Origin of the sequence: Lacinutrix venerupis, assembly GCF_003663945.1 — a bacterium.
Taxonomy (GTDB): domain Bacteria; phylum Bacteroidota; class Bacteroidia; order Flavobacteriales; family Flavobacteriaceae; genus Lacinutrix; species Lacinutrix venerupis.
Map to the genome: position 1 here is coordinate 57,672 of NZ_RCCH01000003.1, position 336,870 is coordinate 394,541.

Sequence of the window (336,870 nt, forward strand, 5' to 3'; positions counted from 1 at the left end):
GAAAATAGTGGTGTATATTTTGATACCGCAAAATATAATGTAAACGCAGCATCTCAAGCTACTTTAGATAAGTTAGTTAACGTACTTAGAGAATATCAAGATACTAATATATTAGTTGTTGGGCATACAGATAGTGTTGGAAGCGAGGAGAACAACATGACGTTATCTAAAAACAGAGCTTATGCAGTAACAAATTATATTACTGGTCAAGGTATAAGCAATGGTAGACTTACTACAAATTGGTTTGGAGAAGCACAACCAACAAACGATAATAGTACTGCAGAAGGTAGAGCAAAAAATAGACGTGTAAATATTGCTATTTTACCAAACGAAAAAATGAAAAATGATGCTAAAAAAGAAGCAGGTGAAAACTAAAAAATCTTTTATTTTTTCTTCGGAAAATTAAGCAGAGTTAAATATATTACAAGACCTTATTTTTAAAATTTAAGGTCTTTTTTTATGCTTTTAAAATATATTATATCTCACACTAAGTTAAATGAATCGTCTGTAAAAAACACGATTAAATTGTTAAACGAGGACTGTACAGTTCCTTTCATTTCGCGTTATCGAAAAGAGGCAACAGGTAATTTAGATGAGGTTCAAATAGGAGATATTGTTAAATATAAAGAACAATTTGAAATTTTAGAAAAAAGAAAAATAGCCATTTTAAAAGCATTAGAAGAACAAAATGTTTTAACACAAGAATTAAAGCAAAAAATAGAAAGTTGTATAGACTTAATTACGCTTGAAGACCTGTATTTACCTTACAAGAAAAAACGTAAAACTAAAGCAGAAACAGCTAGAAAAAATGGCTTAGAACCATTGGCTAAAATAATAATGTCTCAAAAAGCTAATGACATAGAATCTATAGCATATAAATATATAAATAAAGAAATAAAAAACGTCGATGATGCTTTAGAAGGAGCAAGACATATTATTTCTGAATGGATTAATGAAAGAACAGATATTAGAAATGTACTTAGAAATCAATTAGAAAGACATGCTCAAATATCAACAAAAGTTGTAAAAGCAAAAGCTAAAGATGAAAAAGCACAAAAATTTCGTGATTATTTCGATTGGTCCGAAAGTTTGCAACGCATACCATCTCATAGATTACTTGCAATATTAAGAGCCGAAAAAGAAGGGTTTATAAGAGTTAAAATTAATATTGATGATGTTCGAGCTTTAGAACGCATAGATAATAGAATTATACGCAGTAATAATACGTGTGCAGATCAAATAGAGCTTGCCATTTCCGATGCATACAAACGTTTACTGTTTCCTTCGTTAAGTAATGAAGCTTTAAGTAAGGCTAAAGAAAAAGCAGATGAAGCTGCAATTACCGTATTTGCTAAAAACTTAAAACAATTATTATTAGGTTCTCCCATTGGAGAAAAAAGAGTATTAGCCATTGATCCTGGTTTTAAAACAGGATGTAAGTTAGTTTGTTTAAATGCTCAAGGAGGTTTAGAACACAACGAAACTATTTATCCACATCCACCAAAGAATGATAGTTTTGGTGCAATAAAAAAAATAGCGTCTTTAGCCGAAGCTTATAAAATTGAAGCAATAGCTATTGGAAACGGAACAGCTTCACGTGAAACAGAGGCTTTAGTAAAAAAAATTCAGTTTAAAAATAATATTCAAGTATTTGTAGTTAGCGAAGCAGGAGCAAGTATATATTCGGCATCAAAAATTGCAAGAGACGAGTTCCCAAATTATGATGTTACAGTTCGTGGCTCGGTTTCTATTGGTCGTCGTTTGCAAGATCCTTTAGCAGAACTTGTTAAAATTGATGCAAAGTCCATTGGTGTTGGTCAATATCAACACGATGTAGACCAGAATAAGCTTCAAAAAGAGTTAGATGTTGTAGTCGAAAATTGTGTAAATGCTGTTGGCGTAAACATAAATACAGCAAGTATTCCATTATTAAGTTCTGTGTCTGGTATCGGACCAAAATTAGCCGAAAACATATTTAATTATAGAAACAAATATGGTGTTTTTAAATCTAGAAAAGATATAAAAAAAGTTCCACGTTTAGGCGATAAAGCTTTTGAGCAAGGAGCAGCTTTTTTAAGAATTAAAGATGCTAAAAACCCACTAGACGACTCTTCTGTACATCCAGAAAGTTATAAAGTTGTTGAAAAAATGGCTAAAGATGAAGATGTTACATTAGGAGAATTAATAGGTAATGAGAAGATTTTACAAAAAATTAATTTAAAAAAATACGAAACACAAACCATTGGGCTATTAACATTACAAGATATTATTAAAGAATTAAAGAAACCTGGTTTAGATATTAGAGAAAGTGCTAAAGTATTTAGTTTTAATCAAAATATTAAGTCTATAACAGATTTACATACCGGTCAATTATTACCAGGAATTGTAAATAATATAACAGCTTTTGGGTGTTTTGTAGATATAGGAATTAAAGAAAGTGGTTTAATACACGTGTCCAATTTATCTAATGAGTTTGTAAAAGATGTAAATGAACATGTGCATTTACACGAACAAATTATAGTAAAAGTGTTAGAAGTAGATGTTTCTAGAAAGCGTATTCAATTAAAATTACATAAAAAATAATTGTAGAACCATATCTTGATTAAAATTAAGTAATTGTATTTATAACAGTTATGCCTATCTTTATGCAGTAGAATAAAATGTGTTAGCTTTTAAAATGTTTTATTTATATTTAAAATTATTAATTTAAACATACTATGATAGCTCATAAACAAGGTAATTTAACATTTTACACACCAGAAGTTGTAGATGGTTTAGCAGGACATTTTTTCGATACAGGAATTTCAGCTGGATTTCCTTCTCCTACAGAAGATTTTAATGAACAACATTTATCATTAGACGAGGAGCTAGTAAATAACAAAGAAACTACGTTTTATGCCAGAGTTAGTGGTCAATCTATGATTGGTGCAGGATTGGATGATAATGATTTGTTGGTAATTGATCGTAGTTTAGAACCAGAAAATAATAAAATAGCAGTTTGCTTTTTAGATGGAGAATTTACTGTAAAACGTTTAAGAGTGACTAAAGACGAGGTTTGGTTACAACCAGAAAACCCTAATTATCCTATTATAAATATTACTGAAGAGAATAATTTTCTTATTTGGGGAATCGTAACAAACGTTATTAAAAAGGTATAATATTTAAAATTTAAGCATAAAAAAACGCGAAACTTTAGTTTCGCGTTTTTTTTGTATATTATTAATAAATTAATCTGCTAAAATGATTGCTTTATTATCTTTCATTTCTAATGTTCCAGAATTAATTTTTACAGTTAAAACTTTATTATCATCTGGATGTGGCGTAACACTTCCATGTAAATCATCAAAAACAAGATGAGTTTGCGTGTGTGTGTTTATTTTTATAACACCTTCTTTTAAAACAGAAACAATAGCTGCGTGATTATTAAGCATCTGAAACTCACCATCTATCCCTGGTACAGTAACAGCATCTACTTCACTACTAAATAAAGTTGCTTCTGGTGATACAATTTCTAAATACATATTCTTTTAGTTTGCAGTTTGCAGTTTGCAGTTTGCAGTCACATTAGTGACTGAAATACTGAACACTGCTAACTAATTTACGCTTCTGCTAACATTTTCTCTCCAGACTCAATAGCTTCTTCAATAGAACCTTTAAGGTTAAATGCAGCTTCTGGTAAGTGGTCTAACTCACCATCCATAATCATATTAAAACCTTTAATAGTTTCTTTAATGTCTACTAATACACCAGGAATACCTGTAAATTGCTCTGCTACGTGGAATGGTTGAGATAAGAAACGTTGTACACGTCTTGCTCTACCTACAGCCATTTTATCTTCTTCAGATAATTCTTCCATACCTAATATGGCAATAATATCTTGTAATTCTTTATAACGTTGTAATAACTCTTTTACACGTTGTGCACAGTTATAGTGCTCATCACCTAAAATATCTGCAGTAAGAATTCTTGACGTAGAATCTAATGGATCTACGGCAGGATAAATACCTAACTCTGCAATTTTACGAGATAATACGGTTGTTGCATCTAAGTGTGCAAAGGTTGTTGCTGGTGCAGGATCCGTTAAATCATCTGCAGGTACGTATACTGCTTGTACAGATGTAATAGAACCTTTTTTAGTAGATGTAATACGCTCTTGCATCGCACCCATTTCTGTTGCTAATGTTGGTTGGTAACCTACGGCAGAAGGCATACGACCTAATAAGGCAGATACCTCAGATCCAGCTTGTGTAAAACGGAAGATGTTATCTACGAAGAAAAGTACATCTTTTCCTTGTCCGTCTCCAGCTCCATCACGGAAATATTCTGCTATAGTTAATCCTGAAAGTGCTACACGAGCACGAGCTCCAGGTGGCTCATTCATTTGTCCGAATACGAAAGTTGCTTTAGAATCTTTCATAGCAGATTTATCTACTTTTTGTAAATCCCATCCACCTTCTTCCATAGAATGCATAAAGTCATCTCCATACTTAATAATACCAGACTCTAACATTTCACGAAGTAAATCGTTTCCTTCACGTGTTCTTTCACCTACTCCTGCGAATACAGAAAGTCCACCATGTCCTTTTGCGATATTGTTAATTAATTCTTGAATTAATACTGTTTTACCTACTCCGGCACCACCAAATAATCCAATTTTACCTCCTTTTGCATAAGGCTCAATTAAATCAATTACTTTAATACCTGTAAATAAAACTTCTGTAGATGTTGATAAATCTTCAAATTTTGGTGCACTTCTGTGAATTGGTAATCCAGCATCACCAGCTTTAGGTAAGTCTCCTAAACCATCAATTGCATCTCCAATTACATTAAATAGGCGTCCGTAAACATCACCACCAATTGGCATTTGTATTGGAGCTCCAGTAGCGTTAACCTCTGTTCCTCTACTTAAACCATCAGATGAATCCATGGCAATAGTACGTACAGTATCTTCACCAATGTGAGATTGTACTTCTAGTACTAATTTTGAACCATCAGGCTTGTTAATTTCTAATGAATCGTAAATTTTTGGAAGTTCAGCACCAGCTCCGAATTCTACATCGATTACTGGACCTACTATTTGTGCAACTTTACCTGTAACTTTTGACATTACTTATCTATTTAATATTATGCGATTTAATTGTTTGAAAACACCTTCGGTTTTCGCGTGCAAAGATAGGTGTTTTTATTTTAAAAAAAAGTTGTTTTTAAAGCTTTTTTAAGTATAAAAAACGCCTCCATATTGAAGGCGTTTTTAAATATTCTTTTTTTTACTAATTATGGTAACAATGCAGAGTAGTTTACTCCAAAATCATCTGCTTTTGCAACATTTCCTGAAGCTCTAAAGTTAGAACCATATGTAGTGTCAATAGCGTCTAAGAATGAATTAGCCATTAATGCGTAGCCTCTTGCAGTTAAATGTACACCATCTAAACTTACTAATCCGCCAAATACTAATGATGTATTCATATTGTAATCATCAAATTGAATACCAGCTGAAGCCGCTTGATTTAATATAGTATTTAAATCTACTAAAGCTAATCCGTTACTAGATACTATAGAAGAAATACTTGAATTATAAGCTGCAGTAGCAGTGGCAATTTCTTGTTGTTCTTGTGGTGTTAATGTCCATTTGTCTGCTAATGGTAAAGTTACACCTTCTACTGAAAATTGTCCAGCTAATGCTTGTGGTAAACCTTGTCCCATAAGTATAGCTACATTTGCATTATTTACAGTTCCTATTATTGAAGAACTTGGTAAAACAAATAAATCATTTTCTGTTGCTTGTCTTGTTTGTCCATAAGTACTACCCAAAAGAGCAGCTACTGTATCTGCAGCGGCTGGTGGTAATCCAAATTGTGCAATGAACGCAGGAAAAGTAGGGCTAGAACTTAATGCATTTGTTATTGTAGCTGATATATCTGCTAAATTTTCATCGAAGATAACTACTGGACTGTTTTCAGTCTCAGAAAAAACAATTGCTCTACTTGGGTCTACAGCATTAAATATTGGATTTAATGCTCCAAATATTGAATTTAATAATGGAATTTGAGGACCAAAATCTGGATTAGAAGGCTCTAATGGATTGTATGGCACTGTTGTAAAGTGAGCAAGGCTTGTAATATCTGGTACGTTACCAACAGCTCCTTTAGTGTTTGGGTTTGAAGTTAATCCTGCAATTAAAGCATTTAATGCGTTGTCAAAAGTTGCAACAGGTGTAATTGGATCGTAATTTTCTGCAGTAGGATCACTTTCTCCTCCTGATAGAGCGTATCCTAAAACATCGTTTCCTCCAACTTCACTTAAAGTAAAAAAGGTTGGGTTTTGTGCTACAGCGTCTCCTAAAACAGTAGCAGATGCACTAGATGCAATTCTTGCATAAAAAGGATTTGCAGCTGCATAACCAGGAGCTACTAAGTGCCAACTTTTGGCACCAGGAATACCAAAGTTATTCCAATCACTTCCTATATTTACTCCAGCTTCTGTTGTTATAGGTGGAACAGGAGCGCCTTGGCTTGCTAAAAAATCGTCTAATGCTACCGGTCCAGCTCCTCCAAATACAAATCTATATCCTCTGGCAACTGTACCGCCAACAAGAATACCTCCAGTATTATCATCCATTAAAGGTTGTGTAAAGGTTCCGCCACCAGCTTTTGCAAATTGTTTTGATAATGTGTTAGGAAAAGAATCTTCTTGTCCTGCAATAAACAAACCACCATCAGTAAATCCTGCAGTAAATGATGCGCCAATTGCTACGTAGTTTGAAAAATCTGCATCACCAGAAGTTAAAGCTGGTAAAGCAGCTTCTTCAACAGGTGGTTGGTCTAAAAATTCTTCAAAATCTTCTTCTTTATTACACGCTGTAATACTTATAGCTAAAGCAACAAGTCCTAAATATTTTAAGTTTTTAAATGTTTTCATTATTATAAGTTATTAATTGTTAATGATGCATAGTACATAGATCCTATAAATCCTGTTCCAAATGCAGTAAAGTATTCGTTACCAGTAAGGTTTGTAGCTCCTACTTTAATTACAGATTTTAAGCTTGGTACTTTATAGTTTAATTGAGCATCTATTGTATGAAATTCTGGTACTATACCATTTCCAAATGTTGCTTCCCAAAAATAATCATCACTAAATCTATATGCTACATTGAATCCGAAGTTTTTAAATACCTCTGTGTGTCCAAAAGAAGCTTTAAATTTATGTTCTGGAGTATTAAAATTTGTTTGGAAATCTGGATATGTTTCACTGTCAAAATCTTGTTTTGTAAATGTGTAACTTCCACTTAAATCAAAACCATTAAATACTTTAGTAGATAAACCTAAAGAGGCACCATAAGAGTTTACATCTGCTTCAGAGTTTGTGTAAGCGCTATAAGTTTGGAAATCTCCATTGGCAATAGCAGCTAAAGATAAACCATTGTCACCAGCAACACCATAATAAGGAGCAACAACAACTTCTTGCGAAATAAAATCTTTGTATTTGTTATAGTAAGTACTAAAGTCTACAATTAATTTATTGAACTTTCCTCTATAACCTATTTCCATAGAAGTTACTTGTTCTGGCTTAATAATATCTGGATTTGCAACTTCTAATAACGCAGGATTTCCACTATTTGCAAAATCTGTAACCGAATTAGCAGAGTATGAGTTATTATATGCATTAGCACCTGTTTGTGTTACTGTTGATGCTTGTCCAAATTGATCTTGACCTACCTGACTTACTCCAAAAGTTCTAACATATCTATCTAAGTTTTCTGGAGCAGAACCAACTAATATAGCTCTACCTGCATCTAAACCAATAAATAAATCTTGAGTTGTTGGGTTTCTAAATCCAGTTTGAATAGAGGCTCTAATATTGTGGTCTCTATTTATAGTTAAACCAGCAGATAATCTTGGAGAGAAAAACCCATCAAATAATTCGGATTTATCAAAACGACCAGAAGCTGTAAGTTTTAAACTCATGTCTTCATTAAATTCAAAATCTTTTTGAATTTGAGTATAGATTCCAAATTCTGAATATTCTATTGGTCCATCATTATCTGTATAGATTGTTCCTCCAGAATTTAAGTTGTATTTTCTATAAGATGCTCCAACTTGAATTTCTGCAATGTCAATTAAGTGACTAAAATTATAATTTGCATCACTATGAAAGTATTTAGAGGCATCTTGAAATTTTGAACCTGTACTTAAGTCTGGATCATTAATACTTCTATTGAAAGCAGCTTTATACTCTGGCGTTCCAGGTAAAAAACGTCCAGTATCTGCAGCAGCTCTGGCTGCATCATGTTTTTGTTGAGTTGATAAACTTAATGGGTTTCCTGATAATTCAATTTCTGCATATCTAGCAATATAATCGCCAAACCAGTCTTCGTCACTTTTCCAAGCTCTGTTAATATTAATTCCAGTAAACACCATATCGTAAGAATCTCCAGCTTTATCAGAAACTTCGTATCCTCTTATAAAAAAGTTATCATTCTTAACTTCTAATTTGTGTTGTTGCTGAAAAAAACCATCAATATTATATCTATTTGTTCCTTGATAAATTGTAGTACCTGTACCAACTTTTCCAACATAAGAAATCTCTAAACTATTGTCTTCTATTGGTCTATAATAAAGTCCCCAATCGGCTTTAATACTTTGTGCATTATACTCTGTTAAATCACGTTCGTTATATCCAGTTCTACTTACTACTACATCTGGAATAAAACCAAGTCCTGAAGCAGCTCTAATATTTGTAGATACCTCATCACCATAAACATTAATACCGTCGTAGTTAGTATTAGCACGTGTTCTTGTAGGATCTATTTTATCTACTTCGCTAGTTGCAGCCCAATCTGTTCCTTTTAAGTAACCGAAGTTTACCTTTGCTGCAAATTTATCTGAAAATTTATGAGCTATTCTTACTCCAACATCTGTGTAAGGATTATCTCCGGCAGCTTCTTGAGACGTTATACCTCTTTTAAAAGATGCACTTATTCCTTGGTGATCGAAAGGGCTTTTACTTCTCATAAATAAAATACCGTTAAAGGCATTTGCACCATATAAGGCAGAAGATGCTCCTGGTAGAAGTTCTACACTTTGTACATCTGTTTCAATCATACCAACTAAATTTCCAATTGGGAAATTAAGTGCAGGAGTAGAGTTGTCCATGCCATCTACTAATTGCATAAATCGAGTGTTTGCAAATGTTGCAAATCCACGAGTGTTTACAGATTTAAAGGTTAAACTGTTTGTATTAACATCTACACCTTTAAGGTTTTCTAATCCATCATAGAAATCTGCAGATGCAGTATTTTTAATTTCTTTAAGTCCAAAACGTTCTACTGTAACTGGAGATTCGAAAATACGCTCAGGAGTTCTAGAAGCAGAAAGAACAACTTCATCAAGAATACTTCCTTCTTGTAAAACAAAATTTAATTTTTGGTTGTTTGCAGTAACCTCCATGACTTCTGTAGAAAAACCAACACTACTAGCTTGTACTGAAAATGGTGGATTACTATCTGTTGAAAGTGTAAATCCTCCATCAAAATCTGTAACGTTTCCAGAAGATGTTCCTGTTACTATTATATTTGCGCCCGGAATAGGTAAGCCGTTATTGTCCATAACGGTACCAGTTATTGTTGTTTGCGCAAAAGTTAGCGCACAAAAAAACAACAATACAATAGATAAGATTGTTCTCATTTTTTAGATTTAGTTAATTTATTTAAGAGCCAATATACGTTTTTTAAGTATATCTTAAAAAAAAGTTAATAGAAATTATGCGTGCATAATAAAAAAAACAAAAAAATCACCACTATAATTTACGAATTACATAAATTATAATGATGATTATTAGGTATTTGATATTTTGAATAGAAATGCTATTCTACCGTAACAGACTTAGCTAAATTTCTAGGTTGATCTACGTTTTTATCTAACATTACAGCTATATGGTAAGACAATAACTGTAAAGGTATTGTGGTAAGTAGTGGAGTTAGAGACTCAATTGTTTCAGGAACCTCAATTACGTGGTCTGCAAGATTTTTTACATCCACATCTCCTTCTGTAACAATACCAATTATTTTTCCTGATCTAGATTTAATTTCTTCAATATTACTTACTACTTTCTCATAATGTCCTTTTTTTGTTGCAATAACAAAAACTGGCATTTGTTCATCGATTAAAGCAATAGGACCATGTTTCATCTCTGCGGCAGGATAACCTTCTGCATGGATGTATGATATTTCTTTTAGTTTTAAAGCTCCTTCTAAGGCTACTGGAAAATTATATCCGCGACCTAAGTATAAACAGTTTTTTGCGTCTTTATAAGTTTCAGCTACTTTTTTAATGTGCTCATCTTGTAATAATGCTTTTTCAACTTTGTCTGGAATAAGCTCTAGTTCTTGTAAATGATGCTGAAATTCTGATTTAGAAATTGTTCCTTTTTCTTTTGCTAATTTTAAAGCAATTAATGTTAAAACAGTAATTTGGGTAGTAAATGCTTTTGTAGATGCTACGCCTATTTCTGGTCCAGCATGAGTATATGCACCGGCGTGAGTTTCTCTTGCAATAGATGATCCAACAACGTTACATACACCAAAAACAAAGGCTCCTTTAGATTTTGCTAATTTAATTGCTGCTAGGGTGTCTGCAGTTTCTCCAGATTGCGATATAGCAATTACAACGTCTTTTTCTGTAATAACTGGATTTCTATATCTAAATTCTGAAGCGTATTCTACTTCGACAGGAATTCTAGCTAAATCTTCAAAAATGTATTCTGAAACTAAACCAGCATGCCAAGAGGTACCACATGCAATTACAATAATTCTATTTGCGTTTAATATACGCTCAAGATTATCATCGATTCCGGCCATTCTAATAATGCCTTCCTTTACTAATAATCTACCACGGTAAGTATCTTTAATTGCTACCGGTTGTTCATGGATTTCTTTTAGCATAAAGTGATCATAACCACCTTTTACTATTTGTTCTAAATTAAGTTGAAGCTCTTGAATGTATGGGTCAACTAAAGAATCGTCTTTAATTTTCCTAATTTTTATACCTTTTTTTAAACGTACAATTGCCATTTCTTCATCTTCTAGATAAATGGCTTTTTTAGTATATTCTAAAAAAGGAGTAGCATCACTTGCAATAAAAAATTCTCCGTCACCAACACCAATAGCTAATGGGCTACCAAGTTTTGCAACAACAATTTCGTTTGGTTTATTTTTATCGAAAACAGCAATTGCATATGCTCCAACAACTTGGTTTAGTGCTATTTGTACTGCTTTTCCTAGTTTAACTTTTTCATTCTTTTTTACATCTTCTATAAGGTTTATTAAAACCTCTGTATCTGTATCTGAAGTAAAAGTATAGCCTCTTTTTAAAAGTTCTTGTTTTATAGAAGCATAATTTTCTATAATTCCATTATGCACAATTACTAAATCTCCAGAATTAGAATAATGTGGATGAGAATTAACGTCGTTAGGAATACCATGAGTTGCCCAACGTGTATGACCAATTCCTACTGATCCATTTGTACTTTTTTCTTCCGCAAATTTATTTTCTAAGTCTAAAACTTTTCCTTTAGTTTTAGATAGTTTTAAATTTTCTCCATCGTATAATACAATACCTGCACTATCATACCCTCTATATTCTAATCTTTTTAATCCTTCTAGAATAACAGGATACGCTTCTTTTTTACCAATATAGCCAACTATACCACACATATTTTTTTAATTTTCAGGTTCTGTATAAAAAATTTCAAATTTTGCTCTAAATTCTGTATCTTCATTATTATCGTAACCGTGAAGTATTGTTGCTTTTGGGCTTAAAACACTTGTGCTTGGTACGACATCTAATGTACTATCGTCATCATCTCCATTTAAACCTTGAATTTTAGATTCGGAAATAACGTTTACATTATTTGCAATAAACAATCCTAATTTTACATTAGTAGAGTCTCTTTTAAGCATATTAATTACATGTGCTGTTAATCTTATTTTATAACGTTCACCTTTGTTGTCGCTGTCTCTTTGTAATACTTCAGAGAATTCTGTTCTAGATAGCTCTGGTTCTGTTGTATTAGTAGTGGCATCTATAAAATAATCGATTATAGGTAAGTTGTTTTTTAAATCGTATAGTGTTAAACGATTAGGTTCATCTTTTTCTTCTCGGCTACTGTTTAGTAGGTTTTTATTTACATAAAAAACTAAATTTGCTTCATTGATTATCCATTCGTCTTTTTTGCTATTAAAATAGTCTAAAGATGGAACCATTTCTCCTTCATCATTTTCAATATTACCAGAAAATAATTCGATTGTAGCCATTGAGCCATCTGTGCCTTTTAGGTAAAGGTTATCTTCATCACCATCGTGATTTTCTATATTTGTTTGCTCAAATGTATTTACTATGTTGTCGTTAAATTCTAAAGTATAAACTGTTGGTTCTCTATCTACAATGTCATCGTCATCTTCTTCCTCGTCCATTTCTTCTTGGTTTGTATAGTCGAATAGAAGATTTGCATCACTAAAATTTAAATAAGTTAGGCTTCCTTTTGGGTTTACATTGTCTATAGGTGTAACTTTTATAATTATTCCTCTAAAGAAATCTTTAAAATTACTTTCGGTACTTAAAACCTCGTTTCCTTGATTGGCAAAGAAAATATTTTCCCAAAATGTTCTGTTGCTATTATCTGCATCGTCTGGATTGTTTTTTAAAAGATTTACTCTAATTCCTGGAATAAAACGTTCTTCGATTTGAGTTACATTATCAACAATTACTACGCTTCCATCGTCATTTAATTCTGGCATCCTGTGTTCTTCGTCACTGATAAAGAATTCATCATCTTCGTAAATTAAATCTGCAGCAGTTAAATTAGATTCAAATAATCCACCTTGATTTGAGAAATAATACTGCTCATTTTGAAAGTCTGAGTTAGGATCTAGATCTCTTAATACATAGTTGCTTCTATATATTGATAGTTTAAATTTTTGATCTGTATCTCCAATTATAGAATCTAAAGTATAAGTATTATTACCATCTTCGTCTGTGCTTTCTAAAGTTGAAAAATAAGGTATGTTTAACCATACAGATTCTACAGTTCTATTTTCGTCTCCAAAATCTGGATTATATTCGGTTGGTGCTACTTGTGTAATAACGTTTGCTACAGTTGTTCCAAAAGTTGCGGTTGGGTTTGTGTATATACCAAAAAGGTTTCCGTTTAAATTATTAGTTTTAACACCAATTAAATCGCTTGCTGGATTTGCAGCATAAGGTGTGAAATTTTGTGTTTTAGCAGTAAATGGGAAAAGTTTACTTGTGGCATCAAAGTTTTTTACACCTTGAATGTCACTTTCAATATTTGTAAAGTCTTTATCGCAAGATATAGATATTACTAAAATTAAGCCAAGAACAGTTATAGACTTTAGGCTTTTAATTGTTTTTTTCATAAAATTTTTTCTTCGTGTGTTACAAAACACTTTCATTGTAAAAAGTTGTGTAAGCTTCAGCAAATTCGTCTTTTTCTTTAAAATCTAAAACAGGTTTGTCTGCTTTGCCTAAGTATTCTTTTAATTCTTCAGGAATTTCTTCAGAACCAATTATTAAGGCATCAGAATTATCAATAGCAACCTTCATTAAATTGTTGTAAGTAGGTTTTTCTAGAGTTTTTATTGTGCTCTTATCAATATTATCAAAAGCTATTTTGTTAATAAGGTCTTTATTTAACGTGTCTTCAAAACTTTGATTGTATACAGATGTTACAATTTTACTTTCGTTAAATAATGGTTCGTCTTTATAAAACTGTCTTAAATATAGTGGTAGTAAGGAAGCAAGCCATCCATGAACATGAATAATATCTGGTGACCAATTTAATTTTTTAACAGTTTCTATAACTCCTTTTGCAAAGAAAATGGCGCGTTCATCATTATCAGAAAATAATTTTCCATCTTCGTCTGTTAATGTTGCTTTTCTTTTAAAATACTCGTCGTTATCTATAAAATATACCTGAATACGTTCTTTTGGTATTGAGGCAACTTTAATAATAAGCGGCATATCTAAATCGTTAATAACTAAATTAATTCCAGAAAGTCTAATTACTTCGTGTAATTGGTGTCTTCTTTCATTAATATTCCCATATCTAGGCATGAATATTCTAATTTGTCCACCTTGTTGGTTTACCATTCTTGGAGTTTCAAATGACATAGATGAAATCTCAGTTTCAGGTAAATAGGGTACCACTTCAGACGACACATATAATATTCTCTTATCTTTCATACATTAGTTTTATTCGATTTATACTTTGTTTTTATCTCTTAATTTCCTCATATAAAACACTTAAAAAGTAATTAAACACAAAAAAGTAAAGTTAAAAAACACGCAAAAGTACAAAAATTTATGCAGATTGCGACTAATATATTATGTTTGCAAGCGTTAATTTTATATTAAAAATGACAATTTTCACCCAAAAATCTAAAATACAAGACTATATTTCTACAGAGAAATTAAAAGGAAAAACTTTTGGTTTTGTCCCAACTATGGGCGCTTTACACAAAGGTCATTTGTCCTTAGTTAAAAAAGCACTAAAAGAAAATGATGTTTGCGTGGTTAGTATTTTTGTTAACCCTACACAGTTTGATAATGCTGATGATTTAAAAAAATATCCAAGAACTTTAGATGATGATGTGTCTCTTTTAAAAACCGTATCTAAAAATATTTTAGTTTATGCGCCAAGTGTAGACGATATTTACGAAGGTAATACAAAAGCAGAACACTTTATTTTTGATGGTTTAGAGCATGAAATGGAAGGAAAATTTCGTGATGGTCATTTTGATGGTGTTGGCACAATTGTAAAAAAGTTTTTTGAAATTGTAACTCCAGACAAAGCTTATTTTGGAGAAAAAGACTTTCAGCAATTGGCGATTATAAAAAAATTAGTTGAGAAACATAATATACCAGTAATTGTAAAAGGCTGTGAAATTTATCGAGAAGTCAGTGGTTTAGCATATAGTTCTAGAAATGCAAGGTTAAAACCAGAATATAAAAAAGCAGCTCCTTTTATTTACAAAACATTAAGTACTGCCAAAGAAAAGTTTGGCACAAAAAGTGCTAAAGAAGTAACGGAATGGGCTGAAAAACAATTTGCTAAAAATAAGTTCTTAGAACTAGAATATTTTATAATTGCAGATGTTGACACCCTAAAGCCAGTAAAAAGAAAATCTAAAACAAAAACCTATCGTGCGTTTGTTGCTGCCTATGCAGATGACATAAGATTAATAGATAATTTAGCACTTAATTAATTACCTTTGCACTATGCAAATACAAGTAGTAAAATCTAAAATTCACAGAGTAAAAGTAACAGGAGCAGACCTTAATTACATTGGTAGTATTACTATTGATGAGGATTTAATGGATGCGGCTAATATTGTACAGGGAGAAAAAGTACAAATCGTTAATAATAATAACGGAGCACGTTTAGAAACTTATGCAATTCCTGGGCCACGAAACAGTGGAGAGATAACATTAAATGGAGCAGCGGCACGATTAGTGTCTCCAGGAGATGTATTAATTTTAATAACCTATGGCTTTATGGATATTGAAGAAGCTAAAGTATTTAAGCCTTCATTAGTTTTCCCGGATGAAGCAACTAATTTATTAAAATAAAAATTGAATAAATCCATAATAAAAACATTAAAAATTTTGCTCCCAATTCTGTTGGGAGTTTTTTTAATATGGTATTCTTTATCTAAAATTTCTATTGATGAATTGATAGAACATTTTAAAACAGCAAACTACTTTTATATTATCTTAGGTGTTGTATTAGGACTGTTAAGTCATTTGTCTAGAGCTTATAGGTGGTTATTTCAATTAGAACCATTAGGTTATAAAGTAAAATTTGGAAACAGCTTAATGGCTGTTTTTGCTACCTATTTAATAAACTACACTATTCCAAGAGCAGGAGAAGTTGCAAGAGCTACAATTTTAACAAATTATGAAGGTGTGCCTTTTGAAAAAGGTTTTGGAACCATAGTAGCAGAGCGTGTTGCCGATGTTATTGTAATGCTGCTTATTATCGTTATTACTTTGTTTTTAGAGTTTAATTTTATTTATAATTTTTTTATAGATAAGTTTAATCCAATTAAAGTAATTACCGCTTTTATAATCCTTTTAGGAATGGGATTATTTTTTCTTTTTTATATAAGAAAAAGCACATCTAAAATAGCATTAAAAATAAAATCATTTGTAAACGGACTTATTGAAGGTGCATTAAGTATTTTCAAGATGAAGAAAAAATGGGCTTTCATATTTCACACTTTGTTTATTTGGGGAATGTATGTGCTTATGTTTTATGTAACAAGTTTCGCTATTACAGGTTTGCAACCTATTCCATTTGGTGCTATTTTAATAGGTTTTATTGCGGCAAGTTTTAGTATTGCAGCAACAAATGGAGGTTTAGGTTCTTATCCTGTAGCTGTTTTTGGAGCATTTGCAATTTTTTCTATTCCAGAAGAACCAAGTATAGCATTTGGTTGGATAATGTGGAGTTCTCAAACCGCAATGATTATTATTTTGGGTGGTCTGTCTCTATTATTTTTACCTATATATAATAGAAAGAAATAATTTGTACATTGCATTTCTAATTTTATATTTCTTATCATGAAAAATATTTTATACCTATTTGCTATCTTTTTTTCAGTTCAATTTATTGATGCACAAGTCACTTATAAAAATTTTAATTCTGAATTATTAGGTGAAGCCAGAGAGGTGAAAATTCAACTACCAAGAAGCTATAATTCTAGTGACAAAAGTTACCCGATAGTTGTAGTTTTAGATGGAGATTATATGTTTGAAATAGTTGCAGGAAATGTAGAATATGCAGCATATTGGGAAGATATTCCAGAAGCTATAGTTGTAGGGATTAATCAGTTTAATAAACGTGATGATGATACGCTATATTCTGAGTTAAATTCTTTGCCAATGGAAACTGGTGCAGCTTTTTTCGATTTTATAGGCCAAGAGCTTATTCCGTATATCGAAAAAACCTACAGAACAGAAAAATTTAAAGTAGCAGTTGGGCATGGTATTACTGCAAATTTCATTAATTATTATTTGTTAAAAGAAATACCGTTATTTAATGCTTACGTAAGTTTAAGTCCAGATATGGCTCCAGATATGCAAGCTTTTTTAACCGAGAGACTTCCTAATATTACTACAAAAACATTTTATTATTTAGCTACTTCTAATAACGACGTTAAAGATATTCAAGCACAAACCGAGGCATTAAATACTGCTATAAAAGGTATAAATAACGAAAGTGTTTTAAGTACATTCGATAATTTTGAAGGACCTACACATTATTCTCTTCCAGCACACGCTATACCAAAGGCGTTAGAAGATATCTTTTTTGTTTTTAGACCAATATCTAAACAAGAATATAAAGACACTATTTTAAAATTAGAAGGTTCTCCAGTAGATTATTTAGTAGAAAAGTATGAAACAATTGAAGACCTTTTTGGTTTAAATAAGCAAATTCTTATTAACGATTTTAGAGCAATTGCTGCTGCAATTAAAAAAACCGAAAAGTATGAGTATTTTGAAGCTTTAGGGAAATTAGCAAGAAAAGAATATCCAAATACACTTTTAGGAAATTATTATTTAGGGCGTTTTTATGAAGAAACAGGGAACCCTAAAAAAGCAATGAAAACATATCAATCGGCTTATATTTTAGAAGAAGCTGGTGGTATTACAAAGGATCATGTTTTAGAGCTTTCAGAACAAATTAAAGCAGACTTTGGGTACTAATGGCAAAAGTTAAAACTACTTTTTTTTGTCAAAGTTGTGGTACGCAATATTCTAAATGGCAAGGACAATGTACAGCTTGTAAAGAGTGGAATACAATTGTAGAAGAGGTTGTGCAAAAACCAGAAAAAAACGATTGGAAAACATCAACAAATACTCAAAAACGTGTTTCGAAACCGTTAACAATAAAACAAATAGATTCATCTAAAGAAGCGAGATTAGATACTTTAGATGCAGAATTTAATCGCGTTTTAGGAGGCGGAATTGTACCAGGTTCCTTAACGCTTTTAGGTGGCGAACCAGGTATAGGTAAAAGTACATTACTGCTTCAAATATCTCTTAAATTACCATATAAAACACTTTATGTCTCTGGAGAAGAAAGCCAGAAACAAATAAAAATGCGTGCAGAACGTATTAATCCAGATAACGAAAGTTGTTACATTTTAACAGAAACAAAAACGCAGAATATATTTAAGCAAATTGAAGCTTTAGAACCAGATATTGTTATAATAGATTCCATTCAAACGCTGCATAGCGATTATATAGAATCGTCAAGCGGAAGTATTTCTCAAATAAAAGAATGCACTACGGAGCTTATTAAATTTGCTAAAGAAACTAATACACCTGTTGTTTTGATTGGTCATATTACAAAAGATGGCAACATTGCTGGACCAAAAATTTTAGAACACATGGTAGATACTGTGTTACAATTTGAAGGCGATCGTAATCACGTATTTAGAATTTTAAGAGCACAAAAAAACCGTTTTGGTTCCACGCATGAACTTGGTATTTACGAAATGCAAGGATCAGGTTTACGAGAAGTAAGTAACCCAAGCGAAATTTTAATTTCTAAAAAAGACGAAGAACTTTCTGGTAACGCAATTGCGGCAACTTTAGAAGGTATGCGACCTTTAATGATAGAAGTTCAAGCCTTGGTAAGTACAGCCGTTTATGGTACGCCACAACGAAGCGCAACTGGATTTAATGCAAAAAGACTAAACATGCTTTTAGCTGTTTTAGAGAAAAGAGCAGGTTTTCGTTTAGGTGCAAAGGATGTGTTTTTAAACATTACTGGTGGTATAAATGTAGACGATCCAGCAATAGACTTAGCGGTAGTAGCAGCAATATTATCTTCAAATGAAGACGAGGCATTACAAGCCAATTATTGTTTTGCGGCAGAGGTTGGTTTATCTGGAGAAATACGTCCGGTACAACGTGTAGAACAACGTATTCTTGAGGCCGAAAAACTAGGGTTTTCAGCCATATTTGTTTCAAAATATAATAAGATTTCTCTAAAAGATACTTCAATAAAAATTCAGCTAATTTCTAAGATTGAAGATTTGGTAAATTTTATAGTTTAAAATAAAAGCTTCAGTGTAATTTTATACTGAAGCTTTTTTTATACATAAAACCACTCTTTTAAACAGAATTTCTTAATTTCGCTTTTCATATTGAAATTATAAGAAATGAGCACAGGATTTCCTGAATATAAAGGACTTAACTTACCAAACGTAGCAAAAGAAATTTTAACGTATTGGCAAGAAAATAACATTTTCGAAAAAAGTATAACAACTAGAGAAAACGCAGAACCTTATGTGTTTTTCGAAGGTCCACCAAGTGCAAACGGTTTACCAGGAGTACACCACGTATTGGCGCGTGCTATAAAAGATATTTTTCCACGATATAAAACCATGAAAGGTTACCAAGTAAAGCGAAAAGCTGGTTGGGATACACATGGATTACCAATAGAACTTGGTGTAGAAAAAGAATTAGGTATTACAAAAGAAGATATTGGTAAAACCATTTCTGTAGAAGACTATAATGCAGCTTGCCGTAAAGCCGTAATGCGCTACACAGACGTTTGGAATAACTTAACTCAAAAAATGGGTTATTGGGTAGATATGGATGATCCATACATTACCTACGAACCAAAATATATGGAGTCTGTTTGGTGGTTGTTAAAAGAAATTTACTCTAAAAACTTGATGTATAAAGGTTATACAATACAGCCTTATTCACCAAAAGCAGGAACTGGTTTAAGCTCGCATGAGGTTAACCAACCTGGAGCTTACCAAGATGTTACAGACACTACAGTCGTTGCTCAATTTAAAGCCATAGAAAATACACTTCCAGATTTTTTACAAAACGAAGGCGATATTCATTTTATAGCTTGGACAACAACACCTTGGACATTGCCAAGTAATACAGCATTAACAGTAGGTCCAAAAATTGATTATGTTTTAGTAGAAACTTATAACCAATACACATTCAAACCTATGAATGTTATTTTGGCAAAACCTTTAGTTAATAAACAGTTTGATGGGAAATTTAAAAGAGTTGAAGAAAAAGCAACACTTTTAGAATATAAAGATGGCGATAAAAAAATTCCATATTTTGTAGTAAAAGAATTTAAAGGAAAAGACCTTGTTGGTATTAAATACGAACAGCTTTTACCATATGCCTTGCCAAATGACAATCCCGAAAATGCATTTAGAGTAATCTCTGGAGATTTTGTAACTACCGAAGACGGTACAGGTATTGTACACACAGCACCAACTTTTGGAGCAGATGATGCCTTAGTTGCAAAACAAGCAACACCAGAAGTGCCACCAATGTTGGTAAAAGATGAAAACGATAACTTAGTACCACTTGTAGATTTACAAGGTAAATTTAGACCAGAAATGGCAGAATTTGCTGGTAAGTACGTTAAAAACGAATATTATAAAGATGGAGAAGCGCCAGAACGTTCTATAGATGTTGAGCTAGCCATTAAATTAAAAGAAGAAAACAAAGCCTTTAAGGTAGAAAAATACAAGCACAACTACCCACATTGCTGGCGTACAGATAAACCAATATTGTACTATCCATTAGACTCTTGGTTTATTAAAATTACAGACGTAAAAGGTCGTATGCACGAACTTAATACAGGTATCAATTGGAAACCAAAATCAACAGGCGAAGGCCGTTTTGGTAACTGGATAGCAAACGCAAACGATTGGAATTTATCTCGATCTCGTTATTGGGGAATTCCATTACCAATATGGAGAACAGAAGATGGTAAAGAAGAAATTTGTATTGGTTCTGTTGAAGAATTAAAAGCCGAAATGAAACGTTCTGTTGAGGCTGGCATTATGAAGGCTGATATTTTTGAAGATTTTGAAGTTGGAAACAATTCTGAAGAAAACTACGCTAAGTTAGATCTTCATAAAAATATAGTTGATGATATTGTACTGGTTTCAAAAAGTGGGCAACCAATGAAACGTGAGGCAGATTTAATAGATGTTTGGTTCGACTCTGGTTCTATGCCTTATGCACAATGGCATTATCCTTTTGAAAACAAGGAAAAAATAGACGAAAACAAATCGTTTCCAGCAGATTTTATTGCCGAAGGTGTAGACCAAACACGTGGTTGGTTCTATACGCTTCATGCTATTGGAACTATGGTTTTCGATTCTGTAGCCTATAAAAATGTAGTGTCTAACGGATTGGTTTTAGATAAAAACGGACAGAAAATGTCTAAGCGTTTAGGTAATGCTACAGATCCTTTTGAAACTTTAGATACTTATGGAGCAGATGCCACACGTTGGTACATGATTGCAAACGCAAATCCGTGGGATAATTTAAAATTCGATTTAGATGGTATAGAAGAAGTAAAACGTAAGTTTTTTGGTACACTGTATAACACTTATTCTTTCTTTAGTTTATATACAAACTTAGATAAGTTTTCTTATGCAGAAGATGATATCGCTTTAAACGAAAGACCAGAATTAGACCGTTGGATTCTATCAGAATTACACACATTAATTCAAAAAGTAGATGAGTATTATGCAGAGTATGAACCTACAAAAGCAGCGCGTGCCATTTCAAACTTTACACAAGATTATTTAAGTAATTGGTATGTACGTTTAAGTAGAAGACGTTTCTGGAAAGGTGATTACCAGCAAGATAAAATTTCTGCTTACCAAACATTATACACTTGTATGTTAACCATAGCTAAACTTGGCGCACCAATTGCACCATTTTTTATGGATAAACTTTACTTAGATTTAACAAAAGCGACACATACAGAATCATTTGAAAGTATACATTTGGCAAAGTTTCCAGAGAGCGATAGTAGCTTTATAGATAAAGCCTTAGAACGTAAAATGGAAGCTGCGCAAACCATTTCATCTTTAGTGTTATCATTACGTGCTAAAGAGAAAATAAAAGTAAGACAACCATTACAAAAAATAATGATTCCTATAGATTCTAAAGAACAAAAGGAAGAGATTTTAGCAGTGGCAGATTTAATAAAAAGTGAAGTAAATATTAAAGAAGTTGAGCTTTTAGAAGATGCATCAGATATCTTGGTAAAACAAATTAAGCCTAATTTTAAAGCATTAGGACCACGTTTTGGTAAAGATATGAAGTTGATTGCCAGTGAGATAAGTAAAATGACATCAGAAGACATAAAAAAAATAGAACAAAATGGTAGTCTTGATGTCGATTGTAATGGAAAAATCATTAATTTGGAACTAAGTGATGTAGAGATTACATCGCAAGATATAGAAGGATGGCTTGTAGCAAATGAAGGAGCAATAACAGTAGCTCTAGACGTTACAATTACTGATGAATTACGCGAAGAAGGTATTGCACGTGAGCTCGTAAACCGTATTCAAAATTTACGTAAAGATTCCGGATTTGAAGTAACAGATAGAATTTCTGTACAATTGCAAGACGATAAACAAATTGCTCAAGCTGTAAAAACAAATTTAGAATATATCAAGGCAGAAACATTAACAGATAACCTTGATGTTGTAGAACAGATGGATAATGGTATAGATATTGCTTTCGATAATATAAATACAAAGTTATTTATCACAAAAAATTAATATTATGGCAACAGAAGAACATACAGTAAGATATTCTGATAAAGAATTAGAAAGGTTTAGAGCACTTATTCTTGAAAAAATAGATCATGCAAAACATGATTTAGAACTTATTAAAAGTGCTTATATGAATGATCATAACAATGGTACAGATGATACTTCTCCGCAATTTAAAGCGTTTGATGAGGGTAGTGCTGTAATGAGTAAGGAATCTAATTCTGCTTTAGCAATTAGGCAAGAGAAATTTATACGTGATCTTAAAAACGCTCTTATTAGAATAGAAAATAAAACTTATGGTGTTTGCCGTGTAACAGGTAAATTAATTAATCCTAAGCGTTTAGAATTAGTGCCTCATGCTACACTTAGTATTGAAGCTAAAAACATACAGAAATAATATTTAAAATATTTATTTATATAGAAAAACGCCAACTAATAAAGTTGGCGTTTTTTTATTTTGTTTAGAACCAAACGCTCCATGGAATTTTTGCTAGAACTAAAATTAAAGCTAAAGTATAAAATATAGCTAGTGGTTTTAATTTACCGGCTGAGGTTAATTTCTTTTTATGTTTAGAGTAACCTATTGTAATAAATGCAACTGCTAAAATCATTGCAACAGGATGCTCAACAACATTAGATCTTAAAACTGAATTGCCCATAATATCTTTCATTGACATTTCACTAAAATAGTCTTGTGTAAACCATAATATTATTCCAATTAATAATTGAATATGGGATACAATTAATGTAAATAAAGCGATTCTAAAATCTTTAGCCTCATATTCTTTTTTTCCAAAATACTTAATTAGTGCGTTTGCTGTAGCAATTATCATCATTATAAAAACCAGATATGCCCAGTACGAATGCAACATTTTAATCATAGTTAGTGTTTTTTAGTTGTTTAAACAAATGTAGTAATAATAAAGGCATAAAAAAACCGCTTCTTTAAAGGAAGCGGTTTTTAATTTTTATGTTATATTTTATTAACCTTCAGGATTAATGTCCCATTCTCCATTAAGTTTAATAAATGCCATTTGTTCTACACCGCTTGAACCGTCGTAGATAGCATAGCTTAATACGTATTTTTGTTCATCTTCAGCTCCAGGAGCTAATACGTTTTCTAATAAATCGATAAAAACAGTCTTCAACATCTCTTCACTCCAATAAGCAGGATCTGATGAACGTCTATCGAAATTAGAATATTGGTTTAAACTTGCAACTGGCTCTTCAAATCCAGGCGTAGTTCCATATTCACTAATAATATATGAAAACTCTGTACCAGTTAATGTAACTCTAATTGTATTATCTGGAACCCATGCTCCGTTATCGAATCCAAATTTTAAAGAAGTTTCGATTGTAGATTCATGAGCACTCCACATACCATCTGTAAACGTGTATAAATTCCCTCTTATTTGAGCTCCAGTAGAGCTAGAGTAGTAATCATAAATTACAAAAAGTTCTTCTTCTTCTTGACCGTAAGGGAAGTTTAACTCTAAGAACGTTGGTAAATAGTTGTCTGGTGACACAGAGCTACTAAAGTTATCATATTGACCTGGCTGTCCAGAACCTGTTCCCATTGAATCGAAATCTGCAGAGCTTAAATAATAAATATTATCAACAGCTTCCCAATTTCCACCAGAATAGATAAAGTATTCTCCTTTAGAGTTTGTTTCTCCTGTAGCACCAAGTGTTTTAATTGCTAAGTCTTGAATTCTCCAACGTGCTGCGTCTCCTTCATCTTCAGTAGGAGTAAGAGGGTCATCAGCTATAGAAGTGTATTTAAAAGCAATGTTAATTTGTTGTCCATCGTAAGCTGAAAAATCATAATCTTCAGATGAAGCCATATCCCCAGTTGCTGGATTAGCAAGTGTAATCTCATCCCAAGTTGCAGTTAAAACATCTCCAGAATAATCTGTAGATACTAAGATTTTAATTAAAGATGTATCTCCAGCGAAGTCTAATTCTTGAGTTATTTGAAACTTTAAGTTATCTTCTCCAGCTAAATCTACTGTAGGAGAAACTAACCACTCTACGTTAGAGTTTTGGTCTCCATCAAAATAACCGTTACCTTGAACATAACCACTTTCTGAAGTCCAAACAGCATCTGCTCCAGACTCTTCAACTGAAGTCCAACCTTCAAGACTTCCAACAAAATTATATTCTACTATACTTGCTAAACCTACTGTAGGTGTTTCTGTGTATTGGTCGTATTTTGCTAATACAATTTGTCCTTCCGTTGGAGCAGAAATTTGTGTTGCTAAAACATCTGGGATTTCAGATGTAGCATTTACATTTGGATAAAATCCAAAAGCATCACTACCTGTAGAAGCATAATCTGAATTAGTAAGCTCATAAATATCTGAATTTGTATAATCGCTTACACCTTCTGCATTACCAATATAAAGATTATAGTTTACTAAAACTGAAGAATTTTGTCCGTATAATGGATATAATTCTGATAATAAACTTGGAATAGAATCTTTTGCTTGCTCTTCAGAATCAAAATTTCCAAAACCTAAATTAAAATTTTCATAATCTTCATCTGTTAATGTGTATTCAAATTCACCAACATTTGCTGCTGCTGGTAAGGCATCAATTTCGTTATTGATGTCGTCTAGTGGATCACAACCTGTAAGGACTGCTCCAACTAATGCTAATAAATAAATTGCTTTTTTCATTTTTCTTTTTTTTTTAAAAATTAAGTTTCATCCCAACACTAAATGTTCTTCCAAAACCGTAATATACATTTGCTGCTCTTGCAGAAGAAGGTGCGATATAGTCTGCATCTCCAATAGATCCTTGTCCAGAACCATCTTGTGCATCTGCAATATATTCTGTATCAAATATATTGTTAATTCTTCCTGTTAAAGTAGCATCAAAACTTCCAAAACTAAAGTTGTGTCTTATAGCTGTATCAAAGATACCGTATGCTGGTACTTCCCAAGCGTCTGGTCCAACTTCTCCTCTATCACTAGGGTCGAATTGAGCATATAAGTTAGCGAAATAATTGTAATCTAATGTAAATGTTGTTTTTGGTGTTAACTTATAGTTTCCTCCAAGAGCTAAAGTTGTTTGTGCTGCATCACCTACGTGAAGGTCTTCAATAATAATATCAACAGTGTCTACTAATTCATTTGCTTCGTCACGAATTTCAACACCTTCAATATTGTTTTGCCATCTCCAATCTCCAATAGATGCCATACCTGTAAGTGTTAAGTTATCTGTTGCTTTATATCTTACATCTACTTCAATACCTTTGTGTAATGCATTTACTCCTAAGATGTTTGCAAAGGCGTTAGAACCGTCTTGTAATTGGAATCTAGCAACCTCTGTTCTGTCTTTCCAAGTTGTGTGGTAAAGGTTAATATTAGCTGATAATTTTTCTCCTCTAAAACCATATCCTAATTCAAAACTTGTAATTTTTTGGTTTTCTGCATTGTCATTAATATCAACATTGTTGTTACTAGCAAAAACTGCATTGAAATATGGTGCTTTTTCAAAATAACCAAGGTTTGCAAAAACATTGTGGTTTTCATCGATATTATAGTTAGCACCACCTTTAGCTCCATAACCAAAGAAGTTGTAAACATCTGTTTCTCTTAATGGGTCACTATCTAAGTATTGAAAACGGTCAATTCTTTTATATCCAGTATTAGAAGCTGATAATGATACGAATGCAGATAATTTATCTTTAGAGTATTCTGCTTGAGTAAAAGCACCTATCCAGTTTACTTTACCATCGTTATCATAAAATATTTTATCTCCAACTTGTGCTTGGTTATTTGGGTTGTTTACGTCACTATCATCTAATGCATATTGACCTCCAAGTAAATCTGTAACTTCTGTAAAGTGAATACCTTTATAGTTTCTGTAATCTAAACCACTTAAAAGAACGATATTATCTGATAAATCTGTTTTTAAAGTAGTTAATACTCCATACCATTTGTGATCGTTTCTAGACGCTCTTAAAAAAGATTCTGATCCATTAACACCAGCTGCTTGGTTTTCTGCTACAATTTTATCAAAATTGATAGTTCCTAAATTTCCAATTCTGTAATCGGCATTATCAAAAGAGAATTTACTACCATCTCCTCCGGTTCCACCTCCACCACCAGAACCAAACGATACGTATGCCGCTGTAGATAATGATGTTTTTTCAGAAATATCCCAATAGTGGTTTAAAGATATTTGAGGTTTGTGGTAAAAGTTATCTTCTGAGTGAGTTACTTGACCATTTTTGTATCCCCAATCTGAGTTGTATTTAATACCTCTTTCGCTAGCTCTATAAGTGTCTATAGAATGGCTACTTTGTCTTTGACCATGACGTTGTTTAGCACCAAAAGCAGTAAAAGATATTTTATGCTTATCGTTAATTTCTTTAGATAAGTTTATAAAGTAAGATACAGCATTAAACTCTGTACCATCTACGTAACCATCTCCATCTGTTTTTGCAGCAGAAATAGTTGCAGCAAAACCATTGTCCATAAGTCCTGTAGAATATGTTAATCCATATTTTTCAAAACCGTCATTACCTAAAGTTGTGTACACATTTCCTCCAGTTTCAACATCTGTAGTTTTAGAGATAATGTTAATAGTACCACCAACAGAAGGTACAGCTACTTTAGATGCTCCTAAACCTCTTTGTACTTGCATAGAGCTTGTAACATCTCCTAAACCAGCCCAGTTAGACCAGTATACTCTACCATTTTCCATGTCGTTTACTGGTACACCATTAATCATAACGGCTACGTTTTCAGAATCGAAACCACGTAAATTAATACGTCCATCTCCATAACCACCACCACTTTTAGTAGCGTAAACTCCTGGAGTAGACTTTAAAATTTCTGGAAATTCTTGTGTTCCTAATTTTAAAGAAATTTCACTAGCTCTTATAGTAGATACAGCAACAGGTGTTTTTCTGTCTACTGCTACAGAAGCTATAATGTTAACTTCTTGTAATCCAAATTCGCTAGGTGTTAATTTAATTTGCCCAAGGTCTTTATTACCTGTAATTGTAAACTCTTGAGATAGGTAACCTACATAAGATATAATTATTTTAGTATCTGTAGATTGAGTTACAATACTAAAATTACCATCGAAATCTGTAGAAATCCCATTAGAAGTTCCAGCTTCAAGGATATTTACACCTGGTAAAGGCATGTTATTTTCTGGTTCTAATACAGTACCTGTAACTGTACTTTGAGCCATAGTAAAAGCAGAGCTTAAAATAGCGACTGCAAAAAACAAAATTTTAATTGTGTTTTTCATTGTGTGGGATTAAAGTTATATTGTATAATTTTTTTGCAAAATTAGGCATAATTATAGCTTTTATATTAACTTAATGTTAACATATTTGGTTTGCAGCTAAAATATTATATAATTCACTGAAAATTAAATATTAAGAAGTTATTTTTTTAACAAATATTCAACAATATTTATCTAAAATTTTTAAAATATTCTAAAATATTTTGAGTAGAAGCGTCATGATTAACAGAAGTGTTAAACTTAATGTCTTTTAAAATGGTGCTAGCAAGTTGTTTGCCTAATTCTACACCAAATTGGTCATAGCTATATATATTCCAAATTATACCTTGTACAAATATTTTATGTTCGTACATTGCTATTAGTTTTCCTAAACTCTCCGGAGTTAATTTCTTTATAAAAATTGTATTTGTAGGTTTGTTTCCTTCAAATACTTTAAAAGGTAATAGCTCATTAATTTCAGCTTCTGATAAGTTTTTTTCTTTAAGTTCTTCTAACACCTCTTCTTTTGTTTTACCGTTTAAAAGAGCTTCGGTTTGAGCAATGTAGTTTGAAATTAACTTATCGTTATGGTCTTTGTTGCCATGAAGACTTTGAGCAAAACCAATAAAATCTGCAGGAATTAACTTTGTGCCTTGGTGTATAAGTTGAAAAAAGGCATGTTGTGAATTTGTACCTGGTTCTCCCCAAATTAATGTTCCTGTTTCGTAATTTACTCTATTTCCATTTCTGTCTATAGATTTTCCATTACTTTCCATAATGCCTTGCTGCAAATAAGTTGCAAACTGATTTAAGTATTGAGAATAAGCAATTACTGCTTCGCTCTCTGCTTTAAAAAAGTTATTATACCAAACGCTTATTAAAGCTAAAACAACTGGAATATTATTGCTGAATTCTTCGTTTTTAAAATGAATATCCATTGCGTTAGCTCCTTTTAATAATTTATTAAAATTATCGAAACCAACAGCTAAGCTTATTGTTAAACCTACGGCGCTCCATAAAGAAAAACGTCCACCAACCCAATTCCACATTGGAAATATATTGTTTTCGTCTATGCCAAAATCTTTTACTTTTTCAATATTTGTAGAAACCGCTACAAAATGTTTAGCAACATCATTTTGTGTTGCATGTTCAAGAAACCATTGTCGTATTGTTGTGGCATTAGATAATGTTTCTTGGGTTGTAAATGTTTTAGATACAATTACAAATAAAGTAGTTTCTGGATCAAGTTTTTTTAACACTTCGTTTACGTGATCTCCATCTACGTTACTTACAAAATGAGTGGTTAAATGATTTTTATAAAATTGAAGAGAATCTACAACCATTGCTGGTCCTAAGTCACTACCGCCAATACCAATATTTACAATATCTGTAAATGGCTTATTGGTGTATCCTTTTTTGTTTCCGTTTACAATTTCGTTAGTAAATGCTTCAATTTTAGTTTTTACTTTAAAAATTTCCGGCATTACATTTTTGCCATCTACCAAAACAGTATCTGTTTCTTTGCCTCTTAAAGCAGTATGTAAAACAGCTCTATTTTCTGTTTTGTTAATACTATCTCCAGAATAATATGATGCAATAGCTTCTTTTAATTTTACTTGGTCTACGAGGTCTAAAAGTAGTTTAAACGTCTCTTCTGTAATTCGATTTTTAGAAAAATCTACATAAAAGTCTTCCCAATTAATTGTGAACTTGTTTGCTCTATCTTTGTTTTTAGAGAATAGGTCTTTAATTTCTATTTCTTTTACTTTTTCAAAATGATTTTGAAGCGCTTTCCATGCGTCTGTAGTTGTTGGATTTATAGAAGGTAGTGCCATATTTGTTTTCTCTAAGTGATTAATTTTTGTTCTTGGAGGTTGTTTTTTAAACTATCAGATTTATTAGATTTTTGTGGGTAATCGAGTAATTCTAATTGTTTTTTTAAAGGTTTTATATATTCTAAAAACTTTACTTTTAAACTGTCTGAAATTGGTTTTGCTTCTGGTAGTTTTTCTTTAAAAGGATCGACTTGTTTTCCATTTTTCCAGAAACGATAACATACATGAGGACCAGAGGTATTACCAGTCATGCCTACATAACCTATAACTTCACCTTGTTTTACAAAATCTCCAACTTTAGCTTTACGTTTAGACATATGCAGGTATTGTGTAGTATAGGTAGCATTATGTTTAACTTTTACATAATTACCATTACCACCACGTCTTGCAGATTCTATAACTGTACCATTTGCTGTAGACATAATTGGAGTTCCTACTTTGGCAGCAAAATCTGTTCCTTTATGTGGTCTTACTCTGTTTCCGTATAAGGCTATTCGTCTTTTTAAATTATATCGAGATGATATACGACTAAAGCTAACAGGCGATTTTAAAAAGGCACGACGTAAATTTTTTGCTTCATCACTAAAATAATCTCTAATGCCTAAAACAGAATCTGTTTCAAATTCAAAAGCATAAAATGGTTCTTTGTTGTGTTCGAAATAGGCAGCTTTTACTTCGTGGATACCAGCGTAAATAGAATCGTCTATATATTTTTCGGTATAAATAACTTTAAACTTATCGTTTTTTTGAAGTCTAGAAAAGTCTATGGTCCAGGCATAAATATCACTCATTTTTAGGGCTAAAACAAATGGTTTACCTTCATCGTCCATAGATTGTGATATGTTTGATGTTATTATTCCTGAAGCTGTTTTTTCAACATATTTAATAGGTTTGTAACTTGTATATGCTTTAATAGAATCTTGAAAATCTACTACAACATAACGCTCTTTTGTAGGTTGATAGATAAAACATTTTGGTGTTTGTAATGAATCGTTATCACACAGTAAAGTATAAGGTTTACCTAAATGAAGTTTTGTAATATCAAAACTATCTTTAGTTTGCTCTGCTATTTGATATATTTTAGAGTAGCTTAAATTGTTTTTTTGAAGAATATCACCAAAAGTATCTCCTTTTCTTATGGTGTCTTTTTTTACAATATATTCGTTTAAGTTAAATCCAAATTCGTAAATTTCTTCGGGTTGTTCAACTAATACAGTATCTAAAGATTCGTTATTTTCAGCATCTTCTTTACAACTAAAAAAAGATATTAAACATATTAATATTATTAAATATTTTTTCCCCAATCTTCTAATTCCTTTTGGCTCCATAAATCTGGAAAGAATATTCTTCTTTGATATTTTGGATGCATATATTTTACCCATTCGCTTCCTCCTGTCGCTTCTGCTGTTTTACCACCAATATTAAGATAATGGTTAGCTGTGTTATAATGTGCCATTACCCATGTAATATTTACAGTATAGTCGTAATGACGCATTGCTTTAATTAAATCTTGATCTTCTCTAACCTCTTGTGGTAATCTTTTAAAGATGGTCCACAAATTATGTGTGTTATAGAACTCTGCAAATCTAATAAATTCGTCTTTGTATTTCTCTTCGAAAACTGTTAATGTATAGGATTTTTTTCCTGTTTTGTAGTCTTTTCCTGCTGCTTGCCAATATAAATGTTCGAATGCGTGCTCGAAAGATGTGTTACGGTCTATTGTTTCTCTAAAGCGATTGTCTATTAAATTTATTAGTTCGGTAGAGGCAAATTCGATTTTTCGATATTGTGCACTTTGAAAACCACTTGCAGGAGTTAACGTGTTTCTAAACTTATTGTATTGTTCTACATCCATACCGTCCTTCATCACGGTGAATGATGAAGTAAGTACATCGAAATAACGACTTATACGCATAATTTTAGTTTCGAAAAAAGCAGCTGTAATATCTTCTTTTTTAGCAACTTGGTCAATTTCCCAAAGAATCATTTTAAACAACAATTCGTTGACTTGATGGTACATTAAAAATACCATTTCATCTGGTAACGTTGTACGTTGTACTTGAAGGTTTAGTAGTGCATCGGTTTGAATGTAATCCCAATAATCTATTGGTTTGCTATGTAGTAAGCCTTCTAAATGTGTGTTTACATTTTGGTCTAATGCTCTGTATTTATCGTTTAGTTGGTCGGTTATTTTGTTGTCTAAATTCATTTTAATTATCAAAAATAATTTTAAATGGATGTTTTAATCCTTTAAAAGATTCAAGATCAGCTCTTAAAGAGCCAACTGCTAAATCTGCTTTGATTCGTAAAGGTACTTTATTTTTATCTTTTGAAACCCATAGTGTTAAACTTTCTTCTTCTTTAAATACTCGACCAGCCATAACGTAAGGCCTAAATTTTAGAGTTGCTACTTTACCAAATTCTGTTTTAATTATTTCTTCGCCTAAATATTTTAGCTTAAAGCCATAATTTTCTTCGTCGAAAAACATATCGGTTTTTATTTCGTCTCCTATTTTTAATGTAGAAGCATCAATATTATTCCTTAAATAATAGTACATGGAAACCATGTCTTGAACATTTGGTTTTGTAGTTATTGTTTTTTTAGTATTGTGTTTTTTATTGTGAACTAAGGCTGTATTTGCATTATGGTCGAAATTTATTTCAATATTTTTTTTGTGTCCTCCTTCATCAATATTTCTTATAAATCTATATGGAATTAATTTTTCTGTGTCAAAATAGCTTTCATAACGGTCTGTAACTTTAAAAAACCATTTAATCATTCCGGTAGTCCAGCCTTTTCCAACAACATGAAACACAGGTTTTCCTTCTAATTTTGTTTTATTAACAGATAGTGTTGCATTTCCTGCCTTAAGAAAGTTGCTATAGCTCATTTTAAATTTAAACCATTCACCGTCTTGAAAAGCACTTTCTTGAGCAGATGCTAGGTTTATAGAGGCTATTGCGATTAGTATAAGTAGTAATTTTTTCATAATGTTATATAATGTATTCAACAAAATTATAAAGCATATATTGCCTTATTAAGTTAGATTACAATTACTATTCCAAAAATATAAAACAAAAAAATGCCATCTAATAATTTGATGGCATTTTTAATGAATTATTAACAAGAAGCATTAATTATAGTGTGCCGCGTTTTTCTTGCTCACGTTCTATAGACTCGAACAAAGCTTTAAAGTTTCCTGCTCCAAAACCTTTTGCTCCCATACGTTGTATAATTTCGAAAAAGAGTGTTGGTCTATCTTCTACTGGTTTTGTGAAAATTTGAAGTAAGTAGCCTTCTTCGTCTGCATCTATCATAATACCTAATGCTTTTAGCTTTTCGATATCTTCTTTTAATTCGTGACTAAATTCTTCTAATCTTCCTGGTACAGATTTGTAATATTCGTCTGGTGGTGTTGATAAAAACTCTACACCATTTGCTCGTAATTGAGATACTGTTTTTAAAATATCGTCTGTTGCTACGGCAATATGTTGTACACCTGCACCTTCGTAAAAGTCTAAATACTCTTCTATTTGAGAACGTTTTTTACCTTCGGCTGGTTCGTTGATTGGAAATTTTATGCGTCCGTTACCATTAGACATTACTTTACTCATTAATGCTGAGTATTCTGTATGTATTTGCTTATCGTCGAAAGATAAAAAGTTTTCAAAGCCCATTACATCTTCATACCATTTTACCCAAACATCCATTTGGTTCCAGCCTACATTACCAACCATGTGATCAATGTATTTTAATCCTGCTGATGGCGGATTATAATCTGATTCCCATTTTATAAATCCTGGTAAAAATGCGCCGTTATAGTTTTTACGTTCTACAAACATATGTACTGTTTCTCCATATGTGTAAATTCCTGCTCTTACTACTTCGCCGTGTTCGTCTTTTTCAACTGTTGGTTCCATATAAGATTTTGCGCCTCTAGACGTTGTTTCTTCATAAGCTTTTCTAGCATCTTCTACCCAAAGTGCTACTATTTTTACTCCATCGCCATGTTTTACAATATGGTCGTTTATTGGTGACTTACTGTTTAATGGTGTTGTTAGCATTAACTTAATTTTGTCTTGTGTTAATACATAACTTACAGAATCTGTTGAGCCTGTTTCTAAACCTTTATATGCGTGCGATTGAAAACCGAATGCTGTTTTATAAAAGTGCGCTGCTTGCTTGGCATTACCTACGTAAAACTCTACGTAGTCTGTTCCTAAAAGTGGAAGGAAATCTTGTGCGCCTTCAAATATTTTTTCTAAACCGTAGTTTACTGATTTTATTTCTTTTTTACTCATGATGTTTTTTATATAGATTCCTGTCTTCGCAGGAATGATAATTATTTTAATGTTCTAACCAAGATTTATAATAATCTTCGTCTGCTATTTTCATAGCTTCTTCTGTTACCATTAGTGGTTTAAAGGTGTCCACCATAACCGCAAGTTCTTCGGTTTTGGTTTTGCCTATACTTTTTTCGGTTGTTCCTGGATGTGGACCATGTGGTATTCCTGCTGGATGCAGTGAAATGTGACCTTGGTCTATATCGTTACGGCTCATAAAATCGCCATCTACGTAATACAACACTTCGTCACTGTCTATGTTACTGTGGTTGTATGGTGCTGGAATACTTTGCGGATGATAATCGTACAAACGTGGTACGAAGCTACATATTACAAAGGCATCTGTTTCGAATGTTTGATGTACTGGTGGCGGTTGATGCACGCGACCTGTTATTGGTTCGAAATCGTGTATTGAAAATGCGTATGGATAATTGTAGCCATCGTAACCTACAACATCGAATGGGTGTGATGCGTAAACCATATCGAAAATTTCGTCTTGTTTTTTAACTTTCATTAAAAAATCTCCAGATTCGTTATTGGTTTCTAATTCGTATGGCCTGCGTAAATCGCGTTCGCAATATGGTGAATGTTCTAGCAGTTGCCCAAACCAATTTCTATAGCGTTTTGGCGTGTAAATTGGCCTGCGAGACTCCACTATAAATAACCTGTTATCTTCTGTGTCGAAGTCTATTTTATAAATTATACCTCGAGGTATAATTAAATAGTCTCCGTATTTAAAATCTAGATTACCAAGGTGTGTGCGTAGTTTTCCAGAGCCTTTATGGATAAAAATCATCTCGTCTGCATCAGAATTTTTATAAAAATAATCTGTTGTAGATTGTTTTGGTGCAGATAGAATTATTGTACAATCGCTATTGGTTAAAACGGCTTTACGACTTTTTAAATAATCGTTTTCTGGTTTTACTTGAAAACCTCTAAATCGATACGATTGTATGTGATTTTTTTTAGCAATTTTTGGCGCAACACTGTATTGTCCTTTTATTTCTTTTACTTGTGTTGGTCTTTGTTCGTGATACGAATTTGTACTCATACCATCGAAACCTATGGTTCCAAAAAGTTGCTCGTAATATAAAGACCCATCTTTTTTTCTAAATTGTGTGTGTCTTTTATGTGGGATGTTTCCTAATTTATGATAGAATGGCATTTTTTAGTTTTTTTGTTAAAGATTAAAGTTGTGTTTTCAACTTATACTAAATGCGAAATAAGGAAAGTGTAAAATCACTCTGGATTTCTTTTTATAAGAAATTTTAAAAAGGTTAATATGTCCTGCCAGAGATACTTCATTTATAACAAATATCGTGATTTTTTTGGAGTTTAAAAAATATAAGCTCTAAAACCAAAAACCTAAATTAAAAAACCAATAACTTTCTTTTGTTTCTGGAGAGAAAGTGTATTTAGCTTCTATTGGGCCTAAAAATGTTTCTAATCCATAACCTAAAGCATAACCAGAATAATCTGGAAGCGAAAACCAATTAATATCTTCAGAACTAAATAAATCGTCCTCTATATTTGCATAGTTTGCAGCTGCTGTTATATGGTTTTTGTCAAAAATTTCATAATCTAAATTTATAGTTCCTTTAATAAAGCTACCGCCAGGTAGTGATAAGTAATCGTAACCATAAAACGATCTAAAACCATTAATAAAATTATTTGCATAACCACCAAGAACATAATCAAAATAGCTTGTGTTTTTGCCGTTAATTTTAGCTCCTGCTTCACTAGAAATAGTGGCACTTAATTTGGGAGATAAGGAATAGGCGTAACCTATTTTAGCATTGATTAATGAAAAAGGGCTGAAGCTATTAGTGTAGTCTGACGAAAATAAAAAATATTTAAAATCTGCATTAAAATACAAGCCTTCATTTGGGAAGTATTTGTTGTCGTATGAGTCAAAACGTAAATTTCCAAAAGCATTAAAATAGTCACTATTGTCAAATACAGTTTCTCTTTGGTTTATATCTGATCTTAACGTTTCAGATTTAATTTTTAAATGTTTAAGCTCTGCGCCAAGTGTTAGTTTTAAATCGTTTTGATATTGTGTTTGAACAAATATTTTATTTGTTAAATCTGTAATTTTAACGTTTAGTTTATTGAGTCTATTGAATGTTATATCTTCTTCAGCTAATATTGCTCCTGCCGCAACACCTTTTTCAAATTCGTTATAATTAGAACTTATACCAAAGCTCCAATAAAAACCTTTATCTATATAATAATTAAAATTATATCTAACGTTATCGCCTACAATTAAATCTAACGATAATGCGTCGCTTTTAAATAATACTTGGTTTTTTGTTACGTTAGATAAAAATGCACTTTTATATAAACCATCGTAATGTAAACCAAACTTTAAAAACATGGTTTTATCTGTTTCATCGAGGTCTGCATGTAAATTATATCCAGAAATATTATTCTCTACAGATGGAACTAATTTATAAGTAAAGCTATCGAAATTATTGGTGCTAACAAGATTGTTTGAACCGCTAATAAATTTATTGTAACTAATTTTTTCTTTAGATTTTAATTTTAATTTACCAACCACATAAGATTTTGTGTAGTTTTCTAAGCCATTAATAACGATGTGATTTATATAGATGCTATCAGATTTTTTAGGTTTAAAAAAACTGTCTCTTTTTTTTAATTGTTTTTTTGCAAGTTCCTTTAATTCATTAGCTTTTAGTTTTGCTGCAATTTCTCCATTTTCAATAATTTGTGGACCATCATCAAAAGAAACCACAGTAAATTTTGTTATGTCTGGTTTAATGTAGATGTCTGTTTTTGGTGCTTTAATTTTCATATCATTTATGGTACGAAAATTATTTATTTGAAATAAAATGGCAGGAGCGGAAGATAAATCGGCTCTATTGGCAAGACCATCTTGTACGTCTACACCTATAATAATGTTGGCTCCTTTAGCTCTTAACTCATCTATTGGATAGTTATTTGTTACACCTCCATCTATTAATAGTTGTTCGCCTATTTTTACAGGTTGAAAAAGTGACGGAAATGCTCCGCTGGCTTTTACAGATTGTGCTAAATTTCCTTTTTCTAAAATTACAGGTTGTCCGGTTTCAATATCTGTAGCGATACAAAAGAAGGGAATTGGGAGTTTACTAAAATCTGAAACATTATTAACATGTAAAGTTAATTTAGATAATAGGTTAAATGTGTTTTGGCCGCGAGATAAAGCAGAAGGCAATTGTGCTTTAAAATTATCAAAAGGTAATATAACAGCATATTTTTCTTGATTTTCGCGTTCGTAGAAAGTTTTTGCTGCTCTTGGTACTTCGTCGTTTAATATTTTATCGAAATCTACACTTTTAAATATGGAATCTAATTGGTTTCCAGAATATCCAGAAGCATAAAGCGCACCTACAATTGCTCCCATACTTGTTCCTGCAATGTAATCTACTCTTAGACCAAGACTGTCTATTACTTTTAAGGCACCAATGTGTGCCAAACCTTTTGCACCACCACCACTTAAAACTAATCCTACTTTAGGTTCTTTTTCAGTTTTTTCTTGAGCAAATAGGTTAGTATTTGCAATTGTTAATAGTAAAATAGCGATGATAAATGTTTTCATTTATTCTTTTTCGGTTTTATGGTAGTAACTGTAAATTTTTTCTGCTCTTGAGACTCCAATGACATCCTCAAGTTCGTCTAGTTTAGCATTAGCAATTCGTTTTGCAGATTTAAACTTCTTTAATAAATCTACAATAGTTTTTTCTCCAATCCCAGGAATTGTTTCCATTTCAGTATTTAGCGCTTGTTTACTTCTTTTATTTCTATGGTGTTCTATGCCAAAACGGTGTGCTTCATTTCTAAGTTGTTGAATAATTTTTAATGTTTCACTTTTTTTATCTAAATATAAGGGAATTGGATCATTTGGATAAAATAATTCTTCTAAACGTTTGGCAATTCCTATAATGGCAATTGTACCACGTAAGTTTAAAGCATCTAAACTTTTTAATGCAGAAGATAGTTGTCCTTTTCCACCATCTATAATTATTAATTGCGGCAATGGTTCGTTTTCATCTAATAACCGTTTGTAGCGTCTGTAAACTACTTCTTCCATAGAAGCAAAATCATCTGGACCAACAACCGTTTTTATATTAAAATGCCTATAATCTTTTTTACTTGGTTTTCCATTTTTAAAAACAACACAAGCAGCTACAGGATTTGTACCTTGTATGTTTGAGTTATCAAAACATTCTATATGTCTAGGTTCTTCACTTAAACGTAAATCTTTTTGCATCTGTGCCATTATTCTTTTAACATGGCGATCTGGATCTGTTATTTTAACTTGTTTAAAACGTTCCATTCTATAATATTTGGCGTTACGAATGGAGAGGTCTAAAATTTTACGTTTATCGCCAAGTTGTGGTAAAGATACCTTAATGTTTTCTCCAACATTTACTTTAAAAGGAACATAAATTTCTTTTGAGTTCGAATTAAAACGAGCCCGAAGTTCTACTATCGAAAGTTCTAGTAATTCTTTATCAGACTCATCTAGTTTCTTTTTAATTTCTAATGTGTGAGATCTTATAATAGAACCATAGGAGATTTGAAGAAAATTTATATAACCATAACTCTCGTCGCTTACAATAGAGAACACATCTACATTACTAATTTTAGGATTTATTATGGTAGATTTTGCTTGATAGTTTTCTAAAACTTCGATTTTTTCTTTAATTTTTTGAGCTTCTTCAAAATGCATATTCTCTGCAAAAATTAGCATTTGCTCTTTAAATTGGTCTAAAGAATCTTTAAAATTTCCTTTTAAAATTTCTCGAATTGCAGTAATGTTTTCTTGGTAACTTGCTTCTGTTTCAAGAGCTTCGCATGGGCCTTTGCAATTTCCTAAGTGGTATTCTAGGCACACTTTAAATTTTCCAGATGCTATGTTGTCTTGAGATAGTTTATAGTTGCACGTTCTAAGTTTGTATAAACCTTTAATTAAATCCAGTAAAGTTTTTACTGTTTTCATACTTGTGTAAGGTCCAAAATACTCGCTACCGTCTTTTATAACGCGTCTAGTTGGAAAAATTCTTGGAAATCGTTCTTTTTTAATACAAATCCAAGGATAAGATTTGTCGTCTTTTAATAAAACGTTGTATCTTGGTTTGTGTTTTTTAATTAGATTGTTTTCTAGTAAAAGTGCATCATTTTCTGTCTCAACAACAATATGCTTAATGTTTGCAATTTTTCTAACTAACACTCTGGTTTTACCACTGTCATGTGTTTTGGTAAAATATGAAGAAACACGTTTTTTTAAATTTTTTGCTTTACCAACGTAGATAATAGTACCTTCAGCATCAAAATATTGATAAACTCCCGGAGCATTTGGAAGTGTTTTTAATTGAATATCTAACGAAGGATTTGCCATATCCCAAAGGTAATTATTTATAAGTTGTATTAAAAAACAACGCTTAATTTTATCATTTAAAATTTATATTTTTTTAAAGAACTAATTCAGTACATTGCGCCACTTTTTAAAGAAAAAAATGAATAAAAAAATTATAGGAAGAACAGATAAAATCGATTTTCCAAAACTTAATTTATTTGAAATTGATGCTAAAATAGATACAGGAGCTTATACTTCTGCAATCCATTGTTCTAAAATAGTAGAAGAAAACAACACTTTGCGTTGTACTTTTTACAGTAAAGGGCATCCAAATTTTAATGGAAAAGAAGTTGTTTTTGAAAATTATACCTTTACAGATGTAAAAAGCAGTAATGGTTTTGTAGAAAATAGGTATAAAGTTAAAACAGATGTTGTTTTTTTTGGTAAAACATATAAAATAAACCTAACGCTAAGCACAAGAGCAGAAATGAAGTTTCCTGTTTTAATTGGAAGACAATTTTTAAAAAATAAATTTATGGTAGATGTAGATGTATTTAATCTATCTTTTAACACTAAGTAAAATAAAAGAATGAACATAGTTATATTATCTAGAAATGCATATCTATATTCTACAGAAAGAATAGTAGAAGAAGGTGAAAAAAGAGGTCATAAAGTAGAGGTTATAGATCCTTTAAAATGTGATATTATTATTGAAAAAGAAAAACCTTCTATTTACTATAAAGATCGTTATTTAGATTACGTAGATGCTGTTATTCCAAGAATTGGAGCATCTGTTACATTTTATGGTTGTGCTGTAGTAAGACAATTTGAAATGATGAATGTGTTTACAACTGTAACTAGTGATGCTATTTTACGTTCTCGAGATAAATTAAAAAGTCTGCAACGTCTTAGTAAAGCAGGTATTGGAATGCCAAAAACAGTATTTACAAACTATTCTCGTGATGCTAGAGAAGTTATTGAGCATGTAGGTGGAGCACCTGTAATTATTAAATTATTAGAAGGAACTCAAGGTTTAGGAGTTGTTTTGGCTGAAACTAAAAGTGCAGCAGAATCTGTTCTTGAAGCATTTAATGGGTTACAAGCAAGAGTTATAGTGCAAGAATTTATAAAAGAAGCAAAAGGAGCAGACCTACGTGCGCTTATTGTAGATGGGCAAGTGGTTGGAGCAATGAAGCGCCAAGGAAAAGAAGGAGAGTTTAGGTCTAATTTACATAGAGGTGGTAGTGCTAACATTATAAAACTTAGTCACGACGAATTAAAAGTAGCAATAAATGCTGCTAAAGCATTAAAACTACCAGTTTGTGGTGTAGATATGTTGCAGTCTGCTCGTGGACCATTGTTGCTTGAGGTGAACTCAACTCCAGGATTAGAAGGTATAGAATCTGCAACAGGAAGAAATATTGCAAAAAATATTATTGCATTTATTGAAAAAAGTGTTTAAATAAATGATTAATAAAACAAACGACATTTTAGAAATATTAGGTGAAAAAATTGGATTAGGAGAAAGTAAAGAAGTTGCTTTTAATCTAGCAAAACTTCATACTAGAACTCCTGTAGATGTTCCTATTATAATTGAACGTTCTAAAAAACCTGGACCTGTTATTTTATTTACAGCAGGTATTCATGGTGATGAAATTAATGGCGTAGAAATAGTAAGGCAAATTATTGCAAAAGGTATAAATAAACCTAGAATAGGAACTACAATTTGTATTCCAGTTCTTAATATTTTTGGCTTTATTAATATGGAGCGCGAATTTCCAGATGGACGCGATTTAAATCGTGTCTTTCCAGGAAGTAAGTCTGGATCTTTAGCAAGTAGAGTAGCATATTCTTTAGTTTCTGAAATTGTACCGCACGCAGATTTTATTATGGATTTTCATACCGGTGGAGCAATGAGATTTAATGCACCTCAAATAAGAATAGCTGAGGGAAATAAAGATATTGATATAGCTGCAGAAATATTTGGAGCACCGTTTGTTTTATATTCTAAAAATTTAAATAAATCTTTTAGAAATACCTGTAAACGTTTAAAAAAGCCAATTTTGCTTTTTGAAGGAGGAAAGTCTTTTCATATAGATAATACAGTAACAAACACAGGAGTTAATGGTGCTAAACGTATTATGAGTCATTATGGAATGCTTCATAAAAAGTTTAAAGTTTCAACACCTAAAAAAGATTGTGTTTTTATTAAAGAAAGCCGTTGGATACGTGCTAGTTATTCGGGTATGTTTAAAGCTTCAATAGCTATTGGAGCTAAAGTAAAAAAAGGAGATGTTATTGGAAATATTACAGATCCTTATGGTAAGTTTAATCATTTTGTAAAAACCTCTAACGGAGGTTACATTATTAATGTAAACGAATCTCCAATTGTTTATCAAGGAGATGCTCTTTTTCATATTTCAACAAAATTAGTATAAAACTAAACATGGTTTCTAAACAAGAACTTAGAAAAAAATATAAAGCCATTAGAAGTAAGTTATCTCAAGAAACTATTGATGATTTAAGTATTGAGATTGCAAATAAACTTTTAACTTTAAATATTTGGGATCATGAATTCTATCATGTTTTTCTAACTATAGAAAGTTTAAAAGAAGTTAATACAGATTTTATTCTTAATATTCTATCTGGTAAAGATAAGAATATTGTTATCTCAAAAAGTGATTTTAAAACAAGAACCCTTAAAAACTTCTTGCTTACAGACGCTACTAAAATAAAAATAAACAATTATAACATACCAGAACCAGTTAACGGAATAGAGATTAATAATTCTAAAATTGACGTGGTGTTTTTACCTCTTTTGGCTTTTGATAAAAAAGGGAATCGTATTGGTTATGGTAAAGGTTTTTATGATAATTTTTTAGCAAGTTGTAAACCAGAAACTATTAAAATAGGTTTGTCTTTTTTTAATGTAGAAGAAGAAGGTTTTCCTGTTTTAGATTCGGATATTGCTATTGATTATTGTGTAACACCAGAAAAAATATATACATTTAAATTATAATATTTTTTTAGGAAACGCCTTGTTATTGAAAAATAATAAGATACCAAAACCAATTGCAATAGCAACATCTGCTATATTAAATACAGGCTCAAAAAATATAAAATTTTCTCCTCCCAAATATGGTATCCATTCAGGTAAATTACCTTGCCACATTGGGAAATATAGCATATCTACTACATTGCCAAATAGAGCTTTGTCGTAACCTCCATCTACTGGTAAAAAAGTAGCTACCTGTCCAAAACTATCATTAAAAATTACACCATAAAAAACAGAGTCTATAATATTTCCTAAAGCTCCAGAAAAAATAAATATTAGAGCAAAAATTAAGGTTTTAGAGTGCTTCTTTTTAATGGCGTTAACTAACCAATAACCAATGCCTAAAATGGCAAATATTCTAAAAGTAGTTAAACATAATTTTGCAGTTCTATCTCCAATAAACGGTAAAATGTCGCTTAATTTGGTTCCCCAAGCCATACCATCATTTTCAACAAAATATATTTTAAACCAGCTAAAAACTGTTTCAGATTCGTGTAACTGAAAATGTGTTTTTATGTACATTTTACTAATCTGGTCGATTAGTAAAATTATAATAATTAAAATGGAAGCTTTTTTCAAAGGTGTTTATATGATTTAAAGCTAAAATAAGACTATTTTTTAGTTTTATGGATATTAATATTTCCGTTAATAGTGTTAATTTGTACTTGGTTTTTTCCGGAAGTTATTTTGTTATAGTTAACACTTCCTGTTTTGCTTTTAGCTTTTACTGTTGCATTAGCAGTTTCTAAATTAATATCTCCATTAAAAGTGTTGATTATTGCATTTCCTAAAAAATTAAAAATATTCGCATTGCCTTGATGTAATTCTAAAAACAATGTTTTATAGCGCCCATATATTTTTGCAGAACCAATTTTGCTTTTAAAATATAGATTTAAATTCTCTGGAATTTCTAATAGAAGTTCAATTGAAGTTACTTTATGCACGCTTAATTTATCGTTATAATTTTTAACTAATGGTTTGTAAATACTTGATATTATTAAAGAGTCATTTTTTATTTCTTTTAAAATAATAGTATTTAATGCATCTTCTCCTTCTGTTCTAGAATTTATTTTTATAGTTTTATTTGTTGTTGTTTTAACATCAATTTTAAAAAAAGCATCACCTTCAATAGTAATATATTGTATCGCATTGTTTGTTATTGTTTTTTTTTCGGTTTTTTGTGCGTTTAACCAAAAAAATGTAAATATTAATATTATAGAGATGTAATTTTTCACGTTTAACTAATGTATAAAAAAACGCCAACATAAAGTTGGCGCTTGTATATAGGTTAATTGTAAATATTATTTTGTTTCCTTAATTAAATACATGTATACAGGAAAGTGGTCACTAAAGCCATCTGTAAATCCTCCATCAGCAAAACTTCTTAATGGGTAGCCTTTATAACGTCCTTTTTTATTACTTAAATAGTTTTTATTATAAATACCTGCTTTGTAATATCTAAAAGAAGAATAATCTGTTTCTATTAAAGGCTTTGTAACCATTATTTGATCAAATAAACTCCATGCATCTCTATAAGCAGTTGTTCCTAAACCTTGCTTTTTAAACATATTAATGTATGGGTTGTAGATACCTTTAATTTTTACATTTTTTTTCTTTGCTTGAGCTTTAAGTATTCCTTTTACACTTTCATTTGTAGGATCATCGTTTAAATCTCCCATTGTAATTATTTTAGCATAAGGATCTATTGCTTGTAAAGAGTCTATAATGTGTTTGTTTAATTTTGCAGCAGCAATACGCTTAGGGCGACTTCTTGCTTCACCTCCACTTCTAGATGGCCAGTGGTTTACTATAACATGTATAAGGTCTCCATCAAGTTTTCCAGAAACTAATAATTGGTCTCTAGTGTAAACACGTTTTTTTGTGTTATCATCGTATATTTTTAGAGTATGAGAGCTTTTAGATACTGGCTGGAATAATTCTTTTTGGTACATTAAACCCACATCAATTCCACGTCTATCTGGAGATTCAAAATGTACAATACCGTAGTCTTTGGCTAATAATAATGGATCATTAGCAACATCTTCTACTACATTAACGTTTTCAACCTCACAAATTCCAATAATGGCAGGAGCATTTCCTGTTGTTTCTGCTCCAATATCAGAAATAACGCGAGCCATGTTATGTACTTTCTTTTTGTAAATTTCTTCACGATTTGCTTTAATTTCCATCATAGGACTTGCTTCATCGTTTTTTTCAGGGTCATTTACGGTATCAAACAAGTTCTCAAGATTATAAAAAGCCACAGTGTGAATTTTATACTTCTTTTCTTCTTGAGCATTAACGCTTATAAAAGCTGTAATAAGCGCGATTGTAAGCCATAGATTTAAATTTTTCATTAGTTATAATGTTATGTTTATGTTATGCGTACGTTCAAATTTCCTGCCAAAGGTAAATGTTTCTAATAAATAATGTAACTTTGCACGCCTTAAATAACTATTATTTAATGTGTAAATTATTTTTAACTATCTATTTCTAACATGAAAAAAATTATTTTTATTTTTTTATTCGGAATGTTTTCTGTCCTAACAGCTTTCGCTCAAGACACTATTGTAAAAGGTAGCGTTAAGGACGCTGTTACAGATGAACCACTTCCAGATGTAACAATTACTGTTGAGGAAACAGGACAAGCTGAAAAGACAGATGGTCTTGGTCAGTTTCAATTTAGCCAGCCAATTCCTTTTGGAGAGCAAATGCTAAAAATTACTAAACCAGGGTTTCTGCCAAAAAGATATCCTATTATTGTAAATGAAGGTCAAACTGTTGATATTCAAGACATGACTCTTGAGGTAGACAAAGGCAGTCAAGTAGATTTGTTTACAATTACACTTTCTGATGATGAATTAAATGATGATACAAGTGGTTCTGATAATATTTCAGGATTATTATCATCTTCTTTAGACATTTTTCAACGTACAGCGGCTTTCGAATTTAGCTCATCTTTCTTTAGAGTAAGAGGATTAGATTCAGATAACGGTACTGTTTTAATTAACGGTATTAAAATGAATAAATTTGATACTGGAAGACCACAATGGAGTAATTGGGGAGGACTAAATGATGTTGTAAGAAACCAAGAGTTTTCTCAAGGTCTATCGCCTTCAGCATATACATTTGGTGGTGTTTTAGGAGCTACAAATATAAACACTAAAGCATCTTCTTATAGAGAAGGTGGACGTGTAACATACTCATCTTCTAACAGAAGTTATACAAACCGTTTAATGGCTAGCTACTCTTCTGGCTTAATGGAAGATGGATGGGCATATACAATTATGCTTGGACGCCGTTGGGGAGACGAAGGTTACCAAGACGCTTCACTTTACGACTCTAACTCGTTTTTTGCATCTGTAGAGAAAGTAATTAACGATAAGCATAGTATAAACTTTACTTCAATTTATGCACCTAATAGAAGAGGAAAATCTTCAGCAAATACACAAGAAGTTTACGATTTAAAAGGTATTAAGTATAACGAATATTGGGGATACTTAGACGGAGAGAAAAAGAACTCACGTATTAAAGAGGTAGAAGAGCCAATTATAATGTTAAATCATACTTGGGATATGTCATCTAAAACAGCATTAAATACAAACATTGGATACCAATTTGGAAAAGTTGGTAACAGTCGTTTAGATTATGCTGGTGGTGCAAATCCAAGTCCAGCTTATTACCAAGATTTACCAAGTGATTATTTAGAAGACGGAGATTTAGCTGGAGCTTATTTAGCAGAACAAGAGTTTTTAAATGATGGACAAATTGATTGGGAAAGAATTATTGATGCCAATTTAACAAACAATGTATCTGGAACAAATGCAGCATACACTTTGTATGAAGATAGAAATGACGATAAGCAATTAACAGTTAACACTATTTTTAATACAGAATTAAATGAAAACATCTTATTTCATGCTGGTGCAAACTATAGAAAATTAGATTCTGAAAATTTCGCAGAAATAATTGATTTATTAGGAAGTACAACAGGAGTTTCTAATGTAGATAACTTTAGCCAGAATAACTTTGATGAAAACAATCCAGGTTATGTGGCTTACGAAGGAGATAAGTTTAGATACAACTATAATATTTATGTAAACGAATTATCTGGTTTTGCACAAGCACAGTTTAAATACAATAAAGTAGATTTTTACTTAGCTGGAAGTTTAACAAAAACAGATTACCAAAGAGAAGGTTTATTTGAAAACGGAAATAACGTTGGTAACTCTTTTGGAAAAGGAGATAAATTAGAATTTACTGGAGTTGGAGCAAAAGCAGGATTTACATATAAAATTACTGGTAAGCATTTATTAGATTTTAATGGAGGTTATATTACAAAAGCACCATCTATTAGAAACACTTATACAAACTCAAGAGAAAGCCATGATTATGTTGGTGTAAGATTTGGTGAAAAAGAAGAAGGAATCGATATTACTGAAGAAAAAGTAACATCTTTTGATGCAAGTTATATTTTTAGATCTCCTATAATAAAAGCAAAATTAACAGGTTTTTATACTAAAATAGAAGATGCTAACGAAATCTCATTTTTCTTTACTCAAGGAAGTAACACAGGATTTATTCAAGAAGTATTAACTGGAGTAGAAAAAAAGCATATTGGAGGAGAATTAGGTATAGAAGCACAAATAACACCAACTATTAAGTTAAAAGGTGCTGCTTCTGTAGGACAATATACTTACGATAACAACCCTAATTTATATATTAACTCAACATCAGAAGATTTTGTAGATACACAAAATGGAGAAGATGTTAACCTTGTAACAGATGTTACTACATCAAACTTAAAAGATTATAAAGTAGCTGGTGGACCACAAACAGCATACTCTGTAGGTTTTGAATATAGAGACCCAGATTACTGGTGGTTTGGAGCAACAGCAAACTTTTTTGATAATGCATATGTAGACATTAGTCCATTAGCAAGATCTAATGCATTTTATACAGATGCAGATGGATTACCGTATAACGATTATGATCCAGAAGTAGCAAAAGAGCTATTAAAACAAGAAAAATTTGATAACTATATGGTTGTTAATCTTGTAGGAGGAAAATCATGGAAAATTGGAGATAAATATATCGGGTTCTTTGCAAGTGTAGGAAACCTATTAGATAAGGAATATAAAACAGGTGGTTACGAGCAAGGTAGACGTGCAGATTATAGAGCATTAAGAGACGATGTTAATTTAGAGAAAAGAGTCTTTGGAGCTAAATATTGGTACGGTAGAGGTGCTAATTACTTTGTAAATGTGTATCTTAGATTTTAAAAAAAAGAAAAATTAATAATTATTAACATTACGATTATGAAAACGAATAAATTAATAACATTAGCATTAAGTTTTATGGCTTTAATAGCTATAACTTCTTGTGTAGAAGACGATGATTACGCAGTACCAAATATTCTTGGAACTGAAGAAAATAAAGCCTTAGCTAATATGTTAGCAACTTCTACAGAGGTTGATTTTGAATATGCAAAAAACTTGTATAATTCAGATCCTAATAACGATGGAGATAATGATGATGCAATTCCTTTTGAAGTAGAAAATGATATTTATATAAAAGGATACATAAGTTCTTCTGATGCTACAGGAAACTTCTTTAAAGAATTTTACATTCAAAATAAAGCTGAAAATCCTACAAGCGCTTTTAAAGTAGCTATCGACCAAACAGATACTTACAACCAATTTAATAAAGGACGTGAAGTTTATATAAACTTAAAAGGACTTTATATTGGAGAAGAAAGAACAGGAAGTGGAGTTATTACTATTGGTGGTACTACAGAATTTGATAGTTTTGGTGGTACAGTAGATAGAGTAAATCAAAATCAAATTAAAACTAATATTTTACGTTCAGAAACAACAGTAGAGCTTACACCTTTAACAGTTGCTTTTGCTGATATTACAGATGCTATAGTAGGTGTTTTTGTACAGGTAGATAATGTAGAATTTGCAGACGATTTAAATGGTGAACGTTATTTTGATGCTGTTGAGGTTTTTGATACACAACGTACATTACAAGCTTGTGGAGGTTTTGACTACTCAGAAATTAGTTTAGAAACAAGTAGTTTTTCTACTTTTAAAGAAGAACTTTTACCAACAGGAAATGGTTCTTTAAGAGCAGTAGTAAGTAAAACTTTCGATGGTAGTACACATGTATTAGCATTAAACACTACTGACGATGTAATGTTAGATAATGCACGTTGTTCATTATTTAATATCGATGATTTTACAGTAACTTTTGAAGAAGATTTCGAGAATTTTGGAGGATTAACAAACGAAGGTTGGACAAATGTAAACATTAGTGGAACAAGTACAGATTGGTTTATTAGTGGTTTCGATAACAATGATTATGCTAGAATTTCTGCTTTCTCTTCAAACAATTCAGAGGCTAATGTGTGGTTAGTTACACCAGCAATTACTTTAGATGCAGGTTCAGACGCTATATTAACTTTCGACCTTGAAATTGCATATTCAAACGGTATTATATTATCTGCATACATCTCAGAAGATTTTACAGGAGATCCAGAAACAGCAACATGGGAACCATTAAATGCTGCAATTCCTTATGGAGTAACTAATACATTTGGTGGTTTAGAGCCAATTAGTGCTATTGATATTTCTGCTTACAGTGGAGACGTACATATTGGTTTCTTTTATGAAGGTTCAGACCCAAGTGCAACAACTAGATATCATATTGATAACGTAAGAGTATTAAGTAATTAAAATATATTTTAAATTAATAAAAAACCTGATAGAACATTCTATCAGGTTTTTTACTTTTATAGCATGACTATTTTCGATCAAATTTTTTACTTCGTATTTTCTAAGTATAAAAAACAATACAAACAAAAAGCAAATAATATAGCCTTATATTATACTTCTCTTTTACAAATAACAATAGCCTTTTTATTAGGCTGTTTTTTTGCAGCTTTTTTTAGTAACATGCATGTAAATGCAATGTCTAGTGATAAAGCTTGGATATTGTTTGTAATGTTATCCATAGGTATTCATTTTAAGAACTGGATAACTTATAATGGTAATACCAGAAAAGTAATGAATGCTAAATTCAATAAAAAAAAGTCGCCAAAATATAATATTTCTTTACTTATAGCACTTCCTTTTATATGTATTGCTATGGGCTTAATATTACTACAATCCTTATAAATTACCATCTTAGGTTTATTTATAACATATATATTTATACTTATAAAAAATTAGTATATACTTAACAAATAATCGCATACCTTTGTGCTTTAAATGTTGTGTTACAATGGCAAAGTTTAACTATATAGTTATAACGCTTTTATTAGCTATATCTTCTTTCTTTTTTACAGAAAGTGATACTGCTATTGTACAAAAAAATAGTACGCCAAAAAGTACAGTACAATCAAGTTCTTTATTTAATAATCAAGGTGTAATTGAAAACTCTCAAATAGATTTTTCAATTAATCTGTCTCAAGAAGAAAATATTACATTTTTTAAACTATTAGGTTTAATAAATGTAGTTTTTAAAGAGGAACAAGAAAATTATTTGTTTTATCAAAAAACAAGTAATCTTATTAACGTTGCTCTAACTACAAAAATAATTATTTTTCCATTTCATTGGTTTACATAAAAGCATTATTTACTTAAAAACTATTGCATCACTATACTTTTTAATGAGTTTAGTGTTGATTTACTATACATTAAATCTAAATAAACAATGAAATTATCACTTACAGTATTAGAGATACTAGTAGTATCTTGTGTTTTTGTACCTTTTTTTATATTTATCTATAAAGGACTCAATAGCACATCAAAAACAAAAAATAAAGCCGAAAAAATAACTAAAGCCAATGGCTTTAATTATAAATTAAAAGAAGTTTGGAATAATAAATATATTGGTTTAGCAGAAGAAAACAATATGTTAACTTATATTCAATTTAATAAAGAAGACGATAAGATATTTAATATAAATCTTTCTAAAGTTAAATCTTGCGAATTGATTTCAGACTATAAAAAAGGAAAAGATAAAGTAACAAGATTACAGTATTTAGAATTGAGAATAACATTTCTTCCTATGCAAGATGAAGATAAAGTCTTGTCATTTTTTAATAATCAAGAAGCCTTTATGGAAAATTACGAATTACAAAGAATTAAAAAGTGGCATAAGTTAATTAATAGTAATATTAATATGGATTTAAAAAAAGCATCTTAATATTTAAATAGTTACTAAAAAAAGCATCAATTTTATTTTAAGATTGATGCTTTTTTATTGTTAGTTACCACTTACAGTATGGTGTTTTACTTAACTGTGAGTTATAATATTTAGTCTCTCCTGTAACTTCTTTACCTAACCAATTTGGTTTTGTGAAGCTTTCTTTTTCTGTTGATAATTCTACCTCTGCAACAATTAGGCCTGCATTATCTTCAAAAAACTCATCGACTTCAAAAATATGGTTGTCAACTTTTATTTCATAACGAATTTTATCAATTATACCTTTTTTGCAAAGTTTTAAGAGCGGTTCAGCTTCGTCTTTAGTAATTTCTTTTTCCCATTCAAAACGCGACAATCCATTTTTAGAAGACGCTCCTTTTACTGTTAGAAACCCAGTATTACCTTTTAGTCTAACACGAACAGTACGCTTTTTATTTGTGCTTAAAAAACCTTGAACAATTCTAGTTTGCTTAAAAGCATAACTTTTAAAAGCGTTATTTTTTACTAAAAATTTGCGTTCTATTTCAATCATTTTAAAATTTATTATAGATTATTGCGTACTTAATAATTAGTAAATTTACAGCATGTTAAACAATTTACCAATAAGAAAAATTATTCATGTAGATATGGATGCATTTTATGCTTCTGTAGAGCAAATGGATAATCCAGAACTTATAGGTAAACCTTTAGCTGTTGGTGGAGGTGGAGATAGAGGTGTTGTAAGCGCAGCAAGTTACGAGGCACGTAAGTTTGGAGTGCGAAGTGCTATTAGTGGTGTAAAAGCAAGACGTTTGTGTCCCGATTTAATATTTGTTAGACCTCGTTTTGACCGTTACAAAGAAATTTCTCAAAAAATTAGAGCAATTTTTTTAGACTATACAGATTTGGTAGAGCCATTGTCTTTAGATGAAGCTTATTTAGATGTTACAGAAAATAAAAAAGGAAATCCTAGTGCATCGCTTATTGCTGAAGAGATAAGAACTCGCATTTTTAATGAGGTTGGTTTAACTGCATCTGCAGGAATTTCTGTAAATAAATTTGTTGCTAAAATTGCTAGCGATTATAACAAACCTAACGGACAAAAAACAGTAAATCCAGAAGAGGTTTTAGAGTTTTTAGAAGCGCTTGACATTAGAAAATTTTATGGTATTGGCAAGGTCACTGCAGAAAAAATGTACCAAAAAGGTATTTATACAGGACATGATTTAAAGTCTAAATCTTTAGAGTTTTTAGAGCAAAATTTCGGAAAATCTGGTAAATACTACTATTACATAGTTAGAGGGATACACAATAGCGAAGTAAAACCAAATAGAATAAGAAAGAGTCTAGCTGCAGAGCGTACTTTTAGTAAAAATTTATCGTCAGAAGTATTTATGCTCGAAAAACTAAAGCATATTGCCGAAGAGGTTTCTAAGCGATTAAACCGAAGTAAAGTGGCAGGAAAAACTGTAACTTTAAAAATTAAGTATAGCGATTTTACACTCCAAACACGAAGTAAAACATTGCCTTACTTTATAAGCGATAAAAGTGTGGTTTTAGAAACTGCAAAAGAACTGCTGTATCAAGAAAAATTAAACAACTCTGTTAGGCTTTTAGGTATTTCGTTATCGAATTTAAATACGGATAAAAAGACTAAAAAAGTAGAACAAAAAAGCATTAGCGCACAGTTAAAAATCAACTTTTAGAATATTCTAATATATCACTTGGTTGGCAGTCTAAAGCCTCGCAAATGGCTTCTAAGGTAGAAAAACGTACTGCTTTAGCTTTACCAGATTTTAATATAGATAAATTAGCGGTTGTTATGCCTATAATTTCTGCCAATTCTTTGCTTTTCATCTTGCGTTTGGCAAGCATAACATCTAAGTTTACTATTATTGGCATAGGTTATATTGTTAGTTCGTTTTCTTGTTGAAGTATATTGGCTGATTTTAGTAAGCTTGTTAAAACTAAAAGTGATAGACCGACTAAAAATAAAGTAAAATCGAATTCTAGCCTTGGATTCATAGTGAGATTTATTCCGTCATAAAATGATTTACCATCTATAAAAGTTTCTACACTAATGCTTCCATAATAAGAACCTAAAACATAGGTTACAATTAAATCTAAAACCTCACCAATTATTAAAATTAAACCTAACCACTTTACATTATGATATAAAAAACTAGTAAAACTATATTTTTGTTTAATTAAATAGAAAATTTTCTTCAGAAAATAAAAGACTAATACAAGCATTATTAGTCCTGAATATGCCTTGAACATTTGTAATATTTTAATAAGTAAATTATCACTTTTGCCTATAATATAACCATTGGTATTAAAACTTGAGTTGGTTGTGGTATAATATTCTGTATCTCCATAAAAGTTGAAGCTAATAACATTTTTAACCTCGTCATTTATATCATTTGGTAACTCATCGAAATAGACTGAATTTCTTGAAGACCATTTTTGCCCATAGATATTTACACCTTTCTTTAAATTTATTGTTTTAAAATTGTTAAAAACAGGATTTTTAACATCAATATTAAATTTAATAGGAATACTATAACCATTGGCATGGTGATTTTCAGATACAAAATTTTCAAAATGACCATCTTTTGTAAAAACTTCGAAACCAAAAATATATATTGTAAATAATAAAGTGAACCAAAAGAAAAAAGTGAATAACCTATGTAATATGCTAACTAAAATTTTATTTCTTTTCATAATTATATAGTTAAGTCGTTTTCTTGTTGAAGTATATTGCCGTTATCAATAAAGTCCACAATTATAAATAAACTAAAACCAATAAGGATTAATAGAATATCTGAACTTATTCCAGCTACAAAATAGAGTTCACCTTTAGAATAAAAAAGTAGAATTGTATCCCAAATTAAACATAACACACCATAAATCAAAAATAGGTTTCCAGCTATTTTGAGTTTTTCTGAGCTTTTTTGGTTAAAAAACCCTTTGCTAATGGTTAGTTTCAATCCGTTTTTTAAAAAGAATAAAGCAATAAATAAGATTAATGAAAATGCTAAACCAACAAATTGAGTATAATACCCTAAAATAAATTTGTTATAAAACTCTTTATTAAAATTCATAAAATCGGGAGTGTAAAAGGTTAAATATATGTTTGCTATAAAATTCAAACTGTAGCCTACAATTAATATAATAACAAACCAATGGAGTATTTTTATTTTTCTCATTTTTAAAACTATTTATTATTGTTTAACGATAACAAATATATAAAAATTATTGATAAACAATAATAAATTATTAAAAAACATAAAAATTCTTATTATAAAAGCTTTATTTATATTTGAACAATGAATACAACACTTAAATATGTAAAAAATGTACCTGTCTGGAAAACAGTACTTGGTATAATAATAGCTGTTTTATGTTTGTATTTAGTGATTTTTGGTTCTATTAAATACATTGTCCCAATAGCATTTAGTGTTTTACTTTTACAAACCAATGGCACAGAAATTAACCTAGAAAATAAAACATACAGAAAAATCTACTCTATCTTAGGTTTAAATTTTGGAAAGTGGCAACCTTTACCAGAAGTAGAATATGTTTCTATATTTGCTACAACCGAAAGTACTACAGTGTGGGCAAGCTCGGCAACAATGAATGTTAAAGATGCTGTTTACATAATTAATATTTTTTATAACACCAATAAGAAAATTGAGGTTTGTAATCTTTATTCTAAAGAGCGTGCGTTTAAAACCGGTGCTCATGTTGCTTTTGCTTTAAATGCACATTTGCTGGACGCTACAGAAAATAAAAATTTTAAATGGATGGATAGAGATCATTATATCTCTACTGGAGAAATAGTTTACGTAGATTAGCAAAAACAAATTACCATGAGCGATACTTTTAAAACTATAGCAAGATTCCAGTATTCTACCGAAGCTCAAATTATTAAAGGCCGTCTGGAAGCAGAAGGAGTTCAAGTATTTTTAAGCGACAATTTTACTATAGAAACAGATCCTTTGGTAAGTAATGCAATTGGAGGAATAAAAATGAAAGTACTTAGTAAAGATGCAATGAAGGCACAGCATATTTTAAATTCTATCCATAAATATTCTATAGATGATAATGGTAATGCAATACATTGTCCTAATTGTAATAGCGAAAAAATAGACTTATTTTCTACTATTAAAGACTTTAAATCCTTTTTCGGTTTTATTTTTGGAGTGCTATTTGGAACTTTACCAATAACTGCGAAGCACAAATATAAATGCGAAATTTGTAAAACAGAATTTGAAATACAATAGTTTTTTAAAAATCGTCAAAAGATTCTTCATTTTCACTATTTGTATTATCGTTTAAGTAAATAATTTCATTTTCGCCATCTACTTTAACGTAAAGCGAATTGTAAGTCCATTCATCATTTATTTTTTCGGCAGATACAAAAATAATAGCTTCATCTTTTGGGCCTTTAATAGGAATATTTAAAGTAGCGGTACTAGAACCGTTTTTAGATTTGTAGCTTGTGTTACCAAAACCATTACTTGTTATTGGTTCGCCTAAAAAATCTATAACTTTTTCATTTTCTGATGCTTTAGAAAGCGCATATATATAAGGTTCTGATCCAGAAATAGAATCGGAAACTTTATAAAATAAACCAACACCTACTAAAATAACTATAACAATTAAAGATAAACAACCACCGCCAAGTAGCCATCCCCAATTTCTGCTAAACCAACTTTTTTGTTTTACGTTTTCCATATTTACTATTCTAATTAATTATTATAAATATAATTATTAATATAAGTATCTAATTTAAATAATACATTACACTTAAACATATTAAGTAAAAGCTTTTTTTGAGTTAAAATATTATATTTACAGTAAATCAGTCAATTTTATGAAACCATTTCTTAAGTTATTTTGTTGTTCTCTTTTTTTAATTTCAGTAGGTAGTTGTGCACAACAAGATGCCGATATATTCAATAAATTTGAGTCTAAATTCTACGAAATAGATGGTTATAAAATTAATGTAGAAACAAAAGGTTCTGGCGATCCTATATTCTTTTTACCAGGTGGACCAGGAAATTCTCATGATTATATGCAAGGAAATTTTGGACAGTATTATAAAACCAATACTGTTGTATTTTTCGATTGGTTAGGACGAGGAAAAAGTGATGATGCTAAAGATCCAAAAGAATATAGTGTAGAGCATGATGTAGAATTAATTGAAAAACTACGCATTCTTTTAAAATTTAATAAAATTTCGCTGGTTGGTCATTCGTATGGAACTGTACCAGCACAAGCTTATGCTATAAAATATAAGGATAATGTAGATAAAATGGTGTTAATTAATGGTTTTCATAGCGGAGCCATGTGGCAAGCTAATTGCGATAGTTACAACCATTATGCTAAGACACATTTTCCAGAAAAATGGAAAAGAGTAGATTCTTTACGTGCATTAGGCTACGTATCTAGCGACAAAGAATTGGCAGATGTTTATGCTAGTTTTCCAACAAAATATATTTATTACCACAATACTAAATTAAAGCAAAATTCGCCTAAAGAAAAGCATAGAGGTTGGGCAAACGATGTCTATGTTTCTATAATAGGTAAAGATGGAGATTTTGATGTTTCTGGTAGCATGATAAATCAAGACTACAGAAAAGATTTAAAAAATATAAAAGCAAAGACACTTATTATCGCAGGACGTTATGATGGTGTTTCTACACCAGAATTTGCAGTACAATACAAAACATTTATGCCGCAAGCACAATTTGAAATGTTTGAGAATAGTGGGCATAACCCTTATCTTGAAGAGCCAGATAAATTTTATACTATTTTTAGTTCGTTTATAAAATAAAGAAAGAGAACATTTCTATAATTCATCAAAAGATTGTTTTAAAATTTTAATAACATTTTCTATTTCTTCATTATTTAAATGCCCAAAACCTAACCGTATGGCACATATATCTTTATTTTGGTAAAGTATTGTTTTAGGTAAAAGTAAATTGTTTTTTTTAGTTTTTTGAGCTAATTGAACAAGAGATATCATAGGTTTGAAATTTAACCAAATAGCTAAACCTCCAGTAGGCACATGCCAAGTAGCATGGTTTTTAAAGTAAACATTTAAACATTCGCATAAAAAATCGCGTCTTTGTTTATAAACAGTAATATTTTTTTTAATTAGTCTATGTATTTCTCCTTCCTCAATAAGCTCTGTAAGTATTTGCTTTTGTATTAAATCGCCTTGTTTATCTAGAATTTGCAAATAGTTTTTAGCTTCATTAATTATATTTTCTGGAGCAACAACAAATCCTATTTGAAAACTTGGAAAAAACGATTGACCCAAGCGGCCTAAATAAATAACAAAGCCTTCGCTATCTGCACTTGCCATTGGTAGCATAGCAGAACCATTAAATTGAAAATCGTAGTCAAAATCGTCTTCAATAATCGCAAATTTATACACTTTTGCTAATTGCAATAATTTTAATCTTCGCTCTGCTGTTAGCTTTACAGTTGTAGGATATTGGCGATGAGCGCAAACATAAACGCAACGAATACTTCTTTTAGTAAAATTCTTTTCAATAAAATCTACATCAATACCATGTGCATCTACAGGAATGGTTTTTATATTGGCTCCTGCTTGCTGAAATATCATATTAGATTTATAATGACTTAAATTACCAACTAATACAATATCATTTTTTTCTATTAAAAGTTGAGATACAATGTATAAACTCATTTCTGTACTTCGTGTACTTACAATATTTTGTGGTTTTATATGGAAACCTCTTGTAGCATTTAAATAATTACAAAGTTGTTTGCTAAATGTGGTGTAAGATTGGTCTTGAGTTTGATTCCATTTCGAAATTAACGAAGCACGTTTCATAGAAGCACTGTACCATCTCGAAAATTGATGTGTGGGATGCAGTCTTAAATCTGGTTGTCCGTCGTTAATTACATATTTAGTTATTAAAAATTCTTCGGTTGAAGCTAAATTAAAAGACGACTGAAAAGAAAAACCTGCTGCTTCTGGGTGCGCATTTAACTTTTCAAAACCTTGTAATTTTCCTTTAATAGCGGCTGTTTTTTTTTCGGGTTTTAAAACAAAAGTTCCTTTGTTAGCGACTATGTCTACCCAACCTTGTGAGGCTAGCTCATCGAAAACAGCAACTGCAGTATTTCTATTTATAGCAAATAGCTCGCTAAATTTTCTTGTTCCAGGTAACTTTACACCTTCGACTAAGTAGCCACGTTGTATTGCATTAATAATCTGTTGCGCAATTTGAATATAAATTGCAGTACTTGTTGATTTATCAAAATGAATTAAAGATTTTAATATATTATTATCCGGACTACTCATTGTTTTAAAACTGGACTACTTTAGTGATCCGGAAAGTTACGAATTTTGCGGCGTTAAAAAACACCTATAAATTTTATTATGAAACGTATAATATTTTCAATTTTACTTGTTGCAATTTCCATAACAATACAAGCTCAAGAATTTAAGCAGCAACAATTAGACACTATTTTAATCTCTTCTACAAGAATAGATTTACCATTTTCTGAAAACTCAAGAACCATATCTGTAATTTCTCAAGAAGATATTAAAAAAAGTGCAACAACTAATGTTGCAGATTTATTGCAACAAGTGGCAGGAGTAGATGTAAGGCGTCGTGGAACCTCTGGAATGCAAGCAGATTTATACATTCGTGGTGGTGGTTTTGACCAAACATTATTACTTATAGATGGAATAAAGGTTGAAGATGCTCAAACGGGACACCATACCATGAATATGGCTTTACCATTAGAAGTAATAGAGCGTGTAGAAATTATAAAAGGTCCTGCAGCGAGAGTATTTGGACAAAATGCATTTACAGGAGCAATTAATATTGTAACTAAAAAAAATGCAGAAAAAATAGGTTCTGTAGGTTATCAATTAGGTTCTTACAATCAGCAAAATGTAGCTGCAACATTAGGACAGAATTTTAAAAATACTTCTGTTATTGCACATGCATCTGTAAATTCATCAGATGGTTATAGATTTAATACAGATTATAATAACCAAAATTACTTTTTAAAAGCAGCATTTAATACCAATAAAACACCAATAAATCTTATAGCTTCCTTTCAAGAAAGAAAATTTGGAGCAAATGGATTTTATGCAAGTCCTACAGCAAAAAACCAATACGAAGAAACTCAGGCAAGCTTGGTAGGAATAACAACCAATATTAAAAAAGGAAAACTTACACTAAAACCAAAATTGTATTGGAAACGAAATCAAGATCTATATGTTTTTGTAAGAAAAAATCCAGAAGTTTATAGAAACTTCCATCAAACTAATAAGGTAGGAGCTTCAATAGACGCCTCTTATAGCTCAAAAATTGGTGTTACTGGTTTTGGAGTAGATGTAGCAAAAGTATTTTTATCTAGTAATAATTTAGGAGAAAGAGATAGGTACATGACTACAGCATTTTTAGAGCACAGATTTAAGTTATTAAATAATAAATTGGATATTACTCCAGGCGTAGCTGTTAATTATTTTACAGATTTTAAATACCATGCATTTCCAGGAATAGATCTTGGTTATAAAATAAATAATAATTTTAAAATTTACGGAAACGTTGGTTATACCTATAGAATACCTACTTATACAGATTTGTTTTATAACGATCCAACAACATTAGGAGATGAGAATTTAGAACCAGAAGAAGCTATTGCTCAAGAATTAGGTTTAAAATTTAAAAAAGGAAACTTTAACGCTTCTGTAGCAGCTTTTAATAGAGATTCTAAAAAATTAATTGACTTTGTAAAAGAAAATGAAACAGATTTGTGGCAAGCAACTAATATAAGAGATTTAAATACAAAAGGTATAGAGTTAAACGCATCTTATGGTTTAAATTTTGCAGGTTTTAATCAGTTTATTAAAACAGGTTATACTTTTTTAGAAGACGATTTAAAAGCTGTGCCAAGTAATTTCTCAAGGTACTCAATAAACTCTTTAAGGCACCAAATAACAGCTAATTTAGAGACACAATTTTTTAAAAATCTATCTCAAAATATTATTTATAAATATGCCGAAAGAACCTCTGGAGAGCATTATATAGTTTTAGATGCTAGTGTAAATTTAAAATTAAAAACAGTAGAGCTTTCTATGATTGCAAACAATATTTTTAATGCAGAATATAGTGAGACTAATTTTGTGCCAATGCCAAAAGGAAACTTATTATTTGGCTTAAAATATAATTTTAAATAGTCCAATATTTACAGAGTCATAACGTTTTATTAACTTTATGCCTTTAAATTAATATTATTGGAACTAAATCTAAAACAAATACCTCGAGTAAAAACAATTACAAAAGAGGATTTTATTAAGCATTATTTTAAACCACAAAAACCTGTGGTTATTGAGCAGTTTATAACAGATTGGCCAGCTTATAAAAAATGGAATCTTGATTATATTAAAGAGATTGCAGGAGATAAAACTGTACCTCTTTATGACGATAGACCAGTGGATTATAAAGATGGTTTTAACGAGCCACACGCAAAAATGAAGATGAGTGAGTATGTTAATTTGTTAAAGCGAGAGCCAACAAAGTTTAGAATTTTTCTTTGGAATATTTTAAAAGAAGTGCCACAACTTCAAAACGATTTTAAATATCCAGACTTTGGGCTACGTTTAATGAAGGGTTTGCCAATGCTGTTTTTTGGAGGAACAAACTCGCATACCTTTATGCATTATGATATTGACTTAGCTAATATATTTCATTTTCATTTTGAAGGTAAAAAACAAGTTATTTTATTCGACCAAAAGCAAAATAAGCATTTGTATAAAATACCACATTCTTTAATTGTTAGAGAAGATATCGATTTTTCCAATCCAGACTTTAAAAAATGGCCAGCTTTGCAAAAGGCAAAAGGTTGGGAGTGTGAGCTTAATCACGGAGAAGTATTATATATGCCAGAAGGTTATTGGCATTATATGCGTTATATTACGCCTGGTTTTTCAATGAGTTTGCGAGCAATAGCAAGACACCCAAAAAACTTAGGAAAAGCTATTTATAATATAATTGTAATGCGTAATTTTGACAACTTAATGCGACGTTTAAAAGGTCAAGATTGGATAGACTGGAAAAACGAACAAGCAATTAAAAACACTAAATAAATTAAATAATGAAAAAAGTATTTTTTGTATTAGCAATATTAAGTGTATCGCTAATAAATGCGCAAGCTTTTGAAGGAAAAGGTGATGAAAAATTTCAAATTGGAGGAAATTTTCAAGATTTAGCTTCAGGGCTAAATGTTAGTTACGATTATGGAATTGGAGAAAACATTTCTATAGGTGTTTCTTCAACCTATGCTCTAAATGTTAAAAACAACAACATCTTAAATGCAGATTTTGGAGATCGCTTCGATATTAAAGCACGTTTTAATGCTAATTTAGGAAACGTTATTAATATAGACGATAATTTTGATGTATATCCAGGTTTAAGTTTAAGTACAAAAAACTTTGGAGGCCATTTAGGAATGCGTTATTTCTTTACAAATGGATTTGGTTTATATTCAGAATTTAATACACCTTTAGCAAAATATAAAGAAAATAATTTTGGAGCAGATTATATACACAATCAATTTACAGCAAGTGTAGGAGCTGTGTTTAATTTGTAAAATAAAAGCAATCTTAAATAAAAAAGCCTTTCATCTTTATAAAGTTGAAAGGCTTTTTATATTCTAGTTAATAAGTTCATTTACTTTACTATACACTAAATGCGATTCCCAACCTCTATACAATAAATACGCGGTAAGTTTCTTTTTTTTCTTCAGTATATTGGTTTCCAATATGGTATTGGCTTTTTTTTCGGCTAAAGCATTAAAAACCTCGATATACTCATCGTCAGAAATTTCTCTAAGCGCAGCATTTATATTAATTTTGGAAATGTCCTTTTTCTTGAGTTCTTGAGTTATACGAAAGCGTCCCCATTTTTTAATGTTAAACTTTCCTCGAACAAAGATTTTGGCAAAACGTTCTTCGTTTAAAAAGTTATGCTGTATAAGGTGTACTATTATTATATCTGCTGCTTCAGGTATAATATTTAAGTCTCTTAATTTTTGTTTAACTTCTTTATGACAACGTTCTTGATAAGCACAGTAATGTTCTAGCTTTTTTTTAGCTTCTTCTACTGTGTAAGATTTTTGTTTTTGATGCATGCACCAAAAATAAGCTATTAATTAATTAACCTAAAACTCCCTCATTTATGAAAAAAAATACAATTCTTTTAATACTTCTATTTGTCTGTAGTATTGGAATTAGCCAGACCACTGTACTTTATTCCGAAAATTTTAATAATCAAATTCATAAAGGAGCTGTATTTAATAATACAACAAATACTACAGATATAGATCTTTCTGGAGTAGATTGGAGTATTGATGTTTCTGCAACTACTTTTCAAATTAACGATAGATTTCGTGTTCAAGGATCTAATGCTAATGGGCGTTTTCAAGGTCGTGATTTAGATGGTTTTGCAAGTTGGTTTTCTCCTGTAATAGATATTAATGGCTTTACAAATGTTAGTTTATCATTAAATGCACGTGAATATAATAACAATGCAGATAATGATACTTTAGAAACCTTATATAGTATTGATGGTGGAGCTTGGATAACAGTAACCGAAATGAATGGGCTTTTATTTAACACGTTTAATATTGCAACAGTATCGCAAACAGGATTAACAGGTAGTACTTTGCAAATACAGGTTATAATGAATAATAACCGTAATACAGAACGTATGGAGTTTGACGATGTTCAAGTTATAGGTACAAATCCAGTTGTGCCAACAATAACTGCAAACCCAAGCGTTGTTACAGGTATGGGTTATGTAGAAGGAGAAGCTTCTGTTGTAGAAGATAGTTTTACTGTTCAAGGTTATAATTTAACAACAGATATTCTTATTGATGCCACATCCACCAATTTTGAAATTTCTACAACTTCTGGAACTGGTTTTGGTAATACTATTTCATTAACACCAAATGCTTCAAATGAAGTTGGTTTAACTACAATATACATAAGATTAGTAGCTGGCTTAACAGCTAACACATATAATGGATCTATTAGTGCGACTAGTTTAGGTGCTACAGATAGATTTATTGATGCAGAAGGAGAGGTTACAACACCAATTGCAGATTGCTCTGAAATAATTATATCGGAATACTTCGAGCCAGCTAATGCTGCTAATGAAAAGTATATAGAATTGTATAATCCTACGAATGTTGATATAGATTTATCAAATTATAGGATTGCTAAATATACAAATGGAAGTATAAGTCCAAATAGTGTTGCTAATTTAACAGGTATTGTAAATGCTTATTCAACATACTTAATCTCAAAATCTGGCTCTACATTATGTGCAAGTGGTGTTGCAGATCGTTGTGTAACTAATAATTCTATGAACTTTAGCGGTAATGATGTTATGGCTTTACAAACTATTAATGGAGAAAATATTGATGTTATTGGTATAATAGGAGATAATTCTAATTTTGCACAAAATGTAAATTTAAAAAGAAACTCGGATGTTAAAATACCAACGGTAGTATATAATGCATCACAATGGACATCTACATCAACAGCAACTAGTAATAACAACACTGCTACATTAGGTTGGCATAATAACGAATGTTTATGTACATCGAGCACAACTTGGGAAACAACAGGTTGGAATCCTATAGCTCCAACCGCTTCAACTGCAGTTATAATTAATGCACCTTACAATACATTAACAGACGGAAATATTACAGCTTGCTCATTAACAGTTAATAATGGAATAATTTTAACTGTAGCAGATAACTCTTTTATTGATATTGAAAGTAATATTGTAGTCAATGGAAATGGAATAATTAATGTGCAAAAAAATGGTTCTGTAGTACAAAATATTTCAAAAGCTAAAGCTGCTATTTTAGATCCTGCAAATGGAGTAATTACTGTAACAAAAGAAACTGCAATAGCAAATAATTGGTATGAGTATACTTACTGGAGTTCTCCTGTAATTGGAGAACAAGTACAAGATGTATTTTTTCAATCTCCTACCGATAGAAGATTTTGGTATAATGCTGCTAATTATGCAGACTTAACAATGGAAACAGCTAACGACGGTTCGGCTGTTCCTGGGCAAGATAATGTAGATGATAATGGAGACGACTGGCAACTTACAGCAGGAACAGATGTGCTTTTACCAGGTGTTGGTTATGCAACTACGCTTTCTCAACTACCTACTTTTCCAAATAGTTTTTCACATATTTTTGAAGGTCCTTTTAATAATGGGACAATTAATGTCCCAGTTGTTAGAAATGATGCTTCGACGGCTGATAAGAATTACAATTTTATTGGTAATCCATATCCTTCTGCAATCTCTGTAAACGCTTTCTTTGCAGAAAATGTAGCATCTTCTGGTATTTTAGATGGTGAAATATATTTGTGGTCACAAAACACTGCTCCAGCTTCAAACATTAATGGAAATTCTGATTTAAATTTTGATACTTCAGATTATGCAGTAATTAATGGAACAACCGGAATTGCTGGTGGAGATGGAGTTATACCAAGTTTATTTATTCCATCTGGGCAAGGCTTTTTTGTAAATTATTCAGATAGTTATGGAAGCACATCTGGAGATGTTATTTTTAATAATAGTATGCGAGTTACAGGAAATAACGATCAGTTTTTTAGAGCATCAAATAACCAAGATAATACTGTTCAAAACACACTATGGCTTAATTTAACATCAGATAATGGTGTAAGAAACCAAATTGCTATTGGTTATTTAGATACTGCTACTGCAGGTTATGATGGTTCTTTTTACGATTCATCAAAAATAACGCCGGTAGGTTTGCACGCTATTTTATATTCAATTATTCCTGGTAATGATAAAAAATTCTCTATTCAAGGTAAAGCTACTAACGATTTAAATATTAACGAGGAAATTCCTCTTGGTATAAATACTAATGTAGATGTACCTACTATTTATACTATTTCAATTGCTCAAATGGAAGGCGATTTTTTAAATAATAATACCATTTATTTGGAAGATGCTTTAACAAATGGAATTCATGATTTATCTAGTAGCGATTATAGTTTTACATCTCAAGTTGGTGAATTTAACAATCGTTTTAAAATTGTATTTCAGGCAAATACATTATCAACCGAAGATTTTGATGCTAGTTCTCAAAACCTATCAATTGTTGAACTTCAAGATAACAACGTACAGTTTTCAATTAATTCTAAAGAGTTAACAATTAAAAATATTGAAATATTGGACCTTTTAGGTCGTAGTATTTATCAATTCCGCGGAAGCGAAAATAAAGAGGTTTATAATTTATCAAACCTAAACAGTTCGGTTTATATTGCTAAAATTGAATTGTCTAACGGAAAGTTAATTGTTAAAAAAGCAATTAAAAAATAAGTGTTAAAAACAAAAAAGCTCCTTTTTAAGGAGCTTTTTTTATAGTGTATATTTTAAAGCAACAATTAAATTTCTTCCTGCTGCCGATATTCCTGATGAGTATGGCCTGTAGCGTTGGTCTGTAATATTCTCTAAACTTGCAGTAATTGAAGTTTCTTTATTAAGCTGATATTGGGTTCTAAAATTTAAAGTGTACCATGATGGAGAATATGGGTTTCCATTCTTATCTAATGCGTATAAATAATCTTTTTCTTGTTCTGAAGGTGCAATTTGATTAAAAGATAATTGGTCGTTATAATTTAAAAATATATCGGCTTTTAGTGTTTTATTTTGCCATACAAAATGTGTGTTTCCAAAGCTTGGTGATACATGCCTAACAGGCACTTCTATACCATCGGTCTCCTCGGTTCCACCAATAATATTATATTGCGATGTTAGTTTTAATTTCTCACTAAAATTAATTTTTGCTCCAACCTCAAAACCATATATCCAAGATTTGGATGCGTTTTGTATGGATTGTACATTGCTTAATTCGCCGTCGTAAAATATTTCGTTTTCACCATTTAATTCACCATCTCTTCGAACTAAAGCATTATCTAAATAGGTGTAATAAGTTGCTGTATCTAAAATAAAAGTGTTATTAAAATTTAAAGCTAAACCTAATTCTCCGCCATACGCATATTCCGGATTTAAATTATTGTTTGGTACAACAACTGAACCAGGTTCGGAGTCGAATACTTTACCAATATCATCTATATTTGGAGCTCTAAAAGCAGAAGAGAAATTAATTTTCCATTGTAATAAATCGTTAGGATTCCAGCTTATACCTGCTGTGCCAGTTAAAGCGCTCGAGTTATTATTTGCTGTTGTAAATGGTAAATTAAGATAGGTGTTGTTTTCTGTAAAATCTGCTTTAGAGGTTACATTGTTATAACGCAATCCAGTTTGAAAAACCAAAGTTGTATTTGGCTTGTATTTTAAACTTGTGTATACTGCTGCAGATTGCCAAGTTGATCCATTAGGATAGCGTGTAACAGTTGGTTCGTTTATGTTTGTTATAATATTTTCTTGAGAACCTACAGAATTTATAGTATTATGAACATATTCTATACCATAAAATAGTTCTGTTTTATTTGTTATTTTTTTTTCTAAGTCTAAATTAAATGAAATAGCATCTACAGCTTCTTCTCTAATATTTTTAAATTCTGACTGAAAATCGCGATCAATTCTACTTTCTTGGAAATTTTGGTAGGCTACTGTTGCTTTAATTTTATCGTAAAGATTAGCTTTACTACTTAATTTTGTAACATTTAAATTAGACATAAACCATTTTTGTGGCCCATAATACCATTCTGCAGAGCGTAAATTTTCACCTCTATAACGTATTAATCTATCGTATCTTGGAGTATTAGATGTTGCTGTATAAAATAGACCTAAATCGAAACTTAAATTGTTTTTAGCTTCATATCGTGCTTTTTGCATGATATTAAACTGGTTGTAACCAGAAGTTTTTTGAATATTTGGATTGTTATTTTCTACAATTATGTCTTTATTATTATTGGTAATTACAAATTCTGGTCTAGTATAATCTTCTGGACCATTACTGCCCATCCTTAAGTCTCCAAAATCGGTATAACTTGCATTTGTAATAAAAGCCCATTTTTTAAAACCATAATTTATATCTAAATGTGCTGTTTTTTCTTGATTTGCAGTAGCGTACCTTAATGCGGCATTAGTTTTAATAAAAGTAGAATCTGTAAAAGATACTTTTGGTGTTTTTGTATAAAAACTCATAACGCCTCCAATAGCATCACTACCATAAATTACATTTCCTGCTCCTAAAGAAACTTCTGTAGATTGTATAGAAAAAGGATCTATAGAGATAACGTTTTGAATATTTCCGCCTCTAAAAATAGCATTGTTCATCCTTACGCCATCTACAGTTATTAATAATCTATTGGTAGAAAAACCTCTAATCATTGGGCTTCCGCCACCTAATTGGCTTTTTTGTATATAAACTTGACCTGTAGATTTTAAGAGATCTGCACTTGTTTGTGGGTTTTCAAAAGCAATTTCTGAAGCACTTACACTCGCTATTTTTTTAGGAACCTCTCTTTTGTTTTCTTTAAATTTTGAAGCTGATATTACAATTTCGTCTAAACCTTGTGATTTGGAGATAAGTAGTACTTTATTATTTTCAATTAGTGCTTTTTTAACAACATATAGCTTAAATGAAATATGCTTAAAATAGATATTTTCTTCTGTGTTGAATATATCTAGGTTAGCTTTACCATAAAAATCTGTAACAACACTTTTAGACTTGTTTTTATTATATATGGCAGTACCAGCAATTGGCTCTTGCGTGCTATTATTTAAAACTAAAACATCTTGAGCTTTGGTGTGTAAACTTAGGCAGAGAAAAAACAGAGAAATTAAAGTGTATTTTTTATTTTTAATTAAATACTTCATTAAATATTTGTAGTGATTTTGGTTTTTTAAAGGTTCCCAAATGTAGTTCAAAATAAACTAAAATGAGACCTAAAAAAGATTGTCTTTGTTTGGCGTTAATTTTAACTAAATCTAAAGCATCAAATGTTGTGCCTAATAGCTTTTTAAGGAGTGTTAAATTTTCGTTTGATATGGAATACTTACTGTATTTTTTATCTTGAAATTCACCAGCTTCTAAATTAAAATAAGGTAATTCTATTTTAGAAGTGTCTGGATAAAATCCTAAATGTTTAGTTAAGTTTAATAGAAATAATAAATGAAAATTGGCATAACTATCTTGGGTATCTAACCATTGTAAAGTTGCTTCTAAGTAATTAAATAAAGTGTCATTTTGCTCTTCTTCTTGAAGTGAACTAGACAAAACTTCGGCTAAAAACATAACTATTGCACTTTTTAGTACACTGGTATGAAGACTAGAGTAGAGGTGATTAATTTTTACTTCTTTTATATATTGAAGTGATCTTGATGGTTTAAAATCTGTTACAATTTGAAGTTGTGTTAGTAATTGATAATAGGCAACTTTTGAACCTTTTTTAGATTTTAAAATACCTTTTAAGAGGTAACTAACTATTCCTTCTTTTTGTGTATAGCATTTAATTATTAAATCGTTGTCACGATATTTTAGTTTAGAAAGAACAATTGCATTTGTGGTTAGTAACATTATCTAACTACCATTAGTTTAAGAACTTTTGTTTCAAAAGAATCTAAATCTGCTATCATTACCATATAAACACCACTTGCTACAGTTTTACCAGACATGTTTTTACCATTCCAAAGCGCTGTTCCTCCGTCTATTTCTAAATTATACCCACTAAACTTAGTATTTGTTCTTGATTCTGCTTCGGTAACAAGGTTTCCTTCAATATCTAATATTTTTATATTAACGTTTTCTGTAATGCCTTTTATTTTAATTTTTTCGTCGTTAATATTAAAGTTTGGTCTTACAGGATTTGGGTATACATAAGCTTCTTGAAGTGTAGCATCGGGCGCTGAAGTTTCACTATTAAAAGAAACCATACCTTTACTTGTAGCTATATAAACAATTCCATTTGTTTCGTCTAAACTTATATCTATAACTTGATTTGTTGGTAAAGGAGAGTTGTCTTTTGTAAAGTGGTATATGGTTTCTTGACCATCTGAAGAAAAGTAATAAACACCAGTATCTAATGTTCCTATCCATTTATTATTTGCACCATCTACTTCTATATCTTTTACATATTGCTGAAATAATAATTCGCTAGCCACGCCATCATCAAGAATAATAATTTCTGAAGGTTCGAAATCAGGGTCGTCAAAAAATGCTTCTGTATTATAGATAACTCTTAATCCTTTATCTGTACCAAGCCATACTTGATTTTGTTTATCTACTTTTAAGGTTTTTACCGAAGGAGAAGGGAGGTTTTCTTCTTCAGATTCTATGTTTTTTAATTCTTCGGTATCAGGTTTGTAGCCAAATATCCCTTTTCTATGACCACCAATCCAAACAATTCCATTTTGGTCTACATCTACAGATCCATAACCAATTTCGGTATTTGCATTTAAAATTATTTCGCTGAAATCGTAAGATTTCCATTCACCAGTTGTTAAATTAAATGACTTTAAAGGTTCTAAAATTTTTGCATTTGTACACCATAAAATTCCATTTTGATCTATTACAGAACCAGCATTTCTAATATCAATACCTGCATTCCAAGAGGATTGAAAAGTACTATTATCTACACTATATAAAACGGTAGGATCATCATTTACAACTTCTATTAAACCATGAACAAAAGAGCTTATGTATACTTTGTTAGGATTAAATGGGTTGATATGGATTTTATTTAAATTAACTGCACCAAAAACACTGTCAAAAGGAATATTATTCCATTGCTCTCCTTTTAAATGGCTAAAACCTCTTTGACGTAAGGGAAAAGGGTTGTAAGAAACTGTATAATCACCATAAGTCATCCAAACATTATTATCCGTTGCTTCAATAGAAAAACCATTATTTGAAAGTGGTGAAGAGGGATGAATTTCATCTATTTGTGTTAAATCTGATAGGTTTATTTTTAAAATTCCAAAAGCAGTTTTATTAGTTACAAAAACACCTTGTGTACCTATAAAAACATCATTTTCTTCATTAATTATTGCAGAGGTAAAATTTGTTGGATAATCTTCTAATGTATTTATAACAGAGTTTTCGGTAAATGGCTCTGTATTATATACATATACAGCATTTAACAATGTTACTATAAGCTGGTTGTTGTTTTTACTTAAGTGATTTATCTGGCCGGTATAATCTACTCTTTGAACAAAAGAATTCCCAACAAGTTCATATAAAATTGTGTTATCTCTAGCAATAAAAAGTTTATCGCCTACAAATTCAATTTCTAACCAGTTAGCATTATCTAATTGTTGCCATTGCTGGAAATCTATTAAATTAGAGTTGTTTACATCTGCTTTAAAAAGACCATTTTCTGTAGCAACAAAAATTTCTTCTTGAAAAACAGCAATATCGTTAACAGTTAATTGAGAGCCGTTAGGTCCTATAAAAAAAGTATCGCCAAATTCTAAAGCGTTAATATCATAAACTGAAATACCATAGTCTGTAGATATATATGCTAAGCCATTATATACTGTAAAATTATTAATCCTTTTGTCTATTGGTGGTATTGTGGGTTTGTTTAAAATATCTACAACAGTTCTTATGTCTTGGCTAGATTCTAGATAAACTTGCATTAATCCGTTTTCAAAACCAATTAGTAGTAATCCATTTTCCTCAACATATTGAATACTTGAAATTGTTTCTCCCGAGAGTCCATTAATTGTGGTAAGTTCTTTTATTTCGTTTGTTTGGGTGTCGAAAATAAAAACAGCATTTTCTGCGGCACCAAAAACTTTAGAATTACCTTGAGAAATATCGTTTATATCTAAATAAGAAAAATAGCCTTTCCAATCTCTTGAGTAATCTTGAGAGTATATTGTTAAAGGGAAAAATAATATTAGAAGTATATTTTTTATTTTCATAGCATATAATTACGTTTAGATAACGTATAATATTGCAAAAATATATACAAAAACTAAAAAAGCTTCCATTTAGGAAGCTTTTTTAAATAAATTATCTCTTTGTTACACAACACCTTGTGCTAACATAGCGTCTGCTACTTTAACAAAGCCAGCAATATTTGCTCCTTTTACGTAATCGATACTGCCATCTTTTTGTGTTCCGTATTTTACGCAAGATTCATGAATGTCATTCATAATCTGTTTAAGTTTAGTATCAACCTCTTCTCTTGTCCAGTTGTATCTTAAAGAGTTTTGACTCATTTCTAATCCAGATGTTGCTACACCTCCAGCATTAGAAGCTTTACCAGGAGAGAATAAAACTTTTGCTTTTTGTAAAACCTCTATGGCTTCTGGTGTTGTAGGCATGTTTGCACCTTCTGCAACTGCCATAACATTGTTTTTAACTAAAACTTCTGCTTCTTCTTTGTTTAATTCGTTTTGTGTTGCACATGGCATAGCTACATCACAATTAACACTCCACGGTCTTTCTCCTTTAAAGAATTTAGCCGAAGTATATTTATCTACATACTCACTAATTCTTCCACGGTTAACATTTTTAATTTCCATAACAAATGCTAATTTTTCAGCATCTATACCATCTTCATCATAAATGTATCCAGAAGAGTCTGATAATGTAACTACTTTTCCTCCTAGTTGAGTTACTTTTTCACATGCAAATTGAGCTACATTTCCAGAACCAGAGATAACAACAGTTTTACCTTCTAAAGAGTCGTTTTTTGTTGCTAACATATTTTTTGCAAAATATACACAACCATAACCTGTTGCTTCTGGTCTTATTAAAGAACCACCATAGCTAATTCCTTTTCCAGTTAAGACTCCTGTAAATTCGTTAGCAAGTCTCTTGTATTGACCAAACATATAACCAATTTCACGTCCACCAACACCTATATCTCCTGCAGGAACATCTGTATTAGCACCAATGTGTCTATAAAGTTCTGTCATAAAAGATTGGCAAAAACGCATAACTTCGTTATCGCTTTTTCCTTTTGGATTAAAGTCACTTCCTCCTTTACCACCACCCATAGGTAATGTTGTTAAAGAGTTTTTAAATACTTGTTCGAAACCTAAAAATTTTAAAATACTTAAGTTTACAGATGGATGAAAACGTAAACCTCCTTTATATGGTCCTATAGCAGAATTAAATTCTACTCTAAATGCTCTATTTACTTGTGTATTTCCTTTATCATCTATCCAAGGTACTCTAAAAATTATTGTGCGTTCTGGCTCGACCATACGTTCTAATAACATTTTATTTTGGTACTGAGGATTTTCTTCAATAAATGGAATTACAGTTTCTGCAACTTCATGAACAGCTTGTAAAAACTCTGGTTCATGACTATTTTTTTCCTTTACTAAATCTAAAAATGCTTGAATTTTATCTTCCATTTAACAGACGATTTTATGTTTTTAATAATTGAATTACTTGTTTTGTGGAGCAAAGATACATTATCTTTAAAAAAAACGCTTCTTTTTTTTCTATTTCGCAATCATTATTTTTTATTTTAATATCAATAAAAAAATATTATGTTGCGTTTTGCCTATATATTTTGTTTGTTTATCGGCTTTTTATATATATTTGTCTGTTTAATGCCTCTAAATTATAGAAATAACCATGCTTAATTTAAAAATTCTAACCAAGTTTATAATTATACTGCTTACTATTCAGGTCTCTTTTGCGCAATTAGGTTTTTCTCACGAAATAGGAATAATTACTGGACCTGTTGCTTTTAAATCTGATTATGGTTTAAGAAATGAATTTGAAACAAATGCAGGAAATAGTGGATTTGGCATTGGTTTAGTACACTATATTAATTTTGCTTATCAAGCAGATTGTAATTGTTATACTACCGATAATTATTTTAACGATCACTTTAAATTAAGAACAGAAATATCTTATAATACAACAAAACTTGAGCATTTTGGAGAATATGTGGAGCCAGATAGAACAGGAAGAGGTGCTCAACAATTAAGAGGTCAAAAAGGAGAGGCTAATAATTTTGACATAGGAATGCAAATTGAATATTTTCCACTAAGTATTCGTTCTTTTCAAGCTTTTGCTTATAAATTTGCACCATTTGTAAGTTTAGGTGCGCATTATGTTTCTTATAATCCAGAAGTGAGTTCTACTTTTACTGGCCCAGGAAATACTTATTACGATCCGTGGTATGTAACTCCAGATTCTACACCTATAGATGTTAGTGGAGGCAGTACTTGGTCTGTTGTATCTAGTATGGGTGCACGTTATAAATTAAGTACATCTGCCGATTTAATGATTGATTTAAGAGGTCAGTATTATTTTAACGACTATATAGATGGTTTAAATCATGAATTAAAATATAATAAATATAACGATTGGATGGTTTGGCTAAATTTTGGATACATTTATTATTTAGATTAAACTTTTAATATAAAACAAAAATGCTCAAGTTTATACTTGAGCATTTTTGTTTTATAAAAGTCTGTAACTTATCCTAAGGCTTGTTTTAAATCGTTTATTAAATCTTCTTCATCTTCAATACCAACACTTAGTCTAATTAAAGAATCTACTACACCTGTTTTTTCTCGCTCTTCTTTTGGGATGCTTGCATGTGTCATACTAGCAGGATGTCCAGCTAAAGATTCTACACCACCAAGCGATTCTGCTAAAGTGAAAATTTTTAAATTTTCTACAAGTTTTATAGCTTCTTCGTAATTATTTCCTTTAGTAGTAAAAGACAGCATGCCACCAAAATCCTTCATTTGAGATTTTGCTATATCATGATTTGGATGGTTTTTAAAACCTGGCCAATATACGTTTTCTACTTTTGGATGCGTTGCAAGATATTTGGCAATTGCTTTGCCATTTTCACAATGACGTTGCATTCTAACATGTAAAGTTTTTATGCCGCGTAGTGCTAAAAAAGAATCTTGTGGGCCGCAAATGGCGCCACTAGCATTTTGTATAAAATATAGTTTATCTGCAAGTTCTTTATCTTTTACAACTAAAGCTCCCATTACTAAATCACTATGTCCACCAATATACTTAGTTGCAGAGTGCATAATAATATCTGCGCCTAAATCTAGAGGTTGTTGTAAATAAGGCGTGGCAAATGTGTTGTCTACTGCAAGCAGTATATTGTGTTTTTTTGCAATGCTTGCGGTTGCTTTTATATCTATTATATTTAGCATTGGGTTTGTAGGTGTTTCTACCCAAATAAGTTTTGTATTATTATTTATATAATTTTCGATATTAGAGGCATTACTCATGCCTACAAAGTGAAATTTAATACCAAAGTCTTCAAAAATAGATGTGAATAATCTATAGGTTCCGCCGTACAAATCGTTAGTAGAAATTACCTCGTCGCCAGGTTTTAAAAGCTTTAAAACAGCATCAATAGCAGCTAGTCCAGAACCAAATGCTAAACCAAACGTTCCATTTTCTATACTAGCAAAGGCATTTTCTAAAGCATGTCTAGTGGGATTGTGGGTTCTAGAATATTCGTAACCTTTATTTCCTCCAGGTGTAGTTTGAGCATATGTTGAGGTTTGGTAAATAGGAGGCATTACAGCTCCATAAGCTACATCAGGATGTTGTTTACCATGAATGGTTTTTGTATTGAATTTCATATGCTTATTTTTATTAATATTTTAAAGCTAAAAACAATTTTTAGTTTTTTTTGATTACAACAAAAATAGCCTTTAATTCGTTGTATGTAAATTGTAATAAAACCTTTAGTTAATGTTTAACAGTTATTATTTAAAATTAATAAAATTTTTTAGCGTCATTATTATTATAACTTTTGTTTTTTCTTGTAAAGAAGATACGGTAGTTGTTTTTGATGAGATTTCAATTATAGATGAAGATGAAGTAATTATTGAGATAAATATTCCTGTAGCTAAAGGACAAACAGAAGCAGCAAAACAAATTAACACAACACTTAATTATTTTGTAAATAATGCATTAAATATTGATTCAGTTTCTGAAACAAAAGAGAGCACAGAAGAGAGTATTATTAATTTTAAAAAGTCTTATAAAGACTTTAAAACCCAAATAGGTAAAACGTTATATACAAATTTACCAGCTTGGGAGGTTTTAATTGATGGAGAAGTAATTTATACAAATGAAACGTTAGCTTCTATTGCAATGAATTCTAGTATTAATACTGGTGGTGCTCATGGTAACTTAATTTTTAGGTTTTTTAATTTTGATGTTAAAACAGGCTTAAAATTAGAAACAAAAGACTTAATAAACGATATTCCTTCCTTTACAGCTATAGCTCAAAAATATTATAATAAAGAACTATTGTCTGCAAATAACAATCGTATAGAAGCTTTTAAAAACGATACATTTAAATTACCTGAAAACCTTGGGTTTAGCGAGGATGGCGTAATAGTATTTTATGATACTTATAACTCTGCGGTAAATAATGTTATAGAATTTACCATCCCATATACAGTAGTAAACGATTATTTAAACTTTTAAAGCACGTAACAATGCTAAAATATAACCAGCATGCATACCTTCATGTATTAAAGCAAATTGTATTGCCTGGTTTACGTTTGTAAGCGTATTTCCTGTGGTAGATAAAGTATATTCATTAAATGTTTTAAATACTTTCGAACCAAAGTCTGCCTCTGTATGTTCTATTGTTGAAAATGCCAAAGCTTTTAATTCGTCTACTTCTTCTTGAGTAGCTTTTCCGTCTGGTTTTGTTCCTTTTTTGTATTTAGCAATAAGTACATCGCTAACATTTGGTTTTAATCCAGAAAGTTTATAAACTAATATTTGTTCTGTAACTATACTGTGCCCAATATTCCAGATAATGTTATTGTTAAATCCATTAGGAATAGCATTAAGCTGGGCTAAAGACAATTCTTCTAAATACGCTTTAAAAAAGCCTCTTGTTTTTGTAAAGACCTCAAATGTAAAATCCATAATTCAAATTTTTTATAAATATAGTAGAATCTCATTTAAATGAATTTAATTTGTAGTGTTAAAACTATTATGATGATTGATAAAGTATATTATTTGAAATCTTGTAGTACGTGTATTCGTATTTTAAAAGAGTTAAATCTGCGAGAAAATGTAGAGCTTCAAAATATTAAAACTGAAGCTATAACCGAAGAGCAAATTAAACAAATGAAAGATCTTGCAGGTAGTTATGAAGCTCTTTTTAGTAAAAGAGCAACACTTTACAAACAACGCGATTTAAAAAATAAAAATTTAACAGAAACCGATTATAAAAACTTAATACTAGAGCATTATACTTTTTTAAGCCGACCAGTTTTTATATTAAACAATAAAATATTTATAGGTAACTCTAAGGCTAATGTTGAGGCTGTTAAAAATGAATTGAATGAAAACTAGATATTGGGCATTAATAGCTGCCTTTATAGTACAATTACTTTACGGTTTAAATTTTACATTTGCTAAAGATGTTATGTCTGGTGGTTTTATGAAACCGTTTGGTTTTATATTAGTTAGAGTTGCAGGAGCAACTTTATTATTTTGGATATTTAGTTTTTTAGGACCTAAAGAAAAAATAGATAAAAAAGATTATTTAATTATATTTTATGCTGCTATTTTTGGAGTAGCTTTAAATATGCTAACCTTTTTTAAAGGTTTAGAGTTTACAACACCAATTCATGCTTCTGTAATTATGATTACTACACCTATTATTGTGTTAGTACTATCATCAATTTTTTTAAAAGAGCGTATTACAAATTATAAGGTTTTAGGTGTAATTTTAGGTTTTGCTGGAGCTTTGGTACTAAGTCTATACGGTAAATCTAATTTAGAAGGAGATAATGTTTTACTTGGCAATTTGTTTGTGCTTATAAACGCTGTGTCTTACAGTATTTACATTATAATTATAAAAAAACTAACTAATAAATACCATCCATTTACTTTTATAAGATGGTTGTTTTTGTTTGGGTTAATTTTAGTTATTCCATTTGGTTATAAAGAATTAATATCTGCTCAGCCTTCTACATTTACACCATATATTTTCTTTTCTATAGGATTTGTGGTTATAGGTGCCACTTTTGGAACATATTTACTAAATCCACTAGCATTAAAACATTTAAGAGCATCTACAGTAACAACCTTTATATATTTGCAGCCAGTAATAGCTGGAATTTTTGCAATAATTATGGGTAGCGATAGTGTTACATCTGTAAAACTAATAGCTTCAGCTTTAATATTTTCAGGAGTATATTTAGTAACTAAAAAACCTAAAGTTAAACTAGAGGTTTAAATTTTTAGGTGTACGACCATTAGCACGAGTATCTTCTTTAGTAAGTATTTTAAAGTCTTCAGATTTTGGAAAAGAATCTGCTAAGTCCATAAGTTGCTGAGGTAAATTAGTCATTTTCCTTACTTTTAAATCTATCCAGGCACCAAGCATTTCACAAAATGCTATATTTTCACCTTTATGGTTGTAAAAGTTATGGTCGAATTTAAAAAAAGTTCCATCTTCACTTAGTCCAGAAACCTCTAAAGATACCGTTATTGGTTGTCCCATAAAAGCCTCTTTAAAATAGTGCATATGCTCATAAAAAACAACAGGTCCAATATTGTGCATAGCTAATTCTTTCATGGTAAAACCATGTTCTATTAAAAATGCCATTCTGGTATGGCTCATAAAATTAGTGTAGGCAGAATTGGCTAAATGTCTGTTGGCGTCAACGTCACTCCAGCGTATTTCGAACTGTTTTTTGTACATATTTTGGTTTTTAATAAGCAAAGTTACAGTTTTTTAAGGATTCTGTTTTGCTTATCTTTGCTCAACTTTACAAATTATTTTATGATACATTCAATGACAGGTTATGGTAAATCTGTTTTACAATTACCAACAAAAAAAATAACAATTGAGCTAAAATCGCTTAATAGCAAGAACTTAGACTTGAATGCTAGAATGCCTTCAATTTACAGAGAAAAAGAATTACACTTACGTAAATTAATGGCAAAAGAGTTAACTCGAGGAAAAATAGACTTCTCGATTTACGTAGAAGCCACTGCAGAAGATACTTCAACAAAAATTAATACTCCAGTTGTTAAACAATACATACAACAACTTAAAAATGTTGTAGATGGTAATGAATTAGATTTGTTAAAAATGGCTGTTCGTTTTCCAGATGCTTTAAATACAGAGCGCGAAGAGATAGATAATAACGAGTGGGAACAAATAGAAAGTGAAATTACAGTAGCTATTGCAGCTATTAACGAGTATCGTTTAAATGAAGGTAAAGTTTTAGAGGCAGATTTTAAAAACCGTGTTGCTACCATAGCAAATTTGCTAGAGCAAGTAATTACTATGGATCCTGAGCGTGTAGAAGGCGTACGTGAGCGTTTAAAGAAAGGTGTAGAAGAGTTAAAGGAGAAATACGATGAAAACCGTTTTGAGCAGGAATTAGTATATTATATTGAAAAATTTGATATCACCGAAGAAAAAGTACGTTTAAAAAACCATTTAGAATATTTTATAAAAACCTTAAATTCTAAAGATTCTAACGGAAAAAAATTAGGATTTATAGGCCAAGAAATGGGTAGAGAAATCAATACTATTGGGTCTAAAAGTAATTATGCGCCAATGCAGCAATTGGTTGTACAAATGAAAGACGAGCTGGAGAAAATTAAGGAGCAACTACTTAACGTTTTATAAAAATGAAGCAAGGAAAATTAATAGTATTCTCTGCACCATCAGGCTCTGGAAAAACAACTATTGTTAGGCATTTATTAAAAAAAGAAGCACTTAATTTAGCATTTTCTATTTCAGCAACCTCTCGCGAAAAACGTGGTGCCGAAGTGCATGCTGAAGATTACTACTTTTTATCTGCAAGCGAATTTAAACAGCATATAAAAAATGACGATTTTCTTGAATGGGAAGAAGTTTATAGAGATAATTTTTACGGTACTTTAAAAACAGAAGTAGAACGTTTATGGGCTTTGGGTAAAAATGTAATTTTCGATATAGATGTCTCTGGAGGACTACGTATAAAGCGTAAATTCCCAGAGCAAACCTTAGCCGTTTTTGTAAAACCACCAAGTATAGACGAGCTTAAAATTAGGCTTAAAAAAAGAAAAACAGAAAGCGACGATAAAATAAATATGCGTGTAGCAAAAGCAAGTGCAGAATTAGCAACAGCACCGCTTTTTGATGTAATTATAGAAAACGATAATTTAGATAAAGCATTACAGCAAGCAGAAAATATTGTGGGACATTTTTTAATAACCGAAACAAAAGTTTAAAAATGAAAATTGGCCTATATTTTGGTTCATTTAACCCAATTCATATTGGGCATTTAATTATCGCAAACCAATTAGTGGAGAATAGTGATTTAGACCAAATTTGGTTTGTAGTAACGCCACACAATCCTTTTAAAAAGAAAAGTACTTTACTGGACAATCACCAGCGTTTAGAAATGGTGTATCTCGCTACTAAAGATTACGATAAATTAAAAGAGAGTAATATAGAGTTTAATTTACCACAACCAAACTATACTATAAATACACTTACCTATTTACAGGAAAAGTACCCAACACATAATTTTGCTTTAATTATGGGAGAAGATAATTTAAAGAGTTTCCATAAATGGAAAAATTATGAAGTTATCTTAGAAAACCATAACATTTACGTGTATCCTAGAATTTCAGAAGGTATTGTAGAAACCCGATTTACAAATCACGAAAAAATACATAGAGTTAAGGCTCCAATTATGGAAATTTCTTCAACCATGATTAGAAATGCTATAAAAAATGGTAAAAATGTAAAGCCATTATTACCTAAAAAAGTTTGGGAATATGTAGATGAAATGAATTTTTATAAATAAATTGCTATCCCTATACTTAACCAATATAGAATCTAATTATTTACGCTATAAATCAATTATTTTAAGTTAGAATCTAAAGTTTTACAAATTTAAAACAGGATATTAATTTTTAAATAATTAAAATGAAAAGTAAAAAAGCAAAAACTTATGTAGTTGGCATTGGAGCCTCTGCAGGAGGTTTAGATGCTATACAAACTTTGTTTGACCATATTCCTAACGATACAGGAATGGCATTTATTATTATTCAACATCTTTCTCCTGATTTTAAAAGTTTAATGCCAGAGCTTCTTAGTAAGCATACAAAAATGCAAATTTTTACTGCAGAAGATAAGCAAACAATAAAGCCTAATTGTATTTACTTAAACCAAAGAAGTAAAAATTTACATGTAAAAGGATCAGAATTATATTTACTTGATAAAGGACCTAAACATAATCTTAATTTACCAATAGATATCTTTTTTCACACGTTAGGCGAAGAGTATAAAGAGAAATCTATAGGAGTTATTTTATCTGGAACAGGATCCGATGGTTCTAGAGGAATAAAAACCATAAAAGAAAGAGGAGGAACTATAATTGTTCAAGATCCACTATCTGCACAATTTGACGGTATGCCAAATTCTGCAATATCAACCAATACGGCAGATTACATATTAGAGCCAAGTAAAATAGCAGAAATTTTGCATAAAAATCCTGTAAGTAGACCTTTACTTTTAAACGACTTTGATAAAAACCCATCCAATGAAAGCTTGATTAACGATATACTAACAATAGTTTACAAACACTCTGGTATCGACTTTAGGGAGTATAAAAAAAATACACTTTTAAGACGTATAGAAAAACGTATGAATGTTACCAACATACAGCATTTATACGATTACTCAGCCTTTTTGTCTAGTAATGCTGAAGAACAACAAGCATTACAAGAAGATTTTTTAATTGGTGTAACGCGATTTTTTCGTGATACCGAAGCTTTTAAAAATTTAAAAGAAAAGGTTATTCCGCAAATATGCCAAAATAAAAAAAGTTCCGAGGTTATACGTGTTTGGGTGGCAGGTTGTTCTACCGGAGAAGAGGTATATTCACTAGCAATATTAATAGATAATTATATAAAAACACATCAATTAAACCTTGATTTTAAAATATTTGCAACAGATATAGATCCAAGTGCATTAGCTACAGCAGGAGCAGGAGCTTATCATATTAATATAATTAATGAAATTGAAAAGCTTTATTTAGATCAGTATTTTGTTAAAATAGGAGACCAAATTCAAATAATAAAACGTATTAGAGAGAAGATTGTTTTCTCTTATCACAACTTAATAAAAGATCCGCCATTTATAAAAATGGATCTAATTTCATGCAGAAATTTACTTATTTATTTTGATAATAAAATTCAAAAAAAGGTAATGTATAATTTTCATTTTGCATTAAACCAATACTCATACTTGTTTTTAGGTAATAGTGAGTCTTTAGGAGATATTTCAAAAAAATTTAAAACAGTAGATGTTAAGTGGAAGATATTTCAAAATATATCGGCTTCTAAAAAAACGCTTATTACTAATTCGAGTTTAGAGAGGGTGAGAACATTTAATTATAATTTTCCAAAAGAAACAAGAAATTTACCTCAATATAAAATTAAAGAAACACCAGAATTATTATTTCATAAATATTTAAATTTAAAATTTAGTCCAGCCTCTATTTTTATAGACAAAGATTTTAATATTCTATTTATTAATGGAGATGCAGGTAAAAGACTCTCTCATAACTCTGGAATTTTTCAAACTAACTTGTTAAAAATGGTTAGTGCAGATATTGCTGTTGTAATTAGAAGCGGTATTAGAAGGCTTGAAGCAAATAAGCAAGATGTAGTAATTAAAGGAATATTAAATAAAACAGAAGGACAAAACTTTTTGTTCGACTTAAATTTTCATAAACCAAAAGATTTCGAAAATTTAAGCGATTGTTACTTAATTGAATTTAGTAATGATAAAGTTATACAATACGATACGCCATTAGTTGTAGATAATATAGATGTAGATGAAGCTTCAAATCAAAGATTAGAAGATTTAGAAAACGACTTAAAAATTGCTAAAACAGAATTACAAGATGTAATTGAAGAGTTAGAAACAAGTAACGAGGAGTTGCAATCTTCTAATGAAGAATTAATGGCTTCTAATGAAGAATTACAAAGTACAAACGAAGAATTACAATCTGTAAACGAAGAGCTTTATACTGTAAACACAGAAATGCAGGAAAAAAATAAAGAGCTTACCAACCTTAATAATGATATAACAAACCTATTAGACAATACAGATATTGCTACATTATTTTTAGATACAGATTTAAGAATTAGAAAATTTACACCTGCACTTAAAGAAGTTTTTAATTTAAATGAAATAGATCTTGGTAGGCCGCTATCAATATTTACATCTAATTTTGATGAGGATGTAAGAAAGATGATACTTAAAGATTCTAAAACAGTTTTAGAAAAATTAGTAGTAGTAGAAAAACAAGTAAAAGATAAAGACAATAATTTTTATTTAAAACGAATAAGTCCATTTATAACAGCAGATAAAGTTATAAATGGAGTAGTAATTACTTTAAATAATATTAATAAACTCAAGGAAATAGAAAATGAACTTGAAATAACCGATTTAAAATATAAAAAGTTATTTGAAAGTTTAAACGAAGCCTTTATTCATGCTAGAATTATTGTAGATAAATCTAATAATCCAATCGATTGGGAATTTATAGATGTAAACCCAACTTATGAAAAGTTATTTAATTTAAAAGCAGAGGATATTATTGGTAAAAAAGTATCAGAAATTTCACCTGGCTTATTAGAGAAACCTAATAAATTGCTTCAAAAATTTGGAGAAACGGCTTTAACAGGAAAAGATTTTACAATAGAAAGCCATATAGAATCTTTAAAACAACACTTTTTAATAAACAGTTTTTCTCCTAAAAAGGGAGAATTTGCAGGTATAATTACAGATTTTACAGAACTTAAAAATAACGAAAGGGCGCTAAAACGAAACCAAGCAGAGCTTAATAGAATTCAAGCTTTAACACTAGTTGGTGGTTGGTATTTAAATTTAAAAACCGACAAAGTATATTGGACTGAGCAACTTTATTTAATGTATGGGTTAGACCCAAAATCATCACCTCCGGATTATTCTAAGCAAAAGAAATTGTTTACAAAAGAAAGCTGGCTAAAGTTAAATAAAGCTGTAGAAAGAACAAGAACATTGGGAATTCCTTATGTAATAGAATTAAACCTTATAAAAACTAACGGAGAAAAAGGTTGGTTGCGTGCACAAGGAGAGGCAGTAAAAAATGCAGATGGAGAAATTATAGGTTTAAGAGGTGCAGCACAGGATATTACTAAGCAAAAACTAATTGAAGAAGAAATAATTAGAGCTAAAAAAGATGCAGAGTCTGCAAACCTCCATAAAAACTATTTCTTAGCAAATATGAGTCATGAAATTAGAACACCAATGAATGGTGTTTTAGGATTTTCAGAACTATTAAAAAATGATAGTTTAACTAAAGCCGATAGATTAAAGTATCTTGATATAATAGACAGTAACTCAAAACAATTATTAAATTTAATAGACGATATAATAGACGTTGCAAAAATAGAAGCCAATGAGTTAAAAATAACTTCAAAAGTGTGTAATGTACCTAAGCTTATAAAAAACTTAGATATTACTTACAAGCAATTAAAAACAATAAAGCTTAAAAAAGATATTGTGTTTAAAACACATATTCCTAAAAAATACAATAATCTTGAAATTATAACCGATAGTCAAAGGTTAGAACAAGTGCTTTCAAACTTATTAAACAATGCTTTAAAGTTTTCAGAAAAAGGAGAAATATCATTTGGTTTTACTGTAGAAAATAATTTTTTAAAATTCTTTGTAAAAGATCAAGGAATGGGAATTAAAAAAAGTAAACAAATTGAAATTTTCGAGCGTTTTAAACAACTTAATTACGAGAGTAATGCAAAATATGGAGGAACTGGTTTAGGATTGTCTATTTGTAAAGGTATTGTAACGCTTTTAGGCGGAGAAATATTTGTAAAATCTGAAGAAGGTAAAGGTACATTATTCGAGTTTACAATTCCTTTAAAGGAATTAAACCATAATACTGCAAACGAAAAAATAGTAACAACTATAAATAAAGCATTTTTAAAAAACAAAATAATATTAATTGCAGAAGACGATTCTTTAATTCGTTTATTATTTAAAATAGTCCTTGGAGATAGTGGAGCAACCATTCTTTTTGCTAAAACAGGAAAGGAAGCCATTAAAACGTACAAAAAAACTAAAGATATAGATGTTGTTTTATTAGATATTAGAATGCCAGAAATGAGTGGAATTGAAGTTTTAGAGAGAATATTAAAAATTAATCCTGAGGCTAAAATTATTATGCAAACAGCTTATACCATGCCAGACGAAAAAGAAAGATGTTATAAAATGGGATGCGTAGATTTCTTGTCTAAACCAATTATTAAAGACGAGTTATTTGCTACTTTAAATAAATGGTTAGGTTAAAAAGTCGCACAAATTGAAAGTTAATTCTCACAAATCGAAAAAATTACGGTTTTTACCGTAAAGCAAAACTAAGAAATACTCATTTTTTCGATGAAATGCACAAAATGTAAAAAAATAGTTTTGTAAGCATTGTTTCTTTGTTCTAATTTTGATTCAGAATTTGACAGCAATCTACTATTTATCCCTTTATTTTATAGATTAGTTCAAATAAAAAAAAGTATACTTTAATGATTATAATTCTTAAAATCATTAAAAGTTTCCCATAGCAAATAATTTTTAGGTATTATTTGTTATAATTGATTAATAGCGTAAAAAACCAACTCATCTGAGTTGGTTTTTTTAATTAAAAAAACCAGAACAAAAGTCCTGGTTTAATATCTACTTAAATAATTTAATTATAACAATTTAAATTATAATATTCTATTGTTTTTCTGCTTTAGAGAAGTGTTCAACGGTGTTCATGTTTTTTACACTGTAAGTGTCCGAAACACCAGTAACTGTGTTTTTTAAACTTTCGTGTGTTACTTTAGCTTCGTCATATTCTACCATAGCTAATTCACGTTCAAAATCTACAGTTGCAGATTTAACACCTTCCATTTTTGCCATTTTTTTCTCTATAGTTTTTGCACATCCCATAGCACAAGTCATTCCTTCAATTTTAAATTCGGCTTTTGCATATGTTGCATTAGGATCTAATTCTACATTTTTAACCTCTGTTGCTGTTTCTACAGTTTTAATTTCTGGTTGCGTTTCATTTTTGCAATTAAAGGCCGTAATAGTTAAAATAACTATTACTAGTATGTTTTTTAAATTTTTCATGAGTATCAATTTTTATTATTTAATAATAGATTACAAAATTAAGAATTATATCTATTTATTGCGTTAAAATTTTCATTTTTGCACTATCTAACAAATGCATTATTTACATGAAATTATCCAAATGGGCTTACCTAATTATATTGTCTATTATTTGGGGAACTAGTTTTATACTTATAAAAAAAGGGTTGGTAGGTTTAACGCCGTATCAATTGGGAGCTTTAAGAACCGTTATTACCGGTTTCTTTTTGTTTTTAGCAGGTTTTAAAACTATAAAAACTATAGAAAAAAAAGAGTGGAAATGGATTGCTATTTCTGGCTTTTTAGGTTCGTTTATACCAGCTTTCTTTTTTGCAATTGCAGAAACCGAAATAGATAGCGCTGTAGTCTCTGTTTTAAATTCTTTAGTACCTTTAAATACAGTTTTAATGGGATTAGCTGTTTTTAAAATAACTTCTACTAAAAGACAAATTTTAGGTGTTATTATTGGCTTTATTGGTACAGCATTATTAATTTTAAAAGGTGCAGAGCTTAATCCTGATCAAAATTACTTATTTGCTGGTTTTATAATTGCATCAACATTAATGTATGCTGCAAACGTGAATATAATTAAGCGTTATTTACAAAATGTAAAACCGCTTGCAATTGCCGTTGGGAACTATGTAACTATTTTTATTCCTGCAGTTTTAGTTTTACTTTTTACTAATTTCTTTACTGTAGAAAACTTTAATAATCCAGATTTAGGATTGTCGGTTTTATATATTGCTATTTTATCTTTATTTGGTACAGCAATGGCTAAGGTTTTGTTTTTTAAATTGGTTCAAATATCTACACCGGTTTTTGCTTCTTCAGTAACTTATATTATGCCAATTGTAGCATTAATGTGGGGATTGCTAGACGGCGAAACTTTTAGTGTTTTACAAATTTTAGCATCCTTAATTATTTTACTTGGCGTGTATTTAGCTAATAAAAAACAAAAAACCTGAAGCCTTTCGACTTCAGGTTTTAATAAATTCTATAGTTTTACTAATTAATTAAAATCAGCATCTGTTAACGGTGAGTTAACTTTTATAGATGTTGTTTTAAGTTCTACTTTTTGTCCGGCCATAGGTAAAGATGTAGTATGTGGAAACTTAATACCATCTACTACTTTGTAATCACCAAAAGTAGACTCTTGAGAAACTTCTTGTCCAGTAGGAGTTTTAGCAGTTGAAACAGACTTAATTTTAAGACCTGTAGTAACATCGTAATAGTTTTTAGATGTTTCTCCTTTACTATCTTCAATAGCAATAACGTATGCATCATTACCATCTACTGCTTCAATACCAGAAACTGATATTTTTTTAGAGCTATCGTTTAATAAGTTTAACTCGTCAATTAAACCTGTCTTATCTTTCATTTTAGAAACCATTTCTTCTGGCATAGGTTGTTTATTTCCCATTTGAGCCATGTAGCCAGTTTCTCCATTAAAAGCTTGTTTAAATACAGATCCCATTCCTACAATACTTACATCGTTAGCAAATAAGTTTGGATTTTTTTGTTTAATAGTCATAACCATATTTTGTCCTTGAAAAGAAGCACTCATTTCTTGAACTAGAGTAGTTATGTTTTGCACAGCTGTTTTACCTCCAATTGCTTTTAAGTAATCTTCTAGTACAGTTTGTGCTGTAACTCCAGCAGGAACAGGCTTAGAAAACACTGGTTTTTCTATAGCATTTGCATAAGTATCGTAGTATTTAATTGGGAATTTTGTTTTTTCTAAATTAGAAATAACTTCGCTTCCTTTTCCTACTACTACAACTCTTGCATTTTTACTTGAAAAATACTTGTTTGCTGCAGCTTGTATATCTTCAACTGTTACAGCATTTACCTTTTTAAGGTATGTTTTATAGAAGTCTTTAGGTAAATCGTTTAATTTAATGTTTAAAGCATATCTAGCAATAGTTTGAGGTTGCTCTAAAGCCATTACAAAACTACCAACGTATTTTGCTTTTGCATTTTTAAGTGCCTCTGCAGAAATTGGTTCGCTTTTAATTCTATCTATTTCTTTAAGTATTTCTACAATAGAACTATCTGTAACCATGTTTCTTACTTCTGCACTAGCACTAAATCTAGCAGCGCCATATTTATTTGTTCCAATGTTAGAATAAGAACCATATGTGTAAGCTTTGTCTTCACGAAGGTTTAAAAATAAATAACCTTCTCCACCACCACCTAAAATGTAGTTGGCTAATTTAGCAGCAAAATAATCTGGATGATTCATTTTTAAATCTACATTATTTGTAACAACAATGTTAGATTGTACTGCATTTGGCATATCGACAAAGTTAATTTCTGTTTGCCCAACATTTTTATATGGAGCAGGTACAGATGAGGTTACATCTAAACCTTTTTCCCATTTTTTAAAGTATTTTTTTACTTGCTTTTCTACAGTTTTAAAATCTACATCACCTACAACTACTAAATAAGCGTTATTAGGGTTGAAGTTTTTTTGGTAGTAAGCACGAACATTATCTAAAGTGATGTTGTTTAAGCTTTCTTCTGTAACAAACTCACCATAAGGATGACCTTTTCCAAAAGATAAAGCGCCACCTACACGACTTGCAATTGCACTTACACTTTTTGAACTAGATTTAATACCTTCAATTGCTTTTTCTTTTTCTTTTTGAAATTCTTCTTCTGTAAATAATGGGTTAATAGTAGCATCTGCCATTAATTCTAAAATTCTTTCAGAGTATTTTGTTAAAGAAGCTCCGTAGGCGTTACTAGATCCAAAGCTTAATCTTGCTCCAAGAAAATCTATTTCTTCATTAAACTCATCTTTAGAAATAGATGTTGTTCCATTTCCCATCATTGCACCTAATATACCTGAAACTCCAGCAATTTCACCTTCTACACGTGGTTGATTGTCTATGGTTAAAGTGTAAGATACTCTAGGTAATTTGTGGTTTTCAACAACTAAGACTTTAAGTCCGTTTTTTAATTCAAACTCTCCAGGAACTTCTAAAGTTATTGCTGGAGCAGCTGCTGGTTTTGGCTGCACAGACCTATCAATTTGAGCGGTAACCGAAATTGATAATAAAAATAGTGCTATAAATGCTGTTATTTTTGTTTTCATTTGTATTTATTTTTTAAAAGTTGTCAAATAGTTCTTTATAGTTTTAAAAACATTTTAAAGGCTATTTGTGTCTTTTTAAATTTATTAGTTTTCGTCTTTAGCTTCTGGTAAATACTCTAAAACTACTCTTTGGTTTGGATTTAAGTATTTTTTAGCTACTGCTTGAATTTCTTCTCTTGTAATTGATCTGTAAATATCAATTTCGTTATTAATTAAATTAACATCATCGTATAACATGTAATAACGCGCTAAAGAATTTGCTATACCAGAAATACTAGAGTTTGAATTTACAAAATCGTTTTCAAATTTATTTTGAAGTTTTTGGTAGTCTCTTTCAGAAATTAATTCGCTTTGAACTTTTACTAACTCTTCATCAATACCTGCTAATATGCTTTCTAAAGTGTTGTCTCCTAATGGTAATCCAAATAAAATATAAGTACCATAATCTTCTTGACTTTGATTAAATGCTCCAACTTGTAAAGCTTTCTTTTCATCATCAACAAGTTTCTTGTATAATTTTGAAGTCTTTCCAGAACTTAAATATGTAGATAACATATCTAAAACATACGCATCTCTCTCTGTCATGGCTGGAGTTCTATAAGCAGCCATAATTGCAGGTATTTGTATGTTAGAATCGTAAGCTTTAGCTTTAATAGTTTCTGTAATAGGATCTTCTTTTGGAAAGTTTCTTACAATATCTTCACCTCTTGGTATAGGTCCAAAATAATCTTCAATCATTTTTTTTGTTGAAGGCACATCAAAATCACCAGCTACAACTAAAACGGCATTATTTGGCACGTAGAATTTTTTATTAAACTCTTGAAACTCCTCTAATGAAGCAGCATCTAAATGCTCCATTTTACCAATTGTAGTTCCTTTGTAAGGGTGTTTTTTAAAAACATGTAATTTTATGTTCTCAATAAATTTACCGTAAGGCGCATTATCTACACGTAAACGTTTTTCCTCTTTTACTACTTCATTTTGAGTGTCTACACCAATTTGATTAATTATCGGGTGCATTAAACGCTCAGATTCCATCCATAATCCTAATTCTAAATTATTAGATGGGAAAACCTCATAATAATAAGTTCTATCATCTGTAGTATTGGCATTGTTACTACCTCCATTTGCAGCTACAATTTTAAACCAATCACCACGTTCTATGTTTTCTGTTCCTTCAAATAATAAGTGCTCAAAAAAGTGAGCCATACCTGTTCGGTCTGGTTGCTCGTCCTTTGCACCAACGTGGTACATTACAGCGGTTGTAATAACTGGAGCAGTTCTGTCTTGATGTAAAATAACGTGCATACCGTTACTTAAATCGTACTCTTCAAATTTAACTTCTTGCGCATTAGCTGCAAATCCAGCCAAAAGCAGTGCAGCTAATGAGAATAAATTTTTTTTCATTGTGAGATATTTAAGGTTAATTGTGATATAAGTCTATAACATACAAAATATGTTACATAATTAAGTAACAAAAATAAGAATTGATAAAACCAATAATTAATTTTTTAGATAAAAATTAACACGAACTACTCTTTTTTTGATGTTTTTTTTTCGAACTTTAAAATTATAATATTTTTAAAATCAGTTAAATATGAAAAAATTCACACTTCCAATCCGTTTCGGTTTTATTATAAGTGCAACATTAATTGCATTCTTTTTATTTTTAGCGTTATTTAACTTGCATACAAACCCAATGTTTAGTTTAGGTAATGGATTAATTACAGGATTTGGTATTTACGAAGTAATAAAATACCATAAATTAAGAGTTGGCAAAAACTTTAGTTATTCAAGTGGTTTTACCTCCGGTATAGTTGCTGGATTTGTTGCAACTATAATATTTACAGCATTCTTTTTACTTTACGCAACAGAAATTAATCCTGCATTTTTATCTAATTTATTAGAGGTCTTTAGTGGTGATTATAGTGTTGGTATTGGAGTTGTTTGTTTTGTTGTCGCTATTATGGGATTCTCTACAACAGTAGTGCTAACTTTAACATGTATGCAATTATTTAAAGATAGCAGAAATATACCAAACAGAAATAATGAAAAAGACGGAGAGATAACAATGAAGAAAGTTTCGTAGTTGTTTTTCTCTAAAAAATATATTTTAAAGTTAAGTAAATGCTTAAAAATAATACATGTAAGTAATAAAAACGTTTGCAAATTAATTTATTAGAAGTATATTTGCATCCGCTTTCTCAGAAGAAGGCAGATTATTTTAATAACAAATTAATAAAAACGTTACGCTATGTACGCAATTGTAGAGATAGCAGGGCATCAATTTAAAGTTGAAAAAGACCAAAAAGTTTTTGTTAACCGTTTAACAACAGAAGAAGGTAAGAAAGTAGATTTCGATAACGTTCTTTTAATTGGTGATGGTGACAATGTTACTTTAGGCGCCCCAGCTATAGGCGGAGCACAAGTAAGTGCAAAAGTCTTAAGACACCTTCAAGGTGAAAAAGTTATTGTTTTCAAAAAGAAAAGAAGAAAAGGTTACCGTGTAAAAAATGGACACAGACAAGCTTTATCTGAAATCGTAATTGAAAGCATCGTAGCTTCTGGAGCTAAAAAAGCTGAAAAAGCTGCTCCAAAAAAAGAAACTAAAAAAGAAGAAGCAAAAGCTGCTGCACCAAAAAAGACTGCTGTTAAAAAAGCAACAGGAAAAGCAGACGACTTAAAGAAAGTTGAAGGTATTGGACCTAAAATTGCTTCAACATTAGTGGAAGCAGGAATCTCAACTTTTGCTGAGTTAGCAAAAACAGATGCAGCAAAAATTTCTGAAATTATCGCAGATGTTCGTGGAAACCATGTAACAGATACTTGGCCAGCACAAGCTAAATTAGCTGCTGACGGTAAGTGGGATGAATTAAAGAAATGGCAAGACGAATTAGATGGTGGAAAAGCTTAATTGCGACCACTTTATTATTAACAATATAAAACCTTAAGATCATGGCTCACAAAAAAGGAGTTGGTAGTTCGAAGAATGGTAGAGAATCAGAATCAAAACGTTTAGGCGTTAAGATATTTGGTGGTCAAGCTGCTATTGCTGGTAACATTATCATAAGACAAAGAGGGAATACACATCACCCAGGTGAAAACGTATACCAAGGAAAAGATCACACTTTACACGCTAAAGTAGATGGTTTAGTAAAATTTACGAAGAAAAAAGATAACAAATCTTACGTTTCTATAGAGCCTTTTGAAGCTTAGAAATAATTTCTTTTTAGATATTAAAAAACGCCTTTCATTTTTGAAAGGCGTTTTTTTATTTTTTTAAAATATCATCAATAATTTTTAAATGATGATTTGTGTGAAGTTCTAAAAATCTATAAATTCTCTTACTATTTATATCTCCAAAAAAAGGATGTTTAAAAAATGCATTTTTGTGTAATTTAGAAATAGTTTCAACATTAGTCTTGGCAAGTTGCATTTGCGAGATTATATCTTCTTTTAAAATAATTTCAGGCGGTTTTACTTGCTTTGGTGCTTTTGCTTTTCCTCTTGGAAAAAAACCAAGCATAAAAAACACTTTTCCTAAAAAGCTAAAATTTTTCTTATAGAGCTCTGGATTAGATTTATGAAGAGCAATAATAACATTATTTATAACTTTTAAACTGTGATCTATATGCCAACCTATGCTACTTTTTGAAACCTGTGGATTAGAAATAGCATGGTTGTTAATGTTACTGTTTAGCTTATCTAAAGTTTTTTTTACTTTTTTGTAATTCATTTTTATTTTTTACCAATGGTCATTAATTCGTCCCATTGTGTTGTAAATCGAGGGCTTCGCTGTTCTTTAATTAAAGCCCATTGTTTTTCTCGATTGCCAACGGTTGCTAGTTTTACTTTGTTTTTTCCAAATTTACTATTTAAAATATCTATTGTGTCTGTAATTTTTTTACTTGTAATCTTATGGTCTACATTAAATAAATTAAGTTGAACTTGATCTTCGGAAACTAAATGAAGCAAATTAACACCTACTTTTTTGTATCTAAAACCTGTTTTGTAAATTTTCTTTAGTCCGGTTAATGCTTGTTGTGTTAACTTAATAGTACTATTGGTTGGACTGCTTAAAGTAATAGTTATACTTTGTTGATATTGCTTATCGTATTCACTATGGTAATTTGTGGTTAAAAATACTTGAATTTGAGTGGCGACGCTTTTTTGCTGTCTTAATAAATCGGCAACTTCGGCAACATAATAACTACATGCTTCTTCTATTAGTTTATAGTCTGTTAATTTATAACCAAATGATTTGGCTGTACCTATTGCTTTTTTAGGTTTTGGTATGGTAATCATCTCTAAACATGGCAGACCGTTAAGCTCTCTCCAAAGTCGTTCGCCTATAACGGTCATTTGTTTTCTAACCCAAGCAACTTCCATGTTTGCAAAGTCTAATGCTGTTTTACATCCTGTATTTTCAATACGAACGGCGTGTTTTTTCCCAACACCCCAAATATCTTTTACTTTAGAGTTTTGTAAAAGGTGTTTTCGTTTTTCTTCTGTATTAACAACATAAACATTGTCATTTTCTATATGCTTTTTGGCAAATTTATTAGCCATTTTAGCAAGTGATTTTGTTTTTGCTATACCAACACCAACAGGAATTCCAGTGTTTTTATAAACTGTCTCTTTTATATTTATGGCAACGGTTTCTAAATCTTTTTCGTTATAGAGTGATAAATCTATAAAGCTTTCATCTATACTATATTCTTCTACAATGTGCGAGAAATTTTTTAAGGTATCCATAACTCTGCGAGACATATCGCTGTACAGTGTGTAGTTAGAAGAAAAACAAACTACATTATTGGCATCCAATATTTTTTTTATTTTAAATATTGGCTGAAACATTGGAATGTTTGTTAATGCTTTAGCTTGTTTATTTGCAGCAATTATACATCCGTCATTATTACTTAAAACAACAACAGGTTTGTTTTGTAAATCGGGTCTAAAGACTTGTTCACAAGAAGCATAAAAACTATTACAATCTATAAGCGCAATCATTTATAAAACCGATTTTATAATATAGGTAATAACTCCCCAAATTTGAATTTGTTTATCTATATTTTTGTTAATTCTAATAATACTAAAAGCATCTTCTTGTATAGCTACAACGAGTTGGTTGTTTTTAGGTGTTAAAGATTTATCTATTATTAGTACATCGTTTTTGTTAACCTTAAAATCTTTAAAACTATCGTCTACAACTCTTATATAAAAAGTAGATGAACTGTTTTTTACTAGCACATTGTTTAAGTCTATTCTTGGTTCATGGTAATGTGTCGCAGGACTCGAAAAACCTGTTTGTACAGGTCGCTGAACGCGATAATTTTTTTTAGATTTTTCTATTAAATGTGCTTGAGGCTTTTTCATAGCATTAAAGTTAATAGAAAATTTAGAGACTGGATTTATAAATTAACTAATTAACATTTTTTAAAACTCTTTTTGAGTTTATTTAAATAAAAAACACAAAAAAAATCCAAACATTAATGTTTGGATTTTTTTTTTATTTTATATCTACAATTATTTAGTATCTGTAGTGTTCTGGCTTGTAAGGACCTTCTACTTTAACACCAATATAATCTGCCTGGTAATCTTTAAGTTCTGTTAACTCAACACCTATTTTTTCTAGGTGTAATTTGGCAACTTTTTCATCTAAGTGTTTTGGTAACATATACACATCATTTCCATAAGCTTCTTTGTTGTTCCAAAGTTCTATTTGTGCTAAAGTTTGGTTTGTAAAAGAGTTGCTCATTACAAAACTTGGGTGACCAGTTGCACAACCTAAGTTTACTAAACGACCTTCAGCAAGAATAATAATTTCTTTTCCGTTAACCGTATATTTATCTACTTGTGGTTTAATAGTATCTTTAGTATCACCAAAGTTTTCATTTAACCAAGCCATTTGAATTTCGTTATCAAAGTGCCCAATGTTACAAACAATAGTTTTGTCTTTCATTGCTTTAAAATGCTCTGCTCTAACAATGTCTTTATTTCCTGTTGTTGTAATAACGATATCGCTATTACCAACTACAGTTTCTAATTTCTTCACCTCAAAACCATCCATTGCAGCTTGTAAAGCACAAATTGGGTCAATTTCAGTAACTGTTACAATAGAACCTGCACCTTTAAAAGAAGCTGCTGTTCCTTTACCAACATCACCATAACCACAAACAGTAACACGTTTACCAGCTAACATAATATCTGTTGCACGACGAATAGCGTCTACTGCAGATTCTTTACAACCATATTTATTGTCGAATTTCGATTTCGTAACCGAGTCGTTTACATTAATTGCTGGCATTGGTAGTGTTCCATTTTTTACACGCTCGTAAAGTCTGTGAACACCAGTTGTAGTTTCTTCTGATAAACCGTTAATACCATCTGCTAATTCTGGGTATTTATCTAAAACCATATTAGTTAAATCTCCACCATCATCTAAAATCATGTTTAATGGTTTTCTTTCCTCTCCAAAGAAAAGTGTTTGTTCTATACACCAGTCAAATTCTTCTTCTGTCATGTCTTTCCATGCGTATACAGCAGTTCCTGCATCTGCAATAGCAGCAGCAGCTTGATCTTGTGTAGAGAAAATGTTACAAGAACTCCAAGTAACTTCTGCTCCTAAAGCTTGTAAAGTTTCAATTAAAACGGCTGTTTGAATAGTCATGTGTAAACATCCTGCAATACGGGCACCTTTTAAAGGTTGCTCGTCTTTATATTCTTCACGTAAACTCATTAAACCTGGCATTTCTGCTTCGGCTAAATTAATTTCTTTTCTTCCCCAAGCCGCAAGCGACATATCTTTTACCTTATTAGGTACGTAAGCAACTGTTTTTGTACTCATATCTTTTTTTCTCTTTGTTTTTTAAAATGAAACGCCTTTGGGATTCGCACATTATTAGTTAAATTCGCTTAATAAAATGGCATACCTACCTTAGGCGCTGCAAAGATAATCAATAACATTTAAAATATTAAATGCCTCTTTATAAATCCATTAGTGTAAACTCACAAACTACTGTTAAAATCTGGAAGATTGAAGAGTCTTATAATGCTTTGTTATCACCATTAAACCTAAGATCTGAAAGTTTAGAGCGTGTTTTAGGTATGAAAAGCGAATTACATCAACGCGGATTTTTAAGTGTAAGACATTTACTTAGGGAGTTTGGTTACACAGATCAAGATTTATATTATGATGCTAATGGCAAGCCGCATTTAAAAGATGGTAAACATATTTCTATAACGCATAGTTTTACTTTTTCAGGAGTGATTATTAGTGATACTGAAGTTGGTATTGATATTGAAAAACAGCGTGAAAAAATAGGAATTATAGCTCACAAGTTTGTGGATTATGAGTTTGAGTATTTAAATAAAGACGACTTAGAATATATTAGAAAACTAACGGTTATTTGGGGAATAAAAGAATCGCTCTACAAATTATTTGCAACTCCAGGTATGTTGTTTAGAGAGCATTTTTTGGTGATTCCATTTATGTTAGAAGATTGTGAAACAGTATCTTGGATAGATTATAAAATGAGGAAATATAAGTATAATTCATATTTTCTAGAGTTTGAAGGATTTACATGTGCTTATGTATTAGTTTAATTATGGAATCTATTTTACATCACATAAAAGTTTCCCAAAAACAAAACCTTGCAGTTTTAATAGATCCAGATAAATTCAACTTAAATAATACATCGCAATTTATAGATAAAGTAAATAAATCTATAGCCACTCATATATTTGTTGGAGGTAGTACGGTTAAAGATTATGCAACAGAAAAATTGCTAAAAATTATAAAGCCTTTAACCACATTGCCAATTGTTTTATTTCCAGGAGACATTTTGCAGGTATCGGAAGAGGCAGATGCAATATTGTTTTTGTCTTTAGTTTCTGGTAGAAACCCAGAATACTTAATTGGTCAACAAGTAAAAGCTGTTTCAAAATTAAGAGATTCTAAATTAGAGGTGATTCCTACAGCTTATATTTTAATTGATGGAGGTAAGGAAACTTCAACTCAAAAAGTAACAAATACTAAACCATTAACTAATGTTTTAGAAATTGTAGATACTGCAAAAGCTTCGGAATTATTAGGAATGCAATTGGTTTATTTGGAAGCTGGAAGTGGAGCAAAGAAAGAAGTTTCGACTAAAATTATAGAAGCAGTAAAAAATAATATTAATATACCATTAATAGTTGGTGGAGGTATAAGAAGTAAATTAGCTATTGAGAATGCATTTAAATCTGGAGCAAATATGGTTGTTATAGGTACAGCTTTTGAAGAGGATGAAACTTTTTTTGAAGAATTAAAAAAATAATTATGAATATATCAGTAGATTTAACATTATCACCTTTACAAGATGATTATGAAAAGCATGTAATAGAATTTATAAAAGCACTCCGTGACTCAGAATTTACAGTTTTAGAAAACCCATTAAGTACTCAAATCTATGGTGATTTTGATACGCTTATGCCTTTTCTTAATCAAGAAATAAAACGATCTTTTGAGAATGTAGATATTTCAGTATTAACAATGAAAGTGGTAAAAACCGATAGGCACGATTATGAACCAGATTTTTGATTTTTTTCTTGATGCCTATAAAAATGCATCCACCTTAGATATTATTCTAGAAGCCATTGCTTTTGTTTTTGGTATTGTAAGTGTAATTTATGCTAAACGCGAAAATATACTTGTTTATCCAACAGGATTAGTAGCTACAATAATTACAGTTTATCTTTTATATAAAGCAGAATATTTTGGAGATATGATGATGAATTTTTATTATTCTGTAATGAGTATTTACGGTTGGTGGAATTGGGCTAGAAAAAAAGAGAATGAGTACATTGTACCAATTTCTAGAACGAATAGCCAAGAAAAAATAATTGGTATTGCTTTATTTTTTATTACCATGTATGTAACGTATTTAGTATATAATGTTTACGGTTACAAATTAGAAATCCCTAATTATATAGATATTATTACCTCGGGTATTTTCTTCACAGCAATGTGGTATATGGCGACAAAGAAAATAGAAAATTGGACCTTGTGGATTATTGGAGACCTTATTACAATACCGCTCTACGCTTATAGAGGATTAGGCATGTTGTCTTTACAATATTTAATATTTACCATTTTAGCAATACAAGCTTATAAACAATGGAAGAAAAGTTTAAACAAAGAAGAGCAAATTGCCTAAAAGTAGTTTTATTTGGGCCAGAATCTACTGGTAAGACAACATTGTCTAAGCAATTAGCTAAACACTATAATACGGTTTGGGTTCGCGAATATGCTCGCGAATACCTTCAACGTAAATGGGATGAGGAACAAAAAATTTGTGAACCAAAAGATTTATTGCCAATTGCTGAAGGACAAATGGCATTAGAAAATGAATTAGCTAAATTAACAGATTCTGTACTTATTTGTGATACAGATTTACTCGAAACCAAAGTATATTCCGAAGCATATTATTCTGGAACTTGTGATCCAATATTAGAAAAATATGCATTACAAAACACTTACAATTTATACTTTTTAACGTATATTGATACGCCTTGGGAGGCCGACGATTTAAGAGATAAGCCAGAAGAAAGACAGGCAATGTTTAACTTTTTTGAGAAAGCTTTAAAAAAATATAATAGACCATATGTTTTGTTAAAAGGAGACAAAAAAGAACGTCTTGAAATTGCAATAAAACATATAGATAATTTGATTAAAAACAGAAAATGAATTTTACCTCAAAACAAATAAAACAAATTGAAGATAAAGGTTTAACTGTTGATAAAGTTCTACAACAAATTGAAGTTTTTAAAACAGGATTACCTAATATTAATTTAGAATCTGCAGCTATAGTAGGTGATGGTATTTTTCGTTTTTCAGAAGAAGAAAAAAATGAATATGCTGCATATTACGATAAGCAGAAAGAAGATTTAAATATTGTAAAATTCGTGCCAGCTTCTGGTGCAGCAACAAGAATGTTTAAATTTTTATTTGAATTTCTCGACAATTTCAATCCTAAAAAAGAAACTATAAACGGTTATATTAACAAACATAAAGCAAATGAATTATTTGCTTTTGGAGTAGGCTTAGAAAAATTACCTTTTTACGAAGTAGTTATTACAGAAACTAAAAAATTTGTTCCCAATTTTGATACACTTTCGTCAGATTTAAAAGCTGTTGAGTTTATAAAAACAATGTTAAATGAAGACCGTTTAAATTATAGCTTTTCACCAAAAGGACTATTGCCTTTTCATAAATACAAAGATCATATTGCAACTGCTTTTGAAGAGCATTTATTTGAGGCAGCAATATATGTGTGTACACAAAATAAAACTAGTATTCACTTTACCATTTCAGAAATTTATAAGGATGTATTTAAAAATGAATTTAAGCGTATACAAGCTATCGTAGAGAAAAAAACCAAAACAACATTTAATATAACATATTCTTATCAAAAGGAAGAAACAGATACCATTGCTGTGTCAACTAAAAATGAACCAATAGTAAACACAGATGGAACACTGCATTTTAGACCATCTGGTCATGGCGCATTATTATCTAATTTAAATGATTTTGAAGGAGATATTCTTTTTATAAAAAATATAGATAATGTGGTGGTTTATAAATATGAGGCTGAAGTTGCATACTATAAAAAAGTGTTAGCTGGTATTTTGTTAAAAGAACAAAAACAAGCATTTAATTTTTTAAAACAATTAGAAAATGATGAAATCTCAGAAAGTAAACTATTAGAAATAGCACGTTTTTTAAGAAAGAACTTAAATGTTATTATCTCTTTAGAATTCGAAAAATTTTCAACTAAATATCAAATAGAATACTTAAAAAATAAGCTTAATAGACCTTTTCGTGTTTGCGGAATGGTTAAAAACGAAGGCGAACCAGGTGGAGGACCATTTTGGGTTAAAAGCGAAAGTGGCACTGTTTCATTACAAATTGTAGAATCTGCTCAAGTAGATAAAAAAAATAAGCAGCAAAAAAATATTTTAAAAAATGCAACACATTTTAATCCTGTAGATTTAGTGTGTGGTATAAAAGACTATAAAGGAAAAACTTTTGATCTCTCTAAATTTGTAGACCCAAAAACAGCATTTGTTACAATGAAAACTAAAACAGGAAAAAACATTAAAGCACTCGAGTCTCCTGGACTTTGGAACGGTAGTATGGCAAATTGGAATACAATTTTTGTAGAAGTCCCTTTGGTCACTTTTAATCCGGTAAAAACAGTAACAGATTTATTAAAACCTAGACACCAAGTATAATGTTTAATGAAGAGGCAATAATTAAAGAATTTAATTTTAAAGGTGTTAGAAGTTCTGGAGCTGGAGGACAGCATGTAAATAAAGTATCCTCTAAAATAGAGCTGTCTTTTAATATTAAAGACTCTTTAGTATTAACCAACATACAAAAGCAGAGTATTCAATATAAATTATCAAACCGAATAACAAAAGAAGGCCTCTTAATATTACAATGTGGCGAAAGCCGTAGTCAACATAGAAATAAAAACATTGCTACAATAAGAGCTATAGAACTACTTAAATTAGCTCTGTGTAAAGAAAAAAAACGTATTCCAACAAAAATTCCTAAAGCCGTAATTATTAAAAGGTTAAAAAATAAACGTGCTAATAAAGAGCGTAAAGCAAATAGGCAGAAACCTAACTTAGATTAAAAAATTAGTAATTATATTTTAGGAAATTAAAAAAAGAGACCTACCTTTGCAGCGTTCTCAAAAAAGGGGTGCCTAAATATCGGCTGAGATCATACCCATTGAACCTAGAACAGGTAATGCTGTTTAGGAATTTGAAGAAATATTTTAATTATTGTGTGTTTACTTATCTGCAGGTGAGTAGGTTTGCAAAATGATAATTAATGTATTTCAAAAAAAACTAATTATTATAATAGAATAATTACCTCTTTTTATTCGTGATTTAAATGTATTTCGAATGAAATCAATTGTAAAAAACACAACTTTATTTTTAGCCTTTGCAGGACTAACTTTTAATGCTTTTGCTCAAGAAATTAAGCAAGACTCTACAAAAATTGAAACTTTAGATGAAGTTTTAATTAAATCTCTTAGAGTTGATGCAAACTCACCAATTACACATTCTAACGTTACAAAAGAAGAATTAGAAAAACGAAACCTAGGTCAAGATATTCCAATTCTACTTAATTATTTACCATCTGTAGTAACCACTAGTGATGCTGGTGCAGGAGTTGGTTATACTGGAATTAGAGTGCGTGGTGTAAGTGCACAATCTACAAATATTACTATTAATGGAATACCATATAACGATTCTGAAAGTTTAGGAACCTTTTGGGTAAATTTAGGAGATTTTTCTTCTTCTGTAGAAAGCTTACAGTTACAACGTGGTGTCGGTACATCTACAAACGGTTCTGGTGCTTTTGGTGCAAGTATTAATGTATTAACAGATGCAGCTTCAAAAGAAGCTAATGGTGAAATAGCTAACAGTTTTGGTAGCTACAATACAAGAAAACATACCGTAAAATACAGTACAGGATTAATAGATAACCATATTGAAATTTCAGGACGTTTATCTCAAATAAATTCCGATGGTTATATTGATAGAGCAGAATCCGATTTAAAATCTTATTATTTACAAGGATCTTATATAAATGATAATACACTTATTAAAGCCATTACTTTTGGTGGGCACGAAGTAACATACCAAGCTTGGAATGGTTTTGATCCAGATCAAATAGAATCTCTTGGAGAAAATCCAAATATTGATGAGAATAGAACTTTTAATGTATCTGGTGCTTATTTTAATGAAAATGGAGAACTTCAATTTTACGATAATGAAGTTGATAATTACAAACAAGACCATTACCAATTACATTGGAACCAAAAATTTAACAATAATTGGTCTACAAATTTAGGTTTAAACTACACTTATGGACGCGGTTATTTTGAGCAATATAAAGAAGATGAAGATTTTGAAACTTATGGTTTTGATGAAATAACTATTGGAGGAGAAACAATAAACGAAACCGATGTTATTAGAAGACGCTGGTTAGATAACGATTTTTATGCACTAAATGCTAGTGTAAATTATAAGGATGAAAAATTAAATATGAATACAGGTGTATTTTATAGCTCTTACCATGGTGAGCATTTTGGAGAGGTAATATGGTCTCAATTTGCTAGTAATAGCGAAATTAGAGATCGTTATTACGATGGTAATGGCGATAAGTATGATTTTAATGTATTTGCAAAAGCAACATACCAATTAAACAATAAATTAAGTCTTTTTGGAGATTTACAATATAGAAGAGTAAACTACGATACTAGTGGTATAAATTCAGATTTAGAGCTTTTTGAAATTGATAAAAGTTTTAGTTTCTTTAATCCAAAAGCAGGATTATCTTACAACTTAAACAACAAAAATAATTTTTATTTCTCTTATGCTAGAGCAAATAGAGAACCAAATAGAGATGATTTTAAAAATAATGAAGACGTTAAACCAGAACAGTTAAATGATTTTGAATTGGGATGGAGATTTAAAAATTCAAACTTAATTTTTAATGCAAATGTTTATTATATGTTATATAACGAGCAATTAGTATTAACTGGTGAATTAGACGATGTAGCTTCACCACTAAGAGATAACTCTGGTAAAAGTTCTCGCTTAGGTTTAGAATTAGAAGCTGTTGTTAAAATTACAGATCAATTTTCTATACAACCTAATGTAACTTTAAGCTCTAATAAAAATGATGAAACTATTGCTTCTATAGACGGTGCTTTAGTAAATTTAGGTAAAACAGATATTTCTTTTTCTCCAGATGTTGTGGCTTCTAACGCTTTAGTATTTAAACCAATGGAAAATTTACAATTATCGTTTTTAAGTAAATATGTTGGAGAGCAGTTTATGAGTAATACTGAAGCCGAATTATCTAAATTAGAAAGCTACTTTGTAAATGACTTTAATGTAACTTACGAGATTAAAACCAATAAAACATTCAAGTCTATCCTTTTATCTGGTTTAGTTAATAATATTTTTGGTGAAGAATATATTTCTAACGGTTTTTATTACACTTATGATGATACATGGTCTGTTGCTGGAGAGACAACAACTATTGAAGGTGTAGGTTATTACCCGCAAGCAACTACAAACTTTCTTGTTGGTGCAACTTTAAAATTCTAAACAGGAAAATACTTATATAAAAAAAAGCGGCTCGATGCCGCTTTTTTTTATTGCAAAAAGGATGGAACGGTATGTTTGAGCTCCTCAAAGAGAGCGAGTAGTGAGAGCCTGGTCTCGATTATTATCGAGATTTGCCCTAATTGTTATACACCCGGATAACGTCTCCAATAACTTCTACTTGATAGCGAACCATTGCATATTGTCCTCCATCTTGTTTTGTACCATTTAAAATTTCGTAAGCATTTTCATCTTCACAACCACAAGTAGCAATAATGCCATCGACAGTTAAATTTGAACAAGAACTTATTGCATGATTAGGATCGCTTAGTTCGAAAGCGCTATAAGCACTACCAGAGAAGTAAACCACCACACCTTTAATACCATAATTACTGTTTAAAACAATATGGTTTCCTGGAAACTGCATTTGGTTATATTGTGGTAAACTAGTATTTATTAGGTTTCCAGTGTCAAACACTGCATTTGGAATATATGGATTTGTATTTTGGTTATTATCATCATCTTTATTACAAGAGTTAAGTAAAACACCAAATACGAGTAATAATGCTAAGGATTTTAATTTCATTTTTTAATTTTTTTTTAAGGCTTTGCAATTTACAACAAAAGTAATTTGCGAATTAAATATTTTGTATATTTGTAATGTAATCTCGTGTAAGCGAGATTTTTTCGTTAAATCCCGAAATTGTTTCGGGATATTTTGAGTTTAGTAATTAACGAATGTATGTTTTAAACGAAAAAGTTATGAGTAAAGTATCATATTATACAGCCGAAGGCTTAAAAAAGTTAAGAGAAGAGCTAAAACAGTTAAAAGATGTCGAGCGTGTAAAGGCTAGTAATGCTATTGCAGAAGCACGAGATAAAGGTGATTTAAGTGAAAATGCCGAATACGATGCAGCAAAAGAAGCCCAAGGTATGCTAGAAATGCGTATTAGTAAATTAGAAGACCAACTTGCTGGTGCTCGTGTTATAGACGAAAGCCAAATGGATACCTCTAAAATATTAGTATTATCTAAAGTAAAAATTAAAAATCAAACCAATGGTATGGAAATGAATTATACTTTAGTTGCAGATGGTGAAGCAGATTTAGCTGCTGGTAAAATTTCCGTAAATTCACCTATTGGTCAAGGATTACTTGGAAAATCGGTTGGAGATGTTGCAGAAATTAGTGTGCCAAGTGGTATTATAAAATTTGATATTGTAGAAATAAGCAGATAACAATTATTTCGCTTTCGCGAAAAAAATCTGTAATACATAATATTCCTGTTTATTCTGAAATAAATTTCAGTTTAGCAGGAATCTTTTTTTATCTTTAATTCTTAAATTTAAAGTTATGCCAACATTATTCACAAAAATTGTAAACGGAGAAATACCATGTTATAAAGTAGCAGAAACCGAAGAGTTTTTAGCTTTTTTAGATATAAATCCAAATGCTATTGGACATACTTTATGTATCCCTAAAAAGGAAACAAATAAGATTTTCGATTTAGAAAAAATAGAATATGGTAAATTAATGGAATTTTCTAGGCAAGTTGCTATCGCTTTAGAAAAAACAGTACCTTGTTTACGTGTTGGTATGTCTGTAATTGGTTTAGAAGTGCCACATGTTCATGTACATTTAATACCTTTAAACTCTATGGACGATGCTCGTTTTACTAAAAAAGTAGCTTTAGAAAAACAAGAATTTGAAGCTTTAGCAAAAGCTATTCAGGCAAATTTATAAAACCTAAAACTCCTGCAGTTAGTAACAATACAGCTACTATTCCTAAGATAATCCAAAATAAAGACTTATACTTTTTAGATGCTTTTTTGGGTTTAAAAGCTTTCATTTGGTAATTATAAACACGCTCAATATCCTCGGTCCAACGTACAGGATAAATTTCTGTATTACAAGTATTACAAAACATTTGGGTAGAAATATCTTGAGTGATAGATTTGTAAAGCTTAGTTTCAATAAAACGTTGTTTAAAAGTAAGCTCTAAACCTTCTTTATTAAAACATTCTGGACAATTATTGTTTAAAGAAACAGATTTAACGGTTATTAACTTTTCACTCATAATTAAATGGTTTTAAACGCAATTTGCATTATTGTTCCTTTACCAATTTGAGATTGTGCAACTTTAATTTTTCCATCATGAAAGTCTTCAACAATACGTCTTGCTAGAGATAAGCCTAATCCCCAACCACGTTTTTTTGTAGTATATCCAGGCTCGAAAACAGTTTTAAACTGGCTTTTAGTTAATCCTTTACCTGTGTCTATAATATTAATTTTTACCTTATTTTCTAACTGAGTCATAACAATGGTTAAATCGCCTTTACCTTTCATGGCATCTATAGCATTTTTAACTAAATTTTCGATGGTCCAACTGTATAATTGCGGATTCAAATTTACGTAAATTGGATCTTTTGGCAACTTTAAAGTAAAGTTTATAAGTTTAGAAGATCTAGATTTTAAATAATTATAAGTCTCTAATGTTTCTTTAACAATATCAACCTTTTCCAAAGTTGGAATTGATCCGATTTTACTAAAACGTTCTGTTATTGTTTGGAGTCTATCTATGTCTTTTTCAATTTCTTTAATATAGTCCGGATTAGTGTTTTCGGTTTTTAAAATTTCAGTCCAACCAATTAAAGAAGATAACGGTGTACCTATTTGGTGTGCTGTTTCCTTAGCCATACCAGACCACAATTTGTTTTGTGTTGCAATTTTAGAACTACGGTAAAAGAAATAAACAACAGCTCCAAATAAAAAAATAATTAATAATAAAGCTAATGGATAGTATTTTAATTTGTTTAAAATTTCAGAATCTCCATAATACAAATTACCAACATTAATTTTTTTGTTTGTTTGTGGATCTATATAAGTAAGCTCAATTGGTTTGTTTTGTTTTTCAAACTGAAGAATTAAATTTTTAATATAAATTGAATCTTTTAATTTTCTTTCATTAATATTTACGGTATTTATATCGCCATCATTATTAATTACAATTTTTGGTGTTAAACTATCCGATAAAATGATTTTATCAACCAATGGATTAACATCATCTGTTAAAAGACTTCTTTGAAACTCAACCTGTGCTGCACTCCAAATAGCCATTTTAACACGTTCTTCATTTTTAAACTTTTGAAAAAAAGTATAAGTATTCCATAGAATTAGAGAGATAATAGCAAACGAAGCTATAATCATTACCCAACGAATAAGTTGTCTGTTTTTTTCGAGAAACATATAATATTTTAAAAGTTTTAAAAATAAGTATATTACTTATTAGAAGCGAAAGATACTTAAAAAGTATATAATGCAAAGTTGTTAATAATATTGTATAATAAGAGTACAAATGTGTTTTTAGTTGAAACACATTATGTCTACATTTGTTAAAAATTTAAGTGTTAATGACATCTTTTAAACCTAAAGACATATCTACAGCAAAACTACATGGTTATTTATTAAGTGCTGTAGCGCCTAGACCAATAGCGTTTGCTAGTACTATAGACGCTAATGGGAACCCAAATTTGTCGCCATTTAGTTTTTTTAACGTGTTTAGTGCAAATCCACCAATAATGATTTTTTCTCCAGCACGTCGTGTTAGAGATAATACAACAAAACATACATTGGAAAATGCAGAAAACACTAAAGAAGTGGTAATAAATGTTGTGAATTACGATATAGTGCAACAAATGTCACTAAGTAGTACAGAATATGCTGCAGGTGTAAACGAGTTTGAAAAAGCAGGTTTAACAATGTTAAAAAGTGATATTGTAAAACCATTTCGTGTTGCAGAGTCACCTGTTCAATTTGAGTGCAAGGTTAATAATATTGTAAAGTTAGGAACAGAAGGTGGAGCAGGTAATTTAATTATTTGTGAAGTTGTAAAGCTTCATATTAATGATGAAGTTTTAAATGAAAATGGTAGTATAGATCAAGAAAAATTAGATTTAGTCTCTCGTGCTGGCGGAAGTTATTACAGTAGAGCCAAAGCTGGTTTTTTTGAAATTCCAAAACCACTTTCAACTTTAGGAATTGGAGTAGATGCATTACCAGAAAATATTAGAAATAGTAATATTTTAACAGGAAACGATTTAGGTTTATTAGGTAATGTTGAAACACTACCAACTAAAGCAGAGATTAAAGCATATGTAAATATGCATGACAATATTACATTAAATGATATTGAAAAACATAAAAAGGCACAGAATTTGCTTAGTTTTGGAGATGTAGAAAGCGCTTGGAAAGTGCTGTTATCGTAATAACACGATTAAATTAGACGAATATTTAATAATTATATAGACAATGGAAGTACAAGGTAAAGTAAAATTAATTGGAGAAACACAAACTTTTGGAAGCAACGGTTTTAGAAAAAGAGAATTAGTTGTTACAACAGAAGAGCAATACCCACAACACATAATGATTGAGTTTGTTCAAGACAAAACAGACTTATTAAACAACTACAATGTTGGGCAAGATGTGAAAGTAAACATTAATTTACGTGGAAGAGAATGGACAAATCCTCAAGGAGAAGTTAAATATTTTAACTCAATTCAAGGATGGAGAATAGAAGGAGTACAATCGGGAGCACCTGCTGGAATGCCAGAAACTCCTCCAGCTGCAGCTTTTGAGCCAGCTACAGATTTAAAAGAAGAAGATCACGACGATTTACCTTTTTAATATATTCCTGCACATGCAGAAATCTTATCAATTTAACCTCAATGTTTAATTTCATTGAGGTTTTTTTATTTTAGCATCATATGCACGTTTTAAACCAAAATATATTATTCCCAGATGTACAAAAAGCAGACGAAGAAGGTTTGCTTGCAATTGGTGGTGATTTGTCTTTAGAACGATTATTATTAGCATATAGAAGCGGTATTTTTCCTTGGTTTAATAAAGATGAAGTTATTTTATGGTGGTCGCCAAATCCTAGATTTGTACTTTTTCCAAAAGAGCTAAAAGTTTCAAAAAGTATGAAGCAATTTCTTAGAAATTGTGATTTTGAAATTACTATAAATAAAGATTTTAGATCTGTTATTACAGAATGTGCAAATGCCAAGCGTAGTGGGCAATCTGGAACTTGGATTACTAATAATATGCTAGAAGCTTATTGTAATTTACATGAACATGGATTTGCAAAGTCTGTTGAGGTTTGGAGAGATAATAAGCTTGTAGGAGGTTTTTATGGTGTAGATTTAAACAATGGAGTTTTTTGCGGAGAAAGTATGTTTGCAAAAGAGAGTAATGCTAGTAAAGCAGCATTTATAACATTTATTAAAAACACAGATTATAATTTAATAGACTGCCAGGTCTATACAAACCATCTAGAAAGTTTGGGTGCTAAGGACATCTCTAGACAAGAATTTTTATCTATTTTAAATCTTGAAAACAGCCGAAGTTAAAACATGTAATTTTTGATCTTTTTTTACATTTAACGCTTCAAACCTATATTCTAAACCAAATTGCAATTTTAGTTTTGCAGAAAATAACCAGCCAATTTGTGATGTTATTCTATAATCTAATTCAGGTTTTGTACTTTTAGATATGCTGTACAGTGCTTCGTTTGAAGCAACAATATACGTTTCGCCTATATCTATTTTTTCTCCGTTTAAAGGGAAATCTAAAGCACAACGATACCTAAATCTATGAACCGTTTTAGATTTTTGAATGCGTTGTTCTGCTCTAATTCTGTGGCCTAATCTTAAAGCCCGTATTTTTCTTTTAGTATTAAACTGTTGTGTTAATCTTATTTCATTTTCAGAAGTTTCAAACCAGTCTCTATTTCGGTATTGAAAACCAAAACTAACACTATTATCTAAGCTTAAATTGTAAGTAGAGAAATGTTTAAAATCAAGTTGTCTAACATTATTTATAAACTGTGCATCATTATAAATATAATGTCGTGTGGAAATACTAAAATTATAATTATATAAACCTGAAACTTTATGGTTAACACTAATTTCATGTTCTCCTAAAGAAGAAAAATAATTTTGAGCTTTAGTAGTTGTACAGCCCAAAAGAAAAAGTACAATAGTTATATTTAATTTAATATAATACATGCCCATAAGAAGAGGTTGCAATATTTTTTGTTGATAAATGATTTCCTTTATTATCAAATAAAAACTCCTTTAAGCTATAGGATTTTTTTTCTTTTACTTCGGCAATAATTTCAAAATTAAACGCACTATCTTCTTCGTTTTTTAGTATGTTATTAATAAATATGTGTTGCTTTGTTTTGGCATTAAAAATGTATTGTTTTTGGACTTTTTTTAAACTCCATTTATCATAATTTTTATTGAAAAATGTTTCAATTTTGTTTAAATCATTTTTTAATAATTTTTTTATCTCTTTCTTTTTTAATGTTTTTTCTACATCTTCTAAAGTCCCGTTTTCAGAAAACTCTATACTATAACGGTGTTTATTAAATTTAAATTTTGTTTCGAAACTTATTTTTGTGTTGTTGGTTTCTTTATAAAATAAAATGCGCTTGGATTTAAGTTTAATAAGAGCAACACTTAAACTTGTTTTTTCTGGAAAGTTTTTTTGCAGTATTCTTTCTTCTTTTTCATTTTTTGTTTGAGAAAAACAAAAAGAGGAAAGCAATAAAAGCAATACAAGTATGTTTTTAGACTTCATCATATCTAAAACAGTTAATTTCATGATCATTAACCATTCCTATGGCTTGCATAAAAGCATATACAACAGTACTGCCAACAAACTTAAAACCTCTTTTTTTTAGGTCTTTACTTATGGCGTCGCTTAAAGGTGTATTGGTAGGAGCTTTTTTGTAATTTATTACTTTGCCTTTTATTGGTTTTCCATCTACAAAAGCCCATATATATTTGCTAAAACTTCCAAACTCTTTTTGAATTTCTATATATAATTGAGCATTTGTAATGGTTGCATTTATTTTTAATTTGTTTCTAATTATACCAGCGTTTTGTAATAAACTTGCTTTTTTATCTTCGTTATAATTGGCTATTTTTTTATAATTGAAAAAATCGAAAGCTTCACGAAAATTTTCACGTTTGCGTAAAATAGTAATCCAGCTTAATCCAGCTTGAAAAGTTTCAAGAATTAAAAACTCGAATAATTGATGGTCGTTATAAACCGGGACTCCCCATTCATTATCATGATAAGATTCATATAACTTATCTCCAATACACCAACCACATTTATGCTCTGACATTGTAAGGATTTTAAATTTACACCACTAATGTAACAACTGTTACTAAATAATTACAAATGTAATAGTAATTTTACACTATGGAAACACTACAAAATACAGATTTAAAAGCGATAATAAAAGATAGTTTAGAAAAATCTATAACCTATCAAGAATATAGAGATTTAGTTAAAAACCTTGTAGAAAATAATGCCACTACAGGTCTTAACCAAGCAGATAATTTGGTAAACTATACTATGTTAAATAATAAGCGTATGAAACGTTGGGATAAAACCGTAAAAGTTTCTGAAGCTGATAAAGAAAAAATATCTAATTCAACATTAAATCAAACATGGTTAGTTTTAACTGAGAGTTGGTGTGGAGATGCTGCGCATATCATGCCTGTAATAAATAAGGTAGCAGAATTAAACGATAATATTGATTATAAAGTAGTATTAAGAGATGAAAATGAGGCTTTAATGAATCAGTTTTTAACTAATGGCGGACAATCTATCCCAAAATTAGTTATGATTGATAACTTAACAAATAAAGTAATAAGTTCTTTTGGTCCTAGACCTAGTAAAGCTACTAAGTTAGTTAATGATTATAAAAAAGAGCATGGTACATTAACACCAGAATTTAAAGAAGAATTACAACATTGGTATAATAAAGATAAAGGTCAAAATGTTATAGAAGATTTAGTTGCTTTTTTATAATTTAAAGATATTGAGTTGGCTATTATAAAAGAGCTACTATATTTTTTATCTTTGATTAAAAAGCAACAAGTTTAATGAATTGGCTTATAAAAAGTATATCTTTTATCTTTCATCCTATTATAATGCCTATTTTAGGTGTTGTTTTCTATTTTTCTAAATCTCCTAGGTTTTTGCCTAGAGATATTATAGAAGCAAAGCTTATTTCTCTTAGCATACTTACTATAATATTACCAATTTTACTTTATTTTTTACTCAAAACAATAGGAAAAACTAAGTCTATTTATCTTGAAACAACTAAGGAGCGAATAATTCCTTTAATATTGAATGTAATTATATGTATTTTGATATTGTTACGTGTTTTACCTTCCAATCAAATAATTGAGTTATACTTTTTCTTTATTGGTATTTTAATTTCTAATATTATTTGTTTGGTATTAGCTATATTAAAATTTAAAGCAAGTATCCATATGATTGCTATTGCAGGAGTTATAATGTTCGCCATTGGTATTTCTGTACATTTTGGCAAAAATTTAAATGGTTCTTTAGCTTTATTTTGTTTAATTGCTGGAGCTATAGCAACTTCTAGATTACATTTAAAAGCACATAATAATACAGAACTAATTTTTGGTTTTTTTATTGGTTTAGTTCCACAGTTAATGGTTTTTCAATATTGGTTATAATATGTAAAACATTAAGCCAATTTTTATGGCATTAGCATCAATAACATTACCATCTATTTTAGCTTTATCATTAAAAATAGGGTTTAATGCATAATATAAATAAAAGTTCCATGTATTATATCCTGCAGCTAAAGTTAAACCATACTGTAAATCGTTTATAGCATCTATGTTATTTAATTTAATATCATTAGGCGCACCTTCATATTTACTGCTATTAATAAGTACATATCCTAATTTAAAACCTGTGTAGATACGCCAAAATTTATATTCTGTAGCGGTAGATGTTCTCCATCTATATTCTATTGGCATTTCAACCATATAGGTTGAAAACTTATTTTTTGTAAAGGAAATTTCATCTTTATTAATAATTGTAAATGTATTGTCTCCTTTATTGTCTTCCAATATTTGAAGGTTTTGATTAAACGAGTTAATAGATAAACCTAAACCAATACCAATAGCTTTGTTTCGTCTTTTATTAATTGCCATGTCTTTAGTATAACCAAAGTGAAATCCTCCAGAAAAACCACTTTGAGACAATCCTGATGGTATTTTTCCAATTAAGTTATATGTTAATCCAAAATAAAACTGATCTTCTTTGTATAGAGAATCTATTATTTCTGTATTATCGCTTAACTCTTCTTGTGCATAGGAAGAAGCAAAACATAAACATAAGAATAGTAATAATGGTTTCATATTTACAAGATAATAAAATAGGAAGGTTTAAGACAAATAAAAGGCGTTTTGAAATTTTCAAAACGCCTTTTTATAAAATTAAGAATAATTTTTACTAATTAGTAAGTGCATCACCTTTTTTGGTAGTATAATTTATTTTAAGCGCATTAGTTTTACGTAATTCTTGCTTAACATCTGTTAACACTCCCATTTTTGCATCTTTATCTACTTTTAGAGATACAGTAAGTGTAGGCACTAATTCTTCTGCTAAGGCAGCTCGTTCAGCAGCAATAAATGCTTGAACTTCCTTAACGCTTTGCAGTTTATCGTTTAATTGTATTCTATCTTCAGTTCCATAAGTATCTACATAATTAGGACTTGGTTTTCCAATATATATATAACTTATAGGTTTCTTTTTATCTAATTTTTCAATTTGATTAGCCTTTGGTAATTGATTCTGGATTTTTAAATTATCCTCTTTAATTACTGTAGCAACCATAAAGAAAAACAGAAGCATAAATACAATATCTGGTAAAGATGCTGTTGAAATTGGAGGTAAACCTCCATCTTTTTTCTTTTTAAATTTAGACATAGTGTTTATGTTATTTTGTTAATCTCGTTTTGCTTCAGCCTCAGAGAATTTTTGAGGAACAATTAGTTTAATTGCTTCTAATTTCTCTTTTAAATTCTCTCTTACTTTAGGCTCAGTAACTGGATCTTGGTACATTGCTGTAGCTTCAACAAAATTCATTTCTAAATTAGGATAATCTCTTTTAAACTCACGATTTCTTATTTCGTTATAAGCTGCTAAAATTTCATTTTGTACAGCTATATAAGTTTTATAATCTGTTAATCTATCGTTAGCTAAAGAAATTACTGCTTTTTGTAAATTATCTGAAGATGCTGGGTCACCAGCTCCTTTACATCTTTTACAAGCATCTTTTCCTTCACCTCCACCATTATCTAAAAACTTTACTGTAGCAGCTCTTAAATCTTTAAGTGCAACAACTTCTGAATCTCCTCCAGAGGTTAGTAAAATTTCATTATTACTGTTTAATGTTAAAGCAAAAATATTTTTTTCCTTAATAATAACAGGTTCTTGAGTGTCTTCTTCCCAAGGTGGTAACTTTCTACTTAAACCAGAATCTGTTGCGATGTCTGTTGTTACTAGAAAGAATATAAGTAATAAGAAGGCAATGTCAGCCATAGAGCCTGCATTAACTTCTGGTGCTGATCTTTTTGCCATAATTATTTAGTTATTTTTTTAACTCCTGAGAATATCATTGCTAAAATAGCAACAATACTTAATATATAAAAAGCCATTAAGCCAGCTCCTACAAATCTTGATTCGGTTTCTGTAGCCATAACACCATCATAAGCGTATACTTCACCTACTAAAGGATCTCCTCCAGAAACTGCGTATCCTATAATTAATACAAGAGCAAAAGCACCAACACCTATTAAAGTGTTTTTAATGTTGCTACCACCACCAAATAAATTTGTGATAACAAAGAAAATTACTAATGCTAATGTTAATGCTAGTATAATATAAGCAATCCATGCCATTGGCTCAAGTAAAGAAGTATCTCCTGCCGCAGCTAGGCCTTTTACTTCTTCTTCACCTTTAGCAATAATTCTGAATAATGATATAATACCAATTAAACTTAATACGGCTACAACTATTTTTAAAATCTTGTGCATAATCTGTTTTAGTTTTAAAATTAGTTAATACTCTATTTCTTGTATCTCGATAACATATCCATTAAAGTGATAGAAGAATCTTCCATGTCATTAACAATACTATCAATTTTTGCTACGATATAATTGTAAAAAATCTGTAATATAATTGCTACAATAAGACCAAATACAGTTGTTAATAAGGCTACTTTAATACCACCTGCTACTAACGTTGCATCCATTCCACCTGCAGATTGAATTTTATCAAAGGCTTGAATCATCCCGATTACTGTTCCCATGAATCCAAGCATTGGTGCTAATGCGATGAATAAAGATATCCATGATACGTTTTTCTCTAATTGTCCCATTTGTACTCCACCGTAAGCTACAACAGCTTTTTCAGCAGATTCTAAGCTGTCATCTGCTCTATCTAAACCTTGATAGAAAATAGATGCTACAGGACCTTTTGTATTTCTACAAACTTCTTTTGCTGCTTCAATACCACCAGATTGTAGTGCGTCTTCAACATTTTGAGTTAGTTTTTTAGTATTTGTAGACGATAAGTTTAAAAAGATAATTCTCTCGATAGCTATTGCTAAACCTAGAATTAAACATAATAATACAATACCCATAAAACCTGGACCACCTTCAATAAAACGCTTTTTAAGCTCTTGGTGGAATGTTAATTCTGGTTCTGCCGCATCGTCTTGTGCTGCATCTTGAGTAGTTACAACTGCTGCAGCAACTGTAGCTGCGTTTGTAGTTGCATTAGCTGTGCCAAATGCCATTAAAAATACTATGGCTAGGATAGAAAATAATCTTTTCATGTTTTTGATCTTAATTTTATTAATTAGTTAAAGTGTTAAAGATATAAAAAAAAAGGAATTAAAAACTAAAATATTTACAGTGCTTTTAGAATTTTATTCCTTGCGCACATCTACTTTATTTTAATTTCTTGGTTTCAAATTAAAAGAAAAAAAAATTAAGACTCAAATTTTGACCGTTAATTTTAAGCCATTTCTCCTCTTAAAGCAGTTTCGTATATGGTTTTAAACAAGTTATGAGAAATATCTTGTCCTAATAAATACATTAATTTACTTACTGCGGCTTCTGTTGTAATGTCTTTTCCAGAAATTATCCCTATTCTTTTTAATTTTTCGCTAGTTTCATATTGTCCCATCATAACACTTCCACCAGAGCATTGGGTTATGTTAATAATATGAATTCCTTTTTTTACAGTTTCCTTTATTAGGGAAATAAACCAATCTTCTGTAGTGCAATTTCCAGCGCCGTATGTTTCTAAAATTACACCTTTAAGGTTAGGTGTATTGAAAATACAATTTAATAGTTGCTCTGATATGCCTGGAAATAATTTTATTAAAGCAATATTTTTATCTAATTTTTTGTGGACAACTAGTTTTTTTCTAAGATTAGGTTTAAATAATGCTTCGTTATTTACTTTTAAATGTACTCCTGACTCTGCTAAATCTGGATAGTTTAAACTTGCAAAAGCTTCAAAATGCTCTGCGTTTATTTTAGTTGTTCTATTAGCTCTATATAATTTGTATTCAAAATATAAACATACCTCTTTAATTATTGGTTTATTGTAATGCTGTAAAGAGGCTACTTGTATAGAGGTAATTAGGTTTTCTTTTGCATCGGTGCGTAAGTCTCCAATTGGCAGTTGAGATCCCGTAAAGACTACTGGTTTTGCTAAATGCTCTAGCATAAAACTTAGCGCAGATGCTGTATAACTCATGGTATCGCTTCCGTGTAGGACAACAAATCCATCAAAATTATCATAATTATTTTCAATTATTTCTGCAATTTCTATCCAATACTTTGGCTCCATATTACTAGAATCTATTGGAGTTTTAAAAGAAAATGTTTCAATATTACAATCTAAAAGTTTTAGTTCTGGAATACGAATTAATAAATTGTCGAAATCAAAAGCTCGTAAAGCTCCAGTTTCTGGATCTTTTATCATACCAATTGTTCCACCAGTATATATAAGGAGTATGTTTGGAATTGATTTTGTCAATTGTTTTATTTTTAGGATTGTTGTTTTTGCTAAATACCAAAAATAGCTTTAGAGTTTTCTGTTGTAATTTCGGCGATTTTCTCTTCCGAAATGTTATAGATTTCAGATAGCTTTTCTATTATTTTAATAATGTAGCTGCTTTCATTGCGTTTTCCACGAAAAGGTTTTGGTGCTAAATATGGAGAATCGGTTTCTAAAACAATATGTTTTAAATCTATTTTATTTAAAAATTTATCTATTTTCCCGTTCTTAAAGGTTGCAACACCACCAATTCCCAATTTCATGTTGTAAGATATTGCTTGTTGTGCTTGCTCTATTGTACCGGTAAAACAATGGAAAATTCCAAAAAGATCATCGTTTTTTTCATCTTCTAAAATTTCAAAAATTTCATCGAAAGCTTCACGACAATGAATAACAATTGGTAATTTATGTTTTTTTGCTAATTTTATTTGGTGTCTAAAGGCTTCTTGTTGAATGGGCAGAGTGCTTTTATCCCAATATAAATCTATCCCAATTTCACCTACAGCATAAAATTTATGTTGTTTTAGCATTTGCTCTACATGTTCTAATTCTTCTTTATAATTTTCTTTTACATGTGTAGGGTGTAAACCCATCATTAAAAAAATATTTTCTGGATAGTCTTTTTCCAGTTTTAGCATAGATGCAGTGTAAGTAGAGTCTATTGCAGGAATAAATAACCTAGAGATGTTTGCTTCTAATGTACGTTGCATCATTTCTGCTCTGTCTTCATCAAATGCTTCGCTATATAAATGTGTGTGTGTATCTGTAATAACCATTCTTAAATTTTACTAAAATAGATTAAGAAGTTTTAATAAATATAAACTTTGTTTAGAGGCTATAAAGTTAGTTGTTTATATTTTAAGACTCAAAATATGATGTTTTAATATTTTTTTAAAGAATTGTTTTAAACTAAAAAAGCCACAACAAACGTTGTGGCTTTTTTTTATTTAATTTCTTTACCATTTTTATCTAAAAAATGATATTCTAAATATGTGTAAGCATCTCTAGGTTGTATTTTTACCCATTTTTTGTGTTCAAAAAACCATTTTGAACGAATAGATGGAAAGCCTTTAGTTAAAAAGGCTGCTATAAAAGGATGTGTGTTTAAAGTTAACTTTTTATAGTCTTTTTTGAATAAGCGTTCTACGTCTTGAGAAATTTTTTGTACCAATACTATTGGTGCTTCAACTTCTTCACCATTATTACCATTAGGGTTTTCTTCTCTGGTTTTAATGTTCATTTCTGGTCGAACTCTTTGTCTTGTAATTTGAATCAAACCAAACTTACTTGGAGGTAATATTTTGTGTTTGGCTCTGTCGTCTTTCATTTCATCACGAAGATGATTGTAGAGTTTTTTTCTGTTTTCAGCTTTATTTTGGTCTATAAAATCTACTACTATTATGCCTCCCATATCTCGAAGGCGAAGTTGTCTTGCAACTTCTGTGGCAGAAATTAAATTAACCTCTAAGGCTGTTTCCTCTTGGGAATTGGCTTTGTTAGACCTATTTCCACTGTTTACATCAATAACATGTAATGCTTCTGTATGCTCTATAACTAAATAGGCACCTTTAGCCATAGAAACCGTTTTTCCAAATGCGGTTTTTATTTGTCTATCTACTCCAAATTTTTCAAAAATTGGAATATTAGATTGATGTAACTTGACTATTGATTCTTTTTTTGGTGCAATTTCTTGCACATAATCTTTAATTTGAATGTAAAGCGCTTCATCGTCTACTTGAATACCTGTAAAGGAGTCGTTAAAAATATCTCTTAATATTGAAGAGGCTTTATTTAACTCACCATGTACTTTAGAAGGATGATTTGCTTTATGTAGCTTTTTACACATTGCGGTCCAACGACCTAACAAGTTTTGTAAATCTTTGTCTAATTCGGCTACTTTTTTGCCTTCGGCTACTGTTCGTACAATAACTCCAAAACCTTTTGGTGTAATACTTTTTACCAAACGTTTTAGTCTGTCCTTTTCAGCTTTATCTTCTATTTTTTGAGAAATAGAAATACGATCGCTAAAAGGTACTAAAACAATATATCTACCGGCAATAGAAAGCTCTGAGCTAATTCTTGGACCTTTTGTAGATATAGGTTCTTTTACTATTTGTACTAACATTGATTGATTTGACTTGATGACATTGTTTATTTTGCCGTCTTTGTCAATATCTTTTTCAAATGGGAAATCTTTTAATGAAAAGTCATTTAATTTACCTGTGCTTACACGTTTTGTGAATTTTAAGAGAGAAGATATTTTTGGGCCTAAATCGTGATAATGTAAAAAAGCATCTTTCTCGTAACCTACATTTACAAATGCAGCATTTAGTCCAGGAACAGCTTTGCGAATTTTGGCGATAAACACATCGCCAACAGCAAAGTTGTTACTATCCTCTTCCTTATGTAATTCAATAAGTTTTCCATCTTTTAATAAGGCAAAATCAACACCGTCAGAATTAGATCTGATAATCAATTCTTTATTCATTCTGTTAATTTTAATCCATTATACACTTGGTGCATAACAGATGGATTATACATTATTTTGTTTAGTAAAATTTACTAAACAGCATGTTTTAAATTAATAAAACATACACAGGATTTTAATAAAAATCCGAAGAACTTATACTACACGCAAGGTTTTACGTGTTTTAAGTTAAGTTCGTTTTCAAAGAACATTGTTTTTAACAAACCAAAAAAGTAGCTATAAAAACTACTTTTTTGAATTATTTTTTCTTCTTGTGACGGTTAGCGCGTCTTCTTTTTTTACGCTTATGCGTTGCAACCTTGTGTCTCTTTCTTTTTTTACCACTTGGCATAAGATGTCTGGTTTTAAATTAATAATTCGTTTTATGTTGTAAATTACTTTACGTCAACATTAGTTTTTACACCTTCTACAAAAACTTTTGCAGGTTTAAATGCTGGTATATTATGTGCTGGAATTTTAATAGTCGTATTTTTTGAAATATTTCTACCTGTTTTCTCAGCTCTTGTTTTTATGATAAAACTTCCAAAACCACGTAAGTAAACATTGTCTCCACCTTCTAAAGATGTTTTGACTTCTTCCATAAATGTTTCTACTGTTGCCTGAACGTCTCCTTTCTCTATTCCTAATTTCTCAGAAATTTTTGCTACTAAATCAGCTTTAGTCATTTTCTTTTCTTGTTTGTGTTATTAAAATTCTTAAGGGTTGGCAAATATAGGAATTAAATATTCAATATTTCAAACCTAATTCATTAAAATTTAATGGTATAAAGAATTACTTTTGTTTGCGAATCTAGCACTATAAATGAATATAACAAAAAATTTAATTAACTGGTACTCAGTAAATAAGAGAGATTTGCCTTGGAGAAATACTGTTAATCCATATTTTATTTGGCTCTCAGAAATTATTTTACAACAAACACAAGTTGCTCAAGGGCTTCCTTATTACGTCAAATTTACCTCTAAATTTCCAACAGTTTTTGATTTAGCTAAAGCAAGAGAATCTCAAGTTTTAAAACTTTGGCAAGGTTTAGGTTATTATTCTAGAGCACGTAATTTACATGCATCTGCAAAATATATAGTAAATGAATTAAATGGAGAGTTTCCTAATACATATAATGAGATTATAAAACTAAAAGGAGTTGGTGATTATACAGCAAGTGCAATAGCTTCTATATGTTTTAATGAAATTACACCAGTAGTCGATGGGAATGTGTTTAGAGCATTGTCTAGAATTTATGGCATTAGTACTCCTATTAATACAAGTAAGGGATTTAAAGAGTTTAAAGCTCTAGCCGAAACGCTAATTGATAAAAGAGAGCCTGCAACTTTTAATCAAGCTATAATGGAGTTTGGTGCTAGGCAATGCAAACCAAAAAATCCAGATTGTAATATTTGTCCTTTTAATACTAAATGTGTTGCGCTTCAAAAAAATAAAATATTAGAATTTCCAGTCAAGCTAAAAAGTTTAAAGGTTAAAAAAAAGTATTTCAATTTTATTGTAATTTTATCTTCAGATAAAAAAACAGTTTTAGAAAAACGAGAAGGTAAGGGGATCTGGCAAAACTTATATCAGTTTCCTTTAGTTGAAACAAAAAAGACCGCTAATTTTTTAGAGATAGAAGAAAGGCTTAAAGATTTTTCAGTTTTAAAAGATAAAAGTTTTAGCTTGTCATTATATAACGATATAGAAATTGTACACAAGCTTTCACACCAACACTTGCATACTAAGTTTTGGGTTGTAACTTTAGACGATGTGTTGCCTACAGGAATATCAATAAATAAACTAATAGAATTTCCAGTACCTATATTAATAGGTAACTTTATAGAAAGATTTAATTTTTAGCATTTTAAGTTTTAATAGTCTTTCTTTTTTTTTAAATTTAACTTTATCATTTAGTAAATATGTAATTTTGCATTATAAATTAAAAAAGTATGTCGGGAACGTTAAATAAGGTTATGCTAATTGGGCATTTGGGAGATGAAGTAAAAATGCACTATTTTGAAGGAGGAGGTTGTGTTGGTCGTTTTCCATTGGCTACAAACGAAACGTATACCAATAAAAGCACAAACGAACGCGTAACAAATGTAGAGTGGCATAATATTGTTGTAAGAAATAAAGCGGCCGAAATTTGTGAAAAATATCTCACTAAAGGAGATAAAGTTTATATCGAAGGCAAAATAAAGACTAGAAAATGGCAAGATGATACAGGTAATGATCGATATAGTACAGAAATTCAAGCTAACGAATTTACTTTTTTAAGCACTAAAAAAGATAGTCAAAACACAGCTCAGGCTCAACCGACACAGCAAGTAGAAAATAATATAGAATCAGCTGGAAAAGCTGCTAGTGATGACGATTTACCATTTTAAACTAAACCTATAACATTGGATCCTGAACCCACGCGTTTATTAATACTCTTTTTAGAAATAGATTTTTCTGCCATATCGGGCTTTATATTGCTATTTGTACTGCTTTTTTGCTCGGCATTAATTTCTGGAGCCGAAGTTGCTCTATTCTCTTTAACTAGAACAGATTTAGATCAAGAAGAGTTACAGTCTAGTAAAGCCATACAGATAATAAATAGGCTTTTAGAACGACCAAAAAAATTATTAGCAACCATTTTGGTAGCCAATAATTTTATAAATATAGCTATTGTAATTCTCTTTGCATTTCTTGGTAATTTTATGTTTCAAGGCATTAACAATCCTATTGTAAAATTTATACTAGAAGTTGTAGTTGTAACATTTTTAATATTACTTTTTGGAGAAATTTTACCTAAGGTTTATGCAAGTAGAAATAATTTAAAGTTTGCCACTTTTATGGCTTACCCGCTAAAAGTTTTAGATTTTATTTTTTCACCTATAAGTTTGCCAATGCGAGCGATAACGCTTGGTATTCATAACAAACTTGGTAAACAAAAATCTAATTTAAGTGTAGATCAATTATCTCAAGCATTAGAACTTACTAGCGAAGAAGATACTACGCAAGAAGAACATAAAATATTAAAAGGTATTGTATCTTTTGGTAATACAGATACCAAGCAAGTAATGCGACCAAGACTAGATATTTTTGCTTTAAATATAGAACAAGATTACAGTGAGGTTATAGCCGAAATTACAGCAAATGGCTATTCTAGAATACCAGTTTATAAAGATAATGTAGATAAAATTGAAGGTATTTTATATGTAAAAGATTTACTTCCACATATAGATAATAAAAATTTTGATTGGACTACATTACTTAGAGATCCATTTTTTGTGCCAGAGAATAAGAAATTAGATGATTTAATGTCTGAATTTCAAGAAAAGAAAGTACACTTAGCAGTTGTTGTAGATGAGTATGGTGGTACTTCTGGTTTAGTTTCTTTAGAAGATATTATTGAAGAAATAGTTGGAGATTTAAGCGATGAGTTTGACGATGAAGATGTTCATTATTCTAAATTAGATGATAATAATTACGTTTTTGAAGGTAAAACCGCTTTAAAAGATTTTTACAAAATTTTAAAACTTGAAGAGGAAACTGTTTTTGAAGATAATAAGGGAGAAGCCGAAACATTAGCTGGTTTTATTCTTGAAATTTCTGGTAGCTTTCCAAGGCAAGCCAGTAAAATAAATTTTGAAAATTACGTTTTTACAATAGAAGCTTTAGATAAAAAAAGAATTAAGCGAGTAAAAATTACATTGCCCTAATTAACAAAAATTGAGACTGTAAGTACGCAAAGTGTTACGCCTACAATTATATACTATATGAAAGAAATAAATAAATTTATTGTAATATTAATAGTAACTATAGGATTTTTTGTAAGCTGTGCAGATGATCCTACTCCTAAACCTAAAGCTTTTTTAGCTTTAGAATATCCTGAGGCTATTTACAAGACAGAAGATATAACTAAAATGCCTTTTACTTTTGATAGAAATGCTTTAGGCCAAAATTTAAAAACAAAAACACTTAAAGGAGAAACTACTAGTTATGGTATTAACATAGAATACCCAAAACTTAAAGGAACTATTTATATTACGTATAAAGCGATAGAAAATAATGAAGATTTATTAAGGCTTTATTTAAAAAACGCTCAAAACTTTACGCAAGAGCATACTTTAAAAGCAGATGTTATTGAAGAATTTGTTTACGAAAATCCAGAACGAAGAGTTTATGGCATGTTTTACGATGTTGGTGGTAATGCAGCCTCTCAATCTCAGTTTTATGTAACCGATAGTATTAACCATTTTATAACAGGTTCACTTTATTTTTATGCAAAACCTAATTACGATTCTATTTTACCAGCTGCAAATTACCTGCAAAAAGATATTAGAAGAATTATGGAGAGTTTAGAGTGGAAGAATTAAAGTTTTAATTCTTATTTAATAATGAATTTTTATATAGTAAAATAAAAGAGCGAAGTGTTATACTTCGCTCTTTTGTTTTAAAACCTAGTTTTTAGTTTCTTCTTTAGAGGCATTAATGTTAGCTTTTTCTAAAGCTTCATAATACGCTTTAAACTCATCAATGTTTTCTGGTTTTCCAATAATTTTTTTGTCTTTATCTAGCACAAAATAACTTGGTGTTCCTGTTACATTGTATTGATCTCCAATTGGGTTGTCCCATTTACCTTCTCCAAAAACATGTAAAAAATCTGGATAGTCATAAGTCATGTCTTTCCAACGGTATAAATCGTTATCTAAAGCAATAGCAACAACTTGTATATTTTCCTTTTTCTTTGTTTTAATATATTCTTTTAATTGTGGTATTTCGTCTAAACAATGAGAACATGTCGTGCTCCAAAAGAACAATAAATAGTTATTAGAGCCTTCTAATTTACTTAATTTAGAAACTTTTATTTTATCGTTTTCATCTTTTACCTCGATATTAAAATCTGGTCCAATATTACCAATAGATGCATTTTTGAAAAGCGTAATTGAGTTGGCTAATTCTTTATTGTTGTTAGCTTTTGCAATGTTTAATAAATATTTAGACCCAATATAATTGGCAACTACTTCATTATTTTCTACCGAGAATTGATTCCATAAAATTTCTAATAGAATGGCTTTAATTTTTGGGTTATCACCAATGGCTTTTACAACAGTATCTATATTTTCCATGTAAGAAGCATCAGGATTATTTCGGTCTATAAAACCTATAACATAATCTATTGTTGTTTTTATTAAAAAGTTAGAGTTTTGTAAGGTTTTGTTTCCAAAATCTATATTCGAAAAATAATTAGATTTTATATTTTTAGAAAAAGTAGAAACATCTTCTAAACTACTTGGAATATATGGTTTGCAAGCTTTTATAAAGTTGTTTGCAATCATGCCTTCCGAAGCTTTTTCAAATTCATCTTGCGTATTTTTTAAAATGGTAAAAATTTTGGTGTATCCAGCTTTGTCTTCTTTGCCAGAACTATAATAATTACGAATGCTTTTGTTAACTAAAGCCATACTTCTGTTATAAGAAGTATATAGTTTGTTTTCTGAAGATTTGTCGAAACTTAAACCTTTTTCTATGTCAAAGTTTAATACAATATCTTCTTTATTATTTACAAAAAAGTCAAAATTAAATTGATCCTGCGGTTGTGCATATACCAAACGATAAGTTCCTGGAATGGTATTAGAATCTAAAGGGATTTCAAAGGTACCATCTTCTGCTACATCTGCATTAGCGACAAATAAAGATGTTTCTGCTGTAACACGGTATAAAAATGCAAATTTAAACTTTTCAGCTGGAGTAAAAGTTCCTTTTATTGTATGCTGTGCAAATAGCATTGAAGGTAGTAATGCGAATAAAAAAAGTAATTTTCTAATCATTTTTAATTGTTTTATATCAAATAAGGCAAAAACTTTGCCAAAAAGAATTTTATTTTAAAATAGGTTTAAGTACGGATAATGCTTGTTCTACAGTTTTAATATTATCAAAGGTTAGTAATAATCGTAGACCGTTTCTAGTTTGTTTTTCTTTCATTTTACCAGCATTTGGATTGTGTTGTACATACTTTAAAAGTTTTGTAAAATTAGGGCTTTGGTAGAAATTACTTTGTTGGTCGTTTATAAAATAACCAATTAGTTTTCCTTTTTTCATTATTACTTTTTCAATTCCTAATTTTATTGCAATCCATTTTAGCCTAACGCTATTTAATAAATCTACAACTTGTGTTGGTAACTCACCAAATCTATCTATTAGTTCTGTTTCAAATTTATTTAATTCTTCTTCTGTTTTAAAGTTGTTTAGTTGTGTATATAGATTTAGTCTTTCGGTAATATTATTAACATAATCGTCTGGAAATAGTAATTCTAAATCACTATCTATGGTTATATCTTTTACATATTCTTTGTTTTCAAGATCTTCATCATATAAATCTTTAAATTCATTTTCTTTTAATTCTTCAATAGCTTCATTTAATATTTTTTGGTATGTATCAAAGCCTATTTCGGTTATAAAACCACTTTGCTCGCCACCAAGTAAATCTCCAGCTCCACGAATTTCTAAATCTTTCATTGCAATATTAAAACCACTACCTAATGCTGTAAATTGTTCTAATGCTTGAATACGTTTTCTAGCATCTGGAGTCATGGCATCGTAACCTGGAGTAATAAAATAGCAAAATGCTTTTTTATTACTTCGTCCCACACGACCACGCATTTGGTGCAAGTCGCTTAATCCAAAATTATTGGCGTTATTAATAAAAATGGTATTTGCATTTGGTACATCGAGACCACTTTCTATAATGGTAGTGCTTACTAAAACATCAAAAGCACCTTCCATAAAAGAGAGCATTAATTCTTCTAATTTTTTACCATCCATTTGGCCATGACCAATACCTATTTTAGCATCTGGTACTAAGCGTTGTATCATGCCTGAGACTTCTTTTATATTTTCTATACGATTATGAATAAAGAAAATCTGTCCGCCACGTTGAATCTCATAACTTACGGCATCTCTAATAGCTTCTTCGTTAAAACGAATAACATTACTCTCAATAGGATATCGGTTTGGTGGAGGAGTAGTTATAACTGATAAATCTCTTGCAGCCATTAAACTAAACTGAAGTGTTCTTGGTATAGGTGTAGCAGTTAGGGTAAGTACATCTACATTGTCTTTTAGAGTTTTTAATTTCTCTTTTACGGCAACACCAAATTTTTGTTCTTCGTCTACAATTAGTAATCCTAAGTTTTTAAATTTTACATTTTTATTTACCAGTTGATGTGTGCCTACAATAATGTCTACGTGACCTTTTTCTAATTTTTCTAAAGTTTCTCGCTTTTGCTTTGCTGTACGAAAACGGTTTACATAATCTACTGTTACTGGAAATTCTTTTAAACGTTCGCTAAATGTTTTATGGTGCTGAAAAGCTAATATAGTTGTTGGTACTAAAACGGCAACTTGTTTTCCGTTATCTACTGCTTTAAAAGCTGCACGAATGGCAACTTCGGTTTTTCCAAAACCAACATCTCCACAAATTAAGCGATCCATTGGTCTTTCACTTTCCATATCTGCTTTAATATCTGCCGTTGCTGTAATTTGATCTGGCGTGTCTTCGTAAATAAAAGAGGCTTCTAATTCGTGTTGTAAATAACTGTCTGGTTTGTATTGGTAACCTTTTTCTAGTTTACGTTTAGCATATAGTTTTATTAAATTAAAAGCAACATGTTTAACCCTAGATTTAGTTTTCTCTTTAAGTACTTTCCATGCTTTACTACCTAATTTATATACTTTTGGTGGTTTACCATCTTTGCCATTAAATTTTGTGATTTTGTGTAACGAATGAATGCTTAAATATAAAATATCACGTTCACCATAAACTAATTTAATAGCTTCTTGTTTTTTACCTTCTACATCAATTTTTTTAAGTCCACCAAATTTACCAATTCCATGATCTATATGTGTAACGTAATCTCCAATATCAAGATTTGTAAGTTCTTTTAGGGTAATAGCTTGCTTTTTTGCGTAACCATTTTTAAGATGAAACTTATGGTATCGTTCAAAAATTTGATGATCTGTGTAACAGACTATTTTATTATCGTGGTCTACAAAACCTTGATATAATGAAACTATTATAGTTTCGTAATGTACATCTCTCTCTACATCATCAAAAATATCATGAAAACGTTTGGCTTGTTGTTCGCTAATACAAGCAATATAATTTTTGTAACCGTTATTGTGGTTACTGTTTAAATTATCTATTAATAGGTTAAATTGTTTGTTAAAAGTAGGTTGTGGTGTTGTGTTAAATGTAATTGCTTGTTCTGTTTTTAGCCAGGATTCGCTACCAAATTCTACAACGTTAAAATCTAGTAATTGGCGTTTTAATAAGGCCGAATTGCAAAATAACTCTTCAGGCTGTGCGTGTTTTAAGTCTGAAGATAAATTTTTAAAAGCATCTTCTGCTTTCCCAAAAAACTCATCGATTCTAGAAAATAAAAAATCTATATTTTTAGTGTAAACAACAGTTTTTTGTGCAATGTATTTTAGAAAACTTGCACGAGACTCTTCTAAAAATTTATTTTCGACATTTGGTATAATGCCTATCTTTTTTATTTGTTCGCTAGAAAGTTGAGTTTCTACATCAAATGTTCTAATACTATCGACTTCGTCTCCAAAAAATTCTATTCTATAAGGTTCGTCGTGAGAAAAAGAAAACACATCTACAATACCACCTCTTACAGAAAACTCTCCAGGTTCGGTAACAAAATCTACGCGTTTAAACTTGTATTCAAAAAGAACTTCGTTTACAAAATCTATATTTAAATCGTCTCCAACATTTATTTTAAGAGTATTACGTTCTAGTTCTTTCCTGGTAACTACTTTTTCGAATAAAGCATCTGGATAGGTAACTATTAAAGCTGGTTTTTTTTGAGAGTTTATGCGGTTTAAAACTTCGGCACGAAGTAATATGTTTGCATTGTCTGTTTCTTCTATTTGATATGGTCTACGATAACTTCCAGGATAAAAAAGAACATCTTTGCCATTTAGCATTTGTTCAAAATCGTTAAGATAAAATGCTGCTTCTTCTTTATCGTTAAAAATTAATAAAAAAGGTTTTTGAGCGTTTTTAAAACTTTCACTAATAACAAATGATAATGCAGAGCCAACTAAACCTTTTATATGAGTTTTTGTGTTGTGTTGCGCTTGGTCAAATTGTTGTTTTTGGGTAATAGAATCCTGAAGTTTTTGCAGTTGCAAAGACTTTAAATAGGTTTGCGAGATTAATGTTTTGCTCACTTACTTAGTATTGAGTTGCAAATATAAGGGATAGATTGAAGAATTGGAAAGTTAGATTTTATTATTTTCTATTAACTAATGGTTAAACAGAGATGTTTTATATTGATTTAAAATGATAAATAAATGTCTAAAAAAAAGATTAAATGAGTCTTTAAAAAGATTTTATTATTAACTATCTTTGCCGCTCTAAAACAATAAAATATATGTCATTTTCAGATTTATTTGATAGCGGATTTAAAAAACGTAACGAAGACCATTTTGCAGCAATTGTAAGAGTAGCGATGGATGATGGGATTATTTCTGATGAAGAAAAAACATTTTTAGATCGTTTGGCACGCAATTTAGATATTGGAGAAAGCGATTATAAAACTATTTTAAAAGACTACCAGTCTCACCCAATTAATCCTCCAACATCTTACGATAGACGTTTAGAGCGTTTATACGATTTAGCTCGTATGGTTTATGTAGATCATATTAAAGGAGATCATGAAGAAATTTTATTACGTAAAATTGCTGTTGGTTTAGGTTTTAATCCAGAGAATGTAAAATACGTTGTAGATAAAGCACTTACTTTAGTTAGTGATGGTGTTGATCTTGATACTTTTATTGAGGAAATTAAAATGATGAATAAATAAGTTATTCTTAATAATATACTAAAGAAAAAGCAAGCTATTTAGCTTGCTTTTTCTTTAGTATATATTTTATTTTTCTAATGATTTCAGACTTGTCAAAAGGTTTTCCAATATAGCTGTTAACTCGTCTTTCTTTACAGTAAGCTTCTTCTTTTTTAGATGGTTTTTCGCTTAGTATAATTATAGGTGTTTTGCTAATTTCTTTATAATCTGAGTGTCTAATAAATCGAGCAGTGTCAAGGCCATCCATTGTAGGTAGTTTAAGATTTAATATAACTAGGCTAAAATTGGATTTGTATAGCTCTTCAATTACTTTATCGCCATTATCTACAATTACAATATCGCAATTTTTTATTTGACTTATAATTTTTAATAATTTTTTCTGATTGATAGGTAAGGGCTCTGCAAGTAAAATTTTAAAATCATTTTTTGATGTGGTTTTAACGATTTTAGTAATTTCTTCACCTTCATCTTCTTTTTGATTTTGAGATATTTCAAAATCTAAAAACACCTTAAATATTGAACCTTTATCAATTTCACTATTTACTTGTATTTTTCCTCCTAATTGATGGATTAATTTTTTCGTGATGGAGAGTCCTAATCCGGCACCATTATTATTTATTAAGTTGTTGTTTATTTGGTAAAACCCATTAAAAATAGATTCTATTTGGTTTTTCTCTATACCTATTCCTGTGTCTACAATACTAAATTCTATTTGTGCTGTGTTGTTATTGGTGCTAACACAATTTATTTTTAGTGCAACAGTTCCTGCTTGTGTAAATTTTATTGCGTTACCTACAAGGTTATTTAATATTTGTACTAATCTATATTTGTCTCCCACAACATATTTAGGACAATTTGGATCGAGTGTGTAATGTAATTCTAGACCTTTTTCTTTAGACTTAGCGGTATAAATTGTTGCTATAGTGTTTAATTCTTCTATTAAATTATAGCGTATTGGTAATATAGAAAAACGATTGGTTTCAATTTTAGAGATATCAATAATATCGCTAATCATTGTGTTTAATTTATCGTTTGTATTTTTTATAACTTTTAAATTATAGCGTTGGCTTTGTTCTAGATTTGTGTTTTCTAAAAGTCTTGTAAAACCATTTATAGTGCTAATAGGCATTTTAATTTCATGACTAAAATTTGCTATAAATGTATTTTTGAAAGTTTCTTTTTCTTGAAGAATTGTATTGTTATAGTCTAGTAGTTGCTTTTTAATTTCCGACACATTTTTTCTTTGTGCCATTTTTTGATATAAAGTATACTGCTTTGTAAGGTCTTGAAATACGAAGATAGAGTGTTCTTTTTCTATATTTGTATGTAAAATAGCATCTAAAGTATAATTTTTGCCTTCTATTTCTAGATTAATACAGTCAAAATTAAATGTATTTTCTTTTAGAGTTAATAAGTCTATTAAACTATAAAAAAAAGGATGTAAGTCTATAATTGATTTTCCAATACAATTTTTAAACACATTAGTTTTCGCGTCTAAAATAATACCATCTTTACTTATTAGAAGGAGTTGGTTAGTAGTTTCTTTAAGTGGAAGTTGGTAGTTTTCAAGCATTTTACATAGAGGCAAATTTTAATAGACTTAAAGATACATTTTTTTTCAATACCACTTAAAAAGTTATGTTTTGTTTATTTCAAATTTTTAGAAATTATATCTAATAATTGCGATTCATTAAAAGGTTTTGTTAAAACATCGTTTATTCCCGCTTTTTTATAAAGACTTAAATCTTCTTTAAACACTTTAGCTGTCATAGCAACAATAGGTACCTTTTTTTGATGACGTTCTGGAAGTTTTCTAATTTTTTTTGCAATTTCATCTCCTCTAAACTCTTTTAGTTTTATATCCATTAATACTAAATCAACCTCATTGTCGATGTTAGAAATTCTTGCAAGAACTTCATCTGGTTTAGTTGCAATATCTAAAAAGAATTGACCTTGAGAAGCCAGAATTTTTAATACAGAAAGTTGTGTAATTTCAGAGTCTTCTACTAATAAAATATTATATTTTTTAGAAGTAGTTAGTTGTGATTGTTTTTTCTTATCCTTTTTAACTTTTAAAGAAGGTTTGGAAACAAAATTAATATTTGTTGAAAATGTAGACCCTTTTCCTGGTGTTGAAGAAACACTTATTTTACTTTTTGTATGCTCTACTAAATGTTTTACAATAGCAAGACCTAAACCAGTTCCTTTAATAGAATCGTCTCCACTTACTTGCGAGAAACTCGTAAAAATTTCTTCTAATTTTTCTTCTTCTATACCAATTCCTGTGTCTATTATTTCAAAATGAATACTTGCTTTTTGAGCTCTAATTTGATTTAAAGAAACATTAAAAGTAACACTCCCATTGGATGTAAATTTTATTGCGTTGTCTAATAAGTTTGTTAAAACTTGTCTTAGTCTTTTAGCATCACCTCCAATAATTTCAGGTAATTTTTCATCAAAACTATGGAGAAATTTTAAACCTTTATGTTCTGCTTTAAGTTTGTAATTAAATTTAATTTCATTAAGTAAATCAAGAAGGTTAAAAGGTTCTATGGACAACTCTAAATTTCCAGATTCAATTTTAGATATGTCAAGAATATCATCTATCATTTTTTTTAAAAAATTCGACGATGAGTGTAATATTTTAATATAATCCTTTTGTTGTAAGTCTAAATTTGTTTTGCTTAAAATATCTGTAAACGTTAATATTCCAGTTAAAGGATCGCGAAGTTCATGACTAAAATTTGCAATAAATCTATTTTTAAAAACTTCTTTTTCTTTTAAGTATATATTTTTAAGCTCTAAAATTTGAGAATTAATTACAGATTCATTTCTTACTTGCGCAGTAGATTGATAGTTTAGGTAGTGCGAAGTTAAATCATGAATTATTAATAAAGGATTTTTACCATCTTTAAAAGTTTGTAAAATGATATCGGCTGTAATATTTCTATTTTCTATTTCAAGATGAACACATGAAAATACAGTCTCATTATCTTCACTTATTAAAAGTGCACTAAAAGTTTCGAAAAAAGGATGGATATCTCCAATATATTTGTCTTTTAAATCTTGAAAGAGTGTATTATCAGATTCAACAACATTTCCATTAAAGTCTAAAATGGCATGTTGTAAAACAGGTTTGGTATATTTTTTCTTGTAATCTTCTAACATTATTTAGCTTTTTAGCTTTTTTAAATAAGCGCTTCAGCTAATTTAGAAAAAAGAAAATCAACTTTATGTCCTGTTTTGGCACTAACATATAAATCTGTTAAACTGCCAAAATCATCGACGTTTTGTTTTAAATATGTTTTTGTAACAAGATCTTCTTTATTTCCAACAACAGTAATTGGTGTGTTTTTTTGTTTCTCTTTAAGGAATTCTAATTCGCTTTCTAAGTTTTTATAAGTAGCAGGTCTACTAACATCGTAAACATAAATAAATGCGTGTGTTCCTATAAGGTAAGATAGCCTAGTGTTGCTAATGTCATCATTTCCTTCTAAATCCCACAAGACTAAAGATACATCTGTGCCTTTTTCTGGAATAGATACATTTTTTTTAAATATGTGTACACCAATGGTTACTTTATAGTCTTCGGAAAATGTGTTTTCTACAAATCGTCGAATTAATGAAGATTTACCAACACCAAAATGACCTAATAAAACTATTTTTTTTGAGATTTTCATTTATAAACTAAAATCTTGATTTTTTATTGAAAAAGAATAATAACTATATATATATGCGAATGTAAGCAAATTGTATGTTCTATAATAATCTTTTATAAAACATTGTTTTTAAAGTACTGTTCTAATTTTTTAGTAAAGGACTTTGTGTCTTTTATATCATATTCATTAATATAGTTTTTAGCAAAATCTAACAATTTGTCTTCTAACTTGCTTTTGTACATTACATTATACGGCCCAGAAATAATTACAGCGATGTAGTAGGAAGAGAAGTTTTGTAAATGAATATGAAAATTATCGTATTCTATATAGCTTAATTCTTGGTTTTCTTTTTCGAAAGCATCTTCGGCAAAACTTTTAATAGCAGTTAACATTCCAGAAACCATATCTTGGTCTATGGATTGTGTTTTAGAATATTCTGAAATTATTATTCCAGAACCTTTCTCTATTACCATTATTTGTTCTAAAATAGGTTGTGCTAATTCTTGTAAAATTAAGTCTGCTTCGCTAACACCGCTTCTTTTAGACTTAAATTTACGTTTTAAACTTTCAAAAGAGAATGTGCTATTTACTTTAGAGTTAATTTGTTCTGATAATATTTGCATTTCCTGTTGTATGTATTTTTTTATCATTTTTCCAATAATAGGAAACAATGCTTCTACAACAGCATCTTGAGAGTTTCTAATTTCAGACTTTAAAGTTTCTGTAATTGTTGGTCCTAATGTTTTAGGAATTTCTACTACAAAATCATTTAGTTTTTCGTCTATAATAGGATTTACACGCTCAGAAAGTTCATTTTGTTTGTTTACAATGTCTTCAACAATCTTAAGCTTTTCCTCTACTTTTTTTGCATACTCACGCTCATCTGTAAGTAAGATGTCTTTTAAAATACTAAGTCTTTCGTCTTGATTCATGGCGTGAGAATCAAATTAGTTGCTTATTTTCTCGCCAAGTTTAATTAATAAGTCGCCTAAGAGTTTGCGATCTAATTTTTTTTCTTCTAAAGCATCTGCCTTGTCTTCTAGCGAATTTTCTAATTCTGTTATTCTAATATTAATATCAGTACTTAAATTATCAATATTTTGAAGTAACTCTGTCTTAACTTCATCTACTAAGTTTTCGAGCTCTTTTTTCTTTTTAAGGATATCTTTTTTAACAGCTTCAAATTCATGGTTGTATTCAACCATATTTTCACCAAAAATAAGCTGTTTAATTGCATCTATTTTTGAAGTAGGATCATTAGCATTAATTGCGCTATTATCGTTTTTTGCCATATTATTTAGTTTAATAAACTATGGTAAAAATAGCAAAATTAATTAAAACATAATCTTTATTTTGCTTTTTGCATAAACTCTTCTGCTTTTTCTACCATATTTTTACTTCCGCAAATAAACGGAACTCGTTGGTGCAGTTCTGTTGGTTCAATATCTAATATTCTATTAAAACCATCACTAGCTTTACCATTAGCTTGTTCTGCTAAAAAAGCCATTGGGTTACACTCGTACAATAAACGTAGTTTTCCAGCAGAGTTTTTGTCGCTTTTAGGGTATAAATATATACCGCCTTTTATCATGTTTCTATGGAAATCTGAAACTAAAGAACCAATGTACCTAGAGGTGTAAGGTCTATCTCCTTCTTCTTTTTGGCAATATTTTATATAATCTTTTACTCCTTGTGGAAAATGCGTATAGTTACCTTCGTTTACAGAGTAGATGTTGCCATCTAATGGAAATTGCATGTTTGGGTGAGATAAATACAAAGTACCTAATGCTGGATTTAGTGTAAAACCATTTACACCATCTCCGGTAGTATAAACTAACATGGTCGAAGTACCGTAAACTACATAGCCAGCAGCAACTTGTTGACTTCCTTTTTGAAGAAAATCTTCTAAAGTTACAGGAGTACCAACAGGTGTAACACGCCTATAAATTGAAAAAATAGTACCAACAGAAACATTTACGTCGATATTACTAGAGCCATCTAATGGGTCTATTAAAACAACATATTTATTTTGGTTGTTTTCGTCTTGGCTATTTATTGAAATAAAATCGTCCTCTTCTTCACTAGCAATACCACAAACAATATTTCTATTTGTTAATGTTTGTATAAATTTTTCGTTTGCATAAACGTCTAATTTTTGTTGGTCTTCACCTTGAATATTAGTATCGCCAACAGCTCCAATTATATCTACTAAACCGGCTTTATTTACTTCATGGTTTACTACTTTTGCAGCAAGCCTTATAGAATTTATTAATCTTGATAATTCTCCAGAAGTATATTTAAAAGACGACTGATTTTCAATAATAAATTCTCCTAACGTTTGGTTTTTTCTTGACATGCTTTATAATTTTGGCTTTTGCAAATATCGGTTTTTTTAAGAAACTACAACGTTATAGTAAAAGTAATTTAATAAGGTTATTTAACTTTAAACTATATTTGGTTTTCAATTCCTTTATTATGAAGCATGCTATAAGACTAGCAACTAAAAACGACATGAAAAGTGTCCATGATTTAATTTTAGAACTTGCTATATTTGAAAAAGAGCCCAATGCCGTAGAAGTAACAGTAAAAGATCTTGAAGAAGATGGTTATGGCAAACAGCCTAAATTTACATGTTTTGTTGCCGAAAAAAATAATGAAATTGTAGGTGCTGCGTTAGTTTATAAACGATATTCTACTTGGAAAGGAGAAGTACTTCATCTTGAAGATTTAATTGTAAAAGAAAGTATGAGAGGTAGTGGCTTAGGTTCTGCCTTATTAGATGAAGTTGTTAAACATGGAAGAACCATAGGTGTAAAACGCATTAGTTGGGAAGTTTTAGACTGGAATGAACCTGCAATTAAATTCTACCAGAAAAAAGGTGCTAATGTAATGAGAGATTGGGATGTTGTACAGTTAGACGAAAACGGAATTGAAAATTATTTAAATAATATATAGTGCAAGTATTTAAATTTGGTGGAGCCTCTGTAAAAGATGCCAACGGCGTAAAAAACGTTGTTAAAGTATTAGAAAAAGTAGGATATAAAAACACTCTTATTGTAGTTTCTGCAATGGGAAAAACTACAAATGCTTTAGAGGTTGTAATAGAGAAATATTTACAAGATAATAACAATTATAAGTCAGAGTTAGACCATGTAATAAACTATCATGAAGAGATTATGATAGATTTATTTTTAAATAAACAACATCAAGTTTTTAATGTAATACATGATCTTTTTAACGAATTAATACAATTTTTTAAAAGTAATAAATCACCAAATTATAATTTTATATACGATCAAGTAATTGGTTATGGCGAGTTAGTTTCTACAACAATTATTAGTTTTTATTTAAATGAATTGCATCTTAAAAACACGTGGCTTGATGTTAGAAATTGTATTAAAACAGATAGTTATTATAGACGAGCAAATGTAAATTGGGATATAACACAAAATAATATTATTAATAAAATAGATAAAGAAACATTATATATTACTCAAGGTTTTTTAGGTAGCGATAATAATAATTTTACAACAACTTTAGGGCGAGAAGGTAGTGACTATACAGCAGCAATATTTGGATATTGTTTAAACGCAGAAAGTGTAACAATATGGAAAGATGTTCCAGGAGTACTTAATGGAGACCCAAGACATTTTAAAAATACACAACTTCTAAATACCATTTCTTATACAGAGGCTATAGAGCTTGCGTTTTATGGTGCTTCTGTTATACATCCAAAAACATTACAACCATTACAAAGAAAAGAAATACCTTTACACGTAAAATCGTTTTTAAAACCAGAAAATAAAGGTACTACAGTTAATAAATCTCAAGGAATAGAACCTAATATACCTTGTTTTATATTAAAACAGAAGCAGGTTTTACTTTCGCTTTCAACTTTAGATTTTTCTTACATAGTCGAAGAAAATATTAGTGAAATTTTTAACCTCTTAGCTTTATATAAAATGAAAGTAGATGTTATCCAGAATTCCGCAATTAGTTTTTCGGTTTGTTTTGAAAACACATATAATAATTTAGAAAAATTGTTATTACATTTAAAAGCTAAATTTAAAGTAGAATGCTTTGAAAACGTTTCATTATATACAATTAGACATTACGATGAAACATCAATTAAAAATTTAGAAAAAGATAAAACAGTGTTATTGAAGCAGTTATTTCAAAAAACTGTTCAAATTGTAACTCAATAATCTATTGCTTACATTTGTAAGCTTAAAACTATTAAAACCAACAATGTCTTTAGTATCTGCAAAAGAAGTTTCAAAAGCTATAAATCTCGACAAGTACGGTGTATTTGGCACGTTTATAGGCTGGATATTAATGAAAGTTTTAAAAATTTCTACACTTAATAAAATTTACAACCGAAATAAGCATTTAAGCGAAATAAAGTTTTTAGATGCTATTTTAAATGAATTTCAAATTAAATTTGAAATACCTGAAGAAGATTTAAAGAGACTTCCTAAAGATGGTGCTTATATAACAGTTTCTAACCATCCATTAGGAGGTATAGATGGTATTTTATTATTAAAATTAATGCTTGAAGAACGTGAAGATTTTAAAATAATTGCTAACTTTCTTTTGCATCGTATTGAGCCAATGAAGCCATATATAATGCCTGTTAATCCGTTTGAAGATCGTAAAGACATAAAGTCAAGTCTTGCTGGTTTTAAAAATGCAATTAAACATTTAAGAGATGGGCATCCACTTGGTCTATTTCCTGCAGGAGAAGTTTCTACTTACAAAGATGGAAAGTTAATGGTAGATAAACCTTGGGAAGAAGCAGCTATGAAATTAGCCCAGAAAGCCAATGTGCCTATTGTTCCTATATATTTTCATGCAAAAAATAGTAAGTTATTTTATAAGCTATCTAAAATAAGTGACATTTTTAGAACAGCAAAACTCCCTTCAGAATTACTAACACAAAAAAATAGAATAATTAAAGTTCGTGTTGGTAAACCTATTTCTGTAACATCTCAAGAGGAGCATAAAACTTTAAAGGAATTTACAGATTTTATAAGACGTAAAACGTATATGTTATCTAATACCTTCGAACCAAAGGAGAAGATAATAAATACAATTTCTTCAAGTTTAAAAGGATATAAAATTCCTAAAAAAATAGTTACTCCCATAGCCTCGGAAATCATGATTAAGGAGGTTGAAAAACTTAAAAAAAGTGATAAGCGTTTACTTGTTAGTAAAAATTACGAAGTTTATTTAGCTCCAGCTAAAGATATTCCAAATATTTTAAGAGAAATTGGTAGACTAAGAGAAATTACTTTTAGAGAAGTAGGAGAAGGAACTAACGAAGCTATAGATTTAGACCATTTCGACACCTATTACCACCATATGTTTTTATGGGATAATGAAGCTAACGTTTTAGTTGGAGCCTATAGAATGGGATTGGGTTCTAAAATATATAAGGCACATGGTATTGACGGTTTTTATCTTCAAGATTTATTTCGTTTTGAGCCAGAGTTACACAAAATGATGAGTGAATCTATAGAGTTAGGTCGTGCATTTATAATTAAAGAATACCAGCAAAAACCTATGCCTTTATTTTTGCTTTGGAAAGGTATTGTACATACTACGTTACGTTTCCCAGAGCATCAATTTTTAATTGGAGGTGTAAGTATAAGTAATCAATTTTCAAACTTCTCAAAATCTTTAATGATTGAGTTCATGAAATCTCATTATTACGATCCATATGTGGCACAATATGTTCATCCTAAAAAAGAGTTTAAGGTAAAATTAAAAGATGCCGATAAAGATTTTGTTTTCGATGCAACAGAGGCAGATTTGAATAAGTTTGATAAAATAATAGATGAAATTGAACCAGGAGCATTAAGGTTACCTGTGTTATTAAAAAAGTATATTAAACAAAATGCAAGGCTTGTAGCCTTTAATGTCGACCCATTATTTAATAATGCTGTAGATGGTTTAATGTATATTAAAATTGCAGATCTTCCAGAAAGTACAGTTAGACCTGTAATGGAAGAATTTCAAGCAGAGTTGGAAAGTAAATTTTCAGGAGCAAACCCTGAAGAATAGTCTTTTTATTTTTTAGAGCAGTTAACCTGCGTTTTTACAAAAAAATCATTTAAAACACGTCTACACTCGTTTAACTTATCTTGGTTAATACTATAAAATAGGTTTTTACCTTTAACAGTTTGTTTTAACAAACCAACCTTACGTATTTCTGATAAATGCTGAGATATGGTTGGTTGTGCTAAACCAATAGCTTGTACAAGACTATTACAGTTACAGTCTTCGTTTTTACTTATATATTGTATAATAGATACTCTAGCAGGATGAGCAATCATTTTTGTGTAATTGGCAATTTTGTTTTGTTGCTCGTCGAAAATATGTTTTTTTGTAAATCCCATAATATAAAAATGTGATATTGCAATATCACGATTATTATTTAATTAAAAAAACCAAATACAATTAGTATTTGGTTTTTTAAAAGTTTTTTAGAACCAACCTTTTTTGCCAACTTGGTAAGTGTTGTAGAATTCTTCGTCTGTTTTTGTTAAATAAATAATACCTTCAATAAAAGGAATTATTCCTGCGATTCCACAAGTAACAATAGTTGCAATTATTTGAATGATTCCTTCTTTATTATAACCTAAAATAAATTTATGTACTCCTAAAGAACCTATAACAATAGCTAAAATTCCAGCAATCATTTTTTTGTTTTCAGTATCTCCACCAAATGCTTCTTTTGCATTATTAGAAAATTCGTTTATTGTTTCTTTAGCATCTTCAGCAAATTCATTTGCTTTATCAGAAGCCTTTTTTGCTCCTTCTTTTGCGTCTCCTAACATATCGTCAAGGTCGCTTTTTAAATTTTTTTCGTCAGACATTATAATATTTATTAGTTGAATAATTTTTTAAATTTACTAAAAAAACATTTACCTACAAAAATGCTTTATCTATAGGTTCCCAAAGTTCAATTTTATTACCTTCGTTATCCAAAATCCAGCCAAATTTACCGTATTCGTACTCTTGCATTTCTCCTACAATTGTAACGCCTTCATCCTTTAATGTTTTTAATAATTCGCTTAAATTCTCTACACGGTAGTTAAACATAAAATCTTTTTTCGATGGCTCAAAGTATTTTGTATCCTCTTTAAAAGGAGACCATTGTGTAGAACAATCTTTTCCTTCTTTATCTTTCCACCAAAAAGTAGAACCGTAATCATCGGTATTAAAACCTAAATGTTTTTTATACCAATCTTTTGATGCTTTTGGATCTTTTGTTTTAAAAAATACACCTCCAATTCCTGTAACTCTTTTTTTCATTTTATTCTGAATTTATTTTATAATCTCATTAAATAAAACCTTAAACATTTGCTATGTAAATTACTTTTTTATTGAGTTTTCATATATCTCTATCCATTCTTCCACAGACATTTTCCCTAAAAGCTCTTCAATTAATGCATATGGAATATCGTCCATTTTTTTAAAACGAATGCAACTTTTTCCCATATCTAATTTGTATTTGCAATGTTTAGGATATTCATTTACAAACCAATCATACAATTCTTTTTTTGCATATAAACCAGAATGATATAATGCAATAAAATTTTTCTGAGAGGCTAAATTAATAAATGGTAAAGGAGGAAATGGTTTACAATGGTAACCATCTGGATATATAGATTTTGGTACATAATAAGCTAACATGCCATAACCTATTCCGGCTTCTAAGCCTTTAGGCATATTTTTTTTAATAAGCTCATCTAGTTTTGTAATAGGTTCTTTTCTGTCTTCTGGTAATTGTGCTATATATTCTTCAGATGTTTCTGCTTTGTATGTCATTTTCCTTGAGTTAGTTAAGGTTTAAAGTTAGCAAAAATTTGCTTTAATTTTATTTACTATTGTTTGTGCTAATTTTTCTTTACTTTCTATAGTCCAACCAGCAACGTGAGGTGATAGTAAAACGTTTTCTGCCTGTATTAAATATTGAAAAGGTTCAGGCATATTGTTTTCATTAAATAAATTTTCGAAAGACGATTTTTCGTATTCCAAAACATCTAATCCGGCACCCAAAATTTTATTGTTTTTTAATGCTGAAACCAAATCTTTTGTTACTACACTTTTGCCACGAGCAGTATTTATTAACCAAAATGATTTTTTAAATGAATTAATAAACGATTGGTCTACCATTGCAATAGTTGAAGCATTTTCTGGAGTGTGCAAGCTTAAAACATCTGCCTCTTGTTGTAGTGTTTTTAAAGAAACTTGTGTTGCATTTTTATCTTCAATATTTGGTTTTATATCGTAAAAGAGAACTTTAACATCGAAACCACGTAGTTTTTTTGCAAAGGCTTTTCCCATATTACCGTAACCTATTAAACCTACGGTTTTACCATCTAACTCTAAACCTCGGTTGTTTTCTCGAAGCCATTTGCCATCTCTAACCTCTTTATCTGCTTTGTTTAATTTATTAAATAAAGAGAGTAGCATAGCTAAAGTATGTTCGCCTACTGCATTACGGTTTCCTTCTGGAGCAGCAATTAGGGTAATTCCTTTTTTTTCTGCATAATCGCAATCTATGTTTTCTAATCCTGCACCAACGCGACCTATAAATTTTAAATTTTTAGCTGCATCTATAAATGTTTTATCTATACTAAAACGACTTCTTATAATAAATCCATCGTATTCATGAATAATTTTTTGAATGACTTCTTTAGAGTCTATATAATTTTCATGGTTTGTAAAGCCTAAATTGGTTAGTTGATTAATTAAAAGTGAGTGATTAGTGTCTAAATGAAGTATTTTCATATTATAAAAGATGAAATATTTTAGATACCTAATATAAGTTTAGCAATCCAAAAATATATTAATATTCCAAAAATATCATTACTTGTAGTAATAAATGGGCCCGTTGCAATGGCTGGATCAATGCCTTTTTTATCTAAAAATAATGGTACAAAGGTCCCAATTAAACCAGCTATAATTATAACGGCTACAAGTGAAACAGAAATTGCAAGTGCGGTAAGAAAACTTCCTTTAGTTATCCATACAAAGGCAAATAAAAATAGTGCTAATATAAAACCGTTTAAAGCGGCTAAAAACATTTCTTTAATTAAACGTTTATTAATACTACCTTTTACATCGTCGTTAGCTAAACCTTGAACTATAATAGCGCTTGACTGTACACCAACATTTCCTGCCATGGCTGCAATTAATGGCGTAAAAAAGAATAAAACAGCGTATTTTTCGAAGGTACCTTTAAAACCTTCCATAATTAAAAAGGCTCCAATTCCACCAACTAAACCAAGGAAAAGCCATGGTAAGCGGGCTCTGGTAAGCTGTAGTATACTATCGTCTGCTTCTACGTCTTGTGTGATACCTGCAGCCATTTGGTAATCTTTTTCGGCTTCTTCTTTTATAACATCTACAATGTCATCAATAGTAATTCTACCAAGTAGTACTTTATTTTCGTCAACAACAGGAATGGCTTCTAAGTCGTATTTTTGCATTATTCTAGCGACTTCTTCAGCATCCTCATTAACATCTACAAAATCTACTTTTGGAATATAAACAGTAGAGATGTGAGCTCGTGGAGAAGCCATTAATAAATCTTTTAAAGATAGACGCCCAATTAGTTTTTCGTTTCCATCAACTACATATATAGAGTGAACTCTTGTAACATTTTCTGCTTGTGCACGCATTTCTCTAACGCACTCTGTAACTGTCCAATTTTCATTTACTCGTACTAATTCTTTTGCCATTAATCCACCGGCAGTATCCTCATCGTAGGTAAGTAATTCTCTAATTTCAGCTTTGTGCTCTTCGTCTTCAATTTGCGCAATAACCTCAATTTGTCTCTCTTCAGAAAGTTCGGCAATCATATCTGCTGCGTCATCTGTGTCGAGTTCTTCTATTTCTTCGGCAATTTCTTTAGTAGATAGTGTGGCTAAAATTTTCTCTCTATCGCCCTCATCCATCTCCATAAGGATTTCGGATGTTTTCTCACTATCTAAAAGTTTTATAATATAAGATGCTTGTTCTGTATTTAGATCTTCAAGAATTTCTGCAATATCTGCATGATGGTACTCATTTAATAAATCTAAAATGGCTTCATCGTTTTTAGATTGTACTAATTGTTCTACCTTTTCAATAAGTTCGTTACTTATTGTAAATTTTATATTTTCATCTTGTTCTTCTACCAAAATCTTAGTCTTTACTATCGTTTTGAATTAAAGTTGTTAACTCAATAAATGCTTGAACATCTAGTTGCTCTGGACGTTTGCCAAATATAACATTTGCTTTTAAATTATCACTTAATTCGAATGTTTTTAAACTGTTACGTAATGTTTTTCTACGTTGTTGAAATGCTTGTTTTACAACTCTAAAAAATAATTTTTCATCGCATGGTAAGCTATGATTTTTTTTTCGAGTTAGTTTTAACACTCCAGAGTCTACTTTTGGAGGTGGGTTAAAAACGTTTGGTGGTACTGTAAATAGATATTCTGCATCGTAAAAAGCTTGAGTTAGTACAGATAAAATACCATAAATTTTACTGCCTTCTTTAGAGCAAATACGTTGGGCTACTTCTTTTTGAAACATTCCAGAAAATTCTGGAATTTGATGTCTTAACTCTAATGTTTTAAATACAATTTGTGTAGATATATTGTAAGGAAAGTTTCCGCTAATAGCAAAAGGTTCTTCTCCAAAAGTTTCGGCAACATCGTATTTTAAAAAATCTTTTTCTATAATTCTTGGTGCAAGATTTAAATAGTTGTTTTTAAGATATTCTACACTTTCGGTATCAATTTCAATTACAAAGGTTGTAATTGGCTTTTTTAATAAGTATTTAGTTAAAACGCCCATTCCAGGACCTATTTCTAAAACTTTATTATAGCCTTCTAATGATAGTGCATCTGCAATTTTTTCTGCAATAGACTCGTCTTCTAGAAAATGCTGACCTAAAAACTTTTTAGCTTTTACTTGGTGTGGATTTTTTTGTTTTTTTGTCATAGTTTTATATTGTTTCTAGATAGATTTCGAGTTTTTTAGTAAATATTTTTCTATTTAATATCTACAGAATACTCATCTACAACTTGTAATTCGGTTCTAAAGGATAACATTTTATCTGCAAATAGTTTTGTGCCATCTACACGTAAACGATCTGCATCTTCTTTGTAATACGCATCTAAAGCTTCTCTAGAATGTGCTCTGTATTGAATAGAGTAGGTTTGACCTCCCATTTCTTCTTCTACTAAAACTTTAGTGAGTTTTGCTTCTTTAAATTTTCCTGTTGCTAATACCTGTGGGATATGATTTTTTATCCATTCTAGCCATTGGTCGTGAGCACTATCGTCTATGTTTACTGTAACGTTATATATAATCATTATAATAGATTTTTTGCAAATAACAGAAGTTCTTTGTCATCGTCAAAAGGTTTTACTTGTTTTTCATATAAGAAACCTAATTTTTGTAACAGTTTTATAGAGTTTTTATTAGTTTCTAAAGTTATTGCTGTAATTCTGTTTAATTTAAATTTATTTCTTACTAAGTCTAAAATGGCTTGAGATGATTTAAACCCAAAGCCTAATTTTTCGTATTGCGGCAACATAGCAAAGCCAAAATCAATATCTTCTAAGGTGTCTCTTTTTATTAAACCACATGTGCCTATTGGTTTTAAATTTTCTTTTAAACGCAAAATATAAAATCCAAAACCATGTGTTTTATAACTTTTTAAATGCCCATTTTTTATGCTTTCTTCTGCTTGCTTGATGGTTTTAATATTTCTATCTCCTATGTATTTTATCCAATTTGGAGTATTAACTAGGTTCATGAAAAAAGGAGCGTCTTCAATAGTAAATTTAGAAATTATAAGTCTGTTGGTTTTGGCTACAATCAAAGTTGTTTTTATTGTTGAAATGTTATAAAAATATTGTTTAGATTACTATTACTTAATTTATAGCATCTCCTCTTAAGGCTCTATATTTTTTTCGTGCTTGAACAAAATATATACTATCTGCATGTTCAAAAATTATTCTCTCGTAAAGCGCTTTTGCTTTTTCTGGTTGAGCTAGTTTGTTTGCATAAATTTCTGCTAGAGCATAAATAGCATCGTCAATTAATATGCTTTCTCTATATCCTGAAATTATTTGCTCGTAGTTGGCTTTTGCTTTTTCAAATTGCGATTTTTCTTCGAATAATTGAGCTTGTTTTAAAAGCGTTTGTGGAATTATAGTTTCGGTTTTGTGTTCTTGTAAAATAGTATTTAAAAGTGAAATTGATTGTTCCTTTTTATTTTGAAAAGCTAATAAATCTGCTTTTGCATAATGCTTTAAAGCTGTTTGTAAAGAATCTTCGCCTTTGTTGTCGCTAATTAGTAATTTTAAATCTAAAGCATCGTTTGCGGTTAATTGAGATGTTGATGCCTTTAAAATTTTTAGCTGAGATTCTGCCCATTTAAAATCTCCTTTATAATAACTTGTTTTTGCAACTTTAAATCGAGCTTCTTGAGAAAGTGGGCTATTTTTTAAAGCACGTTGTATTTGGGTATAATAAATTAAAGCTTCGTTAAATTTTTCTTCTAATACAAGAATATCGGCTAACTCCATTTTTATTCGCGATAAATGATAATTACTAACACCAAGTTTTAAACTATCTTTTAAAAAATTAATGGCATCGTTTGGTTTGTTAAGATAAAAAGCCAAAAAGTGTCCATAAGCAATTTGTAAATCTATAGTTCTACTAGATATACCAAATGTTTCTAATAGGTTTAAATAGTTTTGATTTATAATTTTATAATCTTTTTTTGTTGCCTGTTCAGTTTCAATTTTAAGTAAATTGTAATGTGCTTCTATTTTAATATCAATATCTTGTGTATTATCTACAATAAATTGAAATATATTTTTAGCAGCCTCTGGTTGATTTTGAGTATATGCAATTTTTGCTAAATCTTTAATTCGATCTAAAGATTCCATTTGTCTTTTATAAATTGCTTTTTCTTGGGTAAAGGCTTTATTATAATCTTTTTGCTGTATAAAAAGCCAGCTTAACATGTCGTTCCACATTAAGTTAGGCGCGTTTTGTATTTTTTTTAAAAGAATTTTTCTTAAAATAATATTATTTTCATTGTCTTTGTTTTCGCTTATAAAGGTGCTAAACTCTCTTTTAATGGTATTAATGTAAGTGTCATTAATTTCTGAAAAATTAATATAGCTATTAAACATTTTCTCAATATTACCTTGCTCACCATAAATACGTGCCAATTGCATATTAAAGTTTAATTCTGGCTTTAAAGCCATAGCTTTTTCATACGTTTCAATTGCTTGTTCTAAAAGAGAAAGGTCTTGAAAAGTACGGCCGATTATGCCGGCGTAATTAGGCTTTAAGTCTACTTCGTCAATAGCTTTTTTAAAGTTGTAATTAGCATTTATAGTATCGTTTTGTAATTTGTAGTTATAGCCTAATTCTACAAATGCAGGAGGATAGTTTACAATACTTAAATAGTTTGTTAATAATTTTTCTGCTTCCTTATATTGCTCTAACTGTTGGTGAGTTTTTACTAAAGAAATTAAATAGCGTCTATTTTTTGTGTTTTTGGAGTATAGCTTTTTGTAAGAAATTAAAGCTTTTTCAAATTCACCGTTTTTAAAATATTCCTGAGCTACAATATCGTCTTGAGAAAACGCATTGAAGCTAATTAAAAAGCATAAAATATAAATTAAGCGCATAAAAACTATTTGTGTAAATATAGCAAATGTTATGCCTAAAGTTAATGGATACTTGGTAAAAAACAGTATAAAAAAATGCCTGAAATTAATCAGGCATTAACCAATCTTAATAAATGTGCTATTAACCATTATAATTTAAAATGATTCAAATACTGGACTGGGGATCTTTATATTTTTAAATTATTAATTGTTTAATACTAAAAGTGTGCTGGTTTTATGTTTAGTAATTTTACTAAATTCCGATGAAAACACTTTTACAGTTAAAATAATTAATGCTACAAGTAAAAACAAGCGCTTAATATTTTTCATTTTTTGTTGTTGTTGATTTGGGAATAATAAAAATGAGGCAATTATATCTAAAAAAGAAATAATTGCCTCATTATTCGTTAAACAACGTGTTTTTTTAACACTTTAACGATTTAAATCGTTAGTCAATAATAGAAAAACCAGTATAAGGTATTAAAACATCTGGAATTATAATTCCTTTTTCTGTTTGGTAATTTTCTAAAATACCCGCTAAAACTCTTGGTAAAGCTAAAGCACTTCCGTTTAAAGTATGTGCTAATTCATTTTTGCCATCACTGTTTTTAAACCTTAGTTTTAAACGGTTAGCTTGATATGTTTCAAAATTAGAGACACTAGAAATTTCTAACCAACGGTCTTGAGCTGTAGAGAAAACTTCAAAATCGTAAGTCATTGCAGCAGGAAATCCTGTATCACCACCGCATAATCTTAAAATTCTAAATGGTAATTTTAATTCGCGTAAAATATCTTTTACATGTTCTATCATCCCTTCGAAAGCTTTATACGAATTGTCTGGATGCTCAACTCTAATAATTTCTACCTTGTCAAATTGGTGTAATCTATTTAAACCACGCACATGCGCACCATAACTACCAGCTTCACGTCTAAAACAAGGTGTGTAACCAGTTATACCAATAGGTAACTCGTTTTCGTTTAATAATACATCTCTAAATACATTTGTACCTGGTACTTCTGCGGTAGGTATTAAATACAAATCGTCTCTAGAGTCATGGTACATTTGTCCTTCTTTATCAGGTAATTGACCTGTACCATAACAAGACGCTTCGTTAACTAAGTGCGGTAATTGATATTCTGTATAACCAGCAGCGGTATTTTTATCTAAAAAATAAGCTATTAAAGCACGTTGTAATCTTGCGCCTTTACCTTTGTAAACAGGAAATCCAGCACCAGATATTTTATTACCTAATTCAAAATCTATAATATCGTATTTTTTAGCTAATTCCCAATGTGGTTGGGCATTGTCGTGCAATTTAGGTATGTTACCTTCGTTAAAAATCTCTTCGTTATCCTCTTCAGATTTTCCAGCCGGAACAGATGCATGAGGTACGTTTGGTAGTTTATATAATAATGTTTTTAAGTTTTCTTCAACAGAATTTAACTGCTCTGTAACTGCTTTAGAATCTTCTTTTAAAGCAGTAGTTTTTTCTTTTAAAACATTTGCTTCAGCAGCTTTACCAGTTTTGTACAAGTTACCTATTTCTTTTGAAATGGAATTAGATTCAGCTAAAGTATTGTCTAATTTAGTTTGTAAAGCACGTCGTTCTTCATCTAAATTAATTACCTCCTCTACAAGTTCTTTGGCATCAAAATTTCTCTTGGCTAAACCTGTAATTACAGCTTCTTTGTTGTCTCTAATAAATGGTACTTGTAACATATTTTTTGTTTTTGGCGTTACCTAAAGGTCGGGCTTTCAAGGCTCGCTCTCTGCGAGGAGCTCAAACATACCTTTTAATCCCTAACGCGAAATTAGAACTCAATTTTAATGTGGTAAAAGTAGTAAGATTTTATGTGCTAAAAAATAGTTTATAATGCTATTTTGATGGTAAAATCCAATTGTTATGTGTAAAGTAGTTCCATTTAGCATTTGCAATATCTACTTTAGGGTCAATAAGTCTCTTGTAAGGTCTTCCATTTACACTAACTTTGGCATCTACAAAAACCTGAATATCTTCACCTTTCTCTTTGTAAACGTTTTTTAAATGTCTAGAAAATTGCCATATAATATCTGGTTTAGAACTTGCTAAACGTGTTTGCTTTTTAGTAAGAAATTCACTCATATTAACAATAGAGCTTTTCTTGGTTTTAATGTTTACTACCCTGTAGTTTGTTTGTCCGGACTTAGATCTAAGCATCATTCGCCAAGATAGTCTATGGCCTTCCTCGGTCCATAAAACATTGTCTTGAATAAAATGATGGCGAATTGGTAATATAATTTGTATTATAAAATAAATGCTTCCTAAAGTAAGTAATACTGGTTTGTAATTTGGGATAATAACCTCAGCTTTGTTATAGTATTCTTTCCTTTTTAAAAATATATTTTTAATAGTTTCAGGATTAAAAAAGAATAGTGAAAAAGCTAACGATAAATATGGGAAAACACCAACTTGAAAAACAATAGAGTTAAATAAATGAAAGAAAATAGAAGCGAAAAAAGCATATTTTCTAGTAGCCTTAATTAGTAATAAAGGAATTATTAATCCATCAAATAAAATTCCTCCATATCCTACAAGATATGGCATAGCACTGTTTTGCAAAAATTCTCCAATAATAGGGTAGTTAATTTTACCTTTCATAAGTAATGTAGGCATTGTTAAATCTAACCAATCAGGGTATAATTTTGCTTTAGAGGCATAAGTATAAAGTATTAATAATTGAATAACAAAAATCCATTTACACCAAGCAGGCATAGAAATACTTTTAAGTTTTGGATGTCTTTTAACATCTAAAGAAGCATATTTGTGAGCAGGTAAAATTACCATGATGCCACTAAGCAGCACTAATAAGTAATAGTGATTATTATAAGACGTTTTTTGCATAAAATAAACGCCACACCACATAATAAAGAACATAAAAGCACTAATGCGATATCTATAGCCTAGCATAATTAATATACCAAAGCCTCCCATTACAGCATAGTAAACATACATCCAGTTTCCTGGTAATGGTTGTAACCACTCAAAGCCTATAAATGTAAATGTAAATTCTGGCTCTATAAGCGTTCTTTTTATCCATCCTGTGAAGATTGCTCCAACAGATTCTAAAAAGCATAGTAGCCCAAAAATAATTCTGAAAACTACTAAGGCGCTATTGTCAATATGCTTAAATAAAAATTTGTTAATCATTCGTGTTTATATAACGTAATGCGTTGTTTTTATCTTTAACTAATTGTTCTGTTAACGCATCAATAGATTCAAATTTTTGCTCATCGCGAAGTCTTTGTAATAATTCTATTTTAATTTCTTGGTTGTAAATATTGTTTTTAAAATTAAAAAAATGAACTTCTATGGTTTGTGTCTTACCATTAACGGTTGGATTTGTACCTATATTCATCATACCGTATATAATTTCATTATTAATATTAGTTTTAACAATATAAACGCCTTGTTTTGGTATAAGTTTGTAATCCTCACTAACTGCAATATTAGCAGTTGGAAAATTTATAGTTCTACCTAATCCTTTACCTTTTTCTACTGTTCCAGAAATTATAAAAGGATAACCTAAAAAATTGTTTGCTGTAGTTATATCTCCTTCTGTAAGAGCTTTTCTAATTTTTGTTGAGCTAACTGAAACATCGTCGATATCCTGAGCTGTTATTTCTTCAACTTCAAAACCATATTGGTTACCAAAGTTTTTTAAATCGTTTATGTTGGCTGTTCGGTTTCTCCCAAATTGGTGATCGTAGCCTATAATTATATATTTAGCATTTAACTGTTTTACTAATACTGTTTCTACAAATTCTTCTGCGGTTAGTCTTGAAAACTCTTGTGTAAATTTTTTTATAATTAAATTATCTAACCCAAATTGCTTTAAAATGTTTTTCTTTTCTTCTAAAGTATTTAACAGTTTAATATTGGCATCTTTTTGTAAAACCATTCTTGGATGTGGAAAAAAGCTAAGTATAGTTGGAGTAAGATCTTTTGTCTTACCTACCTCTATAAGTCGTTGAATAATTTTTTGATGTCCAATATGTACACCATCAAACGTACCAATTGTTATTACAGTATCCTTGTTATTTATTCTATCTACTTCCAACGCTTAACATTTTAAATGCAAAAATAGAAAAAGCGGATTGAAATGACTTCAATCCGCTTTTAAATATTTATTTATATAAAATTAGTTTTTAATAAACTTATATGTTTTAGAAGCAGTAGCTGTATTTAACTTTAAAAAGTAAACACCGTTAGCAATTGTACTAACGTTTATTGTTTCTAAATTTGTATTTACAGTCATAACCTTTTGGCCAGTAATGCTATAAATTTCAGCGTTTTCTAAAGCGATTTCTACTCCTTTAATATTTAAAATACTATTTGTAGGATTAGGGAAAATAGAGATTGAAGATAAACCAAACTCATCTACACTTAATGAAGCTACAACATTAATATCGTAATCTTCAACTTCTGCATCATGGTTATTTTCACAAGGACCTGAAGCGATATTGAATTTTGTTACAACTCTTAATGTAGTATTACCAATTACAGCATCAGAAGGTACAGTGAAAGATAAAGGAGAATTAGCACTTAATCCATCTGCTACATTTGTAGCAGCTCCTAAGTCTAATAATTCGTTACTTTCAAAAGTACAGTTTTGGTTCCAATCTATCCAAGCAGTAGTTACACATGTGTAATTTCCATCCGTATTCATACTAGTACTTATAGAGTAAAGTCCATTTTGCTCTAAGTCTGGAGCAGCTACTGTTCCAGAATAATTTGTATAACCAGAAGGTTTTCCTGTATTCAAGTTACTTAAAACATCTGTTGTCCCATCATTAATAATAACATCTGTAGTACTTGTTGCAAAAGATGTATTTGCAACAGAAGTACAAGCTCCAGCAGTTGTAGTTATAGTAAAACATGTAGAGTCTGTATCATTACAAGCACGACCGTCACCAGTAGCAGATGCTGCTATATTAAGATCATGATCACCTGCAGTAGATGTAAGTGTTGGTAATGTAACAGCTTCAGATTCTCCATAAGCTAATACTCCTGTCCAAGTGTAACTTGCAGGTGTACCATTATCTATATCATAAGTTATGTTAGCTGTAGTTAATGGTGCAGTTCCCCAATTTGTAATTAATACAGTAGCAATTAAATCTGTACCACATGCAACATTTGCACTTTCGAAATCAACTTCTACATCCGTAGCTACTGCTGCAGGAGGCGTTGCTCCATTAGATGTTGTTAAGCCACTTCTTGTACTTGCTAAAACAGCTTGAACTACTGCTTTTTGACCAGCAGTAAATGTGTTCATACAAGTATCATCGGTGTAATCCATATAATTTTCAATCATATCTACAGTACCACAAGAAGTGTGTCCTGTTGGGCAACCATAGTTTGGTGCATCTACTTCTGGAGTATCAGCAATTCCATCACCAGTTCCTCCACAACCACCTTGAAAAGTATGGTATAAACCTAAATAGTGTCCAACTTCGTGAGTCATAGTACGACCTTTATCATAAGGAGGACTTGTGTTAAAAGTTCCATCATCGTAATCCGAACTTCCAAAATAAGTATGTCCAGCACTAACACCATCTGTATTTGCTGGTCCTCCAGGAAATTGAGCAAAACCTAATATACCTGCTAAATCTCCTACGTATTTAGAAGACCACATATTCATATATAAATCACGATCCCAAATAGTTTGAGCTTTCCAGCTATTTACAGCTGCTTGATCGGTTCCATCTTGACAAATATTAACACGATTAATACCATTAGTAGGACAACCATCTGGAGTTTGTTGTGCCATTACAAAATTTACCTCGACATCAACACCACCAGCAGTACTTTGGCCAGGTGTGCCCATCATCATTCTAAAATCTTGATTCATTACAGTAACTTGAGAAAGCACTTGAGCATCTGTAATATTTGGTCCAGTTCCTATAGGTTCTCCATTGTGTAATACATGTACAACAAGAGGAATATCTATAACAACCATATTACCATTGTTTCTTGCGTTTTCAATACGTTCTGCAAGCGCTAAACGAAAAGATTCGCTACCCATCATATTTGGGTTTGTTTCTAATAACTTAGCATTATAAGCATCGGTATAACATTTTTCTATTGGCGCCTGTATTTTGTTTTGAGCCAACACTAAAGTGGGAATACAAAACAATGCAAAAAGCAATAGTTTTAAAGTAATTTTTTTCATTTCAACTATGGATTATATTATTTTAATGTAAAATTTCCTCAAAAATAGTAAAAAATACATAATATTAAGAAAATGTTAACAGTTAATTGTCAATGTTTTTTTCGTTTTTATTTTTTAGATAGTATTATTTTAATATTCTGATATTTAATTGTTTGCGTGCTTGTTGTTAATTTGTTTTTAGTTAAATTTGAGAATAGAACAACAAAAAACTTAAAACAATGAAAACAAAATTACTTTACTTCTTCCTTATAGGGTTTCTGTATTCGTTTACAGTTTCATCTCAAAATGTTTGGCAAAAGAAAACTAGCCTGAATAAAACAGAAGGTATTATTAAGCAACATTTGGAAATGGATAAAGTTCATTTTTTTGAACTAGATTTTAATACTTTTAAACAAAATATTTTAAATGCTCCATTAAGAGGTAGTAACTCATTGTTAAATAACACACAGGTTGCTTTGCCTGCTAAAAATGGAGAAATTAAAATGTTTACTATTTACGAAGCACCTGTTTTTTCTCCAGAGCTTTCAGTCCTTTATCCAAATATAAAATCTTATATAGGTTATGCTAATAATGATAATAGTACACAGTTAAGAATGAGTGTTAGTCACCAAGGTGTACAAACAATGATAACTTATAAAAATCAAGAAGCAAATTTTATGATGCCAGAATCTCATGGCTCTAATGAGTATATTCTATATACCAAAAGTTCTCGTGGAGATTATGTAAGTGATTTTGTGTGTTCTACTGTAGAAGATTTTGATGCAGGGAATAGAATACTTTCAAGTAGTAATTTAAATAGAGATGCAGACGATCAACTTTTACGTACTTATAGACTTGCAGTTTCTGTAAATGGCGAATATACCCAATACCATGGAGGTAGTGTGGCAGATGCTTTAGCAGCTATTAACGCTACAATTACTAGAGTGAATGCAGTTTTTGAAGTTGACATGGCTATTAATTTTCAAATAGTTAGTGCTAATCAACTTATTTTTACAGATCCTGCTACAGATCCTTATTCTAATAATTTAGGAAACTGGAACGCAGAGTTGCAAGCAGAATTAACTGCTAACCTTGGTGAAGCTAACTATGATATTGGACATATGTTTGGAGCTTCTGGAGGAGGAGGAAGTGCTGGATGTATAGGTTGTGTTTGTGAAGACGGAAGTAAAGGAAGTGGAAAAACATCGCCCGCAGATGGTATTCCACAAGGAGATAATTTCGATATCGATTATGTGGCTCATGAAATAGGTCACCAAATGGGTGCAAATCATACTTTTTCTCATAACACAGAAGGAACAGGTGTAAATTCAGAACCAGGAAGTGGAACAACTATCATGGGTTATGCTGGTATTACAGGTGCTAATAATGTGCAACAGCATAGTGATGCTTATTTCCATTATCATAGTATAAATCAAATATTAAATAATGTAGATACTTCTCCTAATGATTGTGCTGTAACAACCTCAATAACAAATAATCCTCCAATTGCAAATGCAGGAATAGATTATGTTATACCAATGGGAACAGCTTTTATTCTTAAAGGAACTGCAACAGATGCAGATGGTGGTGACACATTATCATATAGTTGGGAACAAATAGATAGTCAACAAACTACAAGTGCTCAATTTGGGCCAACACATACAGGACCGGTATGGAGATCTAGACCTCCAAATGATTCTCCTAACAGATATATGCCTATTTTAAGTAGAGTTTTGGATGGAGAATTAACAGAAACAAATCCTAGTATTACAACAGATAATTCCTCGTGGGAAACAGTTTCTAATATTAGTAGAAGTTTAAATTTTGCACTTACTGTAAGGGATCGAGCAGCAGCAAATGGAGTTGGGCAAATGCCACAAAGCTCTTTTGATACTATGCAAGTAACGGTAGATGGAACAAGTGGTCCTTTTGCTGTAACCTCTCAAGGTACAAATGTAACTTGGGATGCTGGTTCTACGCAAACCATAACTTGGGATGTAGCAGGAACAGATGTAGGCGCAGTTAATACTCCCACTGTAAATATTTTATTATCAATAGATGGAGGTTTAACATTTCCTTTTACTATGGCTAGTAATGTACCAAATGATGGTACTCATGATGTTACTGTGCCAATTACTGGAGGTGATACTACAATGGCAAGAGTTATTGTAGAAGGGAATAATAATATTTTCTATGCAGTTAATTCTACGGATTTCTCAATTCAAGAATCTGAATTTGTTATATCGGTTTCTAATTCTAACGTTGATGTTTGTCAACCAAGTGATGCTGTTTATAACTTTACTTATAATACCTTTTTAGGATTTAGTGATCCAACAATTATATCAGTAGTAAATTTACCTACAGGAGCAATAGCAGTGGTAAATCCTACTACGGTAACAAGCGATGGTGCTACAGGTACAGTTACAGTTTCTAATACTGGAAGTTTAGCTACAGGTTCTTATGTATTTACTATTCAAGGTCAATCTGGTACAATTATTAAAAGTACAGATGTAACACTTAATGTTTTTAATAGTGCTGTAAATAATGTAACTCTAGTGTCTCCGGTAGATGGAGCAGTGGATGTTGCTTCAGATGCTTTATTAACGTGGGATATAGATGTAAATACAGAGGATTATTTAGTAGAAATAGCTTCAGACGCTGGATTTGCAACAATTGTAGAAACTGCTTCAGTACAATCTGCATCTTATACAGCAACAAATTTAAACACCAATACACAATATTTTTGGAGGGTAACAGCATCTAACCAATGTGGTATATCGAGTCCTTCTTCTATATTTAATTTTACAACTGCTAATATTTCTTGTAATAATGTTTTTACAGCTACAGATACGCCAATAACTATTGCTTCTTCAGGTTCAAATGCTAATTACCTTTCTGTAATTACGATTGCAGAAGATCTTCCTATAACAGATGTTAATGTTAAAATTAATATAGAACACGATTGGAATAATGATTTAGATATTTTTTTAATTAGTCCAAGTGGTACAATAATAGAATTATCTACAGATAATGGTGTTTCAGGTGATGATGATTATATAAATACTGTTTTTGATCAAGAAGCAACTACCTCTATAGTAGCAGGAACATCTCCATTTACAGGTTCATTTATTCCAGAAGGAGATTTGTCTACATTATATGGAGAAACAACAGTTGGAGATTGGACACTTTCTGTAGATGATGATTTTGGCCCAGCAGATGGAGGAACTATTTTAGAGTTTACTTTAGAGTTTTGTGTTCAAGGAAGTCTATCTGTTGATGAGGTTAATCCGTTTTTAACTAATTTTAATGTTTATCCAAACCCTAATAATGGTTCGTTTAATGTTAAGTTAAATAGTGTTGCTAATAGAAATGTTCTAATTTCGGTATTTGACATTAGTGGAAGACAAGTTTTTTCTAATAATTATAAAGCGAGAACAGAATTTAACGAAGTTATTAATTTGGATAATGTTCAATCTGGAATGTATATGTTGCAAGTTAGTGATGGTGTAAACTTGGAAACGAGAAAAGTAATTATTAATTAAATATTATAAATAAAAAAGGAAGCTTTTTAGCTTCCTTTTTTATTTACCATTAAAAGTATTCATGGTATTATTTATTCCGGCTAAACCAAAAGATTTAATAAGTTCAACACTTTTTTTTAAGCGCTCGTTTAATTTAGTGTTTTCTTCTTCTGTCCATTCACCTAAAACGTAATCAACTTGTTTGCCTTTGCTAAAGGCATCACTTATTCCAAATCTAAAACGGTTATATTTTGAAGTGTTTAGTTTGTCTTGAGTGTCTTTTAAGCCGTTGTGGCCTCCATCGCTTCCTTTGGTTTTTACACGAATACTTCCAAAAGGAAGATTTAAATCATCTGTTATAACTAGCAAGTTTTCTAATGGTATTTTTTCTTTTGTTAGCCAGTATAAAATAGCTTTTCCGCTCAAATTCATATAGGTATTAGGTTTAAGAAAAATAAAAGTTCTTCCCTTTAGTTTGTAAGTGGAAATGTCTCCAAGTTTTTGTGTTTCAAAAGTTAGAGATTCTTCTTTTGCAAAGTGGTCAAGAATTTTAAAACCAATATTATGGCGTGTGTTTTCATATTTTTCACCAATATTTCCTAAACCAACAATTAAGAATTTTTTCATAGGATTTGTTTTTTCAATTGTATTTGAATTGTTTTTAGCTTTTAATATTTTGTATAACCAATCAAACATATTGAAGTTACTTTTTTTGTAAAAATAAAAAAGCATCCTGAATATTTCAGAATGCTTTTTTTATTTTTTAGAATAAGTAATTTATTCTTTTACTGCAGCTACATCATCAGTTTCAGTTGCTGGTACGTCATCTGCATCTTCATCATCATCATCTTCTACGACAGCAGCTCTAGAACGTCTTACTAAACATACAACAGTGTTGTCTGGGTGCATGAAAGTATAAGCTTCGTTCTCTAAAGCAGTTATGTAAAGTTTGTTTCCAATTTTAAGGTTTTCAATATCAGCATCTATGAAATCTGGTAAATTTCCTGGTAAAGCCTTAACTCTTAAGCTACGTTTGTTTTTACGTAAAACACCACCACTTCTAACACCTCTTGGGTTACCAATGTAGTTTACTGGAATATCCATAGTAATTTCTTTGTCTTCGAATACTTGATAGAAATCTACGTGTAAAATTCTATCTGTTACTGGATGAAATTGGATATCTTGTAAAATTGCGTTAAAAGTTTCTCCACCTTCTAATTCGATTACAACTGTATGCGCATTAGGTGTGTACACCAATTTAGAGAATGCTAATTCAGCTGCTGAGAAATGAACTGCTTTGTCTCCTCCGTATAATACGCAAGGAACCTGACCAGCATTACGTAAGGCTTTTGTTGACTTTTTGCCCACGCTTTCTCTTTGAGATCCGTTGATTGTAATTGATTTCATTTTTTATTTATATTTAATTATTAATTAACTTGTTTAAAACTAGCTCAATAGTTTTACATTAAAAATTTAGAGCTAATAGATTTATTATAGTGTACATTATGCATAACTCCTGCAAATAAATCTGCACAACTAATCACTCTAATTTTTTTACTTTCTTGTTTTAGAGGAATAGAATCTGTTACAATTAATTCTTCTAATTTTGAATTTTCTAATCTTTCATAAGCACTTCCAGATAAAATAGGATGAGTACAAATGGCTCTTACACTTAAAGCGCCACGTTCCATCATTAAATCTGCGGCTTTTGTTAATGTCCCGGCAGTATCTACCATATCATCTACTAATACTACATTTTTACCAGTTACATCTCCAATAAGTTCCATGTGTGAAATCACATTGGCTTTTGCGCGTTGCTTATAACAAATTACTACGTCGCTCTCAAGGGCTTTAGAATAAGCATAAGCTCTTTTGCTTCCTCCCATGTCTGGAGAGGCAATAGTTAAATTGTCTAGATTTAACTCTTTTAAATATGGTAAAAACACAGTTGAAGCAAATAGGTGATCTACTGGTTTTTCAAAAAATCCTTGTATTTGATCTGCATGCAAATCCATAGTGATAATTCTTGTTGCACCTGCTGTTTCCAACATTTTTGCTACTAATTTTGCAGCAATTGGTACTCTAGGTTTATCTTTACGGTCTTGTCTTGCCCAACCAAAATATGGTAATACTGCAGTAATGTGTCTTGCCGAGGCACGTTTTGCAGCATCTATCATTAATAACATTTCCATTAAATTTTCAGAACTTGGATTTGTAGATCCAATAATAAAAATTCTTGTACCACGAATAGACTCTTCGTAAGATGGTTGAAATTCACCATCACTATAAGTAGATGTGATTACATTACCTAATTTAGCACCATAAGCAGTAGCTATTTTTTCAGCTAAAGTTCTACTTTGCGTAATTGAAAAAATTTTTGCGTCTGGCTTAGTATTTGGCATCGTAAAAATGTATTAAAGTGGTGATAAACACCACGTTATTTTTAATGAGGTGCAAATTTATAATTTTTTTTCTTGTCTAGAGCATAATCACTACTATTTTTAAGGTGTTTATTTAAAAAAAGATATATTTTTGTGAAAGTAGAATTGCTCAAGTGGCGGAATTGGTAGACGCGCTGGATTCAAAATCCAGTTCTTTCGGGAGTGTGGGTTCGATTCCCACCTTGAGTACTTTGTGAAACCGTAAATAGCTAATAATTAGTGTTTTTACGGTTTTTTTTATTGGTTGTTTTGCTAAAAGCTAACAAATATTTCTTATTCGATAATAAATTATTCTTTTTTAAGTAGAGATAAACTTTTAACTGTTCTAAAACCTAAATTGTCTGAACCAGAATCTTTACTTGTAGACATTCTTGCTGAAATTCTAAAACTTGCACAATAGGACTCATGACATAGGTAAGAGCCTCCTTTAATAATCATCTCTACTTGATATGGGTTTTGTGAATTATAATAACTATCTGCTCCCTGAGGATTTATATTAGATTTTAGTGTTTTTAGTTTGTTATAATAATTACTGTTGTATAAATCGCTAGTCCATTCCCATACATTACCTAGCATGTCATGAATGCCAATACTATTTACAGGATAAGATTTTACAGGTGCTATAGATTTAAAACCATCTTTATTTTCATTTTTAATAGGAAATTGCCCTTGCCAAGTATTTGCATTTTTATTTACAATAGAGCTGTCGTTTCCCCAAGTGTAAATGGCATTTTTATTATTGCCTTGAGCGGCAGATTCCCATTCGGCTTCAGTAGGTAGTCTTTTGTTTGCCCATTTACAATAGGCTTGAGCATCTTCTAAAGCAATATGAACAACTGGATAGTCATCTTTACCTTCAATTGAGCTATTAGGACCTTCAGGATGTTTCCAATTTGTACCAATTTTCCATGTCCACCATTGACCATAATTTTCCATGTTCGCAACTGTATTTACATTTTTATTAAATACCAAGCTGCCGGGTTTAAGAATAGAATCATGAGGTTTAGGTGTGTCTTCCGGAAGTTCAACTTTCATTACTTCCCAATCTATTGGTCTTTCTGCAACAGTTATGTATTTTGTTGCATTTACAAAAGCAGTAAATTGCTTGTTAGTGACTTCGGTTATATCAATAAAAAAACCATCAACAGAAACTTGATGTGCTGGTTTTTCTCTCATCATTGCAAATTTATCTCCTGCTTTTGCGCCTTGTGTAAATGTTTTTCCTTTTACCCAAACCATACCTTCAGGTGTGTTAATATTTTCTGGCTTATCAATAATTAGTGCTTTTTGTTTTATTGCCATTTCAAAAGGCGATTGTAATATTTTGTCTTGCTTTTTCTCTTCTCTACATGAGGTGAGTACTAATATTATTAGAGTTGGTAAAATGTAGGTAAGGAAATTTATACTTTTCATTAATTATATTTAAGCTTTAAAACAAATATAGGTATTGCCTAAAAAATCTAATACATTTTTTCTGGTATAAGTTTTTGAGTTGTTTTTATTTAAATTTAAGAGTGTTTGTTTTGAGCTATAAAAATCTAAATATTTTGAGCTTTAGATTAATAGGGTGATTTAAATCCTAATTTTTGTTTTCTTATTATAAAGTCAATTAATTTAACTTGATAATTTTCTCTTTTTTATTATATATTTACAACTCCCAAAATAAAATAAAATGCTACAAGAACTTTGGTTTAACGTACAGTATGGTATTAATCACGTATTAGACATTAATGCTTACGATCACGTATTATTTTTAATTGTTTTAACAGTTCCATACTTGTTTAAAGATTGGAAACGTGTTTTTTTACTAGTTACTATGTTTACCATAGGTCATACTTTATCACTTATATTATCAACTTACGGAGTGGTGAAAGTATCTGGAAATTTAGTTGAGTTTTTAATACCAATTACTATTTTAATAGTAGCGCTTTTTAATGTTTTTACTTCTGGAAAAGGAGCGCAAAAAGAAAAAGTAGGAGTGCTTTTTATTTCAACATTATTTTTAGGTTTAGTACATGGTTTAGGTTTTGCTAGAGAATTTAAACTTCTTGTAGGAGGTGAGGATAATAAATTAATAACACTTTTAGAGTTTGCTTTAGGTATAGAAATAGCACAAGTAATTATTGTATTTATAATTTTATTTTTAGGTTACATAACGCAAACGGTGTTTAGATTCTCTAAACGAGATTGGGTTATGGTAGTTTCTGCAATAGTTGTAGGATTAGTTATCCCTATGTTATTAAACAGCCCTCTTTTACAATAGATACGATAAATTTTTCTTAAATCTTATTAATAGCATTGTAATTAAAATACTAACACACTATATTCGTGTCGGGTAGTATAATTAACACGGTAGATATTTTATATTTTTGCAAATTTAAAATCTATTTTAACCGTTTTAAATAAAATACCTAGCTAAATATATGTCTAAAATTAAACAACACAAATACGATAAAGCTTATTTAAGAATCGCTAAAGAGTGGGGAAAGCTATCGCACTGTAAACGAAAACAAGTAGGTGCATTAATTGTTAAAGGACGTATGATAATTAGTGATGGGTTTAATGGAACACCTACAGGTTTTGAAAATTATTGTGAAGATGACGAAGGTTATACAAAATGGTACGTATTACATGCAGAAGCTAATGCTATATTAAAAGTTGCATCGTCTACACAATCTTGTAAAGGCGCAACTTTATATATTACATTATCACCTTGTAAGGAATGTAGTAAATTAATTCATCAAGCTGGCATAGTTCGTGTAGTTTATAAAGAAGGTTATAAAGACGACTCTGGATTACAATTTTTAGAAAAAGCAGGTATTGAAATTGTTAAAATTGAAGATTTAACTGCTTAATAAAATAACATTTAAATAGTATGAATTTAAAAAGAAAATACCTGCCTTTACTTTTAGGTGCAGCAATTGCAATAGGTATTTTTATTGGTGGTTCATTAGATTTTAACGATAAATCCGATAGTTTATTTACTTCTAATAGTAAAAAGGATAAGCTTAATAGGCTTATAGATTATATAGATCATGATTATGTAGAAGACGTAAATACAGATAGTATTGTAGATGTTACTGTTAATGGAATTTTAGAGAATTTAGATCCTCATTCTGTATATATTCCTAAAGAAGATATGCAAAGCGTAGCAGAAAACATGAAAGGCGACTTTGTAGGTATTGGTATTAGTTTTTATACATTTAAAGATACTATTACAGTAATTAGAACTATAGAAAATGGACCAAGCGAACGTGCAGGACTTAAAGGTGGAGATAGAATAATTACTGCAGATGGCGACTCCCTTTTTGGCAGAGACTTAAGTAATGGAGATTTAGTTAAAAAACTTAAAGGTTTAAAAGGAACAGACGTTACTTTAGAAGTAGTTAGAAAAGGTTTTGATAAGCCACTAAAATTTAAAGTTAAACGTGGAGTTATTCCTATTGTGAGTGTTGATGCTGCATACATGTTAACCAATAATTTAGGTTATATAAAAATTAATCGTTTTGCAGAATCTACTTATAAAGAGTTTAAAGCAGCGTTAACAAAGTTAGAAAACGCTGGTGCTACAGAGATTGCTTTAGACTTAAGAGATAATCCAGGTGGTTTTTTAGGGGTTGCAGAAAAAATAGTAGATGAGTTTTTGGAAGACGATAAACTTATTTTATTCACAAAAAATAAAAGAGGTAAAGTTGAAAAAAGTTTTGCTACAAGTAAAGGCTCTTTTGAGGATGGTAAAATTTTTGTTTTAATAGATGAGAACTCTGCTTCTGCAAGCGAAATAGTTGCTGGCGCTTTACAAGATAATGATAAAGGTACTATTGTAGGACGTCGATCTTACGGTAAAGGTTTGGTACAACGAGAAATGCAGTTGGGAGATGGTAGTGCTGTAAGATTAACCGTTTCAAAATATTATACGCCAACAGGTCGCTCGATACAACGCTCTTACGAAAATGGAAATAGCAGCTATTTTGATGATTATTACTCGAGAAAAGTTAGCGGAGAATTGTTAGATGAAGAAAAAATAGAAATTGCAGATTCGCTAAAGTTCACAACGCCTAAAGGAAAGGTGGTTTATGGTGGAGGTGGTATAATTCCAGATGTTTTTGTGCCTTTAGATGAAGGTATGCAAAATGAGACTATAACCTTTTTATATCGTCGAGGGTTTATAAATAACTTCGCTTTTGAATTATTAGAAAAAGACAGAGATGCTTTTAAAGATATAACAAAAGAAGATTATTTAGTAAATTACGAAATAACAGATGAGGTGATTGAAGAATTTCAAGACTTTTTAAACGTAAAACGAAAAACTAATATTGTTTTTGTTGCTTATAAAGAAGAAGCAAAGCTTTATATTAAGGCTGCAATTGCAGACCAATTATACGGTAATGGTGCTTTTGAAGAAGTCTTAAACTTGGGAGATAATATGGTAAACGAAGTAATTAATTTAAGCTTAAATAAAGATTCGTTAAATTAAATTTTATCGTGTATTTTAGTTTGCTTTCCATTGTTCCAAAGTGTTAAAATATCTGTTGCAACATGAGCTCCACTTCCAGATGCTATTGCAAATTGACTGCGCCATCCAGCTAAAGTTCCAGCAACATATAGATTTTCTTCAATTAAATGATCGGTATTTTTAAGCCAAACTCTATCTTTTTCTATAGCAGCTTTTGGATGCGGTTCAATAAAATCTTCTAGGCCTTTTATAGAGATTAAGCTAGTATACCCAACAGCTACAACAACTCGTTTTGTGTTATAGTTGTTTTTGTTTGTGGTTACTACAAAACCTCTAGATGTTTTAGAAATTTCAGTTACTTTTTCATTGTCAATTTGTGAAACTTCAGGATACAAATTTTTTAAATGCTGAGTTCCTTCAGTTAAAATATCTTTTCCTAAGGTGCCAGGTTTTAAGCCTAAAACATTATTAAATAAAGCATTTTGTAAATGAGATGTTTTTTGGTGAGTAATAATGGCTACTTCTTTGCCTTCTGCAAATGGTTTTTTTAAACCTGAACCTAAAATTAAGGCGCAAGATAAGCCTGCAGCGCCACCGCCAATAATTAAAGTATCTAACATTTATCCTCTGCTTTTAGTTTCAATTTTTTTAGAAATTCTTAAAATTTGAAGTAATAAAATAGCACAAAGCGCAGCAATAATTGTAATTAAAGCTATCATACTTTCTCCTTTAAAAAGAGCATTAAAATCTAATTTTGTTGCATTATAAACTATTAAAGCAATAGCAATAATGTTAAGTATTAATGTAAATATTTTCATATTTATATTTTTTGTTTTTAAATTATTATAAGCAGGGCGCTATTAAAAAGTATTTATAATTTTTATGCGCCCGTTATATAATGTAAAGTTACGTAAAAAGAATTTTAACGTTCGTTGCAAATAGTTTAATTGCAATGGCTAAAAGTATAACGCCAAAAACTTTTCTAATAATACTAATTCCATTTTGTCCTATAAGGCGTTCTATTCTGCTAGATGTTTTTAAAACAATAAAAATTAAAAGTACGTTAAGAAGAACGGCAATAATAATATTACCAGTTTCAAATTCTGCTCTAAGCGATAATAAAGTTGTTAAACTACCTGGACCAGCAATTAATGGAAAGGCTAATGGAAATACAGACGCAGTCATTGGGTTTGTATCTTCCTCTTTATATAGTGTTATCCCTAAAATCATTTCTAAAGCAATAAAAAATAAGATAAAAGAACCAGCAACCGCAAAAGAACTTACATCTATACCAATAAGATTTAAGATGCTTTTTCCTAAAAATAAAAAGGCAATTAAAATTATTCCAGCAATAATTGATGCTTTTTCACTTTGTATATGTCCTGCTTTTTTGCGTAAGTCTATAATAATTGGAATGTTACCAATAATATCTATTACTGCAAATAGTACCATAAAAACGGTAAATATTTCTTTAAGGTCAAAATTAAAATTCATAATTTGTTTTTTTTCTTTTTGAAGACTCGAAACGTTTTATATATTCTTCAAATTTTTTCGTAAATGCTTTAGTAACAGTTAAAAACTGTTATTCTCAAATTTTCGGCAAAAGTACTTCTTAAAAGGAGATTTCCAATATTAAATTAACATTAATTTATTGCTAAAGTTTATTGTTTAAAAGTTGAATAATTTCGCATTATCTTTGTGCTATTATTCTAGATTATAATAATTATGTTCCAATTAGGTAAAACAATAGTGTCTGAATCTATAATAGATAACGATTTTGTGTGTAACTTATCGGCATGCAAAGGTGCTTGTTGTATAGATGGTGATGCCGGAGCTCCTTTAACAGAAGAAGAAGCTAAGATTTTGGATGATATATATCCAAAAGTAAAGCCTTTTTTAAGACAGGAAGGTATAGATGCTATTGAAGCTCAAGGCACTTCTATTATAGCAGATTTTGGAGAGCTTGAAACACCATTAATAGATGGAGCAGATTGTGCTTACGTTATTTTTGATGAAAAAAACACAGCATTATGTGCTATAGAGGAAGCTTATAATCAAGGAGAAGTATCTTGGAAAAAGCCTGTTTCTTGTCATTTATATCCAATTAGAATAAAAGATTATACAGAGTTTTCTGCTGTTAATTATGATAAATGGGAAATTTGTGATGATGCTTGTAGTTTAGGGAAAGAATTACAGGTTCCTGTTTATAAGTTTGTTAAAGAGGCTTTAATTAGAAAATTTGGAGAAGATTGGTATGCTGAACTTGAAAAAGTTGCAGATAATATGAAATAGTTATTACGCTGTTTTTAAACCATGAATTTCTCTAGTTGGTATTTTTATAACAACTTTAGTTCCAGAAGGAATGTTATTTTCGTGCAAGTCTTCTATATATAGTTTGTATGAATTAGTGTAATTTTTAGAAAAGTTTTCTAAACGTTGCTTGGTTAACTCTATACCTACAGATTTTCTTTTTAATAATTTATTCTTTTTAATTTCTGCGGCAGCTTTTCTTCCAATACCATTATCTGTAATAGTTATAGTAATGTAATCTAAAGACTCTTTTGATATGTAAATAGTCATAGTTTTATCTTCTTTTTTAGACGATAAACCGTGCCATAAAGCATTTTCTAAAAAAGGTTGTAATACTAAAGAAGGTACTTTTATATTTTTTGTATCAATACCTTCTTCTACAGAGCGGCTGTAGTTTATTGTGTTTGAAAATCGAATATTTTCAATATTCATATACAAATCCATAGTTTCTAATTCTTCATACAAAGAGATTTCTTTTTCGGTAGAGGCAATTAAAATTTTACGAATAAGCTTAGAAAATTTATTAAGGTAATAAACAGCGTTTTCCTTTTCGTTGTTAATAATATATAATTTAATAGAGTTTAAAGAGTTAAAAATAAAATGAGGATTCATTTGGTTTCTTAACATGTCTTGCTCTAAGGTAAGAATTTTCTTTTCATGTTTTAGACGCTTGTGTCTGTTTAAAAAAAATGCTCCTAAAGATAATAGTAATATTACAATAAAAGCAGCAATAGCCATGTTTCTATTTTCTTCTAATTTTAAATTCGCAACTTCATTCTGTTTTGCTAAAAACTTTATTTGGTCGTTTTTCTTTTCGGTTTCGTATTCCGAACGAACACTGCTAACGTATTGTGCATTTTCTTTATTAATGATGCTTTGTTCTACTTTAACAGCTGTTCTATATTGTTTTAAAGCTAAAGCTGTGTTTCCAAGCTTTTCATTTAAAGAGGATAATTCTTTATTGGCATTTGCAATAGCCGAAGTTAAATTATATGCTTCTGCAACGGCTAATCCTTTTTCTAAGTTTTTTTTCGCTAAAGTATTTTTGCCTAATTGACTTTGTGCCCAACCAAGTGTTGTGTAAGCAGAAGCGATATAGAATTTATCTCCTTTTTCTTCGGCTAAAGCAATTGTAGGTTCTATTATTGCTAGGGCTGCTTCTGGCTTATTTTGCTTCACATAGATAGCGCCAATACTGTTATTGCAAATTATTCTACCAATGTCTGAATCTATTTTTTCGTTATATTTTAAAGATTTAAAATAACTGTTTAAGGCATAATCAAGTTTGTTGTGAGCTTCGTAAACAGCACCAATATTATGATGGTTTATGGCTAAACCAAGATTGTTTTTATTTGCAATTTCTATAGCAAGAGATTTATTAAATTCTTGTAAAGCATGGTCGTATTGTCTTATACTTAAGTAAATGTTTCCCATACTGTTATGGCTAACTGCTATGCTCTTTTGTATGCTTTTAGATTTGTTTTTTTGAGACTCTGCAATAGATAAAGCTTCTTGATGGTAGTCTAGAGCTGGCCTAATTTTGTCTTGTCTTCTTGCAACAACTCCTAGCATATTTAAACTTACAATTTCAAATTCTATTAAGTTGTTTTGTCTAGAAGTAGTTAAAGCGTTATTTAAAACTTGATTTGCTTTTTCAAATAACGATTTATTTCGGAATTGTATACCTAAAGCAATATTCGCAAATGCTTCACCTTGTTTATAATTTGCGGTAACACTTTTTTGCAAAAGTGTTTTCATTTTAGTGGTGTCGTATTTGTTTTTATAGATAGCATATTCTAAATCTCCATAGTTTTTATGGTTTACTTTAATAATACTATCTGCAATTATTTTAAAATCTACTTTGTCTTTTTGTGCATGAGAAAATGTAATAAAACACAACAGTAGAAGTAGTGTTATGTAGTTTTTTTTATGAAGAAAAATTTTAACCATCATTAATATTATAGTTTTTCTAAAAAGCTAGATTTCCTTTGTCTAGCAACAGGTATTTTATGGTTAGATTCCATAATAACATAACCATCAGTTTTTAGGAATTCTTTAATTTTTGAAAGGTTAATTACGTATGAATTGTGGATTCTAAAAAAATCTCCTTCAGGTAGTAGTGCATTAACTTCTTTTAATTTTTTTGTTACTAAAACCTTTTGCCCATCATTTAAAAATATGGTGCTGTAGTTTCCATCGGACTCTGCAAAAAGAATATCTTCAATATTTAAAAATAGAAGTTTACCATCTGTGTTAATGGTTATTTTTTTCTTGTTTTTTGTATTGGTAAAATTAATTAGTATGTCTTCAATTTTATCAGAATTTACAATCCTGGATCTAAACTTTTTAATTTTAGAGATGGTTTCTTTTAAATCGTCAAAATCTATAGGTTTTAATAAATAATCTAATGCTTCGTTTTTAAGAGCTTTTATAGCATACTCATCATAAGCTGTAGTAAAAACAACAGCAATATTTTTTTGATTAAGCTGTTCTAAAAACTGAAAACCATCCATGGTTGGCATTTGTATATCTAGAAAAAGACAATCGGGAGTGTGTTTACTTAAATAAAGTAAGGCATCTTCTGGTATAGAAAAAGTTTTAACAATTTCTATTTCATCTCTAAAATTCTTGAGTTCCCAACTTAAACCTTGTATGGCTTTTGGTTCATCATCTACAATAACAGCTGTAAGCATTTAAAAAAAAATTATATTATAAATATAAAACATAAAATAGACATGGTCTTTATTTAATGTGTAAATGGTAAATATAGATGTGTAAATAGTGTAATTTAATGCTTTTTAGGCGATTGTTTTTATTGTAATTATAGTGTTACAAACCAATTATACAAAATATTAAGCCAATTATACATTATCATGTATTTTGTTGTGCTTAGAAATTATCTTTATAAAATATTAGTTTTAATTATTTAACTAAATATAAGTGAAAGTTAAGGGATTCACTTTAATAAATTATGCTATTAGTTCTTATAGAAAACCAGGTTTATCCTGGTTTTTTTATTTTAAAAACATTCTTAAACTAGAATTTAATAATTGTCTTTTTCTATTTAAAGATTTAAAATTGGAAGCTATTAATATTAAAAACTAAAAATCTTAGTCTTCAATTTTATTTCAATTAGTTTTTTATTACTTTTTTTAAGAGTAAAACCCTTTTTTTTAAAAAAAGTAAGAATGCTTATTTTACTGCTGTTAACAAAATATTATAATTTTAAAACACTAATAATCAGTGTTTTAGCAAAAAATCTTAAAAACACCCTAAAACAAAGGGCTGTGCCGTTTTGTTAAAAACTTGTTGAAAACGTTTACCGAATGCCCTTTCTTTTTATGGTACAATTCTCAATCTTTGTTGAAGGAAAAAAAGAGTATAATTTCTACAAATCTTATTGTTGATATAGAAATAGAAAATGCACTTTTTTTAAGATAACGCACCATTATATTCCTTTTTTTTAAAAAGGAAATTTTAAAACAATTTACGGATTAACCATTAAAGATTGAATGATGCCAATCATTCTTGTGTCACTTTAGCTATTAATATCAAAGAATATGGAGATTACACAAATTATTAAAAGAGATTACGAAACAAGCCCATTTGTTTTAAATAAAATTTCTAATGCTATTGAAAAAGCAATGCTGTCTGTAGGAAGCGGAGGGAAAGAAGATGCAAATACTATTTCAGTAAATGTTTTACAAACACTTTTAGAAAGAAAGGAAAAAGATTATAAATACATTCCAACGGTAGAGCAAGTGCAAGATCTTGTAGAAGAAAAACTAATGGAAAGTGCGTTTCATGATGTTGCAAAAGCCTATATTTTATATAGAGACGAGCAAGCAAGAAATAGAAAAACAAATATTTTTGAAAAACGTATAAATCTTAAACCTTATGAGTATCCAGAACTTAACGAATATGTAGATGCTATTAGGCATTCCTACTGGATTCATTCAGAGTTTAACTTCACTAGCGATATTCAAGATTTTAAAACAAGATTAACCATTGTAGAGCAAAACGCAATTAAAAATACAATGCTTGCAATTTCTCAAATAGAAGTTGCAGTAAAGAATTTTTGGGGAGAGATTTACAATAAAATGCCAAAACCAGAAATAGGTTCGGTAGGTGCTACGTTTGCCGAAAGTGAAGTGCGCCATCAAGATGCATATTCTCATTTGTTAGAAATTTTAGGACTTAATAACGAGTTTAAAAATATAAAGAAAAAGCCTGTAATTATGCGCCGTGTGCATTATTTAGAAACGGCTTTAAAAAACTCTAAAAGTGATGATAATAAAGAATACGCAGAAGCTGTTTTATTATTCTCATTATTTATAGAACATGTGTCTTTATTCTCTCAGTTTTTAATAATAATGGCATTTAATAAGCATAAAAATATGCTTAAAGGAGTGTCAAATGTAGTAGAAGCGACTTCTAAAGAAGAGCAAATTCATGGAGATTTTGGAATCGATATTATTAGAATAATTAAAAACGAAAATCCAACTTGGTTCGATGAGACTCATGCTGCTCAAGTTCAAGAATTATGTAAAGAAGCTTTCGAATCTGAAAGTAAAATTATAGACTGGATTTTTGAAGCAGGAGAATTAGATTTCTTACCTAAAGCTGTTATAAATGAATTTATTAAAAATCGTTTTAATAATTCTTTACAAAGTATAGGTATTGAAAAAGTATTCGAAATAGACGAAAAATTAGTTGAACAAACCGAATGGTTTGACGACGAAATTATAGGAACAAAACACGGAGATTTCTTTGTGAAAAGATCTATAAACTACAGCAAAAGAACAAAAAGTATAACTAGCGACGATTTATTTTAAAATGAAAAACGAAACACAACAAAACATCGAGGCAAACGTAAGCCAGGAAGCAAAAGCTTCAAATTACGAAGAATTAATTAACGCTAGAAAAGAAACCATTAAAGAAGCTGGTAAACAACCAGAAATAAAATGGTTAACAGAAAATAGTCGTAAGTTCTTGTCTTCAGGTTACCTAACAGAAGGTACAACACCAGAAGAGCGTATTAGAGAAATAGCAGAAAGAGCAGAAGCAATTTTAAAAATTGATGGTTTTGCAGATAAATTTTATGGGTATATGGCAGAAGGCTATTATTCATTAGCATCACCAGTATGGTCTAACTTTGGTAAAAGAAGAGGTTTGCCAATTAGTTGTTTTGGTTCGCATATATCAGACGATATGGGAGACATTTTATACACCCAATCTGAGGTTGGAATGATGTCTAAACTAGGAGGTGGTACTTCTGGTTACTTTGGTAAGTTACGCCATAGAGGAGCTCCTGTTAAAAACAATGGAGAATCTTCTGGAGCAGTACATATTATGCAGTTGTTCGAAAAAATGGTAGATGTTGTAAGTCAAGGCTCTGTAAGAAGAGGTCGTTTTTCTCCTTACTTACCTATAGAACATGGTGATATTGACGAGTTTTTAGAAATAGGAACAGAAGGAAATCCAATCCAAGAATTAACACACGGTGTAACTGTTGGTAATAAATGGATGGAAGAGATGATTGACGGTGACCAAGAGAAAAGAGCTATTTGGGCAAAAGTATTACAACGTAGAGGAGAAATAGGGTACCCTTATATTTTCTTTAAAGATAATGCTAATAATGCTGCACCAGATGTGTATAAAGATAAGAACCATGAAATTTACGCAAGTAATTTATGTTCTGAGATTATGTTGCCAACTAACGATAGATGGTCGTTTGTTTGCGTATTATCTTCTATTAACTTATTGCACTACGATAAGTGGAAAGATACAGATGCTGTAGAAACAATGGTGTACTTTTTAGATGCTGTTTTAGAAGAGTTTATTACAAAATTAGAAGTATATAGAGATTCTTCAAGCAGAGACGACCAGCAAACATTCTTGTTTATGGAAAAAGCTTATAATTTTGCAAAAGAAAATAGAGCTTTAGGAATGGGAGCTTTAGGATGGCACTCATTATTACAATCTAAAATGGTTGCTTTCGACAGCCAAGAAGCATTTAATTTAAATAGCGAAATATTTAAAACTATTGAAGATAAATCTAAGAAAGCATCCCAAGAGTTAGCAAAATTATTTGGTGAGCCAGACGTATTAAAAGGTTACGGTAGACGTAACACAACTTTAAATGCTGTAGCTCCAACAACATCTTCTGCATTTATTTTAGGACAAGTATCTCAAGGTATTGAGCCAATTTGGTCTAACAGTTATGTAAAAGATATTGCTAAAATTAAAACAACTATTAAAAATCCATTTTTAGTAGATTTATTAGAAGAGAAAGGATTAAATACAACAGAAATCTGGAAAAGTATTCGTGATTACGATGGTTCAGTACAACATTTAGAAGAGCTTACAGATCATGAAAAAGATGTATTTAAAACGTATTCTGAAATAGACCAGATGAGTATTATATACCAGGCAGCAAACAGGCAAAACCATATTGACCAAGCACAGTCTTTAAATATTATGGTACATCCAGATATGCCGGTAAAAGACATTAATAAGCTTTATATAAATGCGTGGAAGTTAGGTGTAAAATCTTTATACTACCAACATAGTATGAATGCTGCACAAAAATTTAAGCAAAAGAAAGAATGTACTAGTTGCGAAGGTTAATTAGTATTGTTTAGATAAAAACTTAAGGAAACCATCTTGAAATATAGATGGTTTTTTAAGGTCTTAACTGAAAAAAAACAAATCTAGTTAAATGTTTAAAAATCAGTTGTTTAATTGTTTTTTATGTTAAAAACTTGTTGAAAACGTTTGTTATATGCATTTTGATAAACAAAAGCATCAAAGTAAATTTGAATAAACAATAATTATGAATAGATAGCAATTTAAGCTGAAGATAAGTACAGAAAAAGGGACATCGCGAAATATCCCTCTTGTCAATATTTTATACAATAATTGGATTCAGGCCCTAATTTTGTAAAAATAATATGAGATGTAAATCTCTTACTTTCTTCTTCAAAGAAACAAAATTAGTTTCTAACTGACAAGATAAATAGTTTCCATTTAGAATGATTTATCTCTTTCTACCAATAAAATATGGTGTTTAGGAGATGAATTAATTATCAACAGGTTCTTGTTAATAAAAGTATTTAAGAGCCAAAAAACATAATAAAAATGGCAACATTTATTATTTATCGAGTGGCAATCGTTAATAAAGCCAAAGAAGAACAGCCGTTAAGCAATTTTAATGGACAAAATGACTTATTAGAAGTTTGCAATCAATATTATCATTCCTTAAGAAAGAATAGAAGAGAATATTATGGTAATCAAGGAAAAAAAAGAACATTTTCAATAAATACCAAAATAGATTTTTTAAGAACAGATAGAACCTTAATTACTAGTTTCGATTCTGCCTTTACAGGAAATGAGGTTTATATCCGAAATGCAGAAACAAATAGTCTAAATTATAAAGTTAATAAGGATGAACTTCAAAGTCGAAGCTTGTTTTCTTTATGTCATATTCCTAAAAAATCAAAGTACGGATATGTTGTTTTTGAAAACAAAGCGAATCACGGAGTTAAAGTTGCGTTCGAAAGAGGTTTTCAATCTTTTTTAAATGCATCAGGTTATGAGGATTATAGAGTTGTGATGACTCCTGCTTTGAATTATAATTATTTATCTAATTTCATTGTTAATGGTAAGCTTAAAAAATTAAGGTTAATAGAGAATACTCTGAAAAAGGATGTGCAATTATCATTATGGAATGATTTGAATAGAAATTGTAATGACAAAGATATTAGAGAACTTAAGTTTAGAAGTAAAACCGAAAATTCTATTTATAAGAAGGAATTACATAATTTGTTTTTTACTAAATTGAATGAGTACGAAAAAATTCAATTTATGAATACTTATGTAATAGACGATATTTCTTTCGAGATTAATTACAAAGGAGCTTCTAAAGTTTTTTACATGAAAGATAGAGGTCGCATGAGAGCTATTGTAGATGTTTCTAGTCAATTAATGTATGAAGAAGATCAGCCAACATATGATTCTATGGTAAAAACATCTATAAAGTTGATTAACGAAATATTAGGGTATGATTTGTTAGATTTCAACAATGCTGCTTAATAGATGATTTTATAAGCATTTACAAAAAAAAGCACCTTTATAAAGGTGCTTTTTTATTATTATAAATAGTTTGTAATTATTCTGCTGATGCCATCATAGCAAAAAACTTATCGATATTAGGAAGTAAAACAATTCGTGTTCTACGGTTTCTTGAACGTCCTTCTCTAGTATCGTTATCGGTTAATGGTTGGTAGCTACTTCTACCAGAAGCAATAAGTTTTTCTGGAGCTACACCAAAGTCGTTTTGTAGTTTTCTAACTACAGAAGTGGCTCTTAAAACACTTAAATCCCAATTGTCTGTAACCTTAGCAGTATTAATAGATCTAGAGTCTGTATGACCTTCAATCATTACATCTAAGCTAGGCTCAGAGTTTATAACATCGGCAAGTTTTTGTAAAATTTTATCTGCTTTATTGCTAATGCGGTAACTTCCGCTATTAAATAACATTTTATCAGAAATTGAAATCATAACAACAGTTTGGTCTATGCTTATAGCTATATCATCACTTTCATCTAAATCTGTAGTGTCAACAAAACGTTTTAAATTTAATGATAAAGCAAGGTTCATAGAGTCTTCCAGTGTATTATAATATTTAAGTACATCTGGGCTAACTTTACTTAAGGTTTTGCGCATACCAACTTTTGCTTCTTCAGAAACAACAGCTTTATTACCTACTGCATCAAATTTTGTGTAATTTTCTTCTGTTAAGCTTCCTACTTCGTCTGTAAGAGTGTTAATCTTAGAATTATACTCGCTAACTCGTGCTTCAATTTTAGCAAATTTAGCTTCAAGTTCTTCCTTTTCTACTTGTGTTTTAGTTAGTTGGTTTACAACTTCACCTTTTTCTTGTTCCAAGGCAACGTATTTCTTTTTAGAAACACAACTTGATAATGTAATAAAAGTGATTAGTGTAATTGCAATGTTTTTCATATTTAAGTTTTAAGTTTAACTAATAACAAATACGAGGAAACAATTTATATGGACTTTTCACTTTAGTGTTTTATAATTATTTTAACGTTTAAATGCAAAAACCTCGAATATTCGAGGTTTTTTGTATAGTTATTTATGTTTATTCTATTCTTCTTCGCTTAATCTTGCTGGAGGAACAGAACTATCGTGTGCATCGTGATACTCTTCTAAAAGATTCATTGTTGCAGTTAATAGATCTTTAGTCTCCAATAATAAACTAAAGTATAATGTAGTGTTTTTTGGACTAGATTCTTCTGTTCTAGTTCTAGAAACTTGCATCGAGATTTTGTCTTTAACTAAACCAAAAAATTCATTCTTACGGTCTATAATACTTCCAATTTCTTCAAACGAACGAGAGTTAAACGCCTTTTTAGTATCGGTAAAAAGTGATTCTAAAGTTTTGTCTATTTCCTTTAGCTCTTTTACCTGGCTAAATTTAAGCTTTTTATGGTTGTTGTTAATATGCTTATGGCTTACTCTAGAGATGTATTCTAGAGATTGCGTAATGTCTTGTAAATGACCAAGAATATTAATGTAAAAATTACTTGCTATAACACTGTTATCGTCTAAGTTTTTTATGAAATAGAATATATTGTCGCGCAAATCGTCCACTTCGTCAGAAAGTTTTGAAACTTGCTTTTTATTCTTTTTTAGCATCGCTAAATTTTGCTTAGCTAAACCATCAATAGCATTTGTATAAATACGATTACCTCTTTTTACAACATTAGCAATATTGTTTGCACTTTCATGTATAACACCTTGAACAGAGCTACTTTCGGCTTTAACCAATTGGTCTTCAGCTTTAGACATTTTAGCTTTTTTGTTATGTGCAAAATAGTTTCTTACTAATAGCGCAATTGCTGTTAATAGTAAGATAGGAAACATTACTTTAATATTTAAATTCAATAAAAAAGCAATAATTGCTGCGGCAGAAAAAGCAATAAAAGCAGTAAAAAACCAACCTCCAATTACATTTATTACACCAGCAACACGATACACAGCACTTTCTGCTCCCCAAGCACGATCTGCAAGAGATGTTCCCATGGCAACCATAAAGGTTACATAAGTTGTTGATAGTGGCAATTTCATAGAAGTTGCTATAGATATAAGTACAGCAGCAACCATTAAGTTAACTGCAGCACGAACCAGATCGAATGCAGGACGATCTTCTTCCTTTGTAGATAGTGGTATCTCTGGCTGAGTAAATTGTTTTTCTATAACCTTTTGCCAAGAATTTGGTAGTATATAAGAGGTTGCTTGAGAGGTTAAAACTGCAAATCTTACAAAATATCGAGATAAAAAATTTGGTTGAAAACGCTCTTTAGTACTAGACTGGCTAGATAAATCTATAGATGTTTTAACAACATCCTTTGCTTTACTAGAAAACCATAAAGTACCTACCATAATCATTCCTGCAATTAGTAATAAATACCATGGTGTTTCAACTTTTCCACGTAAAAATTCCATACTAAAAGCATCTGCTGCAATACCAGAAGCAGACCAAACTTCGTAAGATTTTAAAGCAGTAATTGGTACTCCAATAAAGTTTACTAAATCGTTTCCTGCAAAGGCTAATGCAAGTGCAAATGTACCAACTAGTATAATTAATTTATAGATGTTTATTTTTAATAAAGCAGTAAAAATATAAGAAACAATAGACCAAAAAAGTAAACTTATTACAACAATATTTAAAACATGCGACTCTAAATAATCTTTTATAGTTAAGCCTTCAGTGAAAGAGTATGTTTCATCTGCAAAAGGAGTACCTTTAATTCCTTTTATAAAAATGAAATAAGTTATAGAAGTTAAAGCTATACCTCCAAATACAGCACCAATCCAATGTGCTTTTTGTTCAAAATTGTAAGAAAGTAATAATCTTGAAACCCATTGTATTAAAGCTCCTATTGAAAATGCAACTATTACAGAGAGTAGGATGCCAATTATAATTTCTGTGGCTTTTGAAGTGTTTATATAGTTAACAATATCAAAAAACTCTCCATTTTCACTATATACTTTTAGTAATGCCATTGCTACAGATGCACCAAGTAATTCGAAAACTATAGAAACAGTTGTTGAGGTAGGCATTCCTACAGAGTTAAAGAAGTCTAACAATAGAATGTCTGTAATCATGACTGCTAGAAATATAATCATGATTTCATTAAACATAAACTGCCCAGGATTAAATATACCTTTTCGGGCAACCTCCATTAATCCGCTAGAAAATATTGCTCCTACAGCAACACCAACACTAGCAACTATCATTATTGTTTTAAAGGAAACAGCTTTAGAACCTATAGCCGAATTTAAGAAATTAACAGCGTCATTACTAACTCCAACTACTAAATCTGCAATAGCTAAAAGGGCCAAAGCTATAACTATAAATAAGTATAAATTATCCATTAATTGTCTTCAATTTTTTAAACAAATTTCACATTTTAAATTGAATGCTATGTTAATTTAATGTTATGTTCTATTCCTTTTTTGTAGAAATAAATAGTGCTATATAGCCTTTATAAATATGATATTAACTGATGAATAACTCTATTTAATTAAAGCGAATAAATTTAAAATGCTGATAATCAATAAAATACGCTCCAATGTTAATTTAATGTTATGTAAATGTTGCTTAAATGTAAAATTAAATATATATTTGTTAAGTAATTATTAATTAATACTTTAAAATTTAAACAAATGAAAAATATATTAGCACTTATATTAATGTTTGCCGTAAGTTTTACTTTTGCGCAAGATGTTAAACCAAAATTTGAAAAAAAAGGTAATCAAACTGAAGCTACTTTTTACCATGATAATGGAGAAGTTGCACAAACAGGTTTTTTTAATAAAGACAATAAACTTGAAGGAACTTGGACAAGTTTTGATGCCGAAGGTAACAAAGTAGCAGTTGGAAAATATGATAATGGCATTAAAGTTGGAAAATGGTTTTTTTGGAATAAAGAAACATTAAAAGAAGTAGATTATTTAAATAATAATATTGCAAGTGTAAGCGAGTGGGAAAATAAATCTACAGTTGCTATACGTGATTAAGTTATAACTTATACAATTAAAAAAAGCTCCAAGAATATTCTTGGAGCTTTTTTATTATAAAATCTATAAGTGTTTAAAACTTATAACTATAACTTAAAGATAATTCTCTTCCAGGATTTCTTAAAGAAAAAATCTGATCTTCTGCACCAAAGGATTCGTAAAGGCTTTCTCTTTCGTCTCCTAAAATATTATTTACTTTAAAATCTATTGCAGACCTTCCATCTTTACCAAACGTTTTGTTTAATGTAAAGTTAAAGCTGTTAAAAGGTTTTGTGTAAACATCTGGTATATCTCCTGTACCAACAACTTCTAAAGTGCTTCCTTGAACATTGTAAAATAAGCCAGCTCTAAAACCTTTGTCGCTATTGTTATAATCTAATCCAGCGTTAATAAGGTATGGAGATTGACCTTGTAAATCACGAGTATCGTCTATAGTTTCTCCAGTTCTAGCATTACCAAGTCTACGGTTATATTCTTGCTCAGTCATTTGTGATTTAGAACTAATTACCGAAACATTTGCATTAAATTTAAAATTTTCGAAACCATTAGAAATGAATCCTAAATTCTGTCTAAATTCAATTTCACCACCAATAACTTCTGCATCACCTAAATTAGCAACAGTAAGTTGGCTTGGATCTTGTGGAAAGAAAGTTAATTCTATAGGATCTGTAAAGCTTTTGTAAAAACCACTAATCGCAAACATTTGACCTTTTTCTCTAAATAACTCATACCTAACATCAAAGTTGTTAATGTAAGTTGGTACAATAGGATCGAAAGTTTTGTTATCTAAACCACCAATAAAAAATCTATTAGTAATAGGATCAAAAATTTCTGCAGTAGATGCTTCTTTAAAAGAGGGTCTTGCAGTTGTACGTGAGTAAGATGTTCTTAAATTAGATTGCTCTGAAAGTGCATAAATTAAATTTGCAGATGGGAAAAAATCAAATTCATCTATAGTTTTTAAACCAGTTACAGCTTCCTCATCTACAATTCCAGTATAATATAAATTAAATTGCTCAGTTCTTAATCCTAAAATTACTTTAAGAGCTTCTGTAGCATTAAACTCATTAGAAATAAACATAGAGGCTACGTTATATTCTCCTTCATAAGAGTTTTTAGGTTGAAAAATATTATTAACATCTAAGTATGTTCCTTCTCCAGTAGATGGAGTCCAAATGTTCTCTTCGGTTAATAAAGTATTTACGTCTCCATTTTCTACAATAGGAGATGTTGTTTCAAATATATATTGATCTGAGTTAAAATCACGATATTTAAATGTGTAACCACCACCAAATTTTAATTTAGCTGGTTTACTAAACAGTTCGTATTTTTTCTCGGCTTTAGCATTTGCTACCCAACTTTCTTCAGAAAGGTTTCTCCAAATACGTGTAGGGTTACCAATAGCACTAGGATCTATTTGATATTGAATGTCTGCACCAACATCAACAATTCTTAATGGTGTTACTCTATGGTCTTTATCTTGTACAGATGTAAATGAAGGAGAAAATACCCAGTCCATATTCCATCCAGAATTAGCATCTAATATATGGTCTCCAACAAAAGAGAAATTAGTAATAGAGCGTTGTGTATATAATAGCTCATCTCCAGTACCTGTAATAAATGCTCCACCTGCATTATCCTCACTAACTTTTAAATCGTAAACACCAGCAGAAGATTCTCCATTTTGAATGTGTAAACCTGTTAACTTAAACTTAGAGTTTTGTGTTTTAAAAGTTAAACCTAAAAGTCCGTTCATTGTAACTTCGTTATGCCCAGAAGATCCCTTAACAGATCTATCTAAACCTAACTCGTTTACAGAAGGATCGAAACGGTTTTTAATGTAAGTACCGTCTTCTCTATCTTCGTAAAACGTAGTGTTGTTTTTGTAAGAAAAAGAGGCTTGGTATCCTAGTTTATTAGTGTCGCTAACCTCGTATTGGTTACCTAATGTAAAACCAAAATTATAATTTGGATTACTTGTTTCTGTATCTGCTCCTAATTGAGAGTCGAAACGTTTTGTAAGTGATGTTAACAAGATTTTGTTATCAAAAGTACCAGGAATAGGCTGGTATCTATTTATTTTACGGTTTCTTTTTCCGTTATCAAAACCTAAAAAGTCTGTTTTACTTCCTTCGTAAGTTAGATAATTGTCTTTTAGGTGCATATCTGGATTATATGCAGTTCCAACAGAAACAGAATATTCTGCTTTAGTAGGAAAATCTTTAGTAACTATATTTACAATACCACCAGTAAAATCTGCTGGATATTCTGCAGAAGCAGATTTTAATACAATAACATTATCAATAATATTTGTTGGAAAAATATCCATTGGTATTGTATTTCTATCTGGATCTAAACCAGGAATATCAACACCGTTTAATATAGATTTTGTATAACGGTCTCCTAATCCACGAACATAGACATATTTTCCTCCTTGTACAGAAACTCCAGGTACACTTTTAACAGCAGCTGCTATATCTCCAGCTCCAGTTTTTTTAATGCCTTGAGATGAAAGACCGTCTAACATAACAACAGATTTTTTTTGAAGACTTAAAACAGCCGCTTCTGTATTACGTTTTGAAGATGCAGTTAATACAACTTCTTCTAATGCGTTTTCAGAAGGATTTAATGTTACTTCTAAATCTGTAACGTTGTTACTAGTAACTTTTACATCAGTAATTTCTTGGGTTTGATAACCAACAAAAGAAAAAACTATAGTGTAGGTTCCAACTTCAAGATCTAGATTGTATTTACCATCAAAATCTGAAGTGGTTCCATTAGCAGTTCCTTTTACCAAAATATTTGCAAAAGGCAAAACATCATTAAATTCTCCATCCATTACTTTTCCAGCTACTTGTCCAGATTGAGAAAAAGCGACAGCTGTTATAAGAAATAAAAAAAGAGAAAGTATGTTTTTTATATTTTTCATTTTTGAAATATATTTTAAAAAAATACTGCTCATACCCATACTTAGTAGGTTATGAGCAGTATTTTTGATTATAGGTTTTTATTAGAATCCTAATCCACCTGCTGTATTAGCATAAGTCCAGCTAAGGTTAGCTGTGTTAGCTCCGGTAGTTTGAGAACCTTGAGCAACAGCTGTAGCTTCAGTTCCATATCCAGGAGTAGCTACAGATCCATTATTTACAAATATATCTCCAGCAGCATTAACACCTGTTGGTAATACCACTTGCCAGTTGCTAAACGATACTAAACCATTGTTGTAGTTAGTTGCTACACCATCGTTATCTAATTCAACATCTGCAGATGGTCCAAAACCATAAGCATAAACATTGTTTGTTGATGCTTGAGCATTACTTCTATAATCAGCATATTCAGATCCTACATCACCGTTACCAATCATTGTTAAGTTGTTTATTGTACAAGCTCCATTTAATGTTCCTTCAGGTCCATCAATTTCTAATCCATGATCAGAGTTAGCACCTAATACAACAACTGCGTTGTCAATAGTTCCAGAGTAAGCTTCATCAACATCAAGAGCATCATCTCCAACAGCCCAAACTAATAAGTTAGAAGCGTTTACTGTTCCTCCAAAAAATTCGATTCCGTCATCTTTATTTCCAATAACTTCTACATTGTCAATAGTTGTTCCAGATCCTACAGAACCAAGAGTTAAACCGTTGATTTCGTTTTCTGCTCCTAATAAAGAACCTCCATGACGGATAGAAACATATTTTAAAATTCCAGAGTTATCATCATCAACTGCAGGACTATCTCCAGGACCATATAATCCAAAAGAATCACTTGCAGGAATTCCTTCTATTTGTCTTTCTGTAACGTTACCAGCAAAAGAACCAGAAGCTCTACCTAATACAATAACACCTCCCCAAAGACCAATGTTATTTTCATTTAAATTAGTTCCAGAAGTAGAACCAATTTCAATATTATCTGATACTGAAGTGAAAATAATTGGTTGTGTAGCAGTACCTTCTGCAATAAGTTTTCCTCCTCTAGCAACAATTAAAGCAGAAGATAAAGATCCTGTACCAGCTGTTCCTTTAATTATTGTTCCAGGCTCTATAGTTAAAGTTACTCCTTCTTGTACAACAACTTTTCTATCTAATATATAGCAATTGTCTGCTGTCCAAGTTTCGTCTAAGGCAATTCCTCCTGTTTTTGTAATACAATCTGCATTACCTTCAGATCCAGAGTTGTTATTATTTATTATAGTTGTTTCTTCTACAATAATAGGCGTGTCGTCATCTTGAATACATCCAGTTAAGGCTAATGCGCTAATTGCTAAAGCAGATAATAATAGATTTTTCATTGTATTGTTTGTTTATAGTTTTAGTTTTTGATTTTCGATGCAAAGAAACAAACAACTTCAAAAGTTTAGGTTAAGAAAAGGTTACAGGTACATAATTAAAAGGTTAGATTAATGTTATATAAAGGTTACTAATTTTTTAAAGAGGAAACATTAAATTAACATGAGTTTGTATATCTTGCAGACACTTAATAATATATTATGAATTGGGAGCAATTACTTTCGTTAAAACGTTTTGGAGATACTAATAAAAGGTTGCGAAAAGAACAAGATGAGACACGCTTAGGTTTCGAAGTAGATTATGATCGTATTATCTTTTCGTCAGAATTTAGAAGCCTTCAAGATAAAACTCAAGTTATACCATTATCTAAAACCGATTTTGTTCACACACGTTTAACCCATAGCTTAGAGGTTAGTGTTGTTGGACGTTCTTTAGGAAGGCGTGTTGGACAAAAACTTTTAGAAAAACATCCACATTTACAAAATATTCATGGTTACCAAGCACATGATTTTGGAGCTATTGTTGCAGCAGCAGCTTTAGCACATGACATAGGAAATCCACCATTTGGTCACTCTGGAGAAAAAGCTATTGGAGAATTTTTTAGATCTGGAAAAGGAAAGATTCATAAAGAAAATTTAAACGAAAAAGAATATCAAGACTTGTGTGATTTTGAAGGAAATGCAAATGGTTTTAAAATTGTTACACAAAGTAGAGTTGGTAGAGAAGGAGGTTTAAGATTAAGTTATGCAACTTTGGGTGCTTTTACTAAATATCCAAAAGAATCACTTCCTAAAAAACCAAGCAAACATATTGCAGATAAAAAATATGGTTTTTTTCAAAATGAAAAAGAAGCTTTTTTAGACGTTGCAAAAGAGTTAGGTTTAGAAAAAAGAAGCGATACAAATATTAGTTTTGCGCGTCATCCTCTTGCTTTTTTGGTAGAAGCTGCCGATGATATTTGCTATACAATAATAGATTTTGAAGATGGTATTAATTTAGGTTTAATTCCAGAAGCATTCGCGTTAGAGTATTTAATAAATTTAGTTAGAGATAAAATTAAAACAGAAAAATACCATTCTCTATCTAATACTGAAGACCGTATAAGCTATTTAAGAGCATTAGCAATTGGAGCTTTAATAGACGAAGCTATTGAAATGTTCATGAAAAACGAAGAGGCAATATTAGCAGGAACTTTTAGCGAGGCATTATTAGATAAAAGTAAATACGAAGCACAAATTAATGATATAATAAAACTAAGTGTCGAAAAAATATACCAATCTACAGAAGTTGTAGATAAAGAAATTGCTGGTTATGGTGTGCTAAATACATTGTTAGAAACTTATACTGTTGCAGTAAATAATTGTTTTAATAACACAGCTTCAAACTACGATAAACTTATTTTAAAAGGGTTGCCAAAGACTATAAAAACAGATCATAAAAATTTATACGAGAGATTATTAAGTGTTTGTCATTATATATCTTTACTGAGTGATAGTCAGGCAATTATTCAATATAAAAAAATAAAAGGATTTAGTTTTTAGAAATTAAGAAATATACTATGAAAAAGAAAATTATTATTTTAACATCTTGCGTTTTAGTTTTAGTTGCATTTTTTACATTAAATAATGTTAAAAATCAAGATTATAAAGAAAACAATCTTGTTAAAAAAACTCACAAAAAAAATCTAGAAAACAGTCCTTTTAAAGTGGTAATGAAACTTACAAAACCTGAAAGAAAGGCAGCAGGATTACCGCCAAATAAATTTTATGAGCAAGAGTGGGAGCTAACAATGAATCCTATTTTAGGAAGGCCAACCTTTGAAAATTTAAAACAAATAAAAGAAAACCAAATTGCAAAAAGAGAAGCCTTTTTAGCTTCTGCTAGAGTTCCTGGTGATGCAATAGACAATAGTTGGATAGAAAGAGGTCCAAATAACGTTGGAGGAAGAACAAGAGCTATTATGTTTGATCCTAATGATACAACTAATGAAACACTTTTTGCGGGAGGTGTAAGCGGTGGTTTATGGAAAAATACTAAAATATCCGATCCAAATACAGCTTGGACAAGAGTGGATATTCCAGAAAATTTAGCAGTAAGCTGTATTACTTACGATCCTAACAATACAAATATTTTTTATGTTGGAACAGGAGAGTCTTATGTTGGAGGAGATGTTAATGGTGATGGTCTTTGGAAGTCTATAGATGGAGGCGATACTTGGGCAAAAGTTCTAGGTGGTATTTCTGGACCGAGTACACAAGAGGCAATTGTTAATAATATAACTATTAATGCACCAAGTGGAATAGCAGGCGATTATTTGTCTAATCCTACAAGTTTTTTTGGTCCAGAAATTACTTCTGTTATTTCTGCAGAGTTAATTTTAGCTAATGGAACAGTTCCTTTTACGGGTACTAATGGAGAAACTTCTACAAATGCTTTAGAAGGTTGTGGACCTTCAACCATTGACATGACTGGAAAAATAGCTTTAATACGTAGAGGTACTTGTACATTTATAGAAAAAGTAAAAGCAGCACAAAATGCTGGAGCTATAGGAGTAATTATAATGAATAATGTCGATGAACCATTAATAAACATGTCTGGAGATGATAATACTATAACAATTCCTGCGGTTATAATCTCTCAAACAGACGGAGATATTATTGAAGCTGCAGTTAATGCTGGTGTTGTTACAGGTTCTTTAAATCCACAAATGGGAGAGTTTAACGGTCTCTTGGTTCCTGGAATACAATTTATAAATGATGTTAAAGTTAGAGATAATGCTGGCGTTTCAGAAGTTTATGTCGCTGCTGGAGATAGTTTTTATGGAGAAGCTAACGTTCCAAATTATTTAACAGGTACAGAATTTGGCTTATATAAATCTGTAGATAATGGAATAAACTGGACAGAAATAGCTTTGCCTTTAACTGCAGAAGGGAATAAACATTGTCCTAATGATATAGAAATAGGAGCAGATAATAATGTATGGGTTTCAACAACAAATAGTACTGTTTTTAATAATGGTGGAGGAAAAATATTTCGTTCGGCAGATGGCTCAAGTTTTACATTAGAGAGAACAGTACCAAATGCTATTAGAACTCAAATAGCAGTATCTTCTACTAACTCAGAAAAAGTTTTTGTTTTAGCTCAAGGAAGCACTGATGCAAGTCCTGTAATTATGGAAAAAACTGAAAACGGTTTTTCTACAAGCTCAAATTTAACATTGCCTAATGATGCAGATACAGGAATAGACGCTAACGACTTTACTAGAAGTCAAGCCTTTTATAATTTAATGTTAGAAGTAGATCCTAATAATGATAATGTTATATTTACTGGAGGAATAGATTTGTTTAAATCGGCAAATGCAGGAATAAGCTGGGCACAAATATCTAAATGGTCTAATAATAATAATCTTTCAGCATTAAATATACCTCTTGTTCATGCCGATCAACACGCAATGTCTTTTGCAAATGGCTCATCATCTATAGTAGCTTTTGGTAATGATGGAGGTGTGTATTTTTCTTCAGATGCCGGTACAACATCCAGTTCTAGAAATAACGAATTTAATACAGCGCAATTCTATACCGTAGGAGTTGGACCAACTACAGCTTTTACTGGAGATTATTTTGCTGGAGGATTGCAGGATAATGGAACGCAATTATTTGCAAATGCAAACCCAAATCAACCAGATGCAGCAACCGAAATTTATGGAGGAGATGGAGCACATACGTTTTTCGATCAAGATGGAACAGATAGATACGTAATAAGAAACTTTGTATATAATATTGGTATTAATCTTTATAATTTAGATACAAATGCTAGCATAACCATTAATAGTGAAAATGAAAGTAATGGGTCTTTTGTAAACCCACAAGCTTTAGATTCCAATTTAGATATTTTATATTCTAATTATTCTGCAAATGGTAATAGTATAATAAGACGCTATTCTGGTATAAAATCTCAATCAACAGTTTCGGCAACAAACTTAACAAATGCAGAAATGGATTCTGCGCCAACAGCTTTAACGGTTTCTCCTTATACAACAGATTCGTCAACACTTTTAGTTGGAACAATTTTAGGCGATGTATTTAAAATAGAAAATGCAAATGAATCTAACCCAGTTTTCACCGAAATAGAATTAAACAATGTAATAGTGGGTAGTATTTCAGACATAGAATTTGGTCAATCTGAAAACGAAATTTTTGTAACTGTACATAATTATGGTGTGCAAAGTATTTGGTATACAAATAATGGAGGAGCTTCATGGCAAGCAAAAGAAGGAGATTTGCCAGATATGCCGGTTAAAACAATTCTTCAAAATCCATTAAGTTTAAACGAAGTAATTATTGGAACAGAATTAGGCGTTTGGTTTACAAATAATTTCTCTGATGCTAATCCAACATGGAGTCAGGCTTTTAATGGCATGTCTAATGTAAAAGTTTTAGATTTAGATTTAAGAGATGACAATATGGTATTTGCGGCAACTTATGGTAGAGGAGTTTTTTCTGGACAATTTACATTAGATGCTAATGGAGACGAGGATGGTGATGGTGTGTTAAATGGTGTAGATAATTGTTTAAATACAGCAAATGCAGATCAGTTAGATACAGATGGAAATGGAATCGGTGATGCATGTCAAGATACAGATCAAGATGGAGTTATAGATATTAACGATAATTGTCCAACAATTGCTAATCCAGACCAAGCAGACACAGATGGAGATGGTGTTGGTGATGCATGTCAAGACACAGATAACGATACTATTTTTGACGATGTTGATAACTGCGTAAACATTCCTAATACAAATCAAACCGATACAAATGGTAACGGAATAGGAGATGTATGTGATACTAGTTACACAAACCCAGATAATATTTCTTTAGAAATAATATCAGAAACATGTGTTGGTGAAAACAATGGTAAAGTTGTAGTTAATGTAAACGAAACTTATGTTAGTTATATTGCAACTTTAGTTGGTAATGGATTAAGTCTAACACAATCTTTTACTGCTAATAGTTATACTTTTTCAGAGCTTCCAGTAGGAACTTATTCTGTTTGTGTTTCTGTAGATGAGGTAGGTGTTGATTACGAACAGTGTTTTGAAATTAATATTGAGGCAGCAGAGGTTATTGAATTAGAAATAGTAAATAATACGTTAGATTCTAATGTTATAAATGTAGATGTAAGTAGAGGTACAGCACCATACACAGTATTGTTTAAAAACGAAGTTATTAAAATAACAAGTAATCCAATATTCGATATCGAGATATTAGGAACTGGAGACTTAGAAATTAAAACGGCTAAAGCTTGTGAAGGGACATTTAAAACAAAAATAGAGCATGTTTTAGATATTGTTGCTAGCCCAAATCCTGTAATTAATGATCTTAAAATAACATTACCAAATACTATAAATCAATCAGAAATTAATGTTCAGGTTTTTAATGTAAACGGTAAGTTGGTTTTAAATAATAGCTATAAAATTAATAAATCTAATTTCATAGAGATTCCTTTTGCTAACTTAAATTCAGGAATGTATTTTATTAATCTGAATTTAGAAACTAAAGAAGTTATTAAAATAATTAAAAAATAAAGGATATGATTAAGAAAATAAAATTATTACCGATTGTACTTTTTGTTATAATTACATCTTGTAGTAGTAGCGATGATGGCGCTGGTGTTGTATTGCCAACACCAATTCCTAATACAGCTCCTACAGCAGTAAATACTCTAAATTATCCTACGGCAGATTTACTTTGTATAGACAGCAATGTTAATTTTCAATGGGCTGCAGCAACAGATGCCGACGGAGATACTATAAATTATAGATTAACTATAGCATTAGATAGAAATCAAACAAATATTGTAGAGCAATTAACAACGACTAGTACAAATCAAACTGTATCATTACAGCCAGGTATTGCTTATTATTGGAATGTAATAGCTTTTGATAATCAAGATGAAGCTACGGCATCTCCTACTTATGCTTTTTATACAGAAAGTGAAGGGCAGTCTAATTATGCTCCATTTGCAGCTTCTTTAAATGCTCCAGAGTTGGAAGCCTCTATAGACGCTGGAACCGTTACTTTAGATTGGACTGGAAGTGATGTTGATACTACCGATACGTTAACGTACGATTTATATTTTGGAGAAACAACAAATCCATCTATAACACAAACAGATGTGTCAACTTCTACATTTAATGTTACAACCGTAGCAGCTACTACTTACTTTTGGAGAGTAGATACTAAAGATGGAAATGGTGTAAAAACAATAGGTCAAGAATGGTCTTTTAGTACAAATTAAAAGACTATATAAATTAAAAATATTTGGCAGGCTATAATTTTTAGCCTGCCATTTTTTTAAAAAAAACACTTAAGCTTTTAGGATCTAATTCTATAGATTTTTGTAACTCTAAAATTGTACCATGTTCTATAAAATTATCTGGAACTCCTTTAACATATACCTTATTATCGTAATTTTCTTCTGAAGCGAATTCTAAAATAGAACTTCCAAATCCTCCTTTTATACAGCCGTCTTCAATGGTAATAATAGTATTATATTTTTTAAATATAGAATGAAGTAAGTTTTTATCTAAAGGCTTAACAAAACGCATATCATAGTGAGAAAAAGACGAGCTGTTTTCTAATAATTCTAGTGCTTTAGTTATATTATTAGCAATACTTCCAATAGAAAGGATAGCTGTTTTAGTTCCTAATTTAATACAGGTGCCTTTACCAATATTAATTTTAGTAAATGGTTGTTTCCAATCAATAATACTGCCGCGACCTCTAGGATAACGAATAGCAATAGGATGCTGTAACCCTAACTGTGCCGTGTACATAATGTTTCGTAATTCTATTTCATTTCTAGGCGCAAAAATGTGAAGATTTGGAATACATCTTAAATAAGCTAAATCAAAAACACCATGATGTGTTGCTCCATCCTCGCCAACTAAACCAGCCCGATCTAAACAAAAAACTACAGGTAAATTTTGTATTGCAACATCATGAATGACTTGATCGTAAGCACGTTGTAAAAAAGTTGAATATACATTACAAAACGGAATCAAATTTTGTGTAGCCATTCCAGCAGCAAGTGTAACAGCATGTTGTTCTGCAATACCAACATCAAAAGCACGCTCTGGAATTTCATCCATCATAAATTTTAAAGAACTACCAGTGGGCATTGCAGGTGTTATACCTACAATTTTATTATTTTGCTTAGCTAATTCTACAATAGTCTGCCCAAAAACGTCTTGAAATTTAGGAGGTTGTACAGTTATTTCTTTGCTATATAAATCACCTGTTTTAGCATCAAATCTTCCGGGAGCATGATATACAACTTGATTTTCTTCAGCTTGCCTTAAACCTTTACCTTTAGTGGTTATAACATGTAAAAATTTTGGGCCTTTTATAGTTTTTAGACGTTCAAGTTCAGAAATTAAAAGAGATAAGTTGTGCCCATCAATGGGACCAGAATAATTAAAATTTAAAGCTTCAAAAATGTTATCTTGTTTTTGAGTGCCTTTTTTAACATTTGTTAAATATTGCTTAAGTGCTCCAACACTTGGGTCAATACCTATGGCATTATCATTTAGTATAACTAATAAATTACAATCTGTAACACCAGCATGATTTAAGCCTTCAAAAGCCATGCCGCTAGCAATAGATGCATCTCCAATAATAGCAATATGTTGCTTCTTTAAATCGCCTTTTAGTTTAGAGGCAATAGCCATACCTAAAGCTGCAGAAATAGAAGTAGAAGAGTGGCCTACGCCAAAACTATCAAACACACTTTCGGTACGCTTAGGAAAACCACTAATGCCATTTTTTTGTCTATTAGTATGAAACTGGTTTTTTCTGCCAGTTAAAATTTTATGTCCATATGCTTGGTGCCCTACATCCCAAATTAATTCATCTTTAGGAGTGTTAAATACATAATGCAAGGCAATAGTTAACTCTACAACACCTAAACTAGCACCTAAGTGGCCAGCTTTAGCAGCAACTGCTTCGATAATGAATTCCCGAAGTTCTAAAGTTAAAATACTTAGTTCTTTTTGGTTTAACTTCTTTAAAGAAGCTATAGAATTAATAGTATTTAAAAGTTGATTTTGCATTTGTTGTGTAAAAAGAGTGTAAAATTATTAAAAAGACCTATTAAAACTGTATAAATTAACAATAAAACACTAGTATTAATGTAATAATTGTAAGCTACTTGTTATATTTGCGACCTCCCTATAAGATATCTATAAATTATACAATATTATGAAGAAAAATTACATTGCAGGAATACTAACAATTGTATTTTTATTTACAATTCAATTAGTACAGGCACAAAACACTTTAAATAATAACCAGTTTGGATCACTTATTCAAAATTGGTTAAACCAAAATAAAGAAAAATATAATTTAGTTGAAAGTGATTTGTCAAGTCTGATAGTAAATGATAGTTATTTTTCAGAAAAAACTAAAATTAATCACATTTATATTAATCAGGCATATCAAGGTGTAAAAATTCATAATGCAATTTCAAATGTTGCAATAAAAGATAATTATGTTTTTCATTATACTAATGGATTAATTAATAATATTTCTTCTAAAGTTAATACTCTAGTTCCAGTTGTAAATGCAGAATCAGCAATAAATATAGTTGTCGATTTTTATAACTTAGGTACTGTTTCTAATTTAACTTTAATTAGTAATAGAGATAATAATTATATTTTTAATAATGGCAATATTTCTCAAACAGATATTCCAGTATCATTGGTTTTCCAAAAAACTAATGATAATTCTATAAAACTTGCTTGGGATTTAAGTATTCATGCATTAAACGGTAATAACTGGTATAGTGTAAGGGTAGATGCTGTAACAGGTGAAGTTTTAGATACTAACGATTGGATTGTAAAATGTAATTTTGAAGATGAAAATCACAAAAACCATTTACATACAACTAATAATAACCATGCTTTAAATTTATTTAAATCTTCGGCTACGATAATGGCAGATGGTTCTAGTTATAATGTTTTTCCTATACCTGTTGAGAGTCCAAATCACGGATCAATTCAATTAATTACAGATCCTGCAGATGATGTAGCTTCTCCTTTTGGGTGGCATGATACAGATGGCGCTTCTGGAGCAGAGTTTACTACAACAAGAGGTAATAATGTTTGGGCGCAAGAAGATATTTCTGGGAACAATAATAATTTAGGCGCTTCACCAAATGGGACAGCTACTTTAACGTTTAATTTTCCTTTTAATAGTAATCAAGACCCGAGTGGATATATAGATACATCTATTACTAATTTATTCTATATGAATAATTATATGCATGATGTGTGGTACCAATATGGTTTTAACGAAGTTTCAGGTAATTTTCAAGAAAACAACTATGGAAATGGTGGTTTTGATGGAGATAGTGTAAATGCAGATGCACATGACGGTAGTGGTATAAATAATGCCACTTTTGGTACTCCACCAGATGGTTCTAACCCAAGCATGACTATGTTTTTATGGTCTGCATCTGGAGCAGCTACAGGATTTCCATTAACAGTTAATAATGGAACATTAGCAGGAGGTTATAATTGTGGTACAGCTAGTTTTGGAGCACCTTTGCCTCCAGCACCACTTACAGCAGATGTAGCTTTAGTAGTAGATAATAATTTTGGGCAACCAGCTTCAACAGATGTTAATGATGCTTGTAACACAATTATTAATGGAGCAGCAATTAATGGAAAAATTGCTATTGTAAGAAGAGGAGTGTGTGAGTTTGCAAGTAAAGTTTTAGCAGCAGAAAACGAAGGAGCAGTAGGTGTTATAGTAGTAAATAATGTTTCAGATCCTTTATTAACTAATATGGCAGACGGAGCAGTAGGAAATCAAGTAACTATTCCTTCGGTTTTAGTTAGTCAAGCAGAAGGAGAAGCAATTATTGCAGCACTTTTAAATGGAGAAACAATTAACGCATCTTTAGTTTCAGTTGGTCCATACCAAAAAGATGGTAGTTTAGATAATGGTATTGTTGCTCATGAATATGGTCATGGGATTTCAACAAGATTATCTGGCGGACCTTCTAATTCTAGTTGCTTAACTAATCCAGAACAAATGGGAGAAGGTTGGTCAGATTGGTTTGCTTTAATGTTAACAATGAAAGCTATAGACTTGCCAGAAACTGGTAGAGGTATTGCAACTTATGCAGTTGGTCAAGCGGTTGATGGTAATGGTATTAGACCAGCACAATATAGTACAGATTTTGCAGTAAATAATTATACGTATAATGCTACAAACGATAATACTTTTTTAGGTAACGATCAAAATGGAAATCCAGTTTATTGGAATAGAGTTGTCCATAATATTGGTTTTGTTTGGGGAACAGTTTTATGGGATTTAAATTGGGCTTACCAAAATAAATATGGTTTTGATGCAGATTTTTATAATGGTACTGGAGGTAATAATAAAGTTATGCAACTAGTTATAGACGGATTAAAATTACAAACTTGTAATCCAGGAATGGTAGATGGAAGAGATGCATTACTTGCTGCAGATATGGCTTTAACAGGAGGAGAAGACCAATGTTTAATTTGGGAGGTTTTTGCAGCAAGAGGATTAGGATTTAATGCATCGCAAGGTACTTCAAGTAATATGGAAGATCAAGTAGAAGATTTTACTATGCCACCTTCTACAGACCCATCTTTACAGAACTGTACAAGCTTAAGTGTTGATGAATTTAATATGAGTAGTCAATATTCTATATACCCAAATCCTGCAAATAATGTAGTTAATATTAAGGTTAAAAAGAATTTTGGAGAGGTAACAATGACATTAACAGATATTAATGGAAGAGTGGTGTTAACTAAAAACACTAATTTATCTAGTGAATCTCAGTTAAATATTAGTTCATTACAATCTGGAATGTATATTTTAACTATTAAAGGAGAAGGTATTAATACGAATGATAAGATTCTTAAAAATTAGAAATAATTTTTAAATAAATACTCAAAAGGCAATCGTTTTTACGGTTGCCTTTTTTATTTTTATAATATGATAAAACCATACGACGATAAGTATTTTATGCAAAAAGCATTACAAGAAGCCGAGGAAGCTTTTGCAAAAGGCGAAATTCCTGTTGGTGCTGTAATAGTTATAGATGATAAAATAATTGCCAGAGCGCATAATTTAACCGAGCTTTTAAACGACGTAACTGCTCATGCCGAAATGCAAGCAATAACTGCAGCGGCTAATTTTTTAGGAGGTAAATATTTACAAAATTGTACATTGTATGTTACTTTAGAGCCTTGCCAAATGTGTGCAGGAGCTTTATATTGGAGTCAAATATCTAAAATAGTTTATGGCGCTAGAGATGAAGAAAGAGGTTGTATAAATTTACAAACTAAGCTGCACCCTAAAACAAAGTTAGAAGGTGGAATATTAGCCGAAGAAGCATCTAGCTTAATGAAACGCTTTTTTATAGAAAAACGAAATTTAAATTAACGTCGTTTGTCGCCTTCACGCTTACGCATTTTGTCTAAATTCTCTTTGTTAAGCATATAATCTTTAGGATTTTTATCTTTCCACCTATACCAAGAAAATAGCGGTATAACAATAAAAAAGAAGCCTAAAACACCATAGCCTATAAGTTTTTTAGAGTACGCTAAATCAAAAGCAAAACCACAAATTACACTAATAAGAGTGATGATAAAGAAAAACCAAATTATATATTTCATAAATGCAAAATTACAATTTAATATTAAGAAGAAACATTAATTAATTGTCTTCTGTAGGCAGTTAATAATTTAGATTTTGATACAAAACCTATATATTTTTCATCTTTAATAACTGGTAAATTCCATGCGCCAGAGTCTTGAAATTTTTGCATAACAGCCTGCATAGAATCTTTACCATAATCTATTTTATCTGGCGGATTATGCATTAAAGATTCAACTAAAGTACACTCGTATAAAGTTTGGTCAAACATTATATCGCGAACATCATCCAGTAAAATTATACCAGATAAGTTTCCGTTTTCCGAAACAACAGGAAATAAATTTCGTGTTGATTTTGCAACACCTTCGTGCAGCATTTCTCCTAAAGTCATTTTAGGATTTAATAGAGCAAAGTCACTCTCAATTATAGAGTCTAAAGTCATTAATGTTAATACATTTTGATCTTTATTATGCGTTAAAAGTTGTCCTTTTTCTGCAAGTTCTCTTGTGTAAATAGTATAATCTATAGTGCTTTTTTTTATGCTAAAAGATATGCCAACCGCAATCATTAAGGGTATAAATAACTCATATCCACCAGTAATTTCAGCAATTAAAAATATAGCAGTTAAAGGAGCATGTAAAACACCTGCAATTAAACCAGCCATACCAATTAATGTAAAATTTGTTTCGCTAACATTAAAACCTAAACCAATATTGTTTATCACTTTTGCAACAGCATTACCAAGAGCACTACCCATAACCATTGTAGGAATAAATATACCACCAACACCACCAGCAGCAAATGTTGTAGTCATGGCAACCGCTTTAAAAATAGTAATACCAATAAGTAGTGCTATTACTACCCATATATTTTGATTAAAAGCATCAAAAGGTGTTTTTCCTAAAGCTAGAATGTGGTTTCCTGCAAGTAAATTGTTTATAAATCCAAATCCTTCACCGTATAAAGGCGGAATGAAATACAGCATAATACCAATGGCTAAACCGCCAATAATTAGTTTTTGAAATGCTGTTTTAAAGCGTTCGAAAAATTTTAAAATTGCAAAATACATTTTTGTAAAATATACAGATGCAAAGCCAGTTCCAATTCCTAAAACGGCATAAAAAAGGATATCATTTATTTGGAATTTATCTGAAAAATTAAAATTAAAAAGTAAATCGTCTCCTAAAAAAAAGTATGATGTAATTACAGAAGAAACCGATGCTATTAGTAATGGTAGTAAAGAAGCAAAAGTTAAATCTAAAGCAAAAACTTCTACCGCAAAAATTATGGCTGCAATTGGCGATTTAAAAATAGAAGATATTGCTCCTGCCGCGGCGCAACCAATTAATAAAGTTCTAGTTTTCCTATTAATATGAAATAACCTGCCTAAATTAGAACTTATAGCAGATCCTGAGGAAACTGCTGGACCAAGTAATCCTACAGATCCACCAAAACCAACCGTTAAAGGAGCAGCAATTAATGGAAAATATATTTTGGAACGTTTTAAAAATCCGCTTTTACGTGTAAGTGAAAATAATACCGAAGGAATAGCGTGTTCAATAGGTTTTTTACTAATATATTTTACAAATAAATACACTAATAATAAGCCTATAACAGGTAAAATAAAATATAACTGATTTTGAGAAAATACAATGCCTTTTGCTAAAAGAGCTTCAATTGTAAATGTTATGTTTTTAAGAGTTACTGCTGCTAATCCAGCTAGTAAACCAACTAAAGCACTTAAAATAAAAGTAAAGTTTTTCTCGGAAATATTTTTATATCTCCAAATAAGAAAACGTTTTAAAAGTGTTTTTTTAGGCATCAATTAAATGTAATAAAAAATCCTGCAATTTGCAGGATTTTTTATTTTTATGATTGTAAGTCTAGTTTTAAATTTAATTCTTTAAGTTGCTCTTCGTCAATAGGAGCAGGAGCATCAATCATGACATCGCGACCAGAATTGTTTTTAGGGAATGCAATAAAATCTCTAATGGTTTCTTGTCCGCCTAAAATAGCCACCAATCTATCTAAACCAAAGGCTAAACCACCATGTGGAGGTGCTCCATATTCAAAAGCATCCATTAAGAAACCAAATTGTGCTCTGGCTTCTTCTTCGCTAAAGCCTAAATGTCTAAGCATAATGGCTTGTGTTGCTTTATCGTGTATTCTAATAGAACCACCACCTATTTCGTTACCATTTAAAACTAAATCGTAAGCATTGGCTTTTACTTCTCCTGGTTTAGTGTCTAATAATTCTATTTGACCCGGTTTTGGAGATGTAAATGGATGGTGCATAGCGTGATAATGCCCAGTTTCTTCATCTAACTCTAATAATGGGAAATCTATTACCCAAAGTGGAGCAAATACTTTTGGGTCTCTTAAACCTAAACGTTCTGCTAATTCCATACGTAAGGCACTAAGTTGTGCTCGAACTTTATTTGTCTCTCCAGAAAGTATACAAACTAAATCACCTGCTTTAGCACCTGTAACTTCTGCCCATTTAGCTAAATCGTCTTGATCGTAAAATTTATCTACAGAAGATTTAAATGTTCCATCTTCATTACAACGAGAATAAACCATGCCTAAAGCGCCAACTTGTGGACGTTTTACCCAGTCTATTAATTTATCTATTTCTTTACGTGTGTAACTATTTCCTCCAGGAACAGCAATACCAACTACTAATTCGGCATTATTAAAAACACCAAAATCTTTGTGTTGTGCTACTTCATTAAGCTCGCCAAACTCCATTCCAAATCTAATGTCTGGTTTGTCGTTACCATATAAACGCATTGCATCATCATAAAGCATACGTGGAAATTTGTCGATTTCAACACCGTTTACTTCTTTTAGTAAATGTCTTGTTAAACCTTCAAAAACATTTAAAATATCTTCTTGCTCTACAAATGCCATTTCACAATCAATTTGTGTGAATTCTGGTTGTCTGTCTGCACGTAAATCTTCGTCTCTAAAGCATTTAACAATTTGAAAATATTTATCCATACCACCAACCATAAGCAATTGCTTAAATGTTTGAGGCGATTGTGGTAAGGCGTAAAATTCTCCTTCATTCATACGAGAAGGTACCACAAAATCACGTGCGCCTTCTGGTGTAGATTTAATTAAGTAAGGTGTTTCTACTTCTATAAAACCATCGTTAGAAAGATAGTTTCTAACTTCTTGTGTTACTTTAGCTCTAAATATTAAACTGTTTTTTACAGGATTACGTCTAATATCTAGGTAACGATATTTCATTCTAATATCTTCACCACCATCGGTTTTGTCTTCAATTGTAAAAGGAGGTAAAAGAGCTTCGTTTAAGATATTTAATTCTGAAACTAAAATCTCTATTTCTCCTGTTGGAATATTTGGGTTTTTAGAAGCACGTTCTATTACTTTTCCTTTTACTTGTATTACAAACTCACGCCCAAGCTCTTGAGCTTTTTTAAGTAAGTCTTTACTTGTGCGTTCTTCATCAAAAACAAGTTGAGTAATACCGTAACGGTCGCGTAAGTCTACCCAAACAATAAAACCTTTATCTCTTGACTTTTGCACCCAACCAGATAAGGTAACTTCTGTATTTATATGTTTTGCAGTTAATTCACCGCAATTATGACTTCTGTACATAGTGTGTTTTTATAAGGTGCAAAAATAAAAAATCCGAAGCATTTACTTCGGATTTTTTTTATTTATATATTATAATTAATTATCAATTTTAGGTTGTGCAGCTATTTCAATTTCCTTAAAAGCTTCAGCTTCGTTGGCTCTTAAAGGTTGAGAAGTAAATTTAATGCGCATCCACATTTTAAGTTTTATACTTAAAAAGAATAAAATTGGTACAACTATTAGGGTTAAAAACGTGGCTACAATTAATCCGTAAATAACGGTCCATGCTAGTGGTCCCCAAAATACTACGTTATCTCCTCCCATATAAATGTTAGGATTAAAGTCTGCAAACAGTGTAAAGAAATTAATGTTTAAACCAATAGCTAATGGAATTAATCCTAAGATTGTTGTAATAGCTGTAAGTAATACAGGTCTTAAACGTGCTTTTCCAGCTTTAACAATACTATTAAAAAGGTCTTCGTTTTTAAGATAATCTGTTTCCTCTAGGTTTAGTTTATTTTTCTTTCTATCTATTAATAATTGTGCATAATCTAAGAGTACCACACCATTGTTTACTACAATTCCTGCCAACGATATAATTCCTACCATAGTCATCATGATAACGAATGCGCTACCAGAAATTACTATTCCTCCAAATACACCAATAAAACTCAAGAAAATAGCTATCATAATAATAGTAGGTTTAGAAACTGAGTTAAATTGAAATATTAAGATGAAGAAAATTAAACCAAGACCAGTAAAAAATGCACCCATTAAGAACGCCATTTGTTTATTTTGTTCTTCAATTTGTCCTGTGTAATCAATATGAATATCTTCAGGTAAACCTTCAAAACTTTTCATTTCATTTTGAATTTGTGTAACAATAGCACCAGCATCTGTAAAACCTGGAGCTAATGCAGAATATACAGTAACTACACGTTTACCATCTTTGTGTTTAATGGCATTAAATCCAGAGTTGTTTTTTTGTTTTGCAACTGCAGATAATGGTATTTCTTTTAATTGTCCTGTGTTGTCTCTAAATGTTATGTTTTGATTGAATAAAGCGCTTGTATTGTATCTATTTTCTTCGTTAAAACGAACGTAAATATCGAAATCATCACCATCTTCTTTATAAATACCAGCTTTAGATCCAAATATCGAATTTCTAAGTTGATTACCAATTTGGTTAGCGGTAACTCCTAATTCACCTGCTTTTTGTCTGTCTATTTCAACAAGCATTGTTGGCTTGTCTTTATTAACATCTATCTTTAACTCATCAATACCAGCAACATTTTTAGAATTTATAAATTCACGCATTTTTTCTGCTGTAGATATAAGTTCAACATAATCGTCACCTTCAATCTCAATATTAATTGGAGAACCAGCAGGTGGCCCATTTACATCTTTCTCTACAGAAATTAATACACCTGGATATATACCAACTAATGCTTCTTGTACTTTTTGACGTAACAACTCACTATCTTCACCACGACGGTATTTATATTCACGCATAGAAGCAGTAATTTTTGCTTTGTGTGGCATTTCTGCTGAAGAACCCGAATCTGTATTAGGATTTCCTGCTCCTTCACCAACTTGAGATACAGCACTTTCTACCATAAAGTTTCTGTTGCCATCCATATATTGGTTTTGGTTAATTACGCTATAAACACGTTTTTCTATTTGCTTGGTAATAGCATTTGTTTTTTCAATAGCTGTTCCTTCAGGATATTCTATGTATACAATAATTTGATTAGGCTTATTGTCTGGAAAGAATTCTACATTAGTACGTTGTGTAGCTAATGAAATGCCGAAAGCTATAAACGCTGCAATAAGTAACAAAAAGGTACCCACACTTAAAAAATAAGGTTTTCTTTTTGATAGAGCCCAACGCAACTGTCTTTCGTACCAAGACTCAAGTTTTACTAAAGATTTATTTTGAAAGTTATTTGCCCATTTTCTAATAAAGAAGCGGTACACCCAAAGCATTATAGCGGTAAATACCATTATTGTTCCTAAACCTCTGTAAGTACCTCCAAATAGTAGAATAAGTATGCCTATAACGCCAATAATAATTGTTATTTTAATAATTTGACTTAGTGGCATATCTTTATCTTCAATAGTCATATATCGAGATACTAAAACCGAATTGAAGAATATAGCAACAAATAAAGAGGAACCTAAAACAATGGAAAGTGTTATAGGTAAAATTTTCATAAATTCTCCCATTATTCCTGGCCAAAGTCCTAATGGTACAAAGGCAGCTACGGTTGTTGCTGTAGAAATTATAATAGGAAAAGCAATTTCTCCAATTCCTTTTTTGGCAGCTTCAATTCTACTCATGCCTTCTTCTTCCATCAATCTGTAGACATTTTCAACAACAACAATACCGTTGTCTACAAGCATACCGAGTCCCATAATTAGTCCAAAAAGTACCATTGTATTTAAACTGTAACCAATAAGGCCTAATATCATTAGAGACATGAACATAGACATTGGTATAGCAAAACCAACAAAAAGTGCATTTTTAAATCCTAGAAAGAACATTAAAACGGTTACAACAAGTATAACACCAAAAATAATATTATTAACTAAATCATCAACCTGGCCTATTGTTACAGGAGATTGATCATTAGTAATAGATACTTCTAAATCTTGAGGGAATACATTTTCTTTAGCTTCTTTTACAATAACTTGAATTTGCTCTGCAGCTGCCACCATATTTTTTCCAGCTCGTTTTTTAACATCTAGCATTACAACTGGCTTTCCAGACTTTCTTGCATAAGTTGTTTTGTCTTCTTCTTTAAAAGAAACAGTAGCAACGTCTTTTAGGTAAATGGCATCTCCGTTTTCAGATTTTACAACAAAATTTTCTAATTCTGAAGGCTTTTCAATTTCTCCAATTATTCTAATAGTTCTTCGCTGGCCACTTGTTTTTAAGTTTCCGGCAGATTGTGTTACATTACCATTGCCAATAGCTCCAAGGATATCGGTAAAAGTTACTTTTGCTGCCATCATTTTATAAATATCAACGGCAACTTCTACTTCTTTTTCTTGAGCACCTCTAATGTCTGCTTTCTTTATTTCTTGTAAATTTTCAATTTCATCTTGAAGATACTCGGCAAAATCTTTTAACTTTTCAATGGTGTAATCTCCAGAAATGTTAATGTTAAGAATTGGCATTTCTTCAGATAGACTTAATTCAAAAACATCTGGTTCTACTTTTGCGCCGTTAAATGTTGGCCAATCTTCGTTAGATGTTTCTGTGTCTATCTCGTCTTTTACTTTTTGTAAGGCTCTTTCTACTGTAATGTTTTCATCAAACTCTACAATTAACATCCCATAGTCTTCTTGAGATGTTGAGGTCGTTTCTACAACATTACTTACTGTTTTTAGTTTGTCTTCTAGAGGATCTATAATTAGTTTTTCTATATCCTCGGCTGTATTTCCTGGGTAAACTGTGCTTACGTAAATTTTTGTTTCATTTACTTCAGGAAAATTTTCTCTTGGCATACTAAAAAAGGCAGATATCCCTAGGTAGAAAAAAACAGCAATAAGCACATACATTGTGGTTTTGTTGTTTATTGCCCATGATGACCAACTAAACTCTTTTTCAGTATTTTTTTTATTTTTATTAGTCATTGTTTTCTTCTTTATAGTTAATTACTTCTACAGATTGCCCATCTTTTACACTACGAGCACCTTCTTTAATAATCTCTGTACCTTTTTCAAGATTTTTTAAGACTTCAATAACATCGCCTTGGGTTTTTCCTGTTTCAATAATTACTCTTTTTGCAGTACCAATTCCTTTTTCATTTTTACTTTCTACAACGTAAACATATTGCTCTCCATCTGCGTTTTCAGAAATTACACTTTGTGGAATTAGTATGGCGTTTTCATTAGTATAATCATTAATTTTTAAACGTGCAGTTAAGTTTGGTTTAATAGATTTATCTTTATTAGGGATTTCTACTTCAACTTTAAATGTTCGGTTTGCAGGATTTATAAAGTCTCCTGCTTGTCTAACTTTTGTTTCTATTGTTTTGTTTAATACAGGAATGTTAACAGTTACATTTTTACCTTTTACAACATCAGAAACGTAACGTTCTGGAACCTCAGTTTCAATATACATATTGTTAAGATTTACAATGCGTAATAGAGGTGTTTGTCCTGCGGCAACAACACTGCCTTGTTCTGTAATGACATCGTCTATGGTTCCGGAAAAAGGAGCTCTTACAGTGGTTTTAGAAATTTGTTGTTTTAATTGGTTTATTGCTTCTTGTTGAGATTCGTAACTAGATTTTGCTTGTAGATATTGAATTTCACTTCCTATGTTTTGGTTCCATAGTCGCTTTTGACGTTCGTAAGTGGTTTTTGCTAAATCTGTTTGAATATTTAATTGAGCTAATTGTTGGCTTAATCCACCATCATCAATTTTTGCTAAAACTTGACCTTTACTTACTTGTTGTCCTTCTTTTACGTACACATTTGTTAAAATACCATTGTATTCTGGTGTTACAGTAAGAAGATTTTTTGTAGTAACATTTCCTTGAAGTTCTAATACGTGTTCAAATTTTTCTGTTTGTGCAGAAAAAGTTGTTATTAATGGAACGTGTTTAGTTGTGTCTAATTCTTTAATTTTATTGTCTAAAAGTTTAATTTCATCGTTAATAGCTTGTTGCTGGTTTACTAACTCTCCTCTTTTTGTGCGTATAGTTTCTAGATTGTTGCTTTCTAAAACTTTTTCAGTAGAGTTTTTTTGTCCTTTCCCGCAAGAGACTAAAAGTATAGTGATAATTAATATTGAATATATATTTTTCATGATTGATTAGTTTAGTATAATTGTATTTAATGCTGTTTCTAAAGTTGCTTTGGTATTAATAACATCTAACATTGCTTGAAGCAATTCTTGTTGTGCAGAATAAAGTTGAGTTTGTGCTTGTCTAAGCTCAAAACTAGAACCAATTCCTTCAAAAAATTTAGTTTGGTTTTTTGTTTCAATACGTTCTGCTAAGGCTAAATTTTCTTTTTTGTTTTGATAATCTTCAATAGCAAATTGATAGTCACTTTTAGCAGATGCTATTTGGAGTTTTATACGTTGTTCGGTTTCTGTAAGCTCTGTTTCTGCTTTTTCTAAATTAATTTTAGCACGTTGTGTTGCTGCATTTCTCATACCAGAGCTAAAAATTGGAATGTCTAAACTTACTCCAAATACCGAAGATCCAATCCATCTTTGAGAACTGTTAGCAAAACTAAATGTGTCGCTATATGCAGCGTAACCTCCATTTATAAATGCGTTTAAAGTAGGTAAGGCTTTACTTTTTTCTAACTTTACTAATAACTCTTTTGATACTTTATCGTTTTCTGCAATTAAAAAGTCGATAGTGTTTTCAACACTCTCTTCTACTGTTAGCAGGTTTAAGTTTACATTTTGAGTTGTTAAGTTTTCTAAATCATCAGTTAATACTATTGGTGAATTAAGATCTAGACCAATGGTAATATTTAACATTTGATAAGCTAAAGTTTTTAATCTATTTGTGTTGTTTAATTGACTCTCGACACTTGATAATGTAATTTTAAGTTGTTCTACACTTTCTTCTTCTTCAAGACCGTTTTCGTAAATTTTATTGGTTTCAAACAAGTTTTTTTCTAAAACCTCAATGTTTCTGTTTAAAATTTCAATACTTTCTTCGGCTAGTAAAACATTGCCATAAGCATCAATTACAGATTTTCTAACCTCTAAATCTGTTTTTGTTTTTGCATTTTTAGAAATTTCTAAAAAAACTTTTGCAGACTGTAATCCCACTAGGTATGAGCCGTCAAAAATTTTCTGATTTAATGTAGCAGTTGCAGTAATATTTTGAGGGTCTCCCAAAACAAAATCTTCGTCAATTCCATCTCCATTTAAATCTACAGGAGTAACCTGTTGCTTAATAGCATTTTGGTAATTTATTCCTGCGCTTATTTGTGGTAAACCTGATGCTGTTGTTTCCCATTTTTGTTGTTTTGCGGCTTCAATATCTTTAGTCGCATTAATTGCTGTTCTATTATTTTCTAAAGCAAAGTCAATTGCTTCTTGCAGCGAGAGACTTTTAGGTTGTTCTTGAGAAAAACCTATTTGGTAAATAAAGAATACGATTAATAATGTTAGTGTATTTTTCATTATTTATTTTGATTGATTTTTATTTGATTTAATTTTTCTAATCCTTTTATAGAGCAAATACCACCTAGGTGATATTCTAAATAATTATCCATTAACATAGATATCGAGAATTTTTCTGCAGGAAAAAGTGTTTGGTCTTTTAAAGATATCATATTGTTAAAGTAAAGTCTTGCAACAAAATCTGCATTAATTGTGTCTCTATAAATACCTTGAGCTACACCACGTTCTAAATTTTGAGTAACACAGCTTAGCATTTTCTCGAATTGCTTGTTTTTTAAATTTGCATAAATTTTAGGGTAGTATTTTTGAAGTTGAAATTGAGGAGAAGATTTTTCATCTTTTAAATGATGCATAATAAATTGTTTAATTTCATATACTTCCTCAATAGGATTTTTGTTTAATTCACAAATACTATCAATGCCACACGAAATCTGTTCAAAAACACTCATGGCAGTGGCTTCGACTAATTTTGTTTTGTTTTTAAAATGCTGATATATGGTTTTTTTGCTAATACCCATTTCATTAGCAATATCATCCATAGTCACACTTTTAAAACCTAAGTTTAAAAATAGATGTGAAGATTTTAATATAATTTTCTCTTTCATAAGTTCCTAATCCAAATAGGTAGATGTCATATTTATTTTTGTGCAAATATAGTTATGGAAACTTTAAAAACCCAAAAAGTTTCTAGAGTTTTAATCTTTTATTAACATTGACACATTTATTTCTTTAAATAAACTCAATTACATTATTTTTGTACGATGCAAAATACTCAAGACTACCAAAGTGAATTTTTAAGTTATTTAGAAAATTTTTCTAAAAACAGAGAGCCTAAAAATTTATACCAGCCTATTAATTATATCCTTAAATTAGGAGGTAAACGTTTACGTCCTGTTTTAACTTTAATGAGTGCAGATATTTTTAATTGCGATTACAAAAAAGCATTAGACGCTGCTTTAAGTATAGAGATATTTCATAATTTTTCTTTAGTGCACGACGATATTATGGATGCGGCTCCTTTAAGAAGAGGGCAACTTACAGTTCATGAAAAATGGGATGTAAATACAGGAATATTATCTGGAGATGCAATGCTAATTATGGCGTATCAATTGTTTGAGAATTACGATCCACAAGTTTTTCAAGCATTAGCAAAATTATTTAGTAAAACAGCTTTAGAAGTTTGTGAGGGACAACAGTATGATGTTGATTTTGAAACTAGAGACAATGTTACTATACCAGAGTATTTAAAAATGATTGAGTACAAAACAGCAGTTCTAGTAGGTGCTGCTATGCAAATGGGAGCTATAATAGCAAAAGCCTCAGAACAAGATCAAGTTGGTATATACGAGTTTGGTAGGTTGTTAGGTATTGCGTTTCAATTACAAGATGATTATTTAGATGCTTTTGGAAATCCAGAAACTTTTGGAAAACAAGTAGGAGGAGATATAATTGAAAATAAAAAGACGTTTCTATATTTAAAGGCTTTACAGTTTTTAGATGGTTCGAAAAAAAATCAATTAGAACAATTATTTACAGTTAATTTAGAAGATAATTTTGAAAAAATAGAAACTGTAAAACAATTTTTTATTGAAAGTGGATCTGCAGAAGCTACACAGCAAGAAATTGAAAATTATACCAAAAAATCTTTTTTAGTTTTAGAAACATTAAATATTTCTGATGATAAAAAATTACTTTTAAAAAGTTTTGGTACTAATTTAATGACCCGTAAAGTTTAATTAATTTAGCCTTGCTAAAACACTTATGCAACCACCAGCAACATTTCAAGACTTAATAGAGGAAGCTAAACAATTAGACTTATATAGTAAGTTAATTCACCAACTAAATAAAGACTTTTTATTTGCTAATATAGATTTAGATTTTGATGAAGAAATTTTACCGTCAAGTTTAAAACTGTTACTTCACGAAACAGTTTATAAGCTTATTCAAGAAAAATTTGCTGAGTACTTAAATTTGCTTTATATAATAGATGTACCAGAAAAAAACATAAAAGCTTTAAGTGGAGACGATACAGTTGAGTTGGCTGCGCAAGTGTCTTTTTTAATTTTAAAAAGGGAATGGCAAAAGGTTTGGTTTAAAAATAAATATTCTAAATAGTTTTATTCTAAAGTTCTAAAATATTCTAAAATAGCTCTGGCTTCTTTTTCTGTTACACCTTGATTTATCATTGGTGAGCCATTAAATTCCCATAATAATTCTTTTGCTAAAGCATCTTCTTTTACCATTTTTTCAGGATCTAAAATCATATTCATAATCCACTCTGGAGTTCGACGTTTTAAAATTCCTTTTGGTGCAGGTCCAATAAATTTTTTATCAACTCTATGGCAAGCAGTGCACATTTTTTTATATACTTCTGCGCCACTAGCTGCCATTTTTTTATCTATATTTTCTGTTAAAGTTATAGATTGTATTGGGCCAACACCTTTGTTTGTTAAATCTATTTTTTTTGAAGCAGGAATTTTTTCTGTTTTTGTTTTAGATGTTTGTTCTGTAGTCGATTTTTTTTGATAAGAAAATTTTTCTTTTTTCTTATCGTTTTTATCTCCTCCACAACTCACTAAAAGAGTTAAAAGTAAAACTATAGTAATTTTAAATTTCATTTTTATCTAAACTTTTTTCAATTCCAAACAAAAGTATAATAAGTGTTTAAGTGTAACAACAGTAATTAAAAATATACTCTAACAAAAGGAGCCCAGGCGTTTGCATAAATACTTTTATCTTCATCGTAAAGAACATCGTATCTTACACCTATGGTGATATTGTTTGTTCGGTATCCAGCACCAATAAAGAACGAAGAAACCCAATATTCGTCATCAACAATGGCAGGATTATCAAAATTTCTACTCACGTGATTTTGTTCAAATTCACCAGAAAGTTGTATTTCTTGTATTGGATTAAATAATCCAATAATACTACCTCCCAAAATAGTAGATTTCGCAATATTTTTTCTACTAAAATAAGTGTAGTTTAGTCCAACACCTAAAAAAAATTGAGAATCAAAATCATAAATAGCACTTGGAGCTATCGTAGCACTAAAAATATTATTACCAGTACTTAAGCCTAAGCCACCTCCAAAACGAACATGCTCCCAAAAATTGTTTTTTGCATTGTTGCTTTGCGCAATTACAGATGTTGTAAAAAAAATGCTTAGTAATGTAAATACAATAATTTTAAGAGAATTATTCTTAGAAATTTTCATAAAAATTGATTTAGTTAAATTAGAATGTTATAAATATAATAAAAGCATCTCTATTTTTATAGAAAGTTGTATTTTTGATTAAATTTGTTAAAGCGAACACGTCTTATACTTAATATGGATAAATATTCCTTTTTAAACGCAGCACACACAGCATATTTTGCTGATTTATATGAACAATACCAATTAAACCCTGATTCTGTAGAGCCAAGTTGGAGAGCCTTTTTTCAAGGTTACGACTTTGGTACTGAAAATTATGGTATGGATGGAGAAATTGCCGAAGGCGTTTCTACACAAATTCCAGAACATGTTCAAAAAGAATTTCAGGTTGTTAAACTTATAGATGGTTACCGTAATAGAGGTCACTTATTTACAAAAACCAATCCTGTAAGAGAGCGTAGAAAATACGCACCTACTTTAGAAATTGAAAATTTTGGATTAACTCAAAATGATTTATCTACAGTTTTTAATGCAGGAGAAATTTTAGGTATTGGGTCTCAAACATTGCAAGAAATTATTAAACACTTAGAAAGTATTTATTGCGATTCTATAGGTGTTGAATATATGTATATTAGAAAACCTGAAGAAATTCAATGGATTCAAAATAAGCTGAATATTAATGATAATCAGCCAAAATTTTCTTCAGATCAAAAAAAGCACATATTAAAAAAACTTAATGAAGCAGTGTCTTTCGAGAGTTTTTTACATACAAAATATGTAGGGCAAAAGCGTTTTTCTCTAGAAGGAGGAGAAGCTTTAATTCCGGCTTTAGATGCTATGATTGAAAAAGCATCAGACTTAGGTGTAGAAGAATTTGTTATGGGAATGGCACATAGAGGTCGTTTAAGTACATTAACAAATATTTTTGGTAAAAGTGCAAAAGACATTTTTAGCGAGTTTGATGGTAAAGATTATGAAGAAGAAGTTTTTGATGGAGATGTAAAATACCACCTAGGTTGGACTAGTAAAAGACAATCCGATTCAGGAAAGGAAATAAGATTAAGTATTGCTCCAAACCCATCACATTTAGAAACTGTTGGTGCGGTTGTAGAAGGAATTGTAAGAGCAAAACAAGATCGTTTTTATAAAGACAACCTTAGTAAAGTATTGCCAATAGTAGTTCATGGAGATGCCGCAATAGCAGGACAAGGTTTAGTGTATGAGGTTGTGCAAATGGCACAATTAGATGGTTATAAAACCAATGGCACAATACATATAGTTGTAAACAATCAAGTTGGTTTTACAACAAACTATTTAGATGCTAGATCAAGTACGTATTGTACAGATGTTGGTAAAGTTACTTTATCACCAGTATTACATGTTAATGCCGATGATGCCGAAGCTGTAGTACACGCCGCTTTATTTGCATTAGATTTTAGAATGCAATTTAAGCGTGATGTATTTATAGATATGTTGGGTTATAGAAAATATGGTCATAATGAAGGAGATGAACCTCGTTTTACACAACCAAAATTATATAAAGCGATTGCAAAACACGCCAATCCAAGAAATATATATGCAGACAAATTAATAGCAGAAGGTGTTATTAATAAAGATCATGTAAAAGAATTAGAAAAAGCATATAAAGATAGTTTAGAAGAAAAACTAGACGCATCAAGAAAAGAAGATAAAACAATTATTACAGAATTCATGGCATCTACTTGGGAGCAATTTGCATCGGTAGATGAGGTGGAAATGATGAAACCTGTAGATACAAAAGTTTCTAAAGATGAATTAGCTAAAATAACTAAAGTTTTATCTAACTTACCAGAAGATAAAAAGTTCATTCGTAAAATTGAAAGACTAGTGCAATCACGCCAAAAAATGTTTGACGACAATCAATTAGATTGGGCAATGGCAGAGCATTTAGCATATGGATCATTATTAACAGAAGGTTATAGTGTTAGAATTTCTGGGCAAGATGTAGAGCGTGGAACGTTTTCACATAGACACGCTGTTGTTAAGGTAGAAGATAGCGAAGAAGAAATTATTTTACATAATAATATAAGCGACAAACAAGGTAATTTTTACATATATAACTCATTATTATCAGAATATGGTGTAGTAGGTTTCGATTATGGTTATGCCATGGCAAGCCCAAAAACATTAACCATTTGGGAAGCACAGTTTGGAGACTTTAGTAATGGAGCACAAATAATGTTAGACCAGTATATTTCGGCTGGAGAAGATAAGTGGAAAACACAAAACGGTTTAGTAATGTTACTGCCGCACGGTTACGAAGGGCAAGGAGCAGAGCATTCTTCTGCAAGAATGGAACGTTATTTACAACTTTGTGCTAAAGACAATATGTATGTAGCAGATTGTACAACTCCAGAAAACATGTTTCACTTGTTGAGAAGGCAAATGAAATCTAATTTTAGAAAACCATTGATAGTTTTCACACCAAAAAGTTTATTACGTCATCCAAAATGTGTATCTACAGTAGATTCTTTTGCAAATGGAAGCTTTAAAATGGTAATTGATGATGAAGCGGTAAACGTAAATAAAGTAAAATCTTTAGTATTTTTAACAGGAAAATTTTATTACGATTTAGACGAAGAACGTGAAAAACTAGGAAGAGATGATATTGCCTTTGTTAGAATAGAGCAATTATTCCCTCTACCTGTTGAAGATATTAAAAAGGTAATAGAAAAATACAATGGCGTAGACGAAATTGTTTGGGCGCAAGAAGAACCAAGAAATATGGGAGCTTACAGCCATATGTTAATGCATTTAGATGCAGCAAAAACATTTAGGTTAGCATCAAGAAGAGCATATGGAGCACCAGCAGCTGGAAGTAGCACAAGATCAAAAAAGCGTCATCAAGAAGTAATAGATTACGTATTTGATAAAACAAAAAATAATCAGCGCTAAGCGCATAAACTAAATAATTATGAAAAAGCTATTATTAATAGTGGCAATACTAACCTTTTCTTTAGGTTTTGCTCAAACAGAAAAAGCAAACTATAAAACTGTAGTTTCAGAATTCCAAACCAATTATAATGAAGGTAATTACCAGGAAATTTATAATATGTTTAATGCTAACCTTCAGAAAACATTAACTTTAGAAAAAACAAAATCATTTTTTAAAACTAATGTTAAAGCAGAAGCTTTAGGTAATATAACTGCAGTAGATTTAAAAGAGATTATAAGAACAGGACATAATTATAAATTCACTTTCGAAAATGGAGCAGGAGAAGCTTATTTTCTTTTAGACGATAATAATAAAATAAGTGGATTACAAATGTATCCAATACAAGAATAACATAACAAAAGTCAAAACAAGACACTAAAACAAAATACAGTACAATGATTTTAGAAATGAAAGTACCTTCGCCAGGCGAATCTATTACAGAAGTTGAAATAGCAGAATGGTTAGTAGAAGATGGTGATTATGTAGAAAAAGATCAAGCTATCGCAGAAGTAGATAGTGACAAAGCCACTTTAGAGCTTCCTGCCGAAGCAAGTGGAACTATTACTTTAAAAGCCGAGGAAGGAGACGCCGTTGCTGTTGGGCAAGTGGTATGTTTAATTGATACTGAAGCAAAAGCACCAGAATCTTCAACTTATGAAGGTGGTGATGAAGGAGGCAACTCTAATGCCGAAAAAGATGTTGCAAAAGATCAAAAGGCCGAACCAAATAAAGAGAACCACGATAAAGCACCAAATCCAGCTAAAGAAACCTATGCATCAGGAGTTGCAAGTCCTGCTGCAAAAAAGATTTTAGCCGAAAAAGGTATGGATGCTAAAACAATTTCGGGTACAGGAAAGGATGGACGTGTAACTAAAGACGATGCTGTAAAAGCAGTGCCATCTATGGGAACACCAACCGGTGGAAACCGTAGCTCATCAAACACTAAAATGTCTATGTTACGTCGTAAAGTAGCAGAGCGTTTAGTTGAGGCTAAAAATACAACAGCGATGTTAACTACTTTTAACGAAGTAGATATGGCTCCAATTTTTGCACTTAGAAAAGAATATAAAGAAAGCTTTAAGGCTAAACATGGTGTTAGCTTAGGTTTTATGTCGTTCTTTTCTTTAGCAGTTGTACGTGCTTTACAAATGTATCCAGCAGTTAATTCTATGATTGATGGAAAAGAAATGAAAAGTTTTGATTTTGTAGATATTAGTATCGCCGTTTCTGGACCTAAAGGATTAATGGTTCCTGTAATTAGAAATGCAGAAAACTTAACTTTTAGAGGTATAGAATCTGAAGTAAAACGTTTGGCTTTAAGAGCTCGAGATGGACAAATTACTGTAGATGAAATGACAGGAGGTACATTTACCATTACTAATGGAGGTGTATTTGGAAGTATGTTATCTACACCTATTATTAATCCACCACAAAGTGGAATTTTAGGAATGCATAACATTATCGAGCGACCAATTGCAGTAGATGGTCAGGTGGTTATACATCCAATGATGTATGTTGCATTATCTTACGATCATAGAATTATTGATGGTAAAGAGAGTGTAGGTTTCTTAGTCGCTGTTAAAGAGGCTTTAGAGAACCCAGTAGAAATATTAATGAATAATGATGTTAAAAAAGCATTAGAGCTTTAATAACAAGTTAATATAATGTAAAAAGCTCCTTAATTAAGGAGCTTTTTTGTTTTTTAAAACAAATCATTTTCTAAAGAAATTATTTTGTTTTTCAATGCATATATAACTAATCCGGCAACATTTTTTACTTCTGTTTTTGCAAGTAAATTATTGCGATGTCCTTCAACAGTTCTTGGGCTTATAAAAAGTTTTTCAGAAATATCATTAGTTGTGTATTGTTTACAAATTAACTCTAAAACTTCAATTTCTCGCTTAGTAAAATAATTAGAATCAAATGTAGATTTTATCTTTTGGTCTTTTGGATTTGTAATACTTTCATGAATGTATTTTAGAACTTGTTCATCGTAATAAAAGCCTTTTTTGTAAACTTCTTTAATTGTTTTAATCATTAATTTTGGAGTACTATTTTTGGCTAAATAAGCAACAGCTCCAATAGAAATCATGTTTAAAATAAAAGGCTTGCTAAAATAGCTTGTTAGCGCTATTACTTTTATTTCAGGAAATTCCTTTTTAATAATTTTTGTAACCTCAATACCATTAATTCCTGGCATTTTTAAATCTGTAACAATTATTTCTGGATGTGTTTTAGATGTTCTTAACTTTTTGATTAATTGGTCTCCACTTTCTGCATCAAACAAAATATTTATATCTTCTTCGTTTGAAATAATAGCTTTTAAGCCTTGCAGAAATAGCAATTCATCATCTGCTAATGCTATGTTAATTTTGCTCATGATATTTACATTGTACTTTAAAAAGACTTCCCTTGTTTTTTGTGCTTTCAATTTTAAGTGTTCCGTTTAAAATTTTAACTCGGCTATTTATATTTTGCAACCCAATACCATTTTTTTTGCAAATACTTTTAACGTTAAAACCAATACCATTATCTTGAAAATGAATTATAAAACCTTTTTGGTTATCTTCTATAAAAATAGCAAGCTCATTAGCCTTACCGTGTCTAATAGAATTATTAATAAGTTCTTGAACAATTCTAAATACATGAAGATGATTTGTTTCTGAAAGCCTTGTTAACTCATCTATATTATGTTCAATATCAATAGTAGTATGTGTCGAAACATTCTCAAAAAGTTCTTCTAAAGCTACTTTAAGTCCAAATTTATCTAAAATTGGAGGCATTAAATCGTGTGCAATTTTACGTGAACTTTCTAATGTTGTTGAGGTGATTTCTAGTATTTGATTTAACGATGCTCTTTGCTTATCGGTAATAGAAGAATCGTCTAAAAGCATATTGGTAGAGAGGCTAACAATATTAAGTTTAGAGCTTATTGCATCATGTAGATCTTGCGAAATTCTTTTACGTTCGGTTTCTTGAATAGCAATAGATGTTTGTAATATTTTTTGTTGGTTTTCAAGTTTTAAGTCTACTTTTTCTAGCTCTTTTTGTAATATTTTTCGTCTTGAGTAATGAAAAAATATAATTAGTCCAGTAGTTATTAAAACTAAAAATATAATGCTATACACTAGCGCCTGTATAATTAATTTTTCGTTTTCCATAAACTAATTCTCCACTCAAATAATATTAATAAAAGATAACCAATATAAAATACCTTGTTTAAAACCCATACATTATTTGCTAAAGACCTATCTATAGAATTAATTAAATTTCCTAAGATAAATATAAGTGTGCTTACAGATAAGTAAATTAATATTGCTGAATTTATATACATGTATTTTCCAGGTTTTCCTAAAGAATTATATAAATGAATGATTGAATAAATTACTAAAGGTAGTGACGTTATTAAAATTTCTAATAAGTTAAACTTATAAAATAATGATACGTTAGAGTAATATTGAATAACTAAAATTACGGTTATTATAACAAAATTAATGTTAACCCAATTTTTTTGTGTTTTAGTAAAAAACTTTTTGTAAAAAAGGGATAAAAAGATAAACTGAAAAATAAAATAAAAATGAGATAAAAATAAATTATTAGTCTTATTGAAATATTCAATTATTACTATACTTAAACTTAACACTAAAAAAGTAAGGTTTAAGTATATTGAAAAATATCTAAGAGCTTTATCTTTTTTATTTTTTAAATAACTATAGGAGTATAGTAATGCATTTATAAATAGCAGAATAACACCTAAATTTTCAAATACGTCATCAAATATTTTTTTCAAATTTTTATGGGTTGTATAAAGGACTATTAGGGTCACACTCACTTGGACATGGAGCAGTAAAATCGTAAACACCGCTTCCTTTTAGTGCAGAAACAGCTGTTTCTACAGCCTTATCTTTACACCCTGATGGCCTTTCACCTTCTATTATATCTCTGTGTTTACCAGTGCAATCTACCTTTGTGCCTACAATTAGTAATTTTTCAGTTTCTGGACTTGCTGGTGTTCCTTCTGGTCTTTTAATAGCCATATAAGCGCGTACTCCAGAATTCTCTACATTATTAAGTGTATAATTTCCATCTCCATCATTTACAAATACTTCCATTTCTTCTAAACAAGCAATAAGATCGCCTGCTGGAATTAAAAAGGCTTTGGCATGCGTTGTATTTTCGTGTTGCCATTTTCTAGCATATATTATTGCTTTATCAATATCAACTGGTCTTGTACTCATAATATTAGGTTTTTTTCGATTAATAGAATTTAAAGTTACTGAAATAAAGTTTAAATAAATAGAACGATATAAAAATCAGGTATTTATACTTGCTTTATGCTTCGAGTGTTTTCTCTCTGTTTTAAAGTATTGATAGTCAGTATATTTGAAAGTGTTATTAATCAACAAAAACTTAATATTATGGAACAGTACATCGCACAAATTATTATGTTTGCAGGTAATTTTGCACCAAGAGGTTGGGCATTATGTGACGGCCAATTATTACCAATAGCACAAAACCAAGCACTATTTTCTCTTTTAGGTACAACATATGGAGGTGATGGTAGGACAACTTTTGGATTGCCAGATCTTAGAGGTAGAGTGCCTATTCATGCAGGTACTGGTCCAGGTTTAACTACTGTTAGATTGGGTCAAAAAGGTGGTTCTGAAACTAATCAACTATCGGTAAATCAATTACCAGAACATAATCATACAGGAGCAGTGCAAGCTGTAAGCCCAATTCCTAGAGGAGAGAATACTGGACCTAATCCTGAAAATGCATATATAGCTGAAGGTGGTGTATTTGCTATGGGAAATAATGCAACAATGGCTGCAGATAGTGTTACAATTGGAAAAACAGGAGGGAACCTACCTGTAAATAATATCCAGCCTTATCAATCTGTAAACTATATTATTGCTTTGGTGGGTATTTTTCCACCTCGAAATTAACATTAATTAAGGGCAAGTAATGTATTTTCTTGCCTTTATTTTTCCTGAATTTCAATTTAATTTTAAATAAATATATATGATGAAAAATTACTCTTTTACAACAAAAACCTTATTCAAATTAACATTTAGCTGCTTTTTGCTATTGTTTTATTTTAATGGTAATGCTCAAACTTTAAATTTCACTATCGATAATGCTGTTGATAATAATACTTCTATTACCGAAACATTAACAGATGGTACAGACACTTATATATTAACAGCCGATGTTCCTGGTTCTGGTGCTGAAACTTTAGATAATTTGGGTGGAAATGATTTAATATTTTACTTTGGTAGTGGCGCATCTATTAATACTTTTTTTATAACAATAACTAAAAACGGTAGCCCAGTAGCTTTTACATTAAATGGTATTGATTACGATACTTTAGAGGATGGTTTTATATCTATTGTTAATCAAGATGATGCAGAAATTTCAGCAAATCAAGAGTATTTATTTGGTGGTGGAGCAATTAATATAACTAACACAACCAATGCAATGAATATTTCTGAATTTAAAATTATACAACCAGATATAAGTGATAATACCGATTTTGGTTTTCATAATATTAATGTAACAATTGGAGAAACTTTAAATATAGAAGCGTTTGCAATGTTAGAAAATACCATTTCTATTTTTCCAAATCCATCTAACGGAAACATTACAATTAAAAACTCTAGTATATCTTTAAAAAATGTAACTGTTACAGATATTAACGGTCGTATTATTACTTCTCAAAATTTAAATGGAATAACTACAGATAAAAATTTAGATTTAAGTTCTAAGCTATCTTCTGGTTTATATTTAATTAATATTTCTACAGAAAGTGCGTCAATAGTAAAAAAACTTATTATTCAGTAGTATAATGAATATAAAAAAGCTCCTTTAAAAGGAGCTTTTTTTATATTTTAATTTGTCTTTCAATTTGCTGGTCTAATGAGATAAATGTTTCTGTTCTCGAAACACCAGAGATAGATTGAATATCGCTATTTAATAAATGCATTAAATGCTCATTATCTTTACAAAGTATTTTAATAAAAATACTCCAATTTCCCGTAGTGTAATGGCATTCTAAAACTTCTGGTATTTTTTTTAATTGTTTCACAGCATCTGGATTGCTAACAGCTTTATCTAAGTATACGCCAACAAAAGCCATTGTAGTGTAACCTAAAACTTTAGGGTTTATTATAAATTTTGATCCAGCTATTAAGCCAGATTTTTCAAGTTTTCTTAAGCGTTGATGTATTGCCGCACCAGAAATACCAACCTGTCTAGCAATTTCTAAAACAGAAGTTCTTGCATCTGTCATTAAAGCACGAAGTATCTTCTTATCGATACCATCTATGTGTATGTTTTGATTTATAACTTTCAAAGCTTGTTTGTGTTTTCAAATTAAAACATAAAAGTACTAAAATAGTACTAAACTAAAATTGTTATTTAATTTTATGTAAATATATATAATAGAACTTTTCTAAGTGTGAATTAATTTATTAAACATGTAAAGGATTATATCCTAAATATGGCACTTTTTTTTCATTAAAAATTATGCCGTATTCTTCAAGTTCTTTTAAGATAGGTTCGTAAACTTCTTTGTTTATTGGTCTTAAAACTCCAGGAGTAGTTATTTTATTATTTAGTATTGCCAATGTTGCAATGGCAACTGGTAAGCCAACTGTTTTAGACATAGCCGTATAGGTTTGGTCTTCGCCAAGAGCTACCATTGTTGCATCAATTTGGTGTTTTTTACCGTTTAATTCGTACCCAAATTTATGGTACATCACAATCATGTCTTTATCTGTAGGCTCAAGTGTCCAACTATCCATTAGTATTTTTTGTAAAATTTGAGCAGGAGTAGCCTTATCTAGTTCAACCATTTTTTTTGCGCTGAAAATATCCAACTCAACAAATTTATCCCATATAATATCGTCTTGATCAATTTTTAATGCATGTCTAAATTTTAACTCTACAGAGTCTGTTGGGCTATAAGGTAAAAACGAATTTACAAAATCTCGGTAAGTCATATTCTTACTGTCATCTATAGTATAACTATCATCAGTCATGCCTAAAGCAGCAAATACATTCCAAGCACGACTAAAGCCTACTCGTCTTATTGTTCCTCTATATAATGTTTTAACATCTTCAAGACCATAAATATCTTGATACTTTAAAGAGTCTCTATTTGCATAAGCTTCAAAACGACCAAAACCATCAACATCTAAAAATTCTGTTCTTCTAAACAATCTATTGTAAGGAATATATTTGTAAGTTCCTTCTTGTAAAAATTTAGCAGCACTTCCTTGTCCTGCAAGTACCACATTTCTTGGATTCCAAGTAAATTTATAATTCCATAAATTATTATCACTTTCTGGAGCAACTAATCCACCTGTAAAAGATTCAAATAAAATTAATTTTCCACCTTGCTCTTCTATACGATCTATAACATGCATAGCGCTCATGTGGTCAATACCAGGATCTACTCCAATTTCGTTCATAAATATCAAGCCTTTATTTATTGCTTGTGTATTTAATGCTTGCATCTCATCACTAACATAAGATGCAGTAACCATGTTTTTATTATAAGTAATACAATCTTTAGCTACTTCAATATGGTAACGAGCTGGTAGCATAGAAATAACAATATCTGCAGCTTTAACGGCTTCTACTCTAGATTTTTGGTTAAAAACATCCAAGGCAATAGCAGTTGTATTTTTATGATTTCTTGTAAGTTTGGAAGCATTTCCAATATTTAAATCTCCAACTGTAATATAAAGATTCTCGGTTTCAGATTTATCTAAAAGGTATTTTATTAAATAGGAAGCAGATTTTCCAGAACCAATAACTAAAATATTTCTCATATTATGGATTGTTAAGTATTTTTGAGTTTTAATGCGAATGTAATAAATTGAAGTGTTATTTAATCTTAAAATATAAATATATATGAATAAAAAGGTGTTAATTCTTGGTTCTGTTTTTGGTCTTTTAGCAGTTATAATTGGAGCTTTTGCAGCTCATGGTTTAAAACCTAAAATATCGCCTTCATCCTTTCAATCTTTTGAAACTGGAGTGCGTTATCAAATGTATCATGCTCTTTTTTTGTTATTTATAGGAGGATTCAATAATATTTCAGAAAAAACAAAAAAATATATTTTTTACTTAATAGGCTTTGGTGTTTTATTTTTTTCTGGATCAATTTATTGTTTAGCAACAAATGGGTTAACTGCAATTAATTTTAGCTCAATAGGTTTTATTACGCCAATTGGCGGGTTATTACTTATCTTGTCTTGGCTGTTTTTATTTATTGAATTTGTAAAAAAGACTGATAAATAATATGTAATTTTATCAAAATCTCATATTTATGTGTAATTTTGCATATAAATTATAATATAAACTATGGTAACGCATACACAATCTATGAAAACGATTTCGTTAGAAAAGTACGGTATTAAGAATGCTACTGTTCGATATCAATTAAGTCCTAAAGAATTACAAGGAATTACAATCGAGAAAGATCAAGGTGTAGAAACAGCCAATGGAACACTTGCTGTAAATACAGGTGAATTTACTGGGCGATCTCCAATGGATCGTTTTATTGTAAAAGACAATATTACAAAAGACCGCGTTTGGTGGGGAGATATTAATATCCCTTTTGATGCTGATAAGTTTGATAAACTTTACAAGAAGGTTGTAGATTATTTATCTGAAAAAGAGGTGTTTGTAAGAGATAGTTATGCTTGTGCAGACGAAGATTATAAACTAAATATTCGTGTTATAAACGAGTTTCCTTGGAGCAACATGTTTGCGTATAATATGTTTTTACGTCCTACAGAAGCAGAGTTAGAAAACTTTAGTCCAGAGTGGACCATAGTAAATGCTCCAGGATTTATGGCAGTTGCAGAAGAAGATGGTACAAGACAACATAATTTTGCAATTTTAAATTTTGAAAAGAAAATAGCTTTAATTGGTGGTACTGGTTATACAGGAGAGATTAAAAAAGGAATATTTTCTGCTTTAAATTTTATACTTCCAGTATTTAAAAACACTTTACCAATGCACTGTAGTGCTAATGTAGGTAAAGATGGAGATACAGCAATTTTCTTTGGATTATCGGGTACAGGAAAAACTACATTATCTACAGATCCAGAAAGAAGTTTAATAGGTGATGATGAGCATGGTTGGACAGCAGAAAACACTGTGTTTAACTTTGAAGGCGGTTGTTATGCTAAAGTAATTAACCTTTCTCAAGAACAAGAACCAGAAATATTCGCAGCAATAAAAGAAGGTGCTATTCTTGAAAATGTAAAAATGAATGCAGAAGGAGAAGTAGATTTTGAAGATACTTCTATTACACAAAATACGCGTGTAAGTTACCCAATATATCATATCGAAAACATAAAAAAACCATCTATAGGTAAAAACCCAAAAAACATTTTCTTTTTAACAGCAGATGCTTTTGGTGTATTGCCTCCAATATCTAAATTAACACCAGCTCAAGCAGCATACCATTTTATTTCTGGATATACTGCAAAAGTAGCAGGAACAGAAGCAGGAGTAAAAGAACCACAACCTTCTTTTTCTGCTTGTTTTGGAGCACCGTTTATGCCATTACATCCAACTAAATATGCCGAGATGTTAAGTAAAAAAATGCTTGAGGCAAATGTAAATGTTTGGTTAGTTAATACAGGATGGTCTGGTGGTGCATATGGTGTTGGAAAACGTATGAAATTAAAATACACTCGCGCCATGATTAATGCTGTTTTAAATGGTGATTTAGGTTTATATAACTACGACGATTACCATATTCATTCTGTATTTGGTGTGGCACAACCAAGAACATGTCCTGGAGTACCAACCGAAGTATTGAGCCCGAGAGCAACTTGGAATGACGATAAAGCTTATTATGATACAGCATTTAAATTAGCCAATGCATTTAGAAAAAACTTTAAACAGTTTGAAGATAATGCAAGCGAAGAAATAAGACGTGGTGGACCGCAACGCTACGGTTACTAAAATAAATAATTATCTGCTAAACTAAAAAAGGCTTCTCTATTAATAGAGAAGCCTTTTTTAATCTATTTATTATTATAGAATATTATTTTTTATTAGCAGCAGTTATATATTTTTTTAGAGCCATTGTCATAGAAGGTGTTTCTGGAGTTGGAGCAGCAATATCTACTCTTAATCCTTTTGCTTCTACAGCTTTAACTGTTGTGTTACCAAATACTGCTATACGTGTGTCGTTTTGTTTAAAATCTGGGAAGTTATGAAATAATGAATCTATACCACTTGGGCTAAAGAACACTAATATATCATAAGTTACATTTTCTAAATCAGATAAGTCACTAATTACCGTTCTATAAAAAACAGCTTCTTTCCAGTTTACACCTAACTTGTTTAAAACTTCAGGTACTTCTGCTTTTAATTTATCTGCTGCAGGTAATAAAAATGATTCGTCTTTATACTTTTTAATTAATGGCGAAAGCTCTGTAAATGTACGTTTACCAACATATATTTTACGCTTTCTATATACCACATATTTTTGTAGATAGTATGCGACAGCTTCAGATTGACAAAAGTATTTCATACTATCTGGAACTTTAAAACGCATTTCTTCGGCCACTCTAAAAAAGTGATCCACGGCATTTCTACTTGTTAAAATAATAGCAGTAAACTTACTAAGATCAATTTTTTGTTGTCTTATTTCTTTAGATGGGACACCTTCAACATGAATAAACGGACGAAAATCTATTTTAACTTTCTGTCTTTCAGACAAGTCGAAATATGGCGAATTTTCAATTTTAGGTTCCGGTTGCGATACTAAAATGGTTTTCACTTTCATATTTTTAATAGCTTTTTTAGGCCTTATTGTAGCGTATATAACTTATACAAAACTAGATAAGGTGAAATTTCGAGTGCGCAAAGGTACAAAATAAAATAGAACCAATTCCTTTTTATTTTTTTTAGATTATTTTTTATAAATAATAATATGCCATAGCTGTTTATTATTAATAAAATTATAACAAATAAAGTGGTGTTAAAATACGTTGGTTGCCACGAATAAATTAAAATAGCATTTATAGCAATTAATAGTAATCCTATAAAATTTTTATAACTTACTTTTTGAAAAATATAGCTTTCTATTATAGTATCTATACTAAGAATACTGCCTATTAAACGCTCTAATAAAATTTTAATAAGTAATAAAGCGCCAATACCAAAAGCTAATTTTGGAGGTAATAAATAATTAGATTCTACTATGTTTACGTTTAAGTTAAAACATAGTAAACAAAATATAGACAGGCCAAGTATAAGATTAATAAAAAGGAGTCCCTCAAATAAATCAAAAAACTTTTGTTCTCTAGAATACACTTTTATATAGCGAAAGTTTACTAATAACGATAAAAAATCGTAAAATCTTTTAGGAAACAAAAATTTAGCTATAGCAACTATAATTAAGCAAATTACTAATAGTATTGTATATAATTCAGTAGAAAGGACTTCTCTTAACATGCTGTAAAATTATTATAAAATTCTTAAGGAGTCACATCATTTATTAAGAAATATTTATAAAAAACTAACTCCCAAATATGTACATTTGTCTCAAATTAAAAGCAGGAAATGCAAGACGCTGTTGTAATTATACCAACTTATAATGAAATTGAAAATATAGAATCTATTATAGAGGCTGTGTTTAAGCAAGAAAAAGCATTTCATGTTTTGGTTGTAGACGATAATTCTCCAGATGGCACAGCTAAAAAAGTAAAGGAACTCCAGCAAAAATATTCTAATTCTTTATTCTTAGAGGTTAGAAATAAAAAATCTGGTTTAGGTACTGCATATATTCATGGTTTTAAATGGTGTTTACAAAGAGACTATCAATACATTTTTGAAATGGATGCCGATTTCTCTCATAACCCAAAGGATTTAATAAGGTTGTACAACGCTTGTTATATTAACGGAGCAGATATAAGCATTGGTTCACGATATGTAAAAGGAGTTAATGTTGTAAACTGGCCTTTAAGTAGAATTATCTTATCTTATGGAGCATCAATGTATGTTAGACTAATTACAGGAATGCGAATTAAAGATAGCACCGCTGGATTTATATGTTACCAAAGAGAAGTGTTAAAAAATATAAATTTAGACGATATTAAATTTATAGGTTATGCATTTCAAATTGAAATGAAATTTAAAGCCTATTTAAAGCATTTTAAAATTGTTGAAGTACCAGTTATTTTTACAGATAGAACAAAAGGGCAGTCTAAATTAAGTACCGGTATTATTTCAGAGGCCATATTTGGAGTAATATCAATGAAGTTAAAAAGTTTATTCAATAAATAATAAAATGAGCAATAAAATAACACTTATTAAAAACGCCAAGATTGTAAACGAAGGCACCATTTTTAATGGAGATATACTAATAGAAGGTGAGTTTATTACCCAAATAGATACCTCTATAAGTGCTAAGTCGGCAGATGTGAATGTGTTTGATGCAGAAGGTAAATATGTACTTCCAGGAATGATAGACGATCAAGTTCATTTTAGAGAACCAGGTTTAACACATAAAGCAAATATAGAAACAGAGTCTCGTGCAGCCATTGCAGGTGGTATTACTTCGTTTATAGAAATGCCAAATACCAATCCGCAAACCACAACTATAGAGAAACTTAACGATAAATTCGCTATAGCAAAAGAAACAGCTTATGCTAACTATTCTTTTATGTTTGGTGGCACAAATGATAATTTAGACGAAATTCTAAAAGTAGACCCTAAGCAAGTTGCAGGACTAAAATTATTTTTAGGTTCTTCTACAGGAAATATGTTAGTAGATAATCCAGAAGTAATAGAAAAAATATTTTCTAGCACAGATTTGTTAATCTCTGTACACTGTGAAGACGAAGCAACAATTAAAGCTAATACCGAGATTTATAAAGAACGTTACGGTGACGATATACCAGTAAATTTGCATCCAATTATTAGGAGCGAAGAAGCTTGTTATTTATCATCTTCTAAAGCTATCGAACTGGCTAAAAAAACAGGAGCAAGATTACACGTTTTTCATCTTTCAACAGGAAAAGAAACGGCTCTTTTTACAAATAAAATACCTTTAAAAGATAAAAAAATTACTGCCGAAGTTTGTATCCACCATTTATGGTTTAGCGATAAAGATTACGATGAAAAAGGCACTTTAATAAAATGGAATCCAGCGGTAAAAACAGAAAAAGATAAAGAACAATTATTAAAAGCATTGTTAGACGACAGAATAGATGTAATAGCAACAGACCATGCACCACACACTATTGAAGAAAAAAATAATGTGTACACAAAAGCACCTTCTGGAGGACCATTAGTACAACACGCTTTACCTGCTTTGTTAGAAATGCACCATCGTGGTCAAATTTCTATAGAAAAGATTGTAGAAAAAACGGCTCATAATCCTGCTATTTTATTTGAAGTTGAAAAACGTGGCTATGTAAAAGAAGGCTATTATGCAGATTTAGTAGTAGTAGATTTAAACAATCCTTGGACAGTTAAAAAAGACAATATTTTATATAAATGTGGTTGGTCTCCTTTTGAAGGTACAACATTTAAATCTCGTATAACACATACCTTTGTAAATGGAGGTTTAGCATATAAAAATTTTAAGTTTTACGATGCTAAATATGCAAAACAACTAACTTTTAATAGGTAAAATAACGGTTATGAAAATAAATCACTTGTTATTTTTGCTAGTATTTTTAACATTGAGCTCTTGTTTTAATGTTGAAAAACCCGAAAAACCAAAAAACCTTATCACAGAAGATAATATGGTTAATATCTTGGTAGATATGGCAATTATGTCTTCAGCAAAAGGAGTAAATAAGAGTAAAATTGAAAAAAATGGCATTGTTCCAGACCAATATATTTATGATAAAAATAATACCGATAGTCTAACATTTGCAGAGAGCAATGCCTATTATGCATACGATATAAAGAAATACGATATTATTTATAATCGTGTAAAAGATAGTTTAACAACAATAAGAGAAGGCTATAAAGAAATTCTTGAAAAAGAAAAAGCAGAAAAAAAGATTAAAGATTCTATTAAAAATGCTAAAGCTAAAATAGAAAAAGGAAAGAACTTAAATAATAAGCAATTAAAGTCTTTAAACGATACTAAATTAATACCTAAAAAAATTACAGATTAATTTTTATTTAAATAAACTTCACATGTTTTTTCTATCTAATTATAGCTGTTGTCAATATGTAAATTAAACACAAATTAAATGAAAATTAAATCTCTTTTTATATTTATAACTTTTTGGTTTGCATTTTCTTGCGTAACACATCTGCCCTTTTCTAGTGCAAAAAGTAAAAGAGAGTCTATTAAAAACATTAAGGATTATATTCATTTTAATAAGAATGAATTTAATAGTATTAAAAATAACGACTCTATTCTCTATGAAATGTCCTTATCTATAGAAAAAGAAATGGATTCAAAATTAATAAAAAGACGTTTAGATTCTTTTCTATTAAATAGTTATAGTAAAAAAGAATTTTTACATATGTTAAAACTGGATAGGGTAAGTAATGGTTGGGTTTTTGAACTTGATCGCAATGCAGATGAAAGTAAACTTTTAAAAATTGATTCTTTTGAAGAATTAGAAGTGTTTATGAAAAAAATGGATAGTAGTTTTAGTGGAAAAAACAGAATAAAGATTAAATCTGATACTTTAAGCCCAAAAGATTAGAAACTTGATAACCAATTTAGCCTCAAAACTTAATTTAAGTTTTTGAGGCTTTTATCTTTCAAATACAACTCACAAGTCCTTTCTATTTCAGCTTCCAAATTAGAATACTCAAAGTCCACAACTTCTTTAATTTTATTACCATTAAACTTGGAGTCCGAAAGTAAAGAATCTGCCAGTTGTTTAGTGAGCACTCTTCGTTTGCCAGTAAGTTTATGTTTTAACCAATCTAATCTCCAACCCATTTGTAGCAGCCACTTTTTAGCTTCCTTTTTAGGAGGTTTAACATTTAAAGCATTAGCACAAATAGTCAAGAATTTTTTATAACTCCAGTTGTTAGAGACTAAAATAAAACGTTCATTTTTAACTTTGCTTTGCATTAATAAAAAAATAGCATTTACCACATCGTTTACAGCAACATAACCTACACTGCCTTTTGTGTAATATTTTAAATCTTTATGTATAGTTTTAATAATAGAGCCACTGCCATATTTCCAAATTCCAGGACCAATAATAACACCAGGATTTACAATTACAGCATCTACACCTTCTTGTGTACCACGCCAAACTTCTAGTTCTGCGCCATATTTTGTTATAGCATAAACACTATTGTCTGCTTCTGGATTCCATTCTGTATCTTCGTTAATAATCTCATTAGGTTTAGCTTCACCAATAGCAGCAATAGAACTTATATAACATAATTTTTTTATACTATTTGCTATGCATAAGTTTACAACATTTGCGGTACCTTCAATATTTGTTTTTTTAAGTAAATTAAATTTATCTGGCTCAAACGATACAAAGGCTGCGCAATGGTAAACATGTGTAATATCTTTAAACGCATCGGTTAATAAAGGAATGTCGTTTAAATCTGCCTTTACCCAATCTATACTATTAAAAAGAGCTTCAACATTATTAGAATAATAAGAAAAAATACGTTTTACAGTTTCAAACTTTTTTTCATTTCTATAAATAGCACGAACACTATGCTTTTCATTTAACAATTTAAAAAGCAAATGTGCGCCTACAAAACCAGTTCCTCCAGTAACTAAAATCATACTTCGAAGGTAATAAATATTCAATATTGTAAGTTAATTATATAGCTATTTTTATCTTTGCGACTTAATATTTATAATTAAATAAAAAATGGCTAATACATTTGTAGAAGAATTACGTTGGAGAGGTATGTTGCACGACATCATGCCAGGAACAGAAGAGCAATTAAATAAGGAAATGACCACTGCATATATTGGTTTCGATCCTACAAGCGACTCTCTACATATTGGTAGTTTAGTGCCAATTATTTTATTAGTACACTTAGAAAAAGCAGGACATAAGCCTGTGGCTTTAGTAGGAGGTGCAACTGGAATGATTGGAGATCCTTCTGGAAAAAGTGACGAACGTAACTTATTAGATGAAGTTGCATTAGCTCACAATGTTGCAGGAATAAAAAGTGTTTTATCTCGTTTTTTAGACTTTGAATCTTCTAATAAAAATGCACCAGTTTTAGTTAATAACTACGACTGGATGAAAGATTTTAGTTTTATAGATTTTGCACGTGATGTTGGAAAACGTATTACAGTAAATTATATGATGGCTAAAGACTCAGTTAAAAAACGTTTTTCTGGAGAAGAAGGAAGTGTTGGTATGAGCTTTACAGAGTTTACATACCAGTTAATTCAAGGTTACGATTTTCACCATTTATACAAAACCATGGATTGTAAATTACAAATGGGAGGTAGCGACCAATGGGGAAACATTACTACAGGAACAGAACTTGTAAGACGTATGCATGAAGGTGAAGACCAAGCAAAAGCATATGCAATGACGTGTCCATTAATAACTAAAGCAGATGGCTCTAAATTTGGAAAAAGTGAAGGAGGAAACATTTGGTTAGATAAAGACAAAACATCGGTTTATAAATTTTACCAATTTTGGTTAAACACTACAGATGTTGATGCCGAAAAGTATATAAAAATCTTTACTTTTTTATCAAAAAATGAAATTGAAGAATTAATAAAAGAACATAAAGAAACACCACACTTACGTTTATTGCAAAAACGTTTAGCAAAAGAGGTAACTATATTTGTACACTCTGAAAACGATTTTTTAAATGCTGAAAAAGCTTCTGGAATATTATTTAGTAAAACTTTTAACGAAGATATTAGAACATTAAACGAAAACCTGTTTTTAGATGTTTTTGAAGGTGTCTCTCAAGCCGAAGTATCTAAAGCAGATTTAGAAGAAGGATTAGATATGATTGCTGCATTAGCAGCTAAAACTAATTTTTTAGCAAGTAATGGTGAAGCAAGACGTGCACTAAAAGAAAATTCAATTTCTGTAAATAAAGAAAAAGTAAAAGATGATTATTTAATTACTAGTAAAGATTTAATTAATGGCAAGTATGTAGTGTTAAATAAAGGAAAGAAAAACACTTATATTATTAAAGTAGTATAGTTGCAATTATTTAATTAAAAAGTTAAAACCTCATTACCTATCTAGTAATGAGGTTTTTTTATAACACTTAAAATAAAAGAAGCCCGATTGCAAAGCTGCAAACGGACTCCTAAAAATTAGTCAACCAACTAAAACTAATTTCTCTTTTTCATAACTATTAATCTTTTTTATAACCAATAGTTCTCCAACTTTGGTCGGCTTTTTTTATTAAACCTTTCACATCTTTTTTTTGCCACTTTTTTAAGGTGTTAATTAATGCCGAATTGTAGAATAAATAAAGTTTACCATCCCTAATTTCAAAGGTTTCTGGATCTATTGATACTTTCTCTCCTTTTTCTGCAATAGCATAAGCACAGTAACCACCATATTGCGGAATGTATTTATCTGGGTTTGCTTTAAAAGCGTCTAAATGGGTTTGAGATTCAAATTTAAATTGTGCGCCGTCGTAGTTAATAGTATAACTATTGCTACCTTCTTTTGGATTGTTATTAAAATAAGAAACAACGTCGTAACCTTCAGCAACAAAACCGTTTTTAGTATTGTAATCGGTTTGAGCCTGTGCTGTTATTATTCCAAATAAAAAAAGGTAAAGCATATATTTCATAATCTGTTTGTCGAAATATATACGAGAACTTTACAAGTGTGGTTTTGTTAAAGTTATCTATTATAAAACCATAAGGTTACAGCCTCTAATATCGCTAGAATCAAATCGTCCAATAATTTCAAAACTACCATTAGTATTTACACGTCCTAAATCTTGAGTAGCAATAAAAGAACAAGAATTAATATTTGCTAAATCTATAACATTAACACCTCCTGTCTTTCCAGTTTTTTGTATGGTTAATGCATCTTCTGTATCGCGAGTAATAATTCGCATCCAATTAGGACAATTAAAAACACCATGCCCTTTAGAATAAGCTTGGCTTAAAAGCTCGGTCATACCGTATTCACTATGTATTGCGTTTACACCAAAGCCTTGTTTTAAAATGCTATGCAACTCCTCTCTAATAAGTTCTTTTCTTCTGCCCTTCATACCTCCGGTTTCCATAATTATGGTATTGTTGAGGTTAAATGTATTGCTTTCAATTAAATCTAATAAAGCAAACGATACACCAATAAGTAGTACCTTTTTGCCTGCTGCATCTAAGCGTTTTAAGGTTGTACTTAAAGCAGAAAGATTATCTAAGTAAAAACCACTTTCGGTATGTTTAGAGTCTTTAATTAAGCTGTCTACCATGTAAATTAAAGAAGAACCTTCGCGCTCTAAATAACTAGGTAGTAATGCTAGTACAACATAGTTTTCTATAGGACCATAAAAGGTTTCAAATGCTTTGTTAAAACTATCCTCGTAAACCTTTAAATCTGTAATGTAATGCTTACTAGTTACGCTTCCAGTGGTTCCGCTACTGCTAAATGTTTTTTTTATAGTTTTTTGGGAACTTATTACTTGATGCGATTTAAAAAATTGAATAGGAAGAAACGGAATCTCTTCAACTGTTTTTATATCGCTTGGGTTTTTGTATAATAAATCACAAAACGAACGATAAACAGGATTATTTTCAAACTGAAATTTAAACACTTGCAAAGCTAAAGTGTTAAACTGAGCTTTGGTTTTAATATTAAAAATTTGGTTTGCGTCTATCATTATTCAAATTGAAAAACAAAAGTAAATAAAAAGAGCGTTACCATTGGTAACGCTCTTTTAAAAAGTATAAAAACTGTAATTATTTAATTACTAATTTTTTTGTTGTTATTGTGTTACCTTGAGATAATCTTACAGCGTAAACACCAGCTTTAAGAGAAGATACGTTTAAACGCTCTGCAGATAAAGTAGTATTAATAACTTGCTTTCCTAAAATATCGTAAACAGCAACTTGTGTTGTTTCGTTGTTACTTGTTTTAATGTTTACAAAACCATTAGTTGTTGGGTTTGGAAACATAGAAAAAGTTGCTTTTTCAACGTCTTGAGTTGAAAGAGTGTTGTTAGTATAAGTTCCAATTGGCATTGCAGGAGTTGCTGAAGCATTTGTTGAAGTACCATCAAATACATTTATGCCACTATATGTCCAGCTAGAGGTAGAAAAAGTTGTTCCATCAGGTCCAGTGTTGTTATCTCTGTAAGCCCAACCATCTAAATAATCCCAAGCTTCTCCACTACCATCAGTATTAATATCACCAAAAGTATCGATCACAGATCCATTTGCAAATAATTCTACAGCATCATCTCCGTTAATTCCCATAGCGCTAGATGTATAATTAGGTGCAAAACCAAAAAAGTTAGTGAATTGTGTGCTTTCAGAAGCAACATAAATGTATGTTCCAGCGGCAATTACATCATTTGGAAAAGTAAACTCTTCACCATCTGTTCCGCCACCATTATTAGCGCTACCTATACCATAGATACTTAAATCAGGAATGTCTGCTATAGCATAAAGTTCTACTCCTTTTGGTGTGCCTCCTGATAATGGGCCATCATAAATACCTGTAAGAACAAGGTCTTGTCCGTAAGAAAGACTTAGTGAAATTGTAAATAATAAAAAGTAAATTTTTTTCATATTGTGTTGTTTTAAATTTGAGGGATAAAAGTAATTAAAAAAAAAAAGGCCAATAAATAATTATCAGCCTTTTAACAATAAGTTAATATTGAGTGTTATTTAATAACTAATTTCTTAGTCATTGTTGCACCATTTTGGTTTAATTTTAAAATGTAAACTCCAGTGTTTAAACTAGAAACGTTTAAAGTACTATTGTTTACGTTTTGAGATAATACTTGTTTACCTAAAATATCGAAAACAGTTACAGTAATAGCTTCGTTAGAAGTTGTTGTAATGTTTACAAATCCTGTGTTTGTAGGATTTGGATAGATTGAGAAGTTGGCATTATTAAAAGTATCTACAGATAAAGTACCGTCGTTATTTACACCAGGTGAAAATAAAACAGGATTAGCAGAAATTGTACTATGGTCTATAAAAGCACCAGTAAAGTCTGGACTTCTACCAATAGATTGGTTGTTTCCTGCTGCAGTATAAACTTCTACTAATACATCAACACCGTTATTATTAGTAATTGTAATAGTATCTCCACCATTGTTAAGTCCTAAACCACCTGTAGAAGCTACTTGAGCAGTAGATTGGATTCCTGTTGGTGTTCCACCTCCAAATACAACTATAAAGCTGCTTGGTGCTAAAATTGTACCTGTAGGGAATACGTGTCTGTCTGATGCTCCATCGGCAATAGTATAATCGCTTAAATCTATAGGTGTTACTCCTGTATTATAAATTTCAATAAATTCATCATCAGATGTGTCTACTACACCGTCTCCATTTGCATCTCCTGCAGTTGCGTCTGGATCTGCATTTATTTCGTTAATTACTAAAAATACTGGATCACAGTTTGAAGCAGCAATTGTACCAGAAACAGTTGTAGCATCGCAATCGCCACCGTTAATAGTTAAGTCCCAAGCATCACCTTCATTTAATCCAGTAATTGTAATAACACCATCTGCAACAGTTGCAGGATCATCTCCAGCTATAGTTCCTGTAGATGTTGTAGATAAAGAAGTAATTGTAGCATCTGTTCCAGTATAGGGAATTTCAACAGTAACACCATCGTTATTATCTCCAGCAGTGTTAGTTGCACATGTATAAGTTTCAGTTTGTAAAATAACATCGCAAACTGCACAGTTAGATGTTGGTCTAGTTCCTAATGTTGGGCATGCTCCAAAAGCGTTTAAAGCTACATTGCTTAAATCCCATCCAGAGTAACCGTCTGCACCATCGTCATTATATTCTATACTTACAAACACGTCTGTACCAGTGGCAGCAGATAAGTCTATATTATATGTTCCTGCATCTGTAATAGTTTGTGCAGTTGTCCATGTTGTAGAAGAAGGACATCCAGTGTAATTGCTTGTATATTTAATATTTAAATCTGTAACTCCAAAAGCTTCAGTAGCATCAAATGCTAAAGCTAGGTCTGTAACACCAGTCATGTCTAAAGGACCAAATACCATCCAAGCTTCAATTGCTTCTGCACATCCGCTACCGCAATATGCATTTAAACTGTAAGTTCCAGCGTTAAGTTCCCATTGGTCTCCAGCTGTATTTGGTACAACAGTAACAATTTCAAAAGTTTCAGCACCATTGCTTATATCAAAACAAGTAGTTGGTACTGGGTCACATAATGCAGCATCAACAGTTCCAGATGTAGAAATTGCACCACAATCACCTCCAACTAAAGCAACATCCCAAGCATCACCTTCAGATAAACCAGTTATTGTAATAACTCCATTAGCAACAGTTGCAGGATTATCTCCTCCAATAGTTCCTGTAGAGGTTGTAGTTACACTAGTTATTGCTGCATCAGATCCTGTATAAGGAATTTCAATAGTTACAGAGTCGTTATTATCGCCACCAGTATTAGTATTACAAGTGTATGTTGCTGCATTTAATGCTACACCACAAGCTGTAGAGAATCCAGTCCAAGTAATATCATCAATAGTAACTTGACCATCACTATTATTTACACTAATAAATTTTATAACAGCATTATTAGGTTCGTTTACTGTAATGCTTCCAGAGTTATATACGTTTGCATCTGAAGAAGTTACGTTACCAACAACAACATCATTAACAAGAATATTAAGGTTTACTGCTGTACTAAATGCTCGTTGATAGTTAAAGCTAATTGTTCCAATACCACCAGTGATTACTCCAGAAGTAAGTTCTGCTTGAGGTGTTCTGTTTCTACCTAACATTAAAGATTTTCCTGTAATACTTTGGTCTCCTCTAGATTGTACGTAAGTCCATGTAGAGCCATCATCTCCAGTAAAAGTTCCATCTGCATAAGAACTTCCTGTTTCGGCAAAGTTGTCAAATGTTTCGGTTCCTTGTGCAAAAGAAACAGAAGACATTAAAATAGTTAATAATAAAAAGTAAATTTTTTTCATAATTGTTTTATTAAATTTAGAAAACAAATATACTAATTTTAAAGCATCCATTTCTAATTTCTATTTACCTTTAAAAGGTTATTTAACTATAAGATAACATTTTAACTTATTATATGGTGTTGTTTTGTTTGGGTAACAAGTGTTTAAATTTTTAATATTAACTTATCGTTATTATTTTTGTTTTAAAGTTAACTTATTTGATTAATCTTATCTTTACCACATAGAAATGTAAAATTAAAATGAATAAAAAAGACATTAAAATACTTCTAGTAGACGATGAGCCAGATATTTTAGAAATTGTTGGTTATAATTTATCTCAAGAAGGTTATCAGGTAACTACGGCAAGTAATGGAATAGAAGGTGTAGCTTTAGCAAAAAGCGAAAAACCACAACTTATTATTCTGGATGTAATGATGCCAAAAATGGATGGGATTGAAACTTGCGAACAAATAAGGAAGTTGCCAGAATTAAAAAATTCATTAATTACTTTTTTAACTGCTAGAGGAGAGGATTATTCTCAAGTAGCCGGTTTCGATGCTGGTGCAGACGATTATATTACAAAACCTATTAAGCCAAAAGTGCTAGTAAGTAAAGTAAAAGCATTACTTAGACGTTTAAAAACTGAAGAGGAAAGTGCGCCTGTTGTTACCATTGGAGATATTGTAATTAATAGAGAAGAATATAAAATTTTTGTAAAAGGAAAAGAGGTAATTTTGCCTAGAAAAGAATTTGAATTATTATCTTTATTGGCATCAAAACCAGGTAAAGTTTTTAAAAGAGAAGATATTCTTGATGAAGTTTGGGGAAATGAAGTTGTTGTTGGAGGTAGAACAATAGATGTTCATATTAGAAAACTGAGAGAGAAAATTGGAAACAAATCTTTTAAAACTGTAAAAGGTGTTGGTTATAAATTTGTAGAGTAACCATTAGATAAAATATATGGAGATTAGGAAAACTTATAAGTTTGCTTTTAAAACAGCACTATATATAACTATCGTATTAACGCTCGCAATGAGCGTTTTTTTATACGTTTTTTATACTATTAGTTGGGTAAATATGCTTTTGTTTACTTTGTTTTGTTATGGTTTGTCTTTTGGAGTTATTCAATATCGTGTACAAAATTTTATATATAAACGTGTTAAAAAAATATATGCAGACCTTACTCTTTTAGAGTCTACAACTTTTAGAAAAAAAAGAATTACTACAGATATGGCTACTTTAACTCAAGAAATAGATAAGTATGCTAGAGATAAAAAAATAGAAATAGAAACCTTAAAAGTTAGAGAAGAATATAGAAAAGAATTTTTAGGTAATGTTTCTCACGAATTAAAAACACCTTTATTTACTGTTCAAGGCTATATTGAAACGTTAATAGATGGTGCAGCAAACGATAAAAAAATACGAGAAAAATATTTAGACCGTGCAAATAAAGGAGTAGAAAGGCTTATTTATATTGTAAGAGATTTAGATATGATTACAAAATTAGAAGCTGGAGATGTTAGAATAGAAATAGAAACCTTTAATATTTTAGAGCTTATAGAAAGTGTGTTCGATTTACTAGAAATGAAGGCTGCTAAAAAAAGGATAACACTTACATTAGATAAAAGATATTCTCAGCCTATTTTAGTAAAAGCTGAAAAAGAAAAAATACAGCAAGTACTTACCAATTTAGTTGTAAACTCAATTAAATATGGAACAGAAAAAGGAACAACAGAAATTAGTGTAGAAAACCTTATAAAAAATAAGGTTATTGTAAGAGTGACAGATAATGGAGAAGGTATTGAAAAAGAAAATATACCAAGATTGTTTGAGCGTTTTTATAGAGTAGATAAAACAGGATCTAGAAAAGTTGGAGGATCTGGTTTAGGTTTGTCTATTGTTAAACATATAATTGAAGCACACGACGAGAATATTTATGTTGAAAGCGAATTTGGAGTTGGTAGTGAGTTTTCTTTTACCTTAGAAAAGTCTAAATAAATTTGATGTATTAGGTGTTTTATATTCCATATTTAAACCCTTATAATTCATAACTCTTTTTAATTCATCAATATTAAAATTTTCTTGCCTACATGATGGAACAATTTTTAAAGTATTAAAACGCTCTGCAAGATATTCTTGTTCAAACTGTCCAGGTGTTGGAATAAAAAAAGCATTTTTACTCAATTTAGCTAAATCCATAACTGTAGTATAACCAGAACGACAAATTACAATTTTACTACCATTAATAGCTTTTTCAAGCTCTTGAGAAGTCATGTAATTATATATAGTAAATTGTTTAATTTGTGTACATGTTTGTTTACCTTTTATCTTTCCTTTTACAAAAAGTATTTTACCAGTAAAGTTTGTTAAATCTTCAATAAGTTTCTTTTCTAAAATACTTCGTTGTGGTTCTGGTCCAGATAATAAAACCATAACATCGTATAAAACTTCAGTTTTAATTTTGTTAAGTCTGCTTAAAGGCCCTAAATAATTAACTTTTAAATTGTTTTTATTTGTTAAGTGTCCAAGTTTGCCACTTAAACTAGGTTCGTCTTTAAAGTCTGGAACCCAAATGGCATCAAATTTATTCATGATTATTTCATGAATTTTAGTACTAATTTTAGAAGTGTTGCCACTTAAAACATTAAGTTGATGGGTAATAAACACAGAAGGAATTTTAGCACTTCTAACTCCTAATCTATTATCCGAAATTATTCCTGATAAATTATATTTGTCAACTAAAATATCTGTAATTTTTTTTTCGGCTTTTTTAGCCTTAAGCATTTTGGGTGTTTGTGCTATTAACTTCCATTTAAGATCTTTTCTTTTTTTTGAATATTCAATATTGTAAGAAGGAAGTGTTTCAAAAGTTAAATCTTTAAACTCTTTTTTTAAAAGTTGTAAAGCATCACCATCACTTGCTATAATTGGTTCAAAATGGCAGTCTAAAAGCCAATGTATAATAGGGATGCATCTAGTAGCATGGCCGATTCCCCAATTTAATGGTGCAACAAGAATTTTTTTCTTCATAATAAATAACAAAGATAATCATTATCACACTCGCTTATATTTCCTTAATTTTACCAAAAATTTAAATTAAAGTAGTGGGAAGTAAGAATAAGCTTAAAAGATTTAACGAAAACGAAACGTTTGCTAACGTATATCAGCCAAAACGAGAAGATTTGGTAGATTCAGATTACGAAATGAAAGGCCATTGGAATGCAAAACATTTTAAAAATAATAATCCTTTAGTCTTAGAATTAGGATGCGGAAAAGGAGAATACTCTGTAAATCTTGCAAAAAAATATCCGAATAAAAATTTTATAGGTATTGATATTAAAGGAGCTCGTTTTTGGAGAGGAGCAAAAACTGGGATTGAAGAAAATATACCTAATGTAGCTTTTTTAAGAACCCAAATAGAGCTTTTAGATAAAGCTTTTGCAGAAAATGAAGTGGATGAAATATGGATTACTTTCCCAGATCCACAAATAAAATATAAGAGAACTAAACATAGAATGACAAATTCTGAGTTTTTAAAACGTTACAAGAAAGTATTAAAACCAGATGGTGTAATGAATTTGAAAACGGACAGCGAATTCATGCATGGTTATACTTTAGGCTTACTCCATGGAGAAGGGCACGAAGTTCTTTATGCCAACCATAATGTTTATAAGCAAGAAGGAAGTCCTGAAGAGGTTACAAGTATACAAACACACTACGAAAATATATATTTGGAGCAAAACAAACCAATTACGTATATTAGGTTCAAAATTAAATAATACTTGGAAATAACACTAACATTTGGTATTGCGTTAATAGTAGCTTTGGTAGGTGTAATTCCTCCAGGATTATTAAACATGACTGCAGCTAAAATAAGTATTAAAGATGGACACACAAGAGGTTTAGTGTTCTCTCTTGGTGTTTGTATTGTTGTTATTGTACAAACTTTAATAGCTTTAGTGTTTGCAAGATATTTAAGTAGCCATCCAAATGTTGTAGATATTTTACAACGTGTAGCTTTTGTATTGTTCGTTTTAATAACAATTTATTTTTTAGTAATTGCTAAAAAGACAGATAAACCTAACGTAGACTCTAATGTAACAAGTAAAAAGAGCCGTTTTTTTCAAGGTTTATTATTGTCTGCATTAAATGTTTTTCCAATACCATATCAGGCATATATGGCTATAACTTTTACATCTTTTAAATGGATAAAATTAAATCCAACAGGAATAGCAGCCTATGTTGCAGGAGCTGCTACTGGGACTTTTGTTATGCTTTATATATACGTTTTCTTTTTTGAAAGAATAAACAGTAAAAAAATAAAATCACAAAAAGGGATGAATTTTATTATTGGAATTATAACAGGAATAATTTCAATAATCACTTTTATTAATATTGTTAAAGAATGGTAATATAATGAAACCAGAAACACTTAATTTTTTTGAAAAAGTGTATCAAGTGGCAAAACAAATTCCTTATGGAAGAGTTACAAGTTATGGAGCTATTGGTAATTATTTGGGAGCACCAAGAAGTGCAAGAATGGTTGGTTATGCCATGAACGGATCGGTTTCTAAAAACGTTCCGGCTCACCGTGTAGTTAACAAAAAAGGTCTTTTAACAGGAAAACAGCATTTTAAAGGTACAAACTTAATGCAGCAATTGCTAGAAAGTGAAGGTATTACAGTTATAGATAATCAAATTCAACATTTAGATAAGGTTTATTGGGACCCTACAAAGGAACTATAAAATTTATAGATGCAGTAATAGAAAATCTTCAAACTAACTGCTTTATTCTTCAAGCTTTAAATAGTATATTTGTGCTTAGAATGATTCTGAATTAGATTTATGAAAATTACAAAACAAGACATATTAAATGCGCTTAAAACCATAACTGTACCTGGAGAGGGACAAAACATGGTAGATAGTGGAGCAGTTAAAAACGTAGTCACTTTTGCAGATGAGGTTATTGTAGATATAACAATTGCAAATCCTGCATTACAAGCACGTAAAAAAACCGAAGTAGAAATACTTAAGGCAATCCACGAGCAAGTTTACAATAAGGCACAAGTAAAAGTAAATATTAAAGTAGAGGCGCCAACTAAGGCAAGCTCAAACGAAATTAAAGGTAAAAACATACCAGGAATTCAAAATATAGTTGCCGTAGCTTCAGGAAAAGGAGGAGTAGGGAAATCTACAGTTACAGCAAATTTAGCGGTAACATTAGCAAAAATGGGTTTTAAAGTAGGAGTTTTAGATGCCGATATTTACGGGCCATCAATGCCAATTATGTTTGATGTTGAGGCCGAAAGACCACTCTCAGTTACTGTAGATGGTAAATCTAAAATGAAACCTGTAGAAAATTACGGTGTAAAAATATTATCAATAGGTTTCTTTACAAAACCAGATCAAGCCGTAGTATGGCGAGGACCAATGGCAGCAAAAGCATTAAATCAAATGATTTTTGATGCTGCTTGGGGAGAACTAGATTTTCTTTTAATCGATTTACCACCAGGAACAGGAGATATTCATTTAAGTATTATGCAATCGCTTCCAATTACTGGAGCAGTTGTAGTAAGTACACCACAAAATGTTGCATTAGCAGATGCTAAAAAAGGTGTAGCAATGTTTCAACAAGATAGTATAAACGTTCCTGTTTTAGGAATTATTGAAAATATGGCATATTTTACACCAGAAGAGTTGCCAGATAATAAATACTATATCTTTGGAAAAGAAGGAGCTAAACATTTAGCTGAAGATTTAAAGGTTCCACTTTTAGGCGAAATACCTTTAGTACAAAGTATTCGTGAAGCAGGAGATGTTGGTAGACCGGCAGCTTTACAAACAGCGACGCCTTTAGAAAAAGCGTTCGAGTTTTTAACACAAAATGTTGTGCAAGAAGTGGTAAATAGAAACGAAAATTTACCTGAAACTGAAGCAATAAAAATAACAACTATGGCAGGTTGTTCAGCAGTAAAAAAATAACAAATGACTACAGAAGAACTAAGATTAAATGTAGAAAAAGCGCTTGATGAAATTCGTCCTTTCTTACAGAGCGATGGTGGCGATATTTCTTTATTATCTATTGAAGATAATAAGTTAGTAAAAGTACAATTACTAGGTGCTTGTGTTGGCTGTAGTGTTAACCAGATGACTTTAAAATCTGGTGTAGAAATGACTATAAAAAAATACGCGCCTCAAATAGAGCAAGTTATTAATATTGAAGTATAGTGTGACTTTTGTCACATTAATTTAATAGAAGAAGCTATAACTTAGTTACCTGAAATTTACAATTCATGATTAAAACAGATATCCTAATTATTGGAGCAGGTCCAACTGGATTATTTACAGTTTTCGAAGCAGGTTTATTAAAATTAAAATGCCATTTAATAGATGCATTACCTCAAGCTGGTGGACAATGTTCAGAAATATACCCAAAAAAACCTATTTACGATATTCCTGCTTATCCCGAAATTCTTGCTGGCGATTTAACGCACAAGTTAATGGAGCAATGTAAGCAGTTCGAACCAGGTTTTACCTTAGGAGAACGAGCAGATACTATAGAAAAACAAGAAGACGGTAGCTTTATAGTAACAACAAATAAAGGAACAAAACACCAAGCGCCAGTTGTGGCAATTGCAGGAGGTTTAGGAAGCTTTGAACCTAGAAAACCATTAATTCATAACATTACGAGTTTCGAAGATAAAGGTGTAGAATACATTATAAAAGACCCAGAAGTATATAGAAACAAAAAAGTAGTAATAGCTGGTGGAGGAGACTCTGCTCTGGACTGGAGTATATTTTTAAGTGATGTTGCAAAAGAAGTAACTTTAATTCACAGACGTAACGAATTTAGAGGTCATTTAGATTCTGTAGAAAAAGTTCAAGAACTTAAAAACGCAGGAAAAATAAACTTGGTAACACCAGCCGAAGTTGTTGGTATACTTGGTGATAAAGAAGTTTCTGGAGTTGTTGTAAAACAAGCCGAACATATAGAAAAAGAATTTGAAATAGAGTGCGATCACTTTATACCACTATTTGGTTTATCTCCAAAACTAGGTCCAATAGCTAATTGGGGATTAGAAATAGAAAAAAATGCAATTAAAGTAGATAATAGTTTAGATTACCAAACCAATATTCCAGGAGTATTTGCTATTGGAGATGTAAATACATATCCAGGAAAACTAAAATTAATACTTTGTGGTTTTCACGAAGCTACATTAATGTGTCAATCTGCTTATAAAATTATAAATCCAGGAAAGCGCTACGTAATGAAATATACAACAGTAGCAGGAGTAGATGGTTTTGATGGTACACGAAAAGAAGCACCAAAGGCAGTTGTAAAAAAAATAGAGTAATTAGCCACATAAAAAAATAAGGTTGGAACAAGATATAAACATAAAAATTACAGACCGAGAAGGCAATACCCATAGCATTCAAGCGCCAACAGATATGGCAATGAATTTAATGGAAGTTGTACGATCTTTCGAGCTTGCCGAAGAAGGTACCATTGGTGTGTGCGGAGGTATGGCTATGTGTGCATCATGCCAATGTTACGTGTTAAGTGATACCCAACTTCCAGAAATGCAAGACGATGAAGAAGCGATGCTATCTGAAGCATTTTATGTTAAAGATAATTCTCGACTAGGTTGTCAAATTCATATTACTCCAGAATTAGAAGGACTAGAAGTAGAATTAGCTCCAGAAAGTTAAAAACTAAAAAACCAAAACACTTTTTTGTACGTAAATACTCTCGTAAGAGATTTAGTTATTTATGGCAGTTTATGAAATTTATATACCTAAACGTGGAGAGTTTAGAGTATTACTAAAAATTAATAATGAAATTATATTTGTAAGTCGAGCATACGCTTCTAAAGTGCAAAGTCTCCAGGCTATAAGAGATCTTAGAAATTATAGTAACTGTTTGTCTTCTTATAGAAAAATTAGATTAGAATGTGGAAGTTGGTGTTTTGAGCTTTTAGAACCATATAATAAAACAAGCTTAGGACGAAGTTCTACTTATTTAGAAGAATCTATTGTCTCAAAAAACATTTTAGAAATGAAAGCTTTAGCACCCAAGGCAAAGTTAAAAAGTGAAGCGTTGGCTATTAATTAGTTTTATATTTATCTAAAGCAATTGGTCCTTCTAAAAGTACTCTAACAATTTGTAAATTTCCATTATCACTAGTAGAAATTTGCCATTTAATTAAAGAGATAGCGCCATTTTCAATTTCTAAACCAGTAATACTTCTTGGGTGTACACAACTACCATCGTTAAAATAAGCAATGTCTCCAGGTTCTGGAAAGCGCGGTCTGTGTGTATGGCCAACAATAGTAATTAAGTTATTATTTTCTATTATCCATCTCTTTGTTCGCTTTTCAATTTTTATAAGCTCTGTATAATTTTTTGCAGGACTAGTTGGGTCTGCAATGCCCATAACATTTAAAGGTTTCCAAAGCACTCTAACCATAAAGCGACTCCATTTCCAAAATAGAAAATTCCACCAATCGGCTTGATGACCATGTGTTAAAAATAATTCTTGCCCGGTTTGGCAGTGTTTTAAAACAATACCTTCTTCGTATTTAATGTCTCCAAATAACTCAACATCTTGTCCTGTTACCTTATCAAAATAAGAAGATAAATGTTTTTTAACATATTTAGGATCTCTATAAACCATATCGTGGTTTCCCCAAATCATATGTAAACGATTGCGCTTATGGAATTCTTTTAATAAAAGAAAAACATTTTTATGAGCATGTAATATAGAGTCGAAAGAAAGGTTTTCCCATAGTTCGTCACCATCACCTAATTCGCAATAGGTGAAACCTTCTGCGTAATAATGTTTTAAGGCATGAAAATAAATGTTTCTGTTATTTGCAAAATCATCTGCAAAACTATTGTCACCACGATGGCAATCGCTAAAAAGCACAATTTTACTAGAGTTATCAAAGTCTACAATTTTAGCATCTTTGTAAGCACGGTCTAATCTCTTTTTAGCTGAAAACATAAAATAGGTAGTTTAAACGAAAATAAATAAAATTCTTTACTTACAGTGTTTATGCTGTAACCTTTGTTGAGGCTATTTCCGTCTCAATACTATTCCATAAATTTATTCGTACAGTTAAAGCTTCTTTAGCTGTTGCAATAACTTCCTCCCATTTTTTAGAATCTTCACCACAAAGCTCTTCTATCATTTTCATAGCCATTGGTCCGTGCTCATCTTCATCTAATTCAATATGTCTTTTAAAGTAGTAAATAAGCTCGTTTAATTTTGTTTCAGGAAAATTAGCTTGCAACTTGTTTAAAATTTCTGTAAACATATTAGGTATTAATTCTTCTCTTCCAAAGGTAAAAGCAGCAGCAATTTCATGAGCTTCTTTTTGGTTTATTGTTTTAAATGTAAAATTTAAAAATGCTTTTAAGGCAGTATTTAAATTACTGTTTTTAATTGCAATAATTACATTTTTAGATTCTATTACATCTAACAAAAAAGTATCTATATCTTTTGTAGATGTATTACTTTCTTTCATGGCGTCTAAGTACATTTCAAAATGACTTTTACGTTCGCCTTTTAAAGTAATATCAGTCTCTTCAGCCAAAACAATTTCGTTTATTAAATAGCGAGTTTCTGGATTTCCAGTTGGCATCCAAGGTGTTGTAGTACAGGTTAGTTTTTGCTGTAAAGCTTTTAATAAGGACATAAAATCCCAAACGGCAAAGACGTGTGATTTTAAAAAAACCGATAAATCTTCAGTACTTTCAATGGTATTATATAGTTTGTGGTTTATTAACTGTTCTCTTAATCTAGAAAGTTGGTTTTTTACGTTTTCAATTCTCATAGTCTTCTTTTTTGCAAAAATAAAAAATGCGTTTCTATATAGAAACGCATTTTTTATTTTTGGTTTTATTAATATAGCTATTATTAATTATTTAAAGGCATTTAATCCTGTAACATCTAAACCAGTAATTAGTAAATGTATATCGTGTGTGCCTTCATAAGTAATTACACTTTCAAGGTTCATAGAGTGTCGCATAATTGAGTATTCGCCACTAATTCCCATACCACCAAGCATTTGCCTAGCTTCTCTAGCAATATTTATAGCCATTTCTACATTATTACGTTTTGCCATAGAAATTTGGGCAGAGGTTGCCGTACCGTTTTCGCGCATAACACCTAAGCGCCATGCTAACAATTGTGCTTTAGTGATTTCTGTAATCATCTCGGCCAACTTTTTTTGTTGTAGTTGGAATTGGCCAATAGGTTTTCCAAATTGCATACGCTCTTTACTGTAACGTAAAGCAGTATCGTAACAATCCATTGCGGCACCTATTGCTCCCCAAGCAATACCAAAACGAGCAGAGTCTAAACAACCTAATGGTGCACCTAAACCAGACTTGTTTGGTAATAAATTTTCCTTAGGCACTTTTACATTATCAAAAATAAGCTCACCAGTAGCACTTGCTCTTAACGACCATTTATTGTGAGTTTCTGGCGTTGTAAAACCTTCCATACCACGCTCTACAATAAGACCATGAATTCTACCTTCTTCATTTTTTGCCCAAACAACAGCTACGTTACAAAATGGTGCATTACTAATCCACATTTTTGCACCATTTAAAAGATAATGATCTCCCATATCTTTAAAATTAGTAACCATGGCACCAGGATTAGAACCGTGATCTGGCTCTGTTAAACCAAAACTACCAATCCATTCGCCACTAGCTAATTTGGGTAAGTATTTATTACGTTGCTCCTCATTACCATATTTCCAAATAGGATACATTACTAACGAACTTTGTACAGAAGCAGTACTACGCACACCAGAGTCGCCACGCTCAATTTCTTGCATAATTAAACCGTAAGAAATCTGGTCTAAACCAGCACCGCCATATTCTTCTGGAATGTAAGGTCCAAAGGCACCAATTTCTGCTAATCCATTAATAATAGACTTTGGAAATTCAGCTTTTTGCGCAGCTTCTTCAATAATAGGCGAAACATCACGCTTAACCCATTCTCTGGCAGCATCACGTACTAGTTTATGTTCATCTGTTAAAAGTTCATCAAGATTGTAATAATCTGGAGCTTCAAATAAATCTGGTTTCATATATAAGTTTTATTGCTCTAAATGTGAGGAATTCTCAAAATAGAAGGCGTTATTTTATTAGTTTATCAAAAATAACTAAAAAGCTTGCATTGCCCAATTTAAATTTCACATTTTAAGATAAAATTCTTTTGTTAAATCTATATACTCTTTAGTGTAGTCATGTCGAGCATTTTCTATAATTAGTTCGTTAATTTTTATATCGCTTTCGCGGAAAGACATTTCTATTAAAGAACGTTTGATTTCAGAATTTAATGTGCCTCGAACATGAGTAATTTTGTTAGGCTTTAAGTTTACAGCTGAAGCTAAAGTAATAAGTTTATCTTCCTCTTTAAAAGGAATAATGGTACAAAATGTTCCGTCTTCTATAAGTAATTTTGATACACTATCTATTAAATGATTAAAAGGCATGGCGTCTTGAAAGCGTGCTAAGTCGCGTTGTGTGTTTTCGGTTTTATAATTTTCACTATAAAAAGGCGGATTACAAATAATTAAATCGTATTTATCTTCAATCTCCTCGGTAAACTCGGCTAAATCTGCATGATAACAAAATAGTCTGTCACGCCATGGTGAGGCTTCAAAATTTTCAACACATTGTTCGTATGCATTTTCATCAATTTCTAAGGCATCAATAACTTCGGCGTTGCTGCGTTGTGCAAGCATGAGAGATAAAATACCTGTGCCAGCACCAATATCTAACGTTGCAAAAGGTTGTTTTGTAATATTTGCCCAAGCACCAAGTATAACACTATCGGTTCCAATTTTCATGGCGCATTGATCTTGTTTTACTGTAAACTGCTTAAAATTAAAAGGCTTGCTCATTATTCTTCAAGATACAAATCAATTAAACCTTCGGGAGTGTTAACAAAAATAGTTTTGTTTTGTTTGTCTACTTTAGCAATAAATTCATCATTCATTGGTATTAGTATTTCAATGCCATTTTTATCTATTTCAAATAAAGATTGAGCTGTACTATCATTAACACCTTTAATTGTACCAACAGTTCCAAAGTTTTTATCTTCTACTGTAAAGCCTATAATTTCATGAAAGTAAAACTTATCGTCGTCTAATTCTGGTAATGCAGTAAGTGGTAAATAACATTCGCTTTTAATTAAAGCATCGGCATCTGCTTCTGTATCTACATCTTCAAATTTTACACGAAGCAATTCGCTTTTGTGTAATTGAGAGCTTTCTGTAAAAAAGGGAATTAAGTTACCGCGAACATCTATAAATACGGCATCTAAATTTTCGTATAAATCTGGTTCGTCTGTATCTAACTTTATTAGTAACTCACCTTTAAAACTGTATTTTTTTACAATTTTACCAAGAAAAAAGCATTCGTCTTTAGTCATCTAAAAATTTATGTTTCGTTTTCGCTGTTGCGAAAATATATTAATAATTACATAAGTGCTGTTTGCGCTTAACTAAATAATAGATTTTAGTTTTTTGTAATAAAAAACTCCGATAAAAATTTATCGGAGTTTAAAAGTATAAAAAATTAATTTTCTATTCTTCTTCGTTTGTTGCTTCTGCTTCTTCAGCAGGAGCTTCTTCTTCAACAACTGGAGCATTAGCTGCAATTCTTGCTTCATTAGCTGCTTTTTCAGCTTCAAACGCTTTAGCTTTAGCTTCAGCTTCCGCTTTAGATAAGCCTTCTTTTTTAGCATCAACTTTACCAGCTTTTTCTTCTAACCAAGCAGCGAATTTCTTCTCAGCTTGCTCTTCAGTTAAAGCACCTTTACGAACTCCACCAGCAAGGTGATTTTTCAATAAAGCTCCTTTGTAAGATAATAATGCTTTGGCAGTATCAGTTGGTTGTGCACCATTCTGTAGCCATTTTACTGCTCCATCAACATCTAAGTCAATAGTTGCAGGATTAGTGTTTGGATTGTAAGAGCCTATTTTTTCTAGGTATTTACCATCTCTTTTCGCGCGAGCATCTGCTGCTACGATCCAGTAATAAGGTTTTCCTTTTTTACCGTGTCTTTGTAATCTGATTTTTACAGGCATAAAAATTAATTTGTGAGGTACGCGACCTCGATTATTAATAAGTGTGCAAAGATACAATATTTATTTAAATACCAAGTTTTTAATGTAATTGTATCACATTGTTATTTTTTATTTTATTTTTGAGTCTTCGAAATATAAAAATTATGAAAAAAATTATTGTTTTATTCTTGTCAATCTTTACATTATTTGGATGTGGAGAAGAATTAGAATATAATACACCAGCTTTTTTAGGAGAAAAAGATGGTAATTTATGGGAAGCTACATCATATCGAGCTAATATTAGTAATTCTGGAGTATTAACTATTGTTGGTTCGGACAATTTTGAAACAATTACTTTGGAGGTTAACTCTACGGAATTAGGAATTCATGATGTGGTGGAAACTACTTCATTTGGTTCTTTAAGAGATATTGAGGATGTTTTATATTCTTCAAATAACACACCAGATCCTAGTGTACAAGTGTATCCTGCTTCGGGTCAAATAGATTTAAAAGAAGTTAATGTTTTAGAAGGTTATGTTTCTGGAGAATTTTACTTCAATGCTTTTAATAGTTCTGGATTAACATCTATAAATGTTAATAAAGGATTCTTTTTTAAAGTACCATTATTAAGTGTTGCAGTAGGAAGTACTGGAGGAGCAGATGTAAATTGTGCTACAGCTTCTGCAGTAGTAGCAGCAACATTAATCAATTTTAATGCTGCATCACCTGGAGATGTAAATTATGCTAATGTTTGTAATGCTTATAAAACTGCATTAACAACACAGCAAGTTGCTTGTGGTGATGATGATGGATTAATACAAGATATTATAGATGGTTTAAGTTGTATATAATAAAAGATAAAAAATATTAAAAAAGAGCGCAGTCGTAAGGTTGCGCTCTTTTTTTTGTTAATTACTCTTAAAAAAGCCTGTAAATACTCATAAAGTCTGTTAAATCGCTTGACATCGCCTTACGTTTCTATTATATTGAGAATGTTGATGTGAAACAATACGCATCATTAAAAAAAGTATTGGAATTTAAAATGATAAAAGATATTATGAAGTATACAGAAGAAATTTCAAACAAATTAAATGAATTATTGGTAAAAAACTATGATGCCGAAAAAGGGTATATAGATGCTTATCAAAACGTTGAAAGTAACGACTTAAAAATGTTCTTTAAACGCAGAGCTTCAGAAAGAAGTGCGTTTGCAAAAGAGTTAAGAACAGAAATCTTACAATATGGGCAAATACCTGAAGATTCTGGAACATTTAAAGGCGCAATGCACAGAAACTGGATGAATTTAAAAAATACATTTTCATCTAACAATGAAGAAGCTATTTTAGAAGAAGCTATTAGAGGTGAGGAATCAAGTCTTGAAGAATATAATACAATGATAACCGAAAAAAATTTACCGCCAACAATAGATAAATTAATAGCTAAGCATAGAGATGCAATACAGTCTGCAATTAATACAGAAAAAGCCAAATTAGAATTGGTTTCATAGATAAAAACAAAAAATTGCTATAAAAAAATCAGCCTAAAAGGCTGATTTTTTTTGTTCTAAAAAGGTGTAAATATTTTAAATAATAGAGTCTTTATAACTCTTAATAACTTTAACTTTTTAAACTATCTTTTTTATGTATTTTTATAGGCCTATATTTTCTCACAGCTTTTTTAGCAAAACACCTTAATAATAGCTATTTATGTATTTAATTTTCGATACAGAAACAACCGGTTTACCAAAACGTTGGGATGCACCAATTACAGATACAGATAATTGGCCGAGATGTATCCAGATTGCATGGCAATTGCATGACGCTATGGGAAACTGTATTGAGAGTGAAGATTATTTAGTAAAACCAGAAGGTTTTAATATACCTTATGATGCCGAAAAAATTCACGGCATTTCTACAGAATTAGCCCAAGAACAAGGTGTTGAGTTATTAGAGGTTTTAGAGAAATTTAATATAGCTTTAAATAAAACAAAGTTTGTTGTTGGTCAAAACGTAAAGTTCGACCTTAACATAATGGGAGCAGAGTTTGTACGTGAAGACATTGCAAACCAATTACAAGAATTACCTGTTTTAGATACCTGTACAGAGCATACAGCAAGTTTGTGCCAAATTCCTGGTGGTCGTGGAGGTAAATTTAAATTACCAACCTTAACAGAGCTACATCAATATCTATTTAATCAGCCATTTGCAGAAGCACACAATGCCACTGCCGATGTTGAAGCTACAACACGTTGTTTTTTAGAGTTAATAAGAAGACAACAATATACCAAAGAAGAACTTGATGTTCAACCAGATTATTTCGAGAGGTTTTCAGAAGCTAATCCGCAGCCAATACAATTAATTGGTTTAAAGCACATAAACTTAAAAAAGGAAAGTGCTAAAGTTAATGCAAGGCTACAAAAGGAACAATCAAGCGGTATTTCTTCCGAAGAAATAAAAGAAAATATTGCCGATTTACAAGCTGTAGATTTTGTGCATTTACATAATCACTCTCAGTTTTCGGTATTACAATCAACCATGAGTGTAGCAGATATTGTAGCTGTCGCAGCAGAATATAATATGCCGGCAGTTGCATTAACCGATCATGCTAACATGATGGGAGCATTTCACTTTGTAAATGCAGTAAATAAACATAACAAGTTTGCAGAAGATAAAATAAAAGAGGCAGAGGCGGAAGGTAAAACAACACAGATAAAAAAAATAAAACCAATTGTAGGTTGCGAGTTTTTTGTGTGTGAAAACCATTTAGATAAATCCAGAAAGGATAATGGTTATCAAATTGTATTAATTGCAAAAAATAAAAATGGTTACCATAATCTTGCTAAACTTTCATCTCATGCTTTTACAGATGGTTTTTATTATGTGCCAAGAATTGATAAAAAACTTATTGAGCAATATAAAGAAGACTTAATTTGTTTAACAGGAAACTTGTATGGCGAGGTGCCAAGTAAAGTTTTAAATGTAGGTGAAAATCAAGCCGAAGAAGCATTAATTTGGTGGAAAGAAACGTTTCAAGATGACTTGTATGTGGAGCTTATGCGTCACAATCAAGAAGACGAAAATCGTGTAAATCCCACTTTAATAAGTTTAGCAAAAAAGCATGGTGTAAAAGTTGTTGCTACAAATAACACTTATTATGCAAAGCAAGAAGATGCTAACGCACACGATATTTTACTGTGTGTAAAAGATGGTGAAAAACAAGCAACGCCGATAGGTCGTGGTCGTGGCTATCGATACGGTTTACCTAACCAAGAATACTACTTCAAGTCGGCAGAAGCCATGAAAAACATCTTTAAAGATGTGCCAGATGCTATTACTAACATACAAGAAGTTGTAGATAAAATTGAAGGTTTTCAATTAGCTCGTGATGTATTATTACCAGCGTTCGATATACCAGAGGAATTTCAGCATAAAGAAGATTTAGAAGATGGCGGAAAACGTGGTGAAAATGCATTTTTAAGGCATTTAACTTACGAAGGAGCCAAAAAAAGATATGGCGAAGAACTATCAGAAGAAGTAATAGAACGTTTAGATTTCGAGCTAAGCGTTATTGAAAAAACAGGATATCCTGGTTATTTCTTAATTGTAGAAGATTTTATTCGCGAAGCGAGAAAAATGGATGTTTCTGTTGGTCCTGGACGTGGTTCTGCTGCAGGATCTGTAGTAGCATATTGTCTTTGGATTACCAACATAGACCCAATGAAGTACAACCTACTTTTTGAGCGTTTTTTAAATCCAGACCGTGTAAGTATGCCCGATATTGATATCGATTTTGATGACGAAGGTCGAAGTCGCGTTATGGATTACGTAATAGAAAAATATGGAAGTAATCAAGTAGCACAAATTATTACCTATGGTACAATGGCAGCAAAGTCATCAATTAGAGATACTGCCAGAGTTTTAGATTTACCATTATTTGATGCCGATAGAATTGCGAAGCTAATACCAACAATGTCTAAATTAGGTAAGATATTTGGACTATCGGAAAAAGAATTAGGAAGTAAATTTAGAGCCGAAGATTTAGAAAAAATAAACGAACTTTTAAATATTTCTGAAGGTGAAGATTTGCAAGCCGAAACCGTAAACATTGCAAGATCACTTGAAGGTTCTGTAAGAAACACAGGTATTCACGCCTGTGGAGTAATTATTACACCAGACGATATTACTAAATTCGTTCCTGTTTCAGTAGCTAAAGATTCAGATTTATATGTCACCCAATTTGATAACTCTGTTGTAGAAGATGCCGGTTTATTAAAAATGGATTTTTTAGGGTTAAAAACCTTAACCTTAATAAAAGATACGGTTAAAATTGTAAAGGCAAAGCATGGTATTACGTTAGATCCAGAAAACTTTCCTTTAGATGATGAAGAAACCTATGCTTTATTCCAGCGAGGTGAAACGGTTGGTGTATTCCAGTACGAATCTCCAGGAATGCAAAAACACCTTAAAGACTTAAAACCTACGGTTTTTGACGATTTAATTGCCATGAATGCATTGTATCGTCCAGGACCAATGGAATACATACCAAGTTTTGTTAGAAGAAAACATGGTGATGAAGATATTGAGTACGATTTACCAGCAATGGAAGAGTACTTAAAAGAAACATACGGTATTACAGTATACCAAGAGCAAGTAATGCTACTATCGCAAAAACTAGCAGATTTCACCAAAGGTGAAGCCGATGTTTTACGTAAAGCAATGGGTAAAAAACAAATTGCGGTACTAGATAAAATGAAACCAAAATTTATCGAGCAAGCAAGTGCAAAAGGTCACGATGCTAAAAAGCTTGAGAAAATTTGGAAAGATTGGGAAGCCTTTGCAAGTTACGCCTTTAATAAATCGCACTCTACGTGTTATGCTTGGATTGCCTACCAAACTGCTTATTTAAAAGCACATTATCCTGCAGAATATATGGCAGCGGTTTTGTCTAATAACATGAATGATATCAAGCAGGTTACATTTTTTATGGAAGAATGTAAACGTATGAAACTACCTGTACTTGGCCCAGATGTTAACGAAAGTTATTATAAATTCTCTGTAAATAAAGATAATGCGGTACGATTTGGAATGGGAGCCATTAAAGGAGTTGGTCATGGAGCAGTAATGACTATTGTAGAAAACCGTAAAAAAGACGGTCCATACAAATCTATATTTGATATTGCTAAACGAATAGATTTGCGTGCAGCCAATAAAAAAGCTTTCGAAAACTTAGCTCTTGCAGGTGGTTTTGATTGTTTTACAGATACGCATCGAGCGCAGTATTTCCATAAAGAAGGTGGTGATTTAACTTTTTTAGAAAAGGCAATTAAATATGGTGCAAAACATCAAGAAAATGAAAACTCTGCTCAAGTAAGTTTATTTGGAGGAGGAAGCGAAGTGCAAATAGCCGAGCCACAAGTACCACCATGTGAAACTTGGGGAACTATGGAGAAATTAGCACAAGAGCGTGAAGTAGTTGGTGTTTATATTTCGGGTCATCCATTAGATGATTTTAGAACCGAAATGAAAAATTTCTGTACAGGAACCATAGCTTATTTTAATGATTTGGCACCACACGTTAATAAAGAAATTACTTTTGGAGGTGTTGTTACAGATGTGCAACATCGTGTAAGTAAGCAAGGGAAAGGTTGGGCATTATTTACAATTGAAGATTATACAGATTCTTTTGAGTTTAGAATTTTTGGAGAAGATTACTTAAAACATCGACCATTTTTATTAAAAAACACGTTTGTACATGTAAAGACCTTTGTTCGAGAAGGTTGGGTAAATAGAGATACAGGTAAAAAGAGTGATCCAAGGTTACAGTTTAACAGCTTTCAATTGTTACATGATGTTATGGATAAATATGTTAGAAAATTATCCATTCAATTAAATATTAAAGAATTAGAGCCGGATAGGATTAATAATTTAAAATCATTAATTGCTATGCATCCTGGTAGCCATTTGCTCGATTTTGTAATTTACGATAATAGAGAGCAAATTAAATTAGAAATGCCAAGTCGTAGACAAAAAGTAAAAGTAACACAAGAGCTATTGAGTGCGCTAGATGAAGATCAAATTTATTATAAATTAAACTCTTAGTAAAAATATAATATAAATTTAAGTGTATTGTTAAATAAATAAGCCTAATCAATGCAGCTATAAGTTAAACAAATTATAAGTTTGTAAGCTTTAGAGAAAATTTTGACTAAGTTTGTATATTAACAAGAAGTAAAATTCAATTTTAAAAAATAAATATCATGGCATTAGAAATCACAGATGCAAATTTTGAAGAAACAGTATTAAACAGCGATAAGCCAGTAATGGTAGATTTTTGGGCTGCTTGGTGTGGACCTTGTAGAATGGTTGGACCAATTATAGACCAAATTAGTGAGGAGTATGATGGGAAAGCTGTTGTTGGTAAATTAGACGTAGATGCAAATCAAGAATTTGCAGCAAAATACGGAGTAAGAAACATACCTACAGTTTTGGTTTTTCAAAATGGAAAAGTAGTAGGAAGACAAGTTGGAGTAGCTCCTAAAACAGCATATGCTGAAGCTATCGACGCTTTATTATAGAAATATATTTCATAAAGAATTGATAAAGGTTTGCTATAATGGCAAACCTTTTTTTATTTTAGTAAAAAAGTAAATTATAATGAGCAAAATAACAAAAGCGCAAGACGCAATAGATAGTAAGTTATTAGACGAAAGAAAGGTGTTTCTTTGGGGAATGGTAGACGATAAAAGCGCTAAGCATGTTATCGATAGGCTTCTTTATTTAGATAGCTTAGAAACTAAGGATATTACATTGTATATAAATAGTCCAGGAGGTTATGTTACTTCTGGTTTTGCAATGTACGACACAATTAAATCTTTAAAAAGTGACGTGTCTACAGTATGTACTGGTTTAGCAGCTTCTATGGGATCTATTTTATTATCTGTAGGAGCAAAAGGAAAACGTTTTATACAACCTCACGCACGTGTAATGATTCATCAACCTAGTGGTGGTGCTCGTGGGCAAGCAAGTGATATAGAAATTACAGCACAAGAAATTTTAAAAACTAAAGAGTTAAGTGCTAAAATATTAGCAGAAAACTGTGGGCAGGATTTCGAAAAGGTAATGAAAGACTTTAATCGTGACCATTGGATGGGAGCTGAAGAGTCTAAAGATTATGGAATTGTTGACGGAATTTTAGAATAAAATATAGATTATAAAAAGAGAATAGAGTTTTAATTCTATTCTCTTTTTTTTTATTAAATAATTTAAATAGAGTTCTGCTTTTACAGAAACAAAATGAATTTACAAGACGAATTAAATAAAGCAGGTGGATTTAAAAACTTAGAGCACTTGGCAAAACAAGTAGTTGAAGGTTTTATTTCCGGTATGCATAAAAGTCCGTTTCATGGTTTCTCTGCAGAATTTGCAGAGCATAAAATTTATAATCAAGGAGAAAGTACACGCCATATAGATTGGAAGCTTTTTGCAAAAACCGATAAGCTTTATACAAAACGTTATGATGATGAAACTAATTTACGTTGTCATATTATTTTAGACAATAGTAGTTCTATGCATTATCCCGAAAAAACAAATTTTGACATAGATAATCTAAATAAAATTGCATTTTCGGCATTAGCATCAGCATCATTAATGCATATTCTTAAAAAGCAACGTGATGCGGTAGGATTAAGTATTTATAGTGATGCTTACGATTTTTACGCTAACGAAAAAGGAAGTGAGCGCCATCATCAAATGCTTTTAGCGCAATTAAGTAATGCGGTTTTAAGTAAACCTAAAAATAAGCAAACCGAAACATACCAATATTTGCATCAAATAGCAGAGAAAATTCATAGACGTTCACTAATATTTGTATTTACAGATATGTTTCAAACTTCTACAGATGAAGTTAAGCTTTTTGAAGCACTACGTCACTTAAAACATAATAAGCATGAAGTAGTATTGTTTCATGTATTCGATAGAAGTAAAGAGCTTATTTTTAATTTTGATAATAAGCCAAAACGGTTTATTGATGTAGAAACTGGAGAACACATTAATTTATATAGTGATCAAGTAAAAGATAATTACGAAAAATTGGTAGGTGATTATTTTAAAGATTTGCGTGTAAAATGTGGTCAAAACCGAATAAAGTACGTTGAAGCAGATATAAATAAAAATTTTGATGTTATCCTAACTAGCTATATGTTAGAGCGTCAGAAATTTATTTAAACTTTTTTTTAAAAAAAATCGAAAAAATGTTTGCAGTATTAAAATAGCGGTGTATATTTGCCCTCGCAATATGCAACGGTCTGGTAGTTCAGTTGGTTAGAATGTCGCCCTGTCACGGCGAAGGTCGCGGGTTCGAGTCCCGTCCAGACCGCAAAATTGCTAAAAGCTTCAACTTTGTTGAAGCTTTTTTTGGCAAAAAATTTAGTTGTGTTGTTTTGATGGGTGTAGTAGTCCATCAAACTGGTAGAAAGCTAGTTAAATAGCTTAAACCAATGAGAAGCTTTCCTTTTTTCTTTATTGAAAATTGTGAAGCTTTTTTGTTTTTATAGAATTTTTATTGCTCTTTAACGTTTTTTTAATAAAAAAATAGCTACAATTCACGTTTGAGCAGTAATTTGAATCTCTTTATCGATTTTTTTAAAAATTAACATTATATATTTTTTATATTAGCCGTACATTATTGATTCCCTTAGCATTAACATGCTTCAATAATGACTCCATTGTATAGACTTTCTGTCTATAGTTTACTATTTATTTGTTTTTAAGTACTATTCAAAGTGGTAGCAATACCTCTACATTAATATTAAATTAATAGCAACATTAAATAAATAAATAATTATGAAATTCCTTAAATTAACTTTAGTAGCACTTTTTTCAATTGGATTATTAACAGCTGTTTTACCTTCAAACAAAGTAGAACCAACAGTTGAAACCACTAACCATGACCTTTCTAAGCCAGATTTAGACTTAACTGCATTTATAGAGCTTAAGAATAAAAGAAAAGTACCAACTCAAGGATAGACTTTTCTAATAAAACAATTTTCAATACAAATAATAACAATAAAAAATACACTTATGAAATCCCTTAAATTAACTTTAGTAGCACTTTTTTCAATTGGATTATTAACAGCTGTTTTACCTTCAAACAAAGTAGAACCAACAGTTGAAACCACTAACCATGACCTTTCTAAACCAGATTTAGACTTAACTGCATTTATAGAGCTTAAGAATAAAAGAAAAGTACCAACTCAAGGATAGAATTTTAAAAGAACACATATAACTAGTAATAGCAACAATAAAAAATACACTTATGAAATCCCTTAAATTAATTTTAGTAGCACTTTTTTCAATAGGATTATTAACGGCTGTTTTACCATCAAACGAAGTAGAGGTAACAGTTAAAACTACTAACCAAGACCTTTCTAAACCAGATTTAGACTTAACTGCATTTATAGAGCTTAAGAACAAAAGAAAAGTACCAACTCAAGGATAGACTTTTAAAAAACACATATAAATAGTAATAGCAACAATAAAAAATACACTTATGAAATCCCTTAAATTAACTTTAGTAGCACTTTTTTCAATAGGATTATTAACAGCCGTTTTACCATCAAACGAAGTAGAACTAACAGTTAAAACCACTAAGCAAGACCTTTCTAAACCAGATTTAGACTTAACTGCATTTATAGAGCTTAAGAATAAAAGAAAAGTACCAACAGAAGGATAGACTTTTTAAAAGAATACATATAAATAGAAATAGCAACAATAAAAAATACACTTATGAAATCCCTTAAATTAACTTTAGTAGCACTTTTTTCAATAGGATTATTAACAGCCGTTTTACCATCAAACGAAGTAGAAGTAACAGTTAAAACTACTAAGCAAGATATTTCTAAACCAAATTTAGATTTAACTGCATTTATAGAGCTTAAGAATAAAAGAAAAGTACCAACAGAAGGATAGACTTTTTAAAAGAATACATATAAATAGAAATAGCAACAATAAAAAATACACTTATGAAATCCCTTAAATTAACTTTAATAGCACTTTTTTCAATTGGATTATTAACGGCTGTTTTACCATCAAACGAAGTAGAGGTAACAGTTAAAACTACTAACCAAGACCTTTCTAAACCAAATTTAGATTTAACTGCATTTATAGAGCTTAAGAACAAAAGAAAAGTACCAACAGAAGGATAGACTTTTAAAAGAATACATATAAATAGAAATAGCAACAATAAAAAATACACTTATGAAATCCCTTAAATTAACTTTAATAGTACTTTTTTCCATAGGATTATTAACAGCCGTTTTACCTTCAAACGAAGTAGAGGTAACAGTTAAAACTACTAACCAAGACCTTTCTAAACCAGATTTAGACTTAACTGCATTTATAGAGCTTAAGAACAAAAGAAAAGTACCAACTCAAGGATAGATAAAAATTTGAGTTTTTATTCAACTAAATTTTTATTTTATTTAGTTTAAATTTGATAAAATTCAAAATTTATATTGAGGGCTTTTTTATTATTATTTTGTAGTTTTTTTGTCTTTTTTTCTTTTGCACAAAAAGAGAGAATTAACTCTACTTTAGATTCAATTATACTATATAGAGAATATTCTAAAAATAGTAATCTAACATTTAAGCAACGCATATTATACGCAAATAGAGCAATAACTTTATCCTCCAGTTATAGTGAAGACTCTACATTAATTAAAAGCTATAAAGCTTTATCTTCAATTTATTTAAATCAATTAAATACTTCAAAACTAAAATCTGTAAATTTTAAAATTGTCGACTTAGCTAATAAAGCAAAAGATACAGCGGCATTAGCAAATGCAAACTATATACTAGGTTATACTTACGATGTAGAGTCGAAACCAGATAGTGCTTATTTTTATTACTCAAGAGCTGTAAAACAATACGATGTAATAGGAGATAAAAAGGATTACATAAATGTTCTCTCTAATATGAGTGATATACAATATTATGAACGTGATTATGTAGGAGCAGAAATTAATATAATTAGAGCATTAAAAATTTTAGAAACCTTACCTGAAACCGAAGATAATATTATTGTTAAATGGGAAAGATATAATGTTTTAGGCATTATTTCCGGTGAACTTAAAAATTTTGATAAAGCTCTTGAATATTATAACCTAACAAAAAAAACAGTAAAAAATTACTCGCAAGCTTATTATTATAATGTGTTTTCAAATAATAATATAGGATCCATTTATAGAAGAAAAGGAGATTATAAAAAAGCTATTGAAATTTTTAACGAAATACTCGAAGACAAAACCTTATTAGATAACGACTCTTTATCTTATGCTGCTGTTAAAGCCAATTTAGCTTATTCAAAATATTTAAATAAAGATTTTGAAACACAAGAGGTTAATTCTCTATTTAAGGAATCTATTAAAATTTCTAAAGCATTAGATGATGAAATTAGTATTATGGGTACTAGTGCTTATTACTCAGAATTTTTAAGCGAAATAGGAGAAAAAGATTCAGCTAAAAAATATGTGGATTTGGCGTATAAAATTGCTAAAAACACGAAGTCTAATAGTTTTGTTTTTAGAACTTTAAAAACAAAATCTCAATTAGAAAAAGATTCTTCTAATATCTTTTTAGGAGAATACATTAAGCTAAGCGATAGTTTGGTTACTGCCGAGCGTTCAAGGCGCAATAAATTTGCAAGAATAGATTACGAAACAGATGTAATTATACAAGAGAAAGAAGCAATTTCTAAACAAAATTTATGGTTAATTATTATTTCTATAGGTCTTTTGTTTTCTATACTACTTCTATACATTATTAAAACGCAACGAGAAAAAAATAAAGAACTACAACTGGCTAAACAACAACAAGAAGCTAACGAAGAAATTTATAACCTAATGCTTTCCCAACAAGAGAAAATGGACGAAGCTAGAGCTGTTGAAAAAAAACGAATATCTCAAGAAATGCACGATGGTATTTTAGGAAGATTATTTGGTACGCGATTAAGTTTAGATAGTCTTAATATGGATAACTCTCAAGAGGCAATTATTAGTCGAGAAAATTATATTAAAGACTTAATGGAAATAGAAAAGGATATTCGTAAAATTTCTCACGATTTAAATACAGACTTTATTTCTAATACAAGATTCCCAGATTTAGTAAGCACCTTAGTAGAAACACAATGTTTAGCATACAAATTAGACTATAATATTTCTATAGATAATGATATAAAATGGGAAGATTTAGTAAATAAAACTAAAATTCATATTTATAGAATAATACAAGAATCTCTTCAAAATATATACAAGCACGCCCAAGCAAAAATTATTAATGTGAAAATACACCAACAAGAAAATTTAATATCTTTATTGATAATTGATGATGGTGTGGGTTATGATAAATCGAAACAAAAAGATGGAATTGGTTTAAAAAATATAAAATCTAGAGTTGAAGCTATTGGAGGAAAATTAAATATAAAGACTAAAATTAATATTGGTACAACTATTTTTATAGAGTTACCGATTAATAATGAACCAAATTAAAATGGCACAAGAAATTATTAAAATATTGATGACAGACGATCACCCAATGATTATTGAAGGTTATCAAAACACTTTATTAGCAACAAAAAAAGAATCTCAAAAATTAATTATAGATATAGCTACAAACTGTGACGAATCTTTAGAACTTATTAATAAATCTATATCTCTTGGTGAGCATTACACTGTATGTTTTTTTGATATTAGCATGCCGCCTTCGAGTGATGGAGAATTTAAATCTGGTGAAGATTTAGCTTTATATGTTAGAAAAAAAACAAGACGAACTAAAATTGTAATGCTAACAATGTTCGACGAATCTTACCGTATACACAGCATAATAAATAATATAGATCCAGAAGGTTTTTTAATAAAAAGCGACATTACATCCAGAGAATTAGCAAGTGCTTTTCAAGCAGTTTTACATAATCCTCCATTTTATAGTGGTACAGTAAATCAAATAATAAAAAGGACACGATTTAGTAATTTAGAAGTAGATGAAGTAAACCATCATATTCTTTATCTAATATCTAAAAGTATGAAGAATAAAGATATTGCTAAAGAATTAAATCTTTCATTAAGTAGTATAGAAAAGAAAAAGAAATTATTAAAGGAAATATTTAAGGTTGAAGAAGGAGATGAAAAAACATTAATTGAAAAAGCTAAAGGCTATGGTTTTTTAAATAATTAGTAGGATTTTTCTCTGAAATGTTAAAATTTACAAAAAAACACTTTTTTTTTAAATTAGTCAAACATACCCATTATTTAAGCACTTTCAAGAATTTTAAAATTTTCATTACGGTAAAAACCGTAATTGGATATTATTAAATGTATTAAATTTGTCCTATCAACAATCACACACTAAATTTTAGGTAGGATTTAGAATTTAGTCGGTAATAGCAAATTTACACGAACCTTGTAATTTCTCTTCTGAAATTACAAGGTTTTTTTTTAAAATAGTATCTCTTTATAATCCCAAAATATCTTAATAAAGAAACCAAGGTAAACTACAGAAACTATAAATTTTATAAATGTTCCAGTAATAAAACCTATAAAAGATCCAAACGCTGCTTTTAATGCGGTTTGAGAATCTGTTTTATTACTTAATTCTCCCAAAAAAGCTCCTAAAAAAGGACCAATAATTATGCCTCCAGGAATTGGAGCAAGAATACCAACAAAAAGGCCAATAGTTGTGCCAATCATACCAGCTTTTGTGCCTCCAAATTTTTTAGCACCCATCGCCGGAATAATATAATCTAAAGTAAAAACTAATAAAGCAATAATTAATGTAATGCTTAAAAACATCCAGTTATTTGGAACTGCATTTGTTAAATAAAGTAATAATAAACCAATCCAACTTAATGGAGGACCAGGTAAAATAGGTAAAAAGCTACCTATAAGTCCAAGAATTATAAATAATAATCCTACAAAAACTAAAAATATATCCATAAAGTATTTTTTTTATAAGACGTTTAAAACCAATAAAAGTTACATTTGTAACTAAATAATTAGTTTTAACTAAAAAAATAGTTATATTTGAACTAATAATTTAGTTTAAAAAAACAGTCTACTAAAAATAAGAGTTAAAAAATGAAACAACTTACAAAAGCAGAAGAAGATATTATGCAAGTACTTTGGCTTTTAAAAATGGCCAATGTAAAACAAATAATCGATGAGTTGCCAGAACCAAAACCAGCATATAATACAGTTTCTACAATAGTTAGAATTTTAGAAAGTAAAGGCTTTGTAGATTATAAAAAGAAAGGAAAAGGACACATTTATTTTCCGTTATTAAAAAAGCAAGACTACAGTAACCAATCTATAAATAAGCTTGTAGATAATTATTTTCAAGGTTCTTTTAAAAGTATGGTCTCTTTTTTTGTTAAAAAAAACGATGTTAATTTAAACGACCTAGAATCTGTTTTAAAAGAAATAGAAAAGGATACAAAAAAGTAAAATTATGTTACACTATATATTGCAAACTATCATTTTTCAATTACTATTTTTAATGGTTTACGATGTGTTTTTAAAAAACGAAACCTTTTTTAATTGGAATAGGTTTTACTTATTAACTTCAGCATTATTATCTGTTATATTACCATTTGTAAAAATAGATGGTTTTAAAACCATTATACCTCAAAAGTACATTTTTAGTTTGCCAGAAGTTATTATAGGTAATAATACTAGTAATGTAATAACGTTAAATGAAGTGTTTTTAAATACCCAAAAAGCAACTTTATATTTTAGTTTTAATTGGAGTTATATTTTGTATTTAGGATCCTGTATTGCAATAATATTATTTTTAATAAAGTTATATAAAATAGCCATAATCGCTTATAAAAATCCAAAAGTAAAATTTGAAAAAGCTTTATTAATAGAATTGTCTAATAGCAAACACGCTTTTTCATTTTTCAATTACATATTTATTGGGAAAGACATAAATACAGAAGATAAACAAACCATTTTAGCACACGAATTAGAACATGTAAAAGAGAAGCACAGTATAGATTTATTGTTCTTCGAGATTTTAAAAATTGTATTCTGGTTCAATCCTTTAATTTATTTATACCAAAATAGAATTGCAGACTTACATGAATTTGTGGCAGATGCTAAAGCCGTAAAATCTAGTAGTAAAACAAACTATTATCAAAACTTGTTATCGCAAGTTTTCGATACCCAAAAGGTATCATTCATCAATTCATTTTTTAAACAATCATTAATCAAAAAACGAATCATTATGTTAAGCAAATCAAAATCAAAACAAATTCATTTAGCCAAGTATTTATTAGTATTTCCAATGGTAATTGGCATGCTGTTTTATACGTCTTGTTCTAATGAAGATAAGTTAAGTAATAGTGTAGAGGAGACTTCTAATTTAAGTGAAGAAGAGCTTCTTAAAAAATATATTGAAGAAATAAATGAGTTAAAAACAAATAACATACTTTTTAGTCTAGATGATAAGGCTTTCGAGAAATTTAATTTGTCAATTGTTAATGATAATTATATTCAGACATTAGATCAATATTTGAGATCAAAAGCATTTCTGTCGGGTGTTTTTACAGATTTAATTAATAAAGAAAGTGTAAGTGATAAATCGAGTTTTAAACTAGCTTTAAATGATTTAGAATCTTCAACTTATCAAGATTATCTAGAAAGAAAGAAAACTCAAGAATCAATAGATAATTGGGAAAACTCACCAAGAGACTATCAACTAAGAAAACATGTTAAAGATTTAGATAATATTACTGAAGAAGAAAATAAACTTATTAGAAGTCAAATTAAGCAAATTGAAAATGATGATTATCTACATACTTTAATAATCTCTGATGGTTTAAGACATAAAAAAAGCGAGTTTAAAGTTAATAATAACGACGAAGAATATATAGGCGAAAATATGTCTTTCGTTACAATAGATCAGGTTCCTGTTTTTAATGGCTGCGATACTTCAATGTCTAACAACGATCAAAGAAAATGCTTTAGCGATAAGATAAATGCTATTGTTCGAGAAAATTTTGATGCTTCTTTAGGTAAAAAATTAAACCTTGTTGGTAAAGTAAGAATTTATGCAAGATTTACAATCAATAAAGAAGGAAACATAGCAAATATTAAAACAAGAGCACCACATGCCGAATTAGAAAAAGAAGCAAGAAGAGTGGTTCAATTAATTCCACAAGTAATACCAGGTAAACATGAAGGAGAGCTAGTTAACGTAACTTTCGATTTACCTATTACCTTTAATATTGAAGAGTAATTATACTTTTAAAAGAAGTATAAGTTTTAAAACCGAAGCAAAGTCTTCGGTTTTTTTATTTTTAAGATAATATATTGTACTTTTCAGTTTCAATTTACACTATGCAAAGAGTATTTGTTTTATTGTTAATTATATGCGCAACATCTTGCGAGTATTTTAATGCAAAAAAAATAGCTTCAGAAGATATTTTTAAAGAAGAAATAAGTGCTATTAATTGGAATGATGTTGATAATTATCCAACGTTTTCTTCCTGCGATTCTTTACAAGTAAAAACAGATAGGAAAAGCTGTTTTGAAAATACATTATCGCAACATATAACTAATAGTCTTCAAAATGAAACCATAATTGTTTCTCAAGATATTGAGGATACAATTCTTTTAGAATTTCAAGTTTCTAAAACAGGTAAAATATCTATAAAACACATTAATTTAAGCGAAACTATAGAGGTAGAAATACCAGAAATTAAAAACATGATAAGTAATAGTCTAAATAGTTTGCCGCAAATTTATCCAGCACTTAAAAGAGATCAGCCTGTTAAAGCAGAGTTTAAATTACCAATTATTATTAAAGTAGATTAATTTTTTACTTAAAACTAGAATTTAATTGCTAACTTTTTCATAAGTCTTAAAACCTCTACATATAACCAGATTATTGTTACTAAAAGACCGTAACAAGCCATCCATTCTTTGTATTTAGGCGCTTTGTTTTTGTAACGTTCTATAAAATCGAAATCTAATAAAAAAGATAAGGCAGCAAACGTAGCAGCAACTATATTAAAAGATATAGCAAGCCAGCTCGTTCCCCATATAAAAGAACGAATGCCAAAAAAGCTTAAAATCCAAGAAATTAAATAGACAAGAAATATTGTAGAACATACTGTAATTATTACACTTCTAAGTTTTTTAGTTACAACAATAATTCGAGTTTGATAAAGCATTAAAATAGTAAAAAAAGTAACTAATGTTACACCTACAGCTTGATAAGGCATTTCTGGATATTGAGCTTTAATATAGCTTGTAAAGCCACCAAGAAAAAAACCTTTAGCAATAGCATATAAAGGTACTAAAATATGTGCCCAATTTTGCCTAACAGATAATATAATACTAATAACTATAGCAGCAAGTACACCACCTGTAGCAAACCATTTTATATTTACACCATTACTATATAATTTCCACACAAAAACTGTAATTCCTGTTGTAATAAATAGCATTAAAAAGGTTTTTATTATAATGCCAGAAACTGTCATTTTTTTTTGAGAAACATTTTTTTGTTCCCAAAAATATGGCGAAAACGCAGGATTATTAGTTTTTAAAAAAGACATTATAAATTAAATTTATAACCAATAGCAAAATCTACAGGAAAATTATCTTGGTTATCTATAAAAACAGCAAAAAGCGAATCGTAAACAAGAGTTAAGTAACCATTTCCAATTTTTAAATCTGCGCCTAAACCAAAAATAAAAGGAGCATCAAAACCAGAAGAAGTATTTTCTATTGTAATTAAAGAAGCTGCATCTTCGGGATTTGTAATTGTAGTTTTTATTGTTGCACTTGTATAGGTTGCAAATTTGGTTTGAGCGTAAACATTTATATTATTCTTATTTATAAATCTAAATCTATATCCTAAAGCAATTTGTGTTGCAGAATATTGAAAGTCATCATTATCTGTAGTGTGTCTCATGTTTAAAAAACCTGAATGTCTAGAATCTAAGTTATCCGAAACAGCCTCTATTTCTGTTCCAAAAAAAGCTGTTTTTTCATTATTAATATTTTGGTTAAAAGGACTGTTGGTTAAACCTCCAAAAAGACCTAGTCTAAATTTTAATTTAGAACTAGAATCTGTTATAACGTAATTAGAATCTTTAGTATTATTAAACTCATCAATAAAAGATTTAAGACTATATGTAGTTAAATTTACCTTCGAGGCATCTATAGATGTTAAATCTGTTAATACCGTTTTATATTCTTCTTGATATTTATTCTTCGAGTTTTTTGTGTTTTTAAGCTCTGTAATTTTACCATCTTCTGTTCTTATAAAATAACGATATTGCTCATTAATAACATTCCAAAGCAAATCTAAAGAACCTTCAGTTTCAGTTTTTAATTCTAAGGTTTCATTACCAATAGTGTAGGTTTGTTGTGCAAAAGTATAACCGCTATATGCTAGTAAACTAAATAATAAAATAAATTTTTTCATAATAGAAATAGATTTGGTTTTAATTGTAAAAGTAAATATTTTAAGTCAATTATGGTTTATTTACTAAAAGTTCTATCTTTCCATTTGTATTTAGTAAACATCGAAATACACGCAATATAAACGCTAAAAAAAGGATATATAAATGCTGAAAAGATAAAACTTGATAACTCGTTTTCTTGTTTAAAAAAATGAGCTGTTTTAAAAATAAGAAGAAAATCGGTAAGACTCTTTATTATAAAGACATAAAATAATGGACTAAATTGAAGCCACCCAAATAGAAATAATAAAAAATAACAAACTAAAATAGCATTCATTAAAAAAACAATTAAACCTACTAATTTTCCAAATATAGAATTGTAACTCGAAGTCTTTGCAGCCCATCTTTTACGTTGGGATATTAAGGATTTAAGTGTTGGTTGGGCTTTAGTTTTTACAATGGCAGTTGTAGATTTTAAAAACTGAACATCGTTTTTATTATGTTTAATTACCTTTTGAAGCAGAAAAATATCATCGCCACTAGCAATATTACTATTACCATTAAAACCATTAAGTTTTAAAAACAAATCTTTATTATAAGCTAAGTTTGCACCATTACATAAAAACGGTTTACCAATACCAAAACCACCTATTGTAGCTCCAATTAAGCTTAAAAAATCTAATAACTGAAAACGTTTTAAAAATGAGTTTGTATAATTGTATGTAACGGGAGCAACAATCATTTTACAAGGTTTTTTATTGATAAAACTATTAAAAGTGTCGAGCCAGAATTTGGGTAATACACAATCTGCATCTGTAGTAACTATCCAATTGTGTTTAGCTACTTTTATAGCAGAGACAATAGCATCTTTTTTTGGTGAATTTGAAATTCTTACGTTTTGTATAACCTTTATATTGCTTTCTTTTATTTGGGTGTCTTTTAAACTAAGCGTGTTTAAAATTATTTGGCTAGAATTATCATTAGAATCATCATCTACAAAAATAAATTCATAATGTTTTTTTGAATAGTTTAAAGTTTTAATAGAAGCTAGCAATTCTGGTAAGTTTTCGGCTTCGTTTCTAAATGGAATAATTACTGAAAATTTAGTTTCAGGTTTCAGGTTTTCAGCATTAAAATGTTTTACTTTTTTAAAACCATAAACTAACCATAAAATTAATGCTAAATATAAAATGGTTATACATGTAAAAACTGTAATCATGCTGATTTGTTTTGTTTATTAAAATTAAAATTTAAAACAAAATAACTCCCAAAAATACTCGGAAACACAAAATTAAATATCCACATTAGCGTAATAGCACATAATACAGTAAATTCATCTATACCAGCAAACGAAAATAAATATACAGCAACACTACCTTTTATAACCACATCAAATATAAAAACCGATGGAATTATCGAGGACAATAAATACATACTTGTTATAATAATCATCGCTTCAAAATAGCTTAATTCTACACCAAAGAGAGATAATAGGAAATAAAACTGATAAGAGAATACGAAATAACGAAATAGCGAAAGTAAAAAGGTGTTAGCACTAATTCTAAAAGGTAGTTTTCTAAAAAAATGCTTTAACTTACTTATTGAAAAAAAATTTGGTTTATATTTTTTTTGTTGTATTCCAAAAATTGATAAACTAAAAATAACTAAAAGCAATATGGCAAATCGTAGAACACGATAACTATCTATCTCTATTGGATAGCGTAGTGAAAATAAGTAGAAACCAATACCTCCAAAAGTAACGGTAATAACCATTTGTATTGTATTTCCTGTTAAGTTTAAAAGTAAGATTTTTTTTCTGTATTGCTTTGCAAAATAGATAGCTTTAGCTCCATATTCTCCAATTCTATTTGGTGTAAAAAGGGAAGCAGTAAGAGAACCAAGACTTTGCTTTAAGGCTTCAAAGAAAGATATTTTTTTTATAAAGGAAACAAGTGATTGCCATTTTAAAATTTCCAAATACCAATTTAAAAAACTTAAAAACATTAAGAAAATAACATTTTTAGCTGTTAAAACGTTATTACTATTTAAATATGTAGCAAATTCATAAAAATCTAATTTGTTATTATTTACTAATTTGTTATAAATAAAATAAAAAGCACCAACTACAATGCTTAATTTAATAAGTACAAAAAAGAATTGTTTAGTTTTGTATGATAAACCGTTGTGCAAAGTTTTATAGAATAGTGCTTGCAAAATAACCAAATATTATACAATCATGTCTAAATTTAATTACTATTGTTTTTTCGTCCTTTTTTTAGTGAGTACTTTAGGATTCTCACAAAAAGAAACCGATACATGGAGAGCTTTATTTTCTGTTGGTGTAAATAGCCCTTCTCAAGATGGATTAATATCACCTTTTCAAGCAAAAAGTATTAATTTTCCAACCATAAATATAGGCCTCCAGCATATGTTTAAACCTCAATTTGGAGCACGGTTAGATTTTGGTTATAATCGTTTTTCTAATGAAGATAATACTACAGAATTTAAAACTAATTACTCTAGAATAAATGCTCAGTTTGTGTACAATGCCTCAAGACTAGTGTCTTCTTTATCACCAGAAATGGGCATGATGTTGCACGCTGGACCTGGTTACACCATGATAAAACCTTTAGGTATTTATAGAGAAAATGAAAATTCATATTTAAATGCAATGGCAGGAATAGAGTTTAATTATAATATTTCTAGAACAGTTTCTTTATTTATTGACGCCTCTTATATTAAAGGATTTGCAAAGGATTTTAATCCGGTTACAGATGGTTTAGGAAGTTTTAATGGCGACATGCTTACTATAACTTTTGGAGCTTCGGTTTCATTAATAAATTGTAGAACCTGTAATTAAATGGCAGAAGAAAAAATAATTTTAGGTATCGATCCTGGAACTACAATTATGGGTTTTGGACTTATAAAAGTGGTTAACAAAAAGATGCAGTTTTTACAACTTAATGAGCTGGATTTAAAAAAGTACGATGATCATTACCTAAAGCTAAAACTTATTTTCGAGCGTACTATAGAGCTTATAGATACACATCATCCAGATGAAATAGCTATAGAGGCTCCTTTTTTTGGTAAAAATGTTCAGAGTATGCTTAAACTTGGGCGTGCTCAAGGTGTTGCTATGGCGGCAGGTTTATCTCGAGAAGTTCCGATTACAGAATATGCTCCAAAAAAAATTAAAATGGCTATTACTGGAAATGGAAATGCAAGTAAAGAACAAGTAGCAAAAATGTTGCAAGGTATGTTGGGTATTAAAACATTGCCTAAAAACTTAGATGCTATGGATGGTTTAGGAGCAGCAGTTTGCCATTTCTATAATCAAGGTCGAGTAGAAATAGGTAAAAGTTATTCTGGTTGGGCAAGTTTTGTGAAGCAGAATGAGAAACGAGTAAAGAAATGATAATTAAATATGTCCGGAATCTATATTCATATACCATTTTGTAAACAAGCCTGTCATTATTGCGATTTTCATTTTTCGACTTCATTAAAAAAGAAAGACGAACTTATAGACGCGCTTATTTTAGAAATAAAAATGCGAAAGGATGAGTTTAAAAATACTACAGTTGAAACCATTTATTTTGGAGGCGGAACACCTTCATTATTATCTTCTTTGGAAATAAAAAGAATAATAGACTCTATTTATAAAAATTATAAAGTCTCTAATAATCCAGAAATAACATTGGAAGCCAATCCAGATGATTTAAGTAATAATCGAATATTAGAGATTTCTAAGAGTCCAATTAATAGGCTGTCTATTGGTATACAATCGTTTCATGAAAAAGATTTAAAACTCATGAATCGCGCACATAATACTCAAGAAGCAAAACAATGTTTAGAAGAAGCTACTAAACATTTTAATAATATTTCTCTCGATCTAATATATGGTATACCAAACACTACAAACCAAGAATGGGAAGAAAATATAAATATAGCTTTAAATTTTGGTGTAAACCATATTTCAAGTTATGCACTAACTGTAGAACCTAAAACAGCTTTAGCTTCATTTATAGAAAAAGGAATTATAGATAATGTAGATGATGCTTTAGCTCAAGAGCAATTTAACATATTAATAGATAAATTAGAAACTAATAATTTTGTGCATTATGAGTTGTCTAATTTTGGAAAAGAAGGTTTCTTTAGCAGAAATAATTCAGCATATTGGCAAGGTAAACCTTATATTGGTATAGGTCCATCGGCACATTCTTTTAACGGAAAGCAGCGTGGTTGGAACGTTAGAAATAATACTAAATACATTAAATCGTTACAAATAGGAGATTTGCCAATTGAAATAGAAACCTTAACCAAAACAGATCAATATAACGAATATGTTATGACTGGTTTGCGCACTGTTTGGGGAGTTTCAATAAAAAAAGTACAGCAAGATTTTGGCGTTACTTTTGAAAATTATATGTTAGAACAAGCACAAAAACACATTAAGGAACATTTATTGTATATTGATAATGGAAAACTAAAAATAACCCAAAAAGGCAAGTTTTTAAGCGATGGGATCGCTAGTGACTTGTTTATGTTAAACTAAAATATGCTTACAACAATACAAATTAAAAGTAAAAGAATAAAGATAGATTTATCTAAACCATTAGATATTTCAATGCCATTACGCGCTTTAAAAAGTAATGTAAATGCATGGTATATAGATGAGCCAAAAATAACTGCTGTAGAATTAGATGGTTGGGTAGCGAGTGTTAAACAAGGAGCAGCAATTAACTTTAATAATATACAGTTTAATCCGCATGCACATGGAACACACACAGAGTGTGTAGGCCATATTACCGAAAAAACTTATAGCATTAATAAATGTTTAAAGCGTTTTATGTTTACAGCTCAAGTAATTACTGTGGCTGCCGAAGTTGCTGGAGAAGATAAAATAATATCTAAAACACAAATACAATATTTATTAAAACGAAAAAATCCTGAAGCATTAGTTATTAGAACTATGCCAAATACAAAAGATAAAAAATCGAAACAATACTCGCATACAAATTGGCCATATTTAACAGAAGAAGCCGCAGTATTTATTCGTGAAAAAGGTATAAAACATTTATTAATAGATTTGCCAAGTGTAGATAAAGAAAAAGACGATGGTCAATTATTAGCACATAAAGCCTTTTGGAATGTTAATGGAGAAATTAGAAAAGATGCCACAATTACAGAGTTTATTTATGTACCAAATAAAGTAGAAGATGGAAGCTACATATTAAATTTGCAAATTGCACCTTTCGATAATGATGCCACACCTAGTAAACCAGTTTTATACAAGATAGAATAATATGGAAATAGTATTTGCAATTATATTTGGAGTTTTATCTGCTTTAGGTGTTTCTACCTATGTTAAGCATATACAAAGCAAAAAATTAGCACAAACACAATCTGTTGTACTATTAGATAAAATTAAAAAAGTATGTAAAATTATTAGTGTAGAAGGTGATTTTGCAGAAATCTATCATTACGAAAATGTAAAAGAAAGATTTTTAAAATTGGTTTCAAGTCGAAAAAAAGCTTTGGTTATTATTGACGCTAAAGCACATGTTGGATTCGATTTATCTAAAATCCAAATTAATGCCAATGCCGAAACAAAATTGGTAACTTTAAAGCATTTTCCACAACCAGAAATATTATCTATAGAAACTAATCTTAAATACTACGATAAACGAGATGGTATGTTTAACAAATTTCAAGCAAACGATTTAACAACATTACATAACGAAGCTAAGTTGCATATAAGAGAAAAAGTACCACAAAGTGGATTGTTTCAAATAGCCCAAAAAGAAGCACTGGACTCTATATTGTTAATCGAAGGTATTGTAGAAACTATTGGCTGGAACCTTGATTATTCTGCCTTAGAAATAGAGGAAAATTCTGTAAAAGAGCTAAAAAACGATTAAATTATATTGATAGCAAATAAGTGTTTTGTCGTTGTTATTTGCATTTTGTCGGTTTTTTGGAATTAGAAGTATGAAAAACTAATCTTTGATTGTTTATATTATAGATTACTTTAAAAACTAAAACTATGGGCAAATTTTTATTTTATATAAATGATGTATTAGAAAGTTTAGACATACATATTAGTAAAAAGTCAAATGTAAAGGTTGAAAATACTAAAAGACCTTTTAAAGGTACTTCTAAAGAAAAATATTTAGAAAAGAAATAATCTTTATTATATTTTTTTAATGAATATCGATCAAGTTAGGAACTATTGTTTAAGTAAACCACATACTACAGAGCATTTTCCTTTTGATAAAAATACACTAGTGTTTAAAGTTGCAGGAAAAATGTTTGCTTTAACACCGTTAGATAAATGGGATAAAGGAGAAGCATCTATAAATTTAAAAGCAAATCCAGAATATTCTATTAAACTAAGGGCAATTTATAAAAGTATTGAGCCTGGTTTCCATATGAATAAAAAACATTGGAATTCTATTTATTTGTATAAAGGAGAATTAGATGCTAGTTTAATTATGGAGTTAATAGATCATTCTTATGTTATGGTTGTAAATGGGTTATCTAAAAAATCACGTATTAGTTTAGGGTTATAAAATTATAGTTTATTTAGCCTTAATAATAAAATCTGCTTGAATATTTTCATTTTTACCATCTTGATATTTAGTAGAGCTAAACCATTGGTGTATTGCAAAACTTCCAGTTTCTCCGGCTTTATTAACAGCTATATATCCAACTTGAAAATTTTTATAATCGCTATTAGGTTTTTTAATAATTCGTTTAATAGCTTCTTCGCAAGCCTCTTGTGGTGTTTTGCCTTGCCTCATTAGCTCGACAACTAAAAAGCTACCTACAGTTTTTACAACTTCTTCTCCTAATCCAGTTGCTACGCAACCACCAATTTCATTATCTATAAAAAGACCAGCGCCAATAATAGGAGAATCTCCAACACGACCTCCCATTTTATAAGCCAATCCACTTGTAGTACAAGCACCAGAAATATCACCATTATTATCTATAGCAAGCATACCAATAGTATCGTGATTTTCTATATTAATTATAGGTTTGTATTTTGATTCAACTTTCCACTTTTCCCAAGCTTTTTTAGAATTTTCTGTTAATAAATTTTCCTTTTTAAGTCCAATTTTATAAGCATATTCTTCTGCACCTTTTCCAGCAAGCATGACATGTGGTGTATGTTCCATAACGTGTCTTGCAACAGAAACTGCATGAGTTATGTTTTTTAGGTAAACAACAGCTCCACAGTTTCCATTTTTATCCATAATACAGGCATCTAAAGTTACGTTACCATCACGGTCTGGTAAACCTCCTTTTCCAACAGATTGATTTGTAATATCTGCTTCTTCAACCTTACAACCAGCTTCAACTGCATCTAATGCATTTCCATTATTTTCAAGAATTTTGTATGCTGCTTTTGTTGCATTTGGTACATTCCAGGTGGCAATAACTAATGGCAAAACAGGAATAGGTTTTTGTGTTAAAGAAATAGGTTTTGTATTTTTTGTTTCGTCATTACAACTAATTAATGTGTTTGTAACAGCAAAGCCAGCAGTAGATAATGTAGCATTTTTTAAAAACTTTCTTCGATCCAAAATAGTGTGTGTATGTTAGAATGATAATATAATTAATATTTAATAAATGTAAAACCTAAATATTTTAATGCAAATTACTTTTCTACTATTTTTTTAAATGTTAACGTTTAACAAATAACTAAGATAACTAGCATTTACAATTAATATATTTGCATTAAAAATTGATTTTATGTTGCGCTGGATTATTCTTATTATAATTATTTTAGTAATAGATTATTATGCCTTTCAAGCCATTAGAACACTTACTAAAAATTATATAATATATAGTGTTTATTGGTTAGCAAGTGCTTTAGTTATAGGTAATTTTATTTATTACTATTCTAATTTTGTTCGTGGTGAAAGTTTTACATCGGGTCATGGTTATGCTATAGCATTTTTATTTGCTCTTTTTGTTCCAAAACTAATTTTAATTCTCTTTATGTTTGGAGAGGATATAGTTAGAGGTGTACTAAGCCTTATAAATAAAATGTCTAAGTCTAATCCTAATAATGTAGCTTATTCTACAAGTAGACGTGGCTTTGTTTCAAAAATAGCATTAGGTATTGCTGCAATTCCTTTGGCATCTATTTTATATGGTATTTATCAAGGTAAATATAACTACAAAGTTATTAAGCATGTGTTACATTTTGAAGATTTACCAGAAGCTTTTAATGGCTACACAATAACACAAATTAGTGATATTCATTCGGGTAGTTTAGAAAGTAAAGAAAAAATATCTTATGGTATAGATTTAATTAATGAGCAAAACAGTGATGCAATATTGTTTACAGGTGATATTGTTAATACAAAGGCCGAAGAGATGAATAAATGGATAGATGTCTTTGGGAAGCTTAAAGCTAAAGATGGTAAATATTCTGTTTTAGGTAATCATGATTATGGTTACTACGCTTATGGTGGAGATGTAGATTTAAATGCAGAAAATCAACGTCAAATTGAAGCAGTGCATAAAAGTATTGGTTTTGATTTGCTATTGAATGATAATAGGCAAATTGAAAAAAATGGACAAAAAATTAATATTCTTGGTGTGGAAAATTGGGGAGCTTCGAGACATTTTCCAAAGCGTGGAAGTTTAAAAGAAGCATCAAAATCTATAGGTGAAAATGAATTTAATATTTTAATGTCTCACGATCCTTCTCATTTTGATTTTGAAGAAATGGAGTTAAATAAAACAGATTTAAATAACCACGATATTGTTACAGATGAAACCAATGTAGTTAACTTTAATAAACATATTCATTTAACTCTATCTGGACATACACATGGTATGCAATTTGGTATCGAGGTTCCATCGTTAGGCATAAAATGGAGTCCAGTAAAATATAGATACCCAAAATGGGCAGGAATGTATGAAGTTGCAGGAAAATTTTTAAATGTAAATAGAGGTTTTGGATACTTAGCATTTCCTGGTAGAATTGGGATTTGGCCAGAAATAACCGTTATAGAACTTAGAAAAGGCTCTAAAACTGCCTAAATTCTACATTAGAAAAACTTTAAGTAATTAAAATATTGTAGATTTACAATAACAGATATATCAAATACATTTAAAATGTCAAAATTTGGAGAGTTAATCGATGTAAACATTCCAGTTTTACTAGATTTTTTTACAGAGTGGAATGAACAATCTACAGCTATGCATTCGGTTTTGCGTGAAGTTGCAGCTGCGCTTGGAGATAAAGTAAAAGTAATTAAGATTGATGTTGATAAAAATAAAGAGTTATCTGAGGCTTTGCGAGTTAAAAATTTACCAACTTTAATTGTTTATAAAGATGGAGAAATGAAATGGAGACAAAGCGGAAAGCAAGATGCAAATACTTTAATCACTATATTAAAAGACTTTATTTAATAAGAAGGAATTGCTTTAAAAACATAGCCTTCTTTACTAAAATGTTCTAATACTTTAGGAAGCGCATACATCATATTTCGTGAAGCTTTTACACTATCGTGAAATACAATAATATTATTTTTTTTAGAAGCTTTACTTATTACATTTTCTAAACATTGCGCTTTGGTAATTTTATGTTCCCAATCAAAAGATATAACACTCCACATTATTATTTTATATCCTAATTGTATTATAGCCTTGCCTTGACTGTTTTTTAATTGTCCAAAAGGAGGCCTATAAAGCTTAAGTTGTTGTTTCTCTTTAAGCTCATTTTTTATTATGGTTTCGGCTTTTAAAACATTTTCTAAATAATTTTTAGTTGACGTTTTCCATCCCTTTACATGGTCTTGAGTATGATTTCCAATGCTATGTCCTTCTTCTAAAATATTTTTTATAATGTCTGGATACTTTATAACATTATTTCCTATGCAAAAAAAAGTAGCTTTCGCATTGTATTTTTTTAATGTATTTAATGTCCATTGCGTTATCTCTGGTGTTGGGCCATCATCAAAAGTAAGATAAAGAATTTTCTTATTAGAAGAAAAATCCCAAACATAGTTTGGGAAAATTCGTTTTATTATATAAGGTATTTTAGCAGGAACAAATCTCATAATTATTCTTGAGTTTCTATATCTATAGGCTCAATATTTGGAATGCTACTATCTCTTATTATATCAGTTTCTTCTCTTGGTTCTGGTTCTGGTCTGTCATCAGGAAAAAGTCTACTAAAAAGTTTTTCGTAATTACTAAAATTCATAAATTCTTTTTTAGCAAAATCTTCGTCGTATTCTAATAGTACAATAACCAATGCTCTATAACGCTCTAAGTCTGTTATAATTTCTTGACCATTTTTTATCTGGTTTTCTAATGTAAGTTCACTATAATAAGTTAAGTTTTCTTGATATTTAACAGCTACGTCTTGAAATAATTGTCTGGCTTTATCTTTTGCTCCAACTTCATAGTATGCACTAATGTAAGGTTCTAATAAGGTGTAATAACCAAATTTATCTACAGGCATATTTTGCATTGCTATATCTGCAATGTTTTCTGCTTTATCAAGTTTTTCTTCTTGTATTAGTTTTTCTATTAAACGTGCAAGATTTCCTCTATATGTAATAGAGTTTTTACGTGTTTCTGGGTCATGATATATGTTGTCGCTACCACTATTTCCCCAATCCCAAGCTTTAACTTTGTTGTACATAAACTCGCTATCTACACGACCCATATCAAAAGGATTGGCACGATCTGTAGGTGTTTTTATAGGAACAAGCTTGTAAACCATACCATCTAGCTGCAAGTAATCTTTCATCCAGATATAGTCGTCTTCTCCAAAAGCACCACCGGTAAAATAGATTGGACGCTTCCAATCGTTATTAGCAACAATGTCTAACATTAATAAACGGTTTCTATAAATGGCACCGTCTTCAATTTTAATATCTATAAAATCTACAATTTCATCTGCATCTTTTGGTTTTACAATTCCATATTTTATAGCGTTTTCTTTATTTACAGGAACTCGTACATTTTCAACAGGAAAGTAGTTTGTGCTTAATACTTGTGTTGGATATTGAGATAGATCTTCGTCTTGTAATTGTAAAATGCGTTTAAATTTTGTTTTCGGGTTGTCACTAGAGATAAATTCCATAAATTCTTTAATCATTAAAGTATCACGACTAAAGGTTGGTTTTACTTCGTCTGTTTTAGGATCTCTATAATAAATTGCTTTTCTTATGTAATCTCTTGTACCAAATTTGTATTGGTCGTGTGTTAATTGAGATGGTATTGGATCACTTTCATAAGCTTTACGTTTCATTTGGTCTATATACCAATCGGTTTGAAATAAGCTTGTATTAACTACACGAACATCGGTTCTATAATTTTCAATTTCTTGAGCATACCATAATGCGAATGTATCATTATCTCCAATAGAAAATAAAATAGCATTTTCACCACAAGAATCTAGATATTTTTTTGCCATGGATAATGCGGTGTATTTTCCAGATCGGTCATGGTCGTCCCAATTGTTAACGGCTAATATAAGAGGCGCAATTAATAAGCAAACGCCAGTAATAGCTAACGGAAAAGCGGATGTTTTTATTTTGTTTTTAAGAAAATCAAAAATAGCATATACACTAAAGCCTATCCATATTGCAAATACGTAAAAGGATCCCACTACAGAGTAATCACGTTCACGAGGCTCAAAAGGTCTAACGTTAGTATAAACTTGTATAGCAATACCTGTAAAAAGGAAAAACACAAGCAATACCCAAAAGGTTTTCTTGTCTTTGTTAAATAAGAAGAATAGACCAATAACACCTAAAATTAGTGGTAAGAAAAAGTAAGTGTTTCTTGCTTTATTGTTTTTAACGTCACTAGGTAGGTTGTCTTGAGATTGTCCTAAATGTATTTCGTCTATAAAATCTATACCGCTAATCCAATTTCCGTGGTTGTTATATTCGCCTTGTATATCATCTTGACGTCCAGTAAAATTCCACATAAAATAACGCCAATACATATAGCCTAATTGATATTGTATTAAATAGATTGTATTGTCAATAAACGAAGGTTTTTCAATATCTAAATATTCTGCACCATATTGTTTTAAAAACCTATGGTAGCCTTCGTAATCTACATTACCTTTAGCAACTTCGCTTTTAAATTGGTTAATAAAAGCAACATCTTTTTGAATTCTTGGACTCATAGCTATATTTAACTTATCACCATAGAGTTCCATAAATTCATCGTATTCTCGTTCTGTAAGTTGGTCTTGCTGATATTTTTCAATAAAAGCTGCTATTTTTTTCTGGGTAAATAAATCTATATTAAAATCATCCTTTATTCTAAAATCTAAAAAACCTGAAAAAAGCATGTAGTTTTCAGCATTTTCACCACTCCACATTCTTGGTAAAATAGCTGCATGATCATAATTGTAATTTTGCAAGGCATCTTTATAATCGTTAACAATTACATATTTTCCTTGTTCTAAATCTTTTTCATATTTAGGTTTGTCGTCTTTATAGGCATCTTCTTTATTCGCATTTAAAGGTGCGTATTGGTCTGTAAAAAGAGGTCCATAAAACAAATGTGTTTTTGGGTATTGTTCTAAGTTATAATATGCTAAAAGTTCTCTTGCACTAGAAGGATTGTTTTCATTAATTACAACATTAGCATTGGCTCTTATAGGTAACATTAGCCATGATGAAAAACCAATAACAACAAATGTAACGCATAAAATACCTGTATTAATATGTTTGTAACCTTTGTCTCTAGTGTATTTTAAACTAAAGTAAATAGCAGCTATTAATAAAATACCAGCTATTATAGATCCAGAATTAAAAGGTAAACCAACTGTGTTTACAAAGAAAATTTCTAAAACACTAAAGAACCTTAATATGTTAGGAGCTAATAATTTAAAAATGAATAATAGAATTGCAACGGCAACAATATTTGCAACTATAAAATTTTTAATAGTAACTGTTTTGTAGTTTTTAAAATAGTAAATAAGTGCAATTGCAGGAATAGTTAGTAGTCCCATAAAGTGAACTCCAAAAGATAAACCAATAATAAAAGCAATAAGAATTAACCATCGGTTTCCTCTTGGATTATGCATATCAAAATCCCAACGCAAAGCACAGTAAAATAAAATAGCCATTAATAATGTGGCCATAGCATAAACTTCGGTTTCTACAGCATTAAACCAAAAAGAATCTGTAAAGGTAAAAGTTAAACTACCTACTAATGCACTTCCTAAAATGGCATAAGCTTTAGCGTTTGTAAGCTCTTCAGACTTTGTTATTTTTTGTAGTAATAATGAAATACTCCAAAACATAAATAAAATAGTAAATGCACTAGAAACAGCGCTTAACATATTAAGCATAAGCCCAATATTTTCTGGAGACATGGCAAAGGTAGAGAAAAAGGCACCTAACATTTGAAATAATGGAGCTCCAGGTGGATGACCAACTTGAAGTTTTGCTGAGGTTAGTATATATTCACCAGCATCCCAGTAGCTTACTGTTGGTTCTACCGTTAAACTATAAGTTATTAAAGCAATTAAAAAAGCGAACCATCCTAAAATATTGTTCCATTTTTTAAAGTTTGAAGACGTCATACACGTAAATTGTTTATTTAATGGCGAATTTACTAATAATTATTAAATAGAAATGATAAAATTTTCATAACAGCCTTTAAGTTAAATAGCTCTTTTTTATAGTGATATCCTTAATTTTTATAAAAATTTAAAAAAAAATATATTTTTTATAGAAAAATGTTTGCGCAAATAAAACTTTGTTTTAAATTTGCAACCTCTTAACGAGATTGGCCCATGGTGTAACTGGCTAACACATCGGTTTTTGGTACCGAAGAGTCTAGGTTCGAAACCTAGTGGGCCAACAAAAAAAATCCTAATACGTATTGTATTAGGATTTTTGCTTTTAATTATTTAGTGTTAAAAGTCTATTTAAAAAAAGGTTTTATTGTTTATATTTTAAAAGTGATAACTGGTCTTTTTGCATGGTTAACTAAATCTTCACTCAAACTACCGTTTAAAAAATGAGCAATACCTTGTCTTCCGTGTGTGCTTATACCTATAAGATCTGCATTTATTATGTGAGAAAAGTTTAAAATACCTTTTTCTACAGTTTCATCATTATAGATATTTGTTGTGTAATTTGTAAAAGTTGTACCAGCAATAAATTCTTGAATTTTAACTTTTGCACGAGCAGTTGTTTTAAAATTTGAGGCAGTGTTAACCATCAATAAATGAATTTTAGCATCAAAAGCTTCAGCCAATTTAACAGCTTGTTTAAAAGTTTCTCTATTGTCATTTTCAAAATCAGAAGCAAAAACAAATTCTTCAATATTAAAATTTTTATGCTCATTTTTAATTACTAAAACAGGTCTTTCCGATGTGCGAACAATTTTTTCGGCATTCGATCCAATAAACATTTCTTTAAGTCCGCTTGCACCATGAGAACCCATAACTATTAAGTCTATATCATGAGTTTTACATGTTTCTAAAATACCCGTAGAAATATCATGAAAATCTACCATTTCTGTAACAGCAACATCTCTTAGGTATTCTTTAGACATAACATCTTCAAATTGTTTGTGTGCTAGTTTCATAAAATAAACAGCTTCAGGTAAATCTGTTGGAACACCTTCGCCAATACTAGACAAAGGTAGGTCTAGTACATGTAATAAAATAAGCTCGCAATTATGTTTTTTCGAGAGTTGTGCCGCTACTTTTATTGCATTTTCTGCTTCTATAGAGAAATCTGTTGGTACAAGAATTTTTTTCATAATTAGTAGTGTTTATTATTTATGTGGTATTTAAATTTAATAATAAAAACGGACTTTAAAAAATCAATCGCATAATAGTTGTTTAAAATGACTAAAAAGCTAATCTTTTAGGTTGTAAGTAGATACGTTTTTTGTTTAACTAGCTTTTTTCTATGTATAAAAAAAGCATAATTTGTTGCCTTTTAATAAATAAAAGTCAAAGTCTGCTTTATATTGTTATGAAAATAAATAAAAACTATGTATATTTGCATCGTTGTAAGAAAAATGAATGTGAGCGGACGAAAAGTCCGCTCTTTTTATACTTAAAAATGTTTAACACTACAGTAAAAGATTTATTGCAAGAAGCTTTAGCAGAAAGAACCGATTTATTTTTAATCGATTTTACTATTTCTAACGATCAGTCAATTAATATTATAATTGATGGAGATAACGGAGTAAAAGTAGAAGATTGTATCTTTATAAGTAGAGCCATAGAAAATAATATTGATAGAGAAGAGCATGATTTTTCTTTAGATGTTGCTTCGGCAGGAGCAGCAGCGCCTTTAACTTTACCAAGACAATTTAAAAAAAATGTAGGTAGAACACTAGAGGTCAAAACAAAAACAGAAAATATTGAAGCAGAATTAATTAGTGCTTCAGACGATAGTATAGATTTGAAATGGAAAGCTAGAGAGCCAAAACCAGTAGGAAAAGGTAAAGTAACCGTTCAAAAAGAAAAAACAATAGCTTACAGTGATATTGTAGAGGCAAAAGTTATGATAAAATTTTAATTTAGTAGAATAATGGAAAATATAGCGTTAATTGAATCATTTTCAGAGTTTAAAGACGATAAATTAATCGATCGTGTTACGCTAATGGCGATTTTAGAAGATGTATTTAGAAATGCCTTAAAGAAGAAGTTTGGAGATGATGATAATTTTGATATTATTATAAATCCTGATAAAGGAGATTTAGAAATTTGGAGAAATAGAGTTGTAGTAGCAGATGGAGAAGTAGAAGAACCTAATCAAGAAATTTCTTTATCAGCAGCTAGAAAAATTGAACCAGATTTTGAAGTAGGTGAAGATGTATCTCAAGAAGTTAAGCTAATAGATCTTGGACGTCGTGCTATTTTAGCATTACGCCAAAATTTAATTTCTAAAATTCACGAACACGATAATACAAATATCTTTAAGCAATTTAAAGAATTAGAAGGCGATTTATATACTGCAGAAGTGCACCATATTCGTCACAGAGCTGTAATCTTGTTGGATGATGAAGGAAACGAAATTATTTTACCAAAAGATAAACAAATACCTTCAGATTTTTTCCGAAAAGGAGATAATGTAAGAGGAATTATTGATAGTGTAGAGTTAAAAGGAAATAAGCCGGCAATTATTATGTCGCGTACATCTCCTAAATTCTTAGAGAAATTATTTGAATCTGAAATACCAGAAGTATTCGATGGTTTAATTACAATTAAAAACGTTGTAAGAATACCTGGAGAAAAAGCAAAAGTAGCTGTAGATTCTTATGACGATAGAATAGATCCTGTTGGAGCTTGTGTAGGTATGAAAGGTTCTAGAATACACGGTATTGTACGTGAATTAGGAAACGAAAATATAGACGTTATAAACTATACTAATAATTTACAACTATATATAACAAGAGCATTAAGTCCAGCACGTGTTACATCAATTAAAATAGATGAAGAAAACAAACGTGCAGAAGCTATATTAAAACCAGAAGAAGTTAGTAAAGCAATTGGTCGTGGAGGACATAATATTCGCTTAGCAGGGCAACTAACAGGTTATGAGATAGATGTGTTTAGAGAAGGAGCAGAAGAAGATGTGGAATTAAGAGAATTCTCTGATGAGATTGAAGCATGGGTTATAAAAGAATTTAGCAAAGCAGGTTTAGATACAGCAAAAAGTGTATTAGAGCAAGATGTTGCAGATTTAGTAAAAAGAACAGACTTAGAAGAAGAAACAATATTAGATGTTATAAGAATTCTTAAGGAAGAATTCGAAGATTAACATATATTTGAGTAAAATTAAGGTAAAGGCAATTTATGGCTGAAACGATTAGATTAAATAAAGTACTACGTGAGCTTAACATCTCTTTAGATCGTGCTGTGGAATTTTTAGATTCCAAAGGTGTCGAAGTAGAGAAGCGTCCAACCACGAAAATTTCTGAAGAAACATATAAAATTCTTTCAGACGAATTCGAGACAGACGCAAGTAAAAAGATGAAATCTCAAGCGGTTAGTGAAGCTAAGCAGAAAGAAAAGGAAGATTTACGTATTAAACGTGAAAAAGCCATAGAAGCGAAGCAAAAAGAAGAAGAAGCAAAAGCAGCTGCCAAAGCCAAAGAGGAAGAAGTTGTAAAAGCAACAAAAACGCTTTCTGGCCCTAAAAAGGTTGGTAAAATCGATTTAGATTCTAAAAAGAAGGAAATTAAAGTTGAAAAACCTGAAGTAAAAGCAGAAACTTCTAAAAAAGAAGAAAAAGCAGAAACTAAACCTTCAGCTAAAGTAGAAGCTAAAAAAGAAACAATTTCTAAGAAGGAAGAATCTAAAAAGGTTGAGCCTAAAAAATCAGAGCCAAAAGTTGTAGAGCCTAAAACAGTAGAAAAAGTCACTCCAAAAGAGACAACCTCTACAGAAACTACAACTCCAGAGCCAGAAACTGTTGAAACTCAGTATAAAAAACTTACAGGTCCTAAAATTGCAGGTAAAAAAATAGATTTATCTCAATTTAATAAGCCAAAGAAAAAGAAAGAACCTGTAAAAAAATCTGACGATTCTAATAAGAAAAAACGCCGTCGTATATCAAAACCAGGAGACAATAAACCTGGATCCGGAGGAAATAATCGTGGCGGAAATGATAGATTTAAAGGTAAAAAAGGACAAGGCCGTAGAAATATTGTAAAAGCAGAGCCTAGCGAAGAAGATGTAAAAAAACAAATTAGAGAAACTCTTGAAAAACTTCAAGGAAAATCTAGTAAAGGAAAAGGCGCTAAATATAGAAGAGATAAGAGAGATCAGCATAGAGAACAGACTGAAATCGATGAGCAAATCGAAGCAGCAGAAAGCAAAATCCTTAAAGTAACAGAGTTTGTTACAGCAAGTGAAGTTGCAACTATGATGGATGTTAGTGTAACACAAATTATCTCAGCCTGTATGTCTTTAGGTATGATGGTTACAATGAATCAGCGTTTAGATGCAGAAACATTATCAATCGTAGCAGAAGAATTTGGGTATAAAGTAGAATTTGTAACTGCAGACATAGAAGAATCTATTGTTGAAGTAGAAGATAAGCCAGAAGACTTAATAGAGCGTGCGCCAATTGTAACTGTAATGGGTCACGTAGATCATGGTAAAACATCACTTCTAGATTATATTCGTAAAGAAAATGTAATTGCAGGAGAATCAGGTGGAATTACTCAGCACATTGGAGCCTATGGAGTACAATTAGAAAATGGTCAAAAAATAGCATTTTTAGATACACCGGGTCACGAAGCCTTTACTGCCATGCGTGCACGTGGTGCTCAAGTAACAGATATTGCTATTATTGTAGCGGCTGCAGACGATGATATCATGCCGCAAACAAAAGAAGCTATATCTCATGCACAAGCTGCGGGAGTTCCAATAGTATTTGCTATAAATAAAATAGATAAGCCAGATGCAAATCCAGAAAATATTAAAAGTGGATTAGCACAAATGAATTTATTAGTAGAAGATTGGGGAGGTAAAATTCAATCTCATGATATTTCAGCAAAAGTAGGAACGGGAGTTCAAGAATTATTAGAAAAAGTATTGCTAGAAGCAGAATTATTAGAGCTTAAAGCAAACCCAAATAAACCAGCAGTTGGTACAGTTGTAGAAGCTTTCCTTGATAAAGGTCGTGGATATGTGTCAACAATATTAGTACAAGCAGGTACCTTAAGAATAGGTGACTACGTTTTAGCTGGAAAAAATAGTGGTAAAATTAAAGCAATGCACGATGAGCGTGGAAATGATGTTGCCGAAGCCGGACCATCAACACCTGTCTCAATATTAGGGTTAGATGGAGCACCTCAAGCAGGTGATAAGTTTAATGTCTTTGCAGATGAGCGTGAAGCAAAACAAATTGCAACAAAACGTGCGCAATTACAACGTGAGCAATCGGTTAGAACACAACGTCATATTACATTAGACGAGATTGGTCGTCGTATAGCGTTAGGAGATTTCCAAGAGCTTAATATTATACTTAAAGGTGATGTTGATGGTTCTGTAGAAGCTTTAACAGATTCTTTCCAGAAACTATCTACTGAAGAAATTCATGTAAATATCATTCATAAAGGAGTAGGAGCAATTACAGAGAGTGATGTGTTGTTAGCAACCGCATCAGATGCGATTATTATTGGGTTTAATGTTCGTCCAGTTGGAAATGCAAGAACAGTTGCAGATACCGAAGAAATCGATATCAGAACATACTCTATTATCTACGATGCTATTAATGATCTTAAAGATGCTATGGAAGGTATGTTATCTCCAGAAGTTAAAGAAGAAGTTACAGGTACTGCAGAAATTAGAGAAATGTTTAAAGTTTCTAAAGTTGGAACTATTGCAGGTTGTATGGTAATGAATGGTAAAATATACAGAAATTCTCAAATCCGTTTAATACGTGATGGAGTTGTAGTTTATACAGGTGAATTAGCATCATTAAAACGATTTAAGGATGATGTTAAAGAAGTTGGTAAAGGTTACGACTGTGGTATGCAAATTAAAAATTACAACGATATTAAAGAAGGCGATGTAATTGAAGCATTCCACGAAGTTGAAGTTAAGAAGAAATTAAAATAATTTCTTTTAAAACCCATAAATAAGAGTGTTTAACTCTATAAATTAAAAAAGCCGTTTTCAATAATTGAAAACGGCTTTTACTTTTATCTTAATTTAATAAGTAAGATGTTTAATCTTTTTTCTTAGGTTTAAAAATAAATGCACTAGGAAACTTTTTCTTTATTTTCATTAATGCTTTATCTGCTTCCAATCGTGTTCTAAAACTACCCACCCAAATCTTATAGTTTGGTGTTTCGTAAACTAATTTTGAAGACCAAGAATTAAAAGAGCTATCAAAACTATTTTCTATGCTTTCTGCACGAGTTCTAGAACCAGAATATATCTGAATTTTGTAACGATTGCTGTCTTCATCTTCTGTATTTATTTGTTTTTTTAACTCTAATAAAGTAGAAATTTCTGGATTTTGATTTATTGTAACAGTTCCCTGTTGAGCAAAAATAATACTACTTGAAAGTGTTAATCCTAGAGATAAACATAGGATTTTTAGAGATTTAGTATTCATATTTAAAATAAATTTAATGCAAATGTAAAAGTATTAAACGAAAGAAAAGCTCTTTTTCTTATTTAGAATTTCTCTAAATTAGAAATTAAGAGTTCTTTAAGATTTCTAAAATGGACTTTATATATTACTTTTGCTAAAGTTTTTTATAACTGTATTTTTAGATATAGATGAAAAAATCATACCAAAGTTTAGAAGTAAATTCAATCAATAATATGAAACAGGTGATTCACCGCAAATTAGGTTTTAATATTCTTCATTTCTGCTTAATTTTTTTACTAGCCTTTTCTACTAGCCTTTCCGCTCAAAATGGAGATGCAGTAGCAGGTAAAGCATTATTTAACGCTAATTGTGCTTCTTGTCATAAATTAAATAAAAAAATGACAGGTCCAGCTTTAGCAAATGTTGAAACACGTTTGGCTGAAGACGAAGGTCTTGATAGAGAGTGGTTATATACATGGATTAAAAACAGTGCGGGCATGGTTAAATCTGGCGATGCATATGCTGTAAAAATCTTTGAAGAGTACAACGGTACTGCAATGACAGCTTTTCCGCAGTTAACTAACGTGGAGATAGATAATATTTTAGCATATACAGCTGCAGCTCCACCGGCGCCGCCGGCTCCAACTCCTGGAGAGGGAGGGACTGCTAATCCTCAAAACGATACAAATTCAAACGGATTAATTTTAGGGGCTTTAGCGCTGTTATTTGCTATATTGGCAGGAGCCTTGTTTTTAGTAAATAGGACGTTACGTAATTTTGCAGAAGCAAAAGGAATTGAGGTTCCGGCAAAAGAGAAATCTAAGCCATTATGGAAAGCGTTTGTTGATAATCAATTTTTAGTATTAGTAACAGCTATATTGTTTTTGTTAGCATCAGGTTATTTTGTTTACGGTTACTTTATGCAAGTTGGCGTAAACCAAGGTTATGAGCCGGTTCAAGAAATTCATTATTCTCATAGAATTCATGCAGGAGATAATGGTATCGATTGTAAGTATTGTCACTCTTCAGCAAGAGTTAGTAAAACATCTGGTATACCTTCTTTAAATGTTTGTATGAATTGTCATAAGTCAATTTATGAAGTTGCTCCAGAAACACAATCTGAAGGAATGGCTGAGTATGGTGTAGATTATAATGCTGAAATTAAAAAACTATACAAAGCAGTAGGTTGGGATGATGCAGAGCAAAAATATACAGGTGAAACAAGCCCAGTGAAATGGACAAGAATTCACAACTTACCAGACTTTGCGTATTTTAACCACTCTCAACACGTTTCGGTTGCAGGAGTAGCGTGTCAAACATGTCATGGGCCAGTTGAGGAAATGGAGGTTATGTATCAATATGCTCCTTTAACTATGGGTTGGTGTATTAACTGTCATAGAGAAACAAATGTTAATGTAAAAGATAACAATTACTATACTAAAATTCACGAAGAATTATCTAAAAAATATGGTGTTGAGAAATTAACAGCAGCTCAAATGGGAGGTTTAGAGTGTGGTAAGTGTCATTATTAAAAATAATAATTTTAATAAGATCTAAAAAAAGAATCTCTTAAAGAGGTTAATAAAAAATAAATTAAGAAGTAATTCAATTATATAATATGTCATCAAACAAGAAATACTGGAAAAGTGTTGAGGAGCTAAAAGATAGCTCTATTGTTGAGACGCTAAAACAAAACGAGTTTGTAAATGAAATTCCTACAGATGAGTTTCTTGGTAACAAGGAGACATTAGAAGGTTCTTCTACAACGCGTCGTGATTTCTTAAAATACGTCGGCTTTAGTACAGCTGCAGCTTCTCTAGCTGCTTGTGAAGGGCCGGTAATTAAATCAATCCCTTACGTAGTTCAGCCAGATTCTATTATTCCTGGTGTTGCAAATTATTATGCAACTTCAATTGCAGATGGTTTTGATTTTGCAAGTGTTTTAGTGAAAACTAGAGAAGGTCGTCCAATTAAAATTGAAAACAATAATCTTGCAGCTACCGATGGTGGTGCAAATGCAAGAGTTAATGCTTCTGTTTTAGGATTATATGATAGTTTAAGGGTGCAAAGTCCAATGAAAGGTGAAAGCGCTATTTCATGGTCAACTTTAACTTCAGAAACCACTCAAAAATTAAATGCATTAAAAGGTAGTGGAAAGCAAATTGTGTTATTAACACAAACTTTTGCAAGTCCATCTACATCTAAGCTTATTTCAGAATTTAAAGAAAAATATGGCAATGTAAACCATGTTATTTATGATGCTGTTTCAGAGTCTGCTGCATTAGATGCCTTTCAAGCAAAATATAACGAGAGAGGTTTAGCAGATTATGATTTTTCATTGGCAGCAACTATTGTTGGGTTTGGTGCAGATTTCTTAGGTGATTGGCAAGGAGGAGGTTTCGATTCTGGATATTCTCAAGGACGTGTTCCAACAAATGGAAAAATGTCTCGTCATATTCAGTTCGAATCTAATATGTCTCTTGCTGGAGCAAATGCAGATAAGCGTGTGCCTTTAACACCAACTCAGCAAAAATTAGCTTTAGCGAAATTACATAGTTTAATAGTTGGTGGAGCTTTTTCAGGAAGCCTATCGCCAGCAATAGAAAAGGCGGTTCAAGATGCAGCTTCAGAGTTAAGAAAAGCTGGAAGTGCAGGAGTTGTAGTTACAGGTATTCAAGATGTAAATGCACAAACGGTTGTTTTAGAAATTAATGAAGCTTTAAGTAGTAAAGCATTCAATCCTAAAAAACCAATTAGAACAAGACAAGGGAATGATAAAGCAGTTACAGCTTTAGTTGCAGATATGAAAGCAGGTAGAGTTGGTGCTATTATTATGAGTGGAGTAAATCCATTATATACATTACCAAATGCTTCAGAATTTGCTGAAGGATTAAAAAACACTGATTTATCTATTACTTTTTCAATGAAGGTAGATGAAACAGCTTCTGCAACACAATACGTTGCTGCTGCTCCTCATTATTTAGAAAGTTGGGGAGATGTAGAGTTTAAAAAAGGTCATTATGGTTTAATTCAGCCAACTATTCGTCCTTTATTTGACACTAAGCAGTTTCAAGAAGCTCTACTACTTTGGATAGGTAGTGATGTTAAATATAGCGATTACGTTAAAAACGTTTGGAATACTTCAGTTTTAGGAGGAGCATCGTTTAATCAAGCATTACATGATGGTTCATTTATATCTAAAAGTTCTGGAGATCTAATTGAAGATACAACAGAAGTTTCTGAAGATGAAATGGTATCACCTTCTGGAAATGCTGCTAGAGCTTTAGCCGCTAGTGCTACTTCAAAAGGAATGGAGCTTACTTTATATACTAAAGTAGGAATGGGAGATGGACAGCAGGCTAACAATCCTTGGTTACAAGAATTTCCGGATCCAATTACTAGAACCTCTTGGGATAATTATTTAACAGTATCTGCAGCAGATGCAAAAGCATTAGAATTAATAAACGAACACGAAGCTACAGGTGCATTAAATGGTAGTTATGCAGATATCACTGTAAATGGAAAGACCATTACTGTTCCTGTAATTATTCAACCAGGTCAAGCTAAAGGTTCAGTTGGTTTAGCATTAGGTTATGGTAAAAAAGCTGGTTTAAAAGAAGAAATGCAAACTGGAGTAAATGCTTATGCATTATATAACGGTTTCAATAATATACAAAATGTAACTGTAAAAAAAGCAGCTGGACTACATGAGTTTGCTTGTGTTCAATTACAAAATACTTTAATGGGTCGTGGAGACATTGTTAAAGAAACTACATTAGAGATTTTTAATACTAAAGATAAATCGCATTGGAATCCAGTTCCTATGGTTTCTTTAAATCATGAAGAAACTCCAGTTACTTCTCCTGACGTAGATTTATGGGATGAATTTGATCGTTCAATAGGACATCACTTTAATTTATCTATAGATTTAAATGCCTGTACAGGTTGTGGAGCTTGTGTTATTGCTTGTCATGCAGAAAACAACGTTCCTGTTGTAGGTAAAGAAGAAATTCGCCGTAGTCGTGATATGCATTGGTTACGTATTGATAGATATTATTCTTCAGAAGAATCTTTTGAAGCAGATGATGCTAAGAAAGAAGGATTTAGTGGTTTATTTGGAGATAATGGTTCTTTAGGTGGATTTGGTGAATTAGAAGTTGCTGCAGATAATCCGCAGGTAGCCTTTCAACCAGTAATGTGTCAGCACTGTAATCATGCTCCTTGTGAGACTGTTTGTCCAGTAGCAGCAACATCACATGGTCGTCAAGGTCAAAATCATATGGCGTATAACCGTTGTGTAGGTACAAGATATTGTGCAAACAACTGTCCTTATAAGGTACGTCGTTTCAACTGGTTTTTATATGCTGGTAACGATGAGTTTGATTATCATATGAATGATGATTTAGGACGTATGGTTCTTAATCCAGATGTAACAGTACGTTCTCGTGGTGTAATGGAAAAATGTTCTATGTGTATTCAAAAAACACAAAAAACAATTCTTGACGCAAAACGTGATGGACGTGTTATTAAGGATGGTGAATTCCAAACAGCATGTTCTGCAGCTTGTGGAAGCGGAGCAATGGTATTTGGAGATATAAACGATAAAGAAAGTAAAGTTGCAAAACTTTTAAAAGACGATCGTATGTATCACTTATTAGAAAGTGTTGGTACTAAACCTAATGTTCAGTATCATACTAAAGTGAGAAATACGAAAGGATAAAAAAAATTAATTAACGAACAATTATAAAAGGATTATGGCGTCTCATTACGAAGCACCTATTAGAAGACCTTTAGTTACAGGCAATAAATCGTATCACGATGTTACCGTAGATATTGCGGCACCTGTAGAAGGAAAAGCCAATAAACACTGGTGGATTGTATTTTCAATTGCATTAGTAGCTTTCCTTTGGGGAGTTGGATGTATGGTTTACACAATATCTACAGGAATTGGAACTTGGGGATTAAACAAGACCGTTGGTTGGGCTTGGGATATTACTAACTTTGTTTGGTGGGTAGGTATTGGTCACGCAGGAACATTAATTTCTGCAGTACTATTACTTTTCCGTCAAAAATGGAGAATGGCAATTAACCGTTCTGCAGAAGCAATGACAATTTTCTCTGTTGTCCAAGCAGGATTATTTCCAGTTATTCACATGGGACGTCCATGGTTAGCTTACTGGGTATTACCAATACCAAACCAATTTGGTTCTCTTTGGGTAAACTTTAATTCTCCTTTACTTTGGGATGTATTTGCAATTTCAACGTACTTATCTGTATCATTAGTATTCTGGTGGACAGGTTTACTTCCAGATTTTGCAATGTTAAGAGATAGAGCAATTAAACCTTTTCAAAAGAAAATATATAGCTTATTAAGCTTTGGATGGACAGGAAGAGCTAAAGATTGGCAACGTTTTGAAGAAGTATCTTTAGTACTTGCAGGTTTAGCAACACCATTAGTACTTTCTGTACACACTATTGTATCGTTTGATTTCGCAACGTCTGTAATACCAGGTTGGCATACAACTATATTCCCACCATACTTCGTTGCAGGTGCAATTTTCTCTGGATTTGCAATGGTAAATACACTTCTTATCATTATGAGAAAAGTGTGTAACCTTGAAGATTATATTACTGTTCAGCATATTGAATTAATGAACATTGTAATTATGCTTACTGGTTCTATAGTTGGTGTAGCTTATATTACAGAGTTATTTGTAGCTTGGTATTCTGGTGTAGAATACGAACAATATGCGTTTTTAAATAGAGCAACTGGACCATATGCTTGGGCATATTGGGCAATGATGTCTTGTAATGTATTTTCTCCTCAGTTTATGTGGTTTAAAAAGTTACGTACAAGTATTATGTTCTCTTTCGTAATTTCAATTGTTGTAAATATTGGAATGTGGTTTGAACGTTTTGTAATTATTGTAACATCATTACACAGAGATTATTTACCATCATCTTGGACAATGTTCTCTCCAACCTTTGTTGATATTGGGATTTTTATTGGAACAATTGGATTCTTCTTTGTATTATTCTTATTGTACTCAAGAACATTCCCAGTAATAGCTCAAGCCGAAGTAAAAACAATATTAAAATCTTCTGGAGATAAATATAAAAATCTTAGAGATTCAGGTCAAAGCTTAATGGGAACAGGAGCAGACGAAAGAACTTCTGTTTATTCTTTAAAAGAAGAAACAACGTTAACACCAACTTTTGCAAAAGATGATGTTAAAGTTAGTAACCTATTAGATGGCGTAGGAAGCTTTGATCCAGCAACACAAACTGCTGATGATTTAAAAGTAATTAATGGAATTGGTCCAAAAATGGAGCAAACATTAAATAGTATTGGAATATTTACTTTCGCACAGGTTAGTAAAATGACAAATAGAGAATATACATTGTTAGACGAAATTACAGGTTCTTTTCCAGGAAGGGCAGAACGTGATGATTGGTCTGGACAAGCTAAAAAATTAATAAACTAAAAGTAGCATATGGAAACTTCAGACAAAGTAATTCACGCTATTTATAACGACGATGATGTCTTGATGGCAGCTGTAAAAACGGTAAAAGCTAAAAGATTTCACATTGAAGAAATATATACACCATTTCCTGTTCACGGACTGGACAAGGCAATGGGATTAGCGCCAACGAGAATTGCAATCGCAGCATTTATGTATGGTTGTGTAGGATTAACAGTAGCTACTATTATGATGAATTTCATTATGATAGAAGATTGGCCACAAAATATTGGTGGAAAACCAAGTTTTAGCTATTTAGAAAACATGCCAGCATTTGTACCAATTATGTTTGAATTAACGGTATTTTTTGCAGCGCATTTAATGGTAATAACTTTTTACTTACGTAGTAGAATGTGGCCATTTAAAAAAGCTGAAAACCCAGATCCAAGAACTACAGATGACCATTTCTTAATGGAAATTCCAGTTAATCATGGAAATGAAAGAGAATTGCACGATTTATTATCTAAAACAGGTGCAGTTGAAATAAACGTAGTAAATAATACGCATTAATTTTAAACAATGAAGAGTATTTTTAACATAACATTATTAGCGCTGATATTAATATCTACTGTGGCTTGTAAAAAGGATTCGAGACCTAATTACGAATACATGCCTAACATGTACGAATCAGTTCCATACGATACATATCAAGAATCTGATGCTTTTGCTAATGGAGTAGAAGCACAGTTACCACCAGAAGGAACAATTTCTAGAGGTTATACTCCTTTTGATATTGAAAATTCAACAGAAGGATACGAAGAAGCTAAAGGAAACTTTAAAAGTATTTTAGATTCTACTCAAGTAGACCATGCTAGAGGAAAGGTTTTATATGACATATATTGTGGTATTTGTCATGGTACAAAAGGAGATGGACAAGGTAATCTTGTAAAAAGAGAAAAAATTCTTGGAATACCAAGCTACGATGATGCTGGTAGAGCCATTACCGAAGGTAGTGTTTATCATACAATATATTATGGTAAAAATGCAATGGGTTCTTACGCAAATCAATTAAATAATGAAGAGCGTTGGCAAGTAGTTTCATATGTTATGAAATTGAAATCAGATTTAGAAAAATAAGATTTAGTTAAAGATTATATAATGGAATACAAAATTTCAAATAGACTAAGATTAACTGCAATCATTTTAATGGTCGTTGGAGCATTAGGTGTTGGCTTTGGTTTTATAAATTCAAATAAATCATTTGAAGAAGTAGAAACAATGTTAGCTAATGAATCTCACCATGGAGGTGGGCATGGAGAAGCAGCAACTCAAGAACACGGAGAACATCATGTTGAAGCAACTGCGCATGGAGCAAGCGAAGCAGATCACGCTACTAAACAAGATAACTCACATGATAGTGGACATGAAGTAGTAGATGAACATACTAAACATGTAAATCATGTAATGCATGCAATGCATAATAGACCATGGTCTGCATTTTATGTAGCAGCATTCTTTTTCATGATGATTTCTTTAGGAGTATTAGCTTTTTATGCTATTCAATATGCATCTCAAGCTGGTTGGTCTCCATTATTACTTAGAGTAATGGAAGGAATAACAGCTTACTTATTACCAGGAGCTTTAATTGTATTATTAATTGCTGCATTATCTCACTTTATTGGACATAACAGTATATTTGTTTGGATGGATCCAGATGTAGTAGCTCATGATAAGTTAATACAAGGTAAAACAGGTTGGTTAAATGTCTGGGGCTTTATTATTAGAGGTTTAGTTTTTATTGCTGGATGGGCATTATACAGACATTTTTCTAGAAAGTTCTCTATAGCACAAGATAAAGCAGATGATAATAAAAACTTTAAAAAGACATTTCGTATATCGGCAGCCTTTTTAGTATTTTTTATCTATACAGAATCTATGATGTCTTGGGACTGGATAATGAGTGTTGATCCACACTGGTTCTCAACATTATTCGGGTGGTATGTATTTGCAGGTATGATGGTTTGTGGTGTAACTGTAATTGCTTTTATTACAATGTACTTAAAAGGAAAAGGTTTACTACCACACGTAAACGACAGTCATTTGCATGATTTAGCAAAATTTATGTTTGCTTTTAGTATCTTTTGGACTTATTTATGGTTCTCTCAATTTATGTTAATTTGGTATTCAAATATCCCAGAAGAGGTAACATATTTTGTAACAAGAATCGAAGACTATAAATTACCATTCTTTGGTATGTTAGCTATGAACTTTATCTTTCCATTATTATTATTAATGAATAGCGATTACAAACGTGTTCCTTGGTTTATTGTTATGGCAGGTGTTGTAATATTAGTAGGTCACTATATTGATGTATTCAACATGATTATGCCAGCAACAGTTGGAGACCAATGGTACATAGGAGTTCCAGAAATTGCATCAATGTTATTCTTTGCAGGATTATTTATCTTTATTGTGTTTACAGCGCTTACCAAAGCACCATTAACACCATCAAGAAATCCATTTGTTAAAGAAAGTGAACATTTTCATTATTAATAAATTCAATAAAGAAGAACGACAACAATGACGGCTTTATTATCAATTTTAGTATTAGTATTTATTTTAGTTGCCATTTGGCAAATGGTTAAAATTTTCGATTTAACCCAACTTAGTTCAACAGCACCTAATGATCAGGTCGCAAACGATAAGGATAACAAGATTAATGGTTACTTAATGATAGGATTTTTAATCTTTATCTACGTAATAACTATTATATGTTTTGTTAAATGGGGAGACTTACCATTAATGTCTAATTCTGCTTCAGAGCATGGCCCAGATATAGATAGTTTAATGATTATTTCTATGATTATTATTTTCATAGTACAAACATTAACTCAATTTTTATTACACTACTTTGCTTTTAAATATAGAGGTGAAAAAGGTAAAAAGGCATTATTTTATGCTGATAATAATAAATTAGAAGCTATTTGGACAATAATACCTGTAATAGTTTTAGCAATATTAATTATTCAAGGTTTATTTACATGGACAACAATAATGAATGTTAATGAAGAAGAAGATCCATTAATTATTGAATTATATGCACAACAGTTTAACTGGAAAGCACGTTATGGAGGTGAGGATAATACTTTAGGTAAGGCAAATGTTAGATTAATTGATATTGATCGCGCTAATATATTAGGTGTTGATGAATCAGATCCAAATGCACAAGATGATATTATTACTACAGAGTTGCACTTACCAGTTGGACGTCCAGTCTTATTTAAAATGCGTTCTCAAGATGTATTACACTCTGCTTATATGCCACATTTTAGAGCTCAAATGAACTGTGTTCCAGGTATGATTACTCAATTTGGTTTCACTCCAACTGTAACTACTGCAGAAATGCGTGATACACCAGAGATGAAAGACAAAGTAGCTAACATTAATAATATTAGAGTTGAAAAATCTAAAGAATTAGTAGCCAATGGCGAAGAAGCTTTAGAACCTTACACATTCGATTATTTATTATTATGTAATAAAATTTGTGGTACATCTCACTACAATATGCAAATGAAAATAATTGTAGAAACTCAAGAAGAATATGATGCTTGGATTAAAACTCAAAAAGCATTTAAAAATTCTCTAGTAAATAATTAATTTAAAGATTATAAAGATATATAGATTATGTCAGCACACGCAGATACTCACGACGCTCACGACGATCACCATCATAAAGAAACATTTATAACTAAATATATATTTAGTCAAGATCACAAGATGATTGCCAAGCAGTACCTAATTACTGGTACTATTATGGGAGTTATAGGTGTAATAATGTCATTAATGATGCGTATGCAAATTGCATGGCCAGAAGAGCCTAATGTAATTTTTCAAACATTATTAGGAAAATGGGCACCAGAAGGTGTTATGGATGCAGATATTTACCTAGCATTGGTAACAATTCATGGTACAATAATGGTATTTTTTGTACTAACAGCAGGATTAAGTGGTACTTTTAGTAATTTATTAATCCCATTACAAATTGGAGCGCGAGATATGGCTTCTGGATTCCTTAATATGGTTTCTTATTGGTTATTCTTTATTTCTAGTGTAATCATGGTATTATCTTTCTTTGTGGAAGCCGGACCAGCAGCAGCAGGTTGGACAATTTACCCACCGTTAAGTGCTTTACCAATGGCTCAAGGAGGTTCTGGAGCGGGTATGACGATGTGGTTAGTTGCTATGGCTATATTTATTGCATCTTCATTATTAGGATCACTAAATTATGTTGTTACAGTAATTAATTTACGTACTAAAGGTATGTCAATGACGAGGTTACCATTAACTATATGGGCATTCTTTGTTACGGCTATAATAGGTATAATATCTTTCCCTGTTTTATTATCTGCAGCTTTACTTTTAATAATGGATAGAAGTTTTGGAACTTCTTTCTTCTTATCAGATATTTTTATACAAGGTGAAGTTTTACACTATCAAGGTGGATCTCCAGTATTATTTGAACACTTATTTTGGTTCTTAGGTCACCCTGAAGTATACATTGTATTATTACCGGCATTAGGTATTACATCTGAAATTATTGCAACTAATTCTCGTAAACCTATTTTTGGTTACCGTGCTATGATTGCCTCAATTTTAGCAATTGCTTTCTTATCAACAATTGTTTGGGGTCACCATATGTTTATTTCAGGTATGAATCCATTCTTAGGTTCTGTTTTTACATTTACAACACTATTAATTGCTATTCCATCGGCTGTAAAAGCATTTAACTATATTACAACACTTTGGAAAGGTAATCTTCAAATGAATCCAGCTATGTTGTTTTCAATTGGTTTAGTTTCTACTTTCATTACAGGTGGTTTAACAGGAATAATTCTTGGAGATAGTGCTTTAGATATTAATGTTCACGATACATATTTTGTAGTAGCTCACTTCCATTTAGTAATGGGAATATCAGCTCTTTATGGAATGTTTGCAGGTATATACCACTGGTTCCCAAAAATGTATGGCCGTATGTTAAATAAAAACTTAGGATATATTCACTTTTGGGTAACAGCAATATGTGCTTACGGAGTATTTTTCCCAATGCACTTTATCGGTATGGCAGGTTTACCAAGACGTTATTATACAAACAGTAACTTCCCTTTATTTGATGATTTACAAGATGTAAACGTTGTAATTACTGTGTTTGCTTTAGTAGGAGGTGTTTTCCAATTAGTATTTTTATACAACTTATTTAGTAGTATTTTCTTTGGAAAGAAAGCCACTCAAAACCCATGGAAATCTAACACAATGGAATGGACTACACCAGTGGAACACGTTCATGGTAATTGGCCTGGAGAAATACCAAGTGTACACCGTTGGGCATACGATTATAGTAAGCCTGGTCAAGATGAAGATTGGGTATCTCAAATTGTACCACTTAAAGAAGGTGAAGAGGAATTACAACATTAAATTCCTTTAAAAATAAGAAGTCTTATAAATTTTATATAAAAGCCTATCGTTAATCGATAGGCTTTTTCTTTATATTTGTTTATACAATTTACAAGCAAGTAAATTTAACAGCCTCTGTATTTCAGAATTATATTAAAAATTTTACCGCTTTTGCGGAATATAAATATGAACGAAAACTTAAATCCAACAAACGATAACTTTTCACCTGAAGAATTTGATATAGAAAAAACGTTAAGACCATTATCTTTCCAAGATTTTTCTGGTCAAGATCAAGTGTTGGAAAACTTAAAAGTTTTTGTAGAAGCAGCAAATCAAAGAAACGAAGCTTTAGATCATACTTTATTTCATGGTCCTCCAGGTTTAGGTAAAACTACTTTAGCAAATATATTAGCAAACGAACTTAATGTAGGCATTAAAGTAACATCGGGTCCTGTTTTAGATAAGCCAGGAGATTTAGCTGGATTATTAACAAACCTTGATGATAGAGATGTATTATTTATAGACGAAATTCATAGATTAAGTCCAATTGTAGAAGAATATCTTTATTCCGCTATGGAAGATTATAAGATAGATATAATGATAGAATCTGGGCCAAATGCAAGAACTGTTCAAATAAATTTAAATCCATTTACACTTGTTGGCGCGACAACTCGATCAGGATTGCTAACAGCACCTATGAGAGCGCGTTTTGGTATACAAAGTCGTTTACAATATTACTCTACCGAATTATTGAGTACTATTATACAACGAAGCGCACAAATATTAAATGTGCCAATATCTATGGAAGCTGCTATAGAAATAGCTGGTAGAAGTAGAGGGACACCAAGAATAGCAAATGCATTGTTAAGACGTGTTAGAGATTTTGCACAAATAAAAGGCAACGGAAATATAGATATTAAGATAGCAAAATTTAGTTTAGAAGCATTAAATGTTGATGCTTATGGATTAGATGAAATGGATAATAAAATTCTTTCAACTATAATAGATAAGTTTAAAGGAGGACCAGTTGGTGTTTCTACCATTGCAACAGCAGTAAGTGAAAGTTCTGAAACAATTGAAGAAGTTTACGAGCCTTTTTTAATACAACAAGGTTTTATTATGAGGACACCACGAGGAAGAGAAGTTACAGAATTAGCTTATAAACATTTAGGGAAAATTAAAGGACCTACACAAGGAGGTTTGTTTTAATGATAAACAACAAAGCTAAATACACAAGTCTTATTAAAACCGAAGCCAAACGCCTCGGTTTTTTATCTTGTGGTATAAGCAAAGCAGAATTTTTAGAAGATGAAGCACCACGTTTAGAAAATTGGCTTAATAAAAATATGAATGGACAAATGCGGTATATGGAAAACCATTTTGATAAGCGTTTAGACCCAACAAAACTAGTCGAAGATTCTAAAAGTGTTATTTCTCTATTGCTTAATTATTATCCAGAGGAAACTCAAAAAGATAATAAAGCACCAAAACTTTCAAAGTATGCTTATGGTAATGACTACCATCATGTAATAAAATCAAAACTAAAAACACTTACGCACTTTATACAAGATACAATTGGAGAAGTAAGCGGAAGAGCTTTTGTCGATTCTGCACCAGTTTTAGATAAAGCTTGGGCGGCAAAATCTGGATTAGGCTGGATAGGTAAACATAGTAACCTACTAACACAACAAGTAGGCTCCTTTTATTTTATTGCAGAATTAATTATCGACTTAGATTTAGAGTATGACACAATAGTATCAGATCATTGTGGCACTTGCACAGCTTGTATAGATGCTTGCCCAACACAAGCAATTGTAGAACCTTATGTGGTAGATGGAAGCAAATGCATAAGCTATTTTACAATAGAACTCAAAAATGAATTGCCAAACGAGATGAAAGGTAAGTTTGATAATTGGATGTTTGGTTGCGATGTTTGCCAAGATGTGTGCCCATGGAATAGATTTTCAAAAGCGCATAATGAACCATTATTTAATCCTCATCCAGAATTGTTAGATATGACTAAAAAAGATTGGGATGAAATTACTGAAGATGTATTTAAAAAAGTGTTTCAAAAATCGGCAATAAAACGAACTAAATTTTCTGGATTAACCCGAAATATTGAATTTTTAAAAAAATAAAATTATTTTGTAGAGTTTCTTTTAACTAAACTAGTTTCTAGTTCTATAATTTTTGGATGTATAACTTTATTATTCTTATTAGCTTTGAGTTCTTTATATAATTGCTTAAAAGCCATTTTTCCCATTTTAAAACCAGGTTGGTCTATAGTAGTTAACGAAGGTGTTATTGCAGAGGACATAAACCAGTTACTAAATCCTACAATTGAAATATCATCAGGAACTTTTACTCCTCGTTTATTAAACTCTGTTATTGCTCCAATAGCAACCATATCTGTATTTATAAAAATACCGTCTACATCCTTATGCTCTGCTAATAGTTTAGCAGCATTAACTTTACCTTCATTAAAACTCATATCATCACATGCGCAGGTATATACTAAACTAGGATCGTATTCTAAACCATTATCTAATAATGCTTTTTTGTAACCAAGGAATCTGTCTATAGAATTTTGTGGTAATAATGGACCTCTAAAGTGAGCAACTCTTTTACATCCTGTATCAATTAAATGTTGTGTGGCTATATAGGCTGCTTTTCTATCATCAATAACAACTTTAGAACAATTTACAAGTTTTGCAATTTTATCAAACATTACCAAAGGAGTACCATTTTCAATAATATCGTTTAAATGTTTAAAGTCCGAAGTTCCATTTGCTAACGAAATTAAAATACCATCAACGCGTTTATTTAGTAGTAAGTCTAATTGTTTCTTTTCTAATTCATAAGATTCATTAGACTGTAATATTATAACTAAATACCCTTTTTTTTCAGCTTGAGAAATTATGCCTTTAATTACACTTGAAAAAAAATGATGTACAATTTCAGGAATAATTAACCCAATAGTTTTAGACTCTTTGGTTCTTAAATTTACAGCAAAAGCATTGGGTTTGTAATTTAATGTTACTGCAGTTTCTCTTACAAGTTTTCTAGTTTTTTTACTAACATCAGGATAATCTTTCAAAGCTTTAGAAACAGTTGTAATAGATATATTTAAAGTTTCAGCGATATCTTTAAGAGTAGCAGGTTTCATGCAATCGTTTTTGTAAATATAATTCTAAAATCTAATATAGTAATTTTTAATCGAAAACGTTTTCGTAAAATCGAAAACGTTTTCGAATGATAAATCTATAATTTAACACACATTTAATTATAGATTTGTGATATAACAGATATAAATATTATTAATTAACTAAAAACTATCAAAAATGAATACACTAATCAAAAATTGGAGTTTATTTCTACTGTGTTTATTCTCGGGTACTTCCTTATTTGCACAATCGGTAATCTCTGGTACAATTAACGACGATGCAGGTATGCCATTACCAGGTGTAAATGTTATTTTAAAAGGTACTTCTCAAGGTGCAACTTCAGACTTTGAAGGAAATTATTCTATAGATAACGTAAATGATGGAAACTATATTCTTGAAGCAACATATATAGGGTATACTAAATTTTCAAAAAGTGTATCTGTTAATTCTCAAAATTTAGTTATTGGTTTTACAATGATTGAAAATGCAGAATCCTTAGATCAAGTTATAATTACTGGTGTAACAAACCCAAAATCAAAAATTGAATCAAGTGTCTCTGTTACCACAATTAAACCTAAATCTATTAAACAATCTGCACCTAGAACAACTGCTGAGATATTTAGAACTATACCAGGAATTCGTTCAGAATCTTCTGGTGGTGAAGGAAATTCAAATATAGCTGTAAGAGGTGTTCCGGTATCTTCTGGTGGTTCAAAATATGTACAATTACAAGAAGATGGATTGCCAGTATTATTATTTGGAGATATGTCTTTTGCTACGGCAGATATTTTTACTCGATACGATTCTAATATATCAAGAATTGAAGCAATTAGAGGTGGTTCTGCATCTACATTATCATCTAATTCACCAGGAGCAATAATTAATTTAATTAGTAAAACTGGTAAAGTTGAAGGAGGATCTATTGGTACTTCTTTTGGTTTAGATTATAGTGATTTTAGAACAGATTTTGAGTATGGCGCACCATTAGAAAATAATTTGTATTTCCATATGGGAGGTTTTTACCGTGTTGGTGAGGGTGTAAGAGATGCAGGTTATACAGCTAACAATGGAGGTCAATTTAAATTAAACTTAACTAAAAAATTCGATAAAGGATATGTAAGAGTTTATGCTAAATATCTAAACGATAGAGCTATTGGATACTTGCCAAACCCAATACAAGTTACAGGTACAAATGAAAATCCAGATTTTCAAAATCTTCCTAACTTTGATGCTAATAGTGAAACATTACATACACCATATTTATCTCAAAATGTTGGCTTAGGTGAGAGTGGTGAATTAAGACGATCTAATGTAAGTGATGGTATGAATCCTATCTCTACTTCAATAGGTATAGAAGCAGATTTCGATTTAGGTAATGATTTTAAAATTACAAACAAAGGAAGATTCTCTTCTAATAAAGGTGGGTTTAATTCTCCATTTCCAGCGAGTGTTTTAACTGCAACAGATTTTCTTGCAGGAGATTTTGCAACCGGTAATGGTTACAGTACTTTAAGTTATGCAAATGGTGATGGAGCAGTAAGCGATAATACAGTAATTGCTCCAGTAGTATTATTTGATACACAATTAAATAATTTTAATAATTTCATGAACGATATTCGTTTAACTAAAGATTTTGGAAACTTAGATGTAACTGTTGGTTATTTTAAAGGCATTCAAAATGTATCAATGTCATGGTTATGGAACTCTTATTTACTAGAGGCTTCTGGTGAAAATGCAAGGTTAATTAATGGAGTAGATGCAGGCGGAAATAATATAACATCAAATGGTTTAGTAGGTTATGGAGCAGCGTTTTTTGGTAACTGCTGCCAACGTAGTTACGATACAAGATATAATGTTTCTGCACCATATTTATCTATTGCATTAGAGGCTTCAGAAAAATTAAATGTAGATGCTAGTATTCGTTTTGACAATGGAAAAGTTGATGGTTCTTTTGCAGGACCAGTAACTTCTGCTTACGATATTAATAATGATGGTACAATTTCTCAACCAGAGCAAACAGTACAAGCAATAGATTTATCGAACCCTACAGTAGTAGATTATGATTATGATTACGTTTCGTATTCTCTAGGTTTAAATTACAAAATTCAAGATAGACAAGCAGTATTTGCGAGATATAGTAGAGGTGCTTCAGCTAAAGCAGATAGAATTTTATTTGCAGGATTAGATTATACAGATAGCGACGGAATAAATGCATTAGATTTTATTAATCAAGCAGAAGTTGGTTATAAAAGAGGTTTCGAAAATGGTTCTTTATATGCAACTGTATTTTATGCTAAAACAACTGAAGAAGGTGGATTTGAAGCAACTTCAAATTCTATAATAGAGAACGATTACAAGTCTCTAGGTGTCGAATTAGAAGGATCGTATAGATTTAACGATTTTGTTTTACGTGGTGGTTTAACTTTTACAGATGCAGAAATAGACTCTGGAGATGATATAGGTAATACACCAAGAAGGCAACCAGATTTTATTTATAACTTAATACCATCATATAATTTTGGAAATGCTAAACAAAATAGTGTAGGATTAAGTTTTATAGGTCAAAGTAAAGCTTATGCACAAGATACAAACGAATTAGTACTGCCAGGATTTGTAATTATAAACAGTTTTATAAATATTGGTTTAACAGAAAATTTAAAAGCAAATATATCTGCAAATAATATTTTCGATACTTTAGGTATTACAGAATCTGAGGAAGGAAGTATAACAGAGGGTCAGGTAAATTATTTAAGAGTAAGACCTGTTCCTGGACGTTCAATTTCTTTAGGTATCAATTATAATTTTTAATTTAAACAAGTGTTAGTTTTTTAATTTGAATTTGAATTTGAGTTGAGTCAATATTTACTTAATTAATATTGGCTCATTTCAATTAATTTAAAAATAAATTGTGATGTTAAAAAAACCAAAATTGTCTTTTTGGCAAATATTAAATATGAATGTTGGATTCTTCGGTATTCAATACAGTTTTGGTTTACAGCAAAGTGCCGTAACTCCAATCTATGATTTTTTAGGAGCAAGTCCAGATCAAATTCCAATTTTACACTTGGCTGGCCCAGTAACAGGACTATTAGTTCAACCTATTATTGGAGCACTAAGTGACAAAACATGGAATCCAAAATTAGGTAGAAGAAAACCATTTTTTTTAATAGGAGCAATTTTATGCAGTTTAACATTAATAGCATTTCCGTTTAGTAGTTCGTTATGGATGGCTGCAGGATTATTATGGATTTTGGATGCAGGAAATAACACAGCAATGGAACCTTATAGAGCATTAATTGCAGACCAATTAGAGGAAGAGCAACAGCCTTTAGGTTTTCAAATGCAAAGCTTTTTTACAGGTCTTGGTCAAGTATTGGCTAATGTATCACTATTTGTTTTTCCATTAATTTTTATTGGTATTACAGGCGCATTACCAACTTGGGTATATGCCTCATTTTTTCTCGGTGCCATTTGTTCAATTGGTTCTATTTTATGGAGTATGAGTAAAACCAAAGAAATACCACCCACAGAAAAAGAGTTAATTAAAATTAGGGAAAAAGGAAGTGTTTTAGAACCACTTATAGAAATCTTTTCAGCAATAAAAGACATGCCAAAAGTAATGTGGCAATTAGCATTAGTTTACCTATTTCAATGGTACGCACTATTTTGTTATTGGCAAAACTCTTCTAAAAGTGTTGCTTTATCTGTTTGGAATGCAACTCCAGAAAACACACAAGCGTATAGTGAAGCTGTAAGTTGGACAGGTTTAGTAAACGGTTGGTATAATGTTGTTACCTTTTTAATTGCTTTTGCACTAGTAGGTTTCGCAAAAAAATACAGTGCTAAAAAAGTACATGCAGTATGTTTAATTATTGCAGCTATTGGATTTTTATCGTTTCCGCATATAGAAAATAAAAATCTATTGTTTTTCGCTATTACTGGTTTCGGAATTGGTTGGGCAAGTATGATGGGAATTCCTTATTTAATGGTAGTTGCAGATATTCCTAAAGAAAGATATGGTGTTTATATGGGTATTATAAATATGATGATTGTTATTCCAATGATTATTCAAACATTATCCTTTGGGTATATTTTAAAAACATTTTTAAATAACGATCCAAGAAACGCTATAACTTTTGCAGGCGTATTACTGTTAATAGCAACAATTTGTACACTATTTATAAAACAAAAAAAACAGCCTCAATTATAACAATGACACAAGAACAATCATATAAAAAAGCAGTTAACTTATTATCTCGAGCAAGAACAGATAAAGGTTTTTTAGCAAGCGCAAGCGACATAACAAATTATAAAAGAGTTTGGGCGCGAGATGGTGTAATTTGTGGCTTAGCAGCATTATTAGATGGTGATTTAAGTTTAACAGAAACATTTAAAAATACATTAACGACTCTTGCAGAAAATCAACATGAATTAGGTCATATTCCATCTAATGTTTTTTTTATCGAAAAAGATAAAGTTGAAGTTAGTTTTGGAGGTTTAGCAGGAAGAGTAGATACTATTTCATGGTTTATTATTGGAATTTGTAATTATGCACACTTAACAAATAACCTGAGTTTTGCCGAAAAATTAAAAGCTAAAATGGATAAAGGTTTAAAGCTCTTAGAAGCTTGGGAGTTTAATAATAATCACCTTATTTATGTGCCAAGATCTGGTAATTGGGCAGACGAGTATATAACCGAAGGACATATTTTTTACGATCAAGTTTTAAGGTTATGGGCTTTAAAATGTATAAATACTTTATTTCCAAGTGAAGATTATAAATCTAAAATAGATATTGTAGAAGAAAAATTGGTAGGAAATTATAATAAAACAGAATATAAAAATCCTTTCCACCCTAAAGCATATAAAACATTAGAAAAATCAAGTTATTGGATGGCTTCTATAAATCCATCAGGTTATCAGACAATGTTTGATGCATTGGGTAATAGTATTGCATTGCTAATAAATTTAGGAAGTAATGAGTTTCAAGAGAAACAAATAAACTATTCTGAAAATTTAAGAGGAAGTTTACGTTTAAAATTATTACCTGCATTTTGGGAGCCTATTACAGAAAATCATGAAGATTGGAAGCTTTTAGAAAATAACTGCAAATATGAGTTTAGAAACATTCCTTACGAATTTCATAATGGCGGAACTTGGCAAATGGTAAATGGGTTTTATGGTATGAGTTTAGTTAAAAATCATACAGAAAAAGCAAAAGACGTTTTGCGTCAAATAAAAAAAATAAATAGTGTAGAAAAATTCAAGTTCTACGAGAATTTTAACAGTAAAACAGGAAATCCTACGGGAGTAGAATATTGTACATGGAGTGCAGCAGGTGAAGTTGCTTTACAGCAGTATATTTCTGGAAAAAGATTATTAGCTTAAAATGAATAGAGAAATAGATATACTTTGTATTGGTGAAGCTTTGGTAGATTTTATTGGTCATCAACAAGGCGTTAATATCAATCAAACAAGAGATTATCACAGGTATTTGGGAGGTTCGCCTACAAATGTAGCAATGAATACTTCTCGTCTAGGATTAAAATCTGCTTTAGTAGCAACTATAGGTCATGATGGTTTTGGAGAATATATTATACAAAGATTAAAAGAAGTAAATATTAATGTTGATAATGTTGTAGCTTTAAAAACAGAGCCAACAAGTACTATTTTTGTATCAAGATCTACAGATACTCCAGATTTTGTTGCGTACCGAAAATCTGATTATTTAATTACCGAAAATCAAATAGCTCCAAAAACACTTCAGCAAACCAAAATATTTCATACAACTTGTTTTGCATTAAGTAAAAATCCAGCTAGAGATACCATACTAAAAAAGGCTAAAGAAGCAGTAGATGCAGGTTGTAAACTAAGTATCGATGTTAATTTTTCTGAAAAAATATGGCCAGATAGAGCATTAGCTGTAGAGGTTATAAAAGAATATTGCAGCTATAATCCTTTAGTTAAAATTAGTGAAGACGATATGGAAAGGCTGTTTAATACTACCAAATCACATAAAGAGATTTTCGATTTTTTCCATGATTCCGGAGTTGAAATTGTATGTCTAACATTAGGAGAAAAAGGAGTGGTGCTTTCTCAAAAAGGAAAAGAAACAATTACACTTCCAGCAATAGATATTAAAAAAGTAATGGATGCTACTGGAGCAGGAGACGCTTTTTGGTCAGGCTTTTTATTTGCTTATATAAAGAAAAACTCAATGGAAGATAGTTTAAAAATAGCTTTAAAATTAGCAGCACTTAAACTGCAAAACGTGGGAAGATTACCAGATAATATTAATATTCTATCTAAACTTATAAGTTAGATTTTTTTAATTTTAATAGTTACTCACTCATAACTTTTGCTGTGTAAAAACTTTTAAACTAAATCATTCAAAAAAATGTGAGCTTAAACGATTGAGTATTCTTAAATTTGCGTGTTCTATTAAATATAAATTATGAGCAAACAAAGCAAAAGAAGAGAAGCCTTAGTATATCATGCAAAGCCAACTCCAGGAAAGATAAAAGTTGTTCCTACAAAAAAATATGCATCACAAAGAGATTTAGCTTTAGCCTATTCTCCAGGTGTTGCAGAGCCTTGTTTAGAAATTGAAAAAGACGTTAATAACGTATATAAATATACAGCTAAAGGAAATTTAGTTGCAGTAATATCAAATGGTACAGCAGTATTAGGATTAGGAAATATTGGTCCGGAAGCTTCTAAACCTGTAATGGAAGGTAAAGGCTTACTTTTTAAAATATTTGCAGATATTGATGTTTTCGATATTGAAGTTGGTACAGAAAATGTTGAAGAATTTATACAAACTGTAAAAAATATAGCACCAACTTTTGGAGGTATAAACCTTGAAGATATTAAAGCACCAGAAGCTTTTGAAATTGAAAAGCGTTTAAAAGAAGAGCTTGATATTCCTGTAATGCATGACGACCAGCATGGAACAGCCATAATCTCATCGGCAGCATTATTAAATGCTTTAGAAATTGCCGAAAAAAATATTGAAACAGTAAAAGTTGTAGTTTCTGGAGCAGGATCTGCAGCAATGGCATGTGTAAATTTATATGTTGCTTTAGGTGTTAAGCCAGAAAACATAACAATGTTTGATAGTGAAGGCGTATTACATAAAGACAGGACAGATTTACTTGATAGCCAAATAAAATATGCAACAACTATTAAATACAATAGTTTAGCAGAAGCAATGGTAAATAGCGATGTGTTTTTAGGACTTTCTGTTGGTAATTTGGTGTCTCAAGACATGTTAAAAACCATGGCAAAAAATCCTATTGTTTTTGCAATGGCAAATCCAGATCCAGAAATTAGTTACGAACTAGCAATAGATACTAGAGATGATATAATTATGGCCACTGGCCGAAGCGATCACCCTAACCAAGTAAATAATGTATTAGGATTTCCGTTTATATTTCGTGGAGCTTTAGATGTTCGTGCAACAAAAATTAACGAAGCCATGAAAATGGCAGCAGTTAAAGCATTAGCAAACTTAGCTAAAGAGCCAGTTCCAGAACAAGTTAATATTGCATATAATGAAACAAGATTAACTTTTGGAAGAGAATATATAATACCTAAGCCATTTGATCCAAGATTAATTGGAGAAGTTCCACCAGCTGTTGCCAAAGCAGCAATAGATAGTGGTGTTGCTTTAGAGCCAATTTTAGATTGGGAAAAGTATAAGGATACATTATTAGAACGTTTAGGTAACGATAACAAAATAATTAGATTACTCTTAAGTAGAGCAAAATCTCAGCCTAAACGTGTTGTATATGCAGAAGCAGATCATATAGATGTTTTAAAAGCAGCTCAAATTGTTCATGATGAAGGAATTGCAGTTCCTATTTTATTAGGAAGAAAAGAAGAAATAGAAAGGCTTAAAGAAGAAATTGAATTCGATGCCGATGTTTTAATTATCGATCCAAAAACAGATGAACAAGTAGAGCAGAAAAATAAATATGCCGAAGTATACTGGAAGCAACGTAAACGTAGAGGAGTCACGTTGTTAGAAGCTCAAAAGTTAATGCGTGAACGTAATTATTATGCTGCAATGATGGTTAACGAAGGAGATGCAGATGCTTTAATTTCTGGATATTCTCGTAGTTATCCACAAGTTGTAAAACCTATGTTAGAACTTATAGGTTTAGCACCTGGTTCTACTAGAATTGCAACAACTAATGTTATGATGACAGAGCGTGGACCAATGTTTTTAAGTGATACATCTATAAACATAAATCCAACAGCTAAAGATTTAATTAAGATTGCGCAAATGACATCTGGTGTAGTAAAAATGTTTGGCTTAACACCAGTAATGGCCATGACGAGTTTTTCAAATTTTGGATCTTCAAAAGACCAAACAGCAACAAAAGTTCGCGAAGCAGTATCTTATTTACATAGAAGACATCCAGATTTGTTAGTCGATGGTGAATTGCAAACAGATTTTGCTCTAAATAGTAAAATGCTTCAAGATATATTTCCATTTTCAAAACTATCTGGACATAAAGTAAATACACTTATTTTTCCAAATTTAGAATCTGCAAACATTACTTATAAATTATTAAAAGAATTAAATAAAGCAGAATCTATAGGACCTATTATGATGGGATTACGTAAGCCAGTACATATTCTTCAATTAGACGCTAGTGTAGATGAGATTGTGAACATGACAGCTATTGCAGTTATAGATGCGCAACAAAAAGGAAAGCAAGCATTAATGAGCCAAAAAAACCAATAGTTTATAGTCGTAGAATTTTATTACATTTGAGGGCTTAACAAATAATTGTAAATGATTACACATATTAAGGGGAAATTAGTGGAAAAAAATCCAACTGATGTTGTTATAGATTGCAATGGTGTTGGTTATTTACTCAATATTTCTATGAATACATTTTCTCAAATCCCAAATCAAGAAAATGTACAATTATTTACTCATCTTCAAGTAAAAGAAGATTCTCATAGTCTTTATGGTTTTTATACAAAAGGAGAACGTGAAGTGTTTAGATTACTTATTTCGGTAAGCGGTATTGGTGCCAATACAGCAAGAACAATGTTATCTTCTTTAACACCAAAGCAAATTCGCGAAGGCATTGCAACCGAAGATGTTGCACTTATTCAATCAATTAAAGGTATAGGAGCAAAAACAGCACAACGTGTTATTATAGATTTAAAAGATAAGATTATTAAAATTTACGATATAGACGAAGTTTCTGTTAATAAAAACAATACAAGTAAAGATGAAGCGTTATCTGCTTTAGAAGTTCTTGGTTTTGCAAAAAAACAAGCCGAACGTGTGGTAGATAAAATAGTTGCTGCCCAGCCAGACGCTACAGTAGAAGCCATAATTAAACAAGCTTTAAAAAATTTATAGTAGATTTTGAATACAACTAACCTATACTTTCATAAATCAATTAAGCACAATTTACTTTTAGTAATAACCTTATTACTATCTTTTAGTGTTTTTGCACAAATTACTCCAGACCCAACAGTAGAAAATGATAGTGTAAAAACAGGATTTAGTTTCTCAAACATAGAAATGCCTAATCCTAATAGTATAACTTCAATGTATACATACGATCCAGAAACAGATCGTTACGTGTATACAGAATCAGTTGGGAATTTTAATATAAACTATCCAATTATTCTAACGCCTAAAGAATATCAAGATTTAATATTTAAAGAGAATTTAAAAAATTACTATCAGGAAAAAATTGATGCTACAGATGGTAAAAAAGATACATCTGAAGAAGCAAAAAAGAATTTACTACCAGAATTTTATGTAAACTCAGGCTTTTTTGAAACAATTTTTGGAGGTAATACTATAGAAGTCGTACCACAAGGTTCTTTAGAAATGGATTTAGGTGTATTGTTTACTAAACAAGATAATCCTTCGTTTTCTCCAAGAAATAGGAGTAATTTTACTTTTGATTTCGACCAACGTATAAGCTTAAGTTTATTAGGTAAAGTGGGAGAAAGGCTTCAGGTTACGGCAAATTACGATACCGAAGCAAGTTTCGATTTCCAGCAATTAGTGAAATTAGAATATGATCCAACTTTTGGAGGTGGTGAAGATTCTATTCTTCAAAAATTAGAAATAGGAAATGTTAGTATGCCATTAAATAGTTCTCTTATCTCTGGAGCACAAAGCTTATTTGGTGTAAAAACAAAATTACAATTCGGGAAAACATCTGTTACTGCTGTTTTTTCAGAACAAAAATCAGATACAAGGTCAGTAGTTGCCCAAGGTGGAGGAACTCTAGATGAATTCGATTTTTTTATTCGCGATTACGATGAGAATAGGCACTTTTTCTTAGCTCAGTACTTTAGAAATAATTACGATAAAGCTTTAGCAAATTATCCATTTATAAATACAAATGTTCAAATTACAAGAGCAGAAGTTTGGATAACTAATAGAAGTAATCGTACAGAAAACGTAAGAAATATTGTAGCACTTCAAGATATTGGGGAGTCAGAAATAATAGGAAATGCAGGAGTTGTTGTAACAGCAGGTCCAGGAGCTTTTCCAGATAATGCAAATAACCGTTTAGATCCAACAAATATTGGTGGACCAGGTTCTCAAATAACAAATGCAATTAGAGATATTGCAACAGTACAAGCTGGTATTTTAATACCGGGTTTCAATGAAGGTTTTGATTATGCTAAATTAGAAAATACAAGAAAACTTGTAGAGGGTCAAGAATATACTATAAATACACAGTTAGGTTACATTTCTTTAAATCAGCGTTTAAATAATGACGAAGTTTTAGCTGTAGCGTTCCAATATACAGTTGGAGGTCAGGTTTACCAAGTTGGTGAATTTGCAAACGATGGAATAGGTGCAACCGATGTAGAAACTAACAGTAATGGAGACGTAACAAGTGTTACAAATAACAATTTAATACTAAAACTACTTAAAAGTAGTATTACATCTGTATCTCAGCCTATTTGGGATTTAATGATGAAAAATATTTACGATACTGGAGCTTACCAATTAAGTCAAGAAGATTTTAAATTAAACATTTTTTATAACGAATCTGCGCCATTAAACTTTATTACGGCTGCAGAAGGAAGTGGTGGATTTGGAACAGATTTTGAAGGCGAACCAATAGATCAAACAACATTATTACGCTTATTTAATTTAGACAGATTAAATTATAACAATGATCCACAAACTAATGGAGATGGTTTTTTTGACTTTGTTTCTGGAATTACGGTAATACCAGAAAACGGAAAAATTGTTTTTACTAAAGTAGAGCCTTTTGGACGCTATTTATTCGATGTTTTAGATAATGATGGTAATCCAGGCAACAATGTTACAGATTACGAAGCAGATACTTATACTAACTTAAATCAAGAAAAATACGTTTACGATTTATTATATAAAGGAACAAAAACAGCTGCTTTAGACGAAGTTGAGAAAAATAAATTTCAACTTAAAGGACGTTACAAATCATCTGGAGGAGATGGAATAGCAATAGGAGGTTTTAATGTACCAAGAGGATCTGTTAAAGTAACGGCTGGTGGCCGAGTGCTTGTGGAAGGTGTAGATTATACTGTAAATTATCAATTAGGGCGTGTACAAATTTTAGACGAAGCTTTAAAAGCATCAAACACACCTATACAAGTTACTACCGAAAACAATTCAATATTTGGCCAGCAAACAAAACGTTATACAGGTTTAAATGTAGAACATCAGTTTAATGAGAATTTTTTAATTGGTGCTACATATATTAATTTAAACGAAAGACCAATAACTCAAAAAGCAAACTACAATAGCGAACCAATTAATAATACAATATTAGGCTTTAATGGTAACTATTCTACAGAAGTTCCTTTTTTTACTAGATTAGTAAACAAGTTACCAAATGTCGATACAGATGCTCCATCTAATTTATCTGTTCGTGGAGAATTTGCTTATTTATTACCTGGAGCACCAAAAGGTACAGATCTTAATGGAGAAGCAACTGCTTATATTGATGATTTTGAAGGAAGTCAAAATGGTATCGATTTAAAATCTGCTCAATCTTGGTTTCTATCAAGTCGTCCTTTAGAAATAAACGGAACAACCGCAGCCGATGCATTTAGTGGTATTAGAAATGGTTATGATAGAGCATTATTAAACTGGTACACTATCGATCCTATATTTTACAGTGGTCAAAGACCTTCAGGTATAGACGACGACGATATTTCTAATTTATATACTTCGCGTGTTTTTGTTCAAGAATTATTTCCTCAACAAGATATTGCACAAGGACAAACAACTGTTTTAAATACTTTAGATTTAACATATTATCCAACCGAAAGAGGACCATATAATTTTAGTGATACAAATATAGAACCAGATGGTAATACTATATCTACACCAACAAATGCTTGGGCTGGAATTACAAGACAATTAACTTCTACAGATTTCGAACAATCTAATGTAGAATATATTGAATTTTGGATGCAAGATCCATTTCAAGATAACCCAACAAATCCTGGAGGAAAACTATTTTTTAATTTAGGGAGTATTTCAGAAGATGTTTTAAAAGATGGTAAAAAGCAATATGAAAATGGATTACCAACAGATGGTAATGTTAGTTTACTCCAAAGTGATATAACACCATGGGCAATACCACAAAATCAAGCTTTAATATATGCATTCGATTCTACAGGAGGAGAACGTACTAATCAAGATGTTGGTTATGATGGTTATGATGATTTAGAAGAAAAAAACATTACAGACCCAACAATAAACCCTAATAATCCAACACCAATTCCATCAAATATTTCGGCGTTACCAGATCCATCTGCGGATAATTACCAATACTACTTAAGTGCAGAAGGAGATATTTTACAACGCTATAAAAAATATAATAATGTACAAGGAAACTCTCCAGATTCATTTAGTGATACTAATAGAGGTTCTACAACACAACCAGATGTAGAAGATATAAATAGAGATAACACAATGAATACCATTGATAGTTATTTTGAATATGAATTAGAAATAACTCGTCAAAACTTACCTTTAAATAGCACTAACGAAATTACTGCAGCAAATCCAATAGGAGAATTTATTAAAGATGTAAAAATTAGAAATAGATCATTACCAAATGGAGAAACAGAACAAGTAAGATGGTATCAATTTAGAGTACCAGTCGAAGGAGAGCATGTAGTAGCTAGAAATGGTATAACAGATTTACGTTCTATACGTTTTGCTCGTATATATTTAAACGGTTTTTCAGAACAAACAACATTTCGTTTTGGAACTTTAGATTTAGTTCGTAGCGATTGGAGACGCTATCAATTAGCATTAGATGGAGGAGCAACACCTTCAGATTTTGATGATACAGAATTTACAGTAGGAGTAGTAAGTACTCAAGAAAATGAAGGAAGTTATGAGTCTCCACCAGGTATTGTACCAGAACGTTTAAATAATAATAATACTATTATAGATCAAAATGAGCAATCTTTAGTTGTAAATGTTTGCGAATTAAAACCTAAAGATGCAAGAGCTGTATATAAAAATATAAGTGTAGATATGAGGCAGTATAAACGTTTAAGAATGTTTATGCATGCAGAAGAAGGTGAAATTCCAGGATTATTAGGAGATAAAGATCTTATTGGTTTTATAAGAATGGGTAATGATTTAACACAAAACTATTACCAAATAGAAGTTCCATTAAAAGTATCAACAGGAACCACTAGTGCTGCTTTATGGCCAACAGAAAACGAAATAAATCTACCATTAGATCTTTTAGAGCAAATAAAATCTTTAGGAATTGCAAATGGAACACTAGCAAACGACAATCCTACATTTTACGACGTTATTAATGGAGTACCAGTAGAAATACCATTTTCATCACAATTTGATGGTTATGAGTTAGGTCAAACAAGATTAGCAATAAAAGGAAATCCTAATTTTGGAGATGTAAGAACCTTAATGGTTGGTGTAAAAAATGGTTCTACTATAGAGCAATGTGGAGAAGTTTGGTTTAACGAGTTACGTTTGTCTGATATGGACAACGAAGGTGGTTGGGCAGCAATAATGAGTGTAGATTCAAATTTTGCAGACTTTGCAAATGTTAGTGCAACAGGTAGAATGAGTACAGCTGGATTTGGTTCTGTAGACCAAGGTCCACAAGAAAGAAGCAGAGAAGAAGTTAAACAATATGATGTAGTTACTAATGTAAACATAGGACAGCTTCTACCTAAAAAATGGGGAATTCAGTTGCCATTTAATTATGGGCAAGGTGTAGAGTTAATAACACCAGAATACGACCAACAATACAAGGATTTAAAACTTCAAAATAGAATTGACGCTGCCGAAACTACAGAGGAAAAAGATGCAATAAGAGAACAATCCGAAGAATATACTAAAAGAAGAAGTATTAACTTTATAGGTGTTAGAAAGGTTAGAACAGGAGAGTCAAAACCTCGATTTTATGATGTAGAAAACTTAACATTTAACCATTCTTACAACAAAGTAGAACATCGTGATTTTGAAATTGAACGTTCTATAGATAAGCAAGCAAGAACAGGAGCTAGTTATGCATATAACTTTGAGCCTAAAATATTCGAGCCTTTTAAAAAGAACGACTCTATTTTTACCAATAAATACTGGAAACTATTAAAAGACTTTAACCTTAACTTATTACCAGCAAGCTTTACTGTAAATACAGATATTAATAGGCAATTTAATAGACAACGCTTTAGAGATGTAGAATTAGGAGGCAATAATATTGGATTAGAAGAGTTGGTAAGACGTAATTATAATTTCGATTTTCAATCTACAGTCAATTGGAATTTAACTAAATCACTGTCTCTTAATTTTGCAGTAGCCAATAATAATATTGTAAGAAACTATTTTAAAGATAATATTATTAATGGAGAGCAGGATCCAAGTAGAGATGTTTGGGATGGCTATTTTGATGTAGGAGACGCCAATAGACGTTCGCAAACATTAGGAATAAATTACGAAATACCTTTTAATAAATTTCCAGCACTAGACTTTATTAGTGCAACCTATTCTTACCAAGGTCTTTATCAATGGCAAAAAGGATCAGATTTATTTGGAGATTTAGTAGCAGATGATGGTTTAACTTACGATTTAGGAAATTCAATATCTAATGGTAACACGCATAATATAAATTCAACATTAGATATGCGTAAATTTTATAAATATCTAGGTATTAAAAAGAAAAGAGTAGTAAAAAACAGTAACAAAGTTAGTAGAGTTTCTGGTGCTACACCTCCAGGAACAGTTAAAAAAGAAGAAGCTAAAAAACCAGAGGCTAAAAAGAGCAGTGGTGTAGGAACAGAAATAGCAAATTTTGGAATAGGTCTTTTAACATCTATAAAACGAATTCAAGCAAATTACTCTGAAAACAATGGAACCTTTTTACCAGGTTTCTTAGATACACCAGGTTTCATAAGTACTTCTAAGCCAACATTTGGTTACACATTAGGAAGCCAAAGCGATATTAGAGATATAGCAGCAAGAAATGGTTGGTTAACAGTATTCCCAGACTTTAATCAGCAATACACAAAAAATCATACCAAGCAACTTGATTTATCAGCAAATTTAGAACCTATTAACGACTTAAAAATTGATTTAGTAGCTTCAAGAACTTATGCTGAAAATTATTCCGAAAATTATAGAATAGAAGACAATCAATACATTTCTTTAACACCAAATGTATTCGGGAACTTTAATATTTCAACATTTACATTACCTACAGCTTTTGGAAAGAGCGACGATATTAGTTCGGAGGCTTTTGATGCTTTTAGAGAAAATAGATTAACAATAGCTAGAAGGTTAGCAGCGCAAAATGGAGCTAATGTTAACGATGTTGATGCAGATGGTTTTCCATTAGGTTACGGGAAAACTAGTCAAGCGGTATTGTTGCCAGCTTTTTTAAGTGCCTACACAGGACAAAATGCCGAGAAAACTAAATTAGGTGCTTTTAGAAATATTCCAATTCCAAATTGGGATATAAAATATACAGGATTAATGAAGTTTAATTGGTTTAAAAAACGATTTAAACGTTTATCATTATCTCATGGTTATCGCTCAAGTTATACAATTAATCAATTTAGAACAAACCTAGATTTTAACGGTGTAGATTATAGTTTACCTTATGCATCACAACCAGCAGATGATATTGATCAGGCAGGTAATTTTAAAAATGCAGAACTATACAGCAATATTAATTTAACAGAATTATTTAGTCCATTAATTAAAATAGACATGGAAATGAAAAACTCTGTAATTGTTGGAACAGAAATTAGAAAAGATAGGCTATTATCTTTAAGTTTCGATAATAATTTAATGACAGAAATTCAAGGTAACGAATATGCTATTAAATTAGGATATAGATTTAAAGATGTAAGAATTAAAACTAAATTAGCTGGGCCTAAAAAGTCTATTGTTAGTGATCTTATAATGGAAGCAAACCTGTCAGTAAGAGATAACAAAACAATTGTAAGATATTTAGATTTAGAAAATAATCAAATAACAAACGGACAAACAATTTATGGTTTAAAGTATAATGCCAATTACTCTTTTAGTAAAAACCTAACAGGTATTTTTTACTTCGATTATACTTTTTCAGAATATGCAATATCTACTGCTTTTCCACAAACAACTATACGCTCAGGGATAACCTTAAGGTATAATTTTGGTAACTAAATAACATACCATTTTTCTGTTTGAAAAGCCAAAGCAATTAAATACATTTGTAAAAATTTTAAAAAATATATAATGAATATACCAGCAGAATTAAAATACACAAAAGACCATGAGTGGGTAAAAGTTGATGGTGATACTATTACTATAGGAATTACAGATTTCGCTCAAAGTGAATTAGGAGATATTGTTTATGTAGAAGTAGAAACTGTAGACGAAACTTTAGATGCCGAAGATGTATTTGGTACTGTTGAAGCTGTAAAAACTGTTTCAGATTTATTTTTGCCAGTATCGGGAGAGATTATAGAGTTTAATGAGTCTCTAGAAGATGAACCAGAAAAAGTAAACACAGATCCTTATGGAGAAGGTTGGATGGTTAAAGTAAAGGTTGCTAATGCATCAGAATTAGATTTACTTTTATCAGCCGAAGATTACAAAGCATTAATAAGTGCTTAAAAAAATTAGCCTTTTAGCAAGTGTTCTTTATACTATATCTTTAACAGCTTTAAGCTTAATAAACATAAATGATGTTGTAAAAGATATACCATCATTTAACGATAAAGTATTACACGCTTTAGTTCATTTTATTTTTGTAATTCTTTGGTTTATTGTATTTCGTTATACACTAAATAAACACTACAATAAAGCTATTTTATTAGCAGCATTATCTTCTGTAGTGTATGGAATATTAATAGAATGTTTTCAAAGTTGGATAACTGTAAGTAGGCAAAGTGACTATAACGATGTGTTTGCTAATGTTTTAGGTATGGTATTTGCATCTATACTTTTAATAACAATAAAGAAACACTTGTTAAAAAATAATAATAGCTTGCTTTTTTGATAAATAAATAGTTATTTTAGCAAAGCATAAATAATTTAATTAATGGAAACAAAGAAAAATCCTAAAGCAAACGTAGGCAGAAATAGCTCTCTTTACTTTGCAGTTGGTATGTTGTTAATGTTAGGTTTAACATATACAGCAATCAACTATAAAACCTACGATGATCGTGTTGTAGAAGATAGGTCTATTGATGTTGATGATGAATTGGACGAAGAAATTCCAATTACAAATCAAGCACCACCACCGCCACCACCACCGCCACCACCGCCACCACCAGCACCAGAAGTTATTGATGTTGTTGAAGATGAAGCGGAGATAGAAGAAACGGTTATCGAATCTACAGAAACTAATCAAGAAGAAGAGATTGTAGAGGTTGAAGAAATTGTTGTAGAAGAAATCGAAGAAGATGTAGAGGTGTCTTTTGCGGTAATTGAAAGTGTACCGGAGTATCCTGGTTGTGAGAAAGGAAATAACGATGCTAAGCGTAAATGTATGTCAGATAAAATCAACAAATTAGTTGGTAGAAAATTTGACTTAGATTTAGGACAAGAATTAGGATTAAGCGGTAAGCAACGTATCTATGCAAGATTTACAATTGACAAAACAGGAAACATTGTTAACGTTAAAACTCGTGGTCCACATCCTGGATTAGAGAAAGAAGCTAGAAGAGTTGTAGGTTTAATACCTAAAATGAAGCCTGGTAAACAAAGAGGAAAGCCTGTAAAAGTAACTTTCGATTTGCCAATAACATTTAACGTACAAGACTAATAATTTAGTTTTTACTATATAAAATTAAAAACCCGATACAAATTGTATCGGGTTTTTTGTTTTTGGTATGCTTATTGTGATTTTATCATAATATTAACATGTAAACTTTAATTATTATGAACAATTTAAACAAAAATCACGATTCCGTTCTGCAAAACGAGAAAAACGTGAAAAAATCACAAAAGCATGATGCGAATTTACAAAAAAACTCAACGCTTTACTTTCAAGTAGGATTAATTCTATGCCTCTTGGGAACTTACGCAGCTTTAGAAATGTCTTTTAAAACAAGTAAGGATTTTGCTTATGTTATTCCAGAAGAAGATAACACCATTTATGAAGTAGATCCTGAAATTTATAAAATTGTAAAAAAAGAAAATTTAGAAAAGAAAAAAGATGTAGCAAAACCAAAAAGTAAAAATCCTGATTTTGAAATTGTAGACGATAAAAAAGAAATTGAAGAAGCAGAAGATAAAATTATTGATGTAGTTGTCCCAGATGATAAAAAAATTATTTTAACACCAGATGACTCTAGTTTAAATATTGAGCAACCAGATGAAGAACCAATGAATATTATGGCTGTACAAAAAGTTCCAATTTTTCCTGGTTGTGAAGGAGAAACAACTAATGATGGTAGAAGACAATGTCTATCAGAAAAATTATCAAAATTAGTGCAACGTAAGTTTGATGTAGATGTTGCTTCAAATTTGGGTATAACAGGAAAGCAGAGAATTTATGTTTCATTTAAAATTAACAAATTAGGTGAAGTAGAAATTATTAAAACTAAAGCCAATCATAAAGATTTAGAAAAAGAAGCCAATAGAGTAGTTGGTAAAATACCAACTATGCAGCCAGGAAAAAATAATAATAACCCAGTAGAGGTTTCTTACATGCTACCAATACAGTTTAATATTCAATAGCATATAATCACAAATTATTATAAACCGTTATTATCTTTAGTAATAACGGTTTTTTGTTTTTAAGTAAAACTTAAAACTTCAGATTTGAAAATTTTAAAAATGTTATCTTTCGGCAAAATTAAATGCAAAATATACTATGAGGTTTTACACTTTCATTCTAATACTATGTTTTCAATCTTTTTCTTACGCTCAAGATTTTAACGAAATACCACCAGTTTTTGATTTTTGTAAAGATGAGCCTTTAACTAGTTTACAAAAATGTTTTGATAATCAAGTCTTTAATTTGTTGTTTGCAAACTTTAAAGTACCAAAAAGCATAAGCGATTCTAATTATAAAGGTGAAGTTGTTATTTTGTTTGAAGTAGATAAAGAAGGCGGTTTTAGAGTAATGTATATAGATGCTGTTTATCCAGAGTTAAAAACTGAAGCTACTCGTGTAATAAGCGAATTTCCAAAAGTGGAACCAGCAAAATATAATGGTAATGCAACCTATAAGCAGTATTCAATTACTTTAAAAATACCTTTAGAAAACCAAACAGTTGTAACTGAGGATTTAGCACTTCAAAATAAAGAAACCGAAGTTTTGGAGTTAAATGCTTTAGAAATTGCTGCAAAAAATGAAATCGATAAAATAAATGCTAATTATAAAAAGTACGATTATAGTGAATATAGTAGCCAATTAAACATTCCATTTTCACATGAAAATTATGCTAAGTTCGATCGTGCTACAAATTTAATTGGTACAAATAGCCATACGGCTTCTAAACCATTTATTTACGAAGTTGTAGCTGCTTATCACGATTTTAAGGCAGAAAATGATGCGTTATTAAAAGATAAAAAAACTTGGACAGGTAAAAAGCTTTGGAATGAGCATTTAGTTCAATTACAAGGAAAAGATTATTGGTTTACGGTAGATCCTATTTTTGATTTGCAATTAGGAAAAGATACAGATGCCGATTTTAGTTATACTTATAATAATACAAGAGGTGTATTTATACAAGGAGGGTTAGGAAAGAAATTTAATTTCTCTGCTTCAGTTTACGAAAACCAAGGACGATTTGCACAATATTTTAACAACTACGCCGAAAGTATTAGACCAGAAGGTGGAGATCCAGCAATAATTCCAGGTCGTGGTATTGCAAAGCGATTTAAGGATGATGCATACGATTATCCGGTGGCCGAAGCATATCTTTCTTACACGCCTTCAAAATTTATAAATGTTCAATTCGGGCATGGTAAAAATTTTATAGGTGATGGTTACCGTTCTTTACTACAAAGCGACGTCGCAAGCCCTTATCCTTATTTAAAGCTAAATACTAAGTTTTGGAAAATAAAGTATACAAATACATATACTTGGTTAAAAGATGTTAGACCAGAAGTTACAGAAGATGGAGCCTTTTTAACAAAATATATTGCCAACCATTATTTAAGTTGGAATGTAAATAAAAGACTAAATTTAGGGCTGTTTGAATCTGTAATCTGGGCAAACACAAACAATAGAGGTTTCGATATTAATTATTTAAATCCTATAATCTTCTACCGAGCAATAGAGTTTGAAACAGGACAAGATGCAGGAAATGCAATTGTTGGAGCTTCAGCAAAATATAAGTTTACAGATAATTTTAATATGTATTCTCAATTTGTTTTAGATGAATTTTCTCTTGATGATGTTACAGGTGGGAATAAGAGTTGGAAAAATAAATTCGGTTTGCAATTAGGTGCTAAATATTACAATGCATTTAAAATTAAAGATTTAATACTTCAAGCCGAATATAATGCGGTGCGACCTTATACTTATTCACATAATACTATAACTTTAAATTATGCACATAACAATCAACCAATGGCGCACCTTTGGGGAGCAAACTTTAGAGAGTTGGTATTAATTGGGCGTTATAGAAAAGGAAGAGTTTTTGGAGAGGCAAAATTAATTGCAGGTGTTCGCGGTTTTGATGTTAATAATAGTACAGATAATTTTAATTACGGAGGTAATATATTTGAAAGTGAAGTAAATAGACCTTTCGATTCTGGAGTAGAAATTGGGCAAGGCATTAAAACTAATACAATTAATGCTAGCATTCAAGGCGGTTACTTAATAAATCCAGCATCAAATTTAAAAGTGTTTGCAAATGTAAGTTACCGTAATTTTAATCCTGAAGCAGAAACAATGTCGGTACTAAACAATAGTACGGTTTGGTTTAATTTTGGAATTAGAACAGACTTATTTAATTGGTATTTTGATTTGTAGAATAGACTTTACAACGTATCTTTGCATCAAATTTTTAAAAGCTTATAAAAGCTTTAAATAAAGAAATACTTTGAGCACTACAGTTGTAAAACATTCCTTGATTTCAGATTTTAAAGAAATCACAAAAATGCGATTAGCATTAAGTGTGGTATTCTCATCCGTTGCAGGTTATTTATTAGGTGCAGATACTGTAGATTTTACTACACTTTTACTATTGGCTTTAGGAGGCTATTTTATGGTTGGCGCATCTAACGCGTATAATCAAATTATAGAAAAAGATTTAGATGCTTTAATGGACAGAACTAAAAATCGTCCTATTCCTGCTGGCCGTATGACTGTGCGTACTGCTTTTATTATCGCTACTATTTTTACTATTCTTGGTATTGCTATTTTATATTATATAAATCCGCAAACAGCAATGTTTGGTGCAATTTCTATTTTTTTATACACTTGCGCATACACACCATTAAAAACAAAAACACCTTTGGCAGTGTTTGTTGGTGCCATTCCTGGAGCAATACCATTTATGTTAGGTTGGGTAGCAGCAACTAATGATTTTGGTATAGAACCAGGAACACTATTTGCCTTACAATTTTTTTGGCAATTCCCTCACTTTTGGGCTATTGGTTGGTTTTTATATAACGACTATAAAAAGGGAGGCTTTTTTATGTTGCCAACAGGTAAACAAGATAAAGGTACAGCTGTACAAACAATTATGTATACCATATGGACTATTCTAGTTTCAATTGTACCAGTTTTTGGTGTAACAGGAAAGTTAGAGTTGTCTTATATAGCTGCAACTATTGTTTTTGGTTTAGGTTTATTTATGCTGTATTATGCATTTCAGTTATTTAAAAAAATGACAGAAAAAGCAGCTAAACAACTTATGTTAGCTAGCGTATCTTACATCACATTAATACAAATTATTTACGTAGTAGATAAATTTATTAGATAATCATGGATTTAACACAAGGTACTTTAAAAGAAAAAAATAGCAGAGCTAAAAAAATGATGCTTTGGTTTGGACTAATTGCATTATTTATGTCGTTTGCTGGTTTAACAAGTGCAGTTATTATTAGTAGAAAACGTCCAGACTGGTCTCAAGAATTAGAGTTACCACAAGTATTTTTAATTAGTGTTTTTGTAATATTGGCAAGTAGTGTTGCGTATATTTTAGCACAACGTGCTTTAAAAAATAATAATAGAAAGTTAACAACTTCTTTTTTATTACTTAGCTTTATATTAGGTGTAATATTTATTTTCCTTCAATTTCAAGGTTTTAAAGCATTAATAGATTCTGGATACTATTTTACTGGGCAAACAAGCGATCCTAAAGCGTCTTTTATATTTTTAATTGCATTTTTTCATTTATTACACGTCGCCGTCGGATTAATTTGTTTGTTGGTTGTAATTTATAATCATTTTAAACAAAAGTACACAGCTAATAATATGCTAGGTATGGAATTAGCAGGAACATTTTGGCATTTTATTGATATACTGTGGGTATTCTTATATTTACTCATGTATTTTGTAGGCTAGATTTTTATAATAATATCAAGGAAGAAAAAGAGAATTTACTAATCAAATAAAACAAGGCTCAAAAATTACAGTTTAACATTTCTTTAGTAGAAGAAAATGATTATTTTTGTGCAATATTTAAAATTAACGAACTCAACTATATGAATACTACAGTTGCAACTACTGGAACAGAAGGTAAAACTTGGGGCGGAGGAAGCAATCCTCTCAAGGCCAGTTATGGAAAAATGATGATGTGGTTTTTTATCGTATCAGATGCCTTAACATTTTCAGGATTTTTAGCTGCTTATGGTTTTTCAAGATTCAAATTTATTGACTCTTGGCCAATAGCAGATGAAGTTTTTACTCACATACCTTTTTTTCATGGTAATTATCCAATGATTTATGTGGCGTTTATGACGTTTATATTAATCATGTCTTCAGTTACAATGGTATTAGCAGTAGATGCTGGACACCACATGAACCAGAAAAAAGTAACATGGTATATGTTCTTAACCATTATTGGTGGTATTATATTCGTAGGTTCTCAAGCATGGGAGTGGAATACTTTTATTAAAGGAGAATTTGGAGCTGTACAAACTAAAGGTGGTAATATTTTGCAATTTGGAGAATATAAAACTGTAGAAGGAGAGCAAAAATTTGAACGTGTAGCTATAGCAGATTTTGCAAAAGCAACACATGGAGAAAGAACGCAACACGAAAGAAAATCTGGGTTATGGTTTGTAGATGAAGGTGCACTTCCGGAATATACTGTAGATGAAGTATACAATGGTTTAGTTTCTAATGAGAATATTTTAATTAGAAATCAAATTATTAATGAGGAAGGACATAAAACTGTACTATCTAGAGAAGAGTCTTTAAAGCAATTAAAAGCAAATGGAAAACTTGTAGTACATGGTGCTAATTTAAAAGTTAATGAATATGGCTCTCCGTTATTTGCAGATTTCTTTTTCTTTATTACTGGATTCCACGGTTTCCACGTATTATCAGGAGTTGTAATTAATATTATTATTTTCTTTAATGTTGTTATAGGTACTTACGAAAGACGTAAAAACTATGAAATGGTAGAGAAGGTAGGATTATACTGGCACTTTGTAGATTTAGTTTGGGTATTTGTTTTCACATTCTTCTACTTAGTTTAATAAATAAATTTATTTTTCATTTTCTAAGCTTGGCAAAAAAAAGTTAAAGGAAATCTAAAAACATATAAAATGGCACACGAACATAAATTAGAAATATTTAGAGGGTTATGGAAGTTTAAGTCTAACACTCAAAAAATTTGGGGAGTACTAGCTTTCTTAACATTTGTAACAGCAATAGAAGTAGTATTGGGTATCTATAAACCTGAAGTTTTAATGGGAAATGTATTAGGAATGAAAGGTTTAAACTGGATTTTCATAATATTAACCATTGTAAAAGCATATTATATTACTTGGGACTTTATGCACATGAGAGATGAAACTAAAGGATTAAGACGTGCTGTTGTATGGACTGGAGTATTTTTAATTTGCTACTTAGTATTTATTCTATTACAAGAAGGAGGTTATGTAGAAAGTGTTTATAGAAATGGATTTATTAAACGCGATTTTTAATAAACTTATATAAGTTAAAAGATAGTAAAAGGTGGTTTTTTTAAACCACCTTTTTTATTTTTGTAAAAAAATAAAAAAATCTAATTATGAGTAATAAACCAGTAGTAAAATACCTAATTTTAGGCATATTGTTTTTTCTACCTGTAGCATTTTTACTCTTGCTTTATCCATCTACAAATAATTACAATGTGCTTGATGTAGTAAAGGAAGATGTGTTAGACATATCTAATTTATCATCAGTTGCTAATTCAGATGTTGTATTAAAAGACCACATTACCGTTTTAGGTTTTTTAGGAAGCGATCCAGAATCTAAAATTATAGAAGCTTCAAATCTAAAGGAACTTATTTATAATAAATTTAAAGGGTTTAAAAACTTTCAAATTGTAATGATGGTCACATTAGATTCTCACGATCGTACTAGCAGATTAATTCAAGAACTTAATAAATATAGTGAACATAAATATTGGCACTTTGTAGCAGCAACAGATAGTGATATTAATAAGCTGTTTAATAGTTTAAGAACAAGTTTACAGTTAGATAATACTTTAGCAACAAATAGTGTTTTTGTTATAGATAAAGAATTAAACCAACGTGGTCGTTTAGACGATAGAACAAAGAAAGAGAAGGAAAAGGAAACACAAGTATATCCACTTACAGCTTACGATTGTTCTAAAGTATCAATAATTAAAAATAAATTAGCTGCAGAAGATATGCGTGTGCTATTAGAAGAATATAGAAAATCTGGTAGAAACAAAATAGATTCATCAAACAGGAGAGCTAAAGACCTAAATCCAGATAACAAAACAGATGAAAAAGAATAACTACTCATACATAGGTATTGCTTTTATAATTTTACTATTCGGAATTATTTTTATTCCAAAAATTATAAATCGCATAAAAGATAAAGATATTACCCGAAACAACAGAATGAGTGTTGGACAGGACAATAATTTTAAAAATAAAGAAGAATTAGCTTTTATAGAAATTAACGGTAAACCAAAAAAAGTACCAAATTTTAGCTTTATAAATCAAGACGGAGAAATAATTACTCAAGATGATTATAAAGGAAAAGTATACGTAGTAGAATTCTTTTTTACAACATGTCCTACAATTTGTCCAAGAATGAATAGAAACTTGGTAGATATTCAAAATGTATTTAAAAATGAAAATAATTTTGGAGTAGCATCTTTTTCAATAACACCAGAATTAGATACACCAGAAGTTTTAAAATCTTACGCAGAAAGATATGGGATTACCAATCCTAATTGGAATTTAATGACTGGTGATGAAACAGAGATTTATAAATTAGCAAACGTTGGTTTTAATATATTTGTAGGTAAAGTTGAAAACGATGAAATTGGATTTGAGCACTCTGGAGATTTTGCATTAATAGATAAAAACGGGTTTATTCGCTCTCGATTAGATGGTTTTGGAAACCCTAAAATTTTCTATAAAGGTGTAATTAGCGAACAAGAAAAAATGGATGAAGATGGTAATGAGCAGGAAATTACTATGCTAAAAGAAGATATTAAAAAGCTTTTAAACGAATAATTTATTAATACACTATAAAGTTATTTAGATCCTGTTTCAAAATCACATTACTTTAAAAATATGAATACTCAAGAGAACCTACAAAACGAAAAAAAATATAATAAATGGATTGTAATTCTATCCATTGTAATACCGTTAGCAGTAGCAGCATTATTTGGTATTAAATTAAAAGATTTTGGTTTAAATATAGAACCATTAACTTTTTTGCCTCCAATTTATGCCTTTATAAATGGTATTACAGCAATAGTTTTAATTGTTGCGGTAATACAAATTAAAAAAGGGAATAGAGCTCTGCACGAGAAATTAATGAAATTTGCAATTACATTATCAGTTTTATTCTTATTATTATATATCGCGTATCACATGACTAGCGATTCTACTAAGTTTGGTGGAGAAGGTGTAATATCTTATGTATATTATTTTATTTTAATTACACACATAATTTTGTCTATTGCAGTTATTCCTTTTGTTTTAATAACTTATGTAAGAGCAATTTCTAATAATTTTCAAAGACATAAAAAAATAGCGCGTATTACATATCCTTTATGGTTATACGTTGCAGTAACTGGTGTTATTGTGTATTTAATGATTGCACCTTATTATGTATAGTGCTATCTAACTTCACCTAAAACAAGACTAATACTCTAATATTTATGAAAACTAAAGTCTTATTTTTTATTTTTTCTATTCTCGCATTTTTTGAGACTAATGCGCAATGCGCTATGTGTCGTGCAGTATTGGAAAATGAAGAAGGACAAGGTGTAGCAAAAGGCATTAACGATGGTATTATTTATTTAATGTCGATACCGTACATTCTTGTGTTTATAGTTGGTTTTGCTATTTATTGGAAGTATTTTAGGAAGAAGAAAAACAAAACATAGAGTTTTAAGTTTTTATAAAAAAAATCGCTTTTTTTTATTTTATCTTTTTTTTTACGAAATTAAGAGCATTATTAACCAATACCAATTTATAAATATGAAAAAATTAAAAAGTTTAGCTTTATTAACAGTTTTTGCAGGTTCAATGTTGTATTCACCAACTGTAGATGCGCTTCCTAAAAAAAGAAAAGTAACATTTGCACATATATTTGAAAATGGTTGTGTAGGTACACATACAGTAACATATTCGAGTTCGGGAGAAGTTATTGATCATGACTATGAAGTTTTCGCTTGTCCTTGAGAATAATTGTCATTTTTAAGCTCCAAGTAATATTTTTGCTTGGAGTTTTTTATTACATTCAATAGTATGGATTTACTTATTAAAATACTTTTATTATTAATCTTTAATTTTTCTTTTTCCCAAAACATAACAGGAAAAGTTATAGATTCACTTACTAAAAAACCTTTAGAGTATGCTAACGTTACTTTAATGACAAAAAACAAAGGTGTTTATACTGATAGTAAAGGCGTTTTTAATTTTGATATAACAAAACATCTTTATGATACTTTAAGAATTAGCTCGATTGGTTATTATTCTAAATCTATTGTACTTGATGGTTTTAGAACCAAAAAAGATGTTAAATTAGATGTTTTATTAAAAGAAAAAATCACAGAATTAAACGAAGTTGTAATTAATTCAAAAAAGATAGAATATAAAGAAAAACACACATTAGGAGAAAAAAGAAATGGCATTACTTCGGTAAGTTCTTTAATTGGTTATGAAACAGGTGTATTGATAGAGAATCCATTTAGAAAAGAAGGTAAATTAAAAAAGGTGTACATAAAACTTAAAAAAAGAAAAGACGTAAATTTTGTTGCATCATTAAATATTAAATTTTATAGTTATGATGCTGCAAATAAAAAACCGGGTTACGAATTGTACACTAAAAATATAGTTGTTAAAACAAAAAACAAAAATTACACTCTTAACATTAAAGTAGAGGACTTTGATATTTATTTACCAGAAGAAGGTATGTGTATTGGTGTTGAATTTATTGACCCTAAAAATGAATCTAAGAAGTATGATAGAATAGGTCCAGCATACGGATTTAAATTTTCTAATGAAGAAGTATTAACTTGGTCTAAATATAGAGGAAAATCTTGGAGACCAGGTTTTGTTGAATTTAAAAGAGGAAACTTTGGTGACAGAAGTAAAAAAGGTAATGTTATGATAGGAGTAGATGTTTTAATGCCAAAAGAATAAAAGGATGGCAAAGTTAATTTTTAAGGTTACATTTTTGGTAATTATTTTTAGCACTATTCATTCATGTAAAAAAGAAACAAAAGAAATTGAAGAAGAATTTAAAGAACAAATATATTCGGAACTATCTATTGAAAACCAAGATTATGATTTTGGATTAATATCTGTTAATGATACTGTCTTATATACTTATCACATTAAAAATATTTCAGAAGAACCATTAAAAATTACTAGAATTATTTCAAATTGTGATTGTATAGAAATCAACTTTGATAAACAGTCACTTCAAAAAAATCAAATTTTAGATATTTCAGCAAAATTTATTGCAACTAAAGATATAATTGGAAGTGTAAATAACTTTTTACTAATTGAATGTAATATAAAGAAAGGAGTTGCTGTACTGTCTATGTCTGGATACATTTCAGAAACAAAAAAGTAAAATATAAATTTAATTTCTTTAAAAATATATAACATTTTTTTACTTAATAGAGTTTTAACATTTTTTTTTAATTATTCCTGTAACAAATAAAGTTCTTTGTAGTCTAATGGATATAATGTAGTAATACATCAATCAAAAAACCAACCATTATGCTCAAAATTAATAAGATACATAAATCTTATCCTATTGGAGATTCTAGTTTACATGTATTAAAAGGTATCGACCTTTCTGTGGAAGCAGGAGAAATGGTAGCAATTATGGGTTCTTCAGGATCAGGAAAATCTACTTTGCTAAATATTATAGGAATGCTAGACGAAGCAGATGAAGGCGATTACATTTTAGATAATGTTCCTATTAAAAATCTTACCGAAAAAAAAGCAGCTATTTATAGAAATAAATTTTTAGGATTTATTTTTCAATCTTTCAATCTTATAAACTACAAAAATGCATTAGATAATGTTGCATTGCCACTATACTACCAAGGTTTAAAACGTAAAGAACGTATAGAAAAAGGATTGTATCATTTAGAAAAAGTAGGTTTAAAAAATTGGGCGCACCATTTACCTAATGAGTTATCTGGAGGCCAAAAACAACGTGTAGCCATTGCAAGGGCACTAGCTGCAAATCCAAAATTATTATTGGCAGATGAGCCAACAGGAGCTTTAGATACTAAAACATCTCATGAGATTATGGATTTTATTCAATCTCTTAACGATGAAGGAAAAACCATTTTAATGGTAACTCACGAAGAAGACATTGCACAAATGTGTAAACGTATTGTACGTTTAAAAGATGGTGTAATTATAGAAGACGTATTTGTAGAACAAGTAAGAGCGTCACAATATGTTTGATAGAGATCTCTGGAGAGAAATCTTCCAAAGTATAAATATGAATAAAACCAGAAGTCTACTTTCTGGCTTTACTGTAGCTTTTGCTATTCTTTTATTTACTATTCTTTTTGGCTTAGGAAATGGTTTATTAAATACTTTCGACACTGCATTTGTAGATGACGCAGCAAATTCTATTTTTATAAACTCTGGTCAAACTTCTAAAGCTAGTAACGGTTTACAAGCAGGAAGACAAATACAATTCGAAAACAAGGACCAAGAATGGATTGAAGAGGAATTTGGAGATAAAGTACAGTATATAACCTCTAGAATATATTTAAATGTAACAGCTACTTTTAGAAACGAAAAAAGTAGTTATAGCGTTAGAGCTGTTAACCCAGATCATCAATACCTTGAAAATACAAAAGTTAATTATGGGCGTTATATTAATGAATCTGATATAAAAAATAAAACAAAAGTTGTTGTTATAGGTCGTTTAGTAGAAGAGGATTTGTTTCTAAAAACTACAGCTATTGGTAAATACATAAATTTAAATGGCATTCAATATAAAGTAGTTGGTGTTTTTAGTGACGATGGTGGAGATAGAGAAGAAAGACTAATTTATATGCCAGTAACTACAGCACAGCAAATTTATGGTAACAACCAACATATAGACCAAATAAATTTAACTTATAATCCAGACTTAAACTTCGATGCAGCAATAAGTTTTAGCAATATGCTTACAAGAAAACTTAAAGATCGTTTTTTAGTTTCGCAAAACGACCAACGCGCTATTAGGGTAAGAAACTTAGCAAACGATTCTAAAGCAATTGGACAAATGACGCTTGGTATTAATATAATGATTTTAGTTATTGGTTTTGGAACACTTATAGCCGGAGTTGTAGGAATTAGTAACATGATGATATTTATAGTAAAAGAACGCACAAAAGAAATAGGTATACGTAAAGCCTTAGGTGCATCTCCAAAATCTATAGTATCTATTATTTTATTAGAATCTGTTTTAATAACTGTAATAGCAGGTTTTGTAGGTTTGGTAATTGGAATGGGAGTAGTTGAATTGGCAGCTCCTTCTTTAGAAACCTATTTTATAAAAGAAGCAGGTGTTGAAACATCTATAATTATTGGAGCAACTATTGTTTTAATAATAGCAGGAGCAATTGCAGGCTATTTACCTGCAAAAAAAGCCTCAAGAATTAAACCTATTGTAGCACTAAGAGACGATTAATTATGCGATTTTTATTTGAAAGAGATACATGGCAAGAAGTCTACGATAGTTTAACCAAAAACAAACTACGTTCGGCATTAACAATGGTTGGTGTTTGGTGGGGAATTTTATTACTTATAGGATTGTTAGGTTCTGCTCGTGGTTTAGAAAACTCATTTAATAGATTATTTGGAAGTTTTGCAACAAACAGTGTATTTGTTTGGGCGCAAAGCACAAGTAAACCATTTAAAGGTTTTCAAGAAGGAAGACTCGTACAACTTAAAATTAGCGACGCTAAAAAAATTGAAGAAAATGTTGATGGAATAGAATTTGTTGTGCCAAGAAATCAAAGTCAAGCTTTGGTTGTGCACAAGTTTTTGTCAGGAACTTTTGGTGTTAATGGAGACTATCCGTTATTAGACAAAGTTCAAAAAAAGAAGATGATTCAAGGTCGATTTATTAATCAAACCGATATTGATGAAAAACGAAAAGTTGTAGTTATATCCGAAGAAATATATAAACAACTATTCGATAAAGATGCAGAAATGATTGGAGAATACATTCAATTAAACGGAATGAATTTTAAAGTCGTTGGTATGTTTGAAAATGGAAACCAGAATATGGGACCAACAAGCGATATGCACATTCCATTTACTACCTTTCAGCAAATCTATAATATGGGCGAAAATATTGGTTGGATGATGATTACAGGAAAACCAGAATACGATATCTCTCAAATTGAAGCCGATGCTAAACTAATATTAAGAAACTTAAATAAAGTGCATCCTGAAGATAATCGTGCCTTTGGTAGCTTTAACCTAGGAAAAGAATTTGCTAAAGTAACTGGATTTTTAACAGGTATGCAGTTTTTAACTTGGTTTGTAGGTATTGCAACATTAATAGCCGGAGTATTTGCAATTGGAAATATTTTATTAATTACAGTAAAAGAAAGAACAAAAGAAATAGGAGTACGCCGTGCACTTGGTGCAACACCTTTCGAGATAAAAAGACAAATAGTTGTTGAAGCAGTATTTATAACAATTTTAGCAGGCTTATTTGGAATAATAAGTGGAGGCTGGATTTTAATTGCTTTAGATGCTGCATTTGGTCATGGTGATGAAGCTGTTATTGTAAACGCATCTGTATCCATATCTGTAGTTTTTGTAGCATTAATAATACTAATAATATTAGGTACTTTAATAGGATTAATACCAGCATTTAAAGCCACAAGTATAAAGCCAATTGAAGCGTTAAGAGAAGAATAATCAATCAAAATAAATAATAAAAGCGTAGCTTAAAACCAATGTACACTGAATTTTTTTTCAGTACAAAAATTAAATTAAAAATGAAAAAAGCATTAAAAGTCATCGTAATTTTTGCACTAGTTGTAGCGTTACTATGGGTACTTAAGTACTTTAAGGATTCTAACTCAAAATCTGTAGAAGATTTTAAAACAGCACAACCATTTTATACCTCAATTAATACAAAAACGGTAGCAACAGGTAAATTAAATCCTGAAGAAGAAATTGAACTTAAACCACAAATTACTGGGATTATAGATAAAATAATGGTGGAAGAAGGAGATATAGTTGAAAAAGGAGATGTAATTGCAAAAATTAGAGTAGTACCAAACGAGCAAAGTTTAGTTGGAGCAAATGGACAAATAGCATCTGCAAAATTAACATACAATAACTCTAAAACTGTTTACGATAGAAATAAAGCTCTATTCGATAAAGGCGTTATTTCAAGACAAGATTTTGAAAATAGTGAGTTAGCATTAAATCAAGCAAGCGAAACCTTACGTCAAGCCCAAAACAATTATCAAATTATAAAAAGAGGTTCTATATCTGGAGGAGGATCTGCGAACACAAACATTACAGCGCTTATTGCCGGAACAATATTAGAAATTCCTGTTCGAGAAGGAGATCAAGTTATTGAAAGTAATAACTTTAATGCAGGAACAACAATTGCTTTTATTGCAGATATGAGCAAAATGATTTTTGAAGGAAAAGTTGATGAAGCCGAAGTTGGCAAACTAGAAGAAGGAAAAGATATTAAAGTTATTTTAGGCGCCATTGGTGAAAAAGAATTTCCAGCAAAACTAACTTTTGTAGCACCAAAAGGAAGTGAAGAAAATGGAGCTGTACAGTTTACAATTAAAGCAGATGTAGAAGTAGAGCGATCTACTAAAATTAGAGCAGGTTACAGTGCTAATGCAGAAATTGAAATGGAAAGTAAAGACAGTGTAATGGTTATTAAAGAATCTTTACTTCAATTTAATAGAATTACCGAAAAACCTTTTGTAGAAATAGAAGTAGGTGAAGGAAAATTTGAGAAAAAGAATGTAGAGTTAGGACTTTCTGATGGAATAAATGTAGAAATAACAGAAGGAGTTAAAGAAGGAGATAAAATTAAAGTTTGGAATAAAGCCTCTAAAGAAGATAATGATGAAGATTAATTATAAAGGAATAGTTTTTTTAATTACACTATTATTTAGTGTATCGATTAATGCTCAAGAAAAAATATGGTCGTTACAAGAATGTGTAAATCATGCATTAGAAAATAATATTTCTATACTACAAATTAAAAACACATTACTTACAAACGAGCAAGATATTATAGCAGCCAAAGGCCAGTTTTTACCATCAGCAAATGCAGGAATAGGAACAGGAGTAAGTATTGGTTCTGGTTTCGATCCAGTATCAAACCAGCGTATTAATAATGAAGTAACTTATTCTGCAAATTATAGTATTGGTGCTAGTTATACTGTTTTTAATGGATTTAGAAGAACAAATTTATACAAACAGTCTCAGCTTAACCTAGAAACTAATGAGCTAGAATTAGCAAGAATTCAAGATGACATTTCTTTAAATGTTGTAAACTCTTATTTAAATATTTTATTTAATAAGGAAAACTTAGAAACAGCTAAAGCGCAATACGAATTTTCTAAAAAACAATTAAACCAAGTAAAAGAATTGGTTAATGCTGGAGTACAACCAAAAGCTAATATTTACGATGCAGAAGCAACATTAAGTAGAGACTTACAGAGTGTTACCGTTGCCGAAAATAACTACGAACTTTCAATATTAACATTATCTCAAATTTTACAAGTCCCATTCAAAGGATTTCAAGTAGAGGTTATAGATGTAGAAAATCCTTCTGCCGAATTATTGTATGCAGATGTAGAACCAATTTTAGATTATGCATTAGCAAATAGAAATGAAATTAAAGTAGCAGAAAAAAACATAGAAAATTCTAAATTAGGTACAGAAATTTCTAAAAGTGGTTACTATCCAAGCGTTACTGCTAGTTATGGTTTAAGCTCTGTTTGGAGTGAGCGTGATAGCGAGTTTTTTAAGCAATCGTTTTTTAGCGAATTAGATATAAACAAAGGACACAGTTTTAGGTTAAACGTTAATGTTCCAATTTTTTCTCAATACCAAAATAAAACAGCAGTTGCAAAGTCACAAATACAAGAAGAAAACGCACTGTTAAATTTAGAACAAGCAAAACTAAATTTAGAAGCTAATATACAGCGTGCCTTTACAGATGCTAAATCAGCATTAAGAGCATACGAGGCAGCAAAAGTTTCTTTAGAGTCTCAACAATTAGCTTTTGGTAATGCAGAAGAGAGATATAACATTGGAGTAATGAATGCTTTCGATTTAGAACAGTCTAGATTAAGATTGGTAAATGCAGAATCTTCATTAATTAATGCTAAATACGATTTTGTATTTAAAACAAAAGTGTTAGATTTCTACCTTGGAAAACCAATAACACAATAAATAAATTTTGGCAATAATATTAAGCATAGAAACAGCAACAACCAATTGCTCTGTCTCACTATCTAAAAATGGTGAGACTTTGCTTTTAAAAGAAGATTATAGTAGTAATTATTCTCATGCAGAGCGTTTGCATGTTTTTATAGATGAAACGCTTCGCGAAGCTAATATAGAGCGTCATCAATTAGATGCAATTGCAGTTAGCAAAGGTCCAGGCTCATACACTGGATTACGTATTGGAGTATCGGCAGCAAAAGGATTATGTTATGCCTTAGATATTCCATTAATTTCAGTTTCTACCTTAGAGGCTTTAGCACATCAGGTAAAAGCAGAAAGTGGTTTAATTATACCTATGCTTGATGCAAGACGTATGGAAGTATATTCTGCTATTTTTTCTTCAGAATTAAAAGAAATAAGAAAAATTGAAGCGCAAATTTTAGACGAAACATCTTTTAAAGCTGAATTGTTAAAAGGTAAAGTTTATTTTATTGGTAACGGTGTAGAGAAAACAAAAGAAATAATTAATAATGAAAATGCTATTTTTGTTGAAGGTAAGTTACCATCTGCAAAAGAAATGAGTGCTTTAGCTTTTTCAAAATACAAAAAAAGCGACACCGAAGATGTCGCTTATTTTGAACCTTATTACTTAAAAGATTTTATAGCATTAAAGCCAAAACCTAAAAAATAATTACTCGTTTTTCTGTATTTCTACACTATGTGGGTAAGGAATATCAATTCCGGCAGCGTCTAAGGCTTCTTTTGTTTGTTCAATTAGGTAAAAATTAATTGTCCAGTAATCTTCTTTTTTAACCCAAACTCTAGTAAAAAAGTTAATAGAACTATCTGCTAGTTCGTTAACATTAATTGCTGGAGCCGGATCTTTTAAAATAAGTTCATTAGCGTTAATTACACTCATGATAACTTCTTTTGTAGTTTTTATATCAGAATCGTAACCTACACCAAATGTTACATCTACACGACGAGTATCTTCAGTAGAATAATTGGTTATATTGCCATTACTTAAACTTCCATTTGGTAAAATAATTTCTTTATTATCTGGCGTTGTAAGTTTAGTAGTAAAAATTTCAATTTCTTTTACAGTTCCACTTTCACCTTGGGCTTCTATAAAATCGCCAATTTTAAAAGGTTTAAAAATCATTATTAAAACACCACCGGCAAAATTACCTAAAGAGCCTTGTAGAGCTAAACCTACAGCTAAACCAGCAGCAGCAATTATGGCAGCAAAAGAAGCTGTTTCAATGCCTAATGTACCTAAAATAATTACTATTAAAATAATTTTTAATACCCAACTAATTAAATCTGATAAGAATTTTTTAAGACTAATATCATAATTAGCTTTATCCATTGTTTTAGAAATACCTTTCTTAAGATATTTAATAACGTATGCTCCAATAATCCATATAACTATTGCCAATAGTACTTTAGGAGTATACTCTAGCATAAGTTCGTAACCTTTGTCAATCCAATTTTGTAAATCCATTATTTTGTTTTTATTAATAATTACTAAATTAATTAGAATTCATCTATTCGTTATCCCTAATTATGTTTAAAAAATCTTAAAATCTTTATATAGTATAATAAATGCGTTAAAATGTAAGGCCTAATTTTATTCATAATTAAAATCAAGCTTATTTAATTTAAAAAAAATATTAAGCTATAATTCTAAAAAAGGTAGGAGTTTATTAAATATGATTGTTATATGCATATAACAATCAAGTTACTGTAATAGTAACACATATAGATGAAAGTCCATTTTTTGGGTTGTATTACTCATTAAATGCAATGTATTTTAAGTATTTATTAGTATAATTGTACATATTCCTATATCAAAAATAAAAACCATTCATAATGAAGAATTTTACGCTAATTTTAGTTTTGCTTTTTAGTTCCTCGGCTCTTTTTGCTCAAGATCTTTTAATGCAAAATGGAACCTTTAATCAATGTTCAGGAACACTTTATGATTCTGGTGGAGCATCATCAAATTATTCAAACGATGAAAATTTTGTGTTAACACTATGCCCAGATGGTCCAGATCAATTTATAGAGCTTGATTTTACTTTTTTTGGAACTCAAATAGGTATAGACGAACTAACTATTTATGATGGAGATGATACAACAGCAGCTGTAATAGGTGTTTTTTCGGGAGCAGGTGCAGCAAATAATCCTCAAACAATAACAGCGTCACCTACTAGTCCTACGGGTTGTCTTACATTAGCTTTTACTAGTGATGGAGGTGGTAATACTACAGGTTGGGCAGCAGATATTTCGTGTTTACAAGCATGCCAAATTATTACACCAACAATAGATAATACAAATCCTGTAGCAAATGGAGCAGGTGTTATACAAATACCTGTTGGTGCAACTGTAGATTTCGAAGGTAGTGCTGTGTTTGCAGATGATGGAACAGGAGCAACTTATTCATGGAATTTTGGTGATGGTTCTATTCCTGTAAATGGTCAAGTTGTAACTCATGAATTTAATAATATAGGAACTTTTACAACAACATTTACTGTAACAGATACTAATCCTACTGGGTGTTCAGAAACAGCTACAGTAACGGTTGAGGTTTTAACTCCATATATAGATGTAGATGTAACAACTTATAATGCCCAACAGTTAGTAGAAGATGTCCTTATAGATAGTCCATGTGCTTCAGTATCTAATATTATTTCTAGTTCAGGAGTTGATTTTGGTACTGTTGATGGTATAGGTTCTTTTACAGCTCTGCCAGGAGCATTTGGTTTTGAAGCAGGAATTATATTATCCTCAGGAAGTGCTATTGAAGCAGAAGGTCCGGAAGATGGAAACCAAAGTGCAGGTGGTGGCGGATGGCCAGGAGATGCAGATTTAGAGGCTGAAATTGGTGGAACAAACACTAATAATGCATCTTATTTGCAGTTCGATTTCGTGCCAATTGCAAGTTCAATTAGTTTCGATTTTATTTTTGCGTCTGAAGAATATGGAACATTTCAATGTAGTTATACAGATGCTTTTGCATTCTTATTAACAGATCAAGTTACAGGAGTTACAACAAACTTAGCTTTAGTGCCAGGAACTACAGATGTTGTTACTGTTTTTTCAGTAAGAGATAATATGTGGAATGGTAGTTGTCCATCTTCTAATCCTCAATTTTTCGATTCTTATTATGGAGCAGGTGGAGAGCCTGGTGCAAACAGTCCAATAAACTTTCTAGGTTATACTGTGCCAATGACAGCTTTTTCTAATGTAATACCTAATAATCCATACACCATTAAATTGGTGATAGCAGATGCTTTAGATACAGCTTACGATGCAGCCGTATTTTTAGGAGCAGGTTCTTTTAGTTTAGGAGGAGATTTAGGAGATGATATTACTATTTCTGCCGGTACAGCAGAATGTCAAGGTACATCTGTACAATTAGATACAGATTTACCTACGGCTATACATACATGGTACCTAGATGGGAATGTAATTCCTGGAGAAACAGGTTCAATTCTTAATGCAACTCAAGAAGGTAATTATTCTGTAGATATTGTTTTTTCGGCAACGTGTCAAACTTCAGATTCCATTTTTGTAGAATTTATTCCTGGTCCAACTATACAAGCTGTTTCAGATATTACAGAATGTGATAATGGAGGAACAGTTTTATTCGATTTAACTTCAAACGAAACTTCTGCAATTGGAACTCAAGACCCAACAACAATAACTACCACATTCCATAATTCTCTTGCGGATGCAGAGGCAGATATAAATCCTATAGCAAATCCAGCAGCTTATGCAGGTACAGATGGAGAAACAGTATATATTAGAATAGATGATACGCAATCTGGATTGTGTTATGATACTGAAGAATTTTTGCTAGAATATCTTAATATCGTTTTAAACCCTACTTTAAACATGGAAGTTTGTGATGATATTACAAATGATGGAGTAGAGTCTTTCGATTTAACAACTCAGGATGCTTCAATTTTAGGAACACAAGCAGCAGCAGATTTTAATGTAACTTACCATTTAGATTTTGCAAATGCAGATGCTGGTACTAATGCATTAACGAGTCCGTATACAAATACATCGAGTCCGCAACCTATTTATGTGAGAATTGAAAGTGTACAAGATAGTGCTTGTTACATTGCATCTCCAACAGAAGTATTTAATTTAATTGTTAATCCTAATGCAAATGCAACTGCGCCAGCAGACATTGTAGTTTGCGATGATCCAACTAATGATGGAGTAGAAGTTTTTGATTTAACAGCTCTGGAATCCGATATTTTAAACGGTCAGGATCCTGCTAATTTTACTGTTAGTTTCTATGAACTTCAAACAGATGTAGCAACTTCTACAAATCCTATAACTAATCCAGCGACATATACTAATATGCCTAGTCCACAAACTATTTATGTTAGAGTAGATGATAATGCTAATCCAACATGCTATGGTGAAACAAGTTTTACTATTACTGTAAATCTTAATGACGACTCTACGTTTACAATGCAACCAACATGTGATGGAGCAATTGTAGATTCTGTGGTTACACCAGGAGGAACTTATGCTTTCAATCCAGTGCCAACAGATGGAGCAATAATAGATACAAATACAGGAACAATTACAAATGGTATTTCTACAGCAAGTTATAATGTAGATTATACAACTAACGGTGATTGTCCTACAACAAGTTCTTTTACCGTAACAGTAGACGAAACATTTGATGCCTCATTTACAATGACTCCTACTTGTGATGGAGGAATAGTAGATACACAAACTACATTAGGAGGTTTATTTAGCTTCAATCCTATGCCAACAGATGGAGCATCTGTTGATGTAGCTACGGGAACTGTTACAGGAGGAGCCTCAGCAACTACTTATTTTGTAGAATACACGATTGGAGGTACATGTCCATCATCTACAATATTTACATTAACAACTTTAACAACAGATAATCCATCTTTTACTTATACACCAACTTGTGATGGAGCAGTAATAGATACAGTAGCTACACCAGGAGGAATTTTTAGTTTTAATACGCCACCAGGAGATTTAGCAATTTTAGATGCTACAACGGGAGAAATAACAGGAGGAACTCCAGGAAATACTTATGTAGTAGATTATTTAACAAATGGAATATGTCCAGATTCAAGTACAGAATCTGTAACAGCGTATCCACTACCAACAGCCATAGCGCCAACCACTTTAGAAGTTTGTGACGATGGTACACCAGACGGTTTAACAGAGATTGATTTAACCATAAAAAATAATGAAATTACCGGAGGCAATCCAGCCTATGCCGTAACGTATTATTTTGATCAAGCCGATGCCGATGCACAAACCAATCCGTTACCAAACCAATACACAAACATTAGTAACCCACAAACCATTGTAGCCGGAGTATTAAATGTAAACACCAACTGTTACACAACCACAACTTTAGAGTTAGCAGTAGAACAAGCACCAGTAGCTTTTACACCAACACCTCTAGAGCATTGCGATCCAGATAGTGATGGGTTTGGAGTCTTTACACTAACCGATGCCGAAGCAGAAATTACAGGAGGCGCTACAGGATTAGATGTAACTTACCATGAAACCATGGCCGATGCAGACAATAATGTAAACCCAATAACAGGCGATTATAATAATATTGTAGCCAACACACAAACCATATATGTACGTGTGGAAAGCACAACAATAGCAACCGACTGTGCTACCTTTGTAGAGCTAGTATTAATCGTTAACCCAGAACCACAAATTATTACACCAGCAAATTTAACACCATTAGAAGTTTGTGATGATGATGCCGATGGATTTGCAAGTTTCG

Annotated in this window: 303 protein-coding genes and 3 tRNA genes (1 of these 306 cut by a window edge); 173 read left to right on the plus strand and 133 right to left on the minus strand. The window is 30.6% G+C overall.

All coding sequences use genetic code 11. The annotated features are described in order from the left end of the window. The 3 genes from CLV86_RS05000 to CLV86_RS05010 all read left to right on the plus strand — a co-directional run. On the plus strand, positions 1-375 hold the 3' portion of the coding sequence (locus CLV86_RS05000; protein ID WP_121050376.1) for a YiaD family glycine zipper/OmpA-like lipoprotein. 333 nt of this gene lie to the left of the window's left edge; the window shows 375 of its 708 coding nt (coding positions 334-708); its start codon lies beyond the left edge, outside the window; the stop codon is at positions 373-375. 84 nt (positions 376-459) lie between these two features. After that, entirely contained in the window at positions 460-2,583 is a 2,124-nt protein-coding gene (locus CLV86_RS05005) for a Tex family protein (RefSeq protein ID WP_121050379.1), read from the plus strand. Positions 2,584-2,717: 134 nt separating this feature from the next. Then, positions 2,718-3,158 (plus strand): LexA family protein, encoded by a 441-nt coding sequence (locus CLV86_RS05010; RefSeq protein WP_121050382.1) that lies wholly within the window; start codon positions 2,718-2,720, stop codon positions 3,156-3,158. Between the two features lie 69 nt (positions 3,159-3,227). On the opposite strand, the gene CLV86_RS05015 is transcribed toward CLV86_RS05010, so the two are convergent. From CLV86_RS05015 to CLV86_RS05045, 7 genes are all read right to left on the minus strand, one after another. After that, on the minus strand, positions 3,228-3,521 hold the full coding sequence (locus CLV86_RS05015) for a F0F1 ATP synthase subunit delta/epsilon (protein WP_076731719.1): 294 nt from the start codon (positions 3,519-3,521) through the stop codon (positions 3,228-3,230). A gap of 77 nt (positions 3,522-3,598) precedes the next feature. Then, positions 3,599-5,107: a F0F1 ATP synthase subunit beta gene (atpD, locus tag CLV86_RS05020; protein WP_076731720.1), complete on the minus strand. Its 1,509-nt coding sequence runs from the start codon at positions 5,105-5,107 to the stop codon at positions 3,599-3,601. 167 nt (positions 5,108-5,274) lie between these two features. Then, positions 5,275-6,918: an SGNH/GDSL hydrolase family protein gene (locus CLV86_RS05025; protein ID WP_121050385.1), complete on the minus strand. Its 1,644-nt coding sequence runs from the start codon at positions 6,916-6,918 to the stop codon at positions 5,275-5,277. A 2-nt stretch (positions 6,919-6,920) separates the two neighbouring features. Further along, positions 6,921-9,683: a TonB-dependent receptor gene (locus CLV86_RS05030; RefSeq protein WP_121050387.1), complete on the minus strand. Its 2,763-nt coding sequence runs from the start codon at positions 9,681-9,683 to the stop codon at positions 6,921-6,923. A 179-nt stretch (positions 9,684-9,862) separates the two neighbouring features. Continuing rightward, entirely contained in the window at positions 9,863-11,710 is a 1,848-nt protein-coding gene (gene glmS / locus CLV86_RS05035) for a glutamine--fructose-6-phosphate transaminase (isomerizing) (RefSeq protein ID WP_121050390.1), read from the minus strand. Between the two features lie 6 nt (positions 11,711-11,716). Then, positions 11,717-13,432: a BamH family beta-barrel-assembly machinery protein gene (gene bamH, locus CLV86_RS05040; protein WP_170148509.1), complete on the minus strand. Its 1,716-nt coding sequence runs from the start codon at positions 13,430-13,432 to the stop codon at positions 11,717-11,719. 19 nt (positions 13,433-13,451) lie between these two features. Beyond that, positions 13,452-14,258, minus strand: a complete 807-nt coding sequence (locus tag CLV86_RS05045) for a glycogen/starch synthase (RefSeq protein WP_121050396.1) — start codon at positions 14,256-14,258, stop codon at positions 13,452-13,454. Positions 14,259-14,431: 173 nt separating this feature from the next. Here CLV86_RS05045 and panC point away from each other — a divergent pair, with 173 nt between their 5' ends. The 7 genes from panC to CLV86_RS05080 all read left to right on the plus strand — a co-directional run bounded on the left by panC (position 14,432) and on the right by CLV86_RS05080 (position 23,042). Further along, on the plus strand, positions 14,432-15,280 hold the full coding sequence (gene panC, locus CLV86_RS05050) for a pantoate--beta-alanine ligase (protein ID WP_121051003.1): 849 nt from the start codon (positions 14,432-14,434) through the stop codon (positions 15,278-15,280). Between the two features lie 13 nt (positions 15,281-15,293). Then, positions 15,294-15,644 carry an aspartate 1-decarboxylase gene (panD, locus tag CLV86_RS05055; protein ID WP_121050399.1) on the plus strand — a complete coding sequence of 117 codons (351 nt, stop codon included), beginning with the start codon at positions 15,294-15,296 and terminating at the stop codon, positions 15,642-15,644. Positions 15,645-15,647: 3 nt separating this feature from the next. Continuing rightward, positions 15,648-16,601 carry a lysylphosphatidylglycerol synthase transmembrane domain-containing protein gene (locus tag CLV86_RS05060; protein WP_121050402.1) on the plus strand — a complete coding sequence of 318 codons (954 nt, stop codon included), beginning with the start codon at positions 15,648-15,650 and terminating at the stop codon, positions 16,599-16,601. A 36-nt stretch (positions 16,602-16,637) separates the two neighbouring features. Next, on the plus strand, positions 16,638-17,783 hold the full coding sequence (locus CLV86_RS05065) for an alpha/beta hydrolase (RefSeq protein WP_121050405.1): 1,146 nt from the start codon (positions 16,638-16,640) through the stop codon (positions 17,781-17,783). Further along, positions 17,783-19,141, plus strand: a complete 1,359-nt coding sequence (gene radA / locus CLV86_RS05070; protein ID WP_121050408.1) for a DNA repair protein RadA — start codon at positions 17,783-17,785, stop codon at positions 19,139-19,141. The genes CLV86_RS05065 and radA overlap by 1 nt, the downstream gene beginning before the upstream one ends. A gap of 105 nt (positions 19,142-19,246) precedes the next feature. Further along, positions 19,247-22,651: an isoleucine--tRNA ligase gene (gene ileS, locus CLV86_RS05075; protein ID WP_121050411.1), complete on the plus strand. Its 3,405-nt coding sequence runs from the start codon at positions 19,247-19,249 to the stop codon at positions 22,649-22,651. A gap of 4 nt (positions 22,652-22,655) precedes the next feature. Then, positions 22,656-23,042 (plus strand): TraR/DksA family transcriptional regulator, encoded by a 387-nt coding sequence (locus CLV86_RS05080; protein ID WP_076731733.1) that lies wholly within the window; start codon positions 22,656-22,658, stop codon positions 23,040-23,042. A gap of 64 nt (positions 23,043-23,106) precedes the next feature. Here the strand turns inward: CLV86_RS05080 and CLV86_RS05085 are convergent, their stop codons facing one another. The 11 genes from CLV86_RS05085 to uvrC all read right to left on the minus strand — a co-directional run bounded on the left by CLV86_RS05085 (position 23,107) and on the right by uvrC (position 39,472). Continuing rightward, positions 23,107-23,526 (minus strand): hypothetical protein, encoded by a 420-nt coding sequence (locus CLV86_RS05085; protein ID WP_076731734.1) that lies wholly within the window; start codon positions 23,524-23,526, stop codon positions 23,107-23,109. A gap of 102 nt (positions 23,527-23,628) precedes the next feature. Beyond that, positions 23,629-25,323 carry a choice-of-anchor J domain-containing protein gene (locus CLV86_RS05090; protein WP_121050414.1) on the minus strand — a complete coding sequence of 565 codons (1,695 nt, stop codon included), beginning with the start codon at positions 25,321-25,323 and terminating at the stop codon, positions 23,629-23,631. 13 nt (positions 25,324-25,336) lie between these two features. Beyond that, on the minus strand, positions 25,337-27,913 hold the full coding sequence (locus CLV86_RS05095) for a TonB-dependent receptor (protein WP_121050417.1): 2,577 nt from the start codon (positions 27,911-27,913) through the stop codon (positions 25,337-25,339). Positions 27,914-28,080: 167 nt separating this feature from the next. After that, positions 28,081-29,724 (minus strand): glucose-6-phosphate isomerase, encoded by a 1,644-nt coding sequence (gene pgi / locus CLV86_RS05100; RefSeq protein ID WP_121050420.1) that lies wholly within the window; start codon positions 29,722-29,724, stop codon positions 28,081-28,083. 11 nt (positions 29,725-29,735) lie between these two features. After that, positions 29,736-31,052 (minus strand): M23 family metallopeptidase, encoded by a 1,317-nt coding sequence (locus CLV86_RS05105; RefSeq protein ID WP_121050423.1) that lies wholly within the window; start codon positions 31,050-31,052, stop codon positions 29,736-29,738. After that, positions 31,010-31,933, minus strand: coding sequence for a tryptophan 2,3-dioxygenase family protein (locus CLV86_RS05110; RefSeq protein WP_076731739.1), 924 nt, complete (start codon positions 31,931-31,933; stop codon positions 31,010-31,012). The genes CLV86_RS05105 and CLV86_RS05110 overlap by 43 nt, the downstream gene beginning before the upstream one ends. A 1-nt stretch (position 31,934) precedes the next feature. Beyond that, on the minus strand, positions 31,935-32,714 hold the full coding sequence (locus CLV86_RS05115; RefSeq protein ID WP_121050426.1) for a DUF3108 domain-containing protein: 780 nt from the start codon (positions 32,712-32,714) through the stop codon (positions 31,935-31,937). 148 nt (positions 32,715-32,862) lie between these two features. Beyond that, positions 32,863-34,026: a 4-hydroxyphenylpyruvate dioxygenase gene (gene hppD, locus CLV86_RS05120; protein ID WP_121050429.1), complete on the minus strand. Its 1,164-nt coding sequence runs from the start codon at positions 34,024-34,026 to the stop codon at positions 32,863-32,865. Between the two features lie 46 nt (positions 34,027-34,072). Beyond that, the gene (locus CLV86_RS05125; protein WP_121050434.1) at positions 34,073-35,233 is read right to left on the minus strand and encodes a homogentisate 1,2-dioxygenase; all 1,161 of its coding nucleotides are present in this window, start codon (positions 35,231-35,233) and stop codon (positions 34,073-34,075) included. A gap of 186 nt (positions 35,234-35,419) precedes the next feature. Next, entirely contained in the window at positions 35,420-37,669 is a 2,250-nt protein-coding gene (locus CLV86_RS05130; RefSeq protein ID WP_121050437.1) for a patatin-like phospholipase family protein, read from the minus strand. Continuing rightward, positions 37,670-39,472 (minus strand): excinuclease ABC subunit UvrC, encoded by a 1,803-nt coding sequence (gene uvrC, locus CLV86_RS05135; protein ID WP_076731744.1) that lies wholly within the window; start codon positions 39,470-39,472, stop codon positions 37,670-37,672. Between the two features lie 118 nt (positions 39,473-39,590). On the opposite strand from uvrC, the gene CLV86_RS05140 reads away from it, so the two are divergent. The 4 genes from CLV86_RS05140 to CLV86_RS05155 are packed head-to-tail and all read left to right on the plus strand — an operon-like array spanning position 39,591 to position 42,449. Next, positions 39,591-40,010, plus strand: a complete 420-nt coding sequence (locus tag CLV86_RS05140; protein WP_076731745.1) for an ATP-dependent zinc protease family protein — start codon at positions 39,591-39,593, stop codon at positions 40,008-40,010. Between the two features lie 9 nt (positions 40,011-40,019). Then, entirely contained in the window at positions 40,020-40,892 is an 873-nt protein-coding gene (gene rimK / locus CLV86_RS05145) for a 30S ribosomal protein S6--L-glutamate ligase (protein WP_076731746.1), read from the plus strand. Positions 40,893-40,896: 4 nt separating this feature from the next. Then, positions 40,897-41,868, plus strand: a complete 972-nt coding sequence (locus CLV86_RS05150) for a succinylglutamate desuccinylase/aspartoacylase family protein (protein WP_076731747.1) — start codon at positions 40,897-40,899, stop codon at positions 41,866-41,868. An 8-nt stretch (positions 41,869-41,876) separates the two neighbouring features. Then, positions 41,877-42,449 (plus strand): 5-formyltetrahydrofolate cyclo-ligase, encoded by a 573-nt coding sequence (locus CLV86_RS05155; RefSeq protein WP_121050440.1) that lies wholly within the window; start codon positions 41,877-41,879, stop codon positions 42,447-42,449. Here the strand turns inward: CLV86_RS05155 and CLV86_RS05160 are convergent. From CLV86_RS05160 to CLV86_RS05170, 3 genes are all read right to left on the minus strand, one after another. Beyond that, a complete protein-coding gene (locus tag CLV86_RS05160; protein WP_121050443.1) occupies positions 42,444-43,064 on the minus strand; it encodes a lipoprotein signal peptidase in 621 nt (206 codons plus the stop codon). The two genes, CLV86_RS05155 and CLV86_RS05160, sit on opposite strands and share 6 nt — an antisense overlap. A gap of 32 nt (positions 43,065-43,096) precedes the next feature. Then, the gene (locus tag CLV86_RS05165; protein WP_121050446.1) at positions 43,097-43,720 is read right to left on the minus strand and encodes a hypothetical protein; all 624 of its coding nucleotides are present in this window, start codon (positions 43,718-43,720) and stop codon (positions 43,097-43,099) included. A gap of 66 nt (positions 43,721-43,786) precedes the next feature. Beyond that, positions 43,787-44,842, minus strand: coding sequence for an endonuclease/exonuclease/phosphatase family protein (locus tag CLV86_RS05170; protein WP_076731750.1), 1,056 nt, complete (start codon positions 44,840-44,842; stop codon positions 43,787-43,789). Positions 44,843-44,983: 141 nt separating this feature from the next. Here CLV86_RS05170 and CLV86_RS05175 point away from each other — a divergent pair, with 141 nt between their 5' ends. From CLV86_RS05175 to CLV86_RS05195, 5 genes are all read left to right on the plus strand, one after another. Continuing rightward, the gene (locus CLV86_RS05175; RefSeq protein ID WP_121050449.1) at positions 44,984-47,767 is read left to right on the plus strand and encodes a TonB-dependent receptor; all 2,784 of its coding nucleotides are present in this window, start codon (positions 44,984-44,986) and stop codon (positions 47,765-47,767) included. A gap of 36 nt (positions 47,768-47,803) precedes the next feature. Further along, entirely contained in the window at positions 47,804-49,222 is a 1,419-nt protein-coding gene (locus CLV86_RS05180) for a DUF5689 domain-containing protein (protein ID WP_121050452.1), read from the plus strand. Positions 49,223-49,285: 63 nt separating this feature from the next. Then, positions 49,286-49,663 (plus strand): hypothetical protein, encoded by a 378-nt coding sequence (locus CLV86_RS05185; RefSeq protein ID WP_121050455.1) that lies wholly within the window; start codon positions 49,286-49,288, stop codon positions 49,661-49,663. Between the two features lie 106 nt (positions 49,664-49,769). Further along, positions 49,770-50,114 carry a hypothetical protein gene (locus tag CLV86_RS05190; RefSeq protein ID WP_121050458.1) on the plus strand — a complete coding sequence of 115 codons (345 nt, stop codon included), beginning with the start codon at positions 49,770-49,772 and terminating at the stop codon, positions 50,112-50,114. 87 nt (positions 50,115-50,201) lie between these two features. Then, a complete protein-coding gene (locus tag CLV86_RS05195; RefSeq protein ID WP_121050461.1) occupies positions 50,202-50,696 on the plus strand; it encodes a hypothetical protein in 495 nt (164 codons plus the stop codon). Between the two features lie 64 nt (positions 50,697-50,760). Here CLV86_RS05195 and CLV86_RS05200 read toward each other — a convergent pair whose 3' ends face one another. Next, on the minus strand, positions 50,761-51,228 hold the full coding sequence (locus tag CLV86_RS05200; protein WP_121050464.1) for a CYTH domain-containing protein: 468 nt from the start codon (positions 51,226-51,228) through the stop codon (positions 50,761-50,763). A 52-nt stretch (positions 51,229-51,280) separates the two neighbouring features. On the opposite strand from CLV86_RS05200, the gene dinB reads away from it, so the two are divergent. Next, complete coding sequence (gene dinB / locus CLV86_RS05205) at positions 51,281-52,381, plus strand: DNA polymerase IV (RefSeq protein ID WP_121050467.1); 1,101 nt, start codon at positions 51,281-51,283, stop codon at positions 52,379-52,381. Here the strand turns inward: dinB and CLV86_RS05210 are convergent. The 3 genes from CLV86_RS05210 to CLV86_RS05220 are packed head-to-tail and all read right to left on the minus strand — an operon-like array spanning position 52,371 to position 53,779. Then, positions 52,371-52,577, minus strand: coding sequence for a helix-turn-helix domain-containing protein (locus CLV86_RS05210; protein WP_121050470.1), 207 nt, complete (start codon positions 52,575-52,577; stop codon positions 52,371-52,373). The two genes, dinB and CLV86_RS05210, sit on opposite strands and share 11 nt — an antisense overlap. 3 nt (positions 52,578-52,580) lie before the next feature. Beyond that, complete coding sequence (locus CLV86_RS05215) at positions 52,581-53,399, minus strand: DUF2975 domain-containing protein (RefSeq protein ID WP_121050473.1); 819 nt, start codon at positions 53,397-53,399, stop codon at positions 52,581-52,583. A 2-nt stretch (positions 53,400-53,401) separates the two neighbouring features. Beyond that, a complete protein-coding gene (locus CLV86_RS05220; protein ID WP_170148510.1) occupies positions 53,402-53,779 on the minus strand; it encodes a hypothetical protein in 378 nt (125 codons plus the stop codon). Positions 53,780-54,004: 225 nt separating this feature from the next. On the opposite strand from CLV86_RS05220, the gene CLV86_RS05225 reads away from it, so the two are divergent. Continuing rightward, entirely contained in the window at positions 54,005-54,532 is a 528-nt protein-coding gene (locus tag CLV86_RS05225; protein ID WP_121050478.1) for a hypothetical protein, read from the plus strand. 15 nt (positions 54,533-54,547) lie between these two features. Continuing rightward, positions 54,548-54,961 (plus strand): putative signal transducing protein, encoded by a 414-nt coding sequence (locus tag CLV86_RS05230; RefSeq protein ID WP_076731758.1) that lies wholly within the window; start codon positions 54,548-54,550, stop codon positions 54,959-54,961. A 4-nt stretch (positions 54,962-54,965) separates the two neighbouring features. Here the strand turns inward: CLV86_RS05230 and CLV86_RS05235 are convergent, their stop codons facing one another. Further along, positions 54,966-55,415, minus strand: a complete 450-nt coding sequence (locus CLV86_RS05235) for a cytochrome c oxidase assembly factor Coa1 family protein (RefSeq protein WP_121050481.1) — start codon at positions 55,413-55,415, stop codon at positions 54,966-54,968. Between the two features lie 139 nt (positions 55,416-55,554). Here CLV86_RS05235 and CLV86_RS05240 point away from each other — a divergent pair, with 139 nt between their 5' ends. After that, entirely contained in the window at positions 55,555-56,517 is a 963-nt protein-coding gene (locus CLV86_RS05240) for an alpha/beta fold hydrolase (RefSeq protein ID WP_121050484.1), read from the plus strand. A 15-nt stretch (positions 56,518-56,532) separates the two neighbouring features. Here the strand turns inward: CLV86_RS05240 and CLV86_RS05245 are convergent, their stop codons facing one another. Continuing rightward, entirely contained in the window at positions 56,533-58,020 is a 1,488-nt protein-coding gene (locus tag CLV86_RS05245; protein WP_121050487.1) for an aminotransferase-like domain-containing protein, read from the minus strand. 78 nt (positions 58,021-58,098) lie between these two features. Here CLV86_RS05245 and CLV86_RS05250 point away from each other — a divergent pair, with 78 nt between their 5' ends. The 3 genes from CLV86_RS05250 to CLV86_RS05260 are packed head-to-tail and all read left to right on the plus strand — an operon-like array spanning position 58,099 to position 61,325. Beyond that, positions 58,099-59,913 carry a TonB-dependent receptor plug domain-containing protein gene (locus tag CLV86_RS05250; RefSeq protein WP_121050489.1) on the plus strand — a complete coding sequence of 605 codons (1,815 nt, stop codon included), beginning with the start codon at positions 58,099-58,101 and terminating at the stop codon, positions 59,911-59,913. Positions 59,914-59,970: 57 nt separating this feature from the next. Continuing rightward, on the plus strand, positions 59,971-60,822 hold the full coding sequence (locus tag CLV86_RS05255) for a cupin-like domain-containing protein (protein ID WP_076731763.1): 852 nt from the start codon (positions 59,971-59,973) through the stop codon (positions 60,820-60,822). Between the two features lie 8 nt (positions 60,823-60,830). Next, on the plus strand, positions 60,831-61,325 hold the full coding sequence (locus CLV86_RS05260) for a DUF6646 family protein (RefSeq protein WP_076731764.1): 495 nt from the start codon (positions 60,831-60,833) through the stop codon (positions 61,323-61,325). A gap of 63 nt (positions 61,326-61,388) precedes the next feature. On the opposite strand, the gene CLV86_RS05265 is transcribed toward CLV86_RS05260, so the two are convergent. After that, positions 61,389-61,865 carry a regulatory protein RecX gene (locus tag CLV86_RS05265; protein WP_076731765.1) on the minus strand — a complete coding sequence of 159 codons (477 nt, stop codon included), beginning with the start codon at positions 61,863-61,865 and terminating at the stop codon, positions 61,389-61,391. Positions 61,866-61,912: 47 nt separating this feature from the next. On the opposite strand from CLV86_RS05265, the gene CLV86_RS05270 reads away from it, so the two are divergent. Beyond that, positions 61,913-65,107, plus strand: a complete 3,195-nt coding sequence (locus tag CLV86_RS05270) for a lamin tail domain-containing protein (RefSeq protein ID WP_121050492.1) — start codon at positions 61,913-61,915, stop codon at positions 65,105-65,107. A gap of 39 nt (positions 65,108-65,146) precedes the next feature. Here the strand turns inward: CLV86_RS05270 and CLV86_RS05275 are convergent, their stop codons facing one another. From CLV86_RS05275 to gdhA, 4 genes are all read right to left on the minus strand, one after another. Then, positions 65,147-67,576: a TonB-dependent receptor plug domain-containing protein gene (locus tag CLV86_RS05275; protein ID WP_121050495.1), complete on the minus strand. Its 2,430-nt coding sequence runs from the start codon at positions 67,574-67,576 to the stop codon at positions 65,147-65,149. Then, entirely contained in the window at positions 67,560-68,276 is a 717-nt protein-coding gene (gene recO / locus CLV86_RS05280; RefSeq protein WP_076731767.1) for a DNA repair protein RecO, read from the minus strand. Before recO ends, CLV86_RS05275 begins: the two co-directional genes overlap by 17 nt. Further along, complete coding sequence (gene porZ, locus CLV86_RS05285; RefSeq protein ID WP_121050498.1) at positions 68,276-70,624, minus strand: type IX secretion system anionic LPS delivery protein PorZ; 2,349 nt, start codon at positions 70,622-70,624, stop codon at positions 68,276-68,278. The genes recO and porZ overlap by 1 nt, the downstream gene beginning before the upstream one ends. A 102-nt stretch (positions 70,625-70,726) precedes the next feature. Further along, positions 70,727-72,070 carry an NADP-specific glutamate dehydrogenase gene (gene gdhA / locus CLV86_RS05290; protein ID WP_076731769.1) on the minus strand — a complete coding sequence of 448 codons (1,344 nt, stop codon included), beginning with the start codon at positions 72,068-72,070 and terminating at the stop codon, positions 70,727-70,729. 226 nt (positions 72,071-72,296) lie between these two features. Here gdhA and CLV86_RS05295 point away from each other — a divergent pair, with 226 nt between their 5' ends. Continuing rightward, on the plus strand, positions 72,297-73,082 hold the full coding sequence (locus tag CLV86_RS05295) for a THC0290_0291 family protein (RefSeq protein ID WP_121050501.1): 786 nt from the start codon (positions 72,297-72,299) through the stop codon (positions 73,080-73,082). Positions 73,083-73,150: 68 nt separating this feature from the next. Here the strand turns inward: CLV86_RS05295 and CLV86_RS05300 are convergent, their stop codons facing one another. After that, positions 73,151-74,290, minus strand: coding sequence for a cystathionine gamma-synthase (locus tag CLV86_RS05300; protein WP_121050504.1), 1,140 nt, complete (start codon positions 74,288-74,290; stop codon positions 73,151-73,153). Between the two features lie 112 nt (positions 74,291-74,402). Here CLV86_RS05300 and CLV86_RS05305 point away from each other — a divergent pair, with 112 nt between their 5' ends. Then, on the plus strand, positions 74,403-75,146 hold the full coding sequence (locus tag CLV86_RS05305; RefSeq protein ID WP_121050507.1) for a PdaC/SigV domain-containing protein: 744 nt from the start codon (positions 74,403-74,405) through the stop codon (positions 75,144-75,146). Here the strand turns inward: CLV86_RS05305 and CLV86_RS05310 are convergent. Next, positions 75,135-75,599, minus strand: a complete 465-nt coding sequence (locus tag CLV86_RS05310) for a DinB family protein (protein WP_121050510.1) — start codon at positions 75,597-75,599, stop codon at positions 75,135-75,137. The two genes, CLV86_RS05305 and CLV86_RS05310, sit on opposite strands and share 12 nt — an antisense overlap. A gap of 39 nt (positions 75,600-75,638) precedes the next feature. Between CLV86_RS05310 and CLV86_RS05315 the strand changes: the two genes are divergently transcribed. Both CLV86_RS05315 and CLV86_RS05320 read left to right on the plus strand, forming a co-directional pair. Beyond that, positions 75,639-76,031 (plus strand): arsenate reductase family protein, encoded by a 393-nt coding sequence (locus tag CLV86_RS05315; protein ID WP_249037454.1) that lies wholly within the window; start codon positions 75,639-75,641, stop codon positions 76,029-76,031. Beyond that, on the plus strand, positions 76,021-76,920 hold the full coding sequence (locus tag CLV86_RS05320; protein ID WP_121050516.1) for a DMT family transporter: 900 nt from the start codon (positions 76,021-76,023) through the stop codon (positions 76,918-76,920). Before CLV86_RS05315 ends, CLV86_RS05320 begins: the two co-directional genes overlap by 11 nt. On the opposite strand, the gene CLV86_RS05325 is transcribed toward CLV86_RS05320, so the two are convergent. Next, complete coding sequence (locus tag CLV86_RS05325) at positions 76,909-77,388, minus strand: acyl-CoA thioesterase (protein ID WP_121050519.1); 480 nt, start codon at positions 77,386-77,388, stop codon at positions 76,909-76,911. The genes CLV86_RS05320 and CLV86_RS05325 overlap by 12 nt on opposite strands. An 81-nt stretch (positions 77,389-77,469) precedes the next feature. Between CLV86_RS05325 and CLV86_RS05330 the strand changes: the two genes are divergently transcribed. The 4 genes from CLV86_RS05330 to CLV86_RS05345 all read left to right on the plus strand — a co-directional run bounded on the left by CLV86_RS05330 (position 77,470) and on the right by CLV86_RS05345 (position 84,051). Continuing rightward, positions 77,470-78,327, plus strand: a complete 858-nt coding sequence (locus CLV86_RS05330) for a YicC/YloC family endoribonuclease (protein WP_121050522.1) — start codon at positions 77,470-77,472, stop codon at positions 78,325-78,327. 2 nt (positions 78,328-78,329) lie between these two features. After that, positions 78,330-78,914, plus strand: a complete 585-nt coding sequence (gene gmk / locus CLV86_RS05335) for a guanylate kinase (RefSeq protein ID WP_076731777.1) — start codon at positions 78,330-78,332, stop codon at positions 78,912-78,914. A 2-nt stretch (positions 78,915-78,916) separates the two neighbouring features. Beyond that, a complete protein-coding gene (gene nadD / locus CLV86_RS05340; RefSeq protein ID WP_121050525.1) occupies positions 78,917-79,495 on the plus strand; it encodes a nicotinate (nicotinamide) nucleotide adenylyltransferase in 579 nt (192 codons plus the stop codon). Between the two features lie 122 nt (positions 79,496-79,617). After that, the gene (locus CLV86_RS05345) at positions 79,618-84,051 is read left to right on the plus strand and encodes a CheR family methyltransferase (protein WP_121050527.1); all 4,434 of its coding nucleotides are present in this window, start codon (positions 79,618-79,620) and stop codon (positions 84,049-84,051) included. Positions 84,052-84,471: 420 nt separating this feature from the next. Here the strand turns inward: CLV86_RS05345 and CLV86_RS05350 are convergent, their stop codons facing one another. Then, positions 84,472-84,870 carry a heavy-metal-associated domain-containing protein gene (locus tag CLV86_RS05350; RefSeq protein ID WP_121050530.1) on the minus strand — a complete coding sequence of 133 codons (399 nt, stop codon included), beginning with the start codon at positions 84,868-84,870 and terminating at the stop codon, positions 84,472-84,474. A 107-nt stretch (positions 84,871-84,977) separates the two neighbouring features. On the opposite strand from CLV86_RS05350, the gene CLV86_RS05355 reads away from it, so the two are divergent. Continuing rightward, positions 84,978-85,853 (plus strand): DMT family transporter, encoded by an 876-nt coding sequence (locus CLV86_RS05355; RefSeq protein WP_121050534.1) that lies wholly within the window; start codon positions 84,978-84,980, stop codon positions 85,851-85,853. A 44-nt stretch (positions 85,854-85,897) separates the two neighbouring features. Here the strand turns inward: CLV86_RS05355 and CLV86_RS05360 are convergent, their stop codons facing one another. Together CLV86_RS05360 and CLV86_RS05365 are read right to left on the minus strand one after the other, a co-directional pair. Next, positions 85,898-87,985, minus strand: coding sequence for a M16 family metallopeptidase (locus CLV86_RS05360; RefSeq protein ID WP_121050537.1), 2,088 nt, complete (start codon positions 87,983-87,985; stop codon positions 85,898-85,900). Between the two features lie 84 nt (positions 87,986-88,069). After that, positions 88,070-89,392 carry a M16 family metallopeptidase gene (locus tag CLV86_RS05365; RefSeq protein ID WP_121050540.1) on the minus strand — a complete coding sequence of 441 codons (1,323 nt, stop codon included), beginning with the start codon at positions 89,390-89,392 and terminating at the stop codon, positions 88,070-88,072. A 190-nt stretch (positions 89,393-89,582) separates the two neighbouring features. Between CLV86_RS05365 and CLV86_RS05370 the strand changes: the two genes are divergently transcribed. The 3 genes from CLV86_RS05370 to rpmA all read left to right on the plus strand — a co-directional run bounded on the left by CLV86_RS05370 (position 89,583) and on the right by rpmA (position 91,201). Further along, positions 89,583-90,074: a DUF4199 domain-containing protein gene (locus tag CLV86_RS05370; protein ID WP_121050543.1), complete on the plus strand. Its 492-nt coding sequence runs from the start codon at positions 89,583-89,585 to the stop codon at positions 90,072-90,074. Between the two features lie 165 nt (positions 90,075-90,239). Continuing rightward, positions 90,240-90,899 carry a 50S ribosomal protein L21 gene (rplU, locus tag CLV86_RS05375; protein ID WP_121050546.1) on the plus strand — a complete coding sequence of 220 codons (660 nt, stop codon included), beginning with the start codon at positions 90,240-90,242 and terminating at the stop codon, positions 90,897-90,899. A gap of 41 nt (positions 90,900-90,940) precedes the next feature. Further along, positions 90,941-91,201 (plus strand): 50S ribosomal protein L27, encoded by a 261-nt coding sequence (gene rpmA / locus CLV86_RS05380; RefSeq protein WP_013869859.1) that lies wholly within the window; start codon positions 90,941-90,943, stop codon positions 91,199-91,201. 55 nt (positions 91,202-91,256) lie between these two features. Here rpmA and CLV86_RS05385 read toward each other — a convergent pair whose 3' ends face one another. From CLV86_RS05385 to ahcY, 4 genes are all read right to left on the minus strand, one after another. After that, a complete protein-coding gene (locus CLV86_RS05385) occupies positions 91,257-91,721 on the minus strand; it encodes a DUF1569 domain-containing protein (RefSeq protein ID WP_121050549.1) in 465 nt (154 codons plus the stop codon). Positions 91,722-91,723: 2 nt separating this feature from the next. Next, on the minus strand, positions 91,724-92,995 hold the full coding sequence (locus tag CLV86_RS05390; protein WP_121050552.1) for a Y-family DNA polymerase: 1,272 nt from the start codon (positions 92,993-92,995) through the stop codon (positions 91,724-91,726). After that, complete coding sequence (locus CLV86_RS05395; protein WP_076731788.1) at positions 92,996-93,361, minus strand: S24 family peptidase; 366 nt, start codon at positions 93,359-93,361, stop codon at positions 92,996-92,998. It abuts the gene before it with no gap. Positions 93,362-93,515: 154 nt separating this feature from the next. After that, entirely contained in the window at positions 93,516-94,832 is a 1,317-nt protein-coding gene (gene ahcY / locus CLV86_RS05400; RefSeq protein ID WP_076734343.1) for an adenosylhomocysteinase, read from the minus strand. A 131-nt stretch (positions 94,833-94,963) separates the two neighbouring features. Between ahcY and CLV86_RS05405 the strand changes: the two genes are divergently transcribed. The 8 genes from CLV86_RS05405 to CLV86_RS05440 all read left to right on the plus strand — a co-directional run bounded on the left by CLV86_RS05405 (position 94,964) and on the right by CLV86_RS05440 (position 102,160). Further along, entirely contained in the window at positions 94,964-95,590 is a 627-nt protein-coding gene (locus CLV86_RS05405) for a 4'-phosphopantetheinyl transferase family protein (RefSeq protein WP_121050555.1), read from the plus strand. Between the two features lie 2 nt (positions 95,591-95,592). Continuing rightward, positions 95,593-96,303 carry a geranylgeranylglyceryl/heptaprenylglyceryl phosphate synthase gene (locus tag CLV86_RS05410; RefSeq protein WP_076731790.1) on the plus strand — a complete coding sequence of 237 codons (711 nt, stop codon included), beginning with the start codon at positions 95,593-95,595 and terminating at the stop codon, positions 96,301-96,303. 2 nt (positions 96,304-96,305) lie between these two features. Beyond that, complete coding sequence (locus tag CLV86_RS05415) at positions 96,306-96,566, plus strand: hypothetical protein (RefSeq protein WP_076731791.1); 261 nt, start codon at positions 96,306-96,308, stop codon at positions 96,564-96,566. Continuing rightward, the gene (gene pnuC / locus CLV86_RS05420; RefSeq protein ID WP_121050558.1) at positions 96,550-97,182 is read left to right on the plus strand and encodes a nicotinamide riboside transporter PnuC; all 633 of its coding nucleotides are present in this window, start codon (positions 96,550-96,552) and stop codon (positions 97,180-97,182) included. The genes CLV86_RS05415 and pnuC overlap by 17 nt, the downstream gene beginning before the upstream one ends. Continuing rightward, entirely contained in the window at positions 97,143-97,712 is a 570-nt protein-coding gene (locus tag CLV86_RS05425) for an AAA family ATPase (RefSeq protein ID WP_121050561.1), read from the plus strand. Before pnuC ends, CLV86_RS05425 begins: the two co-directional genes overlap by 40 nt. Then, positions 97,709-99,259 carry a DUF4301 family protein gene (locus CLV86_RS05430; protein WP_121050564.1) on the plus strand — a complete coding sequence of 517 codons (1,551 nt, stop codon included), beginning with the start codon at positions 97,709-97,711 and terminating at the stop codon, positions 99,257-99,259. Before CLV86_RS05425 ends, CLV86_RS05430 begins: the two co-directional genes overlap by 4 nt. After that, positions 99,259-99,666 carry an alternative ribosome rescue aminoacyl-tRNA hydrolase ArfB gene (gene arfB / locus CLV86_RS05435; protein ID WP_121050567.1) on the plus strand — a complete coding sequence of 136 codons (408 nt, stop codon included), beginning with the start codon at positions 99,259-99,261 and terminating at the stop codon, positions 99,664-99,666. The genes CLV86_RS05430 and arfB overlap by 1 nt, the downstream gene beginning before the upstream one ends. A 274-nt stretch (positions 99,667-99,940) precedes the next feature. Then, positions 99,941-102,160 (plus strand): TonB-dependent receptor, encoded by a 2,220-nt coding sequence (locus tag CLV86_RS05440; protein WP_121050570.1) that lies wholly within the window; start codon positions 99,941-99,943, stop codon positions 102,158-102,160. Positions 102,161-102,296: 136 nt separating this feature from the next. Here the strand turns inward: CLV86_RS05440 and CLV86_RS05445 are convergent, their stop codons facing one another. Continuing rightward, positions 102,297-102,743 carry a hypothetical protein gene (locus CLV86_RS05445; protein WP_121050572.1) on the minus strand — a complete coding sequence of 149 codons (447 nt, stop codon included), beginning with the start codon at positions 102,741-102,743 and terminating at the stop codon, positions 102,297-102,299. A 176-nt stretch (positions 102,744-102,919) separates the two neighbouring features. On the opposite strand from CLV86_RS05445, the gene greA reads away from it, so the two are divergent. Together greA and CLV86_RS05455 are read left to right on the plus strand one after the other, a co-directional pair. Continuing rightward, positions 102,920-103,393: a transcription elongation factor GreA gene (greA, locus tag CLV86_RS05450; RefSeq protein WP_121051005.1), complete on the plus strand. Its 474-nt coding sequence runs from the start codon at positions 102,920-102,922 to the stop codon at positions 103,391-103,393. 115 nt (positions 103,394-103,508) lie between these two features. Next, positions 103,509-103,898 (plus strand): HIT family protein, encoded by a 390-nt coding sequence (locus CLV86_RS05455; protein ID WP_076731798.1) that lies wholly within the window; start codon positions 103,509-103,511, stop codon positions 103,896-103,898. On the opposite strand, the gene CLV86_RS05460 is transcribed toward CLV86_RS05455, so the two are convergent. After that, on the minus strand, positions 103,879-104,232 hold the full coding sequence (locus tag CLV86_RS05460; protein ID WP_121050575.1) for a hypothetical protein: 354 nt from the start codon (positions 104,230-104,232) through the stop codon (positions 103,879-103,881). The two genes, CLV86_RS05455 and CLV86_RS05460, sit on opposite strands and share 20 nt — an antisense overlap. Before the next feature lie 2 nt (positions 104,233-104,234). Beyond that, positions 104,235-105,401: a sensor histidine kinase gene (locus CLV86_RS05465; protein ID WP_121050578.1), complete on the minus strand. Its 1,167-nt coding sequence runs from the start codon at positions 105,399-105,401 to the stop codon at positions 104,235-104,237. A 164-nt stretch (positions 105,402-105,565) separates the two neighbouring features. On the opposite strand from CLV86_RS05465, the gene CLV86_RS05470 reads away from it, so the two are divergent. The 3 genes from CLV86_RS05470 to aat all read left to right on the plus strand — a co-directional run bounded on the left by CLV86_RS05470 (position 105,566) and on the right by aat (position 107,563). Then, positions 105,566-106,420, plus strand: coding sequence for a flavin reductase family protein (locus CLV86_RS05470; RefSeq protein ID WP_121050581.1), 855 nt, complete (start codon positions 105,566-105,568; stop codon positions 106,418-106,420). Positions 106,421-106,463: 43 nt separating this feature from the next. Further along, positions 106,464-106,838 (plus strand): DUF3127 domain-containing protein, encoded by a 375-nt coding sequence (locus CLV86_RS05475; RefSeq protein WP_076731802.1) that lies wholly within the window; start codon positions 106,464-106,466, stop codon positions 106,836-106,838. 80 nt (positions 106,839-106,918) lie between these two features. Beyond that, a complete protein-coding gene (gene aat / locus CLV86_RS05480) occupies positions 106,919-107,563 on the plus strand; it encodes a leucyl/phenylalanyl-tRNA--protein transferase (protein ID WP_121050584.1) in 645 nt (214 codons plus the stop codon). On the opposite strand, the gene CLV86_RS05485 is transcribed toward aat, so the two are convergent. From CLV86_RS05485 to CLV86_RS05495, 3 genes are read right to left on the minus strand one after another with little or no spacing between them, the layout of a single operon-like run. After that, a complete protein-coding gene (locus CLV86_RS05485; protein WP_121050587.1) occupies positions 107,537-108,220 on the minus strand; it encodes a DUF2490 domain-containing protein in 684 nt (227 codons plus the stop codon). The genes aat and CLV86_RS05485 overlap by 27 nt on opposite strands. Continuing rightward, positions 108,207-108,821 carry a hypothetical protein gene (locus CLV86_RS05490; RefSeq protein WP_121050590.1) on the minus strand — a complete coding sequence of 205 codons (615 nt, stop codon included), beginning with the start codon at positions 108,819-108,821 and terminating at the stop codon, positions 108,207-108,209. Before CLV86_RS05490 ends, CLV86_RS05485 begins: the two co-directional genes overlap by 14 nt. Further along, the gene (locus CLV86_RS05495; RefSeq protein ID WP_121050593.1) at positions 108,787-109,350 is read right to left on the minus strand and encodes a DNA-3-methyladenine glycosylase I; all 564 of its coding nucleotides are present in this window, start codon (positions 109,348-109,350) and stop codon (positions 108,787-108,789) included. Before CLV86_RS05495 ends, CLV86_RS05490 begins: the two co-directional genes overlap by 35 nt. 77 nt (positions 109,351-109,427) lie before the next feature. Here CLV86_RS05495 and CLV86_RS05500 point away from each other — a divergent pair, with 77 nt between their 5' ends. Beyond that, a complete protein-coding gene (locus CLV86_RS05500; protein ID WP_121050596.1) occupies positions 109,428-110,042 on the plus strand; it encodes a thioredoxin family protein in 615 nt (204 codons plus the stop codon). Between the two features lie 74 nt (positions 110,043-110,116). Next, positions 110,117-110,722 (plus strand): hypothetical protein, encoded by a 606-nt coding sequence (locus CLV86_RS05505; protein ID WP_121050599.1) that lies wholly within the window; start codon positions 110,117-110,119, stop codon positions 110,720-110,722. Here CLV86_RS05505 and CLV86_RS05510 read toward each other — a convergent pair. From CLV86_RS05510 to CLV86_RS05550, 9 genes are all read right to left on the minus strand, one after another. Continuing rightward, positions 110,717-111,415 (minus strand): porin family protein, encoded by a 699-nt coding sequence (locus CLV86_RS05510; RefSeq protein ID WP_121050602.1) that lies wholly within the window; start codon positions 111,413-111,415, stop codon positions 110,717-110,719. The two genes, CLV86_RS05505 and CLV86_RS05510, sit on opposite strands and share 6 nt — an antisense overlap. A 94-nt stretch (positions 111,416-111,509) precedes the next feature. Continuing rightward, a complete protein-coding gene (locus CLV86_RS05515; protein WP_076731810.1) occupies positions 111,510-111,986 on the minus strand; it encodes an ExbD/TolR family protein in 477 nt (158 codons plus the stop codon). An 18-nt stretch (positions 111,987-112,004) separates the two neighbouring features. Then, positions 112,005-112,640: an ExbD/TolR family protein gene (locus CLV86_RS05520; RefSeq protein WP_076731811.1), complete on the minus strand. Its 636-nt coding sequence runs from the start codon at positions 112,638-112,640 to the stop codon at positions 112,005-112,007. A 2-nt stretch (positions 112,641-112,642) separates the two neighbouring features. Then, the gene (locus CLV86_RS05525) at positions 112,643-113,095 is read right to left on the minus strand and encodes a hypothetical protein (protein ID WP_076731812.1); all 453 of its coding nucleotides are present in this window, start codon (positions 113,093-113,095) and stop codon (positions 112,643-112,645) included. 32 nt (positions 113,096-113,127) lie between these two features. Continuing rightward, the gene (locus tag CLV86_RS05530) at positions 113,128-113,898 is read right to left on the minus strand and encodes a MotA/TolQ/ExbB proton channel family protein (RefSeq protein WP_121050604.1); all 771 of its coding nucleotides are present in this window, start codon (positions 113,896-113,898) and stop codon (positions 113,128-113,130) included. Between the two features lie 182 nt (positions 113,899-114,080). Further along, a complete protein-coding gene (locus CLV86_RS05535) occupies positions 114,081-115,112 on the minus strand; it encodes an asparaginase (RefSeq protein WP_121050607.1) in 1,032 nt (343 codons plus the stop codon). Positions 115,113-115,141: 29 nt separating this feature from the next. Next, positions 115,142-115,909 (minus strand): TatD family hydrolase, encoded by a 768-nt coding sequence (locus tag CLV86_RS05540; protein WP_121050610.1) that lies wholly within the window; start codon positions 115,907-115,909, stop codon positions 115,142-115,144. Positions 115,910-116,076: 167 nt separating this feature from the next. Further along, complete coding sequence (locus tag CLV86_RS05545; RefSeq protein ID WP_076731816.1) at positions 116,077-117,621, minus strand: Rne/Rng family ribonuclease; 1,545 nt, start codon at positions 117,619-117,621, stop codon at positions 116,077-116,079. 374 nt (positions 117,622-117,995) lie between these two features. Then, positions 117,996-118,286, minus strand: a complete 291-nt coding sequence (locus CLV86_RS05550; protein WP_055442767.1) for an HU family DNA-binding protein — start codon at positions 118,284-118,286, stop codon at positions 117,996-117,998. Positions 118,287-118,422: 136 nt separating this feature from the next. Between CLV86_RS05550 and mutY the strand changes: the two genes are divergently transcribed. From mutY to gldD, 4 genes are all read left to right on the plus strand, one after another. Beyond that, entirely contained in the window at positions 118,423-119,463 is a 1,041-nt protein-coding gene (gene mutY / locus CLV86_RS05555; protein WP_121050613.1) for an A/G-specific adenine glycosylase, read from the plus strand. A gap of 89 nt (positions 119,464-119,552) precedes the next feature. Beyond that, positions 119,553-119,990, plus strand: a complete 438-nt coding sequence (locus CLV86_RS05560; protein WP_121050616.1) for a single-stranded DNA-binding protein — start codon at positions 119,553-119,555, stop codon at positions 119,988-119,990. Positions 119,991-120,005: 15 nt separating this feature from the next. Then, positions 120,006-121,310, plus strand: a complete 1,305-nt coding sequence (locus CLV86_RS05565) for a gliding motility-associated protein GldE (protein WP_076731819.1) — start codon at positions 120,006-120,008, stop codon at positions 121,308-121,310. Between the two features lie 57 nt (positions 121,311-121,367). Then, complete coding sequence (gene gldD, locus CLV86_RS05570) at positions 121,368-121,967, plus strand: gliding motility lipoprotein GldD (RefSeq protein ID WP_076731820.1); 600 nt, start codon at positions 121,368-121,370, stop codon at positions 121,965-121,967. An 84-nt stretch (positions 121,968-122,051) separates the two neighbouring features. Here the strand turns inward: gldD and CLV86_RS05575 are convergent, their stop codons facing one another. After that, complete coding sequence (locus tag CLV86_RS05575) at positions 122,052-123,422, minus strand: peroxiredoxin family protein (protein ID WP_121050619.1); 1,371 nt, start codon at positions 123,420-123,422, stop codon at positions 122,052-122,054. Between the two features lie 49 nt (positions 123,423-123,471). Then, complete coding sequence (mfd, locus tag CLV86_RS05580) at positions 123,472-126,834, minus strand: transcription-repair coupling factor (protein ID WP_121050623.1); 3,363 nt, start codon at positions 126,832-126,834, stop codon at positions 123,472-123,474. Between the two features lie 203 nt (positions 126,835-127,037). Here mfd and CLV86_RS05585 point away from each other — a divergent pair, with 203 nt between their 5' ends. Beyond that, the gene (locus CLV86_RS05585; protein ID WP_076731822.1) at positions 127,038-127,469 is read left to right on the plus strand and encodes a TerB family tellurite resistance protein; all 432 of its coding nucleotides are present in this window, start codon (positions 127,038-127,040) and stop codon (positions 127,467-127,469) included. 34 nt (positions 127,470-127,503) lie between these two features. Here the strand turns inward: CLV86_RS05585 and CLV86_RS05590 are convergent, their stop codons facing one another. The 6 genes from CLV86_RS05590 to fbp all read right to left on the minus strand — a co-directional run bounded on the left by CLV86_RS05590 (position 127,504) and on the right by fbp (position 133,484). Continuing rightward, a complete protein-coding gene (locus CLV86_RS05590) occupies positions 127,504-129,042 on the minus strand; it encodes an ATP-binding response regulator (protein WP_121050626.1) in 1,539 nt (512 codons plus the stop codon). Positions 129,043-129,116: 74 nt separating this feature from the next. Then, on the minus strand, positions 129,117-130,637 hold the full coding sequence (locus tag CLV86_RS05595; protein ID WP_121050628.1) for an ATP-binding protein: 1,521 nt from the start codon (positions 130,635-130,637) through the stop codon (positions 129,117-129,119). A 20-nt stretch (positions 130,638-130,657) separates the two neighbouring features. Continuing rightward, positions 130,658-131,149, minus strand: coding sequence for a Rab family GTPase (locus CLV86_RS05600; RefSeq protein ID WP_076731825.1), 492 nt, complete (start codon positions 131,147-131,149; stop codon positions 130,658-130,660). Positions 131,150-131,241: 92 nt separating this feature from the next. Beyond that, positions 131,242-132,060: a cell envelope biogenesis protein OmpA gene (locus CLV86_RS05605; RefSeq protein WP_121050630.1), complete on the minus strand. Its 819-nt coding sequence runs from the start codon at positions 132,058-132,060 to the stop codon at positions 131,242-131,244. Positions 132,061-132,075: 15 nt separating this feature from the next. Continuing rightward, a complete protein-coding gene (locus CLV86_RS05610; RefSeq protein WP_076731827.1) occupies positions 132,076-132,420 on the minus strand; it encodes a fructose 1,6-bisphosphatase in 345 nt (114 codons plus the stop codon). A gap of 56 nt (positions 132,421-132,476) precedes the next feature. Continuing rightward, positions 132,477-133,484: a class 1 fructose-bisphosphatase gene (fbp, locus tag CLV86_RS05615; protein ID WP_121050632.1), complete on the minus strand. Its 1,008-nt coding sequence runs from the start codon at positions 133,482-133,484 to the stop codon at positions 132,477-132,479. A 119-nt stretch (positions 133,485-133,603) separates the two neighbouring features. On the opposite strand from fbp, the gene CLV86_RS05620 reads away from it, so the two are divergent. Genes CLV86_RS05620 through CLV86_RS05630 form a run of 3 tightly spaced genes read left to right on the plus strand, consistent with a single transcriptional unit; the run spans position 133,604 to position 137,191 of the window. Then, the gene (locus CLV86_RS05620) at positions 133,604-134,083 is read left to right on the plus strand and encodes a GNAT family N-acetyltransferase (RefSeq protein WP_121050634.1); all 480 of its coding nucleotides are present in this window, start codon (positions 133,604-133,606) and stop codon (positions 134,081-134,083) included. Further along, on the plus strand, positions 134,083-135,333 hold the full coding sequence (locus CLV86_RS05625; RefSeq protein ID WP_121050636.1) for an aspartate kinase: 1,251 nt from the start codon (positions 134,083-134,085) through the stop codon (positions 135,331-135,333). The genes CLV86_RS05620 and CLV86_RS05625 overlap by 1 nt, the downstream gene beginning before the upstream one ends. Positions 135,334-135,376: 43 nt before the next feature. Further along, entirely contained in the window at positions 135,377-137,191 is a 1,815-nt protein-coding gene (locus CLV86_RS05630) for a GNAT family N-acyltransferase (protein WP_076731831.1), read from the plus strand. Between the two features lie 5 nt (positions 137,192-137,196). Here the strand turns inward: CLV86_RS05630 and CLV86_RS05635 are convergent, their stop codons facing one another. The 14 genes from CLV86_RS05635 to CLV86_RS05700 form a co-directional block, all read right to left on the minus strand. Further along, positions 137,197-137,526, minus strand: coding sequence for an ArsR/SmtB family transcription factor (locus CLV86_RS05635; RefSeq protein WP_076731832.1), 330 nt, complete (start codon positions 137,524-137,526; stop codon positions 137,197-137,199). Between the two features lie 87 nt (positions 137,527-137,613). Next, positions 137,614-138,006 carry a TM2 domain-containing protein gene (locus CLV86_RS05640; protein WP_083678183.1) on the minus strand — a complete coding sequence of 131 codons (393 nt, stop codon included), beginning with the start codon at positions 138,004-138,006 and terminating at the stop codon, positions 137,614-137,616. 52 nt (positions 138,007-138,058) lie between these two features. Further along, a complete protein-coding gene (locus tag CLV86_RS05645; protein WP_076731833.1) occupies positions 138,059-138,445 on the minus strand; it encodes a VOC family protein in 387 nt (128 codons plus the stop codon). Positions 138,446-138,505: 60 nt separating this feature from the next. Continuing rightward, a complete protein-coding gene (locus CLV86_RS05650; RefSeq protein ID WP_121050639.1) occupies positions 138,506-138,961 on the minus strand; it encodes a DUF1801 domain-containing protein in 456 nt (151 codons plus the stop codon). Positions 138,962-138,988: 27 nt separating this feature from the next. Then, on the minus strand, positions 138,989-139,927 hold the full coding sequence (locus CLV86_RS05655) for a 2-hydroxyacid dehydrogenase (RefSeq protein WP_121050642.1): 939 nt from the start codon (positions 139,925-139,927) through the stop codon (positions 138,989-138,991). Positions 139,928-139,947: 20 nt separating this feature from the next. Then, entirely contained in the window at positions 139,948-141,321 is a 1,374-nt protein-coding gene (gene mgtE / locus CLV86_RS05660; RefSeq protein WP_241828219.1) for a magnesium transporter, read from the minus strand. 4 nt (positions 141,322-141,325) lie between these two features. Continuing rightward, on the minus strand, positions 141,326-142,129 hold the full coding sequence (rsmA, locus tag CLV86_RS05665) for a 16S rRNA (adenine(1518)-N(6)/adenine(1519)-N(6))-dimethyltransferase RsmA (protein WP_076731836.1): 804 nt from the start codon (positions 142,127-142,129) through the stop codon (positions 141,326-141,328). Positions 142,130-142,179: 50 nt separating this feature from the next. Continuing rightward, the gene (locus CLV86_RS05670; RefSeq protein WP_121050645.1) at positions 142,180-142,503 is read right to left on the minus strand and encodes a DUF4286 family protein; all 324 of its coding nucleotides are present in this window, start codon (positions 142,501-142,503) and stop codon (positions 142,180-142,182) included. After that, entirely contained in the window at positions 142,503-143,015 is a 513-nt protein-coding gene (locus CLV86_RS05675; protein ID WP_249037455.1) for a GNAT family N-acetyltransferase, read from the minus strand. The genes CLV86_RS05670 and CLV86_RS05675 overlap by 1 nt, the downstream gene beginning before the upstream one ends. Before the next feature lie 52 nt (positions 143,016-143,067). Beyond that, on the minus strand, positions 143,068-144,843 hold the full coding sequence (locus tag CLV86_RS05680) for a tetratricopeptide repeat protein (RefSeq protein ID WP_121050648.1): 1,776 nt from the start codon (positions 144,841-144,843) through the stop codon (positions 143,068-143,070). A 427-nt stretch (positions 144,844-145,270) separates the two neighbouring features. Next, a complete protein-coding gene (serS, locus tag CLV86_RS05685; protein ID WP_121050651.1) occupies positions 145,271-146,542 on the minus strand; it encodes a serine--tRNA ligase in 1,272 nt (423 codons plus the stop codon). 157 nt (positions 146,543-146,699) lie between these two features. Further along, positions 146,700-148,010: an HTTM domain-containing protein gene (locus CLV86_RS05690; protein WP_121050654.1), complete on the minus strand. Its 1,311-nt coding sequence runs from the start codon at positions 148,008-148,010 to the stop codon at positions 146,700-146,702. Next, positions 148,003-148,920 (minus strand): bifunctional riboflavin kinase/FAD synthetase, encoded by a 918-nt coding sequence (locus CLV86_RS05695; protein WP_121050657.1) that lies wholly within the window; start codon positions 148,918-148,920, stop codon positions 148,003-148,005. Before CLV86_RS05695 ends, CLV86_RS05690 begins: the two co-directional genes overlap by 8 nt. 81 nt (positions 148,921-149,001) lie before the next feature. Next, the gene (locus CLV86_RS05700) at positions 149,002-151,032 is read right to left on the minus strand and encodes a M43 family zinc metalloprotease (RefSeq protein ID WP_121050660.1); all 2,031 of its coding nucleotides are present in this window, start codon (positions 151,030-151,032) and stop codon (positions 149,002-149,004) included. 218 nt (positions 151,033-151,250) lie between these two features. Between CLV86_RS05700 and CLV86_RS05705 the strand changes: the two genes are divergently transcribed. Beyond that, positions 151,251-154,553 carry a zinc-dependent metalloprotease gene (locus CLV86_RS05705; protein WP_121050663.1) on the plus strand — a complete coding sequence of 1,101 codons (3,303 nt, stop codon included), beginning with the start codon at positions 151,251-151,253 and terminating at the stop codon, positions 154,551-154,553. A 39-nt stretch (positions 154,554-154,592) separates the two neighbouring features. On the opposite strand, the gene pth is transcribed toward CLV86_RS05705, so the two are convergent. From pth to CLV86_RS05720, 3 genes are all read right to left on the minus strand, one after another. Beyond that, complete coding sequence (pth, locus tag CLV86_RS05710; protein ID WP_121050666.1) at positions 154,593-155,228, minus strand: aminoacyl-tRNA hydrolase; 636 nt, start codon at positions 155,226-155,228, stop codon at positions 154,593-154,595. Between the two features lie 81 nt (positions 155,229-155,309). Continuing rightward, a complete protein-coding gene (locus CLV86_RS05715; protein WP_076731846.1) occupies positions 155,310-155,939 on the minus strand; it encodes a 50S ribosomal protein L25/general stress protein Ctc in 630 nt (209 codons plus the stop codon). A 53-nt stretch (positions 155,940-155,992) separates the two neighbouring features. Beyond that, entirely contained in the window at positions 155,993-156,934 is a 942-nt protein-coding gene (locus CLV86_RS05720) for a ribose-phosphate pyrophosphokinase (protein WP_076731847.1), read from the minus strand. A gap of 146 nt (positions 156,935-157,080) precedes the next feature. Between CLV86_RS05720 and CLV86_RS05725 the strand changes: the two genes are divergently transcribed. Beyond that, positions 157,081-157,162: transfer RNA gene (locus tag CLV86_RS05725), tRNA-Leu, on the plus strand. A gap of 99 nt (positions 157,163-157,261) precedes the next feature. Here CLV86_RS05725 and CLV86_RS05730 read toward each other — a convergent pair. Further along, complete coding sequence (locus CLV86_RS05730) at positions 157,262-158,386, minus strand: formylglycine-generating enzyme family protein (RefSeq protein WP_121050669.1); 1,125 nt, start codon at positions 158,384-158,386, stop codon at positions 157,262-157,264. A gap of 259 nt (positions 158,387-158,645) precedes the next feature. On the opposite strand from CLV86_RS05730, the gene CLV86_RS05735 reads away from it, so the two are divergent. The 3 genes from CLV86_RS05735 (at position 158,646) to CLV86_RS05745 (ending at position 161,450) form a co-directional block, all read left to right on the plus strand. Further along, the gene (locus CLV86_RS05735; RefSeq protein WP_121050672.1) at positions 158,646-159,236 is read left to right on the plus strand and encodes a HupE/UreJ family protein; all 591 of its coding nucleotides are present in this window, start codon (positions 158,646-158,648) and stop codon (positions 159,234-159,236) included. 160 nt (positions 159,237-159,396) lie between these two features. Next, entirely contained in the window at positions 159,397-159,828 is a 432-nt protein-coding gene (locus CLV86_RS05740) for a deoxycytidylate deaminase (RefSeq protein ID WP_076731850.1), read from the plus strand. Positions 159,829-159,848: 20 nt separating this feature from the next. Continuing rightward, a complete protein-coding gene (locus tag CLV86_RS05745; RefSeq protein ID WP_121050675.1) occupies positions 159,849-161,450 on the plus strand; it encodes a S41 family peptidase in 1,602 nt (533 codons plus the stop codon). On the opposite strand, the gene CLV86_RS05750 is transcribed toward CLV86_RS05745, so the two are convergent. From CLV86_RS05750 to CLV86_RS05760, 3 genes are all read right to left on the minus strand, one after another. Continuing rightward, entirely contained in the window at positions 161,447-162,049 is a 603-nt protein-coding gene (locus CLV86_RS05750) for an FAD-dependent oxidoreductase (protein WP_076731852.1), read from the minus strand. The genes CLV86_RS05745 and CLV86_RS05750 overlap by 4 nt on opposite strands. After that, on the minus strand, positions 162,050-162,247 hold the full coding sequence (locus tag CLV86_RS05755; RefSeq protein WP_076731853.1) for a hypothetical protein: 198 nt from the start codon (positions 162,245-162,247) through the stop codon (positions 162,050-162,052). 88 nt (positions 162,248-162,335) lie between these two features. Then, positions 162,336-162,923, minus strand: a complete 588-nt coding sequence (locus tag CLV86_RS05760) for a MarC family protein (RefSeq protein ID WP_076731854.1) — start codon at positions 162,921-162,923, stop codon at positions 162,336-162,338. 231 nt (positions 162,924-163,154) lie between these two features. On the opposite strand from CLV86_RS05760, the gene CLV86_RS05765 reads away from it, so the two are divergent. After that, positions 163,155-163,721: a DUF3109 family protein gene (locus tag CLV86_RS05765; RefSeq protein WP_076731855.1), complete on the plus strand. Its 567-nt coding sequence runs from the start codon at positions 163,155-163,157 to the stop codon at positions 163,719-163,721. 3 nt (positions 163,722-163,724) lie between these two features. Here CLV86_RS05765 and CLV86_RS05770 read toward each other — a convergent pair whose 3' ends face one another. Together CLV86_RS05770 and CLV86_RS05775 are read right to left on the minus strand one after the other, a co-directional pair. Beyond that, positions 163,725-165,692, minus strand: coding sequence for a tetratricopeptide repeat-containing sensor histidine kinase (locus CLV86_RS05770; RefSeq protein ID WP_121050678.1), 1,968 nt, complete (start codon positions 165,690-165,692; stop codon positions 163,725-163,727). A gap of 5 nt (positions 165,693-165,697) precedes the next feature. Then, entirely contained in the window at positions 165,698-166,432 is a 735-nt protein-coding gene (locus tag CLV86_RS05775; RefSeq protein ID WP_121050681.1) for a LytR/AlgR family response regulator transcription factor, read from the minus strand. 867 nt (positions 166,433-167,299) lie between these two features. Here CLV86_RS05775 and CLV86_RS05780 point away from each other — a divergent pair. The 3 genes from CLV86_RS05780 to CLV86_RS05790 all read left to right on the plus strand — a co-directional run bounded on the left by CLV86_RS05780 (position 167,300) and on the right by CLV86_RS05790 (position 171,833). Continuing rightward, entirely contained in the window at positions 167,300-168,574 is a 1,275-nt protein-coding gene (locus CLV86_RS05780; RefSeq protein ID WP_076731857.1) for a ribonucleotide-diphosphate reductase subunit beta, read from the plus strand. A 1-nt stretch (position 168,575) separates the two neighbouring features. Further along, complete coding sequence (locus CLV86_RS05785) at positions 168,576-170,369, plus strand: ribonucleoside-diphosphate reductase subunit alpha (protein WP_121050684.1); 1,794 nt, start codon at positions 168,576-168,578, stop codon at positions 170,367-170,369. A 510-nt stretch (positions 170,370-170,879) separates the two neighbouring features. Beyond that, positions 170,880-171,833: a hypothetical protein gene (locus CLV86_RS05790; RefSeq protein WP_121050687.1), complete on the plus strand. Its 954-nt coding sequence runs from the start codon at positions 170,880-170,882 to the stop codon at positions 171,831-171,833. A 76-nt stretch (positions 171,834-171,909) separates the two neighbouring features. On the opposite strand, the gene CLV86_RS05795 is transcribed toward CLV86_RS05790, so the two are convergent. Beyond that, entirely contained in the window at positions 171,910-172,764 is an 855-nt protein-coding gene (locus CLV86_RS05795) for an OmpA/MotB family protein (RefSeq protein WP_121050690.1), read from the minus strand. Between the two features lie 144 nt (positions 172,765-172,908). Continuing rightward, positions 172,909-175,203: an inorganic phosphate transporter gene (locus CLV86_RS05800; RefSeq protein WP_121050693.1), complete on the minus strand. Its 2,295-nt coding sequence runs from the start codon at positions 175,201-175,203 to the stop codon at positions 172,909-172,911. 291 nt (positions 175,204-175,494) lie between these two features. Here CLV86_RS05800 and CLV86_RS05805 point away from each other — a divergent pair, with 291 nt between their 5' ends. Beyond that, positions 175,495-175,848: a toxin-antitoxin system YwqK family antitoxin gene (locus CLV86_RS05805; RefSeq protein ID WP_076731861.1), complete on the plus strand. Its 354-nt coding sequence runs from the start codon at positions 175,495-175,497 to the stop codon at positions 175,846-175,848. Positions 175,849-175,921: 73 nt separating this feature from the next. Here CLV86_RS05805 and CLV86_RS05810 read toward each other — a convergent pair whose 3' ends face one another. Both CLV86_RS05810 and CLV86_RS05815 read right to left on the minus strand, forming a co-directional pair. Beyond that, on the minus strand, positions 175,922-178,777 hold the full coding sequence (locus CLV86_RS05810; protein WP_121050696.1) for a TonB-dependent receptor: 2,856 nt from the start codon (positions 178,775-178,777) through the stop codon (positions 175,922-175,924). Between the two features lie 81 nt (positions 178,778-178,858). Next, positions 178,859-180,136 carry a hypothetical protein gene (locus tag CLV86_RS05815; protein WP_121050699.1) on the minus strand — a complete coding sequence of 426 codons (1,278 nt, stop codon included), beginning with the start codon at positions 180,134-180,136 and terminating at the stop codon, positions 178,859-178,861. A gap of 198 nt (positions 180,137-180,334) precedes the next feature. Between CLV86_RS05815 and CLV86_RS05820 the strand changes: the two genes are divergently transcribed. From CLV86_RS05820 to CLV86_RS05830, 3 genes are read left to right on the plus strand one after another with little or no spacing between them, the layout of a single operon-like run. After that, positions 180,335-181,675 carry a deoxyguanosinetriphosphate triphosphohydrolase gene (locus tag CLV86_RS05820; protein WP_121050702.1) on the plus strand — a complete coding sequence of 447 codons (1,341 nt, stop codon included), beginning with the start codon at positions 180,335-180,337 and terminating at the stop codon, positions 181,673-181,675. Between the two features lie 17 nt (positions 181,676-181,692). Then, positions 181,693-185,718 (plus strand): thrombospondin type 3 repeat-containing protein, encoded by a 4,026-nt coding sequence (locus tag CLV86_RS05825; RefSeq protein WP_121050706.1) that lies wholly within the window; start codon positions 181,693-181,695, stop codon positions 185,716-185,718. Between the two features lie 5 nt (positions 185,719-185,723). Further along, complete coding sequence (locus CLV86_RS05830; protein ID WP_121050709.1) at positions 185,724-186,431, plus strand: hypothetical protein; 708 nt, start codon at positions 185,724-185,726, stop codon at positions 186,429-186,431. A 40-nt stretch (positions 186,432-186,471) separates the two neighbouring features. Here the strand turns inward: CLV86_RS05830 and CLV86_RS05835 are convergent, their stop codons facing one another. Continuing rightward, positions 186,472-188,244 carry a 1-deoxy-D-xylulose-5-phosphate synthase gene (locus CLV86_RS05835; RefSeq protein WP_121050712.1) on the minus strand — a complete coding sequence of 591 codons (1,773 nt, stop codon included), beginning with the start codon at positions 188,242-188,244 and terminating at the stop codon, positions 186,472-186,474. A gap of 148 nt (positions 188,245-188,392) precedes the next feature. On the opposite strand from CLV86_RS05835, the gene CLV86_RS05840 reads away from it, so the two are divergent. Both CLV86_RS05840 and CLV86_RS05845 read left to right on the plus strand, forming a co-directional pair. Next, positions 188,393-191,098: a T9SS-dependent M36 family metallopeptidase gene (locus CLV86_RS05840; RefSeq protein ID WP_121050716.1), complete on the plus strand. Its 2,706-nt coding sequence runs from the start codon at positions 188,393-188,395 to the stop codon at positions 191,096-191,098. A 66-nt stretch (positions 191,099-191,164) separates the two neighbouring features. After that, a complete protein-coding gene (locus CLV86_RS05845) occupies positions 191,165-191,614 on the plus strand; it encodes a nucleoside deaminase (RefSeq protein WP_121050719.1) in 450 nt (149 codons plus the stop codon). Here the strand turns inward: CLV86_RS05845 and CLV86_RS05850 are convergent. From CLV86_RS05850 to CLV86_RS05880, 7 genes are all read right to left on the minus strand, one after another. After that, a complete protein-coding gene (locus CLV86_RS05850; protein WP_121050722.1) occupies positions 191,611-191,847 on the minus strand; it encodes a hypothetical protein in 237 nt (78 codons plus the stop codon). The genes CLV86_RS05845 and CLV86_RS05850 overlap by 4 nt on opposite strands. 23 nt (positions 191,848-191,870) lie before the next feature. Further along, positions 191,871-193,649 carry a chloride channel protein gene (locus CLV86_RS05855; RefSeq protein WP_121050726.1) on the minus strand — a complete coding sequence of 593 codons (1,779 nt, stop codon included), beginning with the start codon at positions 193,647-193,649 and terminating at the stop codon, positions 191,871-191,873. Positions 193,650-193,696: 47 nt separating this feature from the next. Then, a complete protein-coding gene (aspS, locus tag CLV86_RS05860; protein ID WP_121050729.1) occupies positions 193,697-195,451 on the minus strand; it encodes an aspartate--tRNA ligase in 1,755 nt (584 codons plus the stop codon). A 75-nt stretch (positions 195,452-195,526) separates the two neighbouring features. Continuing rightward, a complete protein-coding gene (locus tag CLV86_RS05865; RefSeq protein ID WP_121050732.1) occupies positions 195,527-199,069 on the minus strand; it encodes an efflux RND transporter permease subunit in 3,543 nt (1,180 codons plus the stop codon). Then, on the minus strand, positions 199,062-200,249 hold the full coding sequence (locus CLV86_RS05870; protein ID WP_121050735.1) for an efflux RND transporter periplasmic adaptor subunit: 1,188 nt from the start codon (positions 200,247-200,249) through the stop codon (positions 199,062-199,064). Before CLV86_RS05870 ends, CLV86_RS05865 begins: the two co-directional genes overlap by 8 nt. A gap of 6 nt (positions 200,250-200,255) precedes the next feature. Beyond that, positions 200,256-201,590 carry a TolC family protein gene (locus tag CLV86_RS05875; RefSeq protein WP_121050738.1) on the minus strand — a complete coding sequence of 445 codons (1,335 nt, stop codon included), beginning with the start codon at positions 201,588-201,590 and terminating at the stop codon, positions 200,256-200,258. Further along, the gene (locus tag CLV86_RS05880) at positions 201,590-202,195 is read right to left on the minus strand and encodes a TetR/AcrR family transcriptional regulator (protein ID WP_121050741.1); all 606 of its coding nucleotides are present in this window, start codon (positions 202,193-202,195) and stop codon (positions 201,590-201,592) included. Before CLV86_RS05880 ends, CLV86_RS05875 begins: the two co-directional genes overlap by 1 nt. Positions 202,196-202,351: 156 nt before the next feature. Here CLV86_RS05880 and CLV86_RS05885 point away from each other — a divergent pair, with 156 nt between their 5' ends. Together CLV86_RS05885 and CLV86_RS05890 are read left to right on the plus strand one after the other, a co-directional pair. Next, positions 202,352-203,326, plus strand: a complete 975-nt coding sequence (locus CLV86_RS05885; RefSeq protein ID WP_121050744.1) for a polyprenyl synthetase family protein — start codon at positions 202,352-202,354, stop codon at positions 203,324-203,326. Positions 203,327-203,351: 25 nt separating this feature from the next. Next, positions 203,352-203,705 (plus strand): hypothetical protein, encoded by a 354-nt coding sequence (locus CLV86_RS05890; protein ID WP_121050747.1) that lies wholly within the window; start codon positions 203,352-203,354, stop codon positions 203,703-203,705. A 2-nt stretch (positions 203,706-203,707) separates the two neighbouring features. Here the strand turns inward: CLV86_RS05890 and CLV86_RS05895 are convergent, their stop codons facing one another. Both CLV86_RS05895 and CLV86_RS05900 read right to left on the minus strand, forming a co-directional pair. Further along, positions 203,708-204,214, minus strand: coding sequence for a c-type cytochrome (locus CLV86_RS05895; RefSeq protein ID WP_428841386.1), 507 nt, complete (start codon positions 204,212-204,214; stop codon positions 203,708-203,710). A 59-nt stretch (positions 204,215-204,273) separates the two neighbouring features. Further along, positions 204,274-204,807 (minus strand): alpha-ketoglutarate decarboxylase, encoded by a 534-nt coding sequence (locus CLV86_RS05900; protein WP_121050753.1) that lies wholly within the window; start codon positions 204,805-204,807, stop codon positions 204,274-204,276. Between the two features lie 114 nt (positions 204,808-204,921). Between CLV86_RS05900 and CLV86_RS05905 the strand changes: the two genes are divergently transcribed. From CLV86_RS05905 to odhB, 3 genes are read left to right on the plus strand one after another with little or no spacing between them, the layout of a single operon-like run. Beyond that, a complete protein-coding gene (locus CLV86_RS05905; RefSeq protein ID WP_121050756.1) occupies positions 204,922-207,678 on the plus strand; it encodes a 2-oxoglutarate dehydrogenase E1 component in 2,757 nt (918 codons plus the stop codon). A 19-nt stretch (positions 207,679-207,697) separates the two neighbouring features. Beyond that, the gene (locus CLV86_RS05910; RefSeq protein WP_076731882.1) at positions 207,698-208,069 is read left to right on the plus strand and encodes a DUF3887 domain-containing protein; all 372 of its coding nucleotides are present in this window, start codon (positions 207,698-207,700) and stop codon (positions 208,067-208,069) included. 44 nt (positions 208,070-208,113) lie between these two features. Continuing rightward, positions 208,114-209,367 carry a 2-oxoglutarate dehydrogenase complex dihydrolipoyllysine-residue succinyltransferase gene (gene odhB / locus CLV86_RS05915; protein ID WP_121050759.1) on the plus strand — a complete coding sequence of 418 codons (1,254 nt, stop codon included), beginning with the start codon at positions 208,114-208,116 and terminating at the stop codon, positions 209,365-209,367. A gap of 53 nt (positions 209,368-209,420) precedes the next feature. Here odhB and CLV86_RS05920 read toward each other — a convergent pair whose 3' ends face one another. From CLV86_RS05920 to CLV86_RS05935, 3 genes are all read right to left on the minus strand, one after another. Continuing rightward, complete coding sequence (locus CLV86_RS05920; RefSeq protein ID WP_346226787.1) at positions 209,421-210,098, minus strand: response regulator transcription factor; 678 nt, start codon at positions 210,096-210,098, stop codon at positions 209,421-209,423. Further along, the gene (locus CLV86_RS05925) at positions 210,085-210,879 is read right to left on the minus strand and encodes a sensor histidine kinase (RefSeq protein WP_121050761.1); all 795 of its coding nucleotides are present in this window, start codon (positions 210,877-210,879) and stop codon (positions 210,085-210,087) included. Before CLV86_RS05925 ends, CLV86_RS05920 begins: the two co-directional genes overlap by 14 nt. Before the next feature lie 633 nt (positions 210,880-211,512). Continuing rightward, on the minus strand, positions 211,513-211,956 hold the full coding sequence (locus CLV86_RS05935) for a hypothetical protein (RefSeq protein ID WP_121050767.1): 444 nt from the start codon (positions 211,954-211,956) through the stop codon (positions 211,513-211,515). Between the two features lie 180 nt (positions 211,957-212,136). On the opposite strand from CLV86_RS05935, the gene CLV86_RS05940 reads away from it, so the two are divergent. After that, positions 212,137-212,664, plus strand: a complete 528-nt coding sequence (locus tag CLV86_RS05940) for a phage tail protein (protein WP_121050770.1) — start codon at positions 212,137-212,139, stop codon at positions 212,662-212,664. A gap of 76 nt (positions 212,665-212,740) precedes the next feature. Then, complete coding sequence (locus CLV86_RS05945) at positions 212,741-213,559, plus strand: T9SS type A sorting domain-containing protein (RefSeq protein WP_121050773.1); 819 nt, start codon at positions 212,741-212,743, stop codon at positions 213,557-213,559. Positions 213,560-213,599: 40 nt separating this feature from the next. On the opposite strand, the gene CLV86_RS05950 is transcribed toward CLV86_RS05945, so the two are convergent. Next, the gene (locus CLV86_RS05950; protein WP_076731889.1) at positions 213,600-214,070 is read right to left on the minus strand and encodes an Lrp/AsnC family transcriptional regulator; all 471 of its coding nucleotides are present in this window, start codon (positions 214,068-214,070) and stop codon (positions 213,600-213,602) included. A 118-nt stretch (positions 214,071-214,188) separates the two neighbouring features. Next, complete coding sequence (locus CLV86_RS05955; RefSeq protein ID WP_121050776.1) at positions 214,189-215,553, minus strand: saccharopine dehydrogenase family protein; 1,365 nt, start codon at positions 215,551-215,553, stop codon at positions 214,189-214,191. A gap of 82 nt (positions 215,554-215,635) precedes the next feature. Between CLV86_RS05955 and CLV86_RS05960 the strand changes: the two genes are divergently transcribed. Then, on the plus strand, positions 215,636-216,025 hold the full coding sequence (locus tag CLV86_RS05960; protein ID WP_121050779.1) for a DUF423 domain-containing protein: 390 nt from the start codon (positions 215,636-215,638) through the stop codon (positions 216,023-216,025). 63 nt (positions 216,026-216,088) lie between these two features. Continuing rightward, positions 216,089-217,705, plus strand: coding sequence for a phosphoenolpyruvate carboxykinase (ATP) (pckA, locus tag CLV86_RS05965; protein ID WP_121050782.1), 1,617 nt, complete (start codon positions 216,089-216,091; stop codon positions 217,703-217,705). Between the two features lie 82 nt (positions 217,706-217,787). Here the strand turns inward: pckA and CLV86_RS05970 are convergent, their stop codons facing one another. Both CLV86_RS05970 and CLV86_RS05975 read right to left on the minus strand, forming a co-directional pair. Next, a complete protein-coding gene (locus CLV86_RS05970) occupies positions 217,788-218,534 on the minus strand; it encodes a uroporphyrinogen-III synthase (protein ID WP_121050784.1) in 747 nt (248 codons plus the stop codon). 23 nt (positions 218,535-218,557) lie between these two features. Next, entirely contained in the window at positions 218,558-219,205 is a 648-nt protein-coding gene (locus CLV86_RS05975) for a DUF4271 domain-containing protein (protein WP_121050788.1), read from the minus strand. Between the two features lie 108 nt (positions 219,206-219,313). Between CLV86_RS05975 and CLV86_RS05980 the strand changes: the two genes are divergently transcribed. The 4 genes from CLV86_RS05980 (at position 219,314) to CLV86_RS05995 (ending at position 222,426) form a co-directional block, all read left to right on the plus strand. Next, complete coding sequence (locus tag CLV86_RS05980) at positions 219,314-220,036, plus strand: polyprenol monophosphomannose synthase (RefSeq protein WP_121050791.1); 723 nt, start codon at positions 219,314-219,316, stop codon at positions 220,034-220,036. Positions 220,037-220,040: 4 nt separating this feature from the next. Next, positions 220,041-221,387: a dihydroorotase gene (locus CLV86_RS05985; RefSeq protein WP_121050794.1), complete on the plus strand. Its 1,347-nt coding sequence runs from the start codon at positions 220,041-220,043 to the stop codon at positions 221,385-221,387. 52 nt (positions 221,388-221,439) lie between these two features. Further along, positions 221,440-221,883 carry a DUF4296 domain-containing protein gene (locus CLV86_RS05990; protein WP_170148511.1) on the plus strand — a complete coding sequence of 148 codons (444 nt, stop codon included), beginning with the start codon at positions 221,440-221,442 and terminating at the stop codon, positions 221,881-221,883. A 78-nt stretch (positions 221,884-221,961) separates the two neighbouring features. After that, entirely contained in the window at positions 221,962-222,426 is a 465-nt protein-coding gene (locus CLV86_RS05995; protein WP_121050800.1) for a hypothetical protein, read from the plus strand. Positions 222,427-222,455: 29 nt separating this feature from the next. Here CLV86_RS05995 and CLV86_RS06000 read toward each other — a convergent pair whose 3' ends face one another. Further along, positions 222,456-223,481, minus strand: coding sequence for an NAD-dependent epimerase/dehydratase family protein (locus tag CLV86_RS06000; RefSeq protein ID WP_121050803.1), 1,026 nt, complete (start codon positions 223,479-223,481; stop codon positions 222,456-222,458). 88 nt (positions 223,482-223,569) lie between these two features. Between CLV86_RS06000 and tyrS the strand changes: the two genes are divergently transcribed. Next, positions 223,570-224,880 (plus strand): tyrosine--tRNA ligase, encoded by a 1,311-nt coding sequence (tyrS, locus tag CLV86_RS06005; RefSeq protein WP_121050805.1) that lies wholly within the window; start codon positions 223,570-223,572, stop codon positions 224,878-224,880. 157 nt (positions 224,881-225,037) lie between these two features. Here tyrS and CLV86_RS06010 read toward each other — a convergent pair whose 3' ends face one another. The 4 genes from CLV86_RS06010 to CLV86_RS06025 form a co-directional block, all read right to left on the minus strand. Further along, on the minus strand, positions 225,038-225,475 hold the full coding sequence (locus CLV86_RS06010; RefSeq protein WP_346226794.1) for a YHS domain-containing (seleno)protein: 438 nt from the start codon (positions 225,473-225,475) through the stop codon (positions 225,038-225,040). 69 nt (positions 225,476-225,544) lie between these two features. Next, positions 225,545-226,525, minus strand: a complete 981-nt coding sequence (locus CLV86_RS06015; RefSeq protein ID WP_121050811.1) for a LuxE/PaaK family acyltransferase — start codon at positions 226,523-226,525, stop codon at positions 225,545-225,547. Between the two features lie 79 nt (positions 226,526-226,604). After that, the gene (locus CLV86_RS06020; protein WP_121050814.1) at positions 226,605-227,435 is read right to left on the minus strand and encodes a T9SS type A sorting domain-containing protein; all 831 of its coding nucleotides are present in this window, start codon (positions 227,433-227,435) and stop codon (positions 226,605-226,607) included. A 95-nt stretch (positions 227,436-227,530) separates the two neighbouring features. Next, positions 227,531-229,828 (minus strand): lamin tail domain-containing protein, encoded by a 2,298-nt coding sequence (locus tag CLV86_RS06025; protein ID WP_170148512.1) that lies wholly within the window; start codon positions 229,826-229,828, stop codon positions 227,531-227,533. A gap of 239 nt (positions 229,829-230,067) precedes the next feature. Here CLV86_RS06025 and CLV86_RS06030 point away from each other — a divergent pair, with 239 nt between their 5' ends. Both CLV86_RS06030 and CLV86_RS06035 read left to right on the plus strand, forming a co-directional pair. Beyond that, on the plus strand, positions 230,068-230,751 hold the full coding sequence (locus tag CLV86_RS06030) for a response regulator transcription factor (protein ID WP_121050819.1): 684 nt from the start codon (positions 230,068-230,070) through the stop codon (positions 230,749-230,751). Positions 230,752-230,767: 16 nt separating this feature from the next. Further along, positions 230,768-231,805, plus strand: a complete 1,038-nt coding sequence (locus tag CLV86_RS06035) for a sensor histidine kinase (RefSeq protein ID WP_121050821.1) — start codon at positions 230,768-230,770, stop codon at positions 231,803-231,805. Here the strand turns inward: CLV86_RS06035 and CLV86_RS06040 are convergent. After that, positions 231,788-232,837, minus strand: coding sequence for a glycosyltransferase (locus tag CLV86_RS06040; protein WP_121050824.1), 1,050 nt, complete (start codon positions 232,835-232,837; stop codon positions 231,788-231,790). The two genes, CLV86_RS06035 and CLV86_RS06040, sit on opposite strands and share 18 nt — an antisense overlap. Before the next feature lie 74 nt (positions 232,838-232,911). On the opposite strand from CLV86_RS06040, the gene trmB reads away from it, so the two are divergent. The 8 genes from trmB (at position 232,912) to CLV86_RS06080 (ending at position 237,920) form a co-directional block, all read left to right on the plus strand. Then, positions 232,912-233,586 (plus strand): tRNA (guanosine(46)-N7)-methyltransferase TrmB, encoded by a 675-nt coding sequence (gene trmB / locus CLV86_RS06045; protein WP_121050827.1) that lies wholly within the window; start codon positions 232,912-232,914, stop codon positions 233,584-233,586. Positions 233,587-233,589: 3 nt separating this feature from the next. Beyond that, the gene (locus tag CLV86_RS06050) at positions 233,590-234,219 is read left to right on the plus strand and encodes a LysE family transporter (RefSeq protein WP_121050830.1); all 630 of its coding nucleotides are present in this window, start codon (positions 233,590-233,592) and stop codon (positions 234,217-234,219) included. A 4-nt stretch (positions 234,220-234,223) separates the two neighbouring features. Continuing rightward, positions 234,224-234,553 carry an MGMT family protein gene (locus tag CLV86_RS06055; RefSeq protein WP_121050833.1) on the plus strand — a complete coding sequence of 110 codons (330 nt, stop codon included), beginning with the start codon at positions 234,224-234,226 and terminating at the stop codon, positions 234,551-234,553. A 99-nt stretch (positions 234,554-234,652) separates the two neighbouring features. Further along, positions 234,653-235,789, plus strand: coding sequence for an Mrp/NBP35 family ATP-binding protein (locus CLV86_RS06060; protein WP_076731911.1), 1,137 nt, complete (start codon positions 234,653-234,655; stop codon positions 235,787-235,789). A gap of 3 nt (positions 235,790-235,792) precedes the next feature. Next, positions 235,793-236,035, plus strand: a complete 243-nt coding sequence (locus CLV86_RS06065) for a NifU family protein (protein WP_076731912.1) — start codon at positions 235,793-235,795, stop codon at positions 236,033-236,035. A gap of 65 nt (positions 236,036-236,100) precedes the next feature. Then, on the plus strand, positions 236,101-237,162 hold the full coding sequence (locus tag CLV86_RS06070; RefSeq protein WP_121050836.1) for an NAD(P)/FAD-dependent oxidoreductase: 1,062 nt from the start codon (positions 236,101-236,103) through the stop codon (positions 237,160-237,162). 22 nt (positions 237,163-237,184) lie between these two features. After that, on the plus strand, positions 237,185-237,517 hold the full coding sequence (locus CLV86_RS06075; RefSeq protein ID WP_121050839.1) for a 2Fe-2S iron-sulfur cluster-binding family protein: 333 nt from the start codon (positions 237,185-237,187) through the stop codon (positions 237,515-237,517). Between the two features lie 61 nt (positions 237,518-237,578). Next, a complete protein-coding gene (locus tag CLV86_RS06080) occupies positions 237,579-237,920 on the plus strand; it encodes a YegP family protein (RefSeq protein ID WP_121050842.1) in 342 nt (113 codons plus the stop codon). Here the strand turns inward: CLV86_RS06080 and CLV86_RS06085 are convergent. The 6 genes from CLV86_RS06085 to CLV86_RS06110 form a co-directional block, all read right to left on the minus strand. Further along, positions 237,913-238,812, minus strand: a complete 900-nt coding sequence (locus tag CLV86_RS06085; protein WP_121050845.1) for a metallophosphoesterase family protein — start codon at positions 238,810-238,812, stop codon at positions 237,913-237,915. The two genes, CLV86_RS06080 and CLV86_RS06085, sit on opposite strands and share 8 nt — an antisense overlap. Positions 238,813-238,861: 49 nt before the next feature. Further along, on the minus strand, positions 238,862-239,644 hold the full coding sequence (locus CLV86_RS06090) for a DUF3050 domain-containing protein (protein WP_121050848.1): 783 nt from the start codon (positions 239,642-239,644) through the stop codon (positions 238,862-238,864). Positions 239,645-239,731: 87 nt separating this feature from the next. Further along, positions 239,732-240,910, minus strand: a complete 1,179-nt coding sequence (locus tag CLV86_RS06095; RefSeq protein ID WP_076731918.1) for an acyl-CoA dehydrogenase family protein — start codon at positions 240,908-240,910, stop codon at positions 239,732-239,734. Positions 240,911-241,015: 105 nt separating this feature from the next. Next, positions 241,016-241,729: a tRNA1(Val) (adenine(37)-N6)-methyltransferase gene (locus CLV86_RS06100; RefSeq protein WP_121050851.1), complete on the minus strand. Its 714-nt coding sequence runs from the start codon at positions 241,727-241,729 to the stop codon at positions 241,016-241,018. Next, positions 241,729-242,259, minus strand: a complete 531-nt coding sequence (rimM, locus tag CLV86_RS06105; RefSeq protein ID WP_121050854.1) for a ribosome maturation factor RimM — start codon at positions 242,257-242,259, stop codon at positions 241,729-241,731. The genes CLV86_RS06100 and rimM overlap by 1 nt, the downstream gene beginning before the upstream one ends. A gap of 154 nt (positions 242,260-242,413) precedes the next feature. Then, complete coding sequence (locus CLV86_RS06110; protein ID WP_076731921.1) at positions 242,414-242,917, minus strand: 30S ribosomal protein S16; 504 nt, start codon at positions 242,915-242,917, stop codon at positions 242,414-242,416. Positions 242,918-243,060: 143 nt separating this feature from the next. Here CLV86_RS06110 and CLV86_RS06115 point away from each other — a divergent pair, with 143 nt between their 5' ends. From CLV86_RS06115 to CLV86_RS06190, 16 genes are all read left to right on the plus strand, one after another. Beyond that, entirely contained in the window at positions 243,061-243,747 is a 687-nt protein-coding gene (locus tag CLV86_RS06115) for a DUF6252 domain-containing protein (protein WP_121050857.1), read from the plus strand. 206 nt (positions 243,748-243,953) lie between these two features. Next, positions 243,954-244,403, plus strand: coding sequence for a ferritin-like domain-containing protein (locus CLV86_RS06120; RefSeq protein ID WP_076734349.1), 450 nt, complete (start codon positions 243,954-243,956; stop codon positions 244,401-244,403). Positions 244,404-244,602: 199 nt separating this feature from the next. Next, positions 244,603-248,994 carry a DNA polymerase III subunit alpha gene (dnaE, locus tag CLV86_RS06125; protein ID WP_121050860.1) on the plus strand — a complete coding sequence of 1,464 codons (4,392 nt, stop codon included), beginning with the start codon at positions 244,603-244,605 and terminating at the stop codon, positions 248,992-248,994. 158 nt (positions 248,995-249,152) lie between these two features. Beyond that, entirely contained in the window at positions 249,153-249,470 is a 318-nt protein-coding gene (gene trxA, locus CLV86_RS06130; RefSeq protein ID WP_121050863.1) for a thioredoxin, read from the plus strand. A gap of 79 nt (positions 249,471-249,549) precedes the next feature. After that, positions 249,550-250,095 carry a ClpP family protease gene (locus tag CLV86_RS06135; RefSeq protein WP_198033388.1) on the plus strand — a complete coding sequence of 182 codons (546 nt, stop codon included), beginning with the start codon at positions 249,550-249,552 and terminating at the stop codon, positions 250,093-250,095. Between the two features lie 93 nt (positions 250,096-250,188). After that, positions 250,189-251,118 carry a DUF58 domain-containing protein gene (locus CLV86_RS06140; RefSeq protein ID WP_121050866.1) on the plus strand — a complete coding sequence of 310 codons (930 nt, stop codon included), beginning with the start codon at positions 250,189-250,191 and terminating at the stop codon, positions 251,116-251,118. Between the two features lie 77 nt (positions 251,119-251,195). Further along, positions 251,196-251,269 (plus strand) — tRNA-Asp (locus CLV86_RS06145). 467 nt (positions 251,270-251,736) lie between these two features. After that, a complete protein-coding gene (locus CLV86_RS06150) occupies positions 251,737-251,919 on the plus strand; it encodes a hypothetical protein (protein ID WP_121050868.1) in 183 nt (60 codons plus the stop codon). A 54-nt stretch (positions 251,920-251,973) separates the two neighbouring features. Next, positions 251,974-252,156, plus strand: coding sequence for a hypothetical protein (locus CLV86_RS06155; RefSeq protein WP_076731928.1), 183 nt, complete (start codon positions 251,974-251,976; stop codon positions 252,154-252,156). Positions 252,157-252,208: 52 nt separating this feature from the next. Continuing rightward, positions 252,209-252,391, plus strand: a complete 183-nt coding sequence (locus tag CLV86_RS06160; RefSeq protein WP_121050871.1) for a hypothetical protein — start codon at positions 252,209-252,211, stop codon at positions 252,389-252,391. Positions 252,392-252,442: 51 nt separating this feature from the next. Further along, complete coding sequence (locus CLV86_RS06165) at positions 252,443-252,625, plus strand: hypothetical protein (RefSeq protein WP_121050874.1); 183 nt, start codon at positions 252,443-252,445, stop codon at positions 252,623-252,625. Positions 252,626-252,678: 53 nt separating this feature from the next. After that, the gene (locus CLV86_RS06170) at positions 252,679-252,861 is read left to right on the plus strand and encodes a hypothetical protein (RefSeq protein WP_121050877.1); all 183 of its coding nucleotides are present in this window, start codon (positions 252,679-252,681) and stop codon (positions 252,859-252,861) included. Between the two features lie 53 nt (positions 252,862-252,914). Next, on the plus strand, positions 252,915-253,097 hold the full coding sequence (locus CLV86_RS06175) for a hypothetical protein (RefSeq protein WP_121050880.1): 183 nt from the start codon (positions 252,915-252,917) through the stop codon (positions 253,095-253,097). Positions 253,098-253,149: 52 nt separating this feature from the next. Beyond that, a complete protein-coding gene (locus CLV86_RS06180; protein WP_121050883.1) occupies positions 253,150-253,332 on the plus strand; it encodes a hypothetical protein in 183 nt (60 codons plus the stop codon). 74 nt (positions 253,333-253,406) lie between these two features. Further along, on the plus strand, positions 253,407-255,437 hold the full coding sequence (locus CLV86_RS06185) for an ATP-binding protein (protein WP_121050886.1): 2,031 nt from the start codon (positions 253,407-253,409) through the stop codon (positions 255,435-255,437). Position 255,438: 1 nt separating this feature from the next. Continuing rightward, the gene (locus tag CLV86_RS06190; RefSeq protein WP_076734350.1) at positions 255,439-256,122 is read left to right on the plus strand and encodes a response regulator; all 684 of its coding nucleotides are present in this window, start codon (positions 255,439-255,441) and stop codon (positions 256,120-256,122) included. Between the two features lie 260 nt (positions 256,123-256,382). Here the strand turns inward: CLV86_RS06190 and CLV86_RS06195 are convergent, their stop codons facing one another. Beyond that, positions 256,383-256,880, minus strand: coding sequence for a DUF456 domain-containing protein (locus tag CLV86_RS06195; RefSeq protein WP_076731935.1), 498 nt, complete (start codon positions 256,878-256,880; stop codon positions 256,383-256,385). 141 nt (positions 256,881-257,021) lie between these two features. Here CLV86_RS06195 and CLV86_RS06200 point away from each other — a divergent pair, with 141 nt between their 5' ends. The 3 genes from CLV86_RS06200 (at position 257,022) to CLV86_RS06210 (ending at position 259,760) form a co-directional block, all read left to right on the plus strand. After that, positions 257,022-257,387: a BlaI/MecI/CopY family transcriptional regulator gene (locus CLV86_RS06200; protein ID WP_076731936.1), complete on the plus strand. Its 366-nt coding sequence runs from the start codon at positions 257,022-257,024 to the stop codon at positions 257,385-257,387. A 4-nt stretch (positions 257,388-257,391) separates the two neighbouring features. Continuing rightward, positions 257,392-259,182 (plus strand): M56 family metallopeptidase, encoded by a 1,791-nt coding sequence (locus CLV86_RS14210; RefSeq protein ID WP_170148513.1) that lies wholly within the window; start codon positions 257,392-257,394, stop codon positions 259,180-259,182. 101 nt (positions 259,183-259,283) lie between these two features. After that, positions 259,284-259,760, plus strand: coding sequence for a hypothetical protein (locus CLV86_RS06210; protein WP_121050889.1), 477 nt, complete (start codon positions 259,284-259,286; stop codon positions 259,758-259,760). Between the two features lie 14 nt (positions 259,761-259,774). Here CLV86_RS06210 and CLV86_RS06215 read toward each other — a convergent pair whose 3' ends face one another. The 4 genes from CLV86_RS06215 to CLV86_RS06230 are packed head-to-tail and all read right to left on the minus strand — an operon-like array spanning position 259,775 to position 263,548. Then, positions 259,775-260,506, minus strand: coding sequence for a Bax inhibitor-1/YccA family protein (locus CLV86_RS06215; protein ID WP_121050892.1), 732 nt, complete (start codon positions 260,504-260,506; stop codon positions 259,775-259,777). Beyond that, positions 260,506-261,381 carry a hypothetical protein gene (locus CLV86_RS06220; protein ID WP_121050896.1) on the minus strand — a complete coding sequence of 292 codons (876 nt, stop codon included), beginning with the start codon at positions 261,379-261,381 and terminating at the stop codon, positions 260,506-260,508. The genes CLV86_RS06215 and CLV86_RS06220 overlap by 1 nt, the downstream gene beginning before the upstream one ends. 56 nt (positions 261,382-261,437) lie before the next feature. Then, complete coding sequence (locus tag CLV86_RS06225) at positions 261,438-262,577, minus strand: glycosyltransferase family 2 protein (RefSeq protein ID WP_121050899.1); 1,140 nt, start codon at positions 262,575-262,577, stop codon at positions 261,438-261,440. Next, complete coding sequence (locus CLV86_RS06230; protein ID WP_121050902.1) at positions 262,574-263,548, minus strand: lysylphosphatidylglycerol synthase domain-containing protein; 975 nt, start codon at positions 263,546-263,548, stop codon at positions 262,574-262,576. The genes CLV86_RS06225 and CLV86_RS06230 overlap by 4 nt, the downstream gene beginning before the upstream one ends. 88 nt (positions 263,549-263,636) lie before the next feature. Here CLV86_RS06230 and CLV86_RS06235 point away from each other — a divergent pair, with 88 nt between their 5' ends. The 7 genes from CLV86_RS06235 (at position 263,637) to CLV86_RS06260 (ending at position 267,927) form a co-directional block, all read left to right on the plus strand. Further along, positions 263,637-264,218 (plus strand): cell envelope biogenesis protein OmpA, encoded by a 582-nt coding sequence (locus CLV86_RS06235; protein WP_249037457.1) that lies wholly within the window; start codon positions 263,637-263,639, stop codon positions 264,216-264,218. Then, positions 264,219-264,773 carry a crossover junction endodeoxyribonuclease RuvC gene (gene ruvC / locus CLV86_RS06240; protein ID WP_076731944.1) on the plus strand — a complete coding sequence of 185 codons (555 nt, stop codon included), beginning with the start codon at positions 264,219-264,221 and terminating at the stop codon, positions 264,771-264,773. It begins immediately after the preceding gene. Between the two features lie 9 nt (positions 264,774-264,782). Then, positions 264,783-265,910 (plus strand): radical SAM family heme chaperone HemW, encoded by a 1,128-nt coding sequence (gene hemW / locus CLV86_RS06245; RefSeq protein WP_121050908.1) that lies wholly within the window; start codon positions 264,783-264,785, stop codon positions 265,908-265,910. Positions 265,911-265,913: 3 nt separating this feature from the next. Then, positions 265,914-266,660: a cyclase family protein gene (locus CLV86_RS06250; protein ID WP_076731947.1), complete on the plus strand. Its 747-nt coding sequence runs from the start codon at positions 265,914-265,916 to the stop codon at positions 266,658-266,660. Between the two features lies 1 nt (position 266,661). Beyond that, the gene (locus CLV86_RS06255) at positions 266,662-267,276 is read left to right on the plus strand and encodes a DUF4230 domain-containing protein (RefSeq protein WP_121050911.1); all 615 of its coding nucleotides are present in this window, start codon (positions 266,662-266,664) and stop codon (positions 267,274-267,276) included. A gap of 125 nt (positions 267,277-267,401) precedes the next feature. Continuing rightward, on the plus strand, positions 267,402-267,542 hold the full coding sequence (locus CLV86_RS14215) for a hypothetical protein (protein ID WP_170148514.1): 141 nt from the start codon (positions 267,402-267,404) through the stop codon (positions 267,540-267,542). A gap of 19 nt (positions 267,543-267,561) precedes the next feature. Next, positions 267,562-267,927 carry an MmcQ/YjbR family DNA-binding protein gene (locus CLV86_RS06260; protein WP_121050914.1) on the plus strand — a complete coding sequence of 122 codons (366 nt, stop codon included), beginning with the start codon at positions 267,562-267,564 and terminating at the stop codon, positions 267,925-267,927. A gap of 9 nt (positions 267,928-267,936) precedes the next feature. On the opposite strand, the gene CLV86_RS06265 is transcribed toward CLV86_RS06260, so the two are convergent. After that, positions 267,937-268,944, minus strand: coding sequence for a glycosylasparaginase (locus CLV86_RS06265; protein WP_121050917.1), 1,008 nt, complete (start codon positions 268,942-268,944; stop codon positions 267,937-267,939). Between the two features lie 169 nt (positions 268,945-269,113). On the opposite strand from CLV86_RS06265, the gene CLV86_RS06270 reads away from it, so the two are divergent. After that, positions 269,114-270,415 (plus strand): metallophosphoesterase, encoded by a 1,302-nt coding sequence (locus tag CLV86_RS06270; RefSeq protein WP_121050920.1) that lies wholly within the window; start codon positions 269,114-269,116, stop codon positions 270,413-270,415. A gap of 75 nt (positions 270,416-270,490) precedes the next feature. Continuing rightward, positions 270,491-270,787, plus strand: coding sequence for a thioredoxin family protein (locus CLV86_RS06275; RefSeq protein ID WP_076731952.1), 297 nt, complete (start codon positions 270,491-270,493; stop codon positions 270,785-270,787). On the opposite strand, the gene CLV86_RS06280 is transcribed toward CLV86_RS06275, so the two are convergent. Together CLV86_RS06280 and CLV86_RS06285 are read right to left on the minus strand one after the other, a co-directional pair. Next, positions 270,784-271,437: a polysaccharide deacetylase family protein gene (locus CLV86_RS06280; protein ID WP_121050923.1), complete on the minus strand. Its 654-nt coding sequence runs from the start codon at positions 271,435-271,437 to the stop codon at positions 270,784-270,786. The genes CLV86_RS06275 and CLV86_RS06280 overlap by 4 nt on opposite strands. Before the next feature lie 2 nt (positions 271,438-271,439). Beyond that, positions 271,440-274,937: a glycosyltransferase family 117 protein gene (locus CLV86_RS06285; RefSeq protein ID WP_121050926.1), complete on the minus strand. Its 3,498-nt coding sequence runs from the start codon at positions 274,935-274,937 to the stop codon at positions 271,440-271,442. Positions 274,938-275,144: 207 nt separating this feature from the next. Here CLV86_RS06285 and CLV86_RS06290 point away from each other — a divergent pair. Then, positions 275,145-275,218: transfer RNA gene (locus tag CLV86_RS06290), tRNA-Gln, on the plus strand. 87 nt (positions 275,219-275,305) lie between these two features. Here CLV86_RS06290 and CLV86_RS06295 read toward each other — a convergent pair. Further along, positions 275,306-276,127, minus strand: a complete 822-nt coding sequence (locus CLV86_RS06295; protein WP_121050929.1) for a universal stress protein — start codon at positions 276,125-276,127, stop codon at positions 275,306-275,308. A 308-nt stretch (positions 276,128-276,435) separates the two neighbouring features. Here CLV86_RS06295 and rimP point away from each other — a divergent pair, with 308 nt between their 5' ends. The 3 genes from rimP to infB are packed head-to-tail and all read left to right on the plus strand — an operon-like array spanning position 276,436 to position 280,952. After that, positions 276,436-276,897, plus strand: a complete 462-nt coding sequence (gene rimP, locus CLV86_RS06300; RefSeq protein ID WP_121050933.1) for a ribosome assembly cofactor RimP — start codon at positions 276,436-276,438, stop codon at positions 276,895-276,897. A gap of 12 nt (positions 276,898-276,909) precedes the next feature. Continuing rightward, positions 276,910-278,142, plus strand: coding sequence for a transcription termination factor NusA (nusA, locus tag CLV86_RS06305; protein ID WP_076731957.1), 1,233 nt, complete (start codon positions 276,910-276,912; stop codon positions 278,140-278,142). Between the two features lie 35 nt (positions 278,143-278,177). Next, positions 278,178-280,952, plus strand: a complete 2,775-nt coding sequence (gene infB / locus CLV86_RS06310; protein ID WP_121050936.1) for a translation initiation factor IF-2 — start codon at positions 278,178-278,180, stop codon at positions 280,950-280,952. 109 nt (positions 280,953-281,061) lie between these two features. On the opposite strand, the gene CLV86_RS06315 is transcribed toward infB, so the two are convergent. After that, positions 281,062-281,454, minus strand: coding sequence for an SPOR domain-containing protein (locus CLV86_RS06315; RefSeq protein WP_121050938.1), 393 nt, complete (start codon positions 281,452-281,454; stop codon positions 281,062-281,064). Between the two features lie 212 nt (positions 281,455-281,666). Here CLV86_RS06315 and CLV86_RS06320 point away from each other — a divergent pair, with 212 nt between their 5' ends. From CLV86_RS06320 to queG, 10 genes are all read left to right on the plus strand, one after another. Continuing rightward, entirely contained in the window at positions 281,667-282,965 is a 1,299-nt protein-coding gene (locus CLV86_RS06320; protein WP_121051015.1) for a c-type cytochrome, read from the plus strand. 86 nt (positions 282,966-283,051) lie between these two features. Next, positions 283,052-286,153 (plus strand): TAT-variant-translocated molybdopterin oxidoreductase, encoded by a 3,102-nt coding sequence (locus CLV86_RS06325; protein ID WP_121050941.1) that lies wholly within the window; start codon positions 283,052-283,054, stop codon positions 286,151-286,153. 34 nt (positions 286,154-286,187) lie between these two features. After that, on the plus strand, positions 286,188-287,918 hold the full coding sequence (nrfD, locus tag CLV86_RS06330) for an NrfD/PsrC family molybdoenzyme membrane anchor subunit (protein ID WP_076731961.1): 1,731 nt from the start codon (positions 286,188-286,190) through the stop codon (positions 287,916-287,918). Positions 287,919-287,927: 9 nt separating this feature from the next. Next, on the plus strand, positions 287,928-288,464 hold the full coding sequence (locus tag CLV86_RS06335) for a DUF3341 domain-containing protein (protein ID WP_076731962.1): 537 nt from the start codon (positions 287,928-287,930) through the stop codon (positions 288,462-288,464). 9 nt (positions 288,465-288,473) lie between these two features. Next, positions 288,474-289,031 carry a c-type cytochrome gene (locus tag CLV86_RS06340; protein WP_170148515.1) on the plus strand — a complete coding sequence of 186 codons (558 nt, stop codon included), beginning with the start codon at positions 288,474-288,476 and terminating at the stop codon, positions 289,029-289,031. 21 nt (positions 289,032-289,052) lie between these two features. Beyond that, entirely contained in the window at positions 289,053-290,447 is a 1,395-nt protein-coding gene (locus CLV86_RS06345) for an urease accessory protein UreE (protein ID WP_121050947.1), read from the plus strand. Positions 290,448-290,474: 27 nt separating this feature from the next. Further along, the gene (locus tag CLV86_RS06350) at positions 290,475-291,551 is read left to right on the plus strand and encodes a cytochrome c oxidase subunit II (protein WP_121050950.1); all 1,077 of its coding nucleotides are present in this window, start codon (positions 290,475-290,477) and stop codon (positions 291,549-291,551) included. A gap of 27 nt (positions 291,552-291,578) precedes the next feature. After that, positions 291,579-293,366 carry a cytochrome c oxidase subunit I gene (locus CLV86_RS06355; RefSeq protein WP_076731965.1) on the plus strand — a complete coding sequence of 596 codons (1,788 nt, stop codon included), beginning with the start codon at positions 291,579-291,581 and terminating at the stop codon, positions 293,364-293,366. Positions 293,367-293,531: 165 nt separating this feature from the next. Continuing rightward, a complete protein-coding gene (gene ruvB / locus CLV86_RS06360; RefSeq protein WP_076731966.1) occupies positions 293,532-294,554 on the plus strand; it encodes a Holliday junction branch migration DNA helicase RuvB in 1,023 nt (340 codons plus the stop codon). Beyond that, complete coding sequence (gene queG, locus CLV86_RS06365) at positions 294,554-295,483, plus strand: tRNA epoxyqueuosine(34) reductase QueG (RefSeq protein ID WP_121050953.1); 930 nt, start codon at positions 294,554-294,556, stop codon at positions 295,481-295,483. The genes ruvB and queG overlap by 1 nt, the downstream gene beginning before the upstream one ends. A 2-nt stretch (positions 295,484-295,485) precedes the next feature. Here queG and CLV86_RS06370 read toward each other — a convergent pair whose 3' ends face one another. Continuing rightward, positions 295,486-296,511 (minus strand): LacI family DNA-binding transcriptional regulator, encoded by a 1,026-nt coding sequence (locus CLV86_RS06370; RefSeq protein ID WP_121050956.1) that lies wholly within the window; start codon positions 296,509-296,511, stop codon positions 295,486-295,488. 175 nt (positions 296,512-296,686) lie between these two features. Here CLV86_RS06370 and CLV86_RS06375 point away from each other — a divergent pair, with 175 nt between their 5' ends. The 29 genes from CLV86_RS06375 (at position 296,687) to tsaB (ending at position 331,749) form a co-directional block, all read left to right on the plus strand. Then, on the plus strand, positions 296,687-299,317 hold the full coding sequence (locus CLV86_RS06375) for a TonB-dependent receptor (protein ID WP_121050959.1): 2,631 nt from the start codon (positions 296,687-296,689) through the stop codon (positions 299,315-299,317). Between the two features lie 103 nt (positions 299,318-299,420). Beyond that, positions 299,421-300,719 carry an MFS transporter gene (locus CLV86_RS06380; protein WP_121050962.1) on the plus strand — a complete coding sequence of 433 codons (1,299 nt, stop codon included), beginning with the start codon at positions 299,421-299,423 and terminating at the stop codon, positions 300,717-300,719. A gap of 2 nt (positions 300,720-300,721) precedes the next feature. Beyond that, positions 300,722-301,897, plus strand: coding sequence for a glycoside hydrolase 100 family protein (locus CLV86_RS06385; RefSeq protein WP_121051017.1), 1,176 nt, complete (start codon positions 300,722-300,724; stop codon positions 301,895-301,897). Between the two features lies 1 nt (position 301,898). Then, the gene (locus tag CLV86_RS06390; RefSeq protein WP_121050964.1) at positions 301,899-302,831 is read left to right on the plus strand and encodes a carbohydrate kinase family protein; all 933 of its coding nucleotides are present in this window, start codon (positions 301,899-301,901) and stop codon (positions 302,829-302,831) included. 132 nt (positions 302,832-302,963) lie between these two features. Next, positions 302,964-305,261, plus strand: coding sequence for an NADP-dependent malic enzyme (locus CLV86_RS06395; protein WP_121050967.1), 2,298 nt, complete (start codon positions 302,964-302,966; stop codon positions 305,259-305,261). A gap of 51 nt (positions 305,262-305,312) precedes the next feature. Continuing rightward, a complete protein-coding gene (ruvA, locus tag CLV86_RS06400) occupies positions 305,313-305,894 on the plus strand; it encodes a Holliday junction branch migration protein RuvA (protein WP_121050970.1) in 582 nt (193 codons plus the stop codon). Positions 305,895-305,900: 6 nt separating this feature from the next. After that, positions 305,901-313,199, plus strand: coding sequence for a T9SS outer membrane translocon Sov/SprA (sov, locus tag CLV86_RS06405; RefSeq protein ID WP_121050973.1), 7,299 nt, complete (start codon positions 305,901-305,903; stop codon positions 313,197-313,199). A gap of 72 nt (positions 313,200-313,271) precedes the next feature. Further along, positions 313,272-313,652, plus strand: coding sequence for a glycine cleavage system protein GcvH (gene gcvH, locus CLV86_RS06410; RefSeq protein ID WP_076731971.1), 381 nt, complete (start codon positions 313,272-313,274; stop codon positions 313,650-313,652). Then, positions 313,645-314,037: a VanZ family protein gene (locus CLV86_RS06415; RefSeq protein WP_121050975.1), complete on the plus strand. Its 393-nt coding sequence runs from the start codon at positions 313,645-313,647 to the stop codon at positions 314,035-314,037. Before gcvH ends, CLV86_RS06415 begins: the two co-directional genes overlap by 8 nt. 42 nt (positions 314,038-314,079) lie before the next feature. Beyond that, complete coding sequence (locus CLV86_RS06420) at positions 314,080-314,805, plus strand: energy transducer TonB (protein ID WP_076731973.1); 726 nt, start codon at positions 314,080-314,082, stop codon at positions 314,803-314,805. Positions 314,806-314,972: 167 nt separating this feature from the next. Further along, positions 314,973-315,722, plus strand: coding sequence for an energy transducer TonB (locus tag CLV86_RS06425; protein WP_170148516.1), 750 nt, complete (start codon positions 314,973-314,975; stop codon positions 315,720-315,722). A 136-nt stretch (positions 315,723-315,858) separates the two neighbouring features. After that, a complete protein-coding gene (locus CLV86_RS06430; RefSeq protein WP_121050983.1) occupies positions 315,859-317,970 on the plus strand; it encodes a gliding motility protein RemB in 2,112 nt (703 codons plus the stop codon). 70 nt (positions 317,971-318,040) lie between these two features. Further along, entirely contained in the window at positions 318,041-318,925 is an 885-nt protein-coding gene (cyoE, locus tag CLV86_RS06435; RefSeq protein ID WP_282956977.1) for a heme o synthase, read from the plus strand. 2 nt (positions 318,926-318,927) lie between these two features. Further along, positions 318,928-319,509: a cytochrome c oxidase subunit 3 gene (locus tag CLV86_RS06440; protein ID WP_076731977.1), complete on the plus strand. Its 582-nt coding sequence runs from the start codon at positions 318,928-318,930 to the stop codon at positions 319,507-319,509. Positions 319,510-319,649: 140 nt separating this feature from the next. Continuing rightward, positions 319,650-320,648 carry a cytochrome c oxidase subunit 3 gene (locus CLV86_RS06445; protein ID WP_121050984.1) on the plus strand — a complete coding sequence of 333 codons (999 nt, stop codon included), beginning with the start codon at positions 319,650-319,652 and terminating at the stop codon, positions 320,646-320,648. Between the two features lie 69 nt (positions 320,649-320,717). Continuing rightward, complete coding sequence (locus tag CLV86_RS06450) at positions 320,718-321,098, plus strand: cytochrome C oxidase subunit IV family protein (protein WP_121050986.1); 381 nt, start codon at positions 320,718-320,720, stop codon at positions 321,096-321,098. An 86-nt stretch (positions 321,099-321,184) separates the two neighbouring features. Further along, a complete protein-coding gene (locus tag CLV86_RS06455; protein WP_076731980.1) occupies positions 321,185-321,919 on the plus strand; it encodes a hypothetical protein in 735 nt (244 codons plus the stop codon). Further along, positions 321,906-322,649 carry an SCO family protein gene (locus tag CLV86_RS06460; RefSeq protein ID WP_121050988.1) on the plus strand — a complete coding sequence of 248 codons (744 nt, stop codon included), beginning with the start codon at positions 321,906-321,908 and terminating at the stop codon, positions 322,647-322,649. The genes CLV86_RS06455 and CLV86_RS06460 overlap by 14 nt, the downstream gene beginning before the upstream one ends. Before the next feature lie 60 nt (positions 322,650-322,709). Continuing rightward, positions 322,710-323,258: a DUF420 domain-containing protein gene (locus CLV86_RS06465; RefSeq protein ID WP_121050989.1), complete on the plus strand. Its 549-nt coding sequence runs from the start codon at positions 322,710-322,712 to the stop codon at positions 323,256-323,258. 44 nt (positions 323,259-323,302) lie between these two features. After that, positions 323,303-323,530 (plus strand): hypothetical protein, encoded by a 228-nt coding sequence (locus CLV86_RS06470; RefSeq protein WP_121050990.1) that lies wholly within the window; start codon positions 323,303-323,305, stop codon positions 323,528-323,530. Positions 323,531-323,624: 94 nt separating this feature from the next. Beyond that, positions 323,625-323,828 (plus strand): hypothetical protein, encoded by a 204-nt coding sequence (locus CLV86_RS14155; protein WP_147427016.1) that lies wholly within the window; start codon positions 323,625-323,627, stop codon positions 323,826-323,828. Between the two features lie 66 nt (positions 323,829-323,894). Next, on the plus strand, positions 323,895-324,791 hold the full coding sequence (locus CLV86_RS06480) for a carboxypeptidase-like regulatory domain-containing protein (RefSeq protein ID WP_121050992.1): 897 nt from the start codon (positions 323,895-323,897) through the stop codon (positions 324,789-324,791). Between the two features lie 4 nt (positions 324,792-324,795). Next, positions 324,796-325,227, plus strand: a complete 432-nt coding sequence (locus CLV86_RS06485; protein ID WP_121050993.1) for a DUF1573 domain-containing protein — start codon at positions 324,796-324,798, stop codon at positions 325,225-325,227. Between the two features lie 149 nt (positions 325,228-325,376). After that, a complete protein-coding gene (locus CLV86_RS06490) occupies positions 325,377-326,078 on the plus strand; it encodes an ABC transporter ATP-binding protein (protein WP_076731986.1) in 702 nt (233 codons plus the stop codon). Next, positions 326,071-327,300, plus strand: a complete 1,230-nt coding sequence (locus tag CLV86_RS06495) for an ABC transporter permease (RefSeq protein ID WP_076731987.1) — start codon at positions 326,071-326,073, stop codon at positions 327,298-327,300. The genes CLV86_RS06490 and CLV86_RS06495 overlap by 8 nt, the downstream gene beginning before the upstream one ends. Before the next feature lie 2 nt (positions 327,301-327,302). After that, on the plus strand, positions 327,303-328,544 hold the full coding sequence (locus CLV86_RS06500; protein ID WP_076731988.1) for an ABC transporter permease: 1,242 nt from the start codon (positions 327,303-327,305) through the stop codon (positions 328,542-328,544). Between the two features lie 80 nt (positions 328,545-328,624). Then, positions 328,625-329,737 carry an efflux RND transporter periplasmic adaptor subunit gene (locus CLV86_RS06505; protein WP_121050995.1) on the plus strand — a complete coding sequence of 371 codons (1,113 nt, stop codon included), beginning with the start codon at positions 328,625-328,627 and terminating at the stop codon, positions 329,735-329,737. Further along, on the plus strand, positions 329,724-331,064 hold the full coding sequence (locus tag CLV86_RS06510) for a TolC family protein (RefSeq protein ID WP_083678193.1): 1,341 nt from the start codon (positions 329,724-329,726) through the stop codon (positions 331,062-331,064). The genes CLV86_RS06505 and CLV86_RS06510 overlap by 14 nt, the downstream gene beginning before the upstream one ends. 7 nt (positions 331,065-331,071) lie before the next feature. Next, complete coding sequence (gene tsaB / locus CLV86_RS06515; protein ID WP_121050997.1) at positions 331,072-331,749, plus strand: tRNA (adenosine(37)-N6)-threonylcarbamoyltransferase complex dimerization subunit type 1 TsaB; 678 nt, start codon at positions 331,072-331,074, stop codon at positions 331,747-331,749. Here the strand turns inward: tsaB and CLV86_RS06520 are convergent, their stop codons facing one another. After that, a complete protein-coding gene (locus CLV86_RS06520; RefSeq protein WP_076731992.1) occupies positions 331,750-332,562 on the minus strand; it encodes a mechanosensitive ion channel family protein in 813 nt (270 codons plus the stop codon). A gap of 368 nt (positions 332,563-332,930) precedes the next feature. Here CLV86_RS06520 and CLV86_RS06525 point away from each other — a divergent pair. Further along, positions 332,931-336,870, plus strand: a 3,940-nt coding sequence (locus tag CLV86_RS06525; RefSeq protein WP_121051021.1) for a choice-of-anchor L domain-containing protein, incomplete at its 3' end; no start/stop codon positions are given.

Excerpts from the sequence above, each read along its gene's own strand:
- CLV86_RS05485 (WP_121050587.1), bottom strand. The coding sequence starts at position 108,220 with ATGTATTATATTAAATTAAATATAACTATTGTACTTTTTCTTTTGGGC.
- CLV86_RS06445 (WP_121050984.1), top strand. The coding sequence starts at position 319,650 with ATGAATACTACAGTTGCAACTACTGGAACAGAAGGTAAAACTTGGGGC.
- CLV86_RS05345 (WP_121050527.1), top strand. The coding sequence starts at position 79,618 with ATGAAAAGTAAAAAAGCAAAAACTTATGTAGTTGGCATTGGAGCCTCT.
- CLV86_RS05520 (WP_076731811.1), bottom strand. The coding sequence starts at position 112,640 with ATGGCAAAAAGATCAGCACCAGAAGTTAATGCAGGCTCTATGGCTGAC.
- rimP (WP_121050933.1), top strand. The coding sequence starts at position 276,436 with ATGTTTAACACTACAGTAAAAGATTTATTGCAAGAAGCTTTAGCAGAA.
- CLV86_RS05510 (WP_121050602.1), bottom strand. The coding sequence starts at position 111,415 with ATGAAACCATTATTACTATTCTTATGTTTATGTTTTGCTTCTTCCTAT.
- gmk (WP_076731777.1), top strand. The coding sequence starts at position 78,330 with ATGAAGCAAGGAAAATTAATAGTATTCTCTGCACCATCAGGCTCTGGA.
- CLV86_RS05015 (WP_076731719.1), bottom strand. The coding sequence starts at position 3,521 with ATGTATTTAGAAATTGTATCACCAGAAGCAACTTTATTTAGTAGTGAA.
- nadD (WP_121050525.1), top strand. The coding sequence starts at position 78,917 with ATGAAAATTGGCCTATATTTTGGTTCATTTAACCCAATTCATATTGGG.
- CLV86_RS06350 (WP_121050950.1), top strand. The coding sequence starts at position 290,475 with ATGACGGCTTTATTATCAATTTTAGTATTAGTATTTATTTTAGTTGCC.
- tyrS (WP_121050805.1), top strand. The coding sequence starts at position 223,570 with ATGGCTAATACATTTGTAGAAGAATTACGTTGGAGAGGTATGTTGCAC.
- CLV86_RS05610 (WP_076731827.1), bottom strand. The coding sequence starts at position 132,420 with ATGGCAAAAAACGATAATAGCGCAATTAATGCTAATGATCCTACTTCA.
- CLV86_RS05130 (WP_121050437.1), bottom strand. The coding sequence starts at position 37,669 with ATGAAAACATTTATCATCGCTATTTTACTATTAACAATTGCAAATACT.
- CLV86_RS06500 (WP_076731988.1), top strand. The coding sequence starts at position 327,303 with ATGCGATTTTTATTTGAAAGAGATACATGGCAAGAAGTCTACGATAGT.
- porZ (WP_121050498.1), bottom strand. The coding sequence starts at position 70,624 with ATGAAAATAAAAAATATACTTCTAATATTATTTTTCCCTTTAACAATA.
- CLV86_RS05455 (WP_076731798.1), top strand. The coding sequence starts at position 103,509 with ATGCCAACATTATTCACAAAAATTGTAAACGGAGAAATACCATGTTAT.
- CLV86_RS05500 (WP_121050596.1), top strand. The coding sequence starts at position 109,428 with ATGGAAACACTACAAAATACAGATTTAAAAGCGATAATAAAAGATAGT.
- CLV86_RS05230 (WP_076731758.1), top strand. The coding sequence starts at position 54,548 with ATGAGCGATACTTTTAAAACTATAGCAAGATTCCAGTATTCTACCGAA.
- CLV86_RS06490 (WP_076731986.1), top strand. The coding sequence starts at position 325,377 with ATGCTCAAAATTAATAAGATACATAAATCTTATCCTATTGGAGATTCT.
- dinB (WP_121050467.1), top strand. The coding sequence starts at position 51,281 with ATGTTAAACAATTTACCAATAAGAAAAATTATTCATGTAGATATGGAT.
- CLV86_RS05770 (WP_121050678.1), bottom strand. The coding sequence starts at position 165,692 with ATGATGGTTAAAATTTTTCTTCATAAAAAAAACTACATAACACTACTT.
- CLV86_RS05010 (WP_121050382.1), top strand. The coding sequence starts at position 2,718 with ATGATAGCTCATAAACAAGGTAATTTAACATTTTACACACCAGAAGTT.
- CLV86_RS05810 (WP_121050696.1), bottom strand. The coding sequence starts at position 178,777 with ATGAAAAATATAAAAAACATACTTTCTCTTTTTTTATTTCTTATAACA.
- CLV86_RS06505 (WP_121050995.1), top strand. The coding sequence starts at position 328,625 with ATGAAAAAAGCATTAAAAGTCATCGTAATTTTTGCACTAGTTGTAGCG.
- ruvB (WP_076731966.1), top strand. The coding sequence starts at position 293,532 with ATGAACGAAAACTTAAATCCAACAAACGATAACTTTTCACCTGAAGAA.
- CLV86_RS05410 (WP_076731790.1), top strand. The coding sequence starts at position 95,593 with ATGGAATCTATTTTACATCACATAAAAGTTTCCCAAAAACAAAACCTT.
- CLV86_RS05935 (WP_121050767.1), bottom strand. The coding sequence starts at position 211,956 with ATGAGTACAAGACCAGTTGATATTGATAAAGCAATAATATATGCTAGA.
- rplU (WP_121050546.1), top strand. The coding sequence starts at position 90,240 with ATGTACGCAATTGTAGAGATAGCAGGGCATCAATTTAAAGTTGAAAAA.
- CLV86_RS06035 (WP_121050821.1), top strand. The coding sequence starts at position 230,768 with ATGGAGATTAGGAAAACTTATAAGTTTGCTTTTAAAACAGCACTATAT.
- CLV86_RS05925 (WP_121050761.1), bottom strand. The coding sequence starts at position 210,879 with ATGGAAAACGAAAAATTAATTATACAGGCGCTAGTGTATAGCATTATA.
- CLV86_RS05395 (WP_076731788.1), bottom strand. The coding sequence starts at position 93,361 with ATGAAAAAGCCTCAAGCACATTTAATAGAAAAATCTAAAAAAAATTAT.
- nrfD (WP_076731961.1), top strand. The coding sequence starts at position 286,188 with ATGGCGTCTCATTACGAAGCACCTATTAGAAGACCTTTAGTTACAGGC.
- CLV86_RS06340 (WP_170148515.1), top strand. The coding sequence starts at position 288,474 with ATGAAGAGTATTTTTAACATAACATTATTAGCGCTGATATTAATATCT.
- CLV86_RS06025 (WP_170148512.1), bottom strand. The coding sequence starts at position 229,828 with ATGAAAAAAATTTACTTTTTATTATTAACTATTTTAATGTCTTCTGTT.
- CLV86_RS05905 (WP_121050756.1), top strand. The coding sequence starts at position 204,922 with ATGGATAAATATTCCTTTTTAAACGCAGCACACACAGCATATTTTGCT.
- CLV86_RS06335 (WP_076731962.1), top strand. The coding sequence starts at position 287,928 with ATGGAAACTTCAGACAAAGTAATTCACGCTATTTATAACGACGATGAT.
- ruvC (WP_076731944.1), top strand. The coding sequence starts at position 264,219 with ATGGCAGAAGAAAAAATAATTTTAGGTATCGATCCTGGAACTACAATT.
- CLV86_RS05910 (WP_076731882.1), top strand. The coding sequence starts at position 207,698 with ATGAAAAAGCTATTATTAATAGTGGCAATACTAACCTTTTCTTTAGGT.
- CLV86_RS05080 (WP_076731733.1), top strand. The coding sequence starts at position 22,656 with ATGGCAACAGAAGAACATACAGTAAGATATTCTGATAAAGAATTAGAA.
- ruvA (WP_121050970.1), top strand. The coding sequence starts at position 305,313 with ATGATTACACATATTAAGGGGAAATTAGTGGAAAAAAATCCAACTGAT.
- CLV86_RS06390 (WP_121050964.1), top strand. The coding sequence starts at position 301,899 with ATGAATAGAGAAATAGATATACTTTGTATTGGTGAAGCTTTGGTAGAT.
- CLV86_RS06040 (WP_121050824.1), bottom strand. The coding sequence starts at position 232,837 with ATGAAGAAAAAAATTCTTGTTGCACCATTAAATTGGGGAATCGGCCAT.
- CLV86_RS05750 (WP_076731852.1), bottom strand. The coding sequence starts at position 162,049 with ATGTTAGATACTTTAATTATTGGCGGTGGCGCTGCAGGCTTATCTTGC.
- CLV86_RS05690 (WP_121050654.1), bottom strand. The coding sequence starts at position 148,010 with ATGATTAACAAATTTTTATTTAAGCATATTGACAATAGCGCCTTAGTA.
- CLV86_RS05840 (WP_121050716.1), top strand. The coding sequence starts at position 188,393 with ATGAAGAAAAATTACATTGCAGGAATACTAACAATTGTATTTTTATTT.
- trxA (WP_121050863.1), top strand. The coding sequence starts at position 249,153 with ATGGCATTAGAAATCACAGATGCAAATTTTGAAGAAACAGTATTAAAC.
- CLV86_RS05250 (WP_121050489.1), top strand. The coding sequence starts at position 58,099 with ATGAAACGTATAATATTTTCAATTTTACTTGTTGCAATTTCCATAACA.
- CLV86_RS05030 (WP_121050387.1), bottom strand. The coding sequence starts at position 9,683 with ATGAGAACAATCTTATCTATTGTATTGTTGTTTTTTTGTGCGCTAACT.
- CLV86_RS05780 (WP_076731857.1), top strand. The coding sequence starts at position 167,300 with ATGGAGATTACACAAATTATTAAAAGAGATTACGAAACAAGCCCATTT.
- CLV86_RS05630 (WP_076731831.1), top strand. The coding sequence starts at position 135,377 with ATGTCTTTAGTATCTGCAAAAGAAGTTTCAAAAGCTATAAATCTCGAC.
- CLV86_RS05880 (WP_121050741.1), bottom strand. The coding sequence starts at position 202,195 with ATGAAAGAGAAAATTATATTAAAATCTTCACATCTATTTTTAAACTTA.
- CLV86_RS14155 (WP_147427016.1), top strand. The coding sequence starts at position 323,625 with ATGAAAAAATTAAAAAGTTTAGCTTTATTAACAGTTTTTGCAGGTTCA.
- aspS (WP_121050729.1), bottom strand. The coding sequence starts at position 195,451 with ATGTACAGAAGTCATAATTGCGGTGAATTAACTGCAAAACATATAAAT.
- CLV86_RS06280 (WP_121050923.1), bottom strand. The coding sequence starts at position 271,437 with ATGAGATTTGTTCCTGCTAAAATACCTTATATAATAAAACGAATTTTC.
- CLV86_RS05095 (WP_121050417.1), bottom strand. The coding sequence starts at position 27,913 with ATGAAAAACACAATTAAAATTTTGTTTTTTGCAGTCGCTATTTTAAGC.
- CLV86_RS05830 (WP_121050709.1), top strand. The coding sequence starts at position 185,724 with ATGATTAAGAAAATAAAATTATTACCGATTGTACTTTTTGTTATAATT.
- CLV86_RS06495 (WP_076731987.1), top strand. The coding sequence starts at position 326,071 with ATGTTTGATAGAGATCTCTGGAGAGAAATCTTCCAAAGTATAAATATG.
- CLV86_RS05185 (WP_121050455.1), top strand. The coding sequence starts at position 49,286 with ATGACTATTTTCGATCAAATTTTTTACTTCGTATTTTCTAAGTATAAA.
- CLV86_RS06100 (WP_121050851.1), bottom strand. The coding sequence starts at position 241,729 with ATGAGCAAGCCTTTTAATTTTAAGCAGTTTACAGTAAAACAAGATCAA.
- CLV86_RS05470 (WP_121050581.1), top strand. The coding sequence starts at position 105,566 with ATGACATCTTTTAAACCTAAAGACATATCTACAGCAAAACTACATGGT.
- CLV86_RS06485 (WP_121050993.1), top strand. The coding sequence starts at position 324,796 with ATGGCAAAGTTAATTTTTAAGGTTACATTTTTGGTAATTATTTTTAGC.
- CLV86_RS05045 (WP_121050396.1), bottom strand. The coding sequence starts at position 14,258 with ATGAAAGATAAGAGAATATTATATGTGTCGTCTGAAGTGGTACCCTAT.
- CLV86_RS05440 (WP_121050570.1), top strand. The coding sequence starts at position 99,941 with ATGAAATCAATTGTAAAAAACACAACTTTATTTTTAGCCTTTGCAGGA.
- CLV86_RS05110 (WP_076731739.1), bottom strand. The coding sequence starts at position 31,933 with ATGAATTTAGACAACAAAATAACCGACCAACTAAACGATAAATACAGA.
- CLV86_RS06195 (WP_076731935.1), bottom strand. The coding sequence starts at position 256,880 with ATGGATATATTTTTAGTTTTTGTAGGATTATTATTTATAATTCTTGGA.
- CLV86_RS06295 (WP_121050929.1), bottom strand. The coding sequence starts at position 276,127 with ATGAAAAAAATTCTTGTACCAACAGATTTCTCTATAGAAGCAGAAAAT.
- CLV86_RS05715 (WP_076731846.1), bottom strand. The coding sequence starts at position 155,939 with ATGAAATCAATTACAATCAACGGATCTCAAAGAGAAAGCGTGGGCAAA.
- CLV86_RS06380 (WP_121050962.1), top strand. The coding sequence starts at position 299,421 with ATGTTAAAAAAACCAAAATTGTCTTTTTGGCAAATATTAAATATGAAT.
- rimK (WP_076731746.1), top strand. The coding sequence starts at position 40,020 with ATGAACATAGTTATATTATCTAGAAATGCATATCTATATTCTACAGAA.
- CLV86_RS05530 (WP_121050604.1), bottom strand. The coding sequence starts at position 113,898 with ATGAAAAGATTATTTTCTATCCTAGCCATAGTATTTTTAATGGCATTT.
- CLV86_RS05405 (WP_121050555.1), top strand. The coding sequence starts at position 94,964 with ATGCCTCTTTATAAATCCATTAGTGTAAACTCACAAACTACTGTTAAA.
- CLV86_RS06070 (WP_121050836.1), top strand. The coding sequence starts at position 236,101 with ATGATTAAAACAGATATCCTAATTATTGGAGCAGGTCCAACTGGATTA.
- CLV86_RS05115 (WP_121050426.1), bottom strand. The coding sequence starts at position 32,714 with ATGAAAAAATTACTACTTATACTAATCGCAATAGCCTCTATAAACCTA.
- CLV86_RS05600 (WP_076731825.1), bottom strand. The coding sequence starts at position 131,149 with ATGAAAATCTCAAAAAAAATAGTTTTATTAGGTCATTTTGGTGTTGGT.
- CLV86_RS05835 (WP_121050712.1), bottom strand. The coding sequence starts at position 188,244 with ATGCAAAATCAACTTTTAAATACTATTAATTCTATAGCTTCTTTAAAG.
- CLV86_RS05090 (WP_121050414.1), bottom strand. The coding sequence starts at position 25,323 with ATGAAAAAAGCAATTTATTTATTAGCATTAGTTGGAGCAGTCCTTACA.
- CLV86_RS06010 (WP_346226794.1), bottom strand. The coding sequence starts at position 225,475 with ATGCTTTACCTTTTTTTATTTGGAATAATAACAGCACAGGCTCAAACC.
- CLV86_RS06225 (WP_121050899.1), bottom strand. The coding sequence starts at position 262,577 with ATGATTACAGTTTTTACATGTATAACCATTTTATATTTAGCATTAATT.
- CLV86_RS05960 (WP_121050779.1), top strand. The coding sequence starts at position 215,636 with ATGAATAAAAAGGTGTTAATTCTTGGTTCTGTTTTTGGTCTTTTAGCA.
- CLV86_RS05845 (WP_121050719.1), top strand. The coding sequence starts at position 191,165 with ATGATAAAACCATACGACGATAAGTATTTTATGCAAAAAGCATTACAA.
- CLV86_RS05005 (WP_121050379.1), top strand. The coding sequence starts at position 460 with ATGCTTTTAAAATATATTATATCTCACACTAAGTTAAATGAATCGTCT.
- nusA (WP_076731957.1), top strand. The coding sequence starts at position 276,910 with ATGGAAAATATAGCGTTAATTGAATCATTTTCAGAGTTTAAAGACGAT.
- CLV86_RS06220 (WP_121050896.1), bottom strand. The coding sequence starts at position 261,381 with ATGAAAAAATTTATTTTATTATTTAGTTTACTAGCATATAGCGGTTAT.
- CLV86_RS05655 (WP_121050642.1), bottom strand. The coding sequence starts at position 139,927 with ATGAAAATACTTCATTTAGACACTAATCACTCACTTTTAATTAATCAA.
- CLV86_RS06060 (WP_076731911.1), top strand. The coding sequence starts at position 234,653 with ATGAAAATTACAAAACAAGACATATTAAATGCGCTTAAAACCATAACT.
- CLV86_RS05945 (WP_121050773.1), top strand. The coding sequence starts at position 212,741 with ATGATGAAAAATTACTCTTTTACAACAAAAACCTTATTCAAATTAACA.
- CLV86_RS05970 (WP_121050784.1), bottom strand. The coding sequence starts at position 218,534 with ATGAAAGTGAAAACCATTTTAGTATCGCAACCGGAACCTAAAATTGAA.
- greA (WP_121051005.1), top strand. The coding sequence starts at position 102,920 with ATGAGTAAAGTATCATATTATACAGCCGAAGGCTTAAAAAAGTTAAGA.
- CLV86_RS05765 (WP_076731855.1), top strand. The coding sequence starts at position 163,155 with ATGTTCCAATTAGGTAAAACAATAGTGTCTGAATCTATAATAGATAAC.
- CLV86_RS05980 (WP_121050791.1), top strand. The coding sequence starts at position 219,314 with ATGCAAGACGCTGTTGTAATTATACCAACTTATAATGAAATTGAAAAT.
- CLV86_RS05870 (WP_121050735.1), bottom strand. The coding sequence starts at position 200,249 with ATGAAAAATATATATTCAATATTAATTATCACTATACTTTTAGTCTCT.
- CLV86_RS05235 (WP_121050481.1), bottom strand. The coding sequence starts at position 55,415 with ATGGAAAACGTAAAACAAAAAAGTTGGTTTAGCAGAAATTGGGGATGG.
- CLV86_RS05105 (WP_121050423.1), bottom strand. The coding sequence starts at position 31,052 with ATGGAGCCAAAAGGAATTAGAAGATTGGGGAAAAAATATTTAATAATA.
- uvrC (WP_076731744.1), bottom strand. The coding sequence starts at position 39,472 with ATGGCAAATCCTTCGTTAGATATTCAATTAAAAACACTTCCAAATGCT.
- CLV86_RS05640 (WP_083678183.1), bottom strand. The coding sequence starts at position 138,006 with ATGTCTGACGAAAAAAATTTAAAAAGCGACCTTGACGATATGTTAGGA.
- CLV86_RS05850 (WP_121050722.1), bottom strand. The coding sequence starts at position 191,847 with ATGAAATATATAATTTGGTTTTTCTTTATCATCACTCTTATTAGTGTA.
- CLV86_RS06175 (WP_121050880.1), top strand. The coding sequence starts at position 252,915 with ATGAAATCCCTTAAATTAACTTTAATAGCACTTTTTTCAATTGGATTA.
- CLV86_RS05320 (WP_121050516.1), top strand. The coding sequence starts at position 76,021 with ATGAAAACTAGATATTGGGCATTAATAGCTGCCTTTATAGTACAATTA.
- CLV86_RS05210 (WP_121050470.1), bottom strand. The coding sequence starts at position 52,577 with ATGCCAATAATAGTAAACTTAGATGTTATGCTTGCCAAACGCAAGATG.
- CLV86_RS06065 (WP_076731912.1), top strand. The coding sequence starts at position 235,793 with ATGACTACAGAAGAACTAAGATTAAATGTAGAAAAAGCGCTTGATGAA.
- CLV86_RS05605 (WP_121050630.1), bottom strand. The coding sequence starts at position 132,060 with ATGAATCAAGACGAAAGACTTAGTATTTTAAAAGACATCTTACTTACA.
- CLV86_RS06095 (WP_076731918.1), bottom strand. The coding sequence starts at position 240,910 with ATGAAACCAGATTTATTTGAAGCTCCAGATTATTACAATCTTGATGAA.
- bamH (WP_170148509.1), bottom strand. The coding sequence starts at position 13,432 with ATGAAAAAAACAATTAAAAGCCTAAAGTCTATAACTGTTCTTGGCTTA.
- CLV86_RS05775 (WP_121050681.1), bottom strand. The coding sequence starts at position 166,432 with ATGCTTACAGCTGTTATTGTAGATGATGAACCAAAAGCCATACAAGGT.
- CLV86_RS06150 (WP_121050868.1), top strand. The coding sequence starts at position 251,737 with ATGAAATTCCTTAAATTAACTTTAGTAGCACTTTTTTCAATTGGATTA.
- panD (WP_121050399.1), top strand. The coding sequence starts at position 15,294 with ATGCAAATACAAGTAGTAAAATCTAAAATTCACAGAGTAAAAGTAACA.
- CLV86_RS05890 (WP_121050747.1), top strand. The coding sequence starts at position 203,352 with ATGCAACCACCAGCAACATTTCAAGACTTAATAGAGGAAGCTAAACAA.
- CLV86_RS05900 (WP_121050753.1), bottom strand. The coding sequence starts at position 204,807 with ATGAAAATTTCTAAGAATAATTCTCTTAAAATTATTGTATTTACATTA.
- CLV86_RS06320 (WP_121051015.1), top strand. The coding sequence starts at position 281,667 with ATGAAACAGGTGATTCACCGCAAATTAGGTTTTAATATTCTTCATTTC.
- CLV86_RS05800 (WP_121050693.1), bottom strand. The coding sequence starts at position 175,203 with ATGGATAATTTATACTTATTTATAGTTATAGCTTTGGCCCTTTTAGCT.
- pgi (WP_121050420.1), bottom strand. The coding sequence starts at position 29,724 with ATGGCACTACCTTCTATAAATCCAACAACTACAGACGCATGGAAAGCG.
- CLV86_RS05820 (WP_121050702.1), top strand. The coding sequence starts at position 180,335 with ATGAATTGGGAGCAATTACTTTCGTTAAAACGTTTTGGAGATACTAAT.
- CLV86_RS06510 (WP_083678193.1), top strand. The coding sequence starts at position 329,724 with ATGATGAAGATTAATTATAAAGGAATAGTTTTTTTAATTACACTATTA.
- CLV86_RS06190 (WP_076734350.1), top strand. The coding sequence starts at position 255,439 with ATGGCACAAGAAATTATTAAAATATTGATGACAGACGATCACCCAATG.
- CLV86_RS05260 (WP_076731764.1), top strand. The coding sequence starts at position 60,831 with ATGAAAAAAGTATTTTTTGTATTAGCAATATTAAGTGTATCGCTAATA.
- CLV86_RS05815 (WP_121050699.1), bottom strand. The coding sequence starts at position 180,136 with ATGAAAAATCTATTATTATCTGCTTTAGCAATTAGCGCATTAGCCTTA.
- CLV86_RS05735 (WP_121050672.1), top strand. The coding sequence starts at position 158,646 with ATGCTACAAGAACTTTGGTTTAACGTACAGTATGGTATTAATCACGTA.
- gldD (WP_076731820.1), top strand. The coding sequence starts at position 121,368 with ATGAAAGAAATAAATAAATTTATTGTAATATTAATAGTAACTATAGGA.
- glmS (WP_121050390.1), bottom strand. The coding sequence starts at position 11,710 with ATGTGTGGTATAGTTGGCTATATTGGTAAAAAAGAAGCGTATCCTGTT.
- CLV86_RS05495 (WP_121050593.1), bottom strand. The coding sequence starts at position 109,350 with ATGTCAGAGCATAAATGTGGTTGGTGTATTGGAGATAAGTTATATGAA.
- pth (WP_121050666.1), bottom strand. The coding sequence starts at position 155,228 with ATGTTTGATTGGTTATACAAAATATTAAAAGCTAAAAACAATTCAAAT.
- CLV86_RS05920 (WP_346226787.1), bottom strand. The coding sequence starts at position 210,098 with ATGAGCAAAATTAACATAGCATTAGCAGATGATGAATTGCTATTTCTG.
- CLV86_RS06470 (WP_121050990.1), top strand. The coding sequence starts at position 323,303 with ATGAAAACTAAAGTCTTATTTTTTATTTTTTCTATTCTCGCATTTTTT.
- CLV86_RS05270 (WP_121050492.1), top strand. The coding sequence starts at position 61,913 with ATGAAAAAAAATACAATTCTTTTAATACTTCTATTTGTCTGTAGTATT.
- CLV86_RS06345 (WP_121050947.1), top strand. The coding sequence starts at position 289,053 with ATGGAATACAAAATTTCAAATAGACTAAGATTAACTGCAATCATTTTA.
- CLV86_RS05385 (WP_121050549.1), bottom strand. The coding sequence starts at position 91,721 with ATGAATTACAAAAAAGTAAAAAAAACTTTAGATAAGCTAAACAGTAAC.
- CLV86_RS05355 (WP_121050534.1), top strand. The coding sequence starts at position 84,978 with ATGAAATTATCCAAATGGGCTTACCTAATTATATTGTCTATTATTTGG.
- CLV86_RS05325 (WP_121050519.1), bottom strand. The coding sequence starts at position 77,388 with ATGTACAAAAAACAGTTCGAAATACGCTGGAGTGACGTTGACGCCAAC.
- CLV86_RS06165 (WP_121050874.1), top strand. The coding sequence starts at position 252,443 with ATGAAATCCCTTAAATTAACTTTAGTAGCACTTTTTTCAATAGGATTA.
- CLV86_RS06255 (WP_121050911.1), top strand. The coding sequence starts at position 266,662 with ATGGAAATAGTATTTGCAATTATATTTGGAGTTTTATCTGCTTTAGGT.
- CLV86_RS05275 (WP_121050495.1), bottom strand. The coding sequence starts at position 67,576 with ATGAAGTATTTAATTAAAAATAAAAAATACACTTTAATTTCTCTGTTT.
- CLV86_RS06110 (WP_076731921.1), bottom strand. The coding sequence starts at position 242,917 with ATGCCTGTAAAAATCAGATTACAAAGACACGGTAAAAAAGGAAAACCT.
- hppD (WP_121050429.1), bottom strand. The coding sequence starts at position 34,026 with ATGAGTAAAAAAGAAATAAAATCAGTAAACTACGGTTTAGAAAAAATA.
- CLV86_RS06135 (WP_198033388.1), top strand. The coding sequence starts at position 249,550 with ATGAGCAAAATAACAAAAGCGCAAGACGCAATAGATAGTAAGTTATTA.
- CLV86_RS06520 (WP_076731992.1), bottom strand. The coding sequence starts at position 332,562 with ATGGATTTACAAAATTGGATTGACAAAGGTTACGAACTTATGCTAGAG.
- CLV86_RS05310 (WP_121050510.1), bottom strand. The coding sequence starts at position 75,599 with ATGGATTTTACATTTGAGGTCTTTACAAAAACAAGAGGCTTTTTTAAA.
- CLV86_RS05065 (WP_121050405.1), top strand. The coding sequence starts at position 16,638 with ATGAAAAATATTTTATACCTATTTGCTATCTTTTTTTCAGTTCAATTT.
- queG (WP_121050953.1), top strand. The coding sequence starts at position 294,554 with ATGATAAACAACAAAGCTAAATACACAAGTCTTATTAAAACCGAAGCC.
- CLV86_RS06370 (WP_121050956.1), bottom strand. The coding sequence starts at position 296,511 with ATGAAACCTGCTACTCTTAAAGATATCGCTGAAACTTTAAATATATCT.
- CLV86_RS05515 (WP_076731810.1), bottom strand. The coding sequence starts at position 111,986 with ATGTCTAAATTTAAAAAGAAAAAAGATGGAGGTTTACCTCCAATTTCA.
- gdhA (WP_076731769.1), bottom strand. The coding sequence starts at position 72,070 with ATGGAAGATAAAATTCAAGCATTTTTAGATTTAGTAAAGGAAAAAAAT.
- CLV86_RS06170 (WP_121050877.1), top strand. The coding sequence starts at position 252,679 with ATGAAATCCCTTAAATTAACTTTAGTAGCACTTTTTTCAATAGGATTA.
- CLV86_RS06270 (WP_121050920.1), top strand. The coding sequence starts at position 269,114 with ATGTTGCGCTGGATTATTCTTATTATAATTATTTTAGTAATAGATTAT.
- CLV86_RS05680 (WP_121050648.1), bottom strand. The coding sequence starts at position 144,843 with ATGCGCTTAATTTATATTTTATGCTTTTTAATTAGCTTCAATGCGTTT.
- CLV86_RS05785 (WP_121050684.1), top strand. The coding sequence starts at position 168,576 with ATGAAAAACGAAACACAACAAAACATCGAGGCAAACGTAAGCCAGGAA.
- dnaE (WP_121050860.1), top strand. The coding sequence starts at position 244,603 with ATGTATTTAATTTTCGATACAGAAACAACCGGTTTACCAAAACGTTGG.
- ahcY (WP_076734343.1), bottom strand. The coding sequence starts at position 94,832 with ATGAGTACAAAAACAGTTGCTTACGTACCTAATAAGGTAAAAGATATG.
- CLV86_RS05865 (WP_121050732.1), bottom strand. The coding sequence starts at position 199,069 with ATGACTAATAAAAATAAAAAAAATACTGAAAAAGAGTTTAGTTGGTCA.
- CLV86_RS05465 (WP_121050578.1), bottom strand. The coding sequence starts at position 105,401 with ATGTTTCTCGAAAAAAACAGACAACTTATTCGTTGGGTAATGATTATA.
- CLV86_RS05430 (WP_121050564.1), top strand. The coding sequence starts at position 97,709 with ATGAATTTTACCTCAAAACAAATAAAACAAATTGAAGATAAAGGTTTA.
- aat (WP_121050584.1), top strand. The coding sequence starts at position 106,919 with ATGCACGTTTTAAACCAAAATATATTATTCCCAGATGTACAAAAAGCA.
- CLV86_RS05370 (WP_121050543.1), top strand. The coding sequence starts at position 89,583 with ATGAAAAAATTCACACTTCCAATCCGTTTCGGTTTTATTATAAGTGCA.
- CLV86_RS05265 (WP_076731765.1), bottom strand. The coding sequence starts at position 61,865 with ATGCATCAAAAACAAAAATCTTACACAGTAGAAGAAGCTAAAAAAAAG.
- CLV86_RS05700 (WP_121050660.1), bottom strand. The coding sequence starts at position 151,032 with ATGAAAAAAATTACTTTAAAACTATTGCTTTTTGCATTGTTTTGTATT.
- CLV86_RS05550 (WP_055442767.1), bottom strand. The coding sequence starts at position 118,286 with ATGACTAAAGCTGATTTAGTAGCAAAAATTTCTGAGAAATTAGGAATA.
- CLV86_RS06160 (WP_121050871.1), top strand. The coding sequence starts at position 252,209 with ATGAAATCCCTTAAATTAATTTTAGTAGCACTTTTTTCAATAGGATTA.
- CLV86_RS05390 (WP_121050552.1), bottom strand. The coding sequence starts at position 92,995 with ATGATTGCGCTTATAGATTGTAATAGTTTTTATGCTTCTTGTGAACAA.
- CLV86_RS05645 (WP_076731833.1), bottom strand. The coding sequence starts at position 138,445 with ATGAAAAAAAGAGTTACAGGAATTGGAGGTGTATTTTTTAAAACAAAA.
- CLV86_RS05940 (WP_121050770.1), top strand. The coding sequence starts at position 212,137 with ATGGAACAGTACATCGCACAAATTATTATGTTTGCAGGTAATTTTGCA.
- CLV86_RS05350 (WP_121050530.1), bottom strand. The coding sequence starts at position 84,870 with ATGAAAAATTTAAAAAACATACTAGTAATAGTTATTTTAACTATTACG.
- CLV86_RS05985 (WP_121050794.1), top strand. The coding sequence starts at position 220,041 with ATGAGCAATAAAATAACACTTATTAAAAACGCCAAGATTGTAAACGAA.
- CLV86_RS05175 (WP_121050449.1), top strand. The coding sequence starts at position 44,984 with ATGAAAAAAATTATTTTTATTTTTTTATTCGGAATGTTTTCTGTCCTA.
- CLV86_RS06260 (WP_121050914.1), top strand. The coding sequence starts at position 267,562 with ATGAATATCGATCAAGTTAGGAACTATTGTTTAAGTAAACCACATACT.
- CLV86_RS06480 (WP_121050992.1), top strand. The coding sequence starts at position 323,895 with ATGGATTTACTTATTAAAATACTTTTATTATTAATCTTTAATTTTTCT.
- CLV86_RS06210 (WP_121050889.1), top strand. The coding sequence starts at position 259,284 with ATGCAAAGAGTATTTGTTTTATTGTTAATTATATGCGCAACATCTTGC.
- CLV86_RS05805 (WP_076731861.1), top strand. The coding sequence starts at position 175,495 with ATGAAAAATATATTAGCACTTATATTAATGTTTGCCGTAAGTTTTACT.
- CLV86_RS05190 (WP_121050458.1), top strand. The coding sequence starts at position 49,770 with ATGGCAAAGTTTAACTATATAGTTATAACGCTTTTATTAGCTATATCT.
- ileS (WP_121050411.1), top strand. The coding sequence starts at position 19,247 with ATGAGCACAGGATTTCCTGAATATAAAGGACTTAACTTACCAAACGTA.
- CLV86_RS06440 (WP_076731977.1), top strand. The coding sequence starts at position 318,928 with ATGGATTTAACACAAGGTACTTTAAAAGAAAAAAATAGCAGAGCTAAA.
- CLV86_RS06430 (WP_121050983.1), top strand. The coding sequence starts at position 315,859 with ATGAGGTTTTACACTTTCATTCTAATACTATGTTTTCAATCTTTTTCT.
- CLV86_RS05200 (WP_121050464.1), bottom strand. The coding sequence starts at position 51,228 with ATGATTGAAATAGAACGCAAATTTTTAGTAAAAAATAACGCTTTTAAA.
- CLV86_RS05745 (WP_121050675.1), top strand. The coding sequence starts at position 159,849 with ATGAATTTAAAAAGAAAATACCTGCCTTTACTTTTAGGTGCAGCAATT.
- CLV86_RS05755 (WP_076731853.1), bottom strand. The coding sequence starts at position 162,247 with ATGAAAATATTTACATTAATACTTAACATTATTGCTATTGCTTTAATA.
- CLV86_RS05425 (WP_121050561.1), top strand. The coding sequence starts at position 97,143 with ATGGAAGAAAAGTTTAAACAAAGAAGAGCAAATTGCCTAAAAGTAGTT.
- pckA (WP_121050782.1), top strand. The coding sequence starts at position 216,089 with ATGGTAACGCATACACAATCTATGAAAACGATTTCGTTAGAAAAGTAC.
- CLV86_RS05575 (WP_121050619.1), bottom strand. The coding sequence starts at position 123,422 with ATGATTAGAAAATTACTTTTTTTATTCGCATTACTACCTTCAATGCTA.
- CLV86_RS05705 (WP_121050663.1), top strand. The coding sequence starts at position 151,251 with ATGAAAACAAAATTACTTTACTTCTTCCTTATAGGGTTTCTGTATTCG.
- CLV86_RS05025 (WP_121050385.1), bottom strand. The coding sequence starts at position 6,918 with ATGAAAACATTTAAAAACTTAAAATATTTAGGACTTGTTGCTTTAGCT.
- CLV86_RS05650 (WP_121050639.1), bottom strand. The coding sequence starts at position 138,961 with ATGACATACAAAGCAGAAACATCTGAAGAATATATAGCACAATTACCA.
- CLV86_RS06465 (WP_121050989.1), top strand. The coding sequence starts at position 322,710 with ATGAATACTCAAGAGAACCTACAAAACGAAAAAAAATATAATAAATGG.
- CLV86_RS05295 (WP_121050501.1), top strand. The coding sequence starts at position 72,297 with ATGCTTAATTTAAAAATTCTAACCAAGTTTATAATTATACTGCTTACT.
- arfB (WP_121050567.1), top strand. The coding sequence starts at position 99,259 with ATGTTTAATGAAGAGGCAATAATTAAAGAATTTAATTTTAAAGGTGTT.
- CLV86_RS05170 (WP_076731750.1), bottom strand. The coding sequence starts at position 44,842 with ATGAAAAATTTAAATCTATGGCTTACAATCGCGCTTATTACAGCTTTT.
- CLV86_RS05140 (WP_076731745.1), top strand. The coding sequence starts at position 39,591 with ATGAATAAAAAAATTATAGGAAGAACAGATAAAATCGATTTTCCAAAA.
- CLV86_RS14210 (WP_170148513.1), top strand. The coding sequence starts at position 257,392 with ATGTTACACTATATATTGCAAACTATCATTTTTCAATTACTATTTTTA.
- CLV86_RS05975 (WP_121050788.1), bottom strand. The coding sequence starts at position 219,205 with ATGTTAAGAGAAGTCCTTTCTACTGAATTATATACAATACTATTAGTA.
- CLV86_RS05220 (WP_170148510.1), bottom strand. The coding sequence starts at position 53,779 with ATGAATTTTAATAAAGAGTTTTATAACAAATTTATTTTAGGGTATTAT.
- CLV86_RS05315 (WP_249037454.1), top strand. The coding sequence starts at position 75,639 with ATGAATTTAATTTGTAGTGTTAAAACTATTATGATGATTGATAAAGTA.
- CLV86_RS05670 (WP_121050645.1), bottom strand. The coding sequence starts at position 142,503 with ATGATTATATATAACGTTACAGTAAACATAGACGATAGTGCTCACGAC.
- CLV86_RS05635 (WP_076731832.1), bottom strand. The coding sequence starts at position 137,526 with ATGGGATTTACAAAAAAACATATTTTCGACGAGCAACAAAACAAAATT.
- CLV86_RS06450 (WP_121050986.1), top strand. The coding sequence starts at position 320,718 with ATGGCACACGAACATAAATTAGAAATATTTAGAGGGTTATGGAAGTTT.
- CLV86_RS05125 (WP_121050434.1), bottom strand. The coding sequence starts at position 35,233 with ATGCCATTCTATCATAAATTAGGAAACATCCCACATAAAAGACACACA.
- CLV86_RS06250 (WP_076731947.1), top strand. The coding sequence starts at position 265,914 with ATGCTTACAACAATACAAATTAAAAGTAAAAGAATAAAGATAGATTTA.
- CLV86_RS06090 (WP_121050848.1), bottom strand. The coding sequence starts at position 239,644 with ATGAGAATTGAAAACGTAAAAAACCAACTTTCTAGATTAAGAGAACAG.
- CLV86_RS05995 (WP_121050800.1), top strand. The coding sequence starts at position 221,962 with ATGAAAATTAAATCTCTTTTTATATTTATAACTTTTTGGTTTGCATTT.
- CLV86_RS06215 (WP_121050892.1), bottom strand. The coding sequence starts at position 260,506 with ATGTCTTTTTTAAAAACTAATAATCCTGCGTTTTCGCCATATTTTTGG.
- CLV86_RS05445 (WP_121050572.1), bottom strand. The coding sequence starts at position 102,743 with ATGAAATTAAAATCCTTAGCATTATTACTCGTATTTGGTGTTTTACTT.
- CLV86_RS06080 (WP_121050842.1), top strand. The coding sequence starts at position 237,579 with ATGGCAGTTTATGAAATTTATATACCTAAACGTGGAGAGTTTAGAGTA.
- CLV86_RS06455 (WP_076731980.1), top strand. The coding sequence starts at position 321,185 with ATGAGTAATAAACCAGTAGTAAAATACCTAATTTTAGGCATATTGTTT.
- CLV86_RS05365 (WP_121050540.1), bottom strand. The coding sequence starts at position 89,392 with ATGAAAAAAAATTTATTCTCATTAGCTGCACTGCTTTTGGCTGGATTT.
- CLV86_RS05475 (WP_076731802.1), top strand. The coding sequence starts at position 106,464 with ATGGAAGTACAAGGTAAAGTAAAATTAATTGGAGAAACACAAACTTTT.
- CLV86_RS05225 (WP_121050478.1), top strand. The coding sequence starts at position 54,005 with ATGAATACAACACTTAAATATGTAAAAAATGTACCTGTCTGGAAAACA.
- CLV86_RS05215 (WP_121050473.1), bottom strand. The coding sequence starts at position 53,399 with ATGAAAAGAAATAAAATTTTAGTTAGCATATTACATAGGTTATTCACT.
- CLV86_RS06120 (WP_076734349.1), top strand. The coding sequence starts at position 243,954 with ATGAAGTATACAGAAGAAATTTCAAACAAATTAAATGAATTATTGGTA.
- CLV86_RS06015 (WP_121050811.1), bottom strand. The coding sequence starts at position 226,525 with ATGATAGACGCAAACCAAATTTTTAATATTAAAACCAAAGCTCAGTTT.
- CLV86_RS06115 (WP_121050857.1), top strand. The coding sequence starts at position 243,061 with ATGAAAAAAATTATTGTTTTATTCTTGTCAATCTTTACATTATTTGGA.
- CLV86_RS06180 (WP_121050883.1), top strand. The coding sequence starts at position 253,150 with ATGAAATCCCTTAAATTAACTTTAATAGTACTTTTTTCCATAGGATTA.
- CLV86_RS06355 (WP_076731965.1), top strand. The coding sequence starts at position 291,579 with ATGTCAGCACACGCAGATACTCACGACGCTCACGACGATCACCATCAT.
- CLV86_RS06000 (WP_121050803.1), bottom strand. The coding sequence starts at position 223,481 with ATGATTTTAGTTACTGGAGGAACTGGTTTTGTAGGCGCACATTTGCTT.
- CLV86_RS05955 (WP_121050776.1), bottom strand. The coding sequence starts at position 215,553 with ATGAGAAATATTTTAGTTATTGGTTCTGGAAAATCTGCTTCCTATTTA.
- CLV86_RS05460 (WP_121050575.1), bottom strand. The coding sequence starts at position 104,232 with ATGAGTGAAAAGTTAATAACCGTTAAATCTGTTTCTTTAAACAATAAT.
- rsmA (WP_076731836.1), bottom strand. The coding sequence starts at position 142,129 with ATGACAAAAAAACAAAAAAATCCACACCAAGTAAAAGCTAAAAAGTTT.
- CLV86_RS06325 (WP_121050941.1), top strand. The coding sequence starts at position 283,052 with ATGTCATCAAACAAGAAATACTGGAAAAGTGTTGAGGAGCTAAAAGAT.
- CLV86_RS05590 (WP_121050626.1), bottom strand. The coding sequence starts at position 129,042 with ATGCTTGAAAACTACCAACTTCCACTTAAAGAAACTACTAACCAACTC.
- rimM (WP_121050854.1), bottom strand. The coding sequence starts at position 242,259 with ATGACTAAAGACGAATGCTTTTTTCTTGGTAAAATTGTAAAAAAATAC.
- CLV86_RS06315 (WP_121050938.1), bottom strand. The coding sequence starts at position 281,454 with ATGAATACTAAATCTCTAAAAATCCTATGTTTATCTCTAGGATTAACA.
- panC (WP_121051003.1), top strand. The coding sequence starts at position 14,432 with ATGACAATTTTCACCCAAAAATCTAAAATACAAGACTATATTTCTACA.
- rpmA (WP_013869859.1), top strand. The coding sequence starts at position 90,941 with ATGGCTCACAAAAAAGGAGTTGGTAGTTCGAAGAATGGTAGAGAATCA.
- CLV86_RS06155 (WP_076731928.1), top strand. The coding sequence starts at position 251,974 with ATGAAATCCCTTAAATTAACTTTAGTAGCACTTTTTTCAATTGGATTA.
- CLV86_RS05490 (WP_121050590.1), bottom strand. The coding sequence starts at position 108,821 with ATGAAATTAACTGTTTTAGATATGATGAAGTCTAAAAACATACTTGTA.
- CLV86_RS06200 (WP_076731936.1), top strand. The coding sequence starts at position 257,022 with ATGAAACAACTTACAAAAGCAGAAGAAGATATTATGCAAGTACTTTGG.
- CLV86_RS05885 (WP_121050744.1), top strand. The coding sequence starts at position 202,352 with ATGCAAAATACTCAAGACTACCAAAGTGAATTTTTAAGTTATTTAGAA.
- CLV86_RS06020 (WP_121050814.1), bottom strand. The coding sequence starts at position 227,435 with ATGAAAAAAATTTACTTTTTATTATTTACAATTTCACTAAGTCTTTCT.
- CLV86_RS05180 (WP_121050452.1), top strand. The coding sequence starts at position 47,804 with ATGAAAACGAATAAATTAATAACATTAGCATTAAGTTTTATGGCTTTA.
- CLV86_RS06285 (WP_121050926.1), bottom strand. The coding sequence starts at position 274,937 with ATGACGTCTTCAAACTTTAAAAAATGGAACAATATTTTAGGATGGTTC.
- CLV86_RS05305 (WP_121050507.1), top strand. The coding sequence starts at position 74,403 with ATGTTTAACAGTTATTATTTAAAATTAATAAAATTTTTTAGCGTCATT.
- CLV86_RS05855 (WP_121050726.1), bottom strand. The coding sequence starts at position 193,649 with ATGCCTAAAAAAACACTTTTAAAACGTTTTCTTATTTGGAGATATAAA.
- CLV86_RS05825 (WP_121050706.1), top strand. The coding sequence starts at position 181,693 with ATGAAAAAGAAAATTATTATTTTAACATCTTGCGTTTTAGTTTTAGTT.
- CLV86_RS05155 (WP_121050440.1), top strand. The coding sequence starts at position 41,877 with ATGGTTTCTAAACAAGAACTTAGAAAAAAATATAAAGCCATTAGAAGT.
- CLV86_RS06055 (WP_121050833.1), top strand. The coding sequence starts at position 234,224 with ATGAAACCAGAAACACTTAATTTTTTTGAAAAAGTGTATCAAGTGGCA.
- CLV86_RS06030 (WP_121050819.1), top strand. The coding sequence starts at position 230,068 with ATGAATAAAAAAGACATTAAAATACTTCTAGTAGACGATGAGCCAGAT.
- CLV86_RS05730 (WP_121050669.1), bottom strand. The coding sequence starts at position 158,386 with ATGAAAAGTATAAATTTCCTTACCTACATTTTACCAACTCTAATAATA.
- CLV86_RS06460 (WP_121050988.1), top strand. The coding sequence starts at position 321,906 with ATGAAAAAGAATAACTACTCATACATAGGTATTGCTTTTATAATTTTA.
- CLV86_RS05560 (WP_121050616.1), top strand. The coding sequence starts at position 119,553 with ATGTCGGGAACGTTAAATAAGGTTATGCTAATTGGGCATTTGGGAGAT.
- CLV86_RS05740 (WP_076731850.1), top strand. The coding sequence starts at position 159,397 with ATGTCTAAAATTAAACAACACAAATACGATAAAGCTTATTTAAGAATC.
- pnuC (WP_121050558.1), top strand. The coding sequence starts at position 96,550 with ATGAACCAGATTTTTGATTTTTTTCTTGATGCCTATAAAAATGCATCC.
- CLV86_RS05790 (WP_121050687.1), top strand. The coding sequence starts at position 170,880 with ATGGCAACATTTATTATTTATCGAGTGGCAATCGTTAATAAAGCCAAA.
- CLV86_RS05620 (WP_121050634.1), top strand. The coding sequence starts at position 133,604 with ATGAAGCATGCTATAAGACTAGCAACTAAAAACGACATGAAAAGTGTC.
- CLV86_RS05150 (WP_076731747.1), top strand. The coding sequence starts at position 40,897 with ATGATTAATAAAACAAACGACATTTTAGAAATATTAGGTGAAAAAATT.
- serS (WP_121050651.1), bottom strand. The coding sequence starts at position 146,542 with ATGTTACAAGTACCATTTATTAGAGACAACAAAGAAGCTGTAATTACA.
- fbp (WP_121050632.1), bottom strand. The coding sequence starts at position 133,484 with ATGTCAAGAAAAAACCAAACGTTAGGAGAATTTATTATTGAAAATCAG.
- CLV86_RS05415 (WP_076731791.1), top strand. The coding sequence starts at position 96,306 with ATGAATATATCAGTAGATTTAACATTATCACCTTTACAAGATGATTAT.
- CLV86_RS05195 (WP_121050461.1), top strand. The coding sequence starts at position 50,202 with ATGAAATTATCACTTACAGTATTAGAGATACTAGTAGTATCTTGTGTT.
- radA (WP_121050408.1), top strand. The coding sequence starts at position 17,783 with ATGGCAAAAGTTAAAACTACTTTTTTTTGTCAAAGTTGTGGTACGCAA.
- recO (WP_076731767.1), bottom strand. The coding sequence starts at position 68,276 with ATGTTACTAACCACAAATGCAATTGTTCTTTCTAAACTAAAATATCGT.
- CLV86_RS05795 (WP_121050690.1), bottom strand. The coding sequence starts at position 172,764 with ATGAAAAACATTGCAATTACACTAATCACTTTTATTACATTATCAAGT.
- gcvH (WP_076731971.1), top strand. The coding sequence starts at position 313,272 with ATGAATATACCAGCAGAATTAAAATACACAAAAGACCATGAGTGGGTA.
- CLV86_RS05595 (WP_121050628.1), bottom strand. The coding sequence starts at position 130,637 with ATGTTAGAAGATTACAAGAAAAAATATACCAAACCTGTTTTACAACAT.
- CLV86_RS05760 (WP_076731854.1), bottom strand. The coding sequence starts at position 162,923 with ATGAATTTTAATTTTGACCTTAAAGAAATATTTACCGTTTTTATGGTA.
- CLV86_RS05505 (WP_121050599.1), top strand. The coding sequence starts at position 110,117 with ATGAATTGGCTTATAAAAAGTATATCTTTTATCTTTCATCCTATTATA.
- atpD (WP_076731720.1), bottom strand. The coding sequence starts at position 5,107 with ATGTCAAAAGTTACAGGTAAAGTTGCACAAATAGTAGGTCCAGTAATC.
- CLV86_RS06140 (WP_121050866.1), top strand. The coding sequence starts at position 250,189 with ATGAATTTACAAGACGAATTAAATAAAGCAGGTGGATTTAAAAACTTA.
- CLV86_RS05540 (WP_121050610.1), bottom strand. The coding sequence starts at position 115,909 with ATGGTTATTACAGATACACACACACATTTATATAGCGAAGCATTTGAT.
- CLV86_RS05240 (WP_121050484.1), top strand. The coding sequence starts at position 55,555 with ATGAAACCATTTCTTAAGTTATTTTGTTGTTCTCTTTTTTTAATTTCA.
- CLV86_RS05525 (WP_076731812.1), bottom strand. The coding sequence starts at position 113,095 with ATGCACAAGATTTTAAAAATAGTTGTAGCCGTATTAAGTTTAATTGGT.
- CLV86_RS05360 (WP_121050537.1), bottom strand. The coding sequence starts at position 87,985 with ATGAAAACAAAAATAACAGCATTTATAGCACTATTTTTATTATCAATT.
- CLV86_RS05545 (WP_076731816.1), bottom strand. The coding sequence starts at position 117,621 with ATGAATAAAGAATTGATTATCAGATCTAATTCTGACGGTGTTGATTTT.
- CLV86_RS05300 (WP_121050504.1), bottom strand. The coding sequence starts at position 74,290 with ATGAAATTCAATACAAAAACCATTCATGGTAAACAACATCCTGATGTA.
- odhB (WP_121050759.1), top strand. The coding sequence starts at position 208,114 with ATGATTTTAGAAATGAAAGTACCTTCGCCAGGCGAATCTATTACAGAA.
- mutY (WP_121050613.1), top strand. The coding sequence starts at position 118,423 with ATGAATATAACAAAAAATTTAATTAACTGGTACTCAGTAAATAAGAGA.
- CLV86_RS05245 (WP_121050487.1), bottom strand. The coding sequence starts at position 58,020 with ATGAGTAGTCCGGATAATAATATATTAAAATCTTTAATTCATTTTGAT.
- CLV86_RS06395 (WP_121050967.1), top strand. The coding sequence starts at position 302,964 with ATGAGCAAACAAAGCAAAAGAAGAGAAGCCTTAGTATATCATGCAAAG.
- hemW (WP_121050908.1), top strand. The coding sequence starts at position 264,783 with ATGTCCGGAATCTATATTCATATACCATTTTGTAAACAAGCCTGTCAT.
- CLV86_RS06375 (WP_121050959.1), top strand. The coding sequence starts at position 296,687 with ATGAATACACTAATCAAAAATTGGAGTTTATTTCTACTGTGTTTATTC.
- CLV86_RS05585 (WP_076731822.1), top strand. The coding sequence starts at position 127,038 with ATGTCATTTTCAGATTTATTTGATAGCGGATTTAAAAAACGTAACGAA.
- infB (WP_121050936.1), top strand. The coding sequence starts at position 278,178 with ATGGCTGAAACGATTAGATTAAATAAAGTACTACGTGAGCTTAACATC.
- CLV86_RS06420 (WP_076731973.1), top strand. The coding sequence starts at position 314,080 with ATGGAAACAAAGAAAAATCCTAAAGCAAACGTAGGCAGAAATAGCTCT.
- CLV86_RS06085 (WP_121050845.1), bottom strand. The coding sequence starts at position 238,812 with ATGTTTTCAGCTAAAAAGAGATTAGACCGTGCTTACAAAGATGCTAAA.
- CLV86_RS14215 (WP_170148514.1), top strand. The coding sequence starts at position 267,402 with ATGGGCAAATTTTTATTTTATATAAATGATGTATTAGAAAGTTTAGAC.
- CLV86_RS05085 (WP_076731734.1), bottom strand. The coding sequence starts at position 23,526 with ATGATTAAAATGTTGCATTCGTACTGGGCATATCTGGTTTTTATAATG.
- CLV86_RS05330 (WP_121050522.1), top strand. The coding sequence starts at position 77,470 with ATGATACATTCAATGACAGGTTATGGTAAATCTGTTTTACAATTACCA.
- CLV86_RS06385 (WP_121051017.1), top strand. The coding sequence starts at position 300,722 with ATGACACAAGAACAATCATATAAAAAAGCAGTTAACTTATTATCTCGA.
- CLV86_RS05875 (WP_121050738.1), bottom strand. The coding sequence starts at position 201,590 with ATGAAAAATACACTAACATTATTAATCGTATTCTTTATTTACCAAATA.
- CLV86_RS05720 (WP_076731847.1), bottom strand. The coding sequence starts at position 156,934 with ATGCCAAATACTAAGCCAGACGCAAAAATTTTTTCAATTACGCAAAGT.
- CLV86_RS06275 (WP_076731952.1), top strand. The coding sequence starts at position 270,491 with ATGTCAAAATTTGGAGAGTTAATCGATGTAAACATTCCAGTTTTACTA.